This window comes from Ensifer adhaerens (assembly GCF_020035535.1).
In the GTDB taxonomy this organism is placed as follows: Bacteria; Pseudomonadota; Alphaproteobacteria; order Rhizobiales; family Rhizobiaceae; genus Ensifer.
The window spans coordinates 955,074-1,409,342 of sequence record NZ_CP083349.1; the positions used below are offsets into that span (position 1 = coordinate 955,074).

The window sequence follows — 454,269 nt, forward strand, 5'->3', positions numbered from 1 at the left end:
GGAGGGCTGCGCGCAGGCGTGGGACCTCGCCGAACTCCTTCTGCCAGCGGTGTGCGTCCGCGTCGATGGTTTCCAGAATATCGAAGACGCAATGGATGCAGGCAGCGTTGTTGGTGGCGCGGTCGAAGGGCCAGGTGATGACGGCGGCGTCGCCCACATAATCGTCGATCGACCCGCGATAACGCAGCACCGGGTCGGCAATCGTTGCGAACAGCTTGCCGAGATATTCCTGCATGCGAAGGTCGCCGTACCGTTCGGCAAAGGAGGTCGAGCCGGCAAGATCGATGAACAGAAAGACCCGTTCTTCCTGGATCGGTCTGCGGTAGCGCCCCGTCAGCAGGCTCAGGAACACGTCGCGCCCAAGCAGTTCGCGCACCCTCAGTATGAAGACGAGCGATCCTGAAATGCCGAGCGCGAAGAACAGGACCGTCTTGGACGGCATCATTGCCGCCATCCAGTTGTCCTCCATCACTCCGGTCGCCTGCATGATCAGCCCGGCGACGGCGTAGCCGACGTCGAGAAGCACGAAGTAGACCGCGAGCGAGGCGACGAAGAACACTGGGGTTGAGAAGGCGTGGATGCGTCGATTGAGGCGCCGGAAGATGACGCGCCGTTCAAAGGCGATGATCGGCAGGCACATGAACAGCGCATAGGTGGCACCGATCAGGGCGCCTTTTCCATAGAAGACCCATGCGTAGACCGCGCCTGCACCCGCGACGACGAGCAGCAGGAGAAGTCCTTCGAAAGTGGAGAAGCGCCAACGCATGCGGAAAGCCCCGGTACCGGAAGAAGCGGCATCCGTGTCAGTCGGCACGGTTGACCGCGCCGGCTCCACGCCTTGTCACCCCGTTTGAGACGGTGGTGATTCTGTTCCGCCGCGCTTTCAGCTAGAGCCGGATTCGGGCGGAAACTTGTCTCCGCCCGTGTGGGCTCAGTTCCCGAGCTCGACAGTCTCGATCTTCTTGTCGACGAAACGAAGGGCCACTTCGCCATTGATGAGCTTCAGCGCGGTTTCACCGAAGAGTTCTCGCCGCCAGCCCTTGAGCGCGCCGACATCGGCCTTGTCGCCCTCGGCGGCGATCTTGTCGAGATCGTCGCTGTTGGCGATGATCTTTGCGGCCACGCCCTGCTTTTCGGCGATCAGCTTCAAAAGCACCTTCAGCATTTCGCCGGCGGCAGCGGCGCCTTCCGGCGTGTGGCTTTGGCGCGGCAGTTTCGGCAAGTCGGCCTTCGGGATCGCAAGCGCCTCGTTAACCGCCTCGATGACCGCCGTTCCGGCGCCGGAGCGTTCCCAGCCCTTGGGGATGGTCCTGAGTCGCGCGAGCGCTTCCGCGTCCTTCGGTTGCTGCTGGGCGATTTCGTAGATGGCGTCGTCCTTGAGGATGCGTCCGCGCGGCACGTTGCGGGCGCGTGCCTCGCGTTCGCGCCAGGCGGCGACGGTCTTGAGGACCGCAAGTTCGATCGGCTTCTTGACGCGCATCTTCAGACGCTGCCAGGCATCGTCGGGATGCAGGTCGTAGGTGTCCCGCGCCTCGAGGATCGCCATCTCCTCCGTCAGCCACAGCGAACGCCCCTCGCGCTCCAGTTCGGCGGCGAGATACTTGTAGATGTCGCGCAGATGCGTGACGTCGGCGAGTGCGTAGTCGAGCTGCTTGTCGGTCAGCGGCCGGCGGCTCCAGTCGGTGAAGCGCGAGGACTTGTCGATCTGGGTGCCGGTGACGCGGTTGACGAGCTGATCATAGGAGACGCTGTCGCCGAAACCGCAAACCATGGCCGCGACCTGCGTGTCGAAGATCGGGTGCGGAATGAGGTTGCCGAGATGGAAGATGATCTCGATATCTTGGCGCGCTGCATGGAACACCTTGATGACCTCAGGATTGGCCATCAGCGCGAAGAATGGAGCGAGGTCGATGCCTTTGGCCATCGGGTCGACGATGACGGCAAGATCCGGGCTCGCCATCTGGATCAGGCAGAGCTCCGGCCAGAAGGTCGTCTCGCGCAGGAATTCGGTATCAATCGTAATATAATTTGAGCGGGCCAGCTGCTGGCAAGCGGCCTCAAGGTCTGCGGTTGTTTCAATCATCAGATTTAAATCACTGTGGCAAAAATGCGGCTTGGATTTTCGTGTAACCCTTCGCGGCATCTGTCACAATCGAAATTCTCAGACGATCTTGAAATAACCCGTCATGCCGGTCTTCTGGTGCTCGATGATGTGGCAATGGATGACCCAATCGCCCGGATTGTCTGCCACCAGCGCCACTTCCGCCTGTTCGTCGGGCAAAAGCAGGATCGTGTCGGTCGGCGGCGGCAGGAAGGTTCGCTTGTTGGAGTTGAGGATGCGGAAGCTTAAGCCGTGCAGATGGATCGGGTGGGCGTGCGGCGTCCGGTTGGCGACCTGCAGCACATAGCTCTTGCCGAGCTTCATTTCCTCGATCGGCGCGATCGGGTCGGGCGTGTCGCCCGGCCACGGCACCTTGTTGATCGCCCAGAACGTATAGCCGAGCGAGCCGCAGATCGAGGGCGCGGCCTTGTGTTCGGCGGTCGCCGTCAGCTCGATCGGCACGCGGATTGCGGTGGAGAGGTCCGCTTCGGCGATCCGGTTGGCGGGCAGGGGGGCGACATCCCTGAGATCACGTTTGAACGAAGCGCCGGTCGCCCGGAAGCGCGCGATCGTCCAGGGATGCGAACCCCGGAAATTGCCGAGCGCAACCGTCTGGCCCTCGCCATCGGGCATGCGCACGACAAGATCGACGCGTTGGCCCGGGCCGAAATCGTAGCGGTCGAGCGCAAACGGCTTGTCGACCGGATTGCCGTCGAGCGCGATCACCGTTGCCGGCGCGCCGTCGAGGCCGATCGTATAGATGCGCGTGACATCGGTTGCGACGATGCGCACGCGTACCAGGCCGCCGGCGGGCGCGTCGTAGGTCGGTTCCTGCTGCCAGTTGGCGGTACGCACCGTGCCGTAGGTGCCGCCGCGTGCCGCATCGCGCGGCTTGAAGGGATCGATGAAGGCGCCGCCTGTGCCAAGCCGCCAGTCGCGCAGGTTGAGCACGATTTCGGCGTCGAACACCGGATCCTCAGGGTTCTCGACGACAATCACGCCGGTCATCCCGGCGCCCATCTGGGTCAGCGTGTTGCAGTGGGGATGGTACCAGAAGGTGCCGGCGTCGGGCGGCGTGAACACGTAGTCGAAAGGATCGCCCGGATAGACATAGGGCTGCGTCAACTCGGGCACCCCGTCCATGGCGTTGGCGATCCTGAGCCCGTGCCAGTGCACCGTCGTCGGTTCGTCCAGCCGGTTGATGAGGCGCGCGGCATAGGGCTCGCCTTTGCGCATGCGCAGGACTGGTGGCATGCCGCTGTTTTCGGCCTCACCCAGTCCGTAGGTCATCACTTTCGGTGTCACGCCGTCGCTGGCGATCTTCGCGTCGATCAGCTGCGCCGTGAGAAGCTGCGGATCAGGCGCGGTGCCCGCACGCGCCGCCATGCCGGCGCCGAGCGCAAAGGCGCCTCCCAGCGCGGCAGAGCCTTGAAGAAAAGTACGGCGGCTGATGACGGGCATTCGGCAATCTCGGGAGCTGTTCGCGTTGTCGCCGGTTCTAAACCTGATTGTGGAGTTCAGCAATTCTTTCAACGGCGCGCATCTTGCCGCAGGTCGGGGTCAACCGTCCTTGCGCTTGTGGTTGTTGCTGGCCGCAAGCTTGTTGAAGAAAGACGAGGTGCGCAGAAGATTGCGGAACGGCATCGCGCGCTCCTGTGTGGGCACCGGCGCGCGCGCCGTCATGCGCTGCAGGGTGTAGAGCATGAACAGGAAGAGGATGGCCGCGGTATAGATGAACAGCGCCTGCGGTCCGAAGATCTCGAGCAGGAAGGATGCAAACAGCGGCCCGATGATGGCGCCAAGAGACCAGAAGAACAGCATGCCGGCGGACACCAGCGCGTGCTGACCCTCTGCTGCGTGGTCGTTGGCATGCGCCGAACAGAGCGAATAGAGCGGCATCGCAAAGGCGCCGAAGAGGAAGATGCCGGCAAAGTTCAGCCACTCGTCGTTGCCGGCGCCGAAGGCGAGGAACAGGCCGGCGAGCAACGAGCCGAAGGTGGCGATCAGGATGATCAGCCGACGGTCGAGCCGGTCGGAGTAATGACCGAGCGGGTATTGCAGCACGACGCCACCGATAATGCCGGCGCTCATGAAGGTGGCGATGGCCGTCACCGACAGGCCGATCCCTTGCGCATAGATCGGGCCAAGCGAGCGGAAGGCCGCGTTGGTCAGGCCGACGACGATGCAGCCGACGGTCGCGAGCGGCGAGATGTTCCAGAGCGCCTTGACGTCGAAACGGATCGCTTCCGGCGCGACCGGGCTTGATCGGTCGGCAAAGGAGATCGGCACGAGCGACAGCGTCAGCGCCATGGAGATGATGGCGAAGAGTTCGAAGCCTTCGAGACCGATGCCGGGGATGACATATTGCGCCGCCGTCACCGAACCGAGATCGACGAGGCGATAGACGGAAAGCGTGCGCGCCCGGTTGGCATTGGTGACGCTGGCGTTGAGCCAGCTTTCGACGGTCGCGAACAGGCAGGCAAAACAGATGCCGGCCAGCAGCCGCATCAGGAACCACATCAGTGGATTGATGACGAGCACCATCGAAATGGCCGCGGCCGAAGCGATCGCCGCCATGGCCGAGAAGGTGCGGATGTGACCGATCGATCGCAGGATGCGCGTGACATAGACGCAGCCGAGCGCGAAGCCGATGTTGTATCCGGCGCCGATCACGCCGATCAGCGATGTCGAAAAGCCCTCTTCCAATGCGCGAAGCGAGATGAAGGTGCCCTGCAGGCCATTGCCGCCGATGAGGATGCCTGCAGTAGCGAGAAGGGGGATGAGCGGGCGAATCTGAGACATGGGGCAGGCGACATCCGGGAATCGGCCGCGACTCGGGGATCAATGCGGGCCTTCAAATGTGTAGCCCTGCATTCTGCCGCCGGACAGTCCCGAATTGTGACGGTTGCCGTTCTTTTCGCAGCATTTCGGCCTGCTCGTGCCACAAGTGGCCTTGGACTGGCCGTTTCCTTCGTTTACAACGCACGTCCATCGGGGGCGGCAGCGGTCGCGCGGCTTGACAAAGGCTGCGCATCATGCGCTTTTCCGCCCGATTTTGACCATGTTGCCGCGCGCCGTTCCAGCGAGCTTGCGCGGCTCTTTGCAATTCCGGGATAAGACGATGCATCGTTACCGCAGCCACACCTGTGCCGCCCTCCGCAAGTCGGACGTCGGTTCCACCGTTCGCCTCTCCGGCTGGGTCCATCGCGTACGCGACCATGGCGGCGTGCTCTTCATCGACCTGCGCGACCACTACGGCCTGACCCAGGTCGTTGCCGATCCGGACAGCCCGGCCTTCAAGATCGCGGAAACCGTTCGCGGCGAGTGGGTGATCCGCATCGACGGTATCGTCAAGGCGCGCACCGACGACACGGTCAACAAGGGGATGCCGACTGGCGAGATCGAGCTCTACGCCCAGGAGATCGAGGTTCTCTCGGCCGCCAAGGAATTGCCGCTGCCGGTCTTCGGTGAGCCCGACTATCCGGAAGACGTGCGCCTCAAGTACCGCTTCCTCGATCTGCGCCGCGACACGCTGCACAAGAACATCGTCAAGCGCACCCAGATCATCTCGTCGATGCGCCGCCATATGGGCGATGTCGGCTTCACCGAATACACGACCCCGATCCTGACAGCCTCGTCGCCGGAAGGCGCGCGCGACTTCCTAGTTCCTTCGCGTATCCATCCCGGCAGCTTCTACGCCCTGCCGCAGGCGCCGCAGCAGTACAAGCAGCTCCTGATGGTTGCCGGCTTCGACCGTTACTTCCAGATCGCGCCGTGCTTCCGCGACGAAGACCCGCGTGCCGACCGCCTGCCGGGCGAGTTCTACCAACTCGACCTGGAAATGAGCTTCGTCGAGCAGGAAGACGTCTGGTCGACCATGGAACCGGTCATCCGCGACATCTTCGTCGAGTTCGCCGAAGGCAAGCCGGTGACCGAGAAGTTCCCGCGCATCCCCTATGACACGGCGATCCGCAAGTATGGTTCCGACAAGCCGGACCTGCGCAACCCGATCGAGATGCAGGCTGTCACCGAGCACTTCGCCGGCTCCGGCTTCAAGGTCTTTGCGAACATGATTGCGTCGAACCCGAAGGTCGAAGTCTGGGCTATCCCGGCCAAGACCGGTGGTTCGCGCGCCTTCTGCGACCGCATGAACGCCTGGGCGCAGAGCCAGGGCCAGCCGGGCCTCGGTTACATCTTCTGGCGCAAGGAAGGTGAAAAGCTCGAAGGCGCCGGACCGCTCGCCAAGAACATCGGCGAAGAGCGCACGGATGCGATCCGCACTCAGCTCGGCCTCGACGATGGCGACGCCTGCTTCTTCGTCGCTGGCGACCCCGCGAAGTTCTACAAGTTTGCCGGCGAAGCCCGCACCCGCGCCGGCGAGGAACTGAACCTCGTTGACCGCGACCGCTACGAATTCTGCTGGATCGTCGACTTCCCGTTCTACGAATGGCTGGAAGACGAAAAGAAGATCGACTTCGCGCACAACCCCTTTTCGATGCCGCAAGGCGGCCTGGAAGCGCTCAACGGCGAAGATCCGCTGTCGATCAAGGCCTACCAGTACGACATGGTCTGCAACGGCTTCGAAATCGCCTCGGGCTCGATCCGTAACCAGCTGCCGGAAGTCATGGTCAAGGCGTTCGAGCTGACCGGCAAGTCGCAGCAGGAGGTCGAAGACCAGTTCGGCGGCCTCTACCGTGCATTCCAGTACGGCGCACCGCCGCACGGTGGCATGGCCTTCGGCATCGACCGCATCGTCATGCTGCTCGTCGGCGCCAAGAACCTGCGCGAGATCTCGATCTTCCCGATGAACCAGCAGGCCGTCGATCTGCTGATGGGCGCGCCGTCCGAGGCGACGCCGGCGCAATTGCGTGAACTGGCGCTCCGCCCGATCCCGCAAAAGAAGGACTAAAGGTCGAACGGACCTGATGAAAAAGAAAGCCCGGCGATCGTCTCGCCAGGCTTTTTCTCTTGATGCGTTCGATCTGTTCAACGCTTGCCGTAGACGGCGTCGCGAACATCGCGGGTGAACGGCCCCCACATGCCTTCGAAGGTGGTGTTCGTCATGGCGACGACGGTGATTTTCTCGACCGGATCGACGAACCAGTTGTGGCCATAAGCACCGCCCCACTGGATGGTGCCCTTCGATTGCGGCGTGGCGCCGGCCTTGGGATCGACGAGCACGGCCCAGCCATAGCCGAAGCCCCAGCCTGGACCCTGCGTCTTGGCCTCCGGACCGGTCTGGTCCTGCATCATCGCCTTCACCGTTTGAGCCGACAGAATGGGGCCTCCGCCCTTGCGGATGGTCTCGAGGAAGGTCAGCACATCCTTGGCCGTACCGGCCATGCCGGCCCCACCCGAGGGGAATTGCTTGGCATCGAGGATGCGGCCCGGCGAGAACGTCAGCTTGCCTTCTCCGATCGGCACGGCGACGCTTCCCTCCATGCGCTTCGGAGCAGGGGACGCGTCGAAATAGGCGGCGGTCAGTCGCTCCGATGGCTTCGTCGAGAAACCTGCGTCGGTGAGGGAAAGCGGGGCGACAACGAGTTCGTTGACGGCCTTGTCGAGCGTCTTGCCGGTCGCTTTCTCGATGACGCTGCCAAGCACGTCGATCGCCAGTGAATAGCGAAAGGACCTGCCCGGTTCGGATGCGAGCGGGACGCTGGCGAGACGCTTGAGGTTCTCGTCGAGCGAGATGTCGGTGAGATCGAGACCGTCAGAGACGCCGGCCTTGGCATAGGTTCCTCCGGGCGGCTGGAAGAAGCCGTATTCGAGCCCCGCCGTATGGTTGAGCAGGTGGCGGACGAGGATCGTCGCCGGCTTTCCGTCAAAGGCCGGCTTGAAGTCCGGCAACCACTTGCTGACCGGATCGTCAAGCGTGATCCGGCCCTCTTCGACAAGGCGCATGGCCGCCGCCGTCACGAAGGGTTTAGTGACCGAGGCAAAGCGGAAGATGTCATCCTCCTTCATAGCGCGGTCAGCCTCACGGTCGGCGAGCCCTGCAGCGCGGGCATAGACGAGTTCGCCGTCGCGGGCGACGAGGATCACGGTCCCGACGATGCGTTTGTCGGCGATCGCCCGGTCGATCACCGGGTCGAGCCGTGCGCCGAGCGATGCGTTCTGATCTTCGGCCAGTGCAGGGGAGGCAAGCAGCAACGCGAGCAGCGCTGCTTCTTTCAGGTGGAGACTCATCGGACAAATCCCTCTATAATCACAATGACCATTCCTGAATACGTCAGGTTGCGAGATGATTCTAGAGTGACCATTGTGAAAAAAAATGAACCCGCAGAATCATCCGCTCGCCGCCGGGGACGGCCGCGCGCCTTCGACCGCGACGTGGCTCTGGCCGCAGCCGGCGATACCTTCTGGAGGCTCGGCTACGAGGGCGCCTCGATCTCCGATCTCACCGCCGCCATGGGGATTACGCCGCAAAGTCTCTATGCCGCCTTCACCTCGAAGGCAGATCTCTATCGCGAGGCGCTTGAACAATATCGGCGCGAGGCGGGCGCTGCGGCGGGCCGCAATCTCGCCAGCGAAGGGCATGTGGTCGAGGTGATCGACAAGATACTGCGCGCCTCTGCGCACGAGTTTACGCTTCCCGGCAGACCGAAGGGCTGCATGATCTCAACCGCGGTGCTGACCTGCGCCGTCGAGAACCAGGCGATCGCACGGCACGTGTCCGCCTTGCGCAGCGAGACCCTGGCGCTGCTGGAGGCCCGTTTCAGGCAGGGCGTCGTCGACGGAGAGTTGCGTGCCGACACGGACCTCGCCGGGCTTGCGCGCTTCGTCGGCGCGATCCTCCAGGGCATGACAGTGCAGGCGCAGGACGGCGCCAGCGAAGTGGAACTCCTGGCGATCGCCGAACTGGCGATCGCCGAGGTGGCGCGCCATCGGCATCCTTCTTCCTGAGCGGACTGAGCGCGTCAGAAATCCATGCCGGGGCCGGGCGGTGGCGTGGGGCCGTTCTTCTTCGGCTTCTCGGCGACCATAGCTTCGGTCGTCACCAACAGGCCGGCGACGGAGGCCGCATCCTGAAGCGCCGCGCGCACCACCTTGGCCGGGTCGATAACACCCATGCGGAAGAGATCGCCATATTCGCCGGTCTGGGCGTTCCAACCGTGGGCGAAGTCATTGTTCTCCCGTAGCTTCCCGACGATGACAGAGCCTTCGGCGCCGGCGTTTTCGGCAATCTGACGCACGGGCATCTCGACTGCCCGCCGCACGATCTCGACGCCGACGCGCTGATCATCGTTGCCAGCCTTGAGCCCGTCGAGCGCATGAACGACCCTGAGCAAGGCGACGCCACCGCCTGGCAGAATACCTTCCTCTACGGCGGCGCGCGTTGCATGCAGCGCATCGTCGACGCGGTCCTTTTTTTCCTTCACTTCCACTTCGGTCGACCCGCCGACGCGGATCACCGCGACGCCGCCGGCAAGCTTGGCGAGCCGCTCCTGCAGCTTTTCGCGATCGTAGTCGGAGGTCGATTCTTCGATCTGCGCCTTGATCTGGCTGACACGTCCGCCGATATCCGCTTTCGCTCCGGCGCCATCGACGATCGTCGTGTTCTCCTTCTCGACCATCACTCGTTTGGCGCGACCAAGCGTGTCGAGCGTCACGTTCTCAAGCTTGATGCCGAGATCGTCGGAGATGACCGTACCGCCCGTGAGGATGGCAATGTCCTCGAGGATCGCCTTGCGCCGGTCGCCAAAGCCTGGCGCCTTCACCGCGGCGATCTTCAGGCCGCCGCGCAGTTTGTTGACGACGAGCGTGGCAAGCGCTTCGCCCTCCACATCCTCGGCAATGATCAGCAAAGGGCGGCTCGCCTGGATCACCGATTCGAGGATCGGGATCATCGCCTGAAGGTTTGAGAGTTTCTTCTCGTGGATGAGAATATACGGGTCTTCGAACTCGACGCGCATCTTCTCCTGGTCGGTGATGAAGTAGGGGGAGAGATAGCCGCGGTCGAACTGCATGCCCTCGACGATTTCGAGTTCGATCTCGGCGGTTTTGGCTTCCTCCACGGTGATCACGCCCTCGTTGCCGACGCGCTCCATCGCCTGTGCCAGATAGCTGCCGATTTCCCTGTCGCCGTTGGCCGAGATCGTGCCGACCTGCGCGATTTCCTCGTTGTTGGAGATCTTGCGGGCCTGGGTTTTCAGTTGTGCCACGATCGCCTCGACGGCGAGGTCGATGCCTCGCTTGAGGTCCATCGGGTTCATACCCGAAGCGATTGCCTTGATACCTTCCCGGACAATGGCTTGAGCAAGCACGGTGGCCGTCGTCGTTCCGTCGCCTGCGACGTCGCTGGTGCGCGACGCGACCTCCCGCAGCATCTGCGCGCCCATATTCTCGAACTTGTCTTCGAGCTCGATCTCCTTGGCAACCGATACGCCGTCCTTGGTGACGCGCGGTGCGCCAAAGGCCTTCTCGATGACCACGTTCCGTCCCTTTGGACCGAGCGTCACCTTTACGGCGTCGGCGAGGATGTCGACACCACGCAGCATACGGTCGCGGGCATCGCTACTGAACTTGACTTCCTTGGCTGCCATCGTTGACCTCCCTCAACACAAAACACGTGGCCTCATGCTCCCGCCGCCCGCCGCGCGAGGGGGCAACCTTGGCTGCAATCGAATACTGTCGGCGCGCCTGACGGCACGTTCCGCTACGTGGCGAAGTCCCGTTCTTCGTCATTGTCCGGCGTCAGGATATCGATCAATGCCGCAACGCGGCCGGCCGGCAGGTGGCGGCCTTCACCGATCAGCGCTTCGTCGTTGTTGACCCAGGCGATAGCTTCGGCGAGTTCACCCGCCGTGGCGCCTGTCGCAAGCAATTCGGCCATCAATGTCTCGTCGACCGGGCCAAGGATGGCGGTGATATCCGCATGCTTCAGTCCCATGGACTCCTCCTTCCGTTTTATCGGTCAGGAATGCGGGGACCTCGAGTCCCCGCCCAAGGTAAATAGGCCGAGGTCCGAAGGCATCAAGCGCTGATCATATCATGGAAGCCAAGCGGGCGAAAAACCAAGAGGTCGTCATTCCGGCCGAAGCGCGTTGTCGAGGAAATACCATTGGTCGAGATGCGCATGAACGATGGGCTCGATCGCGTTGTTCAACAGCAGCATATCGTCCAGGAGGCGGGCGTTGGGGTCATCGGAAGCCGGTAGCCGGATGGGCTCCAGCGCCCGGCACTCGAAACGGAACCCCTTGGTGCGCAATCCGTACCAGGGACAGATCGTGGCACCAGTCATGCGCGCCAGGCGAATGGCGAGCGCAAAATTGCCTTCCTGATGCGGCTTGCGGTCGAAGAACGGTCCACGGATTGTGCCGCCAAAACCTTCGTCGCAGAACATGCTGACGACGCCGCCGCTCTTCAGAATCTTGATCGCCGGGCGGATCCCCTCCATGCCCGGCGGCAGAAAACGCAATCCGGCTTTGCTGCGCACGCGCTCGGCGATCCATGCCTTGGCACGGCCCTTGGGCGGGAGATAGAAGGCATAGGGGCGCACATTGATGCTCTGCAACACAGTCGGGCCAACTTCCCAGTTGCCGAGGTGCATGCCGACGATGATCACAGGCCCAGCCTTGGCCACTTCGCCGATGATGTCGAGGCCGTTCAACGTCAGCCGATCACGGTTGTTCTGCAGCCGGTTCACGACGGAGAATTCGGTCATCAGCCGCCCCTGTGACCGGCAATTCTCGCGAAAGAGCGCCTCTTGCCCGGCAGCGTCGAGATCGGGCCGCAGTGCGCGGATCGTTTCCCGTGCGCGCTGCGACGCCACCTTGTGGAAGCGCGGCACGGCGAAAAGACCGAGCGCTGCACCAAGGCTGGAGCAGGCGTCCATTGGCAGTAGCTTCATCCCGAAATGGCCGGCGAGATGCGCGAGGTTCCAGAGATTATCCGTCACCCAATAGCGTCGGAACGCATTGAAACCCTCGCGTCCCGATAGGGCGTCGGCGAAGGTTGGTCGGCCTTCGCTTGTGAAGCTCCAGGCCTTTCGTTTGGCGATCTTCTCGGTCTGGCGTGGTTCTTCAGCGGTCATGGGATGGTCTCTGCCGTCTGTGCAGGGTCACCGGTAGTCCGCCCTTCGGCCTGAGCGTCAGCCGGCAGATCGGCTCGACCGCGTGGTGTTCGCGCAGGCGCACACGGTACTGTTGAGCGATGATCGCCAGGCAAAGGATCGCTTCCGTCAGGCCGAAGTGCAGGCCTGGGCAGACGCGCGGGCCGCTGGCGAAGGGGATGAAGCTGTAGGGTGTCGGGCGACGACCTTCGGTGAACCGCTCTGGATGGAAATGGTGGGGATCCTGGAAGAGGCTTTCAGTCCGGTGCAGCAGCCACGGCACGATGAGCACGAGCGAGCCCGGTTCGGCGGCAACATCGCCGATCATGTCCGCCTCGCGCGTCTGCCGCGCCAGGATCGGAACCGGTGGGTAGAGGCGCAGCGTTTCCTCGATGACGGCGCGGCACCATTCGAGCTGCGGTACGTCGTCGATGGTCGGCGTTCTCTCACCGCAGACCCTGGCGATCTCGTCGTGAACGGCTTTCTCGATCCAGCCTGCCTTGGAAAGCAGATACCAGGTCCATGTCAGTGTCGCCGCCGTCGTCTCGTGACCGGCCATGAAGATGGTCGCGGCCTCGTTGCGCAAGGCGACGAGGTCGAGTTTCAGCTCCGGATTTCGCTGTTGTCGTCGGATGAGCAGCTCGACCATCGAGTTGTGGTCGCCGCGGCCGGCAAGATGATCCTCCACAACCTTGTCGATCGTTCCGTGGATGCGCTTGACCGAGCGGCGCAGGCTCGGGGTGCGCAGGACGGGCAGGCCGTCGTCGAAGCCGAGGAAGTAGCCGATGTTGATGGAATCCACCAAGGACTGGTAGCTTGTGAAGCCCTCGGTCACGGCGGCCGCACTGTCGTCGCCGAGCTGGTTGCCGAAGACGCTGCGCGCGATGATCTCCGCGGTCAGGCCCGCCATTTCGTGGAGCGCATTGACCTCGGCTCCATCGGGCATCTCGTTCCAGCGCTCGACGAGCTCGCTGGTCGTCTTCTCCATGACAGGGCCGAAGGACGGCACTCTCTTGGCGTGGACGATATCGGCTACCAGCGGCCGGCGCTGTTTCCAGGTGTCGCCGTCGGAAATGAACAACCCGTCTCCGAGCAGAAACTCGAGCGCCCGGCGCATCTGCGGGCTCTTGCGTTCGAAGTTCTCGTGCCGCTTGACGACGACCTGTCGGATCAGATCGGGCGAGTTGACGACGATGATCTGCCGACCGAGGATCCGGATCTGCGAGACCTTTTCGGTATAGTCACTGGCACGCCAGATCGACAGGAAATCTGTCCGCGCCTGAAGCAGCAACCGCAGCGGTTTCCCCGGCGGACCCGAATAGTAATCGGCGCGGACGGGAGCGAACTTCCCCTCCAGCAATTCTTCCCTGAAATTTACAGATTGCTGGAGCCAGGCGAGCATTTACGTCCGATCTGCCGTAACGTGAAGATGATATTTAGGCGTATATTTGTATTTCTTGCACGAGGTCCGAGAATTCCCGGTGTGCTTTAAATGTTCTCAAGTTGCTGGACGTCGGTTTAACGGCGGCCTGATTTTGGCATGCACGATTTTGGCAAAAAACGCTATCACCCGGGGCCAAATTTTCTTGGTGGCGTGAGTAACGTGTCGAAATAGCAACGGCAGCATTAGCCAAAGCGCGCGCCGTCAAGAAGTGCCCTGCCGACCGGCCGCGTGAGCGCAAGTAGTAACGGCCCTTGTTCTGTCGAGGGCGGGTGGATGCGCAATAACGATATGCTTGAATGAAGTTGGACCGGAGGTCCTACGGCCTCCCTGAGTCGCGGAGCCGTCAAAGCTTGCGCGCCCGTGTGGGCGCGCAAAACTCGTTCCAAGGTCGCCTGCTCCCGGCAGTCGGTCGACGCCGGGAGCAAGCCGAAACATCAGTCGTTTGCGGTCACCTTGACGCCGAGCACCGACGGAATGGTGTTCGGTGCGCCCATGGCGGCGCCCATGATCATCGGGAACGGAACCGGCTTTTCCGGTGCAGCGCTGATCGTCAGGCTCTTCGGGCCATCGAGATAGGCGTTGATGGCGGCGGATACCTGGTTCTGCAGTTCCGGCACGTTGAGCTGAGCCATCATGATTGGCACCAGACCCTTCAGCGACTGCGCCATCTGATCGCCCGTAACGCCCTGCTGCGAGCCGGCATAGTCCAGCGCCTTCTTGGTGATGGAGGCGTCGTCGAAGCGGATTTCGGCGCTGTTGAAGGTCAATTGCTGCACCAGACCCATCATGGCGAGGCCCATGGCCTGGTTTGCCTCTTCCTTGTTCGGGTTGGCCTCGGCCGCCTTCATCGCTTCCTGCATCGATTTGACGAAGCCCAGCGTGTAGCCGGAGATATCGAAGGCGAAGTTCAGCCGGCCGACGTTCTTGAAGTCGAAGGCGTATTCTTCCAGGGCGACATTGCCGCTGTCGACTTCCCAGCTGCCCTTCATCGTCAGAGCGCCGTCAATCGTGGTGAGGCCGAGCTTTTCGATCGCGTCCTTTGTCTTGGCATCTTCAACAGAGGAAAGGTCCGCCTTGATGCCGGAAGCGGTCGCGTCGAAGTCGAAGCCGGCGTCATTTTCCTGGCGTGCCAGGTTGGCTTCGGTGCTTTCGAGCGAGAATACTTCCTTACCCTTGGCGTTGAGCGTGATCGGGCCCGTGCTCGCGCTTTCATAGAGAAGGATGTCGTTGATCGTCTCGCCCTTGGCGTTGGCGGGAATCGTGAGGCCAGAGAGCAGGATGTCCTTGACCGAGAGGCTGCCTTCTTCCTGGCTGAGGTTCACGTCCGGGAAGGATACGGTTTCGGCGTAGTAGCCACCGCCCTCGGTTTCCTCGACACCTTCGAAGGTCAGGTCACCGATCTTCAGGTTCGTCGGTTCGCCCGGCTGGCTGGCGAACTTCAGCTGCACGCCGGTCACCGTCACCTTGTCGCCGTCGACCTCGGCCTTGTCATAGGTGAGGGAGGTGCCGTTCGCGTTCGTTGCCGCATCGAGCTTCTTCATCAGGTCCGCGCCATCGAGTGCAAAGGCCGGGCTGGCGAGAGTGAGGAGCGCGGCACTCGCCATCATCAGGCGGATCTTGCGCGTGTGCATCATTGTCGAGTTCCTTCGTAAAATCTTTGATTGTGTAGCTGTTTCGAAGATGAGGCGTGGCTAATCTGGTTTGTCCCGGCAGAGGGCGTCAACTGGGAGCGAACGGCAACATCCGGCAGTTTTCGGCGGCCAGTTCGTGTCTTGCAATCCCCCTCACAGATCGTCCAAATCAACTGCAGCCGAAGCTATTACGAAACAGGGCGAAATTATATTCGCTTGGCCAAACCGCACATGTTCCTGACCGGGCATGCTTTCCGGGATGTTACCAAGCGCTCGCCTCAGACGCATAGCGGCCCGACCGTTGCACGAACATTGCGCCGGAGCAAGCGGATCGCTTCAGGCGCCAACTGTTGACTGGGCGGGGGTTCTCCACAATGGCATCCCCTGAAAACCTTGCTGTTCCGGGTTTGTTGCGCTAGCAAGGACCTATGGGACAAAGCCTTAATCCCCCGTCAGGCGGGGACGACAATATTCAGCCGGTTGACCTCAAGGCGGCGCTGGAAGAGCGTTATCTCGCCTATGCGTTGTCGACCATCATGCACCGCGCACTTCCGGACGTTCGCGACGGGTTGAAGCCCGTGCATCGCCGCATCGTGCATGCGATGAGCGAGATGGGTCTCAGGCCCAATTCATCGTTCAAGAAATGCGCCCGCATCGTCGGCGACGTGATGGGTAAGTTCCACCCGCACGGCGACGCCTCGATCTATGACGCGCTGGTGCGCCTGTCCCAGGAGTTTGCGATCCGCTATCCGCTGGTCGACGGCCAGGGCAACTTCGGCAACATCGACGGCGATAACGCCGCGGCGATGCGATACACCGAAGCGAAGATGACGGACGTCTGTTCGCTGCTTCTCGAGGGTATCGATCAGGACGCGGTGGACTTCCGCCCCACCTACAACGAGGAAGACCAGGAGCCGACTGTGCTTCCGGGGGCCTTCCCGAACCTGCTTGCAAACGGCGCCACCGGTATCGCCGTCGGCATGGCCACTTCGATACCGCCGCACAACGCACATGAATTGTGCGACGCGGCGCTGCATCTCATCCGCCATCCGGAAGCGAGCGTCGAGGATCTGCTTTACGATCCGGCCAATCCGCAGAAGGGCGGCATCGAAGGACCTGATTTCCCGACCGGCGGTGTGATCGTCGAGAGCCGCGAAAGCATGGCCGAATCCTATCGCACGGGCCGTGGCGGTTTCCGCGTCCGTGCCCGTTGGGTTCAGGAGGACATTGGTCGTGGCGGCTACCAGATCGTCGTCACCGAGATCCCCTACCAGGTTCAGAAGTCGCGCCTGATCGAAAAGATTGCCGAGCTTCTGGTCGCCCGCAAGCTGCCACTGCTCGAAGACATTCGCGACGAATCCGCGGAAGATGTCCGCATCGTCCTGGTGCCGAAGAGCCGCTCGGTCGATGCCGGCATCCTGATGGAGTCGCTGTTCAAGCTGACCGAGCTCGAAAGCCGCATCTCGCTCAACATGAACGTCTTGTCCATGGGGCGGGTGCCGCGGGTCATGGCGCTCAACGAGGTGCTGTCGGAATGGCTGGCGCATCGCCGCGAGGTGTTGCAGCGCCGGTCCCGCCATCGCCTGGCGGCGATCGACCGCCGGCTCGAGATCCTCGGCGGTTACCTCGTCGCCTATCTGAACATCGACGAAGTCATTCGCATCATCCGCGAAGAGGACGAGCCCAAGCCTGTCATGATGGAGCGGTTCTCGCTCACGGACCTTCAGGCCGAGTCGATCCTCAACATGCGCCTGCGCTCGTTGCGCCGGCTCGAAGAGTTCGAGATCCGCACAGAGTTCGACGCCCTGTCGAAGGAAAAGGCCGAAATCGAAGCGCTGCTCGCCTCCGAGGAGAAGCAGTGGCAGACGGTCGCCTGGGAGATCGGCGAGGTCAAAAAGAAGTTTGCCAAGGCGACCGACATCGGTAAGCGCCGCAGCACGTTTGCCGATGCGCCGGAAGCCGACGTGGAGGCGATCCAGCAGGCGATGATCGAGAAGGAACCGATCACCGTCGTCATCTCGGAAAAGGGCTGGATCCGTGCGCTGAAGGGCCATATCTCCGACACGTCCTCGCTCCAGTTCAAGGAGGGCGATGCACTCAAGGTGGCATTCCCGGCGCAAACGACGGACAAGATCCTGGTCTTTACGACCGGCGGCAAGGTCTACACGCTTGGTGGCGACAAGCTGCCCGGCGGTCGCGGGCATGGCGAACCACTGCGCATCATCGTCGACATGGAGAACGATCAGGACGTCCTGACTGCCTTTGTTCACGATCCGGCGCGCAAGCTGATCGTCTCGTCGGCTGCAGGTAACGGTTTCGTCGTGACGGAAAGCGACATCGTCGCCAATACCCGCAAGGGCAAGCAGGTGATGAACGTCTCGATGCCGGACGAAACGAAGCTGGTCGTGCCGGTCAAGGGCGACCATGTTGCCGTCGTCGGCGAGAACCGCAAGATGCTCGTCTTCCCGCTCGTCCAGATCCCTGAAATGGCGCGCGGCAAGGGTGTCCGGTTGCAGCGCTACAAGGATGGCGGCATCTCCGACATTCGCTGCTTCACGATCGCTGAGGGGCTCATCTGGGAAGACAGCGCTGGCCGCGTCTTCACCAAGACGAAAGATGAGTTGATCGAGTGGCAGGCGGACCGTGCATCGGCCGGTCGCGTCGTTCCGAAGGGCTTCCCGCGCAGCGGAAAGTTCAGCGGCTGATCTTGAAATCCCAGCCATGCGGCCGATTGGCTGCATGGTTGGTGTCCCATTCCGGGGCGCCGAATTTTTGCATTAAGGTATTGGAAACACAGTTGAAACCGAGCGAAATACGGCGCTTGTAAGGTGTCGCCGTATCGTGGATCACTGCCCATCCAACAGGATGGAGACGATGCCGAACGCCAGCAACCTCGACGATATTCTACTGGCGCTCGCCAGCCCGATACGCCGGCGGATCTTCGAGATCCTCTTTGCCGGCGAAGCCCGTCTCGCCGACATTGGCACCGCCGTGGCGGTCCGAGGGGAAGAGCTGGAGAAGCATATCGCGCTACTGGAAGCCGCTGGGCTCATCACGCGCCTGCGGCGCCGTGAGGGCGAATCGCTCAGCGGAAATCCGGCGCCTTTGAGCGAGGCAGCCACCTGGATCAACACCAATCGCGAGCTTTGGGCGATGCGCGTGCAAATGCCGGAAACTCGGCTGGCAACCGCCGCGTCGGAGCCTGTGCCCGAGAGAACGCCGGTGCGCGATCGTCTCAACGAAACGGATCAGAAATCGCGCCGCCCCCGGCCAACCGGTCCTCGCCGCGACAATTGACCGGTTGCGCTACTCGGCGCAGGCCACTGCGGCCCTGAGCGCTCGGCTGCGCATCTGCCAGAGCGAATGGCCGATGAGCGCGAAGATCAGGATGGCGCCGCCCATCAAGGTCTGCGTCGTCGGGGTTTCGGCAAAGACCAGCCAGACCCAGATCGGCGCGAGGATCGTTTCCAGCAGATAGAACATACCCACTTCCGGTGCCGAAAGGTAACGCGGTCCCGTCGCCAGGCAGAAGAACGCGAGCGGGATCATCACGAGCCCGTTGAAGAAGATGTAGCCGGGTTCCGCAATCGTGAAGCCCGAAGAGGGCAGCATCAAGAGCGCAAGCGCTCCGGGGAAGATTGCTGTGACCAGTGGCACCAGCGCCATGTCGCGTTTGCTTGCGCGGCTGATCGTGATCGCGCTTGCAAGCAGGAAGGCGGAGGATGCCGCCATCGCGTCACCGAAAAGATGGCCGCTTTCCAACCCGTCCTGGACGATCAATCCGACACCGAACACCATGACCAGCATGGTCACGAGCGTGGCGTTCGATGGTCGTTCCTTCAGGAAGATCCAGGACAAAATGGCGGCAAACATCGAGGTGAAGGCGAGGATGAAGACCACGTTGGCCGTCGATGTGTTGAAGACGGCAAGCAGGAAGGTGCAAGAGTTGATGCCGTAGAACAGCCCGACCACGAGGCCTGTCTTGCCCGGCAGAAGGGAGATCTTCCGGCCGAAGAGGCGGTTGATCACGAACCAGGTGCCAAGCGCGATGACGAAGGTCGACAGGCTGCGCACGGCAAGCAGTGACCAGACGTCGCCGCCGGCGGAACGGATGAGCGGGATGTCGAAGGAAAGTGCAAGGCCACCGATGCCGGTGATGGCAAGGCCGCGCCGGTGCATCGCGGCATCAGAAGATGAACTCAATTTCTAACCCGTTTTAGTAGGAGCGGCTTCCAGGGTGGTATCCCCGCCTTCATAGCGTTCCCAGCCACGGGCCATAAGGTGTTCTTGCGGCAAAAACTTTGTTTTATAGCCCATCTTCCGCGATCCCTTGACCCAATAGCCAAGATAGACGTGGGGAAGGCCGCGCTCTTTGGCACGGCGAATATGGTCGAGAATCATGAAAGTGCCGAGCGATCGGTCTTCGTGGGCGGGATCGAAGAACGAATAGACCATGGAAAGCCCGTCGCCCATGCGATCGGTCAGCGCTGCGGCGATGAGCGGTCCACGCGCCTTCTGGCTAATCCCGTCGCCTTCGACCCGCAGGCGGTACTCGATGATCTTCGTGTGCACGTGCGTGTCTTCGACCATCATTGCATAGTCGAGGACTGACATGTCCGACATGCCGCCCTTCTGGTGGCGACGGTCGAGATAGCGGCGGAAGAGATTGTACTGTTCGCTGGAAGGTTCGGCCGGATACTCGGCCGAAATCACGTCGTGATTGGTCGCAAGCACCCGGCGCATCGAGCGGCTGGGTGCGAACTCGTTGGCAAGGATCCGCACCGAGATGCAGGCGCGGCAAGTCTCGCACGCCGGACGATAGGCGATGTTCTGCGAGCGGCGGAAACCGCCCTGCGTCAGGAGGTCGTTGAGTTCCGGTGCGCGCTCGCCGACCATGTGGGTGAAGACTTTTCGCTCCATCTCGTTCGGCAGATAAGGGCAGGCTGCCGGCGCAGTCAGGTAGAATTGCGGAGACGGTGCGGTCTGTGTGTTCATCGAGTGCGGAGGTCACTCTTCGCGCGGTTGTTCATGACAATAGCATGGCGGAAGAATGGAAAACGTCAACTCACTCGTTTGCAGCTTCCGCCTCCGCTGGCCAGTTATTTTAGCGTTGTCGACAATAGTCTGCGCTTCCGGTCAGTACATGTCGCGGCGGACGGTGACGGTGCCGATCAGCAGGTCGTGCAGCAAGCGGCTGCGATCGGTAAAAAGACCGATCAGGAGGATCAGCGGCGTCAGCAGGGCGTTGGCGATCCAGAAGATGACGAGATGCACGATTGCGGTCAGGAAATCCATCGGACGTCCGTCGGTGCGCGCGATCGCAAGACCCATCATCCGCATGCCGGGCGAAGCCTGCTCGCGACCGCCGACCGTCAGGCCGAAATAGAGCATCGCGACGATCGCAAAGAGCGCCGGATAGAGCATGAAGCCAAGGCCGAGCGTGAGGATGCCCAGGAAAAAGACGACGACTGCCGCGGGAATCCACAGCAACCCGATGATGGCGTAATCGAGCAGGAAGGCAAATATGCGCCGGGACAGCACGCCCTGATAGGCGCGCCAATCATTGCTCGGCAGCCTCAGTTCTTCGTTGTGCATCGTCATCCGTTTCGGCCTCGCTTGGTTCCATTGAGGATATGGGATCACATCCCGGCCAAAACAAGGAGAGAAGACTTGATCGGATTGCTGGTCTACCGGTCCTTGGCGAGGATGCGAGCCACTTCGACGGCGAAATAGCTGAGGATGCCGTCGCAGCCTGCGCGCTTGAAGGCGAGCAGCGTTTCCAGCATCACCTTGTCGCCGTCGATCCAGCCGTTTGCGGCGGCCGCCTTGACCTGCGAATATTCGCCGGAAACCTGATAGGCGAAGACCGGCAGGCCGAATGCCTCCTTCATGCGCCAGCAGATGTCGAGATAGGGAAGGCCGGGCTTCACCATCAGCATGTCGGCGCCTTCCTCGACGTCGAGGGCCGCGTCGCGGATCGCCTCGGTGCCGTTGGCCGGGTCGATGTAATAGGTCTTCTTGTCGCCCTTGAGCAGCCCGCCGGTGCCGATCGCCTCGCGATAGGGACCGTAGAAGCCGGAGGCGAACTTGGTCGCATAGGCCATGATGCCGACATTCTGGTGTCCGGCTGCGTCGAGTGCCTGGCGGATCGCGCCGATGCGGCCATCCATCATGTCGGACGGGGCGATGATGTCGGAGCCGGCATCCGCCTGCGCGACCGCTGCCCTGGAGATCATCTCGACGGTTTCATCGTTGACGATCTCGCCGTCGCGCAGGATGCCGTCATGGCCGTGGCTGGTAAAGGGGTCGAGCGCCACGTCGGTGATGATGCCGATCTCGGGTACTGCCTTCTTGAAGGCGCGGGTCGCCTGATTGATCAGGTTGTCGGCGGCAAGGCTGTTGGAGCCGGTCTCGTCGCGCAGCGACATGTCGACGTTCGGGAAGGTGGCGATCGCCGGAATGCCGAGGTCGGCCGCTTCCTTGACCGCTTCCACGGCCTTGTCGACGCTCATGCGGTTGACGCCGGGCATGGCATCGATCGGCTGCACGATATTGCTGCCCGGCACGATGAAGATCGGCCAGATGAGATCGTCGACGGTTAGGCGGTTTTCCTGCACCAGTCGCCGCGTCCAGTCGGCCTTGCGGTTGCGGCGCATGCGGCGGTGGCCGGTAATCCTGTCCACAAGATTTGTCCTGTCGTTCATTGCGCCCGCGCCTTTCCCGTCAAAATCGTCGTTGGCCAAGCGCTTTATCATGGGCCGGCGGCAATTGGGAACCGCGCGACCGGGAAACGGGCTGCGGCATTTCTTCTCTCAATGATGCGGTAGGGGAGGGGAAGCTGCGATCCCGCTGGCGGATGAGAAAGACCCGCCCTATCTTGCCGGCCATGCTTCATGATTCTGCCCATGTGCTGAAACCCTCGCTGACCGAGATCCTCTTCGGTCTCTTCCTGCGTCTCGTTTCCGCCTCATGCATCTGGTTCGCACTCAACTACTGGGCCATGCTGATCGGCTTTTCCCATGGCGGTGCCGGGCGGTTCGATCTCTTGACGCCCGAATGGCGTGCGGCGGCGACTGCGCTTGCCGTCGTCTATCCCGTTGCGGCCCTTGGCCTCTGGTTGCTCGTCTCCTGGGGGCCTGTGGTCTGGGTGGTCGCAGCGGCGATCGAAATCGCGATGTACGAGTTCTATCCGGCCAGTTTCGGCGCGCGTCCATTGCTGGTCGTGCTGCATGTGGCAGTTGCCGTGACTTTCGTTCTTTTCCGGGCGGCGCTGCTCTATCAGCGCTGGCGGCAGGCCAAGCAGGTAAGAGTTGATTCACCCTGAGACAGGCTCTTCAAATGGCAAGCTCTTGTTAAGGCTGCGGTTTAAGTAGAATTTTAGACGTATTCGATAGGGTCTCACTCAAGGCGGGAAGACAAACAGACACCGCCAAACAAAACAGTGAGGCAGTCAAATGAACACCAAGATGAAGCCGCAGGTTGCTGCGCCCCGAGACCCCCAGGAAGAAACCATCCGCGGTCTCTATATGGAATCCCTCCACCTCGTCGAGCGCCTGCATCGCCGTCTGCTCGACGTCATCAAGGACGAGTTCGATCGGGAAGGTCGCAGCGACGTCAACGCCGTCCAGGCCCTGTTGCTCTTCAATATCGGCAACTCGGAACTGACCGCCGGCGAACTTCGCTCCCGCGGCTATTACCTCGGCTCGAACGTTTCCTACAACGTCAAGAAGCTTGTCGATCTCGGCCTGATCAACCACCAGCGCTCGCGCGTCGACCGTCGCTCGGTCCGCATCAGCTTGACGGAAGATGGCCAGGACATCGCTGAAACCGTTGCCAAGCTTTACGAGCGCCACATCGGCTCGATCCAGAAGGTCGGCGGCATCGGTTCGGACGAGTTTACCCAGATGAACAAGCTCCTGCAGCGTCTCGATCGCTTCTGGAACGACTCGATCATGTATCGCCTGTAATCCGGGTCAAAACCTCCAGTTCAAGGGTCGGGCGCAATCCCTGCGTGTCCGACCTTTGCCATTTGCGACCTTCCCATCCTGTTGCTGAAAAGCCGCACCGCTGCAGCGCCGCATTCTGGGGTTCGGGCTGCCTTCCAAGCGGAAAATATTAGAAAATCAAAATGTTGCCGTCCGCAGGTTGGCCTGCCAATCGCCCGCAATGGTGAAAAGCAAAAGGCGTGCCATGTCGCGGTTCAGCCTCGCCGAGACACGAATTGGCCATATTGCTGTGACAGCGACGACGACATGCGGTAGGTGCAGCCACGTGTTTTCTGGCGTGTGGAATCGTTTCGCGTGTCGCCTGCCGGATGAGGGTCCTCACTCGCGGTATCGTGAAATCATGTGAGGGCAGGGTGGCTCGTTGGTTGACCTTTGTTAACCACGATCGTGTTAGGGCTCCGGCAACTTGCGTTTCAGCGCATAGGGCGCGTGCCAACGCATTGGGATGGTAGGAATATGTCGAAAAAGAATGGAATTGATGCATTCTCGCGCCGCGCTTTTCTGCGCTCGGCAGCAACCTTCGGCGCTGTGGCAGTCGCCGGCGCGGCAAGCGCACAGGACGCCCTGAACGAGATCATCAATTCGCCTCGCCGCGGCTCCTGGGACGACCAGTTTGACGCAAAAGGGGCATCGCGCACCGCGACGACGGTCGTTTCGAATACGCCTGTCTTCGGTCCGGAGACGATCGCCCACGTGCAGCAGGCGATCTTCGACTACCAGAACATCGTTTCTCAAGGTGGCTGGCCGACGGTCCAGACCAGCGTCAAGCTCGAGCTCGGCGTTACCGATCCCTCGGTACAGCAGCTCCGTCAGCGCCTGATGGTTTCCGGCGATCTGCCGCGTTCGGCCGGCGTTTCCTCGTCCTTCGACAGCTACGTCGAAGGCGCCGTCAAGCGCTTCCAGGCGCGCCACGGCCTGCCGCCGGATGGCGTCATCGGCGAATACACGCTGAAGGCAATCAACGTCGACGCCAACACCCGCCTCGGCCAGCTCCAGACCAACCTGGTGCGCCTGCAGTCGATGTCCGGCGATCTCGGCCGCCGTTACGTGATGGTCAACATTCCGGCTGCCTATATCGAAGCGGTGGAGAACGGCCGCGTGGCGCTGCGCCATACGGCGATCGTCGGCAAGATCGATCGTCAGTCGCCGATTCTCAACTCGAAGATCTACGAGGTCATTCTCAACCCCTATTGGACCGCGCCGCGCTCGATCATCCAGAAGGATATCATGCCGCTGATGCGCAAGGATCCGACCTACCTCGCACGCAACTCGATCCGCCTGTTCGACGGCAGCGGCGGCGAAGTGTCGCCGGAGACGGTCGACTGGAACGCCGAAAAGGCGCCGAACCTGATGTTCCGCCAGGACCCGGGCAAGATCAACGCGATGTCGTCGACGAAGATCAACTTCCACAACGAGCATCAGGTCTACATGCACGACACGCCGCAGCAGGGCCTGTTCAACAAGCTCATGCGCTTCGAATCGTCCGGTTGCGTGCGCGTGCAGAACGTGCGCGACCTTTCGACCTGGCTGCTCAAGGAAACGCCCGGCTGGTCGCGCCAGCAGATCGAGGCGACCATCAAGACCGGCGTCAACACGCCGATCACGCTCGCCGAGGAAGTCCCTGTTTTCTTCACCTACATCACGGCCTGGTCCGCCAAGGACGGCGTGGTGCAGTTCCGCGACGACATCTACCAGCGCGACGGCGCTACCGAACTGGCCCTTCAGACCCCCTATGGCGTTGAGCAGTCCGCCGGTTCGGTCGACCAGGACGCACTGCCGCAATAAGCAGATTTGCGACACGAGATTGAAAAGCCGCGCTCTCCCGGGGAGCGCGGCTTTTTCGTGCGCCGGACCCCGCGATATTTCGGCGCGGCAGATAGGGGAAATGACGCAAACCGCACAGCGGATATTGCTCTCTCCGTGCGAGGAAGTTAAAGAACTGCCACCCTTGAGAGGAGCCTCGCGCCGATGCCTGAACAGACCAATGACGCCTTCTTCACCCGCTCTCTGGCCGACAGCGATCCGGACATCTTTGGTGCGATCGAGAAGGAGCTGGGTCGTCAGCGCCACGAGATCGAGCTGATCGCCTCCGAGAACATCGTTTCCCGCGCCGTGCTCGAAGCCCAGGGCTCGATCATGACCAACAAATACGCCGAGGGCTATCCGGGCAAGCGCTACTACGGCGGCTGCCAGTTCGTCGACATCGCCGAGGAACTGGCGATCGAACGTGCCAAGAAGCTGTTCGGCGTCAACTTCGCCAACGTTCAGCCGAACTCCGGTTCGCAGATGAACCAGGCCGTGTTCCTGGCGCTCTTGCAGCCCGGCGACACCTTCATGGGCCTCGACCTCAATTCGGGCGGTCACCTGACGCACGGATCGCCGGTCAACATGTCCGGCAAGTGGTTCAACGTCGTTTCCTACGGCGTGCGTGAAGACGATCACCTGCTCGACATGGACAACGTTGCCGAGCAGGCACGCAAGCACAAGCCGAAGCTCATCATCGCCGGCGGCACCGCCTATTCCCGCATCTGGGACTGGAAGCGCTTCCGCGAAATCGCAGACGAAGTCGGCGCCTGGCTGATGGTCGACATGGCCCACATCGCCGGCCTCGTTGCCGGTGGCCAGCATCCGTCGCCGTTCCCGCACTGCCACGTTGCCACGACCACGACGCATAAGTCGCTCCGTGGTCCGCGCGGCGGCATGGTTCTGACCAACGACGAAGATATCGCCAAGAAGATCAACTCGGCCGTCTTCCCGGGCCTGCAGGGCGGTCCGCTGATGCACGTCATCGCTGCCAAGGCGGTTGCGTTCGGCGAAGCGCTGCAGCCGTCGTTCAAGGACTATGCGGCCCAGATCGTCAAGAACGCCCGCACGCTTTCCGAAACGCTGAAGGCCAACGGCCTCGATATCGTATCCGGTGGCACCGACAACCACCTGATGCTGGTCGACCTGCGCAAGAAGAACGCGACGGGCAAGCGCGCAGAAGCCGCTCTCGGCCGCGCCTTCATCACCTGCAACAAGAACGGCATTCCGTTCGATCCTGAGAAGCCCTTTGTCACCTCGGGCGTCCGTCTCGGCACGCCTGCCGGCACGACCCGCGGCTTTAAGGAAGCCGAGTTCAAGGAAATCGGCGAGCTGATCGTCGAGGTCCTCGACGGCCTGAAGGTCGCCAACTCCGACGAGGGCAATGCCGCCGTCGAGGCGGGTGTTCGTGAAAAGGTCGTCAAGCTGACCGACCGTTTCCCGATGTACGGCTACATGTGATCGTTCGCCCATGCGCTGCCCCTATTGCGGTTCTGAAGACAGTCAGGTGAAGGATTCCCGTCCGGCAGAGGACGGGAATGCCATTCGCCGCCGCCGGATTTGTCCGGATTGCGGAGGTCGTTTCACGACCTTCGAACGGGTGCAGTTGCGTGAGTTGATGATCATCAAGAAGACCGGTCGGAAGGTTCCTTTCGACCGGGACAAACTTTTGCGGTCCTTCGAGATCGCACTGCGGAAGCGTCCGGTCGACCGGGACCGAATCGAGCGGGCTGTTTCCGGCATCGTGCGTCGCCTCGAAAGCTCCGGCGAGACCGAGATCCCCTCGGAGGAAATCGGCCTGCAGGTGCTCGAAGCGCTGAAGAGCCTCGATGACGTTGCCTTCGTGCGCTACGCTTCGGTTTATCGCGATTTCTCGCATGCCGAGGATTTCGAGAAGGTCATCACCGAGATCAGCGCCAAGATCGCGCGCGATCCCGGCGAGTAGCTCACGCTGGATAGAGCCATGACAGCGCCCAACCGTGAAGACGAGAGGTTCATGGCCGCGGCGCTGAGGCTGGCCCGCCATCATCTCGGACAGACATCCACCAATCCTTCCGTCGCCTGTGTCATCGTCAAGGACGGCGTCATCGTCGGCCGCGCTGTGACGGCGCGAAGCGGCCGTCCGCATGCCGAAACTCAGGCGCTTGCCGAAGCGGGCGAGGAGGCGAGGGGCGCGACCGCCTACGTGACACTGGAGCCCTGCTCGCATCACGGTAAGACGCCGCCTTGCGCCGACGCGCTTGTCGCATCCGGCGTTTCCCGCGTGGTGATCGCGATCCTCGACCCGGACGAGCGCGTCGCCGGGCGTGGTGTCGTGCGGCTGCGTGACGCCGGCATCACCGTCGATATCGGTGTCCTTGCGGAAGACGGACAGCACGCACTTGAAGCTTATCTCATGCGTCAGGTCAGCCGGCGGCCCTATGTGACTCTCAAGCTTGCCGTTTCCGCTGATGGCATGATCGGCCGGAAGGGGGAGGGGCAGGTGCGGATTACCGGCCCCATCTCGCGCGGTCAGGTGCAGACGTTGAGAGCCGAGACCGATGCGATCCTGGTCGGCATCGGCACGGCGACGGCCGACGATCCCGAATTGACCGTGCGGTTGCCGGGGCTCGAACATCATTCGCCGCTACGCATAGTACTTGATCGTCGCCTCGACCTGCCGCTTTTTTCGAAGCTGGCGCGAACGGCGCGGGATGTCCCGGTGATCGTGGTATCGAGTGATGAATCCGGCGATGCGGACACCGACGATGGCCGCACCGCACGCAAGGCAGCCCTGGAGGCTGCCGGCGTCGAGGTGCTCGAGGCCGGTTCGATTGCCGACCTGCTGGCGGCCCTTGCTTCCCGTGGCCTCTCCTCGCTGATGGTCGAAGGCGGAGCTGTCGCGGCGCGTGCGTTTCTCGATGCGGGCCTCGTCGATCGTATCCAGCTCTACACCGGGCCTGGGACGATTGGCGAAAACGGCATCGCATCCCCATTTGACCGTAGGTCCGTGCCGACAGGCTACCGACGCATCGCCGAGGCACGGTATGGCGACGATCTGTTCGAGGAATACGAAAGAGAGAGCTAATGTTCACAGGTATTGTTACCGATATCGGCACCGTCGATGCCGTCACCCCGCTCAAGGAAGGCATCAAGCTGCGCGTTGCCACGAGCTATGATCCGAAGACCATCGACATGGGGGCTTCGATCGCCCATTCCGGCGTGTGCCTGACGGTGACTGCCCTTCCTGACGCCGGCAGCAACGAGCGCTGGTTCGAGGTCGAAGCCTGGGAAGAGGCACTGCGGTTGACGACGATCGCGGGGTGGGCGAAGGGCACGCGGATCAACCTCGAGCGGTCGCTGAAGATCGGCGATGAACTTGGCGGCCACCTGGTCTCCGGTCACGTCGACGACAAGGCGGAAATCCTCTCGGTCGAGCCGGAAGGCGACGCGGTGCGCTTCCGGTTGCGGGCCCCCGAGCATCTGGCAAAGTTCGTTGCTCCGAAGGGCTCCGTCGCGCTCGATGGCACGTCGCTGACGGTCAACAAGGTCGACGGCGCAGAATTCGACGTGCTGCTCATCCGCCATTCGCTTGAGGTCACGACCTGGGGAGAGCGCAAGGCGGGCGATTTTGTGAACTTCGAAGTCGACACCATGGCCCGTTATGCAGCGCGGTTGGCCGAGTTTCCGGCACCCAAGCCGGCGTGAGAAACGTCTGAAGGTCTTGCCGGGGCCATCTCGAAAGCAAACCGCCCCCGACTGGGGGCGGTGGCGTTTTGGGAGGGTGATTTGAGGCTCAGCGCAGATAGAAGGTCAGGCTGCCATCGGCCGCCTGTTCCGCACCGGCGATGTTGTTCATCTCGACGTTCTGGCCCTTCAGCTTGGCGGCCAGCGGCTTGTTGGCGTGGACCGCGGCGTGCAAGGCCGAGACTTGCTTCGGCGTGGCTTCCTTGAGCCAGGTCCGTGTCTCGCTCGATTCCTTGAGCGTGTCGACGTCAACGATGTTGAAGTGGTTTCCCTTGAAGCGCCGGCCAGTTCATCGCGGTGCCTGCCGCGAAGGAGACGCCCCCGAAGGAAAGGGCGGAGAGAGCAGCGATGACGGAAAGCTTGGCTATGCGGTTCATGGTCATGCTCCTAGGTTGCTTGCGACAGCGTGACCGTCGGCCTCCTACCCGAACGCGGGACCCTCAGGGGTCTCGGAGGCCGATCGCCATTTCGTGCCGCAGCGGCCAGCAGACGTCGCTTGCGGGTTGCGTAACCCGCAGCAGGACGTGCCGGACTGTTTCGACTGATTGGGGCGGCGTTTCCTCGGCTTGGGGCGGGGGCGCGTCGTGCCAACGCCTAGGAAACTGGGCTGGAATCTGGCCGTTTCCGTGGCACCTGGGGCCGCAAAACAATTAAAAATTGTTCATGTTTCGGCGTGCGCACGCATGTTCCTCGTGGTCGAGGCCGATGCTTTCTGATGGCGTTCGAACATGATCACGTGATTGCCGTGATAGGTCGTTCGCCAGAACTCCTGGAAGCCGTGCTTTTCCGCGACACGGATGGAGGCGTGGTTGCCGATGTCGATGATGCAGGTCTTCCGCAGTGTCGGAAACTGCTGATCGGCCCATTTGAGCGCAGCACTGACGGCCTCGGTTGCCAGGCCTCGGCCATGAGCCTTTGGCGACAGCGCCCATCCGGTTTCCATCGTCCCTTCGAGCGACGGCGTAATGGCCCGGTGTACGTCGTGGAACCCGGCTTCGCCAAGAAAGGTGCCTGTCTCCCGGTCCTGGATGGCAAAGAAGCCGAAGCCGAAATAGTGCCACATGCCGACCTGGCGCAGGAAACGGGTCCAGGATTGTTCGCGCGTAAACGGCACCCCGCCGACGTAACGGATAACCTCGGCATCGCCGAACAGCGCAGCGTAAGAGGGGAAGTCGTCACGGCGATAGGGGCGCAGGATGAGGCGATCAGTCTCGATGATAGGCACGCTATACATGTTCGATCCTATGCTGTGGTGAACTCAGACGCCGGGCTCGCCGTCCCAATAGTCGACGGTGCTTTCCGCGCGGCCGATGAAACGGAAATGTCGTTCGCCGCCGGGCGTGCGCGTCTTGGCGAGAAACTTGCCGGAATCGGGATATTCGCAGATCTCGGTTGCCGCGAGGGTCGAGATCGACAGGTATTTGAGCGGCACCGTGCCGGTGTTGATCAGGTGATGTGCCGTTTCCGGCCCACCCGTGGGTGCGCCCAGGATATCACCCGGGCCTACCGAATAACGCTCGCTGCCGAAACGGTACGTGCCTTCGCCCTCGAGGATGATGAAGAGCTCTTCCTCGACGTGGTGATTATGAAACGGACAGCCGGATTTGCCGGGCGGCACTTCGCCGTAGCCGATGCCGAGATCCTTGAGGCCCAGCAGCGCTCCAAAAGAGACGTCGCGCGATTCGAACAGTTCGCCCTTCGTCCAGTGGTCGAGGTCGAGCGTCTTCGGGTTGACGATCGGTTTTCGTGTTTCCGTCATGTCTTCCTCCCTGGTGCCGCCAGCGCCTCGAGAAGCATCGACGGTCCGTCCCTATCCGTGTCCTGTGATCAGCGGATCGTCAACCGACAAGCGTTGAAATCTGATAAACGTCACGTTGATTGTATCTCGATTTTGCAATCCTATGACGGTGAGCGCGGCGCGTCGTTTGCTTGTCGCTGTGTCGCCTTGAGCGCTTCGCTGACGTCGTGGAGGCTGTTGGCGATGCCGACGCAGATGGCCCTGACGTCTTCCGTTGGCGGCAACAGGTCGGGAACCATCACTGTCATCATGCCGGCAGATGTCGCCGAGCGCACGCCGTTATGGCTGTCCTCCAAAGCGAGGCAGAATTCCGGCGCGACGGCGAGCCGTTTTGCTGCCGTCACGAATGGATCCGGATGCGGCTTTCCGCAGACATAGTCGCCATAGGCGACGACGGTCGGAAAGCTGTCGGTCAAGGCGCGTATCGCGAGATTGCGCTGGACGTCGTCGTGCCGCGACGAAGTGGCGATCGCAAAGCGCAGTCCCATTTCTTCCAGCAGGCCGACGAGTTCGGTCACTCCCGGTTTCAAACGGAGTTCGGTGGCTACCAGCATTTCGAAATGGGCCGCTGCACGGTCCCAGAATTTGTCGGCGTCGAACGCTTCGCCGAAATGCTGTCTCAGCACGGACCGCGTCGCGTCGCCCGGAAGGCCGATCATGTCGAGATAGAGCGAGACGGGCATTTCGTAACCGAAATCCGGTGCAGTTCGCATCATGGCGTCGCGGGCAAGCGTCTCCGTATCGAAGAGCAGCCCATCCATATCGAAGACGACCGCCTGCGGCGTACGGGGGAGGCGGATCGTCGACCGGGTTTCAAGCATGCGGATGCCTCGTGTGTTTTATGTCTGTTACCTGAGCTTGCGGCTCCGCGCTGCAAACCGCAAGCAAGCATGCCTCTGTGTTCGAACCACGTACGGGAAAGAGCCCTTCGGACTTGCTATTCTGGCGCCATCCAGCGCGGCAAAAGGCCGTCTGCGGCGGAATTTGCTTGCCATTCGGCGCCGGGCATGGTTTTACCGCCGCCTGCCGGTCGCATCCGGCGACGAACTCTCAAAGACAGGTGATCCATGGCAGAGACCACGGCAGCCCACATTCTGATTGTGGAAGCGCGTTTCTATGACGATATGGCCGATGCATTGCTCGACGGTGCCAAGCATGCACTGGACGCAGCCGGGGCCACCTATGATATCGTGACGGTTCCGGGTGCGCTCGAAATCCCGCCGGCCATCGCCATGGCGCTTGATGGTGCGGAAGAGGGCGGCACGGAGTATGATGGCTTCGTCGCGCTCGGCATGGTGATCCGCGGCGAGACCTATCATTTCGATATCGTCGCGAATGAATCTTCGCGGGCCATCATGGATCTCGCCGTGAGCGAAAGCCTCGCCATTGGCAATGGTATCCTGACGGTCGAGAATGACGATCAGGCCTGGGCGCGTGCCCGCCGGTCGGAAGGTGACAAGGGTGGGTTTGCTGCACGCGCGGCCCTCACCATGATTGAATTGAAGAAGAAACTGGGCACGGAAAAGTGACGAAGACACCCTCGGATCAGCCGCTGAAGCAGGTCAACCAGCGCGGCGCAGCGCGCCTTGCCGCCGTGCAGGCACTCTATCAGATGGATATTGGTGGTACTGGCGTGCTCGAAGTGGTCGCCGAATACGAAGCCCATCGCCTCGGCCAGGACGTCGACGGCGACACCTATCTGAAGGCGGACGCCTCCTGGTTCCGCTCGATCGTCGCCGGCGTCGTGCGTGATCAGCGCAAGCTCGATCCGTTGATTGGTTCGGCGCTGCAGGACGATTGGGCGCTGTCGCGGCTCGATTCCACAGTCCGCGCCATCCTGCGCGCCGGCACCTTCGAGATGCTGGAGCGCAAGGACGTGCCGGTTCCGGTCATCGTCACCGAATATGTCGAGATCGCCAAGGCCTTCTTCGAGGATGACGAGCCGAAGCTCGTCAATGCCGTTCTCGACCGCATCGCCAAGCAGGTCCGTAGCGAGTTCAGGAAGTAGAATAATGGTTGCGGTTGCTGCGGATGACATGGGGGCCACCCTTCGCGAAGCGCGCCGCAACGTTTTCCATCTGACTGCCGCACAGGCCATCCTCGGCGTCGTCGGGCCGATCTGCTTCTCCATCGGCGGGGTTGCCGGCTATCAATTGCTGGCGGAAGACAAGTCGCTGGCGACCGCACCGCTCACGGCCTTTAACGTCGGCATGGCGCTCGGCGTCGTGCTGGTAGCGATGCTCTCGCGCCTGATTGGCCGCCGTTTTGCGTTCATGACCGGGACGGGGATCGCCGCCGCAGGTGCGGCGCTCGCCGCCGTCGCACTTTTCCGCGAAAGCTTCTGGCTCTTCGCCTTCGCTCTCGCGATGCTCGGCTCTTCGAACGGCTTCACGCAGAAGCTGCGCTTCGCCGCCGCCGATGCTTCCCCGTCCTTCTACAAGCCCAAGGCGATCTCTTTGATCCTGGGGGGCGGTATTGTTTCCGCTGTGCTCGGCCCGCAGATCGTGATCTTTGCCGGTGACCTGTTTGCACCGGTATCCTTTGCCGGCGCTTTCGTCGTGCTGCTGCCGATCAGCCTGCTTGCGGCCTTCTTCTTCGCGCCCCTGCGGTTGCCCGAACCGAGTGCCATGGCGAAAGGGCATCACGATCAGGCCGTGCGTCCGCTCGGCGCTATCGTGCGCAACCAGCGCTTTGCCACCGGCATGGTCTGCGGCATCTCCAGCTACGCGCTGATGACGTTCATGATGACCGGTGCACCGGTCGAGATGGTGGTGGGCTGCGGGTTTTCGACCGAGCTCGCAACGCTCGGCATCCAGTGGCACGTACTTGCGATGTTTGCTCCGAGCTTCTTCACCGGCTGGCTGATCAGCCGGTTCGGCGCCGAACGTATCGTCGGCTGCGGCCTGCTGTTGCTGATGGCCTGTGCCACGGTTGCGCATATGGGCATCGAGCTCTGGAACTTCTGGGGCGCCCTGGTGCTGCTTGGCCTCGGCTGGAACTTCGGCTTCATCGGCTCGACGGCGATTGTTGCGAGCAGCTATCGCCCGCAGGAAGCCGACAAGGTCCAGGCCTTCCATGACATCATCCTGTTCACGACCGTGGCGCTGTCGTCCTTTGCCTCGGGCAAGGTGCTTTCGGTCTATGGGTGGGACATGCTGAACGCGGTCGTCTGGCCGGTCACCATCGTCTGCCTCGTGCTTCTGCTGCTATTGAAGCGTGCGCCGCGGAACGCCGCCGCCTAAGTCCTTTCCTCCTGACATTCAAAGTCGTCGGAGCGCCTTATCACTGGCGTTTTCCGGGGCTTGACGATCTCCCGTTGCAACCGCACTCTGGCCGCGCCGTGGGGGGCGCTGCTTGAGGAGGTGGCGCGTGATTCGCGGTTTTGAGGGGCCCGTGGCCGGGAGTGAGTCTGCGGGTTGTAACGGAGGGTAATGCGAAATGACCATTTTATTGGGCGTTATCGCATGCGGGTTGCTCGCGGTGGCTTATGCCATCTGGGCAACACAGTCGGTGCTGGCCGCCGACCAGGGGAACGCCCGCATGCAAGAAATCGCAGGCTACATTCGTGAAGGGGCGCAGGCCTATCTCACGCGTCAATACAAGACCATTGCCATCGTCGGCGTCGTCGTTTTCATCGCCGCTTGGGTACTTCTTTCTCCCGCTGCCGCTTTCGGCTTTCTGGTTGGTGCAATCCTTTCGGGTGCTGCGGGCTTCATCGGCATGCATGTTTCTGTTCGGGCGAACGTCCGCACCGCCCAGGCGGCTTCCGTCAGTCTTGCCTCCGGCCTCGACATCGCATTCAAATCCGGGGCGATTACCGGCCTTCTCGTAGCGGGCCTAGCGCTTCTCGGCGTTTCCGTCTACTACGTCGTCCTCACGGCCGGCCTCGGGCATGAGCCCGCGTCGCGCGAAGTCATCGATGCGCTGGTCGCGCTCGGTTTCGGCGCTTCGCTGATTTCGATCTTTGCTCGTCTCGGCGGAGGGATCTTTACCAAGGGCGCAGACGTCGGCGGCGACCTCGTCGGCAAGGTGGAAGCCGGTATTCCGGAGGATGATCCGCGCAACCCGGCGACGATCGCCGACAACGTCGGCGACAATGTTGGCGATTGCGCCGGCATGGCCGCTGACCTGTTTGAAACCTATGCCGTATCCGTCGTCGCGACCATGGTATTGGCGGCGATCTTCTTCGGTGGCACGCCGATCCTGGCGACTGTGATGGTCTACCCGCTGGCGATCTGCGCAGCCTGCATCGTTACTTCGATCGTTGGCACCTTCTTCGTGAAGCTCGGCACCAACAACTCGATCATGGGTGCCCTCTACCGGGGCCTGATCGTGACCGGCGTCCTGTCGATCCTCGGTCTCGGCGCCGCTACGTCGTTCACCATCGGATGGGGCACGATCGGCACCGTCGCAGGCAAGGACATTACCGGCTGGAACCTGTTCCTTTGCGGCATCCTCGGCCTGGTCGTCACGGCTCTGATCGTGGTGATCACCGAGTACTATACCGGCACCAACAAGCGGCCGGTGAACTCAATCGCCCAGGCTTCGGTCACCGGTCACGGCACCAACGTGATCCAGGGGCTTGCGGTTTCGCTGGAATCGACGGCCCTGCCGGCGATCGTCATCGTCGGCGGCATCATCTCCACCTACCAGCTCGCCGGCCTCTTCGGCACGGGCATTGCCGTCACCGCCATGCTCGGCCTTGCCGGCATGATCGTGGCGCTCGATGCGTTCGGACCGGTAACCGACAACGCCGGCGGCATCGCGGAAATGTCGCACCTGCCGCCGGAAGTGCGCAAGTCGACGGACGCGCTCGACGCCGTCGGCAACACCACCAAGGCCGTCACCAAGGGTTACGCGATCGGTTCGGCCGGTCTCGGCGCGCTGGTGCTCTTCGCGGCCTATTCGAACGACCTCAGCTACTTCGCCGCCAATGGCGACAAGTATCCGTACTTCGCCGATGTCGGGCAGATCTCCTTCGATCTCTCCAACCCCTACGTCGTGGCCGGATTGATCTTCGGCGGCCTCATCCCATACCTCTTTGGCGGTATCGCGATGACGGCGGTCGGCCGTGCGGCCGGGTCCATCGTCGAGGAAGTTCGTCGCCAGTTCCGCGAAAAGCCCGGCATCATGCAAGGCACTGAGCGGCCGGACTATGGCCGTGCCGTCGACCTGCTGACGAAGGCGGCGATCCGCGAAATGGTCGTTCCCTCGCTGCTGCCGGTGCTTGCGCCTGTCGTCGTCTACTTCGGCGTGCTCCTGCTGTCGGGTTCCAAGGCCTCGGCCTTCGCAGCACTCGGCGCATCGCTTCTCGGCGTCATCGTCAACGGCCTCTTCGTGGCGATCTCGATGACGTCGGGCGGCGGCGCGTGGGACAATGCCAAGAAGAGCTTCGAGGATGGCTTCGTCGACAAGAATGGCGAACGTCATCTCAAGGGCTCGGATGCCCACAAGGCGTCCGTCACCGGCGATACGGTAGGCGATCCCTACAAGGATACGGCTGGCCCGGCCGTGAACCCGGCGATCAAGATCACCAACATCGTGGCGTTGCTGCTGCTGGCGATCCTCGCCTGATCGCACCGACGAAACGAAAAAGGCCCGCGGAAGTGACTTCCGCGGGCCTTTCTTTGTAATGGGTGAACTACCTGCTGCCGAAGTCTTTGAACAGGCTCTTTGCCGCAGCCTGACCGGCGCCCGGTCCGCTCAGCAGCTGGCCGAGGAAGCTCGTTTCCTTGCCACCGGTCGGCGTCGTGCGCGACAGCATGTCGAACACCTTGCCATCCTTCAGCGTATAGTGTGCGAGCTGGCTGACGGTGCCTTCCTTGTCGAAGTAAACGGCCAGGATCGACTGGTCGACCAGCTGAGGCTTCATGAAGGCGACAGGACGCTTGCGGGTCTGCGAAATGTAGTAGAACACTTCGTTGTCGAAGGTTGCGGTCGTCGACGGCGTGCCGAGCGAAAGGAGCACCTGCTCGCGGCTGGAACCGACCGGGACGAGGTTGAGCGTTTCCTGGTCAACCACATAACCCTGATGAAGGACTTCACCGACATTGGCGGACTGGCAGGCTGAAAGGGTGAGACCGGCGATGGTAGCTACGACCGCCACGCGGCCGAGGGTTTTAAAGTTTTTTCTCAAATACCGCTTCGTCAACGACAGCTCCCCTTGGAGAAACGATGGCAGATCCGCCATTGCAATTCGTGCCTGCTTCGGTAAACCAGCTTCGGCTGTCATGCAACAACGGGATGGGCGCTTGCGCGCATTTCGAGAAAGCCAAGCCCGAGCTTTGTGATGATTTTTGGACTGTTTAAAAGAAAAAGCGGCAATACCGTGATCGTCGAGAGGCAGTATGCACTGCTGACGTCGGCCGCGCGCCAACCGTATCTCTATACCGACCTCGATGTGCCGGACACGGTCATGGGGCGGTTCGAGATGCTGTCGGCTATGCTGATCCTCTACTTCCGCCGTACGCGCGCTTCGGCAAGGCCCGGCCAGGAAATCGCCCAGGAGATCATCGATGCTTTCTTCGAGGACGTCGATCATTCGATCCGCGAACTCGGCGTAGGCGATGCCGGCGTTCCAAAGAAGATGAAGAAGCTGGCCGGCATGTATTACGGGCGCCTGGAATCCTATGCGGCAGCGCTCGAGGCCAAGGACGTGGCCGCCTTGGCGGCGGCACTGAAGCGCAACTTTCATCCGGAAGGCGGCGATGCAGCCCCCTCGATGGATGCGCTTGCAACCTATCTGCTGACGGTTGAGGCGCAGCTCGCCGACGTTGCCGAAGCGGTTGTCGAGACCGGTCAGTTGCAGATACCATCCGCTGGAGCTTAATAGAGCGGTTATAAGAGACATTGCGCCGCGAGCCGGAACACGGGCGGCGGCTGCATTCGCGACTGGGCAGTAATTGCCTTGGCGAGGAAGGATCCGATCATGAAAGACGATAGCCAACCGGCCTTCTCCTATCCGGTGAAGGTGGGGCATATCTCGGCGAACGCTGTCAGCGTGCATCTCTCCGCGAACGAGCGGGAAAGGGCGGCACTGGCAAAGCTCTGGGGTGTCAGCGATGTGCTATCGCTCAGCGCAGAGCTGCAGATTGCGCGCTGGAAGAAGGACGGCATCAAGATCAAGGGTGAGGTCACGGCCCGTATCGTGCAAAGCTGTGTGGTGACGCTCGAGCCGGTCGAGGCCGATATCCACGAGCCGGTCGAAGCGATCCTGGTGCCCGAAGGGTCGCGGCTCGCTCGCCAGGCGAGCAACGATGGCGGCGAGATGATTCTCGATCCGGATGGACCGGACATTCCTGACACCTTCACGGGTGACACGGTCGATGCCGGCGTCGTCGTCAGCGAGCAGGTGGCGCTCGCCATCGACCCTTATCCGCGCAAGCCAGGCGCGAGTTTCGGGGCGCGCATCGAGAGTACGGCGGCCGATGACAAGAAGCCGAACCCGTTTGCCGTTCTGAAGGACTGGAAAAAGGACTGAGGCTGCGAAAGCCTCCTCTACAATTCGGTTGTCACGCAAAGGAAAAGCAGTATTTTGGCCCCAAACCGGCCGAAAGAGCCGTGAAGCGATCTGCCGCGTGCTTGGCTCAAGCGTCAGAATCAATATGTTTCGTCATTGCGTCCGAGAAGAGTGCGCCACGACGGCACGTGTTGTGTGGCAGAAATGAAGGATAAGACACGCGTGGTCAGAATTTCACTTGACGTGATGGGTGGCGACTATGGTCCCGAAGTCGTCATCCCGGGCGCCGCAAGAGCGCTCGAACGTCATCCGGACATCAAGTTCGTGTTGTTCGGAATCGAAGCGCAATGCGCGGACCTCCTGGAAAAATATCCGAAGCTCAAGGCCAACAGCACTTTTTTTGATTGCGAGATCGCGGTCGCGATGGATGAGAAGCCGAGCCAGGCGCTTCGCCGCGGCCGCGGTAAGTCGAGCATGTGGAAAGCAATCGACGCGATCAATGCCGGCGAGGCAGACGTCGTCGTTTCGGCCGGAAACACCGGCGCGCTCATGGCCATGTCGGTCTTCTGTCTGCGCACGATGCAGGGGATCCAACGTCCGGCGATCGCGGCCATCTGGCCGACGCTGAAGGGCGAGAGCATCGTGCTCGACGTCGGGGCGACGATCGGTGCGGATGCCCAGCAACTCATGGACTTCGCACTGATGGGTGGCGCAATGGCGCGTGCACTCTTTGAGATCGAACGGCCGACGGTCGGTCTTCTCAATGTCGGGGTTGAAGAAATCAAGGGACAGGAAGAGGTCAAGGAAGCTGGCCGCCTGATCCGTGAAGCCAACATTGATGGCTTCGACTATTACGGCTTCGTCGAGGGCAATGACATCGGCCGCGGAACGGTTGACGTCGTCGTGACCGAAGGCTTTTCCGGCAATATCGCGCTGAAGGCTGCCGAAGGCACCGCGCGCCAGATTGCCGAATATCTCCGCGCCGCAATGTCGCGCACGCTGCTTGCCAAGATCGGCTACATCCTGGCGAAGGGTGCGTTCGACCGGTTGCGTGAGAAGATGGACCCCCGGAAGGTCAATGGTGGTGTCTTCCTCGGCCTCAATGGCGTCGTGATCAAGAGCCATGGTGGTGCCGACGCTGAGGGTTTCGCAGCCGCAATCGATGTCGGCTACGACATGGTGAAGAATGGCCTGAAGTCGAAGATCGAGCTCGATCTGGCAAAGTACCATGGCGCCGAACCGCCACAGGCTCTTTCCGCCGGCATGAATGATGAGGTTTGAATAAATGATCCGTTCCGTCGTTCGCGGCTTCGGCGCAGCTTTGCCGAAGCGCGTTGTCACCAATCAGGAGCTGGAATCCAAGGTCGATACGTCCGATGAGTGGATCGTGCAGCGCACTGGTATCCGGCAGCGCTACATCGCCGGTGAGGGCGAAACGACCGCGTCGCTCGGTGAAGGGGCGGCCCGTGCGGCGCTCGCCAATGCCGGGCTTACGCCCGATGACATCGATCTCATCATCCTGGCGACCTCGACGCCGGACAACACGTTCCCGGCCACGGCCGTCAACATCCAGGACCGGCTCGGTATGCGCCATGGCGCTGCCTTTGATTTGCAGGCAGTCTGTTCCGGTTTCGTCTATGCGGTGACGACCGCCGACGCTTACATCCGCGGCGGGCTTGCCAAGCGCGTACTGGTGATCGGCGCGGAAACATTCTCCCGCATTCTCGACTGGACCGACCGGACGACTTGCGTGCTCTTCGGCGATGGCGCCGGCGCCATCATTCTGGAGGCCCAGGAGGGCGAGGGCACGAATGCCGACCGTGGGGTGTTGACAGCCAAGCTTCGCTCCGATGGTGCCCATCGCGACAAGCTCTATGTCGATGGCGGCCCCTCGACGACGGGCACAGTCGGCCATCTCAAGATGGAAGGCCGCGAAGTATTCAAGCATGCAGTCGGCATGATTACCGACGTGATCGAGGCGGCGTTCGAGGCGACTGGAACGACCGCAGAAGATCTGGACTGGCTGGTGCCGCACCAGGCCAACCGGCGCATTATCGACGGCTCCGCCAAGAAGCTCGGCATCCCTCTCGACAAGGTTGTGGTGACGGTCGACCTGCATGGCAACACCTCGGCTGCCTCCATTCCGCTGGCGTTGAACGCGGCGGCTGGTGACGGCCGGATCAAGAAGGGTGACCTCGTGCTGCTCGAGGCCATGGGCGGCGGCTTCACCTGGGGCTCCGTGCTCCTCCGCTGGTAAAGAAATTGCTTAAGCAACAGGCGCTTGACCGCAAAAGGTAAGGGCAATAGTCTTCGGTCGCTGATCGGCGTACCAGACGTTGGTGGGGGAAGATGAGCGGAAAAACAGTAACACGGGCGGACTTGGCTGAGTCGGTATTTCGCAAGGTGGGTCTGTCACGGACAGAGTCTGCCGAGTTGGTGGAAACCGTCATTGACGAAATATGCAACGCAATCGTGCGTGGCGAGAGTGTGAAGCTGTCTTCTTTCGCGACCTTCCAGGTCCGCGACAAGAACGAGCGTATCGGGCGAAATCCGAAGACCGGCGAGGAAGTGCCGATCTCGCCCCGTCGCGTGATGACCTTCAAGGCGTCCAACGTGCTCAAGCAGCGCGTGTTGAAGGCCCATCTCAGCCGCAGAGCCAAGCAGAAGCCGGTATCGCCCGTGGCGTAACGTCATGGCGTCAGCCACAAATGTGGTTGAAAACCCATCCATAAGCCGTTGAAATGGGTCCGATTCGTGCCATCATCGGTATGATATCGGTTCATTGCTGCTCGCGAGCATGAGTCGCGTGACATGGATTGGGAACCACATGGAAAAGAGCCCGGACGCATTCCGCACCATCAGCGAGGTCGCTGACGATCTCGATCTGCCGCAGCACGTTCTGCGTTTCTGGGAAACCCGTTTCCAGCAGATCAAGCCGATGAAGCGCGGCGGCGGTCGGCGCTATTACCGGCCCGAAGACGTCGATCTCCTCAAGGGCATCCGGCATCTGCTCTACGATCACGGCTATACCATCAAGGGCGTGCAGAAGCTGCTGAAGACCAACGGCAACAAGTTTGTCGCGGCCATCGCCAGCGGCGATCTTGCGACCGTCGAGGCGCTTGCTGCATCCAGCAATGAGGAGCCGGCACCGCCCAAGGCCGGCGTTTCGGAAGAAGATCAGATTGTCGGACGCGCCAAAGCGCCGGCGAGCCGCCGCTTCTTTTCATTCGGCGGCGGTAGCGACGATGTGCCGGAAATCTCCCTCGGCAAATCGTCGTCCGTGGGCAAGGAGGACCGGGCCCTGCTTCAGGAGGCGCTCTACGATCTCCTGGAATGCAAGCGCCTGCTCGACCAGGTTCGCTGAGATCGCGATCGCCTACGGGGCGCGTGCGAGTTTTGCAACGCGCGATGCTTTTATGACCTTAAAAAAATCAGCCGCGACGCAGGCATGGCGCTTGCGCGAATGTGCGGCGTTGTTGCCAGCAGAAAATCCCCGCCGGAACTGACGGCAAACATTCGATCGATCGTCGGTTTGGGAGATTGGCAGGTGGCCCGCATCCAAATGCTTCGGGTCTGGGAGAAGGGCAACCCACTCATGCATTGACGTGAGCGACCGAGGGACGCCTCACTGGGCTCGCGTTCTGTCGCTCACACCACAGGTGCCGCGTCTTAGTAGGACATACGGAAACCACCGGGGCTCGATGCGGAAACATCAGGCTCCGGATAGGGGCCGGTCCACTGCGCGTAGGTTGTGTTGGTCGAACCGGATGTCGCGCATCCGGACAGGGTCAGGACGACGAGTGCGGTTATGGCCAGCAGTGATTTAAGAGGCATGGTCTACTCCTGAAAATGGAGGCTCCAGGCCTCAAGGGCCAGTACCAAACTGTCCCTCAAATCGGTTGTGATGGCAAGCTCACGTTGCGTTAGGCAGGGCTTTTCGAGCGATGCGATTTGAGACTTGGTGAAGGTTCCCTTGCATTGCGCGTCCGTCGATCTCAGGGCGATGACCGGGGAAAGCGGAGCGATTTTCTCAGCGTTCCGCGGCAGGTCCGCAGCTTTTCCACGCCGGATATTTCTTTTTCACGCAGAGTTCGAAATTCCCGCTTGCGCTCTAAGCGTTGGTTATATAGGGGTTTCCTCGGTTCGGAGCGTAGCGCAGCCCGGTAGCGCACTTGACTGGGGGTCAAGGGGTCGTGGGTTCGAATCCCGCCGCTCCGACCATTCTTCTCAATCCTCAATCCCCCAGAGAGCGATTGATCTGTTTCCCATCCCTATCTTACTTGCGCTACTCCGCCGGCTGAAGGATCGCTGACACTCGGCGTTTGGTGGCCACCTGCTCATAGAGTGTCTCGGTTTGATCGAGCATCACATCGAGGGTGAAGCGGTGCTTCCGGCTGCGCGCAAAGGCAGCCAGCTCTTCGAATGTTTCCGGTGCTGCGGCTTTGGCCATCGTCTTCGCGAGCAGGGACGTGTCGTCGCTGTTCGGCAGGATGAAGCCGTTCTCGCCATCTTCGATGACCGTGCGCGCGCCGCCGATATCGGTGGCGATGATCGGTTTGCCCGCGGCCGCCCCTTCCAGCATGACGTAGGACATCGCCTCGTAGCGGCTCGGCATGACCAGAAGGTCGAAAGCCGGCGCCGCCTGTGGTCCCGTAAAGGCCGAGGTCAGGTGCATGCGGTTCTGCAGTCCGCTTTCGGCGATCGCCTTGCGCAGGGGGCCCTCCAGTGCACCGGCGCCGACCATGACCAGATGGCTGTTCTTCACCGATGCGGCGATGCTCTGGAAGGCGGCGATTAGACGCTCCGGTGCCTTCTGTGCCGAGAGCCGGCCGATGAAGCCGAAGACGAAGGCATCGGGCGCGATCCCGAAGCTGGCGCGAATCGTTTGCGCCATTTCGCACGAGGGCGGAGCGACGCCATTGACGACCACCGACATCCGGTCTCCGGGCATATGCAACGACAGGGCGTGGCGATGCTCGTCCTCGGAAACGCAGATGAGATGGTCGGTGAAGAAGCGGGCAAGGCCCCACTCGATCATGCCATAGATCAACCGTCCACCACGGCCGAGCCTGGGGTCGAGCGTGCGAAAGGCGTGTGGAGTATAAAGGCGTGGGATGTGCGGACCCGGAAGTCGAATCCGGGTCAGCGCACCTGCCTTGGAACTGTGGCCGTGGATGATATCGAAGTCGTTGTTGCGGATGATGCGCCGCAGTTCCAGGAAGGAGGCCAGATCCCACGGGCCCGGAGCCCGCTTCATGTTGACGGCGTGGACGGCCGGCAGGCCGACCGCCTTCAGTTCGCGCACGAAACCCTCCTCGGCGCGCACCGGCGAATAGACCGCCTCGACATGGTGGCCGCGCTCATGCATGCCGCGGCAGAGGTCGACGAAATGTCGACCCGAGCCGCCGCCGCTCGGTTCCAGGACCTCAAGCAGGCGTAGGGGCAGGGCCGGTCGCCGGCCCGGAACAAAATGTTCCATGATCAGGAGCTCCAGCCGGCGCGCGCTTGCCGGCGATGACGATATTCGAGGGCGGCACATCCCCAGATGATGCCGACGAGCAGATAGAAGTGGCGCCAGTGATCGGTGTCGATGACGTTGCCGACGCCGACATGGCCGAGAACGGCGACCCAGGCAATCATCAGGTAGGTCTGCCAGGGACGGTTGAGCAGCAGGAAACGGAAGCCGAGCGACAGCGTCCAGATGATCAGCGTCACATAGCTGACGAAGCCGAGCCAACCATAGGACGTCAGCGACTTGAGCCAGACATTGTGCTCGTCTTCCGGGAAGATCGTGCTGAAGACCATGGGGCCGATGCCGAGGGGCTTTTCCATGGACATCAGGAAGCCAAGCCTGTGGCGGTCGAAGCGTCCTAGATGACCGCCATCGTAATCCTGCACGAGCTGCGAGCGGCTGGAAAACAGCGTGGCGACTTGTTCGGATTGCAGGGCGACGACAAGAGCGCCGACAACCAGCAGCCCGCCGACGAGTGCCAGCACCAGGATCCTCAGGCGGAAGAGGCCGTTACGCTCCTTGAGCAGCATGACAAAGACAAAGGCCACGACACAGAAGAGATTGAGCGCCCAGGCCGCACGCGAAAACGAGAGGAAGACACCGAGCGCAAGGATCATCAGCGCTGCGATCTTCAGGGGTGCCTTCTGGATCGGCTGCGTCAGGATGCCGTGGATCAGATACATGGCCGGTACCGACAGAAACGGCCCGAACACATTGGGATCCTGGAACGCCCCCTTGGCGCGACCGTAGAGCGTGAAATTCTCCGCACCCGGAACGGCGCCGAAATAACCGAGGATGCCGAGCAGGGCGGTAATGATGGCGGCGGCCAGCCAGGCATTGAAGATCAGACGCAGCCGCTCATGGCGGTCCTCGATGATCGCCGCGAAGAAAACGGACGAAAGCGCAAGAAAGCCGGAAACCCCCATGTACATCGGCCCTTTGGTCAGATCGACCATGACCGTCAGCGATAGGATGCCGCCCACCATGAACAGCGTCAGAAGCGTGAGGAGGGGGGCGACGCTGCGCGAAATCTTGAGACCGAAGAGCGCCCACAGCCCGATGAGCGCAACCAGGAACAGCTCATAGGGCGCCGGCTCGAAGATGACGAAGCCGGAAAGGAACACGGCGAACGCGACCATGCCCGAACCGAACAGCGAAAGTGCTGCAAGCTGGGGACGCGCGATCGGAAACCGGCCTGTCTCGACGGTGCTCAATAGGCGTTCTCGGTGTTGAGGAGCCGAAACGGCGTCAGGAACAGGATCTTGAGGTCGAAGAGCAGCGACCAGTTTTCGATGTAGTGGAGGTCGAAGGCCGTGCGCAGGCGGATCTTTTCGTCATTGTCGATTTCGCCCCGCCAGCCGTTGATCTGCGCCCAGCCGGTAACGCCCGGCTTGACGCGATGGCGCGCGAAGTAGCCTTCGACGACGTCGGAATAGGTCCGGTTCTGGGTCTGCGCCAATACGGCGTGCGGACGCGGGCCGACGAGCGAGAGCTCGCCTTTCAGCACGTTGAGGATCTGCGGCAGTTCGTCGATCGACGACTTGCGGATGAAACGCCCGACCGGTGTGACGCGCGGATCGCCCTTGGTTACGGCGTTGCGGGCCGAGGGGTCGCTCATATGCGTGTACATCGAGCGGAACTTGTAGACCTCGATCGTCTCGTTGTTGAAGCCATGGCGCTTCTGCTTGAAAATGATCGGCCCGGGCGACGTGGCTTTGACTGCAATGGCGGCGCCGAGCATGATCGGCCAGAGCAGCACCAGGGCGACCAGGCTGAAGAAGATGTCGAAGCCACGCTTGGCGACAGAATCCCAGTCGGCGATCGGCTTGTCGAAGATGTCGAGCATGGGAACATCGCCGACATGGGAATAGCTGCGCGGACGGAAGCGCAGATTGTTGGCGTGTGCGGCGAGCCGGATGTCGACCGGCAGGATCCAGAGCTTCTTCAGGAGTTCGAGAATGCGCTTTTCCGCCGTCAGAGGCAGCGAGATGATCAGCATGTCGATCCGTGCCAGGCGGGCAAACTCGACGAGCTCATTGACCGTTCCGAGTTTCGGATAACCGGCGATGACGTTGGGTGAGCGCCGTTCGTCGCGGTCGTCGAAGATACCGCAGATACGGATGTCGTTGTCGGGCTGATCCTCAAGCGTGCGGATCAGGTCCTTGGCCGGCTGGCCGCCGCCGACGACGACGGCGCGGCGTTCCATCGTGCCGTTACGCGCCCAGTGGCGAATGGAATAGGCGATGAAGGCGCGTTCGGCGATGAGGAAGATTGCGCCGCCGACAAACCAGCCGCCGAACCAGACACGGGAATACTGATGGCCGGATTTCAGGAAGAACAGGGCGATGGCGATCCCGCCGAAGGCAATCGCCCAGGCTGCGAGAATACGCGGCATCACGCGCAACCAGGCGCGTAGCGCCGGGATCTGATAGGTATCTGCGATCTGCATCGCGGCGACCGCCAGGGCCGAACCGCCCATCAGGATCGCCATATAGAGCGGCAATTGCTCGAAACCCGGTTGAACGTAGAGCGCGTTGATCGCGTAGCCGATGGCAAAGAGCGCGCAGAATTCGAAAAGCCGCATCAGGCCCATGATCATGGCCGGCGAATAGGTGTCGGCCCGGAACTGCTCGGCGATTTGCCGCGCCAGCGGATTAAGTTCCGCGGTCGGCTCACCGTTCGGCATTTCGCCGGGTGCGCGGGCGCGGATTTCCGAAATCTTCTTGCGAAGCGCTTCCGGATCGAATGAACCCGGGCGGTCAAACTTGTTCATGGCTGTCTTCCGGCGCTGAAGTTCCACAGCCCGGATAGCAGAAAGCCACTAAGAAACGCTTACGTTGTGGGCGACACGCTATCCGTGGGTGGCTGGTAACGGCACAATTCCCGATAGAGGTCTAGCATGTCGGCGGACATTACCGAAGCGGCGAAACGTGATTTGAACGTGCTCGGTTCAGGCATGACCCGTGTCGCCCAGTCCTTCTCGCTGATCGAGCGCGCCATGATGGTGGCCAGCGATTGGACGTCGGCCGGTTCTGCCAGTGCGCCGCTGTCGGGCCCAAGTATTTCCGGGATGCCGCCGACACGGCTGGCGATGACCGGCTTTCTGGCCGCGAGTGCTTCGAGGACTATGTAGGGCATGGACTCGGCCCGCGAGGGAACGACGACATTGCGCGCTAGCGTAAACGCTTCGCGGGTCTTCATGGCCGGGTGCATCCTGATGCGGCGGCTCAGGCCCTGCTGCAGCATCAGTTCGCTGTACTCCTCCTGTTGCGGGCCGTCGCCGATCATCAATGCCGAAAGTGGCCGTCCGACAAGACGTTCGGTTCGCGCGAAGGCCTCCACAAACAAATCGGGACCCTTCAGGTCCCGCATCATGCCGATATAGAGAAAATCGACCGCATCCGGCCGTGGGGTGATCACCTCGAATTCCCCGTCGTCTATCCCGTTATAGATCAGTTCGTGCCGTACCCGCGGCGCGCCGACCTTGGTGAAATAGGTCTGGCGCTCGAAATCGCAGACAAAAACGAGAGCGTCCGCAAGCCGCTCCTGTGCCCGTTCCAGCGGGAAGACAAGCCGCCCGATCAGGGAACGGCGGCAAAAGTGCAGGCTTCCCCCGTGCGGTGAATAAAGGCGGGCTACGCGATACCTGTTGACCCGCAAGGCTGAACCGATGAGCCGGGCAATGGCGCCACCCTTGGCGCCGTGCCCATGCAACACATCCGGTCGCAAACTTCTGATTTCCTTGTAACCGCGCCACAGCGCGGCAAAATCCGACGGACCGACGGAGCGGTGAATCGGCATGCGAACGAGGCCTAGCGCCAGATGGGGCCGGATCTCGTCGAACAGTGAATCTTCGTGGCTACCCCCGGTGGTGCTGTCGCAGAGAATGCCGACCTCATGCCCGGCGCGGGCGTGCGCCTCGGCGAGATCGCGCACGTGGCGGAAAATTCCGCCGACGGGCGACCTGAAACAATGGATTATGCGCAGGGGACGCTGTTGCTGCATCGAGATCAGAACAGGCGTTCGCGGATGTAGATCGTATCGCCGGCGAGAACCGCGTCGGTGATCGGAACCCGGCCGGTGATGATGCGGCCGTTGATCTTGCGGGTAATGTCGGCGTTGGACTGGTTGGCGCGCGGCGAGAAACCGCCGGCGACCGCAATCGCATTCTGCACGGTCATTCCCGGAACATAGGCATATTGCCCGGCCTGGCCGACTTCACCCATGATGAAGACCGAGCGGTAGCGATCGACCTCGATCGTCACGTCGGGGTCGCGCAGATAGCCCTGGCGCAACTTGGCGGCGATCATGCCTTCGAGTTCCGGCAGGGTCTTGCCGCGCGAGGCAACGGTGCCGATCAGCGGAAACGCGACATACCCGGCCTGGTCGACCGTATAGGTGCCGCTGAGGCCGGCCTGTTCGAAGACGTTGATGCGCAAGCGGTCGCCGCTGTCGAGGCGATAGGGCTGGATCGTGGCTTCGCTGAAAGCCTTCGGCGCGGGCTGGTAGCTGGTGCAACCGCTGAGCAACATCGACAGCACTGCCGCCGTGATCGCGAGACCCGTCTTGATAGCTGCGGTTGACATGCGGTTCATAGGCTCCGGAAACGACCCACCTTTTCGGACGTTATCGATCCGTTAGGGTTAATAGCCGGTAAACTCGCGGTAGAATTTTTGCCGCGTATCGCTGCAGAGGGGAGGGGTTTATCGTCCGGAAGTTGATTGCATTAACCCTTGCGTTACCATGTTCATTTACCCTCCGGCAAAATTTGAAGGTTCGGAGCCAGTAGCATGTCGGGAAGCGGCAGCGGTCAACAGGATGTGGATATCGACCTCGGCGGCCTGTTTCGTGCCGTCTGGGATCGGCGCGTCAAGGTGTTGCTCGCAACGGCCTGTGTGGCCGCACTCGCCTTCGGTGCGGCGAAAATGATTTCGCCGGACTATCAGAGCGAAACGCGCGTGCTGATCGAATCGCGCGAGCCGGAATTCAGCGGCCCGAACCAGGCTTCCCAGGCTGGGGCAGATCGCGTCTTCGACGAATCCGGAATTCTGAGCCAGGTGCAGGTGCTTCGTTCGGCCGACCTGATCAAGCAGGTCGCCCGCAACATGAAGCTCTATGAGCTGAAGGAGTTCGACCCGTCGTCGGCGCCCTCGGCGATTTCCGACCTCCTCGTGATGCTCGGCCTCAAGAAGAATCCGCTGGAACTGGCGCCGGAAGAAAGAGTTCTCAAGGAGTTCAATGAAAAGCTCCAGGTCTATCAGGTCGAAAAGTCGCGCGTGATCGCGATCGCCTTCACCTCAAAGGATCGCCAACTCGCGGCCACCGTCCCGAACGAAATGGCGAAGGTCTTCCTTGCGCTGCAAAGCGGGGCGAAGCTCGACACCAATTCCGAGGCGACCCGCTGGCTGGAGCCCGAGATTGCCAATCTGCGCGAGAAGGTGCGGGATGCCGAGGCGAAGGTTGCCGCCTATCGCGCGTCTTCGGATCTGTTGCCGACCGGCGAGACGACGAATTTTGCCACACGGCAACTGACGGATATCTCCACCGAGCTGGCCCGCGTGCGCGGTGAGCGTGCGAACGCCGAAGCGCGCGCTGCGGGCGTGCGCTCGGCGCTTGCGAGCGGCCGGGCACCGGACACGATCGCCGATGTCGTCGGATCGCAGATGATTCAGCGCCTCAAGGAGACCGAGGCAAACCTGCAGGCACAGGTCGCCGACCTTTCTACGACCTTGCTTGACGGACACCCGCGCCTGAGGGCGCTGAAGTCGCAGCTTGAAGGCATCCGTGGCCAGATCCGTACCGAGACGCACAAGATCCTGACGAGCCTCGAAAATGAGGCGAAGGTCGGTGAACTGCGCGAACAGCAGCTTGTCCAGCAACTCAATGGGCTGAAGGCTCAATCGGCCCAGGCCGGTGAAGAAGAGGTGGGGCTGCGTGCGCTCGAGCGCGAGGCGACCGCTCAGCGGCAGTTGCTCGAAACCTATCTCTCCCGCTACCGCGAGGCGACCTCGCGCACGGTGGAGAATGCGACCCCTGCCGATGCGCGCGTGATTTCAACCGCGGTGGTTCCGACCAGCGCGAGCTTCCCGAAAGTTCTGCCGATCACCATTGTCGCCGCGCTCGCGACGTTCCTGTTGAGCTGCGTCGTGATCATGCTGGGGGAATTGTTCAGCGGCCGGGCGTTGCGGCCCGTCTCGGCAAGCGGCGAGCGGGTTGCCCCGATGCGACCCCGGCCGGCTTTGGCCGCAAGCGCGACCGATACCCCGATCGTCGCCGCCGAAACGGTACCCGAAGTGGCGCCCTTGGTCGATGACGCAGTCGACCTGCTTCCGGCAGCGGAAGCACCGGCTATGGACACGGACACCACAGAAGCAGCCACCGAACCGGATTTCTCCATCGAAGCGGTTGCGGAACATCTGCGCGCCGCAGGTGCACGCGTTGCAATTTCGGTCTCTCCGGGTGGAGACGAAGGATCGACCGCAACCGTCATGCTGGCACGCCTGCTGGCCGAGGACGATGTGAAGGTGGTGCTGATCGATCTGACCGGATCGGCCTGCCCGACGCGCCTTATGGCGCGCTCACCACAGCTTCCCGGGATCACCAACCTGCTGGCCGGTGAAGTGCCGTTCACGGATACGATCCACGCCGATCGTTTCTCCGACGCTCACGTCATTCCCCAGGGCGATGCCGACCCACGGCAGGCGATGCGCGGCATCGAGCGGCTAAAGATGATCATCGACGCCCTGACCAACGCCTACGATCTCGTTCTGGTCGAGTGCGGTCCGGCGGACGAGATGGCTGTCGAGAAGATCGCCGGGCGCGATAGTGCAGAGATCATCCTGTCGGCGCCGTCGGTCAGCGATGAACGCATCGTCGAGGTGCTGACCGGTTTTGGCGCGGCCGGCTATCGCGACATCGTGCTGATGACCGGGCAGGTCGAACCCGGCCCGGAATATCCCGACCGGGATGCTGCCTAATCGGAAGACGGCGCCTCGGTCGCGAATGACCGCCGCGGCCCGCATGCGCGCGACGTTGCAGCTTAGTCCGGGGTGCCTCGTGAATCGCCTCTGCCTTGCCTGAACCGTCTCGCTCGCTGCAGGCGAGCGTAGACGGCCTTGTTCGACTTGGCCGCCGCCTTTGCGCGCACGACGAGATGATGGCGCAAGGCGGCAAGGTGTCCGGGAAGCGTTACCGGCAATATGATGTCACGCAATGGCGTCTCGATCGTACACCACGATCGCTTGTAGAGTTGATCGCCGACGCCGAAATCGAACAGGCGCACACCCTGGACCGAAAGACGCTCGATCATCCGGTAGAACAACAATTCACCCGGGCTTGCATCGCCTGCCAGCACCTCGTCGATCGAGCCGAACTGGCAGATGACATGGTCGCCTTTCAACGAAAGCCCGGCGACGGCGACGACTTGTCCGTCATGTTCACCCTTAAGCCGGATGGCGTTCAACTGCATGAGCTGCGGGTCACCATCCTGAGAGGCTGCGAGCGCGTGGAAGAAGGCCGTTGTCTCGGCTTGCTGGAAAACGTCGGGAAGGCCAAGTGCCGCAAACCGTGTCGCCTTTTGCCGGAAGAAGGTATCGAGCAGCGCCTGCGCCTCGTCGGGGGTGCGAGCAACCACGTAGTCGTAGCCACCCATCTCCGCCAGGCGTCGCTCGGAGATGCGCATCTTCTTGCGCCGCCGCTTGGCGTTGATCTGCGCCAGTGTGTGCTGGATGCTACCGAGGAGGGGGAGCTGGAACGAAGCATTGGGGTTTGCGACGCCAGGAAGCGCGGCAAAGGGGCTGGGGCTGCCACGCCATTCGCAGGGTACCCGTTCGAGCATGAGGATGTCGGCAACGCCGTTTAACGCCATACTGACATCGCGGGCCAAAGCATGCGCAAGCGCCGGCGTCATGGCCGCCGAGGCTTCGGCGGTAAAGAGCCCAGTGTTGAGGTTGCTGTGTTCCGTTCCGATCAGGCGCGCCGTTCGAAACAGGCGACCATGCCTGATCTCCAGCGGCAGAATGAGGAAAAGCTCGCCATTGAAGGCAGCGCGCAGCAACAGGAGGTCGCTGTTGTGGGTTTCTTTCCAGGCGCGGCACCAGTCATAGGCGTGATGAAGCGAATTGGCGGCCAGGCTGTCGAGCGTACGCCATTCAGTTTCCAGCGGCTCCATGGTGCGATGGATCGAAATCTCGAACCGGCCAGTGGCGTCGGTCGGCCCGACACGAACGGACGTGCGCGGACGGCGGTCGCCGGAGCCTTCCATGGTCAGATCGGAGTTCGTCATCGAAGGTGCCATCCGGTCCCTGTTGCCGCGCGATTGAACCTCAAGCCGGCTACGATCCGTTTAATGCGATAGCTCTCATGTATGGCGGTGAAGAATAACCGGGGAACGCAGTTAGCAAAGCGTGAAGCGTCGCTGGCCAGCGGCACGGCGGATCAGTCGAGAAAGCCGGTGGCGAGTGCCTTTGCCCATTCCAGTCGGTTGCGACTGGCCGCGAGCCGGGACATCGCCGCCCAGTCATACGGGACATTGCGGAAGGTGACGCTCCACCCGGCGCCCGCCTTTTCGATGATGGCGTAGCGCGCATCCGGCGAACCCGCCTCGACCTTGTGCGGCACGGGCTGGTCGTCGTCATAACCGGGGCAGCCGACGCTGCCGGGATTGACGACAAGGCGGCCGTCCGAGAGGCGGACGGCGCGCTGGATATGCGTGTGTCCGCAGAGGATCACCGGGTAGTCGATGCCGGCGGCCTCAGCCTCGATTGCCGAACGAGCCGCCATATGGACCGTGCCGTCGCTCGTCAGTGCCTCCAGCCAGTAGGTCTCATCATCCGTCGGCGTCGCATGGCACAGGAAGAACGTTTCCTTGTGGACGTGTGCGACGGGCAGGGTGGCCAGCCATTCGCGGTGCTGCGGTTGCAATTGATCGTATGCCGCGCGATCCGACTGCCCCAGTTTGCGGGGATCGATGGTCAGGAGATAGCGATCGTGATTGCCTCTGATCGAAGGGATCCCTCGTTCGATGAGGATGTCGGCGGTCCGCGCGGCATTGAGCGGGCCGCTCAAGTGATCGCCGAGGTTGACGATGTCGGTGATGCCGAGCGTATCGATGTCGGCAAGCACGGCCTCAAGCGCGAGGTCGTTGCCATGGATATCAGCGATTACCGCAAGCCTCATGGGCGTCTCCTCGGATGTCCACCGCGCCGGGGGATCAGCGATCGCGCGCCGGCTTTTCCATCCATTTGATAATCAGCATGGCTGGCAATATCCAGAGCAGGCCGGTGAAGAAGAAGTAGGCAAGGTGCACCCACCAAGGCGACGCCCCGAGCAGCAGCGAGGCGAAGGTGACAGCGGCCAGCGCATAGACGACGACGAGGATGATGATCAGGATCGTGCCGATCAACTTTCTGAGGCGTACGGGCATTTCATTTCTTTCAAATGGCACAATGGCCGGCCGCGACGGCATGCCGCAAAGGTTTCGGCCTTGTTTTGCATGCCGCTCTGGTGCAAATCAACGGCTTTCAGAGAGGTGCGACCGTTGATCCGTCCGGTCGCTCCGCCGACAACCCTGCAATACCAGAGGGAAAATGATGGCCGGCGTCGAATTGGCGACAGAACAGATGCTTCGAAACGAGATCAGCAGAACCGACCGTAACCGCCGGCAGATCCGCGGTTGGTTGGCGGTCGTGCTCTTCACCCTTTTTGCGCTGGTGCTCGTCGGCGGCGCGACGAGGCTTACGGAATCCGGCCTGTCGATCACCGAATGGAAGCCGATTCACGGCGTGATCCCGCCGCTTTCTGCGGAGGAATGGGAAGAAGAGTTCCAGCTCTATCAGCGCATTCCACAGTACCAGCAGCTTAACGCCGGCATGTCGGTCGAGCAGTTCAAGACGATCTTCTGGTGGGAGTGGGCGCATCGCCTGCTGGCCCGCACCATAGGCATAATCTTCGCGCTGCCGCTCGCGTTCTTCTGGCTGACCGGCCGGATCGAGCGCAAGCTCCGGATGCCACTTCTTGGCATCCTCGCGCTTGGCGGCTTTCAGGGCTTCATCGGTTGGTGGATGGTATCTTCCGGCCTCGTCGAGCGGACCGAAGTCAGCCAGTACCGATTGGCGACACACCTCGTCATCGCCTGTCTGATCTTTGCCGCCTGCATGTGGATATTGCGCGGGCTCAGCCCGCATTCCAACGACGCGGCGCCCACAGATCGTTCGCGCAAGATGGCAATGATCATCGCGCTCATGAGCCTGTTCCAGATCTATCTCGGCGCGCTCGTCGCCGGCCTCGATGCCGGTTTCAGCTACAATACCTGGCCGCTGATGGATGGCGCCATCATCCCGCAGGACCTGTTCCTGCAGCAGCCCTGGTGGATCAATCTGTTCGAGAACCCGAAGACTGTGCAGTTCGTTCACCGGATCGGCGCCTACGTGCTCTTTGCCTTCGCGCTGATGCACATGATCGCCTCGCTGAGGGCAGCGCCCGAAACCACCCATGCGCGGCGCTCGGTGCTCCTCTTCCTGCTCGTCTCGGTCCAGGCGGTGATCGGCATCACCACGCTCGTCTTGCAGGTGCCGGTCGGCTGGGGCGTGGCGCACCAGGGTGGCGCGCTCGTTGTGCTCGGCTTTGCCATCGCCCACTGGCGCGGCTTTTACGGCGAGTATTTGCGACCGACGGCAATCCAGTATCGGGACTGACGTTCGGTAAAATACCGGAAAAAAGAAAGACCCCGGCGAGCGGTTCGCCGGGGTCTTTTTGTTTTCAGCCGATTGCTGATCAGGCCGACAGCATGAGGTCCATGTTCTGGACGGCCGCGCCCGATGCGCCCTTGCCGAGATTGTCGAGCAGGGCGACAAGGTTCACATGATTACCGCCGCGGCTGCCGAAGACGAAGAGCTTCATCGTGTCCTTGCCGGCAAGCTCGGTCGCGTCGATGCGCGCGAGCTTCTCGCCTTCCTCAAGCGACACGACCTCGACGATCGACTGGCCCGCATAGTGCTCGACCAGCGCCGCATGGATCGTTTCCAGCGTCGCGCCCGCGGCGAGATCTTCGATATAGAGCGGGACCTGGACGATCATGCCCTGCGCGAATTTGCCGACCGACGGGGCGAAGATCGGTGCGCGGTCGAGCAGGCCATGCATCTTCATCTCGGGAACATGCTTGTGTTTGAGCGGCAGGCCGTAGAGGAAGTGCGGCGCGCTGATGTGCTCCGGATTGGCCTCGTCTTCCATCTGCGCGATCATCTGCTTACCGCCGCCGGTATAGCCGGAAACCGCGTTGACCGTGACCGGATAGCCGTCCGGCAGGATGCCGGCCTGGCGCAGCGGCCGGATCACGCCGATCGCGCCGGTCGGATAGCAGCCGGGATTGGCGACGCAACGGGCACTGCGGATCTTCTCCGGCTGCGCCTTGTCCATTTCGGCAAAGCCGTAGGCCCAATCGGGCGCGATGCGGTGCGCGGTCGAGGTGTCGATGATGCGAACCTTGTTGTTGCCGGAAACCATCGAAACCGCCTCGCGCGACGCGTCATCCGGCAGGCACAGGATGGCGATGTCGGCATCGTTCAGCAGATCTTCGCGCATCGCGGCGTTGCGTCGTTCCGCTTCCGGAATGGAAAGCAGTTCGAGATCGCTACGGCCGGCCATGCGCGTGCGGATCTGCAGGCCCGTGGTGCCGTGTTCGCCATCGATGAAGATCTTCGGTTTCATGATTTTCCCGTTCTGCCAGTAGGTTAGAGGTCGTTCCGGAATCACTCTGGCATAGAATTGAATCAATTTCTCAACAGGCCGGCGGGACGCCGCCAGACCCATTGCTTCTATATAAGCAGCAGCACTTCATCGCAACGGCAGCGGCTATCTTCAGCGAAGCGGTGCGCGCTCTGCAAGCTTTTCCGCATGCAGCCCCAGCATGTACATCGCGACCGTCGCGCCGGCGATCGCGGTGACGTCGGCATGGTCATAGGCCGGCGCCACTTCGACGACATCGCTGCCGACGACCGTCAGCGCGCCGAGCTTGCGCAATACCGACAGGATCTTGGCGCTCGATGGGCCGCCGGCGACCGGGGTGCCGGTGCCGGGTGCATAGGCGGGGTCGAGGCAATCGATGTCGAAGGTCAGATACGCCTTGCGCTCGCCGACCTGCCTTATGATCGTCTCGGCGATCTCGGCAGCACCCATCTCTTCGACGTCGTAGCCATAAAGGATGCGAATGCCGCAATCCTCCGGCGCGTGGGTACGGATGCCGATCTGGATCGAAGCGTCGGTATCGATCAGGCCCTCGCGGGCGGCACGACCGACGAAGGAGCCATGGTCGATGCGACCGCGCTCGTCCGGCCAGGTATCCTGGTGGGCGTCGAATTGCACGAGGGCGAGGGGGCCGTGGAGAGCCGCCTGCGCCTTCAGGATCGGATAGGTGACGAAATGGTCGCCGCCGAGCGTCTGCAGATAGGCGCCGCTCCTGATGATCTTGGCCGCCTCGCGCTCGATCGTTACCGGCGTCTTCGAATGATTGCCGTAGTCGAGCAGGCAGTCGCCGTAGTCGATGGTCGCCATCTGCGCGAAGAGATCACGCTCGAACGGGTATTGTGGATCGTTGTCGAAGATCGCCGAGGCGCGACGGACCGCCTGCGGCCCGAAGCGGGCTCCGGGGCGGTTCGAGGTGGCGGCATCGAAAGGAATGCCCCAGACAACGGCATCAACGCCCTTTAATTGCTTCGAATACTTGCGGCGCATGAAGGAGAGAATGCCGGCATGCGTCGGGTCGGATGCCGCCGATGTGAGAGAGCGCGCCGTCAGCGCGTGATCGATTGTCCTGTTGGCCATGTCCCGCCTCTGCTTGCGCGCGGTATGTCGGCGCTGTGGTCGGCCATTCCGCTCTACTTCTCGTGGCGAGACGTTGGACAATCGTTGCCGGCAAGGCAAGGGCCTGCCGGCCGATTCTTCGGCGATTACGATGCCTTGGCCTCGTAGGTCGGGGCGAAGTCGCCAAGCGCTTTCGCTTCAGTGATGCGCGCGGCGATATCCTCTTCGATGATCGTTTCGAGCTGAGCGAAACTGTCGATCACGTAGTAGATCGGCTGCACGATATCGATGCGATAGGGCGTGCGCAGCACGGTCATCAGGTCGAACGGGCGGAACTCGATGCCTGGCGTTTCCATGGCATTCCGTGTCTCGTTCGGCGAAGAAACGATGCCGGCGCCATAGCAGCGGCGGCCCTTCGACGTGTTGATCAGACCGAACTCGACGGTGAACCAGAAGATCCGGAACATGTGCCAGGAATAGCCCTTGCCAAGCGAGACGGCTTTTTCGCCGAAGCGCCGGACGAAATTGGCGTAGCTCTGGTTGGTCAGCAGCGGGCAGTGACCGAAGACTTCGTGGAAGATATCGGGCTCTTCGATGTAATCGATATGCTCGCGGCGGCGAATGAAGGTCGCCAGCGGGAACTTGCCCTGGGACAGAAGCTCGTAGAAGCGGGACGGCGGAATAAGAGCCGGCACGCCTTCGACGCCGAAGCCGGTGGTTTCGGCGAGGCGCCGGTTCACGTCTTTCAACTGCGGCACGTGGTGCGGGCCGAGATCGAGCGTCCTTGCGCCTTCCAGATACTCGTCGCAGGCCTTGTCGGCGAGGAGATTCATCTGCCGCTGATAAAGCTCGCCCCAGATCGCATCTTCTTCCGGAGTGTAGAGATAGGTGCCGTCAGGCTCCGGTAGTTTCGCAGTGTAGGTGCTTTCCTTCGTCATGACGTCTCCTCTTCGTCAAAACAACTCTGTTGTTGCAATTGTATCGCGACTGGAGCGAGTATTTGTTTCACAGTTGCCAGATTGCGGCCCGTTGACGGGAGGAAATTTCGAAATGTCGTCCGATGTGAAGGAAAATTTTCAACCGTTGCGAAAGCTGTTGCGGCTGATTCAGGCCGATAGCGGTCAGTCTCTTTCGGAACTCGCGGAAAAGGCCGGAATGTCGCAGAGCTCGGCCTGGAGGCGGCTGCAGGAACTGGAGACGGACGGCGTCATTCGCAAGCGCGTGGCGCTGCTCGACCCGGCAAAGCTCGATTTGAAACTCTGCATCATCGCCCATGTGACGCTGGAAGATCACCATGACGAGGCGATCGCGGCCTTCTCGGCGCTGGTTCGGGACCGACCGGAGATCATGGAGTGCTACGCGCTCTCTGGCACCTTCGACTACATGCTGAAGATTCGCGCCACCGATGTCGAAAGCTACGATGCCTTCATGACGCGCTATCTGATGCGCAATCCGCACGTGCGCACCGTTGTGTCGAGCTTCGTCCTGCGTGAACTCAAATCGACGACCGAGCTGCCGATCTGAAGCAATTCCAGGAAAAGTGCGAAGCGGTTTTCCGTCCGGGATTGCGTCGTTCAAGACCGACCGGTGAGGTCATCATTCATTGAACGACGAACTGACCGTGTCAGCGCTCGAAGCCGTATTGCCGTTCGATCTTGCCGACGCGCACCTGATAGTCCTCGTACCAGCGCTCGCGGCCGAGCCGCTGGGCGGTCAGATGCCGGACGTCGCTTTTCCACGCCGCGATGCTCTCCTCGTTCGCCCAATAGGAATTGGTGAGGCCGAAGCCGTCGGCGCCGCGAACGCTTTCCAGACCGAGAAAACCGGGCTGCTCGCGCGCAAGCCGCTCCATTTCCTCTCCCATCTTGTCGTAGCCGTGATCGCCGGCCGTGCGGCGCGAGGCGAAGGTGACGATGTAATAGGGCGGCTCTGGGGTCTTGGCGACGGGGGAGCTTGTCATGCGATCCTCGGTGGGGCGACGTTGTTGGACACGGTGCGTCGGATGATAACAAAAAAAGGCGGAGCAAAGCTCCGCCTTTCCAAGTGTCGCAGTTTGGAAGCGATTAACGCTTCGAGAACTGGAACGAACGACGTGCCTTCGCACGGCCGTACTTCTTGCGTTCGACCACGCGGCTGTCGCGGGTGAGGAAGCCACCGCGCTTCAGAACCGAGCGCAGGCCCGGTTCGAAGTAGGTGAGTGCCTTGGAGATGCCGTGACGAACGGCACCGGCCTGGCCGGAGAGACCGCCGCCAGCAACGGTCGCGTCGATGTCGAACTGGCCATCACGGGCAGCAGCGACGATCGGCTGCTGCAGGATCATCTGCAGAACCGGACGGGCGAAGTAAGCCGAGTAGGGCTTGCCGTTGATGGTGATCTTGCCGGTGCCCGGCTTGACCCATACGCGGGCGACAGCGTCCTTACGCTTGCCGGTCGCGTAGGAGCGACCCTGGGCGTCGACCTTCTTGACGTGAACCGGAGCAGCCGGTTCCGCGGTCGTGGCGATGTCCTTGAGAGCGGAAAGGTCAGCCATTATCAGGCGCTCCTTGTGTTCTTGCTGTTCAGCTTGGCGACGTCGAGGACGGCCGGCTGCTGTGCTTCATGCGGGTGGTTGGCGCCTGCGTATACGCGCAGGTTCTTCATCTGGCGACGGCCGAGCGGACCGCGCGGAACCATGCGCTCGACGGCCTTCTCGATGACGCGCTCCGGGAAGCGGCCTTCGATGATCTGGCGAGCGGTGCGCTCCTTGATGCCGCCGGGGTAGCCGGTGTGCCAGTAGTACTTCTTGTCGGTGTACTTCTTGCCCGTCAGAACTGCCTTCTCGGCGTTGATGACGATGACGTTGTCGCCGTCGTCAACATGCGGGGTGAAGGTAGCTTTGTGCTTGCCGCGCAGGCGGTTTGCGATGAGGGAAGCGAGGCGACCAACAACGAGGCCTTCGGCGTCGATGATGATCCACTTCTTCTCCACCTCTGCAGGCTTCTGAACGAAGGTTGCCATATCAAAACTCTTTCTTTGGACCCGAGCGGCGAACCGCTGGGCGTTTCTTGTTGCTTGGTTTTGCCCGGTTTCCCGGACAAAAGAGAAAGCGGCCCGTAAGGACCGCGATCTGCGGCAGCTTATACGCAAGAGCGAAACAAGCGTCAAGAACGTGAAATCTGCACGATGGAAATAAAGGTAAGTAAAAACAATATGTTACTTGTATGGTATTTTGTTACCACAAATTATCGCGGCGGAATCGAATAGGTCGCCGTGGCATGCGCGACCAGATCGTCGCCGCCCACCTTGACGATCGATGCGTCGAGAACGGCAAGCCGCTTGCCGAGTTTCAGGATGCGGCAGGTGCATTCCAGAGGTTCCGGCTCGGGCTTGCGCAGGAAGTTGATGTTGAGATTGGTGGTGACGGCAAGCGCAACCGGCCCGATATGGGCGATCAGCGCGATATAGGCGGAAACGTCGGCAAGCGCGAAGAGGGTAGGGCCGGAGACGGTTCCGCCCGGCCGGATGTGCCGTTCGTTCGGATCGAGCCGCATGGTGGCAAAGCCGGGGCCGACCGCCGTGACGTGAAAGACCTTGCCATCGGTGTGGACCTGCGGAAAATCCGTGTCGAGAAATCGGTTGAGGTCGTCGACGGTCATGATCGGCTCGGTGGTCATCCATTCTATCCTTCAATATTGCCGCCGCCACCTGAGACCGACCCGCGGCGGGACGCAAGGCGGAAAAAGGTCTTAGATACATGCGCCGACCGGTTCTCCGGTCACCTTGCACCGCAGGCGCGTCCGGCGTACCACCAAGCCCGAGTTCAAGTTTCAGGAGAAGAAGATGGCCGAAGTCGTATCGTTCAAGAAAGAAGAGCCGAATGGCCTGCTGCTCAGCGAACGCTCCGGGCCGGTGCTGCGGTTGACGCTCAACAACTCGCCGGCCAACGTGCTGTCGATCGCCATGATGGAGGCGCTGCACGCTGAGTTCGATGCGGTCGCCACTTCCAATGACATCAGGGTCGTCGTGCTCGCCGCCACGGGCAAGCTGTTTTCTGCCGGTCACGATCTGAAAGAAATGACTGCGCACCGCGAAGACGACGACCGCGGCAGGGCCTTCTTCGAACGGACGATCCGCCCGTGCGCCGATCTCATGCTGAAAATCACACGGCTGCCGCAGGCCGTCATCGCCGAGATCGATGGCTTGGCAACGGCAGCCGGCTGCCAACTCGTCGCAAGCTGTGACCTCGCGATCTGCACCGACAGTTCCACCTTCTGCACGCCCGGCGTCAATATCGGTCTCTTCTGCTCGACGCCGATGGTCGCGCTCACGCGTGCGGCACACCGCAAGCAGGCGATGGAGATGCTGTTGACCGGCGAGACCATCGACGCTTCGACGGCCAAGGATTTCGGTCTCGTCAACCGCATCGTGCCGCAGCAGTATCTGCGCCAGGTCGTCGACAAATACGCCGCCGTGATCGCTTCGAAGTCGCCGCAGGCGCTGAAGATCGGCAAGGAGGCCTTCTATCGCCAGGCGGAGATGGACCTGCCTGAGGCTTACGACTACGCCGTCGGCGTGATGGTCGAGAACATGCTGGCGCGTGATGCCGAAGACGGCATCGGCGCTTTCCTCGGCAAGCGCATGCCGGAGTGGAAGGAGGACTGAGACTCATGCGAGCTTCAGAAGCAGGGCGCCAAGCGCAATGACGCAGGCAGCGGCGATGCGCCAGACGCTGACCGGCTCCTTGAGAAACACCACCGAGATCACGACGGCAAAGAGGATCGAGGTCTCGCGGAGCGCGGCGACGGTCGCGACCGGCGCCTTGGTCATGGCCCACAGGGCAAGTCCATAGGCGCCGATCGAGCCGGCGCCGCCGATGAGGCCCCGCCACCAGTTCTTGTAGACATGGCGGGCAACGGGCTTGATGCCGCGCCGGGCAAAGGCCCAGGTGAAAAGCAGCACCGGTGGCAGCAGCGCCATCCATAATGTGTAGGAAATCGCATTGCCAGAGATGCGCGCGCCGATGCCGTCGACATAGGTGTAGCTGGCGATGACGCAGGCATTGAGAAGGGCGAGCACGATCGCGTGTCTGCCGCCTTTTCTGGACTCGAAGGCGAGCGTGAGCACGCCGACCGAGATCGTCAGAATGCCGAGCATCGTGCCGAACGCAAGCTCCTCACCGATCAGCGCGCCACTAGTGGCAGCCACGATCAAGGGCGCGGTCCCGCGCATCAGCGGATAGACAAGGCCGATATCGCCGGCGCGATAGGAGGCGGCGACAAGCTGGAAATAGGCGAACTGGAACAGTGCGGAAACCAGGATGTAAGGCCAGGCTTCCGGTTTGGGCAGGGGCAGCAAGGGCAGGAACGGGATTGCGACGACGGCTGCCCCGAGTGCGATCATCGCTGCATCGAGCGATTTTTCCGAACCTGCCTTGACCAGGGCATTCCAGGTCGCGTGCAACAACGCCCCGAACAGGACGAGCGCAATGACTTCAACGGGCAAGATCGGACCTCGGAAAACGATGTGGCAGGCTTTGTGAAGCTTGTCGCGCCGCTTGGCCGCAAAATCAATCGGAAAGTCTCACGCTGGCCGCTGTCTTCGGCTTGACGCGTGGTCGCGGACCGCACAGTTGACTCGCTGCACCTCGGCATCATTATACAATCGTTTAAATGGAATGGACCCGAAGCCTTAATGAACCACGACGCCTATCCGGACTATTATCTCGCTGACATCCTGCGCGAGACCAAGACGATCGCCCTCGTCGGCGCCTCACCGAATGCCGAGCGGCCGAGCCACAGGGTCATGGCGTTCCTGTTGCGCAAGGGCTATCGGGTGATCCCCATCAACCCCGGCCACGTCGGCAAGACCATCCAGGGCCAGACGGTGTTCGGCAGGCTCGCCGACGTCAAGGAGCCGATCGACATGGTGGATGTCTTCCGCGCCGCCGATGCGCTTCCGGCACTCGTCGACGAGATCCTGGCACTGGACGCACTGCCCAAGGCAATCTGGGGGCAGCTTTCCGTGCGGCACGACGGTGCAGCGGCGAAGGCGGAGGCCGCCGGGATCAAGGTCGTCATGGACCGCTGTCCGGCAATCGAGTATCCGCGCCTGATCGGCTGACATCTCTTCCACAAGTACCGCCTGCAGCCACGCAACCGTCAGTTTCGTAAAATCCTCTTTGACCGCGTGCGGTGGCTCTGGAATAGTGCCGCGGCTTCCGCGCTGAACCGCGGAGGTTCGCTCGCGGATAACGCGCAGATTCAAGATGATAGAGCGTTCTTGACCTGCCAGCAGGCGGTCGGGCTCTGATCATGGGAGGGGTGAATGACGAAAGACAATCCTGGTTTCAACACGCTCGCAATTCATGCGGGGGCGCAGCCCGACCCGACCACGGGCGCACGGGCGACGCCGATCTACCAGACGACGAGCTTCGTCTTCAACGACACCGACCATGCCGCAGCCCTTTTCGGCCTCCAGCAGTTCGGCAACATCTATACCCGCATCATGAACCCGACGCAGGCGGTTCTCGAGGAACGCATCGCCGCGCTCGAAGGCGGCACCGCGGCGCTCGCCGTTGCCTCAGGTCACGCTGCCCAGTTGCTCGTCTTCCACACGATCATGAGCCCGGGCGACAATTTCGTCGCCGCCAACCGGCTCTATGGCGGCTCGGTCAACCAGTTCGGCCACGCCTTCAAGTCCTTTGACTGGCAGGTTCGCTGGGCCGATCCGAGCGATCCGGCCTCCTTCGAGGCGAAGATCGATCGGCGCACCAAGGCGATCTTTATCGAGAGCCTCGCCAATCCCGGCGGCACCTTCGTCGATATCGCGGCGATCGCCGAGGTCGCCCGCAAGCACGAGCTGCCGCTGATCGTCGACAACACCATGGCGACGCCATACCTGCTGCGGCCGCTTGAGCATGGCGCCGACATCGTCGTGCACTCACTGACCAAGTTCATCGGCGGCCACGGCAACTCCATGGGCGGCGTCATCGTCGATGGCGGCACCTTCGACTGGTCGAAGTCCGGCAAGTATCCGATGCTGTCCGAACCGCGTCCGGAGTATGCCGGCGTCGTGCTGCATCAGACCTTTGGCAACATCGCCTTCGCCATCGCCGCGCGCGTCCTCGGCCTGCGCGACTTCGGTCCGGCGATCTCGCCCTTCAACGCCTTCATGCTGGTGACTGGTTCCGAGACCCTGCCGCTGCGTATGCAGCGCCATTGCGACAACGCACTCGCGGTCGCCAAGTGGCTGAAGACGCACGACAAGATTTCGTGGGTGAACTATGCCGGGCTGGAGGACGACCCCAACCACGCACTGCAGCAGCGCTATTCGCCGAAGGGTGCCGGTGCCGTGTTCACCTTCGGCCTCAAGGGTGGCTACGAGGCCGGTAAGCGCTTCGTCGAAGGGCTGGAAATGTTCTCGCATCTCGCCAACATTGGCGACACCCGCTCGCTCGTCATTCATCCGGCCTCGACGACCCATCGCCAGCTGACACCCGAGCAGCAGGTGGCAGCCGGTGCCGGTCCTGACGTCGTGCGCCTCTCGGTCGGCATCGAGGACGTCTCCGACATCATCGCGGATCTCGAGCAGTCGCTGGCAAAGCTCTGATACAGGAAGGGAGGTAGCGCCTCCCGTAAAGGTGCCAAGATGACGAATATGCAGAAGTTCGATCTGTCTTCCGTCGAGGCGGAAACCGGTACGCCGGCAGCCGAGCGGCTGATTTCCGGGGCACCGCAGTTCCGGACCTGGAACCTGGAGGAGGCCGATGGCGGCCTCTATGCCGGGGTCTGGGAATCAACGCCCGGAAAATGGCGGATCGTCTACGAGGAGTGGGAATACTTCCACATCATCTCCGGTTATTCGATCGTCACGCAGGATGGTGGCGAGGCGGCGCATCTTCGTGCCGGCGACAGCATGATCCTGCGCCCCGGCTTCGAAGGCACGTGGGAGGTGGTGGAGACAACCCGCAAGGATTACGTCATCCGCCTCTAAGCATCCAGGCACCGGCGGCCGGACGGCCTCCGGTGCGGCTCACCAGACGAGGTCGAGGCGCTCCAGACCGTGAAAATGGAAGGCGTCCTTCACCTCGGGCTCGTTCTTCAGCCGCATATTCGGCAGCCGCCGAAACAGGATTGGCAGCGAGAGATTGAGCTCCAGCCGGGCGAGGGGCGCCCCGATGCAGAAATGTAAACCCGCCCCGAAGGAGACATTTACGCCTTCGTCGCGCGTCGGCCGGAATGCATTCGGGTCCGTGAATTTTTTCGGGTCCACGTTTGCAGCCCCGAGCAGCAGCCCGATCTTGTCCCCTTTTCGCAGCGAGATGCCATCATCGAGTACGAGGTCCGACAGGGCATAACGCTGGAAAATGTGCAGAGGTGCTGCAAAGCGCAGACACTCCTCGATCGTTAGCGCCGTTGCCGCTTGCGTCTCAAACAAATCCTCGGCGGAAAGTCCCGATTGCAGAATGGTCCTGACGGCATTGCCGATCTGATGCACGGTCGCTTCGTGGCCGGCATTAAGGAGGAGGGCGGTGGTCGAGACCAGTTCCGCATCCGACAACCGCTCGCCATCCTTTTCCGAGGTGATCATGTGCGTCAGCAGGTCGTCGGCGGGGTTGCGGCGTTTCTCTGCGATGATCTTTCGGAGATAATCGGCAAAGTCGGCAGAAGCCTGATTGGCGTCGAGTTCGGTTTCGTAGCTCGGGTTGAAGACATACATTTTGACCATGCGGTGCGACCAGTCGAGAAGGTCGGGCGCCGCGTCGACGGGAATGCCGAGCATGCGGGCGATGATCGTCACGGGAAGCGCTTCTGCAAAGGTCTTCAGCAATTCGACCTGACCATCGCTTGCAAAGCCATCGATCAAGGCATGCGACAGCCGCTCGATATCCGGTCTCAACTGCTCGATCTGCCGCGAGACGAAGGCCCGGTTGACGAGCGTGCGCAGCCGCGTGTGTGCTGGCGGCTCTAGTTCCAAAAGCGAATGCTCCTCAAGGGCGTCGAATTCCTTGAGATGTGGCTTCGGTGCCGGGAGGCCCACTTCTTCGCGCGTCGCCACATGCAGGATCTGCCGGCCGAAACGTCGGTCGCGGAGCAGTGCGTTCACTTGGTCATAACCTGCGAAATACCATTGCTGCCGCTCTTCCCAGAAGAAGGCCGGGCATTGCGCGTGGATCTCGGCATAGGCGGCGCGGGGCTCACGGTAGAAGGCGGGATCGCGCGCGTCGATGGAAACGCGCCTTTGGGCGCCGTCAATGGTAATGGCAAGCATGCAACGGGCTCTTCCCAGGTTTGGATCGATGCCTATTTCTACGGGAACCGGCGTTCGGCCGGCAAGTGCTGATATCCCTCCGCTCACACCGGGACGGCGTTGACAGTGCCGGCGATGGCGGTCAATCTCGTGGCGCTGCGTAGGGCGCATCGGCAAGTGGCTGAAAGGGCAACGCCCGCCTACGGAAGACACACCGTAGTTGCGCCCATGCCAAACCTTGAAAACCTGAAGAAGCAGGCGAAGCAGTATCTCAAATGGCATCGCGAACGGTACCATCCGGTCGCGGCCGAGATCAGGGCTGCGTTGCCGCGTTACCGTGGACTTGATGACGACGCAATTCTCAAGTCGGAGTTCAAGCTCGCCGACGCGCAGGAACTGATTGCGCGCCAATCGGGATTCGACAGTTGGCAGGCGCTCAAATCAGGAGCCCTGACAGTGACCACACACTCAATCCCCGCCACGTCGCAGCCGGTGCTGCAATCGATCGCTGCACAACTGTTTGTCGCCGATATCAAGGCCTCATGCGCCTTCTACACGGAGAAGCTCGGCTTTTCCGTCGATTTCGTCTACGGCAAGCCGCCCTTCTATGGGCAGGTCGTTCGAGACAATGCCAGGCTCGCTCTGCGGCTTGTCTGCGAACCGGTTTTCGTCGGCGACATTCGCGAGCGGGAAGACCTGCTATCGGCTGCCATCACGCTCGAAACCGCCAATGACATCAAGCAATTGTTCCTGGCCTATCAGGCAGCTGGCGTGCGTTTTCATCAATCTTTGCGGACGGAACCCTGGGGCGCACGCACCTTCATCGTGCTCGATCCGGACCGAAATCTGATCCTGTTTGCAGGGCCGGCCGACTGAGTGAGATTGCCGACAATGGACGCCGGCGCTGCTCCTGCAGGGCCGGCGTCCAGCCGTTCGACGCGGCAACGCAGTTGCGAAACAACTTCCGCCCCCTGACCCTTTTTCAGTGGCGCCCGGTGACCTATTTGCGCAATGATGCGGGCAGCAGGCAGGGAGCGGCATGGCAAAAAACCAGTCCAGTCTATCGGCGGGGATCGTCGCAGCGATCCGCAAGCGGCGCCCCACGGTCGTTCATCGCGAAGCTGCGGTGAGCCGCGGGGATATCGTCATCGCCTCCTACAACATCCACAAATGTGTCGGTACCGATGGCCGCTTCGATCCTGGGCGGACCGCCAACGTGATCGGCGAACTGGGTGCCGATATCGTTGCGCTTCAGGAAGCGGACCAGCGGTTCGGTGAGCGCGCCGGTCTTCTCGATCTCGAACACATTCGGCGCGAGGCCCATCTCGTCTCGGTGCCGATCTCCGGTTTTTCCGCCAAGGGGCATGGCTGGCACGGCAATGTACTGTTGCTGCGCGAGGGTGCCGTCTCCGATGTCCGTCAACTGAAGCTTCCGGGCGTCGAGCCGCGTGGCGCGCTCGTCGTCGATCTCGACCTGAAGGTTGGACCCTTGCGCATCATCGCTGCCCATCTGGGGCTTCTCAGGCATTCCCGCGCCCAGCAGGCCGAGGCGATCCTCGAGGCGGCAGCCGACGCGAACGGGCGGCCGACCTTGTTGATCGGCGATCTCAACGAATGGCGCATGGGCCGGCGGTCGTCGCTGTCGTTTCTGAGTCCGGTTTTCGATCCTTCGCATGCGACGGTCGCGAGCTTTCCGTCGCGCTTTCCGCTGCTGCCGCTCGATCGCGTGCTTGGCAACCCGCACAGTCTGGTGACCTCGGTCGCCGTGCATGATTCACCGCTTGCGCGGATCGCCTCGGACCATCTGCCGGTCAAGGCGTCGATCGCCCTGAAGACCGCCCAGCAGGACAATCGAGATGACAAGCGCGTCGAAGCCGGTCGCGCGGGGCAGGTCTGACGGCGGGGCGAGCTTTCGATGTTGTCCTCCGTTCTGATCACCGTCGCCGCCATCGTCGGTATCGTCGTTGCGGCCATCCTCTATATCTACGGCCGGTTCGGCCGGCGCCCGCATGGCCCACCGTCAACGGCGCTTCCCGTGGCTGAGGCGGGTACGGACCTCGACCGGCACATCACGCCGCTTCTTGCCGCGCATTTGGGCGCAAATGGCGTGGCGCTTGTCTCGGACAACATCGAGGCCCTGGTCGTGCGTGCGCATGCGGCCCGGCGCGCCGGCCGCAGCCTCGATCTGCAGTACTATTATTGGAAGGGCGATCTGACCGGTCTTCTGCTGGCCCGCGAGATTCTGGCGGCGGCCGACAGAGGCGTGCGTGTCCGCTTGTTGCTCGATGACATCAACGCCGGCATTCACGATCGCATGTGCATTGCGCTCGACGCCCACCCCAATATCGACGTGCGGCTGTTCAACCCGAGCCGGGCGCGCACCGACCGCTTTCGCCGCGGCTTCGAAATGGCGATCCGCGCCTTCAGCGCCACCCGCCGCATGCACAACAAGCTGTGGGTGGCCGATGGCCGCGTCGCGATTGCCGGTGGACGCAACATCGGTGACGCCTACTTCGATGCCGCCGAACTCTCCAACTTCCGCGACCTCGATGTCTGGATGGTAGGGCCGGTGCTGGAACAGGCATCCGCGATGTTCGACCGCTATTGGAACAGTGCCTCAGTCCTCCCGATTGCGGCGCTGCGCACACCCCGCAAGCAATATTTGCCGGCACTCCGCGAGGCCGTCGACGGGCTTGCCCGGACGCCGGCGGGCCGGTTCTATCTAGAGCGTATCGATGGGGCGGTTCAGCAAGCCGACATCTACCACGGCAGGCGGCAGCTTCACTGGAGTTCGGAAATCCGCCTGGCATCCGACCCTCCGGAAAAGGCATTGATGCAGCGGCGCCAGAACTGGTTGCTGCGCGAACTCTTCCCGTTGATCGAGGCGGCGGTGAGGGATCTCAGGATCATTTCGCCCTATTTTATCCCCGGCGTCGCCGGCACCAGGGAGCTTGTCTCCATTGCCGCGCGAGGCGCACGGGTGTCGGTGCTGACCAACTCCCTTGCCGCGACCGATGTCGCGGCCGTTCACGGTGGCTACATCAAGTATCGCCGCAAGCTCGTGCGCGCCGGCGTGGAGCTCTTCGAGCTGAAGGAGCAGGGGGACGTTGCCGAGGGACACCGCATGTCGCTGTTTGGTGCCCGCAATGCTAGCCTGCACAGCAAGGCCTTCGTCGTCGATGGTCGTCATGGTTTCGTCGGCTCCATGAACTTCGACCCGCGGTCCGCGTCGCTCAACACGGAAATGGGCGTCGTGTTCGCGGACGCTGCACTCGCCGGCGAACTCGCCGGCATGTTCGAGGAGGAGACCTCGCCCTCGATCAGCTACCGGCTGGGCATGGACGGTTCACGGCTTGTCTGGCGTGATCGCGCGGAAGGCTCCGAGCGGCTGCTGCGGCGCGAACCGGATGCCAGCCTTGCCAGGCGCATGATTGCCAACCTGATCCGTATTCTGCCGATTGAGTCCCAGCTCTAGGAAGGCGGCGGTGCCGGCACAGGATTTGCCGTTCGTTTACCGACGTCGTCGAACCCTGTGTGAAATGCTTGGTCGCGGCGGCATGCGCTGCGCATATCGGCGAAAAAAGGCGCTATTGACAACCATGTGTGGAGGAGCGCCGAACTTCGCAGTAATGCGGGGCTTCGATTAAGGTTATCGAAGCTTCGCGACTTGAAGTGAAGGGTGTTGACACTCTATGTAGGGACAGAAGGCAAATCCCGTGATTCCCGGTTCGCAAAGGTTTTGCGAGCCCGATTGATGAAGGTTCGATATGAGAAATCCCGTTGATACCGCCCTGGCACTGGTGCCGATGGTTGTTGAACAGACCAACCGCGGTGAACGTTCCTACGATATCTTTTCGCGCCTTCTGAAGGAGCGCATCATCTTCGTAACCGGCCCGGTCGAAGATCAGATGGCGACGCTCGTTTGCGCTCAGCTGCTTTTCCTCGAGGCGGAAAACCCGAAGAAGGAAATCGCGCTCTATATCAATTCTCCGGGCGGTGTCGTTACGTCCGGCATGGCGATCTACGACACGATGCAGTTCATCAAGCCTGCGGTCTCGACACTCTGCGTCGGCCAGGCAGCCTCGATGGGCTCGCTGCTCCTGGCGGCCGGTCACAAGGATATGCGCTTTGCCACGCCGAATGCGCGCGTCATGGTTCACCAGCCCTCGGGCGGTTTCCAGGGCCAGGCCTCCGATATCGAGCGCCACGCCCGCGACATTCTCAAGATGAAGCGTCGCCTCAACGAGGTCTACGTCAAGCATTGCGGTCGCACCTACGAGGAAGTCGAGCAGACACTCGATCGCGACCATTTCATGAGCGCGGATGAGGCTCTGGAGTGGGGAATCGTCGACAAGGTGCTGACCTCGCGCGAAGAGATCGAAGGCGCGGAGCAGGCCTGATAACGCGCTTTTGTGTCGCGATAGATGTAATTGTGACACAATTGTAATGGCTCAAGGGCTTTATCGTCAGGGTAAAGCCGTTAATATGGACCGTTAATGCTATGTTGGATTCTGAGGGCATAGTGTTCGGATGAGTTGGGAGAGTCGTTGCAGCCGCATCGGGCATGTCGCCCTGGTGCGGTAAGTACTCCCGGAAGCCCTGCGTGAGGATAGGCTACAGGGCGAATTGAGTGGTCCGCGATGCTTCTCTTGAGGTGTCCGGCGTGCTGGAAGGAAGTGGAAATGAGCAAGGTCAGCGGAAGCAACGGCGGTGACTCGAAGAATACGCTTTATTGTTCGTTCTGCGGCAAAAGCCAGCACGAAGTCCGTAAGCTGATTGCCGGACCGACCGTCTTCATCTGCGATGAATGCGTCGAACTGTGCATGGACATCATTCGCGAAGAGAACAAGACCTCGATGGTCAAGTCCCGCGATGGCGTTCCGACCCCTCAGGAAATCATCAAGGTCCTCGACGAATACGTCATCGGTCAGCAGCAGGCCAAGCGCATCCTCTCGGTGGCCGTGCACAACCATTACAAGCGCCTGGCGCATGCGGCCAAGGGCAGCGACGTCGAGTTGGCGAAGTCCAACATCATGCTCGTCGGCCCGACGGGCTGCGGCAAGACCTATCTCGCCCAGACGCTCGCCCGCATCATCGACGTGCCGTTCACGATGGCTGACGCCACGACGCTGACTGAAGCCGGTTATGTCGGTGAGGATGTCGAGAACATCATCCTGAAGCTGCTGCAGGCCGCCGACTACAACGTCGAGCGCGCACAGCGCGGTATCGTCTACATCGACGAAGTCGACAAGATTTCGCGCAAGTCGGACAACCCGTCGATAACCCGCGACGTCTCGGGCGAGGGCGTGCAGCAGGCACTGCTGAAGATCATGGAAGGCACGGTCGCATCTGTGCCGCCACAGGGTGGCCGCAAGCATCCGCAGCAGGAATTCCTGCAGGTCGACACCACCAATATCCTCTTCATTTGCGGTGGCGCCTTCGCCGGCCTCGACAAGATCATCTCTGCCCGCGGCGAGAAGACTTCGATCGGTTTCGGCGCCACGGTTCGCGCGCCGGAAGACCGTCGCGTTGGCGAAGTGCTGCGTGAATTGGAGCCGGAAGATCTGGTCAAGTTCGGCCTGATCCCGGAATTCATCGGCCGTCTGCCGGTCCTTGCGACGCTGGAAGACCTCGACGAGGACGCGCTGATCCAGATCCTCTCGGAGCCGAAGAACGCGCTCGTCAAGCAGTACCAGCGCCTGTTCGAGATGGAAGACGTGGAGCTTACCTTCCACGAGGACGCACTGCGCGAGATCGCCCGCCGGGCAATCGTGCGCAAGACCGGTGCTCGCGGTCTCCGTTCGATCATGGAAAAGATCCTGCTCGACACCATGTTCGAGCTGCCGACGCTCGAAGGCGTGCGCGAAGTGGTCATCTCCGACGAGGTGGTCAAGGGCGCGGCGCGGCCGCTCTACATCTACTCCGAGCGGTCGGACGAAAAGACCAACGTTTCGGCCTGATAACGCCGAAATATCGTTTGAGAAGCCCGCCTTGTGCGGGCTTTTTCATGTTCGCGCACTTAGCTGTTGAGACAAAGCCGCCGCAGCGCAGATTTCACAATTCGATTGTTGCTAAAGTGTCTCAAACAACGCAATGATGTGACGATTCAATGAAGGACCTTTGTCGTTGCGCGTCCTTGAGCCTCGTTCTCCGTCGCAAGGCCCGCAACAGAAATGATGCGTAGTCAGAAGGACCCGGCCACGGTTGGTGGGTGTCGCGTCCAGCCTTGAAATGGACGCGGTGGCACTCCACTTTCATGTGGAAAATATGACAACCGGGAGTGCCTGCGGGGCTCCCGGGAACGGGCCCGAAATCGGGACGGAAAGGAAATGACATGACGAACAAAACGTCACCGGCGACTGAAAGCGCGACCTACCCGGTCCTGCCGCTCCGCGACATCGTAGTCTTCCCGCACATGATCGTGCCGCTCTTCGTCGGCCGTGAAAAGTCGATCCGTGCGCTTGAGGAAGTCATGGGCACCGACAAGCAGATCATGCTTGCCACCCAGATCAATGCCACCGACGACGATCCGGAACCCTCTGCGATCTATGAAGTCGGCACCGTCGCCAATGTCCTGCAATTGCTGAAACTGCCCGACGGCACCGTCAAGGTGCTGGTGGAAGGCCGTGCGCGCGCCAAGATCGACGGCTACACGCCGCGCGAGGAATTCTACGAGGCTTCGGCGCATACGCTGAGCGAGCCGGAAGAAGATCCGGTCGAGATCGAGGCGCTTAGCCGCTCGGTCGTCTCCGAGTTCGAAAGCTACGTAAAGCTCAACAAGAAGATTTCTCCCGAGGTCGTCGGCGTCGCCAGCCAGATCGAAGACTATTCGAAGCTCGCCGATACGGTCGCTTCGCACCTGTCGATCAAGATCGTCGAAAAGCAGGAAATGCTGGAGACCACCAGCGTGAAGATGCGTCTGGAAAAGGCGCTCGGCTTCATGGAAGGTGAGATTTCCGTCCTGCAGGTCGAAAAGCGCATCCGCTCGCGCGTCAAGCGCCAGATGGAGAAGACCCAGCGCGAGTACTACCTCAACGAACAGATGAAGGCGATCCAGAAGGAACTCGGCGACGGTGAAGATGGCCGCGACGAGATGGCCGAGATCGAGGAGCGCATCGCCAAGACGAAGCTTTCCAAGGAAGCGCGCGAAAAGGCTGACGCGGAGCTGAAGAAGCTGCGCCAGATGAGCCCGATGTCCGCGGAAGCCACCGTGGTTCGCAACTACCTCGATTGGCTGCTCGGGCTGCCCTGGGGCAAGAAGTCGAAGATCAAGACTGACCTCAACCATGCCGAGGAAGTGCTCAACGTCGATCACTTTGGTCTCGACAAGGTCAAGGAGCGGATCGTCGAGTATCTTGCTGTGCAGGCGCGTTCGACCAAGATCAAGGGCCCGATCCTGTGCCTCGTCGGCCCTCCGGGCGTCGGCAAGACCTCACTCGCCAAGTCGATCGCCAAGGCGACCGGCCGCGAATATGTGCGCATGGCGCTCGGCGGCGTTCGTGACGAAGCCGAAATCCGTGGCCACCGCCGCACCTATATCGGCTCCATGCCGGGCAAGGTCGTTCAGTCGATGAAGAAGGCGAAGCGGTCCAACCCGCTGTTCCTGCTCGACGAAATCGACAAGATGGGCCAGGACTTCCGCGGCGATCCGTCGTCGGCGCTGCTCGAGGTGCTGGATCCGGAACAGAACTCGACCTTCATGGACCACTACCTGGAAGTCGAATACGACCTGTCCAACGTGATGTTCATCACCACCGCCAACACGCTGAATATTCCGGCGCCGTTGATGGACCGCATGGAAGTGATCCGCATCGCCGGCTACACTGAAGAGGAAAAGCTGGAAATCGCCAAGCGGCACCTGCTGCCGAAGGCGATCCGCGACCACGCGCTGCAGCCGAAGGAGTTCTCGGTCACCGACGGTGCGCTGATGGCGGTCATCCAGACCTACACCCGCGAAGCCGGTGTGCGTAACTTCGAACGCGAGCTGATGAAGCTCGCCCGCAAGGCCGTGACCGAGATCATCAAGGGCAAGGCCAAGAAGGTCGAAGTGACCGCGGACAACATCAACGACTATCTGGGCGTTCCGCGCTTCCGCCACGGCGAAGCCGAACGTGACGATCAGATCGGTGTTGTCACCGGTCTCGCATGGACCGAGGTCGGCGGCGAGCTGCTGACGATCGAAGGCGTCATGATGCCCGGAAAGGGTCGCATGACCGTCACCGGTAACCTGCGCGACGTGATGAAGGAATCGATTTCCGCGGCGGCCTCCTATGTCCGTTCGCGCGCAATCGACTTTGGCATCGAACCGCCGCTGTTCGACAAGCGTGACATCCACGTGCACGTACCGGAAGGCGCGACGCCGAAGGATGGTCCGTCGGCCGGTGTCGCCATGGCAACCACGATCGTGTCGATCATGACCGGCATCCCGATCTCCAAGGATGTCGCGATGACCGGCGAGATCACGCTGCGCGGCCGCGTACTGCCGATCGGTGGCCTCAAGGAGAAGCTCCTGGCGGCTCTCCGGGGTGGCATCAAGAAGGTGCTCATCCCTGAGGAGAACGCCAAGGATCTCGCCGAGATCCCGGACAACGTGAAGAACGCGCTCGAAATCATCCCGGTTTCGCGGATGGGCGAAGTGCTTGAACACGCTCTGGTGCGCATGCCGGAACCGATCGAATGGGACCCGGCAAACGAGCCGGCAACCGTCGCAGCGGTTGATTCGCAGGACGAAGCGGGCTCTTCGATCGCCCACTAAAAAGTGCCAGTGAATGGGCGCAGCGACCTCACGCGGCGCCCATTTTGCAGAAAAATTGGGAAGACCGGCCTCTGGCCGGTCTTTTTTGTTGTAAAAGCACGCTGCAAGCCTTGCATTCCAAGGGATTAGGCGCAATTGGGAAAGGCAAGACGCGGGCGATGCGCAAGCCGCCGCGGCTTAAAACACAGTTGTTTCGAACCAATCTGAAAGGGGTGGAAACATGAACAAAAATGAGCTCGTGTCTGCCGTTGCTGAGAAGGCCGGACTTTCCAAGACCGACGCATCTTCTGCAGTTGATGCAGTTTTCGAGACCATCCAGGGCGAGCTGAAGAACGGCGGCGACATTCGCCTGGTCGGCTTCGGCAACTTCTCGGTTTCGCGCCGCGAAGCCTCGAAGGGCCGCAACCCGTCCACGGGTGCGGAAGTTGACATTCCGGCTCGTAACGTGCCGAAGTTCACGGCCGGCAAGGGCCTGAAGGACGCCGTCAACGGCTGATCAGATTTGCTTGGCGGCCGGACACGAGGCCGGCAGTCCAGGTATTCGAGGGTTCGGCGAAAGCCGGACCCTTTCGCATTTCGGGGGCGGCCCTTGCGGCCTCCCGCCATTTGCTCTACGGCTTGCCCATTCTCAGGGCGGGGTGAAAATCCCCACCGGCGGTAAGGGCTCCACAGCGCCGCGCATCCTTCAAGATGCGCAAAGGTCGCTGTCGCACGTGGTGTGGCTCAAGCCCGCGAGCGCCTTTCCCCTGCAACGGGGAAGGGGTCAGCAGATCCGGTGCAATTCCGGAGCCGACGGTCATAGTCCGGATGAAAGAGAATGATCGTCGGCACGAAGGGCAGAGGTTGCCCGGCGTCGTGCCGTGCGCTCATGCGTCCTGATTTGTGTTTGTCCAGTGTTCAGGATGCATGACATGAATCAGACTTCCCTCGGTTTCTCCTCCTCGCGCGCCATGGCCGGAGCCGGCTTCATGGTGCTGGCCGGTATTGCCTTCGCCGGCCTCAATGTCGTCACCCAATGGCTGACGATGAAGCTCGGCTTCCCCGCTGCCGCCACCGCCTTCTGGCAATATGCCTTCGCCTTCCTCTTTTCTTTGCCGTTCCTACGCCGCGTCGGGCTTTCGGCGATGCGCACCGATTACCCCTGGCGTCACGTGGTGCGTGTGGCGCTTGCCGCCTTCGGCGTCGGAGCCTGGGTCTCCGGCCTTGCCCATGTGCCGATCTGGCAAGCGATTGCTCTGGTCATGACCTCGCCCTTCTTCATCATCCTCGGCGCCCGCCTGTTCCTCGGCGAACGGGTCGGGCCGGCGCGCTGGACCGCAACGGCGGTCGGTTTTGCCGGCGCGATGATCATTCTCCAGCCCTGGTCGGACAGCTTCACCTGGGCAGCACTTCTGCCGATCCTCTCCGCGCTGCTCTGGGGCGCCTCGTCGCTCATCACCAAGAACTTGACAGGCAGCGAGCGTCCCGAAACCATCACCATCTGGCTGCTTGTCCTTCTGACCCCGATCAATGGCGTCATTGCACTCACCGCCGGTTTTGCGGTGCCGGATGGCGCGGCGCTCGGCCTTCTCCTGCTGGCCGGGGTCATGACCGTTTTCGCGCAGTACTTGCTGACGCTTGCCTATACGGTTGCCGACGCTGCCTATGTGCAGCCCTTCGATGATTTGAAGCTGCCGCTCAATGTCTTCGCCGGCTGGCTGGTCTTTGGTTATGCGCCGACGGGCTATCTCTGGATCGGCGCGATCCTGATCCTCGGCGCGTCGCTGTTCATCATGCGCAACGAGATTCGGCGCGAGCGGGAGACCGTGGCCGCCTGAATGGTGCAAAACCGTTCGGCTGTCATTCGGCTGTCATCCCCATCGCGCAGAAACCCCATGTTTTTCAGAAGTGTCCATGGGGGATTTCATGACCATTAGATCGCGCGTAACGGCGCTTGCCGCCGTCCTCCTCGCTTCCGCGGCTTTTCCCGCGGCGGCCGAGCCCGTCTTCAACCGCATTGCGTCCTTTGCTGTCGCAGACAATCTTCCGGAAGGTGACGCGCGCAAGGCGCCGACGTCCGCCGAGATCATCACCGCCAGCGAAGACGGAAATACGCTGATCTACTCCGACAGCCCGGGCAAGCGCGTCGGCCTGATCGACATCACCGATGCCAACGCACCGAAGGCCGCCGGTACGATTTCTTTCGACGGTGAGCCGACCTCCGTTACCGTTGCCGGCGGTAAGGCGCTCGTTGCGGTCAACACGCGCGAAAGCTTCGTCAAGCCTTCCGGTCTCCTGGCTATCGTCGACCTGGCATCGAAGAAGGTGGAGAGCACCTGTGATCTCGGTGGTCAGCCGGATTCGGTCGCTGTCAACAAGGACCGCACGCTTGCGGCCGTCGCCATCGAAAACGAGCGCGACGAGGAACTGAACGACGGCAAGATCCCGCAGATGCCGGCCGGCGACCTGGTGATCCTGTCGCTGAAGGACGGTGTGGCCGATTGCGGCTCGCTGAAGCGCGTGACGCTGACCGGTCTTGCCGAAATCGCCGGCGAGGATCCGGAGCCGGAATTCGTCTCCTTCAACAGCAAGGACGAGATTGCGCTCACGCTGCAGGAAAACAACCATATCATCATCATCGACGGCAAGACCGCGACGGTGAAGACGCATTTCTCCGCCGGTACGGTCGACCTCAAGAACATCGACACCAAGCGCAACGGTGCGATCGCCTTCAAGGACGAGCAGCCGGGCCGCAAGCGCGAGCCTGACGCCGTGAAGTGGCTTGACGACAACCGGATCGTCATTGCCAACGAAGGCGACTACGAAGGCGGTTCGCGCGGCTTCACTATCTTCGATACGACTGGCAAGGTCCTCTACGAATCGGGCGCCAGCTTCGAGCACGCCGTCGCCGCGATCGGTCACTACCCGGAAAAGCGCTCGTCGGCCAAGGGTGTCGAACCCGAGGGGCTGGAAGCAGCGAAGTTCGGCGACGACAACCTGTTCTTCCTGCTCGCCGAACGCGCTTCGGTCGTCGGCGTTTACAAGGACACCGGTGCGGAGCCTGAGCTGCTGCAGCTCCTGCCATCAGGCATCTCGCCGGAGGGCGCCGTCGCGATCCCGTCGCGCAACCTGCTTGCGACCGCCAACGAACTCGATCTCGTCGAGGACGGCGGCGCGCGTTCGCACGTCATGATCTACGAGCGCGGTGAAGGCGAGGCTGCCTATCCGCAGATCCGCTCCGCCGAGAAGGACGGCCTGCCGATCGGCTTCGGCGCACTTTCCGGTCTGGCTGCCGTTGCAGACAAGCCGGGCTTCCTGCGCGCCGTCAACGATTCGGTCTACTCGTCGCAGCCGACGATCTTCACGATCGACGCCACGCAGAAGCCGGCGCTGATCACCGAAGCGCTCGCCATTACCCGTGATGGTGCGCCAGCGCAGAAGCTCGACATCGAAGGCATTGCCAATGACGGGGAAGGGGGCTTCTGGCTCGCATCCGAAGGCAACTCCGACAAGCTCTACAGCCACGCGATCTTCCACGTGAACAAGAAGGGCGAGATCAAGAAGGAAATCGCCCTGCCTGAGGCCCTGCGTGCCGGCGAAACTCGCTTCGGCTTCGAAGGCATCACGGTTGTTGGCGAAGGCGACGACCAGACGCTATGGATGGCCGTGCAGCGCGAATGGAAGGACGACGAGAAGGGCTTCGTCAAACTCGTTTCCTATAATCCGAAGAGCGAAGAATGGGGCGCAGTGCGCTACCCGCTGGAAAAGGCCGGCGAAGGCTGGGTTGGCCTGTCGGAAATTTCCGTCCATGGCGACTACGTCTACATCATCGAGCGCGACAACCTGATCGGCCAGGCCGCCAAGCTCAAGAAGATCTACCGCGTCGCGCTGACGGAACTGAAGCCGGCGGCACTCGGTGGCGATCTGCCCGTCGTCAAGAAGGAAGAGGTTCGTGACCTCATTCCGGAACTGAAGGCACTCAACGGCTATGTCGTCGACAAGGTCGAAGGCTTCACCGTCGATGCCGCCGGCAACGGCTACGTCGTCACCGACAACGACGGTGTCGACGATTCCTCCGGCGAGACCCTGTTCTTCTCCATTGGCGCCATCAACGCGATGTAAGCGTTATCGCCCGGAGAAAAACGGAAGAGGCCGGGACATGATGTCCCGGCCTCTTTCTATTTTTCGGCATTGTGCGATCCGGTGGAAGGAGCCGCTATTAGCGGGCGACGGCGACCTGCGCCGCTTCCTCTTCGTCCTTGCGCTTGCGGATATCGTCCGTCTTGTCGACCAGCTTGCCGACAATGTCGTAGAGCGCGTCGAGTTCTTCGTCGTCGAGCGCCGAGAAGATCTCTTCGAGCAACTGCTTGCGCGGATGCTCGGCGGCTTCGAGCACGATGCGGCCCGTTTCGGTAATCGAGACGATCTTGGCGCGCCGGTCTTCGGGGTCGGGCTTGCGCATGACCAGGCGGTCACGTTCCAGGCCATCGATGGCCTCGGTGACCGTACGCGGCGCGAAATTCAGCGCACAGGCGATATCGGTCGAGCGGCAGGGGCCGAGCTTGCTGAGAAAGAAGAGGAATTTGCTGCGTGCCAGCGACACGCCTTCTTCGGTCATCGATTCGTTCACCAGCCGGTGAACCCGGTGGTAAAGCTCGAACAGTCTATCTGAAACTTCGAATGTCTTCTTCATGATCGTCGTTGAAATTTCATGAGGTGCCATGTGAAATGGCAGTAACATTAGTGATAGTTATAATTGCCGCATTTGTCGACACAAACCTCCCGCGTTTCACGGTAAGTACCTTGCCGACAAAGAAACGGCCGCCGTTGCCGGCGGCCGTTTGACTTGCAAGTCGCAAGAATTTCGCGTTTAGAGCGGTCCTGCTTCGACGCGGAGACTTGAGCGTCGAACGAGAATTCCGCGGGGACGGCTCGCAACGCGCGCGAGCCGCGCCGGATTATGCCGCCCGACGTGTCGAGCCGGTGGAGGGCGCATAGCCGTGGGCCTGGGCCTCTTCCAATGTGAAGCGAGCGATCAGTTCGCGCAGGCGGCCGGCTTCCTGGGCAAGCGTGGCGCTTGCGGCATTGGCTTCCTCGACCATGGCTGCGTTCTGTTGGGTGACCTGATCCATCTGGTTGACCGCGGTATTGACCTCCGACAGTCCGGCAGACTGTTCCTGTGCCGAAACGGCGATCGCATCCATGTGCTGGTTGATCGTGACGATGAAGCCTTCGATGGTGCGCAGAGCTTCGCCGGTTTCGCGCACGAGCCGGACGCCGCTTTCGACTTCGACGGTGGAGTTGCGGATCAGGTCCTTGATCTCCTTGGCCGCATTGGCCGAGCGCTGGGCAAGCTCGCGCACTTCCTGGGCGACGACGGCAAAGCCCTTGCCGGCATCGCCGGCCCGGGCCGCTTCGACGCCGGCATTCAGCGCCAGAAGGTTGGTCTGGAAGGCGATCTCGTCGATCACACCGATGATGTTGGAGATCTGGCTCGATGAATGCTCGATACGCCCCATGGCATCGACCGCACCCGAGACGATCGCGCCGGACTTGCGGGCGCTTTCATTGGCCTGGCTGGCCACCGTGCGCGCCTCATGGGTGCGCTTCGAGGAGTTGCCGACATTGGCGGTGATCTGGTCGAGAGCTGCGGCCGTCTCTTCCAGCGAGGCGGCCTGCTGCTCGGTCCGGCGCGACAGGTCGTCAGCGCTCTGGCTGACTTCGCGCGCACCGCTGTCGATGCTGCCGGAGCTCGCCGAAACGGCCGCGAGCGTATCGGCGAGCTGGGCGACGGCCTGGTTCAGGTCGTGGCGAAGCTGCTCGAAGTCCGGTGCGAAGGGTTCGTTGAGCTGGAAGGCGAGATCGCCGGAGGCAAGACGGCGCAGACCGCCGGCGAGACCCGCCGTTGCTTCCTGGAGGCGGCGCTGGGCCGCGACTTCCGCTTCTTCGGTCAGACGCAGGCGATCGGCCTCAGCCTGGGCGCGCTGTGCCTGGGCATCTGCTTCGAGCTGCTGGTTGGTGATCGCCGCCTGGCGGAAGACTTCGACGGCACGGGCCATCTCGCCGATTTCGTCCTTGCGGGCACCGTAGGGGATGTTGCTTTCCGTGTCGCCCTCCGCAAGGCGCGCCATCGAACGGGTGATGATCTGGATCGGGCGGGCAATGCCGCGCACGGCATAAAGAATGGCACCGAGCACGATGATGGCGGCAACGGCGATGACCGCCATTTCGATCATGCGGATCTGGTCATGCGTGGCCGAGCTTGCTGCAACCGCTGCATCGGCACCGGCGAGGTTGATCGCGCGCACTTCCTTGATCGCCTCGTCGACCTTCTGCTCGGTCTCCCGCATCTCGACCTTGAAGACGCTCTGCGCCTTCATGTTCTCGAGATTGTTGGAGAGCTTCACCATGCCGTCGGCAATCGAGAGGTAGGCCTGGTAGGCGCCGCGCACTTTTTCCAGCGCGGCCTTGTCGGCATCCGTCACCATCAGCGCGGCATAGTCGTCGGCGAGCTTGTTGAAGCCTTCGACGGTCTGGCCGATGACTTTCTCGGCGGCTTTCTTTTCGAAGGGCGTCAGCGAGATCAGGTGGCGCGCAAAGGCCATGCGCGTGTCCGAAAGCTGGGTTTCGAGCGCGCGGGAAAGCGAGACGCGCGGCAGCCAGGTGGTGGCGATCTCGTTGTTGCGCTCGTTCATCATCTTGATGCCGCCGAGCGAGGAGACGGCCAGCGCCGTGACGATAGCGGCGACCACGAGGAAAAGGGCAATGAGCGTATGTGAAATCTTGAGCCGTGACATAGGTTCCCCCCGGAAGGACGGCCGTCCATAAAAGCTGTGCTTGATGAAGTCGTTCCGGCTCTTGATCGTCATGACGGAGCGGATGCCGAAGCAGGAATCATTCCGGTGCCTGGATGCGCTTCGAGCGCAGCCGGCGGAAACCTAGCGAACAAGATATTACAAAAGCCCTAATCGATTAAAGTGAGTATAATCTGATATTTGCAGGTACTCTGGGGCTGCTGTTGATCGTTCGCATTCGGCAATCGCCACGGGGATGTTCTGTATTAGTCTTGGTTTTACTTAGGCGGTCTGAAATTTGCGCGTCGAGTGCGGGCCAATCTCCCACGTGGATGAAGGGCCGACACTGATTGACGGGCGCCAGCCTGCCGGGCCATGGTCGGCCATGCCCTTCCGCTTCGTCCATACCGCAGATCTTCATCTCGATTCGCCTCTCCGCAGCCTCGCCCTCAGAAATGCCGATCTTGCCGAGATCGTGCGGGGGGCGTCCAGGCGCGCCTTCGTCAAGATCGTCGATCTCTGCATCGCCGAGAAAGTCGATGCGCTGCTGATTGCAGGCGATCTTTATGACGGCAGCCAGACGTCGATGAACACAGCGCTGTTTCTTGGGCGGGAATTGCGCCGGCTGGACGAGACGGGGATTCGGACCTTCATCATTCGTGGCAACCACGATGCCCAATCGCAGGTGACCAACGAGCTCACCCTGCCGCCTTCGGCGCATGTGTTCAAAGGCCGATCGAAGGCCGTTCTTGCAAAGACCTTGGCAAGTGGGCGCGATGTCTATGTACACGGGGTGAGCTTCGCCAGCCCGCACGCCCCGGAAAGCCTGTTGCCGGCCTTTCAACCGCCCACACCAGGTGCGCTCAACATCGGCATGTTGCACACGAGCCTTGCCGGCGCCTCTGGTCATGATCCCTACGCTCCGTGCAGCACCGGTGACCTCGTGGCACATGGTTTTGACTACTGGGCGCTTGGCCATATCCATCAGCGCCAGATACACGCGACGGCGCCCTTCGTCGTCATGCCCGGCATACCGCAGGGCCGTGATGTCAACGAAGCCGGCGTGAAGAGCGTGACGCTGGTGGCGTTCGATGATGACGGTCGGGCCGAGATTGCCGAGCTGCCGATCGGCATCGCCAGTTTCGAGCGCCTGTCCGTCGATATCTCCGGCCTCTCCGAGTGGCGCGATGTGCTCGATGCGGTCAAACAGGCGCTTGTGCGGGTCTCGACAGATACGCTGGCGGAAAACGTCATCCTGCGTGTAACGCTTACCGGGGCTACGTCGCTTGCCTGGCGCCTTCGCCGCGACGCGGATTTGCTGCGCGCCGAGATCGACAACATTGCAGCCGGCATCGTCGTTTGCTGGATCGAAAAGCTGGATCTCGCCTGCAGCAACCCCATGGTGGAAAAGACGGGGGCGATGCTCGACCCCGTCGATGAGCTGGTCGCCCTCGTAGAGGCAGATGTGCTGCCCGCCCACGGATTTCGCCAGGAGGTCCGGGCAGCGGTGGAAGATCTGCTGCAACAACTGCCCCCTGAGCTGCGCCAAGTGTTGGCGCCCGATGAAGACGCCATCGAGCGGCTCGCCTTCGAGGCCAGCGCTTCGGGAGGCACGGAGGTACTTGCCCATCTTCACGGCGGCGGTGCAGGCGAGGGGCAGCACTGATGCGGCTCACCGCGCTCGATCTCGTTCGCTACGGCAAATTCACCGATCGCCGGCTCGACTTTGGTGAGAGCGTCGCCGGTGTGCCCGACCTGCACATCGTCTACGGGCCCAACGAGGCCGGCAAATCAACGATGTTTTCGGGCTTCCTCGATCTGCTCTTCGGGATCGAGCATTCGAGCCCTTACGGCTTCCTGCATCCCTATCCGACGATGCGGGTCGGCGGCACCATCGAGGCGGCGGGTCGGACGCATCGTGTGTTCCGGCTCAAACGCAAGACGAACTCGCTGGTCAGCGCAGATGATCAGCCGCTGCCCGACAATCTCTTCTCCGGAGCATTGGGCGCCATCGACCGCGACACCTACCAGACGATGTTTTCGCTCGACGATGAGAGCATTGAGAAGGGCGGGGAGGCGATCCTGAAGAGCGAGGGAGAACTCGGTTCGCTGTTGTTTTCCGCAAGCTCCGGCCTGCCGGACAGTACGGCGATCCTTGCGGCCCTGCGCGGCCAGGCCGACGCCTTCTATCGGCCGCAGGCGCGCAAGCATCAGCTTGCGGAGCTGAAGGCGCAGCTTGATGCCCTGAGGACGGAGCGAAACACTCTCGATATCAATGCCCGCGAATACGCGGCCCTGCGCAAGACCCTGGCGCAAGCCCGCGACCGCCACGAGGCGGCGATCACACGCCGTGCCGAACTGCGGGTCGCGCGCGCTCGCCTTAATGCCGAGATTGAAGCGCTGCCGCACTTTGGCCGGCTGCGCGTACTTCGCCAGGAGCTGGCAAGTGCTCCAGTGCTGCCGGTCCCGCCGGCCGAGTGGGTTACCGAGCTGCCGGCACTTCGCCGCCAGGAGGCGGAGATCGAAGTCCGGCTCCGCCAGAACGAAAGCGAGATTCAGCGTCGCCGCGACGCTCTGGAAGAATTCCCGCTCGATAAGGAAGGGCTGTGCCTGGCTGAGCGGCTGACGGCGCTGCAGGAGACCGCGCTCGATGCGCGCTATGTCACTGCCGCGCGCGATATGCCGTCGCGACTGGAAGAATTGACGCGGACGTCGACGGAGATCGTCGGCTGCCTGCTGCGGCTCGGAGAGCCGGCTGACCGGGACCCCGCCGATCTGCTGTTGCCGGCTGGGATCGGCGCGCGGCTTCAAGATCTCGCGCGCCGTCATTCTGCTCTTGTCGAACGTTGCAATGCGGCACGTCACGAAGTGCAAGCTGCCGCCGAAGAATGTCGCGCCGCTGAACGCGAACTGGCCCGGATCGAGGGAGAGGGGGGAGCCGCGGATACCTCCGGTCTTTCCGGCCGTCTGGCGCTGCTGCGCCGCAGCGACTGCCTGCTGCGGAAGCAGGCCGCCGCGCAATCTCTGGATCGTCTTGAAGCGGAACTTGCCGACAAACTGCTGCAGCTGAGGCCTTTCGCTGGCAGCGCCGACGATCTGTTGGCACTCGGCGTTCCCGCACCCGGAGCACTTGAGGCGTTGCGCAAGGTCGTGGCTTCATTGGAAGAGCGGCAAGCGCGCCTTTCCGATCGCGTCGCCGGCGAGCAGGAACTGCTTGCGGGCGAGGAGGCGCGGCTGGCCGCGCTGTCTGGCGTTGGCGGGGCGCTGGACGACGGTTCTGCCGCGGCACTACGCCTCCGTCGTGACGAGGCCTGGGAACGGCACAAGAGCCAGCTCCTTCTGGAAACGGCGGTCGCTTTCGAAGAGGCTATGGGCAGAGATGACGAGGTTACGGCGCTGCGTCTCACAGAGACGGCTCGGCTTGCGGATTTGCGCGGCCTGTCGCTTGCGATAACCGAGCGACGTGCCCGCCTTGCGGCCCTGCGTGAGCAGCAGCAGCGATGCCGCGAGGAGATGGCGGCCCAGGCAAAGTCTCTGGAAGCCCTCGCGACGTCGTGCGGCTTACCCAGCGTCACGCGCTTGCCGCAACTGGAAGCCTGGCTCGCCATCAGGGGCTCGGCGCTCGAACTGCGCGCGCAGCTACGCGCTGTCCGTCTGGAATTCGAGCGCGCTCATGCGGAGGAGGCCGAGGCGGTTCGCGGGCTCGGTGAAGAACTCGCCGGCATCGGCATTGAAGAAGGGCTGTCGGAGCGGCTCGACGATCTCCTTTTGATCGCGGAGCGCATCGTATCGCAGGCGCAGACCGTGGCTGCCGCTCGCAATGCGGCCCGCGAGGCGGCAAAGCGCAGCGCTGCGGTTCTCGAAGGCCGACGCTCGACCCTGGATCTTGCTGAAACCGAAATGGCCGCCTGGCAGGAGCAGTGGAGCACACTGCTTGCCAAGAGCTGGCTTGCCGACCGCAGCGAGCAGCTCTTGCCGGAGCAGGTCGGTGCGATGCTTGCGGTGTTGCAGGACCTGGACAAGCACACACAGCGAAAGGCCGATCTGGAGTACCGTGTCGCCGGGATGCGCAAGGATCAGGCGGCTTTCGAACGCGATATCGCCGACCTCGCGGGCGGATCGCCGACAGACGATACGGTCGCGACGTTTACCGCGCTCAAGACGCGTGCCACCGAGGCCCAACGGCTTGCCGACCGCCGGGCAACTTCCCTGGCGGAATTGGCTCGCCTCGAGGAGGATCGGCGCGCCATCTGTGGCGCGCGCGAGATTCATTGGGCGCGCCGGCGCCTCGTGACGGAGTTTTTCGAGTGTGAAACGCTCGATGACGCCATGCAGCAGTTCGAAGCCGCTCGCGAACAGGAGCGCCTGCGCCAGCGCATAGCCGAACTGGAAGCGGATATCGCTTCCCGATTGGGCGTAGCCACTTGCGCGCAGGCCGAGGCGTTGCTCGCCGAGCTCGATGACGCCGCCGTTAGGTTGGAACTGGCGCGGCTCGATGCCGCGCTTGAAGAAAGCGACCGCGACGTCAGCGAGCTGCATACGGACATGCGGGGCAAGGAAAAGGCGCTCGTCGATGTCGACGGCGGCGATACGGTTGCCGAACTCGATCAGAAGCGGCGAACGCTGCTGCTCGACATCGAGAGCAAGGCGCTTGCCTATCTTCGGCTCCGGGCCGGCGTCATCGCGGCCGAGACGGCGCTTCGGCTTTTCCGCGAGCGCCACCGTAGCGCAATGATGCGCCGTGCTTCGGAAACCTTCAGCCGGATCAGCGGCGGAGAGTATTCCGGCCTGTCGGCGCAATCCGACAAGGGACAGGAATTCCTGATCGCCAATGCCGCCGGCGGCGGATCGAAACTCGCCAAGGATCTCTCCAAGGGCACCCGGTTCCAGCTCTATCTGGCACTCAGAATCGCCGGCTATCACGAAATCGCGGCTGCCCGCGAATCGCTGCCCTTCATCGCCGACGACATCATGGAGACCTTTGACGACGGGCGCGCAGGCCGCGCCTTCGAGCAAATGGCCGAAATGGCGCGTGTCGGCCAGGTGATCTATCTGACGCACCACGAACATCTTTGCGAGATCGCCCGTGATGCCTGTCCGACTGTGACAATTCACAGGTTATGATAGGCTCGCGGATGAGGTCGGGCCTGTTGGCCGTAGCGCATTTCTGCTGACGACGAGCGCACATACGAAAATCGGAGGAACGAGAGATGGACATCATACCCGGTGGATCGAGACCTTCGATGCGCGCTCCGGCGGAATACTTCACCGGCACTGTGCGCCAGGACCCGGTAATCGAGGCCGCTGGACCGGCGCGCGTCCGCGCCGTCAGCGTCACCTTCGAGCCCGGCGCGCGCACGGCCTGGCATACGCATCCGCTCGGCCAGACCCTGGTTGTCACGGCCGGCCGTGGCCTCGTGCAAAGCTGGGGTGGCCCGGTGCAGGAGATTCGTATGGGCGATGTCGTCTGGTTCCCGCCGGGCGAAAAGCACTGGCACGGTGCCGCACCCGATACGGCCATGGTCCACCTTGCGATTCAGGAGGCGCTCGACGGCAAGGCTGTGGATTGGCTGGAACATGTCAGCGACGAGCAGTATCGCGGCGGCTAGCGCCGCTGCGCCTACCGACATATTGGGATTTGGCGGTCTTGCTGGTTCAGCCGAGGCTGACGGTGGCGGGTATCGCGATCGGGCCCGTTGAATCCCTGATTCCCGGCCGCTGACGGCCGAGCTCTAAGGCGAAAGCAACTCAGAACGAAAGGCAGATCGCAAACGTGACGCGATACGTGAGTGACAAATGCGGCAGGTTCGGTGATGTTTTTCTTTGGGAGAAAATGGTGGGCGATGAGAGACTCGAACTCCCGACATCCTCGGTGTAAACGAGGCGCTCTACCAACTGAGCTAATCGCCCTTCCGCGTTTGGACCGGATCAGTCCGCCGCGTCGGTGGCCGTGATCTAGGCGTAACCGAAAAAAACCGCAAGAGCATTTGTATCGTTTTTTTGATTTTTTTTGTTGGCGATTGCGCGACCCCCTGAAACTGCGGGCTTCGTGCTTGTGGACAAAATACGCGTATGGCGCCCCGGCAACGACGCGCGGAGGAGGGAGGGAAGAAGATCCGGAATCAACCTCCCGGTATGCGGATGGACCAGAGCATGATCGGGTAGGGGCGATGGACCGGTGGCGGAAGGCGCCATTGGTCCATTCTGATTTCGATCGTTTTATTGCCCTGTGGATCAATTTTCATTCCGTCACGGATTTGTCTTCAAACACGCTTGACACCCCAATCCGAACCGCTTAGTTAGCCGCTCATCGAACGGCGCTGCTGCTCGATGCGGGGCGGAAACGCCTCAACCAAGTCAAGATGATGCGGGTGTAGCTCAGTCGGTTAGAGTGCCGGCCTGTCACGCCGGAGGTCGCGGGTTCGAGCCCCGTCACTCGCGCCACTCTTGATCTGGGATTGCCTTAGGTTCTCATCGAGGGCCGATGGTGGTACTAATGATCGTTCGCGGTCATCATGCGCGGGTGTAGCTCAGTCGGTTAGAGTGCCGGCCTGTCACGCCGGAGGTCGCGGGTTCGAGCCCCGTCACTCGCGCCATTTCTTCTCTCCTCCTTTCTTGCAAATCGCGTCGGCCTTAGGGCCGGATTGTGCGCTGCGGCAATCTGTCTCGTCTCGCTTTGTTTTACCGTAAAGTTCGCGTCGGCCCGCAAATCCGCGCTTTGTCGGTATCACCCGTCTGATCCTGTGGTGCGAAGCGGTTTAAATGGCCCCTCAAGGCTTGCGCGACGACGCGGGCTGCGCTAACCACTCCGGCGTTGCAACATATTTTTCGGCCTGCGAGATTTGTTGTTCTGGCGCTCTCCCATGCGCCCTCCCGCAGGCAGGGACGGATAACAATGACTGAACTTCTCGGTTCCTACGTTCCGATCGCGATTTTCATTGGAATCGCATTGGTGATCGGTGTGGCGCTTCTGATTGCTCCCTTCGCCGTCGCCTTCAAGGCTCCTGATTCGGAAAAGCTGTCGGCCTACGAGTGCGGCTTCAATGCGTTCGACGACGCCCGCATGAAGTTCGACATCCGCTTCTACCTCGTGTCGATCCTCTTCATCATCTTCGACCTTGAAGTCGCCTTCCTCTTCCCCTGGGCGGTATCGTTCCATGAGCTCGGCTGGTTCGGGTTCTGGTCGATGATGGTCTTCCTCGGTGTGCTGACGATCGGCTTTATCTATGAATGGAAGAAGGGAGCGCTGGAATGGAACTGACCTCCGGCACCACGCTCGTTGCGCCCAAGCCGAAAGGGATCATCGATCCCTCCACCGGCAAGCCGATTGGCAGCAATGACGCATTCTTCGGCGAGATCAACAATGAGCTCGCCGACAAGGGTTTTCTGGTCACCTCGACCGACGAACTCATCAACTGGGCCCGTACCGGTTCGCTGATGTGGATGACCTTCGGTCTCGCCTGCTGCGCGGTCGAGATGATGCAGATGTCGATGCCGCGTTACGACGCAGAGCGTTTCGGCTTTGCGCCGCGCGCCTCGCCGCGCCAGTCCGACGTCATGATCGTCGCCGGCACGCTGACCAACAAGATGGCGCCTGCGCTCCGCAAGGTCTATGACCAGATGCCGGAGCCGCGTTACGTCATCTCGATGGGCTCGTGCGCCAACGGCGGCGGCTACTACCACTATTCCTATTCCGTCGTTCGCGGCTGCGACCGCGTCGTTCCCGTCGACATCTACGTGCCAGGCTGTCCTCCCACGGCAGAAGCGCTGCTTTACGGCGTGCTCCTGCTGCAGAAGAAGATCCGCCGGACCGGCACGATCGAGCGCTAAGGGCAGGGGGTCTTTAATATGAGTGAAGCCCTGAATGAGCTTGCGTCCTACCTGCGCGAAACGCGCGGCGCGCTGATCTCCGACGTATCGCTGGCCTATGGCGAGCTGACGCTGACGACGACATCGGCGAACCTGATCGCGCTGCTGACGTTCCTTCGTGACGATGTGCAGTGCGCCTTCGTCAATTTCGTCGATGTCTGCGGCGTCGACTGGCCGCAGCGGCCGGACCGTTTCGATGTGGTCTATCATCTCTTGTCGCCGCGCCAGAACCTGCGCGTGCGCATCAAGGTCGCAACCGGCGAGAACGAGCCGGTTCCGTCGGCAACCCCGGTCTATCCCGGCGCCGACTGGTTCGAGCGTGAAGCCTACGACATGTACGGCATCCTGTTCACCGGCCATCCGGACCTGCGCCGCATCCTGACGGACTACGGTTTTGAAGGACATCCGCTGCGCAAGGACTTCCCGGTTACCGGTTTCGTCGAGGTCCGCTATGACGACCAGGCCAAGCGCGTCGTCTACGAACCCGTCGAGCTGAAGCAGGAATTCCGCAACTTCGACTTCCTCTCTCCCTGGGAAGGCACGGACTACGTGCTGCCCGGCGACGAGAAGGCGAAAGCACGGTGAGACTAAATGGCCCGCGGTAGCCGCCAAGCGGCTGCCGTCCGGCCCGGAGCAATCGGTATGACCGAACATAACGTCCGCAATTTCAACATCAACTTTGGTCCGCAGCATCCGGCGGCGCACGGCGTTCTTCGCCTGGTGCTCGAGCTTGATGGCGAAATCGTCGAACGCGTCGATCCGCATATCGGCCTTCTGCATCGCGGCACCGAGAAGCTGATCGAGACCAAGACCTACTTGCAGGCCGTGCCCTATTTCGACCGCCTCGACTACGTGGCGCCGATGAACCAGGAGCACGCTTTCGCACTCGCGGTTGAGAAGCTGACGGGCACGGAAGTTCCGATCCGCGGCCAGCTCATCCGTGTTCTCTATTCGGAAATCGGCCGCATCCTCTCGCATCTTCTGAACGTCACGACGCAGGCCATGGACGTCGGCGCGCTGACGCCGCCGCTTTGGGGCTTCGAAGAGCGCGAAAAGCTGATGGTGTTCTACGAGCGTGCCTGCGGCGCGCGCATGCACTCTGCCTATTTCCGTCCGGGCGGTGTCCATCAGGATCTGCCGCACGAACTGGTCGAAGACATCGGCAAGTGGATCGATCCGTTCCTGAAGACCGTCGACGATATCGACGAGTTGCTCACCGGCAACCGCATCTTCAAGCAGCGCAACGTCGATATCGGCGTCGTGAAGCTCGATGACGCTTGGGCCTGGGGCTTCTCGGGTGTCATGGTACGTGGTTCGGGTGCTGCCTGGGACCTGCGTCGTTCGCAGCCCTATGAGTGCTATTCGGACATGGAATTCGATATCCCGATCGGCAAGAACGGCGACTGCTTCGACCGCTACCTGATCCGCATGATCGAGATGCGCCAGTCGGCGCGCATCATGCGCCAGTGCGTCGATCGCCTGCTCGGCGACGCCAAGGTCGGCCCGGTTTCGTCGCTTGACGGCAAGATCGTTCCACCGAAGCGCGGTGAGATGAAGCGTTCGATGGAAGCGCTGATCCACCATTTCAAGCTCTACACCGAAGGCTATCACGTGCCGGCCGGCGAAGTTTACGCCGCCGTCGAAGCGCCGAAGGGCGAGTTCGGCGTCTATCTCGTCTCTGACGGCACGAACAAGCCCTATCGCTGCAAGATCCGCGCCCCGGGTTATGCGCATCTCCAGGCGATGGATTTCCTCTGTCGGGGACACCAGCTTGCCGACGTTTCGGCCGTGCTGGGCTCCCTCGATATCGTGTTCGGTGAGGTGGATCGCTGATGCGTCTCGCGCCCCTGGCCACGCTCGCTCTTCTCGCGCTTATGTCGACCGCTTCCGCACAGGAATCGGTCGATAGCGGCGCGACCTCGGGCGGCATGCGCGGGGGCTCGATGGCCGAGCTCGTGGCCAAGGGCTACGAGATCAAGGCCGCGGTCGCCAATGGCACGCGCTACATCGTATTTTTGCAGAAAGACCAGTCAGCCTATGCCTGCGAATTCGTCTCGGTGACGAAATCGCGGTGCGGTTCGATTAACTGATAAGGTGTCCACTAGAATGTCCGTTCGTCGACTAGCCGAAGACACCGTCCAGCCAGCGAGCTTTGCCTTCAGCAAGGAGAACGCCGCCTGGGCGAAGGAAACGATCAAGAAGTACCCCAAGGGTCGTGAGCAGTCCGCCGTCATCCCGTTGTTGATGCGCGCTCAGGATCAGGACGGCTGGGTCACGAAGGCGGCCATCGAGTCGATCGCGGACATGCTGGGCATGGCCTATATCCGCGTGCTCGAAGTAGCGACCTTCTACACCCAGTTCCAGCTGAAGCCGGTCGGCACGCGTGCGCACGTTCAGGTTTGCGGCACGACGCCGTGCATGCTGCGCGGCGCCGAAGACCTGATCAAGGTCTGCAAGAGCAAGATCGCCCATGACCCCTTCACCCTCAACGAAAGCGGCACGCTCTCCTGGGAAGAAGTCGAATGTCAGGGCGCCTGCGTCAACGCGCCGATGGTCATGATCTTCAAGGACACCTTCGAGGACCTGACGCCCGAGCAACTCGAGCAGATCATCGACCGTTTCGAAGCAGGCAAGGGTTCTGAAGTTACCCCTGGTCCGCAGATTGATCGCATCTATTCGGCGCCGGAAGGCGGCCTGACGACGCTGATGGCGGCAGATTCAGTTCCGGCCAGGGCTGCGACCAGCGCCAAGAAGGTCAGCGACGCTCCGGCCGTTTCCGTGCCGCCGTCGAATGCCGGCCGGGCCAAGACCACCGCCAGCGAGACCAACGCATCCCTGAAGACGCCGGCGACGGCAAAGGTAGAAGCTGCTGCCAACGCCAAGGTCGAAGGCGACACCGTCGACAAGTCGAAGCCGGCCAAGGCTGCCGCCGTTGCCGGCAAGCCGTCGCTCGAGGACAAGAACCGTCCGGCGGGCATCGAAAAGCCGGCAGCCGTCGACGACCTCAAGCTGATCTCGGGCGTCGGTCCGAAGATCGAGGGCACGCTGAACGAACTGGGCATCTACACCTACACGCAAGTTGCTTCGTGGAAGAAGGCGGAGCGCGAGTGGGTTGACGGATACCTGAATTTCAAGGGCCGTATCGAACGCGACGACTGGGTCAAGCAGGCCAAGGCGCTCGCCAAGGGTGGCGAAGCCGAATACATCAAGGTATTCGGCAAGAAGCCGCGGTAAAGAGGTGAATTATGCTCAGAGATGAAGACCGCATCTTTACCAATATCTATGGCCTCAAGGACAAGTCCCTGAAGGGCGCCATGGCGCGCGGCCACTGGGACGGCACCAAGCAGCTGCTCGAGAAGGGCCGTGACTGGATTGTCAACGAAGTGAAGGCTTCCGGCCTTCGCGGTCGTGGTGGCGCCGGCTTCCCGACGGGCCTCAAGTGGTCCTTCATGCCGAAGGAAAGCGACGGCCGTCCGCATTACCTCGTCGTCAATGCCGACGAGTCCGAGCCCGGCACCTGCAAGGACCGTGACATCATGCGTCACGATCCGCATACCCTGATCGAAGGCTGCGTCATCGCCAGCTTCGCCATGGGCGCCCATGTCGCCTACATCTACGTGCGCGGAGAATTCATTCGCGAGCGCGAGGCGCTGCAGGCGGCGATCGACGAGTGCTACGGGTACGGCCTGCTCGGCAAGAACAACAAGCTGGGCTACGACATCGACGTCTACGTGCACCATGGTGCCGGCGCCTATATCTGTGGCGAAGAGACCGCGCTGCTCGAAAGCCTTGAAGGCAAGAAGGGTCAGCCGCGCCTGAAGCCGCCGTTCCCGGCCAACATGGGCCTCTACGGTTGCCCGACGACTGTCAACAACGTCGAGTCGATCGCGGTTACCCCGACCATCCTGCGTCGCGGAGCCGGCTGGTACACGAGCTTCGGCCGTCCCAACAACCACGGCACTAAGCTCTATTCGGTCTCCGGTCACGTCAATCGCCCGTGCACGGTCGAAGATGCGATGTCGATCCCGTTCCATGAACTGATCGAAAAGCACTGTGGCGGCATTCGCGGCGGCTGGGACAACCTGCTTGCCGTCATCCCCGGCGGTTCGTCCGTTCCTTGCGTGCCCGGCGCGCAGATGAAGGACGCGATCATGGACTATGACGGTCTGCGCGAACTCGGCTCCGGTCTCGGCACCGCCGCCGTTATTGTCATGGACAAGTCGACCGACATCATCAAGGCGATCTGGCGCCTCTCGGCTTTCTACAAGCACGAGAGCTGCGGCCAGTGCACGCCGTGCCGCGAAGGCACCGGCTGGATGATGCGCGTGATGGAACGCATGGTTCAGGGTCGCGCCCAGAAGCGCGAAATCGACATGCTGTTCGACGTCACCAAGCAGGTGGAAGGCCACACGATCTGCGCGCTCGGCGACGCAGCCGCCTGGCCGATCCAGGGTCTGATCAAGCACTTCCGTCCGGAAATGGAAAAGCGCATCGACGAGTACACGCGTAATGCCACGTCGCATGGCGCGCTTCTGGAAGCGGCGGAGTAACGGGTGATGGCCGGCGCACGCGAAGAGGGACAGATGAAGGGACACGCCGAGGCAGGCATTCCGTTCGCACGTCCGCTTGGCGGCGATCCGGCCGATCCTTTCGGTATGGCCGAATGGATGAAGAACCTGCCGCAGGTGCCGCTGCACCCGCTGATGGTTCACCCGGCGGCCGCAGTTGCTGCGGCGACCGCGATCGGCTTCGGCCTCACGAGCCACTTTGCAGGCGCCATGATCGGCGCGATGCAGGGTGCCGTCGAGGCGGCGCAGAAGCGGGCGGAGCCCGCATCTGGCGTGACGACTGCCGTTGTCGCAAAGGCGACGGAAGCCGAAGCAAAGCCGGAACCGATCGCCAGGCCGTCTGCGTCTACCAAGCGGTCAGCGGCGAAGCCGGTGGTTGAAAAGGTTGCCGCTGAAAAGGTGGTCAAGGTTCGCGCGACGCGCGCCAAGGCGAAAGCCGCCGACGACCTCAAGCGGATTTCCGGTATCGGCCCGAAGCTTGAGCAGGTGCTGAACGCCAAGGGCATCAGCGGCTTTGCCGACATTGCCGGCTGGAGCGACGCGGACGTCGCTCGCTTCGACGACGAGCTCGGCTTCGGCGGGCGGATCAAGCGGGACGATTGGGTTGGACAGGCCAAGGCGCTGAAAAGCGCGTGAGAGAATAGGGGCGGGGGACCGGCAACGGCCATCGCCCGCAAGCAGCAAGGCTGTGTTGGAATTGTCCGTCGCCTTTAGGCCGACGGACGGAAGACAGGATTGAGTACGAAGATGGCAAAGCTGAAAGTCGACGGAAAAGAGATCGAGGTACCGGATCATTTCACGCTTCTTCAGGCGTGCGAAGAGGCCGGGGCCGAAGTTCCGCGCTTCTGTTTCCACGAGCGGCTGTCGGTCGCCGGCAACTGCCGCATGTGTCTGATCGAGGTGAAGGGCGGGCCGCCCAAGCCCGCCGCATCTTGCGCCATGGGCGTGCGCGACCTTCGTCCGGGCCCGAACGGCGAAGCGCCGGAAGTCTTCACGACCACGCCGATGGTCAAGAAGGCGCGCGAAGGCGTGATGGAATTCCTGCTGATCAACCATCCGCTCGACTGCCCGATCTGCGACCAGGGCGGCGAATGCGACCTGCAGGACCAGGCGATGGCTTTCGGTATCGACAGCTCGCGCTACCAGGAAAACAAGCGCGCCGTCGAAGACAAGTACATCGGCCCGCTCGTCAAGACGGTGATGAACCGCTGCATCCACTGCACGCGGTGCGTTCGTTTCACGACCGAAGTTGCCGGCATTGCCGAGCTTGGCCTGATCGGCCGCGGCGAAGACGCCGAGATCACCACCTATCTCGAGCAGGCAATGACGTCGGAACTGCAGGGCAACGTCGTCGACCTTTGCCCCGTGGGCGCGCTGACCTCGAAGCCCTTTGCCTTCACCGCCCGTCCGTGGGAGTTGAACAAGACCGAATCCATCGACGTGATGGATGCGCTCGGTTCGGCGATCCGCGTCGACACCCGCGGTCGCGAAGTCATGCGCATCATGCCGCGCGTCAACGAAGAGATTAACGAAGAGTGGATCTCCGACAAGAGCCGCTTCATCTGGGATGGCCTGAAGACGCAGCGCCTCGATCGTCCTTACGTCAAGAAGGACGGCCGCCTGCAGCCGGCGAGCTGGGGCGAAGCCTTTCAGGCGGTCAAGGCTGCCGTTGCCCAGACCTCGGGCGACAAGATCGGCGCCATTGCCGGCGACCTCGCTTCGGTCGAAGAAATGTACGCGCTGAAGCAGCTGATCTCGGCTCTTGGCTCCGAAAGCGTCGACTGCCGCCAGGATGGCGCTGCACTCGATCCGTCGCTCGGCCGCGCCAGCTACCTCTTCAACCCGACGATCGCTGGCATCGAAAGCGCTGATGCGCTGTTGATCATCGGCTCCAACCCGCGCTTCGAGGCTTCGGTTCTCAACGCCCGCATCCGCAAGCGTTACCGCATGGGCAACTTCCCGATCGCCGTGATCGGCGAGCCTGGCGAACTGCGCTACGAATACGAGTATCTCGGCGCCGGCACCGAAACGCTCGCCGAGCTCGTCTCCGGCAAGGGCAAATTTGCAGCGACCTTGAAGAAGGCGCAGCGCCCGATGATCCTCATCGGCCAGGGCGCGATCGCAGGGGAGGGCGGTGCTGCCGTTCTTTCTGCCGCCGCCAAGCTCGCAGGTGCCGTAGGTGCGGTCACCGCCGAGTGGAATGGTTTTGCCGTCCTCCACACGGCTGCTTCCCGCGTCGGTGGTCTGGACCTCGGCTTCGTTCCGGGCGCAAACGGCAAGACGGCGGCCGAAATGGTCACCGCATCCGACGTTCTGTTCCTGCTCGGCGCCGACGAGATCGACCTTGCCGATCGCAAGTTCGGCTTCACGGTCTATATCGGCTCGCACGGCGACAACGGCGCACATGCCGCCGACGTCATTTTGCCGGGCGCGACCTACACCGAAAAGTCCGGCACCTGGGTCAACACCGAGGGCCGCGTTCAGGTCGGCAACCGCGCCGGCTTCGCACCGGGCGACGCACGCGAGGACTGGGCGATCATTCGCGCACTTTCCGACGTGCTCGGCAAGAAGCTGCCCTTTGATTCGCTTGGCGAATTGCGCTCAAAGCTGTATGCGGCCCACCCGCATTTCGCCGATGTCGACGCGATCGCGACCGGCAACGGCGACGAAATTGCCGCACTCGGCCAAAAAGCCGGTGAGATGGGCAAATCCGTGTTTGCGTCTCCGGTCAAAGACTTCTATTTGACGAACCCGATAGCGCGCGCATCCGCCGTCATGGCCGAATGCTCGGCTTTGGCACGCAACAACTTCAAAGCTGCGGCGGAATGAGCGCGAGGGAATAGAGTATCATGGACGCTTTCGTTTCGACCTATGTCTGGCCCGCGATCATCATGGTCGCCCAGTCGCTGCTGCTCCTGGTCGCGCTGCTGCTTTTCATCGCCTACATCCTGCTCGCCGACCGTAAGATCTGGGCTGCAGTTCAGCTTCGCCGTGGTCCGAATGTGGTAGGCCCGTGGGGACTTTTCCAGTCCTTCGCCGACCTTTTGAAGTTCGTCTTCAAGGAACCGGTGATTCCCGCCGGTGCCAACAAGGCGATCTTCCTGCTCGCACCGCTCGTTTCCGTGACGCTGGCGCTCGCCGCCTGGGCGGTGATCCCGCTCAACGCCGGCTGGGTGATTGCGAACGTCAACGTCGGCATCCTCTTCGTGTTCGCCATATCTTCGCTTGAAGTTTATGGCATCATCATGGGCGGCTGGGCGTCGAACTCCAAATATCCCTTCCTCGGCGCGCTTCGCTCCGCAGCACAGATGGTCTCCTACGAAGTCTCGATCGGCTTCGTCATTGTCACCGTCCTTCTCTGCGTCGGCTCGCTGAACCTGACGGACATCGTCAATGCCCAGTCGACGGGCATCGGCACGAACCTCGGTCTGCCGGCGTCGTTCCTCGACTGGCATTGGCTGGCACTGTTCCCGATGTTCATCGTGTTCTTCATTTCGGCGCTTGCCGAAACGAACCGCCCGCCTTTCGACCTTCCGGAAGCGGAATCCGAACTCGTCGCCGGCTTCATGGTCGAGTACGGCTCCACGCCTTACATGATGTTCATGCTCGGCGAATATGCTGCCATCTGCCTGATGTGCGCATTGACGACGATCCTGTTCCTTGGCGGCTGGCTGCCTCCGGTCGACGTCTGGTTCCTGAACTGGGTTCCCGGCATCATCTGGTTCGTGCTGAAGGCATCCTTCGTGTTCTTCATGTTCGCGATGGTGAAGGCTTTCGTTCCGCGCTACCGCTACGACCAGCTGATGCGTCTCGGCTGGAAGGTCTTCCTGCCAATCTCTCTCGCAATGGTCGTGATCACTGCATTCGTTCTCAAGCTGACGGGAGCCGCATGACGATGGTTCACGTTTGGCAGCATACCGCCGGTCGCTCCCAGGCCGGCAACTCTGGAGGTAAATGATGGCCGGTCTTTCGCAAGCCGTCAGCTCGCTGTTCCTGAAGGAATTCGTCGGCGCGTTCTTTTTGTCGATGCGCTACTTCTTCAAGCCGAAGGCGACGTTGAACTACCCCTTCGAAAAGGGGCCGGTCAGCCCGCGCTTCCGTGGCGAGCATGCGCTGCGCCGCTATCCGAACGGTGAAGAGCGTTGCATCGCCTGCAAGCTGTGCGAGGCGATCTGTCCTGCACAGGCCATCACCATCGAAGCCGGCCCGCGCCGCAACGACGGCACCCGCCGTACGGTGCGCTACGACATCGACATGGTGAAGTGCATCTATTGCGGTTTCTGCCAGGAAGCCTGTCCGGTCGATGCCATCGTCGAGGGCCCGAACTTCGAGTTCGCCACCGAGACGCGCGAAGAGCTTTACTACGACAAGGACAAGCTCCTCGCCAACGGCGACCGTTGGGAACGGGAAATCGCACGCAACATCGCAATGGACTCGCCCTATCGCTGAGGCCAAAGCGTAGCGCCGCCCCGGGGAGGGCGGTGCATGTGACATAGGTTTGGGCAACGGCCGGACGCGTGTCCGGCTTTGCCTGTGGAGTGGAGCCAGAAGCGCTTCACGCCGTGCAAGACGAAGAAGGCACCGATCATGGGTCTGCAGGTTCTTTTTTTCTATCTCTTTGCCTTCATCGCGGTGGCGTCGGCATTTATGGTCATTGCGGCCAGGAACCCGGTTTATTCGGTTCTGTTCCTGATCCTGACCTTCTTTAACTCGGCGGGCCTGTTCCTGCTGACCGGCGCCGAATTCCTCGCGATGATCCTGTTGGTCGTCTACGTCGGCGCGGTCGCGGTGCTCTTCCTCTTCGTGGTCATGATGCTCGACATCGACTTCGCAGAACTGCGCGCGGGCGTGCTAGAATATGCGCCGATCGGTGCGCTGATCGGGCTTATCCTCGCAGCCGAACTCATCATCGTGGTTGGCGGCGCGACGTTCTCACCGGAAATCGCCAAGTCGATTTCGATGCCGATCCCGGCGGTGGCGGACCGCACGAATACGGCCGCCCTCGGTGACGTGCTCTATACCCACTACGTCTACTTCTTCCAGATCGCCGGCCTCGTGCTGCTCGTCGCCATGATCGGCGCGATCGTGCTGACGCTGCGCCACCGCGAAAACATCAAGCGCCAGAACATCCCGCAGCAGGTCGCCCGCTCGCCCGAAACCGCCGTCGAGGTGGTCACGGTCAAGCCGGGCCAGGGCATCTAAGTCGGACGCGAGATCGAGGAACAAAAAATGGAAATCGGAATTTCCCACTATCTCACCGTCAGCGCCATCCTGTTCACGCTGGGCGTCTTCGGCATCTTCCTGAACCGGAAGAACGTCATCGTCATCCTGATGTCGGTCGAACTCATTCTTCTCGCGGTCAACATCAACATGGTCGCCTTCTCGGCGTTCCTGAATGATATCACGGGCCAGGTCTTTGCCCTGTTCATCCTGACCGTCGCGGCTGCGGAAGCGGCCATCGGACTTGCAATTCTCGTCGTCTTCTACCGCAACCGCGGCTCGATCGCTGTTGAAGACGTCAACATGATGAAGGGCTGATTGGGCTATGGATACCATCATCAAGGCTATCGTCTTCCTGCCTTTGATCGGCTTTCTGATCGCCGGCCTCTTCGGTACTTCGATCGGCGCCAAGGCATCGGAATATGTCACCAGCGGTCTGATGATCATCGCCGCTGCGCTCTCCTGGTACGTCTTCTTCGACGTTGCCTTGGGCCACCAGGAGATGATCAAGGTTTCGGTGCTGCGCTGGATCCAGTCCGGCAGCTTCGATGTCGAATGGGCATTCCGCGTCGACACGTTGACGTCGGTCATGTTCGTCGTCGTCAACACGGTGTCGACGCTCGTGCATGTCTATTCGATCGGCTACATGCACCACGACCCGCATCGTCCGCGCTTCTTTGCCTATCTGTCGCTGTTTACCTTCGCGATGCTCATGCTCATCACGTCGGACAACCTGGTGCAGATGTTCTTCGGCTGGGAAGGCGTGGGTCTGGCGTCCTACCTGCTCATCGGCTTCTGGTACAAGAAGCCGTCGGCGAACGCTGCTGCGATGAAGGCCTTCATCGTCAACCGCGTCGGCGACTTCGGTTTCTCGCTCGGCATCTTCCTGGTCTTCGTGCTGTTCGGCTCGGTCAACTTCGAGACGATCTTCGCTGCGGCCCAGACATATCTGCCGGCCGAAGGCGCTGCAGCAGGGGAGGCGGTTGTCACCCTGTTCGGCATGCACCTCGACAAGGCTGACGCCATTACGGCTGCCTGCTTGCTGCTCTTTATGGGCGCGATGGGCAAGTCGGCGCAGTTCCTGCTGCACACCTGGCTTCCGGACGCGATGGAAGGCCCGACCCCGGTTTCGGCCCTGATTCATGCCGCAACGATGGTCACCGCCGGCGTCTTCCTCGTCGCCCGCATGTCGCCGCTCTTTGAACTGTCGCCGGATGCGCTGACCGTTGTCACCATCATCGGTGCGATCACCGCCTTCTTCGCGGCGACCGTCGGTCTCGTTCAGAACGACATCAAGCGCGTCATCGCCTATTCGACCTGCTCGCAACTCGGTTACATGTTCGTGGCGCTCGGCGTCGGCGCCTATGGCGCGGCCATCTTCCACCTGTTCACGCACGCCTTCTTCAAGGCGCTCCTGTTCTTGGGTGCCGGTTCGGTCATCCACGCCGTCGATGGCGAACAGGACATGCGCTATATGGGCGGCCTCAAGCCGCACATCCGGGTGACCTACTGGATGATGTTCATCGGCACGATTGCACTGACTGGTGTTGGCATCCCCGGCGTTATCGGCACAGCGGGCTTCTACTCGAAGGATGCGATCATCGAGTCGACCTTCGCGTCGCATAGTGCCGTTTCTGGCTTCGCCTTCGCGCTGCTTGTCATTGCCGCTCTCTTCACCAGCTTCTACTCCTGGCGTCTGACCTTCCTGACTTTCCACGGCAAGCCGCGGGCGTCGTCGGATGTCATGCATCACGTCCACGAGTCGCCGCAAGTCATGCTGGTGCCGCTCTATATCCTTGGCGCCGGCGCGTTGCTCGCGGGTTTCCTGTTCCACGACTACTTCTTCGGCCACCATTACGTCGAGTTCTGGAAGGGCGCTCTGTTCACCTCTGCGGAGAACGAGATCCTCGAAGAGTACCACCACGTACCGCTGTGGGTGAAGTGGAGCCCGTTCTGCGCCATGGCGCTCGGCCTCTTCACTGCCTGGTACATGTATATCCGCCGGCCGGAACTGCCGAAGTATCTGGCAGACCAGCATCGTGGCCTCTACCAGTTCCTGCTCAACAAGTGGTACTTCGACGAGCTCTATGACTTCCTGTTCGTACGTTCGGCCAAGTGGCTCGGCACCTTCCTCTGGAAGGAAGGCGACGGTCGCGTGATCGATGGCTACGGCCCGAACGGCATTGCCGCACGCGTGATGAACGTCACTGACCGCGTTGTCCGCCTGCAGACTGGTTACCTTTATCACTACGCGTTCGCGATGCTGATCGGCATTGCCGCGCTCGTTACTTGGATGATGTTCAGGAGTTCCTTCTGATGACCGATTGGCCCGTACTTTCCGCGGTCACCTTCATGCCGCTCGTCGGCGTCCTGCTTCTCTTGCTCGTAAGGGAAGACAGCGCCTACGGCCGCCGGAACATCCTGAACGTTTCGCTGCTGACGACGATCTTCACCTTCGCGGTGTCGGTCTACATCTGGTACCAGTTCGATGCCTCGAACCCCGGCTTCCAGATGATCGAAAAGCACGATTGGCTGGGCACCGGCATTTCCTACCATCTGGGTGTGGACGGCATCTCGGTGCTCTTTGTCGTGCTCTCGGCCTTCCTCATGCCGTTCTGCGTGCTCGCAAGCTGGCTGTCGATCGAGAAGCGCCTGAAGGCCTATATGATCGCGTTCCTCGTCCTGGAAACGTTCATGATCGGCGTCTTCGTGTCGCTCGATATCGTGCTCTTCTACGTGTTCTTCGAGGCCGGCCTGATCCCGATGTTCATCATCATCGGTGTCTGGGGTGGCAAGGACCGCGTCTACGCCAGCTACAAGTTCTTCCTCTATACGCTGCTCGGCTCGGTACTGATGCTGCTTGCGATCATGGCGATGTACTGGCAGGCCGGTACGACCGATATCCCGCAGCTGCTCGCCTATAGCTTCCCGCGTCAGATGCAGACGTGGCTGTGGCTTGCCTTCTTCGCTTCCTTCGCGGTGAAGATGCCGATGTGGCCGGTCCACACCTGGCTCCCGGACGCGCACGTTCAGGCGCCGACGGCGGGCTCGGTCATCCTGGCCGGCATCCTTCTCAAGCTCGGCGGATACGGCTTCCTGCGCTTCTCGCTGCCGATGTTCCCGCTCGCATCCGATTACTTCGCACCGTTCGTCTTCACGCTTTCGGTTGTTGCCATCATCTACACCTCGCTGGTCGCGATGATGCAGACCGACATCAAGAAGCTGATCGCCTATTCGTCGGTTGCTCACATGGGCTACGTGACGATGGGTATCTTTGCCGCCAACACCCAGGGCGTGCAGGGTGCGATCTTCCAGATGCTGTCGCACGGTATCGTCTCGGGCGCGCTCTTCCTCTGCGTCGGCGTCGTCTATGACCGTCTGCACACCCGCGAGATCGCGGCCTATGGCGGTCTGGTCAACAACATGCCGAAATATGCCGTCGCCTTCATGGTCTTCACCATGGCGAACGTCGGCCTTCCAGGCACCTCCGGCTTCGTCGGCGAAGTCCTGACTCTCGTCGGTGCGTTCCGCGCCAACACCTGGGTTGCGCTCTTTGCCACCTCGGGTGTTATCCTGTCGGCAGCCTACGCGCTCTGGCTCTACCGCCGGGTGATCTTCGGTGCATTGGAGAAGGAAAGCCTGAAGGCGCTGCTCGATCTGTCGCCGCGCGAAAAGGCCGTCCTTTATCCGCTGGTGATCCTGACGATCTTCTTCGGCGTCTATCCGGCACCGATCTTCGATGCGACCGCGGCTTCCGTGGATCTGCTCGTCAACAACTACTCCGCAGCCCTGCAGGCAGCGCAAAACGTTGCGCTTTCGGTGCAATGACCACAGGACGTGATTGGACATGACTGCTGAAACCCTCCTTGCAAGCCTGCAACTCTCGATCCCCGAGTTGATCCTCGCGGTCGGCGCAATGGCATTGCTGATGATCGGCGTGTTCGCCGGCGAAAAGTCGGCTTCGACCGTCACCGGCCTTGCGGTTGCGCTTCTGATCATCGCAGGCCTCTGGCTCGTGCTTAAGACCGGTGAAGGCTCGGCCTATGGCGGCGCCTTCCTCTCCGACCCCTTCGCCAAGTTCATGAAGGTGTTGGCATTGATCGGCTCGATCACCGCCCTGGTGATGACGGTCGGCCACGCGCGATCCGCCCAGATCGACCGTTTCGAGTTCCCGGTGCTTCTGGTGCTGGCAACGCTCGGCATGCTGCTGATGATCTCGGCCAACGACCTGATCTCGCTCTACCTGTCGCTGGAATTGCAGTCGCTGGCGCTTTATGTCGTCGCCGCCATCAACCGCGACAGCGTGCGTTCGACCGAAGCCGGCCTCAAGTACTTCGTGCTCGGTGCGCTTTCCTCAGGCATGCTGCTCTATGGCATGTCGCTGATCTACGGTTTCACGGGCCACACCGGCTTTACCCAGATCGCGGCTGCGCTGACGGCGGAAGGCCGTTCGCTCGGCCTGATCTTCGGTCTCGTCTTCGTGCTCGCCGGTCTCGCGTTCAAGATTTCGGCCGTGCCGTTCCACATGTGGACGCCTGACGTTTACGAAGGTGCGCCGACGCCGGTCACCGCCTTCTTCGCGGCAGCACCGAAGGTCGCGGCCATGGCGATCCTGGTGCGTATCGTCATCAATGCGTTCGAGCCCGTCGTTGCCGATTGGCAGCAGATCATCGTCTTCATCTCGATTGCTTCGATGCTGCTCGGTTCCTTCGCGGCGATCGGTCAGCGCAACATCAAGCGCCTGATGGCCTATTCCTCGATCGGTCACATGGGTTACGCGCTGGTCGGCCTTGCTGCCGGCTCGATGGCAGGCGTTCGCGGCGTGCTGCTCTACATGCTCATCTATATGGTCATGACGCTCGGCACCTTTGCCTGCATCCTCGCGATGCGGCGCAAGGAAGGCGAGAACGTCGAGAACGTTGACGATCTCGCTGGCCTGTCGCAGACGAACCCCTTCATGGCGTGCGTGCTGACCGTCCTTATGTTCTCGCTCGCCGGCATCCCGCCGATGGCAGGTTTCTTCGGGAAGTACTTCGTCTTCATGGCGGCGATCGAAGCCCAGCTCTATGCCCTCGCCATCATCGGTGTTCTCGCATCCGTCGTTGGCGCCTACTACTATCTGCGCGTCATCAAGGTGATGTGGTTCGATGAAGCCAAGGGCGAGTTTGCCCGTACGGCCGGTGAACTGAAGCTGGTCTTCGGTCTCTCGGGCCTGTTCGTCCTCGGATACGTCCTGATCGGCGGCCCGCTTGGAAGCGCTGCCGAGGTTGCGGCGCGGACATTCTTTTGATCGGCCTTGAAAGCGGCGGCCGGATATCGCCAGACGATTTCCGGCACGTCGCTCTCGATACGGTCGGCTCGACAAACAGCGAATGCCTGGCGCGTGCGCGCCAGGGTGACCCGGGCAATCTCTGGGTCACGGCCGCCACGCAGACAGGCGGTCGCGGCCGTCGGGGCCGCGCCTGGGTCTCGGAACCCGGCAATCTCTATGCTTCGCTTCTCCTGATCGATCCGGCGCCGATCGAGCATCTGCATTCCTTGCCGCTTGCGGTTGCCGTCGCCGTGCACCGGGCAATCCGCCAGGTGATGCCGCCGGGTGCAGCCCCTGTCGAGATCAAGTGGCCAAACGACATCCTCATCGATGGCAAGAAGACCTGCGGCATTCTGCTCGAAGGTGAGGCGCTGACCGATGGGCGCCAGGCTTTGGTCATTGGCTGTGGCATCAACATTGCCGTCCAGCCGCACGAGGCCCTCTATCCCGTCACCTCGTTGAGGAGGGAGGGCGCCTCGGTTTCGCCGGACGAACTTTTCGCGCGGCTGTTCGTGACGATGGCGGAGACGTTGTCGTTGTGGGAGCGCGGCGCAGGCATTGCAACGACAATCGAGCAATGGCGGGCGGCCGCCCGCGGCATCGGTGAAACGATTACAGTGAACCTGCCGGACCGGTCGCTTTCGGGCCGCTTTGCCGGTATTGATGAGACCGGACGGTTGATGCTCGATACCGGGTCAGGCACGATGCAGGCGATTGCCGCCGGCGACGTATTTTTCGGATAATTCCTAGTATAAGGGCGCATTACAATATGGCGCAGGACGAAGAACTGGTGTTCTTGCCGCTTGGCGGCGTCGGTGAAATTGGCATGAACCTCGGCCTTTACGGCTACGGAAAGCCCGGTAACCGCCAGTGGATTATGGTCGATTGCGGCGTGACGTTTCCGGGACCGGAACTTCCGGGGGTGGATCTGGTGCTGGCCGATATCAGCTTCCTGGCGGAAGAGCGGCGCAATCTGAAGGGCATCATCATCACCCATGCCCATGAGGATCACTATGGCGGCCTGAACGATCTCTGGCCGGGTCTCAACGTTCCGGTCTATGCCTCGCCGTTCACGGCGGGCATGCTGGAGGCCAAGCGCGATTTCGAAAAGAGTCGCGGCGAGATCCCGGTGACGATCTTCAAGCAGGGCGACCGCATCAATGTCGGCCCGTTCGAGATCGAGGCCGTCGGCGTCAACCATTCGATCCCCGAGCCGATGTCGCTGATCATCCGCACGCCGGCCGGCACCGTCGTCCACACCGGCGACTGGAAGATCGACCTTCATCCGTCGCTCGGTCCGTTGACGGACGAGACGCGCTTCCGTCAGATCGGTGACGAAGGCGTGCTGGCGCTTGTTTGCGATTCCACAAATGCGATGCGCGACGGCGTTTCACCGTCGGAGCAGGAAGTGTCGGAAAGCCTGGCGAAAATCATCACCAATGCGGAAGGCCGGGTTGCGATCACGACCTTCTCATCAAATGTCGGGCGCATCCGCTCGATCGCCGAGGCTGCTGAGGAGGCGGGGCGTGACGTCCTGTTGCTCGGCAGTTCGATGCGACGCGTCGTCGCCGTCGCTCGGGACCTCGGGCTGATGGAAGGCATCAAGCCGTTTCTGGCTGAAGACGAGTTCGGCTACGTGCCGCGCGACAAGGTCGTCGTCATCCTGACCGGCAGTCAGGGCGAGCCGCGGGCCGCCCTTGCCAAGATCGCACGCGACGAGATGCGCAACGTCGCATTCTCCGCCGGCGATACGGTCGTTTTCTCCTCACGCACGATCCCGGGCAACGAGAAGGCGATCAACGACATCAAGAATGGCCTGGTTGAGCAGGGCATCCACATCATCACCGACAGTGAAGCACTGGTCCATGTGTCCGGTCACCCCCGCCGCACCGAACTGCAGCAGATGTACCAGTGGCTGCGCCCGCAGATCCTCGTTCCGGTTCATGGCGAAGCCGCCCATCTGACGGCCCATGCCGAGCTTGGCCAGCAATCGGGCATCGCCAGCGTCCCGCGCCTCCGCAACGGTGAAATGCTGCGCCTCGCACCGGGCCCGGCCGAGGTCATTGACGAAGCGCCGCACGGCCGCATCTACAAGGACGGCAACCTCATCGGCGATTTCGAGGAGATGGGCATCGGCGAGCGCCGCAAGCTCTCTTTCGCAGGGCACGTCGCCGTCAACGTCGTTCTCGACAGCCGTTACGATTTCCTCGGCGACCCGGATATCGTGGCGATCGGTCTGCCGGAGTTCGACGACGAGGGCGAGGATATGGAGGATACGCTCTATGACGCGATCCTCGGTGCGGTGGAAAGCATTCCGCGGGCAAAGCGCAAGGATCTCGCCATGCTGCAGGAAGCGGTCCGCCGTGCTGTTCGCAGCACAGCCAACCAGACCTGGGGCAAGAAGCCGATTGTAACGGTTTTTGTCACCAAGGTCTGATTGCCGGTCGTTTCGTGGCAATGTAAGCGGGACCGGTTGAGGTACGTCATAGCGGGAGGAACGCAATGCTCGGAAGAGTGAACCATATCGCCATCGCCGTGCCGGATCTTGGTTCTGCCACCGAAAGCTATCGCTCGACGCTGGGGGCGTCCGTGACCGAGCCGCAAGCGTTGCCGGAACACGGCGTAACAGTCGTGTTCGTCACGCTGGCCAACACCAAGGTTGAGCTATTGGAGCCGCTCGGCGAGAACTCGCCGATCGCCGCCTTCATGGCGAAGAACCCTTCGGGCGGCATGCACCACATCTGCTACGAAGTGGAAAACATCCTCGTCGCCCGCGACGCGCTGCGGGCGGCCGGAGCTCGCGTTCTTGGAGATGGCGAGCCGAAGATCGGTGCGCATGGCAAGCCGGTGCTTTTCCTGCACCCCAAGGATTTCCAGGGTACGCTGATCGAACTCGAAGAGGTGTGACAGTTGACCGCGCGATGGCTGTTTGTCTGATCGGGCAGGCGGCGTTATAAGGCGGACAGAATGTCGCGGAAGTCGCAACGAAATGGCCTTCGGTCGTTGCGTCGATTGCCTTCACCGGGAGCCGGATATGCCACTGTTTTCAACTTTTGCCATTTACTTCATCATCTGGTGGATCACGCTGTTTGCCGTCCTTCCGCTGGGAGTACGCACGCAGGCTGAGGAGAACAGCGTCGTCCCGGGAAGCGTCGAAAGCGCGCCGGCCAAGTTCAATGCGAAACGGGTCGTACTTTTGACCACGGCCATTGCGGCTGTCATTCAGCTCGCCTGGTACATCGTCTCCGTCAAGCTGGGCTACGGCATCGACTCCATCCCGCGGTTTTACCCGAAGTTTTATTGAGAATATCGCCCGAGCGGACGGACTGACCGGGCCGCAAAGCGGGTTGCAGAAATCTGAGGATCTCGAGGCGGATTTTCGGTGTCGCGATGATCGCCGGGGCTATGTTGCGGGAGGAACCAGGGCAATGGCAGGGTTGACCGCCGCCAAATTGACATAGTTCAATTTTTTGTACTGCTTCGTGCTTGAGAGGGTGTGGGAAAAGCAAAAAAAAACAAGGCTAAAAGCCTTGTTTTTCAAGTTTCGCGTGATCTTTCATCCGTTGCCGGCGGCAGCGACTAAGCGCGCCTAAGATCTTATCCTCCCAAGACTTGACCGCGAAAGTCGGCAAGAATTTAGTCTTCATGCCTGTTTTGTGAGCCGAAATTAGCCCAAACATTAAGCGCTGTCATCCTGTTTTTTTGCATTTTTGCTACACTCGGGTAAAATATTCCCGTTGACAATACCTGTCGTAATATTGTTACTAGCGTGCTCTTTTGACGCAGACTTTGCTCGTCTTATCCCCTCAAAATCAGTGGTTCCGATCTTTCCGGCATTGGCCTGAGAGTAGGGTTTTCTTCCGCCTGCGAAGCAGCTATGAACGCAAGGCTCATAAAGGTTCACGCTGGCAATGTCGGCGATGGATAATGGAGAGCTCGACCCCGCGAAGCAACGGTCGCCCTTGCCAGCCTACCGGCGAAGAAGGCACCTGAGCTCAACGTCATTTCGCCCGAATCCGCCGATAGTGCGACGTTCATCAAGTTCTGGAACCCGTCATGCGCCTGTCCCGCTTTTTCATGCCCATCCTGAAGGAAAATCCGAAGGAAGCGGAAATCGTTTCCCACCGCCTCATGCTCCGCACGGGCATGATCCGGCAGCAGTCCTCGGGCATCTATACCTGGCTGCCACTGGGCAAGCGGGTTCTCGACAAGGTCAATGCGATCATCCGCGAGGAACAGAACCGCTCGGGCGCAGTCGAACTGTTGATGCCGACGCTGCAGTCCGCCGAGCTCTGGCAGGAAAGCGGTCGCTACGACGCCTATGGCAAGGAAATGCTGCGCATCAAGGATCGTCAGGACCGGCCGATGCTTTACGGCCCGACCAATGAGGAAATGATCACGGACGTCTTCCGGTCCTACGTGAAGTCCTACCGTGACCTGCCGCTCAACCTGTACCACATCCAGCTGAAGTTCCGCGACGAGATCCGTCCGCGCTTCGGCACCATGCGTTCGCGCGAATTCCTGATGAAGGACGCCTATTCCTTCGACCTTGACCGGGAAGGGGCTGAACACGCTTACAACCGCATGTTCGCAGCCTATCTGCGTACCTTCGCGCGCATGGGCCTTCGCGCTATTCCGATGCGCGCCGACACGGGCCCGATCGGCGGCAACCTGAGCCACGAATTCATCATCCTCGCCGACACCGGCGAATCCGAAGTGTTCTGCCACAAGGACTTCCTCGGCTTCGACATTCCCGGCGAAGAAACCAATTTTGATGACGTCGCCGGTCTCAAGGCGATCTTCGACAAGTGGACCTCGCGTTACGCTGCGACATCGGAAATGCACGACGAGGCAGCCTTCAATGCTGTTGCCGAGGGCGACCGTCTGTCAGCGCGCGGGATCGAGGTCGGCCACATCTTCTACTTCGGCACCAAGTATTCCGAAGCCATGGGTGCCAAGGTGCTCGGCCCCGACGGCAAGGAGCATGCCGTGCACATGGGTTCCTACGGCATCGGCCCGACCCGCCTTGTGCCGGCGATCATCGAAGCCTCGCATGACGACAACGGCATCATCTGGCCGAAGTCGATCTCGCCGTTCGATGGCGTCATCATCAACATGAAGGCCGGCGATGCCGCTTGCGACAGCGCCTGCGAGACGCTCTACTCCGAACTCGGCAAGGCTGGATTCGATGCGTTGCTCGACGACACGGACGACCGCGCCGGTGCGAAATTCGCGACGGCGGACCTGATCGGAGTTCCGGTTCAGATTATCGTCGGTCCGCGTTCGATCGCCAACGGCGAGGTCGAGGTCAAGGATCGCAAGACCGGCGAGCGGGAAACGATGACCGTCGAAGCTGCGATCAACAAGCTGACCGCAAAGAAGTGATGAGGCGAGGGAAGGCAGGATGACCGCCGTGGTGCAAGATCAGGTGCAGGCCGCGGCGCGGCCTGAAAAGTCCTCCAGCCGTCCCTTTTCCGCTTTTGAGCGCATGGTCGCCTGGCGCTACCTGCGCTCCAGGCGCAAGGAGGCCTTCATCTCGGTGATCGCAGGCTTCTCCTTCATCGGCATCATGCTCGGCGTCGCGACGCTGATCATCGTCATGGCCGTGATGAACGGCTTCCGCACCGAGCTGATTTCCCGCATTCTCGGCATAAACGGCCACATGATCGTCCAGCCGATCGACGGGCCGCTCAACAATTACGCGGAGCTGGCGACCAAGTTCTCGGGCGTCAAGGGTGTCACCATGGCGATCCCGCTGGTCGAGGGCCAGGTTCTGGCCCAGGGCGTTGGCGACAGCTCGACCGGCGCGCTGGTGCGCGGCATCCGCGCCGACGATCTCGGCAAGATGAAGTCGGTCTCCGATCATATCCAGTCTGGCGACATGGTCGGCTTTGCCTCGGGCTCCGGTGTCGCGATCGGCTCGCGCATGGCCGAGCAACTCGGCATCCGCGTCGGCGGCACGATCACGCTGACCTCGCCCAATGGCGACGTGACGCCGCTCGGCATGAATCCGCGCGTCAAGGCCTACACCGTCTCGGCTATCTACGAGATCGGCATGTCGGAATACGATTCGACGATCATCTTCATGCCGCTTGAAGAAGCGCAGCTCTTCTTCAATGCCGAGGGGCTTGCGCAGTCGATCGAGATCTTCGTCGAGCACCCCGATGTCGTCGACGAACTGCGCCAGCCGATCGAGGATGCCGCAGGCCGGCAGATCTTCATCACCGACTGGCGTGACCGCAACAAGACCTTCTTCTCGGCGCTCGAGGTCGAGCGCAACGTGATGTTCATGATCCTGACGCTGATCGTGCTGGTCGCGGCGCTGAACATCATTTCCGGCCTGATCATGCTGGTGAAGGACAAGGGCAGCGATATCGCTATCCTGAGAACGATGGGCGCAACCTCAGGCTCGGTGATGCGCATCTTCTTCATGACGGGTGCTGCGATCGGTGTTGCCGGAACGGTGGCCGGCGTGGCGCTCGGCGTCGTCGTCTGCCTCAACATTGAATCCATCCGGCAGTTCTTCTCCTGGATCTCCGGAACCACTCTTTTCAGCCCCGAGCTCTACTTCCTGAGCCAACTCCCGGCCGACATGAATGCGGATGAGACTGCTCTCGTCATCGTCATGGCGCTCACCCTTTCCTTCCTCGCCACGATCTTTCCGGCCTGGCGCGCCTCGCGCCTCGATCCGGTGCAGGCCCTGCGTTACGAATGACAAGGACATCAACTGAATGAATGCGCGCGTGGCACTGCAGCTTACCGGCGTTGAGCGACACTACGGAGAGGGCGAGACCTTTCTATCCATCCTCAAGGGTGCGGATTTCACGTTGAGAAGCGGCGAGACGGTTGCGCTGGTAGCACCCTCGGGAACCGGCAAGTCGACGCTTCTTCATGTCGCCGGGTTGCTGGAGCGCCCGGACGGTGGCGAGGTGCTGGTCAATGGCGTCTCCTGTGGCGGCCTCAACGACGATCGGCGCACGGCCATCCGCCGCAACGAGATCGGTTTCGTTTATCAGTTCCACCACTTGCTTCCCGAATTCACGGCGCTTGAGAACATCATGATGCCGCAGCTGATTGCTGGCTTGGCCAAGGCCGAGGCCGCCGACCGCGCAAGGGCGCTGCTCGACTACATGCGCATCGGCCACCGCGCCGATCACCGCCCGGCGGAACTCTCCGGCGGCGAGCAGCAGCGCGTCGCGATCGCGCGTGCCGTCGCCAATGCGCCGCTGGTGCTGCTTGCCGACGAGCCGACGGGCAATCTCGATCCGGAAACCGCCGGCTACGTCTTCGAGGCGCTGGAGGCACTGGCGCGCCAGTCGGGCCTCGCGGCCCTGATCGCCACGCACAATCATGAACTCGCCGGGCTGATGGATCGGCGTGTGACGATCGAGGACGGCAAGGTCGTAGAGATGAAGTGATGATGCGGCCGCGGACGTGATGACCACGCGCCGCCGCTGTCAGTCTGCCTTTCGGTCTCTCGTCCTGAACCCTAGCCGCCCTTGATGACCGTCGAAGCTGCGATCAACAAGCTGACCGCAAAGAAGTGATGAGGCGAGGGAAGGCAGGATGACCGCCGTGGTGCAAGATCAGGTGCAGGCCGCGGCGCGGCCTGAAAAGTCCTCCAGCCGTCCCTTTTCCGCTTTTGAGCGCATGGTCGCCTGGCGCTACCTGCGCTCCAGGCGCAAGGAGGCCTTCATCTCGGTGATCGCAGGCTTCTCCTTCATCGGCATCATGCTCGGCGTCGCGACGCTGATCATCGTCATGGCCGTGATGAACGGCTTCCGCACCGAGCTGATTTCCCGCATTCTCGGCATAAACGGCCACATGATCGTCCAGCCGATCGACGGGCCGCTCAACAATTACGCGGAGCTGGCGACCAAGTTCTCGGGCGTCAAGGGTGTCACCATGGCGATCCCGCTGGTCGAGGGCCAGGTTCTGGCCCAGGGCGTTGGCGACAGCTCGACCGGCGCGCTGGTGCGCGGCATCCGCGCCGACGATCTCGGCAAGATGAAGTCGGTCTCCGATCATATCCAGTCTGGCGACATGGTCGGCTTTGCCTCGGGCTCCGGTGTCGCGATCGGCTCGCGCATGGCCGAGCAGCTCGGTATCCGCGTCGGCGGCACGATCACGCTGACCTCGCCCAATGGCGACGTGACGCCGCTCGGCATGAACCCGCGTGTCAAGGCCTACACCGTCTCGGCTATCTACGAGATCGGCATGTCGGAATACGATTCGACGATCATCTTCATGCCGCTTGAAGAAGCGCAGCTCTTCTTCAATGCCGAGGGGCTTGCGCAGTCGATCGAGATCTTCGTCGAGCACCCCGATGTCGTCGACGAACTGCGCCAGCCGATCGAGGATGCCGCAGGCCGGCAGATCTTCATCACCGACTGGCGCGACCGCAACAAGACCTTCTTTTCGACACTCGAGGTCCAGCGCAACGTGATGTTCATCATCCTGACGCTGATCGTACTGGTCGCGGCGCTGAACATCATTTCCGGCCTGATCATGCTGGTGAAGGACAAGGGCAGCGATATCGCTATCCTCAGAACGATGGGCGCAACCTCAGGCTCGGTGATGCGCATCTTCTTCATGACGGGTGCTGCGATCGGTGTTGCCGGAACGGTGGCCGGCGTGGCGCTCGGCGTCGTCGTCTGCCTCAACATCGAATCCATCCGGCAGTTCTTCTCCTGGATCTCCGGAACCACTCTTTTCAGCCCCGAGCTCTACTTCCTGAGCCAACTCCCGGCCGACATGAATGCGGATGAGACTGCTCTCGTCATCGTCATGGCGCTCACCCTTTCCTTCCTCGCCACGATCTTTCCGGCCTGGCGCGCCTCGCGCCTCGATCCGGTGCAGGCCCTGCGTTACGATTGACGAGGATGTCTCTTAAATGAATGCGCGTAGGGCCTCAACGATTGCCGTCGTCGCCGGCCATCCTCGTCGCTGGCCCCCAAAGCGCGTCGCCTTCAGATTTGCTCGTTTCGCTCTTGGTTATCGATATCTCGCACGTCTTTATCGCAAAACCGCTGCGCACTTTTGCGCCACATGCTTTAGGTGTTGCCTCAACACCTGATCAGGCCGCCGCGATAGTCGAGCTCATAGGCTTCCTCGCCGTCGACGAAGATGACCTCGTGACCGGAAAAATGTTCCGTGAGACCGCAGCTGCTGTCGATGTAGTAGCCGTGGGCATGGCGAAACTGCATGCCGCCGAGAAAGTGCCGCTTCTCCCGATACATCGCCTGCAGGGCAGCCTTGATCACCTGTCCCGCTTTTGCTCCGTCGATGAGTTCAGGGCGGATGATGCGACCGAAATAGTTCATCGCCCAGTAGGGCTCATCCCCCCGCCAGACGGTCTCCTGTCCGGCAAAGTCGCTCCCACCGAAGTAGCTGTCGAGATAGCGCCAGCGATCCCGCTCGTAACCGATGTCGTGTGAGCCCGGGCGCGACGACGGTCGCGGCGTGCCGCCGCCTACATAGGCCCGTGATTTTGCCTCGACGATGAAGTCCGTGAGTTGTTCGAGCGACGTCATGATCGCTCCTCGTATGTTCTTTGTCGAGGATGCACGGATCCGCGAAAGCTGTAAAGAACAAATAGGGAACGATCTCCCGGCTATTGAATGCCGCAAGCCTTCTGGCCGCGGTCGTCGCTCCAGTCCTTGAGAAGGACGAGTTCGCCTTTGACGGAAATGGCCTTGTCCCTAGCTCTGCCTTTGCCGGTCAGCACATTGAGGTCGCATTGCGAAGTGTTGTCGGGATCGAGGGTGTCATAGGATGAGTAGGTGTAGCCGGCGACCACGAACTCGAAATTGCGGTAGGCAACCGTCAGTTTCTGTTCCCAGCGGTCGCGCCCGATGGCGTCGTTGTGGCTGGTGGCAACCAGCGAGCCATTCGGCAGTGCCTCGATAGAAGGCGCCTGTCCCGAAACATCGAACTGCCCCCAGACCTTGTTCGGGATCGACGACTTCAGCGCCAGCGCGCCATTGTCGCCTGCGAGGTAGATATAGACGCCGTTGTCGTCGTCGCTGCCCTCTGCGGGCCGCACGATCAGCGCGAGATCCGTATCCCCGTCCTTGTCCCAGTCGCCGGTTGCGGCGGAGACAATACGTGCGGGATCGATCGTTTCCGTCGCCGACGCGGCACTGGGAAGCAGCATAAGCAACGGCAGAATCAGGCGTGCAGACATGTTGGAGCGCTCCGCTTGGTTGTTCCTCTCAATATGCGCGCATGGCGCTTTCCTCAAGCGGCTTCCCGGCTATTAACCGGCATTCGCCGGCCGTGTTAACCATCGTGAACAGAACGCCTGTGCATCGCTTGACGAGTGAACAAAAATGGAACAAAGTAAAAACATAACGGAAAAGGAGCCATGTTATGACTGATTTTGTTCGTGACCTCGCCGCCTTCGCTTCGATGAGCCTGTTCATCGCAAGCATCTCTTTCATCGCACTCGGCCTCTGAGGAGCGCCGCTATTTTCTCTCACGCGCCTCCCGAATTTCGCCCCCTGGATTGAATAAGGGGGACGACGTGTCAGGTGAAACTGGACATGTCGGATGATAAACGGGATATCCTGCCGTCCAGACAGGAATCAGGGTGCGAATAATGGCAGATGACGGCAAAGCAGCATCGAGCGAAGCGCTTGGTACGGACCCGCAGTTTGTGCATCTGCGTGTCCACTCGGCTTTCTCTCTGCTCGAAGGTGCGCTGCCGCTGAAGAAGGTCATCGGCAAGGCGGTTGCCGATAATCAGCCGGCGATCGGGATAGCAGATACCAACAATCTCTTTGCCGCGCTCGAGTTTTCCCAGAAAGCAGCCGGCGACGGACTGCAGCCGATCACCGGCTGTCAGCTTTCCATCGACATGGAAGATGGGGTGGATGGCGAACGGCGCGGCCACGCGCACCAGCTCGCAAAGCTCCCCGCAATCGTCCTGATCGCCGCGACCGATGACGGCTATACGCGGCTCGTTGACTTGGTAAGCCGAGCCTATCTCAGCGGTGAGGGCAGCCAGGCGACCCGTATCATGCGCTCGTGGCTTGCCGAATGCGGTACGGATGGGCTGATTGCGCTGACAGGTGCATCAGGCGGTCCGGTGGATCTGGCCCTGAAGGCGGGCGCGACAGCACTGGCGGAAGCCCGCCTTGAAGCCCTGCACGATCTCTTTGGCGATCGCCTCTATATCGAGCTGCAGCGGCACGGAGGCTACGACCGGCGCCATGAGAGCCGGATGATCGACCTTGCCTACAAGTTCGACATTCCGCTGGTTGCCACCAACGAAGCCTTCTTCCCGTCGCCGTCCGACTACGATGCGCATGATGCCCTGATGGCGGTCGCGCACAATGCGATGGTTTCGGATGACAGCCGTTTCCGCCTGACACCGGATCACTACCTCAAGAGCCGCAAGGAAATGGCGGCGCTGTTTGCGGATCTGCCCGAAGCGCTGGAAAACACCGTCGAAATCGCGCGGCGCTGCTCCTTCATGCTGAAGACCCGTGGGCCGATCCTGCCACGCTTTACTGGTGCCACGGCCGATCCGCAGGAGGCCGAACGCGCCGAGGCCGACGAGCTGCGTCGCCAGGCGGAGGAGGGGCTCGAAGAACGTCTGGCCAGGCTCGGCATGGCGCCCGGCTACAGCGAAGAGGAATATCGCGAACGCCTGGCCTTCGAGCTCAGCGTTATCGAGCGCATGAAGTTCCCCGGCTACTTCCTGATCGTTGCCGACTTCATCAAATGGGCGAAGCAGCACGATATCCCCGTCGGACCGGGCCGTGGTTCGGGTGCAGGCTCGCTGGTCGCCTATGCGCTGACGATCACCGACGTCGATCCGATGCGCTTCTCGCTGCTGTTCGAACGCTTCCTCAATCCTGAGCGCGTCTCGATGCCCGACTTCGACATCGACTTCTGCCAGGACCGGCGCGAAGAAGTGATCCGCTACGTGCAGCGCAAGTATGGCCGCGAGCAGGTGGCGCAGATCATCACCTTCGGTTCGCTGCAGGCGCGCGCCGCACTGCGCGACGTTGGCCGCGTGCTCGAAATGCCATACGGCCAGGTCGACAAGATCTGCAAGCTGGTGCCGAACAATCCCGCCAACCCGACACCGCTCTCCAAGGCGATCGAGGAAGAGCCGCGCCTGCAGGAGGAAGCCGAGAAGGAACCGGTCGTTGCCCGCCTTCTCGATATCGCCCAGAAGATCGAGGGTCTCTACCGTCACGCCTCGACCCACGCCGCCGGTATCGTGATCGGCGACCGTCCGCTGTCGCAGCTCGTGCCGATGTATCGAGACCCGCGCTCCGACATGCCGGTCACCCAGTTCAACATGAAGTGGGTGGAGCAGGCGGGTCTCGTCAAGTTCGACTTCCTCGGCCTGAAGACGCTGACCGTGTTGAAGGTCGCCGTCGATTTCGTGAAGCAGCGCGGCATCGAGGTCGACCTCGCGAGCATTCCACTCGACGATCTGAAGACCTACGAAATGCTGTCGCGCGGCGAGACCGTCGGCGTGTTCCAGGTGGAAAGTGCCGGCATGCGCAAGGCGCTGATCGGCATGCGGCCCGACTGCATCGAGGACATCATCGCGCTGGTGGCGCTCTACCGCCCCGGGCCGATGGAGAACATTCCCGTCTACAATGCCCGCAAGCATGGCGAGGAAGAAGTCGAATCGATCCATCCGAAGATCGACCATCTGCTCAAGGAAACGCAGGGCGTTATCGTCTACCAGGAGCAGGTGATGCAGATCGCCCAGGTGCTCTCGGGTTATTCGCTCGGCGAGGCCGATCTTCTGCGCCGCGCCATGGGCAAAAAGATCAAGGAGGAGATGGACAAGCAACGCGCCCGCTTCGTCGACGGTGCTGTCAAGAACGAGGTGTCGAAGCCGCAGGCTGACCTGATTTTCGACCTTCTCGCCAAGTTCGCCAACTACGGCTTCAACAAGTCGCACGCGGCGGCCTACGCGATCGTCTCCTACCAGACCGCCTATATGAAGGCGCACTACCCGGTAGAGTTCCTGGCCGCGTCGATGACGCTCGACATGTCCAACACCGAAAAGGTCAACGACTTCCGTCAGGATGCGAAGCGCCTGGGCATTGAGGTGATCGCGCCGTCGGTGCAGACCTCATTCCGGCATTTCCAAACGGGCGAAAGCCGCATCTATTACTCGCTGGCGGCGATCAAGGGTGTGGGCGAATCAGCGGTCGAGCACATCGTCGAGGTTCGCGGCGACAGAACCTTTGCAAGCCTCGAAGATTTCTGCCTGAGGATCGACCCCAAACTTCTCAACCGCCGCGTCTTTGAAAGTCTGATCGCCGCCGGCGCGTTCGACTGCTTCGGCTATGACCGGGCCGAACTGGTCGGTGGGCTCGACCGCATCCTCGGCTTCGCGCAACGTGCGCAAGAGAACAAGACGAGCGGGCAGAGCGACATGTTCGGTGCGGGTGCCGCAACGGGTCCGGAACGCATCGCGCTCCCGACCTATACGCCTTGGCTTGCTTCGGAAAAGCTGCATCGTGAGTTCCAGGTGCTGGGCTTTTATCTCTCCGCCCATCCGCTCGACACCTACAATGCGCTGCTTGCCAAGATGCGGGTGCAGACCTTCGGCGATTTCGCCGGTGCGGTGAAGAAGGGCGCGACCGCCGGTAGGCTCGCCGGCACCGTGACCTCGAAGCAGGAGCGCAAGACGCGTACCGGCAACAAGATGGGCATCATCGCCTTTTCGGATTCTTCCGGTCAGTTCGAGGCGGTGCTGTTCTCCGAAATGCTGCACCAGTATCGTGACCTCCTGGAACCGGGAAAATCGCTTGTGATGACCGTTGCCGCAGAGGAGCGGCCGGAAGGTATCGGTCTGCGCATCCAGACCCTGCGCTCGTTGGAGGAAGAATCGCTGCAGCTGCAGAAGGCGCTGCGCGTCTATGTGCGCGATTCCGGCCCGCTGAAATCGATCGCATCGCACCTCAACACCAGGGGCGATGGTCTCGTCTCCTTCGTCGTCATCAAGGACAATGGTCAGCGCGAGATCGAGGTAGAACTGAGCGAGAAGTTCCGGATTTCGCCGGAGATCGCCGCGGCGCTGCGCTCCGCCCCAGGTGTGGTCGACGTCGAACTGGTTTGATCGGAAATAAATCTCCGCTCGATTGGAGTGGAGGGACGATGCCTGCGTTCCCTGGAAGTCAGCCGGGGAGCGGAAACCGCGATGCGCTTTCCTGCTGTCGCTCCTGTTCAGTCGCCGGGGCGCGATCGCGTGACGGTGATGAAATCGGTGCCCTGTCCAGTTTCCAGCCCGCTTTCCGTGTCGGCGATCGAAAGCGACGATCCTTCGGCCAGCAGTTCTTCCACCCGCTCGCGAACATCGTTGGATATCGTCATCCGCGCGAGCGTGCGCTGTATGCCGTTATAGGCGAACGGATCGGCCTCCATGGAAATGCCGAGGCGCTTCTTCATCGAGTTGGGCAGGTGGTTTTCAAGCGAAACGCCGAACCACTTGCCTTCGGCGCCCTGTTCTTCGTTGTGGCGAAACTGCAGGAAATGCGTCCCGAGAGCCTCTTCCGGCTTGTCGATCGTAAGGCCTGCCTCGAAGAGCGGCTTGAACCCTTGCCGCACGAGGATCTTGCCGTTCTGTGGGGGCGTGCGGCCAGCCTTGCGCAGGAGCTTGTCGGTCAACACTGGCGTCAGCTTGCCGTCGCTCTCGAGACCTTCGCTCGTCTGGAAGGCGCGGAGCGCTGCGATCGTTGCCGGACCTGCATGGCCGTCGATCGTGCCCGGCGCGTATCCGAGGAGCTCCAGCGACATCTGGATCTCGCGCATCGTATCCCGCGTGTCGCTGCGCGTGATGAGGATACGGATCGGTTCCGCCATGGAGTTGGTAGTCGCGGCCGCTCCGCCCGTCGGCTCGGTCATGGCAACTTCGACCGGCGCATCGCCGGCCTGGCTGATCGCCGGTCTGAGCGGCACATCGGAGAGCGGCGGCTGGAGATCGATCGGGGCCGGTCGAAAGAGGAGCGCGCTTTTGACCTCCGTGGGCGTGATCTGCCGATCCGAGATCAACACATGCACGCCGCGCTCGGTCATCTTGTAGAGAGAGGCGGCAAAGGCGCTCGGCAGACGCACGCAGCCGTGCGATGCGGGGTAATCGGGTACGTGGTTGGAGCCGTGCAGCGCGATACCCGACCAGGTGAGACGCTGCATGAAGGGCATCGGCGCATTCGAATAGATGTTCGATTTATGGTGACGCCGCTTCTCCAGGATCGAGAAGATACCGGTCGGGGTCGCGTGGCCGGCCTTCCCGGTCGACACGGGTGATGTCGCAATCACGGCGTCGCCGTCATAGACGACGAGCGATTGCTGGTCTTTCGAGACGATGATCTGTAGCGGCCCGCGACTGCCTGCAAACCCGGTGGCCGGTGACAAAAGCAGAGCAACGACGCTGGCGGTGAGAGCGAAACGCGATACCATACACTCAACCCGACACGTGACTTGGCGAACGAGCCTATCCGGCAATCTTTAAGGAATTCATCCAGATCGCGTATGGACCGGATCAAGGTTGCGTGATCGCGGTGTGTCTACGTCGAGGGGTCACGTTTCCGGTTGCCGAAGGTATAGCCGGTCTCGACTGTGGCCTTTCCGAACTTGTCGCGCAGCCTGTTCATGGCGTCTTCGGCCGCTGCCCGGCGGGTCGCAGCCGGATCGACGAGATCGGGCGGGTCTGCAAGGTCCGGGGCCGAGAGATCGCTGACGCCGATGCCGATCAGCCGATACTTCGTGCCGTCAGCCTCTTTCTCCAGGAGCTGCAGTCCCGTGCGGAAAATGCGGTCGGCGAGCCGGGTGGGGCTGTCCAGGCGCCGGTTGCGGGTGCGGATCTTGAAGTCGGCCGTCTTCAGTTTCAAGACGACGGTCTGGCCGGCAAGCTCCGACTTTCGCAGCCGATGAGCCACCTGCTCGCTGAGACGCCTGAGATGCACGACAAGGTCGTCATAGCGCGCGATGTCGTCGTTGAAGGTCGTCTCTGCTGAAACGCTCTTGGCTTCCCCGTCGATTTCCACCGCCCGCTCGTCGAGCCCGCGCGACAGGCGAAAGAGCCGCTGCCCCATGGTGCCGTAGCGGCGCATGAGGTCGGCTTCCTCCATGGTCTGCAATTGCCCGATCGTGCGCACGCCGTCGCGCTCCAGCGTGGCGGCAAAGGCTTTGCCGACGCCCCAGATCATGGTGACCGGTTTCTCCTTCAGAAACGCCAGCGCCTCGGCCTGACCGATGACGGAAAAGCCGCGCGGTTTCTGCAGGTCGGAGGCGACCTTGGCGAGGAACTTGCAATAGGAGAGGCCAACGGACACGGTGATGCCGATCTCCTGCTCGACGCGTCGAGCGAAGCGCGCGAGCGTGCGTGCCGGCGGATCGTGATGCAGGCGCTCGGTGCCCTTGAGCTCAAGAAAGGCCTCGTCAATCGACAGCGGCTGGACCAGCGGCGTCAACTCCTGCATGAGCGTCCGCACCTCGCGGCCGACGCGCGCATATTTCTCCATGTTCGGCTTGATGACCACGGCCTGCGGGCAAGCCTCCAGCGCCTTGAACATCGGCATTGCCGAGCGTACGCCGTGGATGCGAGCAATGTAGCAGGCGGTGGACACCACGCCGCGCTTGCCACCGCCAATGATCACCGGCTTGTCGGCCAGTTCCGGATCGTCGCGTTTCTCGATCGAAGCATAGAAGGCGTCACAATCGATATGCGCCAAGGTCAGATCGTAGAGTTCGCTGTGGCGCAGCAGGCGCGGGCTGCCGCAGGCCGCGCAGCGCCGTACGCTCGCAGCCTGTTCCTTGAGGCAGTCGCGGCAGAAGCCTGGAGATTGAGCAGCGCTGTCGGGCATATCGGGAACAAATATTGAACATCGCGACCTTACGCTCTACGCTAGCGAGTCTCAAGGGAGGCCCGGTTGGAAAACACACCGCAATTATCGCCGTTGGCAGAGATCGCCGGTTGGGCTTCGAGCCGTGCCGGTGCGAGTGGCTTTTGGGCGACGATTGATCGACGCGGGCTAGCCCCCAAGATGTGCGCGAATGGCCGCCGCCGCTTCTGGCCAGTCGGCCACGGCGCAGATGCCGGCGTCCGGTTTTGGGGCGAGCGCGCGAAACTCCGCGTTAACCATCAGGTTGATCAGCAGGCAGGACGGCGCGTGGTGTTGGACCGACTGCAGGTTGCGAAGAATGTCATCTATGAAGACCAGCGGAACCGAGCGTCCGCCGTGCAGCTTTTGGACGATCGGTCCCTTCGGTTCCTCCGAGGCAAGCAGCGGGTAGGGAAGGCCAAGTCGGTCGAGCAGGGCACGGCGGACCGCGGCATGATGCGGTGGCATGGCTGTCAGGAAAACGATATCCGCGTCCTGCGACAGAGCGGCCAACGTGTCGGCGACCCGTTCGGCTGGTGTCTGCCAGCGATCCTGCGACCCGTAGAACGAATCGAGCAGCGCCTTGACCTCCGGCTCGGCCAACGGTCGTTCGCTTGCAAGATCGACGATGTTGCCGGTCAGGCGAAAGGACCGGGGCAGCAAAGCGTGGCCGCAGCTTTCGAGGAAGGCTTTGAACGGATTGATGAATTCGAGCACGACTTCATCTATGTCGCTGACGATCAGCGGGCGCTCTTGAAGCCGGATGCGCTCGTCTATGGCCGCGCCTGGCACGCTCAATCCTCAAAACCCGCATGGCCCGACAGCGCCGCATGGGCGCGCACGACATCCTCCGGCGCCGTGCCGGTCGCCTGGCAGAATGCCATCAGCGTCGGCTCGTGGTCCATGAGAAAAGCGATGAGGCCACCCATGAAGCCGGGCTCGGCGATGGCATTGCGCAAGGCGGTAGGGTCGGTGCCTGTCAGCGCCAGGAAACGAGACAGAAGCTCCGGCTCGCCGGCGAGCCAGGCAAGGATGTCGATGGCGATTTCGTCAGCGCTCTTCAATGCTTCGTTCCTGTGTGGTTTTTACGTGCGGAGTTACCTATTTTTCAACCAAATCGGCCTATCTCTGAAGCTGAGGAAATGGGTCGAGTCGTCGACTCTGCAAGTTAAATGTCCTGAGGCGACTTGCAAGGTGACGATGGACAGCAAGGGATCGACATGCCCAAACAGGTAATGATTGTTGAGGACAACGAGCTGAACATGAAGCTGTTCCGCGACCTGATTGAGGCTTCCGGCTATGCGACGATCCAGACGCGCAACGGCATGGAGGCGCTTGAGCTCGCGCGCAAGCATCGACCGGATCTCATCCTGATGGATATTCAGCTACCGGAAGTATCCGGCCTGGAAGTGACGAAATGGCTGAAGGAAGACGATGAATTGCACGTCATCCCGGTCATCGCCGTCACGGCATTTGCAATGAAGGGAGATGAGGAGCGGATCCGCCAGGGCGGATGCGAAGCCTATGTTTCCAAACCGATTTCCGTACCGAAGTTCATTGAAACGATCAAAACCTACCTGGGCGATGCCTGAGCGGCGGGAAAATTGATATGACTGCGCGTATTCTTGTCGTTGATGATGTTCCTGCAAATGTGAAGTTGCTCGAAGCCCGGCTGCTCGCCGAGTATTTCGATGTGCTGACAGCCAATGACGGGTACGCGGCGTTGGCGCTTTGCGAGAAGACGCCCATCGATCTCGTTCTTCTCGACATCATGATGCCGGGTCTCGATGGCTTCGAGGTCTGCGAACGGCTGAAGGCGAATCCGCGCACGGCGCATATTCCTGTCGTCATGGTGACGGCGCTCGACCAGCCGTCGGATCGCGTGCGCGGGCTGAAGGCGGGCGCCGACGACTTTCTGACCAAGCCTGTCAACGATCTGCAACTGATGTCGCGTGTGAAGAGCCTGGTTCGGCTGAAGAATGTCAGCGATGAATTGCGCTTGCGTGCCCAGACGGCACAGACCATCGGCCTAGAAGATGTCGGCCGTGCGGACCGTCCGGACGAGCCGGGCAATGTCCTGTTGGTCGACGGCCGTGGCTCGTCGCAGGAACGGCTGCAGCGTGCGCTCAAGCCGATCGCCGATGTCTCTGTGATTTCCGATCCGCAGGCAGCGCTCTTCGAAGCCGCTGAAAACAACTTCGACCTGGTCATCGTCAATGCAAATTTCGACGACTACGATCCGCTGCGGCTGTGCTCGCAGCTGCGCTCGCTGGAGCGGACACGCTTTATCCCGATCCTGCTGATTGCGGAGCAGGGCAGCGACGAGATGGTGGTGCGCGCGCTTGATCTCGGCGTGACCGACTATCTGATGCGTCCGGTCGATCCCAACGAGCTGATAGCCCGCTCGATGACCCAGATCCGCCGCAAGCATTGCAATGACAGGCTGCGCGCGAGTGTGCAGCAGACCATCGAGCTTGCCGTCACCGATGGCCTGACCGGCCTCCACAACCGTCGCTATTTCGACACCCATCTAAAACTGCTGATGGACCGGGCCACGGCGCGCGGCCGGCCGCTGTCCATCTGCATGACGGATATCGATCGCTTCAAACAGGTCAACGATACCTACGGCCATGATGCCGGCGACGAAGTGCTGCGTGAGTTCGCCAACCGCATTCGCACGACGGTGCGCGGGGCCGACCTTGCCTGCCGCTTCGGCGGCGAGGAATTCGTCGTCGTGATGCCGGACACGTCGGCCGAAATGGCAGCGGGCGTCGCCGAGCGTTTGCGCATCATAATCGAAAGCCTGCCGTTCCCTGTCCCGCAGGCCGATGGCGTCCTGAAGGTCACGGCGTCGATGGGAATAGCAACGTTGAGGCCGGATGCCGATAGCGCCGAGGCCCTGTTGAAGCGCGCGGATACGGCGCTCTATCAAGCCAAGCATGAAGGCCGCAACCGTGTGGTGGCCGCTGCCGCCTGAGCATTTGGCGGTCCAATCCCGCCGCTCCATACCCCGTGATATTCGTGCGCCACCTCTTGCGGGTTGCATTTAAAGTTGTATTCTCGCCGCAGCCGATGCTACCGGGGAGTTTGGGTAGCCGCGGCGCCCATGCGTGTGCCTGTCTTAGACTGATACAGAATTAACCATGCGCTTAGCGGCACCGCTTCGCGCATTAAGAATTCGTTGATTTTTTTCCATTTTCAGGTGATGCTGATGAACAAGTAGGCATCGCCTCCTAACAATTTGCTTACCCCATGATGCTCAGGTCCGCCGCATCTCCTGGGTCGTGGGGTCGGTCGGTTGGCTTTTGACCTCTGCGGAATCCTCGTGCCGCAGTCAGGGGCCAGCCGACCCCCTTTTCGTAAGCGCCGTCCCAGCCTGGGGCGGCGTTTTGCTTTTGTGGCGAACGGGCGCGGGGGCGCCAGATGGCGCGCCGTCCAGGCATCGTTTCACTGCCGCCGAGACCACCGAGGGCCTCGTTGCGAAACTCAAGCATCCAAAAGGAAAGGGCGCCTGACCTTGCGGTCGACGCCCTTCAATCCCCGAGAAACGGTCGATCTTACTTGATCTTGGTTTCCTTGAATTCGACGTGCTTCTTGACGACCGGGTCGTACTTGGTCTTGGTCATCTTTTCCGTCATCGTACGGCTGTTCTTGGTCGTGACGTAGAAGAAACCCGTGTCGGCTGTCGAAAGCAGCTTGATCTTGATGGTGGTGGCTTTTGCCATGGTCGTCCTGCCTTTGTAACAATGAAAGCCGTGGACAACCGGTTGCGGGCCACGGGCAAGGTTGGCGCGAAACTACAAATCGCGGCCGAAAAGTCAAGACCGTTTTGGATTCAAAACGATCCTGACCACCGAAAGCGCGACATAGAGCCCGAAAAAGCCGGCGATTGCCCAAGCGAATCCGTTGTTGCCGGTGACGTCCATCGCAGCCCCGATGACCTGCGGCCCGGCGACCGTACCAACTGCGTAGGAGAACACGAAGGCAGCGTTGGCGGCCGCAAGATCCGCGCCCTGCAGGCGGGAGCCCAGGTGGCTGAGGCCCACGGTGTAGAGTCCGGAAACGCAACCGCCCCAGAAGAGGAGTACGACCGCCATCAGGAACCAGCTTTCGGCAAGCATCGGCAGGCAGAGCGCGCCGATCAGGCCGACCACCGTCATCGCTGAAAGCAGCGCGCGCCGATCCTTCACCCGGTCGGACAGCATGCCGAGCGGAATCTGGAAGATGAAGTTGCCGATTCCCATCACTGTCAGCAACAGCGCGGCCTGTGATTCGGTAAAGCCGGACCGGGTACCAAACACGGGAAACAGTGAAAGACCGCCCGATTCGACGGCGCCGAAGATGAAGACGGCGGCCGTTGCTGTCGGCACGAGGTAGACGTAGCGCAGGAAGTGCCGCTCGGGCTTCTCGTCGATGACAGGGCTCTCGTCGCGCGCGAGGAAGATCGGCACGGCCGCAAGCAGGATCACGCCTGCGCCAACGACGAAGGGCAGGATGCCCTCGCTGCCGAGGATGGAGAAGAGCAGGGGGCCCGTCGCGAAGCCGAGCGAGAGCACCGTGCCGTAGATGCCAAGCACGAACCCGCGCTTGCTCGGTGGTGCGGTGGCGTTGATCCAGAACTCCGAGAGGATGAAGAGCACGGTGATCGCGCCATGGAAGACCACGCGCAGCGGAAACCAGAGCCAGAAGTTGGTAATGTAATAGAAGCCGAAGGAGCTGATGGCGGCGACCAGAACGGCCCATAGCATCGTCGGTGCGACCCCGTGGCGATGGGCGAATTTGGTCGTGAGCGGCGCGGCAGCCATCGAGGCGAGGCCGGCCATTGCCGAATTGAGCCCGATGAGCGTCGAGGATATCCCACGCTTCTCCATGATGATGGAGAGCAGCGGCAGGCCGAGGCCGATGGCGATGCCAACCGCGCTGATCGCGGCAACGGCGGCGATCAGCGACCGCCAGTGAATTTCCTCAACCGGTGCGGCTGTACCGGGCGACGGCTGTGACATGCGACGAGGATCCTTAGAGCAACGTGCGGACGAGGCGCCCACGGCGCGCGGCATAAAGTGGCACCGCTCGCTCACAGGAGAGCGACGGATCGGTGTCGAGACTGCTTCTGAGGTCCGCGAGAATGATGGCGGTGATGTCAGGTATCCTTAGGGACGGAGAATCGTTCACATCGATCCACTGCAAATCCTGAAGCTCCCGACTGTCCAGGAAGCGCGTCGGATCGATTTTAGCCTCGTCCGCAAACAAAGCGAAGAAGCGTGTATCGAACCGCCTCGCGTGGCCCGGAGGGGTGATGGCCCGAGCCATATAGCGCAACTTTTCCAGGTCGGGAAGGAACGGGACCGATGCGGTGGCAGACGGCGCCGGTTGGCCGACGGCGATGCCGGCCTCTTCGTAAAGCTCGCGCAGTCCGGCAAGGGCGAGCGCACGAGCGCGCGCGTCCGTGAGTTCTCGCGTGCCGACCGCTTTCAACGCGTGCAGGACGGATGGATGCAAGTCGGAGCCAAAGCCGATCCGGTGATCGCCGGCATCGCGCCGCCCGCCGGGGAAAACATAGAGATCCGGCATGAAGACATGGGCGCTGTGCCGTTTGCCCATCAAGACCCGCACGCGTGCCCCCTGGCGGTCAAGCAGCATGACGGAAGCCGCGTCGCGTGGTCTGACGGCCGCGGAACGCTGGCGCTCGACCTCGCCGCCCGGGCTCCGCGCGGACGTCATGCCCTGTCGTCTCGCGGCGGCAGGACGTCTTCCGGCGCGTCTTCGTGACCGCCGAAGCCATGCATCTTCAGCGCCCATTGCAGGCCGATGACGGCGCCCTTGACCGGCTGCAGCAGCGCCAGAGAACTGATGACGGTGATCGGCGCCCAGATCGCCAGATGCTGCCAGCTGTTCAGCGGCAGGACGAGATCGGTCATCATGTAGCCGGCAAGCACGAGGTGACCGACGATCGTCACGACGATATAGGGCGGGAAATCATCGGCGCGGTGATGGTCCATGCGCTCGCCGCAGGCGGCGCAGGCATCGACCGACTTGACGTAGCTGCGAAACAGCTTGCCGCTACCACAGGCCGGGCAGCGGCCAAGAAAGCCACGCTTCATCGAAAGGCCAACGGAGCGTTCGTCGCTTTCGCTGCCGCCCAGATGAAGTGTTTCGCTTGCTGCTGCTTTCATGCCTATTCCTCTGCCTTACGGGGATCTATCGCCTGCCTCTCGGCGGCCGAGTTCCCGGCTTCTTGCTTGCTCCGGTGCGATCGCGACGGCCGGACTTGTGGAAGGAGCGTGTCGCCGTCGGCATCTTGCGCCCCTCGCTTTGCATCTCGAACCTGAGCGCACCCGCAAGCGGAACCGCCTCGACGAGCTTGACGCGCACCGGATCGCCGAGGCGATAGCCGAGTCCGGTTTTCTCACCGGAAAGCGCCTGATGCGCCTCATCGTAGATGAAGTAGTCGCGTCCGAGCGTAGATATAGGAACGAAACCGTCGGCACCATAGGCGGGCAGGGTGACAAAGAGTCCCGCCTTGGTGACACCGGAAACACGGCCTTCGAACTCTTCGCCGACGCGGCCATTCAGATGGTGCGCGATCAGCCGGTCGACGGTGTCGCGCTCTGCTGCCATGGCGCGCCGCTCGAAGGTCGAGATCTCCGCGGCGATGTCGTCGAGCACGCTCTCTTCCTGCGGCGTCAGACCGCCTTCACCGAGACCGAGCGATGCAACCAGAGCCCGATGCACGATAAGGTCGGCATAGCGCCGGATCGGCGAGGTGAAATGCGCGTACTTCAAAAGGTTCAGGCCGAAGTGCCCGATGTTTTCCGGGCTGTAGATCGCCTGGCTCTGAGAGCGAAGCACCATCTCGTTGACCATCGTCTCGAAGGGCTTGCCTTCGGCCTTGGCGAGGATGCCATTGAAATGATTCGAGCGCATGTTGCCGCCCTTGACGAGCGAGATGTCGAGCGTCGCCAGGAATTCGCGCAGGCTCTCCTGCTTGGCGAGCGAGGGCTGGTCGTGCACGCGGTAGATCAGGACCTGGCGCTTCTGCTCCAGTGTCTCCGCAGCGGCGACGTTGGCCTGGATCATCATCTCCTCGATCAGCTTGTGGGCGTCGAGACGTTCGGGAATGAAGACACGGTCGACCGTGCCGTCGGACTTCAGGATGATCTTGCGCTCGGGCATGTTGAGCTCGAGCGGCTGGCGCCGGTCACGGCCGCGCGTGAGAATGCGATAGGCTTCCCACAGCGGCTTCAGGATCGTGTCGAGGATCGTCCCGGTCTTTTCATCAGGATTGCCGTCGATCGCCGCCTGGGCCTGCTGGTAGGAGAGCTTCGCAGCACTCTTCATCATGATGCGGTGGAAAGTATGGCCGGCCTTGCGGCCCTCCTTCGAGAAGCGCATGCGCACGGCTAGCGCCGGGCGGTCGACGCCTTCCTTGAGGGAGCAGAGATCGTTGGAGATCCGCTCGGGCAGCATCGGCACCACCCGGTCGGGGAAGTAGACCGAGTTGCCGCGCTTCAGCGCTTCCAGGTCCAGCGCGGACTTCGGCCGAACATAATAGGAGACGTCGGCAATCGCGACGGTGACGATGACGCCGCCGGGATTGTCTTCGGACGGGTCCGGCTCGGCATGCACAGCGTCGTCGTGATCCTTCGCATCGGCCGGGTCGATCGTGATGAGCGGCAGCGTGCGCCAGTCCTCGCGGTGCGCCATGGTCGCGGGGCCGGCGGCATTTGCCTCTTCGATCACCCGGTCCGGAAAGACATGGGGGATGCCGTGCGCGTGGATGGCGATCATCGAGATCGCTTTTTCGGACGCAACCGAGCCGATGACGTTCTGCACCTGGGCGCGTGGCAGCCCGTAGCGGCCATGCCGCGAGAGCTGCACTTCGACCAGATCGCCGTCCTGCGCATTGCCGGTGAACTCTGGATCAACAAGGATCTCCTCGCCGCGCTTTTCGATCGGCATCAGGCGGCCACCGCCGCCGGGCGTCGAACGGAAGACGCCGAGCACGGCATCCTTGCGTTTGTCCAGCACCTTGATGATACGCGCAGTATACGCCGGGCCGCCCCGTTCCTTGGCCGGGAAGATCTTGGCGAGCACACGGTCGCCGAGACCGCCGACCGGAGCCTTGCCCTTACCCTTGGCGACAGCGGATTGCTTGATCAGCACCGCCGGTGCGACGCCGTCGTCGTCGAGCCATTCGGCCGGGCGGCCGATCAGCTCGCCATCGACATCGCGGATGGTGATGTCGAGCACCGTCACCGGGGGCAGCGCCCCCGGGCGCACCAGCGACTTGCGCTTTTTTTCGACGAGTCCATCGACTTCGAGCGACTTGAGCAGTGCCTTGAGCTCGACCCGGGTCTCGCCCTTGAGGCCGAAAGCCTTGGCGATCTCACGCTTCGAGGCGCGCTCCGGGTTTTCGGCAATGAAGCGCATCAGCACGTCGCGCGGCGGAACCGCGCCGTGAATGATGTTTTCCTTTTCGGGGGCCGGCCCAGCCTTGGCCGCGCGATCAGGCTTTTTGCCCATGTTTCTCTTGCCGGGCCGTTCGGTCGGGTCGCGCGGTATTCTGGTCAAATTCAGCTCTTCTTGGCCTTGGTGGCCGTCTTGGTTTTGCTCTTGGCGGTCGCCTTGGCCTTGCTCGGCTTGGTGGCGCCATCCTCGGTTTTTGCAGCAGCCTTCGTCGTCTTGGCTTTGGTTGCCTTGGCCTTCGTCGTTCCGCCCTTTGCAGCGCGCTCAGCGATGAGCACGAGGGCTTCTTCGACCGTCACAGACTGCGGATCCTTGCCCTTCGGCAGGGTGGCATTGACCTTGCCCCAGTTGACGTAGGGGCCGTAGCGACCGTCGCGAACGGTGATCGCACCGCCGTCGGGGTGGTCGCCAAGCTCCTTGAGGGAAGCGGCAGCCGTGCGTCCACGACCGGCGCCGGCCTTGGACTGCTTGTCTGCGAGGACGGAGACAGCGCGGTTGAGGCCGATCGAGAAGACGTCCTCGATCGATTCGAGGTTGGCATAGGTGCCATCGTGCAGCACGAACGGTCCGTAGCGGCCAAGGCCGGTCGAGATCATCTTGCCGGATTCCGGATGCGCGCCGATATCACGAGGCAGCGACAGGAGAGCCACAGCCTTCTCGTGGTCGATCGTTGAGGGCGTCCAGCCCTTCGGCAAGCTCGAGCGCTTGGCTGCCTTGCCGTCGCCGCGCTGGACATAGGGACCGAAGCGGCCGCTGCGCAGCGTGATTTCTTCGCCGGTATGGGGGTCCTTCCCGAGCGCCTGCGGCTCGTTCGAGACCGCAGCCTCCTGATCGCCGCTGCTGTCGGAGGAAAGCTGGCGTGTGAAGTTGCACTCCGGATAGTTCGAGCAGCCGACGAAGGCGCCGTACTTGCCAAGCTTCAGCGACAGCTTGCCGGTGCCGCAGACCTGGCAGGTTCTGGGATCGCCGCCATCCTCGCGCTTCGGGAAGACGAGCGGTGCCAGTTCCTCGTTCAGCGCGTCGAGCACGTTGGTGACGCGCAGTTCCTTGGTTTCCTCGATCTGCGCGAAGAAGTCCTTCCAGAAGTCGCGAAGCACGTCCTTCCAGTTGACTTCACCGGCCGAGACCTGGTCGAGCTTTTCTTCGAGCGACGCTGTGAAATCGTAGCCGACATAGCGCGTGAAGAAGCTTTCCAGGAACGCTGTGACCAGCCGCCCCTTGGCCTGCGGGATGAGCTTGCGCTTGTCGTTGGTGATGTAGTCGCGGTCGAGCAGCGTCGTGACCGTCGCTGCATAAGTGGATGGCCGGCCGATGCCGAGCTCTTCCATCTTCTTGATCAGGCTCGCTTCCGAGTAGCGCGGCGGCGGCTCGGTGAAGTGCTGCGAGGCGTTGATCTTCTGCTTTGCGCAGCTTTCGCGCGCGTTGATCTCCGGCAGGCGACCATCCTCGTCACCGTCGTCCGTCTGCTCGCCGTCTTCCTTGGCATCCGTATAGGCAGCGATGAAGCCGTCGAAGCGGATGACGGAGCCGGTGGCGCGCAGGCCAGCCTTCTGGCCACCATTGTCGGCGGTGATTTCTGCCGTCGTGCGCTCGATCTCGGCGGATGCCATCTGGCTCGCGATGCCGCGCTTCCAGACAAGATCGTAGAGCCTGAGCATGTCGCCATCGAGGAAACGGCGAACCTCATCCGGCGTGCGGTTGAAATCGGTCGGGCGGATGGCTTCGTGGGCTTCCTGGGCGTTCTTCGCCTTGGTGGAATAGAAGCGCGGCTTTTCCGGCAGGTAGCGTTCGCCGAACTGGCTGGCGATCGCCTTGCGCGACGCTTCGACCGCTTCCGGCGCCATCTGTACACCGTCGGTACGCATATAGGTGATCAGACCGACGGTCTCGCCGCCGATGTCTACACCTTCATAGAGCTTCTGCGCGACCTGCATGGTGCGCGAAGCCGAGAAGCCGAGCTTTGAGGAGGCGGCCTGCTGCAGCGTCGAAGTGGTGAAGGGCGGCGACGGATTGCGCTTGACCGGCTTTGCCTCGATGCTGTCGACGACATAAGCGGCGCCGTCGAGCAAGGTCTTCAGCCGGGTTGCTTCTTCGCCGTTGCCGATCGCCTTGGGTGCCAGACGCTTGCCGTCGGCCGAGACGAGGCGAGCCTCGAACTCGTCGCCGCGCGGGGTCTTCAGTAACGCGGAAATGTTCCAGTATTCTTCGGAGACGAAGCGTTCGATTTCGGATTCGCGGTCGCAGACGAGGCGCAGCGTGACCGATTGTACGCGGCCGGCCGAGCGGGCGCCCGGCAGTTTGCGCCAGAGCACCGGCGAAAGGTTGAAGCCGACGAGATAGTCGAGCGCGCGGCGCGCCAGGTAGGCATCGACCAGGGAGATGTCGATGTCGCGCGGATGTGCAATCGCCTCGAGAACCGCCTTCTTGGTGATGGCGTTGAAGGCGACGCGCTTTACCGGCTTGTCGCCGAGCACCTTCTTCTTCTTCAGGAGGTCGAGCACGTGCCAGGAAATGGCTTCGCCTTCGCGATCCGGGTCGGTTGCGAGAATGAGACCGTCCGAGGATTTGACCGCGTCGGCAATGTCCTTCATACGCTTCGCCGAAGCGCCGTCGACCTCCCAGGACATTTCGAAGTCTTCGTCGGGACGGACCGATCCGTCCTTCGCCGGCAGGTCGCGCACATGGCCAAACGAAGCCAGCACCTTGTAGCCAGGCCCGAGGTACTTGTTGATCGTCTTTGCCTTGGAAGGCGACTCCACCACTACAACATTCATCGTCATTTTCTGAGACAACCGGTTCTGGTTCGGGCGTCAGCGCCGTTCGCGCCATGTGTCGCCTTGTATCGATGCCCCGAAATGGACAGGGATTCGTGCGGGGTCAAGAGGGTTCACCCAAAATAACGATGAGAGGACGCGATGCAACTCGCACAAGATTGCACCGTATCCGCAATCTGCAATGGATCTCTCACTGCTTCCTCAAGGCTGCTGACCGTCATCGCTGACGCTCATTCGATCGAGGTGAGCGACACGAGCCCACCGGCGTGGCGATCGAGCCGGCCAGCCAAATCGAGTTCCAGGAGAAGCAGGTAGACCTGCGCCGGCGAAAGCCCGGTGTGCCTGACGATGTCGTCGGTTTCAACAGGTGTCGGACCAAGCGCGTGGACGATGGCCGCACGGTCGTTATCGCTGGTGGCGGCTGGGGCGCTCGGTCGCATTTGTCCCTCCGGTTCCCTGACGCTCCGCAACGGCAACTCGAACTGGCTGAGCGGCGCCAATGCCTCAAGGACATCGTCCGCCGACGTCGTGACGATTGCGCCCTGTTTCAAAAGGTCGTTCGTACCATGGCACCGGGGATCGAGCGGTGACCCTGGAGCGGCAAAGACGAGCCGTCCGAAGTCGGCTGCATAGCGGGCGGTTATCAGGGACCCGGAGCGGTGGGCTGCCTCGACGACGGTTACGCCGAGGCTGATACCCGCAATCAGCCGGTTGCGCCGCGGGAAATCGCGTGCGCGCGGTTCCCAGCCAAATGGCATCTCGCTGATGGCCAGCCCCCGACCGGCGGTGATCTCGTCCAGCAACCCGATATTCTCTGGCGGGTAGGGCCGGTCCAATCCGCCGGCAAGTGCGGCGATCGTGCCGGTTTCGAGGCTCGCCCGATGGGCGGCCGTATCGATGCCGCGCGCGAGACCTGAGGTCACGGTATAGCCGGCGCGGCCCGCGTCGCGCGCAATCATCGCTGCGAATTTGGCGCCACTGGCCGAAGCATTGCGCGAGCCGACAATTCCGAGCGACGGGCGGGCTGCCGCCTTGAGGTCGCCCTTCATGGCGAGAAGTGGCGGAGCGCCGTCGATCTGCCGCAGCGCCGCGGGATAACCTGGCTCGCCGATGCCGATGAAGACGGCGCCGCAGCGTCGTGCCGCTTCCAGTTCCCGTTCCGCTTCACTCACGGTCGCGACGCGATAGGCCTGCTTGGTCCCACCGCGCCGGGATAGTTCAGGAAGCGCGTCGAGTGCGTTTTCCGCGGTGCCGAAGTGATTGATCAGGTCCCTGAAGGCGATAGGGCCGACATTGTCGCTGCGGATCAGCCGTAACCAGGAGATTTTCTGTCGTTCGGTCAGCGCCACTCCGGTTCGTCCTGCGCTGCCTTCAGACATTATCCCTTGTCCCCGATCTTGCTTTCCGTGCCGGCGAGCAGCCGCTGAATGTTGGCGCGGTGCTTTACCCAGCTAATGACGGTCATTACCGCGAAAAGGAGAGCGACCTTTTCGTTCCCTACCGCGTAAAGTAGAATCGGAATGATAGCCATTGCAACCAGGGCGGACAATGAGGAGTAGCGGCTGATTTTCGCCATGGCGAGCCAGATCGCTGCGAAGGCCAGCACCATGATGGGAGCGAGGCCGAGCAGGACGCCGATATAGGTGGCGACACCCTTGCCTCCCTTGAAGCCGAGCCAGACCGGATAGAGGTGGCCGAGAAACGCAGCAAAGCCGGCGGCGATGCCCGCTTCAACACCCCAATAGGCGGCGATGGCCGCAGCCGCGGCGCCCTTCAGGGCATCGAGCAGCAGGGTAGCCGCTGCCAGCTTCTTGTTTCCGGTTCTCAGCACATTGGTCGCGCCGATGTTGCCCGAGCCGATCTTCCGCACGTCGCCGAGCCCCGCCATGCGGGTCAGGATAAGTCCGAACGGGATCGAGCCGAGCAGATAGCCGAAGCCAAGGCTCAACAACGTCAAGGGCAGCCCAAGCTGCCAGGCAAATAGATCCACCGGTTCCCCTCCCGCGCGACCGCTTCGGGCTTATGCGGAATGCACAAGCTTACCGGCAACATAGGTTTGCACAACCCGGCCGGTAAAGCGTGCATTTTCAAATGGCGTGTTCTTGGAGCGCGAGACGATCGCTTCCCTGTAGAGCACCCACGGTTCGTCGAGGTCGAGGACCGTGATGTCGGCCTTGGCGCCCGGCTTGAGCGTGCCGGCGTCCAGGCCGAAGATCGCTGCCGGTCGGGTCGACATGGCGTCGATCAGGCGCATCAGCGGAACCTGGCCGCCGTGGTACAGCCGAAGCGCTGCAGCCGCGAGCGTTTCAAGGCCGATTGCGCCATCGGCGGCGTCGGCAAACGGCAGGCGCTTGGTGTCGACGTCCTGGGGATCATGCGAGGAAACGATAATATCGATCGTGCCGTCGGCGAGCGCCTCCGCCATGGCAACGCGGTCGTCCTCGCTGCGAAGCGGCGGCGAAAGCTTGAAGAAGGTGCGGTATTCGCCGATGTCGTTTTCGTTGAGCGCCAAGTTGTTGATGGAGATGCCGCAGGTAACGTTGGCGCCGCGCGCACGCGCGGCGCGGATGGCTTCGGCCGATTCGGGAACCGAAATCTGAGCGGCGTGATAGGCCGCCTTCGTCAGGCCGGCGATGCGCAGGTCACGCTCCAGCGGAATGATTTCCGTCTCGCGCGGGATGCCGGAAAGGCCGAGCCAGCTGGCGAGCAGGCCCTCGTGCATGACGCCGTTTGCGCCGAGATACTTGTCGCGGGTCTCTAGGGAGATGACGGCGCCGAATTCGCGCGCATAGGTCATGGCGCGGCGCAGAACCAGTGTGTCGTGGACCGATCGACGGCCATTGGTGAAGCAGACCGCTCCGGCTTCGCGCAGCAGGCCGAACTCGGTCATCTCTTCCCCGGCAAGCCCCTTGGTCAGGGCCGCGGCCGGATGGACGTTGACGAGCGCCTTGTCGCGCGCCGTCTTCTTCACGAACTCGACCAGCGCGATATCGTCGATCACAGGGTCCGTGTCCGGCATCGCAATGAAGGTGGTGACGCCACCGACGGCGGCGGCGCGCGACGCGGACTCGAAGGTTTCGCGATGCTCGCTGCCCGGTTCGCCGACGAAGACGCGGGCATCGACGAGGCCCGGGACTGCGGTGAGCCCGGCACAATCCTTGACGAAGGCGCCGTCAGGCGTGCCCTGGTTTTGCGCATCTGCTCCGGCAGCGAGGATACGGCCGTCGCCTCCGACGATGATCGTACCTGTTTCGTCGAGATTGCGCGAGGGATCGACGATGCGGAGGTTCTTCAGAACGAGTGGTCTGGTCATAGGCGCGGCCCCTGGTTCTGCGAGAGAAGCAGCGTTTCCATCACCGCCATGCGCACGGCAACGCCCATCTCGACCTGCTGTTCGATCACGCTCTGCGGGCCGTCGGCGATTTCCGAGGCGATTTCGACGCCGCGGTTCATCGGGCCCGGATGCATCACGAGCGCATCCTCCTTGGCGGCCTTGAGCTTCTCGGCATCAAGCCCGTAGTAGTGGAAGTATTCGCGCACGGAAGGCACGAAGGAGCCGGCCATGCGCTCGCGCTGCAGGCGCAGCATCATGACGACGTCCGCATCCTTCAGGCCTTCGGCCATCGAATGGTAGACCTCGACGCCCATGTCGGCGATCCCGGAGGGGAGCAGCGTCGCAGGTGCTACGACACGGACACGCGCCCCCATCTGGTTCAGGAGCAGGATGTTGGAGCGCGCCACGCGCGAATGCAGCACGTCGCCGCATATCGCCACGATGATGCGCGAGAGCTTGCCCTTGGCGCGACGGATCGTCAGCGCATCGAGCAGCGCCTGGGTCGGGTGTTCGTGCTGGCCGTCGCCGGCGTTGACGACGGAGCAGGAAACTTTCTGCGCCAGAAGCGCGGCGGCACCGGCCGAGGAATGGCGCACCACCAGCACGTCCGGGTGCATGGCGTTCAGCGTCATCGCCGTATCGATCAGCGTCTCGCCCTTTTTCACCGAGGAATTGCCGACCGACATATTCATGACGTCGGCGCCGAGGCGTTTGCCGGCAAGCTCGAAGGAAGACTGCGTGCGGGTCGAGGCCTCGAAGAAGAGGTTGATCTGCGTCAGCCCCCGAAGCGTGGAGGTTTTCTTTTCTCGTTGACGGGAGATTTGGACGGCTTCATCGGCGCGATCGAGCAGATAGGTGATATCCTGCTCCGTGAGCCCCTTGATGCCGAGCAGGTGGCGATGCGGGAAAGTGATCATGGGCCGCCCTTGCGCTCTGGAAATGTGGTCGCTCTATAAGACTTGCCCCCCGGCACGGCAAGGCTTGGGCGCCACCGTCCGCAGAAAACTTGCAACGGCGATCGTATCTTTTTCGCGCCCCGTTCCGTGGCCGTGAAACTTGCGCTAGAACCGGCCCATGAATCAGATGAACCGGACTGAACAGAAACTCGCCGAGCTGAACCAGCCCAAGCCCTGGTCCGGTGTCAACGCCTATCGCTCCGATCCGCTGGTGGTGGACATCACCTCGTCGATGAGCAAGACGTTGCGCGACGAATTCGACGTGCTCGGCCGTTATGTCACCTCGCCGGAAGCGCAGGAACTGGCGCGCATGGCGAACGAAGGTCCGCCGAAGCTGAAGACGCATGGTCCGCGCGGCGAACGTCTCGATGTCGTCGAGTTCCATCCGGCCTGGCACGCGCTGATGCGCCGCTCGATGTCATCGGGTCTGCATGCGTCCGCCTGGGAAAACCTCCCCGATGAGCGCAACCAGTCGCATAAAGTCCGCGCCATCCGCTTCTATCTGACGGCGCAGCTCGAATGCGGCCATCTCTGCCCGCTGACCATGACCAGCGCGTCGCTTGCCGCGATCACCGCGTCACCGGCCGTGCAGAAGGAATGGGCGCCGAAGATTCTGTCTCGCAAATACGATTCCACCAACCGTCCGTGGATGCAGAAGTCGGCGGTCACCGTCGGCATGGGCATGACCGAGAAGCAGGGCGGCACCGATGTGCGCGCCAACACCTCGACGGCAGAACGGGTGGGCGAGGGCATCTACAGGCTCAACGGCCACAAGTGGTTCATGTCGGCGCCGATGAGCGACGCTTTCGTCATGCTGGCGCAGACCCGCGACGGTCTCGCGTGCTTCCTCGTGCCGCGGCTTCTGGAGGACGGCAGTGCCAACGGCCTGCGTTTCCAGCGGCTGAAGGACAAGATCGGCAACCGCTCTAACGCCTCGTCGGAGGTCGAGTTCTCCGACACGTTCGGCTTCATCCTCGGCGCGCCGGATGCCGGCATTCGGACAATCCTCGACATGGTGACGCTGACGCGGCTTGACTGCGCGCTTGCGTCGGCCGGCATGATGCGCGCCTCGCTCGCCGAAGCCGTGCACCACACACGCGGCCGGAAGGTCTTCGGCAAGCCGCTCGTCAGCCAGCCGATGATGACCCGCGTCCTTGCCGACATGGCGCTCGATGTCGCTGCGGCCAGCGCTCTCTCGTTCCGTCTCGCGGAAGCCTTCGACAAGGCACGCAGCAGCTCGGAAGACGCGGCCTACGCGCGGATCATGACGCCCGTTGCAAAATACTGGGCCTGCAAGATCGCGCCGGCGCTGATCTATGAGGCGATGGAGTGCCTGGGCGGCAACGGCTACGTGGAGGAACGCGCGCTGGCGCGCCACTACCGCGAAGCGCCGGTCAACGCCATCTGGGAAGGGTCCGGCAACGTCATGGCACTGGACGTGCTGCGCGTGCTCGCCAAGGGCAAGGATCTTTTCGAGCAGCTCTTCGTCGTCCTGGCGCGCGATCTCGGACCCGCCGGCCGCAAGACGATCGAGGTGTTGCGCGCGGCCATGTCGCTTTGCGAGCGCGACGAGGGGGCGGCGCGCATGCTGGTCGAGCAATTGGCGCTCGCCGCCGCCGCCGCCGAACTTTATCGTCTCGGTGCCGGTCGTATCGCCGACGCGTTCCTCGAATCGCGTCTCGCCGCCGGGTGGCGCTCGACCTACGGCATGCTCGATTCGCGTTTCGATTCCGCCTACATCCTCGATCTTCTCTATCCCCCCGCGACGTAGGTCGTCGGGTCCCCGCGACGTAAGTCTTCAGCGCCCTGCGGCGTATGCGGTCAGGTAGAGGACGAGCGGGATCGTGAAGAACGAGACGACCGTTTGGATCGTCGCGACCGCGGCGTAGAGTTCGGCGTCGCCATCCATCTGCTTGGCCAAGAGATAGCCGTTCATCGCCGTCGGCACGGCCGCGCCGAGCGCAATGACCAGCAGGGCGTCGCCGCGAATGCCGAGCAGGTAGCTCGCGCTCACCATGAACAGCGGCATGACGATCAGCTTGAGAAAGACTGCGAGCAGTGCCGTTGCGCTCGGCTTCAGGGCATCGGATGCGCGCAGGCCCGCGCCGACCATCACCAGTCCGAGGCTGAGAGAGGCGTTGGCCAGCATCTCAATCGTGGTCATCACGGGACCGTAGATCTTCAGTCCGATCATGTTGACGAGTATGCCGAGCACGGAGGCAACGATCAGCGGATTGGTGACGATCTTGGCGAAGAAGCGCCTGAAGTCACGATTTCCCCCGCCGAACCAGACCAGCACGCCGATGTTGTAGAGATTGATCGGGATGATCACGAGCGTCATCACCAGCGCGGTCAGCGTCAGGCCGATCGGCCCATAGAGCTTCTGCGCGATCGCGAGCGCCATGAAGCCGTTCCAGCGTGTGGCTGTCTGGAAGACTGAGGTGAAGGAGGCACCTGACACCTGTCTGTCTCGAAACGCCGGCCAGAGCAAAAGCACGAAGGCCGACATCAGGCTGACGCTGCCGATTGTCGCGATAGCCGTTGCGTCGGCCTTCAAGCCGGCAAAATCTGCCTGGGCCAGTGTCGAGAACAGGAGGGCAGGGAACAGGATGAAGTAGCCGAACTGCTCAAGCCCGAGCCAGAGGCTCTGGTCGACGAATGTCGAGCGCTTGAGCCAGGCGCCAAGCAGAACCAGCAGAAAGATGGGGAGGATGCTTTCGAAGACGACGGTCATGGGGGAGGGCCTGCATGGGGGAGAGATATCGCTACCCGAAATTTGCAAGGACCGGAATGGGCTTGCCGCCTGGTCGGGAAAGATCGGTGCGCGATCGCCCCCAGGGGCACGAAAAGACCTGGCCTGTGAAAATTAACCTTAACAAATGGTTTACGTTGCGCGCCTTCCGCATAGGGAGGAAATTGACCAGGCATTTCAACAGAATCCGGATGGAGCGGTTCGGTGAGAACTGGTCTTTTGATCATCATGATGATGTTTTTCGCCGGACTGGCGCTCGATATTGCGGTCCCGACGATGGTCCTGCTCGCCTTGCTGGTGGCAGATCGCGCCATATATCCGCTAGTCTACCGCCGCATTTCGGAAAGGGGAGCCGCATGAAGTGGTTTCTGATCCTTTGGGCCTGCCCGGTCATGTTCCTCACGTCGTGGTACGGTCTTTCCTACTACGACATGAGCTTCGGCTTCTTCATGCTGACGCGGCAGACCCATGATCTGGTGTTCCAGGTCTACGGCAACGTCCTCGGCATTCCGCCAGAGACGATCCCGCCGCTCGTCGCGCGAGCGATCGTATTCGATAGCTTCGTGGTCTTTGCCATCATCGGTTTCCGCAAGCGCCGCCAGATTGCGGCCTGGTATCGTCGTCGTTTCGGTGCCGGCGAAGCTCAGTCCGAGAGAGCGTCCCTTGCGAGCGACGTCAGCCTGTCGAGTGCGCCTTGAAGAATGAAGGACGCGGCAGCCGAATCGATGCGTTCGGCCCGCTTCCGCCGCGACACGTCCATCTCGATCAGCACACGCTCGGCCGCAACGGTCGAGAGCCTTTCATCCCAGAAGATGAAAGGGAGCGGAGTTTTTTGCTCCATATTGCGCACGAAGGCGCGGGTCGCCTGACAACGGGGTCCCTCGCTGCCGTCCATGTTGACGGGCAGACCGATGACAAAGGCCGCGATCTTTTCCTTTGCCGCCACCGACAGTAACGCTTCTGCGTCCGCCCCGAACTTGACCCGGCGGATCACCTCGCGAGGTGTCGCGAAGCGGCGACCGAGATCGGAGACAGAAAGACCGATCGTCTTGGTGCCGAGGTCGAGCCCGGCAATCGCCTGGTTCTGCTGAAGCTGGGCTGCCAGCTCTTCGATGGTGAGAATTGCCATGTCGGTGTCGATTCGATCTTTGCGCGGAGGACTGTCTGATCCATATGCTGTTCCGACACGCAAATCATCAGGGAGATCGTCATGAAGATCAAATGGCTGGGTCATGCCGCATTTCACATCGAAACGGCAAAGTCCAAAATCCTCATCGACCCCTTCTTCACCGGCAACCCCGCCTTTAAGGACGAGGAGCGCCGTGACGCAACTGCCGGGCTTACCCACATCCTTTTGACCCATGGCCATGGCGACCATGTTGGCGATACGATTGCGATCGCCAAGGAGACGGGGGCGACCGTGGTCGCCAATGCCGATCTCGCTGCCTGGCTCGCACGACATGGCGTGAAGGCTTTGGAGATGGGAAACACCGGCGGCACCATTCAGCTCGGCGCGTTTTCCACGACCTTCGTCAACGCACTCCACTCGTCGGCTCAACTCACAGAGGACGGCGTTTCCCATTCGCTCGGCAATGCCAACGGCCTGGTGCTGCATTTCGAGGACGAGCCGACGCTCTATCACATGGGTGATACGGACATCTTCTCCGACATGGCGCTGATCGAAGAGTTGCACCAGCCGGAGATCGGCATCGTGCCGATCGGCGATCGTTTCACCATGGGCGGGGCGGTTGCAGCACTTGCCTGCCAACGCTTCTTCAAGTTCTCGACGGCGATCCCCTGCCATTACGGCTCGTTCCCGATCATCGACCAGACGCCCGAGACCTTCGTTGCCGGCATGGAAAGCGCGTCCACCAAGGTGGCGACGCCGCAGGTCGGCGGCGTCGTCGAGGTCTGATGTTGCGCCTGGCCTTTTGACGAGAGGCCCGGTACTCCGGCAATTCCCCCGTTGCGTGGCTCGCCCTGCGCCATTATAGCGGGGGAAGTTCCAGTTACCGGAGACGATCATGTCCGTAGACCTTGCCACCGTGAAGCGCGTTGCGCGCCTTGCCCGTATCGCCGTCAGCGAAGAGGAAGCCGAGCGGATGATGGGCGAGCTCAATGGCATCCTCGGTTTCGTCGAGCAGCTCTCCGAAGTGAATGTCGAAGGCGTCGAGCCGATGACCTCGGTAACGCCGATGGAGATGAAGAAGCGGACCGACATGGTGTCGGACGGCGACAAGGCTGACGATATCGTTGCCAATGCGCCGAACTCCGATCGCAATTTCTTCCTCGTTCCGAAGGTGGTCGAGTAATCTCCCGCCAGCCGCCCCGACGTTTCTGATTGCGAAAGCCAGATTTTACCATGACCGACCTTACCAGCCTGACGATTGCCGAAGCCCGCGCGAAACTCGCCGCCAAGGACATCACCGCCGTCGAACTGACCGACGCCTATCTCGGCGCGATCGATGCAGCTAATGAGGCGATCAACGCCTACATCGCCGTCACGCCCGAGAAGGCACGAGAGATGGCAAAGGCCTCGGACGCACGCATCGCCGCCGGCAAGGCCGGCGCGCTTGAGGGTATTCCGCTCGGCATCAAGGATCTCTTCGCCACCGAAGGCGTCCACACGCAGGCCTGCAGCCATATTCTCGATGGCTTCGAGCCGCGCTACGAATCGACCGTGACCCAGAACCTCTGGAACGACGGTGCGGTCATGCTCGGCAAGCTGAACATGGATGAGTTCGCCATGGGCTCGTCGAACGAGACGTCTTACTACGGTGCGGTGAAGAATCCGTGGCGTGCCAAGGGCTCCAACATGGATCTCGTTCCGGGCGGCTCGTCCGGTGGTTCCGCCGCAGCCGTCGCCGCGCATCTCTGCGCCGGCGCGACCGCCACCGATACGGGCGGCTCCATTCGCCAGCCTGCCGCCTTCACCGGCACCGTCGGCATCAAGCCGACCTATGGCCGCTGCTCGCGCTGGGGCACCGTCGCTTTCGCCTCGTCGCTCGACCAGGCCGGCCCGATCGCCCGTGACGTGCGCGATGCGGCCATCCTCCTGAGGTCGATGGCAAGCGTTGACGCCAAGGACACGACTTCGGTCGATCTGCCGGTGCCGGACTACGAAGCCTCGATCGGCAAATCGCTCAAGGGCATGAAGATCGGCATTCCCCGGGAGTACCGCGTGGACGGTATGCCGGAAGAGATCGAAGCGCTCTGGCAGCAGGGCATTGCCTGGCTGAAGGACGCCGGTGCCGAGATCGTCGACATCACCCTGCCGCACACGAAATACGCGCTGCCGGCCTATTACATCGTCGCTCCGGCCGAAGCCTCCTCGAACCTCGCCCGCTATGACGGCGTGCGCTACGGCCTGCGCGTCGACGGCAAGGACATCGTCGACATGTACGAGAAGACCCGCGCCGCCGGTTTCGGCCAGGAGGTCAAGCGCCGTATCATGATCGGCACCTATGTGCTTTCGGCCGGTTACTACGATGCCTACTATCTGCAGGCGCAGAAGGTCCGCACGCTGATCAAGCGCGACTTCGAACTGGCGTTCCACGCCGGCGTCGACGCGATCCTCACACCTGCAACGCCGTCGTCTGCCTTCGGCATCGCCGACGAGGACCTGGCGTCCGATCCCGTGAAGATGTACCTGAACGACATCTTCACGGTGACGGTCAACATGGCCGGCCTTCCGGGCATCGCCGTTCCCGGCGGCCTCGATCACAAGGGCCTTCCGCTGGGCCTGCAACTGATCGGCAAGCCGTTCGAGGAAGAGACGCTGTTCAAGACGGCACACGTCATCGAGCAGGCCGCCGGACGCTTCACGCCCGCCAAGTGGTGGTAATCTCTTGAAGGGCGGTGCCGACGAGGTATCGCCCTTTCTTCTCTTGAGTCCGTTGTAGCCATTCCTGTCGCGGAGGAGCCGCGTCATGCCAGCCATTCGCCATGCCCGCGCCGGCGACGTCGACCGGCTGACGGATGTCGGTCTCGCCGCCTGGCAATCCGCGATTGCCGGTCTTGCCGATGGTGAGAGAATGCGGCGTGTGGCAGAGGCCTCGTTCTTCCGTTTTCTTTCCGAGCACTGGTTGTCCGTTCTGTTGATCGAAGCCGAAGGCGGCATTCGCGGCTGGGTGGCGCGCGAGGATTTCGACAACGCGATATCCGACCTGTGGATCGAGCCGGCGGCCCAGGGCAGGGGCTTCGGCGCCTTGCTGCTTGGCGAGATCGAGCGCCGCATTGCTTCGGACGGATTCGAGGTCGCCACCACCAAGACCCATGCGCGCAATGACCGAGCCGTGGCCTTCTTTCGCAACCGTGGCTACGGGGTCAGTTGGCTTTCCACCGCCTACGCACCGCAACTCGACAGCGATGTCGAGTTCATCGGCTTGAGCAAAGCCCTGACCGAGTAGGGCGAGAACTGCCGACCCATGGATATCCGTGCATGGCTGCGACCCGGAAAAGGCTCTGGCATATTCACGTCTCGTTCATTAGACGCATGAAATATGACGGGTGTTTATGTGGTGTGACACGGCAGAGGGGCGCTCGTTGCAGATGCTGGAGAAGGCGGCCGCGCGGCCGTTGGTTCTGAAACCCTTCCACCATTCGTTTTGGGTCATGGCTCTCGGGGTGATCGTTTTCGCCGCTTGCGTGCTCGGCATTCTGAGCCGCCCGGTTGGCATGCTCGCCTCCATCTGGCCGGCGAATGCAATCCTTCTCGGCCTCCTGATCAGAAATCCGTCGCTCGCCAGCCCGGCCGGTTGGCTGACGGCAGCGCTGGCCTATGTGCTTGCTGATCTGGCGACGGGGGCAGACTTGCATCAGGCCATCGCCCTGAACGTTGCCAACATGGCCGGCGTTGTCATCGGCTTCTCGCTTTTCCGGCGCTTCTCCGTGGAGCATCGGCATCTGCGCCGGGCACGCTCGGTGCTCTATATGTTTGCAGCCTCGTCGCTGGCGGCGACGGGTGCTTCGCTCCTGGGCGCATTTGCCGTCCGCTTGTCGTTCGGAACTGCCATGTCGGATGCCTTCGTGGCATGGCTCACGACAGAATTGGTCAATTATGTGGTTCTGCTTCCAGTCTTTTTAGCGGCGCCACACCTCGACGACGGTGCGCGGGCTCAGCCTGCGGCGGCGACGGCGGTTCCCGGTAGTGCCTGGCCGTTTCTTTCCTTGATCGTCTCTTGCGGCGCCGCTCTCGCGATCGGCGGTCCCGGTGCCTTCGCCTTTCCGGTGCCGGCGCTTCTGTGGTGCGCGCTCAGCTACGGCCTGTTCCCGGTCACGGTTCTGACCGCGATCGTCTGCGTATTGACGCAGATTGCCGTTGCATCCGGCGCGTTGCGCCTCGGCGTCAGCGGCGTTGCCGAGGCGACGCTGACATCGACGCGGCTCGGAACGACGCTTCTCGCCCTCTGCCCCCTGACGGTTGCCAGCGTCGATACGGCGCGGCGGGCCCTGATCGGGCGTCTGTCCCATGCGGTCGATTACGATTCTCTGACCCAATGTTTGGCGCGCGCGGCCTTCGTGGCGCGTGCGGCCGCACTGGTCGCAACGCCCGGATCCCGAAACGGCGGAACCGTCGTGATGATGCTCGATATCGATCGCTTCAAGGCGGTCAACGACACTTGCGGCCATGCTGTCGGGGACCGAGTTCTGATCACGGTCGCTCGCGCCGTACGGTCCGTGCTTCGTTCCGACGATCTCGTCGGAAGGCTGGGTGGTGAGGAGTTCGCCGTGGTGCTGGCGCGGCAATCCCCGTCCGATGCGCTCAAGGTCGCCGAACGGCTGCTGGCGGCCGTGCGCGCACTCGACGTCGATCTGGAACAGGGCGGCAAACTCGCGGTCACCATCAGCATCGGCACGGCTGAGGTTTCCGTCCGCAATGCGGACCTGGACGGATTGCTGCTTGCTGCGGACCGCGCGCTATACCAGGCCAAGGCCGCCGGACGTGACTGCGTGCGGAGCGCCGGTGGTTGACTCAAGGTAAAGGTGTAGCTTCACCTTACGTAAAGAGCCGACGATATCGGATATCATCTAACGTCCGATATCGTCGGTTTTTGCCGCTTAACGGTTGTTGAGTTCAGAGCGCACCAGCAGCAAGCCTCGCTCCGTGATGCGATAGGGCTTTCCGCCAGAAGACGAGATTGCCTTCTTGCGCTTCAGTTTGCGGAAGAGCTCCAGGTCGAAGCCAGGGTAAACCCAGCCGTCGCGGGTGAAACACCGGATTTCGGTGATCGCCTTGCTTTCGCGAATGATTTCGATGCGGCCGCCCTGGGCCAAATGATGAAGGATGCGCTGTTCGGCGCGCGAGATGTCCATTTCTGAATGTTCCGGAATGGCGTTCGTAAGAACGCAGGAAAACGTTCCGCAAATCACTGGGAAAGCGGGGTGACGTTTCCGGCCCGTGCGCGCAATCAAAAGGGGATTGCGGGGACGGGCCCTTACCGGGACTCAGACGAAGAAGTGAACATCAAAACTCCAGAAAGACGATTCTTTCCTAGAAGACGCTCGCGAGAACGTCAAGGTGTCCGTGCAGCGCCAGGGTGCCGACCACTCCTGCTGCCACCTGGAGGACGATGATGAACGCCAGCCGGGTTCGAAAGGGTTCCTTGCGCGTCTTGTGACGAAACACATGCCGGGCTGCCATCGCCCCCGGACTTCCGCCGAGAAACGCAATTGTCAGCAGTGTCTGCTCGCTGATGCGCCAACGGCCGGCGCGCGCTGCCCTTTTGTCGAACCAAAACAGCCCAAAGCTCAAGATGTTGATGTAGGCTGCGTACAATGCGAGTGCGGTGGCGGTGGACATCGGCAAATCTTGGCGCATGGGTACTAAGCGGTGGTTAAGTGGCACGTCGCATTCGAGGTTGCCCGGAGATAGGCGCCGCATGACGCTGAACAACTTGCACCGGCGGACCAATTGTTCTACCGAGAAACCAAGAATTCAGGCTTCAAAGAAGAGCATGATATGAGCATTGTCGACGTCCGTACCCCCGATCCGAAACGCTTCATTCCTGGCGCCACCGGCGACTGGGAGGTCATCATCGGCATGGAAGTCCATGCTCAGGTGCTTTCCAATTCGAAGTTGTTCTCGGGCGCCTCGACGGAGTTCGGCAACGCGCCGAATGCGAACGTTTCGTTGGTCGATGCCGCCATGCCCGGCATGCTGCCCGTCATCAACGAGGAATGCGTGAAGCAGGCGGTGCGCACCGGTCTCGGCCTGAAGGCTGCGATCAACAATCGCTCGATCTTCGACCGCAAGAACTATTTCTATCCGGACCTGCCGCAGGGCTACCAGATCTCCCAGTTCAAGGATCCGATCGTCGGCGAAGGCAAGATCATCATTTCGATCGGTCCTGACCGTCAGGGACAGTTCGAGGATGTGGAGATCGGCATCGAGCGCCTGCATCTGGAACAGGATGCCGGCAAGTCGATGCATGATCAGCATCCGTCGATGTCCTATGTCGATCTCAACCGCTCGGGTGTGGCGCTGATGGAGATCGTCTCCAAGCCGGACATGCGCTCGTCGGATGAGGCCAAGGCCTACATGACGAAGCTGCGCTCGATCGTGCGTTACCTCGGCACCTGCGACGGCAACATGGACGAAGGCTCGATGCGCGCCGACGTCAACGTTTCCGTTCGTCGTCCGGGCGAAGGCTTTGGCACGCGCTGCGAAATCAAGAACGTCAACTCGATCCGCTTCATCGGTCAGGCCATCGAGTATGAAGCGCGCCGCCAGATCGGCATCCTCGAGGACGGCGGCAGCATTGACCAGGAGACTCGCCTGTTCGATCCGAACAAGGGCGAGACCCGCTCGATGCGCTCCAAGGAAGATGCGCACGATTATCGCTACTTCCCGGATCCGGATCTGCTGCCGCTGGAGTTCGACGACGCCTTCGTCGAGGCGCTGAAGGCCGACCTGCCGGAACTGCCCGACGACAAGAAGGAGCGCTTCGTGCGCGATCTCGGCCTCTCGATCTATGACGCCTCGGTGCTCGTCTCCGAAAAGTCGATCGCCGATTATTTCGAAGCGGTGGCCGAAGGGCGCGATGGCAAGATTGCCGCCAACTGGGTCATCAACGACCTGCTCGGCGCCTTGAACAAAGCCGGCAAAGCCATTGAAGAGACTCCGGTTTCGCCGGCCCAACTCGGCGGCATCATCGACCTCATCAAGGCCGAGACCATCTCCGGCAAGATCGCCAAGGATCTCTTCGAAATCGTCTGGAACGAGGGCGGCGACCCGGCCGAGATCGTCGACGCCCGCGGCATGAAGCAGGTAACGGACACCGGCGCCATCGAAAAGGCCGTCGACGAGATCATCGCCGCCAACCCGGATCAGGTCGCCAAGGTGCAGGCCAAGCCTTCGCTTGCCGGCTGGTTCGTCGGCCAGGTGATGAAGGCGACTGGCGGCAAGGCCAACCCGCAGGCGGTGCAGGCCCTCGTGAAGGCCAAGCTCGGCATCGAGGAATAACGATGTTCTTCGTGCGCACGGCGAGCGAGCGCGATCTGGAAAAGGTTCGCGCCCTGCTGTTCGAAACGTGGCACGCGACCTACGACACCTTCTATGGTGTCGAGAAGGTCAACGAACTGACGGAGCGCTGGCACTCGTTGCCGGCGCTGAAAGCGCAGGTCCTGCGCAAGAACGCCGAGTTCCTGGTGGCAGATGACGGTCGCCAGATTGGTGGCATGGGCTTTGCGGCCATGTCCGACACGCAAGCCAAGACCGCCGTACTCCACCAGCTCTATGTGCTGCCGAAGTTCCAGCGGCAGGGCATCGGCCGAGATATCTTCGCCGAGCTCGAAACCTGTTTCCCGGATGCCGAGCGCATGCGCGTCGAGGTCGAGCCGCAGAACCTGCACGCGCTTGCATTCTACCGGACGCACGGCTTCAACGAGGTAGGCTCGACGGCCAGTCACGGCGATGAACCCGGTTTGCCGGCCATCACCCTTGAGAAAACGCTGCTCGGCTAAAGGCTCGTCCCGGCGATACCGATCCGGGCACTGTGGAAAACCTCATGGCGCGCGGCCCTGTCGTGAAACCGTTAACTTGCAGTGCTTGGTCCGCCGTCGATGAATGAAGCGAACGGGGAGAACCATGGACGCAGTCGCCGAACTCTTGATCCGTAAAGCCGAACGCGGTGACCTGTCGGCAATCGTCGCTCTCTTTGCGGATGATCAGATCGGCGGGCATGGTGACACGACCGGTACGGATGCCTTCGGGGACTACGTCGCCGCCTTCGAGAAGATTGAGGCCTCGTCACTACAGACACTCTTTGTCGCAGTTCTCGGCGGCGAGATCGTCGGTACCTTTCAGACGGCGCTGCATACGACGCTGTCCGGGCGTGGCAGCTCCAGCCTGATCGTCGAAGCGGTGCAGACCCGGGGAGACATGCGCGGGCGCGGGATCGGCGAACGGATGATGCGCCACGCGATTGCCGAAGCGCGGGAGCGCGGCGCAAGCAAGGTGCGGCTCACGTCCAACGGCGCGCGCACCGACGCGCACCGCTTCTACGAGCGGATTGGCTTCACGCGCAGTCACGTCGGCTTCTTGATGCCGTTGAAATGACGGCCTTTGCCTCGGAATCACTGGACAAGCCATGGGCGGCGGGGCATAAGCGGGAACATAGTTTTGGTATCCGGCCGCCTTCCCAACGGCCGGTCAAGGACGGCATCCATGAAGCTCCTGCTGCAGATTTTCACCTGGTGGAACGAACAGACGATCGGAACGCGCTTTCACACTTGGCGTCACGGTCAACGGGTTGGTCAAGACGAACTCGGCAATGTCTACTATCAGGGCGGCAAGGACTCCGAAGGTCGTACCCGTCGCTGGGTGATCTACAATGGCTACGCCGAAGCTTCGGCCATTCCGGCAGGCTGGCACGGCTGGATGCATCACCGGACCGACGTTTCGCCGGCCGATGAGAAGTACGCGCCGCGCGAATGGCAGAAGCCGCACCGCGCAAACCCGACCGGTACAGCCAATGCCTACCGCCCCCAGGGCTCGATCGCAGCCACCGGCAAGCGTCCGCGCGTGACCGGCGACTACGACGCCTGGACGCCGGGTTCCTAATAATCTGTTCTCAGTGAAGACGACGGACCGCGGAATAGGTTCCTCGATCATGGCGCGGCCACAATTGATGGTTAGCGCCTGAAATCCATCGATGATGAACAGGGCACGCGGGAGACAGGCGACAATGGCAGGTTCTGATCTGCGCAAGGCAATCGGCCAAGGAGCACGGCGTTTGGGCTTGTCCCTGCTTGCCGCCTTGCCGCTGATCGCATCTGCCGAAGCCGTTGACGCAGCGCGCCTTTCCAATGCCGTTGCCGTCTTCTCCGGTATCGACAAGATCACCGGACGCATCACCACCTTCGACGTCTATATTGGCGAAACGGTCCAGTTCGGCGCCCTCCAGGTGACGCCGCGCGTCTGCTACAGCCGCGACGATACCGAAGCGCAGAAGATCACGACCTTCGTCGAGGTCGAGGAGATCACGCTCGACCGCAAGATCCGCCGCATCTTCACCGGCTGGATGTTTGCCGACAGCCCCGGCCTGAACGCCGTCGAGCATCCGGTCTATGACGTCTGGCTGCAATCCTGCAAGGCGACCTCCGATCTGCCGCCGCCGGATACCGCAGCGAAACAATAGTTCGCTGTGGCTGCCTGCCCTAGCGGCAGCCGATAGGTCATCCGATCCTTCGATATCACGGTGGCGTTATGCGCTTGGCGGTGCTTTGCGGCCGAACAGGCCCTTGAAGAACCGGGCGACAGCGGCGCCCGCGATCACGATGAGCACGCCGCCCTTCTTCAGGAATGCCAGCGCGACGGCAAGCAGGCCGACTTTCGCTGCGACCTTGGCGCCGGCGCCGGCGGCAATAAGGCCCGCCATGCCATAGGCCGCGACCGCATCGCCTTCCTTGAAGTCCGCATAGGCCTGCCCGGGATCGAACTGCACCATGCCAGCTACACCAGGCAAGCCCGACTTGATTTCGTCGAGCTGCTCCAGCCCTGAAACGAAGTTCATCTGCAGCACGCCCTCTCTGCTGAGGATGCGAACAGAGTAGTTCAGGGTGTGGGGGGCGTTCGGGTCCTTGCCGAAGATCAGGTCGCGGGCCCAGTGCATCGTGTGCGTACCCAGATCGTAATGGGGAGGGGAGGCCCAGCCGACCAGCGTGATCGGATCGTAGCCCTGCTTTTCTCGCTCGAGGTTGTTTTCGGCGGAGGCTTCCTTCAGTTGCGACAGAAGTTGCGTAAAATCGATGGTCAGCGCGTCGGCATCCGAAACGTAACCGTCCTTCAGATAGTCGATGACCGATCCCCAGGCTTTGTCACCGTCCGGCGGGTACTTGGCGGGAAAGACCATGCCGAGATAACCCTCGGCCGAGCCCGGTGGATTGCCCCACAGGTCGACAAGGACCTTCTTGGTGTCGGCAGGATCCAGGAAGTAGAAGTCCGCTGGAATATCGAGTTGCGCGTGGGCGGAAGGCAATGCCACCTTGCCCTGCTTGAAATCGAGCGACCCGATGATGGCGGACAATTCCGGCGGCAGGTTCGGTTCGCCGCCGAACATGTCGCGATAGGTCTTTGCTTCCGCAACAGCGCTGGAAGCGATTAAAACCGACAATGCCAATATGATCTTGTTCATCCTGGTGCCCTCGAAAACGCTCGAAGTCTGGATGAACATATGAAGTAAGTACATCTCCAGGTGGAGATATCCAAAGAAGAGTATACGTCTAGAACGAGAGGTCCGGAGAGTTCATCGCGTTGCCGAGCATGATTTCGTACTCGGCCTTCGGCACGTCGATCGCGCCGAAGGACTTCAGGTGCTCGGTGGTGAATTGGGTGTCCAGCAACTCGAAGCCCCTGGCGCGCAGGCGCTCCACCAAATGCACGAGGCAGATCTTCGAGGCGTCGGTGCGTCGGGAAAACATGCTCTCGCCGAAGAACGCCGAACCGAGAGAAACACCGTAAAGACCGCCGACCAACATATCGTCCTCCCAGGCCTCGACGCTGTGGGCGTAACCCATCGTGTGGAGCGTTGCGTAGAGAGTGCGGATCTTGTTGTTGATCCAGGTCGTCGGCCGGTCCGGGGCGGGGGCCGCACAGCCATCCATCACCGCTTCGAAGGCGGTGTTGAAGCGGATTTCGAAGGGTTTTCGACGGATCGCCTTCGCGAGGCTGCGGGAGACGTGAAAGTCCGTGAGCGGGATGACGCCGCGAATTTCCGGCTCGACCCAGAAAAGCTCCGGGTCGTCAGCCGAATCGGCCATCGGGAACAGGCCGATCGAATAGGCGCGCAGCAGCATGTCCGGAGTAATGTCGGGCTGCTTGCTGCGCGTCCCTTTCAATTTATGGCCCTTACTCGGACGTGGCGGCCAGATGCTTTTCCAGCCAATGGATATCATAGTCGCCGTTGGCAATGTCCTGATTATTGATCAGGTCCTGGAACAACGGAAGCGTCGTCTTGATGCCGTCGATGACAAATTCATCGAGGACGCGGCGCAGGCGCATCATGCACTCCACACGGGTACGCCCGTGCACGATCAGCTTGCCGATCAGGCTGTCGTAGTAGGGCGGGATTCGGTAGCCCTGATAGGCGCCGGAGTCGACGCGCACGCCAAGACCGCCCGGCGCGTGGAAATGCGTGATCGTGCCCGGGGAGGGGACGAAGGTGCGCGGGTCTTCGGCGTTGATCCGGCACTCGATGGCGTGACCGGAGAACACGATGTCTTCCTGCTTGACCGAGAGGCCGCCGCCGGAGGCGACGCGGATCTGCTCGTGTACGAGGTCGATACCGGTGATCGCTTCGGTGATCGGATGCTCGACCTGAAGACGGGTATTCATTTCGATGAAATAGAATTCGCCGTTTTCGTAGAGGAACTCGATCGTGCCGGCGCCGCGGTACTTCAGCTTCTTCATCGCGTCGGCGCAGATCTGGCCGATCTTCATGCGCTGGTCGACATTGAGGGCCGGGGAGTTTGCCTCTTCCCAGACTTTCTGGTGACGACGCTGCAGCGAGCAATCGCGTTCGCCGAGATGCACCGCATTGCCGGCGCCGTCGCCGACGATCTGGACCTCGATGTGGCGCGGCTTGCCGAGGTACTTTTCCATGTAGACGGCGTCGTTGCCGAAGGCGGCAAGCGCTTCGGAGCGCGCAGTCGAGACAGCTTCTTCGAGGTCCGCCTCGGAGCGAGCGACCTTCATGCCGCGGCCGCCGCCGCCGGCGGTCGCCTTGATCAGCACGGGGAAGCCGATCTTGCGGGCGACTTCAAGCGCGTTTTCCGGCTTCACTTCGCCATCGGAACCCGGAACGACCGGGATGCCAAGCTCCTGCGCCGTCTTCTTGGCGGTGATCTTGTCACCCATGATGCGGATATGCTCCGCCGTCGGGCCGATGAAGGTGATGTCGTGCGCTTCGAGGATTTCGGCGAACTTGGCGTTTTCAGACAGGAAGCCGTAGCCCGGGTGCACAGCGTCGGCACCGGTGATTTCGCAGGCGGCGACGATCTGGTGAATGTTCAGATAGCTATCGCGCGAGGGCGGCGGGCCGATGCAGACGCTCTCGTCGGCAAGCCGCACATGCATGGCGTCGGCGTCGGCCGTGGAATGAACGGCAACCGTCGCGATGCCGAGCTCCTTGCAGGCGCGCAGCACGCGAAGGGCGATTTCGCCGCGATTGGCAATGAGAATTTTCGAGATCATCACCGCGCCGCCTTATTCGATTACGATCAGCGGTTCGCCATATTCGACGGGGGCTGCGTCCTGGACGAAGATTTCGGTGACCTTGCCCGAGCGAGGGGCCGGGATCTGGTTCATCGTCTTCATGGCTTCGATGATCAGGATGGTCTGGCCTTCCTTGACGGTGGCGCCGACTTCAACGAAGGGGCGGGCGCCCGGGGCCGGAGACAGATAGGCGGTACCGACCATCGGGGCGGTGACGGCGTTTTTCGACGCGCGCGGGTTTTCAGCAGCCGGAGCGGCGACGGCGTTGGCCGGTGCGGCTGCTGCGGCAGGCAGCTGGTATGCCGGCATCTGCGGCATGGCCATCTGCATGGCAACCGGCGTGCCGTTGCGCGAGACGCGAATGCGCAGGTCGTCCTGCTCGACTTCGATCTCGGTGAGATCGGTGTCCTTGAGAATGTTGGCGAGATCGCGGATCAGCGCCTGGTCGATACCTGGTTTCTTGTCAGCCATGGAATATGAGCCTCTTGTGTTCTTTTTATTTCGACGGATTTGTCAGGTTCTTTAGCGCATGCAGCGCAAGAATGTAACTCTGGGCGCCGAAGCCGCAGATGACGCCCTTGACGGCCGGCGCGATCATCGACTTGTGACGGAATTCCTCGCGGGCATGGATGTTCGAGAGGTGCAGTTCGACCACTGGAATGCCAATGGCGCGGATGGCGTCGTGAAGCGCGATCGACGTATGGCCGTATGCCGCGGGATTGATCGCAACTCCGGCCGCGACGCTGCCGGCCTCATGCAGCCAGTCGACCAGCGTACCCTCGTGGTTCGACTGGCGGAAATCGACCTCGAAGCCGAGCGATTTGCCTTCCGCCTTGCACATGGCCTCGATATCGGCGAGCGTCTGGCCGCCATAAATACCCGGCTCGCGCTTGCCCAGCGCATTCAGGTTGGGGCCGTTCAGCACGAAAATGGTCGATGGCATAAGGGATTCCGGTCCGGTGATGGAGGGTTACCTATAGACTGATGGTCCCGCGAGGAAAAGCCCTTTGGGCCCCCGCGGGATTTGTCCACAGTCATGGGAAGGTTTGTCAGCAGGCGGTCTTGCCGCATTCGCGCATATTGGAGACCTTGCCCTCGATCTCTTCGGCGCCGACGGCACCGAAGACCGCCTCGTTGCCGATGACGTAAGATGGCGTGCCGGTGATGCCGAGATCGTTGGCAAGCCCATAGGCTTCCCGCACGGCAGCGTCATGCGGCTCTTTTTCCATCTTGGCGCGCAACTGATCCTCGGGGACACCGAGCTTGGCTGCGACCGCAAGGGCGGTCTCTTCCGTGGCGCGGTCTTCGCCGCCGAGAAGCGCACGATGGAAGTCGCCGTATTTCTCCGGGGCCACGAGGCGGAAAGCAGCGCTCACCTTGTGAGCTGCCAGCGAGTCAGGGCCGAGAATCGGCAGTTCCTTCAGCACGAAGCGGACGTTCTTGTCCTTGCTGATGATAGCGTCCATGTCCGAAAGCGCGCGTTTGCAATAGCCGCAGTTGTAGTCATAGAATTCGACGATGGTGACGTCGCCCTTGGGGTTGCCAAGCACCATGTCGTAGTCGGAGTTGAAGATCGCCTTCTTGTTTTCGGTGATCGCGCCTTCTGCAGCTTCCTGCTGCTTGGCGCGCTGCTTCGTCGTCAGCGCTTCCTGGACTTCAAGCATGATCTCCGGATTGGCGATCAGATACTCCTTGATGAAGGCGCCGATCTCTTCCTTCTGCTTGGCGTCGAGCGCAAACGCGCTCTGCGGCAGGCTGACCCCGGCCACGAGCGCGGCGAGCGTTCCGGCGGCAATCATCTTGGTGCTGAAATTCATTTCTACCTCGTTGTCCTTGCGTATCCTGTGTGTCGTCCATCCCCAGTCGTCACGTCAACCGGCAGTTCTCTCAGACAACAGGAATCCTCGTATCCGCTACATGCTGGCAGCATAGGGTGGGTGCCGCGGAAACGAAACGGCAAAATCGGCGGAAATACGGCACTCGCGGACTTGTGAAGGTCAATTTCATCGGGCAAAGGGGCTGGAGAACAGCCGCTTATCGAGGATTTTCCGTTGGTAGACTTGTCAAAACGCAGCGCCGTCGAACCTTTCCACGCGATGGACGTGCTGGCGGAGGCGACACGCCGCCGGGATGCCGGCCATCCGGTGATCTCGATGGCGGTCGGGCAGCCTGCCCACCCGGCACCGCAGGCGGCACTCGAAGCCGCGCGCAACGCACTCCAGCACGGGCGCCTTGGCTATACCGACGCACTCGGCACTCTGTCGCTGCGAACTGCGATCGCCCGCCACTACGAGAAGCGTCACGGTATCGAGCTTGATCCGCAGCGGGTGGCCGTCACCACGGGATCGTCGGCCGGCTTCAATCTCGCCTTCCTCGCGCTCTTCGATCCGGGCGATTGCGTCGCCATCGCGCGGCCCGGCTATCCGGCCTATCGCAACATCCTTGCAGCACTCGGCCTGACGGTGGTCGAGGTCGAGGCCAATGCCGAGACCGGTTTCACGCTGACGCCGGAGAGCCTGGCAAGGGCCGCCGCAAAGCTCGGCCGGCCGCTGAAGGGCGTGTTGCTGGCAAGCCCCGCGAACCCGACCGGCACCGTGACGGGGAGGGCCGGCCTCAAAGCGCTCGCCGACTATTGCCATGCGGAAAAGATCGCCTTCATTTCTGACGAAATCTATCACGGTCTGACCTTTGCCGGCGAAGAAGCGAGTGCGCTCGAAGTCACCGACGAAGCGATCGTCATCAACTCCTTCTCCAAATATTACTGCATGACCGGATGGCGCATCGGTTGGATGGTGCTGCCGGCTGATAAGGTCCGAGGCTTCGAACGCATTGCGCAAAGCCTTTACATCTCGCCGCCTGAACTGTCTCAGATCGCGGCCGAAGCAGCACTCGACGCGCATGAGGAACTCGACCGCTACAAGGCTGCCTATGCGGCCAATCGCGACATGTTGCTGAAGCGCCTCCCGGAGATTGGCTTGTCCATCGCCTCGCCGATGGACGGCGCCTTCTACGCCTATGCCGATGTCAGCCGCTTCACCAATGACAGCATGGCCTTTGCCCGGCGGATGCTGGCGGAAATCAATGTGGCGGCGACGCCGGGCTTCGATTTCGACCCGCTTGAGGGGCATCGTACGATGCGCTTTTCCTATGCTGGGGCCGAGGCCGACATGGCCGAGGCAATGGACAGGATCGCACGCTGGCTTGCCTGATTTGCGCGGCAGGACGGATAGAGCGCGAAGGCGCCGATCTGATGTGAAAGAAAAGGCCCGGAGCGATCCGGGCCTTTCTATTTTTGATCTTTTAATTTCAACGCCGCGAGACGTCAGGGTCTCGGCTGAGAGCCTAGAGGCGGCTTCTTAGAAGAAGCCGCGGCGCTGCCACCAACCGCCCTTTTTCGGCTTGTTGGCCTCTTCTTCTTCGCCTTCGGTCTTCACCGCACTCGAGGTGACCACCGGCTCCGAAGCAATCTTCGAAAGATCGCGGTTCGCGCGCACCGGCTTGGTTTCGGCGAGATCGGCAGCGGCTTCTTCTACCGCCTCGACGGCGACATCGGCGACCGCTGGCTGGTCTTCGACAGCCACCTGGGCAGCTTCATCGACGGTTACGACCGGCTCTTCTGCCTTCACTGCCTTTTTGCGGGTCCGCTTCGGCTTGGCCGGCTTGGCTTCGACGGCCTCGGCTTCCTCCACGACTGCGGAGGCTTCTTCTACCGCGACGGCTACTTCGCTCTCTGCGGTCACGGCCGGCGCTTCTACGGCTTCCGGTTCGTCGGCATCTTCACCTTCCGCATCGGCCTCGAGCTGGCCTTCGCCTTCACCTTCGCCTTCCGGACGGTTGCGACGCCCACCGCGCTTGCCACGGCGGCGGCGCTTGCGCTTCTGCTCGCCGTCAGCGTTGGTGGCTTCGGCATCCACGCCCTCGTCGTCAGCATCGCCTTCGTCGGCATCCTCGTCGGCGTCGTCTGCCGCTTCGGAAACCTGGCTAACGGCGCCTTCTGCCTGCTGTCCACCCTTGCCACGGCGGCGACGGCGACGCTTGCGCTTGCGCCCGCCCTGGTCGTCGGCGGATTGAGCAGCCTTCGGCTGCTCCTGGCGCGGCTCGCTGGCGATTTCTTCGGCTTCTTCTTCGTCGAGATCCTCTTCGATCACGACGTCATCTTCTTCCGGCTCCGGCTCAAAATGCAGAAGCTGCTCGATCTTGACCGGGTTTTCGACCGGTTCGCCGCGATCGATCGCGAAGTGCTGCGCACCAACATGGGCGTCAGCCTCGATGATGATCGAAACGCCGAAACGGGCCTCGTAATCCATGATCGTGCCGCGCTTCTGGTTGAGCAGGTAGAGCGCGATATCCGGAATGGTGCGCACGGTGATATCGTGCGTGGTGTTCTTGAGCAGGTACTCTTCGATGCCGCGCAGCACGTGCAGGGCGACGGAGGACTGCGAGCGAACGTGACCCGTGCCGTTGCAGTGCGGGCAGGTCTGCATCGTCGATTCGAGCACCGAGGCACGAATGCGCTGGCGCGACATTTCGAGCAGGCCGAAATGCGAGATGCGGCCGACCTGGATGCGCGCGCGATCGTTCTTCAGGCAGTCCTTCAGCTTCTTCTCGACAGCGCGGTTGTTGCGCTTTTCTTCCATGTCGATGAAGTCGATGACGACGAGGCCGGCAAGGTCGCGCAGGCGCAACTGGCGAGCAACTTCTTCCGCTGCCTCAAGGTTCGTCTGGAGCGCCGTGTCTTCGATCGAGTGCTCGCGGGTCGAACGACCGGAGTTGACGTCGATCGAAACCAGCGCTTCGGTCTGGTTGATGATGATGTAGCCACCGGACTTGAGCGTTACCTGCGGCTGCAGCATGCGGTCGAGCTGCGCTTCGATGCCGGAGCGCGAGAAGATCGGATGCACGTCGCGATAGGGCTGAACCACCTTGGCGTGGCTCGGCATCAGCATCTTCATGAAGCCCTTGGCTTCCTTGTAGCCTTCCTCGCCGGAAACGATGATCTCGCCGATGTCCTTGTTGTAGAGATCGCGGATCGAGCGCTTGATCAGGCTGCCTTCCTCGTAGACGAGGCAGGGGGCCGTGGAGTTGAGCGTCAGCGTGCGGACGTTCTCCCAAAGACGCATCAGGTATTCGAAGTCGCGCTTGATCTCGACCTTGGTGCGGTTCGCACCGGCCGTGCGCAGGATGACGCCCATGCCTTGCGGCACTTCGAGGCCGCGCGCGATTTCCTTCAGGCGCTTGCGGTCCTGCAGGTTGGTGATCTTGCGGGAGATCCCGCCACCACGCGCGGTGTTCGGCATCAGCACCGAGTAGCGACCGGCGAGCGACAGGTATGTCGTCAGCGCCGCGCCTTTGTTGCCGCGCTCTTCCTTGGCGACCTGAACGAGCAGGATCTGGCGGCGCTTGATGACTTCCTGGATGCGGTACTGCTTGCGGGGCTTGCGGACCTGACGGTCCGGAACCTCTTCCATGGCGTCTTCGGCACCGACCGATTCGATGATTTCCTTTTCGCCGTCGTGGCTGTCGTCATCGTCGTCGTCGTCGTCGTGGCGGCGACGGCTGTCGACGTCCTCGGAGATGGCGTCGGTGTCGACCATGGCGGCCATTTCGCCGCCGTTGCTTTCGTCGCCGTCGACGGAAGCGGCTGCCGCTTCTTCCGCGGCCTTTGCCTTGGTCTTGCGCGCGCGCTTCGGCTTTGCCTTAGGCTTTTCCGCCGGTGCTTCTTCTTCGACCACCGGTTCGGCGACAGCGGCTTCTGCCGGCTGCGCCTCGATATCGGTCTCCGCTACGACCGCGAGATCGACGGGAACGGACAGTTCGCTTGCCGGCGCCGGTGCGGTTTCGACATGTTCGATGTCGTCGTCGCGCCGCGCTTCTTCAGCTTCGGCCTTCAGCAGTGCCTGGCGGTCGGCAAGGGGGATCTGGTAATAATCGGGGTGAATTTCGGCGAAGGCCAGAAATCCGTGGCGGTTGCCGCCGTAGTCGACGAAGGCGGCCTGCAGCGAAGGCTCTACCCTGGTGACCTTCGCCAGATAGATATTGCCGCGGATTTGCTTCTTATGTTCCGACTCGAAGTCGAATTCTTCTATGCGGTTCCCGCGTACGACAACGACGCGCGTCTCCTCGGAGTGAGACGCATCGATAAGCATTTTCTCTGCCATCTAAGCTGTGCTCCTCGGCGCACCAGCGGAACGGGAGACAGACCTGCTTCCTTGGGAAGACTGCCAAACACGTCGGAAGGTGCGCCGGATATGAAAGTTCTCGTCTGGCGCAGGTGATGGTGCAGCAGCCAGACGACAGCCGGAACACCTGTGTTCCGGGGCCGCTCTACTTCTGACCGATACTGCTGAGTCAACATCAATGACCAAACAAGAATGCCAATGTCCAAGGTCTCATAAAGACCCGATGAATGCGCCCGCTTGCGGGCGTTGGTGAAAAATCACCATCAAGAACTCCGGCCACCGCCGGAAATTTGCGATCCAGTGTACGAGGAGGAAATGCAGCGACGGCGGATGAACACCTTGCGACCGCGGAAGTGCGATACGTTTAACCGGTTAATCCGGTTCGACCACTCCCTGGCGCTAAGCTTTGGAGAAGCTCCGGCTGCCCGGTCGACTGTTCTATCCCGTCAACACTTTCTCCTTGTGACGCTTTTATGTTTTCTATGTCACATTGGCAAGGGAAAAGCCCGTGCCGCCACAATAATGATCGATTCGCTTGTCCACGTGGAGTAGGCCGACAAAAGATGACTCGATGGTGTCGGTGCGGGGCGCAAGATGGCTTTTGTCAAGCTTTGATTAACCATAAGAGTTCATTGATCAAGGTATGTGCTGGTGGCCGCGTCGGCTGCCATCTGATTTTCGAGAAAGTGGTGGGGAGCCCAAGGTGAAGCCTTTGGCGGTTTGTATGCGCGGTTCGCTGTTGTCGTTGATGTCGCGGACGGGTTGGCGTTTGCTCGGGGCATCGTTGCTCGTCGGCGGTCTCCTGTTGAACGTGCCGGCCGCTCACGCCGTCGAGCCGGCCCCCTTGCTCGCCTTCGGTGCGCGGATCGCCGGCGACGACGCACGCACCCGGGTCGTCGTCGAGTTCGACCGCAAGCCGGACTTCTCGCTTCATTACGTCGCTGATCCCGTTCGTGTGGTCGTCGATCTGCCGGAAACGGCTTTCGGCCTGAAGGCCGACAGCCTCGAGCCGCGTGGTCTGTTCGATGCGATCCGCTACGGCGGCATGGGCGCGGGGAGTTCCCGCATCGTGCTTTCCGCGAAGGGCCCCGTTGCAGTGACCCATGCGGAAGTGATCGCGGAGGAGGGGGGCAAGGGCTACCGCCTGGTCCTCGACGCTGAACGGGTCGACCAGACGCGCTTCGATGCGCTTCTTGGCGAACAGCAATGGACCGGTTCGGTCGCCGCGACGAAAACCGACCGACCTGTCGCCGTCGCGCCGACGAAAGAGGGCGGACCCTTCATCATCGCGATCGATGCCGGCCACGGCGGCATCGACACCGGTGCACTCGCCGGCGAGACGAAGACGGAAGAAAAGCACGTCACCCTTGCCTTTGCGCAGGATCTCGTCGAGGCCTTGAACAAGGGCGCCGGCATCGAGGCTTTTCTCACCCGCGACAAGGATGTTTTTCTCTCGCTGCCGCAGCGCGTGCAGATTGCCCGCAACAAGGGCGCCAATCTTTTCATCTCGCTTCACGCCGACGCGCTCCGGCAAAAGGATATCCGCGGCGCGACGGTCTATACGATCTCCGACAAGGCGTCCGACCACTTGGCCGCAGGTCTCGCGGCGCGCGAAAACCTGTCGGACGAAATCGCCGGCGTACCGCTTCAGAGCGAGCCTGCGGAGGTCGCAGATATCCTCATCGATTTGACCCGTCGCGAGACGCAGGCTTTCTCCGTCAACATGGCGCGCGCTGTGGTTTCCTCCTTCGAGGGCCAGATCAATCTCATCAACAATCCGCACCGCTTCGCCGGGTTCCGCGTGTTACAGGCCCCCGATGTGCCGTCGATCCTGCTGGAGTTGGGCTTCCTGTCGAACAAGGAGGATGAGAAGTTGCTGCTGGATCCGGTGTGGCGCAAGAAGGTTTCGGAGCGTCTTGCGGTTGCCGTTCAGCGTTATCGCGAGCAGGCAGTCGCCAGCGGCGGCTGACATTTGACAGCATGCGCGGGAACGAAGTGATTTGTGTCGCCTCGGTAACAGCGTTATGCTTTTCAATTGGATGCGCGCGCGATAATCGGAAACAGCCCTATTTTACGCACAATCCGGGACGTAACCGGAATTGCGCCCGGTTTTGTTGAGAAACGAGTTGATGCCCGGGGTTCCTCGCCATATGAGGAGCCGGGCTGGCGGGGCGCTGCGATGCCAGACTATTTCTGACGGAAGAGTTTGGTCGGACCGACGCTATGTAAGCCGGCGGGACAGAGCATGGCCTGTCGCTCGGCGGTTCGGCAATTGGACGATAATTAAGGTACCGGTATCTGGCTGATGATCAGGCTGATTGGATATTTCTTCGGGATTGGTGCGTTTCTGCTGCTTGGCGTGGCTGGAGCCGCGGCGCTTTATTTGGGCGTCGTGACCAAGGATCTACCTGACTACGAGGTCCTGGCGAAGTATTCGCCGCCCGTGACGACGCGCTTTCATGCCGGAAACGGCGCGCTGATGGCGGAATACGCCCGTGAACGGCGCCTCTACCTGCCGATCCAGGCCATTCCGGATCGCGTCAAGGCAGCCTTCATCTCGGCCGAAGACAAGAACTTCTACCAGCATCCGGGTGTCGATATCACCGGTCTGGCGCGTGCCATCGCGGTGAACTTGCAGAACTTCGGCTCCGGTCGTCGCCCGGTTGGAGCGTCGACGATCACGCAGCAGGTGGCAAAGAACTTCCTGTTGAGCTCGGACCAGACGATCGACCGCAAGGTCAAGGAAGCGATCCTCTCCTTCCGCATCGAGCAGGCCTACAGCAAGGACCGGATCCTTGAACTCTACCTCAACGAGATCTTCTTCGGCCTGAATTCCTACGGCATCGCTGGTGCGGCGCTGACCTATTTCGACAAATCGGTCACCGAGCTCACCATTGCCGAAACCGCCTATCTTGCCGCCTTGCCGAAGGGCCCGGCCAACTACCATCCGTTCCGCAAGACCGAAGCCGCCATCGAACGCCGCAACTGGGTGATCGACCGCATGGTGGAGAACGGCTACGTCACCAAGGCCGACGGCGAAGAAGCCAAAAAGCAGCCGCTCGGTGTCAACCCGCGCCGCGGCGGCGCGCATCTCTTCGCCTCCGACTTCTTCGCTGAAGAGGTCCGTCGGCAGATCATTCAGAAGTACGGCGACAATGCACTCTATGAAGGCGGCTTGTCGGTTCGCACCTCGCTCGATCCGCGTCTGCAGATCGCAGCGCGCAAGGCGCTGCAGGCAGGGTTGCTGAGCTATGACGAACGCCGTGGCTTCCATGGTCCCGTCAAGACCATCGAGATCGGTGGCGATTGGGGCGAGCCGCTGGGCGCGGTTACTGCCTTTAGCGATGTACCGGAATGGAAGCTTGCCGTCGTTCTTTCGGTCGATGCACAGGGTGCCGAGATCGGCATCCAGCCGGAAAAGGAAGCCTCGGGCAAGATCGTTGCCGAACGCGTCACCGGGCACATCTCCACCAAGAACATGCAGTGGGCCTATCGCTCCGCCAACGGCGACCGCAAGTCGGCCAAGTCCCCTGAGGGGGTCTTCGGCGCCGGTGATGTCGTTTATGTCGAACCCTTGCCCGAGAAGGGCGAATATCGTCTCCGCCAGCCGCCGAAGGTTCAGGGTGGTCTCGTGGCGATGGATCCGCAGACCGGCCGCGTGCTGGCAATGGTCGGCGGCTTCTCCTACGGCCAGTCCGAGTTCAATCGTGCGACGCAGGCGATGCGCCAGCCGGGCTCCTCGTTCAAGCCCTTCGTCTACGCGGCAGCGCTCGACAACGGCTACACGCCGGCATCGGTCATTCTCGACGCCCCGATCGAGATCGTCGCGGGCGGGCAGGTCTGGCGTCCGGAAAACTATGGTGGCGGCTCCGCCGGCCCGTCGACGCTGCGCCTCGGCATCGAGAAGTCGCGTAACCTGATGACCGTCCGCCTCGCCAACGACATGGGCATGAACCTGGTTGCCGAATATGCCGAACGCTTCGGCATCTACGACAAGATGCCGCCGCTGCTCGCGATGTCGCTGGGCTCCGGCGAAACGACGGTTCTGCGCCTGGTCTCGGCCTATTCGGTGCTCGCCAACGGCGGCAAGCAGATCAAGCCGTCGCTGATCGACCGCATTCAGGACCGCTACGGCAAGACGATCTTCCGGCATGAAGACCGCACCTGCGACAACTGCAACGCAGGCGATTGGCAGAGCCAGGAAGAACCAGTCCTGACCGACAACCGCGAGCAGGTGCTCGACCCGATGACCTCCTATCAGATCACGTCGATGATGGAGGGCGTGGTGCTGCGCGGCACGGCCGCCGGAAAGATCAAGCTCGATCGTCCGGTCGCCGGCAAGACCGGTACGACCAATGACGAAAAGGACGCCTGGTTCGTCGGTTATACGCCGGACATGGTCGCCGGACTCTATCTTGGTTTCGACAACCCGGCCCCGCTCGGCCGCGGCGCGACCGGCGGCAGCCTCGCGGTGCCGATCTTCAACGACTTCATGACCGAAGCGGTCAAGGGCACCCGCCCGAGCAAGTTCGTCGTGCCTGAAGGCATGAGCATGGTCGCCGTCAACCGCAAGACCGGCATGGCCGCCCAAGAGGGCGAGCCGGACACGATCATCGAAGCCTTCAAGCCCGGCACCGGCCCGGCCGACACCTTCTCGGTTATCGGCGGCCTCGACCAATACGTGCCGCCGGAGGAGATCCTGAAGAACTCGCCGCAGGCGAACCAGGCTGTGACTTCGGGCTCCAACGGCCTGTTCTAAGCCTTTCCCCTCTTGGGATGCCCGCCGCCTTTACATCAGCGGCGGGCATCGCTATTTGACGCTCACTTCATATCGGGTTCACAAGAAGCAGGATCATGCGCAGCGAAATCGAGAACATTGTCGACGAAATCAAGCAGGCCATAAGCCTGCTGAGGAGGCATCTTTGACTGGGATCAGGCGGTAAGACGACTGGACTGGTTGAACAACAAGGCGGAAGATCCGACCCTCTGGAACGATGCTTCGGAAGCACAGAAGCTGATGCGCGAGCGCCAGCAGCTTGACGACGGCATCAACGGCCTGCGTCGTTTCGAGCAGCAACTCCACGACAACATCGAACTCATCGAGCTTGGCGAGGAAGAGGGCGACGCGGCGATCATCGCGGATGCCGAGCAGGCGCTGCGCGAACTGCGCAACGAAGCGGCCAAGAAGCAGGTCGAGGCCATGCTGTCCGGCGAGGCCGATCAGAACGATACCTATCTCGAAGTGCATTCCGGTGCCGGTGGTACCGAGAGCCAGGACTGGGCCAACATGCTTCTGCGCATGTACACCCGCTGGTCCGAACGCCAAGGATACAAGGTCGAGCTGATGGAAATCCAGGACGGCGAAGAAGCGGGCATCAAGTCTGCGACGCTGCTCGTCAAGGGCCACAATGCCTACGGCTGGCTGAAGACCGAATCAGGTGTGCATCGCCTCGTTCGCATATCGCCTTATGACAGCAACGCGCGCCGTCACACCTCGTTCTCCTCAATCTGGGTATACCCGGTCGTGGACGATTCGATCCAGATCGACATCAACGAGAGCGATTGCCGCATCGACACCTACCGCTCGTCGGGCGCCGGCGGCCAGCACGTCAACACGACCGACTCGGCCGTGCGTATCACGCATATCCCGTCGGGCATCGTCGTGCAGTGCCAGCAGGAGCGCTCGCAGCACAAGAACCGGGCGAAGGCCTGGGACATGCTGCGCGCCCGCCTATACGAGGCCGAACTGAAGAAGCGGGAGGAGGCGGCAAACGCCGAAGCTGCGTCGAAGACCGATATCGGCTGGGGCCATCAGATTCGTTCCTACGTTCTGCAGCCCTACCAACTCGTCAAGGACCTGCGCACCGGCGTCGAAAGCACGGCACCGGGCGACGTTCTTGATGGCGAGCTCAACGAGTTCATGGAAGCGGCCCTGGCCCACCGTGTCAGCGGTGGGGCGGATGCAGCCGTCGACGATCTGAACTGAGGCCGGAAGCGGTCTAAAGAATTTGAACAGGGCCGGGTGTTCGCATCCGGCCCTTTCGTTTGCTCAGTTGGACGCGCGCTCGATCTTGATGTCGCCAAGGTCGTCGATGAGCACCGTCCACGTTTCCGGTTCGCGCGCGCTGGGGTCGGTCTTCAGATAGACGGTCGCGAACATGCCTGGCTGGGCGGTGACGCCCGTCGAAGTCTCCGGGCGAATGTCGGTGACATAGGCCTTGAATGCCGAGAACTCTTCGAGCTCCGCCGAAGAAACCACCACGGGTCCGGCGGCGGTCGCCTCGATCTGTTGCAGGTGGATCTGTGCGCTGCCATCCGCTTGCCGAAGAGCGATCAGTTTGTAGTAGCCGCGCCGGGCGTCGCTCGGTTTCTCGGCAGCCGCGTTGGGATCAAGGGATGAAAGCGGCTCACCACTTTCCTCCCAGTAGCCTGTGCTCGTCACGAAGGTTGCCTGCGGCGGCACGACGTTGGCGTCCTCGGCCTTGGCGCTGCCGCAGCTTACAAACAGGAGCAGCGCGAGGAGGGCGGGTTTGTGCATCTGGATCGTCGTCCTTGGGGCGGCGGCTTGCTGCCGTGTTGCTGGGCCGGCGGAAATCGGGCCGGGCGGATGATAACATATGTCGCGCGGGGACCGTGCGTTCAGTTCGAAAATTGCTCGGCCAGGATGCGGTCCGACCAGGAATGATCGGGATCCGAGAGGATGCGCGCCGTCATGTTTTCCGATTCGGCGATCCGCACCTTGACCACCGACTTCACCTCCTGGTGATCGGCGACGGCGTTGACCGGCCGCTTGTCAGCTTCGAGGATCTCGATCTCGACGGTGACATGATTTGGTAGCAGCGCACCGCGCCAGCGGCGAGGGCGGAAGGCGCTGACCGGGGTCATGGCGAGTAGCGGTGCTTCGAGCGGCAGGATCGGTCCGTGGGCCGAGAGGTTGTAAGCGGTGGAACCGGCCGGCGTCGCCACAAGCAACCCGTCGCAGGTCAGTTCCTCGAGCCGTGTTTTTCCGTCGATCAGGACGCGCAGTTTTGCGGCCTGGTAAGACTGGCGAAAGAGGTAGACCTCGTTGATGGCAAGTGCAGTGAAGCTCTCGCCATAGACGTCGGTCGTCTGCATCTCCAGCGGGTGGAACGCGTTCTCGACGGCCAGGCAGATGCGGTCCGTCAGGTTCTCCGTGCTGTAGCGGTTCATCAGGAAGCCGACGGAGCCGCGGTTCATGCCGTAGACCAGCTTTCCGCTGTTCATGGTCTGGTGCAGCGTCTGCAGCATGAAACCATCGCCACCGAGCGCCACGATCACGTCGGCCTTCGCCGGATCGTTGTCGCCATAGATCGCCTTGAGATCGGCCGCAGCCTTTTGCGCCTCCTCCGCAGGAGAGGCGAGGAAGGCGAAGGAATTGAACGTTCGGGCCATGAAATAGTAGTCCGTTCGATGCGTTGCATGCCGCTTACGGCGATCTCTGTCCACCGTTTCTGGCACGGCCCAGTGCCGAACGCATCTGAAAAGTTGGGAGAATTCGCAATTTTGCTTTACACCTGATGAGATTATGGTAACTCCGAGCCCAGTAAGTGCCCTTATAGCTCAGTTGGTAGAGCGGCTGATTTGTAATCAGTAGGTCGGGAGTTCGAGTCTCTCTGGGGGCACCATCGACCAAATACTCCCTGCTTAAATCTCTCATTTTTAGAAATCTCGACCGGATCACGATCTGAGGTGAGAGAACTACACCCGTCTATTTTTTGCCGGTGTCTCCTGTGCAGCAGTCAACTGCGCCGTGCGAGGATCACCATGAAAACAGGCGTGCCGGCCAGAGCGCCGACAATGGAGAACAACGGGCCGTAGATCAGCGCGCTGAGTGGAAACATCGAAGCACATTCTCCGATACCATCCGTTAGGCAATTGTACGATCCGCCCTCGAAGATGCCATAGACGGGCAGAAACAAACCCGCGACGATCAGGCTGACAAGGATTGCTGAGACCGCAGAGACGATCAGGGTTCCAAGAGTTCTCATAGTTTTGGGATATAGAGAATTGCCGGTCCGGCCAACGTCGATTGTTGTTCGAGACCCGTGAGTGCAGCATGAAGCTTTCCGTATTGGTTTCTTCCAAAGGTCTACTGTCATCAAGCGCTTCCATTCAGGGGCACGTAAAATCACCTCGGCCATGTGTGCGCTGCTGGCGGCGACCGGACGCGCCGTCGTATTGCTTTACAGCCTTGTCGCGCTCGCGGCAGGCTCAGCCGATGCGCAGGAGGCATCCGCTTGGGCTGAGGTGATCTCAGGCGCCACCCATGTTCCGGGCGTGGGGCAGATCCGGTACTCGGTTGGATACAGCAGCGTCGGGTATGATCACTTTCGTTCGGAGATCTTCGTTCAATGGCGCGATGGCGCCGGTCGGACGCAAACCATCTACGACGGCATTTACGACAGTCCGCCCGCCAAGGTCTGGGGAGTTCAAGGCCATCTCTGCGTTTCGATGCAGACTTGCGCGCGATATGAAGACGTCTGCACGACGCAGGTGATAGCCTATCGGTATGATGCGGTGGCGAAGGTTTTTGCCGAACTCGAGAACGGTGGCACGCGCTGCCACCATTAGACCCCGCCCTTGACACCGGCCACTACCGTCCTTCTAGGCGTTGACAAAACGCGTTCGATACCTTCGTCAGATCTTGATTGAACCCGTGTCTGAGCTCAGTTTCGGCTCACTGCAGGGAGAGGGGAACATGCCGGCTACCAGCTTGAATATCGGCGCCGTCTTTGTTCCGGTGTCGGACGTCGAGCGAGTCAATGGATGGTATGCGCGCTTGCTTCAGGTCGATGCGCCGGAAACGCTTTGCGGCCATCTCGCGGTTTTTCCCAGAGGGGCGGCGCACGGCTGGTTCTCGACGGCAAGATCTTTGCTTCCGGCTCGCGGCGGGACGCGCCGCTCTTTCACTTCGACACACAAGACGTGGCGGCCGCATACAGCTAGGCGACCAGCCTCGGTGTCGAGATCGTCACGTCGGTGCAATTCGAGCAATGGTTCACGATCCGCGACCCCGACGGTAATGTCTTGATGATTTGCCGGTACTGGGCAGCACGAGATAGAGACGTCAGATGTCGAAGGAGGGGGCCATCCGCACCGGAACCTCCCGGCATTTCTGCAAGGCGTTGAGAAGGTTTTCGGCGAGATAGTCGATCAGCGCCCGGGTTGCCGGAAGCATGCCCTGGCGGGACGGGAAGACGAGGTGGACAACGACGTCGTTGGAGGTCCATTCCGGCAACACCGGTGCCAGCACGCCCGCACGGAAGGCACGCTCGCAGATATGGTCCGGCAAGAGCGCCACGCCCATGCCTTCGATCGCGGCGCGTTCCAGGATTATGAAGTCGCTGCAGCCGATAATCGGACGATGGGAAATTTCCGTGGTGTTGCCATCGATCGAGACCAGCCGCCAGACATCGGTCGGGTGCTGCTCGTTCATCGACAGCGTTGCCTGCTGGCTGAGGTTGTCGATCGTGATCTCGCCTGAGCGCGCAAGAAACGTCGGGCTCGCCGCGAGCCGTTCGCGCACTTCCCCGAACTTGCGGATGATGAGCTGATTGTCGGTGTCGAGCTGTCCGCGGGCGCGAAGCGCCACATCGACCCGCTCTTCGATCAGGTCGATGCGGCGGTTGGTGGCCGTAATCAGCAGTCGGACGCCGGGATAGCGCCGATGAAACGCCGGAAGGATGTCCGCGAGCATCGGGGTGAACCCGAGCGGGCAGGCGAGCCTCACCGTGCCCGAGGGTTCCGCCCGCACGGCGGCGATCTCGGCTTCTGCTGCGGCGACACCGTCGAGCAGCCCCTGGCAGTGTTCGTAGAACACCCGGCCAATGTCGGTGACGCGCAGCTTGCGGGTCGAGCGTTCCAGCAGCCGCACGCCGAGTTGCTCCTCAAGGCGCGCAACATGTTTGCTGAGTTTGGATTTGGGTATATTGAGGTCCCGTGCGGCAGCGCTGAAGCCGTTGTTTCGCACGACGGCGGCAAAAAGCCCGAGGTCGTTTAGATCCTGCATTGTCCTGTCTCCGAAGTGCGGATGTTGACCATGATTGTTTCCGTCTGGAAACAGTATGTCAAATATCCGCTGGCTTATCGGGTCATTGTTTTCCCCTCATATGTGGATCACCGCAACGCACACACAAAGGTGTTCCCATGAATGTTCTTCACATCGACTCCGGTATCCTTGGTGATCACTCGGTTTCTCGTCGCCTGACGGCGGCACTTGCCGCGCAGGTCAAGGCTGATCGCACGGATGCCACGGTGACCTACCGTGACCTCGCCGACAGCTCGCTTCCGCATCTGACCGGTGCGCAGATCATGGCTCCCGCCGATCTCGCAGGCGTGGACGCCGACCTTGCCGCCGACGTCAAGCTTGGCCGCGACATGCTCGAAGAATTCCTCGCAGCCGACACGATCATCATCGGTGCGCCGATGTACAACTTCGGCATTCCTAGCCAGTTGAAGGTCTGGATCGACCGCATCGCCGTGTCCGGCAAGACTTTCCGCTACACCGAGAATGGTCCGGAAGGCCTGGCAAAGGGCAAGAAGATCATCGTCGCCTCGACCCGCGGCGGCCACTACTCGGCCGGTCCGGCTGCCGTCATGGACCATCAGGAATCCTACCTGAAGACGGTCTTCGGCTTCCTCGGCGTCACCGATGTCGAATTCGTCCGCGCCGAGGGCCTCAACCTCAGCGCCGACTCCAAGCAGTTCGCGATCGCCGAAGCTGAAAAGACGATTGCCGAAGGCAACGTCCTTCGCCTGGCGAGCTAATATATAGGTTCAGCGGGTCACCGAGGTGATCCGGTGGAGGGGCTTAGGCCCTGCGTGCGGACGGTGCCGGTTGCAAACGCAGCCGGCATTGTCCGTTTTCGATTGTGACGATCTGCTTTATAATGCGTTCATGAAGAGCGGGCGCACGATCCCCTGGGGCAAGACCGCTGCGGTGGCCTTTCTGGTCGCCGCCGAAGCCGCGCTCGCGGCGCCACCGGATCACGGCTGCACCTGCCGCAACCGCGATGGCTCGAAATATGAGCTGGGGCAGGTCGCATGCTTGCGCGTCGACGGCAATGCCTACCTCGCGCGCTGCGAAATGAATCTCAACGTCACCACCTGGAAGAAATTGCGCGACGGCTGCCCGACGGCTGCCGGGATGAGTGTACCCCTGGGCCATCAGCTGCAATCGGTCAGTTTCTGATGAGGAGCAGCGGCTTGCCGCCCTCGTTCCGATCTTTCTGGAAGCCGGTGGGCGTGGCGGTGAAGGCGAGTGAACTGCCGTCTTCGCCGAGCAGGGTTAAACCTAGGCCGTTTGCTGACCAGTTCTTCAATTTCAACTGTCTGACAGCGCCGTCGCAAGGTTTTTCCAGTGACAGGGCAAAATTGCCGTTTCCATCGCTTGTCCCCGTGAAGCTTACCCGGCAGACGGAAGTACCGTCCGGTCGTTTCATCTGCCATGTGCCGTTCATGTTTGCAGGCGCTGGCAGACGCGAAATGCCGTCTACCGCCGGCACGAGTGCCAGTTGCGGTCCGGTCTCGGCGTTGGTCAGGAGGGGGGATCCCTCGCTCTCTTCAAACCGGGCATGGACTTTCCGCAGGACGTCGATCAGCAGCAGGCCTCCGCTCCCATCGAAGTTCCAGGCGACGACGTCCGCAAGGGGCGGCAGGTTTTTGGTGCAGCCCTCGGCTCCGGCGACGGCGTAACCGCCAATCGCCTCATCGGCGGTGAGCGTCAGCCTGCATCCTTCGGAACCATCGAGCGGGGCGACGAGATAGTCGCCCGTCTGCGCCGCGATGATGGCCGGGTCGATGTCACCGGCGGCAAAGGCGGTGTTTGTCCCCAGACAGAGTGCACCCAAAACCAGCAGCCGATACATAGGAATGCGTGACACAACTGCGACCATGAAAGCACTCCGATCCCAACGAGGCGGAGATTTCCACAGGCTCAATTTCGCGTCAATGTGTTGGCCTTCGATGCCAGTTTCGGCTCTGTAGGAGATGCGACCGCCCCCCTTGGCACACGGGCGGGCGGCAGCGTCTGGAGATCTTAGCGGTTCAGGAACTGGCGCGCCGCGTACATGGCGATCGCCGCCGCGTTTGACACGTTCAGCGATTTGATCGCGCCCGGCATGTCGAGGCGGGCAAGGTCCGTCACGATCGAACGGGTCTTTTGCCGGAGCCCCTTGCCCTCGGAACCGAGGACCAGCGCGATCTTCTCGCCGCTGAACGTCCCCTCCAACGGCTGCGGTCCTTCCGAATCAAGGCCGATCGTCTGGAAGCCCAGCCGGTGCAGTTCTTCGATGGCGTCGGCAAGATTGGTGATCTGGATATAGGGGATCATTTCCAGCGCACCGGAGGCGGACTTGGCGAGCACGCCCGATTCGGTTGGGCTGTGGCGCATGGTGGTGATCAACGCGCCAGCGTCGAAGGCAACGGCCGAGCGCATGATGGCGCCGACATTGTGTGGATCGGTCACCTGGTCGAGAACCAGAATCAGCGGGCAATCACGAAGCGCTTCGAGCCTGCGATGTGGCAGGGGACGCGTTTCGAGCATGACGCCCTGGTGGATCGCATCGGGACCGAGGATCTTGTCGAGCTCCTGCGGCGTCACTGTTTCGACCGGGAAGGGAAGGGCCGAGAGTTCGCCGATCTCGAGCCTTGCGGCCGCGTTCGGGGTCACGCTGAGGCGAACGATCTGGCGCGCCGGATTGTCCAACGCGGCGCGGACCGTGTGCAGGCCGTAAAGCAGAACCTGCTCCGGCGCGAGCTGTGGCGCCTTCCAGTCGGCCGGCGCCTTGCGGCGCTTCTCCTGTTTCGGTGTTGGGATTTCGCCACGTTCCCGCTTGGCGTCGCGGTGAGCGCGCCTCAGGTTGGCGTAATGGGTGTCTTTGGCGCTCTTGTCGCCGGTGCGATCTTTGCTCATTGGCGTCTTATAGAGAGGTTGCACGCGGGGCGAAACGGTTTTCAGCGTGGGGTCGTTTTTTGCGGCTGTGGAGAAATTCAGAAATTTTCCATCGACCTGTGTTGACAGGACGAAACGGGGCAGTCATATACCCGGCCACAGATCGAGAGCGGCAACGACAAGTCGCTGGTTGTCTCGCGATCTCAATTGCTTGGTCGAAAGATCCCGACAGAATAATGGAGGGATGCCCGAGTGGTTAAAGGGGACGGACTGTAAATCCGTTGGCTCAGCCTACGTTGGTTCAAATCCAACTCCCTCCACCATTCTGCTTCTGGATCGAAGGCCCGCGGGTATAGCTCAATGGTAGAGCAGCAGCCTTCCAAGCTGAATACGCGGGTTCGATTCCCGCTACCCGCTCCAGCAGCGGCCAGCCTTTTTCTCACATTGACCCATCGCTTCAATGTTTCGTCGTAAGCCATTGTTTGTCTTGCGCACCCGGTGATTCGCGATTCGCGGATACCGTCTCTTGTGGCGGTGCTTCGGCATTCCTACATAACGACAGGAAAAGGCCGTCTGCGACCGGTCCAGGCGTACGCAATTAAGTCTTGCGCAAATCCCCTGAAACCCTTAAACGGCTCCACAAACCGGCCCTGCCGGCTGATCATTCATACTTGACCACAGGAAACGTACCCATGGCAAAGAGCAAATTTGAGCGCAACAAGCCGCACGTTAACATTGGCACGATTGGCCACGTTGACCATGGCAAGACGTCGCTGACCGCAGCGATCACGAAGTACTTCGGCGAGTTCAAGGCGTATGACCAGATCGACGCTGCGCCGGAAGAAAAGGCCCGTGGTATCACCATTTCGACGGCGCACGTTGAGTATGAGACGCCGAACCGTCACTACGCTCACGTTGACTGCCCCGGCCACGCCGACTACGTCAAGAACATGATCACCGGTGCTGCGCAGATGGACGGCGCGATCCTGGTTTGCTCGGCTGCTGACGGCCCGATGCCGCAGACCCGCGAGCACATCCTGCTTGCTCGTCAGGTTGGCGTTCCGGCCATCGTCGTGTTCCTCAACAAGGTCGACCAGGTTGACGACGCCGAGCTTCTCGAGCTCGTCGAGCTGGAAGTTCGCGAACTTCTGTCGTCCTACGAATTCCCCGGCGACGACATTCCGATCATCAAGGGCTCGGCGCTTGCTGCTCTGGAAGACTCGGACAAGAAGATCGGCGAAGACGCGATCCGCGAGCTGATGGCTGCTGTTGACGCCTACATCCCGACGCCTGAGCGTCCGATCGACCAGCCGTTCCTGATGCCGATCGAAGACGTGTTCTCGATCTCGGGCCGTGGTACGGTTGTGACCGGTCGCGTTGAGCGCGGCATCGTCAAGGTCGGCGAAGAAGTTGAAATCGTCGGCATCCGCGACACGTCGAAGACGACGGTCACGGGCGTTGAAATGTTCCGCAAGCTGCTCGACCAGGGCCAGGCCGGCGACAACATCGGCGCGCTGATCCGCGGTGTTAACCGTGACGGCGTTGAGCGTGGTCAGATCCTGTGCAAGCCGGGTTCGGTCAAGCCGCACAAGAAGTTCATGGCTGAAGCCTACATCCTGACGAAGGAAGAAGGCGGCCGTCATACGCCGTTCTTCACCAACTACCGTCCGCAGTTCTACTTCCGCACGACGGACGTAACGGGCATCGTTACGCTTCCGGAAGGCACGGAAATGGTCATGCCGGGCGACAACGTCACGGTTGCTGTCGAGCTGATCGTTCCGATCGCGATGGAAGAAAAGCTGCGCTTCGCGATCCGCGAAGGCGGCCGTACCGTCGGCGCAGGCATTGTTGCCTCCATCGTCGAGTAATCTGCTGATTAAAAGTCAGTAGGAAGGCCCCGCCGGCGACGGCGGGGCCTTTTTCGTTGGGCACGTCGCCAGCACCGCGTTGTCGAAGGCGCGCTTGCCGCCAACGTAAGAATCCCAATCGCTGCCGGCTTCCGTGGCGTGCCGTCTTTTCAACGCCTCATATTGCGCGGCATAGTCCGGCCTTTCCCGCAGCGGTCCCGGAAGAGCAGGTGATCCGCATGGGCGGCGTTGTCGTCACCGCAGAGTAGAGCCGCGTGCCATAGGGAAGCGTCGTTGCCGTCGTAAACGTCCACAGGTCGCTTGCGTGTGGGGCGCCGTGAAAGGTGAAGCCTGCGTCCCGGAGGCGAGCACTGAGCTCAGGCGGCGCCCCTAAGGCCACCATGACCGCATCGATATCGATCTTCGGCTTTGCTGCCAGTCCCGGTATCGCCGTGCTGCCGATTTCGTGGACCTCGCGGACGAAAGGCGAGGGCAGGGCGGTGATGGAAAGCGCCCGCTCCTCAAAGAGTGAAGGCAAGAAGGGATCATATTCGACCAGCGTGATGCACGACATGCGAGTCGATTCCGGTAAGGGGGCATCAGGCAGGATAGCGTATGCCCGCAGCGCTGCGACCATTTCAGAGTGGCGAGGCAATGACTTGCCCTCTTTATGGCGCGCTCCGGCCGGCAGGTCAGGGGATAGATGCAATTGAATGCGGATTTTTTCGGATCGGCGTTGAAAGGTGCTTGTCATCCTCCGGCAAACTGAATATGAAGCCGCTGACTTGAGGCGGCGACACGTTGTTGAACGAGGACGCAACCGAATAGGGGTATAGCTCAGTTGGTAGAGCGGCGGTCTCCAAAACCGCAGGTCGGGGGTTCGAGCCCCTCTGCCCCTGCCATTCTTCTCAGGCTTCAAAAAAACTGAGGGTTCGGCAAAATAAGCTTAAGGACCGGTTATGCGGTCGACGAAATTCACAGAAAAGACTGATTGGCTCTTGTAGTTTTTAGAATCGGTCTTTATGTAGGGTCCAAACAGACACGCGGTGCGTGGGGCTGAATCATCGGCTTTACGCGCCGTAATGGCGTGAGCATTACATGGCATCCAAAACGAATCCGGTAACGTTTCTGCAGCAGGTTCGCTCTGAGACGTCGAAAGTGACTTGGCCTTCCCGGCGCGAGACGATGATCTCGACGCTGATGGTTTTTGTCATGGTCTTTTTTGCCGCCGCCTTCTTCTTTGCTGCGGACCAGTTGATGGGTTGGCTGATCGGCCTCATCCTCAACGTTGGCGCTTGATTGGGTGGAGGGTAGCATGGCTGCGCGCTGGTATATTGTTCACGCCTATTCGAACTTCGAAAAGAAGGTCGCCGAATCGATCGAGGAAAAGGCCAAGCAGAAGGGTCTCGAGCATTTGTTCGAGAAGATTCTCGTGCCGACCGAGAAGGTTGTCGAAGTGCGTCGTGGCCGTAAGGTCGACGCCGAGCGCAAGTTCTTCCCGGGCTACGTTCTGGTTCGCGCCAATCTGACGGATGAGGCTTTCCACCTCATCAAGAACACGCCGAAGGTGACCGGTTTCCTTGGTACCGACAGCAAGCCGGTTCCGATTCCGGACCATGAAGCCGAGCGCATCCTCGGTCAGGTCCAGGATGGCGTCGAGCGTCCGAAGCCTTCGGTCTCGTTCGAGATCGGCGAGCAGGTTCGCGTTTCTGATGGTCCGTTCGCCTCGTTCAACGGCGTCGTTCAGGATGTCGACGAAGAGCGTTCGCGCCTCAAGGTCGAGGTTTCGATCTTCGGTCGCGCAACCCCGGTCGAGTTGGAATACGGTCAGGTCGAGAAGGTCTGATAAGGCCTTAGAAGGATAGGGTGGGTTTCGGCCCATTCTGGCGGAGAAATCCGCATGCGCGTGGAAGGATGCCGGCCTTAGCCGGGTCGGATGTTCCGCACCACGCAACCGCAGCCGCCGATCCCAGTGATCGGCACAAGCCGGGCAACCGGCGCAATTGATCCTCGGTGCGATCCGTCGCAAGGGGATTTCAGAAAGGCAGAGAGAAATGGCTAAGAAAGTTGCAGGCCAGCTCAAGCTGCAGGTGAAGGCTGGGTCGGCCAATCCGTCCCCGCCGATCGGTCCTGCGCTCGGTCAGCGTGGCATTAACATCATGGAATTCTGCAAGGCGTTCAATGCCGCCACGCAGGAAATGGAAAAGGGTATGCCGATCCCGGTCGTCATCACCTATTACCAGGACAAGTCCTTCACCTTCGTCATGAAGCAGCCGCCGGTCAGCTACTTCCTGAAGAAGGAAGCAAAGATCCAGTCCGGTTCGAAGACCCCCGGTAAGGGCGGTTCGGCCGGCAAGCTCACCAAGGCTCAGATCAAGTCGATCGCCGAAGCCAAGATGAAGGATCTCAATGCTGCCGATATCGAAGGCGCAATGGCCATGATCGAGGGCTCTGCCCGCGCTATGGGCCTGGAAGTGGTAGGCTAAGACCATGGCGAAGATTGCAAAGCGAGTACAGAAGTCCCGCGAGGGCGTTGATCCGACGAAGATCTACGGCCTCACCGAAGCGGTCTCGATGGTCAAGGAACGCGCGACTGCCAAGTTCGACGAAACCATCGAAGTTGCGATGAACCTCGGCGTTGACCCGCGCCACGCCGACCAGATGGTCCGCGGCGTTGTCAACCTGCCGAACGGCACCGGCCGCTCGGTTCGCGTAGCCGTTTTCGCACGTGGCGCCAAGGCTGACGAAGCCAAGGCTGCTGGTGCTGACGTCGTTGGCGCAGAAGAGCTCGTCGAAATCGTCCAGGGCGGCAAGATCGATTTCGATCGCTGCATTGCGACCCCGGACATGATGCCGCTCGTCGGCCGTCTCGGTAAGGTTCTCGGCCCGCGCGGCATGATGCCGAACCCGAAGGTCGGCACGGTTACGATGGATGTCGCTGGTGCCGTTAAGGCTTCCAAGGGCGGCGCCGTTGAATTCCGTGTCGAGAAGGCCGGTATCGTTCACGCCGGCATCGGCAAGGCGTCCTTCGACGCCAAGGCACTGGAAGAAAATATCCGTGCTTTCGCTGACGCCGTGGTCAAGGCGAAGCCGACGGGTGCCAAGGGTAACTACGTCAAGCGCGTCGCGATTTCGTCGACCATGGGCCCGGGTCTCAAGATCGACCCCGCCACGCTCAGCGTCGCCTAATGAATTTCGGGCTTCGGCCCGAGACTGAATTCCCGGCCTTTCGGGGCCGGGAATCCGGACGTCAAATCCGGAACTCCTGTCCGAGATTGCGGGTGGTTTTACCTTAATCACTTCGGCCTGCATGAGACGGGTAAGATCTGAATTTCACTACGGCGCCGGAGGCGTCGAAATTCGGTTCGAACCTCGCTTGCCTTGTGTCAGACCCGGCTCTTCCGGGAACGCCAAGGGACAGGATCCTTAAGCGTTATCAGGGATCGAGCTCGATCTCGGGTGACAAAGGCAAACCCGATGGGGCTGCATTATTGCAACCCTGTCTACTGGAGACAGACAGTGGAAAGAGCGGAAAAACGCGAATTCGTCACGGAGCTGAACGAAGTCTTCAAGGCTTCCGGTTCGGTTGTCGTGGCCCACTATGCTGGTGTCACAGTTGCGCAGATGAACGACTTCCGTTCGAAGATGCGCGCTGCTGGGGGCACCGTCAAAGTCGCGAAAAACCGCCTGGCCAAGATCGCTCTTCAGGGCACCGAGTCGGAAGGGATGAGCAATCTCTTCAAGGGTCAGACGCTGATCGCATACAGCGAAGACCCGATCACGGCTCCTAAGGTTGTCATGGATTTCGCCAAGACCAACGACAAGCTCGTTGTTCTCGGTGGCGCCATGGGGACGACCACGCTCAACGCCGAAGCAGTCAAGTCGCTCGCGACCCTGCCTTCGCTCGACGAGCTGCGCGCAAAGCTGCTGGGCCTTCTCAATGCCCCGGCAACCCGCGTCGCAACGGTTGTTCAGGCACCGGCAAGCCAGCTTGCTCGCGTGTTCTCGGCCTATGCCAAGAAGGACGAAGCCGCCTAAGGCGGATTTTCGCTGTTGTATTTAAAACCAGTTCGAACCGAACAAAAGGAAAAGTAAAATGGCTGATCTCGCAAAGATCGTTGAAGACCTCTCCTCGCTGACCGTTCTGGAAGCTGCTGAGCTTTCCAAGCTGCTCGAAGAGAAGTGGGGCGTTTCGGCTGCTGCTCCGGTAGCTGTCGCTGCTGCTGGCGGTGCTGCTGCTCCGGCTGCTGCCGAAGAAGAAAAGACCGAGTTTGACGTTATCCTCGTTGACGCTGGCGCCAACAAGATCAACGTCATCAAGGAAGTTCGCGGCATCACCGGCCTCGGCCTCAAGGAAGCCAAGGACCTGGTCGAAGGCGCTCCGAAGCCGGTTAAGGAAGCAGTTTCCAAGGCTGAAGCTGCTGACCTCAAGAAGAAGCTCGAAGACGCTGGCGCCAAGGTTGACGTCAAGTAATTCGGCTACATGCAAGGGGAGGTGGCCTTTTCAGGCCGCCTCTCTTTGACCGTTTTTAGAACATATTACCCAAAAGCCTGTCGAAAAACGGCTTTTGGGTAATGGGTTCTTCAAGAGGATGGTCTCGAACGGAAGGCAGCACAGCAATCCGCGCTGAGCGTTTTCCGTTAGCTGGACGAGATTGAACTACTCATTGATTGACGGGGTCGACTGGCCATCGGTTCCCGTCCGTTGCAGGCCCGGATGCAAGATTGACAAGGAGCGACGATGGCTCAGACCCTTTCGTTTAACGGTCGCAGGCGCGTACGCAAGTTTTTTGGTAAAATTCCAGAAGTCGCAGAAATGCCGAACCTCATCGAGGTTCAGAAGGCATCCTACGACCAGTTTCTGATGGTTGAAGAGCCCAAGGGCGGTCGCCCTGATGAAGGGCTCCAAGCTGTTTTCAAGTCCGTTTTCCCGATCAAGGATTTCTCGGGCGCATCGATGCTGGAATTCGTTTCGTATGAATTCGAGCCGCCGAAGTTCGACGTCGAAGAATGCCGTCAGCGCGATCTGACCTACGCAGCGCCGCTCAAGGTGACGCTGCGTCTGATCGTGTTCGATATTGACGAGGATACCGGCGCGAAGTCGATCAAGGACATCAAGGAACAGAACGTCTACATGGGCGACATGCCGCTCATGACCGACAACGGTACCTTCATCGTCAACGGTACCGAGCGCGTCATCGTTTCGCAGATGCACCGCTCGCCGGGCGTGTTCTTCGACCACGACAAGGGCAAGAGCCATTCGTCGGGCAAGCTGCTCTTTGCAGCCCGCGTCATTCCTTACCGTGGTTCCTGGCTCGACATCGAGTTTGACGCCAAGGACATCGTGCACGCCCGTATCGACCGTCGCCGCAAGATTCCGGTGTCGTCGCTTCTGATGGCGCTCGGCATGGACGGCGAGGAAATCCTCGACACCTTCTACACGAAGTCGCTCTACCAGCGCGACGGCGAAGGCTGGCGCGTGCCGTTCCAGCCGGATGCCCTGAAGGGTCAGAAGGCCATCACCGAGATGGTTGACGCCGATACCGGCGAAGTCGTCGTAGAGGCCGGCAAGAAGCTGACCCCGCGTCTGCTTCGTCAGCTGCAGGACAAGGGCCTGAAGGCGCTCAAGGCGACCAACGACGACCTCTACGGCAACTATCTCGCCGAAGACGTTGTCAACTTCGCCACCGGCGAGATCTACCTCGAAGCCGGCGACGAGATCGACGAAAAGACGCTTCCGCTCATTCTCTCGGCTGGTTTTGACGAGATTCCGGTTCTCGACATCGACCACATCAATGTCGGCGCCTATATCCGCAACACGCTTGCTGCCGATAAGAACGAGAACCGCCAGGACGCCCTGTTCGACATCTACCGGGTCATGCGCCCGGGTGAGCCGCCGACCATGGATTCCGCGGAAGCCATGTTCAACACGCTGTTCTTCGATGCCGAGCGCTACGACCTTTCGGCCGTTGGTCGCGTCAAGATGAACATGCGCCTCGACCTCGAAGTCGCTGACACCGTGCGCATCCTGCGCAAGGAAGACATCCTGGCTGTCGTCAAGATGCTCGTCGAGCTGCGCGACGGCAAGGGTGAGATCGACGACATCGACAACCTCGGCAACCGCCGTGTTCGTTCTGTCGGCGAACTCATGGAAAACCAGTACCGTCTCGGACTGCTGCGCATGGAGCGCGCGATCAAGGAACGTATGTCCTCGATCGAGATCGACACGGTCATGCCGCAGGATCTCATCAACGCGAAGCCGGCAGCTGCCGCCGTTCGCGAGTTCTTCGGCTCCTCGCAGCTGTCGCAGTTCATGGACCAGGTGAACCCGCTTTCGGAAATCACCCACAAGCGCCGTCTCTCGGCTCTTGGGCCGGGTGGTCTGACCCGCGAGCGTGCTGGCTTCGAAGTCCGCGACGTTCACCCGACCCACTACGGCCGCATTTGCCCGATCGAAACGCCGGAAGGCCCGAACATCGGTCTGATCAACTCGCTTGCAACCTTCGCCCGCGTCAACAAGTACGGCTTCATCGAGAGCCCGTACCGCAAGATCGTCGACGGCAAGGTGACGAACGACGTCGTCTATCTCTCGGCGATGGAAGAAGCAAAGTACCATGTGGCGCAGGCAAACTCGACGTTGAACGAAGACAACTCGTTCTCTGAAGAGTTCGTCGTTTGCCGTCACTCCGGCGAAGTTATGCTGGCGCCGCGCGACAACATCAACCTGATGGACGTTTCGCCGAAGCAGCTCGTTTCGGTCGCGGCCGCGCTCATCCCGTTCCTCGAGAACGACGACGCCAACCGCGCACTGATGGGCTCGAACATGCAGCGTCAGGCCGTGCCGCTGCTGCGCGCCGAAGCTCCCTTTGTCGGTACCGGCATGGAGCCGGTCGTTGCCCGCGACTCCGGCGCTGCGATTGCAGCCCGTCGTGGCGGTGTCGTCGACCAGGTTGATGCGACCCGTATCGTTATCCGCGCCACCGAAGACCTCGATCCGTCGAAGTCGGGCGTCGATATCTATCGTCTGCAGAAGTTCCAGCGTTCGAACCAGAACACCTGCGTCAACCAGCGCCCGCTGGTGACCGTCGGTGACATCCTGAACAAGGGCGACATCATCGCTGACGGTCCGTCGACCGACCTCGGTGACCTGGCTCTCGGCCGCAACGCGCTCGTCGCGTTCATGCCCTGGAACGGCTACAACTACGAAGACTCGATCCTGCTCTCCGAGCGGATCGTGCGCGACGACGTGTTCACCTCCATTCACATCGAAGAATTCGAAGTGATGGCGCGTGACACCAAGCTTGGTCCGGAAGAAATCACCCGCGACATTCCGAACGTTTCGGAAGAAGCGCTGCGCAACCTCGACGAAGCCGGTATCGTTTATATCGGTGCTGAGGTTCAGCCGGGTGACATCCTCGTCGGCAAGATCACGCCGAAGGGCGAAAGCCCGATGACACCGGAAGAAAAGCTTCTGCGCGCCATCTTCGGTGAAAAGGCCTCCGACGTTCGCGACACCTCGATGCGCATGCCTCCGGGCACCTTCGGTACTGTCGTCGAGGTTCGCGTCTTCAACCGCCACGGCGTTGAGAAGGACGAGCGCGCGATGGCAATCGAGCGCGAGGAAATCGAACGCCTCGCCAAGGACCGCGACGACGAGCAGGCGATCCTCGATCGTAACGTCTACGCACGTCTCGTCGACATGCTGCGTGGCCACACGGCCGTTGCCGGCCCGAAGGGCTTCAAGAAGGGCACCGAGCTTTCGAACCTCGTCGTCAGCGAATACCCCCGCTCGCAGTGGTGGATGTTCGCCGTCGAAGACGAAAAGGCTCAGGGCGAAATCGAAGCTCTGCGTGCCCAGTACGACGAATCCAAGTCGCGCCTCGAACAGCGCTTCATGGATAAGGTCGAGAAGGTCCAGCGCGGCGACGAAATGCCTCCGGGCGTTATGAAGATGGTCAAGGTCTTCGTCGCTGTTAAGCGCAAGATCCAGCCGGGCGACAAGATGGCCGGCCGTCACGGCAACAAGGGTGTCGTGTCGCGTATCGTGCCGATCGAAGACATGCCGTTCCTTGAAGACGGCACGCATGTCGACGTCGTTCTGAACCCGCTCGGCGTGCCTTCGCGCATGAACGTCGGCCAGATCCTCGAAACCCATCTTGGCTGGGCTTGCGCCGGCATGGGCAAGAAGATCGGTGCGATGCTCGATGCCTACAAGGCGGGTGCCGATATCCAGCCGCTGCGCGACACCATCGACAGCGTCATCGGGTCGGGCCCGAAGGGTGAGCCGATCAAGCAATACGACGATGAATCGATCGTACGGCTTGCCGAGCAGACCCGTCGCGGCGTGTCGATCGCAACGCCGGTCTTCGACGGTGCTGTCGAAGCCGACGTCAACGAAATGCTGGAGCAGGCAGGTCTGAAGGTGACCGGTCAGTCGACGCTTTATGATGGCCGTACTGGTGATCAGTTCGACCGTCAGGTAACCGTGGGCTACATCTACATGCTGAAGCTCAACCACCTCGTCGACGACAAGATCCACGCTCGTTCGATCGGTCCGTACTCGCTCGTCACCCAGCAGCCGCTGGGCGGTAAGGCGCAGTTCGGCGGTCAGCGCTTCGGGGAAATGGAAGTCTGGGCGCTGGAAGCGTACGGCGCAGCCTACACCCTGCAGGAAATGCTGACGGTCAAGTCGGACGACGTTGCGGGTCGTACCAAGGTCTACGAAGCGATCGTCCGTGGCGACGACACCTTCGAGGCGGGCATTCCGGAGAGCTTCAACGTTCTCGTCAAGGAAATGCGCTCGTTGGGCCTCTCGGTCGAACTCGAAAACTCGAAGGTCGACGAAGCTGGCGCGACGCAACTGCCGGACGCAGCCGAGTAAGACGATCCATGGTGCGTGCCGCGATGCGGCGCGCACCGTTTCCGCCTGAAGACGCTGGCGTCTTCGGCAGGAACAGAGCCGCAGCCAATGCGGTTTTAGCTGTTTATGGGGCAGGGGCCGGCGCCCGGGATTTGTCGGCACCCTCGCCAAGCTCAGGGCGTAAAGCCCGTAAAGGAGACAGGCATGAACCAAGAGGTCATGAATCTTTTCAATCCGCAGGTGCCTGCACAGACTTTCGATTCCATCCGGATTTCGATCGCCTCGCCGGAGAAGATTCTTTCCTGGTCTTACGGTGAGATCAAGAAGCCGGAGACGATCAACTACCGCACGTTCAAGCCGGAACGCGACGGTCTGTTCTGCGCGCGCATCTTTGGCCCGATCAAGGACTACGAGTGCCTGTGCGGCAAGTACAAGCGCATGAAGTACAAGGGCATCATCTGCGAAAAGTGCGGCGTGGAAGTCACGTTGTCGCGCGTTCGCCGTGAGCGCATGGGCCACATCGAGCTCGCCGCTCCCGTTGCCCACATCTGGTTCCTGAAGTCGCTGCCGAGCCGCATTTCGACGCTGCTCGACATGACGCTGAAGGATGTCGAGCGCGTTCTGTACTTCGAAAACTACATCGTCACCGAGCCTGGTCTGACGTCGCTGAAGGAAAACCAGCTCCTCAGCGAAGAAGACTACATGCTCGCCGTCGATGAGTTCGGCGAAGATCAGTTCACCGCGATGATCGGTGCTGAAGCGATCTATGAAATGCTCGCTTCGATGAATCTCGAAAAGATCGCCGGCGATCTGCGTGCGGAACTGGCCGAGACGACCTCGGATCTGAAGCAGAAGAAGCTGATGAAGCGGCTGAAGATCGTCGAGAACTTCATGGAGTCCGGCAACCGTCCGGAATGGATGATCATGAAGGTCGTTCCGGTGATCCCGCCGGATCTGCGTCCGCTCGTCCCGCTCGACGGTGGCCGTTTCGCGACGTCGGATCTGAACGATCTCTATCGCCGCGTCATCAACCGTAACAACCGTCTGAAGCGCCTGATCGAACTGCGCGCTCCGGGCATCATCATCCGCAACGAAAAGCGTATGCTGCAGGAATCTGTGGACGCGCTGTTCGATAACGGCCGTCGTGGCCGCGTCATCACCGGCGCCAACAAGCGCCCGCTGAAGTCGCTGTCCGACATGCTCAAGGGCAAGCAGGGCCGCTTCCGTCAGAACCTGCTCGGCAAGCGCGTCGACTATTCCGGCCGCTCGGTCATCGTGACCGGTCCGGAACTGAAGCTGCACCAGTGCGGTCTTCCGAAGAAGATGGCGCTCGAGCTGTTCAAGCCGTTCATCTACGCCCGCCTCGACGCCAAGGGTTACTCCTCGACCGTCAAGCAGGCCAAGAAGCTCGTCGAAAAGGAAAAGCCGGAAGTCTGGGACATCCTCGACGAGGTTATCCGCGAGCATCCGGTTCTGTTGAACCGCGCACCGACGCTGCACCGCCTGGGCATCCAGGCCTTCGAACCGACCCTGGTCGAAGGCAAGGCGATCCAGCTGCACCCGCTCGTCTGCACGGCCTTCAACGCCGACTTCGACGGCGACCAGATGGCCGTTCACGTGCCGCTGTCGCTCGAAGCGCAGCTTGAAGCCCGCGTTCTGATGATGTCGACGAACAACATCCTGCACCCGGCAAACGGCGCGCCGATCATCGTTCCGTCGCAGGACATGGTTCTCGGTCTCTACTATCTGTCGATCCTGAACCAGAACGAGCCGGGCGAAGGCATGGCGTTCTCGGACATGGGCGAGCTGCATCACGCGCTCGAAACCAAGGCCGTGACCCTGCACGCCAAGATCCGTGGCCGCTTCAAGACCGTCGACGCCGAGGGCAACCCGGTTTCGAAGATCTACGAAACGACGCCTGGCCGCATGATCATCGGCGAACTGTTGCCGCGCAACGTCAACGTGCCGTTCGAGACCTGCAACCAGGAAATGACCAAGAAGAACATCTCCAAGATGATCGACACGGTCTACCGTCACTGCGGTCAGAAAGACACGGTCATCTTCTGCGACCGCATCATGCAGCTCGGCTTTGCCCATGCCTGCCGCGCCGGCATTTCGTTCGGCAAGGACGACATGGTCATTCCGGACACCAAGGTGAAGATCGTCGGTGATACTGAAGCGCTCGTGAAGGAATACGAGCAGCAGTACAATGACGGCCTCATCACCCAGGGCGAAAAGTACAACAAGGTTGTCGACGCCTGGGGCAAGGCGACCGAGAAGGTCGCCGACGAAATGATGGCCCGCATTAAGGCTGTAGAGTTCGACGACAACGGCCGTCAGAAGCCGATGAACTCGATCTACATGATGTCGCACTCCGGCGCCCGTGGTTCTCCTAACCAGATGCGTCAGCTGGGCGGCATGCGCGGCCTGATGGCCAAGCCCTCGGGCGAAATCATCGAGACGCCGATCATCTCGAACTTCAAGGAAGGCCTCACCGTTAACGAGTACTTCAACTCGACCCACGGTGCCCGTAAGGGTCTGGCCGACACCGCCTTGAAGACCGCGAACTCGGGTTACCTGACCCGTCGTCTCGTCGACGTGGCGCAGGATTGCATCGTCAACTCCGTCGATTGCGGCACCGAAAACGGCCTTACCATGACGGCGATCGTCGACGCTGGTCAGGTCGTGGCTTCGCTTGGTGCGCGTATCCTTGGTCGTACGGCTCTGGATGACATCGATCACCCGGTCACCGGCGCTCGCCTCGTCGACGCTGGTCGGATGATCCTTGAGCCCGACGTCATCGAGATCGAAAAGGCTGGTATCCAGTCGATCCGTATCCGTTCGGCACTGACCTGCGAAATCCAGACGGGCGTTTGCGGCGTTTGCTACGGCCGCGACCTGGCACGTGGTACGCCGGTCAACATGGGCGAAGCGGTTGGCGTTATCGCTGCACAATCGATTGGTGAACCGGGTACCCAGCTCACCATGCGTACCTTCCACTTGGGCGGTACGGCGACCGTGGTCGACCAGTCGTTCCTGGAAGCGTCCTACGAAGGCACGGTTCAGATCAAGAACCGCAACATGCTGCGCAACTCGGACGGCGTTCTCGTCGCGATGGGCCGTAACATGGCGGTCCAGATCCTGGACGAGCGCGGCGTCGAGCGTTCTTCGCAGCGCGTTGCCTATGGTTCGAAGATCCTCGTCGACGATGGTGACAAGGTGAAGCGCGGTCAGCGTCTCGCCGAGTGGGACCCCTACACCCGTCCGATGATGACGGAAGTGGAAGGTACCGTTCACTTTGAAGACGTCGTCGACGGCATCTCGGTGCTCGAAGCGACCGACGAATCCACCGGCATCACCAAGCGTCAGGTTATCGACTGGCGTTCGACTCCGCGTGGTACGGACCTGAAGCCGGCGATCGTCATCAAGGACAAGAATGGTGCGGTCATGAAGCTGTCGCGTGGTGGTGACGCCCGCTTCATGCTTTCGGTCGACGCCATTCTTTCGGTGGAACCGGGCACGAAGGTTTCCCAGGGTGACGTGCTTGCACGTTCGCCGCTGGAAAGCGCCAAGACCAAGGATATCACCGGTGGTCTGCCGCGCGTTGCCGAACTGTTCGAAGCTCGTCGTCCGAAGGATCACGCCATCATCGCTGAGATCGATGGTACCATCCGCTTCGGCCGCGACTACAAGAACAAGCGTCGCGTTCTGATCGAGCCGGCGGAAGATGGTGTTGAGCCGGTCGAATACCTGATTCCGAAGGGCAAACCCTTCCATCTTCAGGATGGCGACTACATCGAAAAGGGCGACTACATCCTCGACGGCAATCCGGCGCCGCACGACATCCTGGCGATCAAGGGCGTGGAAGCACTTGCTTCCTACCTGGTCAACGAAATCCAGGAAGTCTACCGACTGCAGGGCGTTGTCATCAACGACAAGCACATCGAGGTGATCGTTCGTCAGATGCTGCAGAAGGTGGAAATCACCGATGCTGGCGACTCGACCTACATCGTCGGCGACAATGTCGATCGTATCGAGCTCGAAGATGTCAACGACGGCCTGATCGAACAGGGCAAGAAGCCGGCATACGGCGATCCAGTCCTGCTCGGCATCACCAAGGCCTCGCTGCAGACACCGTCGTTCATCTCGGCAGCGTCGTTCCAGGAAACCACCAAGGTCCTGACCGAAGCGGCGATCGCCGGCAAGACGGACGGACTGCAGGGCCTGAAGGAAAACGTCATCGTCGGCCGTCTGATCCCGGCCGGTACCGGTGGCACGATGACCCAGATCCGTCGCATCGCAACCGCGCGCGACGAAATGATCCTGGAAGAGCGTCGTCGTGGCACGGGCGCGGATGTCGCAACGCCGATGCTCGCCGATCTCGCCAACGAAAACGCAGCAGCCGAATAAGCGAGGAGGGCGGTCTTCGCCCTCTAACCCAACGAAAAAAGCCGTCGAGAGCGATCTCGGCGGCTTTTCCTTTGAGCGGTTATCGTGCGCGGCAATGCCGAGGCGCAGATCTTTTAAACGTGAACTTAGCTGAAACGGATAATTGCCACTTCGCCTTCGAGCGCACCCTGGTAGGCTGAGGCGTGAGGCTCGTCGCTCGGGACTTCGGTCAATGTACCGATCTGGTCCAGGTCAGCCTCGAGAAAACCTTCTTCGGCAAGCGCGTTCAGCGCTTCGCGAACGGCGGTATCGTCGTCGGGCGCCTTGAGCATCACGTGAATGTCCACGCCATCTCCGTCGCCATCGGTCTCGTAGGCCTTGCCGATGATGATGAACACCATCGGTTCGTCCGGGGCATTGTCGTTGTCTGGGGTGACGGCCATTTTGTTTCCTTTCGAATGACTGGCGGACATTAGCGTCCTTTTAAGTCCAGCGCGACGGAAATGCAGTGCCCTTCGAACGCTTCTCCAGGGGGCCGACTCGAAGCCGGTGGAAAACCGCCACAAAGTGGTTGCCGATTCCTTAACCTTGTCGGACACTCCACGTGCTGAAGGGGCAAAGAGGCGGGTGCCGGGCGCGGAACCATGTGCAAAAGCCTTGTTTTGCAGGCATGTCAGGCCTGTGTGCGATAGAATATTTCTTAATTGCCCTTGACTGTTGGCCTTGAAATCAGTACACCCCGCCGCATCGGAGCCCATGTGAGGCTGGCTGGTTCGGAACGTCGCGTTCTGGAGTTCGCCTCAAACAAGGTTCGAAACGCACGCTGACGACAACAATGCTGCACGCATGACGCGCAATATAGTGCGTCCTCTGCTTTATTTGGGGCCATCTGCGGAAAAGCGGATCGGCCCCTGTTTTGCGCATTTCATGAGGCGTTCGACATCGCCGGCGACGGCAACGATCCGCCCGCAAGGGTAACGTGACAAGATTTTGCAAGGATGGGTATATGCCTACCGTAAACCAGCTGATCCGCAAGCCTCGTCAGGCACAGGTAAAGCGCAACAAGGTTCCTGCTCTGCAGGAAAACCCGCAGAAGCGTGGTGTTTGCACCCGCGTTTACACGACGACCCCGAAGAAGCCGAACTCGGCTCTCCGTAAGGTTGCCAAGATTCGCCTGACGAACGGCTTCGAAGTCATCGGCTACATCCCGGGTGAAGGTCACAACCTTCAGGAGCACTCGGTTGTTATGATCCGCGGCGGCCGCGTAAAGGACCTTCCGGGTGTTCGCTACCACATCATCCGTGGCGTTCTCGACACCCAGGGCGTCAAGAACCGCAAGCAGCGCCGTTCGAAGTACGGTGCGAAGCGTCCGAAGTAATTCGGTTTTGAAAATCCTGGCGCTGCGCGAGGTCCTCCGCGTGGTAAAGCGCTGAAACAGTTAAAGAGACGAGAAGTATGTCCCGACGTCACAGAGCAGAAAAGCGTGAGATCAACCCGGATCCGAAGTTCGGTGATCTGGTTGTCACGAAGTTCATGAACGCAATCATGCTGCACGGCAAGAAGTCCGTTGCGGAAAGCATCGTTTACGGCGCGTTCGATGCGGTTCAGGTCAAGCTGAAGCAGGAGCCGATCACCGTATTCCATTCCGCGCTCGACAACATTGCGCCGCACGTTGAAGTGCGTTCGCGCCGCGTCGGTGGTGCTACTTACCAGGTTCCGGTCGATGTTCGTCCGGAGCGTCGCCAGGCCCTCGCCATCCGTTGGCTGATTGCGGCCGCACGCAAGCGTAACGAGACGACCATGGTTGATCGCCTTTGCGGCGAACTCATGGACGCAGCGAACAACCGTGGTAGCGCCGTGAAGAAGCGCGAAGACACGCACAAGATGGCTGATGCCAACCGTGCGTTCTCGCATTATCGCTGGTAATTCTGGCGCGAACGTCTCAAGAGGCAGTCCACTATGGCACGCGAATATAAAATCGAAGACTACCGTAACTTCGGTATCATGGCGCACATCGACGCCGGCAAGACCACGACGACCGAGCGCATCCTTTACTACACCGGCAAGTCCCACAAGATCGGCGAAGTCCACGACGGCGCCGCGACCATGGATTGGATGGAGCAGGAGCAGGAACGCGGCATCACGATCACGTCTGCTGCGACGACCACCTTCTGGAAGGGTCGTGACGGCAAGGCTCGCCGCTTCAACATCATCGACACCCCCGGTCACGTCGACTTCACCATTGAAGTCGAGCGTTCGCTGCGCGTTCTCGACGGCGCCATCGCGCTGCTCGACGCCAACGCCGGTGTTGAGCCGCAGACGGAAACCGTCTGGCGTCAGGCGGAAAAGTACAACGTTCCGCGCATGATCTTCTGCAACAAGATGGACAAGACCGGCGCGGACTTCTACCGCTCGGTCGAGATGATCAAGACCCGCCTGGGCGCGATCGCCGTCGTCATGCAGCTGCCGATCGGCGCTGAAACCGAGTTCAAGGGCGTTATCGACCTCGTCGAGATGAACGCTCTCGTCTGGCGCGACGAATCGCTCGGCGCCCAGTGGGACGTCGTCGAGATCCCGGACGACATGAAGGCGAAGGCTGAAGAATATCGCGAAAAGCTGATCGAGACCGTTGTCGAGATCGACGAAGCTGCGATGGAAGCCTACCTCGAAGGCAACATGCCGTCGAACGACAAGATCCGCGAACTCGTTCGCCGCGGCACCATCGACGTGAAGTTCCACCCGATGTTCTGCGGTACCGCGTTCAAGAACAAGGGTGTTCAGCCGCTGCTCGACGCGGTTGTCGACTACCTGCCGTCGCCGCTCGACATTCCGGCGATCAAGGGTATCGACGCGAAGACCGAAGCTGAAATCGAACGTCACGCTGACGATGCCGAGCCGCTTTCGATGCTCGCGTTCAAGATCATGAACGACCCCTTCGTCGGTTCGCTCACCTTCGCGCGCATCTATTCGGGCAAGCTCGAAAAGGGCTCGTCGGTCATGAACACGGTCAAGGACAAGCGCGAGCGCGTCGGCCGTATGCTGCAGATGCACTCGAACAGCCGTGAAGACATCGAAGAAGCCTTTGCAGGCGACATCGTTGCTCTGGCTGGTCTCAAGGAAACCACCACTGGCGATACGCTCTGCGACCCGTTGAAGCCGGTTATCCTTGAGCGCATGGAATTCCCGGAGCCGGTTATCCAGATCGCGATCGAGCCGAAGTCCAAGGGCGACCAGGAAAAGATGGGCCTCGCGCTCAACCGCCTGGCTGCTGAAGACCCGTCCTTCCGCGTCAAGACTGACCAGGAATCCGGCCAGACGATCATCGCTGGCATGGGCGAACTTCACCTCGACATCATCGTCGACCGTATGCGTCGCGAGTTCAAGGTTGAAGCCAACGTCGGTGCCCCGCAGGTTGCTTACCGCGAAACCATCACGCGTCAGCACGAAGAAGACTACACGCACAAGAAGCAGTCCGGTGGTACCGGTCAGTTCGCGCGCGTCAAGATCGTCTTCGAACCGAACCCGGAAGGCGAAGACTTCAAGTTCGAATCCAAGATCGTCGGTGGTGCTGTTCCGAAGGAATACATCCCGGGCGTTCAGAAGGGTATCGAAAGCGTTCTGTCTTCCGGTCCGCTCGCTGGCTTCCCGATGCTGGGTGTCAAGGCGACGCTCATCGACGGTGCATTCCACGACGTCGACTCGTCGGTTCTGGCCTTCGAAATCGCTTCGCGTGCTTGCTTCCGTGAAGCTGCCAAGAAGGCCGGTGCACAGCTGCTCGAGCCGATGATGAAGGTTGAAGTCGTAACGCCGGAAGACTACGTCGGCGACGTTATCGGCGACCTCAACTCCCGTCGTGGCCAGATCCAGGGCCAGGAATCGCGTGGCGTTGCCGTTGTGATCAACGCAAACGTCCCGCTGGCGAACATGTTCAAGTACGTCGACAACCTGCGGTCCATGTCGCAGGGCCGCGCACAGTACACGATGACCTTCGATCACTACGCGCCGGTCCCGTCGAACGTCGCACAGGAAATCCAGGCAAAGTATTCCGGTCAGAAGTGACCGGAATACCGATACGCTGAACGCAGATAAAAAGTTTTCCCCGCGAGGGGATAGAGAACGGAGAGCCGGAAATGGCAAAGAGCAAATTTGAGCGCAACAAGCCGCACGTTAACATTGGCACGATTGGCCACGTTGACCATGGCAAGACGTCGCTGACCGCAGCGATCACGAAGTACTTCGGCGAGTTCAAGGCGTATGACCAGATCGACGCTGCGCCGGAAGAAAAGGCCCGTGGTATCACCATTTCGACGGCGCACGTTGAGTATGAGACGCCGAACCGTCACTACGCTCACGTTGACTGCCCCGGCCACGCCGACTACGTCAAGAACATGATCACCGGTGCTGCGCAGATGGACGGCGCGATCCTGGTTTGCTCGGCTGCTGACGGCCCGATGCCGCAGACCCGCGAGCACATCCTGCTTGCTCGTCAGGTTGGCGTTCCGGCCATCGTCGTGTTCCTCAACAAGGTCGACCAGGTTGACGACGCCGAGCTTCTCGAGCTCGTCGAGCTGGAAGTTCGCGAACTTCTGTCGTCCTACGAATTCCCCGGCGACGACATTCCGATCATCAAGGGCTCGGCGCTTGCTGCTCTGGAAGACTCGGACAAGAAGATCGGCGAAGACGCGATCCGCGAGCTGATGGCTGCTGTTGACGCCTACATCCCGACGCCTGAGCGTCCGATCGACCAGCCGTTCCTGATGCCGATCGAAGACGTGTTCTCGATCTCGGGCCGTGGTACGGTTGTGACCGGTCGCGTTGAGCGCGGCATCGTCAAGGTCGGCGAAGAAGTTGAAATCGTCGGCATCCGCGACACGTCGAAGACGACGGTCACGGGCGTTGAAATGTTCCGCAAGCTGCTCGACCAGGGCCAGGCCGGCGACAACATCGGCGCGCTGATCCGCGGTGTTAACCGTGACGGCGTTGAGCGTGGTCAGATCCTGTGCAAGCCGGGTTCGGTCAAGCCGCACAAGAAGTTCATGGCTGAAGCCTACATCCTGACGAAGGAAGAAGGCGGCCGTCATACGCCGTTCTTCACCAACTACCGTCCGCAGTTCTACTTCCGCACGACGGACGTAACGGGCATCGTTACGCTTCCGGAAGGCACGGAAATGGTCATGCCGGGCGACAACGTCACGGTTGCCGTCGAGCTGATCGTTCCGATCGCGATGGAAGAAAAGCTGCGCTTCGCGATCCGCGAAGGCGGCCGTACCGTCGGCGCAGGCATCGTTGCCTCCATCGTCGAGTAATCGGCGAGACTGAGGGCGGGAAGACACAAGGCGCATGTGCTATGCGCCTTGGACATACCCGCCCCGAAAGATTTAGTTGGTCGCACGGCTTGCCGAAGACGACGAAATAGTGCAAATGGCGCCCACGCGTGATTTGCACGGTGCTTCGACGTTGTGCGCTCACAAGAAGACAGGCCGGCCACGGCCGCTCAAATAGGAAGGGGCAGGGGAAACCCTGTCCCTCCGATCTTTGAAAAGTTAGCGGACTGGCCGAAATTAAACGAAGTTCACTGCGTGTTTTTCCACGGAAACCGCAAGTAACCTGAACAAGGATAAGTCGTATGAACGGCCAGAACATCCGCATCCGCCTCAAGGCGTTTGATCACCGGATCCTCGACGCCTCGACGCGCGAAATCGTGTCGACGGCAAAGCGTACCGGTGCAAGCGTGCGCGGTCCCGTACCGCTGCCGACGCGCATTGAAAAGTTTACGGTCAACCGCTCGCCGCACGTCGACAAGAAGAGCCGTGAACAGTTCGAAATGCGCACCCACAAGCGCCTTCTCGACATCGTAGACCCGACCCCGCAGACCGTTGACGCGCTGATGAAGCTCGACCTGGCTGCCGGCGTCGACGTGGAAATCAAGCTTTAATAAACAAGGAAGGTACGTGGACCCCTCGGTCCAACGGCTTCCAAAAACGGGCGACCTCAAGATCGGATGATCTCAAGGAAACCTTAAACCAGAGATGTGAGGGGGCTCGCTCCGTCACTAACTCTCAAGAGGAATGAACCAATGCGTTCAGGTGTGATTGCACAGAAAGTGGGAATGACCCGCGTCTATAACGACGCTGGTGAGCATATCCCGGTTACAGTTTTGAAGCTGGAGAACTGCCAGGTGGTAGCCCAGCGTACGGAAGAAAAGAACGGCTACGTGGCTGTCCAGCTCGGTGCTGGCCGCTCCAAGGTCAAGAACACGCCGAAGGCGATGCGCGGCCACTTTGCTGCTGCCAACGTCGAGCCGAAGGCGAAGCTCGTCGAGTTCCGCGTTTCCGCGGACAACCTGATCGACATCGGTGCAGAACTGACGGCCAACCATTTTGTTGCCGGCCAGCTCGTTGACGTCACCGGTACCACGATCGGTAAGGGTTTTGCTGGTGCCATCAAGCGCCACAACTTCGGCGGTCTGCGTGCAACGCACGGCGTTTCCGTATCGCACCGTTCGCATGGTTCTACCGGTTCCAACCAGGATCCGGGCCGCGTTTGGAAGGGCAAGCGCATGGCTGGTCACATGGGTCAGACCCGCGTCACCACCCAGAACCTCGAAGTCGTATCGACCGATGAAGACCGCGGTCTGATCCTGGTCAAGGGCGCAGTCCCCGGCTCCAAGGGTGCCTGGATCGTCGTTCGTGACGCCATCAAGTCGGGCACCCCGGAAGGCGCTCCGCGCCCGGCCGCTGTGCGCGCCGAAGCATCGAAGTAAGGGAGCCGAGTAATGGATCTCAACGTCAAAACCCTCGAGGGCAAGGACGCAGGAAAGGTTTCCCTTTCTGACGCCATTTTCGGCCTCGAACCCCGTGAAGACATCATTGCCCGCGTCGTTCGCTGGCAGCTCGCCAAGAAGCAGCAGGGCACGCATAAGGCCAAGGGCCGCGCGGAAGTTTCGCGCACCGGCGCCAAGATGTACAAGCAGAAGGGTACGGGCCGCGCCCGCCACCACTCCGCTCGCGCTCCGCAGTTCCGTGGCGGTGGTAAGGCTCATGGCCCGGTTGTCCGCAGCCACGCACACGACCTTCCGAAGAAGGTTCGTGCTCTCGGCTTGCGCCATGCGCTCTCGGCCAAGCTGAAGGCTGAAGAGATCATCGTCATCGACGATCTCGTCGCCAAGGAAGCCAAGACCAAGGCACTCGCCGGCGTGTTCGCCTCGCTCGGCCTCACCAACGCTCTGATCATCGGCGGCGCCGAGATCGAGAACAACTTCAAGCTCGCAGCCCAGAACATCCCGAACGTGGACGTTCTGCCGGTTCAGGGCATCAACGTTTACGACATTCTGCGCCGTGGCAAGCTCGTGCTTTCCAAGGCTGCCGTGGAAGCTCTGGAGGAGCGGTTCAAATGACGGATCTTCGCCACTACGACGTGATCGTGTCTCCCTCGATCACTGAAAAGTCGACGCTGGTTTCCGAACAGAACCAGGTCGTCTTCAACGTCGCCAAGGACGCTTCGAAGCCTGAGATCAAGGCTGCTGTCGAAGCTCTGTTCGGCGTCAAGGTTACGGCTGTGAACACGCTGGTCCGCAAGGGCAAGACGAAGCGTTTCCGCGGCTTTGCCGGAAAGCAGAAGGACGTGAAGAAGGCGATCATTACGCTCGCCGACGGTCAGTCCATCGACGTCTCCACCGGTCTCTAACGGATAGGCCCATTAGGGTAAAAACCCAAAAGGGAACAAGAAAATGGCATTGAAAAATTTCAATCCGACGACCCCGAGCCAGCGTCAGCTGGTCATCGTAGACCGGTCCGGCCTCTACAAGGGCAAGCCGGTCAAGGCGCTGACCGAAGGCCTGTCCTCCAAGGGCGGTCGCAACAACCTCGGTCGCATCACCGTTCGCTTCCAGGGTGGCGGTCACAAGCGTACGTATCGTCTGGTCGACTTCAAGCGTCGCAAGTTCGACGTTGAAGGCACGGTCGAGCGTCTGGAATACGACCCGAACCGCACCGCGTTCATCGCGCTCGTCAACTACGCCGACGGCGAAAAGGCCTACATCCTCGCTCCGCAGCGCCTCGCTGCTGGCGACAAGGTCATCGCTTCGGAAAAGGCCGTTGACGTAAAGCCCGGCAACACGATGCCGCTGCAGTACATCCCGGTCGGCTCCATCATCCACAACGTGGAAATGAAGCCGGGCAAGGGCGGCCAGATGGCTCGCTCTGCTGGTACCTATGCGCAGCTCGTCGGTCGTGACCAGGGCATGGCGATCCTTCGTCTGAACTCGGGCGAACAGCGCCTTGTGCACGGTTCCTGCCTCGCATCGATCGGCGCCGTATCGAACCCCGATCACGGCAACATCAATGACGGTAAGGCTGGTCGTTCGCGTTGGCGCGGTAAGCGTCCGCACGTTCGCGGCGTCGTCATGAACCCGGTTGACCACCCGCACGGCGGTGGTGAAGGCCGTACCTCGGGTGGTCGTCACCCGGTTACCCCGTGGGGCAAGCCCACGAAGGGCAAGCGTACGCGCTCGAACAAGTCGACCGACAAGTTCATCATGCGCTCGCGGCACCAGAAGAAGAAGTAAGAGAGGAAGTCTCGAATGACTCGTTCAGTATGGAAAGGTCCGTTCGTTGACGGTTATCTTCTCAAGAAGGCTGAGAAGGTCCGCGAAGGCGGTCGCAACGAAGTGATCAAGATTTGGAGCCGCCGCTCCACGATCCTTCCGCAGTTTGTCGGCCTCACCTTCGGCGTCTACAACGGCAGCAAGCACGTTCCGGTCAGCGTCAATGAAGACATGGTCGGTCACAAGTTTGGCGAATTCTCTCCGACCCGGACCTACTACGGTCATGGCGCGGACAAGAAGGCAAAGAGGAAGTAACAATGGGCAAGGCAAAAGCCGAACGCCGGCTGAAGGATAATGAGGCGCAGGCAATTGCGCGCACGATCCGCGTCAGCCCCCAGAAGCTCAACCTGGTTGCCGCGATGATCCGCGGCAAGAAGGTCGATCGCGCTCTGGCCGAACTGGAGTTCTCCCGCAAGCGCATCGCAGAAACGGTCAAGAAGACCCTTGAATCTGCGATTGCAAACGCCGAGAACAACCACGATCTCGACGTCGATTCGCTCGTCGTTGCAGAAGCTTACGTTGGCAAGTCGATTGTCATGAAGCGCTTCCACGCTCGTGGTCGCGGCCGTGCATCGCGTGTCGAAAAGCCATTCTCGCACCTGACGATCGTCGTCCGTGAAGTGGAAGCCAAAGGGGAGGCCGCATAATGGGTCAGAAGATTAATCCGATCGGCTTCCGTCTCGGTATCAACCGGACCTGGGATAGCCGCTGGTTCGCGGACAACGCCGAATACGGCCAGCTTCTTCATGAAGACCTGAAGATCCGCGCTTACCTGATGGAAGAACTGAAGGCTGCCGGTATCGCCAAGGTGGTCATCGAGCGTCCGCACAAGAAGTGCCGCGTCACGATCCACTCGGCTCGCCCGGGTCTCATCATCGGCAAGAAGGGCGCTGACATCGAAAAGCTTCGCAAGAAGCTTTCCGAGATGACCAACTCCGAAACGCACCTCAACATCGTTGAAGTACGCAAGCCGGAAGTTGACGCAACGCTCGTTGCTCAGTCGATCGCCCAGCAGCTCGAGCGCCGCGTGGCTTTCCGCCGCGCGATGAAGCGCGCTGTTCAGTCGGCCATGCGTCTTGGCGCCGAAGGCATCAAGATCACCTGCGCCGGCCGCCTCGGTGGCGCCGAAATCGCTCGTACCGAATGGTACCGCGAAGGTCGCGTTCCGCTGCACACCCTGCGTGCGGACATCGACTACGGCACGGCTGAAGCGGAAACCGCTTTCGGCATCTGCGGCATCAAGGTCTGGATCTTCAAGGGCGAAATCCTCGAGCACGATCCGATGGCTTCCGAGCGTCGCGCGATCGAAAGTGACAACCAGGGCCCGGCAGGCCGTGATCGCGACCGTGGCGATCGTGACCGCCGTCGTGAAAACGCGTAACATTCGCGTTTGGCAGCCAATATCGGAGAAGTAAAAAAATGTTGCAGCCAAAGCGTACGAAGTATCGCAAGCAGTTCAAGGGCCGCATCAAGGGCGTAGCCAAGGGCGGATCTGATCTCGCTTTCGGCGAATTCGGCCTTAAGGCTCAGGAACCCAACCGCGTGAATGCGCGCGAGATCGAAGCGGCCCGCCGCGCGATCACGCGTCACATGAAGCGCGCCGGCCGCGTCTGGATCCGTGTGTTCCCCGACGTTCCGGTCACCGCCAAGCCGACGGAAGTCCGCATGGGTAAGGGTAAGGGTTCGGTCGAATACTGGGCATGCAAGGTCAAGCCCGGCCGAATGATGTTTGAGATCGATGGTGTCAGCGAAGAACTTGCCCGTGAGGCACTTCGTCTTGGCGCTGCCAAGCTCTCTGTCAAGACGCGCTTCGTGCAGCGTATCGCAGAGTAAGGAGTGAACTCATGAAAGCCGTAGATGTTCGCGCTCTGAGCGCTGATCAACTCAACGAAGAGCTTGCCAAGCTGAAGAAGGAGCAGTTCAACCTGCGCTTCCAGAAGGCAACCGGCCAGCTCGAGAAGTCTTCGCGTATTAACGAAGTCCGCAAGGACATCGCACGCGTCAAAACCATTGCCCGCCAGAAGGCGGCAGAAGCCAAGGCCTAAGGACCAGAAAATATGCCGAAACGCATTCTGCAGGGCACTGTTGTCAGCGACAAGAACGACAAGACTGTCGTCGTACGGGTCGAGCGCCGCTTTGCGCATCCGATCCTCCAGAAGACCGTCCGTCGCTCGAAGAAGTACAAGGCGCACGACGAAAACAACCAGTACAAGGTTGGTGACGTCGTTTCCATCGAGGAATGTGCGCCGATCTCGAAGGATAAGCGCTGGACGGTAGTCGCCGCCCACGCTTGATTTCAGCAGGTTTTGACACCAAGACCCTTGCGTCTTGGGAAAATACCTGTATGAAGCACGCAATTGAAGCAGGGGAACGCTCGATTCCGGGCGTTCTTTTGCTTTGAGATGAGCACTATAAGCCGGGCGAGGGGGTTTCGACCCAACCGGCCTGGTAACAACAAGAAGGCGACCTGACATGATTCAGATGCAAACAAACCTCGACGTGGCGGATAATTCCGGCGCTCGTCGTGTCATGTGCATCAAGGTGCTGGGCGGCTCCAAGCGCAAGTATGCGTCGGTCGGCGACATCATTGTCGTTTCGATCAAGGAAGCCATTCCGCGCGGCCGCGTAAAGAAGGGTGATGTCATGAAGGCTGTTGTCGTTCGCACTGCGAAGGACATCCGCCGTCCGGATGGCTCTGTCATCCGCTTTGACACCAACGCAGCCGTTCTTATCGATAACAAGAAAGAGCCGATCGGCACCCGTATCTTCGGACCGGTTCCGCGCGAACTTCGCGCCAAGAACCACATGAAGATCATCTCGCTGGCTCCAGAAGTACTCTAAGGGAGCGTTAAGAGATGCAAAAGATTCGCAAAGGCGACAAAGTCGTCGTTCTCACCGGTAAGGACAAGGGCCGTACCGGCGAAGTCGTACAGGTAATGCCGAAGGAAGACCGGGCTGTCGTGCGTGGCGTAAACATGGTGAAGCGTCACCAGCGCCAGACCCAGAGCCAGGAAGCCGGCATCATCAACAAGGAAGCCTCGATCCATCTTTCGAACATCGCGATTGCCGATCCGAAGGACGGCAAGCCGACCCGCGTCGGTTTCAAGATCGATGGCGACAAGAAGGTCCGCGTGGCCAAGCGTTCGGGAGTAGTGATCGATGGCTAAGTCCGCTTACGAGCCGCGGCTCAAGAAGGAATATGTCGAGCGTATTCGTGCGGCTATGCAGGAGAAGTTCTCCTACGCCAACGAGATGCAGATCCCGCGCCTCGACAAGATCGTCATCAACATGGGTGTTGGCGAATCGACGGGCGACTCCAAGAAGCCGACCGTTGCTGCTGCCGACCTCGCAGCGATTGCTGGTCAGAAGCCGGTAATCACCCGCGCTCGCAACTCCATCGCTGGCTTCAAGCTTCGCGAAGGCATGCCGATTGGTGCCAAGGTTACCCTGCGCGGCGTTCGGATGTTTGAGTTCCTGGATCGTCTCGTGAACATCGCTCTTCCGCGCGTTCGCGACTTCCGCGGCCTCAATCCGAAGTCCTTTGATGGTCGTGGCAACTTCGCCATGGGCGTGAAGGAGCACATTGTGTTCCCTGAGATCAACTACGACAAGGTTGATCAGATGTGGGGCATGGACATCATCGTTTGCACGACGGCTACTAACGACGACGAAGCTCGTGCTCTGCTCGCAGAGTTCAACTTCCCGTTCCGTCAGTAATCGTAACGACAAGCGTAAAGAAGGATAACAGTAATGGCGAAAACGAGCGCAGTTGAAAAGAACAAGCGCCGCCGCAAACTGGTTGCCTCGCAGGCTGCAAAGCGTGCCGCTCTGAAGGCGACCATCATGAACCAGTCTCTCCCGATCGAAGAGCGGTTCAAGGCAACCATCAAGCTGGCAGGTCTGCCGCGCGATGGATCCAAGACCCGCATCCGCAACCGTTGCGAAGTTACCGGCCGTCCGCGCGCCTTCTATCGTAAACTTCGTATGTCGCGTATTGCGCTTCGCGAACTGGGCAACCTCGGCAAGGTGCCGGGCGTCGTCAAGTCGAGCTGGTAAGGAGACGGGCACATGGCAATGACTGATCCGCTGGGCGATATGCTCACCCGTATCCGTAACGGCGCGGCACGCCGCAAGTCGAGCGTTTCCACGCCGGCTTCCAAGCTGCGCGCACGTGTTCTGGATGTCCTTCAGGCTGAAGGCTACATCCGTGGATACTCCGAAGTCGTATTCGGCAACGGCAAGGCCGAGCTGAACATCGAACTGAAGTACTACGAAGGCGCTTCCGTGATCCGTGAGATCGGGCGCGTCTCCAAGCCGGGCCGCCGAGTTTATGTCTCGGTTAAGTCCATTCCGCAGGTCGCGAACGGCCTCGGCATCACCATCCTTTCGACTCCGAAGGGCGTGATGGCCGATCATCAGGCACGCGAACAGAATGTTGGTGGCGAGATCCTTTGCTCCGTCTTCTAAGGAAGGCGTAGCAGAGTTCTCCATAGCGAACAGACAGGTATAAAAATGTCTCGTATCGGTAAGAAGCCCGTTCAGGTTCCGGCAGGCGTCACGGCAAGCGTTGATGGCCAGAAGGTAACGGCGAAGGGCCCCAAGGGCGAACTGTTCTTTGTTGCAAACGACGAAGTATCGGTAGCGCTCGAAGAAAATGCGGTTGTTGTTCAGCCGCTCAACCAGAGCAAGGATGCTCGTTCGAAGTGGGGCATGTCCCGCACGATGATCGAGAACATCTTCAAGGGTGTCAAGGACGGTTTCGAACGCAAGCTCGAAATCAACGGCGTCGGTTACCGCGCGTCGCTGCAGGGCAAGAACCTGCAGCTGGCCCTCGGTTTCAGCCACGACGTGGTCTACCAGACGCCTGAAGGCATCACGATTGCTGTTCCGAAGCCGACCGAAATCATCGTGTCCGGCATCAACAAGCAGCAGGTCGGCCAGGTTGCCGCGGAGATCCGCGAATACCGCGGCCCCGAGCCCTACAAGGGCAAGGGCGTCAAGTATGCCGAAGAGCGGATTGTCCGCAAAGAAGGCAAGAAGAAGTAAGGATCACGCGAAATGGCTAGCAGGAAAGATACTCTTGTACGTCGCGCCAACCGCGTGCGCCGTCAAATCAAGGCGGTCGCGAATGGCCGTCCGCGCCTGTCGGTTCATCGCTCGTCGAAGAACATCTACGTACAGGTTATCGATGATGTGGCCGGCAAGACGCTTGCGTCTGCCTCCACGCTCGACACCGATCTGCGTTCGTCGTTGAAGACGGGCGCTGACGCGGCAGCTGCGGCTGCCGTCGGCAAGCTCATCGCTGAGCGCGCCGTAAAGGCCGGCGTCAAGGACGTTGTCTTTGATCGTGGCGCCTTCATCTATCACGGTCGCATCAAGGCTCTCGCCGAAGCTGCACGTGAAGGTGGTCTGAACTTCTGATCGTTTGCCAGGCGAGCCTTGTGCTCGCCTGGCACCCTCATAAGTTTCCGGTCGCTTCCGCTCCGCGTGGAGGGGGCGACTTTTGTCAATCTGCCGATTGCACCCGGAAAAGAAAAAGGAAAAGGACAATGGCACAGGAAAGAAGGGGTTCTCGCGAAGATCGCCAGAACCGCGAAGAGCGCGACAGCGAATTTGTCGATAAGCTCGTAGCAATTAACCGCGTCGCCAAGGTGGTGAAGGGCGGTCGTCGTTTCGGTTTCGCAGCTCTCGTCGTCGTTGGCGACCAGAAGGGCCGCGTTGGCTTCGGTCATGGCAAGGCGCGCGAAGTGCCGGAAGCCATCCGCAAGGCAACGGAAGCCGCAAAGCGCGACCTGATCTTCGTCCCGCTGCGTGGTGGTCGTACCCTGCATCACGACGTTCACGGCCGTCACGGCGCCGGCAAGGTGCTGCTGCGTTCGGCCAAGGCCGGTACCGGTATCATCGCTGGTGGCCCGATGCGCGCCGTTTTCGAAACGCTCGGCGTTCATGACGTCGTCGCTAAGTCGACCGGTTCGTCGAACCCGTACAACATGGTTCGCGCCACGTTCGACGCCCTCAAGAACCAGATGCACCCGAAGGACATCGCAGCTCAGCGCGGCATGAAGTACGCCACGCTCCAGGCTCGTCGTGTTGCCTCCGGCGCTGCTTCCGAAGAATAAGGGAGCTGACAGATGGCTAAGAAAGAAGTCGCCGCGAAGACCGTTACCGTCGAGCAGATCGGTAGCCCCATTCGCCGTCCGGCCGTACAGCGTCAGACGCTCATCGGTCTGGGCCTCAACAAGATGCACCGGGTTCGCACGCTGGAAGACACTCCGTCTGTTCGCGGCATGATCCGGACCGTCCAGCACCTCGTTCGCGTCGTCGACGAGAAGTGAGGGGGATAAGATCATGAAACTGAATGAAATCAAGGACAACGAAGGCTCGACCCACAGCCGCAAGCGCCTCGGCCGTGGTATCGGCTCGGGCTCCGGCAAGACGGCCGGCCGCGGTGTAAAGGGTCAGAAGGCTCGTTCGGGTGTTGCCATCAACGGCTTCGAAGGCGGTCAGATGCCAATCTACCGTCGTCTGCCGAAGCGCGGCTTCAACAACATCTTCGCTTCGGAGTTTGTTGTCGTGTCGCTCGGCCGCATCCAGACGGCAATCGACGCCAAGAAGCTCGACGCTTCCAAGACCGTCGATGCAGCTGCCCTCAAGGCTGCTGGCGTTATCCGTCGCGAAAAGGACGGCGTCCGCGTTCTCTCTGACGGCGAACTGAAGGCGAAGGTTTCGATCGAAGTTGCTGGCGCTTCCAAGTCGGCGATCGAAAAGATCGAAAAGGCCGGCGGTTCGGTCAAGCTGCTCGCAGCTGCTGCTGAATAATATTATTGATGAACCGCCCGGGGTGCTTCACTCCGGGCGGTTTTGCTCCCATATGTGAGCCTCACGTCCGCAGCCGGCGAATCGCTCGCCGCGAGCGGACATAGCGGAAACCACGGTGAGGCATCCGATTGCAGACACAATCGCCTCGCGTCCGGTTTTCAATACGAAAAGTTACTCCTTCCGGAACGGACCGGGTGTTCCCGCTGATTCCGAGATTTGGTACGCGGAGAATTGCATGGCTTCTGCAGCGGAACAGCTCGCCTCGAACCTGAATTTCTCGACTTTCGCTAAGGCGGAAGATCTGAAGAAACGACTTTGGTTCACGCTTGGTGCGCTTCTGGTTTACCGTCTTGGCACCTATATCCCGCTGCCCGGCCTCAACCCGGACGCGTTTGCCCAGGCATTCCGCGGCCAGAGCGGTGGTATTCTCGGCCTCTTCAACATGTTTTCGGGCGGTGCAGTTGAGCGCATGGCGATCTTCGCGCTCGGCATCATGCCTTATATCTCTGCCTCGATCATCGTTCAGCTGATGACCTCGGTCGTTCCGGCTCTGGAACAGCTGAAGAAGGAAGGCGAGCAGGGGCGCAAGATCATCAACCAGTATACCCGTTACGGCACGGTGCTTCTCGGCACGGCGCAGGCTTATGCCATCGCTGTCGGCCTCGAGAGCGGCAACGGCCTCGTGAACGATCCGGGTTGGTTCTTCCGCATTTCGACCGTCATTTCGCTGCTCGGCGGCACCATGTTCCTGATGTGGCTCGGTGAGCAGATCACCTCGCGCGGTATCGGCAACGGTATTTCGCTGATCATCTTCGCCGGTATCGTTGCGCATCTGCCGACGGCACTGGCCGGTACACTCGAACTCGGCCGCACCGGCGCGCTCTCGACCCCGCTGATTCTCGCGATCATCATCATGGTCGTGGCCGTCATTGCCTTGATCGTCTTCGTGGAGCGGGCGCAGCGGCGGCTTTTGATCCAGTATCCGAAGCGCCAGGTCGGCAACCGCATGTTCCAGGGCGACACCTCGCACCTGCCGCTGAAGCTCAACACCTCGGGCGTCATCCCGGCGATCTTCGCCTCGTCGCTGCTGCTCTTGCCGGCGACGCTTGCGGGCTTTGCCAACACGGCGACGCTGCCGGGTTGGGCGACCACGATCGTTGGCGCGCTTGGCCACGGCAAGCCGCTCTACATGGTCCTCTACGGTGCGATGATTGCGTTCTTCGCCTTCTTCTACACGGCGATCGTCTTCAATCCGAAAGACACGGCCGACAATCTGAAGAAACATGGCGGCTTCATTCCTGGCATTCGCCCGGGCGAGCGCACTGCGGAATACATCGATTATGTCTTGACGCGCATCACCGTCATCGGTGCGGTCTACCTGATCTTCGTCTGCATTCTGCCGGAAGTTCTGATTTCTCAGACCGGCGTGCCGTTCTACCTTGGTGGTACGTCGCTTTTGATTGTTGTCAGCGTGACCCTTGATACGGTAGCACAGATCCAGGGCCATCTCATCGCACAGCAGTATGAGGGGCTGATCAAGAAGTCGAAGCTGCGCGGAGGAAAGAGGGGACGATGAGACTGATTTTTTTGGGGCCGCCAGGCGCTGGCAAGGGGACACAGGCCAAGCTTCTGACGGAGAGATACGGCATTCCGCAGCTTTCCACAGGCGATATGCTGCGGGCCGCCGTTGCCCAGGCGACTGAGGTCGGCAAGCGTGCGAAGGCAGTCATGGACGCCGGTCAGCTGGTTTCCGATGAGATCGTCAACGAAATCGTGTCGGATCGCATCGATCAGCCGGACTGCGCGAAGGGGTTCATCCTGGATGGCTACCCGCGCACCGTTCCGCAGGCGATTGCACTCGGCAGGATGCTGGAAGGCAAGGGTCTGAAGCTCGATGCAGTCATCGAGTTGAAGGTCGACGAGGCAGCCCTTGTAAAGCGTATGGAGAATCGCGTAGCGGAGACCATCGCTGCGGGAGGTGCCGTTCGTTCGGACGACAATCCGGAAGCCTTCAAACGACGCTTGACGGAGTATCGCGAGAAGACAGCACCGCTCTCCGAACACTATGCCGGCACCGGCCAGCTGAGAACGGTCGATGGCATGGCGGAAGTGACTACCGTCACCGCAGAGATCGAGAAGATTCTGGCTTAGACACTGGTCTTTGCCGAAAAGGAACCGTCGGGGAGTTGACTTTCCCGGCCGATTCCGCCAAAGACAGCGCCAACTCGCGACATGAGAGCGATCGGCGCGGTCTTCAAAGAAAATGAAGTCCGAGTGCGGTCGTTTTTGACGTGTCTCGAACCTCAATCAACGTGCGGCTCTTCGAGGTCGCGTAACGAAGCACCTATTGCCGGATGGCAACTGGAACGCAAGGAGAATAGACGTGGCACGTATCGCTGGCGTCAACATCCCGACGGCAAAGCGCGTAGTTATCGCGCTGACCTACATTCACGGGATCGGCCCGAAATTCGCACAGGAAATCATCGAGAAGGTCGGTATTCCGGCAGATCGTCGCGTGCATCAGCTGACGGACGCTGAAGTCCTGCAGATCCGCGAAACGATCGACCGCGACTATCAGGTCGAAGGCGACCTGCGTCGCGAGACCTCGATGAACATCAAGCGTCTGATGGACCTCGGCTGCTACCGTGGCCTGCGCCACCGTCGTGGCCTGCCGGTTCGCGGTCAGCGCACCCACACCAACGCCCGCACCCGCAAGGGTCCGGCGAAGGCGATTGCCGGTAAGAAGAAGTAATTTCCCGAAAAGGGAGATTGGGAGGCTGGCGTCAAGCGCCGGCCTCCTTTTGCAGTTTGGAAAGGCGCTTGCCTGACCTTTGTCCGGTCGATCGGCCGGATGTTAAGTCCGTCGAGTGGGTATCCCGCTCAACGGGAAATGAAGATGCAGGGCAGGGGACGACAAATCCTTTTCCCGGTGGAGCCGCTGGAATTACGGCGGTGCAGAGATCTAAGAAAGGGATCCTATGGCCAAGGAAGCCACCCGCGTTCGCCGCCGCGAACGCAAGAACATCACGTCTGGCGTTGCTCACGTCAATTCGTCGTTCAACAACACCATGATCACCATCACCGACGCACAGGGCAACGCGATTGCCTGGTCGTCTGCCGGTGCAAAGGGTTTCAAGGGTTCGCGTAAGTCGACCCCGTTTGCCGCTCAGATCGCCGCTGAAGACTGTGCCAAGAAGGCTCAGGAACACGGCATGAAGTCGCTGGAAGTCGAAGTTTGCGGTCCGGGCTCCGGTCGTGAATCCGCTCTTCGCGCGCTGCAGGCTGCGGGCTTCATGATCACCTCGATCCGCGATGTGACCCCGATCCCGCACAACGGCTGCCGTCCGCGCAAGAAGCGCCGCGTCTGATCATATGCATTCAACATGCCGGTGAGAGTGCATCCGCGCTCTCCCGGTCTTCGGGGCTCGGTTGTCACGATTGGATGGTGGCAACGAACGGAAGGCAGAAAACATGATCCAGAAGAATTGGCAGGAACTGATCAAGCCGAACAAGGTGGAGTTCATCTCCTCCGGCCGCACCAAGGCAACGTTGGTTGCGGAGCCGCTTGAGCGCGGCTTTGGTCTGACTCTCGGCAACGCGCTTCGCCGCGTGCTTCTGTCGTCGCTGCGCGGTGCTGCTGTCACCGCAGTGCAGATCGACGGCGTTCTGCACGAGTTCTCCTCTATCCCGGGCGTCCGGGAAGATGTGACGGACATCGTGCTCAACATCAAGGAAATCGCCATCAAGATGGATGGCGACGACGCAAAACGCATGGTCGTGCGCAAGCAGGGTCCGGGCGTTGTTACCGCCGGTGACATCCAGACGGTTGGCGATATCGAAATCCTCAACCCGAACCATGTGATCTGCACCCTCGACGAGGGCGCGGAAATCCGCATGGAGTTCACCGTCAACAACGGCAAGGGCTACGTGCCGGCTGATCGCAACCGTTCGGAAGATGCTCCGATCGGCCTGATCCCAGTCGACAGCCTGTACTCGCCGGTCAAGAAAGTGTCCTACAAGGTGGAAAACACCCGCGAAGGCCAGGTTCTTGATTATGACAAGCTGACGATGTCCATCGAGACGGACGGTTCCGTCACCGGTGAAGATGCGATCGCATTTGCGGCCCGCATCCTTCAGGACCAACTGTCGGTCTTCGTCAATTTCGACGAGCCGCAGAAGGAAGCAGAGGAAGAGGCAGTCACCGAACTCGCCTTCAACCCGGCGCTTCTCAAGAAGGTCGACGAACTGGAACTTTCGGTCCGTTCGGCCAACTGCCTGAAGAACGACAACATTGTCTACATCGGCGACCTCATTCAGAAGACCGAAGCAGAAATGCTCCGCACACCGAATTTTGGTCGCAAGTCGCTGAACGAAATCAAGGAAGTTCTCGCTTCCATGGGCCTGCACCTCGGCATGGAAGTGCCGTCCTGGCCGCCTGAGAACATCGAAGATCTCGCCAAGCGTTACGAAGACCAATACTAACCATTAGACTGCGGGCGAATGCCTGCAAGTGAAGGAGAATAGCCATGCGCCACGGTAAAGCCGGCCGCAAGCTGAATAGAACCGCCAGCCACCGCAAGGCGATGTTTGCCAACATGGCAGCTTCGCTGATCGAACACGAGCAGATCGTTACGACCCTGCCGAAGGCCAAGGAAATCCGCCCGATCGTCGAGAAGCTCGTCACGCTCGGCAAGCGCGGTGACCTGCACGCTCGCCGTCAGGCGATCTCGCAGATCCGCGACGCCGCCGTCGTTTCGAAGCTGTTCGACACGATCGCATCGCGCTACGCCACCCGCAACGGCGGCTATCTGCGCATCATGAAGGCTGGCTTCCGCCACGGCGACAACGCCGCGCTCGCAGTCATCGAATTCGTTGACCGCGACGTCTCGGCAAAGGGCGCGAAGGATCTCGCCCGCGTTGCCGCTGAAGCTGAAGCTGCCGAAGCAGCCTAAGCCGATCGAAGGCAGAAAATTGGAAGCGGCCGGGTGGTGATCACCCGGCCGCTTTTCTATGTGCCTATTGCTTGGGCGTACATTTGAAGGCGCGTTCGTTCCGACGCGGTTTCGTTGAACGCGAGGGTGATCCGCTCAGGTAGGGCGAAGAACGCCTCAGGCTCTTCCGGGGGCAGTCCTGACCGGTGCGTTGGCCGCGTGTCGTTTCCGGCGCAGATAGGGTTTGCGCACCAGACGCCACACGAGCAGAACGGTGACCAGACCGAGGTAGAGCATCTGTTCGGGACCGACGACCTTCACCGACATCGAGAAGTGCAGCGCACCCGCTGCGGCGATCAGATAGGCGAGCCGGTGCAGCGTGTTCCATCGTGTGCCTAGTTTGCGGATCGACCAGTTGTTGGACGTCACCGCCAGCGGGATCAGCATGACGAACGCGGCCATGCCGATGGTGATGAAGGGACGCCGGGCGATGTCGGCGAGGATGGCCGGCACGTTCAGCACCTGATCGAGCAGCATATAGGCCAGGAAATGCATCAGCACGTAATAGAAGGCGAGCAGCCCCAGTGCCCGACGGTAGCGCAGCCAGTTGATGCCGAAGAGATCACGGATCGGCGTGATCGCCAAAGTCGCAACGAGATAACGAAGCGCCCAGAGGCCGAGTAGATGTTCGAACTCCTTGACCGGGTTTCCAGGCAGTTGCCCGGTGGCGCCAAGATAGAAGGCGTAGCCGGCAGGCACCAGGCCGAAACCGTAGAGTGCCCAGACCGAGGCCGAATGATAGCGTTTCGGAAGCGAGGGCAGGCGGGCCATGATCAATAGTTCGCTTTCAGGTCCATGCCGGCGTAGAGGCTTGCGACCTCATCGGCATAGCCGTTGAAGGGCAGGGTGTCGCGACGATTGGAGCCGAAGAAGCCACCGCCGCCGATGCGGTTCTCCGTCGCCTGGCTCCAGCGCGGGTGATCGACGGCCGGGTTGACGTTGGCATAGAAGCCATACTCGTTGGGGGCCGACAGGTTCCAGGTAGAGGGCGGCTGCGTTTCGGTGAGCGAAATCCGCACGATCGACTTGATACCCTTGAAGCCGTATTTCCAGGGCGTGACGAGCCGTATGGGAGCGCCGTTCTGGTTCGGAAGCGTCTTGCCGTAGACGCCGACGGACAGGAGAGTGAGCGGATGACGCGCCTCGTCGAGGCGCAAGCCCTCACGATAGGGCCATGGCAGGGGCTGGAAGAATCCGGATTGACCCGACATTTCCGAAGGACGGACGACAGTTTCGAACGATACGTACTTAGCGCTGCCAAGCGGCTCGACCTTGTCGAGCAGGGTTGAGAGCTGGAAGCCCGTCCAGGGGATCACCATCGACCACGCCTCGACGCAGCGCATGCGGTAGACGCGCTCTTCGATCGGGAACTTCAGCAATTCCTCGAGCCCGAACTCCATCGGTTTACCGACGAGACCATCGACTTTCACCGTCCAGGGGGCCGGCTTGAAGCCGCTCGAATTGGCGGCCGGATCACCCTTGCCTGTCCCGAATTCGTAGAAATTGTTGTAGCCGGTGACATCGGCTTCGGGCGTCAGGTCTTCGTTGACTTCGTACTTGCCCTTGGGCGCGTTGAGCGCCGCCGCTATGCCTGTGCCGCTTCCAGCAAGAAGGATGCCGCCGGCTGCAGCGCCCAGGAATGCGCGGCGATTGATGAAGATGTTCTCCGGGGTGATTTCCGAAGAAATGATTCGCGGCGGGCGGTAGCTTGGCATGGTCTTATCCGTGAGTGTTTATGAGCCTTGACTTGTACGAACTCAGCAGACTTTCGATCACCGTGAAAGGGGTACGGAACCACGTTTTCGTGCGTAGCGCGTGAAGCCGGCAATATTGCGTATCCTGCGCCAACGTTTGCCTTTTTTCCCGCGAAATCCTATCTGAACGTAGCCGAGACGAATAGGAGAATGCTTCACATGATCGTTGGCCAAAGAGCGCTTGTTGCGCTCGTCATTGCTGTCTCTCTCGCCTGTCCGGCGCTGGCGCAGGAGCCCAAGACGGTTCCGCAGTCACGCACAGAAATGCAGCTTTCCTTCGCGCCGCTGGTCAAGCAGACAGCGAATGCGGTCGTCAACGTCTACGCCGAACGGGTGGTCGAGCGCCGCTCGATCTTTTCCGGCGATCCCTTCTTCGAGGAGTTCTTTGGCCAGCGTATGCCGAACCGCTCCGAGAAGCAGTCCTCGCTCGGTTCCGGCGTAATCGTCGGCAAGAACGGCATCGTCGTTACCAACAACCACGTCATCGAGGGCGCCGACGATATCAAGGTGGCGCTGGCCGACGGCCGCGAGTTTCCCTGCAAGATCGTGCTCAAGGATGACCGGCTCGACCTGGCCGTCCTGAAGATCCAGTCGGAAGGTCCCTTCGAGATCGTCCCGCTCGGCGATTCCGATGCGGTCGAAGTCGGTGACCTTGTTCTCGCGATCGGCAATCCCTTCGGCGTCGGCCAGACGGTGACGAGCGGCATCGTGTCGGCGCTGGCGCGCAACCAGGTCTCTTCGGGAGATTTCGGCTTCTTCATCCAGACGGATGCGGCGATCAATCCGGGCAATTCCGGCGGCGGTCTTATCGACATGAACGGCGAGTTGATCGGGATCAACACCGCGATTTTCTCCAAGGGCGGCGGTTCGAACGGCGTCGGCTTTGCCATTCCAGCCAATCTGGTGAAGGTCTTCGTCGCTTCTGCAGAAGGCGGCAACGGCACCTTCGTCCGTCCTTTCATCGGCGCCAGCTTCGAACCGGTGACCTCGGAAGTGGCTGAAGCACTTGGCCTCAGCCGCGCCCGCGGCGCACTGGTGACTGCTGTCGTGGCGGGTGGCCCGGCCGAGCAGGCAGGCATCAAGCCGGGGCAGGTGATCACTGCCGTCAACGGCATCGATGTCGAACACCCGGATGCGCTCGGCTACCGCCTGACGACGGTCGGCATCGGTCACGAGGCGCGCGTCACAGTGTCAGAAAACGGCAAGCCGCGGGAGGTGACGCTGAAGCTCGAGCGCGCGCCGGAGACGTCGCCACGTGACGAGCGGCTGATCGAAGGGCGCAATCCCTTTGCCGGCGCGGTCGTCGCCAATCTGTCGCCACGCCTTGCTGACGAGCTGCGCATGTCGACGTCCCTCCAGGGGGTCGTCGTCATGCAGGTCAACCGCGGCTCGCCGGCGGCCCGCATTGGTCTGGAACCGAAGGACATTGTGCGTTCGGTCAACGGCACCGCAATCGACACGTCGAAGACGCTGGAGCACGTGATGGCCGACGATGCCTCTTTCTGGCGCGTCGAAATCGAGCGGAACGGCCAACTCATCCGTCAGTTCTTCCGATGAGCGATCTGTTCACACCCCACGAGCCACCGGAAATGGCGTCGGCCAGGCCGCTTGCCGATCGGCTTCGTCCGCGTACGCTTGCCGAAGTCACCGGCCAGGAGCATCTGACCGGTGATGACGGCGTGCTGTCGCGGATGATCGCGTCGGGTTCGCTCGGGTCGATGATCTTCTGGGGACCGCCTGGCACCGGCAAGACGACGGTCGCGCGGCTGCTTTCGGGGGAGGCGGGGCTCGCCTTCGAACAGATCTCGGCCATCTTCTCCGGTGTCGCCGATCTCAAGAAAGTGTTCGAATCGGCGCGCGCTCGGCGCATGTCCGGTCGGCAGACACTGCTCTTCGTCGACGAGATCCACCGCTTCAATCGCGCTCAACAGGATAGCTTCCTGCCTGTCATGGAGGATGGCACCGTCATCCTCGTCGGCGCGACGACGGAGAACCCGTCCTTCGAGCTCAACGCCGCTCTATTGTCCCGCGCCCGCGTGCTGACGTTCAAGCCGCACGGCGAAGACAGCATTCAGGAGCTTCTTTTGCGGGCAGAGCAGGCGGAGGGCAAGACGCTTCCGCTTGATGCCGATGCCCGTGCCAGCCTCATCCGTATGGCCGATGGCGATGGCCGGGCGGCGCTGACGCTGGCTGAGGAAGTCTGGCGTGCGGCACGGCGCGATGAGATCTTCGACGCGGCAGCCCTTCAAAACATCGTCCAGCGCCGGGCGCCGGTTTACGACAAGGGCCAGGATGGTCACTACAATCTGATATCCGCGCTGCACAAGTCGGTGCGCGGTTCCGATCCGGATGCGGCACTCTACTATCTCTGCCGCATGTTCGATGCCGGGGAAGACCCGCTTTATCTTGGGCGACGGCTTGTGCGCATGGCGGTGGAAGATATCGGCCTTGCCGACCCCCAGGCCCTGGTGATCTGCAATGCCGCCAAGGACGCCTATGATTACCTGGGCTCGCCGGAGGGGGAGCTGGCGCTCGCCGAGGCCTGCGTCTATCTGGCGACGGCGCCGAAATCGAATGGCGTCTACACAGCCTACAAGGCGGCGATGCGCGCTGCCAAGGAGAACGGGTCGCTACTGCCGCCGAAGCACATTCTCAATGCACCGACCAAGCTGATGAAGGGCGAAGGCTACGGCGACGGCTATCGCTACGATCACGACGAACCGGACGCTTTCTCCGGCCAGGATTACTTTCCCGAGAAGATGGGTCGCCAAACCTACTACGACCCGCCGGAGCGTGGTTTCGAGCGTGAGATCCGCAAGCGGCTGGAATGGTGGGCGAAGCTCCGCCGGGAGCGCAATGCTCCCTAGAATGCCCAGGGATTGCAAGACCGCGTTCGTTCATGTGCGGCTCGGAGCAAACCCTATCGCTGCGGCGGTTTCAAGCGCTGCGCGAAGTGGCTCAGCTTTGCCGCCAGTGCAAGGCTGATCTGACCGCGGCTGCCTTGCTGTCGGCGCTGGAGTGTGAGATAGAACCCGCATTGCAGACGGCTGCACGGTTCGCGATGACGATACCGAACATCCGCGGGGACGGCCTCGCTCCAATTCTAGGAGTTTGACATGGCCTGGTTCCTTCTTCTGCTTGCCGGTATCCTCGAAATCGGTTGGGCAATCGGTCTCAAATACACCGACGGCTTCACGCGGCTCACGCCGACCATTCTGACCGTCGGTTCGATGATCCTCAGCATCACGCTGCTCGGCCTCGCGGTCCGCACCCTGCCGCTCGGCACGGCTTACGCGGTCTGGACCGGTATTGGTACCGTCGGCACGGTCATCCTCGGCATCTTCCTGTTTGCGGAGCCCGCGACCTTCATGCGCCTCGGCTGCATCGCACTCATTGTCAGCGGCATTGCCGGGTTGAAGCTCGCGGCCTAACGCTGCGGAGTGCATTGACGTAGCGTCAGGCTCTCAAGCCGCACCATCGCCACAAAATGAAGCGGGCTGCGCGTCATGAAAGACGCGCAGCCCGCAATCGTATTCAGCGATATCACGTGAATTTCAGCGAAGGGCGTCCAGGACCGCGGCGGTTGCCTGCATTTCCTGCCAGCGGTTTTCGCGCCGGCGGAAGGCTTCCTCGTCGGTTCCCCAGTGCTCGATCTGCCAGTCTTCGTCCACATGCGCGGCCGTCCAGGCCTCCTCAGCCGAAAGCCGGCCGGAGGCGAAGGCAAGTGCCAAAAGGGCCGAACCAGTCAGGCTCGTCACTGTGTGGATGCAGGTGAGGCCGAGCGGCGTGGCGAAAGCGCGCAGTCCCTCGGCATAGGCGGAAAGCGCCTCTTCCGGCTGTTCCTGGTGGATTACGCCTTCGGCGAGGATGAAGCGGGCGCCGAGCGTCTGCTGCGCCCAGTCGAGCACCGGATTCCAGATCTCGTTCTGGCGCGCGACCAGCCCTTCCGGGCTGTCGGCGCGATAGCAGAGCATGTCGGTTCCGGCAAAGCGCAGGATGTCGTCAAAGACGGAGCGCTGGTCTTTTGCGACACCGTCGAGCGCTGTGTTGACGAGGCGGGTGATCGGCATGCGGGCGGGGTCGATGACCTCGGTCTGCGCCTCCCATTCGGCGGCGAGCATGTCGGCGAGCTTGCGCGTCGGCACGGCAAGCGGCTGCTTGGCTGGCGTGCGTACAGTGCGGCCGTCGAGCAGCACGCTGTGCGTGTCGCCTTCGGCCACGGCGATGCTGACCTCCTTGTAGAAGCGCTTCGGCAGCGGTTTCAGCATTTGGATCTGCGCGCGGCGGACTGGATCCTCGTGGCTCATCGTACCGCTGAGTTCGTCACGAATATCAGGCATGATTGTGTTCCATCCATTCAATGATGTCGGCCGGCGTCCGGGCGACGAAGTCCGCACCCGCCTCGATGAGGTCAGGAACGGATGCATATCCCCAGGCGACGCCGATGGCGGCGGCACCTGCAGCCTTGGCCATTTGCATGTCGTAGATAGCGTCGCCGATGACGACCGTATCCTTTGCGTCGATGCCGGCTTCCGAGCAGCATTCCGTCACCATCGCCGGATGTGGCTTGGAGGGGCAGTCGTCGGCTGTGCGGGAGACGAAGAAGATCCGGTCGAAGCCGTGTGTCTCGGAGATATGGGTCAGGCCACGCCGCGATTTGCCCGTGACGGCGCCGATCAGCAACGCCTCGCGCGACGAGAGCGTCTGCATCATGTCGGCGATGCCCGGAAACAAGAGCTCCTGGAAGCCCGCTTCGCCGCGCACGCCCGCAAAGATCGATTTGTAGTGGGCTGTCATGGCCAGCGCCAGGTCGTCCACGTGCTCGCGGCCGAGCAGGCGGGCGATGGCGATGTCGAGCGTCAGGCCGATGATGCCCTTGGTCGCCGAGAGGGGCGGGCGTTCGAGATCGAACGCCTCGAAAGTGCGCGCCATCACTTCATGGATCAGACCACCGCTGTCGATCAGCGTGCCGTCACAATCAAAAAGCGCCAGTTTCATCAGTCGTCCTCGCCGGGTTCGTTCTCTTCGAAGCCCAGCAAATTCCAGCTCTGGACCATGTGTGGCGGCAGCGGCGCGGTCACGCGCAAGCGGCCACCATCCGGGTGCGGAATATCGATATGGCGTGCGTGCAAGTGCAGACGGTTCTGCATGCCGCCGGGCAGGCTCCAGTTGATATCGGCATCGAAATACTTGGGGTCGCCGAGGATCGGGTGCCCGATGTGCAAGGCATGGACGCGAAGCTGATGGGTGCGGCCGGTATAGGGCTCCATTTCCAGCCAGGCGAGGTTGTGTGCAGCCTGTTCGCGAATGCGGTAGTAGGATATGGCGTGGTCGGCACCATCTTCGCCATGTTTGGCGATGCGCATGCGGTCGCCGTCCGGCGTCTGTTCCTTGACCAGCCAGGTCGAGATGCGGTCTTCGCGCTTGCGCGGCACGCCCTTTACCAGCGCCCAGTAGGTCTTCTTGGTATCACGCTCGCGGAAGGCGGCAGTCAGTTTCTGTGCGGCGCCGCGCGTGCGGGCGATGACAAGTACGCCGGAGGTGTCGCGGTCGAGGCGGTGCACCAGGCGAGGTTTTTCGCCACGCTGGTTGGTCCATGCCTCGAGCATCTGATCGATGTGACGGTTGACGCCGGAGCCGCCCTGGACTGCAAGCCCGGCCGGCTTGTTCAGCACGATTACCTTGGCGTCCTCGTGCAGCACCATTCGCGACAGGAGTTCGCTGTCCGGCGAATGCCTGAGGTCGCGGCCGGCGATCGGGCCGGTCTTTGCCTCCTTGGAATCAACGCCGAGCGGCGGGATGCGGATCGTCTGGCCGGGTTGGATACGGGTGTCGGATTTGGCGCGTGCGCCGTCGACACGAATCTGACCGGAGCGCAGGAGCTTCTGCAACGGACCGAAGCCCAACCCTGGGAAATGCACCTTGAACCAGCGATCGAGGCGCATGCCTGCTTCGTCACCGTCCACTTGTCTGTGTTCTATGCCTGCCATTTGAGCGAACCTGCTTTCTGTTTCCGCAGCGTCGCGCGTCGGTCCGAAGCTCCTGCGTTGGGATGGACGCAAGAATAACGCTTCAGGCGCGCAAAGGCTGCCGCAATCCTTTGGCCGCTGCATTACCATGCCCTCGAAACGATGATGAATGGGGGCCAATGCAGCAATGCGCCGCGTTTCCCCATGGATACGCAGCGCCTGTGGGAGCAGCCTTTAGACTATTGCGCGCACCAGAGCCAGCCCGCTGAAGACCGCGAGGATCGAAAGCGCCACGCTGGCGATCACGTAGACGATCGAAAGCACGACATCGCCTCGCTCGGCGAGCGTGATTGCATCCAATGAGAAGGCGGAGAAGGTCGTGTAGCCACCGAGAACACCGGTGATGAGGAATACGCGCATTTCCGGCGACGCGCCAAACTTGCGCATGATCATTTCCGCGAGCAGGCCGATCAGGAACGAGCCTGTGACATTGACCCCGAGGGTGCCCCACGGGAAGCTGGGCCCGAAGCGGTGAATGGCCCAGAGACCGGCGAGGTAGCGCAGGATCGAGCCGATCGCGCCGCCGGCGCCGACGAGAAGAAGGTGGGTCATCAGTCGCTCCGGGTCAATTCGGCTCAGGCCAGCCGATCGGCGTGCCACTTCAGGTGATCGTCCATGAAGGTCGAGATGAAATAATAGGAGTGATCGTAGCGCTCGTGCATGCGCAACGTCAGATCGATGCCCGTGCCCTTCACGGCTTCTTCGAACAGCCAGGGTCGCAATCCGTTTTCAAGGAAGCCGTCGGCCTTGCCCTGGTCGATCAGGAATTCAGGGAAACGCGCACCGTCCTTGATCAGGGCGCAGGCATCGTATTGTCGCCAGGCGGCGCGATCGGTTCCGAGGTACTTTTCGAACGCGCCGACCGACCAATCGGCCGTCGATGGCTCGACGATGGGAGCGAAGGCCGAGCAGCTCTTGAACCGATCCGGGTGCTTGAGGGCGATCGTCATGGCGCCGTGACCACCCATCGAATGACCGAAGATCCCCTGGCGGCTCATGTCCATGCGGAAGTGCTGGCTGACAAAGGCCGGCAGCTCTTCGGTGATGTAGGTATACATCTGATAATGTTCAGCCCAGGGCTTTTCGGTGGCGTCGAGATAGAAGCCGGCGCCTTTGCCCATCTGCCAGTTCGTCAACTCGTCGGCAACGTCGGCGCCACGCGGGCTGGTGTCCGGGCAGACGACGATGAGGCCGAGTTCGGAGGCCATGCGTCTATACTCGCCTTTCTCCATGACGTTGGCATGCGTGCAGGTAAGGCCGGACAAGTACCAGAGCACCGGTCTCGGCTCCTTGATCGCCTGCGGCGGCACGAAAACGGCAAAGGTCATCTCGCCGTTGCAGGCCTCAGAATCGTGCGAATAGACGCCCTGCATGCCGCCGAAGGCGGTGTTTTGCGAAAGGACTTTCATGGAATGCTCCTTGGATAAGCTGCTCAGCCAGCAAGTTGCACGGCCGCATTGACGGCGGCGGCAACGAGCACAGTGTTGAAGAAGAACGAAACGATGGCATGCATCAGGTTGATGCGCCGCATGGCCGTCGTCGTGATGGCGACGTCAGATGTCTGCGCCGTCATGCCGACGACGAAGGAAAAATAGAGAAAATCGTAACCGCCGGGCTCGGGCGTCTCGGGAAATTCGAGGCCGCGTGCCGGCTCTGTTGTTTGCTGATCCTGGTTCGGAATCCAGTAGACATGGGCATAGTGCATAGCCGCCATCATGTGGATCGTCGCCCAGCCAAGCACGACGGAGGCAAAGGCGAGGCCGAGCGCCAGGGCCGAGCCGGTTTTCTGGCCGTTGAGCGCAAAGAAGAGCGAGACGAGGGAGGTCGCTGCGGCGCCAATTGTCACGAGGAAGATCACCGCTTCCGGCTCATCGGTGTTCCGGGCGTGCGTTTTCAGGTGTCTGCCCGTCATCATCCGTAGGCGCCGCCAGCTCATGACGAGGTAAACGCAGAAGAAGGTGATCGCCGCGCCTTCGAGGACGAAGGGGCGCGCAAAGAACCAGAGAACCGGCACGGTCAGCGCGCCGCAGATCAGGGCGGTGTAGAAGGGCCAGTGCCTGAGCTTTGTCGTCGCCGTCATTCATATGCCCCTTGCGATTGCGGTCCACCGCGGGCTTGCTCGTGGTGCTGTCACTTTTTCGACTGGCGCGCGAGTCGGTCAAGTGTTTCGAGGAAGGCAGAGCGATCCCGCGGGCTGAAGGCGGCGTTGTAGCCCTTGCTCTCGCCGGTTTCGCGCAGGTGTTGCCCGAGGTCGCGCATCGCCGATGCCATGCCGATATTGCTTTTGTCGAAGAGGCGGCCGGAAGGACCGGTGACGAGCGCGCCGGCGGCAACGCAGCGCACGGCCAGCGGCACATCGGCGGTGACGACGATATCGCCCTCATGTGCCCGTTCGGCGATCCAGTTGTCTGCTGCATCGAAACCCGCCGAGACGATGACATTGTGCACCATCGGGTCACGCGAAGGGCGCAGGCCGGAATTGGCGACGAAAGTCACTTCTATTCCGTGGCGCTCGGCCACCTTCAGGATCTCCGCCTTCACCGGGCAGGCATCTGCATCGACATAGATCATCTTGAATCAATTTCTCAACGGGACTGAAAAGGCGCCGGGAAATCAATCGACTCCGGCGCCTTCCTGAATCAAATTAAGAGCTCAGTATAGCACCACCGAGCGGATGCTTTCGCCGGAATGCATCAGTTCGAAGCCCTTGTTGATGTCTTCGAGCGGCATCGTGTGGGTGATCATCGGATCGATCTCGATCTTGCCCTCCATGTACCAGTCGACAATCTTCGGCACGTCGGTGCGGCCGCGCGCGCCGCCAAAGGCGGTGCCCATCCAGCTGCGGCCGGTGACCAGCTGGAACGGCCGGGTGGAGATCTCCTGGCCGGCGCCGGCAACGCCGATGACCACCGACTTGCCCCAGCCGCGATGCGAGGCTTCGAGCGCCTGGCGCATCACCTTGGTGTTGCCGGTGCAGTCGAAGGTGTAGTCGGCGCCGCCGATCTGGTCGGCCCCGCGCTTGGTCATGTTGACGAGGTAAGGCACGATGTCGTCGCCGACCTCCTTCGGGTTGACGAAGTGGGTCATGCCGAAGCGTTCGCCCCAGGCCTTCTTGTCGTTGTTGAGGTCGACGCCGATGATCATGTCGGCACCGGCCAGACGCAGGCCCTGGATGACGTTGAGGCCGATGCCGCCGAGACCGAAGACGATCGCGGTCGCGCCCATCTCGACCTTGGCCGTGTTGATGACGGCGCCGATGCCGGTGGTCACGCCGCAGCCGATGTAGCAGATCTTGTCGAAGGGGGCGTCCGGATTGACCTTGGCGACGGCAATCTCGGGCAGCACCGTGTAGTTGGCGAAGGTCGAGCAGCCCATGTAGTGGTGGATCTTGTCGTTGCCGATCGAGAAGCGCGAGGTGCCGTCCGGCATCAGGCCCTGGCCTTGCGTCGCGCGGATGGCGGTGCACAGGTTGGTCTTGCGCGACAGGCACGACGGGCAGGAGCGGCATTCGGGCGTGTAGAGCGGAATGACGTGGTCGCCCTTCTTCACCGAGGTGACGCCCGGGCCGACGTCGACGACGATGCCGGCGCCTTCATGGCCGAGGATCGCAGGAAACAGGCCTTCCGGGTCGGCGCCCGACAGCGTGAAGTCGTCGGTGTGGCATATGCCGGTGGCCTTGACCTCGATCAGCACCTCGCCGGCCTTTGGGCCTTCGAGTTGAACCGTCATGACCTCGAGCGGCTTGCCTGCCTGAACGGCAACGGCGGCGCGTACGTCCATCTATTTTCTCCCTTTGGATAAAATGGTTTCGGGCCGCCAGAACGGCGGCAAGTTGGAATCGGCAATAAGCTAACGAATGTTCTGTTGAACGCGATTGAGTTCCATCTCAAGTGCGGCGATCGCCTTGCCGGTCTGTTCGTGCAGCTTCTTGACCAGGGCAAGCTGTTCGCGGATGCCGTCGCGCTCGTCATCGACCGTGTCCGAATCCGGCGCCTTGCCGAGGCCGGCAATCAGCCACGCCGGGGTAACGCCCAGCACACCGGCAAGCAGGAAGAGCCGGTTCGTCCGGGGTTCGGCACGGTCGCGCTCCCAGGCGGCGACCGTTTCGGTGCGTACCCCAAGCTGGTCGGCAAGATCCTTGGTGCTGAGATTGGCGGCGTCGCGCGCCCTCCAGATGCGTCCACCCAACGTGTCACCATCACTGGTATCGCGCAGGCGGGCAATCATCGTTTCGGTGGACAAGCGCATGGATATCTCCTTTGCCACGGTTACGTTCAAAGGTCCCGGAGAAGAGGTAGAGAGCCGCTTTCGATTTCCGGGGCTGAAGATTGTCCCGAGCTTATAGGCATTTGACCGGCGAGGGACCACCCCGAAGCGCCAAAAACACCGTCAATTGCGGCTAAGGCGCGGATAGTTCGTTCCCCGGCGCATCTTCGGCCGTTGAAAAGCGCGGCTCAGGCTCTAATGTGCGGCGGCCAACCGGAGCTTGCCCTTATGACTGACTCCCGAACTGCGGCCGCCGAGCCCACCGATACCGTGATGCAAGGCGTCGCCATCATGCTGTTCGCGATGGTCATCCTGCCCGGCATGGATGTGATTGCGAAATACATGGCTGTCTACGAGGGCATGTCGCCCGGCCAAGTGACATTCTATCGATTCTTCTTCCAGCTCGTGGCGACCTTGCCCATGCTGCTTCGCGCCGGCGGCCTGCGGGCGCTGAAGCCGAAGCGCCCCTTCGCCAATCTGCTGCGCGGCGTGCTGCTGGCAACAGCAGCCTTGTTCTTCTTCATTTCCGTGAAGTACATGCCGCTCGCCGACACCTTTGCCATCTATTTCGTCGAGCCCTTCATCCTGACCTGCCTTTCTGCCGTGTTCCTCAAGGAGAAGGTCGGCTGGCGGCGCTGGCTTGCCATCGTCGTCGGCTTCGGTGGAGCGATGATCGTCATCCAGCCGAGTTTTGCCGCTTTCGGCATAACCGCGCTGTTGCCGGTTGCCTGCGCCTTCGTCTTTGCGTGCTACCTGCTTCTCAATCGCGCGGTCGGGACAGGCGACTCGCCGCTGACGATGCAGACCATCGCCGGAATCGGCGGCACGCTGACGATGGGGCTGGTGATTTTGGTCGGTAACGGCATGGGGAGTGCCGATTTCGCGCCCTCGTTGCCGGCGTCGTCGCTTGGGTGGACGTTGGTTGTCGTGCTCGGCGCGCTCTCCGGCTACGGCCACCTGCTGGTCGTCAAGGCCTTCCGGGCAGCACCCGTGTCGTTGCTGGCGCCGTTCCACTACTTCGAGATCGTTACGGCGACGGCGCTCGGCTACCTCATCTTCGGAGACTTCCCGTCGCTCTCCAAATGGCTCGGCATCGCCATCATTGTCGGCTCGGGGCTCTTTATTATCTGGCGCGAGCGGCAAGCCAGCAGGCGGGCCGCAAGCTGATCAGGGTCACGCCGCATCGTTCCTGGTCGGGCCGAAGATCGCCTCGAACGCCTCGCGCAGGCGGATGTCGACATCGGGCATCATGACCGGCAGGCCAAGGTCAACGAGGCTGGTCACGCCGTAACCGCGAATGCCGCAGGGCACGATGCCGCCGAAGTGGTCGAGATCCGGATCGACGTTCAGAGCGAAGCCGTGAAAGCTCACCCATTTGCGCAGACGGATCCCGATCGCGGCGATCTTGTCTTCCGACATTGAGCCGTCGGGCAGGGGAGGCTTTTCCGGGCGGCGCACCCAGACCCCAACCCGGTCTTCGCGCCGCTCGCCCCGGACATTCATCGAATCGAGCGTAGAGATCACGACGCTTTCGAGCGCCGCAACGAAGGCGCGTACGTCCTGCTTCCGGCGCTTGAGATCGAGCATGACGTAAACGACGCGCTGGCCCGGCCCGTGATAGGTGTATTCGCCGCCGCGGCCCGTGGCGAACACCGGAAAGCGATCGGGCATCACCAGGTCAGCGACATCGGCACTGGTGCCGGCTGTATAAAGTGGGGGATGTTCCACCAGCCAGACGAGTTCGTCAGCGGTGCCAGCGGCGATTGCCGCAGCTTCCTGCTCCATCAGCTCGACCGCCTGTGGATAATCCACCAGTTCAGAGGCAATTCGCCAGCGAACCGGGGCCGATTCTGGAGGGGCAAACATGTCCTGGTTCAGATTGTCACGCTGCATTCGCTCGGTATTCCTGTGCCTTGAGAGCCTGTACATGGGATGAGGCGAGGCAAGAGTCCAGCGTTTCCAAGGCTTCGCGAACGGGCTGTTGAAATAGTTTTCGTTCCCGTCAAATTTCTGTCGTCATCCCCTTGTGCGCCCCAGGGGCTTTTGCTACATGCAGCCCCGTCGGCGCAAGTCGACATCTACCACGATGCGGTCGTGGCGGAATTGGTAGACGCGCAGCGTTGAGGTCGCTGTGGGGCAACCCGTGGAAGTTCGAGTCTTCTCGACCGCACCAAAAGAACCCGGCTTCGGCCGGGTTTTTTGTTTTTTATCTTAAGCTTAGCAAATGCCGGATTTACCTGGGATCCTATGCTTGAAAGATCCGGTCGCAGCAGGTTGCTGGTCAGGGACAGGCGTTCGACGTGCAGCGAGGACGCTGGTCCGCCTCGCTCGTGACGCGTTGATGTCTGCCGCGATCTCGTCCCGGTGACAACGTGTCCCGGCACGGCTCTCGGGAGCAGGAATAGACGCTCGAACCTTGCTCCTTTGCGCCGCGCTGCTTCGGGCGCTGCTTTCCGTCGCGATCGTTCGATTTGTCCACAGCCGTCCCTTGTGCATGGCAGGCGCTTTTGCTACATGCAGCCGCGCCGGCGCAAGTCGGCCCTACCACGATGCGGTCGTGGCGGAATTGGTAGACGCGCAGCGTTGAGGTCGCTGTGGGGCAACCCGTGGAAGTTCGAGTCTTCTCGACCGCACCAAAAGAACCCGGCTTCGGCCGGGTTTTTTGTTTTTTCGCCGGTACTGAGCTTCCGAGCGCCAGCACGCAGCCATGCGAACGTCAACAAGACTTTCCACCGCGCGTGCATGTCCTCCGCGCGCCCGACACAAGGATAAAGAGCACCGCCACATTTCGCCACACAGTCGAAATGGCTTGGAATGTTATTTGGTGCTAACATTCATCCAGTGTTCCAGGGCGAGGGGCGGGCTGGAAGCGCTTTGCTGAGCGCGGCCGCGGTCGGTGACCCTCGCCAATGATGAAGCCTTGTTTGCTTGGGAGGTATTCTTGGTCGGCGATCTCAAGACTGTTGCCGATACGATCCTCGATACTGTCGTCAACGCTGCCGATGGCGTGCCTGGCGTTGTTGCCGTGGTTACGGACAATCGGGGCGATATCTACACGGGCGCGGCCGGAAAGCGTGCGTTGGGCGGCGCTGAGGACATGACCGTCGACAGTGTTTTCGCGATCTTCTCGATGACGAAAGCGATCACAAGCACGGCTTGCCTGCAATTGGTCGAGGAGGGCAGGCTGGATCTCGACGCACCGGCCAAGCAATACGCATCCGAGATCGGCAAGCTGCAGGTGATCGAGGGCTTTGATTCCTCCGGGAACCCGAAGCTCCGCCCGCCCAGGCGGGACATTACGACCCGCATGCTGCTTTTGCACACGGCTGGCTTCGGATACGATTTCTTCAACGAGATCTACGCCAGGCTGGCCAGGCACCACGGACAGCCGAGCGTGATAACGGCCTCCTACGCCTCCATCCGAACCCCATTGCTGTTCGACCCGGGCGACGAATGGGAATACGGAAGCAACCTTGACTGGGCCGGGCAGGTGGTGGAGGGAGTGACCGGCCGGCGGCTCGGCGACGTGATGATGGAGCGAATACTTCGGCCGCTTGGCATGGCGGATACCGGCTTTTCATTGACCTCATCGATGACCTCGCGCGCGGTCACCCTGCATCAGAGAGACGGTACAGGCCGTTTGCTGCCGCTGCCTGATTTCAGGCTGCCACCAGAGCCTGAAGTTCAGATGGGCGGCCACGGCCTCTACTCGACGGCTACGGACTATGCCAAGTTTATCCGCATGTGGCTCAATGACGGGGTCGCCCCTGGCGGTCGGGTGCTGAAACGCGAAACCATCGAAATGGCGGAAAAGAACGGCCTCGGAGAAAAGAAGATCAAAAGGCTTCCCGGGGTGATACCGAGCCTTGCGCACGATGCCGAGTTTTTCCCCGGAATGCCGAAATCCTGGGGGCTTAGCTTCATGATCAACGACGAAGCCGCGCCGACGGGACGACCCGCAGGCGCTCTGGCTTGGGCGGGGCTCGCGAACCTTTACTACTGGATCGACCGCCGAAATGGCCTCGGCGGGATATGGGCCACGCAGATACTGCCCTTTGCAGACCCGGCCTCGATCGAGGGTTACCTTGATTTTGAAGCGGCGGTTTACTCCACCCTTTCAAGGTAGCCGGCCCGAAATATCCGATTGTGCGCGCCAAGCCTGGGCCGTGCGCCCCGCCTGGCGTCCATCGCGTCAGCTGTTGCCGGCAGGGCCGCTCTGGTCCATGCGGCGCCGGACAAGCTTGTAGGTGTGATCGGGTTGAACCTCATAGGTTTCGTAGACCATCTGGCCTTCGTACATGAAACGGTTTTGAACCATGGTGCCCGGTTCGGCCTGCGTCTTTCTGTTGCTGGCGTCCTCGCCGTAGGTCAGGCTTTGGGGAAGGGGCTCCAGGCCCTGTTGGGCGCTGTTGCAGCCAGCGAGGGCCAGGAGGCCGAGAACTGCGAGATATGTCGGTTTCATTGTTCGGTCCTTGGTGATTTGTAACGAACTTGGTGTTGCGGACGGCCCAGTGCGCTAGCTGCGCATCTGTTCCTTTGTCAGCTTTTCGAATTTCTTGATTGCCCGATCGCGCTTCAGGCGCGAGAGGCGTTGTGTCCAGAAGATCCCGTTGAGCTGGTCGATCTCGTGTTGCAGGCAAATGGCCATCAGGTCATCGGCTTCCTCTTCGACCGTCTCGCCGACAAGCGTCTGATAACGAACACGGACGGATTGTGGCCTTTCGACGTCTTCCGATACGCCCGGCATCGAAACGCTGCCTTCGGGATGTCTTGTCAGTTGATCCGCGTGCCAGAGCACTTCCGGATTGACGAAGGTTCTGATCCCGCTTTCCCGATCGAGCTCGATGACGGTCACCCGTTGAAGGACACCGATATGCGGCGCCGTGATGCCAATTCCCGGTGCCGCTCGCATCGTGTCGAGTAGGTCGGCCGCAAGCGCCTCAAGCGCCGCATCAAAACGCGTGACGGTGTCCGCCTTCTGGCTCAGCAATGGGTTGGGAAAGCGGACAATGGGGCGGATCGCCATCAGATATTCCTCGGCTGCAGCGATCTGCGGCGCCGCGTCCCGTCGAGGATCGCAAGAGGCGCTGTAAACCTTGGGCTGCTGTTTCGCTCGCTGAAATCGATTCCGGCTCCAGGGAGCGAGGAGAAGTGCTAGCCGATCGCGCGATCGATGTCGACTGTAGCGAGATGGGGCCGGTTTTTCATGTATTTGCAACAGCTTGAATAAAACTGTTGTCGCCGTGCACGGGGTGGTATCTGTGCTGTGGACCTCGGCAGGGCTTTGCGCTAGCAGGGCTGTACGATCCTACTTCCGGAGCATGGCGGCGGAAGCGGGCCAACCAACCGTCAGTGACGCATTCTTTTCGGCCTCTATATTGGAGCACCGGAAAGCAGCAATCGTTTCGAGGACGCCCATGAGCAATATCGGCGACGACGACAGCGGTACCGAAGACGTCAAGCCCTTTGACGGCTCGGACATCTATGCCGACGACGGTTCGGTCCGTTCCGATTTCCTCATGCATGTCGGGGCCGCGGTCGCCGATCGCGATACGATCTATCTGCGCCAGCATGTCGCCGGCCTGCATTCCTCGGAACTCGGCGACCTGCTTGAAGCGATCCAGCCGGAACAGCGCCTGGCACTGGTCTCACTGCTTGGCAAGGAGTTTGACCTTTCGGCGCTGACGGAGGTCGACGAAGCCATCCGTCTCGACATCGTCGAGCATCTGCCGAACGAACAGATCGCCGCGGCCATCGGCGAGATGGATTCGGACGACGCCGTCTACATTCTCGAAGACCTCGACCAGGAAGACCAGGACGAGATCCTGGCGAAGCTTCCCTTCACGGAACGGGTTCGCCTTCGCCGCTCGCTCGACTATCCCGAGAGCACGGCCGGACGCCGCATGCAGACCGAGTTCGTGGCGGTGCCGCCGTTCTGGACGATCGGCCAGACGATCGACTACATGCGCGAAGATGAGGACCTGCCCGAGAGCTTCACGCAGATCTTCGTCATCGATCCCACCTTCAAGCTGCTGGGAGCCGTTGATCTCGACCGCGTGCTGCGCACCAAGCGTTCGGTCAAGGTCGATGCGATCATGCACGACACCAGCCACGCCATCCCTGCCGAGATGGACCAGGAAGAAGCAGCCCAGCTCTTCGAGCAATATGACCTGCTCTCCGCGGCCGTCGTCGACGACAACGGCCGGCTGGTCGGTGTTCTCACCATCGATGACGTCGTCGACGTCATCCAGGAAGAGGCCGAGGAAGACCTTTTGCGCTTGAGCGGTGTCGGCGACGAAGAACTGTCGGACTCGGTTGCCGAAGCATCGCGTTCGCGCGTGCCCTGGCTGTTCATCAATTCGATGACGGCTTGCATTTCCGCCTCCGTCATCGGGCTCTTCGATGCGACGATCCAGCAGATCGTGGCGCTTGCCATTCTGATGCCGATCGTCGCCGGCATGGGCGGCAATGCCGGCTCGCAGACGATGACGATTACCGTGCGCGCGCTCGCGACCCGCGGTCTCGACATTCACAACGCGCCGCGCATCATTCGGCGCGAAGCGGGCGTGGGCCTTCTGAATGGCATGATCTTCGGTACGTTGATCGGGCTGCTCGCCGGCCTCTGGTTCCAGGACCCGAACATCGGTGGCATCATCGCGACGGCGATGCTGATCAATATGATGGCTGCGGCGCTTGCCGGCATTCTCGTTCCGCTCTGCCTGGATCGTTTCGGCGCGGACCCGGCCGTCTCTTCCGCTGTCTTCGTGACCGCCATCACTGACGTCACCGGCTTCTTCAGCTTTCTCGGCATCGCCACCTGGTGGTTCCACGTCACGTAAGGTGAGCGCGTTTGTTTGACTTTTACGTCAAGGTCAACGATAGTATCCGCATTACAGCGCGCGCATCTTCTGGGACGCGCTCAGATCGCTGTAACACTTTGACCTGCTGCATAGTCATGACCTCAGATCGATGCCGATTTTAGGGGGTATGCGGTAAATCGTGGAATGGCAGCGTGAATAAATATTATAGCATCACCGAATTGACGCGGGAATTCGGCATCTCGACCCGGACGCTGCGGTTCTATGAGGACGAAGGCCTCATTCATCCCGAGCGCCGTGGGCGTACGCGGCTGTTCCGGCCGGCGGATCGGCGGCTGATCCAGGAAATATTGCGTGGCCGGCGTATTGGCTTCACGATTGCCGAAATCCGCGAGATTATCCAGGTCTACAAGGACCCGCCGGGCGAGATGGGCCAGCTTCGGTTGTTGATGAGCCGTGTCGAGGAAAAGCGCGAGGAGCTTCGGCAGAAGCGCAAGGATATCGAAGACACGCTGGCAGAGCTCGACAATGTCGAGGAGGCGTGCCTGACGCGCCTCGCGGAAATCGGCGTCGGTACCTGACGCGTTTTTCGCTCCAAAAGGAAAGTTTCAAAGGGTGGTGCTGGCGCCGCGCTTTTTTATTCGCAGTTTCCGGCGCTGCTTTCAGATCCAGCGGCTGGTGTGCCGGCAATAGCGTTCGAATTCGAAGCCGAAGCGCGACAGCAGATGCCGCTCTTCGTTGCGGATGGCAAATAGCGTTGTCAGCATCACCGCGGCAATCGCTGTGATGAAAAACCACGGATTGAGCGTCGCCAGACCGAAGCCGACCATCATCAGTGTATAGCCGAGATAGATCGGGTTGCGCGTGAAGCGGAAGGGCCCGTAGGTCACGAGGCAGGTCGCCGAGCGGTAGGGCATGACGGCCGTGTGCCGGTCGAGCAAGGTCTTCACTGCCCAAAGGTCCAGCCAGATCGCAGCAACGATCAGGGTGCCGCCGCTGATCCAGGGAAACCAACTGTGACCATGAGCGACCGGGATGGGAGAGTGTCGCGCCAGAACAAGGGCTGCGAGCGTGGCGACGCCGTAGAGCAGGGCGGGCCACGGGAAATTCAGCGGCTTGGCACGATAGGCATTCATGTCCTAGTCCCCTGATTGCACGTCCATTGTGCACTGTCGTGCGATTCGCGCAATGCGTTCATCGGTGCTGACATTGATCTCTCCCCTGTTCAGATCGTCGAACAGGTTCTGTTGCACCAGAAGGTCGAGCGTACAGCCGCAGAAGGCCTCACACGGCACGGCCGGGTTGCCCTGGTTGCAGGCCGCGACGCAGTTGCTGCGGTAGGCTTGCTTGGGATCCGGCAATGTCGGCGGTGAAATCAGCGAGAAGAGATAGACCAGTCCGATGAGCACGGGCTGGTGAATGAGGTATATGGCCAGACTGTGACGGCTGCCGAAGACGAACGGCCTCATCCACAGTTTGCCCTTGTCGCCTGTGGACCGACGGTTTGCCAGGGGCGCGACAAGGCGCGCGTGAAAGAGCTTGGCTGCGCCAAGACCGAGCAGGAAAGGCCCGAGCCACGGCAGCAGCGGTACGTAATCGTTGGAACGCGGCAGTGTTTCGGATAGCCCGACCCACCAGAGCCAGGGCGCGTCGAAGATCGGCGAGCGCAGGTAGAAAGGCGCCGCAATGGCTGCGACGGCCGCGATGATGGAGATGGCCGCGGGAAGCCGGAGGAAAACGAGGCCGATCACGCTTGCCGCGGCGATCGCGTGCAGAATACCGAAGAAGATGAACGTGTCAGGGAACGCGAAGTAGGTCGCAATGGTAATCAGCGCCGCGGCGCCGGCGATCTTCGCGAAGCGGCGTGTGAACGCGTCGAGGCGGAGTTTCGGCCATTGTCCGAGCACAAGGCTGTAGCCGGCGAGAAACAGGAAGCTGCTGGCGATGAGCCGGGCGAAGATCTTCCAGCCGCCGGTGCCGGCGGTTCCCGCAGCAACATAGCCGAAGAACTCGAGATCCCAGACAAAGTGATAGGTGGCCATGGCGAGCAGTGCCGCGCCGCGCGCAACATCAATAAAGGCGAGCCGCCCCCGTGCGCCAGATTGAGCCGGGATCTGTGTTGCCGGTGAAGTCACGTTGCTGTCGGACATGGGCGTTCGCCATCCTGTGGGCGTGAGAAAGAATGGCATGGCTGGCTTGCGCCAAACACGCGTCGTTGGTTGGTGGAAATGATCAGGGTCCGTCCGCTGTCGCTCGGCATGGCCGGCGCGCATGCCGTCAGGGTGTTGCGTCCTGCAGCAGCGCCGCGCGCGCCTCCGAGAAGAACTGCCTGCGGGTCAGCACGAAGATGACGAAGACGGTCAGCCCGACGAAGACATAGGGGCTGATGAACCAGCCGAGATACCCGATCGAGAGGAAAATCGCCCGGAGCCCGGCGTTGAAGTGTTTGGCGGCGAGCACGTTCATGCGGATCGCGCGTTCCGCTGCCTTCTCCGCTGCCTGCGGGTCGCGCTGCATGTCGGCGGTCATCGGAATGCCGCCCATCAGGATCGAGCAATAGTTGAACAGCCGATAGGACCAGCCGAACTTGAAGAAGGAGTAGCCGAAGAGGCAGGTGAGGCCGCCGACCTTCAGCTCGAACGCCGTGCGCCCCCCATGGAAGACATAGGGCATGTCCGCAAAGATCATCTGCGCCTGTTCGGTCGCCCCCAGCAGTGCGAAGCAGCCTCCGAGTGCGAAGATCGTCGTCGAGGCAAAAAAGGCGGTGCCGGCCTGCAGGCCTGCGATGATCTGCGTGTCTATCATTTTCAGGTCGCGGTTGAGCGAGTTGCGGATCCAGCGGCCGCGATGCTCGTTCATGAGGCGGGTGAGACTCACGCGCTTGAAGCCGCGCGTGCCATCGGTCGCCCAGCTGAAACCCGCCCAAAGCAGGATAAACACGACAAGCGCTATGTAATCTTCGAAGGTCATACACGTGTTTTTGGCATGGCTTTTGGAAATTGCAAGGTGGCCGCGGCGGCATGGGAATCGACGGCGCGTAAACTACTGTGATGAAATTGCGGCGGAATTTCTCTACGCTCCTTCCGACCGATTGCGCGGTTTTCACCAGTTTCGCGCTTGGTGCGGTGGGGGCCCGACACCTTTCCGCCACATTCCCCCATTGCGCATTTACGCTTTCTTCAATATGCAGGGCCTCAGACGCGGACGCCTTATGTGCTGTCCGCGGCCGTTGAGAGTTTTTCGGAGACATCATGGACAATACAATTCAGAAGTCTTGCTGGGGCGTGACTGCTCGCGCCGTAGCCGGTTTCGCTGGCGTTCTTGTTCTTGCTTATCTTTTCGGCGGCCTTTGATATCTAGTATCTAGAAAAGTCCACTGATTGACGGCGCGGCTTCCCAAAAGCCGCGCCGTTTTGATTCCGGCAGCCGGCAGTTCCCCGAAAGCCATGTCGCGACGCCAATGTCGCACGGATGGGATCGAATGTCGGTTGACCGCCTGATCGTTTGCTATGGGATCGCTTAGGCTTCGTTCCTATATTTGTAGTGGATTTCCTTAAATCGGAACCGATCTGAGGATAAAATCGTCCAGCAAATATGAGGATAGCGCGCCGGTTCGCACAGACCGTGAAGCGTGATATCGAGGCAATCGTAAATGCGGCGCACAGGCAATCATGCCGGTGCGCCGCGAGTCAGTCTCCGGGGCAGGCAACTTATGTTTCTTTCCGTCTTCGACGTGTTCAAGATCGGCATCGGGCCTTCGAGCTCGCATACGATGGGGCCGATGTCGGCCGCCAACCGCTTTCTCGATCTCATTCTTTCCGACGACTGGCCGCGGCCGTCCCATGCTTCCGTTGCGGCGATCAAGGTCAGCCTGCATGGTTCTCTGGCCCATACCGGCATAGGCCACGGGACGGGTAGGGCCGTGATCCTTGGTCTCGTCGGTGAACGCCCCGACCTGGTCGATCCCGATCGCATGGACGCCTTGATCGACGAGGTCGAGCGCAGCGGTCGGATTTCGCCGCCTGGGCACCCTTCCTACGAATTCCAGCCGAAGACGGACCTGGTCTTCGACAAGAAGGTGCCGCTGCCCGGCCACGCCAACGGCATGTCGTTCTCTGCGCTCGACCGCGACGGCCGGCTTTTGCTGAAGCGGATCTATTATTCGATCGGCGGCGGCTTCGTCGTGACCGACACGGAACTGGAGGCCATGCGCGCCTCGAAGAACAAGGCGGCGGGCGTCAAGGTGCCATTCCCGTTCTCTTCGGCGCAGGAGATGCTGGACATGGCAGCCCGCTCCGGGATGACGATCGCCCAGATGAAACGGGCGAACGAAGAAGCGACCATGTCGCCGGACGAACTGAATGCCGGGCTCGACCGTATCTGGGGCGCGATGAGCAACTGTATCGATCGGGGCCTGAGCCAGGAGGGCATCATGCCCGGCGGCTTGAAGGTTCGCCGCCGCGCGCGCTCGATCCACGACAAGTTGCAGGAGGAGTGGCGCTCCAACAAGACCAACCCGCTGCTCGCAAACGACTGGCTGAGCGTCTACGCGATGGCGGTCAACGAGGAAAATGCCGCCGGCGGCCGCGTTGTCACTTCGCCGACCAACGGTGCCGCTGGCGTCGTACCCGCCACCATCCGCTACTACATGCACTTCCATGACGATGCCGATCAGGAAGGCATCCGCGACTACCTGCTGACGGCAGCCGCGATCGGTGGCATCATCAAGCACAACGCCTCGATTTCAGGCGCTGAGGTCGGCTGTCAGGGCGAAGTCGGCTCCGCCTCCGCCATGGCCGCTGCCGGCCTCGCTGCCGTGATGGGCGGCACGCCCGAGCAGATCGAAAATGCCGCCGAGATCGCACTGGAACATCACCTTGGCATGACCTGCGATCCGGTCGCCGGCCTGGTTCAGGTGCCGTGCATCGAACGCAACGCACTCGGCGCGGTCAAGGCGGTGACGGCGGCGTCTCTGGCGCTCAAGGGCGACGGCAAGCATTTCGTGCCGCTTGACGCCTGCATCGAGACGATGCGTCAGACCGGCGTCGATATGAACGAGAAGTACAAGGAGACCTCGACCGGTGGTCTCGCTGTCAACGTCGTCGAATGTTGAGCCATGCAGCTTCGCGCGCCTGTTAGGGCGCGCGAAGATTGCTGTATCGCCAGACAGGAGCGGCGATTGTGGATGAAAGGCGTCTGGCCGCTTGACCGCAACGGCCGGACGGGTGTTCAAAACAGATATGTCACTGCATCTCATAAAGCTCTGCGTTGGAGCGGAATCGATCGAGGACCTTCGCGAATGGGTTTCGCGCAAGGCAATGGCGGCCATGGCCGCGGGCCTGGAGCCGCATTCCTTTCACACCACGCGCATGGTGCCCAAGCGTGTCGAGGAATTGCTGGAAGGCGGTTCGCTCTACTGGGTGATCAAGGGGACCGTGCAGGCGCGGCAGCCCTTGATCGGTATCGAGACTTTCACCGATGGCGAGGGTATCGGCCGCTGCAATCTGCTGCTTGGCCCGGAAGTGGTCGAGACGGAGTTGCAGCCACGGCGCGCCTTCCAGGGCTGGCGCTATCTCACCGACAAGGATGCGCCCCGCGACCTGGCCTCGCTCGCCGGCGACGGTGCCGAAATGCCGCTTGAGCTTCGACGCGAACTGGCGGAACTCGGACTTCTCTAATCGCCGACATCGATGACGTGACGCTCACATCGGCCGAAAGGCTTCTTGCGCGAACAAGGGCGCAAGAAAAAAGGCGGCACAGGGGCCGCCTTTGGAACATCATGGGCTTGAGGTGATCCGCATCTTCAGCGGGTGCCGCCGGTTCGGCCCCGTCACATGCAGATGAATACCCGCCCGTGGCTGTGTCGATCGCCAGGCGCGGGCTCCGTGCGTCAACAACATCCCGACCAGATCGCGGGTCTTGGCCTTTGATCTGTTGAGCCCGAGGTCGGCAATGCGCATGGCCGCCTCGTGCAGGGGGTGCAGGTTGATGCGCGACGGCTTCGCGCGCCGTCCCGGCAGCGGGGTAACGCCCGGAACGTTTTCGTTCATCGCCATGATTAACCTCGTTACGCTATACAAATCCGAGGAAGGTGGCCGGAAAACAAACACATCCGGCCGCCAAAACTTTTTACCTTACTGCTGGCTAGCCCAGCAGGAGATGCCTTTCTTCTTCAATGCCTTGCAGGCGTTGACGGCTGCATTCTGGTCGTCGAAGCCGCCGAAGCGGGCGCGGTAGACCTGGCCGAAGGCGACAGTGAACGGCGTTGCGTTGCTCAGTGCCTTGCCGCCCTTGTCCTTGGCATTGCCAAGAAGGGTCATGGCCTGATCCTTGTCTGGCGTTGCGCCGATCTGGATTACCCAGCCCTGCGGCTGGGCCGGCATCGGTTCGGCCTTTGCAACCTCGGCCGGCTCTGCCTTCGCGGCCGCGGCCGCCTTCTTCGGAACGGAGTTGGTGATCTGGGCGTCGACCATGCCTGCGGCAACCGGCTGACGGAGCTTGACGCTCTGCGCATCCAGCGTGTTCGGGACGATCTTCGGGGAAAGTACAGGATTGTCCGAAGCGCGCTTGTTGCCGGCATAGGCCATCTGCACGCTGCTGTTGCTTTCGCCGTTGTAACGGAAATCGGGAACCGGGCCGGTGTTCGGCAGGTCGTGCTTGCTGGCAGCGGAGGCAACGACGGGCGTCTCAGCGACGGGCGCGGTCGAAGCGACTTCGGTTTCTTCGGCCGGAACCGGGGCCGACTTGGTTTCGGCAATCAGGTTGCCATCGCCACGACGCGATGCCGAAGGCATGTACTTGGCGACGAGCCGGCGCATCTGCGCGTCGCGGCTGGCGCCGGAGGTGCCGCCCATAACGACGGCGACGATGCTGCGGCCCTCGAGCTGAGCCGACGTCACGAGGTTGAAGCCGGACGCACGGGTATAGCCGGTCTTGATGCCGTCCACGCCGCGGACATTGCCGAGCAGACGATTGTGGTTGCCGATCGTCTGCTTGCCGAACTGGAAGCTGCGGGTGGAGAAGTAGTCGTAATACTGCGGAAAATGCTGGCGAAGCGCGAGGCCGAGACGCGCCTGGTCACGGGCTGTCGTGCGCTGTTCCGGGTTCGGCAGGCCGTTTGCATTGCGATAGGTCGTGCGCGTCATGCCGAGCGCCCGGGCCTTGTTCGTCATCATGCGGGCGAAACGCGGCTCGGAGCCGCCTAGAAATTCACCGAGCGCTGTCGAGGCATCGTTCGCCGAGCGGGTGACGAGCGAAAGGATCGCCTGTTCGACGGTAATCGATTGGCCGGCACGCACGCCGAGCTTCGATGGCGGCTCAGCGGAAGCGTTCTTCGAGAAGGGGATGGGCGTGGACTTGGTGATCCGGCCGGCTTCGAGCGCTTCGAAGGTCAGATAGAGCGTCATCATCTTGGTGAGAGACGCGGGATAACGCAGTTCGTCTGCATCCTCGCCGTAAAGGATCTTGCCGGTCTTGGCGTCGACGACGATGCCCGAATATTTCGGATTGGCATAGGCCGAGGCGGCGAAGGCCGGCGCTGCGAAGGCAGCCGATGCGATGGCGCCCGCAAGGACGACCCGTCCTACCATCTTTGAGAGAGCACCGAACGGGCGCTTCGCGAGATCAAAAAAACCGGATTGGGACACTACGCTACTCTTTATTCTCATGTCATGGGGTTGTCCGGACGCCGCCTCCGGGAACGACCGTTCTCGAGACAGTATCGGCATAGCGTTACCAATCGGTTTATGATGAATGATTGGTTTCCGGAATCGAACGCATTTGTACAAGGGCGATACCGGTGTAGCGCAATGGCGCGGCGCGCTGCCTGCACCACACCAGTTAGACGAAATCAGGGCACGAGACGGTTTTTGACGAAGGTCGCGATCGCTTGGTCGATTTCGCGCCACTTCGGTAGCAGCTTGTTTGAAAAGCGGTAGAGCACGACGAGGTCCTTTCCGGCGTGAATGTCGCGCTGGCAATCGGCACTGGTTGAGATCGCTTGAGGGTCGGACTTGAGACAGCGCACCACATAGGGCGACTTCGTCGTCGTGTCTGCCGTGTAGAACACTTCGCCCGCATAGCTCGATGTGGCCTTGACGGCGTGTTCGCTCAGGCTGGCGGGGCCTGCCGTGGGTGTGCCGTCGAAAACTTGCGAATAGATCGGCTCCAGCCGCCCGGACATGTCGCGCGACATGGTGCTTTGGGAGATCTGCAGGAAGATGAGGCTTTCGGGAGCGTCGACATTGTTGAATAGCGCCCGGTCCTGGTCGCTATAACCTTCGAGCTTCGGCCAGGTCAGATAGAGATCGACTCGCTCGACGATCGAGGTGGCGCGCTGGGCCTCGAAGCGGATCATGTTGGCCGGCAGGCGCAGGTGATCCTGGCCGATGAAGATGTCAAAAAGCTCATTGCTTGCGGTGTGTCCGGCAAGGGCGAGATTTTCGCCGAACCAGCGTCCAGCAAACGAGATGGCGGCGGTGAGCGCCGCAAGCACCACGACGATCGCGGTCACCCGGTAGACGAAGCCGGGCGACAGCAGCGGCCGGAGTTCCGGTTCGCGGATATCATTTGAAGAGCTGCTCATCGTTGGGCTGTCCCGTCGCAATGGCCGAACCCGGTAGTCCATGGTTCGGTTTACGCTTTCCTGCGCGCCGTAGGATGGATGCCGTCGCTTGCCCGACGCTGGTCGAGGATGGTTAATTTTCGATGAAAATCTCTTCGGGCCGGCCGGTGCGGGGCGTCGGCAAAAAAAAACGGCCGGTTCCGAGGGACACGGAACCGGCCGAGGCTCGGTCTGGACGGGGATAGTGTAGACCGGAGCCCAGTAGTGGAGAGGCCGCTGCGGCAGGCGCGCCGCCTCCAGTGTCTTCGAAGCTTACTGCGTGCGGACGCTGCCGACGGCAACAGTGCGGCCGTCCTGGAGCTTGACCCAGCGACCGGAGTGTTCGGTCGATTGGCGCTTGAGGTAGGTGTATTCGGTATCCGACCACAGCAGCACCTTGTTGCGCATGTTGTCGAGAATGAAGTCGCCGCGGTCGGTGCGGACGGTCAGGACCGCATGGCCGTCACCGTTCGGCTGCAGGACGACGGTGATCAGGAGATCCGACGCAGAGAAGCCGTTCTCGATCAGTTTGCGGCGCTTCAGCAGCACGTAATCTTCGCAGTCGCCGACCGTGTCAGGATAGGACCACTTCTCCTCGACGCCATGGATCTCCATGTCGGTCATCGGGGTGATCGCCTGGTTGACGTCGTAGTTGACCTCGAGAAGCTTCTGCCAACCTTCGCGCGTCAGCACCATCGGGCCACGGTCCTTGCCGTTGGAGGTGCATTCCGATGGATAGATCTTGCAGAATTCGTAGTGACCGATCGGCGGGTTGGTGGAACCGGTGACGACCATGTTGGCCGGAAGTGCCAAAGCTGTTTCGACCAGGCCGCCGGTCAAAAGGACCGCAACCGTGATCATCTTGGTGATTGTCTTGAGCATGATTGTCTCCCCGTTGTGGTTCGACAATGGCACAGACGTTTTTATCGCTCGCGAACTTGCGAACTAAAAACAAGTACAAATGAAAGTCGTATAAGAATAAAATAAGAATAGAATTTGAGTTATATTTAAATTGAATTTGAATCAAATTTTATCGATTATCCTGCGGAGTGAGCTTCGGTTCAGGGTTTGTTGACTACATAAGGGATTGTAATCACTGGGGCTGCGTCGATATGGGGGTCGGCGGGCGTCGCTTCGGCCGGAAATCTGTGGTCGACAATGGGTGGCTCATGCGGCGGGTATTGCCGATCCCCTCGCCGTTTTTCGACTTCAAGTATGCGGCGCTCCTTGAAATTCTTCGAAAAAATATTTGCGGGGATCGGCGGCGGCGGTCAGATCGAGATGTTCCGAAATGGAGCGGCCGCCGCCTCGTAGCAATTTCGAGCGGCCAGCCGCGCGGGCAGCCTATTCACGACTGATGGGGCAGATCTACTTCGAAGCGGAGGGTTTTCTGAGCGTGGCAAGGTCGGGCCAACGATCGGCTGGGGCTTCGTGCGGCGATCGGCTCAACCGCAAGAAATGGCGCGGCGCCTCAGGAGGCCAGCGCTCGGTTGAGCAGGCGCGGCAACGACATTGGTCTGGGGTAGGGCAGGTGAAGACGGTGCAGAGGCACCCTCAGAGAAATTCCGTCAGCGCTTCGCGCGACTGCACGCCCGAGAACTCGATGGCGCAGCCTTCCTGGAAATGGCGCACGATCTTGCCCTTCATGTTGCCGAGCATGATCGGGGTGCCGATCGGTGGCCGGTTCTCTATGTCGACGGCAGCGCCCGACAGCGAAAGGTCGATGATGCGGCAGGGGAATTTTTCACCGGTGTCGAGCGTCAGTTCGGTTACCGTCTTGCGCGGGGCAAGGCGGTCATGACGCCGGTCTTCGGGCAGGCCGAGTTCGTGTTTGTTCGCGATCCAGGTGAGCTGTGCCGCCAACTTCTCGCGCTTGCGCTCGGTGGCGTTGAGCTGGATCACGAAGGCGTCGTCGGCGAGGCGCGAAACGGTACCTTCAAGGCGGCCGACATGGTCGATATAGGCAATGATGCGTTCACCCGCCCTAGGCCGGGCCGGTGACGAAAGCAACACGTCGCCGGGCGACATGTCGACGGCGGTGCACTCGAATTCGTCATGATTGGCGAGCATCAGCCGTCCCGAAAGGTTCACCGAAACGCGCTGGAACGCACCTTCGTGATGCGGCTTTGGAGCGGTATTCTGAGCGTGCTGGAACGAGAACATGGTGACTCTGCATGACGTATTTTCGCAGCCAGAGTTTAGAACGTTCGGGTTAATAGAATGTTCGTCCTGCGGTTGGTCCGGGCGCCCAACTCGGGACAGCGGCGGCAATCAGCCGCTGCGTCCACCCTCCAGGATGCGCAGATGCCGAACACGACGGAACTCTCCCAAAAGTCCTTCGCCAGCGCGAGATTCCGTACGCGGGGAGATGGATTCTGCTGCCGGTTCTTCGCGAAACACGGCGGTACGATCGGGATCGAGGACTTTCATCCCGGTGACGTCGAGACCTTCCACTGAAGTTGCATGCAACCAGTACGGGCGAGAAAGTGGCGAGAGCGCGCCAAGGATTCGGTCGCTTGCGCCCTCTGTCGAGGCAAGTGGCAGCAGCAGCGTTTCGACCTCAATCTCGCGAGCATCGGCCGTGCGCCCCTTGGCCGACAGCATTACCGGCACCCGATGCGTCATCACCTGGCCGGCGATGCGCTGCGTCTTCGCCGCCTGCGCGTTCAGCCAAAGCATGCCGAATTGCCGCCCGCGCAGCTCGAGGCCGAAGAGTGCGCAGACATGTGTTCCCGCCAGTCGAAACGAGATGCCGTTGCGTTCACGCTCGAGGATGAACAGGTTGGGCAACAGAAGGCGGATATCACCTGGTTCGAGTTCATCCCGGCGGGGAAGCTCGCGCTTGCCGCGAATGGTGTTCCAATATCGGAAAAGTTCCGTGGTCGTGTTGCTGCGCATCTTGCATTCATTCCGTTTCTGCGACCCGCGTGTACCGGTCTGGCACATGTTCGGCCGTTCTTTGCGGTCTTGAGATGAATGGTGCGAAAACCGTGCCAGCCCGAAATTAAGGTTAACGAACGGTTTCGATTGCGTTCGGGCACCGCGACTGGCACTGGAGGACATGACTTCACGAGGCGTTGGCTTCGGCACTTGAACTGGAGCTCGGATTTGAGCTTGGCGACCGTTCAGTTTTTACTGGACGGTCTTTTTTTGTTTGCTTATGGCTGGTCGCCCCAGTCCGGTCCGAATCCCGCGGTGTCATGCCATCGCCTCGATCGAATGCGATCGAACGGGCCAATCGATGGAGAGAGCGGCAACCATGGAACGAGATCAGACGGCAACGCCACCGGAGACGGACCGGGACAGCGCCGCCAGTCCGTCACGTGAGCCTGCTTTCAATCTGCCCGCGGGCCTCACCGGCATTCTGCTGTTCCTGATCGCCATTCACGCGTTGCGCACCTATGTTCTGTCGCCAGCCATCGATCAGGAGATCATCTTCAATTTCGCCTTTCTGCCGGCGCGCTATGATCATCCCTTGGCCGAGCAGGGGCTCGCCTGGCTCTGGAGCCCGATCACCTATTCGTTCCTGCATGGCAGCTGGGAGCATCTGATCTTCAACATCTTCTGGATGGTTGCTTTCGGTGCGCCGGTCGTGCGCCGCATCGGCATGGGACGCCTGGCGGTGTTCTGGTGCCTCTCGGCCGCGGCTGCTGTTGCGCTTCACACCGCATTTCATTGGGGCGAAATGATCGTGGTGGTCGGTGCCTCGGGTGTAGTTTCCGGCTTCATGGGGGCGGCGGCGCGTTTCGTCTTTTCGCCAAGCGGGCGGATAAGCCGGCAGTTTGCCCATCTCAACCGAAGGCTGCCCGTCAGTGAGGCCCTGGCAAATCGTTCTGTCGTGATGTTCGCCGGGATCTGGTTCCTCACCAACTTTCTGATCGGGCTCGGCATGTTCACGCCTGGCGGTGCAGGCAGCATCGCCTGGGAGGCCCATATCGGCGGTTTCCTCTTCGGCTTCCTGCTCTTCGGCCTCTTCGACCCTCGCGACTGACAACTGCGAAAGATCGGCGGATGGCGCTTGTGAGTGCTTGATTTCCCCAGGACGCTGGCGCACCATTTGATACGGTCGCCGGTTGTCGAAAGACAGGGCGGCCCGTGAAGGCCGGGTATTGGAGGCTCGTCCGCGTCTGAGGAGCACGTGGATTGGCGTTCGTAGGCGGCCAGGGTACAGGTTCCATCGCCCGACCGTACCGCACGAGAGACGGCTGAACCTTTCCCTGCCGACCCGGTGTTGTCGCAACGGGAGATGTGCGCATGTCAGTAAAAGCAATACTCGATGAAAAGGGCCGCAACGTCGTAACGGTCGGCCCGCAGATGACAGTCCAACAGGCTGCCATTCTCTTGCGTGACAATCATATCGGTGCGGTCATCATCGTCGATGCGGACGATCAGATCGCAGGCATCCTCACCGAGCGCGACATCGTCGCAGCGATCGCCAAGCAAGGAGCGACTTGTCTCGAAAGGCCGGTCGCGGCTGTCATGTGGCAGAACGTCTACTGCTGCACCGAGGAAATGTCCGTCCAGTCCCTGATGGAAATGATGAGCAAGCTCAGGGCTCGCCACCTGCCGGTCGAAAAGAATGGTCAGCTCGCAGGCATCGTTTCGATCGGAGATGTGATCAAGCATCATATCCGTGCGATCGAGCACGAGACCGAGCAAATCAAGGCTTACATCGCCGGCTAAATGGGAAGGGCGACCTGCACCGCCCTCATACATAGCTCGATACTTTGCTCTGTTCGTACCGACGACAGGGCGGCGAGGCCTTATGGCGCGATCTGCCCTATCTCGGTTCGCTACACGCTCTCCCAAAATGGCACAATGAACGCGCGCGCCATCGGCGCGCGAGTAGCTCGCAATGATCGAAGAAAAGATCGCTCGTCAGCGTACGAGCGCGTCCTGCATTCGCTGAATCTCCGCGAGCTTGGCCTTCGCCTCGCGGTAACCCCGGTCGATCGCCTCTCCGGCACGGTGAAACTCCGAGAGGCCGATGTCGTTAAGCTTGGGATGCAATGCCAGGTCCGGCGGGTCGCCAGCGAGGCGGGCGCGGGAAATACGATCCTGGATGATGTTGAAGGCCTGCACCATCACGCCGGTCATGCCGAGGCGGGAGTGATGGGTTGATTCCTTCTCCTGCAGCGGCGAATCCGGCGTTTCCAACCCGGCGCTGTGCTTGACCACGGCAGAGCGGCCGTAGAGATCATAGTTGAGGTTCACAGCGACGACGAGTTGCTGCTCGTGCGCGCGGCAGACCGAAACCGGGACCGGATTGACCAGCGCGCCATCGATAAGCGTGCGTCCGTTCGCCTTGATCGGCTCGAAGATCCCGGGCAAAGCGTAGGAAGCGCGGATCGCGGTGATGAGCGATCCCTTTTCGAGCCAAACTTCGTGGCCGCTATGTACTTCGGTTGCAACGGCAATAAACGGCCTGTCGAGCCCCTCGATGCTGAGACCCTGCAGATGCTCCTGCATGCGCTTGGTGAGCCGCAAACCGCCGAAGAGGCCGCCGCCACCGATGGCAAAATCGAGCAGCCCTGCAATTCGCCTGACGGTGAGGGAACGCGCGAAGGCCTCGAGTTCGTCGAGCTTGCCTGCAAGGTAGCAACCGCCGACGAGCGCGCCGATCGATGTGCCTGCAATCATGCCGACATCGATGCCTTCTTCGTCGAGGGCCCGCAGCACGCCGATATGGGCCCAGCCGCGAGCGGCGCCGCCGCCAAGGGCAATCGCGATCTTTGGTCTTTGCGGAGGTGTCGCAGGTTCTGGTGGTGTTGTTGAAATAGATGTTCCGTCCGGACCGGACAAATCTGCAATCTGATTGCTACGCGTAAAAGTCCAATTCAACATCCGGCACCTCCAACACCGCCGAATACTCCGCAGCGCGACTCGTCGATGAGAATGCGCGAAGGTCGCTGTGGCAATTCATCATTGACTTAACTGCCCAGGACCGGATTCGATCCTGGAAAGAGGCAAATTGATGCGCGCGTCCTGGGGAGGCTCCGCCAAGCCGGCGCAGGTGCCGGCCTCGTCCTGTTTCATTGCTGAAAGACTGGCACCGTCGTTAGGTATATCACCGATCCGGTCGCCGATTGCGGCAAGATCGATAAACATTGGATACAGTTTGCAATACAGTCGGGACAGTTCCCTCGTAGCACCGCACCCTTGCTTAAGGATTAGGCGCTCGCTTGGTTTCCAAAAGATAAATATAGCATGTGTGCGCATCAAAAAGATGCGCGATGCTTAATTTTTATCATAGATTTCTGCAGGGTCGAAGTGCCTGTGGTCGTCGGTGATTTCGACCGTCGCCTTGCCGTTTTCGGCGCCGACCGTGCGGTAGAAGCAGGACCGTCGACCCGTGTGGCAGGTGGCGTCGTGACCGCCGACGGAGACCTTGAGCCAGATCGCATCCTGGTCGCAATCAGTGCGGATTTCCTTGACCGTTTGCAGGTTGCCGGAGCTTTCGCCCTTCTTCCAGAGGCTTTTGCGCGAGCGGCTGTAATAGTGCGCCACGCCCGTCTCGATCGTCAAAGCCAACGCCTCGGCGTTCATGTGCGCGACCATCAAGAGTTCGCCGTCCCGCACATCGGTGACGACGGCAGTGATCAACCCCTTCTCATCGAAACGCGGGGTGAAGGCCGGTCCGGTTTCCAGCTCGGCCTTGTTGGAAGAGGGGGCGTCGAAGGTGAGCGTCATGGAAAGGCTCCGTCTGTCGGAGCCTTACTTGAAGCCCCTGATCATGGTCATGAACCGCGCCTGCTCGGCCGGTTCCGTCTGGAACGTACCCGTAAATGTGGTGGTCAGCGTTGTCGAGCCTTGCTTCTGAACGCCACGCATTGCCATGCACATGTGTTCGGCTTCGATCATCACGGCGACGCCGCGCGGAGCGAGCGATTCGTCGATCGACCTGGCGATCTGTGCCGTCATCGACTCCTGCGTCTGCAGCCGGCGGCCATAGATATCGACCACGCGGGCGATCTTCGAAAGGCCAAGGACACGACCGTTCGGCAGATAGGCAACATGCGCCTTGCCGATGATCGGCACCATATGGTGTTCGCAATGCGAATAGAACGGAATGTCCTTGACGAGGACCATGTCGTCGTAGCCGGCAACCTCTTCGAAGGTCCGGCCGAGTACGTCCTCGGCAACGAGATCATAGCCACTGAAAAGTTCGCGATAGGCCTTTGCCACGCGCGCCGGCGTGTCCCTCAGGCCTTCGCGTGTCGGGTCGTCGCCAGCCCAGCGCAACAAAACGCGTACCGCATCCTCCGCTTCCTTCTGGGTCGGGCGGCCGCTCGCATCGTCGAGCACAGGAAAATTCTTCACTATGGCATCCATAATGGCCTCTTTTAGCAATACGGGATTGCTTGACGTTTTATCTTTCGGACAACTCGCCACTGGCCATTCGCCTAACCCTGCAGGCTTGGGTTCCGTTGGCGGGCTCCGGGGCTTTCCGGTCCTGGCTTAACAGTGCACTGGACCTTCCGGCACGGTTTCCCAAACAACAGGCGACATTGCTCCTCTTGCGGAACTGTCGCCCCAACACGACATAGCATATAGTATGGTGCCACAGAGATGAAAGAGGCGGAGCGTGTCGCGTCGTGCTTTTTTCCTGCCTACCGGAGAAAATCATGCGTCGATCACTCAAAACCGCGAAAAATCAGTCGGATCGCGTCAAATGATGGATGACATCTACAATAGCCGAATTCTCGAATTTGCCGGCAATATTCCGCGTGTCGGGACGCTCGGCGATGCCGATGCCGACGCGACGGCGCATTCGAAGCTGTGCGGCTCCAAGGTGCATATCTGGTTGAAGATGGACGGCGATGTCGTCACCGATTTTGCCCATGATGTGAAGGCCTGCGCTCTCGGCCAGGCTTCGTCCTCGATCATGGCGCGCCATGTCGTCGGCGCCGGCGCGGACGAAATCCGCCAGGCGCGCGCCGACATGCTCGCCATGTTGAAGGCAGATGGCGAGGGCCCGTCCGGGCGCTTCGAGGATATGCGCTTCCTGCGCCCGGTGAAGGATTACAAGGCGCGTCACGCGTCGACGATGCTGACCTTTGATGCCGTCGTCGATGCTATCGAGCAGATCGAAGCCAAGCGACTGCTCGCGGCCGTCTGACATGTGCGGCGATCCGAATTGTCGGCACGTGCCGGACAACGGGGCGAAGCCGGTAGTGCGTGGTCGAAACTGGGACGGTCCGTTTCGCAAGACGCCGGGGCGGCTGATCGGGATGGTACTGGTCCGCACCTATCAGCTCACGCTTTCGAGCTTCATCGGCAACTCGTGCCGCCACCTGCCGACCTGTTCTGAATTCGGCTACGAGGCGATCGCCCGCCATGGCTTCTGGGCCGGAGGCTGGATGACGCTGTTTCGCGTGGCGCGCTGCGGTCCGGGCGGGACGCATGGTTTCGATCCGGTGCCGGAGCGGCTAGAGCCTCGCCTCGTGTGGTACGCGCCGTGGCGCTACTGGCGACCGCGGCCGAAGGTTGGATGATCGCCATGCCCATGCCGATGGAATACCGCCAGGCCTCTGCTGATTTCGATCGCTTCATCCTCGATGCGCGCAATCTTGCCGGGCTCCAGACGACGAACCAGGCCTATACGATGGTTCAGGCGGTACTGCAGACGTTTCGGCGACGGCTGGAACTGGAGGATGCCATCCTGTTTGCAGATGTCTTGCCGCCCGTGCTGCGCGCGATCTTCGTTGCCGAATGGGACCTCGAGGAACCGAAGAGCCCGTTTTCGGGTCGCGTCGCCCTGACCCGCGAGGTGCAGGCGCTCCGGCCCGATCACAATGTTTCGCCGGACAGCGCCATTGCCGATGTGGCAGCCGCCTTGCGTCGAAACATCGATGAGGCGAAGTTGGACCGGGTTCTCGCCCGATTGCCGGCGGGTGCTGCGGATTTCTGGCGCGCGTGAACGGATTGATGAACAGCTACGTTGCCTTGCTCTACAGCATTGTCCTTGGTGCCGGGCGACGGGTCGTGATGGCCGATCTCAGGGCGATGGCCGAAGGCCTCGGCTATCACTCGCCCCGGACGCTGGTTGCTACCGGCAATCTCGTATTCGAGGCAGGACAAACATCCATGCGCGATCTTGAGGTGCCTCTTGAGAAAGCGTTTTCCGAGACATTCGGCCGGCATGTCGACATCATTGTCCGTCCCGGTGCCGACTGGCTGAAGCTCGCGGCATCCAATCCCTTTGAGGACGAAGGCGAAGAGGACGCCACGCGCGTCATGTGCGGGTGATGCGCGACCCGCTCACCGAATCCGTGCTCGAAGGACTTCGGCGCTACTGCACGGCCGGTGAACGGCTGGCGATTGTCGATGGCGATCTCTGGGTGCATTTCGCGGGTCAGGCGAGCGAATCGAAACTGCCTGGGGCGATGACGACCAAGGGTTTGGGTATCGGGACCTTCCGCAACTGGAACACCGTAAAGGGGCTTGCGGAGATGTTGCGCAGCTAGGCCGTGTCGGAGCCTTCGCCTTTACTCACTTTCGAAAACCCTTTATCAGGCTACGGCGTGTTTCCCGGGGTTGTTTCGGCTCTGGGCAGAACAAGCAGCAATCCAAAGCACTACAGCGAACTCTGCGCGTCTCACGGATGCGACGCTGTATCGTCAATTCGCCGGCCATTGCCGGGCAACCATACCACCCGCATTCGTTGGCGGGACTGGATAGGAGATCACTATGTCGAATCCTGTTTCCCTTACATTTCCTGATGGCTCGGTGCGCGAATATCCCTTCGGCACGACCGGCCGTGACGTGGCAGAATCGATTTCGAAGTCGCTCGCCAAGAAGGCGGTTGCGATCGCGCTCGACGACGAGCTGCGCGATCTGTCCGATCCGGTGACCAATGGTCGCCTAGAGATCGTCGTTCGCGAGGACAAGCGTTCGCTCGAACTCATCCGCCACGATGCCGCGCACGTGATGGCCGAGGCGGTGCAGGAGCTGTGGCCGGGAACGCAGGTGACCATCGGTCCGGTCATCGACAACGGCTTCTACTACGACTTCGCCCGCAACGAACCCTTCACGCCGGATGACTTGCCGCTGATCGAAAAGCGGATGAAGGAGATCGTTGCCCGCAACAAGCCCTTCACCAAGCAAGTCTGGTCGCGCGAAAAGGCCCGTCAGGTGTTTGCCGACAAGGGCGAGGCCTACAAGGTCGAGCTCGTCGATGCGATCCCCGAGGGACAGGATCTCAAGATCTACTACCAGGGCGACTGGTTCGACCTTTGCCGCGGCCCGCACATGGCCTCCACCGGCCAGATCGGCACAGCCTTCAAGCTGATGAAGGTGGCTGGTGCCTATTGGCGCGGCGACAGCAACAATGCCATGCTGACCCGTATCTACGGCACGGCCTGGCACACCCAGGAAGAGCTCGACCAGTACCTGCACGTGCTTGCCGAAGCCGAGAAGCGTGACCACCGTCGCCTCGGCCGCGAAATGGACCTGTTCCATTTCCAGGAAGAAGGCCCGGGCGTCGTCTTCTGGCATGGCAAGGGATGGCGCATGTTCCAGACGCTGGTGGCCTACATGCGCCGCCGGCTCGCCAACACCTACCAGGAAGTCAACGCGCCGCAGGTGCTCGACAAGTCGCTCTGGGAAACCTCGGGTCACTGGGGTTGGTACCGCGACAACATGTTCAAGGTGACGGTCGCCGGTGACGAAACCGACGACGAGCGCATCTTCGCGCTGAAGCCGATGAACTGCCCAGGCCACATCCAGATCTTCAAGCACGGCCTGAAGTCCTATCGCGAACTGCCGGTGCGGCTCGCCGAATTCGGCAACGTTCATCGCTACGAGCCGTCGGGCGCTCTGCATGGCCTGATGCGCGTACGCGGCTTCACCCAGGACGATGCGCACGTCTTCTGCACCGACGAGCAGATGGCGGAGGAATGCCTGCGCATCAACGACCTGATCCTCTCGGTCTATGAGGACTTCGGCTTCAAGGAAGTCGTGGTCAAGCTCTCCACCCGTCCGGACAAGCGCGTCGGTTCCGACGAGCTCTGGGACCGCGCCGAAAGCGTGATGATGGACGTGCTGAAGACGATCGAGGCGCAGTCGGAAGGCCGCATCAAGACCGGCATCCTGCCGGGCGAGGGCGCCTTCTATGGTCCGAAGTTCGAGTACACGCTGAAGGACGCGATCGGCCGCGAATGGCAGTGCGGCACGACCCAGGTCGACTTCAACCTGCCGGAGCGCTTCGGTGCCTTCTACATCGACAAGGAATCGGAAAAGCGCCAGCCCGTCATGATCCATCGTGCCATCTGCGGCTCGATGGAGCGATTCCTCGGCATCCTGATCGAAAACTTCGCCGGGCACATGCCGCTGTGGGTTTCGCCGTTGCAGATCGTCGTTGCGACGATCACCTCGGAAGCTGACGACTACGGTCGTGAGGTTGCCGAGCTTCTGCGCGACGCAGGCTTGACCGTCGAGACCGACTTCCGCAACGAGAAGATCAACTACAAGGTTCGCGAACACTCGGTCACGAAGGTTCCGGTCATTGTCGTCTGCGGCAAGCGCGAAGCTGAAGAGCGTTCGGTCAACATCCGCCGTCTGGGTTCGCAGGCGCAGACTGCGATGACGCTCGACGAAGCGATTGCCTCTCTCTCTCTGGAAGCCATGGCCCCGGATCTCAAGCGCAAGGCCGAAAAGAAAGCCCGGGGTTGATACCCCGGGTACTTGCTTTGTCAGCAAACTGTCATATTAGCGGAATATCCGGATAAGATCGTATCCCTCGGAGATTTCCGTGCAGTTCAAAGAGCTGTCTTACGCCAATGAAAACGACCGGCGCCTGAAGCGCTGGTTCATTCGCTCCATCGAGGGCCTGTCGGGCCGCAACCGCTATGCAAAGCTTTACACGCGCTGGCGGTCCGACATTGTCGGCAAGAGCGATCGGGTCTTCGGTGAAATGCTGCAGCTGATCGATGTGAAGCTGCGAACCCAAGGCGAGTGGCCGCCGCGGCAATTGCCCGATACGCCGATCGTCATCATCGCCAATCATCCCTTCGGCATCGGCGACGGCATCGCCGTTTTGGCGCTTGCCGAACAGCTTGGCCGTCCATTCCGCGTCCTTATCAACAACGAACTGCTGAAGGTGCCGGAAATGGCGCCTTACTCGCTGCCGGTGTCGTTCGAGGAGACGAAGGAAGCGCTGGCCGTCAACATGGCGACGCGCCATGAAGCGCTGCGCCTGTTGAAGGAAGGTGTGACCATCGTGATCTTTCCCGCCGGCGGCGTCGCGACAGCCCCCAAGGGCTTCGGCCGCGCCGAAGACCTGCCCTGGAAGATCTTTCCCGCGAAATTGATCCAGGCCGCGCGGGCAAGCGTCATCCCGATCTATTTCGAAGGCCAGAACGGTCCCATGTTCCATCTGGCGAGCAAGATCTCACTGACGCTGAGGCTTTCGCTGCTGATCCGCGAGTTCCGACGCCTGTCCGGCACGACGATTGCGGCGCGCATCGGCCGTGTGCTGACGCCCGAGGACCTCGGTGCCTGTGGTGATCGCAAGGACCTGCTGGCCCGCATCTATGACGCGGTCTTCTCCATGGCGCCGCCGCGTAGGCGGTTCATGCGGCGCGCGGGCTGACGCAACGTCAACCGCTTGTCGCTGCGTTGAGACTAGTCCTGTGCGTCGGAGACGACGCCCGGGTTGGTATTCGCATCGTTGCCACCGCTGCTGAGCAGCACTTCCACGTCCGTGTTGACGCCCGCCTTCACCGTGAAGTCACGTTCGTAGATCTTGTCCTTGTACCGCGCGACAGCAGAATAGCTGCCTTCGAGCAGGACCAGCGTCGGGAAGGCGCCATTTTCTTCGTCCACCGTGTCGCCGGCGGAGGTCAGGATCGTCCATGCGGTGTTGGCGATTGCTTCGCCGCCGGGCTCTGAGACCAGCTTGAGCGTCAGCTTGGCGGCGCGATGCTGGATGGTCGCTTCCGTCAGCTTGCCGGCTTCGACCTGGATGTCGGCGGCGGTCGAGGCGTTGGTGGCGCCGTAGCTCGATGTCACATGATAGGTTCCGGCGCCGAGCCGGATCACCGTATTCGGCTTCACATCCGACATGATAAGCGCCCGTTCGCCGTCGCTCTTGGTGTCGGCGGAATAGACGGAGAAGCTGAGTTCGGCCGGAGGTATGCGCACATCACTGCCGGAGACGGCGTTGAGCTTGATGCCGCCTGCATCGAGAACCAGAACCTGTTTCTCAAGTGTGCCTTCCTGGGGAACGCGGATCTTGCGTGTTGCGGAGGCGCGTCCGAAGGACACATTGACGAAATAGTCACCCGGCACGACGTTGAACGCGGTCGATCCGCCTTCCGAGGTGGCGAGAAGCGGCAGCTTTCCGTCGCTTCCGGGGATCGGGCTGAACACGCGCCACGTCAGGCCGGCCTCGACAGGGGCGCCTTTCTCGGTGAGTAGTGCTTCGAGCTTGACATCCTTCAAGGTGCCGTCGGCGATTGGATCTGATGTCATCGGGCTGAAGCCCGTAAGCTTCGGCATCTTGCGCGGGCCGGCGATCGAGGGAAAACTCTCGAAGGCTTGGGTCGCATCCTCAGCAAGCACGCTTCCTGCAGCAGCGCCGGCGATAAGGATCGCGAGGCCGGTTCTGAGGAAAATACGAGAGCATGCACGCATGAGAGCAGTTGACTTCCTGACTGAGTGACTCCACTTGGGACGCCGATATGGCATTTTCGTGGCTGCCGATGCTGCGGCAAATTAGTGGAATTCATCCGACATGAAAACCGAAATTAAGCTTGTTGATTATCTCGCGTCCCGTCGCTCGATCCCTGCATTCCAGATGGCCGAACCCGGTCCCAGCAAGGCCGAGGTCGAGGAGATGCTGAAGCTCGCCTCGCGCGTGCCGGACCATGGCAAGCTCGCCCCCTGGCGCTTCATCGTCTATCGCGGCGAGGAGAGGGCGCGCATCAGCGCGGAGCTGAAGGCGATGGCGCTTGCAACGAAGCCCGATCTCTCGGAAGAAATGATCAAGGTCGAGGAAACGCGGCTGACGCGCGCGCCGGTCGTGGTCGCCGTGGTCAGCACGGCTGCGCCGCACTTCAAGATCCCGGAATGGGAGCAGTTGATGTCTGCCGGCGCCGTATGCCTCAATCTGCTGATGGCCGCAAACGCCCTCGGCTATGCCTCCAACTGGCTGACCGAATGGTTCGCCTTCGACGAGCGCGTTTATCCCTTGCTGGGCGTCAAGCCGGGTGAGAAGCTAGCTGGCTTCATTCACATCGGTACCGCGATGGTGCCGCCGACGGAACGGCCGAGGCCGGAACTCGCAGAGATCGTCACCTGGGTCGGTGAGGGCGCCTGATGTTCTACGATACGGCCTCGAATCGTCACGGCATGCCGCATGACCCCTTCAAGGCCATCGTATCGCCGCGGCCGATCGGTTGGATCGGCACGCGGTCGGCTGACGGCTCGCTGAACCTCGCGCCCTATTCCTTCTTCAATGTCATCGCCGACCGGCCGAAACTCGTGATGTTCTCGTCGAGCGGATACAAGGATTCGGTCCGCAACATCGAAGCAACCGGCGAGTTCACGGCGAGCTTCGCCAGCCGCAGTCTCGCCGAGGCCGTGAACAAGACGTCGATACCGGCGCCGCACGGCGAGAGCGAATTCGAGATCGCCGGGCTCACGCCGGTTGACGGCACCCTGGTGAAGGCGCCATTCGTTGCCGAGGCCTTTGCTGCGCTCGAGTGCCGGACGACGGAAATGTTTCAGCCGAAGGGTCTGGATAGCGAAGTGTCCGACAACTATGTCGTCATCGGCCAAGTTGTCGGAATTCATATCCGCGAGGAAGCAATTCGCGATGGCCGCTTCGACATGGCGACGGTCAGGCCGCTGGCCCGTCTTGGCTACATGGATTATTGCGATGGCGGCGATGTCTTCCAGATGACGCGCCCGACCCGTTGAGATCAGCGACGTTGCGCGCCGGAAAGGTCACGCGACGCTTACGGCGATTGCCTGCTCGATCGAACTGCAAACGACCGAGGCAAAGCCGTTGTCGCGGCTCAGCGATTGCGCCCACCGTGTCGCGGCTTCATCGGCGCAGGCGGGCAACACCTCATAGGCAGGCGCACCGGCTTCGGCCGCCTTCAGGACCACATAGGATCGTCCTGCAAGGATAGGTGTTGCGACGCGCTGGTGGCGCGCGCTGGTCGGCTCAAGGCAGCCAAGCGATCTTGCCAGCGCCGTACCGTTGAAGACCAGCGCTTCCAGGCGGGGCGACGCATCTGTCAGCGGATAGGGCGACAACAGGCCCTCCGGCGAGCCGCCGTATTCTGCATAGATCCGGATCCGGTTGGGAGCGCTGCCATTGGTGGCTTCCGCCACCCGCAGCATCACGTCGAGCTGTTGTATGTCGGCGCGCCCGCGGCATCCGGAAAGAACGATACCCTCCACACCGCACTTAATTATCCGGTTCAATGCCTCTTCGTCCAGCCGTTCCAGCGGTTCGACGCGCGCGAGAAGGTCGAAGCTTCGGCCTGCCAACCGCGCCCAGCCACGCAGTATTTCTGCGTCGCAACCGATATCCGTGATCACGCCAGAGAACGCATTGAGCGCAAGGACGTCCATGGTCGGAGGCGTGCCATCGGTGATCAGCAGCGGATTCATGGTTTGGGAGCGGTTAACAGACATGGTGAACCAATCTTAAACCTTTGCCGGCTAGGGTTTGAACATCGATGGCATTGGCGTGGTCTAGTGGGGCGTAGGTGATCATACAAGCATTTCTTCGCTGGGTGGAAACGGCGAGAACGGGCGAACGAACCCGCGCTGCCAGCGCGCTCGGTCGCGCCTACGTCGACGCTGAGATGAATGGCCTCGACCGCCGCGCGGCGGAGATGGCGATGACGTTCCTGCTCGACGATCCGTCGCCAAAGGTTCGGCGCGCACTCGCCGATGCGCTTTGTGGCTGCTCGTCGGTTCCACGGGCTATCATTCTCGGCCTTGCCGAAGATCAGCCTGAAATTGCCTATGTCGTCATATCCCGCTCGCCTGTCTTGACTGACGAGGATCTGGTCGATCTCGCTGCCAGAGGTACGTTCGAAACGCGCGCGCTGATCGCGGCGCGCAGCTTCGTCTCCCGCGCCGTGTGCGCCGCCATCGCTGAAATCGGCGGTGAGGAAGAGGTGCTCATCCTCCTGGAAAATGCCGGCGCCAACCTGTCGCGCCGCTCGTTGAAACGCATCGCCGAGCGTCTCGGCTGCTCGGCGGCCGTACGCGATCTGTTGCTTGCGCGGCCGGACCTGCCAAGCGATGCCCGTCATGCGCTGGTGGAAGAGGTGGGGGCGGCTCTGGCCGCTTTCGGCCTTGTGCAGATGGCGATCGGCGAAGCCCGGGTTCAACGGATCACGCGGGAAGCCTGCGACATCGCCGCCGTCGGCATGGCAGGCACACTGGCGGTTGAGGAATTGCCTGGTCTCGTGTCGCATCTGCGCGAGACCGGCCGCCTGACCCCCGCCTTCCTGCTCCACGCGCTCGTCACCGGCCGCGCGGAATTCTTCTCGGCGGCGATCGTTGATCTCTCTGGTGTCTGCGAGAAGCGCGTGCGCTCCATCCTGTCCGGCGGGCGCGTTCACTCGATCCGTGCCCTGTTCGAGAGCGCCGGCCTCGGCCACGATGTCAGCGAAACCTTTGCGGCGGCTGTGCTTCTCTGGCGCCAGGATACTGCAGCCGGACACGACGGCACGGCGTCCGTTTCCAAGGCGCTGCTCGCGCGGCTAAGGAACGAGCGCTCGTCGTCGCCGGTCAATACCGCGATGATCGACCTGCTCGAGCGGCTGGCATTTGCCGAGGAACGCCAGTCGGCCCGCACCTATGCGGAACTTGCAGCGCGCCAGGCCGCCTGACTTCCGTCGCGGCCGCTTGCATCCCGCGACCTCTCCACCCAATTCTGCCGGCAGCCCGATGCGGGCTCGCGGCCAGTGAGGAGTTGACGCATGAACGCGATGGCCGACGCAACCGTCGCTGTAACCGGCATAGGCGGCTTTGTCGGGCGTCATGTCGCGCTTCTCTTGTTGCGGCAGGGCTACGACGTACGCGGCACCGTTCGTGATCTGGCGCGTAAGGAGGAGATCGAAGGATCGATCCGCGCTGCCGGCGGTACGGAAGGAAGAAAGCTGGCCTTCGTCGAAGCGGATCTCCTGGGGGAACGAGGCTGGGTTGACGCCTTCGTCGGTGTTTCCCACGTCCTGCATACGGCATCGCCGTTCCCGGGGCGACTACCTGCCGATAAAGCCGATCTGATCGGCCCGGCGCGGGACGGCACGTTGCGTGTTCTTCAGGCCGCTCATTTGGCCGGCGTCCGCCGCGTCGTTCTCACCTCTTCTGTCGCCGCCGTCATCTACGGGGCTGGCCGCGCTCCTTTCACGGAGACCGACTGGACCGACCCGCAATCACCGCTGGCTACGCCCTACTACCGCTCAAAGACCTTTGCGGAGCGCGTGGCCTGGGATTATGCGGCCGAAAACGGGCTCGAGTTGAGACGTTGTCACTTGCCGATATGGTGTCGGTCCTCCGTCGGCACTTTCCGGAGCATGCCGCCAGGCTGCCAAAATTCGTTCTGCCGAATTGGCTGGCAGGCTTGGCTGCGCCCTTTGATGCCGGCTTGCGGCTGATCGTGCGGGAGTTGGGGCGCGACTCCCGTATTTCCAACGAAAAGGCACGTCGCGTTCTGGGGTGGCAGCCGCGAACCGCAGAAGCGGCGGTAGCAGCCAGCGCCGAATGCCTGATTGCTGCCGGTCTGGTTTGAGCGAGACCGCTATTTGGTGAAGCGGCGGGCGACCCAGGAATAGCCGTCTTCGATATAATGCACCGGCTTTGTAACGATCGTCTTGAGCTTCTCCCGGTCCGGGATGGCGCCTGAGAGGAAGGCCAGTGTCCGTTTCGGCAGGTTTGGTTCCGACACCGGCTCGGCCGCTTGTAGAGGTGGTGTCTGGCTCTGTTGAGAACCGGCCGGTGGCGGGGTGAGGTCGGCGAGGGCCGGACCGGAACTCTCGCACATCGCGACGACGATCGGATAGTTGGCATTCGAGAACTTCGGCAATTGCGCCTGCGAATCCGTGTCGCATTGGGCGATCGACGGCCATGTACCATTGACCGTCGAGATGTACTGGCATTGGCTGACGTCGTGGTCGCAGCCGAGAATGGTCATGACAATCAGCGCCGCTTGCATGGTGTTCCGGTCCCTGGAGGTTGTGGTCGGATCAACCTATGCCTGCACGATTCTCCCCGAAATAGGGCAGTGTTGTCGCCGACACGGAACAAATTGTTTCAGCCTGTTAGCCGGATTGATAGGGCGAGTACCGGGAGCCTGCGTCATTTGACGTATTGGCGGGCTGTACGAGTAGCACTAACCTCCGGCGCAAATCGCTGAAGCCGAGAAGGACGAAATCATTGCCTGCCGTAACCATAGCCCTGGAGTCGCCACGCCAAGCCACGGTCGTGCGTCTGCTGGAACTCTCCGACGCTTATGCCGCTTCGCTCTATCCTGCCGAAAGCAATCACATGGTCGACCTGTCGAGCCTGGAGCAGGCCGGGGTCTCGTTCCTGGTGGCGCGCCGTGAGGATGACATCGTCGGCTGCTGCGCGCTCGTGGAAGCCGGTGACGGCACGGCCGAGATCAAGCGCATGTTCGTCGATCCTGAGGCGAGGGGCCTGAAAGTCGGCAAGTTGTTGTTGCAGGCCGTGGAGGCACGTGCGGGTGAACTTGGCTACACGGCAATTCGCCTCGAAACCGGCATCTATCAGCCCGAGGCGATCGGGCTTTACAAGGCGGCCGGCTATGTCGAGCGTTCACCTTTCGGAGACTACCAGCCGGATCCGCTGAGCCTGTTCATGGAAAAGCCAGTTCGCAAGACGGCATGATCTCTCTTCGCCCGCTTACCGCAAGGACTTGAAAACGGAAACGGCGGCCTCGGGCCGCCGCTTTCGATCTTGATGGCTCAGGGCGCACAAGAAGCGTGCGCATTTTCGCAACAGTTCCGGATCAGATGTCCAAGTTCTCGGCAAATACGGCGCGCTCCTGGATGAAGCGGAAGCGGGCATCGGCCTTGGTACCCATGAGATTGTCCACCGCCTCGCGCGTGCCTTCGAAATCGATCTCGTCGATCTCGACCTTGAGCAACGTGCGGAACCTCGGGTCCATCGTCGTTTCCTTGAGCTGCGCCGGCAGCATCTCGCCCAAACCCTTGAAGCGACCGATCTCGACTTTGCCGCGACCGGAAAACTCGGTGCGCATCAATTCTTCTCGATGCGCATCGTCGCGCGCATAAAGCGTCTTCGAGCCCTGGCTGATGCGATAGAGCGGCGGCACGGCGAGATAGAGATGACCGCCGCGGATCAGCTCAGGCATTTCCTGATAGAAGAAGGTGATCAGCAGCGAGGCGATGTGCGCGCCGTCGACGTCGGCGTCGGTCATGACGACGATGCGCTCGTAGCGCAGGTCCTCTTCGCGGTATTTGCTGCGGGTGCCGCAGCCAAGCGCCTGGACGAGATCGGTGATCTGCTGGTTGGCGCTCAGCTTTTCGCGGCCGGCGCTTGCAACGTTGAGGATCTTGCCGCGCAACGGCAGGATCGCCTGGTTGGCGCGGTTGCGTGCCTGCTTTGCCGATCCGCCTGCAGAGTCCCCTTCGACGATGAAGAGTTCGGCGCCTTCTGCGGTGTTCTGCGAGCAGTCCGCGAGCTTGCCCGGCAGACGCAGCTTGCGCACTGCCGTCTTGCGGTTGACTTCCTTTTCCTTGCGTCGGCGCACGCGTTCTTCTGCACGCTCGACGACCCAGTCGAGCAGCTTGGCGGCTTCGCCCGGATTGTCGGCAAGGTAGTGGTCGAATGGGTCGCGCAGTGCGTTTTCGACGATGCGCTGGGCTTCGACCGTCGCAAGCTTGTCCTTGGTCTGGCCGACGAATTCCGGTTCGCGAATGAAGACCGAGAGCATGCCTGCTGCCGAAATCATCACGTCGTCCGTGGTGATGATCGCCGCCCGCTTGTTCTGCGTCAGCTCGGCATAGTTCTTCAAGCCCTTGGTCAGCGCGATGCGGAAGCCCGCCTCGTGCGTGCCGCCCTCGGGCGTCGGGATGGTATTACAGTAGGAATGGACCTGCTGGTCGCCGCCGTACCAGGTGACGGCCCATTCGAGCGAGCCGTGCCCGTTTGCCTTCTCCGACTTGCCGGCGAAGATCTCACGGGTGACGGTGAATTCCTTACCGAGTGTTGCGGCGAGATAGTCCTTCAGGCCGCCCGGGAAGTGGAAGACAGCCTTGTCCGGGATCTCCGAGCCTTCCTGCAGCAGCGAGGGATCGCAGGACCAGCGGATCTCGACGCCGCCGAAGAGATAGGCCTTCGAGCGCGCCATGCGGAACAGGCGACCGGGCTCGAAATGCGCGTGCGGCCCGAAAATATCCGGGTCCGGATGGAAGCGAACGCGGGTGCCGCGGCGGTTGTGCACGTCGCCGAGTTCTTCAAGCCCGCCCTGCGGAATGCCGCGGGAGAAGCGCTGGCGATAGAGCTTGCGGTTGCGCGCGACCTCGACTTCGAGCGCGTCGGACAGCGCGTTGACGACGGAAACGCCCACACCATGCAAACCGCCGGAGGTCTCATAGGCCTTGCCGTCGAACTTGCCGCCGGCATGCAGAACCGTCATGACGACTTCGAGCGTCGACTTGCCCGGGAATTTTGGATGGTTCTCGACTGGGATGCCACGACCGTTGTCGGTGACGGTCAGGAAGCCATCTGCGTCGAGGTGCACTTCGATGAAGTTGGCATGGCCGGCCACCGCTTCGTCCATCGAGTTGTCGATGACTTCGGCGAAGAGATGGTGCAGCGCCTTCTCGTCCGTGCCGCCGATATACATGCCCGGACGACGGCGGACCGGCTCCAGGCCTTCGAGCACCTCGATTGCCGACGCATCATAATCACTGCCATCACTGCCTTTCGGGGCAGGGCGCGGCTCTTCGCGCACGATGGGTGCCGCTGGCACAGCCGGTTTGGCGCTCGGCTGTACGGGCTTCGGTTGCTCGGGCATTGAAAAGAGGTCGCTGTTGTCGTCCATGGGGCCGTTCGGATCGTTCCTGTCGTATGGGGATGCCTGAGGCCATAGCAAGACCTCGGCTTTGCCGCCATCCCCCGGCGGTCGAATCACCTGAATTCTGCCAGACTCTCACAGGATACGCGAACAAAAGGAGAATGCCGGCATCGGCCTTGGCGAAATGCCGCCTTCGCGGCCGTGTCATGGCGCAAGTGTTGCTTTGACGTCCGGGCGATGGCAAGGCTGTTCGGCGAACAAGGGAGCCCGTCATTGGCCGTGTCCACAATTGTTTTTCCGTTTCGTCGGCTTCTGCTGGCCGTTGCCTTTTTTTCCGCAGCTTCCGTCGCCCAGGCTCAGGCACTGAAGCCCTTCAAGGACGAGCTCTTCTCCTATGGCAAGGTGCTGCAGCAAAATGATGACGGTGATGACCTGACTGTCGACTATCAAGAACTGCGCGATATCAACGAACGGGACGAAATCCCGGAACGCCGGGTGAAGCGCGCCTATGTTTCTCTGGGCGTGAAAAGCGAGCAGGTCAACGAGACACTCGACATCGGGGGCCGTTCGCTTGACGTGACCCGCGTCGGTCCGGACCGCGGCGCTGCCTTCACGGTGATCTTCATCCACGGTCGCGGTGGCGACCGACGGCTCGGCACCAACGACTTTTCCTTCGGCGGCAACTTCAATCGGCTGAAAAACCTCGCTGTCGCCAATGGTGGCGTCTATTACGCACCAAGCGTCCGTTCCTTCGACACGTCAGGTGCCGCGGATATTGCCGGCCTGGTCAGGCAGGTCTCAGAGCGCTCGGGCGGCCGGCCCGTGGTGCTGGCCTGCGCCTCGATGGGCAGCTTCATCTGCTGGGGCGTTTCGCGCGATCCCTCCGCTGTCGCAGCTCTCAGCGGCATGATGGTGATGGGTGGCGTGAGCGACCCCGATTTTACGAAGAGCGCCGCCTTCAAGGCGAAGTTGCCCATGTACTTCAGCCATGGCAGCCGCGACAGCGTTTATCCGGCCGAGAGCCAGAAGGCGCTCTATCGCACGCTGAAGGCTCAAGGCTATCCGACGCGCTTCGTCCTGTTCGAAAGCGGCTCACACGGCACCCCGGTGCGCATGACTGACTGGCGTGATGCGTTGAACTGGATCGGCCGCCACTGACCTTTGTCCGCGCTGCCGACATTTGTTAACCAGGCCGACAGTTTCCGGGCGAGATTGTGGCCCGTGTTTCCACTCTGGAAAGTTGAAGACGCCATCATGCCGGCAATTATGGCTGGGATGGAAATCATGGACGCGCGCACCGAGACACGGCACATTCCGCTGTGTGTGGATCTGGACGGTACTCTGTTGGCCGCCGATACACTGTGGGAAGGTGCGGCGATCATCCTGTTGCGCAACCCCCTGATGCTTTTTCCCATGCTGTTCTGGCTGGCAAAGGGCAAGGCGCGGTTGAAGCACGAGGTGGCCCTGCGTTCCGGGCGCAGGGCGCAGGACTGGCCCTACCGGCAGGCCGTCATCGACCGGCTCACCGAGGAGAAAAAGACGGGCCGCGAACTGGTGCTCGTCACCGGTGCGGCGCCGTCGGTTGCCAGGGATATTGCCGATCACGTCGGCCTCTTTTCCTCTGTCATGCATTCGACCGATGCGCTCAATCTGACGAGCAGCCGTAAGCGCCAGGCGCTGGTCGATCGTTTCGGCGACGGCGCGTTCGACTACATGGGCAACAGCCGCGACGACATCGCCGTCTTCGAGGCGGCGCGCCGCGCGATCGTGGTTGCGCCTGATGCCGCTGCCGAAAAATGGCGCCGCAACCATGATGCCGAGTGCCTTGATACCGGCAAGGTGAGCGTGCTGGCACCGCTGAAATCCATCCGGGTGCATCAGTGGGCAAAGAACGTGCTGATCGGCGTGCCGATGATCCTCAATCACGAGGTCCTGCATTTCGACGCGATCGTCAGCGTCATCATTGCCTTTTTCGCGTTCAGCTTCCTTGCTTCGGCGGTCTACGTCGTCAACGACCTTTCGGATCTTTCGAACGACCGCCGCCATGCAAAGAAGCGCCACCGACCGCTCGCCAGCGGCCAGATGTCGGTGCCGACGGCGCTCACTCTCGCCGGCTGCCTAGTTCTCGCATCGCTGTCGCTGACCTTGTTGTTGCCGTGGAAATTCGCCGGGGTGCTGGCGTTCTATGCCTTCGCGACAACCGCCTACACCTTCGTGCTGAAGCGCAAGCTCCTGGTCGACGTCTTCACGCTCGCTGGCCTCTACACCACCCGTATCGTTGCCGGTGCCGCGGCAACGGGCACGGAGCTATCGTTCTGGCTCGTGTCCTTCGCCATCTTCTTCTTCCTCAGCCTCGCGCTGGTGAAGCGTTATGTCGAATTGCACGAGTTCGAGGACAAGGATGGCGGCAATGTCCCCGGCCGCGGCTATCTTGCCGCCGATTTCGAGATGGTGGGGCAGGCTGGCGTTGCTTCCGCCTTCACCGCCGCCCTGGTCCTTGCGCTCTATGTGCATAGCAAGGAACTCCAGGAAATGTATACGACGCCCTGGGCTCTCTGGCCGCTTTGCCCGCTGGTGCTCTATATGTTGTTGCGCATCTGGATGCTCGCGCGTCGCGGCATGCTGCACGAAGACCCTGTCGTCTTCATCATGCGTGACTGGCGCAGCCAATTGACCATGTTGGTCGGCGCGCTGCTGATCCTTTTTGGAGCCATCGGGCCGCAATGAGTTTGCAAGATCATGAAAGCTGGGGTCGGCTCGACAATCGCGCGCGGCCGGCCATTTCGCCTGACGACTATGAAGATCGCCTCGGCAGCCTGGAGGCCGAAGGCTACTTGCCCTTCGGCAACGGCCGCAGCTACGGCGACAGTTGCCACAACGATCGGGGCACGCTGATCGAAAGTCGCAGGCACGGCCGCATACTGGCGTTCGATCCCGGCACCGGCATGATGACTTGCGAGGCTGGCGTGACTTTGCGCGAGGTGCTCGAACGCGCGATCGAACATCGCTTCTTTCTGCCGGTCACCCCGGGCACCGCCTTTGTGACAGTTGGCGGCGCACTTGCCAACGACGTGCACGGCAAGAACCACCATGCACGCGGCACCTTCGGCAATCACGTGACAGGTTTCACGCTCCTGCGCTCGAACGGCGAGCGGTTGATCTGTTCGCCTGGCGAAAACGCCGAACTCTATGCCGCCACCATTGGTGGCATGGGCCTGACCGGGCTTATCCTGGCCGTGGATATCAGGCTGATGAAGGTGCCGTCGCCGCATGTGCAACAACATGCGATCCGCTTTGATAATCTCGACCGATACTTCGCCCTCGTCGATCGCGTCGATGAGGAACACGAATATTCCGTTGCCTGGATCGACCAACTCGCAACCGGAGCCCGCACGGGCCGGGGCGTGCTGTTGGCCGGCGATCACGCCGATGGTTCCTGCGAGCTGCCCGATATCCCCAAGGGATTGAAGCTTTCGGTGCCCTTCGCGCCGCCCTTCAATCTTCTGAACCGGACAACGCTCAAGGTTTTCAACGAATATTACTTCCGCAAGGAGAAGCCCGGTGAAACCGTGACCACGGTTCCCTGGACTTCCTATTTCTATCCGCTGGACGCGATCGGCGCCTGGAACCGGCTTTACGGTCCACGCGGGCTTTACCAACATCAAAGCGTCTATCCCGCCGAGCGCGCGCCGGAGATCACCGCGCAACTCATGGAGACGGCCCGCAAGGCCGGTCACGCATCGTTTCTCACGGTTCTGAAGCGGTTCGGCGACATCGGTTCGCGCGGCGTCCTGTCCTTCCCGCGGCCCGGTTTTACTTTGACATTGGACTTCGCCAATCAAGGTGAATGGACAGTAAAGCTCCTGGATGCGCTCGATCGCATCGTGGTGGAGGCAGGCGGTGCGATCAATCCGTACAAGGACGCGCGCATGAGCCCGCAAGTCTTTGAAAAATCTTTTCCTTCCTGGAAGAAAATCGAGGCGTTGCGCGATCCTGCACTCGTTTCGAACTTCTGGAAGCGCACGGCTCTGGCCTTGCCAGAATGAGAATGCAGACAATTTTATTCAAATAAACTTTCAAACTTCACGGAAAATCCGTCTCTTGCCCGTAAGTACATTTGCGGGACTGGGAGTAAAACAATGAAATATATTCCATTCATTCTCTTTACGGTTTTTACCAATGCTGCCGCTCAGCTCATGCTGAAGCAGGGCATGATGACACTCGGACCGATTTCGATGACCGCCGAAACGGCAATCGTGCGTCTGTTCCAGATCGTCTTCAACCCATGGGTCTTTGCCGGCCTTGTGACCTTCGTCATTTCGATGGCGTCGCATCTCTATGTGCTGTCGAAGGTCGAGCTTTCCTTTGCCTATCCGTTCCTGAGCCTCGCTTACGTTGCCGTCGCTGTCTTTGCCTACTTCGTTTTCCGCGAAGACCTCAATGCCTGGCGCATCGCCGGCATCGCGCTGATCTGCGCGGGAACCGTTCTTATCGCCCAGTCGGGCATCTCATCCCATGCCGATGACAGGCCGGCTGAGGCCGCTGCCGGGGTGAGCACCGCAGAATTCGGGAGCAAGTCATGAAACACATCATCTTTGGTGGCGACGGCTTCGTGGGCCGTCACCTGGCGGAGCGTCTCGTCAAGGACGGCGAAGACGTGGTGATCGCCGATATCGTCAAGTCCGACCTGCCGCATTACGGCCGCGCCCGCTTCGTCCATTGCGACGTCACCGATCTGGAATCTGTTCAGAAGGTCGGCATCGGTCCCGATGACATGGTCTACAACATGGCGGCGAAGATGCTGTCGCCGCTGCAGATCCGTTCGAAGCGCTGGCAATTCTTCTGGCCCGTCAACTATTACGGCGCCGAGAACATCATGAAGGCCATGGACGCAGCCCGCGCATCGCGTCTGGTGCAGTTCACGACCGACATGATCTACGGCCACACGGTGCAGTCGCCGCAGACCGAAGACCACCCGGCAAAGCCTCTCGGCGAATACGGCAAGTCGAAATGGGCGACCGAACAACTGGCCGTGCAGTGGCGCAAACAGGGCATGAGCATCTCGATCTTCCGCCCGCGCCTGATCATTGGCCCCGGTCGTCTCGGCATTCTCGAGAAACTGTTCAAGCTGATCGACATGAACCTGCCGGTGCCGATGATCGGCTGGGGCAAGGTGCCCTACCAGTTCATTTCGGTGTTCGATTGTGCGGAAGCCGCGCGCCTTGCCTGGAAGGGCGGCGTGCCGAACGAAGCCTACAATCTCGGTTCCGACAATCCGCCTTCCGTGCGTGATCTGCTCGGCAACCTGATCAAGCATGCCGGCTCGAAATCCTTCCTGCTGCCCACGCCCGCCTTCGCCGTCAAACAGACGCTGGCCTTCTTCGACTTGATCAACAAGCCGATCATGGATCCGGAGCAGTATCTGATCGCTGACGAAATGTGCGTGCGTGAAACCGGCAAGCTGAAGCGTGAGCTCGGATGGCGCGCGGAATACAACGACGGCGACATGCTGATCGCCGCCTATGACGAATATCGGGCCAAGAAGATGGGCGCCGCAGCTCCTGCAGCTGTCGCCGTGCCGGCCGAATGAGGGGAGACACCATGCTGGACAGACCGAACCGTATCGCCGTTGCCGCCCCTTCGCTAGATGGCGGCGTTGCAAGGCCGGAACTGATCACCGTCGAACAGGCCAAGGCCATGTCGATCGGCGACATCACGACGGCTTTCAAGGAGCACCTGAACCCCGGCCAACTCCACTTCATGAAGCTTCTCGGCTTCCACAAGGTGAAGATCGAGAGCGCCGAGGGTATGTTCTACACCGACCAGAACGGTCGCCAGATCCTCGATTTCTTCGGCGGCTTCGGCTCGCTCGCCTTTGGCCACAACCATCCGCGCATTCTTGATGCACGGCTGAAATTCCAGGACGAAAAGCGCCACGAGATCGCCATCGCCTTCATGTCGCAATACGCGGCGGCGCTCGCCAAGAACATCGCCGCCTGCTCGCCCGGCGACCTCGACATGGTCTTCCTCGGCTCGTCCGGTTCGGAAGCGATGGAGGCTGCGGTCAAGCTTGCCGAGCGTGCCGCCGGCCCGAAGCGGCCGAAGGTCGTCTATGCCGAGAATTCATTCCACGGCAAGACCAAGGGCGTGCTCGCCATCACCGACGGCCAGCTTTACCGCGCCGACTTCAAGGTGGCAGACAACACGGTGCGCGTGCCCTTCGCCGATATCGACGCGGTGGAGAACGCCTTTAAATCCGACCCGGAAATCGGCGTCATCGTCTTGGAAACCATCCAGGGCGGCGGCGGCATCATCCAGGCGCCGGCCGAATACTGGCACAAGCTGCGCGCGCTCTGCGACAAGTACGGCGTGCTTTGGGTCGCCGACGAAGTGCAGTGCGGTTTCGGCCGCTCCGGCCGCTTCTATGCCTTCGAGCACTACGGCGTTGTGCCTGACGTCACCGCGCTCGCCAAGTCGCTCGGTGCTGGCAAGGCGGCCGTCGGAGCGATGATCGCGCGCCGCGAAGTCTACATGAAGGCCTATGGCACGCCGAAGACCGCGATGATCCACGCGATGGCGACGTTTGGCGGCATGGGCGAGGCCTGCGTGACGGCGATCGAAGGTATCAACGTGCTCTACGACGAGCACCTGATCGACCGCGCCGCTGACAGTGGCGATTACCTGCTCGAGCGTCTGCAGGCGCTGAAGGACAAGTACCCGAAGATCATCAAGGACGTGCGCGGCAAGGGCTTGATGGTTGGTCTGGAGTTCCAGGACTTCAGCCAGACGTTGCCGATGGTCCTGCGTCCTGTTGTCTCGATGCTCGACGACAAGCTCAAGGGCTCGCTGTCCGGCTTCATCGGCGCGTTGCTTTTGCGCGACTACGACGTGCTGGTCGCCTTCACCGAATACAATCGCAACGTTATCCGGCTTGAGCCGCCGCTGATCTGCGAGCGCGCCCATGTCGACCAGTTCATCGCTGCCCTAGACGGCCTGCTCGGCCGCGGCATCGTGCGGATCGTCAAGGATTTCGTCGGAAGCCAGATCGGCTGAGCAACGAGCCTGTCGTCTTGCAAGGGGCAGGGGCGCCTAGTGCCTCTGCCCTTTGATGTTCATGTCAAATTCGACGACATTGGAGTAGATCGGCGTGCCGACATCCATGCCGTAGGGTGAGCGGTGGATGTTGCCGCGGATGTTGAAAGCAATCGAACCGCGATTCCAGTCAAGCAGCGTCACCGAAAAACGTTCCTTTCGCGAAGTGCCGCGTGCCGTCAACGTTCCCTCGACCGCGGCCGTATCCGGGCCGGTCTGTTTCACATTCGTCGACCGGAAGGTGACGGTGCTGAAGTTCGCGGTGTCGAAGACGGCGCTCGACTTCAGGAAATCCTCGATCCGTTTCTCTCCCGTTTTTACGCTTTCCGGATAGAGCGTGAACTCGACCGTCGAGTGGTCGATATCGTTGCGGTCAATACGGAAGTTGCCGGAAAATTTGCCGAAGTCGCCGACGATCCCTCCACCGCCTGCTTGTGCCACCGTAAAGTGGATGCGGGAAGCGGACGTAATGCCATAGTTGCCGGCGGCATCCGCAAGGTCGGGTGCGGCGCCCACAGCGAGCGATGGGCTGACGGACATGGCCGCAAGCAGGGCGAGTGCAAGTGCTCTGGGTGATGGTTGCAGGCGCGGTGTCATGGTTTCTTCCTTCCAGCGATGACCGGATCGGCGCTCGCCGCTTGGGAGCGTTTATGGCGGCGCGAACCGGCTGGCAGCATGCGGACGAGGACGTCGTCCCGCCGCGCAAAGTGGTGGTAGAGCGCGGCCAATACGTGAAGCGTGACGAAGGCGAGGAGCAGATAGGCGAGCGTCATATGGACGAGCGTCCAGAAGTCCTCGGCCTGTGCCGATTTCGCCATCGGCAGATGTGGTATGACGAACCAGTCGAAATAGAAGCTTGGGATGTTCAGCGTCGAGGTCGATGCGACCCCCCAGCCGGCAAGCGGGACAGCGAGCGCGAGCCCCATGAGCACGATATGGGTGAGGCTGCCGGCGCGCTGTTCGAGTGCGCTTAGACCTTCTGGCGGTTTCGGACGAAGCTCAACCATGTGCCAGAGCACGCGGACGGCCGCGAGGCCAAGCGCGGTGAAGCCCAGCGATTTGTGCCATTGGTACAGCGAAAACTGAAGCGCCGGATCGATCGGTAGCCGGCGCATGATGACGCCGAGGGCAAGCAAGCTAAGGATGATCGCCGCAATCGTCCAATGAAGAACGATGGTGACCCAGCCAAACCCGGCCTTGTCATTGCGCAACATGATCGTCTCCGTGGTCGCCAGCCCGGTGGCTACAACTCGGTCACGGCGGTGAGACCCATGAGCCCATGCTTTTATTCGCCGATAATACCGTAAAATTGCACTGCGATCTTGTTGATGTCGGCAAGCTGTGGTCCACTTGCGGTGGAAGGGGACACGGAGGGGTTGTTCCCGGGAGCAGTTGGGCTGGCGTACATGACGAAGAAAAAAACGACACCAATGAGTCCGCACGAGCGGGAGGCTTATGAGCAGGCTCGCACGGGTATCCGCCTTGGAACCGAAGGCAAATATGGCGAGGCGATCGATGCCTGGCGTCTGGCATCCGACACGTCCGATGCCCACCTCGCGTTCACGGACATGTATTACTGGATCAAGAGCGGTTACGGCGCGGCGCTTTGCGATGCCGGGCAGTATCGGGAGAGTATTGCCGTCTCGCTCATGTCTCGAGAGTGGACGCTGGAGCGGCGCCAACCGCTCTCGTCGCTATCGATCGCGCGCTCGTATCTCGCGCTTGGCGAAGGCGAGGCGGCCGCCCCTTATCTCCGCGAGGTTCACGGCTTGATCGGCGATGCCATCTTCGAACAATTCGACGAAGATCTTGAGGCGGACGTCCACGCGGCGATCGCCGGCCTGGAAAACGGCGGAACGCGGCCTTCCGCCGACCGACCGAAGTGACGTTGGGTTCCGAGGCCAGGGCCAGGACCAACCGCAAACCGGAATATAACGGCGCTCGCGATCGCGAACGGTCAGGCGTTTTCTCGCCATGATTTCATTTTAGGTGCCGATTGCCCCTTTGGCGGGTGATTCGAAGTCGACCGTTCTGGTTCCGGCTCTTTTTTACATTTTGATTTTTCTTAGGAGTTTCCAATGAGTGAAACCGTATTGCCGTCTGATGCCGAAATTACCCTTCGGCGCATTTCAGCCCTGACCGTCTGCGACGTTTGCGAGCTCAGCGAAACGCTGAGCGACGAGCAACGCAACATGGTGGCGGACAACGGTACCTCGATCGCCGAGGCGCATTTTTCCGAGAACGCCTGGTTCCGCGCGATCTACGCGGAGGAAACGCTCGTCGGCTTCATCATGCTACACGAAGGATCCGACTGGGACGACGGTATCGATTGCCCCGGTGTCTACCTCTGGCGGTTCATGATCGCCCGCCCGTTCCAGGGCAAGGGGTTTGGCAAGCAGGCGATCGCCCTTGTCGTGCGCGACCTGAAAGCGCGTGGTCTTCACGAACTCTACACGAGTTACGGACAGGGCCCCGGCAGTCCCGAAGGATTTTATCGTGGCCTCGGCTTCGTGCCGACGGGCGAGCACTATGACGACGAGCTTGAGGCCGTACTGAAATTTTAAGACAGTGCAGACATGGGCGCCGGCTTCATGTCTGCCGACACGATGTTCATGAGTATGATTATGAGTAATGATCTACACGAGGCCAACCGCCTCTCCTGGAATGCTGCGACGGTTGCACACAACAGCCACAAGGGCGATCAGGCAGCCTTCTTTCGCGCCGGTGGCTCGACGCTCTATCCGGAAGAAATCGGGCTGCTCGGCGATATGACCGGGCTGGACCTCCTGCATCTTCAATGCAACTCCGGCCAGGACAGCCTGAGCCTTGCGCGTCTCGGCGCCAGGGTCACCGGCGTCGATATCTCGGACGAAGCGATCGCCTTTGCAACCCGGCTCTCCGAGGAAAGCGGGATAGCGGCCAGCTTCGAGCGCGCCGACCTGTTCCAGTGGTTCGACGGCGCTCGGGCGAACGGGCGTCGGTTCGACCGGGTCTTTGCGTCCTACGGCACCATCTGCTGGCTTTCGGATCTCGGCATCTGGGCGCGGGGCATAACCGACGTGCTGAGGCCGGGCGGTCGTTTCGCCTTCATCGAGTTCCATCCGTTCGCGATGGTTTTCGACCCGAGTTGGCAGCCGCACTATGACTATGCGCCGAAGGAACCGGTCGCAGAGGCTGGCGTCGGCGACTATGTCGCGGATTCCGGCGCTGGTCTTGCCGCTGCCGGCTATCAGCAGGGTGTGGTGGGCTTCACCAATCCCCATCCATCCTTCGAGTTCAACTGGGGGATTGCGGATGTTATCCAGGCGCTCATCGATGCCGGGCTCAGGATCGAGCGCTTGACGGAGTATCCCTACTCCAACGGCTGGGTCGGCTTCGAAGGCATGCGTGATCTCGGTGGCCGACGCATGGCGCCGCCTGCGACCATGCCAAGCCTGCCCTTGATGTATGCGATTGCGGCGTCGAAGCCAGGCCCGGAGACAGGAGGCAGGGCAGCGGCGGGCACCACGCCCATGACCATTCGGCCCTGGCGCCCGGAGGAGGGCGACCGGCTGCTCGCAATCTGGCTCGCCGCTTCGCGCATCGGTCATCCGTTTCTCGGAGAAGCCCGCCTTGTCGAGCAACAGCAGGTGGTGCGGGACACCTATTTGCCGATGGCCGACAACTGGGTCGCCGAGATCGACGGCAAGGTCGTGGGCTTCATCGGGCTGATCGAGAGCTTCATCGGCGGGCTGTTCGTCGATCCAGATATCCGCGGTTCGGGCATAGGTCGCGCCCTTGTCGAGGATGCGGCGTCCCGCCTCGGGCAGCTCGAAGTCAGCGTCTATGCGGACAATCAAGCTGCCGTCGACTTCTACCATCGCCGCGGTTTCGTCGAAACCACGCGCAAGGAGACTGACGACGAAGGATTGCCGTTTGCGGTGATCGACATGGTGCGCAACGCCTGACAATTGCTCGCAGCGGGGCAGGGCAACTTGTCCCGCTGCCAGGGAATAATCACCGGCAGCGCTTTTATTTGCCGGCCGCATTTGCTAGGCCGCTTCCGGAGAAAAGTATCCGGAGGAAATTGCATGACGCCCGATATCCGCCCGCTCGTCGCCGGCAACTGGAAGATGAACGGAACCCGCGCCTCGCTGGACCAGATCAAGGCGATGGCCGAAGGGGTCAAGGGCGAACTTTCCGCCAAGGTCGAGACGCTGATCTGCCCGCCGACAACCCTGCTCTACGTGGCAACGGCGCTTTGCGACGACAGCCCGCTGATGATCGGCGCGCAGGATTGCCATCAGAAGCAGTCGGGCGCACACACCGGCGACGTTTCAGCCGAAATGATCGCCGATTGCTTCGGCACCCACGTCATAGTTGGTCACTCCGAGCGTCGTACCGACCACGCTGAAAGCGATGCGCTGGTTCGCGCGAAGACCGAAGCGGCCCATGCCGCCGATCTCGTGGCCGTCGTCTGCATCGGCGAAACCGGTGACGAGCGCAAGGCAGGCAAGACGCTGGACGTTCTGAAGCGCCAGCTCGCCGAGAGCCTGCCGGATGCCGCGACTGCCGAAAATACGGTCATTGCCTACGAGCCCGTCTGGGCGATCGGCACGGGCCTGACCCCGACGGTGGCCGACGTCGAGGAAGCTCATGCCTTCATGCGCAAGGAGCTCGTTTCGCGCTTTGCAGACCCTGGCGCCAAGATGCGCATCCTCTATGGCGGCTCGGTCAAGCCTTCCAATGCAAAGGAACTGATGGGTGTGGCCAATGTCGATGGCGCGCTGATCGGTGGTGCGAGCTTGAAAGCGGAAGACTTCCTCGCCATCTACCGGGCTTATGAAGAATTGACGGCCTGATTGCACGGAGCACCGGGCAGGGGCTTGGAATGACGCACGGCATGGTATAAAGAGGCGCGAAAATTGCGCCCGGCCATGCTGAGTTTGCGCATGGATTGATTCGTGTGCCCAAGGGGCAGGACTGGAAGCTGATGCAGACCGTACTACTCGTCATCTATCTCATGGTCGTCGTCGCCCTGATCGGCGTCGTACTCATTCAGCGCTCCGAAGGCGGCGGCCTCGGCATCGGCGGCGGCTCGGGCTTCATGTCCGCGCGTGGCACGGCCAATGCGCTGACCCGCACGACGGCAATCCTTGCCGCGCTGTTCTTCGTCCTCGCGATTGCCATGGGCATTCTGGCGCGCTACCAGCCGCAGGCAACCGATATCCTCGACCGGATCCCGGGCACCAGCTCGAACGGCGGCGGAGTTCTCGATTCGCTCGGCGGCGGCAACACCCAGGCCCCGGCCGGTGGCGCCACGCAGCAGCAGCCCGCAACTGCCCCGGCAGCCGGCAATGGCGCAGCGACCGGCAACGGCGTTCCCTCAGCCGCACCGGCAACATCCGGCGAAGCTCCGGCAGGCGGCGCAACGACTGAGACGCCCGCCAACAACAACTCGGGATCGCAAGTTCCCAGCGGCCAATAAGGTCGCAATTCAGAAGAACCCGCCGGCGGATGTTTCATCCGCCGGTTTTGTTTTGTGTGAAATCTGCCTCCATCCAAAGACGAAAAGTTCTGGAACATGAATTTTTCGGTGGCGGAATCATTTGTGAAAAGGTATCCGGTGACTCCCATGGCGCGATATGTATTCATCACTGGCGGCGTGGTTTCCTCCCTCGGAAAAGGCATCGCTGCAGCGGCTCTCGGAGCACTGCTGCAGGCGCGTGGCTACCGGGTGAGACTGCGCAAGCTCGACCCCTACCTCAACGTTGACCCGGGCACCATGAGCCCGACCCAGCACGGTGAGGTTTTCGTAACCGACGATGGCGCGGAGACCGATCTCGATCTCGGCCACTATGAACGCTTCACGGGGCGTTCGGCGACGAAAACCGACAACATCACCACGGGCCGGATCTACAAGAACATCATCGACAAGGAACGGCGCGGCGACTATCTCGGCGCAACCGTTCAGGTGATCCCGCACGTTACCAACGAAATCAAGAACTTCGTCACCGAAGGTAACGACGACTACGACTTCGTTCTCTGCGAAATCGGCGGCACGGTCGGCGATATCGAGGCGATGCCGTTCATGGAGGCGATCCGCCAGCTCGGCAACGACCTGCCGCGCGGCACCGCCGTCTACGTTCACCTGACGCTGATGCCGTATATTCCTGCGGCAGGCGAACTGAAGACCAAGCCGACGCAGCATTCGGTCAAGGAACTGCAGGCGCTTGGCATTCATCCCGATATCCTGCTCGTTCGCGCGGACCGCGAAATTCCGGAAGCCGAGCGCCGCAAGCTCTCGCTGTTCTGCAACGTCCGCCAGTCGGCGGTTATCCAGGCGCTCGACGTTGCCTCGATCTATGACGTTCCGATCGCTTACCACAAGGAAGGCCTCGACAACGAAGTGCTGGCAGCCTTCGGCATCGAGCCGGCGCCGAAGCCGCGCATGGAAGCCTGGGAACGCGTTGCAGATCGGATCCGTACGCCGGAAGGCGAAGTCACGATCGCGATCGTCGGCAAGTACACGGGTCTCAAGGATGCCTACAAGTCGCTGATTGAAGCGCTCTACCACGGTGGCATCGCCAACCGGGTGAAGGTCAAGCTCGAGTGGATCGAATCGGAAGTCTTCGAGAAGGAAGATCCCGCACCCTATCTCGAAAAGGTCCATGGCATCCTCGTTCCCGGCGGTTTCGGCGAGCGTGGCTCCGAGGGCAAGATCAACGCGGCGCGCTTTGCCCGCGAGCGCAAGGTGCCTTACTTCGGCATCTGCTTCGGCATGCAGATGGCGGTCGTGGAAGCTGCCCGCAATCTCGCCGGCATCGAGAAGGCGTCGTCCACCGAATTCGGCCCGACCAAGGAGCCGGTTGTCGGCCTCATGACTGAGTGGGTGAAGGGCAACGAACTCGAGAAGCGTTCGGCGTCCGGCAATCTCGGCGGTACCATGCGCCTCGGCGCCTACCGTGCGTCGCTCAAGAGCAACACGAAGATTGCCGAGATCTACGGTTCGACCGATATTTTCGAGCGTCACCGTCACCGCTATGAAGTCAATGTCGACTACAAGGATCGCCTGGAATCCTGCGGCCTCGTCTTCTCGGGCATGTCGCCGGACGGCGTGCTGCCGGAGACGGTCGAGTACCCGGATCATCCGTGGTTCATCGGCGTCCAGTACCATCCGGAGCTGAAGTCGCGCCCGCTCGACCCGCATCCGCTGTTTGCGAGCTTCATCGAAGCGGCGCTGGAACAGTCCCGTCTCGTCTAAGGCGAGATTGCATCAAACAAGAAAGGCCGGTCGTGAGACCGGCCTTTTTCATATGTGCTGGTGCGCGGAGTTCCTCGTGCGACCAGCCAGAGAGTGCTCAGCGCGCCTCGACCGGCTTGCGCCATTGCGGCGCCCGCCAGATGGTGATGAAGCGCAGTACCCATTCGAGCGGGCCGTAAGCGTAGCGCGCCATCCACCAGCGGCTGGTGAAAAGCTGGGCCGTGAAGATGGCAAGCGCAATCAACACCGTTGCCAAGGGCGAGACTTTGCCGATGACGCCAAGGCCGTAGCCATGGAAGATCAGAGCCGCGACCAGTGACTGTATGAGGTAGTTGGAAAGCGCCATACGGCCGGCGGGCGCCAGCAGGGTGCGCAGGCGCTGCCCCACTGTCGTTCCGAAGAACAGCATCATGCCGCCGACATAGGCGCCGGTCAGGAACGGGCCGGTGATCAGACCGATCGAAAGCCCGATGATGGCGACAGGCGAATCGATCAGCTCGACGCTGGCATAGGCATAGACGATGGCGCCTGGCAGTCCGATCCACAGGCCAGCGCGAAGCAGCCGTTGGAAGAGTGCGCGGTTTTCCTCCGGCCGTGCCAGCGTCTTGCGGCGCCCGGCGATCAGACCGAGCACGAACATGGCAAGCGCACACGGCGCCTGCAGCAGGCCAAGTATTACCCAGACTGACGAGAGTTCCGTCAGGTGCTGGCCGATGATAGCTTGCCAGTCGCCTCGAAAGGCAAGTTTAGTCGCCTCGGCCGCAGCGAGGATCGCGGACCGGTCGAGCGGCATTGGCGCCAGTGTAGCGAGCATGCCGAGCGCACCCCATGCTACAGCAATGAGAATGATCAGCCACTTCGCCAGGCGGAAGAGGGCGGCATCGCTTCGGTTCCGTAGTGTCAGCAGTACGACACCGAGCACGGCATAGGTGGTGAGAATGTCGCCATGGAAGAGCAGAACCGCATGGGCAATACCGATCAGCCAAAGGCCGGTCTGCCGTCGCAAGAGCCGGGGGACGAAGGCTTCGCCGGATTTTTCCGCCGAGCGCATCTGCAGAGTGAAGCTGTAGCCGAACAGGAACGAGAACAAGAGGTAGAACTTCATCTCGAAGAATAGCGCGATCACGAGATGGACGGTGCGGTCGGCGATGCCGCCGAAGGCGGGGTCGGCGAGCTCCAGTCCATAGAACGCGGAGGCGAAAGCCATGGTGTTGACGATAAGGATTCCGAGCAGTGCGAAGCCGCGCAATGCGTCGACATCATCGATGCGATCCGGGGTGGTCATTCGAGTTCTCCGTGGCGTCAGACGCTGGAAGCGTGCGCCATAACTAGTTGAAACAGCGCCATTTTGTGAAAATGAACGTCTCAATCGCCAGCAGGGACAGGGGAACCCCGCTCTGCTTGTCGAGTGTCTTATTTATTAAATCGACTAGTCAATCTAATAAATGGAGCAATGAGACGTCAAGAGGCACCTGCGGCGAATGCGCGGGTGTGGCTCAGTTGCTGTGATAGGGAACGATCAGCCTTTGTGGCTGGTGTTCTGTCGGAGCCAGGCGATTTGGCGGCGGGCACGCAGGAGTGCGGTGAGTGCAGCGCCGATCGAGATCAACAGCAGCGCGGCCCAGAGGATTTCGCCGTCGCCAAGCCAGAGGCCTTCAAGCGACGAAAGAACCGCAGCCAGCGTCATTGTCGCCATGCGGTGTTGCTTGGCCATCGGGCCGGAGAAATCGCTCGGAGCGCCATTGGCGCGGCCAAGTTCGCGCACATAGGCAGTCAGTACGGCGAAAGTAGCTGCAGCGAAACCGAGGGCAGGCACGCCGATCCCGAAGCCGGCGCCGACGAAGATGAAGACATCGGCGACACGGTCCGGAAATTCGTTCCAGAAAGGACCATCGGCTTCGCCTTTGCCACCCTCGACGGCGACCATGCCATCGAAGAGATTACAGAGAAGGCGCCCCTGGCAGAAGAGGGCGGCAGCGATGAACAGCGCGACTCTTGCCCCATCCTGCGTTTCCCCCGTCAGCCAGAAGGCAAGCCCGGCCAAGGCCGCGGCCAGCATGCTGGCCTGCGAGATCTGGTTGGGCGTGACGTTCATCGAGGCCAGGCGCCGCGCGATCGCCTGCGCCCAGCGGGTGTTGCGGCTTGCGAGTGGCCTGCGGTCACCGGTCCCGGTCATGTTCGCCTCGGCTAAAGGAATAGTTGTAGATGGCGGCGTAGGTGGTCGAAACCGTGAGCGGCAGCGCGATCGTTTTCAGGATCTCGGGCGTGCCGCTTGCTGTGTGGATTGCGATGAGGACTGCTGACGAACCAACGCAGGCGAGGAGTGGCGGCAGGACCAACCGCGTCGCGCCGCTGAACCGACTGGAAAGCACGTCGATCGCCGTCTTGAGATAGAGCGTGAGCAGGGCCGAAAGCGTACCCTGGACGACGCCGGCAACGAGCGGCTTCGGCATCGGATGATGGCGATTGGCGAAAAACGCCCAGCCGCCCATGGCGACAAACGCAAATGCCACATGCACCACGCCGCTTGATGCCAATCCCCTCAGCTTCGCGGTCATGTCAGTGACCACCAGTAACGCGTCAGATGGAAGAAGATCGGCGCCGAAAAGACGACGGAATCCAGCCGGTCGATCAGTCCGCCATGGCCCTCGATCAGGTGACCCCAGTCCTTGACGCCGCGGTCGCGCTTGATCGCCGACATCACGAGCCCGCCGAAGAAGCCCATCAAGGTGATGATGAGCGACATCACAGCCGCTTGCATCGGCGTAAACGGCGTAATCCACCAGAGCGATGCGCCGATCAGGGTGGCGCTTGCGACCCCGCCGACAAAGCCTTCGACGGTCTTCGAGGGCGAAAGGGTCGGAGCGATCTTGGTTCGTCCGAAGAGTTTGCCCCAGACATATTGCAACACGTCGCTAGACTGAACGACGATGACCAGGAAGGCGATCAAGAGAACGTTGCGACCGTCATAGCCCGGGATCTGCAACGTCAGCAACGCCGGCACGTGCGAGGCGCAGAAGACGCAGATCATCAGCGCCCATTGCACCTCGGAGATCCGCAGAAGGAAATCACGCGTATCACCGCGCAGAACCGCGACGATCGGCATCAGCAGGAAAGCATAGACCGGTACGAAGATCGAATAGATGCCGTATTGCTCGGCCCACAGCAGGAAGTAGTTGATCGGCAGCACGACGAAGAAGGCGGCGGCGATCGCCCAGTGGTCGCCACGTCGCGTATTTATGAGCGTGATGAATTCGCGCAGTGCCGCGAATGAGCAGAAGGCAAAGAGCAGGAGCACGCCGACCCGACCGGCGACGAAGGCGATAGCGATGAGTACCACCATCGCCCACCACGCCTTGATGCGAGCGTTGAGGTTCTCGATTGCGCCGTTCGATCCGTCCGGCGAAAGCTTCTGCTTGAGCACGTAGCCGATGCTCGACGCGAGCACGAGAATGCCGCCGACACCGAGAAGCAGTTTGAGCATGTCCAGGCTTGCCGCGCTCATGCATTGTCTTCCGTTGAAGAGGGAGCGAGCGCGAGCAGGGCGACCTCGGCGCGGGCGATGAATTCGTCCATGGTCTCCTGCGCCTTGAGTCGCATCGGCTCGCCGAAGGTTACGGTACAGATGAGCGGGATCGGCACGAACTCCCCCTTCGGCATCACGCGGTTGAGATTGTTGATCCAGACGGGGACGAGCGGCACATCCGGCCGCTTGCATGCGAGGTGATAGAGCCCGCTCTTGAAAGGCAACAGGCGCGCATCGGTCTGGTTGCGCGTTCCCTCGGGAAAGAGAATCAGCGACGAGCCGTCGTTGAGGACGGCCGTCATTTGCTCGACCGGATCCTGGGTGCGGGCCGTTGCGTCGCGCTCGATCAGCACCGCGTCGAACACGTCACGGCCGATGAAGGCCGAGAGCTTCGATTTCAGCCAATATTCTGCCCCGGCCACCGGCCGCGTGCGCTCCCGCAGCCAGGGCGGCAAAACCGCCCAGATCAGGACGAAATCGCCGTGGCTGGAATGATTGGCGAAGTAGATGCTCTGTTTCGGCGGCAGGCCGGTCTCATGCCAGATGGCGCGCGCCGCGGTCATTGCGCGCGCAAACATCATGATGGCGATGGAGGCCAGCTTGGCCATGATCTCGCGGATCATGCGAATTCGTGCCCGGATTGGAAACAGGTCGTCGCTCCGACGCACCCTGCGGAGCGTGTGGGCCATGTCCGTACGGGTATCATGCCTTGCAACAATAAGATCAAGCGCTGCCCCTCAGCCTGCGCCCGGCGTACCCCCAGGCTGCATCGACCAACATTACGCGATTGCGTCCGCTTCTCAAGCGGTTGAAATCACAAGCAAGGTGATAACGGACCAGGCGCTCCGGATATTCGCCGTCGTTGCGAAAGGGATCGAACGCAAGACGATGCGACGCCTCGCCACATCCGTCGGTCGCAGAGCCGACATTGACCAACTGCAACCCTGCCGCTAGCCTGCGGTTGCAACATGAGGAGCCTCGTCCAATGCGCCAGTAATGCCCGGTGAAAACCGAATTCGCCTCAACTTCGCTCGCGAAGGGGATGGATGATGGCATTGCTAGACCCGTATTGGCGGTCAGACGCCGAGGCATTTTGTGCTTGCGCCCCCCGTTCGTGAGCGGTCACATTTGGACACGTTTCCAGGGACCGAACATGCAAGGTAAATCCAATCTCGATATCATCGATCACAACCGCCAGGCCTGGGACAGGCAAGCGAGTGAACACTGCGAGTGGTCGCGGCCGGTGACGCCGGAGATGATCGCTGCGGCCCGTGCCGGGCAATGGCAGGCGCGGCTGACGCCTGGCGATCTGCCGAAGGGTTGGCTACCCGACATCCGCGGCAAGAAGATCCTGTGCCTGGCCTCGGCGGGCGGCCAGCAGGGGCCAATTCTGGCGGCGGCAGGTGCCGAGGTCACCGTCTTCGACATCTCCGAGGGGCAGCTCGCCCAGGACCGGCTTGTGGCCGAACGCGAGGGTCTGTCGCTGGCAGCGGTACAGGGGGACATGCGCGACCTCGCGGGCTTTGCGGATGAAGCCTTTGACATTGTCTTTCACCCGATATCGAATCTCTACGTTCCGGCTCTCCAGCCGGTTTGGCGGGAATGCAATCGCGTGCTCAAGACCGGTGGACGCCTGCTCGCGAGCTTCTACAACCCGATTGTTTTCGTTGGCGACCGGGACCCGGGCTATGCGGAGAAGGGCCTCATTCGCCCCGTCTATGCGCTGCCCTTTGCGGAAGCCGAACATCTGGCTGCCGATGCGGTGCAAGCCAAGATCGGTCGCGGTGAAGCGCTGGTGTTCGGGCACAGCCTTGCCGCGCAGATTGACGGGCAATTGCAAGCAGGCTTCATGCTTGCCGGCTTTCACGAAGATTGGCAGCCATCGCCCCGTTTTCTGATCGACAGGTTCGTGCCGACCTTCATCGCCACCTGCGCCATCAAGTGCGATCTCGGCCTTTGACATAGGGGCGCCGCGAACTGTGCGCGTCTTGTGGCGTGCGCAAGAGGAACAGAGCAATCGCGGCGTCTGCGATGACCCGCGGTTGCGTTTTCGGGCAGGCTGCACGCCGATCATGGTGGCTTGTTACGTCGCGTTACTGTTACGTACTCGCCAAACCGCTGGTTTCATTCTTTTATGTTCGTCAGCGAAACTGGAAAGGGTCAATACGCATGCGCTTCATCGCTTTGTTGGTTATGCCGTTGGCGATCGTGCTGGGGCTTTCGGGCTGTGCCTCCACCACGTCCTCGAGCAATACGACCTACGCGCAGCCCCAAACGTTCGCCCCCGGTCTCGGCGCGGGAAATACGGCCAACGCCACGGCGGCTCCGGGCTACTACTAAGGCTCGGGCAGCCCGACACCAGCGGGCAAGCATAATTCCGCGACTGGCGCGGCCCAGCGCGGAGTGTTCTTGTCTGCGGCCCGTGTTCGGGCTCACACGGCCAATCGGCTCCCTGGCCGCGACTCGGCTTGCATTCGCCGGCCAAAAGTTGCAAACAGCGGCGAACCATCAGGGAAAACGCCATGAGCCTCTCCAAGCGCACCACCCGCCCGCTCGATCACCTCGTGCTGCCGGTGGATACGCTTACCCAGGCGCGGCGCCGTTTTTCCGATCTCGGCTTCACCGTCGCTGAGGATGCGCGCCATCCTTTTGGCACTGAGAATGCCTGCGTCTTCTTTTCCGATGGCACCTATCTCGAACCATTGGCCGTCGCTTCCCGCGAGGAATGCGAAGCCGCCGCCCTCGATGGCAATGCCTTTGTCGCCCGCGATCTGGCCTTCCGCTTTCGTCAGGGACCAGAAGGTCTTTCGGCCCTGGTCTTCGGCACCGAGGATGCGGCAAGCGATCACATTCGCTTCCGTGCGCAAGGCGTCTCGGGCGGCGACATGCTGGAGTTCTCCCGGCCGATGAAGCTGCCGGATGGCCGAGAAGGATTGGGTTCCTTCCGCCTTGCCTTCGCGGCGGATCTGCGCTCGCCGGATTTCTTCCTGTTCAACTGTCAGCGCGTCCGGGCCCTGCCCACGGACCGGGCAGCGCTGGAGTGGCACCAAAACGGCGTGACCGGCATTGCCGAAGTGGTTCTCTCGGAAGCCAACCCGACCGATTTTCAGTATCTCCTGCAGGAGGCAGTCGACGAACGCGAAGTCGCTGCGCACTCCTTCGGCATGGATATCTCGGCCACCAACGCCAAGATTTCGGTGCTGAATGCAGCCGGCATGGAAGCCTTCTTCGGTCGCTCGGTCCGCGAAGCCGAACGCGGCCTGCGTGGACGCGCCGTGGTCTTCCGCGTCGCCGACCTCGAGGCGACACGCGCGCTCTTTGCTGACAACGATATCGAATTTGCAGAAATGGGCGGACGCCTCATTGTTCCCGAAATGCCGGGGCAAGGGGTGATCTTCGCTTTTGGAGCTTGATGATGAAAACCAATGCCAGAGTAGTAGTCGGCAACGGCGCCCACCAGGTCGCTTTCGCGCAAACCGATAAGCTGTCGCTGATCGCCGGCCCCTGCCAGATGGAGAGCCGCGAACATGCCTTCATGATGGCGGGTGCGCTTTCCGAACTCTGCAAGAAGCTGGGCCTCGGCCTCGTCTACAAGTCCTCCTTCGACAAGGCGAACCGTACCTCGCTTTCGGGCAAGCGCGGCATCGGCCTCGACAAGGCCATGGAGATCTTTGCCGACCTCAAGAAGGAGTTCGGCTTTCCGGTTCTGACCGACGTCCACACCGAAGAGCAATGCGCTCTGGTCGCTCCGACGATCGACATCCTGCAGATCCCCGCGTTTCTGTCGCGCCAGACCGATCTTCTGGTCGCCGCTGCCAAGACCGGCCGCGCGATCAACGTCAAGAAGGGCCAGTTCCTCGCGCCCTGGGACATGAAAAACGTCCTGGCGAAGTTCACCGAAAGCGGCAATCCGAACGTCATGCTTTGCGAACGCGGCGCTTCCTTCGGCTACAACACGCTGGTCTCCGACATGCGCTCGCTGCCGATCATGGCATCGCTCGGCGCGCCCGTCGTCTTCGATGCAACCCATTCCGTGCAGCAGCCGGGCGGGCAGGGCGGCTCCTCGGGCGGCCAGCGTGAATTCGTCGAGACCCTGGCGCGCGCGGCCGTTGCCGTCGGCGTTGCAGGCGTGTTCGTCGAGACACACGAGGACCCGGACAATGCTCCGTCGGACGGTCCGAACATGGTGCATCTGAAGGACATGCCACGGCTGCTGGAAAAGCTGCTGGCCTTCGACGCGATCGCCAAGGGCTGAGCCGGCGCAACGCTTCGTGAAATTTTCATGAACCGCAATGGCGCGAACGGTTTTGCATATTGCGCGCCATTGTAATTTCGAGGCCTTGGCGTATGACAGGCCCCGACCACCCACCGTCCTCAAGCAGGGAAGAGATCATGACTGCAATCATCGACATCATCGGCCGAGAAATTCTGGACAGCCGCGGCAACCCGACCGTCGAGGTCGACGTGTACCTGGAAGACGGAAGCTTCGGCCGTGCGGCGGTCCCGTCGGGCGCCTCGACCGGTGCGCATGAGGCTGTCGAGTTGCGCGATGGTGGTACGCGTTACCTCGGCAAGGGCGTCGAGCGCGCTGTCGAATCCGTCAACGGCGAGATCTTCGAAGCGATCGGCGGCCTCGATGCCGAGAACCAGATCCAGATCGACAAGACGATGATCGAGCTCGACGGCACGGCCAACAAGTCGCGCCTCGGCGCCAACGCCATCCTCGGCGTGTCACTTGCCGTTGCCAAGGCTGCGGCCGAAGCTGCCGGCCTGCCGCTCTACCGTTACGTCGGCGGCCCGAACGCCCACGTGCTCCCGGTTCCGATGATGAACATCATCAACGGCGGCGCCCATGCCGACAACCCGATCGATTTCCAGGAATTCATGATCGTTCCTGTCGGCGCCGACACGATGCGCGATGCGGTCCGCATGGGTTCGGAAGTGTTCCACACGCTGAAGAAGCAGCTTGCCGCCGACGGCCACAACACCAACGTCGGCGACGAAGGCGGCTTCGCTCCGGGTCTCGCTTCCGCTCCGGCAGCGCTCGACTTCATCATGAAGTCGATCGAGAAGGCCGGTTACAAACCGGGCGAAGACATGTTCATCGCACTCGACTGCGCCGCAACCGAATTCTTCAAGGACGGCAAGTACGTGCTCGAAGGTGAAGGCCGCACGCTGGAGCCGGGCGCCATGGCCGAATACCTGGCGGAACTCGCTGCCAAGTACCCGATCTTCTCGATCGAAGACGGCATGGCGGAAGACGACTGGGATGGCTGGAAGGCCGTGACCGACCTCATCGGCAACAAGTGCCAGCTCGTCGGCGACGACCTGTTCGTCACCAACTCGGCCCGCCTGCGCGACGGTATCAAGATGGGCGTTGCCAATTCGATCCTCGTCAAGGTCAACCAGATCGGTTCGCTCTCGGAGACGCTCGACGCCGTCGAAACCGCACACAAGGCGCGCTACACCGCCGTCATGTCGCACCGCTCGGGTGAGACCGAAGATGCGACGATCGCCGATCTCGCGGTTGCCACCAACTGCGGCCAGATCAAGACCGGCTCGCTTGCCCGTTCGGACCGGCTCGCCAAGTACAACCAGCTGATCCGCATCGAAGAGCAGCTCGGCCTGCAGGCGAAGTACGCCGGCCGTTCGATTCTGCGCGGCTGATCCCGGAGCGGGGTAGGGAAAAATGTGTGCGGTATTCCGCTCGCGTCCCGCTCTAACTTGCTAAAGCGCAGTGCGTCTTGTCAGGCGCGCAAGGCCCACTGCCTCTGATAAACGAAACCCGCTCACGTTCTCGCGTGGGCGGGTTTCTGTTTTCCTGCCATTCATGGTCAACGGTCGGTTAATCAATCGCCGCTAATCTGACTCCGTATTGCGTATCAGGGCGTGAATGGATGTGGACACGGCATCATAAGAAACGGAAACTGGGTCGGCTGGTGATGCCGCTGATCGCGGTCGCCTTTCTCTCTTACTTCGGCTATCATTCCATCCACGGCGGCTATGGCCTGAAGGCGACCGAGCAATTCGATCGCCAGATCGTCGAGCGGCAGGCGCGGCTGGATAAGCTCACGAAGCAGCGAATGATCCTCGAAAAAGAGGTTCAGTTGATGAGTGATGGGGCGCTGGAACGGGACATGTTGGATGAAAAAGCTCGCCTCGCGCTCAACATGTCGCGAAGTGATGAGATTGTTATTTTCCACCGGTCCGCGAATTAACCTGAATTCAGTTAATTGAAATTTGTGAAGTAAATTCAATTACTTGCGTGGAATGCGAGCCATGCAAATATGGCATTGCTGTGGCCGCGTTCTTTCCCTATGGTAACCGCAAAAGGCTAACCATTGGGAGGAACGAATGGCTCCGCGAAAATCCGCGTCCGTTTCCAGCCGCAAGAGTGCCGCAAAGCCGGCCAAGAAAGATTTCAACGGCGGCACCTTCGCCGACTTCTCCAAGGAAGAAGATCTGAAAGCCTACCGCGAGATGCTGCTGATCCGGCGTTTCGAGGAAAAGGCTGGCCAGCTCTACGGCATGGGCTTCATCGGCGGTTTCTGTCACCTCTATATCGGCCAGGAAGCCGTCGTCGTCGGCATGCAGATGGCGCTGAAAGAGGGCGATCAGGTCATTACCGCCTATCGTGACCATGGCCACATGCTGGCCTGCGGCATGAGCGCCCGCGGCGTCATGGCCGAACTCACCGGTCGTCGCAGCGGTCTTTCCAAGGGGAAGGGCGGCTCGATGCACATGTTCTCCAAGGAAAAGCACTTCTACGGCGGTCACGGCATCGTCGGCGCCCAGGTGTCGCTCGGCACCGGTCTTGCCTTCGCTAACCGCTATCGCGGCAACGACAATGTGTCCGTTGCCTACTTCGGTGACGGCGCGGCCAACCAGGGCCAGGTCTACGAAAGCTTCAACATGGCGCAGCTCTGGAAGCTGCCGGTGATCTACGTGATCGAGAACAACCGTTATGCCATGGGTACTTCCGTTTCGCGAGCTTCTGCCCAGACCGACTTCTCGCAGCGCGGCGTCTCCTTCAACATTCCGGGCTTCCAGGTCGACGGCATGGACGTGCGTGCGGTCAAGGCCGCCGGCGACGAGGCGGTTGAGCATTGCCGCTCGGGCAAGGGTCCGATCATCCTTGAGATGCAGACCTACCGCTATCGCGGCCACTCGATGTCCGACCCGGCGAAGTACCGTTCGAAGGACGAAGTGCAGAAGATGCGCTCGGAGCATGACCCGATCGAGCAGGTGAAGGCACGTCTGACCGAAAAGGGTTGGGCGAACGAGGACGAGCTGAAGCAGATCGACAAGGACGTCCGCGACATTGTTGCCGACAGCGCCGATTTTGCCCAGGCCGATCCGGAGCCGGATGCATCCGAGCTCTACACCGACATCCTGCTTTGATCCGGGGAGGGACAAACATGCCAGTAGAAATTCTTATGCCCGCCCTTTCCCCGACCATGGAGGAAGGCACGCTCTCGAAATGGCTGAAGAACGAGGGGGACAAAGTGTCCTCCGGCGATGTCATCGCCGAGATCGAGACCGACAAGGCAACGATGGAAGTCGAAGCCGTCGATGAAGGCACGATCGGCAAGCTGCTGATCGCCGCCGGCACCGAAGGCGTCAAGGTCAACACGCCGATCGCCGTGCTGCTGCAGGATGGCGAAGGCGCTGGCGACATCGCCGCTCCGAAGGCCGAAGCTCCAAAGGCCGCCGACGCCGAAGCCCCGGCTGCTGCCGCATCGGCTCCGGTCGCTGCCCAGCCGAAGGTCGAGGTCGCTGCCGATCCGGCCATCCCGGCCGGCACCGAAATGGTGACGATGACCGTCCGCGAAGCGCTTCGCGACGCCATGGCCGAAGAAATGCGCGCCAGCGACGATGTCTTCGTCATGGGTGAAGAAGTCGCCGAATACCAGGGCGCCTACAAGATCACGCAAGGCCTGCTGCAGGAATTCGGCGCCCGCCGTGTCATCGATACCCCGATCACCGAGCACGGCTTTGCCGGCGTCGGCGTCGGCGCTGCCATGACCGGCCTTCGCCCGATCGTCGAGTTCATGACCTTCAACTTCGCCATGCAGGCGATCGACCAGATCATCAACTCCGCTGCCAAGACGCTCTACATGTCCGGCGGCCAGATGGGCGCGCCGATCGTCTTCCGCGGCCCGAGCGGTGCCGCGGCCCGCGTGGCCGCACAGCACTCGCAGTGCTACGCCGCCTGGTACAGCCATATCCCCGGCCTCAAGGTCGTCATGCCCTACACGGCTGCTGACGCCAAGGGTCTGCTCAAGGCCGCGATCCGCGATCCGAACCCGGTCATCTTCCTCGAAAACGAAATCCTCTACGGTCACTCCTTCGAAGTGCCGAAGCTTGACGATTTCGTGCTGCCGATCGGCAAGGCTCGTATCCACAAGGTCGGCAAGGACGCAACGATCGTCTCCTTCGGTATCGGCATGACCTACGCCGTCAAGGCAGTTGCCGAACTTGAAGCCCAGGGCATCGACGTCGAGCTGATCGACCTGCGTACGATCCGCCCGATGGACCTGCCGACGGTCATCGAATCCGTCAAGAAGACGGGCCGCCTCGTCACGGTCGAAGAAGGCTACCCGCAGTCGTCTGTCGGCACCGAAATCGCGACCCGCGTCATGCAGCAGGCCTTCGACTACCTTGACGCCCCGATCCTGACGATCGCCGGCAAGGATGTGCCGATGCCTTACGCCGCGAACCTCGAGAAGCTCGCGCTTCCGAACGTCGCAGAGGTTGTCGATGCGGTGAAAGCCGTTTGCTACAAATAAGGGGAGGGCCCTTCGATGCCTATCAACATCACAATGCCTGCCCTCTCCCCAACAATGGAAGAAGGCAATCTGGCCAAGTGGCTGGTCAAGGAAGGCGATAAGGTCAAGTCCGGCGACGTGATTGCCGAGATCGAGACCGACAAGGCGACGATGGAAGTCGAAGCCGTCGACGAAGGCACCGTTGCCAAGATCGTCGTCCCCGCCGGCACCGATGGCGTCAAGGTCAATGCGCTGATCGCTGTGCTCGCCGCCGATGGCGAGGATGTCGCCACGGCCGCCAAGGGTGGCAATGGCGCGGCAGCACCGGCACCTGCCGCCAAGGCGGAAGCGCCTGCGCCGGCAACGCCGAGCGCCCCGGCAGCGGCTCCCGCCGCTGCGCCGGCTGCAGCCCAGCCGGCCAAGGCCGAGGGCGGCGCACGCGTCTTTTCCTCGCCGCTCGCACGCCGTCTGGCCAAGGACGCGGGTATCGACCTGTCGGCAGTGGCCGGCACCGGTCCGCACGGCCGCGTCGTCAAGAAGGACGTCGAAGCCGCCGTTTCCGGTGGTGCTGCCAAGCCCGCCGCCGCACCGGCCGCCGGCGCTGCTGCTCCTGCAGCCGCACCGCTTGCCAAGGTCCCGTCGGACGACGCGGTTCTCAAGCTGTTCGAGCCGGGTTCCTACGAACTCGTGCCGCATGATGGCATGCGCAAGACGATCGCCAAGCGTCTCGTCGAATCCAAGCAGACGATCCCGCACTTCTACGTGTCGGTCGATTGCGAACTCGATGCGCTGCTGGCGCTGCGTGCCCAGCTCAATGCCGCTGCGCCCGAGCAAGGTGGCAAGCCGGTCTACAAGCTCTCCGTCAATGACATGGTCATCAAGGCTCTGGCGCTGGCACTGCGTGACGTTCCGAACGCGAACGTCTCCTGGACCGAGAGCAACATGGTCAAGCACAAGCACGCCGACGTCGGCGTTGCCGTGTCGATCCCGGGCGGCCTGATCACCCCGATCATTCGCCAGGCGGAGCTGAAGAGCCTGTCGGCCATCTCCAACGAGATGAAGGACCTCGGTCAGCGCGCCAAGGACCGCAAGCTGAAGCCCGAGGAATACCAGGGCGGCACCACGGCGGTCTCCAACATGGGCATGATGGGCGTCAAGAACTTCGCCGCCGTCGTCAACCCGCCGCATGCAACGATCCTCGCGGTCGGTGCGGGCGAGGAGCGCGTCGTCGTCAAGAACAAGCAGATGGTCATCGCCAATGTCATGACCGTCACGCTCTCGACCGACCATCGCTGCGTCGATGGTGCGCTCGGCGCCGAACTGCTCGGAGCCTTCAAGCGCTACATCGAAAACCCGATGGGCATGCTGGTCTGAGTTGGATAGGGACCGGCCTTCGGGCCGGTCCGTTCCTTTTCGCGCAGCCGAAGGCGGGCCCTGACGATGAAAACAGTTCTCTGCTATGGCGACAGTCTGACCTGGGGCTACGATGCCGCGGATGGTGGTCGCCACGCGCTTACCGATCGCTGGCCGAGCGTTTTGCAGAAGGCCCTGGGATCCGACGTCCAGGTTATTGCCGAGGGGCTGAACGGCCGCACCACGGCCTATGACGACCATCTCGCCGATTGCGATCGCAATGGCGCGAAGGTGCTGCCAACCGTCCTTCACAGTCACGCCCCGCTCGATCTCATCATCCTGCTGCTCGGCACCAACGACATGAAGCCGGTGATCCACGGAACCGCCTTCGGCGCCGTGAAGGGCGTCCAGCGACTGGTCAAACTCATTCGCAGGCATGACTGGCCTGTCGAGAGCGAAGATGGCCCGGAGATTTTGATCGTCGCGCCGCCGACGCTTTGCGAAACCGCCGATGCCGGGTTTGCTGCGATGTTTGCCGGCGGGGTCGAGCAGTCGGCGATGCTCGCGCCGCTTTATCGCGATCTCGCGGACGAGCTTGATTGCGGTTTCTTCGATGCCGGATCGGTTGCTCAGACCACGCCGCTCGATGGCGTGCATCTTGATGCAGAGAACACGCGTGCGATCGGCCGCGGCCTCGAGCCGGTCGTGCGGATGATGCTCGGGGTCTAGGGATGGCGGGGGGCGTCACCATACGTCCGGCGGAAAGGCGTGAGGCGGCGGAGCTTGCCATCCTCGTCGATATTGCCGCGCATGGCTTTGCCTCCTGGCTCTGGTACGGCGCCGTCCTCCATGGAGTGGCGGACACGGCTTTCGAGCGTGGCCGCAACAAGCTGCGGGAAGAGCCAGGACCGGGGAACTGGCGCGACGCTCTGGTCGGCGAAATCGATGATGAGGTTGCCGGTCTGACGGTCGGCTATGCGATCGGCCCGGAAGTGCTGGAGATCGTCGCCAAGCACCCGGCTTTGGAACCCTTGCTGGAGCTGCAGAGGCAGGTTGTCGGCCACTGGTTCATCGAGAGCCTCGGCGTCTATCGCCATCAGCGCGGCCGCGGGGTCGGCAAAGCGCTCCTGGCAAGGGAATTCGAACGCGCCGGATCGGCGCCGGTGAGCCTGATCACCGAGAGCCACAATGACAGGGCTCAGGCACTATACAGGGCAAACGGTTTCGGCGAGGCAGCGCGCGCCGAGGCGGTTCCGCTCTTTGAGGAAAGCAAGAAACACGACTGGGTGCTGTTCACCCGCAAGGTCGCTTGAGACAAAGGCAGGAAACACATGGCTGAGAATTACGACGTCATCGTCATCGGTTCGGGTCCGGGGGGCTATATCGCCGCCATCCGTGCGGCACAGCTTGGTTTGAAGACCGCGGTCGTCGAGCGCGAGCATCTGGCCGGAATTTGCTCCAACTGGGGCTGTATCCCGACCAAGGCGCTGCTGCGCTCCGCCGAAGTTCTCCACTACGCCCAGCATCCGGGCGCCTATGGCGTGAAGATCGAAGGCACGGTGACGCCGGACCTGAAGGCGATCGTCGCCCGTTCGCGCGGCATCGCCGAGCGCATGAACGGCGGCGTCGGCTTCCTGATGAAGAAGAACAAGGTCGACGTGATCTGGGGCGAAGCCAAGCTGACGAAGCCAGGCGAGATCGTCGTCGGCAAGGCGACGAAGCCGGTGGTCCAGCCGCAGGCGCCGCTGCCGAAGAACACCAAGGGCGAAGGCACCTACACCGCCAAGCATATCATCATCGCGACCGGCGCCCGTCCTCGCGCGCTGCCGGGCATCGAGCCCGATGGCAAGCTCATCTGGACCTATTTCGAGGCGATGAAGCCCGAGGAAATGCCGAAGTCGCTGCTGGTCATGGGCTCAGGCGCGATCGGCATCGAATTCGCCTCCTTCTATCGCACCATGGGCGTCGACGTGACCGTTGTCGAAGTCATGCCGACCGTCATGCCGGTCGAAGACGCCGAGATCTCGGGCATTGCCAAGAAGCAGTTCGAAAAGCAGGGCATGAAGATCCACCTTCAGGCCAAGGTAACGAAGGTCGAGAAGGCTGCCAACTCGGTGACCGCCCATGTCGAGATGAAGGATGGCAAGGTCGAGAAGATCACTGCCGATCGCATGATCTCGGCTGTCGGCGTCCAGGGCAATATCGAGAACCTCGGCCTCGAAACGCTCGGCGTGAAGACCGACCGCGGATGCATCGTCATCGACGGCTACGGCAAGACCAATGTTCCCGGCGTTTATGCGATCGGAGACGTTGCCGGCCCGCCGATGCTCGCCCACAAGGCCGAACATGAGGCCGTCATCTGCGTCGAAAAGATCGCAGGCCTTCCGAACGTCCACCCGATGGACAAGCTGAAGATCCCAGGCTGCACCTATTGCCACCCGCAGGTCGCTTCCGTCGGTCTCACAGAAGCCAAGGCAAAGGAACTCGGCCGTGACATCCGCGTCGGCCGCTTCCCCTTCGTCGCAAACGGCAAGGCGATCGCGCTCGGCGAGGACCAGGGCCTGGTCAAGACGATCTTCGACAAGAAGACCGGCGAACTGCTCGGTGCCCACATGGTCGGCGCCGAAGTCACCGAGCTCATCCAGGGCTTTGTCGTCGCGATGAACCTCGAGACGACCGAAGAAGACCTGATGCACACGATCTTCCCGCATCCGACGATCTCGGAGACGATGAAAGAAAGTGTGCTCGACGCATACGGCCGCGCGCTCAACGCCTGATAGTTTCGGCGGCCGCGTTTTTGGTGTATTTTTGGCATTGCTAATGGGCACATTTTCAATGCACGGAGACCAAAATGAGCGTGAACGGCGTCGGTATCTTGGCTGCGATCATCGTCGGCGGTTTGGCCGGGTGGCTCGCGGAGAAGTTCATGGGCAGCAGCATGGGGCTGATCATGAACATAGTGCTCGGCATCATCGGTGCGGTGGTGCTGAATTTTGTCCTGGCGGCCTTCGGCATGGCCTATGCCGGCTGGGTCGCCTACCTGATCATCGGCTTCATCGGCGCATGCCTGTTGATCGCCGCTGGTCGGGTCGTAAAACGATAGTCTGCCGGGCCATCTGCGCTTCCGTCGGGCATGTGCTTAAGACGGCCTGACATTTCTGGTCGGGCCGTCTATATAGAGCGAAAATGGGTCAACCGGCCTGATGCCGGCCCACCGCGACGAGGAAGACAGTATGGTAACGGTGTTCGATGCCGTCTCTGACCGGGCGCAACGCGTCCGCCATCCGGAAAAGGCGCACAAGCCCGATACGGAAGTTATGCGCAAGCCGGAGTGGATCCGCGTCAAGGCGCCGATGTCCAAGGGCTACCAGGAGACGCGAGAGCTGGTGCGTTCGCACAAGCTCGTCACGGTCTGTGAAGAAGCGGGCTGCCCGAACATCGGCGAGTGCTGGGACAAGAAGCACGCCACCTTCATGATCATGGGCGAGATCTGTACCCGCGCCTGCGCCTTCTGCAATGTCGCCACCGGCAAGCCGAATGCGCTCGACATGGAAGAGCCGGCCAACATCGCCAAGGCCGTCAAGCAGATGGGCCTCAGCCACGTGGTCATCACCTCGGTCGACCGCGACGATCTGGAAGATGGTGGCGCCGAGCACTTCGAGAAGGTGATCTGGGCGATCCGCGAAGCGTCGCCGGCGACGACGATCGAAATCCTGACGCCGGACTTTCTGAAGAAGCCGGGTGCGCTGGAACGCGTCGTTGCCGCCAAGCCCGACGTCTTCAACCACAACATGGAAACCGTACCGGGCAATTACTTGACGGTCCGTCCAGGTGCGCGCTATTTCCACTCCGTCCGCCTGTTGCAGCGCGTGAAGGAACTGGACCCGACCATGTTCACCAAGTCCGGCATCATGGTCGGCCTCGGCGAAGAGCGTAACGAAGTGCTGCAACTGATGGACGACCTCAGAACCGCGGATGTCGACTTCCTGACGATCGGCCAATACCTGCAGCCGACGCGCAAGCACCACAAGGTCGAAGCGTTCGTGACCCCCGAGGAGTTCAAGTCCTACGAGACCGTCGCCTACACCAAGGGCTTCCTCATGGTTTCCTCGAGCCCGCTGACGCGCTCGTCGCACCATGCCGGCGACGACTTCGCCCGCCTGAGGGCCGCGCGCGAGAAGAAGCTGCAGGCCGCTGAGTAAAGCGGAGCAAGGTCCTTGAGAACCATGGACTCCGGCGCTTGCGCCGGAGTTTTTGTTTTGGCGAAGTGTATGGGGCGACAACCGGCCGTTCGCGCAAAGCTTGCATCATTGGGTCCGATCGCCTAACGGCTGTCTCTGGAGGAGGCGAGCCGATGCCGCGATATCTGAACAACTGGGACGAGGCGGCGGCGCATCTTGCAAGCGCGCAACGCATTCTGGTGGTCGGCTGCTCCGGCAGCGGCAAGAGCACGCTATCCGCTCAACTGTCCGAACGGCTCGGCCTGCCGCACCTGGCGATGGACCGGGAGTTCTTCTGGTTGCCGGGATGGAAAATTCGGCCGCGGCAGGAAATGCTCGCGCTGATCTCGAAGGCCGCCGCCGGCGAGTGCTGGATCATGGATGGCACCAGCCCGAAGACCCTGCCGCTCCGCCTGCCACGCACCCATGTGGTGATCTGGACGCGGCTGCCGCGCTGGGTGTCGCTGCGCGGGGTGTTCTGGCGCTGGTTCACCTATTGGAAGAAGACCCGGCCGGACATGGCTGACGATTGTCCGGAGAAGGTCGATCTCGATTTCCTGCGCTACATCTGGAACTTCGAGCGCAGGGATGCGGTTGAGATAGAGACGCAACTGGCCGGTCATTCAAACCTGCCGGTTCTCGTGTTGAAATCGCACGCGGAAACGGCGTTCCTACTTGCTAAGATAAAGCGGGGCGACTAGCTCTCGATCATGCCGCATTTCGAAACCAACCACGTCGTCAAGCACAGTGCCGACCAGATGTTCGATCTCGTCGCCGATGTCGAACACTATCCCGAGTTCCTGCCGCTCTGCGAAGCGCTGACCGTGCGCTCGCGCAAGGAGCGCGACGGCAAGGTGTTGCTGTTGGCCGACATGACCGTCGGCTACAAGGCGATCCGCGAGACTTTCACGACGCAGGTGCTGTTGAACAAGGCCGAGCGCGTCATCGACGTCAAATACATCGATGGACCGTTCAAGTATCTCGACAACCGCTGGCGCTTCGAGCCGTCCGGCGAGGGGCAGTCGATCGTGCATTTCTACATCGACTACGAGTTCAAGAGCCGCATTCTCGGCGCTCTGATGGGTTCGATGTTCGACCGTGCCTTCCGAATGTTCTCCGACGCGTTCGAAAAGCGCGCCGACAAAATCTATTCCGCCTGAGCGATTTCCGAGAGCATGTCGAGCGCGGTGCGGACGGTGGCAAGCCGGATGCGGCTGCGGCCGATGTCGCCATAGCGCATCTCCCGATGCAGGATCTCGCCGTTTCGCCCGGACGCAGCAAGGTGCACGAGGCCGACGGGCTTTTCGGCCGAGCCGCCGCTGGGGCCGGCAACGCCTGTGACTGCAACCGCGAAATCCGCCGCCGAATGCGAGACGGCGCCGCGTGCCATCTCGATCGCGGTCTCTCGCGATACCGCGCCGTGGGCGGCAAGTATGTCGGCCTCGACACCAAGCATCGCGACCTTCGCTTCGTTGGAGTAGGTGACGAACCCACGATCGACGACGGCGGACGAACCGGGAATCTCGGTCAAGGAACCTGCGATCAGGCCGCCGGTGCAGGATTCGGCGGTCGCGACCTTGAGGCCGCGTGCGGTGAACTTGGCGATGATTTCACCGGCTTTGACTTCGATATCGGCGGGCCACATCACGAAAGGTTCCCGTAAACCACGGTGGCCGTGGCAATGGCGGCGATGCCCTCATCACGGCCGACAAAACCCAAGCGCTCATTGGTCGTTGCCTTGACCGAACAGCGGTCGAGCGAAATCCCTAGCATCTCCGAGAGCTTTTCGCGCATCGTCAGCCGATGCGGGCCGACCTTCGGTGCTTCGGCTATCAGCGAGATGTCAGCATTGGTAATGATGCCGCCGCGCTCGCGCACGATCTTGGCCGCATGCTCCAGGAAAATGCGCGATGGCGCGCCCTTCCATTGTGGGTCGGACGGCGGGAAATGATCGCCGATGTCGCCGGCGCCGCAGGTGGCGAGGAGAGCGTCGGTCAGCGCGTGCAACGCCACATCGGCATCGGAATGGCCGGAAAGTTTCTTCGTGTGCGGGATGAAGACGCCGCAGAGCGTGACGCCGTCGCCTTCGATCAACTGGTGCACGTCGTAACCGTTGCCCGTGCGTACATCGGGCAGGGCGGTCCGATTGAGTTTCTCGTCGGCCATGGCGATATCCCTTCTCAGCGTAAGCTTGACGTTGTCGACCGTGCCCTCGACGAGGACGACCTTGAGGCCCGCCCATTCGGCGATCGAGGCATCGTCGGTAAAATCGGTGCGGCCGCTCTTGGTTGCATCCCGGTGCGCAGCAAGAATGGCCTGAAGATCGAATGTTTGTGGCGTCTGTGCGCCGTAGAGACCGTCGCGCGGCACAGTCTCAAGCACGACACTACCCTTGCCCGCGCGCTTCAGAGTGTCTGCAACTGCGACTGCGGGCAGCACGGCCTTGACGTCGTCGCGAAGTGCCGCTGCACAGCGCGAAAGCAGCGCATGATCGGCGAAAGGGCGCACCGCATCGTGGATCATCACATGGTGAGCGCCGATCTCTGCGAGGGTTTCGAGGCCGGCGAGCACGGACATCTGTCGGGTCGCGCCACCGTGGACGACAGTGACGGCACTTGCCACCGACCGTTTGCGTGCGGCATCGAACAGCGCCTCGTCATCCGGGTGAATGACGACGACGATTGGGCCGACGGCCGGCCATGTCGCGAAAGTGTCAAGCGTATGGGCGATAACGGGCCGGCCACCGATGGTTCGATACTGCTTCGGGCCTTCGGCAGATTGTCCGGCACGTTCGCCGCGTCCGGCTGCAACGATCACCACGCCGCACTTAAGCTGTTCTTGAGGCTGCATCTTCTGTATGAGGTCCCGCATTCGCCAATCTTCGCCGTGATGTACCGCGAAGGGGCGTGCTTTGCCAGCACTGCATAATTCCTTAGGTCGAACTTGCAGGGACCTTGGCGCGTCTTGAGTGGCTCGCGGCGCTGCAAGCCTGGAATTTTGCGCAAGGCGCCGAAATCGCTTGGCAAGCCCGAGAACAATGTCTAAAAATAGTGCAGTACCAACATGTGCCTGAAAGATATGCATTTGCCAATTCCGGCTCTCTCGTCACCTCTTCGGATCGGGACCATCGAAATCCGTAACCGGGTGGCGCTCGCCCCCATGTCCGGCGTCACCGATCTGCCGTTCCGGCGGCTTGCCTGGCGTTATGGCGCCGGCTTTGTCGTGACCGAAATGGTTGCGAGCCGCGAACTGGTCGGTAATGCCCAGGAGTCCTGGGCGCGGCTGAAGAATTCCGGCATCAAGCCGCACATCGTTCAGCTTGCCGGTCGTGAGGCGCACTGGATGGCGGAAGCCGCCAAGATCGCCGCTGACAATGGTGCGGATATCATCGACATCAACATGGGATGCCCGGCCAAGAAGGTAACGGGCGGCTACTCCGGCTCGGCGCTCATGCGCGATCCCGATCACGCATTATCGCTGGTCGAGGCGACCGTGAACGCGGTCGATGTGCCGGTGACGCTGAAGATGCGGCTCGGCTGGGACGAGAACTCGATCAACGCGCCGCTGATTGCGAAGCGTGCCGAAGCAGCGGGCGTCAAGGCGATCACCGTGCACGGCCGCACACGCATGCAGTTCTACAACGGCAAGGCGGACTGGGATGCCATCCGCCCGGTCCGTCAGGTCATTACTGTCCCGCTGGTCGCCAATGGCGACGTGGAGACGATCGCCGACGTCGAAGAGATCCTCCGTCGCTCGGGCGCAGATGCGGTCATGGCCGGCCGCTCGTCGCAGGGCCGTCCTTGGCACATCGGCTTTCTCGCCGGTGCCGTTGGGCACCCGTCTCAGGCGGAGGTCGCCGATATCTTTGCGGAGCACTACGAAATGATGCTCGAATTCTATGGCGTCGAGGTTGGCCTGCGGCACGCGCGCAAGCATGTCGCCTGGTATCTCGATCGCGCTGCCCCTGCCATGCCAGGCACGGAAAAGGCAGCAATCCTGACGTCGACCGATGTGCGCTTTGTCCGCGACCGGGCACGCGCCGCGATGCTGGATGCCGCTCCGGCCAAGTCGGAAGGTGAGGCGCTCGCAGAAGGAATTGCCGCATGAGTGAGAAACCGGGCGTTTCTGAAGCGGCCGCGAGCGGTCTGTCGATGGCGGTTCTGAATGCCATTCAGAATCCGGTAATCTTGGTCGATGCCAGTGGGCTGGTCGCCTTTGCGAACTGGGAGGCCGAATCATTTTTTGGCGCCAGCGCCAATCACTTGGCGCGTCACAACATCAGCGCCTTCATACCCTTCGGCAGTCCGTTGCTGACGCTGATCGAACAGGTGCGCGAACGGAAGGCGCCGGTGAATGAATACCGTGTCGACCTGAGCTCGCCGCGTCTCGGTGCCGACAAGCTCGTCGATCTCTATGTTGCCCCGGTTCTTTCCGAGCAAGGCGCAGTCGTCGTCGTCTTCCAGGAACGCTCGATGGCCGACAAGATCGACAGGCAGCTCACGCATCGCGGTGCCGCGCGCTCGGTGACCGGGCTTGCCTCGATGCTCGCGCACGAAATCAAGAACCCGCTTTCGGGCATCCGCGGTGCTGCGCAGCTGCTCGAAACCTCGGTCAATGATGAAGACAGGGCACTGACACGCCTCATCTGTGATGAGACAGACCGGATCGTCTCGCTGGTCGACCGCATGGAGGTGTTTTCAGACGAGCGTCCGGTGGATCGCGTGCCGCTGAACATCCATTCGGTGCTCGACCATGTGAAGGCGATCGCCAAGGCCGGCTTTGCCCGCCACATCAAGTTTGCGGAAAACTACGATCCGTCCTTGCCACCCGTCTATGCCAACCGCGATCAACTGGTTCAGGTGTTCCTCAACCTGATCAAGAACGCGGCTGAGGCGATCGGCGATCGCAGCGATGGCGAGATCGTGCTGACGACGGCCTACAGGCCGGGCATTCGTCTGTCGGTCGCCGGAACGCGCGAGAAAATCTCGCTGCCGCTGGAGTTCTGCGTGCACGACAATGGACCGGGCGTGCCGTCGGATCTGCTGCCGCTGCTCTTCGATCCTTTCATCACCACCAAGACCAACGGCTCCGGCCTGGGGCTCGCGCTGGTTGCCAAGATCATCGGCGCCCATGGCGGGATCGTCGAATGCGACAGCCAGCAGAACCGTACCACCTTTCGTGTCCTGATGCCTGCCTCCAAGGGCCAGGCAGCGGATGAAGACGACATGCCGATGACAAAAGGAAACCTTGCATGACGGGTGCCACGATCCTCGTCGCGGATGACGACGCAGCCATTCGCACCGTGCTGAACCAGGCGCTGAGCCGCGCCGGCTACGATGTCCGCATCACCTCCAATGCGGCAACCCTGTGGCGCTGGATCGCGGCAGGCGACGGCGATCTCGTCGTGACCGACGTGGTGATGCCAGACGAGAATGCCTTCGATCTGCTGCCACGCATCAAAAAGGCGCGGCCCGATCTGCCGGTGCTGGTCATGAGCGCGCAGAACACCTTCATGACGGCGATCAAGGCTTCGGAGAAGGGTGCCTACGACTATCTGCCGAAGCCCTTCGACCTGACCGAACTGATCGGCATTATCGGCCGGGCGCTGTCTGAGCCCAAGCGTCGCCCGGCGAAGCTCGACGACGACACCCAGGACGGTATGCCGCTGGTCGGCCGTTCGGCGGCGATGCAGGAAATCTACCGGGTGCTGGCGCGCCTGATGCAGACGGATCTGACGCTGATGATCACCGGCGAGTCCGGCACCGGCAAGGAGCTCGTCGCCCGCGCGCTGCATGATTATGGCAAGCGGCGCAACGGTCCGTTCGTGGCGATCAACATGGCGGCGATCCCGCGCGATCTGATCGAATCGGAGCTTTTCGGTCACGAGAAAGGCGCCTTCACCGGTGCTCAGGTGCGCTCGACCGGCCGTTTCGAGCAGGCCGAGGGCGGCACGCTCTTTCTCGACGAGATCGGCGACATGCCGATGGACGCACAGACCCGTCTTTTGCGGGTGCTGCAACAGGGCGAATACACGACCGTTGGCGGCCGCACGCCGATTCGCTCGGACGTGCGCATCGTGGCGGCGACCAACAAGGACCTGAAGCAATCGATCAATCAGGGCCTGTTCCGCGAAGATCTTTACTATCGCCTCAACGTCGTGCCGTTGCGTCTGCCGCCGCTGCGTGACCGCGCCGAGGATATTCCGGACCTCGTGCGCCACTTCGTCCAGCAGGCGGAAAAGGAAGGGCTCGACGTCAAACGTTTCGACCACGAAGCGTTGGAATTGATGAAGGCGCACGCCTGGCCGGGAAACGTGCGCGAACTGGAAAACCTGGTGCGCCGCCTGACGGCGCTTTATCCACAGGACGTGATCACCCGCGAAATCATCGAAAACGAGCTGCGTTCGGAGATACCGGACAGCCCGATCGAAAAGACCGCAGCGCGGCCTGGCTCACTCACCATCTCCCAGGCCGTCGAAGAGAACATGCGCCAATATTTTGCAAGCTTCGGCGATGCTTTACCGCCGGTCGGCCTCTATGATCGGGTGCTTGCCGAAATGGAGTATCCGTTGATCCTTGCGGCGCTCACCGCAACCCGTGGTAACCAGATCAAGGCGGCCGATTTGCTCGGCCTCAACCGTAACACGCTGCGCAAGAAAATCCGCGAACTTGGCGTTTCGGTCTATCGCAGCTCACGCAGCGCTTGACTTGATCACAGCCACCGTTGCATTTTCGCCACAATGCGTTGCTTGAACGTGTGACGATCGCCGAATCGCGTGTCGTTGCCGTCTCGTTCAATCGATTTGACCCAATTGATTGAGTGGGGGCGCAACGCCGCAGCCCGTTTGGGCGGTGAGGTCAACCTTTGACCAGAGAATGCTAGCAAGAGATGCCGTCGCCAGCAGGCGCCGGTTGGGGGAACGCTTTTCATGGTGGATGCAATGGCCTTGCCGCTGGGCACAGATGAGGGACTCGCGGCGCAGGACCGGCGCGCGTCCTTTGCCCTGCCGGGGCTGATGCTGGCGACCGGGGCCCTGGTCTGTGCCACCGTCTCGTTGATCATCCTTCTCGGATTGACGCCGATACGGCTGGAACGAAATGTCGTCATCGCCTGCGCCGCCATCAACAGCCTGTTCGTCGTCGGTCTGATCTACCTGATCGCCCGCGAAATCCTGCGGCTGCTGCGGGCCCGCAGCAAGGGCCGCGCTGCTGCGCGCCTGCATGTGCGTATCGTTGCGCTGTTTTCGATCGTGGCGATCACGCCGGCGGTGCTCGTCGCGATCTTTGCCAGCATCACCCTCGATGTCGGCCTCGATCGCTGGTTTTCGCTTCGAACCCAGGCGATCGTCCGCTCGTCGATCAACGTCGCCCAGGCCTATGTGCTCGAGAATGCCAGCTATCTGCAGGGCCAGACCGTGTCGATGGCCAACGACCTCGAACGCAACCGGCAGCTCTATAGCCTCGATCGCACCGGCTTCACGGAACTGATGACCCGCCAGGCACGTGGCCGCGGTATGCTTGGCGCATTCCTGGTTCGTGCAGATGGCAGTCCCATCATTCAGGCCAACATCTCCACGGACCGTCCGCTGCCCTCCATTCCGCCGGACGCGCTGAAAAGCTCGGTATCCGGCCAGCCGACCCTGATCCCGCCAGGGGTCACCAACCTCGTTGGTGCCGTGATTCCGCTCGATGACATCCCGGGCACCTATCTCTACACGGTTCGCAACGTCGATCCGGAAGTGATGCGCTCGCTGCGGCTGATGGAAGAGAATACGGCCGAATACAAGATGCTCGAGGCCGGACGGACCTTCACGCAGATCGCCTTTGGCGTTCTCTACATCGGCTTTGCGCTCATCGTTCTCCTCGCCGCAATCTGGACCGCGATCGCTGTCGCCGACCGGATCGTCAGGCCCATTCGTCAGTTGATCGGCGCCGCCGACAGCGTCGCCTCGGGCAACCTTGATGTCGTCGTTCCGGTCCGCGCCGTCGACGGCGACGTCGGCAACCTGTCGCGCACCTTCAACAAGATGGTTTCGGAGATCCGCAGCCAGCAGGAACAGATCCTGGAAGCCAAGGACGAGGTCGATCATCGCAGCCGCTTCATCGAGGCAGTGCTCTCGGGCGTGACCGCAGCGGTGATCGGTGTCGGTCGAGATCGGCAGATCACCATCGCCAACTCGTCTTCTGAAGAGTTCCTGAAGAAGACGGCGCCGGAGCTCCTCGGTGCAGACCTGCGTGCCGTGGCACCGGAGATCGAAGAGGTCCTGGTGGAGGCCGAAAGCCGCCATCGCAACGACTACCGCAAGCAGATCAACATCATGCGCGGCGGAACCGAGCGGACGCTGAACGTTCAGGTGACACGCGAAGAGGGCGGCGAGTCGAACGAGTCCTACGTCATCACTATCGACGACATTACCGACCTCGTCATCGCGCAGCGTTCGACCGCATGGGCAGATGTCGCGCGCCGCATCGCGCACGAGATCAAGAACCCGCTGACCCCGATCCAGCTTTCTGCCGAGCGGCTGAAGCGGCGCTACGGCAAGCAGATCAATCAGGAAGACAAGGCCGTTTTCGACCAGTGCACCGATACGATCGTGCGCCAGGTGGAAGACATCGGCCGCATGGTTGACGAGTTCTCCTCCTTTGCGCGCATGCCGAAGCCGACGAAGGAAAAGGCAGATCTCCGCGGGATACTGAAGGATGCGATGTTCTTGCGCGAGATGGGCAACAATCACATCGATTTCGTACGGGACCTCGGCGAAGAGCCGCTTGAGGGGCTGTTCGATGGGCGCATGCTCGGCCAGGCCTTCGGTAACATCGTCAAGAACGCCGTCGAATCGATCGAGGCGGTGCCCGCGGATGCCGTACGCGGCCATCCGATGATCGTCGCGCGGGCGCGAACCGACACAGCCACGGGCCGCTTTATCGTCGACATCATCGACAACGGCAAGGGCCTGCCGACGGAGAACCGGCACAGGATTCTGGAGCCATACATGACGATGCGCGAGAAGGGCACGGGCCTCGGCCTCGCCATCGTCAAGAAGATCATTGAGGACCATGGCGGACAATTGGAATTGCACGACGCGCCGGCCGATTTTGACGGCGGTGTCGGGGCGATGATCCGCGTGATCCTGCCGCCTGCTGGAGAAGCCGCGGGCGAAGACAGTTTGAAGGATAAGGGTGCGAGCGATGGCCGCTGATATTCTAGTTGTTGACGATGAGGAAGATATCCGCGAGATCGTATCCGGTATCCTCTCTGACGAAGGGCACGAAACCCGCACCGCCTTCGACAGCGACAGCGCGCTGGCAGCGATCAGCGATCGTGTGCCGCGTCTGGTCTTCCTCGATATCTGGATGCAGGGAAGCCGCCTCGACGGTCTGGCACTGCTCGACGAGATCAAGGGACGCTATCCGGACCTCCCCGTCGTGATGATTTCCGGCCACGGCAACATCGAGACCGCAGTAAACGCCATCAAGCGTGGCGCCTACGATTTCATCGAGAAACCTTTCAAGGCGGACCGGCTGATTCTGATCGCCGAGCGCGCGCTCGAAAACTCCAAACTCAAGCGGGAGGTTTCGGAGTTGAAGAAGAAGTCCGGCGACCCCGTGGAACTGATCGGGACGTCGGTTGCCGTGTCGCAGCTTCGTCAGACGATCGAGAAGGTCTCGCCGACCAACAGCCGCATCATGATCCAGGGTCCATCCGGGTCGGGCAAGGAACTGGTCGCGCGGATGATCCACCGCAAATCGACGCGTTCTGCCGGTCCCTTCGTGGCCCTGAACGCTGCGGCAATTACGCCGGATCGCATGGAGATCGCACTTTTCGGCACCGAAGGCACGCCTGGCCAGCCGCGTCGCACCGGTGCGCTCGAAGAGGCCCATGGCGGTATCCTTTATCTCGACGAAATCGGCGAAATGCCGCGCGAGACGCAGAACAAGATCCTGCGGGTGCTGGTCGACCAGCAGTTCGAACGTGTCGGGGGCACCAAGCGCGTCAAGGTCGATGTCCGCATCATCTCCTCGACCGCCTACAACCTCGAAAACATGATCTCCGAAGGTCTGTTCCGCGAAGACCTGTTCCATCGGCTCGCCGTGATCCCGGTGCGGGTTCCGGCGCTCGCCGAGCGACGCGAGGACATTCCGTTCCTGGTCGACATGTTCATGCGTCAGGTCAGCGAGCAGGCGGGTATCCGCCCGCGAAAGATCGGCGACGATGCGTTGGCCGTGCTCCAGGCCCATGACTGGCCCGGCAACATCCGCCAGCTTCGCAACAATATCGAGCGCCTGATGATCCTTGCGCGCAGCGACGGTCCGGACACGCCGATTTCCGCCGACATGCTGCCGACGGAGGTGGGCGACACACTGCCCAAGATCTCGGCGCAGGGCGATCAGCACATCATGACGTTGCCGCTGCGCGAGGCGCGCGAAATGTTCGAGCGTGATTATCTGATCGCGCAGATCAACAGATTCGGCGGCAACATCTCCCGCACGGCGGAATTTGTCGGAATGGAGCGGTCGGCGCTGCATCGCAAGCTGAAGTCGCTGGGCGTCTGAGCCGATTGGCGTCTGGCCTTTACATCAGCGCTCCTGTAGTGGCGCGCGCCTGATCAGGCGCGCGAACATCGCTGCCGCACTGTGAATTGCTGCATGTTTTTTTGCCTGAATCGGATACGGTCCAAGGAAACACGCGGCAGGTGAAAGAACGACATGAAGGTAGTCATTTGTGGTGCGGGCCAGGTCGGGTACGGCATCGCCGAGCGGCTGGCGCAGGAAGATAACGACGTATCGGTGATCGATACGTCGGCAGCATTGATCGCCAACATCACCGAAAGCCTCGATGTGCGCGGCTATGTCGGCCACGGTGCGCACCCGGATGTGCTGGCCAAGGCCGGTGCCGATCAGGCCGACATGCTGATTGCCGTCACGCTCTCCGACGAGGTCAACATCGTCGCCTGTGAAGTGGCGCATGCGATTTTCAACGTGCCGACGAAGGTCGCGCGCATCCGGGCGCAAAGCTATCTCGCGCCCGAATATTCGAACCTCTTCTCTCGTGAGAACGTGCCGATCGACGTCACCATCTCTCCGGAAGTTGAAGTCGGGCGGCTGGTGCTGCGACGCATATCCTTTCCTGGCGCCATCGACGTCGTGCGCTTCGCTGAGGATCGCATTGCCATGGTCGCCTTCGAGTGCCTGGAAGATTGCCCGGTCGTCGGCACGCCGCTGCAGCAGTTGAGCGAGCTGTTCCCTGACCTGCTTGCGACCGTGACCGGCATTTTCCGCAACGGCAAGGTCATGGTGCCGCATTCGGACGATCAGCTGCAGGCCGGCGATATCGCCTATCTCGTCTGTGACCGCGACCACGCTCGCCGCACCCTGGCGCTCTTCGGTCATGAGGAGCAGGAAGCGCGGCGCATCATCATCTTCGGTGGCGGCAATGTCGGCTATTTCGTTGCCAAGGCCATCGAGGATCACCAGCCACGGACGCGGGTAAAGCTGATCGAGAGCGATCGCGATCGTGCAGTGATGATGGCCGACAAGCTCAACAATACCGTGGTGCTCAACGGTTCGGCCATGGATCAGCGGATATTGGCGCAGGCGGACGTTCAGGACGCCGATCTCGTCGTTGCGCTCACCAACAACGACCAGATCAACATCCTCGGCAGCATGATGGCGAAGCATCTGGGCGCCAAATCCACGCTCGTTCTCATCAACGAACCGTCCTATCAGGATTTTGCCGCCACGGCCGGCGTCGACGCCTATGTGAACCCACGGGCCGTGACCATCTCGCGTGTGTTGCAGCATGTCCGCAAGGGGCGCATCCGCTCGGTCTATGCGGTGCAGAAGGGCATGGCCGAGGTGATCGAGGCCGAAGCGCTGGAAACGTCGCCGCTGGTCGGCAGGGCGCTGCGTGACCTCGAGCTTCCCGAAGGCATCCGCATCGGTGCGCTCTATCGCGACAAGACGTTCATTCGCCCGGACGGCAATACCAAGATCAAGGCGAAGGATCGTGTCGTGCTCTTCGCCACTGCCGCTGCCGTGCGGCATGTCGAGCAGCTTTTCCGCGTCAGCATTCAGTACTTCTAGGGTTGAGGTCCATGCCGAGAATTGCCTATGTCAACGGCGCCTACGTGCCGCATGCCGACGCCGGCGTCCATACCGAGGACCGGGGTTATCAATTTGCGGACGGTGTCTACGAAGTCTGCGAGGTGCGCCACGGCTATATCGTCGATCTCACCCGCCATCTCGATCGCCTCGACCGCTCGCTCCGTGAATTGCGCATCGACTGGCCGATGAGCCGGGCGGCGCTGGTTCATGTGATCAGGGAAGTGATCCGGCGCAACCGGGTCCGCAATGGCCTGTTCTACATGCAGGTGACCCGCGGCGTGGCGCGCCGCGACCACGTGTTTCCGGCCAAGGAGACCATGCCGACGATCGTGGTAACAGCGAAGCGCACCGATACCGAAGCCATTGCCAAGAAAGCGACGCTTGGGATTTCGGCGATTACCGTTCCGGAAAACCGATGGGACCGGGTCGACATCAAGTCCGTCGGGCTTCTTCCCAACGTGCTTGCTCGCCAGAAGGCGAAGGAGGAGGGCGCGCAGGAGGCGATTTTCGTGGATGTCGATGGCACGGTCAAAGAGGGCGCCGCGACCAATGTCTGGATCGTCGACCGCGACGGTACCCTGCGCACACGACCGGCGGAGCACGGAATCCTGAAGGGAATCACCCGCACCACCCTGATGGATGTGGCAGGTCCGCTTGGGCTCAGGATTGAGGAGAAAGCGTTCTCGGTCGAGGAGATGCTCGCGGCGCGCGAGGTCTTCATAACCGCCGCTACCAGCATCTGCTTTCCGGTCGTTTCGGTGGATGGCAGGCCGATCGGCAATGGCCATCCCGGAAGCATAGCACAGAATATTCGTGAAGCCTTTTTCGGCGTTGCGGAAAAGACATTGATTTGATACCAAACTTAAAGAGGTGTCGGGGAAGGTACTTGTGGCGCCTCTGATTGCAGATATCGACAAAAATGCACCGGCGCGAAACGCCGGCAAATAAGAAAGAAGCGGCGCGATGGCGGAACGTTCTCAAAACTTGCAGGATCTTTTTCTCAACACGGTCCGCAAGCAAAAGATTTCATTGACAATTTTCCTTATCAACGGTGTCAAGCTCACCGGTGTCGTGACGTCTTTTGACAATTTCTGCGTCCTGTTGCGTCGTGACGGCCATTCGCAACTGGTCTATAAGCACGCGATCTCGACCATCATGCCCGGCCAGCCGCTGCAGATGTTCGAGAACGAAGAAGCCGCATCCTGACGGGACGTTAGGCACATTACCAAGCGGGATTCAAAATCGTCGTCGATCATTCCGGAGCTCGAGAAGCTCCGCGACGACATGCGCGCGGTCGTCATCGTTCCGGTCTTGAAGAAGACCGGACGACAGTCCGCAGACGTTCTTTCGAACACGACGACACGCTCGGATGAAAGTCGCCTCGACGAGGCGACCGGGCTGGCGTTGGCGATTGATCTCGAAGTCGTGCACGGCGCCATCGTTCCGGTGGCGCAGCCGAAGCCCGGCACCTTGCTCGGCACCGGCAAGATCGAAGAGATCGGCCACATCCTCGTCGAACAGGATGCCGGTCTTGTCATCGTCGACCATCCTTTGACGCCGGTGCAGCAGCGCAACCTCGAGAAGGAATGGAACGCCAAGGTCATCGACCGTACGGGCCTCATCCTTGAGATTTTCGGCCGCCGTGCTTCCACCAAGGAAGGCACGCTACAGGTCGATCTTGCGCATCTCAATTACCAGAAGGGCCGCCTGGTCCGAAGCTGGACCCACCTTGAGCGTCAGCGTGGTGGTGGTGGCTTCATGGGCGGTCCGGGTGAAACCCAGATCGAAGCGGACCGCCGTTTGCTGCAGGACCGCATCGTCAAGCTCGAGCGCGAGCTGGAGCAGGTCCGCCGCACCCGGCAGCTGCACCGTTCCAAGCGCAAGAAGGTGCCGCATCCGATCGTCGCGCTTGTCGGCTACACCAACGCCGGCAAGTCCACGCTCTTCAACCGCATGACCGGGGCAGGCGTGCTTGCCGAGGACATGCTGTTTGCGACGCTCGATCCGACACTGCGGCGCCTGAAGCTGCCGCACGGCCGCATGGTCATCCTTTCCGACACCGTCGGTTTCATTTCCGACCTGCCGACGCACTTGGTCGCAGCGTTCCGTGCGACGCTTGAAGAGGTGCTGGAAGCGGACCTGATCCTGCATGTTCGCGATCTTTCCGATCCGGACAACCAGGCGCAGGCGAGCGATGTGCTTCGTATTCTCACCGATCTCGGTATCGACGAAAAGGAAGCCTCCGAACGGCTGATCGAGGTCTGGAACAAGATCGACCGGCTCGACGCTGAATCCCGAGAGGCGCTGCAGAGCAAGGCAGCGACGTCAGGCAATACGGTCGCCGTCTCCGCGATATCGGGCGAAGGCGTCGATGAGCTGCTCGCGGAAATCGGTCGGCGCCTGTCGGGCGTCCTGACCGAATGCACCGTCGTGCTCGGCATCGATCAGCTGCAGCTTCTGCCCTGGATCTATCAGCACGCCATCGTCGATGGCCGTGAGGATCTGGAAGACGGGCGTGTCAGCCTCGATCTCCGGTTGACCGAAAACGAGGCCTCCGATCTGGAGCGTCGTCTCGGAAATGGGCCGAAGCCTGTCGTGGAAGACTGGTAAGCCCGAGCCGCTTGCCCGGATCCGTTCCCTGTTGTTTTCGTTAGGTCTGTCTTTGTGGACGCATGTTGCGAACATGCGTCCTGAAGGCCTTAGCCGAGTTGCCGCTCGATTGCCTTGGCCGCCTGCCAAAGCTCTTCCATCCGCTCCAGCGTTGCTCCATCCAGTGTTTCGCCGTCGGCCTCGAGTTCCCGCTCGATATGGGCGAAGCGGCGGCGGAACTTGGTGTTGGTTCCGCGAAGCGCCATCTCCGGATCGGTGCCGACATGGCGGCCGATATTGACCACCGCGAAAATCAGATCGCCCAGTTCGTCGCTGACTTTGGCGCGATCCTGTTCGCGCAGCGCCTGGCGCAGCTCCCCGATTTCTTCTTCGATCTTGTCGAGGATCGGTTCCGGTTCCGACCAGTCGAACCCGACCTTTGCAGCGCGTTCCTGCAGCTTCAGTGCTTCGACGAGTGCCGGAAACGAGCGCTGAACAGAGCCGAGATGGCTTGCGGCGGCGTCCGGGGCGAGGCCGCGCTTTGTCCGTCGCGCCTGTCGCTCTGCCTTCTCGGCCTGCTTGATCTGGTCCCATTGCAGCTTGACCGCCTCGGGCGTGTCGGCATCGGAACGGGCAAACACATGCGGATGCCGGCGGATCATCTTGCGCGTCACCGCCTCGACGACGTCGCCGAAGGCGAAGTCGCCCGCTTCCTCCGCCATGCGCGCGTGAAAGACCACCTGCAGCAGCAGATCGCCGAGCTCGTCGCAGAGGTCGTGCATGTCTCCGCGCTCGATGGCGTCGGCCACCTCATAGGCCTCTTCGATCGTATAGGGCTTGATCGTCTCGAAGGTCTGGACGATGTCCCAGGGGCAGCCGGTCTCGGGTTGGCGGAGCGCCGCCATGATGTCGAGCAGGCGCTTTATGTCGCGTGAAGGTTCCATGGATCTCAGTTCAGCGGAATGGCGTTGTCGTCCTTGCCCGACTGATAGCTGTCGGAAAGGCTCTGGTAGCGGGCACGGATGCGGGCATCCTGGGCGCCGAGACGGGACTGGGTTGCAGGGTCGGCGTCTATCGAAAGCGCAGCGATGGAAGCCGAATGCCAGAAGGTATTATCCTTGGCATAGCCGCCTGGCTCCAGCCGGAAGACTTCCTTCAGGATCTTCAGATCATGCGGGATCGCGAAGCTGTCGCGCGAATCTTCATGGCTGAAGAAATAATAGAAATTGTCGAAACCGGCCCAGGTGATCGCAGAGAGGCACATGGAGCAGGGCTCGTGGGTCGACAGGAAGATGAGGTCGCGGGTATCGGGCTTTTCAGCCATCTCGTAGAAGCGTTTCAGCGTATGGACCTCGCCGTGCCACAGCGGATTTTCCGTCTCGTTGTTGGTTTCGGCCAGCACCAGCGATAGGTCGGACTTGCGCAGGATGGCGGCGCCGAACACCTTGTTGCCGGCGGCAACACCCTTTTCGGTGAGTGGCAGGATGTCCTGCTCGATTACCGTCAAAAGCCGTTCGGCGAGTTCCGCTTGGGTCATGTCATGCATCTCCGGCAGGTCAGTGAGCGCATTTAACGGAGGTTGCCCCCGCGGCGCAATGGCCGGGGAATGACCGGTGCTTCAGCGAGCCCGGAGATATTTGCTCAAAATGATGCACCACCGAGCAAAACAATACGTGCCCGGAAAGGCTTTGAAATTTCTGTTCCTTCAATTGTCGTGCTTCATGCGGGATATTCGGCGCAGCCTGTAGAAGGAACCGTTTGGCAGACATGTCGCAGCAGCTCGCCGTTTTCCCCGCATTCTTTCGCGTCGCGCAAAAGCGCGTGGCGGTTTTCGGCAATGGCGATGAGGCCTTTGCCAAGGTGCGGCTGCTGCTGAACACAGAAGCGTCGATCGTCGTCTTTGGTGATCAGCCGGAAACGGAATTCGCTGACTATCTTCGCGAGCGCGGTATCGAACATGTCGCCGCCACATTCGCGCGCGAGCAGCTCGAGGGCGCCATTCTCGTTTTTGCGGCGACCGGCAATGCCGCAGAGGATCAGCACATCGTCGTCGCGGCGCGCGAACGCAAGATCCCGGCCAATGCCGTCGACCAGCCCGACTTCTGCGATTTCTTTACACCGGCGCTTGTCAATCGCGCGCCCGTAGCGGTTGCGATCGGCACCGAAGGGGCTGGGCCAGTGCTTGCCCAGATGATCCGAGCGCAGATCGATCAGCTCCTTTCACCCTCGCTCGGTGTCGTCGCGTCGCTTGCTGCGAGCTATCGCGAGACGGTTGATCGTCTGGTGCCGCGCGGCGTGGCTCGCCGCCTGTTCTGGCGTCGCTTTTTCCAGGGTTCGGTCGCCGACAAGGTCGCTGGCGGCGATCTGGCTGCCGCCCGCCGCGAGGCTTCGCGTCTGCTCGATGCGCCCGAGAAGGCGCTGGGTCATGTCTGGCTTGTCGGCGCCGGTCCGGGCGCGGAAGACCTGCTGACGCTCCGCGCCCAGCGCGTGATGATGGAGGCCGACGCGATCGTTTATGACGCACTGGTGCCGCAGGCGATTGTCGATATGGGCCGCCGCGACGCCGAGCGCCTGTCGGTCGGCAAGCGCAAGGGCTGCCATACGAAGTCCCAAGACGAGATCAACCAGTTGCTGGTGACGTTGGCTGCCGAAGGCAAGCGCGTCGTTCGTCTGAAGTCGGGCGATCCGCTGGTATACGGCCGGGCCGGCGAAGAGATGGCGGCGCTTCGCGAAGCCGGTATCAGCTATGAGATCGTCCCGGGCATCACCTCGGCCTTCGCTGCAGCGGCTGATTTCGAGCTGCCGCTAACGCTTCGTGGTGTCGCATCTTCGCTGGTCTTCACGACGGGTCATGACCTGACCGGAGAGGTTCTGCCCGATTGGGCACGGCTTGCGGTCTCGGGTGCGACGATCGCAGTCTATATGGGTCGGACTGTTGCCGCTTCCGTCGCCGGTCGTCTGATGCAGGCGGGCCTTCCGCCAGAAACGACGGTCGCCGTGATCGAGAACGCCAGCCGCGCGGATCGCCGCCTGCTGCATGGCACGCTGAAGGACCTTCCGGATTTGGAAAATCGCAGCGAGCTTTTGGGCCCGGTCATGGTCATCATTGGCGATGCGGTCGCCGGCGCCAATTTCGAACGGTCCGAACCGCTCGTTGCCGGCAAGTCGCGTGGTGAGAAGAAAGCCGTTGAAGTCGCCTTCGGGCGCAACGAACAGATTTTGAACTGAGGAAGAGGTCATGGTGAGCAAGGTTTTGACGGCTAATCGACTTTCGGACGGCATTTCCGTTTGGCTGGATGCCGCCGGCAACTGGGTCGAATCGCTTCAGGATGCCTTCATTGCCCGCCATGCCGAGGCCGTGACGGCGCTCGAAGTCACGGGCAAGCAGGCGTTTGACGACAACAAGGTCGTCGACGCCAATGTCGTCGACGTCGAAGAGGTCAACGGCACGCTTCGTCCGCTGCGCATGCGCGAGCGCATCCGCGCTGAGGGCCCGTCGATCCCCTATGCCGCCGGCTACAATGGCCTTTCCGGCCCGAAACACGCTGCCTGAGGAACCGATACCCGATGTACCGTTACGATGAATTCGACCACGCCTTCGTTTCCTCCCGCGTCGAACAGTTCCGCGATCAGGTCGAGCGCCGTCTGAGCGGCGAGCTTGCGGAAGACGCCTTCAAGCCGCTGCGCCTGATGAACGGCGTCTATCTGCAGCTTCACGCCTATATGCTGCGCGTCGCCATTCCCTATGGCACCTTGTCGAGCCGCCAGATGCGCATGCTCGCCCATATCGCGCGCAAGTATGACCGCGGCTACGGTCACTTCACCACGCGCCAGAACATCCAGTACAACTGGCCGCGCCTCTCCGACACGCCGGATATCCTGCAGGAACTGGCAAGCGTCGAGATGCATGCGCTCCAGACCTCGGGCAATTGCATTCGCAACGTCACGGCTGACCACTTCGCCGGGGCTGCTGGCGATGAGGTAGCAGATCCAAGGCCTTACGCCGAAATTTTGAGACAGTGGTCGAGCGTCCATCCGGAATTCTCGTTCCTGCCGCGCAAGTTCAAGATCGCCGTCACGGGCGCTGAGCGCGACCGCGCCGCGATCCAGGTCCATGACATCGGCCTGCATCTGAAGAAGGACCAGAACGGTCGCATAGGCTTTGCCGTCTATGTCGGCGGTGGCCAGGGCCGTACGCCGATGGTCGCCAAAAAGATCCGCGACTTCCTGCCGGAGGAGGACCTGCTGTCGTACACGACGGCAATCATGCGCGTCTACAATCTGCACGGTCGCCGCGACAACAAGTACAAGGCCCGCATCAAGATCCTCGTGCACGAGACCGGCGCCGAAGAATTGTCGCGTCAGGTCGAGGTCGAATTCGCGGCCCTCAAGGACACCGAGCTGAAGCTGCCCGAGACGGACATCCAGGCGATCTCCACCTATTTCGCGCCGCCGGCTCTCGAAAATCGCGCCGAAGGCTGGGAGAGCCTCGCACGCTGGAAGAAGACTGATCCCGAGTTTGCGCGCTGGGTGCAGCAGAACGTGCAGCCGCACCAGCACCCTGACTACGGCATGGTGACGATCTCGCTGAAGCCGATCGGCGGCATTCCGGGCGACGCCAGCGACGCGCAGATGGATGCCGTTGCCGATATCGCCGAGGAATATGCCTTCGACGAAATCCGCGTCAGCCACGAACAGAACCTGATCCTGCCACATGTGGCGCTGGCCGATCTCGAACCGGTCTACCGCGCTCTGGTCGCTTCGGGCCTTGCCACCGCCAATGCCGGCCTGATCACGGATATCATCGCCTGTCCCGGGTTGGACTACTGCGCGCTTGCCAATGCGCGCTCCATTCCGGTGGCGCAGGAGATTTCGAACCGCTTCGGTTCGCCGGAGCGCCAGGCCGAGATCGGCGAGTTGAAGATCAAGATCTCCGGCTGCATCAATGCCTGCGGTCATCACCATGTCGGCCATATCGGCCTGCTCGGCGTTGAGAAGAAGGGTGCTGAACTCTATCAGATCACGCTCGGCGGTTCCGGCGACGAGAATACCTCGATCGGCGAGATCATCGGCCGCGGCTTCGAGCCGGAGAAGGTGACCGACGCCGTGGAGACGATCGTCGACACCTATCTGGGACTGCGCCGCGACGGCAAAGAGACCTTCCTCGAAGCCTATCGCCGCGTCGGCCCGCAACCCTTCAAGGACGCGCTCTACGGCAGTGCGCAGGAAGCTGCCTGAGGCGCTGAGGAGCAGACATGACGAAAATCTGGAAGGAAACCGGCTTCGTGGGCGATGATCCCTGGGTCATCGAAACGGAAGAGACGAAGGCAGGTTCGAACGAGAAGGCGATCGTTGGCCTCGACGCGTTCCTGGCCAAGGTCGGAGACAGCGACGAAACCGGCCTTGGCGTGGTGATTGCGCCGGCGGATGACGTGACGAAGCTCGCGCCCCATCTCGATCGCCTTGCGCTGGTTGCAGTCGCGTTCCCGGCCTTCAACGACGGCCGCGCCTTCAGCCATGCCTCGCTGCTGCGCGCGCGCCTCGGCTTTGGCGGCGAGGTGAGGGCGGTTGGCGATGTGTTGATTGACCAGATTCCGCTGATGCTGCGCTGTGGTGTCGAAAGCTTTGCGGTCAGCAATGCAACGGCTCTAAAGCGCCTTTCGGAAGGGCGCCTACCGGGCATCGCCGTGCACTACCAGCCGACGGCAAAGGCCTCGACCGACGCCAAATCCTACAGCTGGCGGCGGGTCTCCTGACATCATTAGGGCCGCGACAGTGTGAAGCACGCTGAAATCCCCGAAAGCGACTATATTTGGAAGGGATTTCCTTCCCTTTGCGTGCGGCTTGGAATATCCGCTCTTTGTTGATAAACAGGGTCATCATTACAGGACTTTAGCCAGATGAATGCTCCGGCAAAAACGGAAGATTTCGCGATCCAGGCACCGGCAGGCGTATATGTCGAGACGGTGACGAGCGTTGAGCACTATACGGATCGGCTCTTCCGCTTCCGCATGACCCGCCCTGCCGAATTCCGCTTCCGCTCGGGCGAATTCGCGATGATCGGCCTGATGATCGGCGACAAGCCAGTCTACCGCGCCTATTCGATCGCCAGCCCCGCCTGGGACGAAGAGCTCGAATTCTTCTCGATCAAGGTGCCGGATGGCCCGCTGACCTCACACCTGCAGGGGATCAAGCCGGGCGACAAGGTGCTGATGCGCAAGAAGCCGACCGGCACGCTGGTGCTCGATGCGCTGGTTCCCGGCCGCCGTCTCTACATGTTCTCGACCGGCACCGGCATTGCGCCCTTCGCGAGCCTGATCCGCGATCCCGAGACCTATGAGAAGTTCGAGGAAGTAATTCTCACGCACACCTGCCGCGACGTTGCCGAACTGAAATACGGCTTCGATCTCGTTGAGGAAATCCGCAACCACGAATTCCTGAACGAGATCGTCGGCGACAAGCTGCGCCACTATGCGACGGTGACCCGCGAGGACTTCCCGTTCAAGGGGCGCGTAACCGACCTGATGGTCAACGGCAAGTTCTTCTCCGATCTCGGCCTGCCACCGCTCGATCCGGCTGTCGATCGCGGCATGATCTGCGGCTCGACCGCGATGCTGAAGGACACCAAGGAGATTCTCGAGGCCGCCGGCCTGACCGAGGGCGCCAACAACAAACCGGCCGAATTCGTGATCGAGCGGGCCTTCGTCGGCTGATCCTTTTTTGTGCAGTCTTGCAGTTCGAGGGGCGCACCTGGGGTGCGCCCTTTGTCGTTTGTGGCGATGCGGCGTGGAGCTATGCGTTTGCGGTAGCTCGGCCCTGTTCATTCTGCGTATCGCGCGGCGTCGCCAAGGGCTATCGTGCTGCCGCAAAACTTCATAACGTGTGCGTGCAGCCATGCAGATTCAGCGCACCAAAAACCAAGCCCGCGCCGTCCTGATGAGAGCCCCGCGGGCTCTGCAGGGAGGGCCCGATGAGCCGAAATACCCGAACAAATATCGAGACCAGGATTCGCTGCAAGCCGCTGCGTGATCGTATCGCGACGCCGGAAGCGGCGGCCGCGCTCATCAAGGATGGCATGACGATCGGCATGAGCGGCTTCACCAAGGCGGGTGATGCCAAGGCAGTGCCGCTTGCGATGGCCGAGCGCGCCGCAAAGGAGAAATTTCGCATCACGCTTTTGACCGGCGCGTCGCTCGGTCACGATATCGACAAGACGCTGACGGAAGCAGGCGTCCTTGCCCGCCGCCTGCCGTTTCAGTCGGATCCGGTGTTGAGGGCCGCGATCAACCGCGGCGAGGTGATGTTCATCGACCAGCATCTCTCGGAGACCGTCGAACAGTTGCGCTCCGGGCAGATCAGCCCGATCGACTATGCGGTGGTCGAGGCGGTGGCGATCACCGAGGATGGCGGCATCGTGCCGTCGACGTCGGTCGGCAACTCCGCGAGCTTCGCGATCCTGGCGAAGAAGGTGATCGTCGAACTCAATCTCAGCCATAGCCCCGAGCTCGAGGGCTTGCACGACATCTACATCCCGGCGAAGCGCCCGAGCCGAACGCCGATCCCAGTCGTCGCCTGCGACAGCCGTGCGGGCTCGCCCTCTATCCCTGTCGATCCCGAGAAGATTATCGCCATAGTCGTCACCGAGAAAGAAGACAGTGCCGCACGGATCTCACCGCCGGATGCGGAGACGACGGCGATTGCCGGCCATCTGATCGGCTTCCTGCAGGAGGAGGTGCGTAAGGGACGGCTCGACATGACGCTCAACCCGCTGCAGGCCGGCATCGGCGTCATCGCCAATTCGGTCTTGAGCGGCCTTGTCGATAGCCCGTTCCATGATCTGCGCATGTATAGCGAGGTCCTGCAGGACAGCACGTTCGAGCTTTTTGAGGCGGGCAAGCTGAGCTTTGCTTCGGCATCGTCGATGACGCTTTCCAGCGTCTGGGCCGATCGGGTGTTCCGCAACATCGGCGCCTACAAGGACAAATTGGTGCTCCGTCCGCAGGAGGTGAGCAACCACCCGGAGATCATCCGTCGCCTGGGCGTGATCGGCATCAACACGGCGTTGGAATTCGATATCTACGGCAACGTCAACTCGACCCATGTGGGTGGCACCGACATGATGAACGGCATCGGTGGTTCCGGGGATTTCGCCCGCAATGCCTTCCTGTCGATCTTCGTCGCCAAGTCGGTTGCCAAGGGCGGGGCCATTTCATCCGTGGTCCCGATGGTCTCCCATGTTGACCACACGGAGCACGACGTCGATATCCTGGTGACGGAGCATGGCCTTGCCGACCTTCGCGGCCTGGCGCCGCGGGAGCGGGCGCCTGTCGTCATCAACAACTGTTGCCACCCGGCCTATCGCGAATTGCTCTCGGATTACTTCAGACGGGCCGTCGAAACGCGCGGCGGCCAGACGCCTCATATTCTCGAAGAGGCTTTCGATTGGCATGTGCGCCGGCTGAAAACCGGAAGCATGCTGCCGGCAAAGTGATGTGTGACCTGAAGGGTGGAGTGGGAATGAAATCGCTGTAAAAGCAAATGCTTGCAGCGATTTCTTTGGGTCATCTCGAATGCGTCTTCAGGCGTCTGACAGATAGCTCATCAACTCCGCCATGGCCGCCGACGCAGCGGGAGCGTCGGCTTTTTCGATCGCATCGATGACGACGACATGGCGGCGAACCGATCCGGCCATCTTCTCCGGTGAGGACGATGCAAACCAGATGCGGCGTGCATGCGTCTGCAAGGGGGCGAGCGCGGCAGTGAGGAAGCGGTTGGGACAGGCCTCTTCCATCAGTTCGTCGAAGACTTTGTCGGCCACGAGGAAACCTTCCATGTCGCCCGCGCCGAGGCATGCGGTCATCTCCGCGCCGCAGGCTTTCATCGCCCCTCGGTCATCAGCGCTTGCGTGCGTTGCGACCAGGGCTGCGGCAAGCGGCTCCAGCTGCTGCCGCGTCTGCATGACATGCACCTGGTCGTCCGGGCGGATCGTGGTGATCTGCAGGCCGACGCGCGGTCTGACCTCCATGAGGCCCTGCCAGGCGAGCTTCTGGATCGCCTCTCGAACCGGCGTCCTTCCAAGCCCCGCCAGTTCGATCAACTGTCTCTCGGTAACCAGGGCGCCAGGCTCGAGCTTCAGCGTGACGATGAGGCGTTCGAGCGCGAGGTAGGCGAGGTGCGCATGGGATTGCAGGGACATGCCGTTCCTTTGCTTCTGATATATCAGGAGCTTGCACATTTTTTCACAAGGAGGCAAGCAAGGCGAACATCGCGTCCCGATATCGTCTGTGAGGCTGACGTGAGCCTTGAGGATGATAAATAAGCGAATGCTCAAAAGTACAAAATTTCAAAGGCATGAATAAAGGAAGCTCACCAGCCGTTTCCAAGGGGATTGATGTTGACGAATGGTAAGGGGCTTGTCAGTCTTTCCTTGGCAACAACCGTCTGACGTCGGCGTTGAGGGGCGCAAGATGCAAGTGGGCGCGTTTCTGGTCTGGTCGTTGATGGTGATTGCGGGGCTGCTGGCCGTGCCGGCAGTCAGCCACACCAATGGCTTGACGACATTCTCTTTAATGGCCTCTTCCGCCGCCTTCGTCGGCATGGCGATCGCCCAGTTCATGGCCGCGCGCCCACCGTTCGTCGAAGCCTTGTTCGGCGGCCTCGACCGCGCCTATCACTTCCACCGCAAGATCGGCATCTCCGTGCTGCTCCTCATCTTGGTCCACTACTTCCTGAAACCGGATTTCAAGGGGCTGGCCCTGACGAGCGGCCTGAACCAGCTGGCGGCCTCCGCCGGAAAGTACGCCTTCTATGGGTTCGTGGTCCTGTTCGTCCTGAGCATCGTCAAAGTCATCCCAAGGACGAAGATCGAGATCCCCTATCATCTCTGGCGCTACACGCACCGCCTGATCGGTCTGCTCTTCGTCCTGGTCGCCTTCCATCAGATGTTCATCAAGCGCCCCTATGACGGGACGGCGCTGTTGGCGGTCTACCTGAACATCTTCGCGGCAGTTGGCATATTGAGTTACGCCTATACCCAGTTGTTGCCGTGGCTCAGGACGCGCGGCTACGAAGTTTTCGAAGTGGCGAAGCACGAGGGCGCGACGGTAATTGTGGCACGGCCCATGGGGCGGCGCCTCCGCGCGAAGCCGGGGCAGTTCGGTTTCCTGCGCGTGATGAAGCCGGGTCTGCGCGAACCGCATCCGTTTACGATTGCCGGCATCGATGCCGACGGCGTCCTGCGCTTCGCGATCAAACCGCTCGGTGACTATACGCAGGCACTGCGTGATGACGTCGCTGTCGGTGACCGGCTGAAGCTCGAAGGCGGCTATGGCCGCTTCAATCATCGCCGCGGCAGCAAGAAGCAGATCTGGCTCGCCGGAGGCATCGGCGTCACGCCGTTTCTGGCTATGGCGCGGCACCTGAAGGGCGATGAAGGGCAGGAGATCCATATGGTCTACTGCGTGCGCGACAGGCGCGAAGCGATCGGCCTGGAAACCTTCGAGGCGCAAGCCGAAAAACTCGGGAACTTCAGCTTCGTCCTGCATGATTCTTCCATGGATGGACGCCTGGACGCGGCCAAGCTGGCAACCGGAAGCGCGATCGATCCGGCTGAGGCGGACCTTTGGTTCTGCGGTCCGCCGCCGCTGAGAGAGGCAATCGTCAAGGGGTTGAAGGAGCTCGGCAAAGGGCCGCGACGGGTCGAGTTCGAGCAGTTTCAGTTTCGATAGCAGCAGATTTCAATAGCGACTTTTTTATTGAGGAGAGGGTTTCATGCGTGGTCTGCGGAGAGGGCGGGAGAGCGTCTCGCGAAAAGCCGGCCTTGGCACGGGATCATTGGCGGCGTCGGTGCTGCTCGCCATCACGGTCTGTCCGAACCTCGCAGAAGCGCGCGACGCCTTCGCCGATGACGCGTTTTCGACCTACAAGGCGAATGTCGACAACGGCAAATACATGTTCAATGCCGCAGGCTGCGGTGCCTGTCATGGCTCCGGCGATAATACCGAGCTGCTCTCCGGCGGCATGGAGATGAACACGGCAATCGGCACTTTCTTTGCGCCGAACATCTCATCGCACGTAAACGGCATCGGCGGCTGGAGCAATGCACAGTTTCTGAACGCCGTGCTGGTCGGTCTCGACCGGGACGGCGACAATCTCTATCCGGTCATGCCCTATACATCCTATGGCGGGATGAAGCCGGAGGACGCGCTCGACATCAAGGCCTATATCGAGACGCTGCCGCAGTCTGACGCCGCCTCGAAGGAACACGAGATTGCCTTCCCCTTCAGCCGCCAGACGACGATTACGCTCTGGAAGCGCAGCCACTTCACGGTGCCGGGCTATCAACCGCGCGAAGAGACGCAAGCCGAGCGCGGCCGCTACCTTGTCGAGAATGTCGGCGCCTGCGGCGACTGCCACACTCCACGCACGACCACCTATGGCCTGGACCAGGAACGCGCCTATCAGGGCGAAAAGGACCTGACCGGCGCGGTCGCGCCCGACATCAGCAAGGCGAAGATGGCCGGGCTTGCCTCGCCGCAAGTCTTCACCAAGGGTTTGATCGACGACGGTAAGAAACTCTCGGGCGTACCGGTCGCCGATCCCGTCATGCGGCGCATCGCCAAGGGCATGGCCGTGCTGGCGGAGGACGACCGCAGGGCGATCTATGCCTTTCTCGCTGATCGCGAGGTGAAGGCACCGGCGCCGGTGGCCCAGTCGGTGACGGCCGTCTGCAAGGAGAATACGGCGGCGGATGTGCTTGGCGGCGAAAACGCGGCACTGGCACAGCAGGCGGATGCCTTCATCGGCAAATACTGTCGCAATTGCCACGGGCCGGGTGAAAGTTCGCAAGGGAGCTACCCCGCCGGTGACCTCGCATCGATTGCAGCCGACGCCAATTTCGTGACGCCGGGTGACGCATCGAAATCACGCCTCTTTTCGACCGTCGTTAGCGGCCGCATGCCGCTCGGCAAGCGGCCGTCGACAGAAGAGATCAAGGTGCTGGAGGACTGGGTCAATTCCCTGAACGAAAAGAGCCTGCCGCAGACCGCGGCGGCCAAGCCAGAGCGCTCGCGACCGATTTTAGCCTACGGACAATTCGTCGAGGCAGCGCTGAAGGACATCGAGACGGTCGGCACACTCGATCGGCCGTTCATGCGCTACTTCTCCTATCGCGACCAGTACAATGGCATGATGGGCTGCGAGGACGACCAGACCTTCATGAAGCGTATGGACGTGCTCGCCGGCGGCTTCAAGAAGCTGCTGAATTCGCTCTCCTACGGCCCGAAGCTGGTTCTGCCGACTGAAGTCGATGGCACCAACGGGCTGCTCGTGCGCGTCGATCTTCGCGAGCTGCAATGGGGTGCTGCAGACTATGATTTCCTCGCCAGCCGCTATTTCTACGGAATGGCTCCAGAGAGCGATGCTTCGCTGGCTGCACTCGCCAAGGAAACGGCGACGCCGCTGCCGATCATGCGGATCGACTGGTTCATGAGCAATGGTGCCCGGCCGGAAATCTACAACCGATTGATGAAGCTGCCGACCCACATTGGCGAATTGGAAACGCGCTTCAAGATCGACGTGGCCGACAATATTCGCCGGCGCAACGTGCTGCGTGCCGGTTTCGCCGACGGATCATCTGGGGTGTCCGACCACAATCGCATGCTGGAGCGGCACGACATGCCCTTCGGCGGCTACTACTGGAAGTCCTATGATTTCGGTGGCGATCTCGGCAAGCAGGTGCTGAAGCGCTTTCCCCATGGGCCGAAGGAACTTGCGCCGCTCGACGCCGGCCTCGTGCCTTTCGAACATGACGGCGGCGAGATGATCTTCTCGCTCCCGAACGGATTGCAGGGCTATTACCTCTCGACCTCCTCGGGCAAACAGCTCGATGTCGGCCCGACGACGATCGTCTCGTTCCGCAAACGCCCGATCGGCAAGGGCGTGGAGATCATCAACGCGCGTTCCTGCGTCGATTGTCATGCGGACGGGATCCTGTCGAAGCGCGATCAGTTGCGCGAGCAGATCGAGACATCGACCTTGTTCAGCAAGGATCAGCAGGACGTGCTGCTCGCCATGTATGTGAAGCAGGAGGATCTAGACGAGACCTATCGCAAGGATCGCGAACGCTTCGTCAAAGCGCTGAAGGCACTGGGCGTCACTGAGCCCACGCCCGACGGCGGTCTCCAGAGCATGCACGCGCCGGGCGACGCCGAGATCATCACTTACTTTGCCGACAAGTACGAGGACGAGCTCGATTTCGACGCCCTGGCGGCAGAGTTCGACATGACGCCGAAGCAGTTCTCCGATGCGATCAAGCGGGTGACGAACACAGATGTGCTGCGCCTGGGTCTCGACTGGGTGACGACGCTGGAAGCGGGCGGAACCATTCCGCGCAACGAGGTCGAGCAGCAATATGCCTTGCTGCTGCAGCCGCTGCTCCAGCGTCGCCCCTTGGATACTGCAGCGATCGTCGTTGCCGGTGCCGAGCAAGCGCCGCCGGACGCCAAGCCGCAGTCGATTGCGTCTGCCGTGCCTGATTATCGCAAGCAGGATCTGGCGACAGGCAACAAGCTCGAATTGGCGCTCAACGTGAAGTCGACGACGGCGAAAGTCGGCGACCAGCTTTCCTTCGAGCTCAGCGCCAACCAGGCCTGCGAGCTGCAGATCCTCTATGTCGAGGAGAATGGCAATGTCGAGGTCATCCCGGACGTGATGATCGGCAACACCACGCTGCAACCCGGCGAACGACGCCTGATCCCGCAGCCAGGTACCGGCACGCTCACCTTCGATACGCCGGCGCCGGCCGAGTCGATGTTGGCGTTCTGCCGTGCCGGCGGCCTCGGTGACCAGAAGCTCACGGTGGAGAAGGCACGCGAATACGTCTCGAAGTCGCGCTTGCCGCCGACGCGGGGGCTGGCAATCAACCTCGCCAAGCGGGCGCAAGGCGATGCCGGCGCCAGCAGTGTTCAGATGGTGACCTTCGAGATCAAGGATTGACGGGCGAACCATGGTGCAGCTACGGGCATTTCTCCTCGCTTCGGCGGCTTTGGCGGTCTTCACTGCGCCGAGCATGGCCTGCGACGGTCTTCGCCTGGCCTCCGAGGCGCTGAACCGCGCCGACGAAGCCGGCACCAAGGTGGCGGCCGATTCCGTGAACATGGAGGGTTGCTCGGCGACCGAGATAGCGTTGACCCGGCGCGTCGCGGCGCTTGCAACCTTCAATCGGATTGCAGCAGCCGTGGGACAGGGCGCGAAGCTGGAGACCTTCGAAGCGGAACTGACGGCCGCCAGCCGCGACGCCGGCGGCCCCTGGCAGATCCTTGATGCGCTCGGAGACATCAAGCGCGAACGCAAGGATTACGACGCGGCGGCGACCTCCTACCAGCAGGCGTTGGAAGATGCGGCAAACGAGGAACTGACGCCCGATTGGATGGCACCGGACAAGGACTATATCCTGCGTCTGGACAGGCTGGCTTCCGAAATGCGCCTGGCCGCCACCAAGCCCGTCAAGCTTGCCGCGCGTGGTGCCTGCAAGTTCTCCTATCGTGGCGTGTCCATCAAGAAGAAGGCGACGCCGGTGCGCTACGTCTTCGGCACCGCCGAATTCACGCCCGAAGGGTTGCAGTCGGCAAAGGACCTTTTCGAATGCCTGAAGTCGGCGAAGCCGGCTGCAATCACGCTGATTGGCCACACGGACCCGGTGGGCACGACCGAGGCGAACAAGGCATTGTCGATTGCCCGCGCCGAGGCCTTGGCGCACTACCTCGTAGATGCCGGATATCCGGGTAGTTGGACCGTCGTCGGCAAGGGAGAAGAGGAACCCTTCAAGCCGGATGACCCGAGCGCCTATGACGAGGCGATGCTGCACCAGCTCGATCGGCGGGTGGAAGTGGACGTGGGGAACTAGCGGTGCTGGAGAGGGTCCTGCTTTCGACGGCGCTGGTCGTCCTGCCGTTTTCACCGGCCTTCGCGGCCACATCGGCGCTTGTCGTCGGAGTGGACGTTTATCCGCATGAGGTGAGCCTCGACGGCGCGGTCAAGGACGCACGCGATGTCGCGCAGGCGCTGAAGGCGGCCAATGTCGGCACGATCCGCCAGTTCATCAATGAGCAGGCGACGAAGGACGCCATACGCTCCGCCTGGACCGACCTGGTCGCGGGTGCTGCGCGCGGCGATACCATCGTCTTCACCTATGCCGGGCATGGCGCGCAAATGCCTGAATTGATCGCGGGCAGCGAAGAGGACGGTCTGGACGAGTTCCTGGAACTGCCTGGCTTCGACAGGAGCCGAGTGGAGGAAACGCGCAAGGAAATCATTGTCGACAACGAGTTGAGTGCCTGGTTCGCGGAAGCGGAGGCCAAGGGCCTCCAGGTGCTGTTCGTGTCGGACAGTTGCTTCTCCGGCGGCATGAACCGTTCCATTTCGGGCAAGACACGGCTTGCACCGATCGTGCGAGCGAAGGTGCCGCCACCATCAGAAGAAGCGCTCAGGGGTGCGAAGATGAAGGACGTCGAATTGTCGCGGGTGACGATTCTCGCCGCCTCGCTCGAAAGCCAGCCAACGCCGGAAGTGGTGATCGGCGGCGAGCCGCGCGGGGCTCTGAGCTGGAGCTTCGCTCGCGCGATCGAGGGAGCTGCCGATCGTGACGGCGATGGCCGCATTTCGCGCATCGAGCTCGAGGACTATGTGTTCTCCAACGTCAAACTGCAGTCGGAAGCGCTCCAGGTGCCGAACTTCACGCCGCAGGTGCCGCGCTCCGACAAGGAGATTGTGCTGTCCCTGCCGCGCAGCGCGACCATCGGCGCGGGTACGACAGGTGATGCCGGATCGAAATTGAAGTCGCCTCGGGGCATGGGCTGGACCGGGAAACTGGCGCTCAGCGTCACCGGCACGGCCCCGCCGCTCAATAACCTCGGCGGCAGTGGCGTGCCCTACCGCTGGGATGCGGCAACCGGCGTGTTCTACACACCGAACGGCGATGTCGCCGGCGAACATATCGTGCCGGAGATGCTCCAGGGTGCCGTGGACAAGTTCATCCTGGTCGATTTCCTGAAGGCTCTGGCGACACAGAGCCCTGGCAGCGTCTCGCTCACGCCGTCGAAGGATATCTACACGGTAGGGGACCGGCTGAACTTCAAGGCCGCGCAGGGCGATTACGCCAACATGCTGGTTTTCAATCTGGCGAATACAGGGGAGGCACAGCTTCTCGATGCGCAGATTGCCGGCAGCGGCAGCCATGCGTTCCAGCTTCAGGGTCTGGAGGTGGTCAGACCCTTCGGTGCCGATCATCTGGTCGTCATCTCGACCAATGCGCCCATCGACGCCATCGTGGCGGCCTTCTCCAATTCAAAGCTCGATGCAGCAGCGCTTCTGCGCCTGCTTGAGACACGCTTGGAGGGTAGCCAAAGCACCGTCGCCATCCAGCCGCTTTACACGAGGGACCGAGGCCAATGAGCGCGCGTGGCACGTCATGGTGTATGAGGTTTGCTGCGGTGGCAGGGTTCGTCCTGCTTGCGGCTCCTGCCGCGGCCGGCGACCGGGCGCTACTCATCGGTGTCGGCAATTATCCGAACGTGCCGCCAAAGTTCGCGCTGCAGGGGCCGAAGAACGATCTGGTGGCGATGCAGGGCCTGCTGACGGAAAAACTCGGCTTCGATCCGTCCTCGATCCGCGTGTTGAAGGACGAACAAGCGACGCGGGCGGAGATTCTTTCGTCCATGAACACGTGGCTTGTCGAAGCGACCGGGTCTGGCGATCGCGTCTACATCTATTTTTCCGGCCACGGGGTGCAGGTGAAAGACGAAGATGGCGACGAGGAGGATGGACTGGACGAAGCGCTGGCGCCCGTCGATATCTCCTCCGGCGAAACGGACTGGCAGGGCGCAATCCTCGATGACGAGATCGACCAGGTCCTGGAGCGGTTGCAGGGGCGGGCGGTGACGATGGTGATCGACGCCTGCCATTCCGGTACGATCTCGCGTTCGCTCTCCGATGACGTCTCGTCGGGCATCGAGGGCGCCCGTTTCCTGCCGCGGCCTCACGCCCAGCCAGTCGAGCAGGCAATGACGCGCGGCCTCCGGATCGATCTTGGCGTTCTCGACAGGCCGAAGCTGGTGGAAGCGGGCGTGACCGCCTGGAGCGCCGCAGCCCCCTACCAGATTGCCTGGGACGACGTGCGGCCTCCCATCGAGGATCGGCACGGCGTGTTCACGGCAGCTTTCGTCGCCGGCCAGATGGGCGATGCGGCCGACGTCAATGGCAACGGTTTGACGAGCAATGCCGAACTGCTTGAATTCGTAAAAGCTCAGTCGGCCTCTTACTGTGCCTTGCAGGACAAATGCGGCAATCTCGACCCGCAACTGGAGAGCAAGGCGCAGGCCCTTGGCGATAGTGCAGTCGCACCCCGCGCGCTCGGTGCAGGTGGCAACGGGCAGGGGGCGTACCAGCAAACCAACGATCCAAGTGCCATGCCGACGACCTATCAGGATGCCGATGCGGTCAACGCAGTCGGTGACATCATCGGCAAGAGCGAAACCGGCGACGTCGAGCTCACCATGGACCGTCCCACTACCATGAAGCCCGGCGACGTTTTCAAGCTGACGGTCATCAGCCGGACGAGCGGTGATCTGCTGCTTTTCGACGTGAGCAGTCAGGGCAAGGCGACGCAGATCTTCCCGAACGAGTTTGCGCAGAAGATCACGCCGCTTGCGCCGGGCGTGCCCCTGACGTTGCCGGACGAATATTATGGCTTCGATTTCGAGGCCTCGGGCGAGGGTGAGAGCGTCTTCGTGGCACTCGTCGTTAGCGACGCCGTTGATTTGAGCGACGCGGCGCCGAAGAGCCGCGGGCTGAAGGTTGAGCTGAATGCGCGCGAGACCCTGAGCGAGATCGTCGCGCGGCTTCAGAGGGCCTGGGCCGTTGATCTCGACAGAAGAGGTGTAAGCTGGTCCGTCGGGACGCTGCGCTATCGCGTGGAGTAGAACGAACCGGGCCATCGGAAAAGAAAAAGCCCGCCTCGATGAGGCGGGCTTTTTCGTGAAAGCTGTTGGCCGAACCTAGTGCAGGATCTGGCTGAGGAAGAGCTTGGTGCGCTCGTGCTGCGGATTGTCGAAGAACTCGGCCGGCGAGTTCTGCTCGACGATTTGGCCCTGGTCCATGAAGATCACACGGTTGGCAACCTGGCGCGCGAAGCCCATTTCGTGGGTCACGCACAGCATGGTCATGCCCTCTTCGGCGAGGCTCACCATGGTGTCGAGCACTTCCTTGACCATTTCCGGGTCGAGTGCCGAGGTCGGCTCATCGAATAGCAGGATCTTCGGCTTCATGCACAGCGAGCGGGCGATTGCCACGCGCTGCTGCTGACCGCCGGAGAGCTGGCCCGGGTACTTGTTCGCCTGCTCCGGGATCTTGACGCGCTTCAGGAAGTGCATCGCGATTTCTTCGGCCTGCTTCTTCGGCATCTTGCGCACCCAGATCGGTGCAAGCGTGCAGTTTTCCAGGATTGTCAGGTGTGGGAACAGGTTGAAGTGCTGGAACACCATGCCGACTTCGCGACGCACTTCGTCGATCTTCTTCAGATCGTTGGTGAGTTCGATGCCGTCGACGACGATCTTGCCCTTCTGGTGTTCTTCCAGCCGGTTGATGCAGCGGATCATCGTGGACTTGCCGGAGCCCGACGGGCCGGCAATGACGATGCGCTCGCCCTTCATGACCTTCAGGTTGATGTCACGAAGGACGTGGAAGTCCCCGTACCATTTGTTCATTCCGGTGATTTCGACAGCAACATCCGTCGCAGAAACAGTCATTTTGGAAGCAGTGGCTGTGTTTGCCATGCGATCCTCCCCTCATTTTATCGTTTATGGGCCGTGTCGAGCACGCGTTCCATGAAGCCTGAATAGCGCGACATACCGAAGCAGAAAAGCCAGAATATGAAGCCAGCGAAAATTAGCCCTGAGATCGGCGTGACCGCTGAGGCCCAGTTCGCATCGGTGAAGTTGAAGCGAACGATGCCGAGCAGGTCGAACATGCCGATAATCGAAACCAGCGAAGTGTCCTTGAAGAGGCCGATAAAGGTATTTACGATGCCCGGGATCACGAGCTTCAGCGCCTGCGGCAGGACGATGAGGTTCATCTTCTGCCAGTAGCTGAGGCCGAGCGAGTCCGCGCCTTCATACTGCCCCTTCGGGATGGCCTGGAGCCCGCCGCGCACCACTTCGGCCATGTAGGCCGAGGCGAAGAGCGAGACGCCGATGAGAGCACGCAGGAACTTGTCGAAGGTGACACCCTGCGGCAGGAACAGGGGCAGCATGACGCTTGCCATGAACAGGACGGTAATCAGCGGAATGCCGCGCACCAGTTCGATGAAGGCGGTGCAGAGCATCTTGATCACAGGCATGTGCGATCGTCGGCCCAGCGCCAGAAGGATCCCTAGGGGTAGCGACACCGTAATCCCGACGAAGGACAGAATCAGTGTCACCATCAGGCCGCCCCAAAGCGGGGTCTCGACGTAGGTCAGGCCAAACCACCCGCCTGGAAGCAGGATCAGGGCGATAACCGGCAACACCGCGAACAACAGCACGGCGTTGATGCTTTTGTAAGGAACCTTCGGCATCGCCATAGGCACGAGGAAAAGCACGAAGAGGATGCCGACCAACGTTGGCCGCCAACGCTCATCGAGCGGGTAGCGTCCATAGACGAACTGATCGATCTTTGCGTTGACGAAGGCCCAGCAAGCACCGCTCCAGCCTTCCGGTTGCGTGCCGCCCTGCGCAACCGTCGCGCAGACGCCGCGGCCACCACCGGTCCAGGCGGCGTCGAGAAAGAGCCACTGGATTGCCGGCGGCAGGAGCCAAGCAAGCGCAAGCGCGCTGATAATGGTGAGCACCGCATCCTTTGGCGTTGCGAAAAGGTTTTCGCGCAGCCAGTGGACGACGCCGCCTTCCGCTGCCGGCGGTGAGGACGCCTCGATCATCGAGCCGCGGACGAAAATTCCCTGGTGTGTGTTCATGATCTTATCTCTCCACCAGGGCCATGCGGGCATTGAACCAGTTCATGAACAGCGACGTCGTGAGGCTCAGCGACAGGTAGACGATGATCCAGATTGTGACGACTTCGATCGACTGACCGGTCTGGTTGAGGATCGTGCCGCCGACGGCCACCAGATCCGCATAGCCGATCGCGACAGCGAGCGACGAGTTCTTGGTCAGGTTCAGATACTGGCTGGTGAGCGGCGGAATGATGATCCGCAGCGCCTGCGGAATGACCACGAGACGGGTGGTGAGTCCCGGACGGACGCCGAGCGCATGGGCCGCCTCTGTCTGCCCCTTGGACACGCCGCGAATGCCGGCGCGTACGATCTCGGCAATGAAGGCCGCGCTGTAGAACGAGAGCGCCAGGAACAGTGACAGGAATTCCGGACCGATCACCGAGCCGCCCGTGAGGTTGAACTTTCCGGCGACGGGAACGTCGAAGGTGATCGGCGATCCGGTCGCAAGGAACGTCAACAGCGGCAGGCCGATCACGAGCCCAAGCACGGTCCACAGCAGCGGGAAGCGCTGTCCGGTGGCGTCCTGTTTCTTGTGCGCGTAGCGTGCCACGGCAAAGCTGATGACGATCGCGACGACGAATGCGAACAGCGTGAACTGCGAGCCGTCACCGAAAATCGGTTTGGGGAAGGCGAGCCCGCGGTTGTTGAGGAACATGTTGAACGGAAGCACCGCCGATTCACGCGGTTGCGGCAGGATCGCCAGAACGCCGCTGTACCAGAAGAAGATGACGAGCAGCGGCGGGATGTTGCGGAACACTTCGACATAGGCGAGCGACAGCTTGGCGATCAGCCAATTGTGCGACAGGCGGCCGATACCGACCGCAAAGCCGATGATTGTTGCGGTGAAAATCCCGCAAACCGCGACGAGCAGCGTGTTGAGCAAACCGACGAGCAGGGCACGCTGGTAGGTGGAATCGCTGGTGTATGCGATCAGAGACTGTCCGACGTCGAACCCGGCGCGTCCCCTTAGGAAGTCGTAGCCGGAAGCAATATTCGCCCGCTTGAGGTTTTCCATCGTGTTGTCGGCAACCCAGTAGACGAAGGCTGCGAGAACGATGAGGGTGATGACCTGATAAAAGATGCCGCGGACCTGTGGATCGTTGATGATCGACCCCGACGGTTTGCTTTTCTCAGGCGTAGTTGTGACGCCAATCGCCATGCAATGCCTCTTTCCCCTTTTCACCCTTTTGGGTGTTTTTATAGTTGGGAAGGGGAAGCGGTGGCCCGCTTCCCCCAGTCGTGTCAGATCGTCTTAGCGGACCGGCGGGGCATACTGGATGCCGCCCTTGTTCCACAGCGCATTGAGGCCGCGCTCGATCTTGAGCGGGCTGCCGGCGCCGATGTTGCGATCGAAGACTTCGCCGTAGTTGCCGACGGCCTTGATGATGTTCACGGCCCATTCGTTGGTGAGGCCGAGGTCGGTGCCGATCTTGGAGTCAGCTTCGACGCCGAGGAAGCGCTGAACGTCCGGGTTGGTGGACTTCTTCATTTCTTCGACATTTGCCTGGGTGATGCCGAATTCTTCGGCCTGGATCAGCGCGTAGTGCACCCAGCTGACGATATCGAACCACTGGTCGTCGCCCTGGCGAACGGCCGGACCAAGCGGCTCCTTCGAGATGATTTCCGGCAGGATCATGTGATCGTCGGGCTTCGACAGCGTCAGGCGCAGCGAATAGAGGCCCGACTGGTCGGTGGTGTAGACGTCGCAACGACCGGCGTCATAGGCGGCGTTCACTTCTTCGAGCTTTTCGAAGACCACCGGATTGTACTGGAGGTTGTTTGCCTTGAAGTAGTCGGCAAGGTTGAGTTCGGTGGTGGTGCCGGTCTGTACGCAGACGGCCGCGCCCGAAAGTTCCAGGGCCGACTTGACGTTCAGGCTCTTGCGAACCATGAAGCCCTGGCCGTCATAATAGTTGACCGGGCGGAAGTTGAAGCCGAGCGCGGTGTCGCGGTTGATCGTCCAGGTGGTGTTGCGGGCCAGAACGTCGACCTCACCGGACTGCAGTGCCGGGAAGCGTTCCTTGGCCGAAGTGGGCGTGTACTTTACCTTGCTGCCATCCGCGAAGATCGCGGCGGCGATTGCCTTGCAGTAGTCAACGTCGAAACCGCTCCAGTTGCCCGAAGCATCCGGTGCCGCGAAGCCGGCAAGGCCGGTGTTCACGCCGCACTGGACAAAGCCCTTGGCCTTTACGTCATCAAGGGTAGCGCCCGAAGCCGCCTGTGTGCCAATCCCCAAGACAGCGGCGCCAACGAGAGCTGTCAGAATTCTTCTTGCCATTTTTAGAACCTTTTTCTGTTGTCGTTAGTTCCAGTCTGCACCGGCGCCTCTCCTGGCGCGTGCAGTCTCGGCCACCCTCCTGGCGCGAGTACAGACTATCTCATGCTCAAATTCCATGAGGGTCAAGAGAGGGCGCCGATTTTCTGGTTTTGCATGTGAAAAACCCGAAACAAGCCAGAAAGTTAGGCAGATTTGGGGGGTACCGGGCACACTCTGGGCGAAAAATCACCAGAAGCGGCTCGGCAGCGGCCAAAATCGCACTCCTTGATTTTTGCCACTTGACCGCGGTTGTAGCTCATTCGAAGAGTTCCTCTTTCGAAATCAGAAGCGGAACATGCAATGGCAGACAGTGGCAGTGTGAATGGCAAGACGGGCATCAACACCCGTCTCGCTCATAGCGGCAACAATCCCTCCGATTACTTCGGCTTCGTCAATCCGCCGGTGGTGCATGCGTCCACCGTGCTGTTTCCCGACGCGAAGACGATGGAGACGCGTGCCCAGAAATACACCTACGGGACGCGCGGAACGCCGACCACGGATGCGCTCTGCGACGCGATCAACGAGCTCGAAGGTTCTGCCGGCACGATCCTTGTCCCCTCGGGTCTGGCTGCGGTGACGGTGCCGTTCCTTGCCTATCTTTCGGCGGGTGATCACGCGCTGATTGTCGATTCAGTGTATTTCCCGACGCGCCACTTCTGCGACACGATGCTGAAGCGCCTTGGCGTCACCGTTGAATACTACGATCCGATGATCGGTGCCGGTATCGAAAACCTCATCCGCCCGAATACGCGCCTGGTGCACACCGAGGCTCCGGGATCGAATACTTTTGAAATGCAGGATATTCGCGCCATTGCGGATGCCGCGCATCGCCATGGCTGCGTCGTCACCATGGACAACACCTGGGCGACGCCGGTTTACTTCAAGCCGCTCGACCATGGTGTCGACGTATCGATCCATGCGGCCACCAAGTATCCATCCGGTCATTCGGACGTCCTCTTCGGCACAGTGTCGGCGAATGCCGCCCATTGGCCGGAATTGACGGAGGCTATGGTGACGCTTGGCGTCTGTGTCTCTCCGGACGACAGCTACCAGATCCTGCGCGGCCTCAGAACCATGGGTATCCGTCTGGAACGCCATCAGGAAAGCGCCCTGACATTGGCGCGGTGGCTCGAAACGCGGGACGAAGTTGCGCATGTTCTGCATCCGGCACTGCCGAGTTTCCCGGGCCACGAACTCTGGAAGCGCGACTTTACGGGCGCAAGCGGCATCTTCTCCTTCGTCCTGAAAGCGGAAACCCCAGATCGGTTCAAGGCCAAGGCGCATGCCTTCCTGGACGCGCTGAAGCTGTTCGGTCTCGGCTACTCCTGGGGTGGCTTCGAAAGCCTTGCGCTCCAGGTCGGTCTATCAGACCGTAAGGTTGCCTTGGCGCCGACCGAGGGGCCAGTCATCCGCCTGCAGATCGGCCTTGAGGACGTGCCGGATATCCGCCGCGACATCGAAGCGGGATTGGCGGCGGCCAACGCCGTTTGACGGATGGAGGCGCCGCGAACATTCGCGGCGCCTCCATCCGTTGACCATTGATATCTGGACATTTTCGCGCCCGCGCTCAGCGCTGGGCGCCGTAGCCGTAGAGCCAGTCGAGGTCGGCCGCGAGCGCGTCCGGTCCCTTGAGTTTCAGGACAATGTCGCGACCGAGGCGCAGCGGCCCCCGGACGTGGTAAGCGAAGTGATTGAATGCTGCACGGCGGCGGACCCGGGCGATGCGCGGTCGGCGCTTCGCTTCGAATGCTGCCAGCGCCTTCGGGACATCGGTGCCGGTCGCCAGGCAATCCGAAAGTTCGAAGGCATCCTCGATCGCCATCGCTGCACCCTGCGCCGCAAATGGCGTCATCGCATGGGCCGCATCGCCGATCAGCACGGTCTTTCGCCCGTCCTGCCAGGCTCCGTCGTCCACGGTGCACAAGGGCCAATAGGTGGGCGCTTCGGCCTTTTCGAGCAGCGAGCGGATGCCGGCGTTCCAGCCGGAGAAAGCGTTCAGGTAATCCTGGCGGCGCTTGTCCGAATCCTTGCCGGCCCAGACGCCGTCGGTCTCCTTGCCCTCGATGATCGCGACGAGATTGAAGCCGTGAAATTCCCGCAACGGATAGGCGACGAGATGGGCGCGAGCGCCGAGGAATGCCGTGACTTGGTTCGGCTTGAGAAGGCCGGCGGCCGTGTCGCGAGCGACCGTCATGCGCCAGGCGACATTGCCTGAAAACCGCACGCGGCCGGCCCCGGGGACGTTGTTGCGCAACCGTGACCAGATCCCGTCGGCACCGATCATGACCTCCGGGCGGCGCCCCATCAGCTTTATGATTGTCTGCTCATCAGGGTTGTCGATATGGCATCCAAGCTGCAGGCGGCAGCGAGGCTCGGCCTCGACGGCGGAAAGCAGGACTTTCTGCAGGCTCGCGCGGTGCATGACGGCATAGGGCGCCTGCCAGCGACGCCGCGCGAACGCGCCAGCCGATACGCTGGCGAGGGGGCTTAGCGATACGCCGTCAACTAGGCCGATGCGTTCGGGCTCGCTCCAGTAGAATTCGAGCGCCGGGAGAAGGCCGAGCTTGATGAGGATGCGTGAGGCATTCGGCGACAATTGCAGACCGGCGCCGACCTCGGTCAGCGCTGTTGCCCGCTCGATAATGTCGACTTCAAAGCCTCGACGGGCGAGGCACAAGGCGGCCGTGAGCCCACCGATACCGGCACCGACGATCGCGACGGGGCGCGACATCGTGGCCTATCAGGCGGCTTTGTGGGCGAAGAGGCAGCCGGGCGGGTTGGTTTCCGTCGCCTTCAGCTTCGGATTGTAGCGGTAGAGCGTGGAGCAGTAGGAGCAGACCTTCTCGTTGTCGTCGCCCATATCGATGAAGATATGCGGGTGATCGTACGGAATGGACGCGCCGGTGCACATGAATTCCTTGACGCCGATTTCGATTGCCTGATGTCCGCCGTCGTTCTGGAAGTGCGGGATGCTGTGGCCGGCCATGTCATGCTCCGATGAATGCTAGTCTCTAAAGTTGGCGCACCATAGTGAGCTTTGCTGCAAAAGTGTAGCGGCAAACACGCCGCAGCTGTGGTTTTTGCCGGGGCGGGGTTTCACTCGTCCTGGCGACGAACTAGGTTGCGCCGCATCGATACCCCCTAGGATGATAAAGATGGATCTCACCCCGCCGCCGTTTTCCCGCTTTTCCCATGAAGGCCTGGAGATCGCCTTTTTCGACGAGGGCGATCCCGCCGGCGCGCCCATCCTTCTCATCCATGGGTTTGCCTCGAGCGCCAACGTCAACTGGGTTTTTCCGGGCTGGCTGAAGACGCTCGGCGACGCCGGCTATCGTGTGATAGCGCTCGACAACCGCGGCCACGGCAAGAGCAGCAAGCCCTACGATTCAGCACTCTATCACCCGCAGCAGATGGCGGGCGACGCCGTAGCGTTGCTCGGGCATCTCGGCATTGCCGAGGCGCATGTGATGGGCTACTCGATGGGTGCGCGCATCTCTGCCTTCCTGGCGCTTGCACACCCTCATCGCGTGCGCTCGCTGGTCTTTGGCGGCCTGGGCATCGGCATGGTGACGGGGGTAGGGGATTGGGACCCGATCGCCGAAGCCTTGGCGGCGCCTTCTCTTGATGTTGTAACCCACGCGCGCGGCCGCATGTTCCGCGCCTTTGCCGACCAGACCAAAAGCGACAGGCAGGCGCTCGCGGCCTGTATCTCGACATCCCGCGATCTATTGACCGCCGAAGACATGGCACGCATCGACGTGCCGACCCTCATCGGTGTCGGGACCAAGGACGACATTGCCGGCTCGCCGCAGGAACTGGCGGAATTGATGCCGAATGCCCGCGCGCTTGATATTCCGGGCCGGGACCATATGCTCGCCGTGGGTGATCGCGTTTTCAAGAAGGCCGTGCTCGAGTTCCTCGAGGAAGTAGGGCGCGCCTAGACCATCGAGCGTGACGAACGCCGGGAGCACCCGGCGCTTGCCCGCTTCTGGGCTGCTCGACCGAGGGTGGAACTGATGGCGGGCCATTTAAGTCATGCCGGATTTCCCCTATAGTAACTGTAGGACGGACAGGAAGGAGAGCGACGATGGTCGCCAAGACCGAACTTCGCCAGACGGAAGCGCTGAAGGTGATGGACCCGATCTGGAACAGCCTGCGTGAGGAAGCCCGCGTGGCGGCCGAGCAGGACCCGATGCTCGCGGCCTTCCTGTATTCGACGGTGGTCAACCAGCATTCGCTCGAAGAAAGCGTGATCTATCGCATCTGCGAAAGGCTCGATCATCCCGATCTTCAGGCCAACCTGTTGCGGCAGACTTTCTCGGAGATGCTTGAGGATTGGCCGGAATGGGGCACCATTCTGCGCGTCGACATCCAGGCCGTGTATGACCGCGATCCCGCCTGCACCCGCTTCATCGAGCCGGTGCTCTACTTCAAGGGTTTCCATGCCATCCAGACGCACCGTCTGGCCCATTGGCTGTTGAAGCGCGGCCGCCGGGACTTTGCGTTCTACCTGCAGAGCCGCGCTTCGAGCGTCTTCCAGACGGACATCAACCCGGCCGCCCGCATCGGGCGCGGCATCTTCCTTGACCACGCTACCGGCCTGGTCGCCGGTGAGACGGCTGTGATCGGTGACAACGTCTCCATCCTACACGGCGTGACGCTCGGCGGCACGGGCAAGGAAGGCAGCGATCGCCACCCGAAGATCGCCGACGGCGTCCTGATCGGTGCCGGCGCCAAGATCCTTGGCAATATCCACATCGGCCACTGCTCGCGCATCGCTGCCGGCTCGGTCGTGTTGAAGCCGGTGCCGCCGAAGTCGACGGTGGCAGGCGTACCGGCCAAGGTGGTGGGCGAGGCCGGTTGCTCCGAGCCGTCGCGTCAGATGGACCAGATCCTGAGCAGCTTCGATATCTGAACATACGGGAACCGGTGCGTAAGCCTCTTTCGAGGGGTTTACACCCGGCGATGCAGCGTGCGAGAAGCGCCGCACAGATAAACGGCTACGGAGACGTGTTTTGAAGCCCGAAGAAATCCGCAAGCTTGAAGCCTATTTCAAGCGCACCTTCAATCAGCAGATGGTCGTCAAGGCTCGCCCGAAGAAGGACGAGTCCGCTGAAGTCTATCTCGGTGACGAGTTCCTCGGTGTTGTTTTCCGCGATGAGGAAGACGGTGAGCTTTCCTACAACTTCTCCATGGCGATCCTCGACATCGACCTCTAAGTCCTGACGACGGACGACAAAGTAGCGAGCCCCGAAAATCCCAGCGATTTTCGGGGCTTATTGTTTTCGGCGAAGCGTTGCTGCGGTGCTGGGCAATTGCTCGCGGATTTCATCTTGCCTATTCAGCAAGGATCGATAGAAGTTTTGCGCTTCCCCGCGTTTTTTCATCAAGTTGTTGCATCTGTTGTATTTTATTGCGTTGCACACTCGTCTTGACTTTTTGTGCAGTGCACATAAACTGAAGCCTCCAGATCAGGCCGTCACTAAGGAGACACCGGATGTTCAACTTCGATGATGCAAACAAGAAGAGCAAAGAAGCCATTGACGTGGCTGTAAAGAGCTACTCCGCTTGGACCAAGGGTCTCCAGGCTATCGCGACTGAAGCTGCTGATTTTTCCAAGAAGTCCTTCGAAGACGGCGTAGCGCACGTCGAGAAGCTCTCGAGCATCAAGAGTGTCGAAGCTGCATTCGAACTGCAGACCAATTTCATCAAGGCGAGCTACGAAGGCTTCGTCGCCGAGGCAACGAAGATCGGCGAAATGTACGCCGATCTCGCCAAGGATGCTTACAAGCCCTACGAGGCGCCGGTTGCCAAGGCAACGGCAGCAGTCAAGGCCGCCGCTGCCGCCGCCTGATCGCTGGATACAGAGCAAGTTTCTCAAGGGCCGGTCGCAGCGATTGCGACCGGCCCTTTTGTTTTCTCGCTTTAGCTGTGAGCAGCCCGAAGAAAGTTGATCAATCTTGCGCGCGGTCGTGCGATTATGATTGCAGTGCGTTGGTTCGGTCTTAAAATCTGGAAACGAACCATTAGATAAAGGGCAAGCACGCTGCGGCCAAGTTCAGTGGGGTCGCTGCTGTACAAGGAACTGACAAGAATGATCGCCATGCCGGTCCGGATGCAGCAAGGTAGCGATGACGAGGGAAACGGCAACAACCGCAGCACGTCCGTCATCACGCGTACCAAGCCGAAGACCAAAAAGCCGAGTTTGTATCGCGTTCTGCTTTTGAATGACGATTACACGCCGATGGAATTTGTCATCCATATCCTGGAGCGCTTCTTTCAGAAGAACCCGGAAGAGGCGACCCGCATCATGCTTCACGTCCACAATCATGGCGTGGGAGAGTGCGGCGTCTTCACCTATGAGGTCGCCGAAACCAAGGTGACGCAGGTGATGGATTTTGCCCGGCAGCATCAGCATCCGTTGCAATGCGTCATGGAAAAGAAATGAGGAACTAACGTGCCAACATTTTCGCCCAGTCTCGAAAAGGCGCTACACCAGGCACTGACTTTTGCCAACGAGCGCCACCATGAATACGCCACGCTCGAGCATCTGCTTCTGGCATTGATCGATGATGCCGACGCGGCGGCCGTGATGGGCGCCTGCAACGTCAATCTTGAGACGCTGCGCAAGACCGTGACGGATTATGTCGACAACGAGCTTTCCAATCTCGTGACCGGCTACGACGAAGATTCCAAGCCGACGGCGGGCTTCCAGCGTGTCATCCAGCGCGCGGTCATCCACGTCCAGTCCTCCGGGCGCGAGGAAGTAACCGGCGCCAACGTGCTGGTCGCCATCTTCGCCGAGCGCGAGAGCCATGCCGCCTACTTCCTGCAGGAGCAGGAGATGACGCGTTACGACGCCGTCAACTTCATTTCGCATGGGATCGGCAAGCGGCCCGGCAGTTCGGAATCCCGGCCTGTGCGCGGCTCGGACGACCACGAGTCCGAGCAGAAACCTGCGCGCGACAACGAAGAGAGCAGCGCCAAGAAGCAGCAGGACGCCCTGACTGCCTATTGCGTCAACCTCAATGAAAAGGCGAAGTCCGGCAAGATCGACCCGTTGATCGGTCGTCACGCCGAGGTGAACCGTACCATCCAGGTGCTGTGCCGCCGCTCGAAGAACAATCCGCTCTATGTCGGCGACCCCGGCGTCGGCAAGACGGCGATTGCCGAAGGTCTTGCCAAGCGGATCGTTGAAAAGAAGGTTCCGGAAGCACTGCAGGATGCGACCATCTTCTCGCTGGACATGGGCACGTTGCTCGCCGGGACCCGCTACCGCGGCGATTTCGAAGAGCGCCTGAAGCAGGTCGTCAAGGAACTCGAGGACTACCCGGGCGCTGTCCTCTTCATCGACGAGATCCACACCGTCATCGGTGCTGGTGCCACGTCCGGTGGCGCGATGGATGCGTCCAACCTCCTGAAGCCGGCACTGTCTTCCGGTGCGATCCGTTGCATCGGTTCGACCACCTACAAGGAGTACCGCCAGTTCTTCGAGAAGGATCGGGCGCTCGTCCGCCGCTTCCAGAAGATCGACGTGAACGAACCGACGATTGCGGACGCGATCGAAATCATGAAGGGGCTGAAGCCTTACTTCGAGGAATATCACCATCTGAAATACTCGAACGAGGCGATCAAGGCCGCCGTCGAGCTTTCGGCCCGTTACATCAACGACCGCAAGCTGCCCGACAAGGCGATCGACGTGATCGACGAATCCGGTGCGGCACAGATGCTTTTGCCCGCCGGCAAGCGGCGCAAGCTGATCACCGAGAAGGAAATCGAAGCAACGATCGCGACGATGGCGCGTATTCCGCCGAAGACGGTTTCCAAGGACGACGAGGCTGTTCTTGCCAACCTCGAGCGGGAGCTGCGATCGGTCGTTTATGGCCAGGACCTGGCGATCGAAGCACTCGCTTCGTCGATCAAGCTGGCGCGGGCCGGCCTGCGTGAACCGAACAAGCCTATCGGCTGCTACGTCTTCTCCGGCCCAACCGGCGTCGGCAAGACGGAAGTCGCCAAGCAGCTTGCCACGTCGCTCGGCGTCGAACTCCTGCGCTTCGACATGTCGGAATACATGGAGCGGCATACGGTTTCGCGTCTGCTCGGTGCACCTCCCGGCTATGTCGGCTTCGACCAGGGCGGCCTCCTGACCGATGGCGTCGACCAGCATCCGCATTGCGTGCTGTTGCTCGACGAAATCGAAAAGGCCCATCCGGACCTGTTCAACATCCTGTTGCAGGTCATGGATCACGGCTCGCTGACCGATCACAACGGCAAGAAGATCGACTTCCGTAACGTCATCCTGATCATGACGACCAATGCCGGCGCATCGGAAATGGCCCGGGCCGCCATCGGCTTCGGTTCTTCCAAGCGTACGGGCGAAGACGAAGAGGCGTTGAACCGCCTGTTCACGCCGGAATTCCGCAACCGTCTGGATGCTGTCATTCCGTTTGCTTCGCTGCCGACCCCGGTCATCCACCAGGTGGTGCAGAAGTTCGTCATGCAGCTGGAGACGCAGCTTGCCGAGCGCAACGTCACCTTCGACCTCGCGCCCGAGGCAATCGCCTGGCTCGCCGAGAAGGGTTACGACGAGAAGATGGGTGCCCGGCCGCTGGCCCGGGTCATCCAGGAAAACATCAAGAAGCCGCTTGCCGATGAGATCCTCTTCGGCAAGCTCAAGAAGGGCGGCGTCGTCAAGGTGACGATCGGCACCAAGGCCGACGGCACCAAGGGCCTGCTGCTCGATGCGGTTCCGGAGACAACGCCGATCAAGCCGAAGGCGGAGGTTTCCCGCCCGGCGATGAAGGCGACGAAGCCGAAGAAGGCCGAGGACAAGGAAGAAGTGGGCGCCGAGTCGGCACCGAAGTCCAAGCCGAAGAAGGCGACCGCCAAGGCATCGTCCGATGGCGAAGCCGGGGCCGGCGACGCGGCTCCAAGAAAGGGCCGCACGGTGCCGAAGGTGCCGCGCAAGAAATAGGCCCTCGCAAGAGATGTTCGACGGTGCCGGATGCAAGCCATCCGGCACCGTTTTTCTGAATCCAAGATAATCCGGAATGGCCGATGAAGAAGGAAGAAGACGAGCAATCATCGCTCGCCTGGTTCGGAAAGGGTATGCGCGGCATCTTCAGCCTGCCGGCCTTCATCCTGATGCTGTCCTTCGTCGGCTTCTGTTCGCTGACGGCCCAGGCCGGTATTCCGGTGGAGCAGGTCGTTTTCATGGTCGGCATGGTCTGGGCGCTGCCGGCCAAGGTCATCCTCGTCAGTTCGATGATGAGCGGCGCGAACCTGGCGGCCGCCTTCCTCGCGGTCTCGCTCTCCTCCGTCCGGCTGATGCCGATGGTTGCGGCGCTCGTTCCGGAACTGCGGACATCGCGGACGCCGACCTGGCTGCTCCTGTTCCTGTCGCATTTCGTCGCGATCACCGCCTGGGTGTTCGCGATGGAGAAGGTACCGAAGGTGCCGCGTGAGCGGCGCGTTGCCTTCTTTGCCGGCTTCGGCATCACGTTGGTTGCGGCCAACATGCTGCTCGTCGCCGTTGTCTATCACTTCGTCGCCGATTTCCCGCCGATCGCTGCCGGCTGCCTGTTCTTCCTGACGCCGGTCTACTTCCTCGCCTCGATCTGGCATTCGGCGCGTCACCCGGTGGTGTACGTCGCGCTGCTCTTCGGCCTTGCCGGCGGGCCGCTGTTCTATTGGCTGTTGCCGGAGTTCGACATCCTGCTCGCCGGCATCGTCGGTGGCACGCTCGCCTGGCTGGCCGAGCGCCTCTGGCGTCGCCACAAGGAGGTGAGCGCATGACGTGGCAGGACGGTTGGTGGGCCTATGCCTTCATCGCGATCGCCGGCTGGTTGGCAACCGACATCTGGCGCTGGCTTGGCGTTATCGCCGGCAACAAGCTGCGGGATGATTCCGAGGCGTTGAATTGGGTGAGGGCGGTCGCGACCGCGCTTGTCGCGGCGGTCATCGCAAAGCTCATCCTTTATCCGACAGGCGTACTCGAACAATCTCCGCTCTGGCTGCGTGTAGGTGCCGTCGCACTAGGGGCTGCTGCCTTCTTCCTGTTCGGGCGAAAGCCGGCAATCGGGATCGCGACCGCCATCGCAGGGCTGGCCGTGGGGCTCTGGTCGCTCGGCTTCTAAGCGCTCACCTGGGCCGAAGGCCGGTGGACCGAGAAAGTCATCCGCCGAGCCGTGAAGCCGACCCGGCGATAAACATTTCCAAACCAGATTGGAGGCGCGATCAGAGCGCCTGCCGAACCTTTTCGGCATTGGCCGCAAGTACCGCGCCATCTTCCATCGTGCCGGAATGCGGCTTCAGCGGCACGCCTGCGCGCCGCGGAATGACGTGGAAGTGCAGATGGAAGACAGACTGTCCGGCGGGGGCTTCGTTGAACTGCATGACCGTCACGCCATCGGCGTCGAAGGCGTCCTTCGCTGCGACCGCCAGTTTCTGCACCGTCGCGATCAGCGCCGGCAGCGTCGCCGCATCGGCATCGAGCAGGTTGCGCGAGGGCGCCTTCGGAACGACGAGCAGGTGGCCTTCGGCCTGCGGCATGACATCCATGAACGCGATCGTCGCATCATCCTCGTAGACGCGGTGCGAGGGGATTTCGCCGCGCAGGATCTTGGCGAAGATGTTGTTGTCGTCGTAGCTCATTGTTGTTCCTCGTGAATTGGCGCGGGCAGGCCTCGACTGAAAAGTCGTTCAGTCGTCTTGCCGCTCACCTTTGCGGAAAGGGCCGTGTTCTGCAAGAATCTCGCCCGTTTCCTCCACATCCCTGCGCTCGCGTTGAAGATAGTCGGCAACCGCGCGGGCGAGCCCTGGATGCGTAATGAAATGCGCGGAATGCGTGGTGATGGGCATGTAGCCGCGCGCAAGCTTGTGCTCACCCTGGGCACCGGCCTCGACCCGTTTCAACCCTTTGGCGATCGCGAAGTCGATCGCCTGGTGGTAGCAAACCTCGAAATGCAGGAACGGATGGTCCTCGATGCAACCCCAGTGGCGGCCATAGAGCGCATCGCCGCCGATGAAGTTGATCGCGCCGGCAATGTAGCGGCCGTTGCGGCGAGCCATCACCAGCAGGATATCGTCCGCCATGCGTTCGCCGATCAGCGAATAGAAGGCGCGCGTCAGATAGGGACGCCCCCATTTGCGGCCGCCAGTGTCCATGTAGAAGGCGAAGAACTGGTCCCAGATCGCTTCCGTCAGGTCGCTGCCGGTCAGCCAGTCGATCGAGATGCCGTTTTCGACCGCAGCCCGGCGTTCCTTTTTGAGTGCCTTGCGCTTGCGTGAGGCAAGGGTTTCCAGGAAATCGGCGTGCGATCCGAAGCCTTCGTTGGTGAAATGGAACTGCTGGTCGGTGCGGTGCAGGAACCCGGCGCGCTCGAGGGCCGGCATCTCGGCTTCTGGCACGAAGGTCACATGCGCCGAGGAAACGTCGTGTCTGCGCGCAAGCTCCTTCAGGCCCGCGGCAAGTGCATCCTGAACGGCGCCCTGATTTTCACCTGGCGCGGCAAGCAGTCTCGGTCCGGTGGCCGGCGTGAAAGGGATGGAGCTTTGCAGTTTCGGGTAATAGTGCCCGCCCGCCCGCTCGAAAGCGTCGGCCCAGCCATGGTCGAAGACATATTCGCCCTGGCTGTGGTTCTTCAGGTAGCAGACAAGGCCGCCGCGCAGATGCCCGTCCGATCCTTCCAGAAGCAGGTGCTGGCCGAGCCAGCCCGTCTTGGCCGTCGCCGAGCCGGACTCCTCGAGGGCGGAGAGATAGGCATGCGAAAGGAAGGGATTGTAGACGCCGCCGGGAAACGCCTTCGATGCACCGGAAAGCACGTTCCAGCGTGCTGCCGGCACATCGGCGAAGGACTGGGCTATGCGGATGGTGACGGCGTCTGACATCAGCTCAGGAAACCAGAGCCTCCCGCGGGTCGAAACCCTCGAAGGTCATCTGGTCCGCGTGGGCGAAAGTATAGGCCTCGGCCTGCCGGTCGCGCACGGTCCAGGTGATGATCGTCTTGCCGAGTGTCCGCTCCTTGGTGATGAACGAGTTCGGCAGGTGGCCGTAGTGGTAGGAGATGAAGTCGAGCCCGAGCTGCATCGCTTCCTCATGCACGAAGAAGGTCTCCGGATTGGCGCCTTCCGCGGTCAGGCCCAGCGGGTAGGGCGCGTCGAGCGCCTTCAGGTCCTTGAGCAGCCAGTGATCGAAGCTCATCAGGGCGACGTGGCCCTTGTAACCTTCCAGCGTCTCCAGCACCGCGGCTGCAAAGCCCTCGTCGTCGTCCTTGCGGCCCTTGAGTTCGATAACGAGGGGCACCTTGCCGTTGACCAGGCGCAGCATCTGCGTCAGCGTCGGCACCTTGTCCTTCGTCCCGCCGATCGCCATTAGGCCGAGCTCGCCGGCCGTGCGTGATCGAACGTCGCCCTTGATGCCGCAAAGCCGCTGGGTGTCGTCGTCATGGAAAACCACCGGGACACTGTCGGCGGTGTACTGGAGGTCGCACTCGATGGCGAAGCCGGCATCGACGGCGCGGGAGAATGCCGAAAGCGTGTTCTCCCACACTTGCTTGTTCATGTCGTGATAGCCGCGATGAGCGATCGGTTGGGCCTTCAGCCAGGAAATATCAGCCATGGTGGGGACCTTAATCAGGCGATCTCTATAACGGCGTCGATCTCGACGGCGGCATTGAAGGGCAGCGAGGCCATACCGACAGCGGCGCGGGCATGCTTGCCGGCTTCACCGAGCGCGGTGGCGAGCAGATTGGAGGCGCCGTTGATGACGAGATGCTGCTCCACGAATTCCGGCGTCGAGGCGACGAAGCCGTTGATCTTCACCAGACGACGGATGCGGCCAAGGTCGCCACCGAGCGCCGATTTTGCCTGGGCGAGGATGTTGATCGAGCAGAGTTCGGCAGCGCGTTGCGCACGGGCGACGTCGACGTCCTTGCCGACAATGCCTGTCACGGCGACCTTCCCGTCCTCCATCGGAAGCTGTCCCGAGATATAGAGCGTCGAGCCGCTGATGACGTACGGCACGTAGTTCGCGACCGGCGTCGCAGCCTGGGGAAGGGTGACGCCGAGGTCCTTGAGGCGCGTTTCGATCTCTGCAGACATGGAAAGCTCCATTGTTGTCTTTTGTGTTAAAATCCTGCATTCAGGCCGGATCGCGGCGGGCACCGGCTTTTTCCTGCAAACACCGCCTCGCTTCTGCCGAACGCTTGTTTATAGCATTGCCGGCGAGTCCAACAGGAGGAAACGGATGTTTCATAAAGGCTTCGGTCTCGTCACTCTGCGCAGCGTTTGTTTCGCCGTCATGACGGCGTCAGGCGCTACGGCGGCGAGTGCGAATGTCCTCGTGCCGCATCGCGCCGTCTATGATCTTGAGCTCAAGGATGCGTCGGATCGTTCGGGCATTGCCGGAATGTATGGCCGCATGGTCTATGAATTTAATGGGTCCGCCTGCGAGGGGTATACGGTCAGCTTCCGATTCGTCACCCAGGTCGACACCGGTGAGGAGGTGCGCCTCACCGACCAGCAGACGACCACCTACGAAGACCTGAAGAACGGCAATTTCCGCTTCCTGACGCGCTCCTTCACCGACGAGAAACTGGACAAGGAAGTTCGCGGAACCGCGCATGAGGAAAAGTCCGGCGTCAAGGTGGAGCTGACCGCGCCCGACAAGCGCGAAGTGGAGCTTGCGGCCAGCCGCTTCCCGACCGCCCATATGATGGAAGTGATCTCGCGGGCGAAGAAGGGAGAAAGCCTGTTCGAAGCACGCATCTTCGATGGCTCCGATTCGGGCGACAAGACGCTGATTACCTCGACCTTCGTTGGTAAATCGCGCAAACCTACCGCCGATGAGCCGGATGCCGGCAAGGCGGGCAAGTTCGGCAGCGAAGCCTATTGGCCGGTAACGATCTCCTATTTCAACGATGACAAGAGCGGCGACGCGCTGCCGATCTACCGCATGTCGTTCAAACTCTACGAAAACGGGATCACTCGCGACCTGACGATGGACTACGGCGATTTCGTGCTGACCGGCAAGCTCGCAGACCTTGAAGTATTCAAATCCGAGGACTGTAAATAGTAGATCCCGCCAAAAAGCGGCTTTCGCGACTTGATTTTCTGGGCAGCAGCCGTTAAGGGGCTGCCCATTCCACACGTGAGGCATGGGATGTTCCGGGAGAAATCCGGATCGTTCCGCCGGTGGGCGTTTTCGAAAGAAGAGCTCGACGTCTCGCGGAGGTTCAACCGGAAAAGGAGAAAAGGCATGGCATTGCCTGATTTTAGCATGCGCCAGCTGCTTGAAGCTGGTGTTCACTTCGGCCACCAGACGCACCGCTGGAACCCGAAGATGAAGCCCTACATCTTCGGCGATCGTAACAACGTTCACATCATCGACCTCGCACAGACCGTTCCGATGCTGTCGCGCGCCCTGCAGATCGTTAGCGACACCGTCGCCAACGGCGGCCGCGTCCTGTTCGTCGGCACCAAGCGCCAGGCTTCGGAAATCATCGCTGACGCTGCCAAGCGTTCGGCCCAGTACTACGTCAATGCTCGCTGGCTCGGCGGCATGATGACCAACTGGAAGACGATTTCGAACTCGATCCAGCGCCTGCGCAAGCTCGACGAAATCCTCGCTTCGGAAGCTTCGGGCTTCACGAAGAAGGAACGCCTGAACCTTGAGCGCGAACGCGAAAAGCTCAACCGCGCTCTCGGCGGTATCCGCGATATGGGCGGCACACCGGACCTGATGTTCATCATCGACACCAACAAGGAATCGATTGCGATCGACGAAGCCAAGCGCCTTGGCATCCCGGTTGTTGCCGTTATCGACTCCAACTGCGATCCGGACCAGATCGACTACCCGATCCCGGGCAACGACGACGCCTCGCGTGCGATCGCTCTCTACTGCGACCTGATCGCTCGTGCAGCTATCGACGGCATCGCCCGTCAGCAGGGCGCATCGGGCCGTGATCTCGGCGCATCGGCTGAAGCTATGGTCGAGCCGGCGCTCGACGAAGCCTCCGAAGCCTGATCGGACGGCGCGGCGGGCTATCACCGCCGCACCAATCTATTATCGGGGCGAGGCCGTTTGTGATGAAAAGTCTGAACGGCCTTGTTCTTTTCAGCGAGGGATGAAGCGGCTTGGGCAGGCGATCCGCGCCCTGGACACGACAGCGATGGGCGCGTTCATCACGGTGTCACATACGCAAGCCATTTCCCTGCCACACCTCCTGGTACCGCGCCACTTGCGGGCAGCGCGCCAGCCAAACAGACAAAGAGGCAATAAGATGAGTGTAACTGCAGCAATGGTGAAGGAACTGCGCGAAAAGACCGGCGCAGGCATGATGGATTGCAAGAAGGCGCTCGCCGAAACCAACGGCGACATGGAAGCTGCGATCGACTGGCTGCGCGCCAAGGGCATCGCCAAGGCCGACAAGAAGTCGGGCCGCACGGCTGCTGAAGGCCTCATCGGTATTGTCAGCGGTGGCGTCAAGGCTGTTGTCGTCGAAATCAACTCCGAGACCGACTTCGTTGCCCGTAACGAAGCCTTCCAGGAGCTCGTTCGCGGCGTTGCCAACGTTGCGCTCGGCACCGACGGTTCTGTCGAAGCCATTGCCAACGCCAACTACCCGGCAACCGGCAAGTCGGTCGACGAGACGATCAAGGACGCGATTGCTACCATCGGCGAGAACATGACGCTGCGCCGCGCAGCTCTGCTCAAGGTCGAAGACGGCGTCGTTGCCACCTACATCCACAACGCTGCCGGCGACGGCATCGGCAAGCTCGGCGTTCTCGTCGCGCTGAAGTCGGTTGGCGATAAGGAAGTTCTGTTCTCGGTCGGTCGCCAGATCGCCATGCACATCGCTGCCACCAACCCGCTCGCCATTCGCGCTGACGAAGTTGACGCAGCTGTCGCCGAGCGCGAACGCAACGTCTTCATCGAACAGTCGCGCGCCTCGGGCAAGCCGGACAACATCATCGAAAAGATGGTTGAAGGCCGCATGCGCAAGTTCTTCGAAGAAGTCGCCCTGCTGTCGCAGGCCTTCGTCATGAACCCGGAAATCACTGTCGGTCAGGCTGTCAAGGATGCTGAAAAGCTCGCTGGCGCCCCGATCGAAGTGACCGGCATGGCTCGCCTGCTGCTCGGCGAAGGCGTCGAGAAGGAAGAGTCCGACTTCGCCGCAGAAGTTGCGGCCGTCGCCAAGGGCTGATTTCTTCACCCATATTGGGAAAACCTCAGGGCATCGCGTGACAACGCGGTGCCCTTCGTGTATCGGGCTTCGTCAATGCGCCGGACCCGCTGGAATCTACTTCGCAGCGGTTGAAACCGGGGAGCGCAATATGTCCTTATGCGCTGTGCGCCGTCGTTGTGCGCACGCGCAACCGATCTGATCAGGAGCGATGATGCCGGCCGAACCAATCTACAAGCGTGTTCTCCTCAAAGCCTCTGGTGAAGCCCTGATGGGAAGCCAAGGCTTCGGTATCGACGTAGCGGTCGCCGACCGCATCGCAGCCGACATTGCCGAAGCGCGCGCCATGGGCGTCGAAGTCGGCGTCGTCGTCGGTGGCGGCAACATCTTCCGCGGTGTCGCCGTGGCCTCAAAGGGTGGAGATCGGGTCACCGGCGACCACATGGGCATGCTGGCAACCGTCATCAACGCGCTGGCGCTTGCCACCTCCTTGCGCAAGCTTGACATCGATACGGTCGTGCTTTCGGCAATCGCGATGCCGGAGATCTGCGAAAGCTTTTCGCAGCGCGCGACGCTCCATCACCTGTCGCTCGGGCGCGTGGTGATTTTTGCCGGCGGCACCGGCAACCCGTTCTTCACGACCGATTCCGCAGCCGCTCTGCGCGCGGCCGAAATGGGCGCACAGGCGATCTTCAAGGGCACGCAGGTCGACGGCATCTATTCTGCCGATCCGAAGAAGGATCCGACCGCAACCCGCTTCGATCGCCTGACCCACAGCGAGGTTCTTGAAAAGGGCCTGGCCGTCATGGATGTTGCCGCCGTTGCGCTTGCACGCGAAAATGCCATTCCGATTGTCGTCTTCTCGATCCACGAAAAGGGCGGCTTCACAGAGATATTGACTGGCGGTGGTCGGGCTACCATCGTCACAGACAACTAAGAACGCCGCAGAACGGCCCTCGGGCCGGCGAATGATAGAACGGGAGTTTCGACCATGAGTGAAGGTGTTGAACTGAAGGAACTGAAGCGTCGCATGGACGGCGCCATTTCCGCATTCAAGAGCGATATCGCGTCGCTTCGTACCGGCCGCGCGTCGGCGAACGTTCTCGATCCGGTGACCGTTGAAGCCTACGGCTCGCGTGTGCCCCTCAATCAGGTCGCCAACATCACGGTTCCCGAGCCGCGCATGCTTTCCGTTTCGGTATGGGACAAGCAGATGGTTGGCGCCGTCGATCGCGGCATCCGCGAATCGAACCTCGGCCTCAATCCGATCATCGACGGTCAGAACCTGCGCATTCCGCTGCCCGAGCTCAACGAGGAGCGCCGCAAGTCGCTGGTCAAGGTCGCCCACGACTATGCGGAAAAAGCCAAGGTTGCAGTGCGCCACGTGCGCCGTGACGGTATGGATGACCTGAAAAAAGCCGAAAAGGATGGCGACATCGGTCAGGATATCAGCCGTTCTCAGTCCGAGCGCGTGCAAAAGATGACCGACGAAACGATTTCCGAGATCGACCGCTTGCTCGTCGAGAAGGAAAAGGAAATCATGCAGGTCTGATCTGCTCGTGATCTGAGTCTCCTTTCGCGGACGCCTTATGCAAAACCTCATCTCCACGACCGTTCCGGAACATGTTGCCATCATCATGGATGGCAACGGACGTTGGGCGAACGCGCGTGGGCTACCGCGTACCATGGGGCATCGCAAGGGCGTCGAGACCGTTCGCGACACCGTCAAGACGGCCGCCCAGTTGGGTATTCGCTATCTCACGCTCTTTGCGTTCTCTTCTGAAAACTGGAGCCGGCCGGAGCCGGAGGTGAGCGACCTCATGGGGTTGCTCAAGACCTTCATCCGCCGGGATCTTGCCGACCTGCACCGCGAGAACGTCCGCATCCGCGTCATCGGCGATCGGTCGAACCTGCGTGGCGATGTTCTGCCGCTGCTGATAGAGGCCGAGGAAACGACACGGGCGAACACCGGAATTACCCTTGTGATCGCATTCAACTATGGTGCGCGCGACGAGCTGAGCCGGGCAATGCGTCGACTTGCAGTCGATGTCGCCGAAGGGCGATTGCGCCCTGAGGACATCAACCAGGAACGTATTGCGGCGACGCTCGACACATCTGACATCCCCGATCCGGACTTGATCATCCGTACGAGCGGCGAAGAGCGTCTGTCGAATTTCCTGCTCTGGCAGGGCGCCTATTCCGAACTGATCTTCGTTCCCGAGCTGTGGCCGGATTTCACGCGCGAGACTTTCCTGGCGGCGCTCGAGAAGTATGCGTGCCGGGAACGTCGCTTTGGCGGCCTGGCTGAGCCGACGCGGGCGGTTGGTTCCTGATGCAGACTGAACTTAAGCTTCGCATCGCTTCGGGAGTGGTGCTCGCGGCGGTTGCTCTCGCTGCGACCTGGTTCGGCGGTCTCGCTTTCCAGTTTCTTTCAGTCCTGATCGCGCTTCTCGTCTACTACGAATGGTCGACGATCACCGGCCTTGTTGAACGCGATTTCCAGGGCAATGCCTTCGGCTGGCTCTCGATGGCGGTGATCGCGGCTCTCGTCGTTTCCGGATACATCGGTTACAGCCTCCCGTTCCTGGCGTTCGGCGTCGGTGCGGCGATGCTGTGGGTTTTTGTTCAAAAGACAAGCTGGTGGCTGCCAGGGGGCATTGCCTATGCGGGCCTCACCGGCATATCGCTGGCAGCGCTTCGTGGTGCCGATGATCTCGGACTGATCGCGACGCTGTTCGTCTTCGCAGTGGTCTGGGCAACCGACATCTTCGCCTACTTTACCGGCCGTGCGATCGGTGGCCCCAAGCTTGCGCCGCGCATATCGCCCGGCAAAACATGGTCCGGCGCCATCGGTGGTACGATTTGCGGCATCCTCGCCGGTGTTGCCGTTTTTATGGCTTATTTTTCGCTGCAAGATCTTCGGATCCCGATCATTGCCCTGGTGCTTTCGGTCGCCAGCCAGGTTGGGGACTTGTTCGAGTCCTTCATCAAGCGGCGCTTTGGCGTAAAGGATTCGAGCCGTCTCATTCCGGGGCACGGCGGTGTCATGGATCGGGTCGACGGTTTGATATTTGCCTGCGTCGCGGCGTTGATTCTGGTCATGATTCAGTATTTCGTCAGCGATGGGCGCCAGATCGCCTTCGGTTCGGTCCTGCTTGGCCCTTGATGCCGTCCGCAGGGACTTGAGGAACGTTCATGACATATCTCCTTGATGCCTTTCAGCTTCTGACCGGCTACATCATTCCTTTCCTCGTCGTGCTGACCTTGCTGGTCTTCGTGCACGAGATGGGGCACTACCTCGTCGGTCGCTGGTCGGGAATACGTATCCTGGCCTTTTCGATCGGTTTCGGTCCCGAGCTTTGCGGCTGGACCGATCGGCACGGTACTCGCTGGAAACTGTCGGCGATCCCGCTTGGCGGCTACGTCAAATTCTTTGGCGACGAAGATGCGGCGAGCGTGCCGGACCACAAGCGTCTGGAGGCAATCGCGCCGGAAGAGCGTGGCAAGACCTTCCTCGGCGCCAAGCTCTGGAAGCGGGCGGCTACGGTTGCTGCCGGGCCGATCGCCAACTTTATCCTTGCCGTTGCCATCTTCGCGGTTCTGTTCTCGGTCTACGGACGTCAGGTCGCCGATCCGGTGGTTGCACGCGTGAACGAAAACAGCGCGGCGGCACAGGCGGGCGTTGTTCCGGGCGACCGCCTGATCTCGATCGATGGCGAGCCGGTGACAACCTTCGACGACGTTCGCCGTTATGTCAGCGTGCGGCCTGAGCTGAAAATCACGATTCGAATCGAACGTGGCGGCGCGATCCTCGAGTTGCCGATGGTGCCGCAGCGGACGGAGCTCACCGATCAGTTCGGCAACAAGATGGAGATCGGCGTCATCGGCATCCTGACCGACCAGGAAGCCGGCAATTTCCGCACGGTCACCTATGGTCCGGTCGAGGCCGTGGGGCAGGGCGTATTGCAGAGCTGGCACGTGATTACGGGCACGTTCGATTATCTTGGCAACGTACTGACCGGGCGGATGAAGGCGGACCAGATCGGCGGTCCAATCCGCGTGGCGAAGGTCTCGGGCCAGATGGCTGCGCTCGGCATTCCATTCCTGCTGAATATCGCTGCGATCCTGTCAGTTTCCATAGGATTGCTTAACCTCATGCCCGTACCGGTGCTTGATGGCGGTCATCTGATGTTCTATGCGGTTGAGGCGTTGCGCGGGAAGCCGGTCGGCCCTGCCGCGCAGGATGTCGCCTATCGGATCGGCTTTGCCATGGTGCTGATGCTCATGGTCTTTGCCACCTGGAACGACATATCGATGTTCTTCGGCTAGCGTTCGGTCGGGGAAACGGCGAGGGGAATTCGGCGGATACTGTGAACGATTGGTTTTCAACGGCTTGCGAAGAAAGGTTTTGTTTACGATAACTCGAGGCTGTAGTGGCCGTTAAGCCACGGTTCGAATTGAAGTAAACAGAAATTAACGAGCTGGCTTGCTTGTATGGGAAAAGCGGTTAAAACGGCAACCGTGACCGGAGTCGGCACGAAATTGCCGCGCGACGTTTGGAAAAGGTAAGATTTGAACATGAAAGCTGGTTCAAGGTTTTTGAACGCGGTGTCGGCGGCTGCGCTGTCAACAAGCATTGTTGTTTCCGGCGCTGGTGTTGGGTTGCTCGCAGGCACGTCTGTCGCAGAAGCTGCGGTCATCAATCGTGTCGAAGTGCGCGGGGCAACGCGCGTCAGCGCTGAGACGGTTCGCGCGAACATCACGATCGTTCCGGGCAAGGCCTTCAGCAACAGCGACATCGACGCTTCCGTGAAGCGCCTCTATGCTACCGGCTACTTCTCAGACGTCAGCATCAATATCGCTGGCGGTACGCTCGTCGTAAGCGTGAGCGAGAACCAGCTGGTCAACCAGGTCGTCTTCAACGGCAACCGCAAGATCAAGGACGACAAGCTGCAGGGCGTCGTTCGCACGCAGCCGCTCGGTCCGTACAGCGAAGCAACGGTCGAATCCGATATTCAGTCCATCAAGGACGCCTATGCCGCCATCGGTCGTAGCGACATCACGGTGACGACCCAGGTCGTCCCGGTTGCCGAAGGGCGTGTCAACCTTGCCTTCGTGATCAATGAAGGTGAGCGCACCAAGATTTCGCAGATCAACTTCGTTGGCAACGAGGCCTATAGCGACGGTCGCCTTCAGTCGGTCATCGCGACGAAGGAATCGGGCATCTTCTCGTTCATTACGCGCAAGGACGTCTATAACCCGGACAAGCTTCGCGCCGATGAAGAGCTGCTGCGCCAGTTCTACTACAACCGCGGTTATGCGGACTTCCAGGTCGTTTCTTCGGACGCGACGCTCAACGAGGCGACCAACGAGTACACGGTGACGATCACCGTCGAAGAAGGTCCACGTTATGACTTCGGTTCGGTCAATGTCGAATCGACGGTCGAGGGCGTTAATGCCGAAGAGCTGAAGGGGCTCGTGCTGAGCCGCGAAGGTTCGGTCTATAAGGCCAAGGACGTTCAGGCGACGATGAGCGAGATTTCGAAGCGTGTCGCTTCGGCCGGTTATCCCTTTGCGCGCGTAACGCCGCGCGGTAACCGCGACCTCGCCAATCACACGATCGCGGTCGACTACCTCGTCGACCAGGGCGAGCGTGCCTACGTCGAGCGCATCGAGATTCGCGGCAACACCCGCACGCGTGACTACGTTATCCGTCGCGAATTCGACATGGGTGAAGGCGACGCCTTCAACCAGGAAATGGTCGCCCGTGCCAAGCGTCGCCTCGAAGCTCTCGGCTACTTCTCCGCCGTCAATATCTCGACTGCGCCGGGCAGTGCTGCCGACCGCGTCGTCGTCATCGTCGACGTGCAGGATCAGTCGACCGGTTCGTTCGGTATCGGTGCTGGTTACTCGGCCGGTAGCGGCGGCGGCTTCCTCGTCGAAGCTTCGATCGAAGAAAAGAACTTCCTGGGTCGTGGCCAGTATATCCGCGTTGCCGCCGGTCGCGGTGACGAGAGCCGGACCTACAACGTCTCGTTCACCGAGCCGTACTTCCTTGGCTATCGTCTGGCCGCCGGCTTTGACGTCTTCAAGAACGAGAACGACTTCGACGACGACAACTACAGCTACGAAGATCAGGGCTTCAGCCTGCGCGTAACGGCGCCGATCACCGAAAACCTGTCGACCACGCTGCGTTACAACTTCACGCAGTTCGACTATAGCGGTAACGTCGCGAAGCTGTCGTCGCCTTACGTTCGCGCGGTTGAGGGTGGCAACTGGGTCCGTTCGTCGGTCTCGCAGTCGATCACCTACAACACGCTCGACGATGCCCAGCTGCCGCATGACGGCATCCTGGCGACCTTCACGCACGAGTTTGCAGGCCTTGGTGGCGACTCCGACTTCTACAAGATGACCGGTAAGGCCAAGTGGTACTACACGGTCAACGACGAGGCGGACATCATCGCGTCGCTCGGTGGTAGCGCCGGTCATGTCTTCGAAACCGGTAGTGATCTGCAGGTCTTCGACCAATTCCAGCTTGGTTCCAACGATATCCGTGGCTTCGAACGTAACGGTATCGGCCCGCGCGACAAGGCTACGGGCGATGCGCTCGGCGGCACGACCTACTTCACGGCTTCGGCTGAAGCGACGTTCCCGCTTCCGGGCATTCCGCGTGACAGCGGCTTCCGTGGTGCGGTCTTCGCCGATGCCGGTACGCTCTACAGCAGCAAGGTGACGATGGCTCCGGGCGAAACGGTACAGGGCAACGACTCGTCTCTGCGCGCCTCGGTCGGTGTTGGCTTGATCTGGGCTTCGCCGTTCGGTCCGCTGCGTGTCGACTACGCCTGGCCGGTTGCCAAGGAAGATTTCGACCGGGTACAGAACTTGAAGTTCGGTATTTCCTCGTCGTTCTGATAAGAAGCAGTCCAGAACTGCCAGAAAAGATCGTTCTGGAGTGTCCATGGAACAGAACTGGTTTTTTCCGCCCCATGATGGGATTCGCCTGGGTGACCTGGCGGATCATATTGGGGCGGAGTTGAATGATGGTGCGGTCGCTGATCGTGCCATCAAATCTGTAGCGCCGGTCTATCGGGCCAAGCCTGGCGACGTTTGCTACATGCTGTCTCGCAAGAGCCGTGCGGAGCTTGATACGTGTCAGGCGTCCGCGATCATCTGCGACAAGACGATTTCCAGCCTGGTGCCTGCGCATATCCCCGTGCTGTTGACAGCTCGGCCGCACACTGCCTTTGCACTTGCCGGCACGTTGTTGCACGAGATTGCGATGCGGCCCGCGCGCAACACCAGCCTTAGCGGCGTGTCGCCTGGTGCCTTCGTGGATCCGACGGCACGTCTTGAAGGCGACGTCGAAATCGAGCCGATGGCGGTCGTGGGAGCCGGTGCGGAAATCGGAAGCGGTACCCGCATTGCCGCTGGCGCCGTTATCGGGCCGGGCGTGCGCATCGGCCGTGATTGCACGATTGCCGCGGGCGCTAGCGTGCTCTGCGCTCTCGTCGGCAACAGCGTGATCATTCACCCCGGCGCCCGTATCGGCCAGGATGGGTTCGGCTACGCGCCGGGGCCGAAGGGGGGAATGATCAAGATCGTTCAGGTCGGACGCGTGATCATTCAGGATCATGTGGAAATCGGCGCGAATACGACGATCGATCGTGGCACCATGGACGACACGGTGATCGGCGAGGGCACCAAGATCGACAATCTCGTTCAGATCGGTCACAACGTCCGCATCGGTCGCTATTGCGGCATTGTCAGTGGGGTCGGCATTGCCGGTAGCACGAAGATCGGCGATGGCGTCATGATTGGCGGCGGCAGCGGCGTCAACGGCCACATCACGGTCGGTGATGGCGTCCAGATCGCCGCCATGAGTGGCGTGGCGGCCGATGTTCCCGCCGGCGAGCGGTACGGTGGTATTCCGGCGCGCCCGATGCGTGATTTCCTGCGCGACGTCGCGGAAATGGCCATGCGGGCAGAGGAAAGACAAAAAAAGAAGAAGGGCGGCGCGAATGAGTGAAGCAGCAACGGTTCTCGGTACGGCGGATATTCAGGAAATCCTGAAACTGCTGCCCCATCGCTACCCATTTCTGCTCGTCGATCGCATCATTGAGATCGACGGCGACAATTCGGCGATCGGCATCAAAAACGTTTCGGCGAACGAGCCGCATTTCACCGGTCACTTCCCCGAGCAGCCGATCATGCCGGGCGTTCTGCTCGTCGAGGGCATGGCACAGACAGCCGGCGCGATCTGTGCCCGCAAGGTCGGAACCGGCACGAACCTGGTCTATTTCATGACCATCGACAATGCCCGTTTCCGCAAGCCGGTCGTGCCCGGCGATCGCGTCGAATTCCATGTCGTGAAGCAGAAGCAGCGCGGCAATATCTGGAAATTTCACTGTGATGCAAAAGTTGACGGGCAACTGGTCGCAGAAGCTGATATCGGCGCGATGATCGTCAGCAAGGAAGACGCCTGAACATGATTGCAGCAACAGCGAAGATTCACCCGTCCTCGGTTATCGAAGACGGCGCTGTAATCGGCGAAAACGTCAAGATTGGTCCATTTTGCCACGTAGGGCCGAAAGTCGTTCTCGGCGATGATATCGAGCTTCACAGTCATGTCGTGGTCACCGGCCGCACGACGATCGGCAAGGGAACCAAGGTTTTTCCGCAGGCCGTCATCGGCGCCGATTCGCAGAGTGTTCATCACAGCGCCGTCGATACCGAATTGCTGATTGGCACGAACTGCACGATCCGCGAAGGTGTGACGATGAATACGGGCACCGTCGAGCATGGCGGGCAGACAGTCGTCGGCAATAACAATCTCTTCCTGGCCTATTCGCATGTGGCGCATGATTGCCGCCTCGGCGATCACATCATCCTGTCGAACAACGTGATGCTGGCGGGCCATGTCACGGTCGAGGACCGCGCCATTCTTGGCGGCGGCTGCGCCGTGCATCAGTTTACCCGTGTCGGCCGTCAGGCGTTCGTCGGCGGCCTGTCGGCCGTCAGCTACGATGTCATCCCGTACGGCATGCTCAACGGCAATCCAGGCATCCTCAGCGGCCTGAACGTCGTCGGCATGACGAGAGCCGGGATCGACCGCGCCACGATCCACGTCGTTCGCCGCGCCTACAAGCAGATCTTCGAAGGCCCGGAGTCGATCCGTGCCAATGCGGCGGCGATTCGCGAAGAATATGCGGACTGCGCGCCGGTCGTGGAAATCCTCGATTTCATCGCGGCCGAAAGCGACCGGGCACTATCCTCGCCGTCTCGCGGCAAGGCGTGAGGGTGATGTCGGCTGCTGCGGGCCACGCAGCGACCGGCGGCCGGCTTGCAATCATTGCTGGCGGTGGCGCGCTGCCGCATCACGTGGCCGAAGCCGTCAGGGCGCGCGGCGAAGATCCTTTCATTATCGCGTTGTCGCGTGAGGCGGAAGAAGCCGATTGGGTCGGCTTCGATCATTCCGTCCTCGGGATCGGTGACTTCGCCAATATCAGCCGTACCTTCAAGGAAGAGGGGATTGACCGCGTCGTTCTGTCGGGCTGGGTTCGCCGCCGGCCAGAATGGCGTGACATTCGCCCAACGTTAAGAACGCTCGCAAAGATCCCGGCTGTTCTGAAGACGCTGGTCTCCGGTGGAGACGACGCCGTCCTGCGCATGGCTATGGCCCTGATCGAAGCAAGCGGCGCCCACGTGATCGGCGTCCATGAAGTGGTGCCCAATCTCCTGGCAGATCCAGGCCCGATTGGTGCGGTCGCACCCGATGCAGACGACCGCCGCGACATAGAGGCGGGTATCGCCGCCGCCAACGCGCTCGGCGCGCTCGATGTGGGGCAGGGTGCTGTAGCCGTCGGCGGACGTGTGGTGGCGCTGGAGGGTGCCGAAGGCACCGACGCCATGCTGGAGCGTGTCGTCGCGTTGAAGGCGGAAGGGCGTGTCTCATCTCGCCGGCGGGGCGTTCTCGTCAAGCTTTGCAAACCCGGTCAGGATCTTCGCGCCGACCTGCCGTCGATCGGGCCGTCGACCGTCGCGCTTGCAGAAAGGGCCGGCCTGGCCGGCATCGCGGTCGAGGCGGGCAGGGCTCTGGTGCTGGAACGTGCCGACGTGATCGAGGTCGCCAATCGCGCCGGCCTGTTTGTTGCCGGGGTGGAGCGCTCGGCCAAGGGAGCCGAACGATGAGCGCACCGAGCTACAAGCTCGCAGTCATTGCGGGCGAAGTTTCCGGCGATCTCCTGGGTGCCGATCTCGTCCGGGCACTTCGGGCGCAAAGCGGCAGCACGATCGAGCTCGTCGGCGTCGGCGGCGAAGCGCTGGAGGCCGAGGGTCTCCGGTCGTTGTTCGATTATTCCGAGCTATCGATCATGGGATTCACCCAGGTGCTGGCGCGCCTTCCGAAACTGATCATGCGCATACGCCAGACAGCGAAGGCGATCATCGCCGCGCGCCCCGATGCGCTTCTGATCATCGACAGCCCGGACTTTACCCACCGCGTGGCGCGGAAGGTCCGTGCGGCGCTGCCGGATGTGCCAGTGATCAACTACGTCTGTCCGAGCGTCTGGGCCTGGAAGCCGGAGCGGGCGCCGCGCATGCGCGCCTACGTCGATCACGTGCTCGCCGTCTTGCCTTTCGAGCCGGAGGCGATGGAGCGGCTGCAAGGCCCCCCGACCACTTATGTCGGCCATCGCCTTGCAAGCGACGCCAATGTGCTCGCCGTTCGCGTAAGCCGCCAGCCGCGCCTTGCGGGCGCCAAGGACGGGCGTGTTGCGACATGCCTTCTATTGCCGGGCTCGCGCTCCAGCGAGGTCGGTCGCCTGCTGCCGATCTTCCGCGCGACAGTCGAGGAACTCGAAGCCCGCCATCCGGGCATTCGCTTCCTGCTTCCGACCGTCCCGCGCCAGGAGAAGCTGGTGCGGGAAATTACCGCATCCTGGACGATCCAGCCGGAAATCTCGGTCGGTGCGGCCGACAAATGGGCGGCTTTCGATCGAGCTGATGCGGCGATTGCTGCTTCGGGTACGGTCATTCTGGAACTCGCTTTGGCTGGCGTGCCTGTGGTTTCAACCTATGCGCCGGATTTCCTGGTGAAGTTCCTGCACAAGCGCATCCGCATCTGGAGTGGCGCACTGCCGAACCTGATCGCGGATTTCCCGATCGTCCCGGAATATTTCGGCGAATCGATCCGCCCCGGCGCGTTGACGCGCTGGATGGAGCGGCTTTCGGGCGCAACGGCGCAGCGGGCCTCGATGCTCGACGGTTACGCGCTGGTGCAACAGCGCATGGCGACCGATCATCCGCCGGGCGAGATGGCGGCCGAAATCGTTCTCGGCTATCTCAATAAGAGCAAGCCGTAAGACTTACGCCCGAGCGCGCGATTGCCTCAACGCTTCACTGAAGACGAACCTGGCGCACAGCGTGCGCTCGGGTGGTTGTGTTGCTGCTATTACAAAAATGGCCACAACCGGTACGAAACGTCGATCCTACCCTGCAAAAACAAAAGCCCGGTCATCGCTGACCGGGCTTTGTTGTCTCTGCTGATTGTCAGTCTTAGCGCTTGGAGACCGGCACGTAGTCGCGCTGCGGAGCGCCGACATAGAGCTGGCGCGGACGACCGATGCGCTGTTCCGGATCTTCGATCATCTCGTTCCACTGGGCGATCCAGCCGACAGTGCGGGCGAGCGCGAAGAGAACGGTGAACATGGTGGTGGGGAAGCCGAGAGCCTTCAGCGTAATGCCGGAGTAGAAGTCGATGTTCGGGTAGAGCTTCTTCTCGATGAAGTACTCGTCGGTGAGCGCGATGCGTTCGAGTTCCATCGCCACTTCGAGGAGCGGATCGTCTTTGTGGCCGAGCTCGGCGAGCACTTCATGCGTGGTCTTCTGCATGATCTTGGCGCGCGGATCGTAGTTCTTGTAGACGCGGTGACCGAAGCCCATCAGGCGGAACGGGTCATTCTTGTCCTTGGCGCGGGCGATGAATTCCGGAATACGGTCGGCCGTGCCGATTTCGGCAAGCATGTTGAGCGCCGCTTCGTTTGCACCGCCGTGGGCGGGGCCCCAGAGGCAGGCGATGCCGGCCGCGATGCAGGCGAACGGGTTGGCACCCGACGAGCCGGCAAGGCGAACGGTCGAGGTCGAAGCGTTCTGCTCGTGGTCGGCGTGCAGGATGAAGATACGGTCCATGGCGCGCGACAGAACCGGGTTGACGACATATTCTTCGCAGGGAACGGCGAAGCACATGCGCAGGAAGTTCGAGGCGTAGTCGAGGTCGTTCTTCGGGTAAACGAAGGGCTGGCCGATGTGGTACTTGTAGGCCATCGCCGCAATCGTCGGCATCTTGGCGATCATGCGCAGCGACGCAACCATGCGCTGGTGCGGATCGGTGATGTCGGTCGAGTCGTGATAGAAGGCCGAAAGCGCGCCGACGCAGCCGCACATGACGGCCATCGGGTGTGCGTCGCGACGGAAGCCGGTGAAGAAGCGCGACATCTGCTCGTGCACCATGGTGTGGTGGGTGACGCGATAGTCGAAGTCGGCCTTCTGTGCCTTCGTCGGCAGTTCGCCGTAGAGCAGCAGATAGCAGACTTCCAGGAAGTCGCCGTGCTCGGCGAGCTGTTCGATCGGATAGCCGCGGTGGAGCAGCACGCCTTCGTCGCCGTCGATATAGGTGATCTTCGATTCGCACGACGCCGTGGACGTGAAGCCCGGGTCGTAGGTGAACATCTTCGTCTGCTTGTAGAGCGAGCCGATGTCCACGACGTCAGGGCCGATGGACCCCGATCGCACCGGAAGATCCGCAGACTTTCCATCGAGTGTTACAACCGCGGTTTTTTCAGTCATCGGACCCTCCGTCTTATGGCAACGTGGCACCGAAACGTGCCACGAAAATGAACGTTGCGAATTTGCTATATGATTTATTTTCGACTGCCAAGCTGTACGAAAGGCAAATTGTGCGATGCGAAAATGTGCATACGGCGACGCAACAATGGCATGTTACGGCAATAAGTCCAAGGAGATCAACAATCTCGTCGGATGATGGTGCGGTACCATTCTATATAGGATTGCCGCTTTTTTCAGCAGATAGCGCCTCGGTTGCGGTTATGTGCCTTTGGTTGCATGATCGAGCGCGTATTCGGGGGAAAGAGCGCTGACGCAATGAGCGATACTGATACGCGGCAGGCTTCGCACGACGCGGAGCGCGGCAGCTTCATGTTGCCCGGCTCCGATGCTGCCACCGCCGTTGCGGTCTTTGCTCCCAATGTGCCGCGCAGCCTGATGTCGACACAGGTGCGCCGCGGTATCTCCAGGCTCTCGGCGCATCTCAGCCCGCGCACCATCAAGGCATCGATCGCCTCGGCAATCGAAGAAGAACGCGCATATGGTCACGGATTTGTGTTGATCCCGGTGCTGCTCATCTTCGGGGTCCTTACCTGGCTGTCGCTCCCGTTTGATGTCGGAATTGTCAAACTTGCACTGCTGCTTTGCATTTTCAGCATGGCAGCAGTGGTATGTATCGGAAAATTTGCACGGCTACGGGCGCCGTTGATCGCGGCGGCACTGTTTACCGCAGGAATGCTGCTGATCGCGGTCGACACCGTCCGCACCGACACGGTCGTCCTCGATGCACCGGTGACGACAAATGTGCGCGGCGTGGTGTTCTCACGCGAACAGGACGACAAAGGTCAATGGCGCTATGGGGTTGATGTTCAACAGACGACCGAGCCGCGCTTGCGCCGACAGCCGACGAAGGTCACGCTGGTGGCGCGCGGGCGCGAAGATCCGCTGCCGATAGGTGCGACCATTGAGGGCAGGGCGCGGTTGTCGCCGCCGTCCGGCCCGGCGCTACCGGGTTTGAACGACTTCGCGTTTGACAGCTACTTCAAAGGTATCGGTGCAGTCGGGTTCTTCTACGGCGCGCCGAAGGGCGGGGAAGCCCTTGCGACGGGCGAGACGAAGGCGAGTTCTCCCTCGTCCTTGGCAACCAGGATCGCCTCAATGCGCGAGGCCGTCGGAGAACGCATCCGTGCCGCGATCGGCGGCGACACCGGGGCGCTTGCGGCAGCGCTGGTCACCGCGGAAGAGCGAGCCATCAGCCGTGAGACCGTCGAGGTATTGCGGCAGTCCGGGCTGGCGCATGTGCTGGCGATCTCCGGCCTCAACATGGCACTTGCCGCCGGAACCTTCCTGATCGGCGCGCGCACTGTGCTCAGCATGATCCCTGGCCTGGCGCATCGTGTGGCGATCAAGAAGCTCGCGGCGAGCGGCGCGCTGCTGATGGTCTGTACCTACATTCTTATCTCCGGTGGCGCCGTGTCGGCATTGCGCGCCTGGATCATGATTTCCATCATGCTCATGGCCGTGTTTTTCGACCGCATGTCGATCAGCCTGCGCAACGTCGCACTGGCGGCGATCATCATCGTCGCCATAACGCCGTCTGCGGTTGCCGGGCCGGGTTTCCAGATGTCGTTTGCGGCGACCCTTGCGCTCGTTGCCGGCTATGCGCGCTGGCGCGAGCGACGGGAGACAGCGATGCCGGCGGCGGAGAGGCAGCGCAAGGGAAGGGGCTTGGTCACCGGCGTGATCGCCGGTGTCGTCATCACCTCGCTGATCGGTGGTTTGGCGACGTCGGTCTATTCGATCGCCTATTTCCACCGGTTGCCGGCATACGGTCTGCTCGCCAACGTTCTCACCATGCCCGTGATCAGCATCGTGATCATGCCGTTCGGCCTGTTCGCAATGCTCCTGATGCCCTTCGGGCTTGAGCATTATCCATTGTTGGCCATGGCGTGGGGCCTCGACCGGATGCTCGACATCGCCCGCTTCGTGGTCACTCTCGATGGCGAGATCGTCACGGGTCGTATCGGGCATCTCGGCTTCGTGCTGATTGCCGCAGGTGGGGTCCTCATCTGTGTATTGCGGAGTTGGCTGGCCCTGTCGGGCGCCGTCCTGATCTTCGCTGGCCTCGTCAGCCTCCCGCTGGAGCGCGACCATCTGCCCGATGTTATGATTTCCGAGGATGGCCGCCTCATCGGCCTCGTCGCGAACGATGCGATCGCGACCAACAGGGTGCGCCCGTCGGATTTCGTGTTCTCGCAATGGCAACGGGCTCTCGCGGTGGAAAACCACCTCAAGCCGGCGATGCTTCCGCTGCCGGAGGCAGGCGATCCTTATCCGGCTACGGAGCCGGCCGGGAAGAGTGCTCCGCCGCTCGACCAGGAAAAAGTGACTGCGATCCGTGCGGATCTGTCCTCGGCGATCGAGGCGAGCGCTGCAGGGGTCTTCGTCTGCCGGGAAAAACAATGGTGTGCGGCGCGTAACGCTTACGGCTGGACGATCGTTGCGCTCGAGAACCCGCGCCTTTTTCCGGCCTTGTGTGACCAAGCAGATCTTGTGGTGACCGCAGCCCGGGTCGACAGCGCGAAATGCCCGACCGCTCGCGCCCGGATCGTGAACGCGCAGACGTTGCGTCGCACCGGTGCAATCGAAGTTCGAGCGCAGCCGGATGCGGGACAAACGGCGGCCGGAATGCAATTTAGAACGTCTTTCACCGCGCTTTCCCGTCCATGGGAACGCCACCGCGCCTATGACTGGCGGACCGGTAGTTTCGCGGAAGGTCAGCCAGCCCTTTGACAGCGGTCGCGGCGCGCCTCCCCCGGCGCAGACGGGTTGCGAAATAATTCTTGATTGATAAACTCCACAAATCCTTGTCATTGCGCTCCCCTTTGCGTAAACAGCCGAAAAAGCACGTTAGGGATGTGGTGGGTGACGACAAATCCCTTCGCTCTCAATTGACGAAACGGATCAGTACGTGAGGAAGAAGATGCCGAACCGAGCCCGATCGACGATCAATCTGCTGGCCGCCGCAATGCTGGGCCTGTCATCGGCTGCTTTGCCTGCGGTTGCGTTCGCTCAGTCCGCAAGTGAAGGCGCATCGTCAGCCCCGGTCACGAGTGGCACTCAGGTCACGGTCACAGGATCGCCGGCGCCGGTCGCTGAAGGCCAGACGGTCGGCAGCGCACCGGTAAACCAGGCGCCCCCGATCACGCAGGTGCAGCCCGCAACACAGGCAGCCTCTCCTGAGGCCACCCCCGTTTCTGTCGACGGCGCTTCGACTGACGGTGCGGCGAACCCGGTGCTGCCGCACGACCTGTCGCCGATCGGCATGTTCATGGCGGCCGACCTGGTCGTCAAAAGCGTGATGGTTGGCCTTGCGTTGGCGTCCGTTGCCACCTGGGCGATCTTCCTGGTGAAGGCGCTTGAACTCCTTGGCGCCAAGGCGCGCCTCACGCGGGCGGTCCGCCTCCTGTCCGCCGCCAACGGCCTTGCTGACGTCAAGAACGCATTCGATGGGAAGTCGGGCCCGGCACCGGAGATGGTGGCTGCGGCGATCGACGAAATGGTACGTTCGGAGGCCGTCGTCGACCATGCGCCTGCAAGCGGCATCAAGGAGCGCGTGTCTTCGCTGTTGACCCGCATCGAGGTCCGCGCCGGAAAGCGCATGACTGGTGGCACCGGCATTCTGGCCTCGATCGGTTCGGTCGGTCCGTTCGTAGGCCTGTTCGGCACGGTATGGGGGATCATGAATTCCTTCATCGGCATCAGCAAGGCGCAGACGACGAATCTCGCGATCGTCGCGCCCGGTATTGCCGAAGCGCTGCTGGCAACCGCCATCGGCCTTGTGGCGGCCATTCCCGCAGTCATCATCTATAACTATTTTGCCCGCGCCGTTGGTGGCTACAAGGTGGTCCTGGCCGATGCTGCCGCCGCTGTGGAACGGCTCGTCAGCCGTGACCTCGACCATCGTCTGGTCCGCAAGGCGCAGCCCCGCCGACAGGAAGGCTTCGTCCATGCGGAAACGACCATCGCAAGGATCGGGTGACCCATGGCCGGAAAAGTCAGCCAAGGCGGCGGCGATCTCGACGAGAACAGTGAAATCAACGTCACGCCCTTCATCGACGTCATGCTCGTGCTGCTGATCATATTCATGGTGGCGGCGCCGCTCGCCACGGTGGACATGAAAGTGGACCTGCCGCAATCGGCGGCAAAACCTGCGCCGCGCGACGAAAAGCCGGTCTTCGTGACCTTGAAGGCCGATCTGGCGCTGGCGATCGGCAATGAAGAAACGGCCCGTGAGGCCTTCGCCGACGAATTGAAGCGTCTGACCGAGGGCAATACCGAGACGCGCGTTCTGCTTCGGGCCGACAAGGCCGTGGACTACGGCGAACTGATGACGGTCATGAACCTCATCCAGAATGCCGGCTATACCAAGATCGCCCTCGTGGGCCTGGAAGGCGCACCCGGGCGCTGACGTCGCCCGCGGCCCATGTCAGCGCAATGCGTCGCGCCGGGACCGCGCGCCGCCACCTTGATCGATCAAGGCTCTTCTTCCCCGATTTTCCGGCGCAATTTGCCGCTGTCGCTTGAAACCCGCGGGGCGGCGATTTAAGAGCTTACGTTAAAGGCTTTCCGTTGAGAGCCACAAGACGATCGCGCGGGCTTCTCCGAAAAGCGGCGCCGCGCCTATCCGGATACGAGGGCACTAGCATGAATTTCGAAGCAGCGCGCACCAAGATGGTGGACAACCAGATCCGGACGACGGATGTGACGTCCCACTCGATCTTGTCCGCCTTCCTCACCGTGCCGCGCGAGGAATTCGTGCCCGCGAAGATGAAGGAACTCGCCTATATCGACACCGACATCGCGCTTGACGGCACGAACGGCGGAGCGCCGCGCTTCCTGATGGAACCGTCGCCGCTCGCCAAGCTGCTGCAGCTGGCCGAGATCGCCAAGTCCGACGTCGTGCTCGAGATCGGCTGTGGCACCGGCTACGCTTCGGCGATCCTGTCGCTGGTCGCCGGCTCGGTCGTCGCGCTCGAAAGCGATGAGGGTCTTGCCGCCACCGCGACCGAAACGCTGGCGCGTCTCGGCTATGACAATATCGCGGTTGTCACTGGCGAACTCGAGAAGGGTTACGCCGCCGAAGCGCCTTACGATGTCATCTTCGTTCACGGTGCAGTGGAGGTCTTGCCTGCGGGTCTTTTCCAGCAGTTGCGCGATGGAGGACGTCTCGTCGTGGTCGAAGGATTTGGCAACGCTTCTCGCGCTAAACTCTATGTGCACGAGCACGGAAAAACCTCCGAGCGTGCCGACTTCAACACTGCGGTGAAACCGCTTCCCGGTTTCCGCCGCGCGCAGGAATTTGTTTTTTGAGGTCCCGCTTATTGAGGGATATCAACATTTGAATTCACCGCTAAAATAACAATGTTGCCAATTCGCAACGGGGCACTTGTTTCTTTTTGAAATGCCTGCGCAGAGTAGGGTTGCGCAGTTGTCGGAATCTGGAATCCGGGTTTCAAAGAGTGCTGTGGTAGTGATTTGCTCACCTGTGGGCGGTGTGAGCGCTTCATCGCCGTGTCTAGGCAGTGCCGTTTTGTAACGAGGACAGCGCTGCGGGAAATAGAGGGCAGGCTCTGCCGCCCCGATCGGAGAGAGAAGTAATGGTGTCGATTGTCCGCAAAGCGGCCCTGTGGGCCGCCGTTTCGACGAGTGTACTGGTTGCCCCGCACGCAGTACTGGCCGAGACGATCTTCGGTGCAATGGCCAAAGCCTACGCAAACAACCCGGATCTGAACGCTGCACGTGCGGGTCTGCGCGCAACCGACGAGAGCGTGCCGATCGCCAAGTCTGGCTTTCGCCCCCAAGTCGCGGCTTTCGCCAATGGGACGCTTTCGACCATCGACCGGGCGGACGGATCTCGGGATCTCCATCAGGGACAGGTCGGCGTATCCATAACGCAGATGGTCTTTGATGGCTTTCAGACGCTGAACAATGTTCGCGCGGCCGAGTCGAACGTGTTTGCCACCCGCGAATCGCTGCTTGCCAACGAGATGCAGATCTTGCTCTCGGCAGCGACCATCTACTCCAATATCGCGCGCGATCAGCAGCTGGTCTCGATCCGCAAGCAGAACATCGCCTTCCTGCAGGAGCAGGTGAACGCCGCCAAGGCGCGCCTTGACGTAGGTGAAGGCACCCGCACGGACGTGAGCCTTGCCGAGGCCTCGCTTGCCAACGCGCAATCGCAGCTCATCGTTGCCGTGGCGCAGTTGAAGCAGAGTGAAGCGACTTATGTTCGGATCGTCGGCGACTTGCCGAAGGCCATCAAGCAGGCGTCTCCGGCATCCAAGAACCTGCCGCGCACGCTCGATCAGGCCGTCGCAAGTGGCCTGCGTGATCATCCGACCATCCTCGCAGCACAGTACTCGGTTGATTCGGCCGGATACCAGGTGAAGTCGGCAGAGGGAACGATGCTGCCCGGCGTGACGCTTCAGGGGCAGGTCGGCCGCACGGCCGGCAATGTTACCGAAGACAACAATACGTCGAGCATTACGGCTCGCCTCGAGGTGCCGATCTATCAGGGTGGCCTCGAGTACGGTCAGATCCGGCAGGCGAAGGAACGCCTCGGACAACAGCGCATTTTGGTTGATTCGGCCCGAGCATCGATTCAGGAAACGATTGTCTCGGCATATGCTCAGCTTGAGGCGGCGATCGCACGCATTTCCGCCAACAAGGCGCAGATCTCTGCCGCCAAGCTGGCATTGGATGGCGTCATTGAAGAGCGCAAGGTCGGCCAGCGCACGACCCTCGACGTTCTCGATTCGCAGCAGGACGTGCTGCAAGCGCAGGAACTCCTGGCGCTTGCGCAGCGCGATGCGGTCGTCGCGAGCTATACCTTGCTTGCAGCTTCGGCGAGGCTGACCGTGAAGAGCCAGGGTTTGCAGGTGGCCGAATATCGCTCCGAAGAACATTACGAGGCCGTCAAGGACAAATGGTTCGGTCTTCGAACCGTCGACGGTCGCTAAAGAAAACGCCCCGGTCTCCCCGGGGCGTTTCTATTTTTGGCCCTGAAAACAAATCTGTGCAAGAATCTGGGTGGCTGATTCGTGGCGTATGTTTCGTCCGCGAACTCACATAAGGTTTCTCGGAAATCGGCGCATGTCCTGTTTTGAAACACATGCCGGCCGCGTCAAACGGGGATAGAAATGGCACAGCTCAATGTCGCGCGTGAACCTTCGATGGATGAGATCCTGGCATCCATTCGCAAGATCATCGAGAGCAACGAGCCTGGCCAGGCCGGGCTATCGCCGCAGGAGCGTTTCGAGGACGAACCGGGCGACGAGATCGAGCTGACGATCGACAGCGAGATCGAGACACTCGCTTTCGCCCAGCGCGAAGAGCCGATCGAAACATCGAGGCCTACTCCGGCGGCGCCGGCCGTGGAGCTTTCCATCGTTTCGTCCGAGACGAGCACGGTGGCGGCGCAGCCGCCGCTTTCGCTGGCCGATGTCGCAGCACGCGTTCGCGCGGCTTCGGAGCGGCACTCCACGGGCCTTGCCCCGCGTGAGGGCCAGCCGGTCGCGCCGGCTTCGGCGGTTCAGGACAGTCCGGTTGTCACGTCGCGCATGGCCGCCGTCTCGGCGCCCAGGGCTCCGGCCGCGCAACCGGTTACGGCCCCGGAAGTACACGAGGCGGTGGAAGCCGTCGCTGCCTCCGAGCCAGTGGAGATCCGCGACAGCGTCGAATCGCCCGCGCCGGCCGAAGTACCGGTGATCGAAACGGTGGCGCCCGAGAAGGCGATCGCCGCGATCGTTTCTCCGGAGGTCGGCCGGAAGGTCGCGCAGTCCTTCGACAATCTCGCCCTCGCGGTCGATCAGGGTGCAAGGCGTTCGTTTGACGATATTGCTCAGGAAATGTTGCGGCCTATGTTGCAGGAATGGCTGGACGACAATCTGCCGACACTCGTCGAACGGCTGGTTCGCGAGGAAATCGAGCGCGTTGCCCGCGGGCCGCGTCGCTGAAATTCGGGTCTTTTGATGCAGGAGGCCGCGACGACCGTCGCGGCTTTTTGCGTTCGTGTTGACTTGCACCGGCCGTTCCGGTTTACAAGACACAGACATCACTCTCCAAAATTGGCTCCAAAATGCTTGATAAGACCTACGATTCCGCATCCGTCGACCCGCGTATCGCCAAGAAGTGGGACGAAGAAAACGCGTTTCGTGCAGGTGCGGGTGCCAAGCCCGGCGCCGATAGCTTCTGCATCGTGATCCCGCCGCCGAACGTGACCGGTTCGCTGCACATGGGCCACGCGCTCAACAATACGCTTCAGGACGTCATGGTTCGCTTCGAACGCATGCGCGGCAAGGACGTGCTGTGGCAACCGGGCATGGACCATGCCGGTATCGCGACCCAGATGGTCGTCGAGCGCAGGCTGATGGAAACCCAGCAGCACCGTCGGCAGATGGGGCGCGAGGCCTTCATTGAAAAAGTCTGGGAGTGGAAGGCCGAATCCGGCGGTTTGATCTTCAACCAGTTGAAGCGGCTTGGCGCATCCTGCGACTGGTCGCGTGAGCGCTTCACCATGGACGATGGCCTCTCGGAAGCCGTCCTGGAGGTCTTTGTCTCGCTCTACAAGGAAGGGCTGATCTACAAGGACAAGCGCCTGGTCAACTGGGACCCGAAGCTCTTGACGGCGATTTCCGATCTTGAGGTCGAACAGCACGAGATCAACGGCAATCTCTGGTATCTGCGCTATCCGCTCGAGCCAGGTGTTACCTATGAACATCCGGTTGCCTTCGATGAGGAAGGCAAGGCGACCGAATGGGAGAAGCGCGACTATCTCGTCGTCGCCACCACCCGTCCGGAAACGATGCTCGGAGACAGCGGTATTGCCGTCAACCCGGACGACGAGCGCTACAGGCCGCTCCTCGGCAAGCATGTCATCCTGCCGATCGTCGGCCGGCGCATACCCGTCGTCGCCGACAGCTATGCGGATCCGACGGCCGGCACTGGTGCGGTCAAGATCACGCCTGCGCACGACTTCAACGACTTCGAGGTTGGCAAGCGTGCAGGTCTGCGCGCGATCAACATCATGACGATCGACGGTCGCGTCACCATCAAGGACAACGAGGAGTTCCTTGAAGGGCTTTCCGACCCCGCTGCTCTCCATGGTGCGTGGGACGAACTCGACGGCAAGGACCGGTTCGAGGCGCGCAAGATCGTCGTCAGGATCTTCGAAGAGGCTGGCCTGCTGGACAAGATCGAGCCGCACAAGCACATGGTCCCCCATGGCGACCGTGGCGGCGTGCCGATCGAGCCGCGCCTGACGGAACAATGGTACGTCGACGCCAAGACGCTCGCGAAGCCCGCGATTGCCGCGGTCAAGGAAGGCCGCACGAACTTCGTTCCGAAGAACTGGGAGAAGACCTACTTCGAGTGGATGGAGAACATCCAGCCCTGGTGCGTCTCACGCCAGCTCTGGTGGGGGCACCAGATCCCGGCCTGGTACGGCCCGGACGGTCAGGTCTTCGTCGAGAAGACCGAGGAAGAGGCGCTGCACGCGGCGATCCAACACTATATCGCCCATGAAGGTCCGATGAAGGCCTATGTCGAGGACCTGCTTGAGAACTTCAAGCCGGGCGAAATCCTGACACGCGACGAGGACGTGCTTGACACTTGGTTCTCGTCGGCACTCTGGCCGTTCTCCACGCTCGGCTGGCCGAACGAGACGCCGGAGCTTGAGAAGTACTATCAGACCGACGTTCTGGTAACCGGCTTCGACATCATCTTCTTCTGGGTCGCCCGCATGATGATGATGGGCCTGCACTTCATGAAGGATGCCGACGGCACCCCGGTCGAGCCGTTCCATACGGTCTACGTCCATGCGCTCGTTCGCGACAAGAACGGCCAGAAGATGTCGAAGTCGAAGGGCAACGTCATCGATCCGCTCGAACTCATCGACGAGTATGGAGCTGACGCGCTGCGCTTCACGCTGGCGATCATGGCTGCCCAGGGCCGCGACGTGAAGCTCGACCCTGCTCGTATCGCCGGCTACCGCAACTTCGGCACGAAGCTCTGGAACGCGACGCGTTTTGCCCAGATGAACGGTGTGGTCGACAGCGAAGGCTTCATCCCCGAGGCCGCTTCGCTCACCATCAATCGCTGGATCCTCACGGAACTCTCGCGCACCATCCGTGACGTCACCGAGGCGATCGAGGCCTATCGGTTCAACGAGGCGGCCGGCAGCCTCTACCGTTTCGTCTGGAATCAGTTCTGCGACTGGTACCTTGAGCTGCTGAAGCCGGTCTTCAACGGCGAGGACGAGGCAGCCAAGCGCGAGTCGCAGGCCTGCGTCGCCTATGTTCTCGATGAGATCTACAAGCTGCTGCATCCGTTCATGCCGTTCATGACCGAAGAGCTCTGGGCGCAGACGACCGGCGAGGGCCGCGAGCGTGAGACGCTGCTATGCCACGCCGAATGGCCGGCGGCCTCCTACGCCGATGACGCGGCGGCAGATGAGATCAACTGGCTGATTGATCTCGTGTCGGGTATCCGCTCCGTTCGTTCCGAGATGAACGTTCCGCCGGCCGCGACCGCGCCGCTGATCGTCGTCGGCGCGAATAGCCTGACACGCGAACGCCTGCAGCAGCATGCCCCGGCAATCGCGCGCCTGGCACGTGTCGAACACATCGACTATGCGACTGTCGCTCCGCGCGGCAGCGCCCAGATCGTCGTGGGCGAGGCGACCGCGTGCCTGCCGCTTGGCAACCTGATCGACCTTTCCGCCGAGAAGTCGCGCCTGGAGAAGGCGATCGCCAAGGTGGACGCAGAGCGCGAGCGTATTCTTGGCAAGCTGGCCAATGAAAAGTTCGTCGCGAACGCCAAGCCGGAACTGGTGGAAGCCGAGCGCGAGCGCTTGGTGGAGCTCGATCTTCAGAAAGAATCGCTCGGCGTTGCTCTTACCCGCGTAGCGGAAGCGGGCTAGGAAGCACGCTAAGGGTGCATCGGCGCAGGGCTTGAACGGCCAAGGAAATCAAAAATCCGCGACAGCAATGTCGCGGATTTTGTATTTTAGTATCATTGGATATACTTGCGTGCGCGAGCTTGGCGATCGAATCGCTGAGCTGAATACTGTTGGCCGCTCATGAAATCGCTTGGCATGCGCAAGCGGAGTTTCAACGGCCATTTTTGTTGATCTCCAGCAAAAACCAATATTGTTGTCTCCGCGACACAGCTTTCGCGAGTGTTGGAAGTTTATCCTATTTTATTGGCTTATTTACCTATTTCTCGGAATATCATTTCGGAAATGTGCGAATGTGTCTAAATCATGAGAATCTTACGTAAATTACGTGACGCATAGTGCCGCACCACCTCTGCCCCTGGCATTTGCGATTTCACATGTTCGTGAGAATACTTTCGCCACACGCGGCATGAGGTGGAATGCCGCAGATTGCAGTGCAGGGGAGGAGCTTAATGGCTCACATGAATTTTAAGCGTGGTGTCCTGACCGTGGCGGCTGGTTTGCTGCTTGCGTCAGCGGCCCACGCCGGCGGTCTTGAGCGCGGTGGTTACAACATCGACCTGCTGTTCGACCCGTCGGACTATGCTGGTGAAGCTTCGGCAACCTATGTCAATCCGCAGCGAGAGTTGAAGAACGTCCGCGATACAGACACCGCAAACACTGACATCATTGGCGGAACGTTTGGCGGCGGCAACTTGAATTACCGTCCGAACTCGGCCGACGACACGGAGGGCTATTGGGTGCCTCGCGTCGGTATCAAGGCATCGCTCGGCGACGCCTTTGACTGTATGGCGGACTATTCTCAGCCGTGGGGCGCGCATACTAATCCCGGCCAGAACTGGGCCGGCGCCAACAACAATATCGAAACGAAGGTGGATAGCGACAACTACGCTGCTACTTGCTCCTACAAATGGGACATGGGTCCGGGCCAGTTCCGCATTATCGGTGGTGTTTTCTACCAGGAGGTCAGCGGTTTCAAGGAGCGGCTGGTACAAGATTATACCGGTACCCCGTTTGCGGGTGTATTTTCAGGTATCGGCAGGCTTGAGCTCGAAGGAAATGGCTGGGGTTGGCGCGCGGGTGCTGCCTACGAAATTCCTGAGTATGCCGTTCGGGCCAGCCTCGTTTACAACAGCTCCGTAGACCTCGACAACCTTTCCGGTTTTATCGACCTCCGTCAGTTGGGCTTCGTCGTTCCAGGCGTAGGCGTTGTGACCGGCACGAAGTACGATGTAAATGGCTCGGCCTCGATGCCGGATTCGCTGGAACTCAAGCTCCAGAGCGGCATCGCTCCGGACTGGGCGGCATTCGGCTCGATCAAGTGGACGGACTGGAGCCAGCTTCAGGTTTTGAAGTTCTGCCCGGCGACTGTATCGCGCACCACACCGTGCACAAGTCTTGATCTGCTCTATCGCGATGGCTGGACCATCAGCGGCGGTATCGGTCACAAGTTCAATGATCAATGGAGCGGTGCCGTCAGCCTGACCTGGGATCGCGGTACTAGTCACGGTTACGGAACGCAAACCGACACATGGATGCTGGGCACCGGCGTATCCTACACACCGACCGAGCATGTCGAGTTCCGTCTTGCTGGCGCAGTTGGTATTCTGACAGGCGGCAGTTCGGGCGCAGTTAATTTTCAAGGTGACGTCATTGGCGACGACGTCTCCTACGATTTCGGTGACGATTTTGTCGGAGCGATCTCGACTTCGCTCAAGGTTAAGTTCTGATCCTTCGTTGATCTGACTGTTAAAGGGGCCCGGTTTCACCCGGGCCTTTCTTTTGGTGTGGAGCCATTTAACCAAGCTCCTGCACCGTTCGCCAATGTGACGATTCAGCAACACATTTAATGCTAGAGTTTGCTAGCATCGGACTCGTCCCGGCTATGTCCATTTCCCGCCACAAACAGGGAGCAGCGATAGTAGGGACAGACCTGCAACCGTGAAAACGAGACCTGCGGTGTTTGGTGTGAAGTGAAACTCGGACTGTCGATGTTCATGTCAGATGTGGCCTCCGGCACCCTTGTGCAAGTGGTCGAATGAAATGGTCTTTTCGGCGCAGTTGTCGAAGTTTCGTTTTGGAATGGGTGCGTCGATGTCGTCGGCGGAATTGGTGAAGTTTTGGACGACGGCGGGTCGTCCGGGCGTTTGTGTTTGCAGCGGTGATGAGTTCGGCGTGGCCGGCTGGAACGGAAGAATTAGACTGTGATGCTTGCGGGTGAACTAAAGTCACTGAAGGTTGCGATACTCGGCGTGTCGCTGGCGGTCTGCGGGACCATCGCCATGCCGGCCCATGCCTTTGATCCGGGGGCGGGCGTCTCGAAAGAATCCGGTCCCTTTGCGCTCTTCAAATTCGGCTTCTCGGCCTACAAGAACGGCCGCAAGGACGAGGCCATCGAAGCCTACAAATACGCAGCGGAGAAGGGGCATACCGGATCCCGCTGGGCTCTGGCCAATATGTATGCCTATGGCGACGGTGTCGCCGAAAACGACCTCGAAGCCTTCAAGATCTACAGCGAGATCGCCCAGCAGGGTGTGGAGCCGGGCTCCGAAGATACCGGCTATTTCGTCAACGCGTTGATTTCTCTTGCCGGCTACTACCGGCGAGGCATTCCCGACAGCCCGATCAAGTCGGATATGGCCCAGGCGCGGCAACTCTATTTCCAGGCGGCGTCGACCTTTGGCGTTGCTGAGGCGCAGTTCCAGCTCGCGCGCATGCTGCTCTCGGGCGAGGGCGGCAGTGTCAACGTTCAGCAGGCAAAGAAGTGGTTGAACCGAGCCCGTAAAAGCGGACATGCCGGTGCCATGGGTGTCTTCGGCAACGTAATTTTCCAGGAAGGCCAGACCATTCGCGGTCTCGCCTTTATGACGGCCGCACTCGACCAGTGTTCGCCGAAGGATCGGCCCTGGATGCAGTCAATGCAGGAGCAGGCATTTTCGCTGGCGAGCGAGGACGACCGGCGCACGGCAATCGCTCTGTCGCAAAACCTGCACATGCAAGGCGATGACGACTGAGACCTGCGCGCGGCAAGCCTTAAGCCAGCACGGCTAGGATAAGCGACAAGCTGCAGTTCCGCGCCTCAGGCAGCGGCGAAGGCAAACTCACCGATAACAGGAACATGGTCCGAGGGCTTTTCCCAGGCGCGGACATGTTTGTCGATCGACGTCGAAACCAGACGATCGGCCGCTTCCGGCGAAAGCATCAGATGATCGATGCGAATGCCGAAATTCTTGGGCCAGCAGCCGGCCTGATAATCCCAGAACGTATAGAGCGGGACCGCGTCCGAGGTCGCCCGGACAGCATCGATGAAGCCGAGATTGCGCAGGCGCCGAAACGCGGCGCGGGTTTCCGGCAGGAAGAGGGCGTCGTTCTGCCAGACCTTGATGTCCCAGCAGTCGTGCTCCTCCGGGATGACGTTGTAGTCGCCGGCCAGGATGAAGGGTTCTTCGAGCAGAAGGCGCTGCTCGGCGTAAGCGGTAAGCCGGCGCATCCAGGCGAGCTTGTAGGGGTACTTCTCGCTATCGACGGGATTGCCGTTCGGCAGGTAGAGCGAGCAGACGCGGATTACGCCGCCTTCAACCGAGAACACGCCTTCGATGAAGCGCGATTGTTCGTCCGAATCGTCTCCGGGCAGGCCGCGGTTGACTTCGTCTGGGCGCAGCTTGGAGAGGAGGGCGACGCCGTTGAAGCCCTTCTGGCCGTGGGTCTCGACATGGTAGCCGAGCGCCTCGATCTCCAGACGCGGAAATCCGTCGTCGACGGACTTGATCTCCTGAAGGCAGACGATATCCGGATTGGCTTCCTTGAGCCATGCCAGGAGGCTGTCGATTCGCGCCTTGACGCCATTGATGTTCCAGGTGGCAATCTTCATGGCTCGAAACGCCCTTCCATACAGGTGAGTCCTTGCGGCCGGACTCTTCTAGCTGCTCCGGATTCTTTTGACAAATCCGATACCTGCGGGCAATCGGGCCTTATGGCTGAGCTGCAACGACGGCGTGCGGCGCCGTGCGCGGTTTATACGGTATAGGTGCGGACGCTCGAATTGATTCCGGTCCATGGCCGGCTATAGTCCGGCGCATGATCGATCTCTTGCAGAACTACTGGCCGCATATCCTGGCGCTGCTGTCCTTCGCGCTCGGTATCCCGGCCGCCATTCACGCGGCCATGACCAAAGACGACGTACGCGCCGCCGCGGGCTGGGTCGGTGTCGTTCTGCTCTCGCCGATCGTCGGGGCGCTGCTGTATGCCGTTGCCGGCATCAACCGTATCCGCCGCTCCTCCATCGGCTCGCAGCGCGCGCTGCTGCGCGGGCACGGCCCCGATCAATTCGGCCGATTCGATATCTCCGAAACGGACATCAGTGGACGTTTCGGCAATCGTTTCGCCGCGATGAAGATACTCGGGGACCGCGTTTCCAGGCATCGCATGTGCTCAGGCAACAGCATCGATGTGTTGGCAGGTGGAGACGCTGCCTATGCGGCCATGCTGACGGCAATCGCCGCAGCGCAGCGCAGCATCCTGATCGAGAGCTATATCTTCGATCGCGATGTCATCGGCCTGCGCTTCGCCGATGCCCTGATCGCCGCGGTCGCACGGGGCGTCGAAGTGCGTGTGCTGATCGACGCAGTCGGGGCACGCTATTCGGTCCCCAGCATTGTCGGTCACCTGAAAACGGCCGGTATTCCGACCGCAGTCTTCAACGGCAATATCATCATGGGGCTGAGGCTGCCCTATGCCAATCTCCGCACACACCGGAAGATCCTGGTGGTCGATGGCTGCGTCGCCTTCGCCGGCGGCATGAATATCCGCGCCGGCTTTACGAGTGAGATCGCCGGCGAGGTGCCGTCCCTCGACACCCATTTTCGGGTGACGGGGCCGGTTGTCGCCGACATCTTTCAGGTCGCGGCCGAAGACTGGCAGTTTTCCAGCGGTGAGATGCTGGCAGGCGCCGCCTGGGCACTCGAAGAAATGCCGTTGCCGGCAGAAACGCCGTCCGTGTTGATGCGCGCCATACCTTCAGGGCCGGACGCAACGAACGAAACCAATCACAAGATGTTGATGGGTGCGTTTTCGGTAGCGCGAAAGAACATCCGCGTGATGTCGCCCTATTTTCTTCCGGACCGTGAGTTGATCAGCGCGTTGGTGACGGCAGCGCGCCGGGGCGTCGAGGTCGACATCATCGTGCCTGCGGTCAACAACCTGCTTCTGGTCGATCGCGCAATGACCGCGCAGTTTGATCAGGTGTTGAAGGGGCATTGTCGGGTCTGGCGCGCCGAGGGTGCGTTCAACCACTCGAAGCTTCTGGTCGTGGACGAGCGCTGGGCCTATGTCGGATCGACCAACCTCGATCCGCGCTCCTTGCGGCTCAACTTCGAGTTCGACCTCGAAGTGCTGGACGATGGTTTCGCCCATACGATCAGCGGCATGATATCGGATGTCCTGGCCTCGGCCGAACCGGTCACGCTCGAGGCCCTGCGTGCCAAGCCACTCTTCGACCGGCTGGCAAATCGTGTGCTCTGGCTGGGGTCGCCGTATCTTTGACGGCGACTTGGGCCGGGCCTTCTGGCCGTGTCAGATGGAAAAACTCGTTCCACATCCGCAGCTTGCGACCGCATTCGGATTCTTGATCTGAAACGACTGGCCGAGCAGGTTGTCGACGAAGTCGATCTCCGAGCCACCCATGTAGACGAGCGACAGGCTGTCGATCAAAACCTTGGCCTCGTTCTTCTCCAGTACCAGATCGTCGTCATTGGCACTGTCGACCAAGTCGAACTTATAGGAGAATCCCGAGCAGCCGCCGCCTTCGACGGACACCCGCATCGCATTGTTGTGACTGTCCGAACGAAGGATCGTGGCGATCCGCTTTGCAGCGGCGTCCGAAAGGGTCACGGTGTCTTGCGTCATATCTGCCTCCTGCCGGGGTCAAGAACCGGAGAGATTTGCTTGTTGTTGCAGCATCGTCTCAGCCAACGTCGAAGGCCGTTTTAACCTCCCTGGCCAAGCCGTTGCTTTCACTTGCGGAATCGGTCGATGCTTGCGCGACGCGTTTCCGTGGCTTTCACTATAGGTATGAAGGCTTCAATGTCCCGTCAATGGGATGACGATTTGGGTGGAAAATGACATTCGACAAAAATGCGCTGGGCTTCGGTTATGGCGAACACGCTCCGTTCGCGTCGAACCCCTGGGCGACGCGTGGCAGGCTCTATCTGGAAGCTTCGAGCGCAACACGTTCGGATTTCCAGCGCGACCGCGACCGTATTGTCCACACGACGGCGTTTCGCCGGCTGAAACACAAGACACAGGTCTTCATCGCAGCCGACGGCGATCACTACCGGACGCGGCTGACGCACACGATCGAGGTGGCGCAGATCGCCCGCGCCCTGGCGCGCGCCCTCAAGCTTGACGAGGATCTTGCAGAAGGGGTCGCGCTGGTTCACGATTTCGGCCACACGCCATTCGGGCACACCGGCGAGGACGCCCTGCACGAAATGTTGAAGCCGTATGGGGGCTTCGATCACAATGCCCAGTCGCTGCGCATCGTCACCAAGCTCGAGCGGCGCTACGCCGAGTTCGACGGGCTCAACCTGACCTGGGAGAGCCTGGAGGGGTTGGTCAAGCACAATGGGCCGCTGCTGACTCCTGATGGACAGGGCACGCGTGGACCGGTGCCGCAGCCCATCCTGGACTATTGTGCCGTTCATGATCTGGAACTGGCGACTTTCGCGAGCATGGAAGCGCAGGTCGCCGCCATCGCGGACGACATCGCCTACAACACACACGATATCGACGACGGTCTGCGGGCTGGCTATCTGACATTCGAGATGCTGGAGGACGTGCCGTTCCTTGCCCGTCTGATGCGCGAAGTTCACGACCGTTATCCCGGTCTTGAAAGCAGCCGCTTCACGCACGAAATCATGCGCCGTCAGATCACGGCGATGGTCGAGGACGTCATTGGCGTCGCCCAGCAATGCATCGCGGACATTCGCCCTGAGAGCGCTGCCGACGTACGCCAGGCGGGTACGGTCATGGCGACGTTCTCCGAGGAAATGAGCGAGACCGACAAGCAGATCAAGCGTCTGCTGATGACCCGCATCTACCGTCATCCTGAAGTGATGCGGGTGCGGGAGGGGGCGGCATCGATCGTCTGCGATCTCTATCACGCCTTCATGGATGACCCGCAATTGATGCGGGAGCACTATTGGATCGACCAGATTGCCGGCATGGCCGAACCGGTGCGGGCCCGTCACGTCGGCGATTACCTCGCCGGCATGACCGATACCTTCGCGATCAGCGTGCACAAGCGCTTGTTTGACCATACGCCGGATTTGCGGTAGGGACGCCCCGCCCGGAGGCTTGCGGTTCAATCGAACCGGGCCTCCTTTTTGAGTTTTGCGCCGACCACATGTTGGTCGGGAAAAGCGGACGGATCAGATGAATCTCTTCACGGACTTCGAATCAAGAATTAAGGACATTCTCGAAACGCTTGATAGCGTTCGAGAAAAGCGATCCGAACTTGACTTCGGCCGTGTCAATGTCGAACCGCCGCGCGATCCGAGCCACGGCGATGTCGCGACCAACGCCGCCATGGTGCTGGCGAAGCCGCTTGGCATGAACCCGCGCGCGCTCGCCGAACTTATCGTTGAAAAACTGAGGCAGGATCCGGAAGTCACCGAAGTGACCGTTGCCGGCCCGGGCTTCATCAACGTCCGGCTTTCGGTATCCTATTGGCAGAAGCTGCTGTCGAACATGGTGCGCACCGGCCTCGACTATGGCCGCAGCACCGTCGGTTCTGGCCGCAAGGTCAACGTCGAGTATGTCTCGGCCAACCCAACCGGACCGATGCATGTCGGCCATTGCCGCGGCGCCGTTGTCGGCGATGCGCTTGCCAACCTGCTGGCCTTTGCCGGTTATCAGGTGACCAAGGAATACTACATCAACGATGCAGGGTCGCAGATCGACGTTCTCGCGCGCTCCGCCTTCCTGCGCTATCGCCAGGCGCTTGGCGAAGAGATTGGCGAAATCCCGGCGGGCCTCTATCCGGGTGATTACCTCGTTCCGGTTGGCGAGGCGCTTGCCGACGAATTCGGCACGAGCCTGCGCCTGATGCCCGAAGACAAGTGGATGCCGCTCGTCAAGGACCGGACGATCGATGCGATGATGGTGATGATCCGCGAAGATCTCGCGGCGTTGAACGTCAACCATGATGTCTTCTTCTCCGAACGGACGCTTCACGCCAACGGTGCGGCGGCGATTCGTACCGCCATCAACGACCTGACCTTCAAGGGGCACGTCTACAAGGGCACGTTGCCGCCACCGAAGGGGCAGCTTCCGGAGGACTGGGAAGATCGCGAGCAGACGCTGTTCCGCTCGACGGAGGTCGGTGACGATATCGACCGCCCGCTGATCAAGTCGGACGGAAGCTACACCTACTTCGCCGCCGACGTTGCCTACTTCAAGGACAAGTTCGACCGCGGCTTCGACGAGATGATCTATGTGCTGGGTGCCGACCATGGCGGTTACGTCAAGCGGCTCGAGGCTCTGGCGCGCGCCGTATCCGGCGGTTCGTCGAAGCTTACGGTTCTGTTGTGCCAGCTGGTCAAGCTCTTCCGTGACGGCGAACCGGTCAAGATGTCGAAGCGCTCCGGCGATTTCGTCACGCTGCGCGACGTCGTCGATGAAGTCGGTCGCGATCCGGTTCGTTTCATGATGATCTATCGGAAGAATTCCGAACCGCTCGACTTCGACTTTGCCAAGGTCACAGAACAGTCCAAGGATAATCCGGTCTTTTACGTGCAATATGCCCATGCACGTTGCCGGTCGGTGTTCCGTCAGGCGGCAGAAGCTTTCCCGGACCTGGATATCGAATCGCTTGATTTCGCCGGTGCCATTCAGGGGCACATCGTTGATCCGACAGAGCTTCAGCTCGTCGCCAAGCTCGCAGAATATCCGCGCGTGATCGAGGCTGCGGCACTGGCTCAGGAGCCGCATCGCATCGCGTTTTACCTGTATGATCTTGCCGCTGCCTTCCACGGACATTGGAACAAAGGTAAAGAGAATCCGGAATTACGTTTTGTTAACGATAAAAATAGAGAATTAAGTACTGCCAGACTCGGGCTGGTGCATGCTGTCGCTTCGGTATTGAAGTCCGGCCTGTCTATTACAGGCACCTCCGCGCCGGAGGAAATGCGATAAGTATTGTCACCATTTTCCCACAATGCACTGGCACATAAATACAGGCAATTGTGAGTGGAGAGCATGGCAGACAAACAATTCGCACGAAGCGGGCCGGCTGAATTCGATGTATTGGCAGACGATGATCCGTTGGCCGAACTCGCCCGGATCGTCGGTTACGATGCCCGGCCGGCCGTACAGCAATTGCAAGAGTTGCAACGACATCAGGAGGCGGTCCGTCAGGATCCCACCTTCGATCTCGAAGACGAACTCCTTCGCGCTTTCGATAGCTATGATGCGCCCCGCGCTGCGGAGCAGCCTGCTGTCGAGCCGGTTTCTGCGCCACAGCCGGCCGAAGAGGCTCGGATCGAGCCGGTAGCCGAGCTCGCGGAAGAGTATGAAGCCCCGATCTTCCGTCAGCCTGAACCGGTCGCAGCGCCGGCCGCCGTCGTCGAAGACGAGCCGGAACCGGTCGTCGAGGTCCACTCGTTCTCGCCCGCTCCTCAGCTTGTCGAGGCCGATAGCGCGGAATTTGCCGCCGATGAGCCGGCATTCGATCTGGAGCGTGAGCTCGAACTGTCGCTCGGCGAAGCCGATCTGCTGCCGTTCGAAGACGAGCCGGCATCCGAGGCAAGAGAAGAGGTCGTCGACGACTGGCAGGCTCCGGCCGCAGAGCTGTCTACGGCTTGGGCCGAGCCTGCTCCTGTTGTCGAGCCGACCCCGGTATATGTCGAACCGGCCCCGGTGCTCTATGCCGAACCGGCACCGGTCTACGTCGAGCCCACGCCAGACTATGCCGGGCCGACCTTTGACGTTGCTCCCGAGGCGCACGCGGATGATGCGGTATATGCGAACGAGACAGTCGCGGTAGACGGCGCTGGACATGACGCCGCCGGCGACGATCTTCTTGCGGATGTGGAGCGGTTCCCGGTTCCGCCAGTGGCTGCCGTAGTTGCCGCTGCCGTGCAGTCGCATCCGGCGCTTCATGCGACGGAACAGCCCGCCGCTGCCCCGGTCAATACGGTTGCAGCGCCGCTGAAGAAGAGCCCCTATCCCTTTACACCAACCTTCAGCCGGGCGACGCCCGTCGCTTCGGCTACGGGCGCCAGCCAGCAGCGCGCCTTTGCCGGTCCGCTGGTGTCGCAGGCCGCTCCGGTCGCCGCACCTGCAATTGCAGCGGTCGTCACACCGGCCGCTACGCCGGTGGTGGAGGCTCTCCAGCCGGTTCGACCCGCCCAGGTCGTAGCGGAACCAGAAAATGAGCCGGGCTTCGACATCGAGAACTTCGAAATGGAGCTCTCCGACGCCGCGCTGAAGCTCGATCTTGCCGACCTCGGCCCGACCGAACCGGTTGCCGTCGCGCCTGCCGTCGTGCCGCAAGCCGTCGCGCAGCCGGTCATTGAGGCGCCCGTCATGGAGGCGGCCGCTCCGCAGCGCGAACCGGAACGTTCTGTCGAAACCTTCATGGCTGAGGCCCCGGTAGAGCAGCAGGACGCACAGCCAGAAAGCACGCTGCCCTTCGATCCCTCGATGATCGCAGAAGCAGAGAACGGCGTGGCGCCGATCGCCGACATGGACGTGCCGCAGCTGCCGGTCATCGAAACGGAAAAGCCGGTCGCCTATCCGGCAGACTACGATCTCGATATCGACGCTGAAATGGCGCAGCTGTTCGGCACGCCGGCTCCGGCTGCCAAGGATGTCCGGCCGGTTGCGGTTGAAAAGGTCGAGGCGGCTCGTCCGGTTCCGGCGGCAAGCGCAAATCCTTCATTTGGCACCGGCGGCCTAGACGATTTCGACGCTTTCGAAAAAGCGATGGAAGAGGATTTCCGCCGCTCCATGACCGAGCGTCAGTCCCCGGCGCGTGATGCCGAGCGGGTTTCCGCCGCGCAGCGCGAGGAAGATGCGGGCGACTATCGCGACTACGGCTCGGGCCGGCGGTCGCAGCGTACGATGCTGCTTGCAGCAAGCGTTGCCGGCGTCATCATTCTCGGCGGCGCGGCTGTCTACGCCTGGATGGGCGGCAGCGATGCGGCAACCACTGCCGAAGGCCCCAAGATCATTCTCGCCGACAAGGGACCGGTAAAGGTCGTGCCGGAAGAAAAGGGCGGCAAGACCGTGCCGAACCAGGACAAGGCGGTTTACGATCGCGTCGCTGGAGCACAGGCCGGTGCGCCGCAGCAGGATGCATTGGTTTCTTCGACTGAAGAACCGATGGACGTCGTTCAGAAGACGCTGACGCCGGAAACGCTGCCGCTCGAGGGCAGCGACGACTCAGATGGCCTGCAGGCAAACCTGCCGGCCGACGACGAGGATGGCGCTCGTCTGCTGCCGGACGGTGGCGCCCAGACTGCCGCTCAGGAAGAAGACAAGGCACCGGCCGTCGCACCGCGCAAGGTGCGCACGATGATCGTCAAGCCGGACGGTACGCTGGTCGCTCGTGAAGAGCCGGCTGCCGCACCGGCGACCGATGTCGCCGGCACGACGCAGCCGCTGCCGGAAGCGCCCTCGAAGGAAGTCGCGTCGGCTGATGTGACCGCGGCCGGTCAGGCATCGGCTAGTGTCGACCAGGTGGCGCTCGCTGCAACGGGCAATGCCAACATCGAACAGGTTCCGGTCCGCAACGTGACGACCACGGCAACCGGTGACAAGGCGCCGAAGCCACAGACGCGTCCGGCCGAGCAGCAGGCTAACGTGGCCGCGGCACCCGCAGATCGCGGCAATGCTCGTCCGGCTGACGAGCAGGCGGTGGCTGCGGCGGCAGAAGCGCAGCCAGCGCAGCAGGTCGCAACGGCATCAGTTCCGGCCGGCGGATACTTCATCCAGGTCGCGTCCCTGCCGTCCGAAGCTGAGGCGCAGAAATCCTACAACAGCCTTTCCAGCAAGTTCGGCAACGTCATCGGCGGTCGCGGGGTCGATATCCGCAAGGCGGAGATCGCCGGCAAGGGCACCTACTATCGCGTCCGCATCCCGGCCGGCTCCAAGGAAGAGGCAAACGCCCTGTGCTCCAAGTATAAGGGTGCAGGCGGAAGCTGCCTGGTCACCAAGTAAGCCGGGCAAACGGATAGAGTTGAGGAGGGCGCGGCTCGTGAGTCGCGCCCTTCGTATTTTCAGGGCTTTGACCGCCGCATGGCCCTGTGTATGAGCGACGGGCCCTCGTCTTTGTGGCTTCGCGTCGGGCGGTACCCGCTCTATGCTCTTGCAATGAGCGAATCAAAAGCATTTATCTCGGGCTGCAAGGGCCTTTCTCTCAACGAAGACGAACGCCAGTTCTTTGCCGGCGAGCGGCCATGGGGCTTCATCCTGTTCGGGCGCAATATCGGCGAAGAGCAGCAGATCTGCGATCTGGTGGCGGCGCTTCGCGACAGTATTGGCAATCCGAATGCGCCTGTGCTGATCGACCAGGAAGGTGGGCGCGTGCAGCGCATTCGACCACCGCTCGTCCAGCAATACCCGAATGGTGCGGCGATTGGCGAAATCTACCGCCGCGACCGGGAGCTCGGCCTGCGCGCAGCCTGGCTCATGGGACGCCTGCATTCGTTCGACCTGATGCGCTTCGGCATCACCGTTGATTGCCTGCCGGTGCTGGACGTGCCGATTCCCGGCAGCCACGATGTCATCGGCAACCGTGCCTACGGCCATGATCCAGAGAGCGTCACGGCGATCGGCCGGGCGATGGGCGAGGGACTGAAGGCTGGCGGCATGCTGCCGGTCATGAAGCACATGCCCGGCCACGGCCGCACCTTTGTCGACTCGCATCACAATCTGCCCGTGGTCAGCGCCACTTTCGATGAACTCGCCGCCAGTGATTTCCTGCCTTTCGTCGCGATGAAGGACGAGGTGATGGCGATGTCGGCGCACATGGTCTTCACGACCATCGATCCGGATAATCCTGCGACCACCTCCGCGAAGGTCGTCCGCGAGGTCATCCGCGGTCACATCGGTTTCGATGGCCTCTTGATGTCGGATGACGTCTCGATGAACGCGCTTGCGGGCGATATGTCGACGCGCGCGCGCAACATCATTGCCGCAGGGCTTGATCTCGTCTTGCATTGTCATGGCATAATGGAAGAAATGAAGGCCGTCGCCGACGTCGTGCCGGTTCTCGCTGGCGAAAGCCTGCGGCGCGCAAAGGTGGCGGAGGCGGCTTTCCGGGCGCCTGACGATGGGAACGAAAGCGATTTGCGGACCGAGTTCAACGGCCTGTTCGCGACGGTGTAGGACAGACGTAGCCAGCAGGAAAGGATCGGACTGTCAGTGAGCAATGCGGGCGAAAGACATGGCAAGCCTGCGTCGAAGGCGCCGATGGAGCCCCTGTGGCAGGAAGAGACCGAAGAGCGCGGCTTGCATGAAGAAGCGCTGGTGGTCGATCTTGCCGGGTTCGAAGGCCCACTCGATCTCCTGCTGCATCTCGCCCGTAGCCAACGCGTCGATCTTTCGCGCATCTCCGTGCTTGCGCTGGCCGAACAGTACATCGCTTTCGTCGAGCGGGCGCGCAGCATCCGTATCGAGCTTGCCGCCGACTACCTCGTCATGGCGGCATGGCTTGCTTACCTGAAGTCGCGACTGCTGATCCCGCAACAGGCCAAGGACGATGGTCCGACGGGTGAGGAAATGGCCTCGGCTCTGGCCTTCCGGCTGAAACGCCTGGAGGCGATGCGTGAGGCGGCAACGCGGCTGATCAACAGGAACCGGCTCGGCCGGGATGTGTTCGTTCGTGGTGCGCCGGAGCATATCGTCACGGAGAAGAAATCCGGTTTCGACGCTTCACTCTACGATCTGTTGAGTGCCTATGCGAGCCTGCGCCAGCGTCAGGCAATCACCCAGGTGACGATCGAGAAGCGCCACGTATGGTCTCTGGCCGATGCGCGCCTGATCCTGGCACGGATGATCGGCGGTCTCGACGATTGGACCGCGCTCGATCATTTTCTGATCCGCTACATGACGACGCCGAAGGAACGGGCAACCGCAATCGCCAGTTCTTTTGCCGCCTCGCTCGAAATGGTCCGCGAGGGCCGGTTGGAGATCCGTCAGGAAGAGGCGTTTGCGCCGATCTATCTCCGGCGCGGACCGAATCCGATCGATGCGGAGACGCTTGCCGAAATGGAGGCAGCCCGTGGCTGAAGCCCAAAAATACTTGCCGGAAGCATCCGACGAGGACGATGAGATCGACGCGACGTCATCACTTGACCCTCGGTTGGAGCAGGAGGCCGAGCGGATTGCCGAAGCCCTGGTCTTTGCGTCGGCGCAGCCTGTGTCGGAAGCCTATATCGAAAGCCGCTTGCCGCGTGGCGCCGATGTCGCCCGGATCATGATGCGCCTGAAGGCGCTCTACGCGACGCGGGGCGTCAATCTTGTTCAGGTCGCCGACCATTGGGCTTTCCGCACGGCGGCCGATCTCTCTTTCGTCGTGCAGACCGATGAGCAGGAAGTCCGCAAGCTCTCGCGCGCCGCGCTCGAAGTGCTTGCCATCATTGCGTACCATCAGCCGGTGACCAGAGCGGAGATCGAGGATATTCGCGGCGTGCAGACGTCGAAGGGTACGCTTGACGTGCTGATGGAGGCCGGCTGGGTTCGGTTCCGCGGGCGTCGACGCACGCCGGGCCGTCCCGTTACCTTCGGCACCACCCGCGATTTTCTCGACCACTTCGGTCTTGAGGAACTGCGCGACCTGCCGGGTATCGAGGAGCTGAAGGGGGCAGGGCTGCTTTCCGGCCGCGTGCCGTCGAACCTCAATATTCCCGTTCCCGTGGGCGAAGATGAGCTTGCCGAGAACGAAGACCCAATCACCCAGCTCGACCTTGAAGAACTGGGGCTCTTGACACCGAAGGGCGAAGAAGCCGATTAAAACCTGAATGGGGATATCGGCTTTCCCCGGCGCCGGCAGTTTCAGCGGGTGCGACTGGTGTCAAGGAATGCAAGCATGGTTTCAGATCCGCAGGACGCTCCCGTCATGACAACGCGACGGACAGCGGGTGTATCCTTCGCGGCGAGCCTGAGCTTCGAAGATATTCATCATAGCTACCACGCCAAGGAAACGATCAAGGGCGTCAGCCTGGCGGCGAAAGCCGGCGAGGTTCTTTGCCTGCTCGGTCCGTCCGGGTCCGGAAAGACCACCCTGCTGCGTATCGCCGCAGGCATCGAGAAGCAGAGCACGGGACGCCTACTGCTCAACGGTCAGGAAATCTCCGGCCCGTCCGTCTTCCTGCCGCCGGAAAAACGCGGTGTCGGCCTGATGTTTCAGGATTTCGCGCTGTTCCCGCATATGTCCATTCGCGACAACGTCCGCTTCGGTCTGACGGCGCTGCCAAAGAAGGAAGCGTTGAACCAGGCGGACGCGGCGCTCGAGCGGGTGGGCCTCTCCCATTACGCTGATCTGTACCCGCATGTGCTCTCCGGCGGCGAGCAGCAGCGTGTGGCACTTGCGCGCGCCCTTGCACCGCGACCCGCCGTACTTTTGATGGATGAACCGTTTTCCGGCCTCGACTCGCGCCTGAAGGATTCGATCCGCGCCGATACGCTCGCCATCCTCCGGGAGACCCGGGCAACGGCGATCGTCGTTACCCACGATGCGGAAGAAGCGATGCGCATGGCCGACCGAATTGCGCTTCTGCAGGATGGGCGGCTTGTCCAGGTGGGGACGGCAGACGAACTCTACCGTCACCCGAAAAACCTCTTCGCGGCCGGTTTCTTCTCGGAAATCAATGTGTTCAATGCGCAGGTTCGCGGCGGTCGCGTCGATACGCCGGTCGGCACCGTGTCGGCCGGGCGTCACGGCGAAGGGGAAAGAGTCTCGGTCGCCGTCCGGCTTTCCGGCGTGCGCGTCGGCGAGGCTGGTGGCGATATTCCCGCACGCATCCTCTCCCGCCGGTTCATTGGTGTCGTCGAACTGCTGGAATTGGCCGTCCCGCGTTGCGAAGATGTCGTGCGGGCTCGTATCCGCGCGGACCAATTGCCGCAAGGATTGCGCGATGTAATGCTTTCAGTTAACGAGCGGGATATATTACTGTTTGAAAAAGATGGTTCTGCATCTTAGGTTCTGTCGCAACGAAGGGCGTGATTAGCGCACGCCTGAAAATTGACATGTGATAGAGCCTATATCGGGGAAGGCTCAGAGGAGTAAGAGCATGGGTTCCTTTAGCATTTGGCACTGGCTGATCGTGTTGGTCGTGGTGCTGCTCTTGTTCGGTCGTGGCAAGATTCCCGAACTGATGGGCGATGTTGCGAAGGGCATCAAGAACTTCAAGAAGGGCATGAGCGACGAGGAAGCAGGCGCGACCGACAAGACGCTCGACAGCAAGACCGTTGACCACAAGTCTGACGAAGTTCGCTAACGGTCTGGCGTCGATGGAACCGGTCCGGTATCGGTATCGGACCAGTTCCTTCATGGGTTTGCAGGACATTTCGAATGCTTGATATCGGCTGGACCGAGCTTGTCGTCATCGCCATCGTTTTGATTGTCGTTGTCGGGCCGAAAGATCTTCCGCCTATGCTGCGGGCTTTTGGCCGCATGACGGCGAAGATGCGAGGCATGGCCTCGGAGTTCCGCCAGCAGTTCGACGAAGCGCTGCGCGAAGCGGACCTCGATGAGGTTCGCAAGACCATCAGCGATGCGCAAAGTCTCAACCCGGCCAATGCGCTCAGGGATGCGATCAATCCGCTTCGCCAGATGGGCAACGATATCAAATCGGACCTGCAGAAGGCTGCAACGCCCGACAAGCCCGCCACAACGGATACCACCGAGCCCGCGGCTGCGGAGCCGATCGCGGTCGCTCCGGTGGCTGCTGCGGAAACGAAACCCGCAGACCCGGTTGCCGCTGCGGCCGTAGGCTCGGCCACGCGCCAACTGGAACGCGCCGAGGTTGCCGTCCCGGCCGAAAAGCCCAAGCGGGCGCCGAGGGCAAAGACCGATCCGGCGCCGGTCGCAAAGAAGACCGCAGCGCCCAAAGCGGTGGCCCCCAAAGCTTCGGCAAAAGCACCCGCAAAGGCGGTGGCCGAGAAGAAGGCGTCGAAGCCCGCTTCAGCGGAGCCCGCTGCCAAGACGTCCAAGCCGCGCGCCAGCACGCGCAAGAAAGGTGAAGCATGAGCGGCGATATCGAGGACCGGCCGCAGCCGCTGATCGAGCATCTGATCGAACTGCGCAAGCGCCTGATGTGGGCCATTGGCGCGTTCTTCATTGCGTTCCTCGTCTGCTTCTACTTTGCCAAGGGCCTTTTCAATCTCCTTGTTCTGCCGTTCAAATGGGCAGTGGGCTGGGCTGGGCTCAACCATCGCAATGTCGAGCTGATCTATACGGCTCCGCAGGAATTCTTCTTCACGCAGATCAAGGTTGCGATGTTCGGCGCGCTGGTCATCGCGTTTCCGGTGATTGCTGCGCAGATCTACAAATTCGTGGCTCCGGGTCTCTATAAGAACGAGCGAGCCGCTTTCCTGCCGTTCCTCATTGCATCGCCGCTTCTCTTTCTGCTCGGCGGCGCCCTGGTCTACTTCTTCTTCACGCCGATGGTGATGTGGTTCTTCCTGGCGATGGAACAGGGCGGCGGTGAGGGCCAGGTGGCCATCCAGTTGCTGCCGAAGGTTTCGGAATATCTGAGCCTGATCATGTCGCTGGTCTTTGCCTTCGGTCTGGTTTTCCAGCTGCCGGTAATCACCACGCTTCTGGCCCGTGTCGGTTTCGTGACTTCGCAGGGCCTTGCGGAAAAGCGCAAGTACGCGATCGTGATCGCTTTCATCGTGGCTGCCGTGCTGACGCCGCCCGATCCGGTTTCCCAGATCGGCCTTGCACTGCCCGCCATCCTTCTCTACGAAATTTCGATCTATACGGCGCGACTCGTCGAAAGACAGCGGGCAGCGGACGCGCTCAAGAGCGAGACTGCCGAGTCGCAGGAAGGATCTTCCGGAGAGGTCGGCCCCGCCAAGGGCTGAGCATTCGAAATTTCGCGCCGTGAGTTGACCAACGCGTGGAACGACAATGCTTGATATCAAATGGATCCGTGAAAATGCCGAGATGCTGGACGCCGCCCTGGCGAAGCGGGGCGCGGAGGCGTTGTCGGCGTCGCTGATCGCCCTCGACGAGCGCCGCCGCACGATCCTGCAGTCGCTGCAGGACATGCAGTCGCGCCGCAATGCCGCCTCGAAGGATATCGGCGCGGCCATGGCACAGAAGAACGCCGAGCTTGCCGAAAAGCTGAAGGCCGAGGTCGCCGAACTCAAGAACGCCATGCCGGCACTTGAGGAAGACAGCCGCAAGGTGGAAGCCGAGCTCAACGATGCACTCTCCCGCATTCCGAACATCCCGCTCGAGGATGTTCCGGTCGGCGAGGATGAGACCGGCAACGTCGTCAAGCGCGTGGTAGGCAACAAGCCCACGTGGAACCACCAGCCGCGCGAGCATTTCGAAATCGGCGAGGCGCTCGGCCTCATGGATTTCGAGGGTGCTGCCCGCATTTCCGGTTCGCGCTTCACGATCCTCAAGGGGCAATTGGCGCGGCTCGAGCGCGCGCTCGGCCAGTTCATGCTTGACCTGCACACGCAGGAACACGGCTACACCGAAGTGCAGCCGCCGCTGCTGGTGCGCGATGATGCGATGTACGGTACCGGACAGCTGCCGAAATTTGCCGAAGATCTGTTCCGCACGACGGACGGCCGCTGGCTGATCCCGACGGCGGAAGTGCCGCTCACCAACATCGTTCGCGAACAGATCCTCGAAGGCGAAAAGCTGCCGTTGCGCTTCACCGCATTGACGCCATCCTTCCGCTCGGAGGCCGGTTCGGCCGGTCGCGACACCCGCGGCATGCTGCGCCAGCACCAGTTCAACAAGGTCGAACTGGTTTCGATCACCGATGCCGAAACCTCGGTCGACGAACACGAGCGCATGACGGCTTGTGCCGAAGAGGTGCTCAAGCGCCTTGGCCTGCACTACCGGGTGATGACGCTCTGCACCGGCGACATGGGCTTCGGTGCGCGCAAGACCTACGATCTCGAAGTCTGGCTGCCGGGGCAGGATACCTATCGCGAGATCTCGTCCTGCTCCGTGTGCGGTGATTTCCAGGCGCGCCGGATGAATGCGCGCTACCGCACCAAGGAAGACAAAGGCACGCGCTTCGTTCATTCGCTGAACGGTTCCGGCGTCGCCGTCGGCCGTGCGCTGATCGCCGTCATTGAAAACTATCTGAACGACGACGGATCGGTGTCGGTGCCGGATGTGCTGGTTCCCTACATGGGCGGCCAGACGCGCATCGAAAAGGCCATCTGAACGAACGTCAAAGGGAAGGACAGCATCCATGCGGATCCTGCTGACAAACGATGACGGTATTCATGCTGAAGGTCTGGCGGTCCTCGAAAGGGTCGCGCGGACGATTTCGGATGATGTCTGGGTCGTGGCACCCGAGGCGGACCAGAGCGGTCTGGCGCATTCTCTGACGCTGTCGGAGCCCTTGCGGCTTCGCCAGATCGCCGAGAAGCGCTTTGCGCTCAGGGGTACGCCGACGGATTGCGTCATCATGGCGGTGCGCAAGGTGCTGGATCGCAAGCCTGATCTCGTGCTTTCGGGCGTCAACATCGGCGCCAACATGGCCGATGACGTGACCTACTCAGGTACGGTGGCGGGCGCCATCGAGGGCACGTTGCAGGGCATTCGCTCCATTGCGCTCAGCCAGGCTTATCATCACGCCGTCGGCAAGGCTGTGCCTTGGGATGTGGTGGAGACGCATGCGCCGAGCCTGATCCGCAAGCTGATGGCGGTGGAGCTGCCCGACGGCACCCTTCTCAACGTCAATTTCCCGAACTGCTCAGCCGACACGGTTGCCGGGATAGAGGTAACGTCACAAGGCAAGCTCGATTTCGGCCTGTCGATCGACGAGCGTACGGATGGCCGCGGCTTTCCCTACTTCTGGCTGCGCTTCGGTGAGCGTTTCGGCGATTTTCGTGCCGGAACCGACATTCATGCTCTGCGCGAAAATTATATCTCGGTGACGCCGCTCAAGCTCGACCTGACGGACTATAGCGTCCAGGACCGCCTGATGCGGGCTTTGAACGAAGGGGCTCATTGATTGAGCGCGCGCGTTTCGGAACAGGAAGGTTTTGCCAAGATGGTGCTGCGGCTGCGCGCCGCAGGCATTACCAATCATGACCTGCTCAAGGCGGTCGAGCAGACCTCGCGTGGCCAGTTCGCACCGCCGCAATATCAGGCCGAGGCCTATTCGCAGCGGACGATTCCGCTCGATTGCGGTTCCTTCATGGAAGGCTACGATTTTGCGGTGCGACTGCTCCACTGTCTGAACCTGAAAACAGGTCAGCGGGTTCTCGAGGTCGGCACCGGCAGCGGCTTTACCGCTGCGGTGATGGGGCGGGTGGCCGAACGGGTCCTGACGATTGATCGCTACCAGACGCTCGTCGGTACGGCGCAGAAAAACCTTGAGAAATCAGGCGTTCGCAACGTCATTGTCCGCCATGCCGATGGCAGTGCCGGTGTGCCGGGTGAGGGCACTTTCGATCGCATCTTGATCACGGCTGCCTTCAACAGCCTGCCGCGCATGTTTTCCGATCATCTCGTTTCCGGCGGAACCTTGGTGGTGCCGATCATGATGAGCGAGACCCATTGCCGGATCGTCAGGGTCAATCGAACGGGAAGCCGCTTCGACCGCGAGGATCTGTTCGACGCGCCTTACCTTCCGATCGTGCAGCAGCTCGCGTCTTTTCTTTGATGCGGCCACTGGCGAACGTCTTTTTGAGCGCCTTAATAAATCCTTAACTGCATCCAGTCTCGCGCAAGCTTCGCGCCATACGTCTCCGCTGCACGATAGGTTTCGCCCGCGAGTCGTCGCTCTTGCACGACCAGGGTGTTGCTGCCGGATCGTGAGATAGACGGAGACGGCAAATGCAGATCGCGAACAGGCTGACGGCCGCAGCATCGGGCGACGGGCTGAATAATCTTGCAGGGCGCAGCGCTGGGCAGACGAATTCTGCAAGCAAGGACGAGCAGGCCGCACAGGCGCTCGCGGCGAGCTTCTTCGACCCCACTCCGCGCATCTCCCTTTCCGCCGACGCACTGCTCTATCTCAGCCAGACGAAGAAGGCTTCGGACGGGCAGCCGCAGCTCAGCCGCGACGAGTGGAACAATCGCCTGTCTCCGCAGCTGGCATTGCGTGAATACCAGGCCTTTGGCAAATTTCTCGACGCCGGGGATCACCAAGCCTACTACAAGAACTTCATCGACTATTACGACAGCCTCCGCCCGGAAGATCAGGACAGCTTGCGCTATTTTGGCACGCGCGAGGCTGCCGTCGCGGGTCTGCGGTCGCTTGAATATGAACAGGCGAGCGGCGCCGACGGTGAGGTCACGTTCCAGACGCTGGTGAGCGTCCTGCTCGAAGAAGACAAGACCGCCCAGTCTGAAGCGCCGGCCCGGCCTGAGGGGCGTTCGATCTTCGCCTGGGATCTGACAAGCATCAGCTATGAAGATCAGCCGGCGGAGCGGCGCTCCGTTTCTGAAATCGAGCGCCTCTATTCCGAACTGAGCTAGGATTTCGCCATCGTCGCACCCGGGGCTTCCGCGCGCTCTAGGCGTTGCGCGGAGCCCGCAGCAAGCCACCAGGTCGACCGCGCCATCACATGGCGGGCCGGGTCTATGGTTAGCGTTTCGTCAAATTAGTCCTTTGGTGGTGCTGACCTTAACCGGGCGGTAACTCTAATAAGCTTTAATCATCCCACATCGAGTTGCGTTCGGAGTGGGTAAGCGTCATGCGTCAGTTTGTATCTCCCGGGGTTGGAAAGTCCACGATCCGCCTGTGCGTGGCGGTTCTGCTAGCAAGCGCCGCAACGGGCTGCAGTTCGGACGCCAGCCGATTTGACGGCCTGTTCTCCCGGTCGGACAACATTACCACAAGCTCAATTCCGCGCGATGCGACGCCGGTTCCGCGCGGCGACGTAGCCGTCGGCCAGATGGCGTCGACGTCACCTGCGGATGCGCGCAACGGTGCGCTCGGTCAGCCGTATCCGACTGCAAGCGCGCAGGGCGGCTATGATCCGGTGAACACCGCTTCCACTCCGGTATCCACAGCCCGTGGTGCATCGACGCCGATCTCCGTTCAGCGCACGACCTTGGCCGACCCGAGCGCGACCACGCGCCAGAGTCCCGAAGCGCAGCCGTTCCCTGCTGCTCGCCAGCAGGCGGCCGTAGCGACACGCCAGACGCTTCCCGCGGCCGTCAACGAGACCGCAAGCAAGAGCGGCTGGACGACGCAGAATGCCCCGACGATCATGGTCCGCCCCGGCGACAATGTCGCAGCTCTCTCCAAGCGCTTCGGTGTTCCCGAGAAGGAAATTCTGAAGGCGAACGGGCTGCAGACCGCAGCGCAGGTTGAAACCGGTCAGCGCCTGGTCATCCCGACCTTCGGCTCGGTCGGTAGCCCGGCGAAGGCAGCGGCCACCAACTCGATCGCTGGTCTCGATGGCAACAAGCGTCAACCTTCGCCGCTGCCGAACGACCAGCGCGACGTCGCCATCCTGCCGGGTTCCGCCCAGTCGCGCGAAAAGAGCGCTGGCAAGACGGACGTCGTTGCCGGCAAGCCGGCGACGAACGGTGAAGGCAATGGCGGCGGCACCTATACGGTCAAGGCTGGCGACTCGCTCAATCGCATCGCCAAGACCACGGGTGTGTCTGTGGCAGCCCTCAAGCAGGCAAACGGCCTGAGCGCAGAATCGATCCGCGTCGGCCAGACGCTGCAGCTGCCGGGCGCAGGCGGCGCGGCGCTGGACCAGGTCAAGACGGCATCGGTTCCGAGCAAGAAGACCGAGCAGCCGCAGGTCGCCTCGCTCGAAAAGAACAAGCCGGCAGAATACCAGCCGCCGGCCGCCAAGCAGAGCGTTACCGATGTTGCTGCGCTCAAGACGGATGTCGATGAGGACTCGCCGAAGTCGACGGGGATCAGCAAGTACCGCTGGCCGGTACGTGGCGCGGTGGTCGCCGGTTACGGCGCCAACGTCGACGGCAACCGCAATGACGGCATCAACATCTCCGTGCCCGAGGGCACGCCGATCAAGGCGGCCGAAAACGGCGTCGTCATCTACTCGGGCAGCAGCCTGAAGGAATTGGGCAACGCTGTCCTGGTCCGCCACGACGACGGCACGGTCACGGTCTACGGCAACGCTTCCGAACTCAAGGTTCAGCGCGGCCAGAAGGTTCAGCGCGGCCAGACGCTTGCGGCTTCCGGCATGACCGGTCGCGCCAGCCAACCGCAGGTGCACTTCGAGGTGCGCAAGAACGCCACCGCCGTAAACCCGGCGACCTTCCTCGAATAGGTCCGGGCCATTCCCTTGGTCGAGGCTCGATCGAGGTAGCGCGAGAATCAAAAAACCGCCTGCCAAACCCGGCAGGCGGTTTTTTTGTCTTTAGTCGAGCAGGCATGGCGCGCGATCCGATCGCTGGAGTTAAGCCTCCAGCCGATGGCGCATGCGTCCGGCGAGATCCTGGATGAACTGCCAGGCGACGCGGCCGGACCTTGCGCCACGGGTGGTTGCCCATTCGAGCGCTTCGGCATGCAAGGTCTCCGCGTCGACGGCAAAGCCGTAGTGCTGGGCATAGCCGTCGATCATGGCAAGGTAGTCTTCCTGGCTGCACTTGTGGAAGCCGAGCCACAGCCCGAAGCGGTCGGACAATGAGACCTTTTCCTCGACGGCCTCTGACGGGTTGATGGCGGTCGACTGTTCGTTTTCCATCATGTGGCGCGGCAACAGGTGGCGTCGGTTCGATGTCGCATAGAGCAGCACGTTCGACGGACGCCCTTCGACGCCACCGTCGAGCACGGCCTTGAGCGACTTGTAGGACGTGTCATCATGGTCAAAGGACAAGTCGTCGCAGAAGACGATCACGGGCACCGGCGCGGTCTTGAGGATGTCCATCAAGGCGGGCAGGGTGGCGATATCCTCGCGATGCACCTCGACGAGCTTGACCGCGACACTCGTATCGCGAGCGACCTGCGCATGCACGGATTTCACCAACGAAGACTTGCCCATGCCACGCGCGCCCCAGAGGAGCACGTTATTGGCAGGAAAGCCCTCGGCAAAGCGCAAGGTGTTGTCGAGCAGAATATCGCGGACGTGATCGACGCCGGTGATCAGCGACAGTTCGATGCGATTGGGCCTGGCGACCGGTTGCAGATGATGCGTGGCCGGAGCCCACACAAAGCATTCGGCGGCGTCCCAATCATTGCTGGCTGCGGCCGGTCCGGCCATGCGCTCGATCGCCGCGGAAAGCTTCTGCATTTCCTTGATCAGAACGTCGATCTTTGCTTCCGGCATCTGTCTGTCTCCAACAACTGAATCAATCATTTGGTCACGCCACAGCGAAAATGGGCGCCTCTAACGGCACGCGATTGCCGCGCAATTGCGACGCTACCGTTAACAGACACCCGGTAGCACGCAGGTTTGCGCTGGAAAAGGCCGCAGAGCCTTCCACGGGGGGTTCTCCTCTTGTCCAAATTGTGTCAGAGGCACAGGAACGGGTAAGGGTGCCGCCGCTTTGCAGAGTGGCCGGGCGCCCCTATATTCCGGCCGATTTGGTGCGGAGGAACCGCCGATATTTGAACTCAAGGAGTGATCGATGTTCATTACCGAAGCTTTTGCGCAGACAGCCGGTGCCCCTTCCACTGGCGGCGCGGACATCCTTATGTCCATCCTGCCGTTCCTGCTGATTTTTGTTGTCATGTATTTCCTCATCATCCGTCCGCAGCGCGCCCAGATGAAGCGCCGCGAGGAGCTGCTGAAGAACATCCGTCGGGGTGACCAGGTGGTGACCGGCGGCGGCATCGTCGGCAAGGTTACGAAGGTCGTCGATGATAATGAACTCGAAGTCGAAATCGCCGATGGCGTTAAGATCCGCGTCGTTCGCAGCGGCGTATCTGAAGTTCGCGTCAAGGGCGAACCTGTGAAAGAATAAGGGACGCGAACAGTCACCACCCGACGAACAACTGGAGCGTTTGAGGCATGCGCAGATTCCCGCCGTTGAAACGTATCCTCGTCTGGTTGGTGGCTCTCGCCGGCATCGCCTTTGCCTTGCCGAATGTTCTGAGCCGTGATGAGGCAGCGGGTCTTCCGTCCTGGATGCCTCATCGCCAGGTGGCGCTCGGCCTTGATCTCCAGGGAGGCTCGCACTTCATGCTGCGAGCCGCGCGCAGCGACATCGTCGCCGCGAGGCTCGAGGCGGTCGCCGGCGAAGTCGGAAAGTCCCTGCGCGACGCCGATATCGCCTATATCGGCCTTGCCGGCGAAGGCCAGTCGATTTCGTTCCGGGTTCGGGACAGGGCCCAGCTCTCCGCCGCTCGCGACAAGCTGAAGACGCTGACGGCGCCGGTTGAAATCGGCGGGTTCGGCAGGGGCGCGGTCTCGGAAGTCGTTTTTGATAGCGCCGACGAAGACGAGCTCGTCCGGCTGCGGCTGACCGACGAAGGCATCGACTACCGGCTGTCGTTGGCCCTTGCTCAGTCTATCGATGTGGTGCGGCGCCGTGTGGCCGAAGTCGGCGTTCTGGAGCCGCTCATACAGCGCCGCGGCGAAGATCGTCTGATCGTCCAGGTCCCGGGGCTCGACGACCCGCAGCGACTGAAGGACCTGTTGAGCCAGAGCGCTCATCTGACCTTCAGGTTGCTCGATACGGCCGTTCCGGTACAGCAGGCCGTCGAGGGACAGGCGCCGGTGGGCGCAGAAGTCCTCTATTCCTTTGACGATCCGCCGGTTCCCTATCTCGTCCAGAAGGAGCCGCTGCTGGGTGCCGCGAGCTTCCTCTCCGCGCAGCCTGAGGCAGATCCGTCCGCTGACACGGCATCGGTGGTGGTCAAGCTCGATGCGGCCTCGCAGCAGCGCGTTGCCGCCGCCACGGCGCAGCAGCCGGAGGCCAAGGTAGCGATTATTCTTGACGGGCAGGTTGCCGCAACGCCGAAACTTTCCGATGCGGTCAAGGGCGACACGGCGCGCATTTCGGCCGAGCTTCCGGCCGACTCGGCTGCGGATCTCGCCGCTCTTATCAGAACCGGCCCACTGCCGACGCAGCTGACCTTCGTTGAGGAGCGGACGGTCGGCCCCGGCGTCGGCGTTGACGCGATTACCGATGGGCTCAAGGCCGGCCTCGTCGCGGCGATTGCCGTCGCCGCCTCGATGATCTTCTTCTATGGCGTTTTCGGTGTCTTTGCCGTCATTGCACTCGCTCTGAACATCGTCTTGATCCTTGCGGTGCTCTCTGTGTCGGGTGCGACACTGACCCTCCCGGGGATCGCCGGCATCATCCTGACGATCGGTGTCGCGGTCGACTCGAACGTGCTGATCTACGAGCGCCTGCGTGAGGAGGTTCGTGGTGGCGAGCCGTTGCGCCGCACGATCAACAATGCTTTCTCCCGCGTCTTCAGCAGCATCTTCGATGCCAACCTGACGATGCTGATCGCCAGCGCCATCCTGTTCTATCTGGGTTCCGGCCCTGTGCGTGGTTTCGCCGTTACCCTTGCGATCGGCAGTGTCACGACGCTCTTCACCGCCTATACGGTCACCCGACTGATCGTGAAGCGTTGGCTTCGGCAGTGGAGATCCGAACGGCTGCCGAAGGGCATCCGTACCGGCCGCTTCAGCAATCTGGACATCCGCTTCATGCGGATCCGCAATCCGGTGTTCATCCTGATGGCCGCCTTGTCGGCGGCCTCGGTGCTGCTGCTTGCGGGGATCGGGCTCAATCTGGGTGTGGACTTCAAGGGCGGTTCGATCATCGAGCTGCATTCCAAGGGCGGCCCGGTCGACGTTGCCGATCTTCGCACCCGTCTCGACGAGTTGAATTTCGGCGAAGTCCAGGTGCAGCAACTCGGATCGGGCGAAGACGTGCTCGTTCGCGTGCCGTCTCAAGAGGCGGGCGACAACGCCGAACAGACCGCCGCCGGCGTCATCAGGACCGAGCTTGCTGACGAATACGACTTCCGCCGCGTTGAAGTGGTTGGCCCCGTTGTCTCGGGCGAGCTGACACGCGCCGGAACGATGGGGCTCGCAATCTCCTTCGTCGCGATCCTGCTTTATGTCTGGCTGCGTTTCGAATGGCGCTTCGCCGTCGGTGCGATCATCGCGACTGTACACGACGTGCTGTTGACGATCGGCTTCCTGGTATTGACCGGCATCGAGTTCAATCTCGGCAGCATTGCCGCTGTTCTCACCATCGTCGGCTATTCGCTGAACGACACGGTTGTCATCTACGACCGCATTCGCGAGAATCTAGACCGCTACAGGCGCATGCCGCTTTCGGTGTTGATCGATACCTCGATCAACCAGACGCTCTCACGGACGATCCTGACGGCGCTGACGACGATCCTGGCGCTCGCTGCGCTCTATCTCTTCGGCGGCGGCCTCATTCGTTCGTTCAGCGTCACCATGTTGTTTGGTGTCATTGTCGGGACGATCTCCTCCATCTATATCGCCGGCCCGATCCTCATTCTCTTCAGGAAGCGGACGGACCACATTCCGGGGGACGAAAACACGTCCGGCGCGGATGCAGGTGCTGCCGGCGCGGCAAAGGGTACGGTTTGAAATGCCCAAGGGTATTGAAATTCGCGAAGCGCATTTTCCGGGCCGCGCACCGATCGATGCCTATGGCAACGGCGGCTTTCGCTTCGCGGATATGTCGCATCGCGGATCGATCCTGATGCTGCCTTCGGGCGTCTATGGGTGGGACGTTGCCGAGGGAGATCCCCTGGCGGTCGAGAAGTTCTACAGGGTCATCGACGAGGCGAAGGACATCGAAGTGCTGCTGGTCGGCACAGGCAAGGACATTCGCCCGCTGCCTGCTGACCTCAAGGCCGCGCTCCGCGCCGTCAACGTATCCTCGGATCCGATGAGCACCGGGGCTGCTGTTCGCACCTACAATGTGATGCTGGCCGAATCGCGTGCAGTCGCCGTCGCGCTGATCGCCGTCTGATCGGCATTCGGGGAAGACGACGTGCAAGACATTTCCGCTCAGATCCTGGCCGACCTCAGGGATACGGACCGCGACCGTTATCTCGCCTGCCTGCTTGCGCCCGCCGACAAGCAGCGCCCGCTCGCAGCGCTCTATGCCTTCAACGCGGAGATCGCGCGAATCCGCGATCTCGTGCATGAGCCGATCCCAGGCGAAATCCGCATGCAGTGGTGGCGCGATCTCATCGGCAACGAGGCTGCCTCCGGCGAGGGGCACCCGCTTGCTGAAGCGCTGCTGCAGTGCATCCGCGAGCACAGGCTGCCGGTTTCGGTGCTGGAGAACATGATCGATGCCCGGATTTTCGATCTCTATGACGACCCCATGGAAGACCGCTCGGCACTCGAGGGCTATGCCGGCGAGACCGCCTCGGCCTTGATCCAGCTCTCGTCACTGGTGTTGGACCCGCAGAATGCCGCAAAATCGGCAGAGGCCGCCGGCCACGCCGGCGTCGCGCAGACTGTTGCGGGCCTCCTTATGCTGTTGCCGCTGCATCTCAGGCGCGGTCAGGTCTATCTACCAGCCGAACTGTTGCGTGCCACAGGGCTCGACCGCGAAGCATTGATTGCCGGCGAAGACAGCGACGGAATCGGCCGGGCGATCCGCGCCTTCGCCGGGTTCGGACGGGATCATCTGACCAAGGCACGGGCTCAGATGGCGACGATCTCGCCGTCGAATTTCCCCGCATTTGTGCCTCTGGCTTTGGCCGAGCCCATCTTCGACCGCGCAGAGACCGTTGGCGCCGGACTTCTGAAGGCGCCGATCCGCCCGGCGCAATGGCGCCGGCAATGGTGGATGTGGCGCGCCGCCCGGAGCCGTCGCTTCTAGAAGGCCAGGAAGGACGCGCTACTTATTAAAGACCCCAGTGCGCTCAGCGTTGGGGTGCCTGACGCCAAATTGGCGCAAGCCTCGTCGGGTATAGAAGCGGTTTATCGGCGTCATGCCGAGCGAAGGGGAGCGCCCGCGGATGCTTTGGTTGTTACTCATTGGCGTCGTTGTTCTGGCCGGCGCATTCTACATGTGGATGAATGCCCGCGCCGAGCGGGATTGGGACAATCCCGATGCCGGTTCCGCGATGGTTGAATTCGGGCGCGCTTTTCCGGATGAGGCAATCCGTGCGCTGCATTCCACCGCAGATCGGAAGGCGATCTTCCTGCGGCTGCACGACGGCAAGGCGGGCTTCATCCAGTCGCATGGCACGCACTATGTCTGCCACGTGATCCAGCCTGGAAAAGTCAGGGTGAACAGTTCGGAGACCGGCCGAGGACTGATCGTGCATTTCCCGGATTTTGCCTATCTGGACAACGCCTTCGAGTTTCAGAACGCAGGCGAGGCGGCCGAGGTTTCTCTGTGGCTGCTCGGCAGCTTCAACCCGAAATCGGAATTCACGCAGCCCGATACGGGCTCGCCGCATACGGCCCAGGCGAGCGAATAACGGTTTAGCAGTCCGGTTAAAAGAAAACGGCCCGCCGGTATCGCCAGCGGGCCGTTCGTCGTTCTGATCTCTGGTTCGCCCTCTCAGGCGGACTTGCCGAGCCATGCGGCGCAATCGGCGAGCGCGCGCGACGCCGTTGCCTGCTTCTTCGCAGCGGCCTTCTCCTTGCCACGGAAGCGCTTGGCGCCCTCCGGCTTGGTGATCGTTCCCGGATCAAGTGGCGGGAACAGGCCGAAATTCACGTTCATCGGTTGGAACGAACGTTTCCCCGGCTCATCGTCGGAGACGATGTGACCGCCGGTGATGTGGTTGAGCAGGGCGCCGAAGGCCGTGGTCGCCGGCGGCACAGCCAAAGTCTCACCCTTGCGTTCGGCAGCGGCGAAGCGGCCGGCAAGAAGGCCGATGCTCGCGCTTTCGACATAGCCTTCGCAGCCGGTGATCTGTCCGGCAAAGCGCAGGCCCGGCCGTGACTTCAGCGCCAGCGTGCCGTCGAGCAGCGTGGGCGAGTTGATGTAGGTGTTACGATGCAAACCGCCGAGGCGGGCGAACTCGGCGTTCTCCAGGCCGGGGATCATCCGGAAGACTTCGGCCTGGGCGCCGTACTTCAGCTTGGTCTGGAAACCGACCATGTTGTAGAGCGTGCCGAGCGCATTGTCCTGGCGCAGCTGAACGACGGCATAGGGCTTGACCGTGGGGTTGTGGGCGTTGGTCAGGCCCATCGGCTTCATCGGTCCGTGGCGCAGCGTCTCGCGGCCGCGCTCCGCCATCACCTCGATCGGCAGGCAGCCGTCGAAATAGGGCGTGCCTTCCCATTCCTTGAAGCCCGTCTTGTCGCCGGCGATGAGCGCGTCGACAAAGGCGTTGTATTGCTCCTCGGTCATCGGGCAGTTGATGTAGTCCTTGCCGGTGCCGCCGGGGCCGACCTTGTCGTAGCGGGACTGGTACCAGCAGACGTCCATGTCGATCGTCTCGGTGTAGACGATCGGTGCGATGGCATCGAAGAAGGCCAACGCATCGGCCCCGGTTTCCGTGCGGATCGCCTCGGCGAGACCGGGCGCCGTCAGCGGGCCGGTCGCAATGACGGCGAGATCCCATTCGCTCGGTGGCAGGCCCGTGATTTCTTCGCGTACGACCGTGATCAGCGGATGGGCAGCGATCGCCGCGGTGACCGCGTCGGAAAATCCGTCTCGGTCGACCGCAAGCGCACCGCCGGCCGGCACCTGGTTGGCGTCGGCCGATTTCATGATCAGCGAGCCGGCCAGGCGCATTTCCGCATGCAGCACGCCGACCGCATTGCTGGTTGCGTCATCGGAGCGGAACGAGTTGGAACAGACGAGTTCGGCAAGGCCGTCGGTCTTGTGCGCATCGGTGCCGCGAACGCCACGCATCTCGTGCAGGATGACCGGAACTCCAGCCTGGGCGATCTGCCAGGCGGCCTCCGATCCGGCAAGGCCACCGCCGATGACGTGAATGGGGGAGTGGGAAGAAGTGTCTTTGCTCATGGCCGGCTTCCTATCACGCCTCGGCCTTTCGTTCCAACGTCTATAAACGAAAACGGCGCCCCGAAGGGCGCCGTTTTGGAAGTCAGTTCGAACCGTCGAGATTAACGGAAGGAACGAGCCGCAATGTTGCGGATGTCGTAGCGGGTGATGCCGATGTCGGTGAGAGCGTGGTTCGACAGGTTGCCGAGCTCGCTGACGGTGCGGCGGTAGTTGATCCAGCTTTTTGCGATACGAATCGGGTTCATGGTCTTTTCCTCAAAATCAGTTTGTCGCGACAGCCATCTGTCTGCGTCGTTGAAGTTCTTATACGCTTGTCTAATTAGAAGGTGGAGTGCAAAGAAAATGCAGCTGCTATGCATTTGTGCAGTGCATCGCCACATAGATGGGCACCGATGCAAAAGTCGGCATCAATTAATGATTGATTAAAATGCCGACTGCCTTGCGCTAACGTATTGTCTTTAAACGGTATACTTAAACCAGAATACGGGTGGTCGAAGGCGCGCTATGGACGTGGCTCTCGCAGCTTGGGCCGATGATGCTGGCCAAGCGTAAGCTGGCGTCTCGCAAGTGCGAAGGCGCGTTCGGGTTTGCCGCCGGCCGGGCAAAAGAAAACGCCCCCCGGAGTGAACCGGAGGGCGCTGACGGTTAGGTCGGTCTGCAGCCTGAATTACTTGACTGCCTGACGAGCAACGTAAGGGATGTCGCCGCGGCCGATGCCGAGGTCGCTCAGCTCACGGTCGCTCATGCGGCCGAGTTCGTTGCAGGTCTGACGATACTTGCGCCAATTGTTGAAAGAACGTGCGAGGTTCATGATCCTATCCTTTCTAGGGTCGTGTGCCAGCGCTCATCTCTCTTGCTGGCCGTCATCTGATGCTCTGAAATATAATCGTTCTGAGCAGAAGTTACAGAGACAATGCTGCATCGCACCCATGCAGGGCATGCAAGCCTCTGTGCGACGGTACCCTCGCGCATGGCGCCGAAACGCATGGCGCAATCGGGTGGCGGTGGCTGGAGTTGTTGCCCAAAATCCAGGGCCGGAAAACAAACAACGCCCGCTGAGGGAGGAGATCCAGCGAGCGTCGCTTTGTTCTGATCGGCAACCGGGAGGAGGAGTGTCGCCGATCCAAATCGAGGGGCGCTGGGAGGAGGAGTGCGCCGCCCCGATCGATGAGTTGAAGATAGTATGGAGCTGGCCTGAGGTGTAGAGCCGATCCAGAATGGCACCTATGCACTGCGCGCATAGCGTTGCGCGAATACGGCGGTCGCGTGCACGAATAATGTGCAAGTGCGCGATGGCGGCAGCTAACACGTGGGAGGAGGGGCTGAAAACAATAACGCCCGCTGGGGGAGGAGGTCCAGCGAGCGTCATTTGAAGTGATTGGCAACTGGGAGGAGGAGTGTTGCCAATCTGATCGGAGGAGCGCTGGGAGGAGGAGTGCGCTCGACCGAATTCCATCGGGCCTTTCTCAGCAAGCTGAGGCGGGTGGCCGTTTCCGCTGGCGACCGTCGGGCTTCATGCCTTCGTTCGCCTTTGATGTTTTGAATATAGGAGCTTTAAATCGATTTGTGCAGTGCAATATCCGCATGGAAGATATGCGCCTTGCGCAAGCCGTTCATCAGTCCCAATCGGCGCAGGCCTCAGTCGCGAGAGAGCGATTGTATTTCCGCGTCGATACGTGGTTAGTTGGTGATGCAACCGGATCAATTCAAGCATCGGATTCTGAAGGCTGAGAGCAGGATGTACCGCGCACGTCTCGAGCGAGACTTCAAGCACTGGATCGACAAGGGGCTGCTGCAGGAGAACGCGGCGCGCGCCATGATTGCCGAGTATGACGGGCGCGAGTCGACATTCCGGGCGGGGCGCGTGCTACTTATGCTGGCGGCCCTTCTGCTATCCGCGTCGATCCTGCTGCTCGTTGCGGCGAACTGGGAGGAGTTGCCGCGCCTTGCGCGGGTCGCAGGCATCGTCGGCCTGGTCTGGGGCTTCCATCTTGCTGCCGCCTGGCTGCTCCAGAGCGGGCGGACGGCATTTGCAGCCGCAGCGCTGGTTCTGGGGGCGGCCGCCTTTGGCGGCGGTATCGCGCTCATCGGGCAGATGTATCATCTGTCGGGCGATGCAGCCGACGCGGCCCTGCTTTGGTTCGTCGGTGTCTGCGTTTCGGCACTCGCGTTCCGCTCCGCGGCAATGTCCGCGACCGCCGGCGGGCTCGCCTGCTTCTATTTCGGCACCATGTTGACGGAAAATGATTTCAGCACGGAGTTCGACTGGCGCTTGTGGTCGGTGCCGGTGCTTGCCGTGATTGTCGTTCTCCTGGTCCGCTTCACGGATGCGGGCAGGGCCCGGCATCTGGCCTATCTGCTCGTCCTTTCCTGGCTCGGCTGGCTTTATCTGGATAGTCCGTCACTTGCTTTTGCGGTCGGCCTCGCGGTCCTCGGCCTTGCGGCCTTTCTGGTGGCGACGCTCCCAGGATCGCCCCTGCGCCTGCTTGCGATCGATGCAGGGTCGGCGCCTGCATTCTACTCCTTCGCGCTTGCCCTGCTTGGCTTCACCGGGCTTCAATATGAGGCTGTCGGGCTGACGACGGAGGTTGCGACCGGAACAGGCACCTTGCTGGTGGCGCTTCTGGGCATAGCGCTTGCCGGTGCGCAGAACGGCGCAGTCCGTTATCTCGGCTACATCGCCTTCGCCGGCGAGCTTCTCTACCTAGCCTTCGAAACGCTCGGATCGATGCTTGGCACATCGGGATTCTTCCTGATTTCGGGTCTTGTCGTGGCGTGCATTGCATGGCTGGTCATTCGCATCGAGGGGCACATGGCCCGCACGCGTCAGGCGGAGGCTTCGCGATGACAGGCGGGACGTCGCGTAAACGTTGGCTGAACCCGCTGCTCGCCGCGCTGCTTGTCGCCGGCGTACAGACGGCGGCCCTTGGCTACATGATCGAGAGCAGGGCTTCGATCCTCAGAAACGGGCGGGACGTCCTTCTGAAGACCGTACCCGTCGATCCGCGCGACCTGCTCAGGGGCGACTACGTGATTCTGAGCTACGATATTTCCAGGTTGCAGCCGGAACTGTTCAAAGGTGCCTTGCCAACGCAATCGGGCGAGGTGGTGCTTTATGTCCGGCTGGAGAAGCAGTCCGACGGTTTCTGGGCGGCGACGGAAGCGTCGTTTCAGCCGCTGCCGCTGATCGGCGACAGCGTTGTACTCCGTTCGCTGCCATTCTCCTACTATCCGTCGGCGTCGTTGCCCTTGACTGTGGACTACGGCATCGAGCGTTTCTACGTGCCGGAGGGCGAAGGCCGCACGCTGGAGGAGGCGCGAAATGCCGAGGCGCTTTCCGTCAACATCCGCGTCGATGGCAAGGGCAGGGCGCAGATCCGTGAGATTGCGGTCAATGGAAGCCCGGTCTATGAAGAGCCCCTTTACTGAGGCTCCGTGGGGCGCTGCGATCCGTCGTGGAATTCCGCATTTTCCCTTTGATCCCGTCAAAACGAGTGATATAGAGACGCCGCGCTCGGGAAAGCCCTGAACTTTCAGCATGCCCATTGTATCCGCGGTATTCCGCTGGTTGGTCTTGCGGGAATACGGTCAGGCGGTGCGATTGTCTGAACGCGGGTATGGTGAAATTGGTAGACACGCCAGATTTAGGTTCTGGTGCCGCAAGGCGTGGGAGTTCAAGTCTCTCTACCCGCACCAGATCAGCGATCGCGCCCAAAGTCCGGATTCTGCGAGGATGAAGGGGGCTGGAGTGCCATTTTGCTTGCAAAACGGTTGCAGAACTGCGTAAAGCCACTCCCGGCAAATGGATCGGCTCACGTGCTCGCCAGACCTTTCGAAGGGGAAGAGCACAGTCAACGTGAAATGAAGGTTTGAACATGCAGGTTATCGAAACGCTCGCTCAAGGGCTGAAGCGCGAACTCAAGGTCGTTATCCCGGCCAAGGACATGGAAGCTCGGATGAACGAGCGCCTGGCCGAAGTGAAGGACCGTGTGAAGATCAACGGCTTCCGTCCGGGCAAGGTGCCGGTTGCGCATCTGAAGAAGGTCTATGGCAAGTCGATCATGGCTGACCTCGTCAACGAGATCGTCCGCGAGAAGCCGACCGAGATCCTTTCGGGCCGTGGCGAAAAGTCGGCGACCCAGCCGGAAATCGCGATGACCGAGGACGAGGCCGAAGCCGACAAGATCCTCAACGCCGAAGCTGACCTCGAGTTCACCGTTGCCTACGAAATCATCCCGGCGATCGAACTCAAGGACGTTAGCGGCATCAAGGTGACGCGCGAAGTCGTCGAGATCGCTGAAGACGAAGTCAACGAGCAGATCCTGAAGATCGCCGAAAGCGCTCGCAGCTACGAATCGAAGAAGGGCAAGGCTGCCGATGGCGACCGCGTCACCATCGATTACCTCGGCAAGGTCGACGGCGTTGCCTTCGACGGCGGCAAGGACGAAGACGCTGAGCTGGTTCTCGGCTCCAACCGCTTCATCCCGGGCTTTGAAGAGCAGCTCGTTGGCCTGAAGGCTGGCGACGAAAAGACCATCACCGTCACCTTCCCCGCTGATTACCCGGCCGCAAACCTCGCCGGCAAGGAAGCGACCTTCGACATCACCGTCAAGGACGTAGCAGCCGCTCAGGCCATCGAAATCAACGACGAACTGGCCACCAAGCTCGGCCTCGAATCGGCTGACAAGCTGAAGGAAATCGTCCGCGGTCAGATCGAGGGCCAGTACGGCAACCTGACCCGTCAGAAGGTCAAGCGTCAGATCCTCGACCAGCTCGACGAACTCTACCAGTTCGAAACGCCGGAGCGCCTCGTCGAAGCCGAATTCGAAAACATCTGGCGCCAGATCAACACCGACCTGCAGCAGGCCGGCAAGACTTTCGCTGACGAAGAAACCACCGAAGAAGAAGCCCGCGCCGAATACCGCAAGCTCGCTGAGCGTCGCGTCCGCCTCGGTCTCGTTCTCTCGGAAATCGGCGAAAAGGCCGGCGTTCAGGTCAGCGACGACGAACTGCAGCGTTCGCTGTTCGAACAGCTCCGCCAGTTCCCGGGCCAGGAAAAGCAGATCCTCGACTACTTCAAGAACACCCCCGGCGCCGCCGCTTCGCTGCGCGCTCCGCTGTTCGAAGAAAAGGTCGTCGACCACCTGCTCGGTGAAATCTCGGTAACCGACAAGACGGTTTCCAAGGAAGAGCTGACGGCTGACGACGAAGAAGGCGAAGGCAAGGCTGCCAAGAAGGCTCCGGCCAAGAAGAAGGCCGCTGCCAAGGCTGAAGCCGCCGAAGGCGAAGAAGCTGCCGCTCCGAAGAAGAAGGCTCCGGCCAAGAAGAAGGCCGCTGACGACAGCGCCGAGTAATCGGACCGAAGCCTTAGGAATCGAAAAGCCCTGCCGCTTGCGGCAGGGCTTTTTCATTTGTGGGGCGTCGATGAGGTCGCCGTCTCGCCCGCGCGTCGAGATCGTTTAACCGATGTCGAGGAGTAGGGCGCGGTGGTCCGATACTTCCGGCTCAGCGACGACATCGAAGCGGGTGACCTCAACCGCCCGATTCGCCAGCATGTAATCGGCAAAGCGGCCGCTCTTCAGATAGTGCGACGTCCGGGTGTCCGTGTGGCCGCGGGAAACCACGAGGTCGGTCAACCCCAACCCGGCAAGTGCCTCGAAGGTCGCGCTGTCCGGGAGCACGTTGAAGTCACCGCAGACGACGAGGCGCTCGTTGCCCGGCCAGACTTTGCCGATGAGGTTTATCAGCGCGTCTGCTTGCGCGTTTCGCGCCGGCGTGTCGCCTTTTCCGGAGACTTCTCTGAGGCCATGCATTTGAGCGATGGTGATTGCCGCGCCGGCATCGTGGTCGAAAAGGCGGATGCAATGCGCATTGCGCGCGCGCGGATGTGGACCCCAGCCCTCTGACGAGAAGCTGCCGTGGACAAAGCCGAGCGCCTGGCCGATGACGGAATGCGTTCGCCGGACAAAGGTCGCAAGGCCGAATTCCGAGGCCACGGGCCGGTCGTCGTCCAGCAGCGTGCCGCGTGCCGTTGGGCAGAAGAAGCCATCATGTCCCGAAAGCGCTTCCGCGATCTCGTCGAAGAGATTTGCCCGTTGCGGCAGTTCGACATCCGCGTCGCGATAGATCAGCCACTCGGCTTCGGTCATCGGTGAGCGTGCGATCTCCTGCAGGCACAGAACATCGGCGTCGACCTCCGCGAGATACTTCATCAACGGCGAATGGAGCTTGCCACCCCAGGCATTGAGCGAAAGAATGCGCATGGCGTTCATGTCTCTCTATCAAGAGCGGTAAAACTACCCGATTCGCTGGTCTTGTGGGCATGCGCGCAATCTTTGTGGGCCCGATGTAAAGCTGGCACGGAGACTTCTGACAGTGACGGAGCGGATTGCTCTCGTCACTCACCTATCGAACAGACCAAGGCTCTGAGACGTCGTTTCGACGTCTGACGAACGCTCAGATATGTCGCTCCCGACTTACGCTCTCGGCAACTCCTGCTTGATCTCGCCCATGCGGTTCCAGGCGTCGAGGCCGGCAATCTTGTAGGCCTCGGCAAGCGTCGGGTAGTTGAAGGTGTTCTCGACGAAATATTCCACTGTGCCCTTGAGGTTCAACACGGCCTGGCCGATGTGAACCAGCTCGGTCGCGCCTTCGCCGATGATGTGGACACCCAGCAGGCGCCGCGTCTTCATCGAGAAGATCATCTTCAGTAGCCCGGAATCGAGCCCCATGATGTGACCGCGCGAGGTCTCGCGAAAACGGGCGATGCCGCATTCATAGGGAATGCCGCGTTCCTTGACCTCTTCTTCCGAAAGGCCGCAGGTGGAGATTTCCGGCACGGCATAGATGCCGTAGGGGAAATATTTCTGCGGCTCCATGGCGATCGCGCCGATGGCAACGCGCGCCGCGATGCGGCCCTGTTCCATGGAGGTCGAGGCAAGGCTCGGGAATCCGACGACGTCGCCGGCGGCATAGATGTTCGGAACCGAGGTCTGGAACGTCTCCGGATTGACCTTGAGCCGCCCGCGGCTGTCCGCTTCCAACCCCGCCGCAGGCAGGTTGAGCGTGTCGGTGGCACCCATGCGCCCGGCTGCGAAGAGCACCATGTCTGTGGTGATCCTGCGGCCGTTGTCGAGTGTCAGCAGAACCTTACCATCGTCGAGCCGTTCGACCTTGTCGGCCTTCTGCCCGAGGTGCAGCTTCATGTTGCGATCGCGCAGTTGGTAGGTGAAATCCTCGACGATCTCCTTGTCGATGAAATCGAGCATCGTCGTCTTGGGATCGATCACCGTCACGTGCGTGTCGAGCGCGCTGAAGATCGTCGCATATTCGATGCCGACGACGCCGGCGCCGATGACAACGAGCGAACGCGGTAGTTCTGCGATATCGAGCAGTTCGTCACTGTCGAGCACGGTTTTGCCGTCGAATGGCATGTAATCCGGGCGGAAAGGCTTCGTGCCGACGGCAAGCATGATGCTGGTGCCTGAAACAAGCAGGGTCTCGCCGTCGTCCTTGACGACCTCGAGCGTGGTGGGATCGACGAAGCTTGCCTTGCCGCGCATCTGTTGCACGCGGTTGCGGGCAAACTGGTGCTCGAGAACCTCGACCTCGTGATTGAGGGTAATGATCAGCCGTTGCCTCAGATCGTCGGCGCTGATCTCCTGCTTGACGCGATAGGCGCGCCCGTAGAAGCCCCGCTCGCGCCAGCCGGAAAGATTGAGCGCCGTCTCACGCAGCGTCTTGGAGGGGATGGTGCCCGTATGCACCGAGACGCCGCCGACGCGTTTGCCCTGTTCGATGACGAGGACCTTCTTGCCGAGTTTGGCTGCCTGGATGGCACCGCGGCGACCCGCAGGCCCGCTTCCGACGACGATGAGATCGAACTGGTTCATGGGCATTTCCGTTTGAAGGGAAGAATCGTTGTGCATTGCGAAAACTCTCGCTCGCAGGGTTCTATACCGTCAAAGGCACGGTTTGATGAAGTGGTTTTCATAGCCGAAGCAACCGGATGAGAATATAAGGGAATGCGCGTATGCTTGGCTTCGTTACGACATGCCGAGCCCATCGGTGTCGTATTTGCCTGGGAGGCTGACGATGGGATTGGAGCTTACGAACAGAGCCGTGCCGCAGCTCGACGGGGAGGTCCTCGCTGCACCGCCAGAGCACCGGCCGGGTGTAGTCGCCGCAGCAGTCTACGAGAACGGCGTGAGGGTTCGCGATATCCGCATCGAAGATGCCGGTATGTGGCGGTCGCGGCCGGGTACCGTGATCTGGATCGGCCTGCATGAGCCCGATGCGGATCTGCTCCATCAGGTTCAACGGGAGTTCGACCTGCACGATCTGGCGATCGAGGACGCCTGCAAGGCGCATCAACGGCCGAAACTCGAGATTTATGGCGACTCCATCTTCGTCGTGGCACGCACCGCCCACATGGTCGGCGACGAAATCGCCTTCGGCGAGACCCATCTCTTCGTCGGGCGAGGCTATGTCGTCTCCGTCAGGCACGGCGCGTCGACATCTTACATGGCAGTTCGCCAGCGCTGCGAATCGTCGCCGGCCGCTCTCGCCCACGGCGAGAACTACATCCTCTATTCGATCCTGGATTTCATCGTCGACAACTACATGCCAGTCATCGAGGCGATCCACGAAGAGGTCGAGGAGCTCGAAGACCGCCTGTTGCGAGAACGCCTGCTCAAGCGCGATATCGAACGTCTCTATCTGCTCCGCCGCAATCTCCTGCGACTGCGCAATGCGGTCGTGCCTCTTGTCGACGTCTGTCGTCGGCACGAGCATATCGATCTTCCGGGCATGGATGCCGCGCTGCAGCCACTCTTCCGTGACGTTACGGACCATGTGCGCCGTGTCCAGGAGGATATCGATGCCCTGCGCGAGGTTCTTGCTTTCACCTTCGAGGCGAGCCTGATGATCGGGCAGTCCGAACAGACGGAGATTTCACGAAAGCTCGCGTCCTGGGCCGCGATTCTCGCTGTGCCGACGGCAATCGCCGGTATTTACGGCATGAACTTCGACGACATGCCGGAGCTCAAGTTCCGCTACGGCTACTTCATCGTGCTGGCTGTGATTATCGGACTATGCGGTACGCTCTACCGCTTCTTCCGCCGCGCGAAATGGCTTTAGCCCTGAGTACCAAACCGGCCGACTTTGCCAATTCCGAACTTGGAGGATGTCGTGGCGAGCCTTCTGGAAACGCTTGGTGACCTGATCGGTACGAACTGGAAGCACCGCGACGTGACCAAGCGGTATTCGCGCACCTATGTGTGCCGCTGTGGCAGTCACATCTTTTTCGGCAACACCCTTTGCAACAACTGCCAGGCACCTCTCGGATATCTGCCGGGTGAAGACGTGCTGATGCCGCTTGAACCCGGCCCGCAGCCGGACACTTGGGAAGCGAGTGGCGGGCGGCCATTGCTGAAGTATTGCAGCAACCGTGACACTGCCGCGCAGTGCAACTGGATGCTGACGGCGAGCGAGCCGAGGTCCCTTTGCATCGCCTGCGGGCTGAACAGGACCATTCCGAATCTCGATTGCGAGGACAATGCTCGTCACTGGGGGTTGATCGAGGTGGCAAAGCGAAGGCTGGTGTCGCAATTGCTGGCGCTCGGCCTGCCCGTGAAGTCCAAGGTCGACGAGGACGAGAAACACGGCTTGATGTTCGATTTCCTGCGCTCGCCGGAGAACGGGCCGCGCGTGTTGACCGGACACGCCGATGGTTTGATTACGGTCAATATCGAAGAAGCGGATTCTGTTCAGCGAGAGAAGATGCGGCTCGAACTGCATGAACCCTATCGCACGCTCCTGGGCCACTTTCGACACGAGGTCGGCCACTACTATTGGAATCGGCTCATTCTCAACGGCCCTTGGCTGGAGCCCTTTCGCACGCTCTTCGGCGATGAGCGCGCCGACTATGCGGCGGCGTTGAAGGCGAACTATGAAAACGGCCCACCTGCAGACTGGGCCGATCGGTACATCAGTTCCTATGCTTCCACACATCCCTGGGAAGACTGGGCCGAAACCTGGGCGCACTACCTGCATATGATTGATAGCCTCGGCACGGCATTGGGGTTTGGGCTCGATGCAGAGGATATTGAAGCGATTATCGAGCCGTTTGAGCGCGACGCGTTGTATGCGCCCGACGACACCGGCGCTGACGGGTTTCTGTCGCTGCTGAATTCCTGGATCGAGATGACGATGGTGCTCAACGAATTGGCGCGCAGCATGGGCCAGCCGGACTTCTACCCCTTCGTGATGTCGAAAGCCGCGGTAGCGAAACTGCAGTTCGTGCATATGGTCGTTGAGGAATCTCGCTCGGCGGGGACCGAGTCTGTGGCAACTGGCTTTTTCGGGTAATTACCTTCGCTATCGTATTGCAGGTGAATGGCGTCACCACCGGCTGGTAGCTCAGCCGCGCGAAATGGCTGGGAGGCCAGCGCGATCAGAACAGCCGTAAGCCTTTTAGACTGACGTGCCCGTCCTTGCCGATGATGATGTGATCGTGCACGGCGATCCCCAGGGGCTTTGCCGTTTCGACGATCAGCTTCGTCATGTCGATATCGGCGCGCGACGGGGTCGGATCGCCGGATGGATGGTTATGGACCACGCAGACTGTTCGTATAATGCGTTGAAATAATTATCAAAATATCGTTTTTTAGAAGAGATGGTGCCGTGAATTGGGGTATGCAGAAGATGCCTTCCCGTGATTATCACGCCCGATCATACATGTCTTCGCTGGGTCGTTTCGAAGCACCTGACCGCACTCTATTCTCTTCACCCAAGCCCCAAGCTCGCTGATGGGATACACTACACCTTTGCCAGACTTTACCAAAGACGCCCCAACGCGCATCACCCGCCAGTCCCACGGCGTCCTGCCCCACAGTGTCACCGGCGCTATTCGTTACTCGCGCTATCCCCCGCCTCGGGATGCGAAGCGTGATCGCCTTGCGGTTTTGATGGACGCTTCGCCGCGGCCATCGCGTCTCGAAACGCATTTGTCACGAAGTCTTCGCCGTTTTCGGATGTCTGTCCTCTTTCTGTCAACACAGCCCTCGCCTCGTTGGTCATCTCCATAATGTTCGACATCGACCTGGCATGGGCGATCGCCGGCTCGCTCCCGACTGGCGTTCCGCCATTTTGGAAGAGGTATGTCTGCAAACGGTATACTTGGGCGACGATGTCGCCCGCGTTGCCATTGTGGCTAGCGTCGACGTCTTCAAAAATCAGGGGCGCGTCGAGATCGAAGATCGGACGCACTTCATCATCGAGTTGCTGAAATATGACTCCGGCTCCCCGCGTGCGATCCGACATGTGGCTCAAGTGGTAGCTCTCGTTCTGTCGCAACGGACCCAAAAACTCCCCTCCGGTGCCGCGCTGGGCGATGGGTTGCACGATACGGAGGGCAGCCTTCGCAAGAGGATAGTCCAGAATCGGATGGGCAATTTTTCTGGTCATCGCGTAACCGATGAAGGCCACCTGTCCCGCGAATTCGCCGTCGATGTACCTCTCGACACGTTCTGGATGCCAAAAGCCGCAGCTTCTGGAAAAGGCGTAGTCACTGGAGGCGTTGAACAGGATTATGTCATTCACCCTGAGGGCGAAGCAGCTGGGCTGGTGTTGAAAAATGAGGCTCTCGATGCCGAAGGCGTTCAGTCCTTTCTCCTTCCCATCGAGCGTATAGAGGTAAAGCAGTCGATCCTTCGTGCCGATTCTATTCCCGACGTGGAGATGGGGATCGATGGTTTCTGTGGTCCCTTGCATGATGATCTGATGCAGCCACAAGCATATGCGAACTTTGTCGAGCCAATCCAGGAGGACGAAAGCCTCACTAGAGGTTATCGGCTGTCGATCCAGCAGTGCGAGTACGATCGGCTTCACGGCTGCTTCAAGAGCGCTGTACTCAAGATTGCATGCCTCGCACGCAGGCATAACCAGAGCCGACCATGAGAACCTGATCGGCTTGCCCGACTGAGGATCTATGGCCATCGTGACCACCCGGCTTGGATCGCCGGTCAACTCGAGGAGCCATTTGGGGACGATGTGTTCTCTATTCTTGTTGGCGGGCGGCTGACCACAAAAGACGCACTGACGCTTTTTTACGCTCTGTGGTTTGCTCACTCAGCAGGCCCTCGCCATCTTCACATCTGCGCCATATCGACGCTGCTCCTGCAACGTAGATCTTCCGCTCTCATTGTCTCCACGATAATATTGAGGTCGGGATCTGGCGTGACATTTGCGGTTTTAAACACCGGTAATCAGTAACGAGCATGTGCTAAATGCACAACGCTTCCTCCTGCCCAAAACCACAGCGGCGAAGTCGCGGAAAGATCAGTGGAAGATCGAGTTTCGGTTATTTTGTGGTGGAGTGCATGTGGGAGCTGCCGCGGCGGGTGTTTGACATCTACCCTTGGCGGGATCTCGCGCGGATCGGCCCTGAGCCGCCGTTGCGCCCCTGGACCCGGCGACCAAGCGGCGGCCCCTTGGCCTGGCGCGCTCAGACAATGGGAGTATCGAGAGGATCGCGGTGGCACGAGTTTTTACGCGCGAAGAATTTTACGAGATGGTCTGGTCCAGGCCGCTGACGCATTTGGCCAAAGAATTCGCGATATCCGATGTCGCGCTTCACAAGATCTGCAAGAGGCACGGCGTCCCCAACCCAACGCTCGGCTGTTGGGCGAAAATGGCGGCCGGGCAAAAGGTCAACCGGACGCTGCTGCCGAAAGCTGACGCACGGACATTGGACAGGATCACGATCGCCGACCTTAGCCGCCAGTGCGCGGCGCTTGCCGACGTGCGCGAGCAGGCGCGGATCCTTGCGTGGTAGGCTTCTCGTGACCTGTCTTGATCATTATCGCTGACCATCGTCGCTTTCTGTGGGATGCCTCGGAGCACGACAACGAATCTTATTCGTTTCATCCCAAGCATCAAGGTCCACAACCGGATAAAGGATCGCTCTGCCGATTTTCACGAAAGATGGCCCAATCTGTTTCGCTCGCCAGTTACGGAGTGTGCCAACAGAAATTCCGCTGCGATAGCGTTCGGCGACTTCCTCTGCGGTAAGATATTTCTCCTCAGCCATGTATCCTCTCTGTTCGGTAGCGATCTACGATCGTGCGACGGTGAGGAACGCAAAGCGTGTTATTGATGAGTATCCCGATCACCATCCTGCTCGCGGATGATCGGCACTTCACGGTGCCTCATGGACAAGCATGTAGTGGTGATTCCTCATTTGGAAGGTCGATTCGGTCGTAGTAGGGCGTGCGGTTAGCGGCGGCTAAAAATCGGCGGGGTCCGCTTCGAGGCCCATCGTGACATTGGTGAACGGCGCAACCTCGCGACAGCCGACGCGCATAAGGGCAACAGATGTAGTGACGCCGCTGGCCGAGGAACCGGCAGCTCAATAAGCGATACAGCGAGTTGCTAGGGATCAGGCCCGTAAACAGCGAGAAAGATGGCTACCCCCCGCACCACACGCTGTTCGATTTCTTCAATCGTCAACGGCTTCCGGACATTTAGCTTGATTTCCAGATTGACGAAGCCGAGCCAAAGGCCTGTGAGTTCATCAGCAGCTCGAACCGCGTCCGAAACGTCCAGGGATCCGCATTCAGCGGCATAAACAATCAGTTCCGTTAGAAGCCGTTGAGCACGGCCAGGCCCCATGTCAAAGAATCGACGCGCCACGTCCGCGCGGTCTGAAAGCGATGCGATAAGCCGATCCCAGCCGAGCAAGTCACGGCTATTGATGAATTTCACATAGCGCAGTCCGAAATCGAGTAACGCGTCGGGTATCTCCATCTCTTTGATGGTTTGGAAGTCTTCGTCGATAATAGTGTTATTAGATTCTCGTCGGATTATTTCTTCAATCAATCCGTCTTTGTCCGTGAAGTTTCCATAGACGGTGGCTTTCGCAACGCCTGCCGCCGCAGCGACCTCGTCCAATGTGACGTCAGGCCCATTCGAAAGGAAGAGGCTGCGCGCCGTTTCCAGCACAGCAGTCCTCTTAGCATCGTCCTTCGGTCTACCTCGCGTGCGCTTCATTTCAACCATTAGATGCCTCTGCCTCAAGTGCGATATTTACGAAATAACCGAAAGACTCGCGGCGACGGCCAAACCTCCCACCACTGTGATGTGCTCGAGGGCGATCTGAAGCTCACTGACCTTCTTGCGGCCCTCGAACCGCCAAAACGCGTGACCGTAAGGAATGGTGAGCAGCGTAAATCCCGCCAGAGCGGCAGCTCCTAACCACCCAAGGCCGGCAAAATTGGTGATGAGCAGAGCTGACCCGATCAACTGACAAGCGATCGTGGCTGCCGCGAAGAGCCGAGGAAACGGCAAGTTAACCTCCACGACCTCTTGCACGACGGCGTTGAACTTAAAAACCCCGAAGAGCCCCGCAATCCAAAAGAGCGAGGTCAAGACCACCTTGGCTGCGATGGCGAAGTGGGGGTGCGATAGTGCGATGATCACGAAATTTTCCATGAGACTCTCTAATTAGTAGACGCTTTAGTTTGGTATATATATTCGAGACGAACAAGTATGGAAAATGCGCCTGCGACATTTTGGCGGTTGGCGCTTGAACATGACGGTGATCGCCGGTTCCCAGATTTGGGCGAGGTTGCGTCGAAACCGGCATGGTTGGGTGGTCGAGATGCAAGCCGGGTTCAGATGACGAGATCGGGCCGCTGAAGATCGCCGCGAGGGATTAGGGGCCTCTTCGTAGCTCGGACATAAGGGAGTGCGATCCCACCCTTCCACCCGGCATCCGATCGAACGCTTCAAACCACTCGAGGCAAGCAATCGTGGGCGTCCAGGAAGGCCGTTAAAGGTAAGCCGAACGGGCTTTACGCCTCATCGCGTGCTTCGGGCATGGAGCCAGTTCGATGAGTGTTCCGGATGAACCCGTGGCACACGGAGAATTGTGCTATCGCGGCATGTCTCAGTCGGGCCGTGTTCGGCTGAGCAGATCGACAAGACGTGACAGCTCGCTCTGGTCGAGACTGGCATATCCGACCCGAAATGCCTCGGGGGCGCGCGAAGCGTCTAGCGCGAAACGCAGGCCCGGTGTGACCGCCAGGCCCGCGCGATGCGCATTGAATGCCCATGTTTCGGCGCTGAGGCCAGAACGCAGACTGATCCAAAGAGCAAGGCCGCCAGCGGGGGTCTCGAATGTTACTTCGCTACCCAGGCGACTGATCAACCTCTCCGCGAGATGGTCTCTCCTTGCTTGGTAAATGCGGCGAGCCTTGCGAGCGTGCCGTCGAAGCGCGCCGTCCTCGATCAGTCCTGCAAGCGCCTGTTCGAGCGGCAGATCGCCCTGCCGGTCGATCGCTTCGCGCCGATCCACCATGCGAGCAAGGATGTCCGAACGCGCCGTGACGTATCCTACGCGCACGGCGGGGGCGAGCAGTTTGGAAAGCGATCCGATATAGATGACTGGCAACTCCACTTCCGCTCTAACTGCCAAGGGAAGCACCGGACGGCCGTCGAAGCGATACTCATGGTCGTAGTCGTCTTCGATGATCGTCAGACTGCGGTAACGTGCGATGTCGAGCAACTTCAATCTGCGGCCAGCGCCAAGCGTCACTGTGGTTGGATACTGGTGGTGGGGCGTCACATAGATGGCTCTTAGACGTGGTTCTCGGTCGGCGATGGACGCCAGGCGGGAGACGTCGATACCTTGGCCATCGACGGGCACGCCGATCACCTTCGCCCCCGCTGCGCGGAACGCCGCCCAAGCGAGCGGATATCCCGGGTCCTCGACCGCAATGGCTTCGCCCGGCTCAATGACCGCAGAGGCCGCGAGGAACAGGCCCATTTGGCTGCCTCGGGTAACGAGCAAATCGGAAGGCGGTGCTATCAGCCCGCGTTCACTCTCCAGATAATCGGATAATGCCTCGCGGAGCGAGAGCGCGCCACGCGGATCGCCATAACCAGTGTCTGACAGAAAAGCCGGCCCCAAAAGCGCCCGGCGAAAGGCGCGTCCCAGCTCGCTGCGAGGCATAAGTCTGGAATCTGGCGCACCATCGGTTACGCGAAGCGGCGACGGCGCTCTCATTTCTGTTCGTACGGCGTTCGCTGGCGCAGATTTGCGGTCCGCGTCGTTCGCTGGCCTTAGATCAGGCAGATCGCGAGCGACGAACGTCCCTCGCGATGGCTCCGCCACGAGCCAGCCCTGCATGGTCAATTCATGATAGGCCGCATCGACGGTATTGCGATGAACTTTCAGACTCCTTGCAAGGGCGCGAGTTCCTGGCAACGCTTCGCCCGGCTTTAGGCGGCCGCGCTCGATTTCGCGAACAATGGAAGCAACAATGTCTAGGAAAATTGGCTGCTTACCGTCGCGCGAGAGTTCAATCGTGATGTCGCGGCGTGCGTTCAACCGGCCTATCCATATTTCCAAAACCGGCCCTCAACACTAGGCCGGTTAAAAGGTATTGCATGAGAACGATGTCATCGCAATCCCGCGTTGGCCGGAACAAAGAGGTCGGAGCATGGCTGAGAAAGCAGTATTTTATCACGCCGGATGTGCAGTGTGCGTTGATGCGGAGCAACGCCTTGCGGGCGCAGTCGACAAGAGTCGTTATGACGTCGAGATCGTTCATCTCGGCGAAAACAGCAAACGTATCGACGAAGCGGAACGCGCCGGTGTCAAGTCGGTCCCCGCTTTAGTGATTGCAGGCGCCGTCTATCACATCAATCACGGCGCCGACCTCTCGGCCCTTCGCTGAGTGCTATCTCGACGGAGATTCCGAGATGCTGAAAACGGCGGTCGCCATCCGGCACATCCATTTCGAGGATCTCGGAACCTTCGAAGCCGTCCTTAGCGCCGCCGGCTACAGGATCCACTACTACGACTTAGGCATCCATGAGCTTTGGACGCTCGACCCGTTGCTTAGCGACTTGCTTGTCGTTCTGGGGGGGCCTGTCGGGGTCTATGAGACGGATACCTATCCTTTCCTCGTCGAGGAACAGCGGCTTTTGAAGGCAAGGCTGGCGGTTGATCGCCCGACGTTGGGCATCTGCCTGGGCGCGCAGCAGATTGCAGCGACGCTCGGCGCGAAAGTCGAGTCAATGGGAACGAAGGAGATCGGCTTCTCGGAGCTGGCCTTGACGGATGCGGGGCGGGTTGGGCCGCTTAAGCATCTGGAAGGCGTCCCGGTGCTGCATTGGCACGGGGACGCCTTCCAACTTCCCGATGGCGCGGAAACCCTGGCTACGACAGCTCTTTGCGGGGCGCAGGGCTTCGCCCTCGGTCGCAATGTTCTCGGACTCCAATTCCACCCCGAGGTTGACGCTTGCGTGGGCATCGAGCGCTGGCTGATCGGTCACGCCGCTGAGCTGACTGCTAGCGGCATTGATCGGGATGGCTTGCGCGCGGACGCAGTCCGGTTCGGGCCGGTGTTGCGTAATGCCGCTCGCAAGATGTTCGCCGAATGGCTGCAGGGGCTCGCGGAATAACGGCCTCAAACGATCAATTGGTTGCACGTGCCAGCGGGCAGGACGGGTGGCCGACTGAGGGAAAAGCGAATGGCTGAAGTCGCCGTCAATCTCGCAGCAGTCAGGCAAACGATAGCGGACGCTGCAGTGCGCTCGGGCCGCTCGCCCAATGCAGTGCGCTTCGTTCTCGTGACCAAAACCGTCGCGCCCGAACGGGTGCTCGAAGCTATCCGCGCGGGTGCGAATGATCTCGGCGAGAATAAGGTGCAGGAAGGACGATCGAAGGCCCAAGCCTTATGTGGTGAGGCTGTCCATTGGACGATGATCGGTCATCTCCAAAGCAACAAGGTGAAGGACGCGCTACGCTTTGCCGAGGAGGTTCAGTCTCTCGACCGGCTGTCGCTGGCAACGGCGCTCGAAAAAAGGCTTCAATATCTCGGGCGCGGCCTCGACGTGCTGGTCCAAGTCAACACATCCGGCGAAGCCAGTAAATATGGTCTGCGACCAGAGGACGTGCCGGCATTTCTGCGGGAGCTCCGCGCTTTCGATGCGCTGCGCCCAAAGGGCTTCATGACTCTTGCAACTTTTACGCCCGACGAGGTGGAGGTGAGGCGCTGCTTTCGCTTGCTTCGGCACATTCGCGACCGCGCAAAAGCCGAGGCACCGCAGGGCGGAAGCCTCGTTGACCTCTCCATGGGCATGTCGGGCGACTACGCTTGGGCTATCGAAGAAGGCGCGAGTATCGTCCGCGTTGGCCAGGCTGTGTTTGGGCCGCGGCCGGTTCCAGATTCTCATTATTGGCCAGGCGCGGCGGGAACTGCCTGATGCTGGTCATCCCAATTCAAAGCCAGGTCATCCACGGCCACGTCGGCAACAGCGCGGTGGTCTACCCATAGTGACGCAACGACAAGAGTGAGCGCGAGTTTGGGGCGGCTTACTACGTAATAGGCTCCGGTCGGGACAAGGTCAAAAGCAGAGTCCGGAACAAGCCCGGACTCCACCATCACCAATTGAGCTCGAACTTGACGTCTCGCTGGGAGATTAGGTGTTCAAGTCACGTCCCCGTGTCTCGGGGAGGAAAAGTGCACCCACAACCGCAGTAAGTCCCGCGAAAGCTACGGTATACCACAGCCCCCCAAATACGTCGCCAGTCGCAATCACGACTGCCGTTGCGACGAACGGCGCGAAACCACCAATCCACCCATTCCCGAGTTGCAAGGCTACTGAAACACCGCTGTAGCGTATGCGCACAGGAAAGAGCTCCACCAGAAGCGCTCCTAACGGTCCGTAAACCATGGTGGCAAGGAGCACCAAGGAGAAGAGGATCGCGATTACTATCGGTCCATTGGGTTCCACAGGAGCATTCGGAGCAGGCAGACCGCGTGTCGTCAGAGCAGCAAATAGCTTTGCTTCGTCGTAGGCCTCAAGCACGCCATCGTTCAATTGAACCCGAAGTGCCTGAGTGCCTGCCTTAATCGTATAAGGAACCGCTCGGGCCGTAAGAAGCGCCTTGGCCTTTTGGCACTGTGTCGTCGCCTCGGGGCTGAACAATTGCCCAATGAAAGACTGATCGTGGTGGCAGTCGTTTCCGATAAGATGAACGGAAGTTTGCGCGCGGAATTGGGCAAGTGCTGGATTGCCATAAGTACCGAGCGCTTGAAAAAGCGGTATGATCAGCAAAGCGGAAAGTGCACAGCCTGTAACGACGATCCATTTGCGCCCGACCCTGTCGGAGAGCCACCCGAAGAACAGGAAGAATGGCGTGCCTAACGTGAGCGCAATCAGGAGATAAAGGTTCGCCTGATCGTGCGTCATTTTCAGCGTAGTGGTCATGAAGTAGAGGCTGTAGAAGTGGCCGGTGTACCAGATAACCGCCTGGCCAGCGACGACGCCAAAAATTGCAACAAGAACGAGGCGCAGATTGCGGCCATCAGCCAAGGTCTCTGCAATCGGATTTTTCGACCCCTTGCCTTGAGCCTTCATCTGCTGAAAGACCGGAGATTCGTGGAGTTTTAGGCGAATGTAAAGTGAGAGAATTAGAAGCATTATTGATCCGACGAACGGCAACCGCCAGCCCCAGTTCGCGAAGGCCTCTGGCGACATCGAAGATCGGCAAAGAACGATAACGATTAGAGAAAGGAACAGGCCAAGCGTGGCAGTGATCTGGATCCAGCTGGTCGTTAAACCGCGGCGGTCTATATCGGAATGTTCCGCAACATACGTCACGGCACCACCAAACTCGCCGCCAACGGCCAGTCCTTGCAGTAGGCGTAAACCTACGAGCAACGCAGGAGCCGCCCACCCGATTGTTTCGTAAGTTGGCAGGAGGCCGATCGCAGCCGTCGCCAATCCCATGACCAGCATCGTCACCAGGAAGGTCTTTTTTCGGCCAACGACATCGCCGAGACGGCCAAATACGACAGCGCCGAACGGTCGAAGAACAAATCCCGCGCCAAACGTTGCCAGAGCCGCGAGTAGGGCCGCGGTTTCGTTGCCCTTTGGGAAGAAGAGCGTGCTGAAAAAGGCGGCAAGCGAGCCATAGATGAAGAAGTCATACCATTCAAAAACAGTCCCCAGCGCAGCCGCGAAAACCGTTCGCTTCGTGTTGCGGTTAAGGGCGTCGGTGTACTCTACAGCTTTGGATGAAATTCCATGAACAGACATCGTTGTGCCCTCGCTTTAAACCGCATGCTGCGAACGGCCTTGAGAGGTCGCAGCACTAATGCGTTGTTCAACAGTGTTCAGATACGCGGTCAGGACTTCGTTGAAGCGGCGAGGGGCCTCGAGCATTGGAAAATGCCCCGCATCTTGGATCACCTCCAGCGTGCTATCCGGTATGCCTTCCGCTAGGGCAACGGACTCTCGCGGTGGAGTTATGATATCCTCGTTGCCAACCACGATTAGAGTCGGCACTGTGATATCGCGAAGATAGGCACGACTATCTGACGCATTGAGCGAAGAAATTGCCTCGCGCGCTACGAAGGCGGGTGTTTGCGAAACCTCTTGTTTTGCAAAGTCGACGAGTTGCCGCGTGGCGGTACTGCCAAACGATCGCTCAATGACGTTCTGACTCGCCTCCACTACGCCGAGATCATCGATCGCTTTCAGAACATTGTTGACGTTCACGTCCTCCCCCAACCCATGTGGAGTCGCCCCTACAAGCACCAGGCCGCGCACCCGTTCAGGGTGGGTGAGCGTGAAGTTTTGAGCGATGGTTCCACCCATTGAAAGGCCGACGAGAATAGCGCTTTTAATTTCCAGATCGTCGAACACCTTCAGTAAATCGGATACAAAAGCCGGGATCGTATAATGGCGCTCCGAAGGTCGGGGAGATACCCCATGCCCGGGCAAGTTGATGCGGATGACTTTGTATTGAAATGAAAAAGCGCCGACCTGTTCTCGCCAGAACTCGGCCGTTGTCGTGAATCCATGGACGAACACGATCGCTGGACCTGTGCCTGATATGCACACGATTGTGTCGCCAATCTCGATTGTCTCCGTAGGCATCATATTTGCTCCCCATTAGGTTGTTACGCCACGACACATCGCAAGCCGCGGGCCAGATTTTCATCTCACCCGAATTCACCCATAACTCGCTGAAATTACTCGGCTTTGCAGCCCGTCCGACAACAAGGCGAGGCTCTTCGTTTTCCAAATAGTCTCACGAAGCGAACACTTTTCGTCTCGTATTTGAGACAGGGAGCCTGTATGATCCTGGCAGGGCAATTAGCGCTGAAACAATCCGACAGGTTGAGATGGCACTTCCGGAATGGCTTGCAGGATCATCGGAAGAGGCTGGTTTTCTCCGGCTCGTCCTCGATCATGTCTCCGACTGCCTAGTGGCCGTCGATACCGAAGGAGCAATTGTTCTCATTAACGAGCCCTACTGCCGCCTGCTCGGCGGTGAAGCGGAGGATTTTCTTGGCCGACACATAACCGACGTAGTGGGTCCGCAAACCAAACTTCATTTCGTTGCGCGTGGGGTCGGCACTCACGTCGGATATCCACTTGAAGTGCATGGTCATAAGCTCGTGACGAAGCAGGTCCCCGTGCACAAGGACGGCAGGATCATTGGAGCCGTCGGCCTAGCGTTGTTCTCCGACTACGACGCTTTGAAAAAGACGTACAGCCGGATATCGAAGGCGGAACTTGCCATTCCATCGAAACCGAAAGCTTGGCAGTCGAAGTTCGGCCCAGACGAAATTATCGGCACCGGGCAGGTAATGGACGCACACCGGGAAACGCTCAAAGTGGCGGCTGCCTACGATCTGCCAGTTATGATCTTCGGAGAGACCGGCGCGGGGAAGGAGTTGTCAGCTCATTCGATCCATGCGCTGTCGGAGCGAAGTGCCGGTCCATTCGTATGGGTGAACTGCGCGTCGATTCCGAGTGAACTCATCGAAGCGGAACTTTTCGGTTACGAAGGTGGCGCCTTCACTGGCGCCCGCAGCCAAGGTAAACCGGGTAAGGTTGAGCTCGCCGCCGGCGGCGTTCTGTTCCTCGACGAGATCGGAGACATGCCGCTATCGCTCCAGGGGAGTTTGTTGCGAGTTCTGCAGACGGGAGAGATTGTCCGCGTTGGCGGCACAAGTCCGGTCACCATTGACCTTCGGATCATCTGTGCAACCAACAAATCGCTCGCGGACTTGGTTCGGTCGGGCCGCTTCCGCGAAGACCTCTATCATCGCCTTAGCGTGCTGCCGATAAGTGTACCCAGCTTGCGAGAAAGAGACGATCTGTCGCATCTTGCGGATCGTCTCTTGATAAGAATTGCTGCCAACCTCAGAAAGCCACCGCCAACTCTGACGGCAGAAGATCGCAAATTGTTGTCGGTTCACACATGGCCCGGCAACGTTCGCGAATTGGAAAACGCACTGACGCGCTTCATCGTAACTGGCAAGCTATCCATTCTATCGTTGAATGAGCATCGTCACTTATCCTTCTCCGATGCGGAAAGCGACTTGAGGACACGTTTGCGATCTGAAGCCCATGCTTCAATTCGTTCCGCCCTCGAACAGACCCGAGGCAACAAACAGCACGCCGCTAAGCTACTCGGCATAAGCAGGGCGCAGTTTTATAGATTATGGAAAGAGCTCCCCTTATCTTAAAATACGCTACGGTATCGAGAACCTTCGCCATGGTGGGGTGCTACCGCGGTTCAGCGTTGCCCCAATTACAGGAAGGTGTAACGACTCCCATATTGGCACTTTCCTGACTTTAAATACGTGAGTCCGCAAAGTTTTCAGCTCATCGCAACTGGATGTGGTGTTGGATAGTTTGGGGCAGGCTACCGAGCAACGGGTGCGCTAACGTGGTGTTTCCTGCTCGTGGCGGAAGCTGGCACGATATTGTAGTGGCGTAACGCCAAGCCGTTCCTTAAAGATATCATGCATCCGGTCGGCCCTACCAAAGCCGCAATCGAAGGCGACGGCCTTAAGCGGAAGGTCGTTCGCTTCGAGCATCGCACGGGCCGCGTCCACCCTGGCGCGTTCAATGAATTCGTGAGGCGTGATCCCAGTCTCTTGCACGAAGTGTCGTGCAAGGTTCCGAGCGCTCATGCCAACGTGCTGTGCCAGGGTTTGCAGGGTGTGGCGAGCGGCAAGAGCGCTCATGACATGGTTTTGCACGCGGCTCATCGGCGACTCCGGATCTGCGGGCGCCGATAGATACGGGCTAAACTGGGACTGCCCGCCCTGTCGTTGCGCAACGACGACCAGCCGCTTCGCCACGGCAACAGCGATAGGATGCCCGTAGCGTTCCGCAACCAGCGCCAACCCCAAATCGATGCCGGCTGTGACCCCGGCAGACGTGAATAGGCGTCCGTCTCGAATGTGGATTCGATCGTGTACCACCGTGGCGGCGGGAAAGCGTTCAGCGAGTTTCTGTGCGTTCTGCCAGTGTGTCGTCACGCGCTTTCCGTCGAGTAGGCCAGCATGGCCCAAGGCGAAAGCTCCGGTGCAAACCGACCCGTAGATGCTGGCGCGCCAGGGTGCATGACGTAGCCAGTTCTGCATTGCCGGTTCCGGAGCGCGGTCCGGCAGCGCAGGCCCGCCGGCGACAAGCAAGACATCGAATCCCCCTGACGCCTCCTCGAATGTTGCATCAGCTAAAATCTGCATTCCGTTGGACGCGCGCACTGGGCTACGGGAAGCTCCAACGAGGAGAACCTCAAAGCCTTCCCCGGCACCAACGAAAGCATTCGCCTCGGCGAATACGTCGATCGGGCCGGCGACGTCGAGGGCCTGGACGCCTTCATGAATTGCTATCGCAACTTTCTGAACCACCATCTTAGGAAGACCTTTGTTATACGGACAAGCGGCGATAGCTCCTCTGACTTCATTACTCCGCAATTTCAGCAACTACTGGCTGGTCACAAGAGGATCTCTTCAAAACCGGAACATCGCCTCGAGGCCGACCATGTGGATTGTCCCGGCCGGATCGGTTTCCCGAATAAAGTCGCCCGAATATGAAGCTTGGAATGAATGGAGCGGGGTAGGCTGCCAGCGCAGACCATCTCTTCTTGATGGCCAACGAACGTGCCGTGGAGTCGTCGCTCGTACGCATCAGGTTTCCAGGCATATCTTGCGCCCCCGCCACGCAGGGGAGCAACGTGAGACACGCCAGAACGGACAACGCCCTGCCGATCCTTGAGATCGACCGGGTGTTGCTGATGGCTCCCTGTGGCCATCCGAACCGCGTTCGGCGCGGTGGGCTGGTCAATGCAGATGGCGAAAAAGCGCTTGCTGCGCGACGCGGCTGCATCGTGGACGCATTATCCGGGCAGATGGGCATCGCGCGACCCCGCTGCCAGGTGGAGGTCGAACGATGTCGTGCCCTCGCTTGGGGCCTCCGCTTTTTGAGAGACGTAAATCTTCATTGCTTGGGCGAGTTCGCGTGCTGCTCTGTCGACGCGCTCTGAAAGAGCTCCGCCCGATGACGCTCCACCGAAGTCTTCGGTAGCGGCGAACACTGCCGTTGGAACAACGGTCGCACGTAGATAGATGAAGATCGGCCGAATGACGTTCTCAAGCACGAGCGCGTGTCGCGGTGTGCCCCCGGTAGCAGCAAGCAGAATCGGTTTTCCGGCGAGGGCGTCTTTCTCGATAACATCAAAGAAGGACTTGAACATTCCGCTGACCGAAGCGGCAAACACTGGAGACGCGATGATGAGACCGCTCGCTTCTGTGACCTTCTGGATCACCGCATCCAACGACGGTGACGGGTATCCAACGAGCAGGTTGTTTACGACGTCGTGCGCAGTATCACGAAGCTCGATGGTCTCTACTTCGAGATTCGAAGCGATGTCGTTTGCGTTCGCACGAACCGCAGCGGCGAGTTGATCAGCGAGCAGTCTCGTTGATGAAGGCTGACGAAGCCCCGCGGAGATGACGACCAGGGATTTGTTGGTCATTCTGCGGCCTCCGCGGTGACCTCGGACATCGCCAAGGATTTCAGCTTCAGCGACGCATGCGTCGGGGCCTCCGGCACATGAGAAGGACGCTTGTTGTCGAATTCTCTTCGAAGGACAGGGATTACGTGCTCGCCGAGAAGCTCGACTTGCTCGAGCGCCATCGCGGCAGGCAAGCCCAATCCATCGACGTTGAAGAGTTGCCGCTGATAGTCACCGAAATCCTCTCGGAAACGCATCGTCCGATCGATGACCTGTTGTGGGCTCCCCACGGAGAGTGGCGTTTGCGCCATGGTTTCTTCCAGCGATGGTCCGCGACCGTATATGTCGGAGTTATCGAAAAACGGGCGGAACTCACGAATTGCGTCTTGTGAGTTTTTCCGAATGAAGGTTTGTCCACCCAACCCGACGATCGCCTGATCGGCCGAACCGTGTCCGTGATGCTCAAAGCGCTGCCGGTATAGCGTAACAAGCCTTTTGGTGTGCGAGGACGGCCAGAAAATGTTGTTGGCAAAGAAGCCATCTCCATAGAAGGCGGCTTGCTCGGCAATCTCTGGCGTTCTGATGGATCCGTGCCACACGAAAGGAGGAACGCCATCGAGAGGGCGGGGCGTCGATGTGAAGTGTTGAAGCTTCGTGCGGAACCTGCCTTCCCAGTTCACGACGTCCTCTCGCCATAGTCGGCGAAGAAGCGCGTAGTTCTCGATCGCGAGCTGAAGGCCATCCCGGATGTCTTTTCCGAACCAAGGATAAACGGGACCGGTATTACCGCGTCCCATCATCAAATCTACTCGCCCGTCTGCTAGGTGCTGAAGCATCGCATAGTCTTCCGCGATCTTGACGGGATCATTTGTCGTTATCAGTGTCGTCGATGTGGAGAGCAGAATTTTTTGCGTCTTGGCGGCGATGTAGCCCAAAAGGGTGGTGGGCGAGGACGGCACGAACGGCACGTTGTGATGTTCTCCGGTCGCGAAAACATCGAACCCAAGTTCTTCAGTTGCCTGCGCGATAGCGACCATCGCCTTGATGCGTGCCTTCTCAGACGGTGTGCTTCCCGTCGTCGGATCCGTGGCGATGTCACCGATTGAAAAAATGCCGAATTGCATGTGTGAAACTCCTCTAACTTTAGATGCGGGTTTGCTGGGATGCCGTTCGCTCACCGGAGTTGGCTCGAAGTGTTCCTTCGAGCATCGGGGCGAGGACGGTGCAGGCGACGGCACCGAAACCCAGGAATGCGACTCCCGACGTCCAGCCATAGGCTTCGATCGCGAATCCAACCGCGACAGGGCCGACAAGCTGCCCGAGATTGCTGCCTTGCATGAGCAGGCCCATCGTCATCGGCACCAGACTTGGCCGTGGTGAAAGCATTGGGGCGGACGAGATCAGCGTCGCGGGGATGAGCCCGCCAATCGCGGAAAACAGGGCACAAAGTGCGACGGTCGTTATCGCGTCAGATCGCGCGAGGAAGACCCACGCGCCGGAGGCTGCCATCATCACAGCTGCGATCATCACCAGGCGGCCGCGGCTAAACCCGCGAGATAGCAAACTGCCGGCAGTTATATTGCCCGCCACGTTCATAAGCGTGATAAGGGCGCTGAGGATACCGGCCGCTCCGAGCGAAATGTTCAGGCGCGTAACAAGCAGGATCGGCAAAAAGCTGAAGAGCGTGAACATCATCAGGTTGTAAAGAGCGAAGATAAGGAAGAGTAACGCCGGCCCACGGCTTTTCACCGTCAGGAAGACATCCTCACCGAAACTATCTTCGATGTCGCAAGCCCTGATCCGGGACGGAGGTACAGTCGTGGTAATTGACGTCAGGCTGAGTAGCGCGATGACACCATTTATATACCAGATCACCTGCCAGCTCGAAGCGAGCGGGCCGGTGAGCAGGGCGAGCGCCATGCCCGTAGGCATGAAGCAACTCCAAAGCGCAAAAACGATGTCGCGCTGGCTCGACGATACGATGCGCATAAGCACCGCCGGGCCGGCCACCACCACAAGTACGAAGCCCAATCCCTCGATAACACGAGATGCGATGAGCAGTGAGAACCACTCGCTGGTGGCGCCGACCAAGATTCCAAGGATCAGGATTGCCATCCCGACACAGAGCAGTCGGCGATCCCCCATTCTCGCAACCAGCGCGCCGGCGGGAATACCACCGACAACCCCAATGACCGCAAAAATCGAGGTGAGCCAACCGAGGTTAGCGAGGTCGAGGCTGAGGTCAATCTGCAGCAGGGGGCTGGCGATCAACACCTTGCCAACCTGCATTGCCGCAACCATACCGGCCGCGACAACCGTGGTTACCGCGAGCCAGTTGGTTCTGTCGTGCGCGACGGTGACCAAGGCGGGCATCAGTTTGCGCCCGCGATTTGCTTTTTTCCGACGACGAGGGCTGCCGCAAGTTGCGCGATGTGGCGACCCTGGAAACGAGCTCCATCCAGCTCGTTTGTGCTTGGCTGTCGGTCGCCGCCGTTGCCGTCGTCGGCGAGGGTGGAGGCTCCATAGGGCGAGCCGCCGGTAATTTCGTCCATGCGCATCTGACCCTTAAAGCTATAGGGCAGTCCCGCGATCACCATGCCGAGATGGAGGAGCACATTGTGTGTTGCGGTAATTGTTGTTTCCTGTCCGCCGTGCTGGCAGCCAGACGAGGTGAAGACGCTGCCGATGCGTCCGACCAGCGCGTCCTCGGCGAAAAGGCCTCCGGTTTGATCTAGGAAGTTCTTCATCTGCGCGGCCATGTTGCCGAAGCGAGTTGGCGTGCCGATGATGATGGCGTCGTATTCCGGCAGTTCCGCCACGGTTGCTATAGGCGCTTCCTGGACGAGCTTGTAGCCGGACTGGGCTGCGACAGCCTCGGGCACGATCTCCGGTACGCGCTTCAGCGCGACTGTGGCACCGACCTCGCGTGCGCCCTCGGCAATGGCGCCCGCCATCGTCTCGATGTGCCCGTACGACGAGTAATAAAGAACGAGAACCTTCGCCATTCGATTTCTCCTTGTTCCGTCCGCAACCGTTGGCGGGTAGTTTCCTTCATTGACCCAGGAGAAAATGGGCGTTTTGATTGATCTCGGGAAGTCGTATAGTTTGCATCAAACCTATCTAACGGATCGATCATGATAGATGCGCTGACCCTTGATCAGATGCGGACCTTTGTGGTCGTCGCTGAAAGCGGCGGCTTCCGGTCAGCTTCGATGCGCCTTTCGCGCGCCCAATCCGCGGTCAGCCACGCCATCGCGAATCTGGAGGCTCAACTCGGGGTTTCCCTGTTCGACCGCACAGGCCATCGTCCGGTGTTGACGCCGGAGGGACAGGCACTGCTTGTCAATGCACGTGACGTCCTGCTGCGCGTCGACGCGATGCGCGCGCGAGCGCGGGGCATGGGTGAGGGCGTCGAACTCGAGCTATCGCTGATCGTCGACGTGCTGTTTCCGCTTGCGACCGTGGGTGCTGCCTTGAAGGAGATGCGATCAGTTTACCCTTCGGTCGCCGTCAGGCTTGCCGTGTCGCCGATGGGTGGTCCTCTGGACGGGCTGATCAATCGGCGCTTCACGCTCGGCATCATGGCTGGCGAGGAGTTTGCGGATCCGGCGATTAGCAGACGCGCCCTGGCCGAAATCCAAATGATAGCCGTAGTCGCCGCAGAACACCCTCTGGGCCTCAACCGCCCGAGCGCTACTCTCGACAGTCCCGACCTTGCTGACCATCTTCAAATTGTCCTGTCGGACCCTTCTCAGCGCTCCGAGGGGCGTGACTTCGGTGTGCTCTCGCCGCAGACGTGCCGCGTCAGCAACCAGGACGCCAAATATTCGCTGATACTGGAGGGGCTTGGCTGGGGCCGATTACCCGAATGGCAGGTAGAGCGGGATCTGGCGGAGGGGCGGCTCGTGCGCTTACCGACGGATTCACTGGGTCGAGACAGTCGACTCCCTATGGAGGCATATCTCGTCCATCGGATCGATGAACCGCTTGGGCCAGCGGCACGGACCTTCGGGGATGCTCTCTCGCGGCTTTGCGGAGCGTGAGTGCATACAGCACAGCACCGCGGAATCCGACTTCGCGCTGCTCTTGGCCTGATTTTGGGTGCCGCTGTCCTGATTGACGAGCTCGGTTTGATTGTGGCCAGTCGAGCATCAGCTAAAACCTAAGACAGGAGCCGGCGGCGATCCCAATCGCCGTATCGGCAATATCCAGTTCGAAACATTGCAGATCTGGAGCGTGAGGATTCACGCCACAGCGGAGCTTTGCCAAAAGAGGAGTAGTTATATGACCGATCTGATCGCAGGAATCCGGGTCCCCGATAGCGCGATTGCTCGCGCCGCGACTCAATTGGTACGCGACACCGAGGACGACCTGCTGTTCAACCACAGCCGGCGCGTTTTCTTCTGGGGTGCGCTCACCGGCGATCGGCGCGCGCTCAAGTATGACGCTGAGCTGCTTTATCTTGGCGCAATGTTCCACGACATGGGGTTGACCGAGAGATACTCGAGCCCAAACCTGCGCTTTGAGGTGGACGGTGCTAACGCCGCCCGCGACTTCATGAAGAGCTACGGGGTCAGCGAGCGCGACATTGAGGACGTCTGGACCTCGATCGCGCTTCACACAACACCGGGCATTCCCGAACATATGCGCCCCACAATCGCGCTGGTGACTGCCGGCGTAGAGATGGATGTGCTCGGCATCGCCTATCACGACTTCACGCACGAGCAGCGTGATCATGTCTGCGCTCACCATCCTCGTGAGAAAAACTTCAAGGAAGGCATCATCGATCACTTCGCGCAGGGCATCATCAAGAAGCCCGAGACAACCTTTGGCAATGTCAAGGCTGACGTCCTGGCGCTCAAGGATCCCGATCGGTTCGTCCGCGGCAACTTCTGCTCGATCATTCTCGGATCAGCTTGGCCGATCTGAAATCACGCGGTCGAGACCTCGCGAAGGAGGGCTTGCCCATACCCCTTGGACTAGCAGCGAAGGACTGCAGTAAATGAACAACAAGTCCGATATGTCACACGCTAACGGCGCACCGGTCGTAGATAATCTTAACATCCAGACGGCGGGTCCTCGAGGACCAGCACTTCTTCAGGATATCTGGCTCCTCGAGAAGCTTGCGCATTTCGACCGTGAAGTGATCCCTGAGCGCCGCATGCACGCGAAAGGCTGGGGCGCCTACGGCACCTTCACCGTCACGCACGACATCACTCGCTACACGAAGGCAAAGCTCTTCTCCGAAGTGGGAAAGAAGACCGATATGTTTGCGCGCTTCTCCACTGTCGCCGGCGAGCGCGGGGCGGCTGACGCTGAGCGCGACATTCGAGGCTTCGCGTTGAAATTCTATACCGAGGAGGGCAATTGGGACCTGGTCGGCAACAATACTCCTGTTTTCTTCCACCGCGATCCGTTGCGATTTCCTGATCTCAACCGCGCGGTAAAGCGCGATCCTCGGACCGGCCTGCGCTCGGCCGACAACAATTGGGATTTCTGGTCTCTGCTACCCGAAACGCTCCACCAAGTGACGATCATCATGTCGGAGCGGGGCATCCCTAAGTCGTTCCGGCACATGCATGGCTTCGGCAGCCATACCTATTCGATGATTAGCGCCGCCAATGAGCGAATCTGGGTCAAATTTCATTTCCGCACTCAGCAGGGCATTGAAAATCTGAGCGATGCGGAGGCTGCGGCAATGGTTGCTGGTGACCGTGAGACGCACGGCCGCGATCTTCTGAACGCGATCGACAGCGGCAATTTCCCCAAGTGGACGCTGTTCATTCAAGTGATGACCGATGCGCAAGCGAAGGCGCACAAACACAACCCCTTTGACCTTACGAAAGTCTGGCCGAAGGGCGATTATCCGCTCATCGAAGTCGGTGAAATGGAGCTGAACCGCTATCCGGACAATTTTTTCGCCGAGGTCGAACAAGCGTCATTCTCGCCCGCGAACATCGTGCCGGGGATCAGCTTTTCGCCTGATAAGATGCTTCAGGCTCGGCTCTTCTCATATAGCGACGCTGCGCGCTATCGCCTGGGTGTCAACCATCACCTCATTCCGGTCAACGCTCCACGCTGCCCTTACCACAGCTATCACCGAGATGGTGCCATGCGAACTGATGGCAACGGAGGCGGCGAGCCGGCCTACTGGCCCAATAGCAAGGGTTCCTGGAACGATCATCGCCCGGATCTGATGGAGCCGCCTCTGCCGATCGAGGGGGAGGCCGCGCATTGGGATCATACTGTGGACGATGACCACTATGAACAACCTGGCAACCTGTTCCGATCGATGACTCCCCAACAGCAGCTAGCCCTTTTCGAAAACACTGCCCGCAACATGGGTGATGCGAGGATTGAGGTGAAGCGGCGTCATATCGAAAATTGCTCCAAAGCAGATCCTGCTTACGGAGCCGGTGTGGCTAAAGCGCTCGGCCTCTGAGGATTTCGAGAGGGTGCTGTTGAGCGCTCTCTCGGCACGTAGTGGCGATACACGACTTACTCTCAGGTCATACGCCAATCCCATCGATACAACTGAAAAAGGAACAGAAATGCTCGAACTTCTTAAAAAGCGTCGTACCCAGTATGCGCTCGGCCGCAATGTCACTCTTGCCGAAAACGCGATCGACCAGTTGATCCGTGACGGCATCCGCAATTCGCCGTCGCCTTTCAACTCGCAAAGCTCGCGGGCAATTATCCTTTTTGGGGAGGAAAGCCAGAAGTTCTGGAACCTTGTGAAGGACGAGGTTCGCCCACTCGTCGCGCCAGAGATGCTGGAAGGCTCAATGACCAAAATCAGCAGCTTCTCGGCAGGTATCGGTACAGTCCTGTTCTTCGAAGATCAGCAGACCGTTCGGGATTTGCAGGCGGAATGGCCGATCTTTGCAGACCAGTTTCCTGACTGGTCGGAACACTCAGGGGGTATGGCGCAATACGTAGTTTGGACCCTCCTCGCAAACCACAACATCGGGGCAAGCCTTCAGCACTACAATCCGATCGTGGATGCGAAGGTCGCGGCGGCTTGGGACGTTCCATCCTCGTGGAGACTTCGCGCGCAGATGCCGTTCGGCTCGAACGAACAGCCGCTTCCCGAGAAGACGTTTATTCCGGATGAGCTGCGTTTCCGAACACATCGATGACGTCCGACAAGGTGTCGACGCGCCTTAGGCGTCGACACCTACTCATTGGCGCCTATGGGCCTCGATCAACAAGAGAGGCCGAGAAGAATTGAGGCGATTATCAATTGAGCGTTTGGCCCGACTAAACACGGGAAGTTTTACAACAAGGCGCACGTCTTTTTAACGAGGGAGATAGCCATGAATTCGAATATTACAACTATCGTATCCGCAGCATCGTTCGCTCTTGCATTGTCGATGGCGGCCCCGACTTTGGCCGATGAAAGAAAAGTGGAAACTGGTACGGCGATAGCTTCTGGCGGCGAACCGATTGATACCCTCAAGTTTATTAACCCACCAGGGCTCTATGACCCACGTCCAAACGCCTACTCCCATCTTGCCGTGTTTCCAGCAGGATGGCGCATGATTCTTCCCGCCGGCCAAGGGGGAGAAAACGCAAAGGGCGAATTGTCGCCGAGCTTCTCAATACAGCTTCGTCAGGCGCTCGATAATACAGAGACGGTACTTGCTGCTGCGGGCGCGAAGATGTCGGACGTGGCAAAGTTCAATTTGCTGATTGTTGATCACAGCGATGAAAAGTTTAGCGACGTTCGAAAGGAATTCGATCGAGTCTGGGGTGACACAAAGCCGGCATGGACGTTGATTCCAGTCCCGGCGCTCGCACTTAAAGGTATGCTTGTAGAGATTGACGTGATCGCGGTGGTGCCACGATAAATCCATGATCGGCAAGAGCCGCGGCCTCTTCGAAGACTGCGGCAACGTGCAGAAGCGCCTTTGGCGGAATGCAGCCGACATTGAGGCAAACGCCTCCTGAAGTTCCGCCCTGTTCGACGATCGCGACTTTGAGGCCATGAGCGGCGGCGCGGTGCGCAGCTGGATAGCTTGTCGGGCCGCCGCCGATAACAACGACCTCGTTATCGGTCGCACCTTCGCTAATCTTTTGTTTGGCCGACGGCGTCGAGTGTTCGGAGGTCGTCTAACTTTCAGCCGCCGCAGCCACTGCACCGATGGTGGAGATCGTAGCGATAGGGCTGCCCTTAGACACGGGGTCGCCAACCTGCACGAGCAAGGATTCAATTCGGCCCTTGGTAGGTGAGAGAACTTCGATCGTCGTCTTGTCGGACTTCGGGGAGTATGGCTTGAGCGACGTCGATATCGTCACCCGGCTTTACCAGCATCTCGATGATCGGAAGGTCCCTGAAGGCGCCGATATCCGGAATTCGGATTTCCTGAATAGTGGCATCTCGGGCCTCACTGCATGGCGCGGCGGAGATCGCCGAGAGTGGATACGGGGCACGCCAGAAACTTCGCGGCGGCGACGCAGTGGTCCCAGGACAGGCTGGTGGAAAGGATGGTCCGAACGCTTTTCCATCCGATCACCGGCAGGCAGTTGGCCAGGCTTGCGACGTGGCAGTCGAAAGCGATGGGGCCTGGCGTTTCGATCATCTTCATCAGGCACGTGTTGAGCTGTTCAGTCTTGTCGAAGCGGATACCGGTCGTACCGTACGCTTCCGCGAGCTTGACGAAGTCCGGTATCGCTTCCGAGTAGGAATGAGTCCGTTGGGTTACCATGCACGATCTGCTGCCATGGCCGCACCATTCCCAGGTGCTGGTTGTTGAGGATCTCAACCTTCATAGGCGGGCCGTGTTGAATGGCCGTTGATATCGCACTTGCGCACTTGCATGCGGCTCTACCAACCAAAAAAGGGCAGGCGGAACGCGACGAATACAAAGCCTCACCCCTCCACTGGCGCAGGTATCAACCGTGATTCGAGTAGAATTGTTTCTGCGAAAAAGCGAGGCGCACATGGCCCCAACGGATCTACGCCTGTCGATCCTAGCAATCGATCATGATATTAGACGATCTGCGCTAAAGTTGCCGCAAATCTCAACAGCAATTCATCCTGGTGGGGGCCCGCGACAATTTGTAGGCCGATAGGCATACATGTTGGAGGTACCCGAAGAGGTATTGATATTGCTGGATGTCCAGACATATTAAATGGCGCTGTATAGGTCATTAACGCTTCGCGAACCGTCCCACTCCAACTCTCGATTTCGACGCGTCGCTGGCCAATTTTTGGGGCAACGCAGGGTGTCGTTGGGAGTATAAGAAAGTCTACGTCATTCATGAAAGCTTGGAGCCGGGCAGTGAAGTCGCGTCGGAAATCTTGCCATGCAAAATACTCCTCAAGTTTAATTGCACCTGCGTTTGAGAGCCTCTCGCGCGTTTCCGGTTCGTATTTCTCGGCTATAGTGTTTCTGTCGTTACGCCTATGGTGAGTGACGCTCGCTTCCGTAAGCACTAATCCCGCAAAGGCTGGAAAAACCCCCTCGAACACGCCGCCGCTCATCTCACCGACGTCATGAAAACTTGCAATCATGTTCACCGCATGATCGAACGACCTCGCCACCCCTTCTTCGAGAGGGACAGGCGGGATGTTACGGATAATGCCAACGCGGAAACGAGGCTCAGTCGAGCCACCACTTGAGCACCGCCCCAATGCCTGGACAAGGCGGGCAACATCATCCACTGACCGACCCATGAGTCCGACGTGATCGAGTGTCGGCGCCAGGGGGAAAATGCCGTGCGTCGAAAACTGACCATATGTCGGCTTGTAACCGACGACCCCGCACAGAGATGCGGGTATCCTGATGGAACCACCGGTATCTGTGCCTAAGCCAGCGGGCACTGCGCCTGAAGCAATGGCCACCGCGGCTCCGCCACTTGACCCGCCGGGAATGCGGGTCTGGTCCAAGGGATTTCGTGTGTCGCCGAACGCATTGCTCGAGGTGGTAACACCCCAGGCGAATTCATGCGTGGTCGTCTTTCCAATTATGACAGCCCCGTGCTCCCGGAGGCGACCTACGACGTCGGCGTCGGCGAGCGGCACATGCCCTTTGTAGGCGGCGGAGCCGTAGCGCGTTTCTATGCCTGCGGTGTCGATTAGATCCTTAATAGCAACCGGGACTCCCTCGAGTGGGCGCGCGTGTTGCTCTTCCCACCGTTTACGGCTTTCTTTCGCGGCTTCCACAGGGCCATCGACGCTAATGGTGGCAAACGCGTTCAGATGTGCATTCATTTCTCTGGCGCGATCGATGGATTGTTGGACCAGTTCGACGGGGTCTGTGAACCCTCCTGCCATCCGCGCCAGCATCGTCGCAACGGTTTCAGCCTCGCCACAGTCGTATTCTGCAGGTGCCATCACCAGATGCTCCTTAGAAGAGTGATTAACTTTTCTGGCGCGCGAGCACCGAGATCTGAGACCTCGTGGGGGTAGTGCTCCTCGAGGAGTGCCGCTACGGTTGGCAACGCTTGAACTGGCAAATCGAAGCTGCCGATCGCCGAAGGCAGTCCGAGCATCCCCACGATGCCTTCAATCCGGTCGGCCAGTGCCAATGCTGACACCAGTCCTTCTCCAACTGATGTGAAAATGCCTAGCTTCTCGCCGTAGAAATCCGAGCACGCGCGAATGACGGGCGCAAGCGTTATGCAAGAGGTGACACTGTGGGGAAGGCCGAAAGTTCCCCCGAGAATATGGCCGATACGGTGACTCAGCCCGTAGCTGATAGAAGCGGGATAGAAATAGCACTGCCATGCAGCGATTTGAAGCTGCAGAAGATCGTTCCGTGTAATCCTACCGGACGCGATTGCTTCACGGGTTTCCATGCCGGACGGCCAACGTTCCAGAACTGAAAAGAAGCGCTGCGCTCCCGTTGCAGCAAGGATCGCGTGGGGATGATCACATTCGACTTTGCGCATGCCCTCAACCGCGTGGTCTATCGCCTTAATCGCGGAAGAAAGGAGAATTGAACGCGGAGTGCTTTCGACAAGCAAAGGATCTATGACGACCAGCCGCGGAGTCGTTTCTCGGACCGCATAGCTCCGCTTGAACTTCCGGGAACCATCGGTTTCCGTCACGCCAAAATAATGCGAGAATTCCGATCCCGACAGTGTGGTGGGGAATGCGGCGATCGGCAGAAACCGGCCCGTTCGTCTGTGGTGCAAATGCGAAACCGCCTTGGCTGCATCAAGAACGGACCCCCCTCCAAGGGCAATGATTGACTGGGCATCCGCTTGCAGGACTGCTTCCAGCGCATTTTGCACTGCGACATCGGGGACATGGGGCGGCAGGTCCGAGACAGGGGCCGCCGCCTGCGAAAGGCCGGGCCCGATGAAACGCTCATACAAGGCGTTCGTCGATGGCGAGGTGAATGCAATTGGACGGTAGATCTCGTAGTCGGCAAGCCGGGTTACAGTATCTTGCAAGACACCGTGTCCCCAGATCACAGACTCCTGAGGAAGGAACCGAAGTTCGCTCATTTCTCAAAGTCCTATCATGGTAGCTTGGAGGTACACTGCGGCGTGGCACGGTGGCGAAACCGTGCCACGCAGGAAGTCAGTCAACCAGAACAGGAGTGGGAGCCGGCCTGTAGGCGATGTGGCTCTCGATTTCCGCGCGACGAGGCTCGAGGTATTCCGGAAGGCACAAGGATTGACCGAGTTCGTCGGCATTTTCGTCCACGGTAAAATCGCTCGGTGTTGATACCGCGCAGATGTGACCGTCCGGATCACGGAAATGGAAGAGTTTGGAATAGATGGCGTCCTGAATAGTGGAAACCTTCACGCCAGCCCGCTCGAGACGGGCTCGTTGGTCTGCAAGCGCCGGCTCGTTTTCCACCTCAAGGGTGAAGTGATGGGAAAGACCAGTACCCAGCCGACCCGGAAGATAACCTGGTAATCCGAAGAAGGTGATGACTGAACCCGGCGAAAGGTCTTCGTTGCACGCATAGTAGTAGTGCGTACCACCCTTTTCGTCGAGGTACTCAGTCTTCTTGATCAGCCGCAGTCCCACAGTGTCGACGAAGAACTTTTCGGTGCGTTCGGCGTTACTCGAAATGGAGGTTATATGGTGAAAGCCGCGCAGGGCGTAGTCGTCGGTGATGGACGGCAGTGCCGTGGGCCAGGTTTCGGACGCGACCGAAAGTTCGCTGCGTCCACCGACGAGGTTTTCCTCTGGCTGATGCTTGAACTCCGAGCCGAGAATTGTTTCATCGTGGCCGAACCCAGGCTCCGAACTGGCGATTTCGATGATCGCTCCATCCGGATCGCGGAAGTAAATCGCATGAAAATAGTTCCGGTTGTACGGGCCGGTGACGTGGATTCCTGAATCGGTCAGCCGGCGTTTCCACTTTAGGAGGCCGTTGCGGTTGACAACGTGAAGCGCCAGATGATGGTTAGTGCCTGCTCCCCATCTGCCCTTGGGATCACCCGCGCGCGGGTTGGAAACCGCATTTGCCACCACCGCAGGATCTGTGAAGCCATCCTTGGGCATCATATAGAAGATGGGATTCCATTCTAGATACGTGATCGTCTGCATGCGTGGGAGCTCCTCCGCGTGGCTATTGAAGCCGAAGGTGGTCACAGGCAGCCGTCCGTCGAGATGGCTGACGGTGCGCTTGACGATACGCAGCCCCAGAATGTTGGTGTAGAATTGCTCTATTCGTTGGATGTTCGAGCAGACAAAAGTCTGGCTGTTGACGCCATCAATGATCATCCGGTTCATTTCTGCCTCTCTTTGTTATCGGAGCGCTCCCAGTACGGCGGGCTCCCTACGTGACTGATTATGGCCGCGGACCAGGCGCGGACTTTGCGGGCGGGGGAGCGATTGCGCGGGTAGACGATGCACAAGTCGTCCGGCACGAGCTGGCGTTCACGATCAACGACCTCTATTTGTCCCGTCGTGATCGCGGCGTGGGCAATGAAAAGCGCTAGGGCTGCGATCGCTGTTTCGCGATAAGAATGAATTCGGTTACCTTGCCGTGGGCGTGAACCAATCTTCTGACCTCAGCTGCGCCCAAATCTCCCGAGCGACCGCTCCACCGCGTTCGATTACTTTGCGCTCATCGTCGACAACCAAGTGTCCGTCTCTGACCTGGACCACACCTTCCGTCATCACGTTCCTGACATGAAGCCCGCTGGCATACAGGAGATTATTCAGCGGTTCTGGCGGCGCGGTCCCAGGTCCGACGAAAAATCCGGACACATCAATCGACGTCAAGTCCGCCTTGGCGCCCACCGAGATGCGACCGAGATCACTCCTGCCAAGACCGTTTGCCGGGTTCAGCGTGACACATTTGATCATGTCCCAGACTGTGGGCCGTCTCCCAGGGATATCCCCATCCGCAGCCAGGTCATGGCGGAGGCGACCGTAAAGAACAGCGAGTTTAGCGTTTTCCAGCATGTCATTGGAGTGAGTATCCAGCCCAACGTTTGTGTTAATACCTGCGGCGAGGGCATGGATAAATGGTTGTGTGATGGCAGGGCCGCCCGCTCCAGCGCCTGATGGGCAGTGGCAGTAGGTGAACTTCTTGCGAGCTCCCAGAAAAGGCGCGTCACGCTTTGCGTTCCATCCGCCGAGATGGGCGCCGAAAAAGGGCATGTCATAGAAGCCGAACTCATCGAGCCACTGGACAGGGCCCTTTCCCCAAAGCCGCTCCATCTTCCCAACATCCTCAACCATCGTTGCTAGATGAGTATGGATGCCGTTGCCGAGTTGCTTGGCTGCTTCCACCACGGCCCGTAGTGTCTCAGGCGTATGCGTTTCCGGCCCCTGCGGCGCCATCATTGGGAGGATACGGCCGTCTTCTGCGCCGTTGATGGAAAGCCCGAATTCAAGATTCTCCTGAATTTCAGCGAGTGTGTCAGGAACCGAGTCGAAGAGCACCTGATCCGACTCGCGTTGCCAGATCGGCATCAGCCGCGACCAGCCAGGCACCATCCCGCCTGGATAACCACGCACGCCCCAGGCCCGGGCGACGCGCACATACGATTTCATCTGCTTCAAGGAGAGCGATTGTTCGACCTGTGTCGTGCAGCCTCCACGCAATATTTCTGCTAAGTTGTAGGCAGTAAGCGCATCGAGATCATCGTCATCGAGCTTTTCGATCGCGAATAGTGGGCCCGACCACAGCCTGCCGCTTTCGATGAGACCTCGGCTGCACGATCCTCCTGCCACGTGCGTATGACCAGAGATCATCCCAGGAATCAGCAATTGGCCCTTCATTGACAGACGATCGTCCAACCCTCGCACGGGTCCCGACACAATGTCGGCGATATGCCCGTCCTGGAGGACCACGGAATGATCCGAGCGAAGTTCGAGTTCGCCATTTTCGTAGACCAGAGTCCAACTCGGTTCGAGGACGAGCGTTTTCGTCTGGCGCAAAGGCCTTTTCGCTGACGCCGTCTTGTCTTTGTTCTCTGCACTCGGCTGGCCATCGCTTTTCGGCGCCTGTGCAAAGAGATCGGCTGTTATCGCGGCTGGAGCTAGAAGCGCGGCCGAGCCAGACAGCAGCGAGCGCCTCGATAGGTTAGACAGCTTCATCGGGAACCTTTCTCTTGGGTTGAGGTCGTGCGCGAGGTTTGCGATCAATCAGGCAGGCGTCTAAAGGCGATGAACGCTATCGATGAACAATAATGAGCGAGAACATCGTTCATTCTTTTTCTTCCTGACCTATCGAACCGAGGGAAAAAATGGTTCGATTATGGCCTTTACGGAAGTCGTATAGTTTGCATCAAACCTATCTAACGGATCGATCATGATAGATGCGCTGACCCTTGATCAGATGCGGACCTTTGTGGTCGTCGCTGAAAGCGGCGGCTTCCGGTCAGCTTCGATGCGCCTTTCGCGCGCCCAATCCGCGGTCAGCCACGCCATCGCGAATCTGGAGGCTCAACTCGGGGTTTCCCTGTTCGACCGCACAGGCCATCGTCCGGTGTTGACGCCGGAGGGACAGGCACTGCTTGTCAATGCACGTGACGTCCTGCTGCGCGTCGACGCGATGCGCGCGCGAGCGCGGGGCATGGGTGAGGGCGTCGAACTCGAGCTATCGCTGATCGTCGACGTGCTGTTTCCGCTTGCGACCGTGGGTGCTGCCTTGAAGGAGATGCGATCAGTTTACCCTTCGGTCGCCGTCAGGCTTGCCGTGTCGCCGATGGGTGGTCCTCTGGACGGGCTGATCAATCGGCGCTTCACGCTCGGCATCATGGCTGGCGAGGAGTTTGCGGATCCGGCGATTAGCAGACGCGCCCTGGCCGAAATCCAAATGATAGCCGTAGTCGCCGCAGAACACCCTCTGGGCCTCAACCGCCCGAGCGCTACTCTCGACAGTCCCGACCTTGCTGACCATCTTCAAATTGTCCTGTCGGACCCTTCTCAGCGCTCCGAGGGGCGTGACTTCGGTGTGCTCTCGCCGCAGACGTGCCGCGTCAGCAACCAGGACGCCAAATATTCGCTGATACTGGAGGGGCTTGGCTGGGGCCGATTACCCGAATGGCAGGTAGAGCGGGATCTGGCGGAGGGGCGGCTCGTGCGCTTACCGACGGATTCACTGGGTCGAGACAGTCGACTCCCTATGGAGGCATATCTCGTCCATCGGATCGATGAACCGCTTGGGCCAGCGGCACGGACCTTCGGGGATGCTCTCTCGCGGCTTTGCGGAGCGTGAGTGCATACAGCACAGCACCGCGGAATCCGACTTCGCGCTGCTCTTGGCCTGATTTTGGGTGCCGCTGTCCTGATTGACGAGCTCGGTTTGATTGTGGCCAGTCGAGCATCAGCTAAAACCTAAGACAGGAGCCGGCGGCGATCCCAATCGCCGTATCGGCAATATCCAGTTCGAAACATTGCAGATCTGGAGCGTGAGGATTCACGCCACAGCGGAGCTTACAATCCTATTGTGGATGCGAAGGTGCGGCGGCTTGGGACGTTCCATCCTCTTGGAGACTTCGAGCGCAGATGCCGTTCGGTGCGAACGAAGAGCCGCTTCCGAAGATGACGTCCATGCCGGATGAGCTGCGTTTCCGAAAACATCGATGACGTCCAAGCGTCGGCTCCGGCACTGCAGGTCTTGATCCTGCATCAACGAACGAAAGGAGATATCTTTGGTGAAGTTGCCCATTCTGAACCCATCGGGTCGCTCAAGTTCATCAATCCGCGAGCTCTCTACGACCCTATTCCCAATGCGTACTCCCACCTTGCTGTGTTTCCAGCAGGATGGCGCATGATCATTCCGGCCGCCCAAGGCGGAGAAAACGCCGGAGGGGAGCTATCGCCGAGCTTCGCGACGCAGCTTCGTCAAACGCTCGACGATACGGAGGCCATGCTCGCAGCCGCGGGCGGGCGTATGTCGGACGTAGCCAAGTTCAATCCGTTAACCGTCGATCACAGTGACACGAAGTCCGACGTGGTTCGAAAGGAGTTCGATCGCGTGTGGGGCGAGACAAAGCCTGCATGGACGCTGATTCCAGTCCAGACACTCGCGCTGCCGGGTACGCTGGTGGAGATCGACGTCATTGCAGTGGTTCCACGTTAGATCAGTGGAACGTTCAGATGAAGATAGTGTTGGCGGAGCGAATATCGATTGATCGCGCAGCCGGGGCCCACCTAAGTTGGCATCCGCCATCGTTCCTGTCTTAGCAAGATGGCGCGGCGCAAGCGGGACAAACTGCAGACCTTTGGCATGCGCCATTTGCGTTATGTTTTTGCTGCGGCCGACAATGGGAGTTTTCGACGAGCGGCGGCAGCAGTTGGTGTACAAGAGTCTGCGATAAGTCGACGGATTCGCGATCTCGAGGACGCCTTGGGCGTTGCTCTATTTGTCCGTAGCAACAGTGGTGTACGCCTCACGCACGCTGGCCGGCAATTTATCGCACGGACACGTAAGGGCGTTAACCAAATCAACCATGCGATCCTCGATGCTGCGTCATCTGGTCGAGGGGAGGTCGGCAAAGTCAGAATTGGTATATTCACTTCGCTGGCGACCGGTTTCCTTGCGGACCTGCTTCGTGCATTCGTTGACAATAATTCCGATGTACGGCCGGAGTTGGTGGAGGGCGGGCCGGCGATGCATATTGCGGCAATTCAGCATCATCAACTCGATGTCGCGTTTCTAACCGGAAGACCTCAGGCGGATCGATGCGACACTCTACATCTCTGGAATGAACGAGTGCTCGTCGCGATACCCGAAAGCCACGAGTTTTCGGGGCGGGCCGACATCATGTGGAGTGATTTGCGAGATCGTCATTTCATTGTCAGCGAGAGCGATCCCGGGCCGGAGATACATGATTATCTTGTCAAGCACCTCGCTGATCTCGGGCGCCATCCAAGTGTTGAGCGGCACGCAGTGGGCAGGGACAATCTGTTGAATCTCGTCGCCATGAACCAGGGCCTCACAGTGCAGAGCGAGGCGACAATGGGCTCGCAGTTTCCAGGTGTGATCTATCGGCCCTTGAAGGGAGAGGTGCTTCCGTTCAACGCGATCTGGTTGCGGGAGAATGATAATCCGGCGCTACGGCGGCTGCTCAGCCTGGCAAGGACAATGTCCCGCGATTTGAACGCTATCGAAGCGCCTGGACTGACCTTTAAGTGAGAAGGGCTGATCGACGCTGCATAGATGGAGCCTGCAGCGCCCCACGCTCGAAGTCGAGATAACGACGGCGGTTTCATTCAGGCACGTAAGCAAAACACTCCGCCATACTGAAGTCCGCAGTGGCCGCCATAACCTGCCGTTGGTCTAGTTGTCTCTATGTGCGACACATGCATCATTCATTATCTGCTAAATCTCGTCGAGTGCTTTACGGCGATAGCAATCTCACTGACGCTTATTATGGAAGGGGCTCTTGTCTAAAATTTTTATGCCGTCCTTACGCCGGGGCATAAAAACTCAGCGCTATTCTTACATGCGATCCACTAAATACCTGCCGGCAATCCAGTCACTTATGGAGCCGGGACGCATGTCGCAAAATAAATCTTCACATAAATCAACGCCGCCACAATGGCGGCTCGTGCCTGATGCCCGTTACGGGAGCAGTACGGCACGCTCTTCTACCCTCCCGAAGTTGGTGGGAGTTCGGTCATGACCGCTTCTCTCATGACTGGGCTATCCGGCCTCTGTGCCATCGGTCTCTTCGCTTACCTGTTCTATGCCCTCGTGAAGCCTGAGCGCTTCTGAACATACGACAGACATCGCAACAACAAACAACCTGGTGAATAACTATGGGCGACCTCGCATTCGTAGCCGTGACGCTCGTCTTCTTCGTAATCACAGCAGGGTTCATCGTAGCCCTGGATCGAATTTGAGGGCGCTCGCATGACACAAGACATCACTCAATTCGTCCTCATCCTTGCGATCATGACCGGTTTGGTTGTGGTTCTCGGCAAATGGATGACGCATCTATTCACAAGTCCAAGCCATACCATCCTCGAACGCGTGACCTATAGCATTCTCGGCGTCGCCGCCGAGGAAAAGATGTCCTGGAAACGCTATGGCATGGTGCTGGTGCTAAGCAATGCCGCCATGCTGCTCCTGGGTTATTTCATCCTGCGGATACAGGAATTCCTGCCGGGCGATACCCTCGCGCGCGCCGCTCAAACCCCCGACCTGGCTTTCAACACCGCAGCGTCCTTCACGACCAACACAAATTGGCAGGCCTATTCCGGTGAGTCGAGCCTCTCGAACTTCTCCCAGATGGCCGCCATCACGTTCTTGATGTCGATCAGCGCCACGACGGGCGTCGCGGCCGCCGGCGGCTTCATCCGAGGCCTCAGCCGAAAGACGACCGCCGATATCGGCAACTATTGGGTCGACTTCACGCGTGTTCTCTATCGGCTCTTGCTGCCGCTCTGCTTTCTCATGGCTCTAGTCTATGTCTGGCAGGGCATGCCGCAAACGCTGAGTGCGGACGCGATTGTCACGACCCTTGAGGGAGCCAAGCAACAGCTGATCCTGGGACCAGTGGCGAGCTTCGAGACCATCAAGCACATCGGCACGAATGGCGGCGGCTTCTACGGTATGAACGCAGCGCATCCCTTTGAGAATCCGACACCGCTCACTAATACGCTGCATATCCTGAGCATGTTGCTGATCCCATCGGCGCTCACCTACACCTTCGGCGCGATGATCTTGCGTCGGCGTCAGGGCTGGGCATTTTTCGGTGCCTTTCTCGTGATGTTCGTCGGCTTCCTGACGCTGGTCTATAGCTCCGAGCGGGGCGGCAATCCGATGCTGGCCTCGATGGGCGTCGATCAGGCCCAAACAGCCTTCCAAAGTGGCATCCTGGGCTTCACCGCGCTCGCCTGCGTGATGCCAGCCACCCTTCTTCATCTCGCGCGCCTCGACCTTCTTGCCGAGGAATTCTGGCGTCCGCCCGATCATCATGCCGACCAGGAACACGGTCAAGGTATAGGCGTAGAGCACCTCGCTGAAGCCGTGCGGCCCCATATTGGCAAGGCTGTCCAAGGATGGCGTAAGTGACGAGGTTGATGAGACCGACGCCGTCACCGCCGAACACGTTGTTCAGCATCATCTGCGCGATCGGAACGAACCCGCCGAGAGGTGTCAGCGACGAGTGCATGCGCAGCGTCCGCTAATACCTCTTCCGTGACCTGAGAGGCCGGAATGAACTGTGCGGCCTCACGATTGACGGCGCCAAGGTGCTCGGCATCGTTGAGCTTAAGGATATCGTCAAAGGCGGTATCAAGGAGCGTTTCAGCGAGCTGCGCGGCATGGGAATCAAGACGGTGATGATCACCGGCGACAACAAGCTCACGGCTGCCGCCATCGCAGCCGAGGCGGGTGTCGATGACTACCTCGCAGAAGCAACGCCGGAAGATAAGCTCCGCCTCATCCGCGAATATCAGGCTGACGGACGCCTGGTGGCTATGACCGGTGACGGCACCAATGACGCCCCGGCACTGGCGCAGGCTGATGTCGCGGTGGCGATGAACAGCGGTACTCAAGCTGCCAAGGAGGCCGGCAATATGGTCGACCTTGACAGCAATCCGACGAAGCTGTTGCGCGTTGTCGAGGTAGGTAAACAGATGATCATGACCCGCGGTGCGTTGACGACCTTCAGTGTCGCCAATGATTTGGCGAAATATTTCGCAATCATTCCGGCTGCGTTCGTCGCGACCTATCCGCCTTTGGCAGCCCTCAATATCATGGGCCTCCACAGCCCGGCGTCGGCGATCCTGTCTGCGGTGATCTTCAATGCCCTGATCATCGTGGTTCTGATCCCGCTGGCGCTCCGCGGGGTCAAATACCGGGCCGAACCGGCGGCTCGGCTGTTGAGCCGGAACCTGCTGATATACGGATTGGGCGGGATCATAGTCCCATTTGTCGGCATAAAGCTGATCGATATTCTGCTGACCCCCTTCTTCTGACAGGCTCCTGATCAGAGGTGGAAGGCAAGCTTGAGGCTAGATTTTAACGATGAAAGATCAGCGACCCGATCCCGACGATCTTCTGGAGGTCGTGAAGGACGAAACCCATCGCTCCAAACGCGGGCAGCTGAAGATATTCTTCGGCGCCTGCGCAGGCGTGGGAAAGACGTTCGCGATGCTTCAGGCGGCGCGCCAGCTCCAACGTGAGGGCGTCCCAGTCGGGATCGGGATCGTTGAAACTCATGGGCGTAAGGATACTCAGGAGTTAACGGAGGGGCTCACCGTTCTGACACGCAAGACGATGAGCGGCAATGGCAGGCCCACCACCGAATTTGATCTCGATGGAGCCCTGGCATCTGGATACAAGCTTTTGGTCGTCGACGAATTGGCTCATACCAATGTCGCCGGCAGCCGCCACGCCAAACGCTGGCAGGACGTCGACGAACTGCTCGATGCAGGCATCGATGTCTATACGGCACTGAACGTCCAGCACCTCGATAGCCTGAACGATATAGTGGGTGGCATCATCGGGGTCCGCGTACGGGAGACCGTCCCCGACCGCATCTTCGACGCCGCGACCGATGTCGTTCTCGTTGATCTGCCGCCTGACGATCTGCTGGCACGCATGAATGCAGGCAAGGTCTATCTGCCTGTTTCGATTGAGCGCGCACGCCAGAATTTTTTCCGCCGCGGCAATTTGATCGCTCTGCGCGAACTGGCGCTGCGCCGCGTCGCCGATCGGGTCAATTCCGACGTGCGCACCTATCGGGTCTCGCATGCGATCAAAACGGTCTGGCCCACGCAGGAACTGCTCATGGTCTGTGTCAGCGCAGATCGCTCGCAGGAGAAACTGGTGCGCGAAAGCGCCCGGCTCGCCCACCGCCTGCTGGTCAAGTGGATCGTTGTCCATGTCGACCAACCCTATCATGGCGATGACCAACGAGCTCGTGAAACGCTTTTGAGTATCGCGTCGGCCGCGCAAGCGGCTGGAGCAGAGTTTGCCAATGTTCCTGGCCAGGATGTCGCCCAGACACTTCTGGACTACGCACGCAAACGTAATGCGACGAAGCTCATTCTAGGTAATCCGGGGGGGCGGAGGTTCGTAGCTTTCAGGCCGCGACTTCAAGAGCGTATCGCTCGCGCGGATCCGGAAATGGGATTGATCCTCCTGGGCGTCGATGACGTGCAGCCGCCCTTCAAGCGCAAAGTCACAGACGAACGGCAAAGCTATGCATGGTCCCTTGCGGTTGCGACGGCCGCCTGCGGCGTGACCACTAGCGTCGCCGCGTGGCTACTGCGCGTTTTTGATCCCTCCAACGTCGTGATGCTGTTCCTGATCACGGTCGTCTTTGTCTCCATGTGGCTTGGCCGCGTTGCGGGCGCATGGGCGGCCTTATTGTCTGTCGCATGTTTCGATTTCTATTTTATCGAACCCACGATGTCGTTCGCAGTCACGGATACTCAGTATTTCTTCACGTTTGTCCTGATGCTTGTCGTGGCGTTGGTCATTAGTCAGCTCGCTGCGCGCATGCGCTCCGAGGCCCGGGTTGCTCGTGCCGGCGAACGTCGCGCGTCAGCGCTGGCCCGCATTGCGCGCGATCTGACCAGCGCCATCAAGATCGAACAGGTCATGTCGGTGTGCCGCGAGGCGATCACCCCCTTGTTCGGTGCCAAATTGATCCTTCTCGTTCCCGATAAGCAAGATAACCTTGTCGCTACGCAGGATGCTGGCCTTGTCGACATGTCGGTCGCCCAGTGGGCTTTCGATCACGCACAGGAGGCTGGCGCAGGCACGCAGACGCTGAACGCCGCGGAGGCTTTATATCTTCCGCTGAATGCTTCAATGGCGACCAGAGGTATTCTGGCCGTCCTACCTACTGATTCCCCTTTAAAGAGGGATCCAGGACGACCGACGCTTACTGGATGCTTGCTGCTCGTCGGTTGCCCTTGCTCTTGAGCGCATCCACTTTGTCGAGGTCGCTCAAGACACGCTGGTTCGCATAGAAGGCGAGAAGCTCCGCAATGCGCTTCTCTCGGCGGTATCTCACGATCTGAAAACGCCGCTTACCGCAATCCGCGGCTTGGCTGAAACTCTTGAGCGCACGAAGGAGCTACCCGAGGACGACCGAAGTGACCTTGCTCGCTCGATCCGCGTTCAGGCCGACGAGCTGAAGCGGTTGGTAAGCAATTTGCTTGACCTTGCGCGGATGCAGAGCAGGGGCGTGCATCTCAATAAGGAATGGCATTCACTTAGTGAAATCGTGGGCAGTGCCCTTGCGCAATCCGCGCCGCTTCTGAAGCCCCGGGCAATCCGCACCAATTTGCCGCCCGACCTGCCTCTTTTGGAGGTTGACGCCCCCCTGATCGAACGGGTCCTGATCAACATCTTCGATAACGCTGCGAAATATACTTCGTCTACCAGCGCTATCACCGTCCGCGGTGGCGCATCGGGCGACTCCATGTACCTGGTGGTCGAGGACGATGGCCCTGGCCTGCCGGTGCCCGACCCCGAGGTGCTTTTTGAACCTTTCATGAGAGGCCAGAAGGAATCCTCCATCGCGGGAGTTGGCCTCGGTCTGTCCCTATGCCGCAGTATTATTGCGGCTCATGGAGGAAGCATTCGGCTGGAAGGGCGCAAGCCCCACGGCGCTGCCTTTGAAATCCGACTGCCGCTCGGTGCACCTCCCGAAGTTGAGAGTGAGACTGTGAATGATTAAGCCGCGTATCCTGATCGTTGAAGACGAGGCTGATATTCGTCGCTTCGTCCGTATGGCGCTGGAAAAGGAAGGCATGGACGTTTTTGAGACGGAGACCGCCGAAGAAGCGCGTCTCAACGCGGGCAGTCGAAAGCCCGATCTGATGGTCGTCGATCTGGGCCTGCCGGACGGAGATGGCAAGGCATTGATCCGTGAAGTTCGAAGCTGGGTCTCCGCTCCCATCCTCGTGCTCTCGGCCCGCGAACAGGAAACCGAAAAGGTCGAAGCCCTTGATGCTGGGGCGGACGACTATCTGACAAAGCCGTTTGGCGTTCCCGAATTGTTGGCGCGAGTGCGTGCGCAACTGCGCCGCTCTAACACGGTATCAAACGGTTCGACATCGTCACCAGCCGTGAAGTTCGGACAGGTAGCGATCAATCTCGCAACGCATGAGATCACTCGGGCGGGCGAACCCGTGCATTTGACACCAAACGAGTTTCGCCTGCTGACTGCTCTGATACGCGGGCATGGCAAGGTGCTTACCCACCGCCAGCTGCTCATGGACGTATGGGGACCCGGCTACGCTGAGCGTTCTCACTACATCCGTATCTACATGGGCCAGCTTCGGCAGAAGCTTGAGGACGATCCTTCGCAGCCGGTCCATCTGATCACGGAATTGCAGGTTGGCTACCGTCTTTCCGGACTCGAAATTCCCGCAGGCTGATAGGATCGGACCGGACGTACGTCCATGCACGTTTCGGTACTGTCTCGTTGCGCTATAACGCCGAGCCATGCGAGCACAATCATCGGCCTGGGGGCGGGCCAGCAACCCGCCAACTGCAATCGCTCGTCGATTGAGATCGGCGAAATCCGATGATTTGAAGTCGCAAAGTCATGGGAAATCTCGGGCTCGTGCCAGAAGAGCGATCGACAGGCGAGCTATCCAACGGGGTGCGATCACGAATTTGGACAACGCCCGTCTGCGTCAGTTGCTCTGACGGGTGCTCTCCCGTGTCTCGGCGGATACTCAGTCTGGCACCATCCTCTCGAAGTGTTGCGCCACAAGTTGATGCGACGATGGGACATCGAACAGCGCCGTTATGTTGAGTTCTTCCGGGCCTTCGCAAAGCCGCGGTCGGTTGTGATAAAGCGCTGCAGCATGGGCACGATAAGCCGGATAGGATCTGTTGCTCTCTGGCCATTCTCGCGCCCGAGGATCTCGGCATACGAGACGAGATCGCGGTGGAGACTCGCTGGCAGCTCCACGGTGACCTTGACTGGCTTGTCGTCGACGATCGGTCCTAGTTTCAGTTTGGCCATGTCAGCCTCTATAAGGTTCTAGCACGAGGTCGCGCGTGACGATCACGCGGACGGGGAATCCTGGTCGGATCGTCAGCGTCGGCGCGATGTTGAGCTGACGGCTGACGATCTGCTGTCCTGTCTGGCTGATGCTGTCGCCCGCGCCCTGGCGCAGAGCCCGAACGATGTCGCTCTCGTCGCCCGATGATCCAGTTTGGGCACCAATGCTGAGCAGTGTCGACAAGGCAGCCGCCTTGAACAGCTCGCCCCAGTGATAATCGACGCCGTCCTCGAGGCCGGCATATCCTTCCGCATCCGCGCCGGGTTGGCGCTCCAGCACGATCGAGCGGCCGTTCGGGAATATCAGCCTGTTCCACACGAGCAGGACGCGGCGCTGCCCGAAGCCGACGCCGTTGTCGTACTGGCCGATAATGCGCGTGCCCTGCGGAACGAGCAGAATCTTGCCGGTCGGGCTGTCGTAGATGTTCTCCGTCACCTGGGCCGTGATCTGGCCGGGAAGATCGGAGCGAATGCCGGTGATGAGCGCCGCCGCAATGACGGCGCCTGCCTGCAGCACGTTCGCCGACGCTGGGGCGGTCACGCGGTCGGCCGAGACCGTGCGCTTGTCCGGCGCCTGGTTGAGGAACGCGAGCTGGCGGTCCTGCGCGGTAGGCGTCGCCGGCTGCGGCGCCAGGCCGAGATTTGTGAGATCGGGGGTGGGAGTGGTGGCGGTTGTTGCGGTTGCCACAGGTTGCGACGAAACGCTGCGCGTCTCGGTCGAAGCGAACAGCCGGGCGGTCCGCGCCGATTCCAGCTCCTGAAGCCGACGCTGCTCCTCGGCGCTGATGCCGGGATTGGGTGTCGTGATCGATGGCGGCGGCACGGCATTTTGTGCATTGAGGATCGGCCGACCGAGATCGCCGGGTAGCGGCGGACCGAGCACCGGCCCGGTATAGTCGCGTGGCAGGCTGTTGAGGCCATCCGGGGTCGCCCGGTTGTCGGTCGCGTAAAGCTCCTCGTTGCCCTTGCGCCCGCCCTGGATTTGCAGAGCGTAGATCAGCGCGCCGCCGATGCCGACGCTGGCGACCAGGCCGAGCCCGGCCAGCACCTTGCGCGACAGCCGCGTCACGCGCGGCGGCTCCGGGCGCAGGCGCATCGGCGCGGCCGGCTCGCCGGTCAGCGGCAGGGCGCCGTCCTCGCCGGATGGCTCCGACCCTTTCTCATTTCCGGGTTCGATCTCGCTCATGACGCCGGCCTTCCGTCGGTGCGCGAGATCCGCACACGTTTCTGGTTGCGACCGGCGCCAAAGCGCAGCTCGGCGGCGGCGAAGAGGCGATCGACGATCATGTAGTTGCCGCGCACGCGGTAGTTCACGAGTTCGGAGGTCGCGCCCTCGGGGCCGACGACGAACAGCGGCGGCATCTCGCCCTGGCCGATGCCGCGCGGGAATTCGATGAACACCTGGCGGCCGTCGTCGAAGGCGCGCAATGGCCGCCACGGCGCACGGTCGCCTGTTACCTCGTAGCGGAAATTGACGCTGGAGAGGTCGACGCCGGTCGAGATGGGCTGCGCGGCCTCCGCTTGCGCATTCTGCCGGCGCAGGGCGATGAGCTGGTCCTGCGGATATTGCCAGGAGACCGACGCCATGTAGGTCGAGGACGTCGAACGCAGCTCCATATGATAGGTGCGCAAATTGGTGTTGATGACGAGGTTCGTCATCAGATCAGGCCGCGTGGGCTTGACCAGGATGTGGACCTGTTTCGCCACGCCCGTGCCGCTCTCGGTGTCGCCGATGATCCAGCGCACGGTGTCGCCAGCGGCGACCGGGCCGGCGCCGACGAGCTGCTCACCGGGCTGGAGCGCGATGTCCGTGATCTGCCCGACCGCCGTATAGACCTGATAGAGCGCCCCTTGGGTGAACGGATAGACCTGCATGGAATTGATGAAGCCGTTGCGAACCGGCTGCACGCGGGCCTGTGCATTGGCCTGATTGACGCGGGCGGCGGGATCGGTCGCCTCGGCCGGCTGGCGCGCTGCGTCCACGGGCTTCATCTGGCCGGCAAGCGGCAAGGGCCTCGGCAGTTCGACGATGCGCACTGGCGACGGCGGGTCGACCGTCTGCACGGCGGGCGCGGCGTTGTCATAGCTGATTTCGGGCGGCGGCGTGTTGGTCGCGCAGCCCGCGAGAGCCGACGTGCAGGCCAGCAGAAGCGCAAGCGAGGATTTACGGAGAGCCGGCTTTCCGGCTGTGCGGAAGGCAGGCGTCATTGTCCAAGCTCCTTCGACCAGTTGATGGCGTTGACGTAGATTCCGAGCGGATTGGCTCGAAGCTTTTCGGCGTCGCGCGGCGTTTGCACGACGGTGGTGAGGATGGCGGACCAGCGCTCGGTCGCGGCGAGCGATCCGTCCTGATAACGACGCTCGATCCAGGCTACGCGGAATGAGTCCGGGGAGGCCCTGATGACGCTCGATACCTCGATGGCGACCTGCTGCTTGCCGACCTTGGTGAAGGGGTCGTTGGCGCGGGCATAGTCGTTGAGGGCGAGCGCGCCGCCCTGCGTGGTGAACTCGTAGGCGCGCAACCAGTTCTGCCGCACAATGATCGCGTCGGCCGGGATCGAGCGAACCTGCTCGATGAAGCGGGCGAGATGGAACGCGATCTGCGGATCGGACGGCCGATAGTCTGCGACGGCGGGCGCAATCGCCTGCGCCTGGCCGAGCTTGTCGACCTGCACCACCCAGGGAACGATGGTGCCGCTGGCCGACTGCCAGACGAGGCCGCCCGACAGGCCGGCTGAAAGGGCCAGGCAGCCGAAAGCCATATAGCGCCAGTTGCGAGCCTGCACGCGGGCGGAGCCAATCCGGTCGTCCCAGACCTGTGCGGCGCGTTGATAGGGCGTTTCGGGCTGTGGTGCTTTCCCGTAGTGGGTCGATGGTCGTTTGAAGAAGTTCATGGTCAGTCGCTTTCGGAGAGGTTGACGGAAGAGCCGCCGCCATGGCTGTCGCCGGATTTGACGGCATGGGCGGCAGCCTGGACGCCGTGGGCGAGTTGCTGCGAGCGCTTCATGCGCTTGGCCCAGGCCGGCGGACCGTCGCGGGTGGCGGTCGCGGCGGCAGAGGGCGCGGTTTCCGTCGCGCCGCCGTCGCTGGATGCGCCGCTGGAGATCTCGGACGCGGCGCGGGAGTCGGCATCGAAGCTGGACTTGAGGCTGTCGGACGCACGGGACACGGCGCGCTTCAGCGGCGAGGCAGCGGCCTTCGCGCCGGTGCTCGCGACATTGCCGATGCCGGACGCAACGCCCGACGCGCCCGACTGACCGGCGGCGCCAAGGCTGTAGGCGGTGGATGCGCCGCCGGCGACGGCCGCGCCACCACGAGTGGCGGCGGCTGCACTAGTGGCGAGGGCCGCGCCGCCAGAGGCAACGGTGCCGACAGTCGCGGCGCCGGCCGCGACCATGCCACCAGCCGCCACGCCGGCACCCACCGCGGCGCCAGCGCCGAGCTGCGGGCCGCCCGAGACGAGGCCGTTGGCGATACCGGGACCGAAGATGCCAAGACCGAGAAGCGAGAGCGCGGCGAGCACGATCGCCATGGCGTCATCGATCGTCGGGGTCTGGCCACCGAAACCTTGTGTGAACTGCGAGAACAAGGTGGAGCCGATGCCGATGATGACGGCGAGCACCAGTACCTTGATGCCGGAAGAAATCACGTTGCCAAGCACACGCTCGGCCATGAAGGCGGACTTGCCGAAGAGGCCGAACGGGATCAGCACGAAGCCCGCGAGCGTCGTCAGCTTGAACTCGATCAAGGTGACGAAGAGCTGGACCGCGAGGATGAAGAAGGCGAGCAGGATCAGCGCCCAGGCGAACAGCAGGCAGGCGATCTGGATGAAGTTCTCGAAGAACGCGACCCAGCCCATCAGGTTCGAGATGGATTCGAGCAGCGGCCGACCGGCATCGAGGCCGGTCTGCGCGACCTTGCCGGGGCGCAGGAGATCGGTGACGGAGAAGCCGGTGCCCGAAGCTTTCAGGCCGAGGCCGGCGAAGCTCTCGAAGACGATGCGGGCGAGATTGTTCCAGTTGGAGATCAGATAGGCGAAGACGCCGACGAACAGCGTCTTCTTCACGAGGCGGGCGACGATGTCGTCATCGGCGCCCCAGCTCCAGAACAGGGCGGCCAGCGTCACATCGATGACGATGAGCGTGGTGGCGATGAAGGCGACTTCCCCGCTGAGCAGGCCGAAGCCTGAATCGATGTAGCGGGTGAAGACGCCCAGGAAGTTGTCGATGACGCCGGTGCCGCCCATGTCAGTGCGTCCCCGGACGCGCGGGCTCCGGCTGCATGACCCGCACGGCTTCCTTGACGATCGCATCCGGCGTGGGCGCCGGCGCGATCGTCGCCGTCGGGGTCGGCGCCTCCGGCGAGGCGGTCCGCGGCGCTTCCGGATTCTGGCCCAGGAAGCGGTCGCGGTTGGCGGCCCACAGCTTGAGGCAGGCCGGATCACGGATCGCGGCCTCGCCCAAGTCCCGGCATCCGCGAAGTTGACGCTGGAGAGCCTCGACATCAACGCCCGGTCGGAGGGCCGGCGAGCGGACCTCCAGCTCCTCCTCTTTCCGGGTCAGCTCGATGACGGTGGCGGTGATGGCGACCCCGACGAAGACGACGGCGCCGAGCCGAACGAACATCTTGCCGTCCATGGCGATCGCCCCCGCTCAGTTCCGGTTGTTGAACATCTGGGCGTTGCCGGGCTGGTAGCCCGTGCCCGGCGTCAGAAAGCGGCGCCGCTGTTCGCGGCCCTGTTCGGCAGCGGCCGCGCGTTCGGCTTCGGTCAGCATCTGCGCGCGTCCGTTTGCCGCGACGACCGCGGTAAGGTCCGCAATCTGTTGGGCTTGGAGAGCGAGGAGCTGATTGCCAGCCTGTGTAGCCTGCAGCGCGCCGGTCGCGCCCTGGCTCTGGCCGACGAGTGCGGACATCTGCGCGCGGTTGGTGTCGATGTTGCCAACGACGCCGGCCTGCACCCGCATCGCATCCTGCAAACCGCCGACCGTATTCTGCCAGCGCGAACGCGCATCGGAGACGAGCTGCTGGTTGCTCGTGGACATAGAGACGTTCCCGTATTTCTGCTGGAACATCTGGTCGATCTTCTGGACGTCGTAGGCGATGTTCTGCGCCTGGCTGAGGAGCTGCTGCGTCTTCTGAACCGACTGCTGCAACTGCTGGAGCGCGGAGAACGGCAGGCTCGCGAGATTGCGCGCCTGGTTGATCAGCATCTGCGCTTCGTTCTGAAGCGAGGTGATCTGGTGGGTGATCTGTTCCAGCGCGCGGGCAGCCTGGAGGACGTTCTGCGCGTAGTTGGTCGGGTCGAAGACGATGATGGCGTGCGCAGGCGTCGCCAGCATGGGTGCGAGCGCGACGGGAGCGGACAGCAGCGCGACAGCAAAACGCGCTGCGCGGGAATGGCGCAGTTTCATGTCAATTCTCCTTGGGTGTTGAGCGTGGGAACGAGATCAGCCGCCCAGCCGACATCGCGGTGGTGCAGCCAGGCGGTGAGGAAGCCGTCGCGGCCGTGCTCGGCGACGATGCGGGCGATGGCGGTCTGATCCGTCTTGGCGGACGCGGCGCAGAGCGCGAGCGCGACGGCGGACAGGCCGAGTTCGAAGAGGCGATTGCCGCGCCGTGACTGGCAGTAGTAGTCGCGCTTCGGCATCGCCCGTGCGATGATCTCGATCTGGCGATCATTGAGACCGAAACGCCGATAGATCGCGGTGATGTGCGGCTCGATCGCCCGCTCGTTCGGGAGCAGCAGACGGGTCTGGCAGCTTTCGATGATCGCGGGCGCGATCGCCGAGCCGTCGATGTCGGACAGCGATTGCGTGGCGAAGATGACGCTGGCATTCTTTTTCCGGAGCGTCTTCAGCCACTCCCTGAGCTGGCCGGCGAACCCCTCGTCGTCGAGCGCAAGCCAACCCTCGTCGATGATAATCAGCGTCGGCGAGCCATCGAGCCGATCATCGATGCGGTGGAAGAGGTAGGCGAGGACGGCGGGCGCAGCGCCGGTGCCGATCAGGCCTTCGGTCTCGAACGCCTGGACCGATGCCGTGCCGAGATACTCGTGCTCGGCGTCGAGCAGGCGGCCATAGGGACCGCCGACGCAGTACGGCCGGAGCGCCTGCTTCAGATCGTTCGACTGGAGCAGCACGGCGAGGCCCGTCAGGGTTCGCTCTTCGACGGGCGCGCTGGCGAGTGAGGTGAGCGCCGTCCAGAGGTGCTCCTTCACCTCGGGCGTGATGGTCACGCCTTCGCGGATCAGGATCGCGACCAGCCAGTCGGCGGCCCAGGCACGCTCGGGCACGTCATTGATGCGCGAGAGCGGCTGAAGGCTGACGCTATCGGAAGCGCCATCGCTGAGATCGCCGCCGAGATCGTGCCAGTCGCCGCCCATGGCGAGCGCGGCCGCACGGATCGAACCGCCGAAGTCGAAGGCAACGACCTGCGAGCGGACATAACGGCGGAACTGCAGCGCCATCAAGGCCAGCAGCACTGACTTGCCCGCGCCGGTCGGTCCGACGAGCAGCGTGTGGCCGACATCGCCGACATGGATGGAAAGCCGGAACGGGGTCGAGCCTTCGGTTTTGCCGAAGAGCAGTGGGGGCGCTGCAAAGTGCTCGTCCCGTTCCGGTCCCGCCCATACCGCCGAAAGCGGGATCATGTGGGCGAGATTGAGCGTGGAGATCGGCGGTTGCCGAACATTGGCGTAGACATGGCCGGGCAGCGAGCCGAGCCAGGCGTCGACCGCGTTGACGGTCTCCACCATGGCGGTGAAGTCGCGACCCTGGATGACCTTCTCGACCAGTCGCAGCTTCTCGTCGGCCACGCGCGGATCGGCGTCCCAGACCGTCACCGTCGCGGTGACATAGGCCATGCCGGCATAGTCGGCGCCAAGTTCCTGCAACGCCATGTCGGCGTCAGCGGCCTTGTTGGCCGCATCCGTGTCAACGAGGACGGACGCCTCGTTGGTCATCACCTCCTTGAGGATCGCCGCGATCGACTTACGTTTGGCGAACCATTGCCGCCGGATCTTGGTCAGCAGCTTCGTCGCGTCGGTCTTGTCGAGCAGAATCGCGCGGGTCGCCCAACGATAGGGAAAGGCGAGCCGGTTCAGCTCGTCGAGCAGACCGGGTGTCGTCGCCGTCGGAAACCCGGTGATCGTGAGGACGCGCACATGCTGGTCGCCAAGCCGGGGTTCGAGTCCACCGGCGAGAGGCTGATCGGCGAGCAGCGCATCGAGATAGATCGGTGTCTCGGGAACGCGGACGCGATGGCGCTTGGTCGAAACGCAGCCGTGCAGATAGGTCAGGGTTTCGGCGTCATCGAGCCAGCGGCACTCCGGCATGAAGGCTTCGACGAGGTGCAAGATGCGGTCGGTGCGATCGGCAAAGCCGGTCAGGGCTTCGCGCGGGTCGATGCCCGATTTCTCGCGACCCTCGTAGAGCCAGGTTTCTGCGCGAGCCGCGTCCTCGGCCGGCGGCAGCCAGGCGAAGGTCAGGTAGTGGCTGGACTCGAAATGCGCACCGGCTTCCTCAAAGTCGGCTTTGCGCTCGGCGTCTACCAGGGCGGAGGCGGCGTCGGGAAATTTGCTGTTGGGGTAGCGGTTCGAAGGGTGACGCTGCGCCTCGACGAAGATCGCCCAGCCGGAGCCGAGACGACGGAAGGCGTTGTTGAGGCGCCCGGCGACGGCGACCAGCTCAGCGGGGACAGCCGAGTCCAGATCGGGGCCGCGGAATTGGGCGGTACGCTGGAAGCTGCCGTCCTTGTTCAGGACGACGCCGGAGCCCACGAGCGCCACCCAGGGAAGGAAGTCGGCGAGCCGGCTGTTGCGGTTGCGGTATTCGGCGAGGTTCATCACGGCATCGCTCTCCCTCAAACCGCGAGATGCGCGGGGATGCGCAGATGCCGGCGCACGACATCGACGAAGAGCGGGTCGCGCTTGGCGGCCCAGACCGCCGCGACGTGACCAATCGCCCAGATCGCGATGCCAACGAGCCAGAGGCGCAGCCCGAGCCCGACAGCGCCCGCGAGTGTGCCGTTCATGATGGCGATGGCGCGCGGGGCGCCGCCGAGCAGGATCGGCTCGGTCAGTGCGCGGTGGACCGTGACCGTGAAGCCCGGAACGTCCTGATCGGAGACGCCCACCATCAGACCAGCGCTCCGCCGCCGAAGCTGAAGAAGCTGAGGAAGAACGAGCTGGCCGCGAACGCGATCGACAGGCCGAACACGATCTGGATGAGCCGGCGGAAGCCGCCAGACGTGTCGCCGAAGGCGAGCGTCAGGCCCGTGACGATGATGATGATCACCGCAATGATCTTCGCGACCGGACCTTCGATCGACTGGAGGATTTGTTGGAGCGGCTGTTCCCACGGCATGGACGAGCCGGATGCGTGGGCGGCGGGCGCCATCGCCACGCTCATGACGATGGCCGATGCCGTCATCATCAGACGGCGAGGCAAGCTGCGGGCATGCGAGATCATGCGGATTCTCCTTCTTGGGGCTTCGGGGTGATGGGGCTGACGCAGTAATCGCCGTCAGGGCCGAGCCCTTCGATGCGGGCGAGTTCGGCGAGCCGGCGCTGCGAGCCGCGGCCGGACAAGACCGCGACGAGATCGATCGTTTCGGCGATCAGG

Annotated in this window: 437 protein-coding genes, 11 tRNA genes, 7 pseudogenes and 1 riboswitch (2 of these 456 running past the window's edge); of the genes and pseudogenes, 284 read left to right on the plus strand and 171 right to left on the minus strand. The window is 61.2% G+C overall.

Annotated elements, in window-relative coordinates:
• The 4 genes from LAC81_RS04640 to LAC81_RS04655 form a co-directional block, all read right to left on the minus strand.
• Nucleotides 1-766 carry the 5' portion of an adenylate/guanylate cyclase domain-containing protein gene (locus LAC81_RS04640; RefSeq protein ID WP_223727764.1) on the minus strand. The gene continues 284 nt to the left of window position 1, outside the view, so 766 of the gene's 1,050 nt are visible here — the first part of the coding sequence; it begins with the start codon at nt 764-766; its stop codon lies off the left edge, out of view.
• 165 nt (nt 767-931) lie between these two features.
• Complete coding sequence (rnd, locus tag LAC81_RS04645) at nt 932-2,083, minus strand: ribonuclease D (protein ID WP_223726911.1); 1,152 nt, start codon at nt 2,081-2,083, stop codon at nt 932-934.
• A gap of 78 nt (nt 2,084-2,161) precedes the next feature.
• The gene (locus tag LAC81_RS04650; protein ID WP_223726912.1) at nt 2,162-3,562 is read right to left on the minus strand and encodes a multicopper oxidase family protein; all 1,401 of its coding nucleotides are present in this window, start codon (nt 3,560-3,562) and stop codon (nt 2,162-2,164) included.
• Nucleotides 3,563-3,661: 99 nt separating this feature from the next.
• Nucleotides 3,662-4,903 (minus strand): MFS transporter, encoded by a 1,242-nt coding sequence (locus LAC81_RS04655; protein ID WP_223726913.1) that lies wholly within the window; start codon nt 4,901-4,903, stop codon nt 3,662-3,664.
• 319 nt (nt 4,904-5,222) lie between these two features.
• Here LAC81_RS04655 and aspS point away from each other — a divergent pair, with 319 nt between their 5' ends.
• Nucleotides 5,223-7,010, plus strand: a complete 1,788-nt coding sequence (aspS, locus tag LAC81_RS04660; protein ID WP_113536887.1) for an aspartate--tRNA ligase — start codon at nt 5,223-5,225, stop codon at nt 7,008-7,010.
• A 77-nt stretch (nt 7,011-7,087) separates the two neighbouring features.
• Here aspS and LAC81_RS04665 read toward each other — a convergent pair whose 3' ends face one another.
• Nucleotides 7,088-8,290 (minus strand): serine hydrolase domain-containing protein, encoded by a 1,203-nt coding sequence (locus tag LAC81_RS04665; protein WP_223726914.1) that lies wholly within the window; start codon nt 8,288-8,290, stop codon nt 7,088-7,090.
• 66 nt (nt 8,291-8,356) lie between these two features.
• Between LAC81_RS04665 and LAC81_RS04670 the strand changes: the two genes are divergently transcribed.
• Nucleotides 8,357-9,007, plus strand: a complete 651-nt coding sequence (locus LAC81_RS04670) for a TetR/AcrR family transcriptional regulator (RefSeq protein WP_223726915.1) — start codon at nt 8,357-8,359, stop codon at nt 9,005-9,007.
• A gap of 14 nt (nt 9,008-9,021) precedes the next feature.
• On the opposite strand, the gene groL is transcribed toward LAC81_RS04670, so the two are convergent.
• From groL to LAC81_RS04695, 5 genes are all read right to left on the minus strand, one after another.
• Nucleotides 9,022-10,647, minus strand: a complete 1,626-nt coding sequence (gene groL / locus LAC81_RS04675) for a chaperonin GroEL (protein ID WP_223726916.1) — start codon at nt 10,645-10,647, stop codon at nt 9,022-9,024.
• A gap of 113 nt (nt 10,648-10,760) precedes the next feature.
• Nucleotides 10,761-10,994, minus strand: coding sequence for a hypothetical protein (locus LAC81_RS04680; RefSeq protein ID WP_057252607.1), 234 nt, complete (start codon nt 10,992-10,994; stop codon nt 10,761-10,763).
• 135 nt (nt 10,995-11,129) lie between these two features.
• The gene (locus LAC81_RS04685; protein ID WP_223726917.1) at nt 11,130-12,137 is read right to left on the minus strand and encodes a lysophospholipid acyltransferase family protein; all 1,008 of its coding nucleotides are present in this window, start codon (nt 12,135-12,137) and stop codon (nt 11,130-11,132) included.
• On the minus strand, nt 12,127-13,557 hold the full coding sequence (locus tag LAC81_RS04690; RefSeq protein WP_223726918.1) for a cytochrome P450: 1,431 nt from the start codon (nt 13,555-13,557) through the stop codon (nt 12,127-12,129). Before LAC81_RS04690 ends, LAC81_RS04685 begins: the two co-directional genes overlap by 11 nt.
• A 476-nt stretch (nt 13,558-14,033) precedes the next feature.
• Nucleotides 14,034-15,233, minus strand: coding sequence for a hypothetical protein (locus LAC81_RS04695; protein WP_223726919.1), 1,200 nt, complete (start codon nt 15,231-15,233; stop codon nt 14,034-14,036).
• Nucleotides 15,234-15,658: 425 nt separating this feature from the next.
• Here LAC81_RS04695 and parC point away from each other — a divergent pair, with 425 nt between their 5' ends.
• Complete coding sequence (gene parC / locus LAC81_RS04700) at nt 15,659-17,935, plus strand: DNA topoisomerase IV subunit A (protein ID WP_223726920.1); 2,277 nt, start codon at nt 15,659-15,661, stop codon at nt 17,933-17,935.
• On the opposite strand, the gene LAC81_RS04705 is transcribed toward parC, so the two are convergent.
• Nucleotides 17,925-18,080 (minus strand): hypothetical protein, encoded by a 156-nt coding sequence (locus tag LAC81_RS04705; protein ID WP_223726921.1) that lies wholly within the window; start codon nt 18,078-18,080, stop codon nt 17,925-17,927. The two genes, parC and LAC81_RS04705, sit on opposite strands and share 11 nt — an antisense overlap.
• A gap of 24 nt (nt 18,081-18,104) precedes the next feature.
• Here LAC81_RS04705 and LAC81_RS04710 point away from each other — a divergent pair.
• A pseudogene (locus LAC81_RS04710) lies at nt 18,105-18,407 on the plus strand (transcriptional regulator); the annotation flags it as partial.
• Nucleotides 18,408-18,536: 129 nt separating this feature from the next.
• Here LAC81_RS04710 and LAC81_RS04715 read toward each other — a convergent pair.
• From LAC81_RS04715 to hemB, 4 genes are all read right to left on the minus strand, one after another.
• A complete protein-coding gene (locus tag LAC81_RS04715) occupies nt 18,537-19,433 on the minus strand; it encodes a DMT family transporter (protein WP_223726922.1) in 897 nt (298 codons plus the stop codon).
• Between the two features lie 3 nt (nt 19,434-19,436).
• A complete protein-coding gene (locus LAC81_RS04720) occupies nt 19,437-20,225 on the minus strand; it encodes an arginyltransferase (protein ID WP_113536896.1) in 789 nt (262 codons plus the stop codon).
• A gap of 141 nt (nt 20,226-20,366) precedes the next feature.
• Nucleotides 20,367-20,831 carry an RDD family protein gene (locus LAC81_RS04725; protein WP_113536897.1) on the minus strand — a complete coding sequence of 155 codons (465 nt, stop codon included), beginning with the start codon at nt 20,829-20,831 and terminating at the stop codon, nt 20,367-20,369.
• 86 nt (nt 20,832-20,917) lie between these two features.
• Entirely contained in the window at nt 20,918-21,934 is a 1,017-nt protein-coding gene (gene hemB, locus LAC81_RS04730) for a porphobilinogen synthase (RefSeq protein ID WP_223726923.1), read from the minus strand.
• Nucleotides 21,935-22,116: 182 nt separating this feature from the next.
• On the opposite strand from hemB, the gene LAC81_RS04735 reads away from it, so the two are divergent.
• From LAC81_RS04735 to LAC81_RS04765, 7 genes are all read left to right on the plus strand, one after another.
• On the plus strand, nt 22,117-22,554 hold the full coding sequence (locus tag LAC81_RS04735; RefSeq protein ID WP_113536899.1) for a DUF6163 family protein: 438 nt from the start codon (nt 22,117-22,119) through the stop codon (nt 22,552-22,554).
• A gap of 130 nt (nt 22,555-22,684) precedes the next feature.
• The gene (gene ldtR / locus LAC81_RS04740) at nt 22,685-23,197 is read left to right on the plus strand and encodes a transcriptional regulator LdtR (protein ID WP_113536900.1); all 513 of its coding nucleotides are present in this window, start codon (nt 22,685-22,687) and stop codon (nt 23,195-23,197) included.
• Nucleotides 23,198-23,692: 495 nt separating this feature from the next.
• Nucleotides 23,693-25,021 (plus strand): L,D-transpeptidase family protein, encoded by a 1,329-nt coding sequence (locus LAC81_RS04745; RefSeq protein WP_113536901.1) that lies wholly within the window; start codon nt 23,693-23,695, stop codon nt 25,019-25,021.
• A gap of 183 nt (nt 25,022-25,204) precedes the next feature.
• On the plus strand, nt 25,205-26,500 hold the full coding sequence (gene glyA / locus LAC81_RS04750) for a serine hydroxymethyltransferase (RefSeq protein ID WP_223726924.1): 1,296 nt from the start codon (nt 25,205-25,207) through the stop codon (nt 26,498-26,500).
• A gap of 10 nt (nt 26,501-26,510) precedes the next feature.
• On the plus strand, nt 26,511-26,984 hold the full coding sequence (gene nrdR / locus LAC81_RS04755) for a transcriptional regulator NrdR (protein WP_034803756.1): 474 nt from the start codon (nt 26,511-26,513) through the stop codon (nt 26,982-26,984).
• A gap of 18 nt (nt 26,985-27,002) precedes the next feature.
• Nucleotides 27,003-28,106, plus strand: a complete 1,104-nt coding sequence (gene ribD / locus LAC81_RS04760; protein WP_223726925.1) for a bifunctional diaminohydroxyphosphoribosylaminopyrimidine deaminase/5-amino-6-(5-phosphoribosylamino)uracil reductase RibD — start codon at nt 27,003-27,005, stop codon at nt 28,104-28,106.
• Nucleotides 28,106-28,726 carry a riboflavin synthase gene (locus LAC81_RS04765; RefSeq protein WP_223726926.1) on the plus strand — a complete coding sequence of 207 codons (621 nt, stop codon included), beginning with the start codon at nt 28,106-28,108 and terminating at the stop codon, nt 28,724-28,726. The genes ribD and LAC81_RS04765 overlap by 1 nt, the downstream gene beginning before the upstream one ends.
• An 88-nt stretch (nt 28,727-28,814) precedes the next feature.
• On the opposite strand, the gene LAC81_RS38290 is transcribed toward LAC81_RS04765, so the two are convergent.
• The 5 genes from LAC81_RS38290 to LAC81_RS04780 all read right to left on the minus strand — a co-directional run bounded on the left by LAC81_RS38290 (nt 28,815) and on the right by LAC81_RS04780 (nt 31,384).
• Nucleotides 28,815-28,940 (minus strand): hypothetical protein, encoded by a 126-nt coding sequence (locus LAC81_RS38290; protein ID WP_268906765.1) that lies wholly within the window; start codon nt 28,938-28,940, stop codon nt 28,815-28,817.
• 73 nt (nt 28,941-29,013) lie between these two features.
• The gene (locus LAC81_RS38295) at nt 29,014-29,142 is read right to left on the minus strand and encodes a hypothetical protein (RefSeq protein ID WP_268906766.1); all 129 of its coding nucleotides are present in this window, start codon (nt 29,140-29,142) and stop codon (nt 29,014-29,016) included.
• Between the two features lie 284 nt (nt 29,143-29,426).
• Nucleotides 29,427-29,999, minus strand: coding sequence for a GNAT family N-acetyltransferase (locus LAC81_RS04770; RefSeq protein ID WP_223726927.1), 573 nt, complete (start codon nt 29,997-29,999; stop codon nt 29,427-29,429).
• A gap of 24 nt (nt 30,000-30,023) precedes the next feature.
• The gene (locus LAC81_RS04775) at nt 30,024-30,524 is read right to left on the minus strand and encodes a cupin domain-containing protein (protein ID WP_113536907.1); all 501 of its coding nucleotides are present in this window, start codon (nt 30,522-30,524) and stop codon (nt 30,024-30,026) included.
• A 140-nt stretch (nt 30,525-30,664) separates the two neighbouring features.
• Nucleotides 30,665-31,384, minus strand: coding sequence for an HAD family hydrolase (locus tag LAC81_RS04780; protein WP_223726928.1), 720 nt, complete (start codon nt 31,382-31,384; stop codon nt 30,665-30,667).
• A gap of 246 nt (nt 31,385-31,630) precedes the next feature.
• Between LAC81_RS04780 and ribH the strand changes: the two genes are divergently transcribed.
• From ribH to LAC81_RS04800, 4 genes are all read left to right on the plus strand, one after another.
• Nucleotides 31,631-32,092, plus strand: coding sequence for a 6,7-dimethyl-8-ribityllumazine synthase (gene ribH / locus LAC81_RS04785; RefSeq protein ID WP_223726929.1), 462 nt, complete (start codon nt 31,631-31,633; stop codon nt 32,090-32,092).
• The gene (gene nusB, locus LAC81_RS04790) at nt 32,089-32,571 is read left to right on the plus strand and encodes a transcription antitermination factor NusB (protein WP_113398386.1); all 483 of its coding nucleotides are present in this window, start codon (nt 32,089-32,091) and stop codon (nt 32,569-32,571) included. The genes ribH and nusB overlap by 4 nt, the downstream gene beginning before the upstream one ends.
• 4 nt (nt 32,572-32,575) lie before the next feature.
• Complete coding sequence (locus LAC81_RS04795; protein WP_223726930.1) at nt 32,576-33,805, plus strand: MFS transporter; 1,230 nt, start codon at nt 32,576-32,578, stop codon at nt 33,803-33,805.
• A 196-nt stretch (nt 33,806-34,001) separates the two neighbouring features.
• Complete coding sequence (locus tag LAC81_RS04800) at nt 34,002-36,137, plus strand: sodium-translocating pyrophosphatase (RefSeq protein ID WP_223726931.1); 2,136 nt, start codon at nt 34,002-34,004, stop codon at nt 36,135-36,137.
• 67 nt (nt 36,138-36,204) lie between these two features.
• Here the strand turns inward: LAC81_RS04800 and LAC81_RS04805 are convergent, their stop codons facing one another.
• A complete protein-coding gene (locus LAC81_RS04805; protein WP_223726932.1) occupies nt 36,205-36,714 on the minus strand; it encodes an outer membrane protein assembly factor BamE in 510 nt (169 codons plus the stop codon).
• A 138-nt stretch (nt 36,715-36,852) separates the two neighbouring features.
• Here LAC81_RS04805 and LAC81_RS04810 point away from each other — a divergent pair, with 138 nt between their 5' ends.
• From LAC81_RS04810 to LAC81_RS04835, 6 genes are all read left to right on the plus strand, one after another.
• Nucleotides 36,853-37,392, plus strand: coding sequence for a ubiquinol-cytochrome C chaperone family protein (locus LAC81_RS04810; RefSeq protein ID WP_223726933.1), 540 nt, complete (start codon nt 36,853-36,855; stop codon nt 37,390-37,392).
• Nucleotides 37,393-37,491: 99 nt separating this feature from the next.
• On the plus strand, nt 37,492-38,043 hold the full coding sequence (locus LAC81_RS04815) for a YceD family protein (protein WP_113536911.1): 552 nt from the start codon (nt 37,492-37,494) through the stop codon (nt 38,041-38,043).
• 201 nt (nt 38,044-38,244) lie between these two features.
• A complete protein-coding gene (gene plsX, locus LAC81_RS04820; protein WP_113536970.1) occupies nt 38,245-39,303 on the plus strand; it encodes a phosphate acyltransferase PlsX in 1,059 nt (352 codons plus the stop codon).
• A gap of 4 nt (nt 39,304-39,307) precedes the next feature.
• Nucleotides 39,308-40,279, plus strand: a complete 972-nt coding sequence (locus LAC81_RS04825) for a beta-ketoacyl-ACP synthase III (protein ID WP_223726934.1) — start codon at nt 39,308-39,310, stop codon at nt 40,277-40,279.
• A 92-nt stretch (nt 40,280-40,371) separates the two neighbouring features.
• Nucleotides 40,372-40,710: an integration host factor subunit alpha gene (locus LAC81_RS04830; protein WP_113536913.1), complete on the plus strand. Its 339-nt coding sequence runs from the start codon at nt 40,372-40,374 to the stop codon at nt 40,708-40,710.
• Between the two features lie 139 nt (nt 40,711-40,849).
• Nucleotides 40,850-41,386 (plus strand): MerR family transcriptional regulator, encoded by a 537-nt coding sequence (locus LAC81_RS04835; RefSeq protein WP_057252555.1) that lies wholly within the window; start codon nt 40,850-40,852, stop codon nt 41,384-41,386.
• A 305-nt stretch (nt 41,387-41,691) separates the two neighbouring features.
• Here the strand turns inward: LAC81_RS04835 and LAC81_RS04840 are convergent, their stop codons facing one another.
• On the minus strand, nt 41,692-41,856 hold the full coding sequence (locus LAC81_RS04840; protein WP_223726935.1) for a hypothetical protein: 165 nt from the start codon (nt 41,854-41,856) through the stop codon (nt 41,692-41,694).
• 310 nt (nt 41,857-42,166) lie between these two features.
• Between LAC81_RS04840 and LAC81_RS04845 the strand changes: the two genes are divergently transcribed.
• A tRNA-Pro gene (locus LAC81_RS04845) sits at nt 42,167-42,243 on the plus strand.
• Between the two features lie 64 nt (nt 42,244-42,307).
• Here the strand turns inward: LAC81_RS04845 and LAC81_RS04850 are convergent.
• From LAC81_RS04850 to LAC81_RS04870, 5 genes are read right to left on the minus strand one after another with little or no spacing between them, the layout of a single operon-like run.
• Entirely contained in the window at nt 42,308-43,501 is a 1,194-nt protein-coding gene (locus LAC81_RS04850) for a glycosyltransferase family 4 protein (RefSeq protein WP_223726936.1), read from the minus strand.
• Between the two features lie 2 nt (nt 43,502-43,503).
• Entirely contained in the window at nt 43,504-44,748 is a 1,245-nt protein-coding gene (locus tag LAC81_RS04855) for an O-antigen ligase family protein (RefSeq protein ID WP_223726937.1), read from the minus strand.
• Nucleotides 44,745-46,307, minus strand: coding sequence for an undecaprenyl-phosphate glucose phosphotransferase (locus LAC81_RS04860; protein ID WP_223726938.1), 1,563 nt, complete (start codon nt 46,305-46,307; stop codon nt 44,745-44,747). The genes LAC81_RS04855 and LAC81_RS04860 overlap by 4 nt, the downstream gene beginning before the upstream one ends.
• A 59-nt stretch (nt 46,308-46,366) precedes the next feature.
• A complete protein-coding gene (locus LAC81_RS04865; RefSeq protein WP_223726939.1) occupies nt 46,367-47,539 on the minus strand; it encodes a glycosyltransferase family 4 protein in 1,173 nt (390 codons plus the stop codon).
• 5 nt (nt 47,540-47,544) lie between these two features.
• Nucleotides 47,545-48,120: a polysaccharide biosynthesis/export family protein gene (locus LAC81_RS04870; RefSeq protein WP_113536971.1), complete on the minus strand. Its 576-nt coding sequence runs from the start codon at nt 48,118-48,120 to the stop codon at nt 47,545-47,547.
• Nucleotides 48,121-48,324: 204 nt separating this feature from the next.
• Between LAC81_RS04870 and LAC81_RS04875 the strand changes: the two genes are divergently transcribed.
• Nucleotides 48,325-50,511: a GumC family protein gene (locus tag LAC81_RS04875; protein ID WP_223726940.1), complete on the plus strand. Its 2,187-nt coding sequence runs from the start codon at nt 48,325-48,327 to the stop codon at nt 50,509-50,511.
• A gap of 62 nt (nt 50,512-50,573) precedes the next feature.
• Here the strand turns inward: LAC81_RS04875 and LAC81_RS04880 are convergent, their stop codons facing one another.
• From LAC81_RS04880 to LAC81_RS04890, 3 genes are all read right to left on the minus strand, one after another.
• Nucleotides 50,574-51,818: a GNAT family N-acetyltransferase gene (locus LAC81_RS04880; RefSeq protein ID WP_113536972.1), complete on the minus strand. Its 1,245-nt coding sequence runs from the start codon at nt 51,816-51,818 to the stop codon at nt 50,574-50,576.
• A 152-nt stretch (nt 51,819-51,970) separates the two neighbouring features.
• A complete protein-coding gene (locus LAC81_RS04885) occupies nt 51,971-52,711 on the minus strand; it encodes a metallophosphoesterase family protein (RefSeq protein WP_113536919.1) in 741 nt (246 codons plus the stop codon).
• A 34-nt stretch (nt 52,712-52,745) separates the two neighbouring features.
• The gene (locus tag LAC81_RS04890) at nt 52,746-52,958 is read right to left on the minus strand and encodes a DUF2842 domain-containing protein (protein ID WP_113536920.1); all 213 of its coding nucleotides are present in this window, start codon (nt 52,956-52,958) and stop codon (nt 52,746-52,748) included.
• Nucleotides 52,959-53,124: 166 nt separating this feature from the next.
• Between LAC81_RS04890 and LAC81_RS04895 the strand changes: the two genes are divergently transcribed.
• Nucleotides 53,125-54,228, plus strand: coding sequence for a COX15/CtaA family protein (locus LAC81_RS04895; RefSeq protein ID WP_223726941.1), 1,104 nt, complete (start codon nt 53,125-53,127; stop codon nt 54,226-54,228).
• A gap of 79 nt (nt 54,229-54,307) precedes the next feature.
• Here the strand turns inward: LAC81_RS04895 and argC are convergent, their stop codons facing one another.
• From argC to LAC81_RS04910, 3 genes are all read right to left on the minus strand, one after another.
• On the minus strand, nt 54,308-55,240 hold the full coding sequence (gene argC, locus LAC81_RS04900) for an N-acetyl-gamma-glutamyl-phosphate reductase (RefSeq protein WP_223726942.1): 933 nt from the start codon (nt 55,238-55,240) through the stop codon (nt 54,308-54,310).
• Nucleotides 55,241-55,390: 150 nt separating this feature from the next.
• The gene (speB, locus tag LAC81_RS04905) at nt 55,391-56,353 is read right to left on the minus strand and encodes an agmatinase (protein WP_223726943.1); all 963 of its coding nucleotides are present in this window, start codon (nt 56,351-56,353) and stop codon (nt 55,391-55,393) included.
• 125 nt (nt 56,354-56,478) lie between these two features.
• Nucleotides 56,479-57,270 (minus strand): phenylalanine 4-monooxygenase, encoded by a 792-nt coding sequence (locus LAC81_RS04910; protein WP_223726944.1) that lies wholly within the window; start codon nt 57,268-57,270, stop codon nt 56,479-56,481.
• Between the two features lie 112 nt (nt 57,271-57,382).
• On the opposite strand from LAC81_RS04910, the gene LAC81_RS04915 reads away from it, so the two are divergent.
• Nucleotides 57,383-57,856 carry an Lrp/AsnC family transcriptional regulator gene (locus tag LAC81_RS04915; RefSeq protein WP_113536925.1) on the plus strand — a complete coding sequence of 158 codons (474 nt, stop codon included), beginning with the start codon at nt 57,383-57,385 and terminating at the stop codon, nt 57,854-57,856.
• A 100-nt stretch (nt 57,857-57,956) separates the two neighbouring features.
• Here the strand turns inward: LAC81_RS04915 and LAC81_RS04920 are convergent, their stop codons facing one another.
• The 4 genes from LAC81_RS04920 to LAC81_RS04935 all read right to left on the minus strand — a co-directional run bounded on the left by LAC81_RS04920 (nt 57,957) and on the right by LAC81_RS04935 (nt 59,986).
• Entirely contained in the window at nt 57,957-58,292 is a 336-nt protein-coding gene (locus LAC81_RS04920; RefSeq protein ID WP_223726945.1) for an antibiotic biosynthesis monooxygenase family protein, read from the minus strand.
• 103 nt (nt 58,293-58,395) lie between these two features.
• On the minus strand, nt 58,396-58,863 hold the full coding sequence (gene rpsI / locus LAC81_RS04925) for a 30S ribosomal protein S9 (protein WP_113536927.1): 468 nt from the start codon (nt 58,861-58,863) through the stop codon (nt 58,396-58,398).
• A gap of 2 nt (nt 58,864-58,865) precedes the next feature.
• On the minus strand, nt 58,866-59,330 hold the full coding sequence (rplM, locus tag LAC81_RS04930) for a 50S ribosomal protein L13 (RefSeq protein WP_057252379.1): 465 nt from the start codon (nt 59,328-59,330) through the stop codon (nt 58,866-58,868).
• A gap of 224 nt (nt 59,331-59,554) precedes the next feature.
• Entirely contained in the window at nt 59,555-59,986 is a 432-nt protein-coding gene (locus LAC81_RS04935) for a PaaI family thioesterase (RefSeq protein ID WP_223726946.1), read from the minus strand.
• Nucleotides 59,987-60,152: 166 nt separating this feature from the next.
• Between LAC81_RS04935 and LAC81_RS04940 the strand changes: the two genes are divergently transcribed.
• Entirely contained in the window at nt 60,153-60,974 is an 822-nt protein-coding gene (locus tag LAC81_RS04940) for an enoyl-CoA hydratase (RefSeq protein WP_223726947.1), read from the plus strand.
• A gap of 3 nt (nt 60,975-60,977) precedes the next feature.
• Here the strand turns inward: LAC81_RS04940 and LAC81_RS04945 are convergent, their stop codons facing one another.
• Entirely contained in the window at nt 60,978-61,814 is an 837-nt protein-coding gene (locus LAC81_RS04945; RefSeq protein WP_223726948.1) for a DMT family transporter, read from the minus strand.
• Nucleotides 61,815-62,003: 189 nt separating this feature from the next.
• On the opposite strand from LAC81_RS04945, the gene LAC81_RS04950 reads away from it, so the two are divergent.
• The 3 genes from LAC81_RS04950 to LAC81_RS04960 all read left to right on the plus strand — a co-directional run bounded on the left by LAC81_RS04950 (nt 62,004) and on the right by LAC81_RS04960 (nt 64,304).
• The gene (locus LAC81_RS04950) at nt 62,004-62,432 is read left to right on the plus strand and encodes a CoA-binding protein (protein WP_223726949.1); all 429 of its coding nucleotides are present in this window, start codon (nt 62,004-62,006) and stop codon (nt 62,430-62,432) included.
• A 204-nt stretch (nt 62,433-62,636) separates the two neighbouring features.
• Nucleotides 62,637-63,920 (plus strand): O-acetylhomoserine aminocarboxypropyltransferase, encoded by a 1,284-nt coding sequence (locus LAC81_RS04955; RefSeq protein ID WP_223726950.1) that lies wholly within the window; start codon nt 62,637-62,639, stop codon nt 63,918-63,920.
• 39 nt (nt 63,921-63,959) lie between these two features.
• A complete protein-coding gene (locus LAC81_RS04960; protein ID WP_223726951.1) occupies nt 63,960-64,304 on the plus strand; it encodes a cupin domain-containing protein in 345 nt (114 codons plus the stop codon).
• A gap of 39 nt (nt 64,305-64,343) precedes the next feature.
• Here the strand turns inward: LAC81_RS04960 and LAC81_RS04965 are convergent, their stop codons facing one another.
• Nucleotides 64,344-65,582: a cytochrome P450 gene (locus LAC81_RS04965; RefSeq protein ID WP_223726952.1), complete on the minus strand. Its 1,239-nt coding sequence runs from the start codon at nt 65,580-65,582 to the stop codon at nt 64,344-64,346.
• Between the two features lie 207 nt (nt 65,583-65,789).
• On the opposite strand from LAC81_RS04965, the gene LAC81_RS04970 reads away from it, so the two are divergent.
• From LAC81_RS04970 to LAC81_RS05010, 9 genes are all read left to right on the plus strand, one after another.
• Nucleotides 65,790-66,437, plus strand: coding sequence for a VOC family protein (locus LAC81_RS04970; RefSeq protein WP_223726953.1), 648 nt, complete (start codon nt 65,790-65,792; stop codon nt 66,435-66,437).
• A 163-nt stretch (nt 66,438-66,600) separates the two neighbouring features.
• Nucleotides 66,601-67,458, plus strand: coding sequence for an endonuclease/exonuclease/phosphatase family protein (locus tag LAC81_RS04975; protein WP_223726954.1), 858 nt, complete (start codon nt 66,601-66,603; stop codon nt 67,456-67,458).
• An 18-nt stretch (nt 67,459-67,476) separates the two neighbouring features.
• Nucleotides 67,477-69,036: a phospholipase D family protein gene (locus LAC81_RS04980; RefSeq protein ID WP_223726955.1), complete on the plus strand. Its 1,560-nt coding sequence runs from the start codon at nt 67,477-67,479 to the stop codon at nt 69,034-69,036.
• A gap of 292 nt (nt 69,037-69,328) precedes the next feature.
• Nucleotides 69,329-69,961, plus strand: coding sequence for an ATP-dependent Clp protease proteolytic subunit (locus LAC81_RS04985; protein ID WP_113536938.1), 633 nt, complete (start codon nt 69,329-69,331; stop codon nt 69,959-69,961).
• A gap of 282 nt (nt 69,962-70,243) precedes the next feature.
• On the plus strand, nt 70,244-71,521 hold the full coding sequence (clpX, locus tag LAC81_RS04990; protein WP_077961578.1) for an ATP-dependent Clp protease ATP-binding subunit ClpX: 1,278 nt from the start codon (nt 70,244-70,246) through the stop codon (nt 71,519-71,521).
• Nucleotides 71,522-71,895: 374 nt separating this feature from the next.
• On the plus strand, nt 71,896-74,316 hold the full coding sequence (gene lon, locus LAC81_RS04995) for an endopeptidase La (protein ID WP_223726956.1): 2,421 nt from the start codon (nt 71,896-71,898) through the stop codon (nt 74,314-74,316).
• 220 nt (nt 74,317-74,536) lie between these two features.
• Nucleotides 74,537-74,812: a DNA-binding protein HupB gene (gene hupB, locus LAC81_RS05000; protein ID WP_065777403.1), complete on the plus strand. Its 276-nt coding sequence runs from the start codon at nt 74,537-74,539 to the stop codon at nt 74,810-74,812.
• Between the two features lie 124 nt (nt 74,813-74,936).
• A riboswitch (FMN riboswitch) is annotated at nt 74,937-75,139 on the plus strand.
• Between the two features lie 79 nt (nt 75,140-75,218).
• Nucleotides 75,219-76,133: a DMT family transporter gene (locus tag LAC81_RS05005; protein ID WP_419195802.1), complete on the plus strand. Its 915-nt coding sequence runs from the start codon at nt 75,219-75,221 to the stop codon at nt 76,131-76,133.
• Between the two features lie 76 nt (nt 76,134-76,209).
• Complete coding sequence (locus LAC81_RS05010) at nt 76,210-78,417, plus strand: esterase-like activity of phytase family protein (RefSeq protein ID WP_223726958.1); 2,208 nt, start codon at nt 76,210-76,212, stop codon at nt 78,415-78,417.
• A 97-nt stretch (nt 78,418-78,514) separates the two neighbouring features.
• On the opposite strand, the gene LAC81_RS05015 is transcribed toward LAC81_RS05010, so the two are convergent.
• Entirely contained in the window at nt 78,515-78,988 is a 474-nt protein-coding gene (locus LAC81_RS05015) for a MarR family winged helix-turn-helix transcriptional regulator (RefSeq protein ID WP_113536975.1), read from the minus strand.
• 265 nt (nt 78,989-79,253) lie between these two features.
• Complete coding sequence (locus tag LAC81_RS05020) at nt 79,254-81,092, minus strand: methyl-accepting chemotaxis protein (RefSeq protein ID WP_223726959.1); 1,839 nt, start codon at nt 81,090-81,092, stop codon at nt 79,254-79,256.
• Nucleotides 81,093-81,474: 382 nt separating this feature from the next.
• Between LAC81_RS05020 and LAC81_RS05025 the strand changes: the two genes are divergently transcribed.
• The 3 genes from LAC81_RS05025 to LAC81_RS05035 all read left to right on the plus strand — a co-directional run bounded on the left by LAC81_RS05025 (nt 81,475) and on the right by LAC81_RS05035 (nt 86,698).
• Nucleotides 81,475-82,755 (plus strand): metallophosphoesterase family protein, encoded by a 1,281-nt coding sequence (locus LAC81_RS05025; RefSeq protein WP_223726960.1) that lies wholly within the window; start codon nt 81,475-81,477, stop codon nt 82,753-82,755.
• Nucleotides 82,755-86,213 (plus strand): ATP-binding protein, encoded by a 3,459-nt coding sequence (locus LAC81_RS05030; RefSeq protein WP_223726961.1) that lies wholly within the window; start codon nt 82,755-82,757, stop codon nt 86,211-86,213. Before LAC81_RS05025 ends, LAC81_RS05030 begins: the two co-directional genes overlap by 1 nt.
• A gap of 86 nt (nt 86,214-86,299) precedes the next feature.
• Entirely contained in the window at nt 86,300-86,698 is a 399-nt protein-coding gene (locus LAC81_RS05035; protein ID WP_223726962.1) for a cupin domain-containing protein, read from the plus strand.
• Nucleotides 86,699-86,923: 225 nt separating this feature from the next.
• On the opposite strand, the gene LAC81_RS05040 is transcribed toward LAC81_RS05035, so the two are convergent.
• Nucleotides 86,924-86,999, minus strand: a tRNA-Val gene (locus LAC81_RS05040).
• Nucleotides 87,000-87,456: 457 nt separating this feature from the next.
• Between LAC81_RS05040 and LAC81_RS05045 the strand changes: the two genes are divergently transcribed.
• The 26 genes from LAC81_RS05045 (at nt 87,457) to LAC81_RS05170 (ending at nt 112,934) form a co-directional block, all read left to right on the plus strand.
• Nucleotides 87,457-87,533, plus strand: a tRNA-Asp gene (locus LAC81_RS05045).
• A gap of 75 nt (nt 87,534-87,608) precedes the next feature.
• A tRNA-Asp gene (locus tag LAC81_RS05050) sits at nt 87,609-87,685 on the plus strand.
• 299 nt (nt 87,686-87,984) lie between these two features.
• Nucleotides 87,985-88,350, plus strand: a complete 366-nt coding sequence (locus LAC81_RS05055; RefSeq protein ID WP_034803593.1) for an NADH-quinone oxidoreductase subunit A — start codon at nt 87,985-87,987, stop codon at nt 88,348-88,350.
• Entirely contained in the window at nt 88,341-88,919 is a 579-nt protein-coding gene (locus tag LAC81_RS05060) for a NuoB/complex I 20 kDa subunit family protein (RefSeq protein WP_034803591.1), read from the plus strand. Before LAC81_RS05055 ends, LAC81_RS05060 begins: the two co-directional genes overlap by 10 nt.
• 18 nt (nt 88,920-88,937) lie before the next feature.
• The gene (locus LAC81_RS05065) at nt 88,938-89,543 is read left to right on the plus strand and encodes an NADH-quinone oxidoreductase subunit C (protein ID WP_223726963.1); all 606 of its coding nucleotides are present in this window, start codon (nt 88,938-88,940) and stop codon (nt 89,541-89,543) included.
• Between the two features lie 57 nt (nt 89,544-89,600).
• Nucleotides 89,601-90,791, plus strand: coding sequence for an NADH-quinone oxidoreductase subunit D (locus tag LAC81_RS05070; RefSeq protein WP_113536945.1), 1,191 nt, complete (start codon nt 89,601-89,603; stop codon nt 90,789-90,791).
• Complete coding sequence (locus tag LAC81_RS05075) at nt 90,791-91,048, plus strand: hypothetical protein (protein WP_113536946.1); 258 nt, start codon at nt 90,791-90,793, stop codon at nt 91,046-91,048. Before LAC81_RS05070 ends, LAC81_RS05075 begins: the two co-directional genes overlap by 1 nt.
• A 16-nt stretch (nt 91,049-91,064) precedes the next feature.
• On the plus strand, nt 91,065-92,192 hold the full coding sequence (locus LAC81_RS05080) for an NADH-quinone oxidoreductase subunit E (RefSeq protein ID WP_223726964.1): 1,128 nt from the start codon (nt 91,065-91,067) through the stop codon (nt 92,190-92,192).
• A gap of 11 nt (nt 92,193-92,203) precedes the next feature.
• The gene (nuoF, locus tag LAC81_RS05085; RefSeq protein ID WP_223726965.1) at nt 92,204-93,508 is read left to right on the plus strand and encodes an NADH-quinone oxidoreductase subunit NuoF; all 1,305 of its coding nucleotides are present in this window, start codon (nt 92,204-92,206) and stop codon (nt 93,506-93,508) included.
• A gap of 6 nt (nt 93,509-93,514) precedes the next feature.
• Complete coding sequence (locus LAC81_RS05090; protein ID WP_223726966.1) at nt 93,515-94,162, plus strand: NADH:ubiquinone oxidoreductase; 648 nt, start codon at nt 93,515-93,517, stop codon at nt 94,160-94,162.
• 111 nt (nt 94,163-94,273) lie between these two features.
• Nucleotides 94,274-96,355, plus strand: a complete 2,082-nt coding sequence (gene nuoG / locus LAC81_RS05095; protein WP_223726967.1) for an NADH-quinone oxidoreductase subunit NuoG — start codon at nt 94,274-94,276, stop codon at nt 96,353-96,355.
• Nucleotides 96,356-96,375: 20 nt separating this feature from the next.
• Nucleotides 96,376-97,419, plus strand: a complete 1,044-nt coding sequence (nuoH, locus tag LAC81_RS05100) for an NADH-quinone oxidoreductase subunit NuoH (protein ID WP_223726968.1) — start codon at nt 96,376-96,378, stop codon at nt 97,417-97,419.
• Nucleotides 97,420-97,483: 64 nt separating this feature from the next.
• Nucleotides 97,484-97,975, plus strand: a complete 492-nt coding sequence (gene nuoI / locus LAC81_RS05105; protein ID WP_025426590.1) for an NADH-quinone oxidoreductase subunit NuoI — start codon at nt 97,484-97,486, stop codon at nt 97,973-97,975.
• 138 nt (nt 97,976-98,113) lie between these two features.
• Nucleotides 98,114-98,728, plus strand: coding sequence for an NADH-quinone oxidoreductase subunit J (locus LAC81_RS05110; RefSeq protein WP_113536951.1), 615 nt, complete (start codon nt 98,114-98,116; stop codon nt 98,726-98,728).
• A 27-nt stretch (nt 98,729-98,755) separates the two neighbouring features.
• Nucleotides 98,756-99,064 carry an NADH-quinone oxidoreductase subunit NuoK gene (nuoK, locus tag LAC81_RS05115; RefSeq protein ID WP_034803568.1) on the plus strand — a complete coding sequence of 103 codons (309 nt, stop codon included), beginning with the start codon at nt 98,756-98,758 and terminating at the stop codon, nt 99,062-99,064.
• A gap of 7 nt (nt 99,065-99,071) precedes the next feature.
• A complete protein-coding gene (gene nuoL, locus LAC81_RS05120; protein WP_223726969.1) occupies nt 99,072-101,063 on the plus strand; it encodes an NADH-quinone oxidoreductase subunit L in 1,992 nt (663 codons plus the stop codon).
• Complete coding sequence (locus LAC81_RS05125; protein ID WP_223726970.1) at nt 101,063-102,574, plus strand: NADH-quinone oxidoreductase subunit M; 1,512 nt, start codon at nt 101,063-101,065, stop codon at nt 102,572-102,574. Before nuoL ends, LAC81_RS05125 begins: the two co-directional genes overlap by 1 nt.
• A gap of 19 nt (nt 102,575-102,593) precedes the next feature.
• The gene (nuoN, locus tag LAC81_RS05130) at nt 102,594-104,036 is read left to right on the plus strand and encodes an NADH-quinone oxidoreductase subunit NuoN (RefSeq protein WP_113536954.1); all 1,443 of its coding nucleotides are present in this window, start codon (nt 102,594-102,596) and stop codon (nt 104,034-104,036) included.
• The gene (locus LAC81_RS05135) at nt 104,033-104,800 is read left to right on the plus strand and encodes a biotin--[acetyl-CoA-carboxylase] ligase (RefSeq protein WP_223726971.1); all 768 of its coding nucleotides are present in this window, start codon (nt 104,033-104,035) and stop codon (nt 104,798-104,800) included. The genes nuoN and LAC81_RS05135 overlap by 4 nt, the downstream gene beginning before the upstream one ends.
• A 26-nt stretch (nt 104,801-104,826) precedes the next feature.
• Nucleotides 104,827-106,494 (plus strand): ribonuclease J, encoded by a 1,668-nt coding sequence (locus LAC81_RS05140; protein WP_223726972.1) that lies wholly within the window; start codon nt 104,827-104,829, stop codon nt 106,492-106,494.
• A 65-nt stretch (nt 106,495-106,559) separates the two neighbouring features.
• Nucleotides 106,560-106,964: a methylmalonyl-CoA epimerase gene (mce, locus tag LAC81_RS05145; protein ID WP_223726973.1), complete on the plus strand. Its 405-nt coding sequence runs from the start codon at nt 106,560-106,562 to the stop codon at nt 106,962-106,964.
• Between the two features lie 127 nt (nt 106,965-107,091).
• A complete protein-coding gene (locus LAC81_RS05150; protein ID WP_057252306.1) occupies nt 107,092-107,361 on the plus strand; it encodes a DUF1467 family protein in 270 nt (89 codons plus the stop codon).
• Nucleotides 107,362-108,113: 752 nt separating this feature from the next.
• Nucleotides 108,114-109,442, plus strand: coding sequence for a proline--tRNA ligase (proS, locus tag LAC81_RS05155; protein WP_223726974.1), 1,329 nt, complete (start codon nt 108,114-108,116; stop codon nt 109,440-109,442).
• Nucleotides 109,443-109,461: 19 nt separating this feature from the next.
• Nucleotides 109,462-110,772 (plus strand): lipoprotein-releasing ABC transporter permease subunit, encoded by a 1,311-nt coding sequence (locus tag LAC81_RS05160; protein ID WP_223726975.1) that lies wholly within the window; start codon nt 109,462-109,464, stop codon nt 110,770-110,772.
• Between the two features lie 16 nt (nt 110,773-110,788).
• A complete protein-coding gene (locus LAC81_RS05165; protein WP_113541559.1) occupies nt 110,789-111,475 on the plus strand; it encodes an ABC transporter ATP-binding protein in 687 nt (228 codons plus the stop codon).
• Nucleotides 111,476-111,623: 148 nt separating this feature from the next.
• Entirely contained in the window at nt 111,624-112,934 is a 1,311-nt protein-coding gene (locus tag LAC81_RS05170) for a lipoprotein-releasing ABC transporter permease subunit (protein ID WP_223726976.1), read from the plus strand.
• A gap of 188 nt (nt 112,935-113,122) precedes the next feature.
• Here LAC81_RS05170 and LAC81_RS05175 read toward each other — a convergent pair whose 3' ends face one another.
• Nucleotides 113,123-113,590, minus strand: a complete 468-nt coding sequence (locus LAC81_RS05175) for a DUF5680 domain-containing protein (protein WP_223726977.1) — start codon at nt 113,588-113,590, stop codon at nt 113,123-113,125.
• Nucleotides 113,591-113,670: 80 nt separating this feature from the next.
• On the minus strand, nt 113,671-114,243 hold the full coding sequence (locus LAC81_RS05180) for an FG-GAP repeat protein (protein ID WP_223726978.1): 573 nt from the start codon (nt 114,241-114,243) through the stop codon (nt 113,671-113,673).
• Between the two features lie 414 nt (nt 114,244-114,657).
• Here LAC81_RS05180 and dnaE point away from each other — a divergent pair, with 414 nt between their 5' ends.
• Nucleotides 114,658-118,155 (plus strand): DNA polymerase III subunit alpha, encoded by a 3,498-nt coding sequence (gene dnaE, locus LAC81_RS05185; RefSeq protein WP_223726979.1) that lies wholly within the window; start codon nt 114,658-114,660, stop codon nt 118,153-118,155.
• Between the two features lie 107 nt (nt 118,156-118,262).
• On the opposite strand, the gene LAC81_RS05190 is transcribed toward dnaE, so the two are convergent.
• The 4 genes from LAC81_RS05190 to LAC81_RS05205 form a co-directional block, all read right to left on the minus strand.
• Nucleotides 118,263-119,495: a L,D-transpeptidase family protein gene (locus LAC81_RS05190; RefSeq protein ID WP_223726980.1), complete on the minus strand. Its 1,233-nt coding sequence runs from the start codon at nt 119,493-119,495 to the stop codon at nt 118,263-118,265.
• Nucleotides 119,496-119,602: 107 nt separating this feature from the next.
• Nucleotides 119,603-120,901: a DNA polymerase IV gene (locus LAC81_RS05195; RefSeq protein WP_223726981.1), complete on the minus strand. Its 1,299-nt coding sequence runs from the start codon at nt 120,899-120,901 to the stop codon at nt 119,603-119,605.
• A gap of 168 nt (nt 120,902-121,069) precedes the next feature.
• A complete protein-coding gene (locus tag LAC81_RS05200) occupies nt 121,070-121,711 on the minus strand; it encodes a hypothetical protein (RefSeq protein WP_223726982.1) in 642 nt (213 codons plus the stop codon).
• Between the two features lie 2 nt (nt 121,712-121,713).
• Nucleotides 121,714-121,983 carry a DUF3572 domain-containing protein gene (locus tag LAC81_RS05205; RefSeq protein ID WP_223726983.1) on the minus strand — a complete coding sequence of 90 codons (270 nt, stop codon included), beginning with the start codon at nt 121,981-121,983 and terminating at the stop codon, nt 121,714-121,716.
• Between the two features lie 156 nt (nt 121,984-122,139).
• Between LAC81_RS05205 and LAC81_RS05210 the strand changes: the two genes are divergently transcribed.
• Together LAC81_RS05210 and LAC81_RS05215 are read left to right on the plus strand one after the other, a co-directional pair.
• The gene (locus LAC81_RS05210; protein ID WP_003537642.1) at nt 122,140-122,511 is read left to right on the plus strand and encodes a response regulator; all 372 of its coding nucleotides are present in this window, start codon (nt 122,140-122,142) and stop codon (nt 122,509-122,511) included.
• A 17-nt stretch (nt 122,512-122,528) separates the two neighbouring features.
• Nucleotides 122,529-123,896, plus strand: coding sequence for a PleD family two-component system response regulator (locus tag LAC81_RS05215; RefSeq protein WP_223726984.1), 1,368 nt, complete (start codon nt 122,529-122,531; stop codon nt 123,894-123,896).
• 580 nt (nt 123,897-124,476) lie between these two features.
• Here the strand turns inward: LAC81_RS05215 and rpmG are convergent.
• The 10 genes from rpmG to LAC81_RS05265 all read right to left on the minus strand — a co-directional run bounded on the left by rpmG (nt 124,477) and on the right by LAC81_RS05265 (nt 136,410).
• On the minus strand, nt 124,477-124,644 hold the full coding sequence (gene rpmG, locus LAC81_RS05220) for a 50S ribosomal protein L33 (protein ID WP_034795357.1): 168 nt from the start codon (nt 124,642-124,644) through the stop codon (nt 124,477-124,479).
• 93 nt (nt 124,645-124,737) lie between these two features.
• Nucleotides 124,738-125,922, minus strand: coding sequence for an MFS transporter (locus LAC81_RS05225; RefSeq protein ID WP_223726985.1), 1,185 nt, complete (start codon nt 125,920-125,922; stop codon nt 124,738-124,740).
• A gap of 13 nt (nt 125,923-125,935) precedes the next feature.
• Nucleotides 125,936-126,640, minus strand: a complete 705-nt coding sequence (locus LAC81_RS05230) for an NUDIX hydrolase (RefSeq protein ID WP_328716991.1) — start codon at nt 126,638-126,640, stop codon at nt 125,936-125,938.
• Nucleotides 126,637-127,092, minus strand: a complete 456-nt coding sequence (locus tag LAC81_RS05235; RefSeq protein WP_223726987.1) for a DUF983 domain-containing protein — start codon at nt 127,090-127,092, stop codon at nt 126,637-126,639. Before LAC81_RS05235 ends, LAC81_RS05230 begins: the two co-directional genes overlap by 4 nt.
• Nucleotides 127,093-127,117: 25 nt before the next feature.
• Entirely contained in the window at nt 127,118-129,490 is a 2,373-nt protein-coding gene (gene rnr, locus LAC81_RS05240; protein ID WP_223726988.1) for a ribonuclease R, read from the minus strand.
• Between the two features lie 2 nt (nt 129,491-129,492).
• A complete protein-coding gene (gene topA, locus LAC81_RS05245) occupies nt 129,493-132,159 on the minus strand; it encodes a type I DNA topoisomerase (protein ID WP_223726989.1) in 2,667 nt (888 codons plus the stop codon).
• A 230-nt stretch (nt 132,160-132,389) separates the two neighbouring features.
• Entirely contained in the window at nt 132,390-133,538 is a 1,149-nt protein-coding gene (gene dprA / locus LAC81_RS05250) for a DNA-processing protein DprA (protein WP_223726990.1), read from the minus strand.
• Nucleotides 133,538-134,149, minus strand: coding sequence for a glycerol-3-phosphate 1-O-acyltransferase PlsY (gene plsY / locus LAC81_RS05255; RefSeq protein ID WP_223726991.1), 612 nt, complete (start codon nt 134,147-134,149; stop codon nt 133,538-133,540). The genes dprA and plsY overlap by 1 nt, the downstream gene beginning before the upstream one ends.
• Nucleotides 134,150-134,179: 30 nt before the next feature.
• Complete coding sequence (locus LAC81_RS05260; protein ID WP_223726992.1) at nt 134,180-135,472, minus strand: dihydroorotase; 1,293 nt, start codon at nt 135,470-135,472, stop codon at nt 134,180-134,182.
• A complete protein-coding gene (locus tag LAC81_RS05265; protein WP_113537787.1) occupies nt 135,469-136,410 on the minus strand; it encodes an aspartate carbamoyltransferase catalytic subunit in 942 nt (313 codons plus the stop codon). The genes LAC81_RS05260 and LAC81_RS05265 overlap by 4 nt, the downstream gene beginning before the upstream one ends.
• A gap of 157 nt (nt 136,411-136,567) precedes the next feature.
• On the opposite strand from LAC81_RS05265, the gene LAC81_RS05270 reads away from it, so the two are divergent.
• Nucleotides 136,568-138,220 (plus strand): acyl-CoA dehydrogenase family protein, encoded by a 1,653-nt coding sequence (locus tag LAC81_RS05270; protein ID WP_223726993.1) that lies wholly within the window; start codon nt 136,568-136,570, stop codon nt 138,218-138,220.
• A gap of 27 nt (nt 138,221-138,247) precedes the next feature.
• Here LAC81_RS05270 and LAC81_RS05275 read toward each other — a convergent pair whose 3' ends face one another.
• Nucleotides 138,248-139,183: an AEC family transporter gene (locus LAC81_RS05275; protein ID WP_223726994.1), complete on the minus strand. Its 936-nt coding sequence runs from the start codon at nt 139,181-139,183 to the stop codon at nt 138,248-138,250.
• A gap of 222 nt (nt 139,184-139,405) precedes the next feature.
• Here LAC81_RS05275 and LAC81_RS05280 point away from each other — a divergent pair, with 222 nt between their 5' ends.
• Both LAC81_RS05280 and LAC81_RS05285 read left to right on the plus strand, forming a co-directional pair.
• Complete coding sequence (locus tag LAC81_RS05280) at nt 139,406-139,561, plus strand: hypothetical protein (protein WP_223726995.1); 156 nt, start codon at nt 139,406-139,408, stop codon at nt 139,559-139,561.
• Nucleotides 139,558-139,899, plus strand: a complete 342-nt coding sequence (locus LAC81_RS05285) for a DUF6105 family protein (protein WP_113537790.1) — start codon at nt 139,558-139,560, stop codon at nt 139,897-139,899. Before LAC81_RS05280 ends, LAC81_RS05285 begins: the two co-directional genes overlap by 4 nt.
• On the opposite strand, the gene ruvX is transcribed toward LAC81_RS05285, so the two are convergent.
• Entirely contained in the window at nt 139,845-140,330 is a 486-nt protein-coding gene (gene ruvX / locus LAC81_RS05290; protein ID WP_223726996.1) for a Holliday junction resolvase RuvX, read from the minus strand. The two genes, LAC81_RS05285 and ruvX, sit on opposite strands and share 55 nt — an antisense overlap.
• A gap of 81 nt (nt 140,331-140,411) precedes the next feature.
• Here ruvX and LAC81_RS05295 point away from each other — a divergent pair, with 81 nt between their 5' ends.
• The 5 genes from LAC81_RS05295 (at nt 140,412) to LAC81_RS05315 (ending at nt 145,174) form a co-directional block, all read left to right on the plus strand.
• The gene (locus tag LAC81_RS05295) at nt 140,412-141,116 is read left to right on the plus strand and encodes a metal-dependent hydrolase (protein ID WP_223726997.1); all 705 of its coding nucleotides are present in this window, start codon (nt 140,412-140,414) and stop codon (nt 141,114-141,116) included.
• Nucleotides 141,117-141,225: 109 nt separating this feature from the next.
• Nucleotides 141,226-141,513: an Asp-tRNA(Asn)/Glu-tRNA(Gln) amidotransferase subunit GatC gene (gene gatC / locus LAC81_RS05300; protein WP_223726998.1), complete on the plus strand. Its 288-nt coding sequence runs from the start codon at nt 141,226-141,228 to the stop codon at nt 141,511-141,513.
• 50 nt (nt 141,514-141,563) lie between these two features.
• Entirely contained in the window at nt 141,564-143,045 is a 1,482-nt protein-coding gene (gene gatA, locus LAC81_RS05305; protein WP_223726999.1) for an Asp-tRNA(Asn)/Glu-tRNA(Gln) amidotransferase subunit GatA, read from the plus strand.
• A gap of 85 nt (nt 143,046-143,130) precedes the next feature.
• A complete protein-coding gene (locus LAC81_RS05310; protein ID WP_223727000.1) occupies nt 143,131-143,610 on the plus strand; it encodes a GNAT family N-acetyltransferase in 480 nt (159 codons plus the stop codon).
• 106 nt (nt 143,611-143,716) lie between these two features.
• Nucleotides 143,717-145,174 (plus strand): sensor domain-containing diguanylate cyclase, encoded by a 1,458-nt coding sequence (locus LAC81_RS05315; RefSeq protein WP_223727001.1) that lies wholly within the window; start codon nt 143,717-143,719, stop codon nt 145,172-145,174.
• An 87-nt stretch (nt 145,175-145,261) separates the two neighbouring features.
• On the opposite strand, the gene LAC81_RS05320 is transcribed toward LAC81_RS05315, so the two are convergent.
• Nucleotides 145,262-145,516, minus strand: coding sequence for a YjhX family toxin (locus LAC81_RS05320; RefSeq protein WP_223727002.1), 255 nt, complete (start codon nt 145,514-145,516; stop codon nt 145,262-145,264).
• 178 nt (nt 145,517-145,694) lie between these two features.
• Entirely contained in the window at nt 145,695-146,003 is a 309-nt protein-coding gene (locus tag LAC81_RS05325) for a DUF1294 domain-containing protein (protein ID WP_223727003.1), read from the minus strand.
• Between the two features lie 159 nt (nt 146,004-146,162).
• On the opposite strand from LAC81_RS05325, the gene gatB reads away from it, so the two are divergent.
• The 5 genes from gatB to LAC81_RS05350 all read left to right on the plus strand — a co-directional run bounded on the left by gatB (nt 146,163) and on the right by LAC81_RS05350 (nt 149,841).
• Nucleotides 146,163-147,665, plus strand: coding sequence for an Asp-tRNA(Asn)/Glu-tRNA(Gln) amidotransferase subunit GatB (gene gatB / locus LAC81_RS05330; RefSeq protein WP_223727004.1), 1,503 nt, complete (start codon nt 146,163-146,165; stop codon nt 147,663-147,665).
• 2 nt (nt 147,666-147,667) lie between these two features.
• Nucleotides 147,668-148,165: a GNAT family N-acetyltransferase gene (locus LAC81_RS05335; RefSeq protein WP_223727005.1), complete on the plus strand. Its 498-nt coding sequence runs from the start codon at nt 147,668-147,670 to the stop codon at nt 148,163-148,165.
• Between the two features lie 124 nt (nt 148,166-148,289).
• Entirely contained in the window at nt 148,290-148,760 is a 471-nt protein-coding gene (locus LAC81_RS05340; RefSeq protein ID WP_223727006.1) for a GNAT family N-acetyltransferase, read from the plus strand.
• 108 nt (nt 148,761-148,868) lie between these two features.
• Nucleotides 148,869-149,264, plus strand: coding sequence for an NADH:ubiquinone oxidoreductase subunit NDUFA12 (locus LAC81_RS05345; protein WP_113537800.1), 396 nt, complete (start codon nt 148,869-148,871; stop codon nt 149,262-149,264).
• A gap of 124 nt (nt 149,265-149,388) precedes the next feature.
• A complete protein-coding gene (locus LAC81_RS05350) occupies nt 149,389-149,841 on the plus strand; it encodes a DUF2155 domain-containing protein (protein WP_223727007.1) in 453 nt (150 codons plus the stop codon).
• A 66-nt stretch (nt 149,842-149,907) separates the two neighbouring features.
• On the opposite strand, the gene LAC81_RS05355 is transcribed toward LAC81_RS05350, so the two are convergent.
• From LAC81_RS05355 to LAC81_RS05380, 6 genes are all read right to left on the minus strand, one after another.
• Nucleotides 149,908-150,837 carry a DUF2167 domain-containing protein gene (locus LAC81_RS05355; RefSeq protein ID WP_419195803.1) on the minus strand — a complete coding sequence of 310 codons (930 nt, stop codon included), beginning with the start codon at nt 150,835-150,837 and terminating at the stop codon, nt 149,908-149,910.
• Between the two features lie 88 nt (nt 150,838-150,925).
• Entirely contained in the window at nt 150,926-151,540 is a 615-nt protein-coding gene (gene aat / locus LAC81_RS05360; protein WP_223727008.1) for a leucyl/phenylalanyl-tRNA--protein transferase, read from the minus strand.
• 10 nt (nt 151,541-151,550) lie between these two features.
• Nucleotides 151,551-152,894 carry an acetyl-CoA carboxylase biotin carboxylase subunit gene (gene accC / locus LAC81_RS05365; RefSeq protein WP_223727009.1) on the minus strand — a complete coding sequence of 448 codons (1,344 nt, stop codon included), beginning with the start codon at nt 152,892-152,894 and terminating at the stop codon, nt 151,551-151,553.
• Nucleotides 152,895-152,906: 12 nt separating this feature from the next.
• Nucleotides 152,907-153,386, minus strand: coding sequence for an acetyl-CoA carboxylase biotin carboxyl carrier protein (accB, locus tag LAC81_RS05370; RefSeq protein ID WP_223727010.1), 480 nt, complete (start codon nt 153,384-153,386; stop codon nt 152,907-152,909).
• A 25-nt stretch (nt 153,387-153,411) separates the two neighbouring features.
• Nucleotides 153,412-153,858: a type II 3-dehydroquinate dehydratase gene (gene aroQ / locus LAC81_RS05375; RefSeq protein ID WP_223727011.1), complete on the minus strand. Its 447-nt coding sequence runs from the start codon at nt 153,856-153,858 to the stop codon at nt 153,412-153,414.
• A 106-nt stretch (nt 153,859-153,964) separates the two neighbouring features.
• Nucleotides 153,965-154,732: a DsbA family protein gene (locus LAC81_RS05380; RefSeq protein WP_223727012.1), complete on the minus strand. Its 768-nt coding sequence runs from the start codon at nt 154,730-154,732 to the stop codon at nt 153,965-153,967.
• Nucleotides 154,733-154,966: 234 nt separating this feature from the next.
• Between LAC81_RS05380 and LAC81_RS05385 the strand changes: the two genes are divergently transcribed.
• Nucleotides 154,967-156,124 carry a pyridoxal phosphate-dependent aminotransferase gene (locus tag LAC81_RS05385; protein WP_223727013.1) on the plus strand — a complete coding sequence of 386 codons (1,158 nt, stop codon included), beginning with the start codon at nt 154,967-154,969 and terminating at the stop codon, nt 156,122-156,124.
• A 147-nt stretch (nt 156,125-156,271) separates the two neighbouring features.
• On the opposite strand, the gene LAC81_RS05390 is transcribed toward LAC81_RS05385, so the two are convergent.
• Nucleotides 156,272-159,073, minus strand: coding sequence for an Rne/Rng family ribonuclease (locus LAC81_RS05390; RefSeq protein WP_223727014.1), 2,802 nt, complete (start codon nt 159,071-159,073; stop codon nt 156,272-156,274).
• A 745-nt stretch (nt 159,074-159,818) separates the two neighbouring features.
• On the opposite strand from LAC81_RS05390, the gene LAC81_RS05395 reads away from it, so the two are divergent.
• The 3 genes from LAC81_RS05395 to prfB all read left to right on the plus strand — a co-directional run bounded on the left by LAC81_RS05395 (nt 159,819) and on the right by prfB (nt 165,080).
• Nucleotides 159,819-161,063, plus strand: coding sequence for an N-acetylmuramoyl-L-alanine amidase (locus tag LAC81_RS05395; RefSeq protein ID WP_223727015.1), 1,245 nt, complete (start codon nt 159,819-159,821; stop codon nt 161,061-161,063).
• Between the two features lie 336 nt (nt 161,064-161,399).
• Nucleotides 161,400-163,853 (plus strand): penicillin-binding protein 1A, encoded by a 2,454-nt coding sequence (locus LAC81_RS05400; RefSeq protein ID WP_223727016.1) that lies wholly within the window; start codon nt 161,400-161,402, stop codon nt 163,851-163,853.
• Nucleotides 163,854-163,948: 95 nt separating this feature from the next.
• Nucleotides 163,949-165,080, plus strand: a protein-coding gene (prfB, locus tag LAC81_RS05405) for a peptide chain release factor 2 (RefSeq protein WP_223727017.1) whose coding sequence is annotated in 2 segments (ribosomal slippage) — nt 163,949-164,017 and nt 164,019-165,080 — 1,131 coding nt in all. Because the reading frame shifts where the segments join, the coding sequence is not laid out codon by codon here.
• A 63-nt stretch (nt 165,081-165,143) separates the two neighbouring features.
• Here the strand turns inward: prfB and LAC81_RS05410 are convergent.
• Together LAC81_RS05410 and LAC81_RS05415 are read right to left on the minus strand one after the other, a co-directional pair.
• Nucleotides 165,144-165,632 (minus strand): hypothetical protein, encoded by a 489-nt coding sequence (locus tag LAC81_RS05410; RefSeq protein ID WP_223727018.1) that lies wholly within the window; start codon nt 165,630-165,632, stop codon nt 165,144-165,146.
• A 101-nt stretch (nt 165,633-165,733) separates the two neighbouring features.
• Nucleotides 165,734-166,507, minus strand: a complete 774-nt coding sequence (locus LAC81_RS05415; protein WP_223727019.1) for an NAD kinase — start codon at nt 166,505-166,507, stop codon at nt 165,734-165,736.
• 157 nt (nt 166,508-166,664) lie between these two features.
• On the opposite strand from LAC81_RS05415, the gene LAC81_RS05420 reads away from it, so the two are divergent.
• Together LAC81_RS05420 and LAC81_RS05425 are read left to right on the plus strand one after the other, a co-directional pair.
• Nucleotides 166,665-166,740, plus strand: a tRNA-Thr gene (locus tag LAC81_RS05420).
• A 424-nt stretch (nt 166,741-167,164) separates the two neighbouring features.
• Entirely contained in the window at nt 167,165-167,686 is a 522-nt protein-coding gene (locus LAC81_RS05425; protein ID WP_223727020.1) for a hypothetical protein, read from the plus strand.
• Nucleotides 167,687-168,182: 496 nt separating this feature from the next.
• On the opposite strand, the gene LAC81_RS05430 is transcribed toward LAC81_RS05425, so the two are convergent.
• Nucleotides 168,183-169,124: a LysR family transcriptional regulator gene (locus LAC81_RS05430; RefSeq protein ID WP_223727021.1), complete on the minus strand. Its 942-nt coding sequence runs from the start codon at nt 169,122-169,124 to the stop codon at nt 168,183-168,185.
• A 137-nt stretch (nt 169,125-169,261) separates the two neighbouring features.
• Here LAC81_RS05430 and LAC81_RS05435 point away from each other — a divergent pair, with 137 nt between their 5' ends.
• Together LAC81_RS05435 and LAC81_RS05440 are read left to right on the plus strand one after the other, a co-directional pair.
• Nucleotides 169,262-169,882 (plus strand): FMN-dependent NADH-azoreductase, encoded by a 621-nt coding sequence (locus LAC81_RS05435; protein ID WP_223727022.1) that lies wholly within the window; start codon nt 169,262-169,264, stop codon nt 169,880-169,882.
• 130 nt (nt 169,883-170,012) lie between these two features.
• Nucleotides 170,013-170,306, plus strand: a complete 294-nt coding sequence (locus LAC81_RS05440; protein WP_223727767.1) for a hypothetical protein — start codon at nt 170,013-170,015, stop codon at nt 170,304-170,306.
• On the opposite strand, the gene LAC81_RS05445 is transcribed toward LAC81_RS05440, so the two are convergent.
• Nucleotides 170,296-171,009 carry an AprI/Inh family metalloprotease inhibitor gene (locus tag LAC81_RS05445; protein ID WP_223727023.1) on the minus strand — a complete coding sequence of 238 codons (714 nt, stop codon included), beginning with the start codon at nt 171,007-171,009 and terminating at the stop codon, nt 170,296-170,298. The two genes, LAC81_RS05440 and LAC81_RS05445, sit on opposite strands and share 11 nt — an antisense overlap.
• A gap of 143 nt (nt 171,010-171,152) precedes the next feature.
• Nucleotides 171,153-172,028 carry a TrmH family RNA methyltransferase gene (locus LAC81_RS05450; protein WP_223727024.1) on the minus strand — a complete coding sequence of 292 codons (876 nt, stop codon included), beginning with the start codon at nt 172,026-172,028 and terminating at the stop codon, nt 171,153-171,155.
• A gap of 217 nt (nt 172,029-172,245) precedes the next feature.
• Between LAC81_RS05450 and LAC81_RS05455 the strand changes: the two genes are divergently transcribed.
• From LAC81_RS05455 to tuf (LAC81_RS05465), 3 genes are all read left to right on the plus strand, one after another.
• Nucleotides 172,246-172,330: transfer RNA gene (locus tag LAC81_RS05455), tRNA-Tyr, on the plus strand.
• Between the two features lie 23 nt (nt 172,331-172,353).
• Nucleotides 172,354-172,427, plus strand: a tRNA-Gly gene (locus tag LAC81_RS05460).
• Between the two features lie 272 nt (nt 172,428-172,699).
• Nucleotides 172,700-173,875, plus strand: a complete 1,176-nt coding sequence (tuf, locus tag LAC81_RS05465) for an elongation factor Tu (RefSeq protein WP_034795467.1) — start codon at nt 172,700-172,702, stop codon at nt 173,873-173,875.
• A 157-nt stretch (nt 173,876-174,032) separates the two neighbouring features.
• Here tuf (LAC81_RS05465) and LAC81_RS05470 read toward each other — a convergent pair whose 3' ends face one another.
• A complete protein-coding gene (locus LAC81_RS05470; protein ID WP_223727025.1) occupies nt 174,033-174,428 on the minus strand; it encodes a GrpB family protein in 396 nt (131 codons plus the stop codon).
• A gap of 252 nt (nt 174,429-174,680) precedes the next feature.
• On the opposite strand from LAC81_RS05470, the gene LAC81_RS05475 reads away from it, so the two are divergent.
• The 9 genes from LAC81_RS05475 (at nt 174,681) to rpoC (ending at nt 187,124) form a co-directional block, all read left to right on the plus strand.
• A tRNA-Trp gene (locus LAC81_RS05475) sits at nt 174,681-174,756 on the plus strand.
• Nucleotides 174,757-174,952: 196 nt separating this feature from the next.
• Nucleotides 174,953-175,153, plus strand: a complete 201-nt coding sequence (secE, locus tag LAC81_RS05480) for a preprotein translocase subunit SecE (protein ID WP_113541259.1) — start codon at nt 174,953-174,955, stop codon at nt 175,151-175,153.
• A 16-nt stretch (nt 175,154-175,169) separates the two neighbouring features.
• The gene (gene nusG / locus LAC81_RS05485) at nt 175,170-175,700 is read left to right on the plus strand and encodes a transcription termination/antitermination protein NusG (RefSeq protein ID WP_034795476.1); all 531 of its coding nucleotides are present in this window, start codon (nt 175,170-175,172) and stop codon (nt 175,698-175,700) included.
• A gap of 208 nt (nt 175,701-175,908) precedes the next feature.
• The gene (gene rplK, locus LAC81_RS05490) at nt 175,909-176,340 is read left to right on the plus strand and encodes a 50S ribosomal protein L11 (RefSeq protein WP_043626293.1); all 432 of its coding nucleotides are present in this window, start codon (nt 175,909-175,911) and stop codon (nt 176,338-176,340) included.
• 4 nt (nt 176,341-176,344) lie between these two features.
• The gene (rplA, locus tag LAC81_RS05495) at nt 176,345-177,043 is read left to right on the plus strand and encodes a 50S ribosomal protein L1 (protein WP_043626296.1); all 699 of its coding nucleotides are present in this window, start codon (nt 176,345-176,347) and stop codon (nt 177,041-177,043) included.
• A gap of 330 nt (nt 177,044-177,373) precedes the next feature.
• Nucleotides 177,374-177,892, plus strand: coding sequence for a 50S ribosomal protein L10 (gene rplJ / locus LAC81_RS05500; RefSeq protein WP_104668466.1), 519 nt, complete (start codon nt 177,374-177,376; stop codon nt 177,890-177,892).
• Between the two features lie 58 nt (nt 177,893-177,950).
• Nucleotides 177,951-178,328: a 50S ribosomal protein L7/L12 gene (gene rplL / locus LAC81_RS05505; RefSeq protein WP_034795489.1), complete on the plus strand. Its 378-nt coding sequence runs from the start codon at nt 177,951-177,953 to the stop codon at nt 178,326-178,328.
• 267 nt (nt 178,329-178,595) lie between these two features.
• Nucleotides 178,596-182,735: a DNA-directed RNA polymerase subunit beta gene (gene rpoB, locus LAC81_RS05510; RefSeq protein ID WP_223727026.1), complete on the plus strand. Its 4,140-nt coding sequence runs from the start codon at nt 178,596-178,598 to the stop codon at nt 182,733-182,735.
• Nucleotides 182,736-182,918: 183 nt separating this feature from the next.
• On the plus strand, nt 182,919-187,124 hold the full coding sequence (gene rpoC, locus LAC81_RS05515; RefSeq protein ID WP_113541262.1) for a DNA-directed RNA polymerase subunit beta': 4,206 nt from the start codon (nt 182,919-182,921) through the stop codon (nt 187,122-187,124).
• 125 nt (nt 187,125-187,249) lie between these two features.
• Here the strand turns inward: rpoC and LAC81_RS05520 are convergent, their stop codons facing one another.
• Nucleotides 187,250-187,546, minus strand: coding sequence for a transcriptional regulator (locus LAC81_RS05520; protein WP_223727027.1), 297 nt, complete (start codon nt 187,544-187,546; stop codon nt 187,250-187,252).
• Nucleotides 187,547-188,109: 563 nt separating this feature from the next.
• On the opposite strand from LAC81_RS05520, the gene rpsL reads away from it, so the two are divergent.
• The 31 genes from rpsL (at nt 188,110) to rplQ (ending at nt 207,479) form a co-directional block, all read left to right on the plus strand.
• Nucleotides 188,110-188,481, plus strand: coding sequence for a 30S ribosomal protein S12 (gene rpsL / locus LAC81_RS05525; RefSeq protein ID WP_003507760.1), 372 nt, complete (start codon nt 188,110-188,112; stop codon nt 188,479-188,481).
• 77 nt (nt 188,482-188,558) lie between these two features.
• Nucleotides 188,559-189,029 carry a 30S ribosomal protein S7 gene (rpsG, locus tag LAC81_RS05530; RefSeq protein WP_113541264.1) on the plus strand — a complete coding sequence of 157 codons (471 nt, stop codon included), beginning with the start codon at nt 188,559-188,561 and terminating at the stop codon, nt 189,027-189,029.
• 33 nt (nt 189,030-189,062) lie between these two features.
• Complete coding sequence (fusA, locus tag LAC81_RS05535) at nt 189,063-191,162, plus strand: elongation factor G (RefSeq protein ID WP_223727028.1); 2,100 nt, start codon at nt 189,063-189,065, stop codon at nt 191,160-191,162.
• 71 nt (nt 191,163-191,233) lie between these two features.
• On the plus strand, nt 191,234-192,409 hold the full coding sequence (gene tuf / locus LAC81_RS05540; protein WP_034795467.1) for an elongation factor Tu: 1,176 nt from the start codon (nt 191,234-191,236) through the stop codon (nt 192,407-192,409).
• 320 nt (nt 192,410-192,729) lie between these two features.
• A complete protein-coding gene (rpsJ, locus tag LAC81_RS05545; RefSeq protein WP_003507767.1) occupies nt 192,730-193,038 on the plus strand; it encodes a 30S ribosomal protein S10 in 309 nt (102 codons plus the stop codon).
• A 141-nt stretch (nt 193,039-193,179) separates the two neighbouring features.
• A complete protein-coding gene (gene rplC, locus LAC81_RS05550) occupies nt 193,180-193,866 on the plus strand; it encodes a 50S ribosomal protein L3 (protein ID WP_057255569.1) in 687 nt (228 codons plus the stop codon).
• Nucleotides 193,867-193,878: 12 nt separating this feature from the next.
• A complete protein-coding gene (gene rplD / locus LAC81_RS05555; protein ID WP_034795521.1) occupies nt 193,879-194,499 on the plus strand; it encodes a 50S ribosomal protein L4 in 621 nt (206 codons plus the stop codon).
• Nucleotides 194,496-194,789, plus strand: coding sequence for a 50S ribosomal protein L23 (locus tag LAC81_RS05560; RefSeq protein WP_057255571.1), 294 nt, complete (start codon nt 194,496-194,498; stop codon nt 194,787-194,789). The genes rplD and LAC81_RS05560 overlap by 4 nt, the downstream gene beginning before the upstream one ends.
• 43 nt (nt 194,790-194,832) lie before the next feature.
• Complete coding sequence (gene rplB / locus LAC81_RS05565) at nt 194,833-195,669, plus strand: 50S ribosomal protein L2 (protein ID WP_113541393.1); 837 nt, start codon at nt 194,833-194,835, stop codon at nt 195,667-195,669.
• Nucleotides 195,670-195,684: 15 nt separating this feature from the next.
• On the plus strand, nt 195,685-195,963 hold the full coding sequence (gene rpsS / locus LAC81_RS05570; protein WP_018239488.1) for a 30S ribosomal protein S19: 279 nt from the start codon (nt 195,685-195,687) through the stop codon (nt 195,961-195,963).
• 2 nt (nt 195,964-195,965) lie between these two features.
• Nucleotides 195,966-196,355 carry a 50S ribosomal protein L22 gene (rplV, locus tag LAC81_RS05575; RefSeq protein WP_057255573.1) on the plus strand — a complete coding sequence of 130 codons (390 nt, stop codon included), beginning with the start codon at nt 195,966-195,968 and terminating at the stop codon, nt 196,353-196,355.
• The gene (gene rpsC, locus LAC81_RS05580; RefSeq protein ID WP_113541392.1) at nt 196,355-197,089 is read left to right on the plus strand and encodes a 30S ribosomal protein S3; all 735 of its coding nucleotides are present in this window, start codon (nt 196,355-196,357) and stop codon (nt 197,087-197,089) included. The genes rplV and rpsC overlap by 1 nt, the downstream gene beginning before the upstream one ends.
• Before the next feature lie 38 nt (nt 197,090-197,127).
• Nucleotides 197,128-197,541: a 50S ribosomal protein L16 gene (gene rplP, locus LAC81_RS05585; protein WP_011975175.1), complete on the plus strand. Its 414-nt coding sequence runs from the start codon at nt 197,128-197,130 to the stop codon at nt 197,539-197,541.
• 11 nt (nt 197,542-197,552) lie between these two features.
• The gene (rpmC, locus tag LAC81_RS05590; RefSeq protein ID WP_034795543.1) at nt 197,553-197,753 is read left to right on the plus strand and encodes a 50S ribosomal protein L29; all 201 of its coding nucleotides are present in this window, start codon (nt 197,553-197,555) and stop codon (nt 197,751-197,753) included.
• A 12-nt stretch (nt 197,754-197,765) separates the two neighbouring features.
• Nucleotides 197,766-198,002: a 30S ribosomal protein S17 gene (gene rpsQ, locus LAC81_RS05595; protein ID WP_034795546.1), complete on the plus strand. Its 237-nt coding sequence runs from the start codon at nt 197,766-197,768 to the stop codon at nt 198,000-198,002.
• A gap of 178 nt (nt 198,003-198,180) precedes the next feature.
• Nucleotides 198,181-198,549 (plus strand): 50S ribosomal protein L14, encoded by a 369-nt coding sequence (gene rplN / locus LAC81_RS05600; protein WP_034795548.1) that lies wholly within the window; start codon nt 198,181-198,183, stop codon nt 198,547-198,549.
• A 14-nt stretch (nt 198,550-198,563) separates the two neighbouring features.
• The gene (gene rplX / locus LAC81_RS05605) at nt 198,564-198,875 is read left to right on the plus strand and encodes a 50S ribosomal protein L24 (RefSeq protein WP_025426674.1); all 312 of its coding nucleotides are present in this window, start codon (nt 198,564-198,566) and stop codon (nt 198,873-198,875) included.
• Nucleotides 198,868-199,425, plus strand: a complete 558-nt coding sequence (gene rplE, locus LAC81_RS05610; RefSeq protein WP_043623396.1) for a 50S ribosomal protein L5 — start codon at nt 198,868-198,870, stop codon at nt 199,423-199,425. The genes rplX and rplE overlap by 8 nt, the downstream gene beginning before the upstream one ends.
• 33 nt (nt 199,426-199,458) lie before the next feature.
• The gene (gene rpsN, locus LAC81_RS05615) at nt 199,459-199,764 is read left to right on the plus strand and encodes a 30S ribosomal protein S14 (protein WP_104667131.1); all 306 of its coding nucleotides are present in this window, start codon (nt 199,459-199,461) and stop codon (nt 199,762-199,764) included.
• 12 nt (nt 199,765-199,776) lie between these two features.
• Nucleotides 199,777-200,175, plus strand: coding sequence for a 30S ribosomal protein S8 (gene rpsH, locus LAC81_RS05620; protein WP_025426677.1), 399 nt, complete (start codon nt 199,777-199,779; stop codon nt 200,173-200,175).
• A gap of 45 nt (nt 200,176-200,220) precedes the next feature.
• Nucleotides 200,221-200,754 (plus strand): 50S ribosomal protein L6, encoded by a 534-nt coding sequence (gene rplF / locus LAC81_RS05625; RefSeq protein WP_113541390.1) that lies wholly within the window; start codon nt 200,221-200,223, stop codon nt 200,752-200,754.
• A 12-nt stretch (nt 200,755-200,766) separates the two neighbouring features.
• Entirely contained in the window at nt 200,767-201,129 is a 363-nt protein-coding gene (gene rplR, locus LAC81_RS05630) for a 50S ribosomal protein L18 (RefSeq protein ID WP_025426679.1), read from the plus strand.
• Nucleotides 201,130-201,257: 128 nt separating this feature from the next.
• Nucleotides 201,258-201,827, plus strand: a complete 570-nt coding sequence (rpsE, locus tag LAC81_RS05635; RefSeq protein ID WP_113541389.1) for a 30S ribosomal protein S5 — start codon at nt 201,258-201,260, stop codon at nt 201,825-201,827.
• Nucleotides 201,828-201,839: 12 nt separating this feature from the next.
• Entirely contained in the window at nt 201,840-202,043 is a 204-nt protein-coding gene (gene rpmD / locus LAC81_RS05640; protein ID WP_043623384.1) for a 50S ribosomal protein L30, read from the plus strand.
• 13 nt (nt 202,044-202,056) lie between these two features.
• Nucleotides 202,057-202,527, plus strand: coding sequence for a 50S ribosomal protein L15 (gene rplO, locus LAC81_RS05645; protein ID WP_113541388.1), 471 nt, complete (start codon nt 202,057-202,059; stop codon nt 202,525-202,527).
• A 235-nt stretch (nt 202,528-202,762) separates the two neighbouring features.
• Nucleotides 202,763-204,103, plus strand: a complete 1,341-nt coding sequence (gene secY / locus LAC81_RS05650; protein ID WP_223727029.1) for a preprotein translocase subunit SecY — start codon at nt 202,763-202,765, stop codon at nt 204,101-204,103.
• Nucleotides 204,100-204,678: an adenylate kinase gene (locus LAC81_RS05655; protein ID WP_223727030.1), complete on the plus strand. Its 579-nt coding sequence runs from the start codon at nt 204,100-204,102 to the stop codon at nt 204,676-204,678. Before secY ends, LAC81_RS05655 begins: the two co-directional genes overlap by 4 nt.
• 232 nt (nt 204,679-204,910) lie before the next feature.
• A complete protein-coding gene (gene rpsM, locus LAC81_RS05660) occupies nt 204,911-205,279 on the plus strand; it encodes a 30S ribosomal protein S13 (RefSeq protein WP_034795586.1) in 369 nt (122 codons plus the stop codon).
• Nucleotides 205,280-205,505: 226 nt separating this feature from the next.
• Nucleotides 205,506-205,895, plus strand: a complete 390-nt coding sequence (rpsK, locus tag LAC81_RS05665) for a 30S ribosomal protein S11 (RefSeq protein WP_003536496.1) — start codon at nt 205,506-205,508, stop codon at nt 205,893-205,895.
• A gap of 103 nt (nt 205,896-205,998) precedes the next feature.
• Nucleotides 205,999-207,009, plus strand: a complete 1,011-nt coding sequence (locus tag LAC81_RS05670) for a DNA-directed RNA polymerase subunit alpha (protein ID WP_025426686.1) — start codon at nt 205,999-206,001, stop codon at nt 207,007-207,009.
• Between the two features lie 44 nt (nt 207,010-207,053).
• Nucleotides 207,054-207,479 carry a 50S ribosomal protein L17 gene (gene rplQ / locus LAC81_RS05675; RefSeq protein WP_057255585.1) on the plus strand — a complete coding sequence of 142 codons (426 nt, stop codon included), beginning with the start codon at nt 207,054-207,056 and terminating at the stop codon, nt 207,477-207,479.
• 156 nt (nt 207,480-207,635) lie between these two features.
• Here the strand turns inward: rplQ and msrQ are convergent, their stop codons facing one another.
• Nucleotides 207,636-208,289: a protein-methionine-sulfoxide reductase heme-binding subunit MsrQ gene (gene msrQ / locus LAC81_RS05680; RefSeq protein ID WP_223727031.1), complete on the minus strand. Its 654-nt coding sequence runs from the start codon at nt 208,287-208,289 to the stop codon at nt 207,636-207,638.
• Nucleotides 208,290-208,291: 2 nt separating this feature from the next.
• Nucleotides 208,292-209,233 (minus strand): protein-methionine-sulfoxide reductase catalytic subunit MsrP, encoded by a 942-nt coding sequence (msrP, locus tag LAC81_RS05685; RefSeq protein ID WP_223727032.1) that lies wholly within the window; start codon nt 209,231-209,233, stop codon nt 208,292-208,294.
• Nucleotides 209,234-209,431: 198 nt separating this feature from the next.
• Here msrP and LAC81_RS05690 point away from each other — a divergent pair, with 198 nt between their 5' ends.
• The 3 genes from LAC81_RS05690 (at nt 209,432) to sugE (ending at nt 212,703) form a co-directional block, all read left to right on the plus strand.
• Nucleotides 209,432-210,829: a DegQ family serine endoprotease gene (locus LAC81_RS05690; protein WP_223727033.1), complete on the plus strand. Its 1,398-nt coding sequence runs from the start codon at nt 209,432-209,434 to the stop codon at nt 210,827-210,829.
• Nucleotides 210,826-212,139 (plus strand): replication-associated recombination protein A, encoded by a 1,314-nt coding sequence (locus tag LAC81_RS05695; protein WP_223727034.1) that lies wholly within the window; start codon nt 210,826-210,828, stop codon nt 212,137-212,139. Before LAC81_RS05690 ends, LAC81_RS05695 begins: the two co-directional genes overlap by 4 nt.
• Before the next feature lie 249 nt (nt 212,140-212,388).
• Nucleotides 212,389-212,703, plus strand: coding sequence for a quaternary ammonium compound efflux SMR transporter SugE (gene sugE / locus LAC81_RS05700; RefSeq protein WP_113541380.1), 315 nt, complete (start codon nt 212,389-212,391; stop codon nt 212,701-212,703).
• 123 nt (nt 212,704-212,826) lie between these two features.
• Here the strand turns inward: sugE and LAC81_RS05705 are convergent, their stop codons facing one another.
• The 9 genes from LAC81_RS05705 to LAC81_RS05745 all read right to left on the minus strand — a co-directional run bounded on the left by LAC81_RS05705 (nt 212,827) and on the right by LAC81_RS05745 (nt 219,549).
• Nucleotides 212,827-213,612, minus strand: coding sequence for an ATP12 family chaperone protein (locus LAC81_RS05705; RefSeq protein ID WP_223727035.1), 786 nt, complete (start codon nt 213,610-213,612; stop codon nt 212,827-212,829).
• Nucleotides 213,605-214,270 carry an HAD-IA family hydrolase gene (locus LAC81_RS05710; RefSeq protein ID WP_223727036.1) on the minus strand — a complete coding sequence of 222 codons (666 nt, stop codon included), beginning with the start codon at nt 214,268-214,270 and terminating at the stop codon, nt 213,605-213,607. The genes LAC81_RS05705 and LAC81_RS05710 overlap by 8 nt, the downstream gene beginning before the upstream one ends.
• Nucleotides 214,270-215,262: an RluA family pseudouridine synthase gene (locus LAC81_RS05715; protein ID WP_223727037.1), complete on the minus strand. Its 993-nt coding sequence runs from the start codon at nt 215,260-215,262 to the stop codon at nt 214,270-214,272. The genes LAC81_RS05710 and LAC81_RS05715 overlap by 1 nt, the downstream gene beginning before the upstream one ends.
• Nucleotides 215,263-215,475: 213 nt before the next feature.
• Nucleotides 215,476-215,853 carry a fluoride efflux transporter CrcB gene (crcB, locus tag LAC81_RS05720; RefSeq protein ID WP_223727038.1) on the minus strand — a complete coding sequence of 126 codons (378 nt, stop codon included), beginning with the start codon at nt 215,851-215,853 and terminating at the stop codon, nt 215,476-215,478.
• 23 nt (nt 215,854-215,876) lie between these two features.
• A complete protein-coding gene (gene fghA, locus LAC81_RS05725; RefSeq protein ID WP_223727039.1) occupies nt 215,877-216,710 on the minus strand; it encodes an S-formylglutathione hydrolase in 834 nt (277 codons plus the stop codon).
• 23 nt (nt 216,711-216,733) lie between these two features.
• On the minus strand, nt 216,734-217,381 hold the full coding sequence (locus LAC81_RS05730; RefSeq protein ID WP_223727040.1) for a DUF1345 domain-containing protein: 648 nt from the start codon (nt 217,379-217,381) through the stop codon (nt 216,734-216,736).
• Between the two features lie 50 nt (nt 217,382-217,431).
• Nucleotides 217,432-217,872, minus strand: coding sequence for a YaiI/YqxD family protein (locus tag LAC81_RS05735; protein WP_113541373.1), 441 nt, complete (start codon nt 217,870-217,872; stop codon nt 217,432-217,434).
• Between the two features lie 81 nt (nt 217,873-217,953).
• On the minus strand, nt 217,954-219,081 hold the full coding sequence (locus LAC81_RS05740; RefSeq protein ID WP_223727041.1) for an S-(hydroxymethyl)glutathione dehydrogenase/class III alcohol dehydrogenase: 1,128 nt from the start codon (nt 219,079-219,081) through the stop codon (nt 217,954-217,956).
• A 69-nt stretch (nt 219,082-219,150) separates the two neighbouring features.
• Nucleotides 219,151-219,549 carry a helix-turn-helix domain-containing protein gene (locus LAC81_RS05745; RefSeq protein WP_223727042.1) on the minus strand — a complete coding sequence of 133 codons (399 nt, stop codon included), beginning with the start codon at nt 219,547-219,549 and terminating at the stop codon, nt 219,151-219,153.
• Nucleotides 219,550-219,795: 246 nt separating this feature from the next.
• On the opposite strand from LAC81_RS05745, the gene LAC81_RS05750 reads away from it, so the two are divergent.
• Nucleotides 219,796-220,734: a DMT family transporter gene (locus LAC81_RS05750; protein ID WP_223727043.1), complete on the plus strand. Its 939-nt coding sequence runs from the start codon at nt 219,796-219,798 to the stop codon at nt 220,732-220,734.
• A 6-nt stretch (nt 220,735-220,740) separates the two neighbouring features.
• On the opposite strand, the gene lipB is transcribed toward LAC81_RS05750, so the two are convergent.
• Nucleotides 220,741-221,460: a lipoyl(octanoyl) transferase LipB gene (lipB, locus tag LAC81_RS05755; RefSeq protein ID WP_223727044.1), complete on the minus strand. Its 720-nt coding sequence runs from the start codon at nt 221,458-221,460 to the stop codon at nt 220,741-220,743.
• 195 nt (nt 221,461-221,655) lie between these two features.
• Here lipB and LAC81_RS05760 point away from each other — a divergent pair.
• From LAC81_RS05760 to LAC81_RS05770, 3 genes are all read left to right on the plus strand, one after another.
• A tRNA-Leu gene (locus LAC81_RS05760) sits at nt 221,656-221,740 on the plus strand.
• 378 nt (nt 221,741-222,118) lie between these two features.
• Nucleotides 222,119-222,203: transfer RNA gene (locus tag LAC81_RS05765), tRNA-Leu, on the plus strand.
• Nucleotides 222,204-222,508: 305 nt separating this feature from the next.
• On the plus strand, nt 222,509-223,693 hold the full coding sequence (locus LAC81_RS05770; RefSeq protein WP_223727768.1) for a serine hydrolase domain-containing protein: 1,185 nt from the start codon (nt 222,509-222,511) through the stop codon (nt 223,691-223,693).
• Nucleotides 223,694-223,759: 66 nt separating this feature from the next.
• On the opposite strand, the gene LAC81_RS05775 is transcribed toward LAC81_RS05770, so the two are convergent.
• Both LAC81_RS05775 and LAC81_RS05780 read right to left on the minus strand, forming a co-directional pair.
• A complete protein-coding gene (locus tag LAC81_RS05775; RefSeq protein ID WP_223727045.1) occupies nt 223,760-224,029 on the minus strand; it encodes a hypothetical protein in 270 nt (89 codons plus the stop codon).
• A 54-nt stretch (nt 224,030-224,083) separates the two neighbouring features.
• Nucleotides 224,084-224,593, minus strand: coding sequence for a peptide deformylase (locus LAC81_RS05780; protein ID WP_223727046.1), 510 nt, complete (start codon nt 224,591-224,593; stop codon nt 224,084-224,086).
• A gap of 391 nt (nt 224,594-224,984) precedes the next feature.
• Here LAC81_RS05780 and mgtE point away from each other — a divergent pair, with 391 nt between their 5' ends.
• Nucleotides 224,985-226,406, plus strand: coding sequence for a magnesium transporter (gene mgtE, locus LAC81_RS05785; RefSeq protein WP_223727047.1), 1,422 nt, complete (start codon nt 224,985-224,987; stop codon nt 226,404-226,406).
• A 173-nt stretch (nt 226,407-226,579) separates the two neighbouring features.
• On the plus strand, nt 226,580-226,966 hold the full coding sequence (locus LAC81_RS05790; RefSeq protein WP_113537749.1) for a MerR family transcriptional regulator: 387 nt from the start codon (nt 226,580-226,582) through the stop codon (nt 226,964-226,966).
• A gap of 81 nt (nt 226,967-227,047) precedes the next feature.
• Here the strand turns inward: LAC81_RS05790 and LAC81_RS05795 are convergent, their stop codons facing one another.
• The 3 genes from LAC81_RS05795 to LAC81_RS05805 all read right to left on the minus strand — a co-directional run bounded on the left by LAC81_RS05795 (nt 227,048) and on the right by LAC81_RS05805 (nt 229,355).
• Nucleotides 227,048-227,521, minus strand: a complete 474-nt coding sequence (locus LAC81_RS05795) for a methyltransferase family protein (RefSeq protein WP_223727048.1) — start codon at nt 227,519-227,521, stop codon at nt 227,048-227,050.
• 3 nt (nt 227,522-227,524) lie between these two features.
• On the minus strand, nt 227,525-228,535 hold the full coding sequence (locus LAC81_RS05800) for a heparan-alpha-glucosaminide N-acetyltransferase (RefSeq protein ID WP_223727769.1): 1,011 nt from the start codon (nt 228,533-228,535) through the stop codon (nt 227,525-227,527).
• Nucleotides 228,536-228,662: 127 nt separating this feature from the next.
• A complete protein-coding gene (locus LAC81_RS05805) occupies nt 228,663-229,355 on the minus strand; it encodes a DUF599 domain-containing protein (protein ID WP_113537746.1) in 693 nt (230 codons plus the stop codon).
• 742 nt (nt 229,356-230,097) lie between these two features.
• Between LAC81_RS05805 and LAC81_RS05810 the strand changes: the two genes are divergently transcribed.
• The gene (locus LAC81_RS05810) at nt 230,098-231,498 is read left to right on the plus strand and encodes an L-serine ammonia-lyase (protein WP_223727049.1); all 1,401 of its coding nucleotides are present in this window, start codon (nt 230,098-230,100) and stop codon (nt 231,496-231,498) included.
• 127 nt (nt 231,499-231,625) lie between these two features.
• The gene (locus LAC81_RS05815) at nt 231,626-232,063 is read left to right on the plus strand and encodes a DUF1489 family protein (protein ID WP_223727050.1); all 438 of its coding nucleotides are present in this window, start codon (nt 231,626-231,628) and stop codon (nt 232,061-232,063) included.
• A 99-nt stretch (nt 232,064-232,162) separates the two neighbouring features.
• Here LAC81_RS05815 and LAC81_RS05820 read toward each other — a convergent pair whose 3' ends face one another.
• From LAC81_RS05820 to LAC81_RS05845, 6 genes are all read right to left on the minus strand, one after another.
• Nucleotides 232,163-232,441: a hypothetical protein gene (locus LAC81_RS05820; RefSeq protein ID WP_113537743.1), complete on the minus strand. Its 279-nt coding sequence runs from the start codon at nt 232,439-232,441 to the stop codon at nt 232,163-232,165.
• Nucleotides 232,442-232,519: 78 nt separating this feature from the next.
• Nucleotides 232,520-234,052 carry a D-alanyl-D-alanine carboxypeptidase gene (locus tag LAC81_RS05825; protein WP_223727051.1) on the minus strand — a complete coding sequence of 511 codons (1,533 nt, stop codon included), beginning with the start codon at nt 234,050-234,052 and terminating at the stop codon, nt 232,520-232,522.
• Nucleotides 234,053-234,234: 182 nt separating this feature from the next.
• Nucleotides 234,235-234,969, minus strand: coding sequence for a hypothetical protein (locus tag LAC81_RS05830; RefSeq protein WP_223727052.1), 735 nt, complete (start codon nt 234,967-234,969; stop codon nt 234,235-234,237).
• Nucleotides 234,970-235,260: 291 nt separating this feature from the next.
• Nucleotides 235,261-235,869, minus strand: coding sequence for a transglutaminase-like cysteine peptidase (locus LAC81_RS05835; RefSeq protein WP_419195804.1), 609 nt, complete (start codon nt 235,867-235,869; stop codon nt 235,261-235,263).
• A 672-nt stretch (nt 235,870-236,541) separates the two neighbouring features.
• Complete coding sequence (locus LAC81_RS05840) at nt 236,542-237,150, minus strand: PilZ domain-containing protein (RefSeq protein ID WP_223727053.1); 609 nt, start codon at nt 237,148-237,150, stop codon at nt 236,542-236,544.
• 108 nt (nt 237,151-237,258) lie between these two features.
• Entirely contained in the window at nt 237,259-238,050 is a 792-nt protein-coding gene (locus LAC81_RS05845) for a PAS domain-containing protein (RefSeq protein WP_223727054.1), read from the minus strand.
• Nucleotides 238,051-238,246: 196 nt separating this feature from the next.
• Here LAC81_RS05845 and LAC81_RS05850 point away from each other — a divergent pair, with 196 nt between their 5' ends.
• Together LAC81_RS05850 and LAC81_RS05855 are read left to right on the plus strand one after the other, a co-directional pair.
• Nucleotides 238,247-238,978 (plus strand): rhomboid family intramembrane serine protease, encoded by a 732-nt coding sequence (locus LAC81_RS05850; protein ID WP_223727055.1) that lies wholly within the window; start codon nt 238,247-238,249, stop codon nt 238,976-238,978.
• Nucleotides 238,979-239,241: 263 nt separating this feature from the next.
• Nucleotides 239,242-239,670 carry a CBS domain-containing protein gene (locus LAC81_RS05855; protein ID WP_223727056.1) on the plus strand — a complete coding sequence of 143 codons (429 nt, stop codon included), beginning with the start codon at nt 239,242-239,244 and terminating at the stop codon, nt 239,668-239,670.
• A gap of 195 nt (nt 239,671-239,865) precedes the next feature.
• Here LAC81_RS05855 and LAC81_RS05860 read toward each other — a convergent pair whose 3' ends face one another.
• The 4 genes from LAC81_RS05860 to folE form a co-directional block, all read right to left on the minus strand.
• Nucleotides 239,866-240,831 carry a patatin-like phospholipase family protein gene (locus LAC81_RS05860; RefSeq protein WP_223727057.1) on the minus strand — a complete coding sequence of 322 codons (966 nt, stop codon included), beginning with the start codon at nt 240,829-240,831 and terminating at the stop codon, nt 239,866-239,868.
• Nucleotides 240,832-240,909: 78 nt separating this feature from the next.
• Nucleotides 240,910-241,095 (minus strand): hypothetical protein, encoded by a 186-nt coding sequence (locus tag LAC81_RS05865; protein WP_223727058.1) that lies wholly within the window; start codon nt 241,093-241,095, stop codon nt 240,910-240,912.
• 129 nt (nt 241,096-241,224) lie between these two features.
• Nucleotides 241,225-241,677 carry a phosphoribosyl-AMP cyclohydrolase gene (gene hisI, locus LAC81_RS05870; RefSeq protein WP_223727059.1) on the minus strand — a complete coding sequence of 151 codons (453 nt, stop codon included), beginning with the start codon at nt 241,675-241,677 and terminating at the stop codon, nt 241,225-241,227.
• Nucleotides 241,678-241,701: 24 nt separating this feature from the next.
• Nucleotides 241,702-242,319: a GTP cyclohydrolase I FolE gene (gene folE / locus LAC81_RS05875; protein ID WP_223727060.1), complete on the minus strand. Its 618-nt coding sequence runs from the start codon at nt 242,317-242,319 to the stop codon at nt 241,702-241,704.
• A gap of 340 nt (nt 242,320-242,659) precedes the next feature.
• On the opposite strand from folE, the gene LAC81_RS05880 reads away from it, so the two are divergent.
• From LAC81_RS05880 to LAC81_RS05905, 6 genes and pseudogenes are all read left to right on the plus strand, one after another.
• Nucleotides 242,660-243,106 (plus strand): iron-sulfur cluster assembly scaffold protein, encoded by a 447-nt coding sequence (locus tag LAC81_RS05880; RefSeq protein ID WP_223727061.1) that lies wholly within the window; start codon nt 242,660-242,662, stop codon nt 243,104-243,106.
• Between the two features lies 1 nt (nt 243,107).
• Nucleotides 243,108-243,482 (plus strand): membrane protein insertion efficiency factor YidD, encoded by a 375-nt coding sequence (yidD, locus tag LAC81_RS05885; protein WP_223727062.1) that lies wholly within the window; start codon nt 243,108-243,110, stop codon nt 243,480-243,482.
• Entirely contained in the window at nt 243,479-243,907 is a 429-nt protein-coding gene (locus LAC81_RS05890) for a DUF2267 domain-containing protein (RefSeq protein ID WP_223727063.1), read from the plus strand. The genes yidD and LAC81_RS05890 overlap by 4 nt, the downstream gene beginning before the upstream one ends.
• A gap of 8 nt (nt 243,908-243,915) precedes the next feature.
• Nucleotides 243,916-244,454, plus strand: a pseudogene (locus tag LAC81_RS05895) (DUF1697 domain-containing protein).
• Between the two features lie 223 nt (nt 244,455-244,677).
• Complete coding sequence (gene thrS, locus LAC81_RS05900) at nt 244,678-246,660, plus strand: threonine--tRNA ligase (protein WP_223727064.1); 1,983 nt, start codon at nt 244,678-244,680, stop codon at nt 246,658-246,660.
• 79 nt (nt 246,661-246,739) lie between these two features.
• Entirely contained in the window at nt 246,740-247,579 is an 840-nt protein-coding gene (locus tag LAC81_RS05905; protein WP_223727065.1) for a lysophospholipid acyltransferase family protein, read from the plus strand.
• Nucleotides 247,580-247,611: 32 nt separating this feature from the next.
• Here LAC81_RS05905 and LAC81_RS05910 read toward each other — a convergent pair whose 3' ends face one another.
• Nucleotides 247,612-248,622: a hypothetical protein gene (locus tag LAC81_RS05910; RefSeq protein WP_113537726.1), complete on the minus strand. Its 1,011-nt coding sequence runs from the start codon at nt 248,620-248,622 to the stop codon at nt 247,612-247,614.
• Nucleotides 248,623-248,722: 100 nt separating this feature from the next.
• On the opposite strand from LAC81_RS05910, the gene LAC81_RS05915 reads away from it, so the two are divergent.
• The gene (locus LAC81_RS05915; RefSeq protein WP_223727066.1) at nt 248,723-249,307 is read left to right on the plus strand and encodes a nitroreductase family protein; all 585 of its coding nucleotides are present in this window, start codon (nt 248,723-248,725) and stop codon (nt 249,305-249,307) included.
• Nucleotides 249,307-249,909, plus strand: coding sequence for a flavin reductase family protein (locus LAC81_RS05920; protein ID WP_223727067.1), 603 nt, complete (start codon nt 249,307-249,309; stop codon nt 249,907-249,909). The genes LAC81_RS05915 and LAC81_RS05920 overlap by 1 nt, the downstream gene beginning before the upstream one ends.
• A gap of 27 nt (nt 249,910-249,936) precedes the next feature.
• Here the strand turns inward: LAC81_RS05920 and LAC81_RS05925 are convergent, their stop codons facing one another.
• Nucleotides 249,937-250,635, minus strand: a complete 699-nt coding sequence (locus LAC81_RS05925) for an aldolase (protein ID WP_223727068.1) — start codon at nt 250,633-250,635, stop codon at nt 249,937-249,939.
• Nucleotides 250,636-250,709: 74 nt separating this feature from the next.
• Here LAC81_RS05925 and LAC81_RS05930 point away from each other — a divergent pair, with 74 nt between their 5' ends.
• Together LAC81_RS05930 and LAC81_RS05935 are read left to right on the plus strand one after the other, a co-directional pair.
• Entirely contained in the window at nt 250,710-251,846 is a 1,137-nt protein-coding gene (locus LAC81_RS05930) for a DUF2336 domain-containing protein (protein ID WP_223727069.1), read from the plus strand.
• Between the two features lie 90 nt (nt 251,847-251,936).
• Nucleotides 251,937-252,614 (plus strand): NAD-dependent epimerase/dehydratase family protein, encoded by a 678-nt coding sequence (locus LAC81_RS05935; RefSeq protein WP_223727070.1) that lies wholly within the window; start codon nt 251,937-251,939, stop codon nt 252,612-252,614.
• Between the two features lie 143 nt (nt 252,615-252,757).
• Here the strand turns inward: LAC81_RS05935 and LAC81_RS05940 are convergent, their stop codons facing one another.
• On the minus strand, nt 252,758-253,171 hold the full coding sequence (locus LAC81_RS05940) for a hypothetical protein (RefSeq protein WP_223727071.1): 414 nt from the start codon (nt 253,169-253,171) through the stop codon (nt 252,758-252,760).
• Between the two features lie 221 nt (nt 253,172-253,392).
• Here LAC81_RS05940 and LAC81_RS05945 point away from each other — a divergent pair, with 221 nt between their 5' ends.
• On the plus strand, nt 253,393-253,863 hold the full coding sequence (locus tag LAC81_RS05945; protein ID WP_223727072.1) for a GNAT family N-acetyltransferase: 471 nt from the start codon (nt 253,393-253,395) through the stop codon (nt 253,861-253,863).
• 121 nt (nt 253,864-253,984) lie between these two features.
• Here the strand turns inward: LAC81_RS05945 and parE are convergent, their stop codons facing one another.
• The gene (gene parE, locus LAC81_RS05950; protein ID WP_223727073.1) at nt 253,985-256,045 is read right to left on the minus strand and encodes a DNA topoisomerase IV subunit B; all 2,061 of its coding nucleotides are present in this window, start codon (nt 256,043-256,045) and stop codon (nt 253,985-253,987) included.
• Between the two features lie 210 nt (nt 256,046-256,255).
• Here parE and LAC81_RS05955 point away from each other — a divergent pair, with 210 nt between their 5' ends.
• From LAC81_RS05955 to LAC81_RS05980, 6 genes are all read left to right on the plus strand, one after another.
• The gene (locus tag LAC81_RS05955) at nt 256,256-257,176 is read left to right on the plus strand and encodes an alpha/beta hydrolase (protein ID WP_223727074.1); all 921 of its coding nucleotides are present in this window, start codon (nt 256,256-256,258) and stop codon (nt 257,174-257,176) included.
• A gap of 126 nt (nt 257,177-257,302) precedes the next feature.
• Complete coding sequence (locus tag LAC81_RS05960) at nt 257,303-258,745, plus strand: UbiA family prenyltransferase (protein ID WP_223727075.1); 1,443 nt, start codon at nt 257,303-257,305, stop codon at nt 258,743-258,745.
• Nucleotides 258,742-260,064 (plus strand): FAD-binding oxidoreductase, encoded by a 1,323-nt coding sequence (locus LAC81_RS05965; protein WP_223727076.1) that lies wholly within the window; start codon nt 258,742-258,744, stop codon nt 260,062-260,064. The genes LAC81_RS05960 and LAC81_RS05965 overlap by 4 nt, the downstream gene beginning before the upstream one ends.
• Before the next feature lie 93 nt (nt 260,065-260,157).
• Nucleotides 260,158-260,601 (plus strand): EamA family transporter, encoded by a 444-nt coding sequence (locus LAC81_RS05970; RefSeq protein WP_223727077.1) that lies wholly within the window; start codon nt 260,158-260,160, stop codon nt 260,599-260,601.
• The gene (locus tag LAC81_RS05975) at nt 260,598-261,608 is read left to right on the plus strand and encodes an NAD-dependent epimerase/dehydratase family protein (protein ID WP_223727078.1); all 1,011 of its coding nucleotides are present in this window, start codon (nt 260,598-260,600) and stop codon (nt 261,606-261,608) included. The genes LAC81_RS05970 and LAC81_RS05975 overlap by 4 nt, the downstream gene beginning before the upstream one ends.
• 11 nt (nt 261,609-261,619) lie before the next feature.
• Entirely contained in the window at nt 261,620-263,071 is a 1,452-nt protein-coding gene (locus LAC81_RS05980) for an aspartate aminotransferase family protein (protein ID WP_223727079.1), read from the plus strand.
• 36 nt (nt 263,072-263,107) lie between these two features.
• On the opposite strand, the gene LAC81_RS05985 is transcribed toward LAC81_RS05980, so the two are convergent.
• Nucleotides 263,108-263,707 (minus strand): YceI family protein, encoded by a 600-nt coding sequence (locus tag LAC81_RS05985; RefSeq protein WP_113537713.1) that lies wholly within the window; start codon nt 263,705-263,707, stop codon nt 263,108-263,110.
• A complete protein-coding gene (locus LAC81_RS05990; protein WP_223727080.1) occupies nt 263,704-264,324 on the minus strand; it encodes a cytochrome b in 621 nt (206 codons plus the stop codon). The genes LAC81_RS05985 and LAC81_RS05990 overlap by 4 nt, the downstream gene beginning before the upstream one ends.
• A gap of 192 nt (nt 264,325-264,516) precedes the next feature.
• On the opposite strand from LAC81_RS05990, the gene LAC81_RS05995 reads away from it, so the two are divergent.
• From LAC81_RS05995 to LAC81_RS06025, 6 genes are all read left to right on the plus strand, one after another.
• Nucleotides 264,517-264,996 (plus strand): hypothetical protein, encoded by a 480-nt coding sequence (locus tag LAC81_RS05995; protein ID WP_223727081.1) that lies wholly within the window; start codon nt 264,517-264,519, stop codon nt 264,994-264,996.
• Nucleotides 264,997-265,188: 192 nt separating this feature from the next.
• Nucleotides 265,189-265,674 (plus strand): GNAT family N-acetyltransferase, encoded by a 486-nt coding sequence (locus tag LAC81_RS06000; protein ID WP_223727082.1) that lies wholly within the window; start codon nt 265,189-265,191, stop codon nt 265,672-265,674.
• Nucleotides 265,675-265,734: 60 nt separating this feature from the next.
• Complete coding sequence (locus LAC81_RS38395) at nt 265,735-267,057, plus strand: bifunctional class I SAM-dependent methyltransferase/GNAT family N-acetyltransferase (protein ID WP_328717032.1); 1,323 nt, start codon at nt 265,735-265,737, stop codon at nt 267,055-267,057.
• Nucleotides 267,058-267,180: 123 nt separating this feature from the next.
• Entirely contained in the window at nt 267,181-267,951 is a 771-nt protein-coding gene (tpiA, locus tag LAC81_RS06015) for a triose-phosphate isomerase (RefSeq protein WP_223727083.1), read from the plus strand.
• Nucleotides 267,952-268,082: 131 nt separating this feature from the next.
• A complete protein-coding gene (secG, locus tag LAC81_RS06020; protein ID WP_113537708.1) occupies nt 268,083-268,577 on the plus strand; it encodes a preprotein translocase subunit SecG in 495 nt (164 codons plus the stop codon).
• A 138-nt stretch (nt 268,578-268,715) separates the two neighbouring features.
• A complete protein-coding gene (locus LAC81_RS06025; protein ID WP_162768747.1) occupies nt 268,716-270,353 on the plus strand; it encodes a CTP synthase in 1,638 nt (545 codons plus the stop codon).
• Nucleotides 270,354-270,450: 97 nt separating this feature from the next.
• Here the strand turns inward: LAC81_RS06025 and LAC81_RS06030 are convergent, their stop codons facing one another.
• The 5 genes from LAC81_RS06030 to LAC81_RS06050 all read right to left on the minus strand — a co-directional run bounded on the left by LAC81_RS06030 (nt 270,451) and on the right by LAC81_RS06050 (nt 274,502).
• The gene (locus tag LAC81_RS06030; protein WP_223727084.1) at nt 270,451-271,638 is read right to left on the minus strand and encodes a DUF418 domain-containing protein; all 1,188 of its coding nucleotides are present in this window, start codon (nt 271,636-271,638) and stop codon (nt 270,451-270,453) included.
• 234 nt (nt 271,639-271,872) lie between these two features.
• Nucleotides 271,873-272,529 (minus strand): CDP-alcohol phosphatidyltransferase family protein, encoded by a 657-nt coding sequence (locus LAC81_RS06035; RefSeq protein ID WP_223727085.1) that lies wholly within the window; start codon nt 272,527-272,529, stop codon nt 271,873-271,875.
• A complete protein-coding gene (locus LAC81_RS06040; protein ID WP_223727086.1) occupies nt 272,513-272,911 on the minus strand; it encodes a hypothetical protein in 399 nt (132 codons plus the stop codon). The genes LAC81_RS06035 and LAC81_RS06040 overlap by 17 nt, the downstream gene beginning before the upstream one ends.
• Nucleotides 272,908-273,858: a phosphatidate cytidylyltransferase gene (locus tag LAC81_RS06045; protein ID WP_223727087.1), complete on the minus strand. Its 951-nt coding sequence runs from the start codon at nt 273,856-273,858 to the stop codon at nt 272,908-272,910. Before LAC81_RS06045 ends, LAC81_RS06040 begins: the two co-directional genes overlap by 4 nt.
• Nucleotides 273,855-274,502, minus strand: a complete 648-nt coding sequence (locus LAC81_RS06050; RefSeq protein WP_223727088.1) for a lysophospholipid acyltransferase family protein — start codon at nt 274,500-274,502, stop codon at nt 273,855-273,857. Before LAC81_RS06050 ends, LAC81_RS06045 begins: the two co-directional genes overlap by 4 nt.
• 380 nt (nt 274,503-274,882) lie before the next feature.
• Between LAC81_RS06050 and LAC81_RS06055 the strand changes: the two genes are divergently transcribed.
• From LAC81_RS06055 to LAC81_RS06130, 16 genes are all read left to right on the plus strand, one after another.
• Nucleotides 274,883-275,839 (plus strand): class I SAM-dependent methyltransferase, encoded by a 957-nt coding sequence (locus LAC81_RS06055; protein WP_223727089.1) that lies wholly within the window; start codon nt 274,883-274,885, stop codon nt 275,837-275,839.
• Nucleotides 275,840-276,048: 209 nt separating this feature from the next.
• Entirely contained in the window at nt 276,049-276,219 is a 171-nt protein-coding gene (locus LAC81_RS06060; RefSeq protein WP_223727090.1) for a hypothetical protein, read from the plus strand.
• A 182-nt stretch (nt 276,220-276,401) separates the two neighbouring features.
• On the plus strand, nt 276,402-277,292 hold the full coding sequence (locus tag LAC81_RS06065) for a VOC family protein (protein WP_223727091.1): 891 nt from the start codon (nt 276,402-276,404) through the stop codon (nt 277,290-277,292).
• Nucleotides 277,292-278,134: a 3-deoxy-8-phosphooctulonate synthase gene (gene kdsA / locus LAC81_RS06070; RefSeq protein WP_223727092.1), complete on the plus strand. Its 843-nt coding sequence runs from the start codon at nt 277,292-277,294 to the stop codon at nt 278,132-278,134. The genes LAC81_RS06065 and kdsA overlap by 1 nt, the downstream gene beginning before the upstream one ends.
• A gap of 137 nt (nt 278,135-278,271) precedes the next feature.
• Nucleotides 278,272-279,546, plus strand: a complete 1,275-nt coding sequence (gene eno, locus LAC81_RS06075; protein WP_223727093.1) for a phosphopyruvate hydratase — start codon at nt 278,272-278,274, stop codon at nt 279,544-279,546.
• 230 nt (nt 279,547-279,776) lie between these two features.
• Nucleotides 279,777-280,097: an FtsB family cell division protein gene (locus LAC81_RS06080; RefSeq protein WP_223727094.1), complete on the plus strand. Its 321-nt coding sequence runs from the start codon at nt 279,777-279,779 to the stop codon at nt 280,095-280,097.
• 136 nt (nt 280,098-280,233) lie between these two features.
• A complete protein-coding gene (gene pdhA, locus LAC81_RS06085) occupies nt 280,234-281,280 on the plus strand; it encodes a pyruvate dehydrogenase (acetyl-transferring) E1 component subunit alpha (RefSeq protein WP_113537697.1) in 1,047 nt (348 codons plus the stop codon).
• A 17-nt stretch (nt 281,281-281,297) separates the two neighbouring features.
• Complete coding sequence (locus LAC81_RS06090) at nt 281,298-282,668, plus strand: pyruvate dehydrogenase complex E1 component subunit beta (RefSeq protein WP_223727095.1); 1,371 nt, start codon at nt 281,298-281,300, stop codon at nt 282,666-282,668.
• Between the two features lie 15 nt (nt 282,669-282,683).
• Nucleotides 282,684-284,021: a pyruvate dehydrogenase complex dihydrolipoamide acetyltransferase gene (locus LAC81_RS06095; protein WP_223727096.1), complete on the plus strand. Its 1,338-nt coding sequence runs from the start codon at nt 282,684-282,686 to the stop codon at nt 284,019-284,021.
• Between the two features lie 66 nt (nt 284,022-284,087).
• Entirely contained in the window at nt 284,088-284,729 is a 642-nt protein-coding gene (locus LAC81_RS06100) for an SGNH/GDSL hydrolase family protein (protein WP_223727097.1), read from the plus strand.
• Nucleotides 284,730-284,731: 2 nt separating this feature from the next.
• Nucleotides 284,732-285,313, plus strand: coding sequence for a GNAT family N-acetyltransferase (locus LAC81_RS06105; RefSeq protein ID WP_223727098.1), 582 nt, complete (start codon nt 284,732-284,734; stop codon nt 285,311-285,313).
• Nucleotides 285,314-285,331: 18 nt separating this feature from the next.
• Entirely contained in the window at nt 285,332-286,777 is a 1,446-nt protein-coding gene (gene lpdA / locus LAC81_RS06110) for a dihydrolipoyl dehydrogenase (protein ID WP_223727099.1), read from the plus strand.
• Nucleotides 286,778-286,851: 74 nt separating this feature from the next.
• Entirely contained in the window at nt 286,852-287,103 is a 252-nt protein-coding gene (locus tag LAC81_RS06115; RefSeq protein WP_034795805.1) for a GlsB/YeaQ/YmgE family stress response membrane protein, read from the plus strand.
• Nucleotides 287,104-287,233: 130 nt separating this feature from the next.
• On the plus strand, nt 287,234-288,202 hold the full coding sequence (lipA, locus tag LAC81_RS06120) for a lipoyl synthase (RefSeq protein ID WP_113537691.1): 969 nt from the start codon (nt 287,234-287,236) through the stop codon (nt 288,200-288,202).
• 152 nt (nt 288,203-288,354) lie between these two features.
• Nucleotides 288,355-288,921 (plus strand): AAA family ATPase, encoded by a 567-nt coding sequence (locus tag LAC81_RS06125; protein WP_223727100.1) that lies wholly within the window; start codon nt 288,355-288,357, stop codon nt 288,919-288,921.
• A 9-nt stretch (nt 288,922-288,930) separates the two neighbouring features.
• Nucleotides 288,931-289,380, plus strand: coding sequence for a type II toxin-antitoxin system RatA family toxin (locus LAC81_RS06130; protein WP_113537689.1), 450 nt, complete (start codon nt 288,931-288,933; stop codon nt 289,378-289,380).
• Here LAC81_RS06130 and LAC81_RS06135 read toward each other — a convergent pair.
• The gene (locus LAC81_RS06135; RefSeq protein ID WP_223727773.1) at nt 289,368-289,865 is read right to left on the minus strand and encodes a CinA family protein; all 498 of its coding nucleotides are present in this window, start codon (nt 289,863-289,865) and stop codon (nt 289,368-289,370) included. The two genes, LAC81_RS06130 and LAC81_RS06135, sit on opposite strands and share 13 nt — an antisense overlap.
• Complete coding sequence (locus LAC81_RS06140) at nt 289,865-291,070, minus strand: bifunctional 2-C-methyl-D-erythritol 4-phosphate cytidylyltransferase/2-C-methyl-D-erythritol 2,4-cyclodiphosphate synthase (protein ID WP_223727774.1); 1,206 nt, start codon at nt 291,068-291,070, stop codon at nt 289,865-289,867. The genes LAC81_RS06135 and LAC81_RS06140 overlap by 1 nt, the downstream gene beginning before the upstream one ends.
• Before the next feature lie 213 nt (nt 291,071-291,283).
• On the opposite strand from LAC81_RS06140, the gene dusB reads away from it, so the two are divergent.
• The 9 genes from dusB to hflX all read left to right on the plus strand — a co-directional run bounded on the left by dusB (nt 291,284) and on the right by hflX (nt 302,934).
• Nucleotides 291,284-292,327: a tRNA dihydrouridine synthase DusB gene (dusB, locus tag LAC81_RS06145; protein WP_223727101.1), complete on the plus strand. Its 1,044-nt coding sequence runs from the start codon at nt 291,284-291,286 to the stop codon at nt 292,325-292,327.
• Nucleotides 292,324-293,475, plus strand: coding sequence for a two-component system sensor histidine kinase NtrB (locus tag LAC81_RS06150; protein WP_223727102.1), 1,152 nt, complete (start codon nt 292,324-292,326; stop codon nt 293,473-293,475). The genes dusB and LAC81_RS06150 overlap by 4 nt, the downstream gene beginning before the upstream one ends.
• Nucleotides 293,472-294,926 (plus strand): nitrogen regulation protein NR(I), encoded by a 1,455-nt coding sequence (gene ntrC / locus LAC81_RS06155; protein ID WP_113537684.1) that lies wholly within the window; start codon nt 293,472-293,474, stop codon nt 294,924-294,926. Before LAC81_RS06150 ends, ntrC begins: the two co-directional genes overlap by 4 nt.
• A gap of 222 nt (nt 294,927-295,148) precedes the next feature.
• Nucleotides 295,149-297,419: a sensor histidine kinase NtrY-like gene (locus LAC81_RS06160; RefSeq protein WP_223727103.1), complete on the plus strand. Its 2,271-nt coding sequence runs from the start codon at nt 295,149-295,151 to the stop codon at nt 297,417-297,419.
• Complete coding sequence (gene ntrX, locus LAC81_RS06165) at nt 297,409-298,773, plus strand: two-component system response regulator NtrX (RefSeq protein WP_113537682.1); 1,365 nt, start codon at nt 297,409-297,411, stop codon at nt 298,771-298,773. The genes LAC81_RS06160 and ntrX overlap by 11 nt, the downstream gene beginning before the upstream one ends.
• A 153-nt stretch (nt 298,774-298,926) precedes the next feature.
• Entirely contained in the window at nt 298,927-300,303 is a 1,377-nt protein-coding gene (trkA, locus tag LAC81_RS06170) for a Trk system potassium transporter TrkA (protein ID WP_223727104.1), read from the plus strand.
• A gap of 11 nt (nt 300,304-300,314) precedes the next feature.
• Nucleotides 300,315-301,178, plus strand: a complete 864-nt coding sequence (locus LAC81_RS06175; RefSeq protein WP_223727105.1) for a D-amino-acid transaminase — start codon at nt 300,315-300,317, stop codon at nt 301,176-301,178.
• A gap of 109 nt (nt 301,179-301,287) precedes the next feature.
• Complete coding sequence (gene hfq / locus LAC81_RS06180; protein ID WP_003535434.1) at nt 301,288-301,530, plus strand: RNA chaperone Hfq; 243 nt, start codon at nt 301,288-301,290, stop codon at nt 301,528-301,530.
• A gap of 78 nt (nt 301,531-301,608) precedes the next feature.
• Complete coding sequence (gene hflX, locus LAC81_RS06185) at nt 301,609-302,934, plus strand: GTPase HflX (RefSeq protein WP_223727106.1); 1,326 nt, start codon at nt 301,609-301,611, stop codon at nt 302,932-302,934.
• An 89-nt stretch (nt 302,935-303,023) separates the two neighbouring features.
• Here the strand turns inward: hflX and mazG are convergent, their stop codons facing one another.
• Nucleotides 303,024-303,857: a nucleoside triphosphate pyrophosphohydrolase gene (gene mazG / locus LAC81_RS06190; RefSeq protein ID WP_223727107.1), complete on the minus strand. Its 834-nt coding sequence runs from the start codon at nt 303,855-303,857 to the stop codon at nt 303,024-303,026.
• 5 nt (nt 303,858-303,862) lie between these two features.
• Entirely contained in the window at nt 303,863-304,450 is a 588-nt protein-coding gene (locus tag LAC81_RS06195; RefSeq protein WP_223727108.1) for a deaminase, read from the minus strand.
• A gap of 230 nt (nt 304,451-304,680) precedes the next feature.
• Between LAC81_RS06195 and cysG the strand changes: the two genes are divergently transcribed.
• The 6 genes from cysG to LAC81_RS06225 all read left to right on the plus strand — a co-directional run bounded on the left by cysG (nt 304,681) and on the right by LAC81_RS06225 (nt 311,404).
• Complete coding sequence (cysG, locus tag LAC81_RS06200) at nt 304,681-306,141, plus strand: siroheme synthase CysG (protein ID WP_223727109.1); 1,461 nt, start codon at nt 304,681-304,683, stop codon at nt 306,139-306,141.
• A 10-nt stretch (nt 306,142-306,151) separates the two neighbouring features.
• On the plus strand, nt 306,152-306,466 hold the full coding sequence (locus tag LAC81_RS06205; protein ID WP_223727110.1) for a DUF2849 domain-containing protein: 315 nt from the start codon (nt 306,152-306,154) through the stop codon (nt 306,464-306,466).
• 14 nt (nt 306,467-306,480) lie between these two features.
• On the plus strand, nt 306,481-308,151 hold the full coding sequence (locus LAC81_RS06210; protein WP_223727111.1) for a nitrite/sulfite reductase: 1,671 nt from the start codon (nt 306,481-306,483) through the stop codon (nt 308,149-308,151).
• A gap of 17 nt (nt 308,152-308,168) precedes the next feature.
• On the plus strand, nt 308,169-308,669 hold the full coding sequence (locus LAC81_RS06215) for a DUF934 domain-containing protein (RefSeq protein WP_223727112.1): 501 nt from the start codon (nt 308,169-308,171) through the stop codon (nt 308,667-308,669).
• Nucleotides 308,670-308,813: 144 nt separating this feature from the next.
• Nucleotides 308,814-309,626, plus strand: coding sequence for a ferredoxin--NADP reductase (locus LAC81_RS06220; RefSeq protein ID WP_113537672.1), 813 nt, complete (start codon nt 308,814-308,816; stop codon nt 309,624-309,626).
• Between the two features lie 257 nt (nt 309,627-309,883).
• A complete protein-coding gene (locus LAC81_RS06225) occupies nt 309,884-311,404 on the plus strand; it encodes an acetyl-CoA hydrolase/transferase family protein (protein ID WP_223727113.1) in 1,521 nt (506 codons plus the stop codon).
• Between the two features lie 87 nt (nt 311,405-311,491).
• Here the strand turns inward: LAC81_RS06225 and LAC81_RS06230 are convergent, their stop codons facing one another.
• The gene (locus LAC81_RS06230; RefSeq protein WP_113537767.1) at nt 311,492-312,109 is read right to left on the minus strand and encodes a GntR family transcriptional regulator; all 618 of its coding nucleotides are present in this window, start codon (nt 312,107-312,109) and stop codon (nt 311,492-311,494) included.
• Between the two features lie 271 nt (nt 312,110-312,380).
• Here LAC81_RS06230 and LAC81_RS06235 point away from each other — a divergent pair, with 271 nt between their 5' ends.
• From LAC81_RS06235 to LAC81_RS06255, 5 genes are read left to right on the plus strand one after another with little or no spacing between them, the layout of a single operon-like run.
• Nucleotides 312,381-313,640 carry a ferric reductase-like transmembrane domain-containing protein gene (locus tag LAC81_RS06235; RefSeq protein WP_223727114.1) on the plus strand — a complete coding sequence of 420 codons (1,260 nt, stop codon included), beginning with the start codon at nt 312,381-312,383 and terminating at the stop codon, nt 313,638-313,640.
• Nucleotides 313,641-313,683: 43 nt separating this feature from the next.
• Entirely contained in the window at nt 313,684-316,908 is a 3,225-nt protein-coding gene (locus tag LAC81_RS06240) for a c-type cytochrome (RefSeq protein ID WP_223727115.1), read from the plus strand.
• 10 nt (nt 316,909-316,918) lie between these two features.
• Nucleotides 316,919-317,818: an OmpA family protein gene (locus tag LAC81_RS06245; protein ID WP_223727116.1), complete on the plus strand. Its 900-nt coding sequence runs from the start codon at nt 316,919-316,921 to the stop codon at nt 317,816-317,818.
• 2 nt (nt 317,819-317,820) lie between these two features.
• Nucleotides 317,821-319,365: a caspase family protein gene (locus LAC81_RS06250; protein ID WP_223727117.1), complete on the plus strand. Its 1,545-nt coding sequence runs from the start codon at nt 317,821-317,823 to the stop codon at nt 319,363-319,365.
• A 38-nt stretch (nt 319,366-319,403) separates the two neighbouring features.
• Nucleotides 319,404-320,891 (plus strand): caspase family protein, encoded by a 1,488-nt coding sequence (locus LAC81_RS06255; protein ID WP_223727118.1) that lies wholly within the window; start codon nt 319,404-319,406, stop codon nt 320,889-320,891.
• 75 nt (nt 320,892-320,966) lie between these two features.
• On the opposite strand, the gene LAC81_RS06260 is transcribed toward LAC81_RS06255, so the two are convergent.
• The 4 genes from LAC81_RS06260 to LAC81_RS06275 form a co-directional block, all read right to left on the minus strand.
• Nucleotides 320,967-321,743 (minus strand): amino acid ABC transporter ATP-binding protein, encoded by a 777-nt coding sequence (locus tag LAC81_RS06260; protein WP_113537665.1) that lies wholly within the window; start codon nt 321,741-321,743, stop codon nt 320,967-320,969.
• 17 nt (nt 321,744-321,760) lie between these two features.
• Complete coding sequence (locus LAC81_RS06265; RefSeq protein ID WP_223727119.1) at nt 321,761-322,918, minus strand: amino acid ABC transporter permease; 1,158 nt, start codon at nt 322,916-322,918, stop codon at nt 321,761-321,763.
• 4 nt (nt 322,919-322,922) lie between these two features.
• On the minus strand, nt 322,923-324,116 hold the full coding sequence (locus LAC81_RS06270) for an amino acid ABC transporter permease (protein ID WP_113537663.1): 1,194 nt from the start codon (nt 324,114-324,116) through the stop codon (nt 322,923-322,925).
• Nucleotides 324,117-324,209: 93 nt separating this feature from the next.
• Entirely contained in the window at nt 324,210-325,235 is a 1,026-nt protein-coding gene (locus LAC81_RS06275; RefSeq protein ID WP_113537662.1) for an amino acid ABC transporter substrate-binding protein, read from the minus strand.
• Between the two features lie 339 nt (nt 325,236-325,574).
• Between LAC81_RS06275 and LAC81_RS06280 the strand changes: the two genes are divergently transcribed.
• Nucleotides 325,575-326,765 (plus strand): cystathionine beta-lyase, encoded by a 1,191-nt coding sequence (locus LAC81_RS06280; protein WP_223727120.1) that lies wholly within the window; start codon nt 325,575-325,577, stop codon nt 326,763-326,765.
• A 76-nt stretch (nt 326,766-326,841) separates the two neighbouring features.
• Here LAC81_RS06280 and LAC81_RS06285 read toward each other — a convergent pair whose 3' ends face one another.
• On the minus strand, nt 326,842-328,005 hold the full coding sequence (locus tag LAC81_RS06285) for an FAD-dependent monooxygenase (protein WP_223727121.1): 1,164 nt from the start codon (nt 328,003-328,005) through the stop codon (nt 326,842-326,844).
• A 9-nt stretch (nt 328,006-328,014) separates the two neighbouring features.
• Nucleotides 328,015-328,260: a zinc-finger domain-containing protein gene (locus tag LAC81_RS06290; RefSeq protein WP_057255736.1), complete on the minus strand. Its 246-nt coding sequence runs from the start codon at nt 328,258-328,260 to the stop codon at nt 328,015-328,017.
• Between the two features lie 169 nt (nt 328,261-328,429).
• Between LAC81_RS06290 and LAC81_RS06295 the strand changes: the two genes are divergently transcribed.
• From LAC81_RS06295 to LAC81_RS06330, 8 genes are all read left to right on the plus strand, one after another.
• Nucleotides 328,430-329,215 carry an alpha/beta fold hydrolase gene (locus tag LAC81_RS06295; protein ID WP_223727122.1) on the plus strand — a complete coding sequence of 262 codons (786 nt, stop codon included), beginning with the start codon at nt 328,430-328,432 and terminating at the stop codon, nt 329,213-329,215.
• Nucleotides 329,216-329,361: 146 nt separating this feature from the next.
• Complete coding sequence (gene cysE / locus LAC81_RS06300) at nt 329,362-330,189, plus strand: serine O-acetyltransferase (protein ID WP_223727123.1); 828 nt, start codon at nt 329,362-329,364, stop codon at nt 330,187-330,189.
• Between the two features lie 100 nt (nt 330,190-330,289).
• A complete protein-coding gene (locus LAC81_RS06305; protein ID WP_034796738.1) occupies nt 330,290-330,493 on the plus strand; it encodes a DUF3126 family protein in 204 nt (67 codons plus the stop codon).
• Between the two features lie 278 nt (nt 330,494-330,771).
• Entirely contained in the window at nt 330,772-331,128 is a 357-nt protein-coding gene (locus LAC81_RS06310) for a phasin family protein (protein WP_223727124.1), read from the plus strand.
• A 240-nt stretch (nt 331,129-331,368) separates the two neighbouring features.
• Nucleotides 331,369-331,722, plus strand: coding sequence for an ATP-dependent Clp protease adapter ClpS (gene clpS / locus LAC81_RS06315; RefSeq protein ID WP_043622145.1), 354 nt, complete (start codon nt 331,369-331,371; stop codon nt 331,720-331,722).
• Between the two features lie 9 nt (nt 331,723-331,731).
• Entirely contained in the window at nt 331,732-334,248 is a 2,517-nt protein-coding gene (gene clpA, locus LAC81_RS06320; protein WP_223727125.1) for an ATP-dependent Clp protease ATP-binding subunit ClpA, read from the plus strand.
• 83 nt (nt 334,249-334,331) lie between these two features.
• A complete protein-coding gene (locus tag LAC81_RS06325; RefSeq protein ID WP_223727126.1) occupies nt 334,332-335,069 on the plus strand; it encodes an AzlC family ABC transporter permease in 738 nt (245 codons plus the stop codon).
• Nucleotides 335,066-335,410, plus strand: a complete 345-nt coding sequence (locus tag LAC81_RS06330) for an AzlD domain-containing protein (protein ID WP_223727127.1) — start codon at nt 335,066-335,068, stop codon at nt 335,408-335,410. Before LAC81_RS06325 ends, LAC81_RS06330 begins: the two co-directional genes overlap by 4 nt.
• A gap of 100 nt (nt 335,411-335,510) precedes the next feature.
• Here the strand turns inward: LAC81_RS06330 and LAC81_RS06335 are convergent, their stop codons facing one another.
• The 4 genes from LAC81_RS06335 to LAC81_RS06350 are packed head-to-tail and all read right to left on the minus strand — an operon-like array spanning nt 335,511 to nt 338,375.
• A complete protein-coding gene (locus tag LAC81_RS06335) occupies nt 335,511-335,927 on the minus strand; it encodes an HIT family protein (protein WP_223727128.1) in 417 nt (138 codons plus the stop codon).
• Between the two features lie 48 nt (nt 335,928-335,975).
• Nucleotides 335,976-337,163, minus strand: coding sequence for a GNAT family N-acetyltransferase (locus LAC81_RS06340; protein ID WP_223727129.1), 1,188 nt, complete (start codon nt 337,161-337,163; stop codon nt 335,976-335,978).
• A 4-nt stretch (nt 337,164-337,167) separates the two neighbouring features.
• Nucleotides 337,168-337,893, minus strand: coding sequence for a glycerophosphodiester phosphodiesterase (locus LAC81_RS06345; protein WP_223727130.1), 726 nt, complete (start codon nt 337,891-337,893; stop codon nt 337,168-337,170).
• Between the two features lie 14 nt (nt 337,894-337,907).
• The gene (locus LAC81_RS06350; protein WP_223727131.1) at nt 337,908-338,375 is read right to left on the minus strand and encodes a RidA family protein; all 468 of its coding nucleotides are present in this window, start codon (nt 338,373-338,375) and stop codon (nt 337,908-337,910) included.
• Between the two features lie 145 nt (nt 338,376-338,520).
• On the opposite strand from LAC81_RS06350, the gene LAC81_RS06355 reads away from it, so the two are divergent.
• The 14 genes from LAC81_RS06355 to lpxB all read left to right on the plus strand — a co-directional run bounded on the left by LAC81_RS06355 (nt 338,521) and on the right by lpxB (nt 352,818).
• On the plus strand, nt 338,521-339,348 hold the full coding sequence (locus LAC81_RS06355; RefSeq protein ID WP_223727132.1) for a cell envelope integrity EipB family protein: 828 nt from the start codon (nt 338,521-338,523) through the stop codon (nt 339,346-339,348).
• A gap of 183 nt (nt 339,349-339,531) precedes the next feature.
• On the plus strand, nt 339,532-340,299 hold the full coding sequence (rpsB, locus tag LAC81_RS06360) for a 30S ribosomal protein S2 (RefSeq protein ID WP_053247295.1): 768 nt from the start codon (nt 339,532-339,534) through the stop codon (nt 340,297-340,299).
• Between the two features lie 256 nt (nt 340,300-340,555).
• The gene (tsf, locus tag LAC81_RS06365; protein WP_113537649.1) at nt 340,556-341,479 is read left to right on the plus strand and encodes a translation elongation factor Ts; all 924 of its coding nucleotides are present in this window, start codon (nt 340,556-340,558) and stop codon (nt 341,477-341,479) included.
• 193 nt (nt 341,480-341,672) lie between these two features.
• Nucleotides 341,673-342,395: a UMP kinase gene (gene pyrH / locus LAC81_RS06370; RefSeq protein ID WP_223727133.1), complete on the plus strand. Its 723-nt coding sequence runs from the start codon at nt 341,673-341,675 to the stop codon at nt 342,393-342,395.
• Between the two features lie 54 nt (nt 342,396-342,449).
• Entirely contained in the window at nt 342,450-343,010 is a 561-nt protein-coding gene (gene frr, locus LAC81_RS06375; RefSeq protein ID WP_113537648.1) for a ribosome recycling factor, read from the plus strand.
• 37 nt (nt 343,011-343,047) lie between these two features.
• Entirely contained in the window at nt 343,048-343,791 is a 744-nt protein-coding gene (locus tag LAC81_RS06380) for an isoprenyl transferase (protein WP_113537647.1), read from the plus strand.
• A complete protein-coding gene (locus LAC81_RS06385; protein WP_223727134.1) occupies nt 343,791-344,624 on the plus strand; it encodes a phosphatidate cytidylyltransferase in 834 nt (277 codons plus the stop codon). Before LAC81_RS06380 ends, LAC81_RS06385 begins: the two co-directional genes overlap by 1 nt.
• A gap of 29 nt (nt 344,625-344,653) precedes the next feature.
• Nucleotides 344,654-345,787: an RIP metalloprotease RseP gene (gene rseP / locus LAC81_RS06390; protein WP_223727135.1), complete on the plus strand. Its 1,134-nt coding sequence runs from the start codon at nt 344,654-344,656 to the stop codon at nt 345,785-345,787.
• Nucleotides 345,788-346,036: 249 nt separating this feature from the next.
• On the plus strand, nt 346,037-348,370 hold the full coding sequence (bamA, locus tag LAC81_RS06395) for an outer membrane protein assembly factor BamA (protein WP_223727136.1): 2,334 nt from the start codon (nt 346,037-346,039) through the stop codon (nt 348,368-348,370).
• A gap of 46 nt (nt 348,371-348,416) precedes the next feature.
• Nucleotides 348,417-349,484 carry a UDP-3-O-(3-hydroxymyristoyl)glucosamine N-acyltransferase gene (gene lpxD, locus LAC81_RS06400; RefSeq protein WP_223727137.1) on the plus strand — a complete coding sequence of 356 codons (1,068 nt, stop codon included), beginning with the start codon at nt 348,417-348,419 and terminating at the stop codon, nt 349,482-349,484.
• On the plus strand, nt 349,477-349,941 hold the full coding sequence (gene fabZ / locus LAC81_RS06405; RefSeq protein ID WP_034796695.1) for a 3-hydroxyacyl-ACP dehydratase FabZ: 465 nt from the start codon (nt 349,477-349,479) through the stop codon (nt 349,939-349,941). The genes lpxD and fabZ overlap by 8 nt, the downstream gene beginning before the upstream one ends.
• A 2-nt stretch (nt 349,942-349,943) precedes the next feature.
• Nucleotides 349,944-350,753 (plus strand): acyl-ACP--UDP-N-acetylglucosamine O-acyltransferase, encoded by an 810-nt coding sequence (gene lpxA / locus LAC81_RS06410; RefSeq protein ID WP_419195805.1) that lies wholly within the window; start codon nt 349,944-349,946, stop codon nt 350,751-350,753.
• A 5-nt stretch (nt 350,754-350,758) separates the two neighbouring features.
• Entirely contained in the window at nt 350,759-351,646 is an 888-nt protein-coding gene (locus LAC81_RS06415) for an LpxI family protein (RefSeq protein WP_223727138.1), read from the plus strand.
• Nucleotides 351,643-352,818 carry a lipid-A-disaccharide synthase gene (gene lpxB, locus LAC81_RS06420; protein ID WP_223727139.1) on the plus strand — a complete coding sequence of 392 codons (1,176 nt, stop codon included), beginning with the start codon at nt 351,643-351,645 and terminating at the stop codon, nt 352,816-352,818. Before LAC81_RS06415 ends, lpxB begins: the two co-directional genes overlap by 4 nt.
• A 193-nt stretch (nt 352,819-353,011) precedes the next feature.
• On the opposite strand, the gene gltA is transcribed toward lpxB, so the two are convergent.
• Nucleotides 353,012-354,301: a citrate synthase gene (gene gltA / locus LAC81_RS06425; RefSeq protein ID WP_057255779.1), complete on the minus strand. Its 1,290-nt coding sequence runs from the start codon at nt 354,299-354,301 to the stop codon at nt 353,012-353,014.
• A gap of 315 nt (nt 354,302-354,616) precedes the next feature.
• Between gltA and LAC81_RS06430 the strand changes: the two genes are divergently transcribed.
• The 9 genes from LAC81_RS06430 to exoR all read left to right on the plus strand — a co-directional run bounded on the left by LAC81_RS06430 (nt 354,617) and on the right by exoR (nt 368,329).
• Complete coding sequence (locus tag LAC81_RS06430) at nt 354,617-357,091, plus strand: ComEC/Rec2 family competence protein (protein WP_223727140.1); 2,475 nt, start codon at nt 354,617-354,619, stop codon at nt 357,089-357,091.
• Between the two features lie 190 nt (nt 357,092-357,281).
• Nucleotides 357,282-358,340 carry a tonB-system energizer ExbB gene (exbB, locus tag LAC81_RS06435; RefSeq protein ID WP_223727141.1) on the plus strand — a complete coding sequence of 353 codons (1,059 nt, stop codon included), beginning with the start codon at nt 357,282-357,284 and terminating at the stop codon, nt 358,338-358,340.
• A 3-nt stretch (nt 358,341-358,343) separates the two neighbouring features.
• Nucleotides 358,344-358,769, plus strand: a complete 426-nt coding sequence (gene exbD, locus LAC81_RS06440; RefSeq protein WP_223727142.1) for a TonB system transport protein ExbD — start codon at nt 358,344-358,346, stop codon at nt 358,767-358,769.
• A gap of 236 nt (nt 358,770-359,005) precedes the next feature.
• Nucleotides 359,006-359,671, plus strand: coding sequence for a protein-L-isoaspartate O-methyltransferase family protein (locus tag LAC81_RS06445; protein ID WP_223727143.1), 666 nt, complete (start codon nt 359,006-359,008; stop codon nt 359,669-359,671).
• Nucleotides 359,672-359,958: 287 nt separating this feature from the next.
• The gene (locus LAC81_RS06450; protein WP_113537637.1) at nt 359,959-361,320 is read left to right on the plus strand and encodes a TolC family outer membrane protein; all 1,362 of its coding nucleotides are present in this window, start codon (nt 359,959-359,961) and stop codon (nt 361,318-361,320) included.
• 180 nt (nt 361,321-361,500) lie between these two features.
• Entirely contained in the window at nt 361,501-362,316 is an 816-nt protein-coding gene (locus tag LAC81_RS06455; RefSeq protein WP_223727144.1) for a PopZ family protein, read from the plus strand.
• Between the two features lie 122 nt (nt 362,317-362,438).
• Nucleotides 362,439-365,279, plus strand: a complete 2,841-nt coding sequence (locus LAC81_RS06460) for a valine--tRNA ligase (protein ID WP_223727145.1) — start codon at nt 362,439-362,441, stop codon at nt 365,277-365,279.
• 488 nt (nt 365,280-365,767) lie between these two features.
• Nucleotides 365,768-367,045 (plus strand): outer membrane protein transport protein, encoded by a 1,278-nt coding sequence (locus LAC81_RS06465; RefSeq protein WP_113537634.1) that lies wholly within the window; start codon nt 365,768-365,770, stop codon nt 367,043-367,045.
• A 477-nt stretch (nt 367,046-367,522) separates the two neighbouring features.
• Nucleotides 367,523-368,329 (plus strand): exopolysaccharide production regulator ExoR, encoded by an 807-nt coding sequence (gene exoR / locus LAC81_RS06470; protein ID WP_113537633.1) that lies wholly within the window; start codon nt 367,523-367,525, stop codon nt 368,327-368,329.
• Nucleotides 368,330-368,394: 65 nt separating this feature from the next.
• On the opposite strand, the gene xth is transcribed toward exoR, so the two are convergent.
• On the minus strand, nt 368,395-369,186 hold the full coding sequence (gene xth / locus LAC81_RS06475) for an exodeoxyribonuclease III (RefSeq protein ID WP_223727146.1): 792 nt from the start codon (nt 369,184-369,186) through the stop codon (nt 368,395-368,397).
• A gap of 206 nt (nt 369,187-369,392) precedes the next feature.
• Here xth and LAC81_RS06480 point away from each other — a divergent pair, with 206 nt between their 5' ends.
• A complete protein-coding gene (locus tag LAC81_RS06480; RefSeq protein WP_223727147.1) occupies nt 369,393-370,856 on the plus strand; it encodes a phospholipase D-like domain-containing protein in 1,464 nt (487 codons plus the stop codon).
• A 30-nt stretch (nt 370,857-370,886) separates the two neighbouring features.
• Here the strand turns inward: LAC81_RS06480 and erpA are convergent, their stop codons facing one another.
• Nucleotides 370,887-371,219: an iron-sulfur cluster insertion protein ErpA gene (erpA, locus tag LAC81_RS06485; RefSeq protein WP_223727148.1), complete on the minus strand. Its 333-nt coding sequence runs from the start codon at nt 371,217-371,219 to the stop codon at nt 370,887-370,889.
• Between the two features lie 212 nt (nt 371,220-371,431).
• Between erpA and LAC81_RS06490 the strand changes: the two genes are divergently transcribed.
• From LAC81_RS06490 to LAC81_RS06560, 15 genes are all read left to right on the plus strand, one after another.
• A complete protein-coding gene (locus LAC81_RS06490; RefSeq protein ID WP_223727149.1) occupies nt 371,432-372,649 on the plus strand; it encodes a deoxyguanosinetriphosphate triphosphohydrolase in 1,218 nt (405 codons plus the stop codon).
• 97 nt (nt 372,650-372,746) lie between these two features.
• Nucleotides 372,747-374,507, plus strand: a complete 1,761-nt coding sequence (argS, locus tag LAC81_RS06495) for an arginine--tRNA ligase (RefSeq protein WP_223727150.1) — start codon at nt 372,747-372,749, stop codon at nt 374,505-374,507.
• A gap of 63 nt (nt 374,508-374,570) precedes the next feature.
• Nucleotides 374,571-377,534 (plus strand): SPOR domain-containing protein, encoded by a 2,964-nt coding sequence (locus LAC81_RS06500; protein WP_223727151.1) that lies wholly within the window; start codon nt 374,571-374,573, stop codon nt 377,532-377,534.
• A 153-nt stretch (nt 377,535-377,687) separates the two neighbouring features.
• Entirely contained in the window at nt 377,688-378,704 is a 1,017-nt protein-coding gene (nagZ, locus tag LAC81_RS06505; protein ID WP_223727152.1) for a beta-N-acetylhexosaminidase, read from the plus strand.
• An 84-nt stretch (nt 378,705-378,788) separates the two neighbouring features.
• The gene (locus tag LAC81_RS06510) at nt 378,789-379,607 is read left to right on the plus strand and encodes a segregation and condensation protein A (protein WP_113537763.1); all 819 of its coding nucleotides are present in this window, start codon (nt 378,789-378,791) and stop codon (nt 379,605-379,607) included.
• A complete protein-coding gene (scpB, locus tag LAC81_RS06515; RefSeq protein WP_223727153.1) occupies nt 379,600-380,331 on the plus strand; it encodes an SMC-Scp complex subunit ScpB in 732 nt (243 codons plus the stop codon). The genes LAC81_RS06510 and scpB overlap by 8 nt, the downstream gene beginning before the upstream one ends.
• Nucleotides 380,332-380,406: 75 nt before the next feature.
• Entirely contained in the window at nt 380,407-381,519 is a 1,113-nt protein-coding gene (locus tag LAC81_RS06520) for an ABC transporter ATP-binding protein (RefSeq protein ID WP_223727154.1), read from the plus strand.
• Nucleotides 381,520-381,610: 91 nt separating this feature from the next.
• The gene (locus LAC81_RS06525; RefSeq protein ID WP_113537623.1) at nt 381,611-381,817 is read left to right on the plus strand and encodes a twin-arginine translocase TatA/TatE family subunit; all 207 of its coding nucleotides are present in this window, start codon (nt 381,611-381,613) and stop codon (nt 381,815-381,817) included.
• A 74-nt stretch (nt 381,818-381,891) separates the two neighbouring features.
• Nucleotides 381,892-382,569, plus strand: a complete 678-nt coding sequence (gene tatB, locus LAC81_RS06530) for a Sec-independent protein translocase protein TatB (protein ID WP_223727155.1) — start codon at nt 381,892-381,894, stop codon at nt 382,567-382,569.
• On the plus strand, nt 382,566-383,408 hold the full coding sequence (gene tatC / locus LAC81_RS06535; protein WP_113537621.1) for a twin-arginine translocase subunit TatC: 843 nt from the start codon (nt 382,566-382,568) through the stop codon (nt 383,406-383,408). The genes tatB and tatC overlap by 4 nt, the downstream gene beginning before the upstream one ends.
• Nucleotides 383,409-383,454: 46 nt before the next feature.
• The gene (gene serS, locus LAC81_RS06540; protein WP_223727156.1) at nt 383,455-384,738 is read left to right on the plus strand and encodes a serine--tRNA ligase; all 1,284 of its coding nucleotides are present in this window, start codon (nt 383,455-383,457) and stop codon (nt 384,736-384,738) included.
• A 28-nt stretch (nt 384,739-384,766) separates the two neighbouring features.
• Nucleotides 384,767-385,534, plus strand: a complete 768-nt coding sequence (surE, locus tag LAC81_RS06545) for a 5'/3'-nucleotidase SurE (protein WP_113537619.1) — start codon at nt 384,767-384,769, stop codon at nt 385,532-385,534.
• 39 nt (nt 385,535-385,573) lie between these two features.
• Complete coding sequence (locus LAC81_RS06550; protein ID WP_419196085.1) at nt 385,574-386,188, plus strand: protein-L-isoaspartate(D-aspartate) O-methyltransferase; 615 nt, start codon at nt 385,574-385,576, stop codon at nt 386,186-386,188.
• 173 nt (nt 386,189-386,361) lie between these two features.
• Nucleotides 386,362-387,006, plus strand: coding sequence for a biotin biosynthesis protein BioC (locus tag LAC81_RS06555; RefSeq protein ID WP_223727158.1), 645 nt, complete (start codon nt 386,362-386,364; stop codon nt 387,004-387,006).
• A gap of 218 nt (nt 387,007-387,224) precedes the next feature.
• On the plus strand, nt 387,225-388,784 hold the full coding sequence (locus LAC81_RS06560) for a peptidoglycan DD-metalloendopeptidase family protein (RefSeq protein ID WP_223727159.1): 1,560 nt from the start codon (nt 387,225-387,227) through the stop codon (nt 388,782-388,784).
• Between the two features lie 129 nt (nt 388,785-388,913).
• Here the strand turns inward: LAC81_RS06560 and LAC81_RS06565 are convergent, their stop codons facing one another.
• Nucleotides 388,914-389,783, minus strand: coding sequence for an ATP-binding protein (locus tag LAC81_RS06565; RefSeq protein WP_223727160.1), 870 nt, complete (start codon nt 389,781-389,783; stop codon nt 388,914-388,916).
• Nucleotides 389,784-390,084: 301 nt separating this feature from the next.
• On the opposite strand from LAC81_RS06565, the gene yajC reads away from it, so the two are divergent.
• From yajC to LAC81_RS06590, 5 genes are all read left to right on the plus strand, one after another.
• Nucleotides 390,085-390,420, plus strand: coding sequence for a preprotein translocase subunit YajC (yajC, locus tag LAC81_RS06570; protein ID WP_113537614.1), 336 nt, complete (start codon nt 390,085-390,087; stop codon nt 390,418-390,420).
• Nucleotides 390,421-390,467: 47 nt separating this feature from the next.
• Nucleotides 390,468-393,038 (plus strand): protein translocase subunit SecDF, encoded by a 2,571-nt coding sequence (gene secDF, locus LAC81_RS06575; RefSeq protein ID WP_223727161.1) that lies wholly within the window; start codon nt 390,468-390,470, stop codon nt 393,036-393,038.
• Nucleotide 393,039: 1 nt separating this feature from the next.
• The gene (locus tag LAC81_RS06580) at nt 393,040-393,426 is read left to right on the plus strand and encodes an Mth938-like domain-containing protein (RefSeq protein ID WP_223727162.1); all 387 of its coding nucleotides are present in this window, start codon (nt 393,040-393,042) and stop codon (nt 393,424-393,426) included.
• A gap of 21 nt (nt 393,427-393,447) precedes the next feature.
• Nucleotides 393,448-394,290 (plus strand): phytoene/squalene synthase family protein, encoded by an 843-nt coding sequence (locus LAC81_RS06585; RefSeq protein ID WP_223727163.1) that lies wholly within the window; start codon nt 393,448-393,450, stop codon nt 394,288-394,290.
• A gap of 139 nt (nt 394,291-394,429) precedes the next feature.
• Nucleotides 394,430-394,897: a hypothetical protein gene (locus LAC81_RS06590; RefSeq protein ID WP_223727164.1), complete on the plus strand. Its 468-nt coding sequence runs from the start codon at nt 394,430-394,432 to the stop codon at nt 394,895-394,897.
• An 83-nt stretch (nt 394,898-394,980) separates the two neighbouring features.
• On the opposite strand, the gene trmFO is transcribed toward LAC81_RS06590, so the two are convergent.
• The 3 genes from trmFO to LAC81_RS06605 all read right to left on the minus strand — a co-directional run bounded on the left by trmFO (nt 394,981) and on the right by LAC81_RS06605 (nt 397,210).
• Nucleotides 394,981-396,399 carry a methylenetetrahydrofolate--tRNA-(uracil(54)-C(5))-methyltransferase (FADH(2)-oxidizing) TrmFO gene (gene trmFO / locus LAC81_RS06595; RefSeq protein WP_223727165.1) on the minus strand — a complete coding sequence of 473 codons (1,419 nt, stop codon included), beginning with the start codon at nt 396,397-396,399 and terminating at the stop codon, nt 394,981-394,983.
• A gap of 101 nt (nt 396,400-396,500) precedes the next feature.
• Nucleotides 396,501-396,644, minus strand: a complete 144-nt coding sequence (locus tag LAC81_RS38505; protein WP_065777919.1) for a DUF1127 domain-containing protein — start codon at nt 396,642-396,644, stop codon at nt 396,501-396,503.
• A gap of 422 nt (nt 396,645-397,066) precedes the next feature.
• Entirely contained in the window at nt 397,067-397,210 is a 144-nt protein-coding gene (locus LAC81_RS06605; protein WP_113537608.1) for a DUF1127 domain-containing protein, read from the minus strand.
• A gap of 927 nt (nt 397,211-398,137) precedes the next feature.
• Here LAC81_RS06605 and LAC81_RS06610 point away from each other — a divergent pair.
• The 4 genes from LAC81_RS06610 to tig all read left to right on the plus strand — a co-directional run bounded on the left by LAC81_RS06610 (nt 398,138) and on the right by tig (nt 401,753).
• Nucleotides 398,138-399,247 carry a DUF2157 domain-containing protein gene (locus LAC81_RS06610; protein WP_223727166.1) on the plus strand — a complete coding sequence of 370 codons (1,110 nt, stop codon included), beginning with the start codon at nt 398,138-398,140 and terminating at the stop codon, nt 399,245-399,247.
• Nucleotides 399,244-399,828: a GDYXXLXY domain-containing protein gene (locus tag LAC81_RS06615; protein ID WP_223727167.1), complete on the plus strand. Its 585-nt coding sequence runs from the start codon at nt 399,244-399,246 to the stop codon at nt 399,826-399,828. Before LAC81_RS06610 ends, LAC81_RS06615 begins: the two co-directional genes overlap by 4 nt.
• Before the next feature lie 182 nt (nt 399,829-400,010).
• Nucleotides 400,011-400,095, plus strand: a tRNA-Leu gene (locus LAC81_RS06620).
• 179 nt (nt 400,096-400,274) lie between these two features.
• Entirely contained in the window at nt 400,275-401,753 is a 1,479-nt protein-coding gene (tig, locus tag LAC81_RS06625) for a trigger factor (protein ID WP_223727168.1), read from the plus strand.
• A gap of 105 nt (nt 401,754-401,858) precedes the next feature.
• On the opposite strand, the gene LAC81_RS06630 is transcribed toward tig, so the two are convergent.
• Nucleotides 401,859-402,662, minus strand: coding sequence for an endonuclease/exonuclease/phosphatase family protein (locus LAC81_RS06630; RefSeq protein ID WP_223727776.1), 804 nt, complete (start codon nt 402,660-402,662; stop codon nt 401,859-401,861).
• Between the two features lie 213 nt (nt 402,663-402,875).
• Nucleotides 402,876-404,291 (minus strand): Si-specific NAD(P)(+) transhydrogenase, encoded by a 1,416-nt coding sequence (gene sthA / locus LAC81_RS06635; protein WP_223727169.1) that lies wholly within the window; start codon nt 404,289-404,291, stop codon nt 402,876-402,878.
• A 202-nt stretch (nt 404,292-404,493) separates the two neighbouring features.
• Between sthA and LAC81_RS06640 the strand changes: the two genes are divergently transcribed.
• A complete protein-coding gene (locus tag LAC81_RS06640) occupies nt 404,494-405,537 on the plus strand; it encodes a magnesium and cobalt transport protein CorA (RefSeq protein WP_223727170.1) in 1,044 nt (347 codons plus the stop codon).
• 51 nt (nt 405,538-405,588) lie between these two features.
• On the plus strand, nt 405,589-406,767 hold the full coding sequence (locus LAC81_RS06645) for a zinc-binding metallopeptidase family protein (RefSeq protein WP_223727171.1): 1,179 nt from the start codon (nt 405,589-405,591) through the stop codon (nt 406,765-406,767).
• Nucleotides 406,768-406,852: 85 nt separating this feature from the next.
• Here the strand turns inward: LAC81_RS06645 and LAC81_RS06650 are convergent.
• Nucleotides 406,853-407,017 (minus strand): annotated as a pseudogene (locus LAC81_RS06650) (JAB domain-containing protein); the annotation flags it as partial.
• Nucleotides 407,018-407,304: 287 nt separating this feature from the next.
• Nucleotides 407,305-408,528 (minus strand): hypothetical protein, encoded by a 1,224-nt coding sequence (locus LAC81_RS06655; RefSeq protein ID WP_223727172.1) that lies wholly within the window; start codon nt 408,526-408,528, stop codon nt 407,305-407,307.
• Between the two features lie 406 nt (nt 408,529-408,934).
• Between LAC81_RS06655 and LAC81_RS06660 the strand changes: the two genes are divergently transcribed.
• Complete coding sequence (locus tag LAC81_RS06660) at nt 408,935-409,234, plus strand: hypothetical protein (protein WP_223727173.1); 300 nt, start codon at nt 408,935-408,937, stop codon at nt 409,232-409,234.
• A gap of 24 nt (nt 409,235-409,258) precedes the next feature.
• Here the strand turns inward: LAC81_RS06660 and LAC81_RS06665 are convergent, their stop codons facing one another.
• The 4 genes from LAC81_RS06665 to LAC81_RS06680 all read right to left on the minus strand — a co-directional run bounded on the left by LAC81_RS06665 (nt 409,259) and on the right by LAC81_RS06680 (nt 412,789).
• Nucleotides 409,259-409,489, minus strand: a complete 231-nt coding sequence (locus LAC81_RS06665) for a helix-turn-helix transcriptional regulator (RefSeq protein ID WP_223727174.1) — start codon at nt 409,487-409,489, stop codon at nt 409,259-409,261.
• 341 nt (nt 409,490-409,830) lie between these two features.
• A complete protein-coding gene (locus LAC81_RS06670; protein WP_223727175.1) occupies nt 409,831-410,457 on the minus strand; it encodes a TetR/AcrR family transcriptional regulator C-terminal domain-containing protein in 627 nt (208 codons plus the stop codon).
• Nucleotides 410,458-410,484: 27 nt separating this feature from the next.
• Nucleotides 410,485-410,889: a DoxX family protein gene (locus LAC81_RS06675; RefSeq protein WP_223727176.1), complete on the minus strand. Its 405-nt coding sequence runs from the start codon at nt 410,887-410,889 to the stop codon at nt 410,485-410,487.
• A gap of 457 nt (nt 410,890-411,346) precedes the next feature.
• A complete protein-coding gene (locus LAC81_RS06680) occupies nt 411,347-412,789 on the minus strand; it encodes a PLP-dependent aminotransferase family protein (protein WP_223727177.1) in 1,443 nt (480 codons plus the stop codon).
• A 112-nt stretch (nt 412,790-412,901) separates the two neighbouring features.
• Between LAC81_RS06680 and LAC81_RS06685 the strand changes: the two genes are divergently transcribed.
• The 3 genes from LAC81_RS06685 (at nt 412,902) to LAC81_RS06695 (ending at nt 414,672) form a co-directional block, all read left to right on the plus strand.
• Nucleotides 412,902-413,138, plus strand: coding sequence for a thioredoxin family protein (locus tag LAC81_RS06685; protein WP_223727178.1), 237 nt, complete (start codon nt 412,902-412,904; stop codon nt 413,136-413,138).
• 25 nt (nt 413,139-413,163) lie between these two features.
• Nucleotides 413,164-413,868 (plus strand): glutamine amidotransferase, encoded by a 705-nt coding sequence (locus tag LAC81_RS06690; protein WP_223727179.1) that lies wholly within the window; start codon nt 413,164-413,166, stop codon nt 413,866-413,868.
• Between the two features lie 126 nt (nt 413,869-413,994).
• Complete coding sequence (locus tag LAC81_RS06695) at nt 413,995-414,672, plus strand: YggS family pyridoxal phosphate-dependent enzyme (RefSeq protein WP_235693168.1); 678 nt, start codon at nt 413,995-413,997, stop codon at nt 414,670-414,672.
• Nucleotides 414,673-414,888: 216 nt separating this feature from the next.
• On the opposite strand, the gene LAC81_RS06700 is transcribed toward LAC81_RS06695, so the two are convergent.
• Both LAC81_RS06700 and LAC81_RS06705 read right to left on the minus strand, forming a co-directional pair.
• Nucleotides 414,889-416,511, minus strand: a complete 1,623-nt coding sequence (locus LAC81_RS06700; RefSeq protein WP_223727181.1) for an MFS transporter — start codon at nt 416,509-416,511, stop codon at nt 414,889-414,891.
• Nucleotides 416,512-416,526: 15 nt separating this feature from the next.
• The gene (locus LAC81_RS06705) at nt 416,527-417,354 is read right to left on the minus strand and encodes an alpha/beta fold hydrolase (RefSeq protein WP_223727182.1); all 828 of its coding nucleotides are present in this window, start codon (nt 417,352-417,354) and stop codon (nt 416,527-416,529) included.
• A 248-nt stretch (nt 417,355-417,602) separates the two neighbouring features.
• On the opposite strand from LAC81_RS06705, the gene LAC81_RS06710 reads away from it, so the two are divergent.
• Nucleotides 417,603-418,955: a sigma-54 interaction domain-containing protein gene (locus tag LAC81_RS06710; protein ID WP_223727183.1), complete on the plus strand. Its 1,353-nt coding sequence runs from the start codon at nt 417,603-417,605 to the stop codon at nt 418,953-418,955.
• Nucleotides 418,956-419,153: 198 nt separating this feature from the next.
• Here LAC81_RS06710 and LAC81_RS06715 read toward each other — a convergent pair whose 3' ends face one another.
• The 5 genes from LAC81_RS06715 to wrbA all read right to left on the minus strand — a co-directional run bounded on the left by LAC81_RS06715 (nt 419,154) and on the right by wrbA (nt 424,242).
• Nucleotides 419,154-420,134, minus strand: a complete 981-nt coding sequence (locus tag LAC81_RS06715; RefSeq protein ID WP_223727184.1) for a GlxA family transcriptional regulator — start codon at nt 420,132-420,134, stop codon at nt 419,154-419,156.
• 485 nt (nt 420,135-420,619) lie between these two features.
• Nucleotides 420,620-421,258: a CE1759 family FMN reductase gene (locus LAC81_RS06720; protein ID WP_223727185.1), complete on the minus strand. Its 639-nt coding sequence runs from the start codon at nt 421,256-421,258 to the stop codon at nt 420,620-420,622.
• Nucleotides 421,255-422,361: an LLM class flavin-dependent oxidoreductase gene (locus LAC81_RS06725; protein ID WP_223727186.1), complete on the minus strand. Its 1,107-nt coding sequence runs from the start codon at nt 422,359-422,361 to the stop codon at nt 421,255-421,257. The genes LAC81_RS06720 and LAC81_RS06725 overlap by 4 nt, the downstream gene beginning before the upstream one ends.
• 19 nt (nt 422,362-422,380) lie before the next feature.
• Complete coding sequence (locus LAC81_RS06730) at nt 422,381-423,610, minus strand: CynX/NimT family MFS transporter (RefSeq protein WP_223727187.1); 1,230 nt, start codon at nt 423,608-423,610, stop codon at nt 422,381-422,383.
• Nucleotides 423,610-424,242, minus strand: coding sequence for an NAD(P)H:quinone oxidoreductase (gene wrbA, locus LAC81_RS06735; protein ID WP_223727188.1), 633 nt, complete (start codon nt 424,240-424,242; stop codon nt 423,610-423,612). The genes LAC81_RS06730 and wrbA overlap by 1 nt, the downstream gene beginning before the upstream one ends.
• 129 nt (nt 424,243-424,371) lie before the next feature.
• On the opposite strand from wrbA, the gene LAC81_RS06740 reads away from it, so the two are divergent.
• From LAC81_RS06740 to LAC81_RS38510, 5 genes are all read left to right on the plus strand, one after another.
• Nucleotides 424,372-425,280: a LysR family transcriptional regulator gene (locus LAC81_RS06740; RefSeq protein WP_223727189.1), complete on the plus strand. Its 909-nt coding sequence runs from the start codon at nt 424,372-424,374 to the stop codon at nt 425,278-425,280.
• A 241-nt stretch (nt 425,281-425,521) separates the two neighbouring features.
• Nucleotides 425,522-426,166, plus strand: a complete 645-nt coding sequence (locus LAC81_RS06745; RefSeq protein WP_223727190.1) for an HD domain-containing protein — start codon at nt 425,522-425,524, stop codon at nt 426,164-426,166.
• 73 nt (nt 426,167-426,239) lie between these two features.
• A complete protein-coding gene (locus LAC81_RS06750) occupies nt 426,240-427,679 on the plus strand; it encodes a catalase (protein WP_223727191.1) in 1,440 nt (479 codons plus the stop codon).
• 109 nt (nt 427,680-427,788) lie between these two features.
• Nucleotides 427,789-428,376, plus strand: coding sequence for a nitroreductase family protein (locus LAC81_RS06755; RefSeq protein WP_223727192.1), 588 nt, complete (start codon nt 427,789-427,791; stop codon nt 428,374-428,376).
• A 177-nt stretch (nt 428,377-428,553) separates the two neighbouring features.
• On the plus strand, nt 428,554-429,087 hold the full coding sequence (locus LAC81_RS38510) for a RidA family protein (RefSeq protein ID WP_419195806.1): 534 nt from the start codon (nt 428,554-428,556) through the stop codon (nt 429,085-429,087).
• On the opposite strand, the gene LAC81_RS06765 is transcribed toward LAC81_RS38510, so the two are convergent.
• The 7 genes from LAC81_RS06765 to LAC81_RS06795 all read right to left on the minus strand — a co-directional run bounded on the left by LAC81_RS06765 (nt 429,038) and on the right by LAC81_RS06795 (nt 435,755).
• Nucleotides 429,038-429,310: an FAD-dependent oxidoreductase gene (locus LAC81_RS06765; RefSeq protein ID WP_419195816.1), complete on the minus strand. Its 273-nt coding sequence runs from the start codon at nt 429,308-429,310 to the stop codon at nt 429,038-429,040. The two genes, LAC81_RS38510 and LAC81_RS06765, sit on opposite strands and share 50 nt — an antisense overlap.
• A 39-nt stretch (nt 429,311-429,349) precedes the next feature.
• Nucleotides 429,350-429,535, minus strand: coding sequence for a biotin/lipoyl-containing protein (locus LAC81_RS38515; protein WP_223727193.1), 186 nt, complete (start codon nt 429,533-429,535; stop codon nt 429,350-429,352).
• 89 nt (nt 429,536-429,624) lie between these two features.
• Nucleotides 429,625-429,945, minus strand: coding sequence for a thiamine pyrophosphate-dependent enzyme (locus tag LAC81_RS06775; RefSeq protein WP_268906782.1), 321 nt, complete (start codon nt 429,943-429,945; stop codon nt 429,625-429,627).
• A gap of 284 nt (nt 429,946-430,229) precedes the next feature.
• On the minus strand, nt 430,230-431,576 hold the full coding sequence (locus LAC81_RS06780) for an amidase (protein WP_223727194.1): 1,347 nt from the start codon (nt 431,574-431,576) through the stop codon (nt 430,230-430,232).
• Nucleotides 431,576-432,694 carry an iron-containing alcohol dehydrogenase gene (locus LAC81_RS06785; protein ID WP_223727195.1) on the minus strand — a complete coding sequence of 373 codons (1,119 nt, stop codon included), beginning with the start codon at nt 432,692-432,694 and terminating at the stop codon, nt 431,576-431,578. Before LAC81_RS06785 ends, LAC81_RS06780 begins: the two co-directional genes overlap by 1 nt.
• Nucleotides 432,695-432,770: 76 nt before the next feature.
• Complete coding sequence (locus LAC81_RS06790; protein WP_223727196.1) at nt 432,771-433,937, minus strand: VOC family protein; 1,167 nt, start codon at nt 433,935-433,937, stop codon at nt 432,771-432,773.
• Nucleotides 433,938-434,183: 246 nt separating this feature from the next.
• A complete protein-coding gene (locus tag LAC81_RS06795; protein ID WP_223727197.1) occupies nt 434,184-435,755 on the minus strand; it encodes an amidohydrolase family protein in 1,572 nt (523 codons plus the stop codon).
• Between the two features lie 214 nt (nt 435,756-435,969).
• Between LAC81_RS06795 and LAC81_RS06800 the strand changes: the two genes are divergently transcribed.
• From LAC81_RS06800 to LAC81_RS06820, 5 genes and pseudogenes are all read left to right on the plus strand, one after another.
• Entirely contained in the window at nt 435,970-436,878 is a 909-nt protein-coding gene (locus tag LAC81_RS06800; RefSeq protein ID WP_223727189.1) for a LysR family transcriptional regulator, read from the plus strand.
• A 342-nt stretch (nt 436,879-437,220) separates the two neighbouring features.
• Nucleotides 437,221-437,745 carry a RidA family protein gene (locus LAC81_RS06805; protein WP_223727198.1) on the plus strand — a complete coding sequence of 175 codons (525 nt, stop codon included), beginning with the start codon at nt 437,221-437,223 and terminating at the stop codon, nt 437,743-437,745.
• 108 nt (nt 437,746-437,853) lie between these two features.
• Nucleotides 437,854-438,801, plus strand: coding sequence for a LysR family transcriptional regulator (locus tag LAC81_RS06810; RefSeq protein WP_223727199.1), 948 nt, complete (start codon nt 437,854-437,856; stop codon nt 438,799-438,801).
• A gap of 486 nt (nt 438,802-439,287) precedes the next feature.
• The gene (kdpF, locus tag LAC81_RS06815) at nt 439,288-439,383 is read left to right on the plus strand and encodes a K(+)-transporting ATPase subunit F (RefSeq protein WP_223727200.1); all 96 of its coding nucleotides are present in this window, start codon (nt 439,288-439,290) and stop codon (nt 439,381-439,383) included.
• 213 nt (nt 439,384-439,596) lie between these two features.
• Nucleotides 439,597-440,400, plus strand: a pseudogene (locus LAC81_RS06820) (potassium-transporting ATPase subunit KdpA); the annotation flags it as partial.
• Between the two features lie 165 nt (nt 440,401-440,565).
• Here the strand turns inward: LAC81_RS06820 and LAC81_RS38520 are convergent.
• Together LAC81_RS38520 and LAC81_RS38400 are read right to left on the minus strand one after the other, a co-directional pair.
• Nucleotides 440,566-440,652, minus strand: a pseudogene (locus tag LAC81_RS38520) (hypothetical protein); the annotation flags it as partial.
• A 73-nt stretch (nt 440,653-440,725) separates the two neighbouring features.
• Nucleotides 440,726-440,785: pseudogene (locus LAC81_RS38400) on the minus strand (hypothetical protein); the annotation flags it as partial.
• A 76-nt stretch (nt 440,786-440,861) separates the two neighbouring features.
• On the opposite strand from LAC81_RS38400, the pseudogene LAC81_RS06830 reads away from it, so the two are divergent.
• The 4 genes and pseudogenes from LAC81_RS06830 to LAC81_RS06845 all read left to right on the plus strand — a co-directional run.
• Nucleotides 440,862-441,593 (plus strand): annotated as a pseudogene (locus LAC81_RS06830) (HAD-IC family P-type ATPase); the annotation flags it as partial.
• Between the two features lie 49 nt (nt 441,594-441,642).
• A complete protein-coding gene (locus LAC81_RS06835) occupies nt 441,643-443,550 on the plus strand; it encodes a DUF4118 domain-containing protein (protein WP_223727201.1) in 1,908 nt (635 codons plus the stop codon).
• A gap of 115 nt (nt 443,551-443,665) precedes the next feature.
• Nucleotides 443,666-444,310 carry an ATP-binding protein gene (locus LAC81_RS06840; protein ID WP_235693173.1) on the plus strand — a complete coding sequence of 215 codons (645 nt, stop codon included), beginning with the start codon at nt 443,666-443,668 and terminating at the stop codon, nt 444,308-444,310.
• Nucleotides 444,303-445,013 (plus strand): response regulator, encoded by a 711-nt coding sequence (locus LAC81_RS06845; RefSeq protein WP_223727202.1) that lies wholly within the window; start codon nt 444,303-444,305, stop codon nt 445,011-445,013. The genes LAC81_RS06840 and LAC81_RS06845 overlap by 8 nt, the downstream gene beginning before the upstream one ends.
• Nucleotides 445,014-445,387: 374 nt before the next feature.
• On the opposite strand, the gene LAC81_RS06850 is transcribed toward LAC81_RS06845, so the two are convergent.
• The 11 genes in view from LAC81_RS06850 to trbB are tightly spaced (at most 15 nt apart) and all read right to left on the minus strand, a layout consistent with a single transcriptional unit that may run on beyond the window.
• Nucleotides 445,388-445,609: a DUF2274 domain-containing protein gene (locus LAC81_RS06850; protein ID WP_223727203.1), complete on the minus strand. Its 222-nt coding sequence runs from the start codon at nt 445,607-445,609 to the stop codon at nt 445,388-445,390.
• Between the two features lies 1 nt (nt 445,610).
• Nucleotides 445,611-446,834 carry a TrbI/VirB10 family protein gene (locus tag LAC81_RS06855; protein WP_223727204.1) on the minus strand — a complete coding sequence of 408 codons (1,224 nt, stop codon included), beginning with the start codon at nt 446,832-446,834 and terminating at the stop codon, nt 445,611-445,613.
• On the minus strand, nt 446,831-447,856 hold the full coding sequence (gene trbG / locus LAC81_RS06860; RefSeq protein WP_223727205.1) for a P-type conjugative transfer protein TrbG: 1,026 nt from the start codon (nt 447,854-447,856) through the stop codon (nt 446,831-446,833). Before trbG ends, LAC81_RS06855 begins: the two co-directional genes overlap by 4 nt.
• Complete coding sequence (trbF, locus tag LAC81_RS06865) at nt 447,853-448,542, minus strand: conjugal transfer protein TrbF (protein ID WP_223727206.1); 690 nt, start codon at nt 448,540-448,542, stop codon at nt 447,853-447,855. The genes trbG and trbF overlap by 4 nt, the downstream gene beginning before the upstream one ends.
• 2 nt (nt 448,543-448,544) lie before the next feature.
• On the minus strand, nt 448,545-449,894 hold the full coding sequence (gene trbL, locus LAC81_RS06870; protein ID WP_223727207.1) for a P-type conjugative transfer protein TrbL: 1,350 nt from the start codon (nt 449,892-449,894) through the stop codon (nt 448,545-448,547).
• Nucleotide 449,895: 1 nt separating this feature from the next.
• Nucleotides 449,896-450,285 (minus strand): putative entry exclusion protein TrbK-alt, encoded by a 390-nt coding sequence (gene trbK-alt, locus LAC81_RS06875; RefSeq protein WP_223727208.1) that lies wholly within the window; start codon nt 450,283-450,285, stop codon nt 449,896-449,898.
• 15 nt (nt 450,286-450,300) lie between these two features.
• Nucleotides 450,301-451,059, minus strand: coding sequence for a P-type conjugative transfer protein TrbJ (trbJ, locus tag LAC81_RS06880; RefSeq protein WP_223727209.1), 759 nt, complete (start codon nt 451,057-451,059; stop codon nt 450,301-450,303).
• Nucleotides 451,056-453,494, minus strand: a complete 2,439-nt coding sequence (gene trbE, locus LAC81_RS06885) for a conjugal transfer protein TrbE (protein WP_223727210.1) — start codon at nt 453,492-453,494, stop codon at nt 451,056-451,058. Before trbE ends, trbJ begins: the two co-directional genes overlap by 4 nt.
• 14 nt (nt 453,495-453,508) lie before the next feature.
• On the minus strand, nt 453,509-453,784 hold the full coding sequence (locus LAC81_RS06890; RefSeq protein WP_223727211.1) for a VirB3 family type IV secretion system protein: 276 nt from the start codon (nt 453,782-453,784) through the stop codon (nt 453,509-453,511).
• Complete coding sequence (locus tag LAC81_RS06895; RefSeq protein WP_223727212.1) at nt 453,784-454,116, minus strand: TrbC/VirB2 family protein; 333 nt, start codon at nt 454,114-454,116, stop codon at nt 453,784-453,786. Before LAC81_RS06895 ends, LAC81_RS06890 begins: the two co-directional genes overlap by 1 nt.
• Nucleotides 454,113-454,269: the 3' portion of a P-type conjugative transfer ATPase TrbB gene (trbB, locus tag LAC81_RS06900; protein WP_223727213.1), read on the minus strand. 830 nt of this gene lie beyond the right edge of the window; only the last 157 of its 987 coding nucleotides appear in the window; the start codon falls outside the window, past its right edge; it ends in the stop codon at nt 454,113-454,115. The genes LAC81_RS06895 and trbB overlap by 4 nt, the downstream gene beginning before the upstream one ends.

Bases quoted from the DNA above. Each gene is read 5' to 3' on its own strand.
- LAC81_RS05690 (WP_223727033.1), top strand. From the start codon at position 209,432: ATGATCGTTGGCCAAAGAGCGCTTGTTGCGCTCGTCATTGCTGTCTCT.
- kdsA (WP_223727092.1), top strand. From the start codon at position 277,292: ATGATGAAAACCAATGCCAGAGTAGTAGTCGGCAACGGCGCCCACCAG.
- LAC81_RS06220 (WP_113537672.1), top strand. From the start codon at position 308,814: ATGAATGCTCCGGCAAAAACGGAAGATTTCGCGATCCAGGCACCGGCA.
- LAC81_RS05180 (WP_223726978.1), bottom strand. From the start codon at position 114,243: ATGTCTGCACGCCTGATTCTGCCGTTGCTTATGCTGCTTCCCAGTGCC.
- rpsS (WP_018239488.1), top strand. From the start codon at position 195,685: ATGACTCGTTCAGTATGGAAAGGTCCGTTCGTTGACGGTTATCTTCTC.
- LAC81_RS06290 (WP_057255736.1), bottom strand. From the start codon at position 328,260: ATGGCCGGCCACAGCATCCCGCACTTCCAGAACGACGGCGGACATCAG.
- LAC81_RS06805 (WP_223727198.1), top strand. From the start codon at position 437,221: ATGAGCTGCGTTTCCGAAAACATCGATGACGTCCAAGCGTCGGCTCCG.
- LAC81_RS06675 (WP_223727176.1), bottom strand. From the start codon at position 410,889: ATGGAAAATTTCGTGATCATCGCACTATCGCACCCCCACTTCGCCATC.
- fghA (WP_223727039.1), bottom strand. From the start codon at position 216,710: ATGAAAGTCCTTTCGCAAAACACCGCCTTCGGCGGCATGCAGGGCGTC.
- LAC81_RS38295 (WP_268906766.1), bottom strand. From the start codon at position 29,142: ATGAACCGCATAGCCAAGCTTTCCGTCATCGCTGCTCTCTCCGCCCTT.
- LAC81_RS04920 (WP_223726945.1), bottom strand. From the start codon at position 58,292: ATGACAAGCTCCCCCGTCGCCAAGACCCCAGAGCCGCCCTATTACATC.
- LAC81_RS05410 (WP_223727018.1), bottom strand. From the start codon at position 165,632: ATGCACAAACCCGCCCTCCTCGCGCTGCTCCTGTTTGTAAGCTGCGGC.
- nuoI (WP_025426590.1), top strand. From the start codon at position 97,484: ATGGCCGGTCTTTCGCAAGCCGTCAGCTCGCTGTTCCTGAAGGAATTC.
- LAC81_RS05400 (WP_223727016.1), top strand. From the start codon at position 161,400: ATGATCAGGCTGATTGGATATTTCTTCGGGATTGGTGCGTTTCTGCTG.
- tatB (WP_223727155.1), top strand. From the start codon at position 381,892: ATGCTTGATATCGGCTGGACCGAGCTTGTCGTCATCGCCATCGTTTTG.
- LAC81_RS05840 (WP_223727053.1), bottom strand. From the start codon at position 237,150: ATGTTCTCGTTCCAGCACGCTCAGAATACCGCTCCAAAGCCGCATCAC.
- LAC81_RS06205 (WP_223727110.1), top strand. From the start codon at position 306,152: ATGGTGAGCAAGGTTTTGACGGCTAATCGACTTTCGGACGGCATTTCC.
- LAC81_RS04955 (WP_223726950.1), top strand. From the start codon at position 62,637: ATGACGAAAGACAATCCTGGTTTCAACACGCTCGCAATTCATGCGGGG.
- LAC81_RS04795 (WP_223726930.1), top strand. From the start codon at position 32,576: ATGGTTGCGGTTGCTGCGGATGACATGGGGGCCACCCTTCGCGAAGCG.
- LAC81_RS05740 (WP_223727041.1), bottom strand. From the start codon at position 219,081: ATGGACGTACGCGCCGCCGTTGCCGTTCAGGCAGGCAAGCCGCTCGAG.
- LAC81_RS05015 (WP_113536975.1), bottom strand. From the start codon at position 78,988: ATGAAGAAGACATTCGAAGTTTCAGATAGACTGTTCGAGCTTTACCAC.
- LAC81_RS06775 (WP_268906782.1), bottom strand. From the start codon at position 429,945: ATGGTAACCCAACGGACTCATTCCTACTCGGAAGCGATACCGGACTTC.
- LAC81_RS05275 (WP_223726994.1), bottom strand. From the start codon at position 139,183: ATGACCGTCGTCTTCGAAAGCATCCTCCCCATCTTTCTGCTGGTTCTG.
- LAC81_RS05395 (WP_223727015.1), top strand. From the start codon at position 159,819: ATGCGCGGTTCGCTGTTGTCGTTGATGTCGCGGACGGGTTGGCGTTTG.
- LAC81_RS05730 (WP_223727040.1), bottom strand. From the start codon at position 217,381: ATGACGGCGACGACAAAGCTCAGGCACTGGCCCTTCTACACCGCCCTG.
- LAC81_RS06090 (WP_223727095.1), top strand. From the start codon at position 281,298: ATGCCAGTAGAAATTCTTATGCCCGCCCTTTCCCCGACCATGGAGGAA.
- LAC81_RS06430 (WP_223727140.1), top strand. From the start codon at position 354,617: ATGAGCGATACTGATACGCGGCAGGCTTCGCACGACGCGGAGCGCGGC.
- LAC81_RS05315 (WP_223727001.1), top strand. From the start codon at position 143,717: ATGTGGTGTGACACGGCAGAGGGGCGCTCGTTGCAGATGCTGGAGAAG.
- tuf (WP_034795467.1), top strand. From the start codon at position 172,700: ATGGCAAAGAGCAAATTTGAGCGCAACAAGCCGCACGTTAACATTGGC.
- LAC81_RS05955 (WP_223727074.1), top strand. From the start codon at position 256,256: ATGGCAAGGCTGTTCGGCGAACAAGGGAGCCCGTCATTGGCCGTGTCC.
- lipA (WP_113537691.1), top strand. From the start codon at position 287,234: ATGGTAACGGTGTTCGATGCCGTCTCTGACCGGGCGCAACGCGTCCGC.
- LAC81_RS05090 (WP_223726966.1), top strand. From the start codon at position 93,515: ATGGCCGGCGCACGCGAAGAGGGACAGATGAAGGGACACGCCGAGGCA.
- LAC81_RS06800 (WP_223727189.1), top strand. From the start codon at position 435,970: ATGATAGATGCGCTGACCCTTGATCAGATGCGGACCTTTGTGGTCGTC.
- LAC81_RS05070 (WP_113536945.1), top strand. From the start codon at position 89,601: ATGACCGAACATAACGTCCGCAATTTCAACATCAACTTTGGTCCGCAG.
- rpmD (WP_043623384.1), top strand. From the start codon at position 201,840: ATGGCTAAGAAAGAAGTCGCCGCGAAGACCGTTACCGTCGAGCAGATC.
- argS (WP_223727150.1), top strand. From the start codon at position 372,747: ATGAATCTCTTCACGGACTTCGAATCAAGAATTAAGGACATTCTCGAA.
- LAC81_RS05345 (WP_113537800.1), top strand. From the start codon at position 148,869: ATGAAGCTCCTGCTGCAGATTTTCACCTGGTGGAACGAACAGACGATC.
- LAC81_RS06605 (WP_113537608.1), bottom strand. From the start codon at position 397,210: ATGAACCTCGCACGTTCTTTCAACAATTGGCGCAAGTATCGTCAGACC.
- LAC81_RS06225 (WP_223727113.1), top strand. From the start codon at position 309,884: ATGAGCCGAAATACCCGAACAAATATCGAGACCAGGATTCGCTGCAAG.
- LAC81_RS05325 (WP_223727003.1), bottom strand. From the start codon at position 146,003: ATGTCCACCGCCACCGCACTCGCATTGTACGCAGCCTACATCAACATC.
- LAC81_RS05850 (WP_223727055.1), top strand. From the start codon at position 238,247: ATGGAACGAGATCAGACGGCAACGCCACCGGAGACGGACCGGGACAGC.
- LAC81_RS05430 (WP_223727021.1), bottom strand. From the start codon at position 169,124: ATGCAGGATCTAAACGACCTCGGGCTTTTTGCCGCCGTCGTGCGAAAC.
- tsf (WP_113537649.1), top strand. From the start codon at position 340,556: ATGAGTGTAACTGCAGCAATGGTGAAGGAACTGCGCGAAAAGACCGGC.
- LAC81_RS04865 (WP_223726939.1), bottom strand. From the start codon at position 47,539: ATGCAGCAACAGCGTCCCCTGCGCATAATCCATTGTTTCAGGTCGCCC.
- gatB (WP_223727004.1), top strand. From the start codon at position 146,163: ATGAGCATTGTCGACGTCCGTACCCCCGATCCGAAACGCTTCATTCCT.
- nrdR (WP_034803756.1), top strand. From the start codon at position 26,511: ATGCGCTGCCCCTATTGCGGTTCTGAAGACAGTCAGGTGAAGGATTCC.
- trbJ (WP_223727209.1), bottom strand. From the start codon at position 451,059: ATGAAACTGCGCCATTCCCGCGCAGCGCGTTTTGCTGTCGCGCTGCTG.
- LAC81_RS04875 (WP_223726940.1), top strand. From the start codon at position 48,325: ATGTCGGGAAGCGGCAGCGGTCAACAGGATGTGGATATCGACCTCGGC.
- LAC81_RS06000 (WP_223727082.1), top strand. From the start codon at position 265,189: ATGAGTGAAACCGTATTGCCGTCTGATGCCGAAATTACCCTTCGGCGC.
- LAC81_RS05030 (WP_223726961.1), top strand. From the start codon at position 82,755: ATGCGGCTCACCGCGCTCGATCTCGTTCGCTACGGCAAATTCACCGAT.
- LAC81_RS05150 (WP_057252306.1), top strand. From the start codon at position 107,092: ATGCCACTGTTTTCAACTTTTGCCATTTACTTCATCATCTGGTGGATC.
- LAC81_RS06730 (WP_223727187.1), bottom strand. From the start codon at position 423,610: ATGCCCGCCTTGGTCACCGTCGCGCACGACAGAACCAACTGGCTCGCG.
- LAC81_RS06080 (WP_223727094.1), top strand. From the start codon at position 279,777: ATGTGGACACGGCATCATAAGAAACGGAAACTGGGTCGGCTGGTGATG.
- rpsH (WP_025426677.1), top strand. From the start codon at position 199,777: ATGGCAATGACTGATCCGCTGGGCGATATGCTCACCCGTATCCGTAAC.
- LAC81_RS05710 (WP_223727036.1), bottom strand. From the start codon at position 214,270: ATGAAACTGGCGCTTTTTGATTGTGACGGCACGCTGATCGACAGCGGT.
- lon (WP_223726956.1), top strand. From the start codon at position 71,896: ATGACGAACAAAACGTCACCGGCGACTGAAAGCGCGACCTACCCGGTC.
- lpxD (WP_223727137.1), top strand. From the start codon at position 348,417: ATGGAACAGAACTGGTTTTTTCCGCCCCATGATGGGATTCGCCTGGGT.
- LAC81_RS05210 (WP_003537642.1), top strand. From the start codon at position 122,140: ATGCCCAAACAGGTAATGATTGTTGAGGACAACGAGCTGAACATGAAG.
- LAC81_RS06285 (WP_223727121.1), bottom strand. From the start codon at position 328,005: ATGTCGCGCCCCGTCGCGATCGTCGGTGCCGGTATCGGTGGGCTCACG.
- rpoC (WP_113541262.1), top strand. From the start codon at position 182,919: ATGAACCAAGAGGTCATGAATCTTTTCAATCCGCAGGTGCCTGCACAG.
- rplL (WP_034795489.1), top strand. From the start codon at position 177,951: ATGGCTGATCTCGCAAAGATCGTTGAAGACCTCTCCTCGCTGACCGTT.
- rplX (WP_025426674.1), top strand. From the start codon at position 198,564: ATGCAAAAGATTCGCAAAGGCGACAAAGTCGTCGTTCTCACCGGTAAG.
- LAC81_RS06260 (WP_113537665.1), bottom strand. From the start codon at position 321,743: ATGGCAAACACAGCCACTGCTTCCAAAATGACTGTTTCTGCGACGGAT.
- LAC81_RS05775 (WP_223727045.1), bottom strand. From the start codon at position 224,029: ATGAAACCGACATATCTCGCAGTTCTCGGCCTCCTGGCCCTCGCTGGC.
- LAC81_RS05970 (WP_223727077.1), top strand. From the start codon at position 260,158: ATGAAATATATTCCATTCATTCTCTTTACGGTTTTTACCAATGCTGCC.
- LAC81_RS06855 (WP_223727204.1), bottom strand. From the start codon at position 446,834: ATGAGCGAGATCGAACCCGGAAATGAGAAAGGGTCGGAGCCATCCGGC.
- LAC81_RS06610 (WP_223727166.1), top strand. From the start codon at position 398,138: ATGTACCGCGCACGTCTCGAGCGAGACTTCAAGCACTGGATCGACAAG.
- LAC81_RS05175 (WP_223726977.1), bottom strand. From the start codon at position 113,590: ATGACGTCGCTCGAACAACTCACGGACTTCATCGTCGAGGCAAAATCA.
- LAC81_RS06705 (WP_223727182.1), bottom strand. From the start codon at position 417,354: ATGCCTACGGAGACAATCGAGATTGGCGACACAATCGTGTGCATATCA.
- LAC81_RS06895 (WP_223727212.1), bottom strand. From the start codon at position 454,116: ATGATCTCGCATGCCCGCAGCTTGCCTCGCCGTCTGATGATGACGGCA.
- rpsI (WP_113536927.1), bottom strand. From the start codon at position 58,863: ATGGCTGACCTTTCCGCTCTCAAGGACATCGCCACGACCGCGGAACCG.
- LAC81_RS04770 (WP_223726927.1), bottom strand. From the start codon at position 29,999: ATGTATAGCGTGCCTATCATCGAGACTGATCGCCTCATCCTGCGCCCC.
- glyA (WP_223726924.1), top strand. From the start codon at position 25,205: ATGCCTGAACAGACCAATGACGCCTTCTTCACCCGCTCTCTGGCCGAC.
- LAC81_RS06230 (WP_113537767.1), bottom strand. From the start codon at position 312,109: ATGTCCCTGCAATCCCATGCGCACCTCGCCTACCTCGCGCTCGAACGC.
- rplR (WP_025426679.1), top strand. From the start codon at position 200,767: ATGGCTAGCAGGAAAGATACTCTTGTACGTCGCGCCAACCGCGTGCGC.
- LAC81_RS05810 (WP_223727049.1), top strand. From the start codon at position 230,098: ATGTTTCTTTCCGTCTTCGACGTGTTCAAGATCGGCATCGGGCCTTCG.
- trbL (WP_223727207.1), bottom strand. From the start codon at position 449,894: ATGGGCGGCACCGGCGTCATCGACAACTTCCTGGGCGTCTTCACCCGC.
- xth (WP_223727146.1), bottom strand. From the start codon at position 369,186: ATGAAGATTGCCACCTGGAACATCAATGGCGTCAAGGCGCGAATCGAC.
- gltA (WP_057255779.1), bottom strand. From the start codon at position 354,301: ATGACTGAAAAAACCGCGGTTGTAACACTCGATGGAAAGTCTGCGGAT.
- rnd (WP_223726911.1), bottom strand. From the start codon at position 2,083: ATGATTGAAACAACCGCAGACCTTGAGGCCGCTTGCCAGCAGCTGGCC.
- LAC81_RS05820 (WP_113537743.1), bottom strand. From the start codon at position 232,441: ATGGCGATGAACGAAAACGTTCCGGGCGTTACCCCGCTGCCGGGACGG.
- LAC81_RS06240 (WP_223727115.1), top strand. From the start codon at position 313,684: ATGCGTGGTCTGCGGAGAGGGCGGGAGAGCGTCTCGCGAAAAGCCGGC.
- LAC81_RS06560 (WP_223727159.1), top strand. From the start codon at position 387,225: ATGCGTCAGTTTGTATCTCCCGGGGTTGGAAAGTCCACGATCCGCCTG.
- LAC81_RS06810 (WP_223727199.1), top strand. From the start codon at position 437,854: ATGGCGCGGCGCAAGCGGGACAAACTGCAGACCTTTGGCATGCGCCAT.
- LAC81_RS05860 (WP_223727057.1), bottom strand. From the start codon at position 240,831: ATGTTGAATTGGACTTTTACGCGTAGCAATCAGATTGCAGATTTGTCC.
- LAC81_RS05170 (WP_223726976.1), top strand. From the start codon at position 111,624: ATGACCGCCGTGGTGCAAGATCAGGTGCAGGCCGCGGCGCGGCCTGAA.
- LAC81_RS06095 (WP_223727096.1), top strand. From the start codon at position 282,684: ATGCCTATCAACATCACAATGCCTGCCCTCTCCCCAACAATGGAAGAA.
- LAC81_RS06310 (WP_223727124.1), top strand. From the start codon at position 330,772: ATGTTCAACTTCGATGATGCAAACAAGAAGAGCAAAGAAGCCATTGAC.
- LAC81_RS06345 (WP_223727130.1), bottom strand. From the start codon at position 337,893: ATGGCTGATATTTCCTGGCTGAAGGCCCAACCGATCGCTCATCGCGGC.
- LAC81_RS05285 (WP_113537790.1), top strand. From the start codon at position 139,558: ATGAAGTGGTTTCTGATCCTTTGGGCCTGCCCGGTCATGTTCCTCACG.
- frr (WP_113537648.1), top strand. From the start codon at position 342,450: ATGAGTGAAGGTGTTGAACTGAAGGAACTGAAGCGTCGCATGGACGGC.
- LAC81_RS06045 (WP_223727087.1), bottom strand. From the start codon at position 273,858: ATGAGCGCGGCAAGCCTGGACATGCTCAAACTGCTTCTCGGTGTCGGC.
- LAC81_RS06590 (WP_223727164.1), top strand. From the start codon at position 394,430: ATGCTTTGGTTGTTACTCATTGGCGTCGTTGTTCTGGCCGGCGCATTC.
- LAC81_RS38510 (WP_419195806.1), top strand. From the start codon at position 428,554: ATGAATTCGAATATTACAACTATCGTATCCGCAGCATCGTTCGCTCTT.
- LAC81_RS06720 (WP_223727185.1), bottom strand. From the start codon at position 421,258: ATGACCAACAAATCCCTGGTCGTCATCTCCGCGGGGCTTCGTCAGCCT.
- LAC81_RS06210 (WP_223727111.1), top strand. From the start codon at position 306,481: ATGTACCGTTACGATGAATTCGACCACGCCTTCGTTTCCTCCCGCGTC.
- LAC81_RS06115 (WP_034795805.1), top strand. From the start codon at position 286,852: ATGAGCGTGAACGGCGTCGGTATCTTGGCTGCGATCATCGTCGGCGGT.
- msrP (WP_223727032.1), bottom strand. From the start codon at position 209,233: ATGCCAAGCTACCGCCCGCCGCGAATCATTTCTTCGGAAATCACCCCG.
- LAC81_RS05835 (WP_419195804.1), bottom strand. From the start codon at position 235,869: ATGCTCAAGACAATCACCAAGATGATCACGGTTGCGGTCCTTTTGACC.
- ribD (WP_223726925.1), top strand. From the start codon at position 27,003: ATGACAGCGCCCAACCGTGAAGACGAGAGGTTCATGGCCGCGGCGCTG.
- LAC81_RS06500 (WP_223727151.1), top strand. From the start codon at position 374,571: ATGGCAGACAAACAATTCGCACGAAGCGGGCCGGCTGAATTCGATGTA.
- sugE (WP_113541380.1), top strand. From the start codon at position 212,389: ATGGCCTGGTTCCTTCTTCTGCTTGCCGGTATCCTCGAAATCGGTTGG.
- LAC81_RS04840 (WP_223726935.1), bottom strand. From the start codon at position 41,856: ATGCCTCTTAAATCACTGCTGGCCATAACCGCACTCGTCGTCCTGACC.
- LAC81_RS05110 (WP_113536951.1), top strand. From the start codon at position 98,114: ATGGGTCTGCAGGTTCTTTTTTTCTATCTCTTTGCCTTCATCGCGGTG.
- LAC81_RS05805 (WP_113537746.1), bottom strand. From the start codon at position 229,355: ATGACCTTCGAAGATTACATAGCGCTTGTCGTGTTTATCCTGCTTTGG.
- LAC81_RS06140 (WP_223727774.1), bottom strand. From the start codon at position 291,070: ATGCAGCCTCAAGAACAGCTTAAGTGCGGCGTGGTGATCGTTGCAGCC.
- parE (WP_223727073.1), bottom strand. From the start codon at position 256,045: ATGGACGACAACAGCGACCTCTTTTCAATGCCCGAGCAACCGAAGCCC.
- LAC81_RS05715 (WP_223727037.1), bottom strand. From the start codon at position 215,262: ATGGCAGGCATAGAACACAGACAAGTGGACGGTGACGAAGCAGGCATG.
- LAC81_RS05190 (WP_223726980.1), bottom strand. From the start codon at position 119,495: ATGGTATCGCGTTTCGCTCTCACCGCCAGCGTCGTTGCTCTGCTTTTG.
- LAC81_RS05265 (WP_113537787.1), bottom strand. From the start codon at position 136,410: ATGATCACTTTCCCGCATCGCCACCTGCTCGGCATCAAGGGGCTCACG.
- rplF (WP_113541390.1), top strand. From the start codon at position 200,221: ATGTCTCGTATCGGTAAGAAGCCCGTTCAGGTTCCGGCAGGCGTCACG.
- LAC81_RS06725 (WP_223727186.1), bottom strand. From the start codon at position 422,361: ATGCAATTCGGCATTTTTTCAATCGGTGACATCGCCACGGATCCGACG.
- LAC81_RS04780 (WP_223726928.1), bottom strand. From the start codon at position 31,384: ATGCTTGAAACCCGGTCGACGATCCGCCTCCCCCGTACGCCGCAGGCG.
- LAC81_RS06785 (WP_223727195.1), bottom strand. From the start codon at position 432,694: ATGAGCGAACTTCGGTTCCTTCCTCAGGAGTCTGTGATCTGGGGACAC.
- LAC81_RS05230 (WP_328716991.1), bottom strand. From the start codon at position 126,640: ATGACGTCCGCGCGGAGCCCGGGCGGCGAGGTCGAGCGCCAGCGTTCC.
- LAC81_RS06065 (WP_223727091.1), top strand. From the start codon at position 276,402: ATGAGCCTCTCCAAGCGCACCACCCGCCCGCTCGATCACCTCGTGCTG.
- LAC81_RS05055 (WP_034803593.1), top strand. From the start codon at position 87,985: ATGACTGAACTTCTCGGTTCCTACGTTCCGATCGCGATTTTCATTGGA.
- LAC81_RS05005 (WP_419195802.1), top strand. From the start codon at position 75,219: ATGCATGACATGAATCAGACTTCCCTCGGTTTCTCCTCCTCGCGCGCC.
- LAC81_RS06235 (WP_223727114.1), top strand. From the start codon at position 312,381: ATGCAAGTGGGCGCGTTTCTGGTCTGGTCGTTGATGGTGATTGCGGGG.
- lpxB (WP_223727139.1), top strand. From the start codon at position 351,643: ATGAGCGCACCGAGCTACAAGCTCGCAGTCATTGCGGGCGAAGTTTCC.
- accB (WP_223727010.1), bottom strand. From the start codon at position 153,386: ATGGCTGACAAGAAACCAGGTATCGACCAGGCGCTGATCCGCGATCTC.
- LAC81_RS05355 (WP_419195803.1), bottom strand. From the start codon at position 150,837: ATGAACAAGATCATATTGGCATTGTCGGTTTTAATCGCTTCCAGCGCT.
- LAC81_RS04910 (WP_223726944.1), bottom strand. From the start codon at position 57,270: ATGACGAAGGAAAGCACCTACACTGCGAAACTACCGGAGCCTGACGGC.
- rpsE (WP_113541389.1), top strand. From the start codon at position 201,258: ATGGCACAGGAAAGAAGGGGTTCTCGCGAAGATCGCCAGAACCGCGAA.
- argC (WP_223726942.1), bottom strand. From the start codon at position 55,240: ATGAAACCGAAGATCTTCATCGATGGCGAACACGGCACCACGGGCCTG.
- LAC81_RS05960 (WP_223727075.1), top strand. From the start codon at position 257,303: ATGGACGCGCGCACCGAGACACGGCACATTCCGCTGTGTGTGGATCTG.
- LAC81_RS05235 (WP_223726987.1), bottom strand. From the start codon at position 127,092: ATGAAAGCAGCAGCAAGCGAAACACTTCATCTGGGCGGCAGCGAAAGC.
- trbF (WP_223727206.1), bottom strand. From the start codon at position 448,542: ATGAACTTCTTCAAACGACCATCGACCCACTACGGGAAAGCACCACAG.
- yajC (WP_113537614.1), top strand. From the start codon at position 390,085: ATGTTCATTACCGAAGCTTTTGCGCAGACAGCCGGTGCCCCTTCCACT.
- rplM (WP_057252379.1), bottom strand. From the start codon at position 59,330: ATGGCAACCTTCGTTCAGAAGCCTGCAGAGGTGGAGAAGAAGTGGATC.
- LAC81_RS05560 (WP_057255571.1), top strand. From the start codon at position 194,496: ATGACGGATCTTCGCCACTACGACGTGATCGTGTCTCCCTCGATCACT.
- wrbA (WP_223727188.1), bottom strand. From the start codon at position 424,242: ATGGCGAAGGTTCTCGTTCTTTATTACTCGTCGTACGGGCACATCGAG.
- LAC81_RS05750 (WP_223727043.1), top strand. From the start codon at position 219,796: ATGACTGACTCCCGAACTGCGGCCGCCGAGCCCACCGATACCGTGATG.
- clpX (WP_077961578.1), top strand. From the start codon at position 70,244: ATGAGCAAGGTCAGCGGAAGCAACGGCGGTGACTCGAAGAATACGCTT.
- dprA (WP_223726990.1), bottom strand. From the start codon at position 133,538: ATGTCTGAAGGCAGCGCAGGACGAACCGGAGTGGCGCTGACCGAACGA.
- LAC81_RS05450 (WP_223727024.1), bottom strand. From the start codon at position 172,028: ATGAGCAAAGATCGCACCGGCGACAAGAGCGCCAAAGACACCCATTAC.
- LAC81_RS06850 (WP_223727203.1), bottom strand. From the start codon at position 445,609: ATGGCCAAACTGAAACTAGGACCGATCGTCGACGACAAGCCAGTCAAG.
- LAC81_RS04965 (WP_223726952.1), bottom strand. From the start codon at position 65,582: ATGCTTGCCATTACCATTGACGGCGCCCAAAGGCGCGTTTCCATCGAC.
- LAC81_RS05845 (WP_223727054.1), bottom strand. From the start codon at position 238,050: ATGTCCTCCAGTGCCAGTCGCGGTGCCCGAACGCAATCGAAACCGTTC.
- LAC81_RS05160 (WP_223726975.1), top strand. From the start codon at position 109,462: ATGACCGCCGTGGTGCAAGATCAGGTGCAGGCCGCGGCGCGGCCTGAA.
- trbG (WP_223727205.1), bottom strand. From the start codon at position 447,856: ATGACGCCTGCCTTCCGCACAGCCGGAAAGCCGGCTCTCCGTAAATCC.
- trkA (WP_223727104.1), top strand. From the start codon at position 298,927: ATGAAGGTAGTCATTTGTGGTGCGGGCCAGGTCGGGTACGGCATCGCC.
- rplQ (WP_057255585.1), top strand. From the start codon at position 207,054: ATGCGCCACGGTAAAGCCGGCCGCAAGCTGAATAGAACCGCCAGCCAC.
- tpiA (WP_223727083.1), top strand. From the start codon at position 267,181: ATGACGCCCGATATCCGCCCGCTCGTCGCCGGCAACTGGAAGATGAAC.
- LAC81_RS05980 (WP_223727079.1), top strand. From the start codon at position 261,620: ATGCTGGACAGACCGAACCGTATCGCCGTTGCCGCCCCTTCGCTAGAT.
- LAC81_RS06030 (WP_223727084.1), bottom strand. From the start codon at position 271,638: ATGACCACCCCGGATCGCATCGATGATGTCGACGCATTGCGCGGCTTC.
- nuoH (WP_223726968.1), top strand. From the start codon at position 96,376: ATGGACGCTTTCGTTTCGACCTATGTCTGGCCCGCGATCATCATGGTC.
- LAC81_RS05390 (WP_223727014.1), bottom strand. From the start codon at position 159,073: ATGGCAGAGAAAATGCTTATCGATGCGTCTCACTCCGAGGAGACGCGC.
- LAC81_RS06615 (WP_223727167.1), top strand. From the start codon at position 399,244: ATGACAGGCGGGACGTCGCGTAAACGTTGGCTGAACCCGCTGCTCGCC.
- dnaE (WP_223726979.1), top strand. From the start codon at position 114,658: ATGGCAGATGACGGCAAAGCAGCATCGAGCGAAGCGCTTGGTACGGAC.
- LAC81_RS05225 (WP_223726985.1), bottom strand. From the start codon at position 125,922: ATGTCACAGCCGTCGCCCGGTACAGCCGCACCGGTTGAGGAAATTCAC.
- LAC81_RS05065 (WP_223726963.1), top strand. From the start codon at position 88,938: ATGAGTGAAGCCCTGAATGAGCTTGCGTCCTACCTGCGCGAAACGCGC.
- secDF (WP_223727161.1), top strand. From the start codon at position 390,468: ATGCGCAGATTCCCGCCGTTGAAACGTATCCTCGTCTGGTTGGTGGCT.
- rplB (WP_113541393.1), top strand. From the start codon at position 194,833: ATGGCATTGAAAAATTTCAATCCGACGACCCCGAGCCAGCGTCAGCTG.
- LAC81_RS06175 (WP_223727105.1), top strand. From the start codon at position 300,315: ATGCCGAGAATTGCCTATGTCAACGGCGCCTACGTGCCGCATGCCGAC.
- hisI (WP_223727059.1), bottom strand. From the start codon at position 241,677: ATGACGCTCACCTTCGACGCCCCCTCTTCCAACAAGGCCGAGCTGGAA.
- LAC81_RS04720 (WP_113536896.1), bottom strand. From the start codon at position 20,225: ATGAACACACAGACCGCACCGTCTCCGCAATTCTACCTGACTGCGCCG.
- LAC81_RS05830 (WP_223727052.1), bottom strand. From the start codon at position 234,969: ATGAGCAGCTCTTCAAATGATATCCGCGAACCGGAACTCCGGCCGCTG.
- LAC81_RS05215 (WP_223726984.1), top strand. From the start codon at position 122,529: ATGACTGCGCGTATTCTTGTCGTTGATGATGTTCCTGCAAATGTGAAG.
- rpsK (WP_003536496.1), top strand. From the start codon at position 205,506: ATGGCCAAGGAAGCCACCCGCGTTCGCCGCCGCGAACGCAAGAACATC.
- rseP (WP_223727135.1), top strand. From the start codon at position 344,654: ATGACATATCTCCTTGATGCCTTTCAGCTTCTGACCGGCTACATCATT.
- LAC81_RS06035 (WP_223727085.1), bottom strand. From the start codon at position 272,529: ATGACCGGGACCGGTGACCGCAGGCCACTCGCAAGCCGCAACACCCGC.
- LAC81_RS05035 (WP_223726962.1), top strand. From the start codon at position 86,300: ATGGACATCATACCCGGTGGATCGAGACCTTCGATGCGCGCTCCGGCG.
- LAC81_RS06665 (WP_223727174.1), bottom strand. From the start codon at position 409,489: ATGGCTGAGGAGAAATATCTTACCGCAGAGGAAGTCGCCGAACGCTAT.
- serS (WP_223727156.1), top strand. From the start codon at position 383,455: ATGCTTGATATCAAATGGATCCGTGAAAATGCCGAGATGCTGGACGCC.
- LAC81_RS05435 (WP_223727022.1), top strand. From the start codon at position 169,262: ATGAATGTTCTTCACATCGACTCCGGTATCCTTGGTGATCACTCGGTT.
- kdpF (WP_223727200.1), top strand. From the start codon at position 439,288: ATGACCGCTTCTCTCATGACTGGGCTATCCGGCCTCTGTGCCATCGGT.
- LAC81_RS05795 (WP_223727048.1), bottom strand. From the start codon at position 227,521: ATGAATGCCTATCGTGCCAAGCCGCTGAATTTCCCGTGGCCCGCCCTG.
- ntrC (WP_113537684.1), top strand. From the start codon at position 293,472: ATGACGGGTGCCACGATCCTCGTCGCGGATGACGACGCAGCCATTCGC.
- LAC81_RS04885 (WP_113536919.1), bottom strand. From the start codon at position 52,711: ATGAGGCTTGCGGTAATCGCTGATATCCATGGCAACGACCTCGCGCTT.
- LAC81_RS06745 (WP_223727190.1), top strand. From the start codon at position 425,522: ATGACCGATCTGATCGCAGGAATCCGGGTCCCCGATAGCGCGATTGCT.
- LAC81_RS06050 (WP_223727088.1), bottom strand. From the start codon at position 274,502: ATGATCCGCGAGATCATGGCCAAGCTGGCCTCCATCGCCATCATGATG.
- LAC81_RS06040 (WP_223727086.1), bottom strand. From the start codon at position 272,911: ATGACCGCGAAGCTGAGGGGATTGGCATCAAGCGGCGTGGTGCATGTG.
- LAC81_RS06195 (WP_223727108.1), bottom strand. From the start codon at position 304,450: ATGACCCAAGCGGAACTCGCCGAACGGCTTTTGACGGTAATCGAGCAG.
- aspS (WP_113536887.1), top strand. From the start codon at position 5,223: ATGCATCGTTACCGCAGCCACACCTGTGCCGCCCTCCGCAAGTCGGAC.
- LAC81_RS04765 (WP_223726926.1), top strand. From the start codon at position 28,106: ATGTTCACAGGTATTGTTACCGATATCGGCACCGTCGATGCCGTCACC.
- LAC81_RS06060 (WP_223727090.1), top strand. From the start codon at position 276,049: ATGCGCTTCATCGCTTTGTTGGTTATGCCGTTGGCGATCGTGCTGGGG.
- LAC81_RS05855 (WP_223727056.1), top strand. From the start codon at position 239,242: ATGTCAGTAAAAGCAATACTCGATGAAAAGGGCCGCAACGTCGTAACG.
- LAC81_RS04745 (WP_113536901.1), top strand. From the start codon at position 23,693: ATGTCGAAAAAGAATGGAATTGATGCATTCTCGCGCCGCGCTTTTCTG.
- LAC81_RS05910 (WP_113537726.1), bottom strand. From the start codon at position 248,622: ATGCGTGCATGCTCTCGTATTTTCCTCAGAACCGGCCTCGCGATCCTT.
- eno (WP_223727093.1), top strand. From the start codon at position 278,272: ATGACTGCAATCATCGACATCATCGGCCGAGAAATTCTGGACAGCCGC.
- LAC81_RS05335 (WP_223727005.1), top strand. From the start codon at position 147,668: ATGTTCTTCGTGCGCACGGCGAGCGAGCGCGATCTGGAAAAGGTTCGC.
- LAC81_RS06265 (WP_223727119.1), bottom strand. From the start codon at position 322,918: ATGAACACACACCAGGGAATTTTCGTCCGCGGCTCGATGATCGAGGCG.
- msrQ (WP_223727031.1), bottom strand. From the start codon at position 208,289: ATGGCCCGCCTGCCCTCGCTTCCGAAACGCTATCATTCGGCCTCGGTC.
- nuoL (WP_223726969.1), top strand. From the start codon at position 99,072: ATGGATACCATCATCAAGGCTATCGTCTTCCTGCCTTTGATCGGCTTT.
- LAC81_RS06525 (WP_113537623.1), top strand. From the start codon at position 381,611: ATGGGTTCCTTTAGCATTTGGCACTGGCTGATCGTGTTGGTCGTGGTG.
- LAC81_RS05020 (WP_223726959.1), bottom strand. From the start codon at position 81,092: ATGTCACGGCTCAAGATTTCACATACGCTCATTGCCCTTTTCCTCGTG.
- LAC81_RS05350 (WP_223727007.1), top strand. From the start codon at position 149,389: ATGGCAGGTTCTGATCTGCGCAAGGCAATCGGCCAAGGAGCACGGCGT.
- surE (WP_113537619.1), top strand. From the start codon at position 384,767: ATGCGGATCCTGCTGACAAACGATGACGGTATTCATGCTGAAGGTCTG.
- LAC81_RS06215 (WP_223727112.1), top strand. From the start codon at position 308,169: ATGACGAAAATCTGGAAGGAAACCGGCTTCGTGGGCGATGATCCCTGG.
- LAC81_RS06245 (WP_223727116.1), top strand. From the start codon at position 316,919: ATGGTGCAGCTACGGGCATTTCTCCTCGCTTCGGCGGCTTTGGCGGTC.
- LAC81_RS04940 (WP_223726947.1), top strand. From the start codon at position 60,153: ATGGCCGAAGTCGTATCGTTCAAGAAAGAAGAGCCGAATGGCCTGCTG.
- lpdA (WP_223727099.1), top strand. From the start codon at position 285,332: ATGGCTGAGAATTACGACGTCATCGTCATCGGTTCGGGTCCGGGGGGC.
- rplC (WP_057255569.1), top strand. From the start codon at position 193,180: ATGCGTTCAGGTGTGATTGCACAGAAAGTGGGAATGACCCGCGTCTAT.
- rplK (WP_043626293.1), top strand. From the start codon at position 175,909: ATGGCTAAGAAAGTTGCAGGCCAGCTCAAGCTGCAGGTGAAGGCTGGG.
- rpsJ (WP_003507767.1), top strand. From the start codon at position 192,730: ATGAACGGCCAGAACATCCGCATCCGCCTCAAGGCGTTTGATCACCGG.
- LAC81_RS04830 (WP_113536913.1), top strand. From the start codon at position 40,372: ATGAGCGGAAAAACAGTAACACGGGCGGACTTGGCTGAGTCGGTATTT.
- lpxA (WP_419195805.1), top strand. From the start codon at position 349,944: ATGATTGCAGCAACAGCGAAGATTCACCCGTCCTCGGTTATCGAAGAC.
- fusA (WP_223727028.1), top strand. From the start codon at position 189,063: ATGGCACGCGAATATAAAATCGAAGACTACCGTAACTTCGGTATCATG.
- trbK-alt (WP_223727208.1), bottom strand. From the start codon at position 450,285: ATGGACGGCAAGATGTTCGTTCGGCTCGGCGCCGTCGTCTTCGTCGGG.
- proS (WP_223726974.1), top strand. From the start codon at position 108,114: ATGCGCCTGTCCCGCTTTTTCATGCCCATCCTGAAGGAAAATCCGAAG.
- LAC81_RS05260 (WP_223726992.1), bottom strand. From the start codon at position 135,472: ATGACCAGACCACTCGTTCTGAAGAACCTCCGCATCGTCGATCCCTCG.
- LAC81_RS04775 (WP_113536907.1), bottom strand. From the start codon at position 30,524: ATGACGGAAACACGAAAACCGATCGTCAACCCGAAGACGCTCGACCTC.
- LAC81_RS38395 (WP_328717032.1), top strand. From the start codon at position 265,735: ATGAGTAATGATCTACACGAGGCCAACCGCCTCTCCTGGAATGCTGCG.
- LAC81_RS06715 (WP_223727184.1), bottom strand. From the start codon at position 420,134: ATGGTGGTTCAGAAAGTTGCGATAGCAATTCATGAAGGCGTCCAGGCC.
- LAC81_RS06335 (WP_223727128.1), bottom strand. From the start codon at position 335,927: ATGAGCTACGACGACAACAACATCTTCGCCAAGATCCTGCGCGGCGAA.
- LAC81_RS05655 (WP_223727030.1), top strand. From the start codon at position 204,100: ATGAGACTGATTTTTTTGGGGCCGCCAGGCGCTGGCAAGGGGACACAG.
- LAC81_RS04690 (WP_223726918.1), bottom strand. From the start codon at position 13,557: ATGCTCGCCTGGCTCCAGCAATCTGTAAATTTCAGGGAAGAATTGCTG.
- rplO (WP_113541388.1), top strand. From the start codon at position 202,057: ATGAAACTGAATGAAATCAAGGACAACGAAGGCTCGACCCACAGCCGC.
- LAC81_RS04735 (WP_113536899.1), top strand. From the start codon at position 22,117: ATGCTTCATGATTCTGCCCATGTGCTGAAACCCTCGCTGACCGAGATC.
- cysE (WP_223727123.1), top strand. From the start codon at position 329,362: ATGGTCGCCAAGACCGAACTTCGCCAGACGGAAGCGCTGAAGGTGATG.
- clpS (WP_043622145.1), top strand. From the start codon at position 331,369: ATGATCGCCATGCCGGTCCGGATGCAGCAAGGTAGCGATGACGAGGGA.
- gatC (WP_223726998.1), top strand. From the start codon at position 141,226: ATGTCCGTAGACCTTGCCACCGTGAAGCGCGTTGCGCGCCTTGCCCGT.
- LAC81_RS04680 (WP_057252607.1), bottom strand. From the start codon at position 10,994: ATGGGACTGAAGCATGCGGATATCACCGCCATCCTTGGCCCGGTCGAC.
- LAC81_RS04685 (WP_223726917.1), bottom strand. From the start codon at position 12,137: ATGACCGCTGAAGAACCACGCCAGACCGAGAAGATCGCCAAACGAAAG.
- LAC81_RS04890 (WP_113536920.1), bottom strand. From the start codon at position 52,958: ATGCCCGTACGCCTCAGAAAGTTGATCGGCACGATCCTGATCATCATC.
- tig (WP_223727168.1), top strand. From the start codon at position 400,275: ATGCAGGTTATCGAAACGCTCGCTCAAGGGCTGAAGCGCGAACTCAAG.
- LAC81_RS06480 (WP_223727147.1), top strand. From the start codon at position 369,393: ATGATCGATCTCTTGCAGAACTACTGGCCGCATATCCTGGCGCTGCTG.
- groL (WP_223726916.1), bottom strand. From the start codon at position 10,647: ATGGCAGCCAAGGAAGTCAAGTTCAGTAGCGATGCCCGCGACCGTATG.
- LAC81_RS06795 (WP_223727197.1), bottom strand. From the start codon at position 435,755: ATGAAGCTGTCTAACCTATCGAGGCGCTCGCTGCTGTCTGGCTCGGCC.
- aroQ (WP_223727011.1), bottom strand. From the start codon at position 153,858: ATGCCATCGACCATTTTCGTGCTGAACGGCCCCAACCTGAATGCGCTG.
- topA (WP_223726989.1), bottom strand. From the start codon at position 132,159: ATGAATGTTGTAGTGGTGGAGTCGCCTTCCAAGGCAAAGACGATCAAC.
- LAC81_RS06565 (WP_223727160.1), bottom strand. From the start codon at position 389,783: ATGCCGGAAGCAAAGATCGACGTTCTGATCAAGGAAATGCAGAAGCTT.
- hflX (WP_223727106.1), top strand. From the start codon at position 301,609: ATGCGCGCGGTCGTCATCGTTCCGGTCTTGAAGAAGACCGGACGACAG.
- tuf (WP_034795467.1), top strand. From the start codon at position 191,234: ATGGCAAAGAGCAAATTTGAGCGCAACAAGCCGCACGTTAACATTGGC.
- LAC81_RS06125 (WP_223727100.1), top strand. From the start codon at position 288,355: ATGCCGCGATATCTGAACAACTGGGACGAGGCGGCGGCGCATCTTGCA.
- LAC81_RS06555 (WP_223727158.1), top strand. From the start codon at position 386,362: ATGCAGATCGCGAACAGGCTGACGGCCGCAGCATCGGGCGACGGGCTG.
- LAC81_RS05990 (WP_223727080.1), bottom strand. From the start codon at position 264,324: ATGTTGCGCAATGACAAGGCCGGGTTTGGCTGGGTCACCATCGTTCTT.
- LAC81_RS05695 (WP_223727034.1), top strand. From the start codon at position 210,826: ATGAGCGATCTGTTCACACCCCACGAGCCACCGGAAATGGCGTCGGCC.
- LAC81_RS05340 (WP_223727006.1), top strand. From the start codon at position 148,290: ATGGACGCAGTCGCCGAACTCTTGATCCGTAAAGCCGAACGCGGTGAC.
- ntrX (WP_113537682.1), top strand. From the start codon at position 297,409: ATGGCCGCTGATATTCTAGTTGTTGACGATGAGGAAGATATCCGCGAG.
- LAC81_RS06520 (WP_223727154.1), top strand. From the start codon at position 380,407: ATGGTTTCAGATCCGCAGGACGCTCCCGTCATGACAACGCGACGGACA.
- LAC81_RS04950 (WP_223726949.1), top strand. From the start codon at position 62,004: ATGAACCACGACGCCTATCCGGACTATTATCTCGCTGACATCCTGCGC.
- mce (WP_223726973.1), top strand. From the start codon at position 106,560: ATGCTCGGAAGAGTGAACCATATCGCCATCGCCGTGCCGGATCTTGGT.
- secG (WP_113537708.1), top strand. From the start codon at position 268,083: ATGCAGACCGTACTACTCGTCATCTATCTCATGGTCGTCGTCGCCCTG.
- LAC81_RS05735 (WP_113541373.1), bottom strand. From the start codon at position 217,872: ATGATCTATGTCGATGCAGATGCCTGCCCGGTGAAGGCGGAGATCCTG.
- LAC81_RS05195 (WP_223726981.1), bottom strand. From the start codon at position 120,901: ATGCCCGACAGCGCTGCTCAATCTCCAGGCTTCTGCCGCGACTGCCTC.
- LAC81_RS05985 (WP_113537713.1), bottom strand. From the start codon at position 263,707: ATGACACCGCGCCTGCAACCATCACCCAGAGCACTTGCACTCGCCCTG.
- rpsG (WP_113541264.1), top strand. From the start codon at position 188,559: ATGTCCCGACGTCACAGAGCAGAAAAGCGTGAGATCAACCCGGATCCG.
- LAC81_RS04825 (WP_223726934.1), top strand. From the start codon at position 39,308: ATGATCCGTTCCGTCGTTCGCGGCTTCGGCGCAGCTTTGCCGAAGCGC.
- rpsB (WP_053247295.1), top strand. From the start codon at position 339,532: ATGGCATTGCCTGATTTTAGCATGCGCCAGCTGCTTGAAGCTGGTGTT.
- rplV (WP_057255573.1), top strand. From the start codon at position 195,966: ATGGGCAAGGCAAAAGCCGAACGCCGGCTGAAGGATAATGAGGCGCAG.
- exoR (WP_113537633.1), top strand. From the start codon at position 367,523: ATGCTTGCGGGTGAACTAAAGTCACTGAAGGTTGCGATACTCGGCGTG.
- LAC81_RS05800 (WP_223727769.1), bottom strand. From the start codon at position 228,535: ATGTCCGACAGCAACGTGACTTCACCGGCAACACAGATCCCGGCTCAA.
- LAC81_RS05745 (WP_223727042.1), bottom strand. From the start codon at position 219,549: ATGCGCTTGTCCACCGAAACGATGATTGCCCGCCTGCGCGATACCAGT.
- LAC81_RS04810 (WP_223726933.1), top strand. From the start codon at position 36,853: ATGATTTTTGGACTGTTTAAAAGAAAAAGCGGCAATACCGTGATCGTC.
- LAC81_RS06845 (WP_223727202.1), top strand. From the start codon at position 444,303: ATGATTAAGCCGCGTATCCTGATCGTTGAAGACGAGGCTGATATTCGT.
- trmFO (WP_223727165.1), bottom strand. From the start codon at position 396,399: ATGAGCAAAGACACTTCTTCCCACTCCCCCATTCACGTCATCGGCGGT.
- rpsL (WP_003507760.1), top strand. From the start codon at position 188,110: ATGCCTACCGTAAACCAGCTGATCCGCAAGCCTCGTCAGGCACAGGTA.
- LAC81_RS06460 (WP_223727145.1), top strand. From the start codon at position 362,439: ATGCTTGATAAGACCTACGATTCCGCATCCGTCGACCCGCGTATCGCC.
- LAC81_RS06690 (WP_223727179.1), top strand. From the start codon at position 413,164: ATGCTGAAAACGGCGGTCGCCATCCGGCACATCCATTTCGAGGATCTC.
- LAC81_RS04970 (WP_223726953.1), top strand. From the start codon at position 65,790: ATGCCAAACCTTGAAAACCTGAAGAAGCAGGCGAAGCAGTATCTCAAA.
- LAC81_RS06780 (WP_223727194.1), bottom strand. From the start codon at position 431,576: ATGGCACCTGCAGAATACGACTGTGGCGAGGCTGAAACCGTTGCGACG.
- rpmC (WP_034795543.1), top strand. From the start codon at position 197,553: ATGAAAGCCGTAGATGTTCGCGCTCTGAGCGCTGATCAACTCAACGAA.
- LAC81_RS04935 (WP_223726946.1), bottom strand. From the start codon at position 59,986: ATGACCACCGAGCCGATCATGACCGTCGACGACCTCAACCGATTTCTC.
- LAC81_RS05890 (WP_223727063.1), top strand. From the start codon at position 243,479: ATGATCGCCATGCCCATGCCGATGGAATACCGCCAGGCCTCTGCTGAT.
- LAC81_RS04980 (WP_223726955.1), top strand. From the start codon at position 67,477: ATGTTGTCCTCCGTTCTGATCACCGTCGCCGCCATCGTCGGTATCGTC.
- LAC81_RS05925 (WP_223727068.1), bottom strand. From the start codon at position 250,635: ATGTCTGTTAACCGCTCCCAAACCATGAATCCGCTGCTGATCACCGAT.
- LAC81_RS05010 (WP_223726958.1), top strand. From the start codon at position 76,210: ATGGGGGATTTCATGACCATTAGATCGCGCGTAACGGCGCTTGCCGCC.
- LAC81_RS05440 (WP_223727767.1), top strand. From the start codon at position 170,013: ATGAAGAGCGGGCGCACGATCCCCTGGGGCAAGACCGCTGCGGTGGCC.
- LAC81_RS06355 (WP_223727132.1), top strand. From the start codon at position 338,521: ATGTTTCATAAAGGCTTCGGTCTCGTCACTCTGCGCAGCGTTTGTTTC.
- LAC81_RS05075 (WP_113536946.1), top strand. From the start codon at position 90,791: ATGCGTCTCGCGCCCCTGGCCACGCTCGCTCTTCTCGCGCTTATGTCG.
- LAC81_RS05470 (WP_223727025.1), bottom strand. From the start codon at position 174,428: ATGTCGTGCATCACGCTGGTCGAATATGATCCCTTCTTGCCTTCACTC.
- LAC81_RS06275 (WP_113537662.1), bottom strand. From the start codon at position 325,235: ATGGCAAGAAGAATTCTGACAGCTCTCGTTGGCGCCGCTGTCTTGGGG.
- LAC81_RS04725 (WP_113536897.1), bottom strand. From the start codon at position 20,831: ATGACGATGCACAACGAAGAACTGAGGCTGCCGAGCAATGATTGGCGC.
- LAC81_RS06100 (WP_223727097.1), top strand. From the start codon at position 284,088: ATGAAAACAGTTCTCTGCTATGGCGACAGTCTGACCTGGGGCTACGAT.
- LAC81_RS06580 (WP_223727162.1), top strand. From the start codon at position 393,040: ATGCCCAAGGGTATTGAAATTCGCGAAGCGCATTTTCCGGGCCGCGCA.
- LAC81_RS06740 (WP_223727189.1), top strand. From the start codon at position 424,372: ATGATAGATGCGCTGACCCTTGATCAGATGCGGACCTTTGTGGTCGTC.
- LAC81_RS05915 (WP_223727066.1), top strand. From the start codon at position 248,723: ATGAAAACCGAAATTAAGCTTGTTGATTATCTCGCGTCCCGTCGCTCG.
- LAC81_RS05320 (WP_223727002.1), bottom strand. From the start codon at position 145,516: ATGGACATCTCGCGCGCCGAACAGCGCATCCTTCATCATTTGGCCCAG.
- LAC81_RS04850 (WP_223726936.1), bottom strand. From the start codon at position 43,501: ATGGAACATTTTGTTCCGGGCCGGCGACCGGCCCTGCCCCTACGCCTG.
- LAC81_RS06630 (WP_223727776.1), bottom strand. From the start codon at position 402,662: ATGCGCATTCTTTCGCTCAATGCCTGGGGTGGCAAGCTCCATTCGCCG.
- LAC81_RS06510 (WP_113537763.1), top strand. From the start codon at position 378,789: ATGGAGCCCCTGTGGCAGGAAGAGACCGAAGAGCGCGGCTTGCATGAA.
- exbB (WP_223727141.1), top strand. From the start codon at position 357,282: ATGCCGAACCGAGCCCGATCGACGATCAATCTGCTGGCCGCCGCAATG.
- gatA (WP_223726999.1), top strand. From the start codon at position 141,564: ATGACCGACCTTACCAGCCTGACGATTGCCGAAGCCCGCGCGAAACTC.
- LAC81_RS05780 (WP_223727046.1), bottom strand. From the start codon at position 224,593: ATGGCGATCCGCCCCATTGTCCGCTTTCCCAACCCATTGCTGAGCCAG.
- dusB (WP_223727101.1), top strand. From the start codon at position 291,284: ATGTGCCTGAAAGATATGCATTTGCCAATTCCGGCTCTCTCGTCACCT.
- ribH (WP_223726929.1), top strand. From the start codon at position 31,631: ATGGCAGAGACCACGGCAGCCCACATTCTGATTGTGGAAGCGCGTTTC.
- LAC81_RS04815 (WP_113536911.1), top strand. From the start codon at position 37,492: ATGAAAGACGATAGCCAACCGGCCTTCTCCTATCCGGTGAAGGTGGGG.
- ldtR (WP_113536900.1), top strand. From the start codon at position 22,685: ATGAACACCAAGATGAAGCCGCAGGTTGCTGCGCCCCGAGACCCCCAG.
- fabZ (WP_034796695.1), top strand. From the start codon at position 349,477: ATGAGTGAAGCAGCAACGGTTCTCGGTACGGCGGATATTCAGGAAATC.
- rpoB (WP_223727026.1), top strand. From the start codon at position 178,596: ATGGCTCAGACCCTTTCGTTTAACGGTCGCAGGCGCGTACGCAAGTTT.
- rplE (WP_043623396.1), top strand. From the start codon at position 198,868: ATGGCTAAGTCCGCTTACGAGCCGCGGCTCAAGAAGGAATATGTCGAG.
- rplD (WP_034795521.1), top strand. From the start codon at position 193,879: ATGGATCTCAACGTCAAAACCCTCGAGGGCAAGGACGCAGGAAAGGTT.
- LAC81_RS05670 (WP_025426686.1), top strand. From the start codon at position 205,999: ATGATCCAGAAGAATTGGCAGGAACTGATCAAGCCGAACAAGGTGGAG.
- LAC81_RS05060 (WP_034803591.1), top strand. From the start codon at position 88,341: ATGGAACTGACCTCCGGCACCACGCTCGTTGCGCCCAAGCCGAAAGGG.
- LAC81_RS06135 (WP_223727773.1), bottom strand. From the start codon at position 289,865: ATGTGGCCCGCCGATATCGAAGTCAAAGCCGGTGAAATCATCGCCAAG.
- nuoG (WP_223726967.1), top strand. From the start codon at position 94,274: ATGGCAAAGCTGAAAGTCGACGGAAAAGAGATCGAGGTACCGGATCAT.
- tatC (WP_113537621.1), top strand. From the start codon at position 382,566: ATGAGCGGCGATATCGAGGACCGGCCGCAGCCGCTGATCGAGCATCTG.
- LAC81_RS06685 (WP_223727178.1), top strand. From the start codon at position 412,902: ATGGCTGAGAAAGCAGTATTTTATCACGCCGGATGTGCAGTGTGCGTT.
- sthA (WP_223727169.1), bottom strand. From the start codon at position 404,291: ATGAACCAGTTCGATCTCATCGTCGTCGGAAGCGGGCCTGCGGGTCGC.
- LAC81_RS05125 (WP_223726970.1), top strand. From the start codon at position 101,063: ATGACCGATTGGCCCGTACTTTCCGCGGTCACCTTCATGCCGCTCGTC.
- LAC81_RS04915 (WP_113536925.1), top strand. From the start codon at position 57,383: ATGTCGTCCGATGTGAAGGAAAATTTTCAACCGTTGCGAAAGCTGTTG.
- LAC81_RS06700 (WP_223727181.1), bottom strand. From the start codon at position 416,511: ATGTCTGTTCATGGAATTTCATCCAAAGCTGTAGAGTACACCGACGCC.
- LAC81_RS06755 (WP_223727192.1), top strand. From the start codon at position 427,789: ATGCTCGAACTTCTTAAAAAGCGTCGTACCCAGTATGCGCTCGGCCGC.
- LAC81_RS04835 (WP_057252555.1), top strand. From the start codon at position 40,850: ATGGAAAAGAGCCCGGACGCATTCCGCACCATCAGCGAGGTCGCTGAC.
- LAC81_RS05310 (WP_223727000.1), top strand. From the start codon at position 143,131: ATGCCAGCCATTCGCCATGCCCGCGCCGGCGACGTCGACCGGCTGACG.
- ruvX (WP_223726996.1), bottom strand. From the start codon at position 140,330: ATGGCAATTCTCACCATCGAAGAGCTGGCAGCCCAGCTTCAGCAGAAC.
- LAC81_RS04895 (WP_223726941.1), top strand. From the start codon at position 53,125: ATGGCCGGCGTCGAATTGGCGACAGAACAGATGCTTCGAAACGAGATC.
- LAC81_RS06330 (WP_223727127.1), top strand. From the start codon at position 335,066: ATGACGTGGCAGGACGGTTGGTGGGCCTATGCCTTCATCGCGATCGCC.
- mgtE (WP_223727047.1), top strand. From the start codon at position 224,985: ATGAGCAATATCGGCGACGACGACAGCGGTACCGAAGACGTCAAGCCC.
- LAC81_RS05445 (WP_223727023.1), bottom strand. From the start codon at position 171,009: ATGGTCGCAGTTGTGTCACGCATTCCTATGTATCGGCTGCTGGTTTTG.
- LAC81_RS04985 (WP_113536938.1), top strand. From the start codon at position 69,329: ATGAGAAATCCCGTTGATACCGCCCTGGCACTGGTGCCGATGGTTGTT.
- LAC81_RS06280 (WP_223727120.1), top strand. From the start codon at position 325,575: ATGGCAGACAGTGGCAGTGTGAATGGCAAGACGGGCATCAACACCCGT.
- LAC81_RS05705 (WP_223727035.1), bottom strand. From the start codon at position 213,612: ATGCCTGATATTCGTGACGAACTCAGCGGTACGATGAGCCACGAGGAT.
- LAC81_RS06835 (WP_223727201.1), top strand. From the start codon at position 441,643: ATGAAAGATCAGCGACCCGATCCCGACGATCTTCTGGAGGTCGTGAAG.
- LAC81_RS05920 (WP_223727067.1), top strand. From the start codon at position 249,307: ATGTTCTACGATACGGCCTCGAATCGTCACGGCATGCCGCATGACCCC.
- LAC81_RS05140 (WP_223726972.1), top strand. From the start codon at position 104,827: ATGGCGCAGGACGAAGAACTGGTGTTCTTGCCGCTTGGCGGCGTCGGT.
- LAC81_RS05880 (WP_223727061.1), top strand. From the start codon at position 242,660: ATGATGGATGACATCTACAATAGCCGAATTCTCGAATTTGCCGGCAAT.
- LAC81_RS06385 (WP_223727134.1), top strand. From the start codon at position 343,791: ATGCAGACTGAACTTAAGCTTCGCATCGCTTCGGGAGTGGTGCTCGCG.
- nagZ (WP_223727152.1), top strand. From the start codon at position 377,688: ATGAGCGAATCAAAAGCATTTATCTCGGGCTGCAAGGGCCTTTCTCTC.
- speB (WP_223726943.1), bottom strand. From the start codon at position 56,353: ATGGCCAACAGGACAATCGATCACGCGCTGACGGCGCGCTCTCTCACA.
- LAC81_RS06380 (WP_113537647.1), top strand. From the start codon at position 343,048: ATGCAAAACCTCATCTCCACGACCGTTCCGGAACATGTTGCCATCATC.
- LAC81_RS06450 (WP_113537637.1), top strand. From the start codon at position 359,959: ATGGTGTCGATTGTCCGCAAAGCGGCCCTGTGGGCCGCCGTTTCGACG.
- LAC81_RS06455 (WP_223727144.1), top strand. From the start codon at position 361,501: ATGGCACAGCTCAATGTCGCGCGTGAACCTTCGATGGATGAGATCCTG.
- bamA (WP_223727136.1), top strand. From the start codon at position 346,037: ATGAAAGCTGGTTCAAGGTTTTTGAACGCGGTGTCGGCGGCTGCGCTG.
- LAC81_RS06750 (WP_223727191.1), top strand. From the start codon at position 426,240: ATGAACAACAAGTCCGATATGTCACACGCTAACGGCGCACCGGTCGTA.
- pdhA (WP_113537697.1), top strand. From the start codon at position 280,234: ATGGCTCCGCGAAAATCCGCGTCCGTTTCCAGCCGCAAGAGTGCCGCA.
- LAC81_RS05165 (WP_113541559.1), top strand. From the start codon at position 110,789: ATGAATGCGCGCGTGGCACTGCAGCTTACCGGCGTTGAGCGACACTAC.
- LAC81_RS06295 (WP_223727122.1), top strand. From the start codon at position 328,430: ATGGATCTCACCCCGCCGCCGTTTTCCCGCTTTTCCCATGAAGGCCTG.
- pyrH (WP_223727133.1), top strand. From the start codon at position 341,673: ATGCCGGCCGAACCAATCTACAAGCGTGTTCTCCTCAAAGCCTCTGGT.
- LAC81_RS04960 (WP_223726951.1), top strand. From the start codon at position 63,960: ATGACGAATATGCAGAAGTTCGATCTGTCTTCCGTCGAGGCGGAAACC.
- LAC81_RS06105 (WP_223727098.1), top strand. From the start codon at position 284,732: ATGGCGGGGGGCGTCACCATACGTCCGGCGGAAAGGCGTGAGGCGGCG.
- LAC81_RS06790 (WP_223727196.1), bottom strand. From the start codon at position 433,937: ATGAACCGGATGATCATTGATGGCGTCAACAGCCAGACTTTTGTCTGC.
- LAC81_RS06130 (WP_113537689.1), top strand. From the start codon at position 288,931: ATGCCGCATTTCGAAACCAACCACGTCGTCAAGCACAGTGCCGACCAG.
- LAC81_RS05935 (WP_223727070.1), top strand. From the start codon at position 251,937: ATGAACGCGATGGCCGACGCAACCGTCGCTGTAACCGGCATAGGCGGC.
- erpA (WP_223727148.1), bottom strand. From the start codon at position 371,219: ATGACGCAAGACACCGTGACCCTTTCGGACGCCGCTGCAAAGCGGATC.
- LAC81_RS05295 (WP_223726997.1), top strand. From the start codon at position 140,412: ATGAAGATCAAATGGCTGGGTCATGCCGCATTTCACATCGAAACGGCA.
- LAC81_RS05815 (WP_223727050.1), top strand. From the start codon at position 231,626: ATGTCACTGCATCTCATAAAGCTCTGCGTTGGAGCGGAATCGATCGAG.
- LAC81_RS04800 (WP_223726931.1), top strand. From the start codon at position 34,002: ATGACCATTTTATTGGGCGTTATCGCATGCGGGTTGCTCGCGGTGGCT.
- LAC81_RS04650 (WP_223726912.1), bottom strand. From the start codon at position 3,562: ATGCCCGTCATCAGCCGCCGTACTTTTCTTCAAGGCTCTGCCGCGCTG.
- LAC81_RS06550 (WP_419196085.1), top strand. From the start codon at position 385,574: ATGGTGCTGCGGCTGCGCGCCGCAGGCATTACCAATCATGACCTGCTC.
- LAC81_RS04870 (WP_113536971.1), bottom strand. From the start codon at position 48,120: ATGTCAACCGCAGCTATCAAGACGGGTCTCGCGATCACGGCGGCAGTG.
- secY (WP_223727029.1), top strand. From the start codon at position 202,763: ATGGCTTCTGCAGCGGAACAGCTCGCCTCGAACCTGAATTTCTCGACT.
- LAC81_RS06490 (WP_223727149.1), top strand. From the start codon at position 371,432: ATGACATTCGACAAAAATGCGCTGGGCTTCGGTTATGGCGAACACGCT.
- rplN (WP_034795548.1), top strand. From the start codon at position 198,181: ATGATTCAGATGCAAACAAACCTCGACGTGGCGGATAATTCCGGCGCT.
- LAC81_RS06325 (WP_223727126.1), top strand. From the start codon at position 334,332: ATGAAGAAGGAAGAAGACGAGCAATCATCGCTCGCCTGGTTCGGAAAG.
- accC (WP_223727009.1), bottom strand. From the start codon at position 152,894: ATGATCTCGAAAATTCTCATTGCCAATCGCGGCGAAATCGCCCTTCGC.
- LAC81_RS06160 (WP_223727103.1), top strand. From the start codon at position 295,149: ATGGTGGATGCAATGGCCTTGCCGCTGGGCACAGATGAGGGACTCGCG.
- LAC81_RS06340 (WP_223727129.1), bottom strand. From the start codon at position 337,163: ATGTCAGACGCCGTCACCATCCGCATAGCCCAGTCCTTCGCCGATGTG.
- folE (WP_223727060.1), bottom strand. From the start codon at position 242,319: ATGGATGCCATAGTGAAGAATTTTCCTGTGCTCGACGATGCGAGCGGC.
- rpmG (WP_034795357.1), bottom strand. From the start codon at position 124,644: ATGGCAAAAGCCACCACCATCAAGATCAAGCTGCTTTCGACAGCCGAC.
- LAC81_RS04860 (WP_223726938.1), bottom strand. From the start codon at position 46,307: ATGAACAAGTTTGACCGCCCGGGTTCATTCGATCCGGAAGCGCTTCGC.
- LAC81_RS04655 (WP_223726913.1), bottom strand. From the start codon at position 4,903: ATGTCTCAGATTCGCCCGCTCATCCCCCTTCTCGCTACTGCAGGCATC.
- parC (WP_223726920.1), top strand. From the start codon at position 15,659: ATGGGACAAAGCCTTAATCCCCCGTCAGGCGGGGACGACAATATTCAG.
- LAC81_RS05825 (WP_223727051.1), bottom strand. From the start codon at position 234,052: ATGAGAATAAAGAGTAGCGTAGTGTCCCAATCCGGTTTTTTTGATCTC.
- LAC81_RS05080 (WP_223726964.1), top strand. From the start codon at position 91,065: ATGTCCGTTCGTCGACTAGCCGAAGACACCGTCCAGCCAGCGAGCTTT.
- LAC81_RS05415 (WP_223727019.1), bottom strand. From the start codon at position 166,507: ATGGCCCGAACGTTCAATTCCTTCGCCTTCCTCGCCTCTCCTGCGGAG.
- crcB (WP_223727038.1), bottom strand. From the start codon at position 215,853: ATGACCCACCTTCTTCTCGTCGGCGCCGGCGGCGCGATCGGCTCGATC.
- cysG (WP_223727109.1), top strand. From the start codon at position 304,681: ATGTCGCAGCAGCTCGCCGTTTTCCCCGCATTCTTTCGCGTCGCGCAA.
- mazG (WP_223727107.1), bottom strand. From the start codon at position 303,857: ATGGAACCTTCACGCGACATAAAGCGCCTGCTCGACATCATGGCGGCG.
- LAC81_RS05940 (WP_223727071.1), bottom strand. From the start codon at position 253,171: ATGCAAGCGGCGCTGATTGTCATGACCATTCTCGGCTGCGACCACGAC.
- LAC81_RS06350 (WP_223727131.1), bottom strand. From the start codon at position 338,375: ATGTCTGCAGAGATCGAAACGCGCCTCAAGGACCTCGGCGTCACCCTT.
- nuoF (WP_223726965.1), top strand. From the start codon at position 92,204: ATGCTCAGAGATGAAGACCGCATCTTTACCAATATCTATGGCCTCAAG.
- LAC81_RS06415 (WP_223727138.1), top strand. From the start codon at position 350,759: ATGTCGGCTGCTGCGGGCCACGCAGCGACCGGCGGCCGGCTTGCAATC.
- exbD (WP_223727142.1), top strand. From the start codon at position 358,344: ATGGCCGGAAAAGTCAGCCAAGGCGGCGGCGATCTCGACGAGAACAGT.
- secE (WP_113541259.1), top strand. From the start codon at position 174,953: ATGGCATCCAAAACGAATCCGGTAACGTTTCTGCAGCAGGTTCGCTCT.
- LAC81_RS05975 (WP_223727078.1), top strand. From the start codon at position 260,598: ATGAAACACATCATCTTTGGTGGCGACGGCTTCGTGGGCCGTCACCTG.
- LAC81_RS05995 (WP_223727081.1), top strand. From the start codon at position 264,517: ATGACGAAGAAAAAAACGACACCAATGAGTCCGCACGAGCGGGAGGCT.
- LAC81_RS06445 (WP_223727143.1), top strand. From the start codon at position 359,006: ATGAATTTCGAAGCAGCGCGCACCAAGATGGTGGACAACCAGATCCGG.
- LAC81_RS06890 (WP_223727211.1), bottom strand. From the start codon at position 453,784: ATGGTGGGCGTCTCCGATCAGGACGTTCCGGGCTTCACGGTCACGGTC.
- rpsC (WP_113541392.1), top strand. From the start codon at position 196,355: ATGGGTCAGAAGATTAATCCGATCGGCTTCCGTCTCGGTATCAACCGG.
- LAC81_RS05025 (WP_223726960.1), top strand. From the start codon at position 81,475: ATGCCCTTCCGCTTCGTCCATACCGCAGATCTTCATCTCGATTCGCCT.
- hemB (WP_223726923.1), bottom strand. From the start codon at position 21,934: ATGAACGACAGGACAAATCTTGTGGACAGGATTACCGGCCACCGCCGC.
- LAC81_RS06710 (WP_223727183.1), top strand. From the start codon at position 417,603: ATGGCACTTCCGGAATGGCTTGCAGGATCATCGGAAGAGGCTGGTTTT.
- LAC81_RS06270 (WP_113537663.1), bottom strand. From the start codon at position 324,116: ATGGCGATTGGCGTCACAACTACGCCTGAGAAAAGCAAACCGTCGGGG.
- LAC81_RS05270 (WP_223726993.1), top strand. From the start codon at position 136,568: ATGAATCAGATGAACCGGACTGAACAGAAACTCGCCGAGCTGAACCAG.
- LAC81_RS04665 (WP_223726914.1), bottom strand. From the start codon at position 8,290: ATGAGTCTCCACCTGAAAGAAGCAGCGCTGCTCGCGTTGCTGCTTGCC.
- rplP (WP_011975175.1), top strand. From the start codon at position 197,128: ATGTTGCAGCCAAAGCGTACGAAGTATCGCAAGCAGTTCAAGGGCCGC.
- LAC81_RS06640 (WP_223727170.1), top strand. From the start codon at position 404,494: ATGGGATTGGAGCTTACGAACAGAGCCGTGCCGCAGCTCGACGGGGAG.
- LAC81_RS06150 (WP_223727102.1), top strand. From the start codon at position 292,324: ATGAGTGAGAAACCGGGCGTTTCTGAAGCGGCCGCGAGCGGTCTGTCG.
- LAC81_RS06465 (WP_113537634.1), top strand. From the start codon at position 365,768: ATGGCTCACATGAATTTTAAGCGTGGTGTCCTGACCGTGGCGGCTGGT.
- hfq (WP_003535434.1), top strand. From the start codon at position 301,288: ATGGCGGAACGTTCTCAAAACTTGCAGGATCTTTTTCTCAACACGGTC.
- nuoN (WP_113536954.1), top strand. From the start codon at position 102,594: ATGACTGCTGAAACCCTCCTTGCAAGCCTGCAACTCTCGATCCCCGAG.
- LAC81_RS06670 (WP_223727175.1), bottom strand. From the start codon at position 410,457: ATGGTTGAAATGAAGCGCACGCGAGGTAGACCGAAGGACGATGCTAAG.
- thrS (WP_223727064.1), top strand. From the start codon at position 244,678: ATGTCGAATCCTGTTTCCCTTACATTTCCTGATGGCTCGGTGCGCGAA.
- LAC81_RS05865 (WP_223727058.1), bottom strand. From the start codon at position 241,095: ATGTTTATCGATCTTGCCGCAATCGGCGACCGGATCGGTGATATACCT.
- LAC81_RS38505 (WP_065777919.1), bottom strand. From the start codon at position 396,644: ATGAACCCGATTCGTATCGCAAAAAGCTGGATCAACTACCGCCGCACC.
- LAC81_RS05520 (WP_223727027.1), bottom strand. From the start codon at position 187,546: ATGGCCGTCACCCCAGACAACGACAATGCCCCGGACGAACCGATGGTG.
- nuoK (WP_034803568.1), top strand. From the start codon at position 98,756: ATGGAAATCGGAATTTCCCACTATCTCACCGTCAGCGCCATCCTGTTC.
- lipB (WP_223727044.1), bottom strand. From the start codon at position 221,460: ATGCAGCGTGACAATCTGAACCAGGACATGTTTGCCCCTCCAGAATCG.
- nusG (WP_034795476.1), top strand. From the start codon at position 175,170: ATGGCTGCGCGCTGGTATATTGTTCACGCCTATTCGAACTTCGAAAAG.
- rpsQ (WP_034795546.1), top strand. From the start codon at position 197,766: ATGCCGAAACGCATTCTGCAGGGCACTGTTGTCAGCGACAAGAACGAC.
- LAC81_RS05380 (WP_223727012.1), bottom strand. From the start codon at position 154,732: ATGAATTTCAGCACCAAGATGATTGCCGCCGGAACGCTCGCCGCGCTC.
- rpsN (WP_104667131.1), top strand. From the start codon at position 199,459: ATGGCGAAAACGAGCGCAGTTGAAAAGAACAAGCGCCGCCGCAAACTG.
- LAC81_RS04880 (WP_113536972.1), bottom strand. From the start codon at position 51,818: ATGACGAACTCCGATCTGACCATGGAAGGCTCCGGCGACCGCCGTCCG.
- LAC81_RS04695 (WP_223726919.1), bottom strand. From the start codon at position 15,233: ATGATGCACACGCGCAAGATCCGCCTGATGATGGCGAGTGCCGCGCTC.
- yidD (WP_223727062.1), top strand. From the start codon at position 243,108: ATGTGCGGCGATCCGAATTGTCGGCACGTGCCGGACAACGGGGCGAAG.
- LAC81_RS05965 (WP_223727076.1), top strand. From the start codon at position 258,742: ATGAGTTTGCAAGATCATGAAAGCTGGGGTCGGCTCGACAATCGCGCG.
- LAC81_RS04975 (WP_223726954.1), top strand. From the start codon at position 66,601: ATGGCAAAAAACCAGTCCAGTCTATCGGCGGGGATCGTCGCAGCGATC.
- hupB (WP_065777403.1), top strand. From the start codon at position 74,537: ATGAACAAAAATGAGCTCGTGTCTGCCGTTGCTGAGAAGGCCGGACTT.
- rplA (WP_043626296.1), top strand. From the start codon at position 176,345: ATGGCGAAGATTGCAAAGCGAGTACAGAAGTCCCGCGAGGGCGTTGAT.